This is a genomic window from Halorubellus amylolyticus, from assembly GCF_034808145.1.
Classification (GTDB): Archaea; Halobacteriota; Halobacteria; order Halobacteriales; family Natrialbaceae; genus Halorubellus.
In genome coordinates, this window is record NZ_JAXHGM010000003.1 from 114,952 (window position 1) to 492,055 (window position 377,104).

At 69.6% G+C, this 377,104-nt stretch carries 344 protein-coding genes and 4 pseudogenes (1 of these 348 cut by a window edge); 167 read left to right on the forward strand and 181 right to left on the reverse strand.

Going from position 1 to position 377,104, the window contains the following annotated elements; translation table 11 throughout:
• Positions 1-1,289: the 3' portion of a hypothetical protein gene (locus SM754_RS09410; protein ID WP_323675968.1), read on the forward strand. Its footprint begins 145 nt before the window's first position; the window shows 1,289 of its 1,434 coding nt (coding positions 146-1,434); its start codon lies off the left edge, out of view; its stop codon occupies positions 1,287-1,289.
• 114 nt (positions 1,290-1,403) lie between these two features.
• Positions 1,404-2,651: an outer membrane protein assembly factor BamB family protein gene (locus SM754_RS09415; protein ID WP_323675969.1), complete on the forward strand. Its 1,248-nt coding sequence runs from the start codon at positions 1,404-1,406 to the stop codon at positions 2,649-2,651.
• Positions 2,652-2,984: 333 nt separating this feature from the next.
• Here SM754_RS09415 and SM754_RS09420 read toward each other — a convergent pair whose 3' ends face one another.
• A complete protein-coding gene (locus SM754_RS09420) occupies positions 2,985-4,571 on the reverse strand; it encodes an MBL fold metallo-hydrolase (RefSeq protein ID WP_323675970.1) in 1,587 nt (528 codons plus the stop codon).
• Positions 4,572-4,818: 247 nt separating this feature from the next.
• Here SM754_RS09420 and SM754_RS09425 point away from each other — a divergent pair, with 247 nt between their 5' ends.
• Both SM754_RS09425 and SM754_RS09430 read left to right on the forward strand, forming a co-directional pair.
• Positions 4,819-6,639 carry a cation:proton antiporter gene (locus tag SM754_RS09425; RefSeq protein WP_323675971.1) on the forward strand — a complete coding sequence of 607 codons (1,821 nt, stop codon included), beginning with the start codon at positions 4,819-4,821 and terminating at the stop codon, positions 6,637-6,639.
• Between the two features lie 120 nt (positions 6,640-6,759).
• Positions 6,760-7,623: a universal stress protein gene (locus SM754_RS09430; RefSeq protein ID WP_323675972.1), complete on the forward strand. Its 864-nt coding sequence runs from the start codon at positions 6,760-6,762 to the stop codon at positions 7,621-7,623.
• A gap of 64 nt (positions 7,624-7,687) precedes the next feature.
• Here the strand turns inward: SM754_RS09430 and SM754_RS09435 are convergent, their stop codons facing one another.
• Positions 7,688-7,864, reverse strand: coding sequence for a DUF7501 family protein (locus tag SM754_RS09435; protein ID WP_323675973.1), 177 nt, complete (start codon positions 7,862-7,864; stop codon positions 7,688-7,690).
• Between the two features lie 250 nt (positions 7,865-8,114).
• Here SM754_RS09435 and SM754_RS09440 point away from each other — a divergent pair, with 250 nt between their 5' ends.
• Positions 8,115-9,128, forward strand: a complete 1,014-nt coding sequence (locus SM754_RS09440; protein WP_323675974.1) for a BGTF surface domain-containing protein — start codon at positions 8,115-8,117, stop codon at positions 9,126-9,128.
• A 37-nt stretch (positions 9,129-9,165) separates the two neighbouring features.
• Here SM754_RS09440 and SM754_RS09445 read toward each other — a convergent pair whose 3' ends face one another.
• On the reverse strand, positions 9,166-9,825 hold the full coding sequence (locus SM754_RS09445; protein WP_323675975.1) for a DsbA family oxidoreductase: 660 nt from the start codon (positions 9,823-9,825) through the stop codon (positions 9,166-9,168).
• Positions 9,826-10,030: 205 nt separating this feature from the next.
• On the opposite strand from SM754_RS09445, the gene SM754_RS09450 reads away from it, so the two are divergent.
• Positions 10,031-12,172 (forward strand): receiver/sensor box histidine kinase, encoded by a 2,142-nt coding sequence (locus SM754_RS09450; RefSeq protein WP_323675976.1) that lies wholly within the window; start codon positions 10,031-10,033, stop codon positions 12,170-12,172.
• Positions 12,173-12,189: 17 nt separating this feature from the next.
• Here the strand turns inward: SM754_RS09450 and SM754_RS09455 are convergent, their stop codons facing one another.
• Both SM754_RS09455 and SM754_RS09460 read right to left on the reverse strand, forming a co-directional pair.
• Entirely contained in the window at positions 12,190-12,798 is a 609-nt protein-coding gene (locus tag SM754_RS09455) for an ArsR/SmtB family transcription factor (RefSeq protein ID WP_323675977.1), read from the reverse strand.
• 46 nt (positions 12,799-12,844) lie between these two features.
• A complete protein-coding gene (locus tag SM754_RS09460) occupies positions 12,845-14,269 on the reverse strand; it encodes a S8 family serine peptidase (RefSeq protein WP_323675978.1) in 1,425 nt (474 codons plus the stop codon).
• 95 nt (positions 14,270-14,364) lie between these two features.
• Here SM754_RS09460 and SM754_RS09465 point away from each other — a divergent pair, with 95 nt between their 5' ends.
• Both SM754_RS09465 and SM754_RS09470 read left to right on the forward strand, forming a co-directional pair.
• A complete protein-coding gene (locus tag SM754_RS09465; protein ID WP_323675979.1) occupies positions 14,365-14,763 on the forward strand; it encodes a universal stress protein in 399 nt (132 codons plus the stop codon).
• 113 nt (positions 14,764-14,876) lie between these two features.
• Complete coding sequence (locus tag SM754_RS09470; protein WP_323675980.1) at positions 14,877-15,440, forward strand: hypothetical protein; 564 nt, start codon at positions 14,877-14,879, stop codon at positions 15,438-15,440.
• Between the two features lie 104 nt (positions 15,441-15,544).
• Here SM754_RS09470 and SM754_RS09475 read toward each other — a convergent pair whose 3' ends face one another.
• The 5 genes from SM754_RS09475 to SM754_RS09495 form a co-directional block, all read right to left on the reverse strand.
• Positions 15,545-16,159 carry a GNAT family N-acetyltransferase gene (locus tag SM754_RS09475; RefSeq protein ID WP_323675981.1) on the reverse strand — a complete coding sequence of 205 codons (615 nt, stop codon included), beginning with the start codon at positions 16,157-16,159 and terminating at the stop codon, positions 15,545-15,547.
• 127 nt (positions 16,160-16,286) lie between these two features.
• The gene (locus tag SM754_RS09480) at positions 16,287-16,787 is read right to left on the reverse strand and encodes a hypothetical protein (RefSeq protein ID WP_323675982.1); all 501 of its coding nucleotides are present in this window, start codon (positions 16,785-16,787) and stop codon (positions 16,287-16,289) included.
• An 83-nt stretch (positions 16,788-16,870) separates the two neighbouring features.
• Entirely contained in the window at positions 16,871-17,668 is a 798-nt protein-coding gene (locus tag SM754_RS09485) for a GNAT family N-acetyltransferase (RefSeq protein WP_323675983.1), read from the reverse strand.
• A gap of 68 nt (positions 17,669-17,736) precedes the next feature.
• A complete protein-coding gene (locus tag SM754_RS09490; protein ID WP_323675984.1) occupies positions 17,737-18,549 on the reverse strand; it encodes a molybdate ABC transporter permease subunit in 813 nt (270 codons plus the stop codon).
• Positions 18,546-19,463 (reverse strand): extracellular solute-binding protein, encoded by a 918-nt coding sequence (locus SM754_RS09495; RefSeq protein ID WP_323675985.1) that lies wholly within the window; start codon positions 19,461-19,463, stop codon positions 18,546-18,548. The genes SM754_RS09490 and SM754_RS09495 overlap by 4 nt, the downstream gene beginning before the upstream one ends.
• 51 nt (positions 19,464-19,514) lie before the next feature.
• Between SM754_RS09495 and SM754_RS09500 the strand changes: the two genes are divergently transcribed.
• Positions 19,515-20,237: a LysR family transcriptional regulator gene (locus tag SM754_RS09500; protein WP_323675986.1), complete on the forward strand. Its 723-nt coding sequence runs from the start codon at positions 19,515-19,517 to the stop codon at positions 20,235-20,237.
• A gap of 7 nt (positions 20,238-20,244) precedes the next feature.
• Here SM754_RS09500 and SM754_RS09505 read toward each other — a convergent pair whose 3' ends face one another.
• The 15 genes from SM754_RS09505 to SM754_RS09575 form a co-directional block, all read right to left on the reverse strand.
• Complete coding sequence (locus SM754_RS09505) at positions 20,245-21,657, reverse strand: hypothetical protein (RefSeq protein WP_323675987.1); 1,413 nt, start codon at positions 21,655-21,657, stop codon at positions 20,245-20,247.
• Positions 21,654-22,316, reverse strand: coding sequence for a hypothetical protein (locus tag SM754_RS09510; RefSeq protein WP_323675988.1), 663 nt, complete (start codon positions 22,314-22,316; stop codon positions 21,654-21,656). Before SM754_RS09510 ends, SM754_RS09505 begins: the two co-directional genes overlap by 4 nt.
• Before the next feature lie 153 nt (positions 22,317-22,469).
• Positions 22,470-23,159, reverse strand: coding sequence for a helix-turn-helix domain-containing protein (locus SM754_RS09515; protein ID WP_323675989.1), 690 nt, complete (start codon positions 23,157-23,159; stop codon positions 22,470-22,472).
• 91 nt (positions 23,160-23,250) lie between these two features.
• On the reverse strand, positions 23,251-24,579 hold the full coding sequence (locus SM754_RS09520) for a molybdopterin molybdotransferase MoeA (protein ID WP_323675990.1): 1,329 nt from the start codon (positions 24,577-24,579) through the stop codon (positions 23,251-23,253).
• On the reverse strand, positions 24,576-25,898 hold the full coding sequence (locus SM754_RS09525) for a P-loop NTPase (protein ID WP_323675991.1): 1,323 nt from the start codon (positions 25,896-25,898) through the stop codon (positions 24,576-24,578). Before SM754_RS09525 ends, SM754_RS09520 begins: the two co-directional genes overlap by 4 nt.
• A gap of 1 nt (position 25,899) precedes the next feature.
• Positions 25,900-26,739 (reverse strand): HEAT repeat domain-containing protein, encoded by an 840-nt coding sequence (locus SM754_RS09530; protein WP_323675992.1) that lies wholly within the window; start codon positions 26,737-26,739, stop codon positions 25,900-25,902.
• Positions 26,736-27,728, reverse strand: a complete 993-nt coding sequence (locus SM754_RS09535) for a DUF8068 family protein (RefSeq protein ID WP_323675993.1) — start codon at positions 27,726-27,728, stop codon at positions 26,736-26,738. The genes SM754_RS09530 and SM754_RS09535 overlap by 4 nt, the downstream gene beginning before the upstream one ends.
• Complete coding sequence (locus SM754_RS09540) at positions 27,725-28,450, reverse strand: molecular chaperone TorD family protein (RefSeq protein ID WP_323675994.1); 726 nt, start codon at positions 28,448-28,450, stop codon at positions 27,725-27,727. Before SM754_RS09540 ends, SM754_RS09535 begins: the two co-directional genes overlap by 4 nt.
• 2 nt (positions 28,451-28,452) lie before the next feature.
• Complete coding sequence (locus tag SM754_RS09545) at positions 28,453-29,313, reverse strand: ethylbenzene dehydrogenase-related protein (protein ID WP_323675995.1); 861 nt, start codon at positions 29,311-29,313, stop codon at positions 28,453-28,455.
• Positions 29,303-30,358 carry a nitrate reductase subunit beta gene (gene narH, locus SM754_RS09550; RefSeq protein WP_323675996.1) on the reverse strand — a complete coding sequence of 352 codons (1,056 nt, stop codon included), beginning with the start codon at positions 30,356-30,358 and terminating at the stop codon, positions 29,303-29,305. Before narH ends, SM754_RS09545 begins: the two co-directional genes overlap by 11 nt.
• Positions 30,355-33,360, reverse strand: a complete 3,006-nt coding sequence (narG, locus tag SM754_RS09555) for a nitrate reductase subunit alpha (RefSeq protein ID WP_323675997.1) — start codon at positions 33,358-33,360, stop codon at positions 30,355-30,357. Before narG ends, narH begins: the two co-directional genes overlap by 4 nt.
• A complete protein-coding gene (locus SM754_RS09560) occupies positions 33,353-33,550 on the reverse strand; it encodes a DUF8120 family protein (RefSeq protein ID WP_323675998.1) in 198 nt (65 codons plus the stop codon). Before SM754_RS09560 ends, narG begins: the two co-directional genes overlap by 8 nt.
• A complete protein-coding gene (locus SM754_RS09565; RefSeq protein WP_323675999.1) occupies positions 33,543-35,114 on the reverse strand; it encodes a cytochrome b in 1,572 nt (523 codons plus the stop codon). The genes SM754_RS09560 and SM754_RS09565 overlap by 8 nt, the downstream gene beginning before the upstream one ends.
• Before the next feature lie 3 nt (positions 35,115-35,117).
• Positions 35,118-35,807 carry a QcrA and Rieske domain-containing protein gene (locus tag SM754_RS09570; RefSeq protein WP_501993774.1) on the reverse strand — a complete coding sequence of 230 codons (690 nt, stop codon included), beginning with the start codon at positions 35,805-35,807 and terminating at the stop codon, positions 35,118-35,120.
• A gap of 155 nt (positions 35,808-35,962) precedes the next feature.
• Positions 35,963-36,574, reverse strand: coding sequence for a hypothetical protein (locus SM754_RS09575; protein WP_323676000.1), 612 nt, complete (start codon positions 36,572-36,574; stop codon positions 35,963-35,965).
• Positions 36,575-36,884: 310 nt separating this feature from the next.
• Between SM754_RS09575 and SM754_RS09580 the strand changes: the two genes are divergently transcribed.
• Positions 36,885-37,448, forward strand: coding sequence for a DUF7998 family protein (locus tag SM754_RS09580; RefSeq protein WP_323676001.1), 564 nt, complete (start codon positions 36,885-36,887; stop codon positions 37,446-37,448).
• 116 nt (positions 37,449-37,564) lie between these two features.
• Here the strand turns inward: SM754_RS09580 and SM754_RS09585 are convergent, their stop codons facing one another.
• From SM754_RS09585 to SM754_RS09600, 4 genes are all read right to left on the reverse strand, one after another.
• On the reverse strand, positions 37,565-37,870 hold the full coding sequence (locus SM754_RS09585) for a CGCGG family putative rSAM-modified RiPP protein (RefSeq protein WP_323676002.1): 306 nt from the start codon (positions 37,868-37,870) through the stop codon (positions 37,565-37,567).
• An 80-nt stretch (positions 37,871-37,950) separates the two neighbouring features.
• Positions 37,951-39,135 carry a TIGR04053 family radical SAM/SPASM domain-containing protein gene (locus SM754_RS09590; protein WP_323676003.1) on the reverse strand — a complete coding sequence of 395 codons (1,185 nt, stop codon included), beginning with the start codon at positions 39,133-39,135 and terminating at the stop codon, positions 37,951-37,953.
• Positions 39,136-39,210: 75 nt separating this feature from the next.
• A complete protein-coding gene (locus tag SM754_RS09595) occupies positions 39,211-39,879 on the reverse strand; it encodes a helix-turn-helix domain-containing protein (protein WP_323676004.1) in 669 nt (222 codons plus the stop codon).
• 85 nt (positions 39,880-39,964) lie between these two features.
• Positions 39,965-40,249 carry a DUF2249 domain-containing protein gene (locus SM754_RS09600; RefSeq protein WP_323676005.1) on the reverse strand — a complete coding sequence of 95 codons (285 nt, stop codon included), beginning with the start codon at positions 40,247-40,249 and terminating at the stop codon, positions 39,965-39,967.
• A gap of 249 nt (positions 40,250-40,498) precedes the next feature.
• Here SM754_RS09600 and SM754_RS09605 point away from each other — a divergent pair, with 249 nt between their 5' ends.
• The 10 genes from SM754_RS09605 (at position 40,499) to SM754_RS09650 (ending at position 53,007) form a co-directional block, all read left to right on the forward strand.
• Positions 40,499-40,735, forward strand: a complete 237-nt coding sequence (locus SM754_RS09605; protein WP_323676006.1) for a DUF2249 domain-containing protein — start codon at positions 40,499-40,501, stop codon at positions 40,733-40,735.
• A gap of 267 nt (positions 40,736-41,002) precedes the next feature.
• On the forward strand, positions 41,003-41,500 hold the full coding sequence (locus SM754_RS09610; protein ID WP_323676007.1) for a plastocyanin/azurin family copper-binding protein: 498 nt from the start codon (positions 41,003-41,005) through the stop codon (positions 41,498-41,500).
• Between the two features lie 12 nt (positions 41,501-41,512).
• Complete coding sequence (gene nosZ, locus SM754_RS09615; RefSeq protein WP_323676008.1) at positions 41,513-43,495, forward strand: TAT-dependent nitrous-oxide reductase; 1,983 nt, start codon at positions 41,513-41,515, stop codon at positions 43,493-43,495.
• A gap of 186 nt (positions 43,496-43,681) precedes the next feature.
• Entirely contained in the window at positions 43,682-44,440 is a 759-nt protein-coding gene (locus SM754_RS09620; protein WP_323676009.1) for a hypothetical protein, read from the forward strand.
• A 1-nt stretch (position 44,441) separates the two neighbouring features.
• The gene (gene nosD, locus SM754_RS09625) at positions 44,442-45,914 is read left to right on the forward strand and encodes a nitrous oxide reductase family maturation protein NosD (RefSeq protein ID WP_323676010.1); all 1,473 of its coding nucleotides are present in this window, start codon (positions 44,442-44,444) and stop codon (positions 45,912-45,914) included.
• Entirely contained in the window at positions 45,901-47,889 is a 1,989-nt protein-coding gene (locus tag SM754_RS09630) for an ATP-binding cassette domain-containing protein (protein ID WP_323676011.1), read from the forward strand. Before nosD ends, SM754_RS09630 begins: the two co-directional genes overlap by 14 nt.
• Before the next feature lie 114 nt (positions 47,890-48,003).
• Complete coding sequence (locus SM754_RS09635; RefSeq protein ID WP_323676012.1) at positions 48,004-48,420, forward strand: SRPBCC family protein; 417 nt, start codon at positions 48,004-48,006, stop codon at positions 48,418-48,420.
• A 99-nt stretch (positions 48,421-48,519) separates the two neighbouring features.
• On the forward strand, positions 48,520-49,869 hold the full coding sequence (locus SM754_RS09640; RefSeq protein ID WP_323676013.1) for a hypothetical protein: 1,350 nt from the start codon (positions 48,520-48,522) through the stop codon (positions 49,867-49,869).
• A gap of 115 nt (positions 49,870-49,984) precedes the next feature.
• Positions 49,985-52,615 carry an acetate--CoA ligase family protein gene (locus SM754_RS09645; protein ID WP_323676014.1) on the forward strand — a complete coding sequence of 877 codons (2,631 nt, stop codon included), beginning with the start codon at positions 49,985-49,987 and terminating at the stop codon, positions 52,613-52,615.
• 158 nt (positions 52,616-52,773) lie between these two features.
• On the forward strand, positions 52,774-53,007 hold the full coding sequence (locus SM754_RS09650; protein ID WP_323676306.1) for a DUF2249 domain-containing protein: 234 nt from the start codon (positions 52,774-52,776) through the stop codon (positions 53,005-53,007).
• Between the two features lie 111 nt (positions 53,008-53,118).
• On the opposite strand, the gene SM754_RS09655 is transcribed toward SM754_RS09650, so the two are convergent.
• Genes SM754_RS09655 through SM754_RS09685 form a run of 7 tightly spaced genes read right to left on the reverse strand, consistent with a single transcriptional unit; the run spans position 53,119 to position 62,446 of the window.
• Positions 53,119-54,585, reverse strand: coding sequence for a P-loop NTPase (locus tag SM754_RS09655; RefSeq protein WP_323676015.1), 1,467 nt, complete (start codon positions 54,583-54,585; stop codon positions 53,119-53,121).
• A gap of 2 nt (positions 54,586-54,587) precedes the next feature.
• The gene (locus SM754_RS09660; protein ID WP_501993775.1) at positions 54,588-55,313 is read right to left on the reverse strand and encodes a hypothetical protein; all 726 of its coding nucleotides are present in this window, start codon (positions 55,311-55,313) and stop codon (positions 54,588-54,590) included.
• 2 nt (positions 55,314-55,315) lie between these two features.
• Positions 55,316-56,215, reverse strand: coding sequence for a HEAT repeat domain-containing protein (locus SM754_RS09665; RefSeq protein ID WP_323676017.1), 900 nt, complete (start codon positions 56,213-56,215; stop codon positions 55,316-55,318).
• Positions 56,212-57,243, reverse strand: coding sequence for an ethylbenzene dehydrogenase-related protein (locus SM754_RS09670; RefSeq protein WP_323676018.1), 1,032 nt, complete (start codon positions 57,241-57,243; stop codon positions 56,212-56,214). Before SM754_RS09670 ends, SM754_RS09665 begins: the two co-directional genes overlap by 4 nt.
• Positions 57,240-58,082, reverse strand: coding sequence for a TorD/DmsD family molecular chaperone (locus tag SM754_RS09675; RefSeq protein ID WP_323676019.1), 843 nt, complete (start codon positions 58,080-58,082; stop codon positions 57,240-57,242). Before SM754_RS09675 ends, SM754_RS09670 begins: the two co-directional genes overlap by 4 nt.
• 10 nt (positions 58,083-58,092) lie before the next feature.
• Positions 58,093-59,274, reverse strand: a complete 1,182-nt coding sequence (locus SM754_RS09680) for a 4Fe-4S dicluster domain-containing protein (RefSeq protein WP_323676020.1) — start codon at positions 59,272-59,274, stop codon at positions 58,093-58,095.
• Between the two features lies 1 nt (position 59,275).
• Positions 59,276-62,446, reverse strand: a complete 3,171-nt coding sequence (locus tag SM754_RS09685) for a molybdopterin-containing oxidoreductase family protein (RefSeq protein ID WP_323676021.1) — start codon at positions 62,444-62,446, stop codon at positions 59,276-59,278.
• A 245-nt stretch (positions 62,447-62,691) separates the two neighbouring features.
• Between SM754_RS09685 and SM754_RS09690 the strand changes: the two genes are divergently transcribed.
• From SM754_RS09690 to moaA, 4 genes are all read left to right on the forward strand, one after another.
• Entirely contained in the window at positions 62,692-62,961 is a 270-nt protein-coding gene (locus SM754_RS09690) for a DUF2249 domain-containing protein (RefSeq protein WP_323676022.1), read from the forward strand.
• Positions 62,958-63,224 carry a hypothetical protein gene (locus SM754_RS09695; RefSeq protein WP_323676023.1) on the forward strand — a complete coding sequence of 89 codons (267 nt, stop codon included), beginning with the start codon at positions 62,958-62,960 and terminating at the stop codon, positions 63,222-63,224. The genes SM754_RS09690 and SM754_RS09695 overlap by 4 nt, the downstream gene beginning before the upstream one ends.
• Positions 63,225-63,279: 55 nt before the next feature.
• Positions 63,280-64,056, forward strand: coding sequence for a molybdenum cofactor guanylyltransferase (gene mobA, locus SM754_RS09700; RefSeq protein ID WP_323676024.1), 777 nt, complete (start codon positions 63,280-63,282; stop codon positions 64,054-64,056).
• 104 nt (positions 64,057-64,160) lie between these two features.
• Positions 64,161-65,132, forward strand: coding sequence for a GTP 3',8-cyclase MoaA (gene moaA / locus SM754_RS09705; protein WP_323676025.1), 972 nt, complete (start codon positions 64,161-64,163; stop codon positions 65,130-65,132).
• Between the two features lie 396 nt (positions 65,133-65,528).
• Here the strand turns inward: moaA and SM754_RS09710 are convergent, their stop codons facing one another.
• Positions 65,529-67,208 carry a sensor histidine kinase gene (locus SM754_RS09710; RefSeq protein ID WP_323676026.1) on the reverse strand — a complete coding sequence of 560 codons (1,680 nt, stop codon included), beginning with the start codon at positions 67,206-67,208 and terminating at the stop codon, positions 65,529-65,531.
• 142 nt (positions 67,209-67,350) lie between these two features.
• The gene (locus tag SM754_RS09715; protein WP_323676027.1) at positions 67,351-68,259 is read right to left on the reverse strand and encodes an arylamine N-acetyltransferase family protein; all 909 of its coding nucleotides are present in this window, start codon (positions 68,257-68,259) and stop codon (positions 67,351-67,353) included.
• Positions 68,260-68,397: 138 nt separating this feature from the next.
• Between SM754_RS09715 and SM754_RS09720 the strand changes: the two genes are divergently transcribed.
• Both SM754_RS09720 and SM754_RS09725 read left to right on the forward strand, forming a co-directional pair.
• Complete coding sequence (locus tag SM754_RS09720; protein ID WP_323676028.1) at positions 68,398-68,526, forward strand: hypothetical protein; 129 nt, start codon at positions 68,398-68,400, stop codon at positions 68,524-68,526.
• Between the two features lie 94 nt (positions 68,527-68,620).
• The gene (locus SM754_RS09725; protein ID WP_323676029.1) at positions 68,621-69,649 is read left to right on the forward strand and encodes a LamG-like jellyroll fold domain-containing protein; all 1,029 of its coding nucleotides are present in this window, start codon (positions 68,621-68,623) and stop codon (positions 69,647-69,649) included.
• A 132-nt stretch (positions 69,650-69,781) separates the two neighbouring features.
• On the opposite strand, the gene SM754_RS09730 is transcribed toward SM754_RS09725, so the two are convergent.
• Positions 69,782-70,618, reverse strand: coding sequence for a molybdopterin synthase (locus SM754_RS09730; RefSeq protein WP_323676030.1), 837 nt, complete (start codon positions 70,616-70,618; stop codon positions 69,782-69,784).
• Positions 70,619-70,766: 148 nt separating this feature from the next.
• Here SM754_RS09730 and SM754_RS09735 point away from each other — a divergent pair, with 148 nt between their 5' ends.
• Positions 70,767-72,146: a hemolysin family protein gene (locus SM754_RS09735; RefSeq protein ID WP_323676031.1), complete on the forward strand. Its 1,380-nt coding sequence runs from the start codon at positions 70,767-70,769 to the stop codon at positions 72,144-72,146.
• Positions 72,147-72,195: 49 nt separating this feature from the next.
• On the opposite strand, the gene SM754_RS09740 is transcribed toward SM754_RS09735, so the two are convergent.
• Both SM754_RS09740 and SM754_RS09745 read right to left on the reverse strand, forming a co-directional pair.
• Complete coding sequence (locus SM754_RS09740; RefSeq protein ID WP_323676032.1) at positions 72,196-74,091, reverse strand: molybdopterin biosynthesis protein; 1,896 nt, start codon at positions 74,089-74,091, stop codon at positions 72,196-72,198.
• Positions 74,088-74,315, reverse strand: a complete 228-nt coding sequence (locus SM754_RS09745; RefSeq protein WP_323676033.1) for a hypothetical protein — start codon at positions 74,313-74,315, stop codon at positions 74,088-74,090. Before SM754_RS09745 ends, SM754_RS09740 begins: the two co-directional genes overlap by 4 nt.
• Positions 74,316-74,525: 210 nt before the next feature.
• On the opposite strand from SM754_RS09745, the gene SM754_RS09750 reads away from it, so the two are divergent.
• A complete protein-coding gene (locus tag SM754_RS09750; protein WP_323676034.1) occupies positions 74,526-75,356 on the forward strand; it encodes a M48 family metallopeptidase in 831 nt (276 codons plus the stop codon).
• On the forward strand, positions 75,356-75,598 hold the full coding sequence (locus tag SM754_RS09755) for a hypothetical protein (protein ID WP_323676035.1): 243 nt from the start codon (positions 75,356-75,358) through the stop codon (positions 75,596-75,598). Before SM754_RS09750 ends, SM754_RS09755 begins: the two co-directional genes overlap by 1 nt.
• A 213-nt stretch (positions 75,599-75,811) precedes the next feature.
• On the opposite strand, the gene SM754_RS09760 is transcribed toward SM754_RS09755, so the two are convergent.
• Together SM754_RS09760 and SM754_RS20530 are read right to left on the reverse strand one after the other, a co-directional pair.
• Positions 75,812-76,474: a transcriptional regulator FilR1 domain-containing protein gene (locus tag SM754_RS09760; protein ID WP_323676036.1), complete on the reverse strand. Its 663-nt coding sequence runs from the start codon at positions 76,472-76,474 to the stop codon at positions 75,812-75,814.
• A 20-nt stretch (positions 76,475-76,494) separates the two neighbouring features.
• A pseudogene (locus SM754_RS20530) lies at positions 76,495-76,695 on the reverse strand (hypothetical protein); the annotation flags it as partial.
• A 186-nt stretch (positions 76,696-76,881) separates the two neighbouring features.
• Between SM754_RS20530 and SM754_RS09765 the strand changes: the two are divergent.
• Positions 76,882-77,205, forward strand: a complete 324-nt coding sequence (locus SM754_RS09765) for an antibiotic biosynthesis monooxygenase family protein (RefSeq protein WP_323676037.1) — start codon at positions 76,882-76,884, stop codon at positions 77,203-77,205.
• 23 nt (positions 77,206-77,228) lie between these two features.
• On the opposite strand, the gene SM754_RS09770 is transcribed toward SM754_RS09765, so the two are convergent.
• The gene (locus SM754_RS09770) at positions 77,229-77,642 is read right to left on the reverse strand and encodes an NUDIX domain-containing protein (RefSeq protein ID WP_323676038.1); all 414 of its coding nucleotides are present in this window, start codon (positions 77,640-77,642) and stop codon (positions 77,229-77,231) included.
• Between the two features lie 125 nt (positions 77,643-77,767).
• Between SM754_RS09770 and SM754_RS09775 the strand changes: the two genes are divergently transcribed.
• The gene (locus SM754_RS09775) at positions 77,768-78,526 is read left to right on the forward strand and encodes a hypothetical protein (RefSeq protein ID WP_323676039.1); all 759 of its coding nucleotides are present in this window, start codon (positions 77,768-77,770) and stop codon (positions 78,524-78,526) included.
• Between the two features lie 85 nt (positions 78,527-78,611).
• Here the strand turns inward: SM754_RS09775 and SM754_RS09780 are convergent, their stop codons facing one another.
• On the reverse strand, positions 78,612-79,400 hold the full coding sequence (locus SM754_RS09780; protein ID WP_323676040.1) for an alpha/beta hydrolase: 789 nt from the start codon (positions 79,398-79,400) through the stop codon (positions 78,612-78,614).
• Between SM754_RS09780 and SM754_RS09785 the strand changes: the two genes are divergently transcribed.
• From SM754_RS09785 to SM754_RS09795, 3 genes are all read left to right on the forward strand, one after another.
• Positions 79,390-79,662, forward strand: a complete 273-nt coding sequence (locus SM754_RS09785; protein WP_323676041.1) for a hypothetical protein — start codon at positions 79,390-79,392, stop codon at positions 79,660-79,662. The genes SM754_RS09780 and SM754_RS09785 overlap by 11 nt on opposite strands.
• A gap of 127 nt (positions 79,663-79,789) precedes the next feature.
• Positions 79,790-81,109, forward strand: a complete 1,320-nt coding sequence (locus SM754_RS09790) for an MFS transporter (protein WP_323676042.1) — start codon at positions 79,790-79,792, stop codon at positions 81,107-81,109.
• 299 nt (positions 81,110-81,408) lie between these two features.
• Positions 81,409-83,430 carry a coiled-coil domain-containing protein gene (locus SM754_RS09795; RefSeq protein ID WP_323676043.1) on the forward strand — a complete coding sequence of 674 codons (2,022 nt, stop codon included), beginning with the start codon at positions 81,409-81,411 and terminating at the stop codon, positions 83,428-83,430.
• A gap of 208 nt (positions 83,431-83,638) precedes the next feature.
• On the opposite strand, the gene SM754_RS09800 is transcribed toward SM754_RS09795, so the two are convergent.
• Together SM754_RS09800 and SM754_RS09805 are read right to left on the reverse strand one after the other, a co-directional pair.
• Positions 83,639-84,406, reverse strand: coding sequence for a hypothetical protein (locus SM754_RS09800; protein WP_323676044.1), 768 nt, complete (start codon positions 84,404-84,406; stop codon positions 83,639-83,641).
• Positions 84,407-84,878: 472 nt separating this feature from the next.
• Complete coding sequence (locus SM754_RS09805) at positions 84,879-87,479, reverse strand: heavy metal translocating P-type ATPase (protein WP_323676045.1); 2,601 nt, start codon at positions 87,477-87,479, stop codon at positions 84,879-84,881.
• A gap of 138 nt (positions 87,480-87,617) precedes the next feature.
• Between SM754_RS09805 and SM754_RS09810 the strand changes: the two genes are divergently transcribed.
• The 6 genes from SM754_RS09810 to SM754_RS09835 all read left to right on the forward strand — a co-directional run bounded on the left by SM754_RS09810 (position 87,618) and on the right by SM754_RS09835 (position 91,076).
• Positions 87,618-88,814 (forward strand): thiolase family protein, encoded by a 1,197-nt coding sequence (locus tag SM754_RS09810; protein ID WP_323676046.1) that lies wholly within the window; start codon positions 87,618-87,620, stop codon positions 88,812-88,814.
• A gap of 104 nt (positions 88,815-88,918) precedes the next feature.
• Complete coding sequence (locus SM754_RS09815; RefSeq protein ID WP_323676047.1) at positions 88,919-89,152, forward strand: DUF6199 family natural product biosynthesis protein; 234 nt, start codon at positions 88,919-88,921, stop codon at positions 89,150-89,152.
• Positions 89,153-89,231: 79 nt separating this feature from the next.
• Positions 89,232-89,591 carry a DUF7964 domain-containing protein gene (locus SM754_RS09820; RefSeq protein ID WP_323676048.1) on the forward strand — a complete coding sequence of 120 codons (360 nt, stop codon included), beginning with the start codon at positions 89,232-89,234 and terminating at the stop codon, positions 89,589-89,591.
• A 74-nt stretch (positions 89,592-89,665) separates the two neighbouring features.
• Positions 89,666-89,893, forward strand: coding sequence for a hypothetical protein (locus tag SM754_RS09825; RefSeq protein ID WP_323676049.1), 228 nt, complete (start codon positions 89,666-89,668; stop codon positions 89,891-89,893).
• Between the two features lie 83 nt (positions 89,894-89,976).
• Entirely contained in the window at positions 89,977-90,201 is a 225-nt protein-coding gene (locus SM754_RS09830; protein ID WP_323676050.1) for a hypothetical protein, read from the forward strand.
• A 128-nt stretch (positions 90,202-90,329) separates the two neighbouring features.
• Positions 90,330-91,076, forward strand: coding sequence for an NAD-dependent protein deacylase (locus SM754_RS09835; RefSeq protein ID WP_323676051.1), 747 nt, complete (start codon positions 90,330-90,332; stop codon positions 91,074-91,076).
• An 82-nt stretch (positions 91,077-91,158) separates the two neighbouring features.
• Here SM754_RS09835 and SM754_RS09840 read toward each other — a convergent pair whose 3' ends face one another.
• From SM754_RS09840 to SM754_RS09855, 4 genes are all read right to left on the reverse strand, one after another.
• On the reverse strand, positions 91,159-91,605 hold the full coding sequence (locus tag SM754_RS09840; RefSeq protein ID WP_323676052.1) for a universal stress protein: 447 nt from the start codon (positions 91,603-91,605) through the stop codon (positions 91,159-91,161).
• Between the two features lie 120 nt (positions 91,606-91,725).
• A complete protein-coding gene (locus SM754_RS09845; protein WP_323676053.1) occupies positions 91,726-94,518 on the reverse strand; it encodes a lamin tail domain-containing protein in 2,793 nt (930 codons plus the stop codon).
• Between the two features lie 213 nt (positions 94,519-94,731).
• Positions 94,732-95,499, reverse strand: a complete 768-nt coding sequence (locus SM754_RS09850; protein WP_323676054.1) for a rhodanese-like domain-containing protein — start codon at positions 95,497-95,499, stop codon at positions 94,732-94,734.
• A gap of 190 nt (positions 95,500-95,689) precedes the next feature.
• The gene (locus SM754_RS09855) at positions 95,690-96,916 is read right to left on the reverse strand and encodes an alpha-hydroxy-acid oxidizing protein (RefSeq protein ID WP_323676055.1); all 1,227 of its coding nucleotides are present in this window, start codon (positions 96,914-96,916) and stop codon (positions 95,690-95,692) included.
• A gap of 132 nt (positions 96,917-97,048) precedes the next feature.
• Here SM754_RS09855 and SM754_RS09860 point away from each other — a divergent pair, with 132 nt between their 5' ends.
• On the forward strand, positions 97,049-97,333 hold the full coding sequence (locus SM754_RS09860) for a hypothetical protein (protein ID WP_323676056.1): 285 nt from the start codon (positions 97,049-97,051) through the stop codon (positions 97,331-97,333).
• A 174-nt stretch (positions 97,334-97,507) separates the two neighbouring features.
• On the opposite strand, the gene SM754_RS09865 is transcribed toward SM754_RS09860, so the two are convergent.
• The 4 genes from SM754_RS09865 to SM754_RS09880 are packed head-to-tail and all read right to left on the reverse strand — an operon-like array spanning position 97,508 to position 101,672.
• On the reverse strand, positions 97,508-98,200 hold the full coding sequence (locus tag SM754_RS09865; protein WP_323676057.1) for a DUF7546 family protein: 693 nt from the start codon (positions 98,198-98,200) through the stop codon (positions 97,508-97,510).
• Entirely contained in the window at positions 98,197-100,743 is a 2,547-nt protein-coding gene (locus SM754_RS09870; RefSeq protein WP_323676058.1) for a heavy metal translocating P-type ATPase, read from the reverse strand. The genes SM754_RS09865 and SM754_RS09870 overlap by 4 nt, the downstream gene beginning before the upstream one ends.
• A complete protein-coding gene (locus tag SM754_RS09875; RefSeq protein WP_323676059.1) occupies positions 100,740-101,480 on the reverse strand; it encodes a sulfite exporter TauE/SafE family protein in 741 nt (246 codons plus the stop codon). The genes SM754_RS09870 and SM754_RS09875 overlap by 4 nt, the downstream gene beginning before the upstream one ends.
• Positions 101,481-101,486: 6 nt before the next feature.
• Positions 101,487-101,672, reverse strand: a complete 186-nt coding sequence (locus tag SM754_RS09880) for a hypothetical protein (protein WP_323676060.1) — start codon at positions 101,670-101,672, stop codon at positions 101,487-101,489.
• A 143-nt stretch (positions 101,673-101,815) separates the two neighbouring features.
• On the opposite strand from SM754_RS09880, the gene SM754_RS09885 reads away from it, so the two are divergent.
• Genes SM754_RS09885 through SM754_RS09900 form a run of 4 tightly spaced genes read left to right on the forward strand, consistent with a single transcriptional unit; the run spans position 101,816 to position 104,868 of the window.
• Complete coding sequence (locus tag SM754_RS09885; protein WP_323676061.1) at positions 101,816-101,971, forward strand: cytochrome oxidase; 156 nt, start codon at positions 101,816-101,818, stop codon at positions 101,969-101,971.
• A 7-nt stretch (positions 101,972-101,978) separates the two neighbouring features.
• On the forward strand, positions 101,979-102,581 hold the full coding sequence (locus SM754_RS09890; protein WP_323676062.1) for a cytochrome c oxidase subunit II: 603 nt from the start codon (positions 101,979-101,981) through the stop codon (positions 102,579-102,581).
• The gene (locus SM754_RS09895; protein WP_323676063.1) at positions 102,578-104,308 is read left to right on the forward strand and encodes a b(o/a)3-type cytochrome-c oxidase subunit 1; all 1,731 of its coding nucleotides are present in this window, start codon (positions 102,578-102,580) and stop codon (positions 104,306-104,308) included. The genes SM754_RS09890 and SM754_RS09895 overlap by 4 nt, the downstream gene beginning before the upstream one ends.
• Positions 104,305-104,868, forward strand: a complete 564-nt coding sequence (locus tag SM754_RS09900) for a hypothetical protein (protein ID WP_323676064.1) — start codon at positions 104,305-104,307, stop codon at positions 104,866-104,868. The genes SM754_RS09895 and SM754_RS09900 overlap by 4 nt, the downstream gene beginning before the upstream one ends.
• 51 nt (positions 104,869-104,919) lie before the next feature.
• Here the strand turns inward: SM754_RS09900 and SM754_RS09905 are convergent, their stop codons facing one another.
• Positions 104,920-105,669: an FAD-dependent oxidoreductase gene (locus SM754_RS09905; protein WP_323676065.1), complete on the reverse strand. Its 750-nt coding sequence runs from the start codon at positions 105,667-105,669 to the stop codon at positions 104,920-104,922.
• A gap of 3 nt (positions 105,670-105,672) precedes the next feature.
• Complete coding sequence (locus SM754_RS09910) at positions 105,673-106,863, reverse strand: ABC transporter substrate-binding protein (protein WP_323676066.1); 1,191 nt, start codon at positions 106,861-106,863, stop codon at positions 105,673-105,675.
• A gap of 204 nt (positions 106,864-107,067) precedes the next feature.
• On the opposite strand from SM754_RS09910, the gene SM754_RS09915 reads away from it, so the two are divergent.
• From SM754_RS09915 to SM754_RS09930, 4 genes are all read left to right on the forward strand, one after another.
• Positions 107,068-108,078 carry a BtrH N-terminal domain-containing protein gene (locus tag SM754_RS09915; protein WP_323676067.1) on the forward strand — a complete coding sequence of 337 codons (1,011 nt, stop codon included), beginning with the start codon at positions 107,068-107,070 and terminating at the stop codon, positions 108,076-108,078.
• 159 nt (positions 108,079-108,237) lie between these two features.
• Positions 108,238-108,492, forward strand: a complete 255-nt coding sequence (locus SM754_RS09920) for a hypothetical protein (RefSeq protein ID WP_323676068.1) — start codon at positions 108,238-108,240, stop codon at positions 108,490-108,492.
• Positions 108,493-108,626: 134 nt separating this feature from the next.
• The gene (locus tag SM754_RS09925; RefSeq protein ID WP_323676069.1) at positions 108,627-110,009 is read left to right on the forward strand and encodes a hypothetical protein; all 1,383 of its coding nucleotides are present in this window, start codon (positions 108,627-108,629) and stop codon (positions 110,007-110,009) included.
• A 115-nt stretch (positions 110,010-110,124) separates the two neighbouring features.
• Positions 110,125-111,948, forward strand: coding sequence for a helicase HerA domain-containing protein (locus SM754_RS09930; protein WP_323676070.1), 1,824 nt, complete (start codon positions 110,125-110,127; stop codon positions 111,946-111,948).
• Between the two features lie 36 nt (positions 111,949-111,984).
• Here SM754_RS09930 and sugE read toward each other — a convergent pair whose 3' ends face one another.
• Both sugE and SM754_RS09940 read right to left on the reverse strand, forming a co-directional pair.
• Positions 111,985-112,308, reverse strand: coding sequence for a quaternary ammonium compound efflux SMR transporter SugE (sugE, locus tag SM754_RS09935; RefSeq protein WP_323676071.1), 324 nt, complete (start codon positions 112,306-112,308; stop codon positions 111,985-111,987).
• Between the two features lie 85 nt (positions 112,309-112,393).
• Complete coding sequence (locus SM754_RS09940; RefSeq protein ID WP_323676072.1) at positions 112,394-113,356, reverse strand: lamin tail domain-containing protein; 963 nt, start codon at positions 113,354-113,356, stop codon at positions 112,394-112,396.
• Positions 113,357-113,728: 372 nt separating this feature from the next.
• Here SM754_RS09940 and SM754_RS09945 point away from each other — a divergent pair, with 372 nt between their 5' ends.
• Positions 113,729-113,893: a DUF8014 family protein gene (locus tag SM754_RS09945; protein ID WP_323676073.1), complete on the forward strand. Its 165-nt coding sequence runs from the start codon at positions 113,729-113,731 to the stop codon at positions 113,891-113,893.
• An 81-nt stretch (positions 113,894-113,974) separates the two neighbouring features.
• On the opposite strand, the gene SM754_RS09950 is transcribed toward SM754_RS09945, so the two are convergent.
• Positions 113,975-114,712, reverse strand: coding sequence for a GNAT family N-acetyltransferase (locus SM754_RS09950; protein WP_323676074.1), 738 nt, complete (start codon positions 114,710-114,712; stop codon positions 113,975-113,977).
• A 273-nt stretch (positions 114,713-114,985) separates the two neighbouring features.
• Between SM754_RS09950 and SM754_RS09955 the strand changes: the two genes are divergently transcribed.
• Positions 114,986-116,191, forward strand: coding sequence for an inorganic phosphate transporter (locus SM754_RS09955; RefSeq protein ID WP_323676075.1), 1,206 nt, complete (start codon positions 114,986-114,988; stop codon positions 116,189-116,191).
• Positions 116,192-116,200: 9 nt separating this feature from the next.
• On the opposite strand, the gene SM754_RS09960 is transcribed toward SM754_RS09955, so the two are convergent.
• Together SM754_RS09960 and SM754_RS09965 are read right to left on the reverse strand one after the other, a co-directional pair.
• Positions 116,201-116,890, reverse strand: coding sequence for a YqjF family protein (locus tag SM754_RS09960; RefSeq protein ID WP_323676076.1), 690 nt, complete (start codon positions 116,888-116,890; stop codon positions 116,201-116,203).
• Positions 116,891-116,997: 107 nt separating this feature from the next.
• On the reverse strand, positions 116,998-117,435 hold the full coding sequence (locus SM754_RS09965) for a universal stress protein (protein WP_323676077.1): 438 nt from the start codon (positions 117,433-117,435) through the stop codon (positions 116,998-117,000).
• Positions 117,436-117,567: 132 nt separating this feature from the next.
• Between SM754_RS09965 and SM754_RS09970 the strand changes: the two genes are divergently transcribed.
• Complete coding sequence (locus SM754_RS09970) at positions 117,568-118,659, forward strand: hypothetical protein (RefSeq protein ID WP_323676078.1); 1,092 nt, start codon at positions 117,568-117,570, stop codon at positions 118,657-118,659.
• A 167-nt stretch (positions 118,660-118,826) separates the two neighbouring features.
• Entirely contained in the window at positions 118,827-120,719 is a 1,893-nt protein-coding gene (locus tag SM754_RS09975; protein WP_323676079.1) for a cation:proton antiporter domain-containing protein, read from the forward strand.
• A gap of 63 nt (positions 120,720-120,782) precedes the next feature.
• Here SM754_RS09975 and SM754_RS09980 read toward each other — a convergent pair whose 3' ends face one another.
• From SM754_RS09980 to SM754_RS10005, 6 genes are all read right to left on the reverse strand, one after another.
• Entirely contained in the window at positions 120,783-121,163 is a 381-nt protein-coding gene (locus SM754_RS09980) for a DUF8055 family protein (protein WP_323676080.1), read from the reverse strand.
• Positions 121,164-121,211: 48 nt separating this feature from the next.
• Positions 121,212-122,888 (reverse strand): FAD-dependent monooxygenase, encoded by a 1,677-nt coding sequence (locus SM754_RS09985; protein WP_323676081.1) that lies wholly within the window; start codon positions 122,886-122,888, stop codon positions 121,212-121,214.
• An 18-nt stretch (positions 122,889-122,906) separates the two neighbouring features.
• Complete coding sequence (locus SM754_RS09990) at positions 122,907-124,559, reverse strand: electron transfer flavoprotein subunit alpha/FixB family protein (protein WP_323676082.1); 1,653 nt, start codon at positions 124,557-124,559, stop codon at positions 122,907-122,909.
• Between the two features lie 2 nt (positions 124,560-124,561).
• Positions 124,562-125,416: an electron transfer flavoprotein subunit beta/FixA family protein gene (locus SM754_RS09995; RefSeq protein WP_323676083.1), complete on the reverse strand. Its 855-nt coding sequence runs from the start codon at positions 125,414-125,416 to the stop codon at positions 124,562-124,564.
• 325 nt (positions 125,417-125,741) lie between these two features.
• Positions 125,742-126,071 carry a 4Fe-4S dicluster domain-containing protein gene (locus tag SM754_RS10000; RefSeq protein ID WP_166042126.1) on the reverse strand — a complete coding sequence of 110 codons (330 nt, stop codon included), beginning with the start codon at positions 126,069-126,071 and terminating at the stop codon, positions 125,742-125,744.
• A gap of 257 nt (positions 126,072-126,328) precedes the next feature.
• A complete protein-coding gene (locus tag SM754_RS10005) occupies positions 126,329-126,523 on the reverse strand; it encodes a hypothetical protein (protein ID WP_323676084.1) in 195 nt (64 codons plus the stop codon).
• A 203-nt stretch (positions 126,524-126,726) separates the two neighbouring features.
• Between SM754_RS10005 and msrA the strand changes: the two genes are divergently transcribed.
• Both msrA and SM754_RS10015 read left to right on the forward strand, forming a co-directional pair.
• Positions 126,727-127,269, forward strand: coding sequence for a peptide-methionine (S)-S-oxide reductase MsrA (gene msrA / locus SM754_RS10010; protein ID WP_323676085.1), 543 nt, complete (start codon positions 126,727-126,729; stop codon positions 127,267-127,269).
• A 214-nt stretch (positions 127,270-127,483) separates the two neighbouring features.
• Positions 127,484-128,059 carry a DoxX family protein gene (locus SM754_RS10015; protein ID WP_323676086.1) on the forward strand — a complete coding sequence of 192 codons (576 nt, stop codon included), beginning with the start codon at positions 127,484-127,486 and terminating at the stop codon, positions 128,057-128,059.
• A 272-nt stretch (positions 128,060-128,331) separates the two neighbouring features.
• Here SM754_RS10015 and SM754_RS10020 read toward each other — a convergent pair whose 3' ends face one another.
• Together SM754_RS10020 and SM754_RS10025 are read right to left on the reverse strand one after the other, a co-directional pair.
• Positions 128,332-128,613, reverse strand: a complete 282-nt coding sequence (locus SM754_RS10020) for a DUF7521 family protein (protein WP_323676087.1) — start codon at positions 128,611-128,613, stop codon at positions 128,332-128,334.
• A complete protein-coding gene (locus SM754_RS10025; RefSeq protein ID WP_323676088.1) occupies positions 128,610-128,987 on the reverse strand; it encodes a helix-turn-helix domain-containing protein in 378 nt (125 codons plus the stop codon). The genes SM754_RS10020 and SM754_RS10025 overlap by 4 nt, the downstream gene beginning before the upstream one ends.
• Before the next feature lie 235 nt (positions 128,988-129,222).
• On the opposite strand from SM754_RS10025, the gene SM754_RS10030 reads away from it, so the two are divergent.
• The 4 genes from SM754_RS10030 (at position 129,223) to SM754_RS10045 (ending at position 134,893) form a co-directional block, all read left to right on the forward strand.
• The gene (locus SM754_RS10030; protein ID WP_323676089.1) at positions 129,223-130,368 is read left to right on the forward strand and encodes a multicopper oxidase domain-containing protein; all 1,146 of its coding nucleotides are present in this window, start codon (positions 129,223-129,225) and stop codon (positions 130,366-130,368) included.
• 127 nt (positions 130,369-130,495) lie between these two features.
• Positions 130,496-131,608, forward strand: a complete 1,113-nt coding sequence (locus SM754_RS10035; RefSeq protein WP_323676090.1) for a halocyanin domain-containing protein — start codon at positions 130,496-130,498, stop codon at positions 131,606-131,608.
• Positions 131,609-132,113: 505 nt separating this feature from the next.
• The gene (locus SM754_RS10040) at positions 132,114-132,698 is read left to right on the forward strand and encodes a hypothetical protein (protein WP_323676091.1); all 585 of its coding nucleotides are present in this window, start codon (positions 132,114-132,116) and stop codon (positions 132,696-132,698) included.
• Positions 132,699-133,627: 929 nt separating this feature from the next.
• A complete protein-coding gene (locus tag SM754_RS10045) occupies positions 133,628-134,893 on the forward strand; it encodes a Cdc6/Cdc18 family protein (RefSeq protein WP_323676307.1) in 1,266 nt (421 codons plus the stop codon).
• A gap of 255 nt (positions 134,894-135,148) precedes the next feature.
• Here the strand turns inward: SM754_RS10045 and SM754_RS10050 are convergent, their stop codons facing one another.
• Entirely contained in the window at positions 135,149-136,372 is a 1,224-nt protein-coding gene (locus SM754_RS10050; RefSeq protein WP_323676308.1) for a type IV pilin N-terminal domain-containing protein, read from the reverse strand.
• A 213-nt stretch (positions 136,373-136,585) separates the two neighbouring features.
• Between SM754_RS10050 and SM754_RS10055 the strand changes: the two genes are divergently transcribed.
• The 4 genes from SM754_RS10055 (at position 136,586) to SM754_RS10070 (ending at position 138,871) form a co-directional block, all read left to right on the forward strand.
• A complete protein-coding gene (locus tag SM754_RS10055) occupies positions 136,586-136,783 on the forward strand; it encodes a hypothetical protein (RefSeq protein WP_323676092.1) in 198 nt (65 codons plus the stop codon).
• A gap of 38 nt (positions 136,784-136,821) precedes the next feature.
• The gene (locus tag SM754_RS10060; protein ID WP_323676093.1) at positions 136,822-136,989 is read left to right on the forward strand and encodes a hypothetical protein; all 168 of its coding nucleotides are present in this window, start codon (positions 136,822-136,824) and stop codon (positions 136,987-136,989) included.
• A 115-nt stretch (positions 136,990-137,104) separates the two neighbouring features.
• Complete coding sequence (gene ilvA / locus SM754_RS10065; RefSeq protein WP_323676094.1) at positions 137,105-138,337, forward strand: threonine ammonia-lyase; 1,233 nt, start codon at positions 137,105-137,107, stop codon at positions 138,335-138,337.
• A 105-nt stretch (positions 138,338-138,442) separates the two neighbouring features.
• Positions 138,443-138,871: a universal stress protein gene (locus SM754_RS10070; RefSeq protein WP_323676095.1), complete on the forward strand. Its 429-nt coding sequence runs from the start codon at positions 138,443-138,445 to the stop codon at positions 138,869-138,871.
• 121 nt (positions 138,872-138,992) lie between these two features.
• Here SM754_RS10070 and SM754_RS10075 read toward each other — a convergent pair whose 3' ends face one another.
• The 9 genes from SM754_RS10075 to SM754_RS10115 form a co-directional block, all read right to left on the reverse strand.
• Entirely contained in the window at positions 138,993-139,832 is an 840-nt protein-coding gene (locus SM754_RS10075; protein ID WP_323676096.1) for a YihY/virulence factor BrkB family protein, read from the reverse strand.
• Between the two features lie 66 nt (positions 139,833-139,898).
• Positions 139,899-140,114 carry a DUF8119 family protein gene (locus SM754_RS10080; protein WP_323676097.1) on the reverse strand — a complete coding sequence of 72 codons (216 nt, stop codon included), beginning with the start codon at positions 140,112-140,114 and terminating at the stop codon, positions 139,899-139,901.
• The gene (locus SM754_RS10085; RefSeq protein WP_323676098.1) at positions 140,111-140,590 is read right to left on the reverse strand and encodes a universal stress protein; all 480 of its coding nucleotides are present in this window, start codon (positions 140,588-140,590) and stop codon (positions 140,111-140,113) included. Before SM754_RS10085 ends, SM754_RS10080 begins: the two co-directional genes overlap by 4 nt.
• 2 nt (positions 140,591-140,592) lie before the next feature.
• Positions 140,593-142,353 (reverse strand): VC_2705 family sodium/solute symporter, encoded by a 1,761-nt coding sequence (locus SM754_RS10090; RefSeq protein WP_323676099.1) that lies wholly within the window; start codon positions 142,351-142,353, stop codon positions 140,593-140,595.
• The gene (locus SM754_RS10095; protein WP_501993776.1) at positions 142,350-142,826 is read right to left on the reverse strand and encodes a DUF4212 domain-containing protein; all 477 of its coding nucleotides are present in this window, start codon (positions 142,824-142,826) and stop codon (positions 142,350-142,352) included. The genes SM754_RS10090 and SM754_RS10095 overlap by 4 nt, the downstream gene beginning before the upstream one ends.
• Positions 142,827-143,111: 285 nt before the next feature.
• The gene (gene acs, locus SM754_RS10100; protein WP_323676100.1) at positions 143,112-145,133 is read right to left on the reverse strand and encodes an acetate--CoA ligase; all 2,022 of its coding nucleotides are present in this window, start codon (positions 145,131-145,133) and stop codon (positions 143,112-143,114) included.
• A gap of 335 nt (positions 145,134-145,468) precedes the next feature.
• Positions 145,469-147,193: a bacterio-opsin activator domain-containing protein gene (locus SM754_RS10105; protein ID WP_323676101.1), complete on the reverse strand. Its 1,725-nt coding sequence runs from the start codon at positions 147,191-147,193 to the stop codon at positions 145,469-145,471.
• Between the two features lie 254 nt (positions 147,194-147,447).
• Complete coding sequence (locus tag SM754_RS10110; protein ID WP_323676102.1) at positions 147,448-149,430, reverse strand: acetate--CoA ligase; 1,983 nt, start codon at positions 149,428-149,430, stop codon at positions 147,448-147,450.
• Between the two features lie 443 nt (positions 149,431-149,873).
• Positions 149,874-150,974: an SDR family oxidoreductase gene (locus tag SM754_RS10115; protein ID WP_323676103.1), complete on the reverse strand. Its 1,101-nt coding sequence runs from the start codon at positions 150,972-150,974 to the stop codon at positions 149,874-149,876.
• A 145-nt stretch (positions 150,975-151,119) separates the two neighbouring features.
• On the opposite strand from SM754_RS10115, the gene SM754_RS10120 reads away from it, so the two are divergent.
• From SM754_RS10120 to SM754_RS10140, 5 genes are all read left to right on the forward strand, one after another.
• Entirely contained in the window at positions 151,120-151,533 is a 414-nt protein-coding gene (locus SM754_RS10120; RefSeq protein ID WP_323676104.1) for a DUF2178 domain-containing protein, read from the forward strand.
• A 17-nt stretch (positions 151,534-151,550) separates the two neighbouring features.
• A complete protein-coding gene (locus tag SM754_RS10125) occupies positions 151,551-151,964 on the forward strand; it encodes a hypothetical protein (protein WP_323676105.1) in 414 nt (137 codons plus the stop codon).
• Complete coding sequence (locus tag SM754_RS10130) at positions 151,961-152,164, forward strand: helix-turn-helix transcriptional regulator (RefSeq protein ID WP_323676106.1); 204 nt, start codon at positions 151,961-151,963, stop codon at positions 152,162-152,164. Before SM754_RS10125 ends, SM754_RS10130 begins: the two co-directional genes overlap by 4 nt.
• 80 nt (positions 152,165-152,244) lie before the next feature.
• Positions 152,245-152,961 (forward strand): CPBP family intramembrane glutamic endopeptidase, encoded by a 717-nt coding sequence (locus SM754_RS10135; RefSeq protein ID WP_323676107.1) that lies wholly within the window; start codon positions 152,245-152,247, stop codon positions 152,959-152,961.
• Positions 152,962-153,228: 267 nt separating this feature from the next.
• On the forward strand, positions 153,229-153,663 hold the full coding sequence (locus SM754_RS10140) for a Rieske (2Fe-2S) protein (RefSeq protein WP_323676108.1): 435 nt from the start codon (positions 153,229-153,231) through the stop codon (positions 153,661-153,663).
• Positions 153,664-153,820: 157 nt separating this feature from the next.
• Here the strand turns inward: SM754_RS10140 and SM754_RS10145 are convergent, their stop codons facing one another.
• The 3 genes from SM754_RS10145 to SM754_RS10155 all read right to left on the reverse strand — a co-directional run bounded on the left by SM754_RS10145 (position 153,821) and on the right by SM754_RS10155 (position 157,407).
• Positions 153,821-156,301, reverse strand: a complete 2,481-nt coding sequence (locus tag SM754_RS10145; protein WP_323676109.1) for an AAA domain-containing protein — start codon at positions 156,299-156,301, stop codon at positions 153,821-153,823.
• Positions 156,298-156,561 (reverse strand): hypothetical protein, encoded by a 264-nt coding sequence (locus SM754_RS10150; RefSeq protein WP_323676110.1) that lies wholly within the window; start codon positions 156,559-156,561, stop codon positions 156,298-156,300. Before SM754_RS10150 ends, SM754_RS10145 begins: the two co-directional genes overlap by 4 nt.
• Positions 156,562-156,639: 78 nt before the next feature.
• The gene (locus tag SM754_RS10155) at positions 156,640-157,407 is read right to left on the reverse strand and encodes a TrmB family transcriptional regulator (protein WP_323676111.1); all 768 of its coding nucleotides are present in this window, start codon (positions 157,405-157,407) and stop codon (positions 156,640-156,642) included.
• A gap of 121 nt (positions 157,408-157,528) precedes the next feature.
• Here SM754_RS10155 and SM754_RS10160 point away from each other — a divergent pair, with 121 nt between their 5' ends.
• Complete coding sequence (locus tag SM754_RS10160; protein ID WP_323676112.1) at positions 157,529-160,147, forward strand: efflux RND transporter permease subunit; 2,619 nt, start codon at positions 157,529-157,531, stop codon at positions 160,145-160,147.
• Between the two features lie 156 nt (positions 160,148-160,303).
• Here SM754_RS10160 and SM754_RS10165 read toward each other — a convergent pair whose 3' ends face one another.
• From SM754_RS10165 to SM754_RS10175, 3 genes are all read right to left on the reverse strand, one after another.
• Entirely contained in the window at positions 160,304-160,981 is a 678-nt protein-coding gene (locus SM754_RS10165; protein WP_323676113.1) for a helix-turn-helix domain-containing protein, read from the reverse strand.
• Between the two features lie 193 nt (positions 160,982-161,174).
• The gene (locus SM754_RS10170) at positions 161,175-162,326 is read right to left on the reverse strand and encodes a pyridoxal phosphate-dependent aminotransferase (RefSeq protein WP_323676114.1); all 1,152 of its coding nucleotides are present in this window, start codon (positions 162,324-162,326) and stop codon (positions 161,175-161,177) included.
• 98 nt (positions 162,327-162,424) lie between these two features.
• Positions 162,425-162,598, reverse strand: a complete 174-nt coding sequence (locus SM754_RS10175) for a hypothetical protein (protein WP_323676115.1) — start codon at positions 162,596-162,598, stop codon at positions 162,425-162,427.
• Between the two features lie 79 nt (positions 162,599-162,677).
• Here SM754_RS10175 and SM754_RS10180 point away from each other — a divergent pair, with 79 nt between their 5' ends.
• The 4 genes from SM754_RS10180 to SM754_RS10195 all read left to right on the forward strand — a co-directional run bounded on the left by SM754_RS10180 (position 162,678) and on the right by SM754_RS10195 (position 166,806).
• Entirely contained in the window at positions 162,678-163,526 is an 849-nt protein-coding gene (locus SM754_RS10180) for an HpcH/HpaI aldolase family protein (RefSeq protein ID WP_323676116.1), read from the forward strand.
• Positions 163,527-164,639 (forward strand): MBL fold metallo-hydrolase, encoded by a 1,113-nt coding sequence (locus tag SM754_RS10185; protein WP_323676117.1) that lies wholly within the window; start codon positions 163,527-163,529, stop codon positions 164,637-164,639.
• A gap of 225 nt (positions 164,640-164,864) precedes the next feature.
• Positions 164,865-165,629: a pirin family protein gene (locus tag SM754_RS10190; RefSeq protein WP_323676118.1), complete on the forward strand. Its 765-nt coding sequence runs from the start codon at positions 164,865-164,867 to the stop codon at positions 165,627-165,629.
• A gap of 232 nt (positions 165,630-165,861) precedes the next feature.
• Positions 165,862-166,806: a YeiH family protein gene (locus tag SM754_RS10195; protein ID WP_323676119.1), complete on the forward strand. Its 945-nt coding sequence runs from the start codon at positions 165,862-165,864 to the stop codon at positions 166,804-166,806.
• 86 nt (positions 166,807-166,892) lie between these two features.
• Here the strand turns inward: SM754_RS10195 and SM754_RS10200 are convergent, their stop codons facing one another.
• Complete coding sequence (locus SM754_RS10200; RefSeq protein WP_323676120.1) at positions 166,893-167,126, reverse strand: DUF7385 family protein; 234 nt, start codon at positions 167,124-167,126, stop codon at positions 166,893-166,895.
• A gap of 49 nt (positions 167,127-167,175) precedes the next feature.
• Positions 167,176-168,201, reverse strand: a complete 1,026-nt coding sequence (locus tag SM754_RS10205; RefSeq protein WP_323676121.1) for a hypothetical protein — start codon at positions 168,199-168,201, stop codon at positions 167,176-167,178.
• Positions 168,202-168,629: 428 nt separating this feature from the next.
• Between SM754_RS10205 and hutU the strand changes: the two genes are divergently transcribed.
• Entirely contained in the window at positions 168,630-170,423 is a 1,794-nt protein-coding gene (hutU, locus tag SM754_RS10210) for a urocanate hydratase (RefSeq protein WP_323676122.1), read from the forward strand.
• Entirely contained in the window at positions 170,423-171,667 is a 1,245-nt protein-coding gene (gene hutI, locus SM754_RS10215; protein ID WP_323676123.1) for an imidazolonepropionase, read from the forward strand. Before hutU ends, hutI begins: the two co-directional genes overlap by 1 nt.
• Here hutI and SM754_RS10220 read toward each other — a convergent pair.
• Positions 171,642-172,190: a hypothetical protein gene (locus SM754_RS10220; protein ID WP_323676124.1), complete on the reverse strand. Its 549-nt coding sequence runs from the start codon at positions 172,188-172,190 to the stop codon at positions 171,642-171,644. The two genes, hutI and SM754_RS10220, sit on opposite strands and share 26 nt — an antisense overlap.
• Positions 172,191-172,372: 182 nt before the next feature.
• Between SM754_RS10220 and SM754_RS10225 the strand changes: the two genes are divergently transcribed.
• Positions 172,373-173,002 carry a DM13 domain-containing protein gene (locus tag SM754_RS10225; protein ID WP_323676125.1) on the forward strand — a complete coding sequence of 210 codons (630 nt, stop codon included), beginning with the start codon at positions 172,373-172,375 and terminating at the stop codon, positions 173,000-173,002.
• Positions 173,003-173,027: 25 nt separating this feature from the next.
• On the opposite strand, the gene SM754_RS10230 is transcribed toward SM754_RS10225, so the two are convergent.
• Positions 173,028-174,221, reverse strand: a complete 1,194-nt coding sequence (locus SM754_RS10230) for an RNA ligase (RefSeq protein ID WP_323676126.1) — start codon at positions 174,219-174,221, stop codon at positions 173,028-173,030.
• A 114-nt stretch (positions 174,222-174,335) separates the two neighbouring features.
• On the opposite strand from SM754_RS10230, the gene SM754_RS10235 reads away from it, so the two are divergent.
• The gene (locus SM754_RS10235; RefSeq protein WP_323676127.1) at positions 174,336-175,025 is read left to right on the forward strand and encodes an RNA ligase partner protein; all 690 of its coding nucleotides are present in this window, start codon (positions 174,336-174,338) and stop codon (positions 175,023-175,025) included.
• Between the two features lie 9 nt (positions 175,026-175,034).
• Here SM754_RS10235 and SM754_RS10240 read toward each other — a convergent pair whose 3' ends face one another.
• Complete coding sequence (locus SM754_RS10240; protein WP_323676128.1) at positions 175,035-175,844, reverse strand: response regulator; 810 nt, start codon at positions 175,842-175,844, stop codon at positions 175,035-175,037.
• Between the two features lie 129 nt (positions 175,845-175,973).
• On the opposite strand from SM754_RS10240, the gene SM754_RS10245 reads away from it, so the two are divergent.
• The gene (locus SM754_RS10245) at positions 175,974-176,612 is read left to right on the forward strand and encodes a metallophosphoesterase family protein (RefSeq protein WP_323676129.1); all 639 of its coding nucleotides are present in this window, start codon (positions 175,974-175,976) and stop codon (positions 176,610-176,612) included.
• Between the two features lie 76 nt (positions 176,613-176,688).
• Here the strand turns inward: SM754_RS10245 and SM754_RS10250 are convergent, their stop codons facing one another.
• The 5 genes from SM754_RS10250 to SM754_RS10270 are packed head-to-tail and all read right to left on the reverse strand — an operon-like array spanning position 176,689 to position 181,997.
• The gene (locus SM754_RS10250; protein WP_323676130.1) at positions 176,689-177,435 is read right to left on the reverse strand and encodes an ABC transporter ATP-binding protein; all 747 of its coding nucleotides are present in this window, start codon (positions 177,433-177,435) and stop codon (positions 176,689-176,691) included.
• A gap of 34 nt (positions 177,436-177,469) precedes the next feature.
• Positions 177,470-178,291, reverse strand: a complete 822-nt coding sequence (locus tag SM754_RS10255; RefSeq protein ID WP_323676131.1) for an ABC transporter ATP-binding protein — start codon at positions 178,289-178,291, stop codon at positions 177,470-177,472.
• Positions 178,284-179,762, reverse strand: a complete 1,479-nt coding sequence (locus tag SM754_RS10260) for a branched-chain amino acid ABC transporter permease (RefSeq protein WP_323676132.1) — start codon at positions 179,760-179,762, stop codon at positions 178,284-178,286. Before SM754_RS10260 ends, SM754_RS10255 begins: the two co-directional genes overlap by 8 nt.
• Positions 179,759-180,673 carry a branched-chain amino acid ABC transporter permease gene (locus SM754_RS10265; protein ID WP_323676133.1) on the reverse strand — a complete coding sequence of 305 codons (915 nt, stop codon included), beginning with the start codon at positions 180,671-180,673 and terminating at the stop codon, positions 179,759-179,761. Before SM754_RS10265 ends, SM754_RS10260 begins: the two co-directional genes overlap by 4 nt.
• A gap of 13 nt (positions 180,674-180,686) precedes the next feature.
• Positions 180,687-181,997: an ABC transporter substrate-binding protein gene (locus tag SM754_RS10270; protein ID WP_323676134.1), complete on the reverse strand. Its 1,311-nt coding sequence runs from the start codon at positions 181,995-181,997 to the stop codon at positions 180,687-180,689.
• 180 nt (positions 181,998-182,177) lie between these two features.
• On the opposite strand from SM754_RS10270, the gene SM754_RS10275 reads away from it, so the two are divergent.
• The 8 genes from SM754_RS10275 to SM754_RS10310 all read left to right on the forward strand — a co-directional run bounded on the left by SM754_RS10275 (position 182,178) and on the right by SM754_RS10310 (position 188,495).
• Positions 182,178-183,014 (forward strand): proline dehydrogenase family protein, encoded by an 837-nt coding sequence (locus tag SM754_RS10275; RefSeq protein ID WP_323676135.1) that lies wholly within the window; start codon positions 182,178-182,180, stop codon positions 183,012-183,014.
• 154 nt (positions 183,015-183,168) lie between these two features.
• Positions 183,169-183,396 carry a HalOD1 output domain-containing protein gene (locus SM754_RS10280; RefSeq protein ID WP_323676136.1) on the forward strand — a complete coding sequence of 76 codons (228 nt, stop codon included), beginning with the start codon at positions 183,169-183,171 and terminating at the stop codon, positions 183,394-183,396.
• A gap of 398 nt (positions 183,397-183,794) precedes the next feature.
• A complete protein-coding gene (locus SM754_RS10285; RefSeq protein ID WP_323676137.1) occupies positions 183,795-184,388 on the forward strand; it encodes a DUF7552 domain-containing protein in 594 nt (197 codons plus the stop codon).
• A 2-nt stretch (positions 184,389-184,390) separates the two neighbouring features.
• Positions 184,391-185,551: an FAD-dependent oxidoreductase gene (locus SM754_RS10290; protein WP_323676138.1), complete on the forward strand. Its 1,161-nt coding sequence runs from the start codon at positions 184,391-184,393 to the stop codon at positions 185,549-185,551.
• A 2-nt stretch (positions 185,552-185,553) separates the two neighbouring features.
• A complete protein-coding gene (locus SM754_RS10295) occupies positions 185,554-186,729 on the forward strand; it encodes a FecCD family ABC transporter permease (RefSeq protein ID WP_323676139.1) in 1,176 nt (391 codons plus the stop codon).
• Positions 186,729-187,700 carry an ABC transporter ATP-binding protein gene (locus SM754_RS10300; protein ID WP_323676140.1) on the forward strand — a complete coding sequence of 324 codons (972 nt, stop codon included), beginning with the start codon at positions 186,729-186,731 and terminating at the stop codon, positions 187,698-187,700. The genes SM754_RS10295 and SM754_RS10300 overlap by 1 nt, the downstream gene beginning before the upstream one ends.
• Position 187,701: 1 nt before the next feature.
• Positions 187,702-187,980, forward strand: coding sequence for a DUF7552 domain-containing protein (locus tag SM754_RS10305; protein ID WP_323676141.1), 279 nt, complete (start codon positions 187,702-187,704; stop codon positions 187,978-187,980).
• A gap of 47 nt (positions 187,981-188,027) precedes the next feature.
• Positions 188,028-188,495 (forward strand): hypothetical protein, encoded by a 468-nt coding sequence (locus SM754_RS10310; RefSeq protein ID WP_323676142.1) that lies wholly within the window; start codon positions 188,028-188,030, stop codon positions 188,493-188,495.
• A gap of 30 nt (positions 188,496-188,525) precedes the next feature.
• Here SM754_RS10310 and SM754_RS10315 read toward each other — a convergent pair whose 3' ends face one another.
• Complete coding sequence (locus tag SM754_RS10315) at positions 188,526-189,248, reverse strand: helix-turn-helix domain-containing protein (protein ID WP_323676143.1); 723 nt, start codon at positions 189,246-189,248, stop codon at positions 188,526-188,528.
• A gap of 183 nt (positions 189,249-189,431) precedes the next feature.
• Between SM754_RS10315 and SM754_RS10320 the strand changes: the two genes are divergently transcribed.
• Positions 189,432-190,388: a DMT family transporter gene (locus tag SM754_RS10320; protein WP_323676144.1), complete on the forward strand. Its 957-nt coding sequence runs from the start codon at positions 189,432-189,434 to the stop codon at positions 190,386-190,388.
• A gap of 102 nt (positions 190,389-190,490) precedes the next feature.
• Here SM754_RS10320 and SM754_RS10325 read toward each other — a convergent pair whose 3' ends face one another.
• Entirely contained in the window at positions 190,491-192,800 is a 2,310-nt protein-coding gene (locus tag SM754_RS10325) for a S9 family peptidase (RefSeq protein WP_323676145.1), read from the reverse strand.
• A 113-nt stretch (positions 192,801-192,913) separates the two neighbouring features.
• Here SM754_RS10325 and SM754_RS10330 point away from each other — a divergent pair, with 113 nt between their 5' ends.
• Positions 192,914-193,678, forward strand: coding sequence for a geranylgeranylglyceryl/heptaprenylglyceryl phosphate synthase (locus SM754_RS10330; RefSeq protein ID WP_323676146.1), 765 nt, complete (start codon positions 192,914-192,916; stop codon positions 193,676-193,678).
• Between the two features lie 52 nt (positions 193,679-193,730).
• Here SM754_RS10330 and SM754_RS10335 read toward each other — a convergent pair whose 3' ends face one another.
• From SM754_RS10335 to SM754_RS10365, 7 genes are all read right to left on the reverse strand, one after another.
• Entirely contained in the window at positions 193,731-195,260 is a 1,530-nt protein-coding gene (locus SM754_RS10335; RefSeq protein ID WP_323676147.1) for an outer membrane protein assembly factor BamB family protein, read from the reverse strand.
• Positions 195,261-195,343: 83 nt separating this feature from the next.
• The gene (locus SM754_RS10340; RefSeq protein WP_323676148.1) at positions 195,344-196,369 is read right to left on the reverse strand and encodes a Cdc6/Cdc18 family protein; all 1,026 of its coding nucleotides are present in this window, start codon (positions 196,367-196,369) and stop codon (positions 195,344-195,346) included.
• Between the two features lie 44 nt (positions 196,370-196,413).
• Entirely contained in the window at positions 196,414-197,244 is an 831-nt protein-coding gene (locus tag SM754_RS10345; RefSeq protein WP_323676149.1) for a hypothetical protein, read from the reverse strand.
• On the reverse strand, positions 197,231-197,587 hold the full coding sequence (locus tag SM754_RS10350; protein WP_323676150.1) for a hypothetical protein: 357 nt from the start codon (positions 197,585-197,587) through the stop codon (positions 197,231-197,233). Before SM754_RS10350 ends, SM754_RS10345 begins: the two co-directional genes overlap by 14 nt.
• A gap of 83 nt (positions 197,588-197,670) precedes the next feature.
• Positions 197,671-198,363 (reverse strand): hypothetical protein, encoded by a 693-nt coding sequence (locus SM754_RS10355; protein ID WP_323676151.1) that lies wholly within the window; start codon positions 198,361-198,363, stop codon positions 197,671-197,673.
• A 97-nt stretch (positions 198,364-198,460) separates the two neighbouring features.
• Positions 198,461-199,792 (reverse strand): hypothetical protein, encoded by a 1,332-nt coding sequence (locus tag SM754_RS10360; RefSeq protein WP_323676152.1) that lies wholly within the window; start codon positions 199,790-199,792, stop codon positions 198,461-198,463.
• Positions 199,789-200,373 carry a hypothetical protein gene (locus SM754_RS10365; RefSeq protein ID WP_323676153.1) on the reverse strand — a complete coding sequence of 195 codons (585 nt, stop codon included), beginning with the start codon at positions 200,371-200,373 and terminating at the stop codon, positions 199,789-199,791. The genes SM754_RS10360 and SM754_RS10365 overlap by 4 nt, the downstream gene beginning before the upstream one ends.
• A 94-nt stretch (positions 200,374-200,467) precedes the next feature.
• Here SM754_RS10365 and SM754_RS10370 point away from each other — a divergent pair, with 94 nt between their 5' ends.
• From SM754_RS10370 to thiC, 6 genes are all read left to right on the forward strand, one after another.
• Entirely contained in the window at positions 200,468-201,166 is a 699-nt protein-coding gene (locus SM754_RS10370) for an HAD family hydrolase (RefSeq protein WP_323676154.1), read from the forward strand.
• Positions 201,167-201,257: 91 nt separating this feature from the next.
• Positions 201,258-202,163, forward strand: coding sequence for an AEC family transporter (locus SM754_RS10375; RefSeq protein WP_501993777.1), 906 nt, complete (start codon positions 201,258-201,260; stop codon positions 202,161-202,163).
• 196 nt (positions 202,164-202,359) lie between these two features.
• Complete coding sequence (locus SM754_RS10380; RefSeq protein WP_323676156.1) at positions 202,360-203,427, forward strand: phytoene/squalene synthase family protein; 1,068 nt, start codon at positions 202,360-202,362, stop codon at positions 203,425-203,427.
• Positions 203,428-203,582: 155 nt separating this feature from the next.
• Entirely contained in the window at positions 203,583-204,164 is a 582-nt protein-coding gene (locus tag SM754_RS10385; RefSeq protein WP_323676157.1) for a TetR/AcrR family transcriptional regulator, read from the forward strand.
• Complete coding sequence (locus SM754_RS10390) at positions 204,161-205,630, forward strand: MATE family efflux transporter (RefSeq protein WP_323676158.1); 1,470 nt, start codon at positions 204,161-204,163, stop codon at positions 205,628-205,630. The genes SM754_RS10385 and SM754_RS10390 overlap by 4 nt, the downstream gene beginning before the upstream one ends.
• Before the next feature lie 308 nt (positions 205,631-205,938).
• Positions 205,939-207,417, forward strand: coding sequence for a phosphomethylpyrimidine synthase ThiC (gene thiC, locus SM754_RS10395; protein WP_323676159.1), 1,479 nt, complete (start codon positions 205,939-205,941; stop codon positions 207,415-207,417).
• Between the two features lie 51 nt (positions 207,418-207,468).
• Here thiC and SM754_RS10400 read toward each other — a convergent pair whose 3' ends face one another.
• From SM754_RS10400 to SM754_RS10415, 4 genes are all read right to left on the reverse strand, one after another.
• Positions 207,469-207,786 (reverse strand): DUF7521 family protein, encoded by a 318-nt coding sequence (locus SM754_RS10400; RefSeq protein WP_323676160.1) that lies wholly within the window; start codon positions 207,784-207,786, stop codon positions 207,469-207,471.
• The gene (locus SM754_RS10405) at positions 207,783-208,133 is read right to left on the reverse strand and encodes a helix-turn-helix domain-containing protein (protein WP_323676161.1); all 351 of its coding nucleotides are present in this window, start codon (positions 208,131-208,133) and stop codon (positions 207,783-207,785) included. The genes SM754_RS10400 and SM754_RS10405 overlap by 4 nt, the downstream gene beginning before the upstream one ends.
• A 113-nt stretch (positions 208,134-208,246) precedes the next feature.
• Positions 208,247-209,494, reverse strand: coding sequence for a twin-arginine translocation signal domain-containing protein (locus SM754_RS10410; protein ID WP_323676162.1), 1,248 nt, complete (start codon positions 209,492-209,494; stop codon positions 208,247-208,249).
• A gap of 75 nt (positions 209,495-209,569) precedes the next feature.
• Positions 209,570-209,701 (reverse strand): hypothetical protein, encoded by a 132-nt coding sequence (locus SM754_RS10415; protein ID WP_323676311.1) that lies wholly within the window; start codon positions 209,699-209,701, stop codon positions 209,570-209,572.
• 147 nt (positions 209,702-209,848) lie between these two features.
• On the opposite strand from SM754_RS10415, the gene SM754_RS10420 reads away from it, so the two are divergent.
• The 3 genes and pseudogenes from SM754_RS10420 (at position 209,849) to SM754_RS10430 (ending at position 213,975) form a co-directional block, all read left to right on the forward strand.
• Positions 209,849-210,790 (forward strand): hypothetical protein, encoded by a 942-nt coding sequence (locus SM754_RS10420; RefSeq protein ID WP_323676163.1) that lies wholly within the window; start codon positions 209,849-209,851, stop codon positions 210,788-210,790.
• A 294-nt stretch (positions 210,791-211,084) separates the two neighbouring features.
• A pseudogene (locus tag SM754_RS10425) lies at positions 211,085-211,369 on the forward strand (DUF8156 family protein); the annotation flags it as partial.
• Positions 211,370-211,620: 251 nt separating this feature from the next.
• Complete coding sequence (locus SM754_RS10430) at positions 211,621-213,975, forward strand: type B DNA-directed DNA polymerase (RefSeq protein WP_323676164.1); 2,355 nt, start codon at positions 211,621-211,623, stop codon at positions 213,973-213,975.
• A 355-nt stretch (positions 213,976-214,330) separates the two neighbouring features.
• Here the strand turns inward: SM754_RS10430 and SM754_RS10435 are convergent, their stop codons facing one another.
• The 6 genes from SM754_RS10435 to SM754_RS10460 all read right to left on the reverse strand — a co-directional run bounded on the left by SM754_RS10435 (position 214,331) and on the right by SM754_RS10460 (position 221,006).
• Positions 214,331-216,757 (reverse strand): PAS domain S-box protein, encoded by a 2,427-nt coding sequence (locus SM754_RS10435; RefSeq protein WP_323676165.1) that lies wholly within the window; start codon positions 216,755-216,757, stop codon positions 214,331-214,333.
• A 225-nt stretch (positions 216,758-216,982) separates the two neighbouring features.
• Positions 216,983-218,011 (reverse strand): DUF5305 family protein, encoded by a 1,029-nt coding sequence (locus tag SM754_RS10440; protein WP_323676166.1) that lies wholly within the window; start codon positions 218,009-218,011, stop codon positions 216,983-216,985.
• Complete coding sequence (locus tag SM754_RS10445; protein ID WP_323676167.1) at positions 218,008-218,493, reverse strand: hypothetical protein; 486 nt, start codon at positions 218,491-218,493, stop codon at positions 218,008-218,010. The genes SM754_RS10440 and SM754_RS10445 overlap by 4 nt, the downstream gene beginning before the upstream one ends.
• Positions 218,490-219,482, reverse strand: coding sequence for a signal peptidase I (locus SM754_RS10450; protein ID WP_323676168.1), 993 nt, complete (start codon positions 219,480-219,482; stop codon positions 218,490-218,492). The genes SM754_RS10445 and SM754_RS10450 overlap by 4 nt, the downstream gene beginning before the upstream one ends.
• 15 nt (positions 219,483-219,497) lie before the next feature.
• The gene (locus tag SM754_RS10455) at positions 219,498-220,049 is read right to left on the reverse strand and encodes a hypothetical protein (RefSeq protein WP_323676169.1); all 552 of its coding nucleotides are present in this window, start codon (positions 220,047-220,049) and stop codon (positions 219,498-219,500) included.
• Between the two features lie 345 nt (positions 220,050-220,394).
• The gene (locus SM754_RS10460) at positions 220,395-221,006 is read right to left on the reverse strand and encodes a class I SAM-dependent methyltransferase (protein ID WP_323676170.1); all 612 of its coding nucleotides are present in this window, start codon (positions 221,004-221,006) and stop codon (positions 220,395-220,397) included.
• A 112-nt stretch (positions 221,007-221,118) separates the two neighbouring features.
• Between SM754_RS10460 and SM754_RS10465 the strand changes: the two genes are divergently transcribed.
• The 5 genes from SM754_RS10465 to SM754_RS10485 all read left to right on the forward strand — a co-directional run bounded on the left by SM754_RS10465 (position 221,119) and on the right by SM754_RS10485 (position 227,230).
• The gene (locus SM754_RS10465) at positions 221,119-222,297 is read left to right on the forward strand and encodes an outer membrane protein assembly factor BamB family protein (protein WP_323676171.1); all 1,179 of its coding nucleotides are present in this window, start codon (positions 221,119-221,121) and stop codon (positions 222,295-222,297) included.
• Between the two features lie 109 nt (positions 222,298-222,406).
• Positions 222,407-223,432, forward strand: a complete 1,026-nt coding sequence (locus SM754_RS10470; protein ID WP_323676172.1) for an LLM class flavin-dependent oxidoreductase — start codon at positions 222,407-222,409, stop codon at positions 223,430-223,432.
• Between the two features lie 66 nt (positions 223,433-223,498).
• Entirely contained in the window at positions 223,499-224,770 is a 1,272-nt protein-coding gene (locus SM754_RS10475; RefSeq protein ID WP_323676173.1) for an outer membrane protein assembly factor BamB family protein, read from the forward strand.
• 319 nt (positions 224,771-225,089) lie between these two features.
• Positions 225,090-226,424, forward strand: a complete 1,335-nt coding sequence (locus SM754_RS10480; protein WP_323676174.1) for a cytochrome P450 — start codon at positions 225,090-225,092, stop codon at positions 226,422-226,424.
• 377 nt (positions 226,425-226,801) lie between these two features.
• On the forward strand, positions 226,802-227,230 hold the full coding sequence (locus SM754_RS10485; RefSeq protein WP_323676175.1) for an OsmC family protein: 429 nt from the start codon (positions 226,802-226,804) through the stop codon (positions 227,228-227,230).
• 89 nt (positions 227,231-227,319) lie between these two features.
• Here the strand turns inward: SM754_RS10485 and SM754_RS10490 are convergent, their stop codons facing one another.
• Positions 227,320-228,174, reverse strand: a complete 855-nt coding sequence (locus tag SM754_RS10490) for a universal stress protein (protein ID WP_323676176.1) — start codon at positions 228,172-228,174, stop codon at positions 227,320-227,322.
• Between the two features lie 113 nt (positions 228,175-228,287).
• On the opposite strand from SM754_RS10490, the gene SM754_RS10495 reads away from it, so the two are divergent.
• Both SM754_RS10495 and SM754_RS10500 read left to right on the forward strand, forming a co-directional pair.
• Positions 228,288-229,151: an Nmad3 family putative nucleotide modification protein gene (locus SM754_RS10495; RefSeq protein ID WP_323676177.1), complete on the forward strand. Its 864-nt coding sequence runs from the start codon at positions 228,288-228,290 to the stop codon at positions 229,149-229,151.
• A gap of 923 nt (positions 229,152-230,074) precedes the next feature.
• A complete protein-coding gene (locus SM754_RS10500) occupies positions 230,075-230,524 on the forward strand; it encodes a winged helix-turn-helix transcriptional regulator (protein ID WP_323676178.1) in 450 nt (149 codons plus the stop codon).
• Between the two features lie 11 nt (positions 230,525-230,535).
• Here SM754_RS10500 and SM754_RS10505 read toward each other — a convergent pair whose 3' ends face one another.
• The gene (locus tag SM754_RS10505) at positions 230,536-230,994 is read right to left on the reverse strand and encodes a nucleoside deaminase (RefSeq protein ID WP_323676179.1); all 459 of its coding nucleotides are present in this window, start codon (positions 230,992-230,994) and stop codon (positions 230,536-230,538) included.
• Positions 230,995-231,053: 59 nt separating this feature from the next.
• Positions 231,054-231,908, reverse strand: a complete 855-nt coding sequence (locus tag SM754_RS10510) for a hypothetical protein (RefSeq protein ID WP_323676180.1) — start codon at positions 231,906-231,908, stop codon at positions 231,054-231,056.
• 363 nt (positions 231,909-232,271) lie between these two features.
• Here SM754_RS10510 and SM754_RS10515 point away from each other — a divergent pair, with 363 nt between their 5' ends.
• Complete coding sequence (locus SM754_RS10515) at positions 232,272-234,716, forward strand: outer membrane protein assembly factor BamB family protein (protein ID WP_323676181.1); 2,445 nt, start codon at positions 232,272-232,274, stop codon at positions 234,714-234,716.
• Between the two features lie 77 nt (positions 234,717-234,793).
• Here the strand turns inward: SM754_RS10515 and SM754_RS10520 are convergent, their stop codons facing one another.
• A complete protein-coding gene (locus SM754_RS10520; protein ID WP_323676182.1) occupies positions 234,794-235,246 on the reverse strand; it encodes a universal stress protein in 453 nt (150 codons plus the stop codon).
• 216 nt (positions 235,247-235,462) lie between these two features.
• A complete protein-coding gene (locus SM754_RS10525) occupies positions 235,463-236,410 on the reverse strand; it encodes a universal stress protein (protein ID WP_323676183.1) in 948 nt (315 codons plus the stop codon).
• A 181-nt stretch (positions 236,411-236,591) separates the two neighbouring features.
• On the opposite strand from SM754_RS10525, the gene SM754_RS10530 reads away from it, so the two are divergent.
• Both SM754_RS10530 and SM754_RS10535 read left to right on the forward strand, forming a co-directional pair.
• The gene (locus SM754_RS10530) at positions 236,592-237,812 is read left to right on the forward strand and encodes a hypothetical protein (protein ID WP_323676184.1); all 1,221 of its coding nucleotides are present in this window, start codon (positions 236,592-236,594) and stop codon (positions 237,810-237,812) included.
• A 264-nt stretch (positions 237,813-238,076) separates the two neighbouring features.
• Positions 238,077-238,799: a profilin-fold protein gene (locus SM754_RS10535; RefSeq protein WP_323676185.1), complete on the forward strand. Its 723-nt coding sequence runs from the start codon at positions 238,077-238,079 to the stop codon at positions 238,797-238,799.
• Positions 238,800-238,830: 31 nt separating this feature from the next.
• On the opposite strand, the gene SM754_RS10540 is transcribed toward SM754_RS10535, so the two are convergent.
• Entirely contained in the window at positions 238,831-239,088 is a 258-nt protein-coding gene (locus SM754_RS10540; protein ID WP_323676186.1) for a DUF7861 family protein, read from the reverse strand.
• A gap of 70 nt (positions 239,089-239,158) precedes the next feature.
• Positions 239,159-240,121 carry a LipP1 family hormone-sensitive lipase gene (gene lipP1, locus SM754_RS10545; RefSeq protein WP_323676187.1) on the reverse strand — a complete coding sequence of 321 codons (963 nt, stop codon included), beginning with the start codon at positions 240,119-240,121 and terminating at the stop codon, positions 239,159-239,161.
• Between the two features lie 225 nt (positions 240,122-240,346).
• On the opposite strand from lipP1, the gene SM754_RS10550 reads away from it, so the two are divergent.
• Entirely contained in the window at positions 240,347-241,168 is an 822-nt protein-coding gene (locus SM754_RS10550; RefSeq protein WP_323676188.1) for a nucleotidyltransferase domain-containing protein, read from the forward strand.
• 70 nt (positions 241,169-241,238) lie between these two features.
• Here SM754_RS10550 and SM754_RS10555 read toward each other — a convergent pair whose 3' ends face one another.
• Positions 241,239-241,862 carry a peptide-methionine (S)-S-oxide reductase gene (locus tag SM754_RS10555; protein WP_323676189.1) on the reverse strand — a complete coding sequence of 208 codons (624 nt, stop codon included), beginning with the start codon at positions 241,860-241,862 and terminating at the stop codon, positions 241,239-241,241.
• A gap of 132 nt (positions 241,863-241,994) precedes the next feature.
• Between SM754_RS10555 and SM754_RS10560 the strand changes: the two genes are divergently transcribed.
• Together SM754_RS10560 and SM754_RS10565 are read left to right on the forward strand one after the other, a co-directional pair.
• Positions 241,995-243,488, forward strand: coding sequence for an RtcB family protein (locus tag SM754_RS10560; protein WP_323676190.1), 1,494 nt, complete (start codon positions 241,995-241,997; stop codon positions 243,486-243,488).
• A gap of 113 nt (positions 243,489-243,601) precedes the next feature.
• Positions 243,602-244,930: a M48 family metallopeptidase gene (locus SM754_RS10565; protein ID WP_323676191.1), complete on the forward strand. Its 1,329-nt coding sequence runs from the start codon at positions 243,602-243,604 to the stop codon at positions 244,928-244,930.
• A gap of 98 nt (positions 244,931-245,028) precedes the next feature.
• On the opposite strand, the gene SM754_RS10570 is transcribed toward SM754_RS10565, so the two are convergent.
• Positions 245,029-245,607 (reverse strand): hypothetical protein, encoded by a 579-nt coding sequence (locus tag SM754_RS10570; protein WP_323676192.1) that lies wholly within the window; start codon positions 245,605-245,607, stop codon positions 245,029-245,031.
• A 114-nt stretch (positions 245,608-245,721) separates the two neighbouring features.
• A complete protein-coding gene (locus tag SM754_RS10575; protein WP_323676193.1) occupies positions 245,722-246,021 on the reverse strand; it encodes a cupin domain-containing protein in 300 nt (99 codons plus the stop codon).
• Positions 246,022-246,192: 171 nt separating this feature from the next.
• Between SM754_RS10575 and SM754_RS10580 the strand changes: the two genes are divergently transcribed.
• From SM754_RS10580 to SM754_RS10595, 4 genes are all read left to right on the forward strand, one after another.
• Positions 246,193-246,516 carry an Htur_1727 family rSAM-partnered candidate RiPP gene (locus SM754_RS10580; RefSeq protein WP_323676194.1) on the forward strand — a complete coding sequence of 108 codons (324 nt, stop codon included), beginning with the start codon at positions 246,193-246,195 and terminating at the stop codon, positions 246,514-246,516.
• The gene (locus tag SM754_RS10585) at positions 246,517-247,728 is read left to right on the forward strand and encodes a TIGR04347 family pseudo-SAM/SPASM protein (protein WP_323676195.1); all 1,212 of its coding nucleotides are present in this window, start codon (positions 246,517-246,519) and stop codon (positions 247,726-247,728) included.
• 373 nt (positions 247,729-248,101) lie between these two features.
• Positions 248,102-248,794: a DUF726 domain-containing protein gene (locus SM754_RS10590; protein WP_323676196.1), complete on the forward strand. Its 693-nt coding sequence runs from the start codon at positions 248,102-248,104 to the stop codon at positions 248,792-248,794.
• 174 nt (positions 248,795-248,968) lie between these two features.
• Entirely contained in the window at positions 248,969-250,375 is a 1,407-nt protein-coding gene (locus SM754_RS10595; protein ID WP_323676197.1) for an outer membrane protein assembly factor BamB family protein, read from the forward strand.
• A gap of 78 nt (positions 250,376-250,453) precedes the next feature.
• On the opposite strand, the gene SM754_RS10600 is transcribed toward SM754_RS10595, so the two are convergent.
• Positions 250,454-251,311, reverse strand: a complete 858-nt coding sequence (locus SM754_RS10600) for an ABC transporter permease (RefSeq protein WP_323676198.1) — start codon at positions 251,309-251,311, stop codon at positions 250,454-250,456.
• Complete coding sequence (locus tag SM754_RS10605; RefSeq protein WP_323676199.1) at positions 251,308-252,303, reverse strand: ABC transporter ATP-binding protein; 996 nt, start codon at positions 252,301-252,303, stop codon at positions 251,308-251,310. The genes SM754_RS10600 and SM754_RS10605 overlap by 4 nt, the downstream gene beginning before the upstream one ends.
• Positions 252,304-252,630: 327 nt before the next feature.
• On the opposite strand from SM754_RS10605, the gene SM754_RS10610 reads away from it, so the two are divergent.
• The 6 genes from SM754_RS10610 (at position 252,631) to SM754_RS10635 (ending at position 259,008) form a co-directional block, all read left to right on the forward strand.
• Positions 252,631-253,137 (forward strand): DUF8173 domain-containing protein, encoded by a 507-nt coding sequence (locus tag SM754_RS10610; RefSeq protein ID WP_323676200.1) that lies wholly within the window; start codon positions 252,631-252,633, stop codon positions 253,135-253,137.
• Between the two features lie 131 nt (positions 253,138-253,268).
• Positions 253,269-253,448 carry a hypothetical protein gene (locus tag SM754_RS10615; protein WP_323676201.1) on the forward strand — a complete coding sequence of 60 codons (180 nt, stop codon included), beginning with the start codon at positions 253,269-253,271 and terminating at the stop codon, positions 253,446-253,448.
• Positions 253,449-253,535: 87 nt separating this feature from the next.
• Positions 253,536-255,260, forward strand: a complete 1,725-nt coding sequence (locus SM754_RS10620) for a sensor histidine kinase (RefSeq protein ID WP_323676202.1) — start codon at positions 253,536-253,538, stop codon at positions 255,258-255,260.
• 279 nt (positions 255,261-255,539) lie between these two features.
• Positions 255,540-257,696, forward strand: coding sequence for an alkaline phosphatase PhoX (locus tag SM754_RS10625; protein WP_323676309.1), 2,157 nt, complete (start codon positions 255,540-255,542; stop codon positions 257,694-257,696).
• Positions 257,697-257,735: 39 nt separating this feature from the next.
• Positions 257,736-258,254, forward strand: coding sequence for a hypothetical protein (locus SM754_RS10630; RefSeq protein WP_323676203.1), 519 nt, complete (start codon positions 257,736-257,738; stop codon positions 258,252-258,254).
• 100 nt (positions 258,255-258,354) lie between these two features.
• Complete coding sequence (locus tag SM754_RS10635; protein WP_323676204.1) at positions 258,355-259,008, forward strand: type 1 glutamine amidotransferase; 654 nt, start codon at positions 258,355-258,357, stop codon at positions 259,006-259,008.
• Positions 259,009-259,085: 77 nt separating this feature from the next.
• Here SM754_RS10635 and SM754_RS10640 read toward each other — a convergent pair whose 3' ends face one another.
• The 3 genes from SM754_RS10640 to SM754_RS10650 all read right to left on the reverse strand — a co-directional run bounded on the left by SM754_RS10640 (position 259,086) and on the right by SM754_RS10650 (position 261,803).
• Positions 259,086-260,423 carry a bifunctional metallophosphatase/5'-nucleotidase gene (locus tag SM754_RS10640; RefSeq protein WP_323676205.1) on the reverse strand — a complete coding sequence of 446 codons (1,338 nt, stop codon included), beginning with the start codon at positions 260,421-260,423 and terminating at the stop codon, positions 259,086-259,088.
• A gap of 76 nt (positions 260,424-260,499) precedes the next feature.
• Complete coding sequence (locus tag SM754_RS10645) at positions 260,500-261,309, reverse strand: MOSC domain-containing protein (protein WP_323676206.1); 810 nt, start codon at positions 261,307-261,309, stop codon at positions 260,500-260,502.
• A 98-nt stretch (positions 261,310-261,407) separates the two neighbouring features.
• Positions 261,408-261,803 carry a DUF2237 family protein gene (locus SM754_RS10650; RefSeq protein WP_323676207.1) on the reverse strand — a complete coding sequence of 132 codons (396 nt, stop codon included), beginning with the start codon at positions 261,801-261,803 and terminating at the stop codon, positions 261,408-261,410.
• 952 nt (positions 261,804-262,755) lie between these two features.
• Between SM754_RS10650 and SM754_RS10655 the strand changes: the two genes are divergently transcribed.
• Positions 262,756-263,073 (forward strand): hypothetical protein, encoded by a 318-nt coding sequence (locus SM754_RS10655; RefSeq protein WP_323676208.1) that lies wholly within the window; start codon positions 262,756-262,758, stop codon positions 263,071-263,073.
• Positions 263,074-263,151: 78 nt separating this feature from the next.
• On the opposite strand, the gene SM754_RS10660 is transcribed toward SM754_RS10655, so the two are convergent.
• The gene (locus SM754_RS10660; protein ID WP_323676209.1) at positions 263,152-263,433 is read right to left on the reverse strand and encodes a hypothetical protein; all 282 of its coding nucleotides are present in this window, start codon (positions 263,431-263,433) and stop codon (positions 263,152-263,154) included.
• 319 nt (positions 263,434-263,752) lie between these two features.
• Between SM754_RS10660 and SM754_RS10665 the strand changes: the two genes are divergently transcribed.
• The 7 genes from SM754_RS10665 (at position 263,753) to phoU (ending at position 269,458) form a co-directional block, all read left to right on the forward strand.
• Positions 263,753-264,004: an MTH865 family protein gene (locus SM754_RS10665; RefSeq protein WP_323676210.1), complete on the forward strand. Its 252-nt coding sequence runs from the start codon at positions 263,753-263,755 to the stop codon at positions 264,002-264,004.
• Positions 264,005-264,247: 243 nt separating this feature from the next.
• Positions 264,248-265,117 (forward strand): MBL fold metallo-hydrolase, encoded by an 870-nt coding sequence (locus SM754_RS10670; RefSeq protein ID WP_323676211.1) that lies wholly within the window; start codon positions 264,248-264,250, stop codon positions 265,115-265,117.
• 69 nt (positions 265,118-265,186) lie between these two features.
• The gene (locus tag SM754_RS10675) at positions 265,187-265,615 is read left to right on the forward strand and encodes a universal stress protein (RefSeq protein ID WP_323676212.1); all 429 of its coding nucleotides are present in this window, start codon (positions 265,187-265,189) and stop codon (positions 265,613-265,615) included.
• Complete coding sequence (locus SM754_RS10680) at positions 265,612-266,097, forward strand: pyridoxamine 5'-phosphate oxidase family protein (RefSeq protein WP_323676213.1); 486 nt, start codon at positions 265,612-265,614, stop codon at positions 266,095-266,097. The genes SM754_RS10675 and SM754_RS10680 overlap by 4 nt, the downstream gene beginning before the upstream one ends.
• Before the next feature lie 64 nt (positions 266,098-266,161).
• Positions 266,162-267,739 carry a succinic semialdehyde dehydrogenase gene (locus SM754_RS10685; RefSeq protein WP_323676214.1) on the forward strand — a complete coding sequence of 526 codons (1,578 nt, stop codon included), beginning with the start codon at positions 266,162-266,164 and terminating at the stop codon, positions 267,737-267,739.
• 181 nt (positions 267,740-267,920) lie between these two features.
• Positions 267,921-268,817 (forward strand): phosphate ABC transporter ATP-binding protein PstB, encoded by an 897-nt coding sequence (pstB, locus tag SM754_RS10690; protein WP_323676215.1) that lies wholly within the window; start codon positions 267,921-267,923, stop codon positions 268,815-268,817.
• Positions 268,814-269,458: a phosphate signaling complex protein PhoU gene (gene phoU / locus SM754_RS10695; RefSeq protein ID WP_323676216.1), complete on the forward strand. Its 645-nt coding sequence runs from the start codon at positions 268,814-268,816 to the stop codon at positions 269,456-269,458. The genes pstB and phoU overlap by 4 nt, the downstream gene beginning before the upstream one ends.
• A 36-nt stretch (positions 269,459-269,494) precedes the next feature.
• Here the strand turns inward: phoU and SM754_RS10700 are convergent, their stop codons facing one another.
• The 4 genes from SM754_RS10700 to SM754_RS10715 are packed head-to-tail and all read right to left on the reverse strand — an operon-like array spanning position 269,495 to position 274,483.
• Entirely contained in the window at positions 269,495-271,027 is a 1,533-nt protein-coding gene (locus SM754_RS10700) for a DUF7519 family protein (RefSeq protein WP_323676217.1), read from the reverse strand.
• A complete protein-coding gene (locus tag SM754_RS10705; protein ID WP_323676218.1) occupies positions 271,024-272,298 on the reverse strand; it encodes a DUF58 domain-containing protein in 1,275 nt (424 codons plus the stop codon). The genes SM754_RS10700 and SM754_RS10705 overlap by 4 nt, the downstream gene beginning before the upstream one ends.
• Positions 272,295-273,353 carry a DUF7269 family protein gene (locus SM754_RS10710; protein WP_323676219.1) on the reverse strand — a complete coding sequence of 353 codons (1,059 nt, stop codon included), beginning with the start codon at positions 273,351-273,353 and terminating at the stop codon, positions 272,295-272,297. Before SM754_RS10710 ends, SM754_RS10705 begins: the two co-directional genes overlap by 4 nt.
• Positions 273,350-274,483, reverse strand: coding sequence for a DUF4129 domain-containing protein (locus SM754_RS10715; RefSeq protein ID WP_323676220.1), 1,134 nt, complete (start codon positions 274,481-274,483; stop codon positions 273,350-273,352). The genes SM754_RS10710 and SM754_RS10715 overlap by 4 nt, the downstream gene beginning before the upstream one ends.
• Positions 274,484-274,613: 130 nt before the next feature.
• On the opposite strand from SM754_RS10715, the gene SM754_RS10720 reads away from it, so the two are divergent.
• Entirely contained in the window at positions 274,614-275,666 is a 1,053-nt protein-coding gene (locus tag SM754_RS10720) for a M48 family metallopeptidase (protein WP_323676221.1), read from the forward strand.
• A 146-nt stretch (positions 275,667-275,812) separates the two neighbouring features.
• Complete coding sequence (locus tag SM754_RS10725) at positions 275,813-277,618, forward strand: M61 metallopeptidase family protein (protein ID WP_323676222.1); 1,806 nt, start codon at positions 275,813-275,815, stop codon at positions 277,616-277,618.
• Positions 277,619-277,800: 182 nt separating this feature from the next.
• Here SM754_RS10725 and SM754_RS10730 read toward each other — a convergent pair whose 3' ends face one another.
• Positions 277,801-278,586, reverse strand: coding sequence for an SDR family oxidoreductase (locus SM754_RS10730; RefSeq protein ID WP_323676223.1), 786 nt, complete (start codon positions 278,584-278,586; stop codon positions 277,801-277,803).
• 109 nt (positions 278,587-278,695) lie between these two features.
• Positions 278,696-279,205 (reverse strand): hypothetical protein, encoded by a 510-nt coding sequence (locus tag SM754_RS10735; RefSeq protein WP_323676224.1) that lies wholly within the window; start codon positions 279,203-279,205, stop codon positions 278,696-278,698.
• Positions 279,206-279,664: 459 nt separating this feature from the next.
• Here SM754_RS10735 and SM754_RS10740 point away from each other — a divergent pair, with 459 nt between their 5' ends.
• Positions 279,665-280,243, forward strand: coding sequence for an NUDIX hydrolase (locus SM754_RS10740; RefSeq protein WP_323676225.1), 579 nt, complete (start codon positions 279,665-279,667; stop codon positions 280,241-280,243).
• Between the two features lie 120 nt (positions 280,244-280,363).
• Here the strand turns inward: SM754_RS10740 and SM754_RS10745 are convergent, their stop codons facing one another.
• Together SM754_RS10745 and SM754_RS10750 are read right to left on the reverse strand one after the other, a co-directional pair.
• Positions 280,364-282,622, reverse strand: coding sequence for an NERD domain-containing protein (locus SM754_RS10745; RefSeq protein ID WP_323676226.1), 2,259 nt, complete (start codon positions 282,620-282,622; stop codon positions 280,364-280,366).
• 67 nt (positions 282,623-282,689) lie between these two features.
• Positions 282,690-282,938 carry a hypothetical protein gene (locus SM754_RS10750; RefSeq protein ID WP_323676227.1) on the reverse strand — a complete coding sequence of 83 codons (249 nt, stop codon included), beginning with the start codon at positions 282,936-282,938 and terminating at the stop codon, positions 282,690-282,692.
• A 167-nt stretch (positions 282,939-283,105) separates the two neighbouring features.
• Here SM754_RS10750 and SM754_RS10755 point away from each other — a divergent pair, with 167 nt between their 5' ends.
• Entirely contained in the window at positions 283,106-284,260 is a 1,155-nt protein-coding gene (locus SM754_RS10755; RefSeq protein WP_323676228.1) for an A24 family peptidase, read from the forward strand.
• A 66-nt stretch (positions 284,261-284,326) separates the two neighbouring features.
• Complete coding sequence (locus SM754_RS10760; protein WP_323676229.1) at positions 284,327-285,031, forward strand: 5-formyltetrahydrofolate cyclo-ligase; 705 nt, start codon at positions 284,327-284,329, stop codon at positions 285,029-285,031.
• A 21-nt stretch (positions 285,032-285,052) separates the two neighbouring features.
• On the opposite strand, the gene SM754_RS10765 is transcribed toward SM754_RS10760, so the two are convergent.
• Complete coding sequence (locus tag SM754_RS10765) at positions 285,053-286,114, reverse strand: zinc-binding dehydrogenase (protein WP_323676230.1); 1,062 nt, start codon at positions 286,112-286,114, stop codon at positions 285,053-285,055.
• A gap of 143 nt (positions 286,115-286,257) precedes the next feature.
• Between SM754_RS10765 and SM754_RS10770 the strand changes: the two genes are divergently transcribed.
• The 3 genes from SM754_RS10770 to SM754_RS10780 all read left to right on the forward strand — a co-directional run bounded on the left by SM754_RS10770 (position 286,258) and on the right by SM754_RS10780 (position 288,398).
• Entirely contained in the window at positions 286,258-287,325 is a 1,068-nt protein-coding gene (locus SM754_RS10770; protein WP_323676231.1) for a DUF4352 domain-containing protein, read from the forward strand.
• A gap of 73 nt (positions 287,326-287,398) precedes the next feature.
• Positions 287,399-288,082, forward strand: a complete 684-nt coding sequence (locus SM754_RS10775) for an HAD family hydrolase (RefSeq protein ID WP_323676232.1) — start codon at positions 287,399-287,401, stop codon at positions 288,080-288,082.
• Between the two features lie 169 nt (positions 288,083-288,251).
• On the forward strand, positions 288,252-288,398 hold the full coding sequence (locus tag SM754_RS10780; protein ID WP_323676233.1) for a hypothetical protein: 147 nt from the start codon (positions 288,252-288,254) through the stop codon (positions 288,396-288,398).
• Positions 288,399-288,441: 43 nt separating this feature from the next.
• On the opposite strand, the gene hutH is transcribed toward SM754_RS10780, so the two are convergent.
• Both hutH and SM754_RS10790 read right to left on the reverse strand, forming a co-directional pair.
• The gene (hutH, locus tag SM754_RS10785; protein WP_323676234.1) at positions 288,442-290,037 is read right to left on the reverse strand and encodes a histidine ammonia-lyase; all 1,596 of its coding nucleotides are present in this window, start codon (positions 290,035-290,037) and stop codon (positions 288,442-288,444) included.
• A gap of 298 nt (positions 290,038-290,335) precedes the next feature.
• Positions 290,336-290,632 carry a DUF8152 family protein gene (locus SM754_RS10790; RefSeq protein ID WP_323676235.1) on the reverse strand — a complete coding sequence of 99 codons (297 nt, stop codon included), beginning with the start codon at positions 290,630-290,632 and terminating at the stop codon, positions 290,336-290,338.
• 145 nt (positions 290,633-290,777) lie between these two features.
• Between SM754_RS10790 and SM754_RS10795 the strand changes: the two genes are divergently transcribed.
• Together SM754_RS10795 and SM754_RS10800 are read left to right on the forward strand one after the other, a co-directional pair.
• Positions 290,778-291,206 (forward strand): hypothetical protein, encoded by a 429-nt coding sequence (locus SM754_RS10795; RefSeq protein ID WP_323676236.1) that lies wholly within the window; start codon positions 290,778-290,780, stop codon positions 291,204-291,206.
• A 99-nt stretch (positions 291,207-291,305) separates the two neighbouring features.
• Positions 291,306-292,304: an aldo/keto reductase gene (locus tag SM754_RS10800; RefSeq protein WP_323676237.1), complete on the forward strand. Its 999-nt coding sequence runs from the start codon at positions 291,306-291,308 to the stop codon at positions 292,302-292,304.
• Positions 292,305-292,317: 13 nt separating this feature from the next.
• Here the strand turns inward: SM754_RS10800 and SM754_RS10805 are convergent, their stop codons facing one another.
• The 4 genes from SM754_RS10805 to SM754_RS10820 form a co-directional block, all read right to left on the reverse strand.
• Complete coding sequence (locus SM754_RS10805; RefSeq protein WP_323676238.1) at positions 292,318-292,923, reverse strand: class I SAM-dependent methyltransferase; 606 nt, start codon at positions 292,921-292,923, stop codon at positions 292,318-292,320.
• 113 nt (positions 292,924-293,036) lie between these two features.
• On the reverse strand, positions 293,037-293,744 hold the full coding sequence (locus SM754_RS10810; protein WP_323676239.1) for an energy-coupling factor transporter transmembrane component T family protein: 708 nt from the start codon (positions 293,742-293,744) through the stop codon (positions 293,037-293,039).
• 13 nt (positions 293,745-293,757) lie between these two features.
• Entirely contained in the window at positions 293,758-294,456 is a 699-nt protein-coding gene (locus SM754_RS10815; protein WP_323676240.1) for an energy-coupling factor ABC transporter ATP-binding protein, read from the reverse strand.
• 61 nt (positions 294,457-294,517) lie between these two features.
• A complete protein-coding gene (locus tag SM754_RS10820) occupies positions 294,518-295,102 on the reverse strand; it encodes a biotin transporter BioY (protein ID WP_323676241.1) in 585 nt (194 codons plus the stop codon).
• A gap of 369 nt (positions 295,103-295,471) precedes the next feature.
• Here SM754_RS10820 and SM754_RS10825 point away from each other — a divergent pair, with 369 nt between their 5' ends.
• Positions 295,472-296,254, forward strand: a complete 783-nt coding sequence (locus SM754_RS10825) for a response regulator (protein ID WP_323676242.1) — start codon at positions 295,472-295,474, stop codon at positions 296,252-296,254.
• Positions 296,255-296,291: 37 nt separating this feature from the next.
• On the opposite strand, the gene SM754_RS10830 is transcribed toward SM754_RS10825, so the two are convergent.
• Positions 296,292-297,296, reverse strand: a complete 1,005-nt coding sequence (locus SM754_RS10830) for a ZIP family metal transporter (protein WP_323676243.1) — start codon at positions 297,294-297,296, stop codon at positions 296,292-296,294.
• Between the two features lie 178 nt (positions 297,297-297,474).
• Positions 297,475-298,230 carry a DNA-directed RNA polymerase subunit epsilon gene (locus SM754_RS10835; protein WP_323676244.1) on the reverse strand — a complete coding sequence of 252 codons (756 nt, stop codon included), beginning with the start codon at positions 298,228-298,230 and terminating at the stop codon, positions 297,475-297,477.
• 283 nt (positions 298,231-298,513) lie between these two features.
• On the opposite strand from SM754_RS10835, the gene SM754_RS10840 reads away from it, so the two are divergent.
• Complete coding sequence (locus SM754_RS10840; RefSeq protein WP_323676245.1) at positions 298,514-299,965, forward strand: MATE family efflux transporter; 1,452 nt, start codon at positions 298,514-298,516, stop codon at positions 299,963-299,965.
• Between the two features lie 5 nt (positions 299,966-299,970).
• On the opposite strand, the gene SM754_RS10845 is transcribed toward SM754_RS10840, so the two are convergent.
• Positions 299,971-300,393 (reverse strand): PaaI family thioesterase, encoded by a 423-nt coding sequence (locus SM754_RS10845; RefSeq protein WP_323676246.1) that lies wholly within the window; start codon positions 300,391-300,393, stop codon positions 299,971-299,973.
• Between the two features lie 147 nt (positions 300,394-300,540).
• Between SM754_RS10845 and SM754_RS10850 the strand changes: the two genes are divergently transcribed.
• Both SM754_RS10850 and SM754_RS10855 read left to right on the forward strand, forming a co-directional pair.
• Entirely contained in the window at positions 300,541-303,279 is a 2,739-nt protein-coding gene (locus SM754_RS10850; protein ID WP_323676247.1) for a M14 family zinc carboxypeptidase, read from the forward strand.
• Positions 303,276-304,970: a PKD domain-containing protein gene (locus tag SM754_RS10855; RefSeq protein WP_323676248.1), complete on the forward strand. Its 1,695-nt coding sequence runs from the start codon at positions 303,276-303,278 to the stop codon at positions 304,968-304,970. Before SM754_RS10850 ends, SM754_RS10855 begins: the two co-directional genes overlap by 4 nt.
• A gap of 16 nt (positions 304,971-304,986) precedes the next feature.
• Here the strand turns inward: SM754_RS10855 and hutG are convergent, their stop codons facing one another.
• Positions 304,987-305,934, reverse strand: a complete 948-nt coding sequence (gene hutG / locus SM754_RS10860; protein WP_323676249.1) for a formimidoylglutamase — start codon at positions 305,932-305,934, stop codon at positions 304,987-304,989.
• 90 nt (positions 305,935-306,024) lie between these two features.
• Positions 306,025-307,695 carry an outer membrane protein assembly factor BamB family protein gene (locus SM754_RS10865; RefSeq protein WP_323676250.1) on the reverse strand — a complete coding sequence of 557 codons (1,671 nt, stop codon included), beginning with the start codon at positions 307,693-307,695 and terminating at the stop codon, positions 306,025-306,027.
• Positions 307,696-307,889: 194 nt separating this feature from the next.
• On the opposite strand from SM754_RS10865, the gene SM754_RS10870 reads away from it, so the two are divergent.
• The 3 genes from SM754_RS10870 (at position 307,890) to SM754_RS10880 (ending at position 309,799) form a co-directional block, all read left to right on the forward strand.
• A complete protein-coding gene (locus SM754_RS10870) occupies positions 307,890-308,429 on the forward strand; it encodes a DUF6735 family protein (RefSeq protein WP_323676251.1) in 540 nt (179 codons plus the stop codon).
• Positions 308,430-308,454: 25 nt separating this feature from the next.
• On the forward strand, positions 308,455-309,192 hold the full coding sequence (gene nucS, locus SM754_RS10875; RefSeq protein ID WP_323676252.1) for an endonuclease NucS: 738 nt from the start codon (positions 308,455-308,457) through the stop codon (positions 309,190-309,192).
• Positions 309,193-309,334: 142 nt separating this feature from the next.
• On the forward strand, positions 309,335-309,799 hold the full coding sequence (locus SM754_RS10880; protein ID WP_323676253.1) for a cupin domain-containing protein: 465 nt from the start codon (positions 309,335-309,337) through the stop codon (positions 309,797-309,799).
• A 29-nt stretch (positions 309,800-309,828) separates the two neighbouring features.
• Here SM754_RS10880 and SM754_RS10885 read toward each other — a convergent pair whose 3' ends face one another.
• From SM754_RS10885 to SM754_RS10900, 4 genes are all read right to left on the reverse strand, one after another.
• The gene (locus tag SM754_RS10885; RefSeq protein ID WP_323676254.1) at positions 309,829-310,659 is read right to left on the reverse strand and encodes a TrmB family transcriptional regulator; all 831 of its coding nucleotides are present in this window, start codon (positions 310,657-310,659) and stop codon (positions 309,829-309,831) included.
• A 113-nt stretch (positions 310,660-310,772) separates the two neighbouring features.
• A complete protein-coding gene (locus SM754_RS10890; protein ID WP_323676255.1) occupies positions 310,773-311,795 on the reverse strand; it encodes a transcription initiation factor IIB in 1,023 nt (340 codons plus the stop codon).
• Between the two features lie 291 nt (positions 311,796-312,086).
• On the reverse strand, positions 312,087-314,780 hold the full coding sequence (gene mutS, locus SM754_RS10895; protein ID WP_323676256.1) for a DNA mismatch repair protein MutS: 2,694 nt from the start codon (positions 314,778-314,780) through the stop codon (positions 312,087-312,089).
• Between the two features lie 91 nt (positions 314,781-314,871).
• Positions 314,872-315,417: an SRPBCC family protein gene (locus SM754_RS10900; RefSeq protein WP_323676257.1), complete on the reverse strand. Its 546-nt coding sequence runs from the start codon at positions 315,415-315,417 to the stop codon at positions 314,872-314,874.
• A 143-nt stretch (positions 315,418-315,560) separates the two neighbouring features.
• On the opposite strand from SM754_RS10900, the gene SM754_RS10905 reads away from it, so the two are divergent.
• A complete protein-coding gene (locus tag SM754_RS10905; RefSeq protein WP_323676258.1) occupies positions 315,561-315,965 on the forward strand; it encodes a CBS domain-containing protein in 405 nt (134 codons plus the stop codon).
• A 61-nt stretch (positions 315,966-316,026) separates the two neighbouring features.
• Positions 316,027-317,568, forward strand: a complete 1,542-nt coding sequence (locus SM754_RS10910) for a hypothetical protein (RefSeq protein WP_323676259.1) — start codon at positions 316,027-316,029, stop codon at positions 317,566-317,568.
• Positions 317,569-317,823: 255 nt separating this feature from the next.
• Here the strand turns inward: SM754_RS10910 and SM754_RS10915 are convergent, their stop codons facing one another.
• The 11 genes from SM754_RS10915 to SM754_RS10965 all read right to left on the reverse strand — a co-directional run bounded on the left by SM754_RS10915 (position 317,824) and on the right by SM754_RS10965 (position 328,988).
• Complete coding sequence (locus tag SM754_RS10915) at positions 317,824-318,258, reverse strand: DUF1810 domain-containing protein (protein WP_323676260.1); 435 nt, start codon at positions 318,256-318,258, stop codon at positions 317,824-317,826.
• A 132-nt stretch (positions 318,259-318,390) separates the two neighbouring features.
• Entirely contained in the window at positions 318,391-319,176 is a 786-nt protein-coding gene (locus SM754_RS10920; RefSeq protein ID WP_323676261.1) for a TrmB family transcriptional regulator, read from the reverse strand.
• 1 nt (position 319,177) lies between these two features.
• Positions 319,178-322,198 (reverse strand): MMPL family transporter, encoded by a 3,021-nt coding sequence (locus SM754_RS10925; protein WP_323676262.1) that lies wholly within the window; start codon positions 322,196-322,198, stop codon positions 319,178-319,180.
• Between the two features lie 339 nt (positions 322,199-322,537).
• The gene (locus tag SM754_RS10930; protein WP_323676263.1) at positions 322,538-323,473 is read right to left on the reverse strand and encodes a hypothetical protein; all 936 of its coding nucleotides are present in this window, start codon (positions 323,471-323,473) and stop codon (positions 322,538-322,540) included.
• Positions 323,466-324,926 (reverse strand): MATE family efflux transporter, encoded by a 1,461-nt coding sequence (locus SM754_RS10935; RefSeq protein ID WP_323676264.1) that lies wholly within the window; start codon positions 324,924-324,926, stop codon positions 323,466-323,468. The genes SM754_RS10930 and SM754_RS10935 overlap by 8 nt, the downstream gene beginning before the upstream one ends.
• Positions 324,923-325,537 carry a TetR/AcrR family transcriptional regulator gene (locus tag SM754_RS10940; RefSeq protein WP_323676265.1) on the reverse strand — a complete coding sequence of 205 codons (615 nt, stop codon included), beginning with the start codon at positions 325,535-325,537 and terminating at the stop codon, positions 324,923-324,925. The genes SM754_RS10935 and SM754_RS10940 overlap by 4 nt, the downstream gene beginning before the upstream one ends.
• Complete coding sequence (locus SM754_RS10945) at positions 325,530-326,033, reverse strand: DUF7575 domain-containing protein (RefSeq protein ID WP_323676266.1); 504 nt, start codon at positions 326,031-326,033, stop codon at positions 325,530-325,532. The genes SM754_RS10940 and SM754_RS10945 overlap by 8 nt, the downstream gene beginning before the upstream one ends.
• 117 nt (positions 326,034-326,150) lie before the next feature.
• Complete coding sequence (locus SM754_RS10950) at positions 326,151-326,885, reverse strand: CBS domain-containing protein (RefSeq protein WP_323676267.1); 735 nt, start codon at positions 326,883-326,885, stop codon at positions 326,151-326,153.
• Positions 326,886-326,957: 72 nt separating this feature from the next.
• Positions 326,958-327,557 carry a TetR/AcrR family transcriptional regulator gene (locus SM754_RS10955; protein WP_323676268.1) on the reverse strand — a complete coding sequence of 200 codons (600 nt, stop codon included), beginning with the start codon at positions 327,555-327,557 and terminating at the stop codon, positions 326,958-326,960.
• Between the two features lie 126 nt (positions 327,558-327,683).
• Entirely contained in the window at positions 327,684-328,550 is an 867-nt protein-coding gene (gene htpX / locus SM754_RS10960) for a zinc metalloprotease HtpX (RefSeq protein WP_323676269.1), read from the reverse strand.
• A 126-nt stretch (positions 328,551-328,676) separates the two neighbouring features.
• Positions 328,677-328,988, reverse strand: a complete 312-nt coding sequence (locus SM754_RS10965; protein ID WP_323676270.1) for a HalOD1 output domain-containing protein — start codon at positions 328,986-328,988, stop codon at positions 328,677-328,679.
• A 347-nt stretch (positions 328,989-329,335) separates the two neighbouring features.
• Here SM754_RS10965 and SM754_RS10970 point away from each other — a divergent pair, with 347 nt between their 5' ends.
• Positions 329,336-330,007 (forward strand): ribonuclease HI family protein, encoded by a 672-nt coding sequence (locus tag SM754_RS10970; protein WP_323676271.1) that lies wholly within the window; start codon positions 329,336-329,338, stop codon positions 330,005-330,007.
• 33 nt (positions 330,008-330,040) lie between these two features.
• On the opposite strand, the gene SM754_RS10975 is transcribed toward SM754_RS10970, so the two are convergent.
• The 7 genes from SM754_RS10975 to SM754_RS11005 all read right to left on the reverse strand — a co-directional run bounded on the left by SM754_RS10975 (position 330,041) and on the right by SM754_RS11005 (position 337,110).
• Entirely contained in the window at positions 330,041-330,253 is a 213-nt protein-coding gene (locus SM754_RS10975) for a DUF6199 family natural product biosynthesis protein (RefSeq protein ID WP_323676272.1), read from the reverse strand.
• Between the two features lie 159 nt (positions 330,254-330,412).
• Entirely contained in the window at positions 330,413-332,002 is a 1,590-nt protein-coding gene (locus tag SM754_RS10980) for an oleate hydratase (RefSeq protein WP_323676273.1), read from the reverse strand.
• 189 nt (positions 332,003-332,191) lie between these two features.
• Positions 332,192-332,833 carry a helix-turn-helix domain-containing protein gene (locus tag SM754_RS10985; protein ID WP_323676274.1) on the reverse strand — a complete coding sequence of 214 codons (642 nt, stop codon included), beginning with the start codon at positions 332,831-332,833 and terminating at the stop codon, positions 332,192-332,194.
• Positions 332,834-332,923: 90 nt separating this feature from the next.
• On the reverse strand, positions 332,924-334,144 hold the full coding sequence (locus SM754_RS10990) for an ABC transporter substrate-binding protein (protein WP_323676275.1): 1,221 nt from the start codon (positions 334,142-334,144) through the stop codon (positions 332,924-332,926).
• A gap of 474 nt (positions 334,145-334,618) precedes the next feature.
• Positions 334,619-334,822, reverse strand: a complete 204-nt coding sequence (locus SM754_RS10995) for a hypothetical protein (RefSeq protein ID WP_323676276.1) — start codon at positions 334,820-334,822, stop codon at positions 334,619-334,621.
• Positions 334,819-336,366 (reverse strand): TrkH family potassium uptake protein, encoded by a 1,548-nt coding sequence (locus tag SM754_RS11000; RefSeq protein WP_323676277.1) that lies wholly within the window; start codon positions 336,364-336,366, stop codon positions 334,819-334,821. The genes SM754_RS10995 and SM754_RS11000 overlap by 4 nt, the downstream gene beginning before the upstream one ends.
• Before the next feature lie 57 nt (positions 336,367-336,423).
• Positions 336,424-337,110 carry a potassium channel family protein gene (locus SM754_RS11005; protein WP_323676278.1) on the reverse strand — a complete coding sequence of 229 codons (687 nt, stop codon included), beginning with the start codon at positions 337,108-337,110 and terminating at the stop codon, positions 336,424-336,426.
• A gap of 337 nt (positions 337,111-337,447) precedes the next feature.
• Here SM754_RS11005 and SM754_RS11010 point away from each other — a divergent pair, with 337 nt between their 5' ends.
• The 7 genes from SM754_RS11010 to SM754_RS11040 all read left to right on the forward strand — a co-directional run bounded on the left by SM754_RS11010 (position 337,448) and on the right by SM754_RS11040 (position 345,002).
• Entirely contained in the window at positions 337,448-338,191 is a 744-nt protein-coding gene (locus tag SM754_RS11010; protein ID WP_323676279.1) for an Lrp/AsnC family transcriptional regulator, read from the forward strand.
• 437 nt (positions 338,192-338,628) lie between these two features.
• The gene (locus SM754_RS11015) at positions 338,629-338,931 is read left to right on the forward strand and encodes a hypothetical protein (protein ID WP_323676280.1); all 303 of its coding nucleotides are present in this window, start codon (positions 338,629-338,631) and stop codon (positions 338,929-338,931) included.
• 211 nt (positions 338,932-339,142) lie between these two features.
• Complete coding sequence (locus SM754_RS11020) at positions 339,143-339,577, forward strand: high-potential iron-sulfur protein (protein WP_323676281.1); 435 nt, start codon at positions 339,143-339,145, stop codon at positions 339,575-339,577.
• Between the two features lie 311 nt (positions 339,578-339,888).
• Positions 339,889-341,088 carry a sugar phosphate nucleotidyltransferase gene (locus SM754_RS11025; RefSeq protein ID WP_323676282.1) on the forward strand — a complete coding sequence of 400 codons (1,200 nt, stop codon included), beginning with the start codon at positions 339,889-339,891 and terminating at the stop codon, positions 341,086-341,088.
• Positions 341,089-341,244: 156 nt separating this feature from the next.
• Entirely contained in the window at positions 341,245-343,665 is a 2,421-nt protein-coding gene (locus SM754_RS11030) for an AAA family ATPase (RefSeq protein WP_323676283.1), read from the forward strand.
• A 290-nt stretch (positions 343,666-343,955) separates the two neighbouring features.
• On the forward strand, positions 343,956-344,444 hold the full coding sequence (locus SM754_RS11035; protein ID WP_323676284.1) for an HTH domain-containing protein: 489 nt from the start codon (positions 343,956-343,958) through the stop codon (positions 344,442-344,444).
• A gap of 267 nt (positions 344,445-344,711) precedes the next feature.
• On the forward strand, positions 344,712-345,002 hold the full coding sequence (locus SM754_RS11040) for a HalOD1 output domain-containing protein (RefSeq protein ID WP_323676285.1): 291 nt from the start codon (positions 344,712-344,714) through the stop codon (positions 345,000-345,002).
• A 31-nt stretch (positions 345,003-345,033) separates the two neighbouring features.
• Here the strand turns inward: SM754_RS11040 and SM754_RS11045 are convergent, their stop codons facing one another.
• Positions 345,034-346,050, reverse strand: a complete 1,017-nt coding sequence (locus tag SM754_RS11045) for a DHH family phosphoesterase (RefSeq protein ID WP_323676286.1) — start codon at positions 346,048-346,050, stop codon at positions 345,034-345,036.
• 115 nt (positions 346,051-346,165) lie between these two features.
• Between SM754_RS11045 and SM754_RS11050 the strand changes: the two genes are divergently transcribed.
• From SM754_RS11050 to SM754_RS11065, 3 genes and pseudogenes are all read left to right on the forward strand, one after another.
• Positions 346,166-347,296: a site-2 protease family protein gene (locus SM754_RS11050; protein WP_323676287.1), complete on the forward strand. Its 1,131-nt coding sequence runs from the start codon at positions 346,166-346,168 to the stop codon at positions 347,294-347,296.
• A 238-nt stretch (positions 347,297-347,534) separates the two neighbouring features.
• A pseudogene (trkA, locus tag SM754_RS11060) lies at positions 347,535-348,810 on the forward strand (Trk system potassium transporter TrkA).
• 83 nt (positions 348,811-348,893) lie between these two features.
• A pseudogene (locus SM754_RS11065) lies at positions 348,894-350,463 on the forward strand (TrkH family potassium uptake protein).
• Positions 350,464-350,503: 40 nt separating this feature from the next.
• On the opposite strand, the gene SM754_RS11070 reads toward SM754_RS11065, so the two are convergent.
• A complete protein-coding gene (locus SM754_RS11070) occupies positions 350,504-351,667 on the reverse strand; it encodes an AI-2E family transporter (protein WP_323676288.1) in 1,164 nt (387 codons plus the stop codon).
• 128 nt (positions 351,668-351,795) lie between these two features.
• Here SM754_RS11070 and SM754_RS11075 point away from each other — a divergent pair, with 128 nt between their 5' ends.
• The 6 genes from SM754_RS11075 to SM754_RS11100 all read left to right on the forward strand — a co-directional run bounded on the left by SM754_RS11075 (position 351,796) and on the right by SM754_RS11100 (position 356,899).
• On the forward strand, positions 351,796-354,123 hold the full coding sequence (locus tag SM754_RS11075) for a DEAD/DEAH box helicase (RefSeq protein ID WP_323676310.1): 2,328 nt from the start codon (positions 351,796-351,798) through the stop codon (positions 354,121-354,123).
• A gap of 96 nt (positions 354,124-354,219) precedes the next feature.
• Complete coding sequence (locus SM754_RS11080; RefSeq protein ID WP_323676289.1) at positions 354,220-354,420, forward strand: hypothetical protein; 201 nt, start codon at positions 354,220-354,222, stop codon at positions 354,418-354,420.
• Between the two features lie 59 nt (positions 354,421-354,479).
• Positions 354,480-355,262, forward strand: coding sequence for a helix-turn-helix transcriptional regulator (locus SM754_RS11085; protein WP_323676290.1), 783 nt, complete (start codon positions 354,480-354,482; stop codon positions 355,260-355,262).
• Positions 355,263-355,386: 124 nt separating this feature from the next.
• A complete protein-coding gene (locus tag SM754_RS11090; RefSeq protein ID WP_323676291.1) occupies positions 355,387-355,908 on the forward strand; it encodes a hypothetical protein in 522 nt (173 codons plus the stop codon).
• Positions 355,909-356,023: 115 nt separating this feature from the next.
• Positions 356,024-356,314, forward strand: a complete 291-nt coding sequence (locus SM754_RS11095) for a DUF211 domain-containing protein (RefSeq protein WP_323676292.1) — start codon at positions 356,024-356,026, stop codon at positions 356,312-356,314.
• 6 nt (positions 356,315-356,320) lie between these two features.
• The gene (locus SM754_RS11100) at positions 356,321-356,899 is read left to right on the forward strand and encodes a VIT1/CCC1 transporter family protein (protein ID WP_323676293.1); all 579 of its coding nucleotides are present in this window, start codon (positions 356,321-356,323) and stop codon (positions 356,897-356,899) included.
• 181 nt (positions 356,900-357,080) lie between these two features.
• Here SM754_RS11100 and SM754_RS11105 read toward each other — a convergent pair whose 3' ends face one another.
• Positions 357,081-358,262 (reverse strand): tyrosine-type recombinase/integrase, encoded by a 1,182-nt coding sequence (locus tag SM754_RS11105; RefSeq protein WP_323676294.1) that lies wholly within the window; start codon positions 358,260-358,262, stop codon positions 357,081-357,083.
• Between the two features lie 194 nt (positions 358,263-358,456).
• Between SM754_RS11105 and SM754_RS11110 the strand changes: the two genes are divergently transcribed.
• The 3 genes from SM754_RS11110 (at position 358,457) to SM754_RS11120 (ending at position 360,120) form a co-directional block, all read left to right on the forward strand.
• Positions 358,457-358,693: a hypothetical protein gene (locus SM754_RS11110; protein ID WP_323676295.1), complete on the forward strand. Its 237-nt coding sequence runs from the start codon at positions 358,457-358,459 to the stop codon at positions 358,691-358,693.
• Positions 358,694-358,778: 85 nt separating this feature from the next.
• Entirely contained in the window at positions 358,779-359,789 is a 1,011-nt protein-coding gene (locus SM754_RS11115; protein WP_323676296.1) for an NADP-dependent oxidoreductase, read from the forward strand.
• 97 nt (positions 359,790-359,886) lie between these two features.
• Positions 359,887-360,120: a hypothetical protein gene (locus SM754_RS11120; protein ID WP_323676297.1), complete on the forward strand. Its 234-nt coding sequence runs from the start codon at positions 359,887-359,889 to the stop codon at positions 360,118-360,120.
• Positions 360,121-360,170: 50 nt separating this feature from the next.
• Here the strand turns inward: SM754_RS11120 and SM754_RS11125 are convergent, their stop codons facing one another.
• From SM754_RS11125 to SM754_RS11145, 5 genes are all read right to left on the reverse strand, one after another.
• Complete coding sequence (locus SM754_RS11125; RefSeq protein ID WP_323676298.1) at positions 360,171-360,512, reverse strand: glutaredoxin family protein; 342 nt, start codon at positions 360,510-360,512, stop codon at positions 360,171-360,173.
• Positions 360,513-360,760: 248 nt separating this feature from the next.
• Positions 360,761-361,006, reverse strand: a complete 246-nt coding sequence (locus SM754_RS11130) for a BolA/IbaG family iron-sulfur metabolism protein (RefSeq protein ID WP_323676299.1) — start codon at positions 361,004-361,006, stop codon at positions 360,761-360,763.
• Between the two features lie 516 nt (positions 361,007-361,522).
• Positions 361,523-363,199 (reverse strand): transposase, encoded by a 1,677-nt coding sequence (locus tag SM754_RS11135; RefSeq protein WP_323676300.1) that lies wholly within the window; start codon positions 363,197-363,199, stop codon positions 361,523-361,525.
• Between the two features lie 168 nt (positions 363,200-363,367).
• A complete protein-coding gene (locus SM754_RS11140) occupies positions 363,368-363,853 on the reverse strand; it encodes a thrombospondin type 3 repeat-containing protein (protein WP_323676301.1) in 486 nt (161 codons plus the stop codon).
• Positions 363,846-377,021, reverse strand: a complete 13,176-nt coding sequence (locus tag SM754_RS11145; RefSeq protein WP_323676302.1) for a hypothetical protein — start codon at positions 377,019-377,021, stop codon at positions 363,846-363,848. Before SM754_RS11145 ends, SM754_RS11140 begins: the two co-directional genes overlap by 8 nt.
• Positions 377,022-377,104 lie beyond the last annotated feature (83 nt).

The following is a 377,104-nucleotide window of genomic DNA, read 5'->3' on the forward strand; positions in this document are numbered from 1 at the left end:
CGACGACCGCGGTCGCGACCGTCGACACGCTGGTGCTCGGCGTGCACGCGCTCGTGTTCGCGTTCGGCCTCCAGACGGGGACGACCGCGTTCCTCGGGCGCGACGCGGCCCGGAACCTCCTCGGGGACATGACGCTCATCGTGTTCACCGCGCGCACGCTCCCGGTCTCCCAGCGTCGTTTGCTCGGCGTGTTCCTCCTGAAGGACGCGGTGTACTACTCGGGGCTGTTCATGCTCCCGATGGCGCTCTCGTTCGCGCCCGCGGTCGCGGCCGGCCAGCTCGCGGCCGGACAGCTCGCGCTCCTCTGGGGGACGGCGACGACGACGTTCCTCCTGGGGGTCGCGGTGACGTTCGCTGGCATCTCGCTCGCGACCCGCGGGGTGTCCGGGCGCGTCGTCGCGCTCGCGCTCGGCGTCGGCCTCGCCGCGGCGGTCGTCTCGGGCGTCGACCTCGTCGGGTACACGCCGTACGGTATCTACGTCGGTGCGACCGCCGTCGAGACGACGCTCGTCCTCGCCGCCATCCCGCTGTTGGCGGTGCTCGGTATCGCGGTGTACGACCCGAACTACTCGGCGCCGGCGCGGACCGCCGGGGACGCGTACGGTCGCTGGCGCGACCGGTTGCCGTTCCGCGACGACGCGGTCACCGCGAAGACGCTCATCGACGTCTCGCGGTCCTCGGGCGGCCTGTTCAAGATCGTGTTCTCGGGGAGCATCCTCCTCGCGGTCGGCGTGTTCCTCCTGGAGCTCGCGGGCGAGATCGCGTCGGTCGACCCGGCGCCGGGCGTGACGCTCGGCGCGATACTCGGGTTGTCGGCGTTCACGACGTACAACTGGCTGACGCAGTTCGACGACCTGGACGAGTACCGGCTGTACCCGCTGGACGTCGGGGACGTGCTGACGGCGAAGCGCCGGGCGTTCCTGCTCGTGAGTATTCCGACGGGCGTCGCGTTCTACGCGGTCGCGGTCGTCTGGCAGGCGCCGACGCTCGGTGACGCGCTCGCCGGGCTCGTCGTGCACGTCGGCCTCCAGGTGTACCTGTTCGGCGTCACGGTCTACCTCGCGGGGTTCTCGCCGAACGAGTTCCTGTTCGACACGGTGCTGTTCGCGGCGTTCACGCTCGCGGTCGCGGGGCCGGTCGTCCCGATCGTCGTCGCCGGGTTCGTCGTGACCGCGGGGACGCCCGCGGTCCTCGCCGGCGTCGCCGCCGGCGGTGTCGTCCTCGCGCTCGCCGGGGGCGTCCTCGTTCGGCGCGCGACGCCGAAGTGGGAGCGCGCGACGCGGACGTAGGAGCGCTTCCCCCGGTCGCGCTGTCACGTTCGAAACCACTCCAGGGCACCGCCACCGAAATCGTAGCTGTCCTACAGAAGATACTTGTCGCACTGCGCGCTCGGTTCTGTAAACATGGAGCTCTCGCGTCGTCAGCTCGTCGCTGCCGCGGGCGGGACCGCGGTCGGTGGCGTCCTCGTCGGGAACGCGCTCTGGGACGACGACCTGCCGTGCCCGGAGCCGGACGCGTACGCGTGGGACGCCGGCGACGCCGACGAACTGGACGGATTCCCCTACGACTACTGGGGGCCGCCGGTCGTCGACGACGACGCGGTGTACGTGACGAGGGGGCATGGTATCACCGCGGGCGGGTCCGGGACCGTCGCGCGCCTCGACCGCGAGACGGGCGGGGTCTCGTGGGTCGTCGACCGGGAGCCCGCGGGCGTCGGGACGCCCGCGGTCGCCGACGGCGTCGTGTACGTGCCGACCGGTCGGAACGAACTGCTCGCGCTCGCGGCGAGCGACGGCGCCGTGCGCTGGCGCGTGGACGCCGACGACCACGGCTACGAGTCCGGCGACAGCTTCGCGCTCGACGAGCCGGTGCCGACGGACGAGGGCGTCGTCGTCCAGGCGTTCGAGGGCGCGACTGCGGCGGTGTTCGACGGCGAGCACGCGGTCGCGGGCGTCGACGCCGCCGACGGGACGCTGCGGTGGACGCACTCGCTTCCGTCGCGCTGTCGCGTCGTCGGCGTCGACGACGGGGACGTCGTCGCCGCGAGCCAGGACGGGAGCGTCGGGCGGCTGAACGGGCGGACCGGCGACGTGGAGTGGCGGCTGTCCCTCGCCGGCGGCGTCACCGACGTCGCCCGGTCCGTCGAGGGCGGCGTGATGCCGGTCGTTCTCGACGGCCACGTCCTCGGCGGTCTCGACGTCGAAGCCGGCGAACTCGACTGGCGCGAGCGCGTCGCCCCCGAGCCGCGAGAGAACACGCACGGGAGCGGCCCGGACCCCGCAGAGGGCGTACAGCGCATGGCCGCCTCTGCCGACCACGCCTTCGCCGCGACGGCGTCGGGCGACGTGGTCGCCGTCGACCGCGGGTCGGGCGAGCGCCGCTGGCGGTACGACGCCGGTGCGCCGGCCGTCGCCGTGACCGCCGACGCCGGCCGCGAGGTCGTCGTCGCGCTCGACGCCCGTGGATTCGCGCACGTCCTCGCCCTCGACGACGGGGCGCGGACGGCGCGGCTCGCGACCGCGGCCGAGAACTACGGCGACACCTGCGGGCATCGGGTGCGCGAGGATCACCTGCCGCGGTGGTTCGTGACGCTCCGCGACGGGAGCGCGTACGTCGCCAGTCACGGTGTGCGGCGGTACGACCTCCCGTGACAGCTCCCGAGGTTCACGTCTCGTGTGAACCCATCGTGCCGAGCGGCTTCGTCGACCACTCCCCGAGTGGGACCGTGACGGTCGACGAGCTGTCCGCACTGCGGTCGGCGCCCGGGCGTCGCTCGCGGAGTTAACGTCGCCGCCGGCGGACGCGGGCAGGCACCCGCGACCACCGGCGAGCATGGCATCGATGGAAGTGATGGTTGCTTCGCACGCTCTCGCGTGGCGCCACCTACGCGTACGGACAGGGGTGTATTGGTGATGCGTGACGGTGCAACGTTTGCCAGACGGTGACGGCGGACCGAGGGGTCGCGCTCGCGCGCTTCGCGACGGTCAGTCGTCGTCGAGGAACACCTGGACGTCGTCCGCGTCGTCCACGTCGACGCCCTCGGGGAGGACGAGGACGGTGCGGTCGCCGAACTCCTCGACGGTGACCGGGACGCGGTCCTCGAGGACGCCGCGGGCCGCGAGCAACGACTCGATCTCCTCGAGTCGAGCGAGCACCGTCGATAGGTCCTCGGACGCGTCCGCGTCGACGCTCGCGTCACCCGTCGACGTCGACCCGAACCGCTCCGCGAGGCGCGCGACGTCGATTCCTTCGGCGTGCAAGAGCACGTCGTCGGCCGCGACCGCGGGGAGCGACGCGTCCAGGCGCTCGTCGTCCGACAGCGGCGTGCCGCCGGTCGTCTCGGTGTTCCCGTACACGTACTGCTCGGCGCGCTCGCTCACCCACGGCGGCGCCTGCCAGTCGCCGTCCGCGTACAGCGTCTGCTCGATGGCGTCCTGGTTCGCCCACACGAACGACGCGTACTTGTCCTTGTACGCGTCCAACGCCGGCCCGTTCTCGTGCGCGACCACGACGTGCAGGGGGTCGTAGCCCTCGACGACGCTGTCGACGACCTCCTCGGTCGGGTGTGCGCGCACCTCGAACGCGTCCGTCGTGCACGCCCCACCGGTCACGGGGTCCAGCGCGCCGGTCGTCACCTGGACGAGCGCGGCGTCCGCGTCCCCCTCGATGGCCCCGAAGAGCCGTTTCGCGCTCCCGTCGACCGGCGTCTCCGGGGCGGCTATCGTCACCGCGCCCGCGTCCAGCACGGCCTCCGGGTCCGCGTACTCCGCGGTCAACTCGACGGCGTCGGTGGGGAGGTCGAGCGCCGCGTACAGTTTCGCCGGCTGTCCGACGAGACGGACCGTGACGTCGAGCGAGAACCGGCCCGCGGCGGCGGCGAGCAGGCGCGCGAGGTGAACGCCCGAGAGCCCGCCGGCGGTCAGGAGCGTCCTGTCGCCGTCGAGGGCGCGACCGAGCGTCGTCTCCAGGGTCTCGTGGAGGCGGCGTTCGTAGCCCTCGGCCGTCGCGACGTTCACCACCATCGCCTCCACGTCCACGGGGAGGGAGTCCGGGAGCGCCGGATACCCCGCCGTCTGCGTCCGCGTGAAGTCGCCCGTGACGAGGAGTCGACGCGCGACGCCGTCGTCGCGGAACTCGACGACGAACCCCGCCGCACCCGGTGCGTGCCCTGCCGGCACCGGATGCACGCGGACCGCGTCGTCGCCGAGCAGCGTCCGCCACCCCGTCACGGGTTCGAGCGCGTCGAGCGCGCCGGCGACGTCGCCCGTCGCCCTGTCGTTGCGTTCGTTCTCGCTCAGCGATTCCGCCAGTACCGCCGCGGTCGGTGCCGCCGCGAGCACCGGCGCGCCGTCGACGGCGTTCTCGCCGAGGGACCGGAAGTGGTCGAGGTGCGCGTGCGTCACGAGCACGCCAGCCAGGTGTTCGTCGTCGCCCATCTGCGCCGAGACGTCCACCCCACGACCCGAGTCCACGAGCACGCACGCCGTCTGCTCGTCGAGCACCCCCTCGAACTTCAGGAGCACGGACTCGTTCCCGGTCCGATGGTTCGCACGTTGAAATCGGACCTCCATGTCCTCGACCTTGGAATGAAAGGCAATAGAGTTAACCCAAAGCGATGGTGATGCCTGGAAGACCTCCCGAGAAGCAATCACCGGTTCTACAACCGGATTGTCGAGGCCGATTCGGCCGCAGTCCCTCGACGGGTCTCGCGCGGAGGGGAACGTTTACTTCCACGCTGGCGGAGGGGGAAGGTATGACTCTCTGCTGTCGCAACTGTTGCACGCCGGTGCGAGCATCGGCCGACCCGAGGTGGGACGCGTGACCGCCGGCGCGCTCGCCGCCGCCGGCGTCGACGTCGCACTCGCGGCGTCCGCGGGCGATGGCATCGAAGCGAGCCTCATCGACCTGGTCGCGGTGTTCGTCATCGCGGGCGGCGTGGGCGTGTTCGTCTCGAAGGTCGGCCACTTCCCGTACACCATCGCGCTGCTCGTCGCGGGGTTCGCGGTGTCGGTCGCCAGTTCGGTCGCGGTCGGTCCGAACGAGATACTCGGCGAGATCGTCCTGACCCACGACGTCATCCTCCTCGTGCTCCTCCCACCGCTCCTGTTCGAGGGCGCGGCCACGACCGACGTCGAGGAGTTCGAGAGCAACCTCCCGATCATCCTCCTGCTCGCCATCGTCGGCCTCGTCGCGTCCATCGCGTTCGTCGGCGTCGCAGCCCACTGGCTGTTCACGGGACTGGGGCTCGTCTCCGGCGACGAGTTCACGCTCCTCGTCTCGCTCCTGTTCGCGACGACCGTCCTCCCCACCGACCCGGTGAGCGTGCTCGCGCTCTTCGAGGAGATCGGCGTCCCCGAACGGTTGAGCGTGCTCGTCGAGGGGGAGAGCCTCATCAACGACGGCGTCGCGGTCGTCATCTTCACGACGCTGTACGCGCTCCTCGAGAACGAGCGGAGTCTGGAGTACCTGCTGGCGCCGGAGAACTTCGGCGCGGTGCTCGTCGAGCTCGTCTACACGAGCCTCGGCGGTGCAGTCGTCGGGTTCGTCGCGGGGTACGCGGTGTACAGCGTGATGCGAGACCTCGACGAGCACATGACCGAGATCGTGCTCACGATCATCCTCGCGTACGGCTCGTTCCTGCTCGCCGAGCACTACCTCCACGTGTCCGGCGTCATCGCCACGGTGGTCGCGGGCCTCCTCATCGGGAACCGCGGTGCGGAGTACGCGATGAGCGCGCAGACGAAGCTCTCGGTGTTCAACACGTGGGAGACGGGTGCGTTCATCGTGAACACGTTCATCTTCGTCGTCATCGGCGCGAAGACGCCCGTGACGGACATCGTCGGGAACGCGGAGCTCCTGGTGCCCGCCATCGGTATCGTGCTCGTCGGACGGGCGCTTGCGGTGTATCCGCTGACGACCGCCGCGAACCGGTTCGTGCGGAACGACGTGGACCTGCGGAACCAGCACGTCCTCGTCTGGGGCGGCCTGCACGGGTCCATCCCCATCGCGCTCGTGCTCGGTGTCCAGGAGAGCGTCGTGCCCTTCGCCCCGCAGTTGCGCGTGCTCGTGTTCGGCGTCGCTGCGTTCAGCCTCATCGGGCAGGGGTTGACGATGAAGCCGCTCATCGAGCGGCTCGGTATCGTCACGACGACCGAGGAGGACGAGCTCTACCAGCTCCTCGTCGGCCGGGCGCGAGCGGTGGACGCGGCGCTGGAGGCGGCAGAGCGACTCCACGACCGGGGTCGCATCCCGGACTCCGTCTTCGAGCAGTTCCAGACGGAGTATCGGGTGGAGAAGGACGACCTGAACCGCGCCATCGGTCGGCTGCTCGCCGAGCATCCCGACATCCGCGACCGCGAACGGCTGGTCGGGGAACGCCAGGTCCTGAAGCGAGAGCAGTCGGCGCTGAAGGACGCGGAGTTGAGCGGCGTCATCTCGACGGAGATCGCCGATGCGCTCCTGGAGGAGGTGAACATCAAGCTCGATCGCGTACAGTCCGGCGAGTCGACGGTGACCCGGGACCGCGACGAGGAGGGCTACCGGGAGTTCTGGCGGGAGCGGGCGAGCGACCACGGCCTCCTCGACGCGGACCTGGACGGTGAGGACGGCGATACCGACCGGGGGACGGGAGCGGAGTGAGCCGCCGACGTCCGGTGGACCGGCTAGCAGGTCCCGAGGACTTCGCGTGACGAGCAGTCGGTCGGGTGTGGTCTCGCGGGAACCCTGATTACGGTGGCGTGCGAACGGTCGACGAGTTCGATGTTCGAGTCAATCCTCGTCGCCGTCGACGAACCCGCCGAGTCGGACGTCGTTGTCGAGCACGCGCGCGCCCTCGCCGCACGGTTCGACGCGACGCTGCACGTCCTGCACGTCGTCGACGTCCGTCGGCTGGACACCGTCCCGGAGAGCGAGCAGCGTCGCGAGGACGCTGCGGCGTACGTGCACGACGTCGCGGCGGACGTCGACGCGGCCCCCGAGGACGTCGAGGAGGTGGTGCGGACGGACGTGCCCGCGGACGCCATCGTCGGGTACGCGACGGAGGCGGCCGTCGACCTCGTCGTCGTCGGGACGCACGGTCGCACGGGACTGGAGCACGTCCGGGTCGGGAGCGTCGCGGAGGCGGTCGTTCGCGACGCGACGGTACCGGTGGTGACGGTCCCGCTCGCCGAGGACGCGCGTGTCGCGTTCCCCTACGACCGCGTGCTCGTGGCGGCGGACGGGAGTCCGGAGGCGATGGCCGCGGCGGAGCACGCGGTCGGGTTGGCGGCCGCGTGCGACGCGGCCGTCGACGTGCTCAGTGTCGTCGAGACGGCGGCGCTCGGCGCCGACGTTCGCTCCGAGATACTGGAGGCGGAGTTGCGCGAGCACGCGACCGAGGTCGTCGACGAGGTCGTCGCGCTGGCTGACGAGGCGAGCGTGGCGGCCTCGACGACGGTGACGTCGGGCGTTCCACGGGTCGCGATACGAGAGCACGTGACGGCGAACGACGTGGATCTGGTCGCGATGGGGACGCACGGCCGGAGCGGCGTCGATCGACTGCTGTTGGGGAGCGTGGCGGAACGGACGCTCCGGACGACCGACGTGCCAGTGCTGACGGTGCGTCGACCGACGGACGCCGAGTGAGAAGCGGGTCGAGGCCGATTGCGGCGGGGTGGACCGAGGACGATTGCGGCGGGCCGTCTCGGATTCAGGCGCCGCCGAAGTCGTCGGTGAGGTGGAACGTCCAAGCGTCGTGTCCGGACTTGCAGTCGGGATTCTCGGCGATGTGGTCGACGAACGCGGCGCCGGGGTCGTCGAGCGTGTCGTCGCAGAACGGGCAGTTGTACTCCGTGGTCCAGTTGGCGGTGGGGGTTCCGACGGACATACACGTTTGATGGGCCGCATCGCCCTTCAAACCCGCCTAGAAAGTAATAGGAGACCTTCCATGTCCTAATACATCACACAGGTGTCGTGGCGCGAGACGGGGCGCGCGTTCAAAGCCGGGTTTGAGGTTACGGGAGTCCTACAAGTACCGCATCCGTGGTCCCGAGTGCAATGCGAACCCTGCCCTCCAGCGCACGACCTCGTGCGCACCGGAACGGTCGTTGCAGCGGACGCGAGCGGAGGTGGTCGACGTGAGTCGACGCCCCGCTCGCGAGACAGTCGCGTTCGCGGTCGCGCTCGCCGCCATCGCCGCACTCGGCGGGGTGGCCGCGGCGAGCGTCGCCGCCGGCGCGCCAGCGAACGCGACCGTCGGCCACGACGACGCGGACGCGCCGCCGAACGCGACGGTCGACTACGACGGCGAGCGACTCGTCGTCGAACAGACCGACGACGCCGCCATCACGGGGACGACGACGCTCGAGAACGGCTCGCAGGTGACGCTGCGGATAAAGTCCGTGGACTCCCAGAACCCGTTCCTCAGGCAGGCGGTCGCGAGCGTGGACGAGAACGGCTCGTTCGAGGCCGCCGTCGACTTCGCGGAGATAGAACGCGGCACGGAGTTCGAGGTGTCGGTCCGGTACAACGGCACCGAGCTCGGGAGCGCTCCGGGCGTCGTCGGCGAGTGCGCACCGTCGTGTGGCGGCGGTGACGCCGAGTTCGACCAGAAGGTCTACACGGAGTCGGCCGGTGGCCGCGTCGAGGTGCGAGTTGGATTGACCGACCGGGAGACGGCGACGGTCGTGTTCGGGTCCGAGCCGACGAACGTCCGCATTCCGGTCACCGTCACTGACGGGAACGACGACGGAAAGGTGACGCTGGTCATCGAGACGCGCGTCGACGGGCTGAACGACCCAGGCGTGTACGCGTCCGCGGACGCGGATTCCCTGACGGTTCACCAGGACCTCGACCGCCCGCAGTCGCTCGCCCCCGGGAACTACCCGATGTCGCTGTACCTGGAAGACGGCGGTGAGCGATTCGAGGTGGACATCAGCACGGTCGTCCTACAGGAGGCGTCGGACACGCAGCCGACGACGCGCGGCGGCGACGCGGGGACGACCGCGGTCGGCACCATCTACGGGTCGGCGACGACGAGCACGCCCACCGGCGACGGTGGGGGCGTGTCGATGACGACGGTCGGCGCGCTCGCGGTCGGTGGCCTGCTCGCGATACTCGGCGTCGTCGCCCTCGTCGGTGACTTCGACTAACCGGGGGCTTCGCGGTCAGGCGAGTCTCGCGGCGCCGTCAGGCGTCGTGCGTGCCTTCGACGAGGCGTTCGACGTGCTCGGGCGGGACGGCGCCGCGTGCGGCGTAGCCGTCGTACGCGAACGTCGGGACGCCCGTGACGCCGGCCTGCTGGGCGGCGCGGAACTGCTCGTGGAGTTCGGCGCGGAGCGCGTCGTCGTCGAGCGCGGCGCGGACCTCGTCGGGGTCGACGCCGGCGTCCGCGGCGAGGTCGACGAGCACCGCTTCGTCGCCGATGTCCCGGCCGTCGTGCCAGAGCGCGTCGAGGATGGCCTCGTCGAACGCGAGCCACGTCTCGTAGTCGGCGTGGCCTTTCACGTAGTACGACGCGACCTGCGCGTCGAGCGAGTCGACGTCGGTCGCCATCTCCAGGTCCATCTCGACGTCGTACTCCTCCTGGAGCCGGCGGACGTTCTCCTTCGCTTGCTCGAAGTACTCGTCGTCCTTCCCGGTGTCGACGGAGTGGTCTATCTCGCCGTCGGGGCCGCGCTGACCGCTCCGGAGGTCGAACGGCCGCCAGTCGATCTCGAGCGGCTCGTCGCGCGTCGCCTGGTACTGGCGGAGGCTCTCCCGGCCCAGGTAGCAGAACGGGCAGACGTAGTCGGAGTACACTGTCACGACGTTCGAGGCGTCTGCCTCGTCGGCGGATTGCGCTGTCATATCCGGTCGTTCGCGCCGTGGACGGTTAACGACCGGGACGCCGGGCGACCACTACACGAACGCCACCCACGCGACCCCGTGCACGAACGCGCCCAACGCGACCCGCCGCACGACTTCGTGTCGCGCGACGCTCGATGGCTGGCCGTGGCGGGGTCGCGGGTCGACCACGGTAGTGATTTGTATGCGCGGTTCGTTGTCCGGACGAATGCAGGACGAGTTGCGCGGGACACCGCCTGTGGTGCTCGTGACGGACGCCACGTCGCCGGTGGACGCGTCGGCGTTCGACGCGGTCGGGGTCCCCGTTCGAACGGTCCGGGTGACCGACGGACGCGTCGGGTCGGTGCCGGCGGACGCCGCCGTCGTCGTGACGCCGTACGAGCTCGCGGGGACCGACGGCGTGGCGGTCGTCAGAGCGCTCGCCGACGACGTCCCGGCGGTCGTGTACGCGCGCAACGGCGACGAGCGCGTGGCGAGCGAGGCGGTTCGGGCGGGCGTCGACGACTACGTTCCGGTTCCCGGGGACGCGCCCGCGGACCGGGTTCCGGACGTGGTCCGCGACCGCGCGCTCGACGTCGCTCGCACCGACGGCGGGTCGGACGTGGACGACGCGGAGGAGGTTCCGGCGGCGTCGAACTCGGGGTCGGTCGAGGACCGGGAGCGCGCGCTCCAGCGAGCGTACGAGGTCGTCGCGGACACGGGACGGCCGTTCGACGAACGGGTCGAGGACCTCCTCGGAATCGTCCGCGAGGCGGTCGGGACGTCGTACGCGTCGCTGTCGTACGTCGACGGGAGCGACTACACGTTCGAGTACGTGGACGCGCCGGGGGAGGACGACGTCACGGCCGGGGAGACGGTGCCGCTGGAGACGACGAACTGCGAGGAGGTGGTGTCCACCACGGAGACGCTCGTCCTCGAGGACGTCGAGCGGGACGCCCCCGAGCTCGCCGACCGCGCCGGGAACGCGGAGTGGGGTGTCTCGTGTTACCTCGGCGCGCCCGTGACGGTGGACGGCGAGACGTACGGGACGTTCTGCTTCTACGACAAGGAGGCGCGTTCGGAGGCGTTCTCGCCGTGGCAGGTGACGTTCGTGGAGCTGTTCAGCGACTGGGTGAGCGGCGAGCTGGAGCGCGAGCGGTACGTCGACCGGTTGGCGGCGCTGAACGACCTGCACTCGGTCGTACGGACGTTGACGGACGCGGTGATGCATCGCTCCGACCGTCGAGAGATGGAGCGGACGGCGGTCGACCGTCTCGCCGGGACGGAGTCGTACGCGCTGGCGTGGGTGGACGCGCTCGATCCGTCGGTCGACGGGGCGCTGCGGACGGTTGCGGTCGCGGACGCGGACGTCGACGGCCCGGTCGTGCCCGAGGACGTCGGCCTGGCGTTACCGGTCGAGGACCACGGGAGCGATCTGGCGGTGGCGGCGTTCGACGGACGGGAGGTGCTGACGCGGGACGTGTCCGCTGCGGACGGTCGGCTCGGCGTGCTCGCGGACCGCGGCCTGGAGCGCTGGGCGGCGGTGCCGGTGGCGTTCGACGACGAGTTCTTCGGCGTCCTGAACGTGGCGACGTACCGACGCGAGGGGTTCGGTGGCCGGGAGCTCGCGGTGCTCGGGCAGGTCGGGGAGATACTCGGGTTGGCGATCGCGACCGTCGAGCGCGGCGCGACCGTCGAGCAGGAACGCGAGCGACTGGAGTTCGTGAACCGGTTCATCCGGCATACGCTCCTGAACAGCCTGAACGTCGTGGCGGCTCGCACCGAGATACTGGACGCGCACGTCGACGACGCCGGACGGTCGCACCTGGAGACCATCCAGGGGCGAACCGCGGACATGGTGGAGCTCATCGAGACGCTGCGGGCGCTCATGCAGGCGTTCGTCGTCGACGAGACGCGGGAGACCGAGCCCGTGGACCTGCGAGCGGTCGTCGAGGCGGAGGTCGAGGGGGCGCGGGAGGCGTTCCCGGCTGCCGAGTTCTCGCTGTCGATGCCCGACGAGCGCGTGACGGTGCTCGCGGACCGGTTGCTCGGCGAGGTGTTCGAGAACCTGCTCGCGAACGCCGTCCAGCACAACGACCGCGCGTCGCCGTCCGTGTCGGTGTCGGTGGTCGCGGAGGGGACGACGGCGACGGTTCGCGTCGGCGACGACGGCCCCGGCGTTCCCGAGGACGTGCTGCCGTCGGTGTTCGAGAAGGGCGAGCGCGGGTTCGACAGTCCCGGGACGGGCTTCGGCCTGTACCTCGTCCGCGAGATCGTGGACGCGTACGACGGGAGCGTGTCGCTGCAGAACGACGACGGGGCAACGTTCGCCGTGACGCTGCCGCGCGAACCGACCGCTGACGGGGACTGAGCGGCGTGCGGTCGCGGTCAGCGGCGAGCGACGACGACGGCGGCGACGAGGACGAGCGTGCCGAGGAAGAACGCGAGTCCGGGTTCGACGACGTCGAGGAGTAGGTTCGCGAGCGTGCCGTCGGGGGCGACGCCGTCGACGGCGCTCGCGGGTTCGGCGGCGCGACCGCCGAGGCGCGTGCCGCGGGCGAGTCGTTCGACGCCGAACTGGACGAGGAGGCTCGCGGCGGCGAGCAGGCCGACGCCGCCGAGGATGCGCGTCATGGAGCGTTCGACGGCGGGCGCGAACTCCTCGTTCCCGACGAGGACGATCGGGTCGCTCGCGGGGCCGTAGACCGCCATCTCGTTCCCCTTCTCGGAGTACAGGGTGTCGACGCTCTCGACGAGGTCGGCGTCCTCCAGTTCTGAGAGGTGGTAGTGGACGGTCTGGACGCTCTCGTCGAGGCGGTCGGCGAGCGCGCTCGCGGTCCCTGGTTCCTCGAAGAGCGCGCGGAAGACGCGACGGCGCGTGTCGGCGGCGAGTGCGTCGAGGACGACGTCGGATTCGCCGTCGACGACGTCGAGGACGAGCGGGCGCTCGTCGCTGTCGGCGACCTCCCCCTGGACGCGTTCGATGAGACTCCCCATGGCTACTCGTGCGTTCAGCCGGCGCGAAGTTAACCGTGGTCGTAGCTCAAAGCCGCGCTTGAGTGGTCCGGACGCCCGCGTAACCCAGGAGTACCAGGCCGTTGGCGAGGGTGGCGGCCGCGGCCGGTATCGGCGAGCCGTCGCTGCGGTCGCCGGCGTCGACCGCTCGCGCGGTCGTGGACTCGGGAGCGCGGGTGCCGTTCCGGGCGTCGGCGAGCGCGGCGGCGACCGCGCGTTCGGGGCGGAGGAGGCCGCCGCCGGTTCTGGCGTCGACGCCTTCGACGCCGACGTCGCGCGCGGTCGCTTCGAGGTACGAGCCGACGGCTGCGGGCGTGGCGTTCGGGCGGGCGGCGCGGACGAGCGCGGCGACGCCGCCGGCGCGGGCGGCGGCGACGGACGAGCCGCGGAAGCCGTCGTCGGCGCGCGCGGTCGCGACCACGTCGACGCCCTGGCGGCCCGCGAGCGTCGGACCGCTGGAGCTGTACGCCGCGAGCCGCCCCTGGACGGGGTTCCACGCGCCGACGGCGACGACGCCCTCCGCGGTCGCCGGGGCGACGAGACTGCCGCGGACGGTCACGTGCTGGAGCCCGTTGGTCGCGCTCGTCACGCGAACGGTCGCGCCGGTCGGACGGTCGGGACCGCGGACGACGAGGAAGTGCGTTCCGGGTTCGACGCGGACGTTCAGGCGCGCGTTCGGCTCGCTGTCGGCCTCGTAGGGCACCGAGCGCGCGACGAGGCGGGGTCCGGTCTCGGTGACGCGGTAGAGTTCGAGCGCGTACGACGCTCCGGGGCGGGCGTTCGTCCAGGAGAGCCACGCGCGGACGACGCGGTCGTCGCCGCGGAGGTAGTTCCGGACGCTGCCGTCGACGACGAGCGCGCCGTTCCGGACGCGGTCGTACGTCGCGCGGTACGTGCCGCGGGCGGTGTTCCCGGCGGCGGCGACGACGACGACGCCGCGCGCGACGGCCCGGGACGTGACGTTCTCGACGACGGAGTCGCCGGTGCCGGGTTTGCCGTGGAACGCGGCGGGGACGACCACGACGTCGACCCCCTGGCGGACCGCCCACGCCATCGCGCGCCCGTACCCGGTCTCGCCGTCGAACCCGGCGAGGTGGAGGCTCGCGTTCGGGGCGACCGCCGCGACCTGCCGCGCGGAGCGCGTGCCGTGGACGTCGCCGGCGTTCGGGCCGATGGTCGGTCCGGACCCGAACGTGCGAGCGGCGACGGCGGCGTCGGCGTACGCGTCGTCGTCGGTGTCGAACCCGGTCGGGTCGAGGACGGCGACGTCGACGCCGTCGCCGGTGACGCCGTCGGCGTGGACGGCGTCGACGTCGCCGTCGTCGGGCGGGGCTGCGGCCGGGTCGGCGGGCGCCGGGTTACCGCCGGGGACGGCGACGCCGACGAGGCTCCCGACGAGCGCGAGCACGACGACCGAGACGGCGAGGACGGTGCGTGCCGAGACGCTCGACATCGTCGCGAGGGTGGACCGCGTTCGGCATACGTCTTCGGGTCCGGCCGTCCATCCTCGGGGGAACGCATAAGCCATCGGTGCTCGAAGCGACGGGTATGTATCACGTTCTCATTCCGGTGGACCAGAGCGGGGAGCGAGCGAGAGCGCAGGCGAACGCGGTCGCGGACCTGCCGGCGGCGGACACCGAGGTATCGGCGACGGTCCTCCACATCTTCCAGGAGAACCCGGCGGGGGCGTCGGTGAATCAGGTCGAGTCGGTGCGGCGAGCGACGGACGTTCTGGACGAGGCCGGCGTCGAGTACGGGCTCGACGAGGAGTCGGGGGACCCGTCGGCGGAGATCGTCGAGCGCGCGAACGAGCTGGACGTGGACTGCATCTGCGTCGCCGGCCGGAAGCGCTCGCCGACGGGGAAGGCGCTGTTCGGGAGCGTCTCCCAGAACGTCATCCTCGATAGCGACCGCCCGGTCCTGTTCGCGCACATCGAGGACGAGTAGCGGCCTCGTGGGCGTGGCCGCCGACGGGCCGACGGGCCGACGGTCGGCGAGTCGACAGGGCTTTTGTGTTCCGCGGGAGTGTCTGTGCAAGTAACGATGATGGAGGGTCCTGCGTGAGACGGCGGACGGTCCTCTCCGCGGTCGGTGCGACGGCGGGTGCGGTCGCGACGGCGGGCTGTCTGACCGGTGGGAGCGACGACGACTCGACTGCGGCCGGCGACGACACGTCGGCGAGCGCCGCGGGGACGGCCGCTGCGACGACCGCGCTCGGAGACGACGGTGGCGAGGACGCGAACGGTGACGGAACCAAGAGCGACGCCGACGCGGGCGGGAGCGCGAACGTGGACTTCGAGGCGTCGGTGGTGCGCATCGAGAAGTGTTCGGCGACGTGCCGGACGCTCACGTACGCCCTGGAGAACCGTGGCGCGGACCCGGCGCCGGACGTCGTCGTCCGCATCCGCGTGTTCACCGGCGGGGAGAAGGTCTGGGACGAGGAGCGGTCGGTCGGCGGTATCGACGCGGGCGACGAACGCCCCGATATCAGTCGCGACATCGACGTCGGCCTCCTCGGTGGCGGGAAGATCAAGCGCAACGACGGCGAGGTCGACATCAGGCTCACGGCGCGGGCGGCGGGCGTGTCGGAGACGTTCGCGTTCGAGCGCACGCTCGACGTCTGAGCGCCCGCGGCGTCGCGGGGGGTATCATGGGCGACGTCGCGCGTGGCGTCGTAGGTGGCGTCGTGGACGACGTCGCGGGTGGCGTGCGGACGCTCGAGGGGTTCTCAGTTCGGTTCGTGGAGGTCGCGGTCGGCGGGTGGCCGCCGAACGTGGAGGACGACGGGGTGGTCGGTGTCGACCGCCATCTCGACCTCCATGGGCGTCTCGTCGGTGGGTTCGAACCCGAGCGACTCGTAGACGCCGATGGCGGTGGGGTTGTCGCGGGCGACGTCGAGCGCGACGCCGTCGCAGCCGTCGCTGGCGGCGTACGCGAGGACGTGCTTCGTGAGTTCGGTGCCGAGTCCGCGGCCGTGGTGGTCGGGGTCGACGTAGACGAGCATCTCGGGGACGTCGGCGTGAAGCGGTGCGTACGCGGCGTGACCGACGACGTCGCCGTCGAGCGTGGCGACGACGTTCCGGCCGCGGTCGGCGAGCCGGTCGAGCCACTCGCGGATGCGAGCGTCGTGGACGGGTGGGACCCCCATCGAGCGGTGTTCGGCGGGGTAGTCGCGGTACATGGCGACGACGTCGTCCATGGAGTCGTCGGTCGCGTCGGCGGCCGGCCGGACGAGGTACGGGCGGCCGTCGTCGCGGTCGCGGAATCGCGGACAGCGCGGTGGGCACGCGTCGGTACCTTCGCAGTCGCCGTGCCACCAGGCGCCGCAGGCGTTCGAGGCCATGGCTACGGAGAGCTAGCGCGTCCACGTTCCTGAAGGAGGCGTGTGATTCTCTCTCAGTGGGAACGTCGTGGGGCGCGACCCGAACACCTTCGTTCCGGCGCGCTCGGCGGTCGCGTCTCGAACCCGGTCACGCGCAGACGGCGGTCCCGTTCTGGAAGTCGCCGTCCTGCATGGCGACGGTGACGGTCTGGTCGGGTTCGCTGCACTGGGTGGTGTCGACGTGGACGACCCGCTCGCTGTCGGCGAGTTCGACGACGTAGACGACCGTCGGTTCGCGGTCGTAGCCGTCGAGTTCGACGGTCGCGTTCCCGCCGGCGGGGACGATCGCGGTCTCGTTCGCCGCGGAGGGCGTTGCGACGGTGACGTTCCGGTAGTCGTTGTCGCCGGACCAGTAGACGGCTTCGAAGGGGACCCGCTCGCGGTGGTCGTCCGTGGTCGCGTGGAACGAGAGGGCGGAGGGACGCTCGACGTCGGGGACAGCGTAGGCGGTGACGCGATACGTCCGGTTCCGGTCGTGGTTCTCGACGGTGACCGTCGGCGGCCCACCGAGTGCCGGGAGGACGAGCGAGACGGCGACGGCGGCGAGGACGAGCGCCGCGACGACGCGACGCGTGCTCGGGCGGTCCATGGACGCCGTAGCGGCAGCAGTTATAAATTTTTTCTGAAACGTCTGGTTGGCGGTGTCGTCACTGGACGCCGGGCCGGCCTCCGTCAGTCGTCGAGCCAGACCGCGAGCTGGACCTCGTCCACGAGTTCGTCTTCGATCCGGTAGTGGCCCTCGCGCGTCGACTCCGTCGTCCACCCGTTCGCTTCGAGGAACGAGACCGCGGCGTCGTTCGTCGCCGGGAGGTTCTGGTAGACCTTCTCGACGCCCGCCGAGCGCGCCCAGTCGAGGCCGCGGTCCATGAGCGTCGACCCGAGGCCGCCGCCGCGGTACGCGTCGAGGACGCCGACGGTGAGCTCCGCGGTATGGGACATGTTCGGCGCCTGCACGACCTCGACGTGCAGCCAGCCGACGGCGTCGTCGTCGACGGTCGCGACGAAGAACACGCGGTCCTCGCTCTCGTTGTGCCGGAGGAGGACCTCGTCGCGCGTGACCTCGGCGGCGAGCCGGCGCGCGACGACGTACGCCTCGTCGCTCGCGATGGTCTCGATGACGCCGAGGATGCCCGCGATGTCCTCCTGCTGGGCGGGCCGGACGGTCGCCTCGACGTCGTCGAGCTCGACGGTGGTGGCGTCGGCGTCGATGGGGAGCGCCACCCGGAGCTTCCCGTCGCGTTCCTCGAGGTGGTCGTCGCGTTCGAGGATGCTGACGTGGTGGTCGAACTCCTCGCTCGACATCGGCACCGACGGTTTGAGCTCCGCGCCGGAGCGCGCGGGCTTCGAACTGCTGTCGGGCTGCACGAGGAGTGCCTGGCGGGCGTCCTCCGGGTCGACAGCGCCGTTCCGCTCGACGTACTCGTAGATCTGGCGTCGCCGGTCGTTGTCGAACTCGTGCGTGCGGGCCATGCTCGAACCCACCGCGCCCGTCATGTTAGTTCTTGCCAGCCTACCCGGGGCGGGTGCGGCGTCGTCGGTCACCGCCAGGGATTGGCGCCGAGGAGGTGGAGGCCGACGACGACGACGAGCGAGACGGCGAGGAGGACGGCGGCGAGCGGGAGCGCGCTGTCGAGGCCGTCGCCGACGAACGCGCGCCAGATCTGGACGGGGACGGTCCGCGGGTAGTACGCGACGAGCATCGTGGCGCCGAACTCGCCCATCGACCGGGCGAACGTGAGAGTGATGCCGGCGAGGACGCCCGGCCAGGCGAGCGGGAGGACGACGCGGCGGAACGTCGCGAGTTCGCCGTGGCCGAGGGTGCGGGCGGCGTCGGCGAGCGAGGGGTCGACGCGGTCGAACGCGGCGGTGGCGGTGACGACGACGAACGGCGAGGCGACGAACGTCTGCGCGGCGACGATGCCGAGGTACGAGCGCGTGAACTCGACGCCGAACGTGGACGCGGTCGGGGCGAGGCCGTTCGGGCCGAAGACGGCGACGAGGAGGATGCCGGCGACGACGGGCGGGAGGACGAGCGGGAGGACGACGACGCCGGTGACGGCGGTGGCGAGTCGCCCGCCGGTCCGGGAGAGCCAGTACGCGAGCGGGACGCCGAACGCGGTCGCGACGGCGGTGGCGGCGGTCGCGGTGAGCAGCGAGTTCCCGACGGCGCGGAGCGTCGCCGGTTCGCTCAGTCGCGCGAGGAGCTCGCCGGGTGGCGTGGCGACGGCGAGCGCGAGCACGGGGAGCGCGTAGAGTGCGAGGAGCGCGACGCCGAGGGCGGCGGCGACGACCGGCCAGTCCACGGTGCGGCCGCGCGTCGCTCGGGCGACTGCGGGCTCGTCGGCTGTCATCGGTCGGTGAGCGCGTCGGGCGCGTCCCGCGTGAACCGCGGGAACGCGCCCGGGGTCTCGAAGCCGTGCCCTGCGAGGTAGTCGCCGCCGACGAGCGCCTCGAAGACGTCGCGGGCGGTGTCGTCGTCGGGCGACCGGAGCGTCGCGCCGTACTCGACGGCGCTCCCGCGGACGACGCCGCCGTCGGGGAGTTCGTAGGACGCGTCGGCGTACGCGTCCGCGTGCTCGGGGTCGGAGAGGTCGACGTCGACGGGGAGGTCGACGGCGTCGTAGCCGTGGTCGGTCGCCATGCTCTCGTAGACGACGGCGGCGTCTATAGCGCCGGTCTCGAACCCCGAGAGGAGCGCGGTCTCGGGGTATATCTGGTCGCGCGCGAGGACGGCGTTGGGGAGTCCGGGGCGGTCGTGGCGGGCGGCGAGCAGTTCGAGGAGGAAGACGGTGCGGTAGCCGAGCGGGTCGAGGTCGGGGTCGGTGCGGCCGAGCGCGGCGTCGCCAGCGACGACGGGGTCGTACCAGTGTCCGTCGTCGCTCGCGGCGGCCGCGGCGACGGCGCGCCCGCCGGGGGTGTCGGCGGTGGCGACGGCGAGCGCGTTCGTCGCGAACGACGCGTACCAGGGGTCGTCGAGGACCCGGTCGAAGAGCGCGACGTCGGCGAGCGCGAGGACGTCCGGGTGGCGCGTCCCGTCGGCGACGAGGCGCGCCGCGGCCGCGGACCCGCGGGCTTCGACCGCGATGGGCGCGTCCACGGCGTCGCGGAGGCCGTCGTCGAGCGCGCGCTGGAGGCTCCCGGCGGCGAGCACGCGCACCGGGTCGCTCCCGGCGCCGAAGGTGCTGCAGCCGGCGAGCGCGACGCTGGCCGCGGTCGCTGCGCTCGCGCCCGCAGCGGCGAGGAACGATCGACGTGACCGGACCATACCGAGCGTTATGTCGAAAAAGGCATAACGGTTTCGCCGCAAGCGTTCGGCATGGACGCCGGCTTCGAAGCGCACCTGCGCGTGGGGGACGTGAGCGTCGACGAACGCGACGTGGCGTTGCTGTCGGCGGTCGACCGCGAGGGGTCGCTGTCGGCGGCCGCGGACGCGCTCGGCCGGTCGTACTCGCGAGCGCACAAGCGGGTCGGGGCGCTGGAGGACAAGCTCGGCGCGCTCGTCGAGCGCGAGCGCGGCGGTGAGGGCGGTGGCGGGAGCCGACTCACCGACGACGGCCGCGCGCTCCTTGCGCGATACGCTCGCGTCCGCGCCGCGTTCGCCGACACCGCCGGGACGGACGTCGCGGTCCTCAACGGGCGCGTCCGCGACCGCGACGGCGAGATCGCGACGGTCGCGACCGACGTGGGCGAGGTCCGCGCGCTCCTGTTCGAGGCCGCCGACGACGTCCAGGTGTCGGTCCGGGCGGACGCGGTCACGCTCCACGACCCCGCCGACGTCACGCGGGCGAACGCCTCCAGCGCGCGGAATCGGTTCGCGGGAACCGTCGCGAGCGTCGACCGCCGCGAGTCCGTCGCGCTCGTCGAGATAGCAGTGCCGAGCGCGGGCAACGGCGACGACGGAGCGACGGCCGAGCGGACGCTCCCGGTGCTCGTGACGCTCGCCTCGGTGGACCGGCTCGCGCTGGAGCCGGGACGGGACGTCGTCGCGACGTTCAAGGCGACGGCGACGCGCGCGACCCCGCTCGGAGGACCGTCCTGAACTCGGACTAGTTCGCGTCGAGCGCCGCGAGCGCCGTGTCGACGGCTTCCGGAGTCGCCTCCGCGATGGCGCCGTGGACGACGTACCGCTCGCAGGAGTCGTTGACGTCGTGCGCGTGGAGTTCGCCGGAGCGTTCGGCGAGACGCTCGTCGGCGAACCGGACGACGCTGGCGGTGTACTGGAGGGCGGCGCGCGCGAGCCCCGGCGCGTCGCTCCGCCGGGGCGCGGCGGCGAGCGCCTCGTGCGTCGCCGTGTACGCCTCACGGACGGTGTCCGCGCCGGTTATCTCGTACCGTCGGCCGGACGCCACGCGGTCCCGGACGGTCCGGTACGCGCGGATCGCCGCGAGCTGTCGGACGCCGGAGAGCACTGCGGACGCCGGCCCGTACGGTGACGTCGCGGGGCCCTCGTCCGAAGCGTCGTAGTAGAGCTCGTAGAGGACGCGCTGGGTCAGTGTGTTCTCGATGTCGGCGTCGCCGACGCTGTCGGCGTCGGCTTCCCCGGGCAGGTCGTCGAGCGCCGACTGGAGGTCCTCGCGGAGGCTGTCGCGGGCGGTCTCGATGGGCGACTGCAGCGGTTCGGCGTCGTCGGGTTGGCGGTCGCGGAAGCGCGCCGCGATGGTCGTCGCGTCGGCGAGCGAGGCGGTGGCGCGCTCGACGTGTTCGGCGTACTCAGCGACGCGAAGCACGCGAACGTCCTCGTGGGAGGCGTCGTCGGACACGGACTCGGCGGCGTCGAGCAGGCGCTCGCGGCTGGCGTGCACGACGACCGCGGGCGCGCGGTCGGTCCCGACGTACGTCATCGCGTCGCGGGCGTCGGCGGCGCGCTCGGTGACGTCCGTCGCCTCGTCCTCCAACGCCGCCACGGTGTGGCCGTCCTCGATGGCGTCCCAGCCCGCGCTCGCGTACCGGGCCCGCGACCGCGCCCGGCGGAGCGACTGGAGCGTCTCGCGCGGCGTCGGCGCTCGGAGCGCGGCGTCGAGGTGGTCGCGGGCCTCGGTGACGGCGTCAGCGAGGTGCTGTCGGACGTGTCCGTTCGGGACGCGGCGTGCACCCAGCGGCGTCGGGACGTCCTCGAGCGCGTCGTTCGCCCTGGTCTGGGCGTCCCGTCGGTGCGACCGCGGGACCGGCATCGGGTACGTCGCTCCGAGCGCGACGACCGGGTCGTCGTCGACGTCCGGGAGCTCGGAGGCGTGGAACGAGACGTCCTCGGAGTCGTCGTTCGGGACCATCGAACAGCCGGCGAGCGCCGCGAGGCCGCCGGTGGCGGTCGTCGCGCCGAGCGCCGACAGGAACGCGCGACGGGACCCGCCGCGTTCGCCGTCGGGTGCGCCGGTCGACCGTCGGTCGGTGCCGGGCGTGTGGGCGACTTCGGCGGCCGGGTGCGCGTCGGCGGCGGACGAGTGCGCGTCGTCGGTCACGACGAGTTCCCCTCCGTGGCCGTCCCGGCGTCGTCGTGCCCGGGTATCTCGCTGCCCGCGACGGGTGCGTGCTCGCCGGGACAGCCGCCGGACCCGGTCCTCGACCCCATGCTGCTCACGGTCTCGTGGTCGAGCGCGTCCGGGAGCCGGAGGAACCGCGCCTCGACAACCTCCGCGTCGGCCTCGCAGGGGACGTCGTACGCGAGCCCGAGACGAGAGTACTCCAGGTCGACGTCCGTGCTCGTCCACGACGCCCCGCAGAGTTCCAGGCGATAACACGCGGGAACGGTCCGCTGGTCGACGTATACGGTCTCGGCGTCGAAGTCGGTGTCGGCGACGAACGCGCGGACGGCGTCCGCACCGTCGACGTCCGCGTATTCGAGTTCGTCCGCGCGGGACTGCGAGTCGAGAATCTGCGGACCGGGATACTTCCGGGCCTCCCGTTTGGACTGGTCGCCGCGAGGGCGCCAGACTGCAGCGAGGTCGGCGTCGGCCCGGAGGTACGCGTACGGCGGCGGGTCGTCGAGCGCGCGGGAGACGGATTCGGTCGACGATCGGGTGCTGGACCCGGACGTTCCGGTGCCGCTACAGCCCGCGAGCACGACGGACGTGGTCGCTGCGGTCGCTGCGGAGAGGAGGGCGCGTCTGGAGGGCGACATCGAATCGGGCTAGCCCCGTGCGGACGCATAAGCTTCGTGACTCGTCGCCGCGGGCCGCGTCGGCACCACGGCTGTTCGGCAGTTCGGCGGTCCGGCGGTCCGCCAGTGCGGTGTCTGCGTCCCGTTCGGCGTGAGACGGCGACGGGCCGCGCGTCAGCCGTGTTCGCGTTCGAGGACGTCGCCGAGTAGCTTGCGCTGGGCGGCCGCGAGGTGTTCCGCGAACGTCGACCCGGAGATGTCGAGCGCGTCGGCGACGTCGGTGCCGGACGCGCCGCGGGGTTCCTCGAAGTACCCGAGCTCCCAGGCCGTCTCGAGCACCTCGAGTTGGCGGGCGGTGAGCTTGTTCCGGTCGACGAGCACGGGGCGTTCGGCGTGGTCGCCGCCCGAGTGACGCATCTGTTTGACGGCGACGTCGTCGTGGTGCTCGCGGAGGGCGTCGACGACGTCGCGGACGGTGCCGGTCTCCTCGGCGTGGAAGGAGAGGTGGAGTCGGCCGTTCCGCGCGTCGACGGACGCGAGCGGGACGCCGAGTGATTCGACGGTCTCGACCGGGCAGCGCTCGCAGGCGCTGTCGTCGAACCGGTAGACGTCGCGTTGCGCGGTGCCGTACACGCGCTCGCAGCAGGGGACGTCGAGCGACGCGTCGCGGTCGTCGCCGGGACCCAGTTCGAACTCGCCGACGACGACGTCGTCGCGCCCGGGCGTCCGGGTGACGGCGCAGACGGGACGGTCCTGTGTCGCGGAGGCGGCGGCGACCGGACAGTTCCCGGGCGACCCGACGACGAGTTCCGTGCGGATACCACCGACGTGCCGGGCATCCGCGGTGGACTCGGGACTCTCCATGCGAACTCGTTCGGGTGTCGGGGACGTATACCGTCGAGTGCGTTCCCAACGCACTGTAATTCACTCGAACATGTTCGCGAGAGGCGTCTCGCTACTCCCAGTGCTCGACGGTGACGACCGCGCCGCTGTCGAGTCCCTCCACGGACTCGGGGACGACGACCCAGCCGTCCGCCTCCGTGACGCTCGAGAGGACGCCCGCCCCGCCGGTACGGAGCGGAACTGCGCAGCGAGTCAGGCTGGCGTCGTCGCCGCCGGCCGTCGCTTCGACGTCGTCGCTACCGGCCGCGTCTTCGCCCTCGTCGGTCGGTTCGAGTCGGACGCGGGCGAACGTGCGGACGCCGGCGTCGCTCGGGAGCTTGCGCGAGAGCGTCGCGGTGGTGGTCCGCGGCGGCGTCGACGGGAGCCGGGCCGCTCGTCTGACCGCCGGCTGGAGGAGCTGGACGGCGGTGACGACGCAGGAGACCGGATAGCCGGGGAGGAGGAGGACGGGCGTGTCCTCGACGACGCCGAGCCCGACCGGGTGCCCGGGTTTGATGGCGAGGCCGTGATGGTCGAGGTGCCCGCGGTCGGCGACGACGTCCGCGACGAGGTCTCGTTCGCCGACGGAGGACCCGCCGGTCGTCACCACGACGTCGGCGTCCAGGCCGCGCTCGATGGCGGCCCGGAGCGCCGAGCGGTCGTCGGTGACGACGTCGCGGCGACGCGGGACGCCGCCCCACCGGTCGACGTACCGCGAGACGGTGAGCGCGTTCGTCTCCACCACCTCGCCGGGGTCGGGGTCCGCGGGCACGAGCTCCTCGCCGGTCGGGATCACGTCGACCGTGGGTCGGTCGTACACCTCGACGGCCGCCGCGCCGACCGACCGGCAGAGCGCGAGGTCGCTCGGCGAGAGCCGGCGGCCGGCGTCGAACAGGGCGGCGTCACCGGGGACGTCCTCGCCGGCCGGTGAGACGTTCTCGCCGCGGGTCACGCTCGCGTGGACCTCGACGCGCTCGCCGCGGGTCGTGGTGTCCTCGACCATCACGACCGCGTCCGCGCCCGCCGGGAGTTCGCTCCCGGTGTGGACGGGGACCGCGGTCCGTCCGTCCACTCGCGGGGCGTCTGTCGCGGGGTCGTCGTCGCTCGCCGAATCGTCGACGCCACTCGCCGAGTCCTCGCTCGGCGCTGCGAGGTCGAAGGTCGCTGGCGAGGCCGCCGTGGCGCCGAACGTTGATTCGGCGACGACGGCGAACCCGTCCATCGCGGCGCGGTCGTAGTGCGGAACTGGACGTGCCGGCGACACCGCCGCCGCGAGCACGCGGCCGTCGGCCGCCCGGACGGGAACGGACTCGGTGCGCTCGACGGGCCGGACGCGGTCCTGGAGCGTCTCCAGGGCCGCCGCGAGGCGCGTCCGGTCCTTGAAACCGTCGCGGCCGGTCATGGCATCGTCGCCCGCGCGAACCACGTCTCCGGGTTCTGGCGCTTCACCTGGAATCCGTCGAGGGAATCCGCGTCGACGACCTCGGCGAGGAACGACCGGACCGGCGTCGGGTCGTGGTCGCTGACGAGGAAGAACTCCTCGCCCGCCTCAAGGCTCGCGACGTGCTCGCGGACCTCCCGCTTCCGGTCCTCGGGGTCGAGTCCGCGGATGTCGAGCGCGCCGTCGGGGACGTCGACGGTCCAGACCTCGTCGTAGCGCTCGTCGACGGTCGCCGCGAGCCGCGTGACGTGGTCGGGGAGCACGTCGCCGTCCGGTTCGGGCTGGCGCTGCATCTCGGGTTCGAAGGGGAGTTCCGCGAGCGTCGGCGCGTCCAGCGCCGCGACCGGGTCGTCGCCCCCGAAGAGGTCGTGGACGGTCCCGCAGTCGTCGCAGACGAACTCGCCCATGTTCGAGACGACGCCGAGCACCGGCACCTGGTTCTCCTCGAACAGGGAGAGCGCCCGCCCGGTGTCGGAGACGGCGGCGTGGAACGGCGTCGTGACGAGGACGACGCCGTCGATGGGGACGTCCTGCAGGGTCGTCAGCACGATGTCGCCGGTCCCCGGTGGGAGGTCGATGACGACCGTGTCCGGGTCGCTCCACGCGGTCTCCTCGAAGAGGTCGGAGATGGCGTCGTGCGCCATCGCACCGCGCCACGCGAGCGGCCCGCCTTCGGCGAGGAGCCCGACGCTCATCACCTCCAGGCCGTCGGTCTCGGCGGGGACCGGGTTACCGTCGTCGTCGGAGTAGACGGGACCGGAGACCGAGAGGAACTCGGGGACGTTCGGCCCGTAGAGGTCCGCGTCGAACAGTCCGACGGACTCGCCGCGGGCGGCCAGCGCGCACGCGAGCGACGTCGCGACCGTGGTCTTGCCGACGCCGCCCTTCGAGCTCGCGACCGCGATGACGCGGTCGGCGGTCTCGATGCCGGCGGCGCGGTCGTCGAGGTCCGGGCTCGGGTCGACCTGCTCGACGCGAGCCCCCTCGATGCCGTCGACGTCCGACGCGGCGCGCACCATCGCCTGCGTCACGTGCTCGGCGGCCTCGCGCGGGAACTCGCGGAGGTCCGCCTCGATGGTCACGCGACCGTCCGCGACGCGGAGGGTCTCGACGAGGCCGGCCTCGAACACGGAGGCGTCGGCGTCCGGGTCGCGGACGCGACGGAGCGCCGCCTCCACCGCGTCCGTCGTTCCACCGGCCTCGCTCTCGGCGGGTCCACGGCTGCGGTCGTCTGCGGCCCGGTCGTCGACGTCTGGGGGGTCCGATGTGTCCTGTGTCATGCTAGAGGTCCGGTCGTCTGTTCAGCGTACTCTCGCCGGGCAGGTCCGTGCTTTGGTTCTCGGTACCGCCCGTGAACTGTCTGCGGAACTTCCCGGGGTCGGCGTCGAGCGCCCGGACGGCGGTACTGCGGACGACCTGAGGTTCGGTGTCGTCGTTCGCGACGGCCTCGAGGCGCTCGGTCGCGCGTTCGTCGTCGACGCCCGCGAGCAGGTGGGTCGCCCACTCGCGCAGGCGCTCGCTGTCCGCACGCGACTGCTCGACGAGCACCGGACGGAGCGCTTCCCCCCGGAGTTTGAACAGCGAGACCATCGCGTTCCGGACGACGGCGTGATGCTCGTCGTCGAGCGCGCGCTCGATGGCGGGTTCGTGTGCGACGCGGTCGATGCGGTCGAGCGCGACGACGGCCTCGGCACGCACCCAGGGGTCGGGGTCGTCGAGCGTCGCGACGGCCGCGGCCGCGGCGCGCTCCCCGCCGAGCGCCCCGAGCGACTCGACGGTGAACTGGCGGACGTCGTCGTCGTCGTCCGCAAGTCCGAACTCGACGAGGGCGTCCACGATTCCTTCGGCGCGACGTTCCTCGCCGAGCGCGAGCGCCGCGCGACGGCGTTCGACTGCGTCGCCGTCGCGGAGGTCCGCGACCTTCGATTCGGCCGCGTCGCTCGCGACCGGTGCGACGTCCGTCGCCTGTAGCTCGCGGGGCGTCGCCTCGCCGATGGTGACGTCCCGGTCCACCTCGATGTCCTCGAGTCCCTCGGGCTCCTCGCCGAAGCCCGGGCTCTCCTCGGGGTGGACGCGCGGGTCGGTCGGGCCGTCGGTCGCCTCCTCGGGGTCGCGGGTCATGCGCCCACCTCCATGGCGGGACCGTCGTCGGCCCCAGCGAGCAGCGAGCCGAGGTCGACGGTCGCGAGCGTCGCGCCTAGCACGACCGCCATCGCCGCGGTCGGCGTCGCGGGTGCGCCCGCAGCGACGAGGACGACGGCGCCGACGGCGACCGCGAACTCGCCGCGACGGACGGCCGCTATGGCGGCCGCGACGGCACCGCCGACGGCGGCCGCGACGAGGAGGTGCGGGCCGCCGACGACGGCGAACCCGACGAGGAGCGCGCTCCCGGCGACGTAGGGAGCGCTCGCGCTCCCGGCGACGACCGCTGCGAACGCGACGCCGCCGGCCACGAGCGCGAGCGGGTCGCCGCGAACGCGCGTCGAGAGCGCGGCGAGCGCGAGGAGGTACGCGACGACGCCGAGTTCCCGGACGCCGCGCGGGGCGACGCCGACGGTGCTCGCGAGCGAGAGCGCGACCGCCGCGACGAAGCCCGCGGCGACAGCGCGCCGACGTAGCCCCCGATAGGAGTCGGGGCGACCGAGGGCGGCGGCGAGCGCGAGACCGCCGCCCGCGGTCACGGCGACCGCGGCCGGCACCCGCGCGGGCGGTGCGACGGTCGCGAGCGCGCCGAACACCGCCGCGAACAGCAGGCCGACGCGGACGACCGCACGGTCGTTCCCGAACGCGACCGCGGCGACCCCGAGCGCCACCGCGACAGCCGCCGTCACCTCCACGGCTCCGAGGACGCCCGCCGAGACCGGGAGCGGGTCGAACGGGACGTTGTGGAGGATGCGGAGCGTCGTCGCCACCGCGACCGCGAGCGCGGCGACCGCGCCGCTCGCGAGTACGCGCCGCCGAACGCGACCCGCTCCCGTCCCGTCCGTCCGCGTCGACGCGTCGTCGGACCGGCCGGCTTCTCGTTCGGACTGCACGGTCGCGTCGCCGGTTCGCGCCGCCGCATCGCCCGTGCGTCCGTCCACGTCGACGGACCGCGTCTCGGAGTTCATCCGCTCTCACCGTCCGCGTGACGGCTCCCGGCACCGACCTGGAGTCGCGCCGCGAGGTCGTCGACGTCCGCGTCCGCGAACGCGTCGAGGAAGCCCGCGAGCCGGCCGTACACGCTCGTCCCCGGTTCCTCGTCGAGCGCGTCGCCGAGCCCCGACAGCAACACGGTGAGGTGGCGGTCGTGGAAGTCCAAGCGCGCGCGTTCGACATCGTCGTCCACGGCGGCGACGACCCGACAGAGGTAGCCCGCGAACTCCAACTCCAGGCGGACGTGGTCGTGGTGGCGTCGGTCCTCCTGGTCGATCTCGAGCCCGAAGAACTCGTAGGCGCGAGCGAGGTCGAGGTTCACGTCGTTCCAGGACACCGCCGAGCGGTACGCGGACTCGTACAGCGACACCGGCGGCCCCTGGCTGTCTATCGTGCCGTCGGTCCCGTCGATCACCTCGGAGTACCCGACGACGAACAGGTCGTTGTAGCGCGCGGCGAGCGTGTCGTGGTCGTCGTCGACCGAGAGGTCCGGCGGGGCGACGTCCAGTCCCGTCCGGTCGACGAGCGCGGCGAACTCCTCGTCGAGCGACCCGTCCGCGAGCGCCGCGTACAGGTCGTCGTCCGGTTCCGCGAACGCTCTCGCAGCGAGCGCGTACACCGCGCCGCGAGCGCCCGTCTCGGTATCGACCTCGTCGACGAGCGCCTCGTCGGCGCTGGCGTCGTTACTTGTCGCCACGGTCAGTCACCTCGCGTCCGGCGGACGCCCTCCACGGTGACGAGCGTCGTGAACACGATCGCGAGCCCCGCGACCGTCCACAGTATCGCCTCGTAGGGCGGCCCGCCCGAGTCCGGGCCGAGCGCGAGGTAGTACCACTCGCTCGTCGCCTTCTGTCCGGACCGTTCCATGTTCGAACCGTTCCACACCGCGAGCGCGACGTCGACGTCCGTCTCGGTCGATATCGCCGTCGCGTTCGCGCGGTCGGTCTGGAGCGGCCGCGAGAGGACGACGGTCCAGCGACCGTCCGCGTGCGTCGCGTCCGACGCGAGTGCGGACGCCTCGAACGCCGTCGTCGACCCGGGGCCGCCGGCGAGCAGCTCCTCGGTGCTTCCGGCGGCGCTCCAGTACCAGACGTTCACCATGTTGCTCGTCGACCCCATCGCGATCGGCGGGCGCGCGCTCTCGTTCGCCGGCACCTGGAACGCGACCGCGTCACCGAACTCGCGGATGCCGGTGTCGTTCGCGTCCCTGGTGGCGTCGGCCCACGACAGGCGGACGTAGAGGCGGTCGTTCGTCCGCGCGACCTCGACGCGAGCGTCCTCGACCGTCGTGTCGTCGGCGTTCGGGACGCCGGCGCCGGCGCTACTCAGGGGCACGCCCGCCGCCGGCACCTCGTTCCACGCGTCGCCGTCCGCGGCGTCGAGGTCGCTCGCGCTGGACTGGTAGTCCACGGGAATCTCGTACGCCGGACGGGCGTCGACGAGCGGCGCCGCGAGCGCGGCGGACGCGACGAGCACGAGCGCGAGCGCGCCGGCGACCACGAGCTCCCGCGAGCGCCCGCCCCTTGCGGTCTTCGGCGAGCGGTCGCCGTCAGTCGTCATCGTCGAACACCTCGAGGCGGTACTGGTCGTCGTTGTTCACCGTCTGGAGGATCTCCATGAGTTCGGACTCCTCGCCCCGTCGGACGCGGTCGCGCTCCCGCTCGATCGTGTTCAGCGCCTGGTTGACCTTCGACCCGAACAGCTCCTGGAGGTAGTCGCGGGGGATGCGTTCCGCGTCGAGCGTCTCCCCGCTCTCGGAGGTCTGCGGTGGCGCGAACGGCGGGATGTAGTACACGTTCGGTTCGGTGCGGTACTCGGGGTGCAGGCGGACCGCGACCTCGTACTCGTTCACGAGCTTGTGGATGGGGCCGTCCTCGTCGTCGAGGAAGCCGACGTGCCGGAGCTGGGGCGGGCAGTCCTCCGCGCAGCTCGGCGGCTTCACCTCGCCGTCGGGGCCCTCGCCCTCGATGCGCGGGTAGCAGAAGATGCACTTCTCGCTGGTCTTCGTCTGCGCGTTGTAGAACACCTTCTTGTACGGACAGCCTTCGACGCAGTACCGGTAGCCGCGACAGCGGTCCTGGTCGACGAGCACGATGCCGTCCTCCTCGCGCTTGTATATCGCACTGCGCGGACACGCCTCGACGCAGCTCGGGTGCGTGCAGTGGTTGCAGATGCGCGGGAGGTAGAAGTAGTACGAGTTCGGGTACTCGCCGGCGCCCTCGTCCTCGTCCCAGTTCGGCCCCCAGTCGGCGTTGTCCATCGGTCGGAGCGGTTCGTCGCTGCCCTCGTACATGATGGACTCGTGGTTGAAGTCCCACGCCCGACCGTACTCCTCCTTCTCGGGGAGGTCGCCGGGCGTGCGCTCTTTGCCCTCGTCGTCCCAGCCCCCACCCATATCTTCCCAGTCGCGCGGGTAGCCCGAACCGGGCTTGGTCTCGACGTTGTTCCAGTACATGTACTCGCGGCCACCGGACTCAGTCCAGTTCGTCTTGCACGCGATCGTGCACGTCTGGCAGCCGATGCACTTGTTCAGGTCCATCACCATCGCGACCTGGTGGTCGACGCCCTCGGCGAGGTCGACCGTTGAATCGTCGGTCTGACTCATCGGCCGTCACCTCCGAGGAGGTCGCGCACGGAATCGAGCGGCCCGCTCCCGCTCGACTCGTCGTCGAGGACGCCGTCACCGAGCGTCGACGGGTCGCGCTCCACGACCTCCGCCGCGCTCCGCGTCGCCGACCCGCTCTCGACCTTCTCGACCTCGACGCGGACGTCGCTGTTCACGCCCGTCGGCCCCCAGTAGTTCGGGAAGAAGTGCAGGTGCTCGCCGGTGTCCTCGGGGTACTGGACGAGCTGCGTCGGCTTCATGTACATCGGGACGAGCGAGTTGAAGTTGTTCCGGTCCGGGTACTGGAAGCGCTCCCAGCTGAAGAAGTGCCGGGCCGTCCCCGGCTCGCCGCTCGGGTAGATCTTCGCCATCACCTCGACGCTGTCGAGGTCGTTGTAGACGCGAACCGTGTCGCCGTCCTCAATGCCGCGTTCCTCGGCGTCCTGCGGGTTCAGGTACACCGTCGGTTCGCCGCGCTGGAGGCGGAGCATCTTCGAGTTGTCCCGCCACGTCGAGTGGATCGACCACCGACTGTGCGGCGTGTTGTACCCGAGCGGGTAGTCCGCCTTCTCCTGGAGGACCGGCGCGTCCTTGTGCGTCGGCAGTTGCTCGTCGAGTTCGAGGAACCAGTCGTGGTCGATGTAGTACTGCTGGCGGCCCGTGAACGTCGGCCACGGGTTCTTGTCCTGCACGTAGTCCTTCCACGGCGTGTACGCCTCGCCCTCCTCGATGTCCGACGTCCAGTGGTCGCCCGCTTCCAGGAGCCGCTGGGGTTGTTCGTCGATGTCGTCGAACGTGATCTGCTCGTCGCTCCCCTCGGGGTTCGTCTCCTCGCTGTGTTCGAGGATGAACTCCGCCGCGGCCTTGTCATCCGCGAGCGTACCGTCCTCGTCGTCGAGCCAGTCGCGGACGTAGTCGTCGTGCACGGACTGCAGGTCGATCTCGCGGTCGAACTTCCGGTCGTCGACCGCGTCGACGTCGCGCTCCCGGGCGACCTCCTGTATCTTCGCGGCGAGCTCGCGGAAGATCTGCCAGTCGGTCTTGGACTCCCCGAGCGGTTCGACCGCGGGCGTGAACGGATGGACGTACGAGTGCATGTCCGTCTCCGACAGGTCGTGCTTCTCGTAGTGGCTCGCAGCCGGCAGGACGATGTCGCTGTTGAGCGCGGTGGAGTCCATCCGGAAGTTGACGTCCACGACGAGGTCGAGCTTCGGCCAGAGCTCCTCCTCGACCGCGACGTTGCCCTTCGCCTGATTGAAGTAGTTCCCGCGCCAGCAGAACAAGATCGACGGGTCGGGCCGCGACCCGTCATCGCGCTCGCTGGGGTACAGCGGCATCCAGCCCTTGTCGATGGACTCCCGGATCTTCGCGGCGGTGTCCGGGTCGGTGTTCTCCAGGATACCGGCGTGGTAGTACGTCCAGAGCGTCGTCGGGACGCCGCGGACGCTCCCGGTCGGGAACGAGAGGTTCTTCCAGCCCTTGAACGTCCAGATCTTCTCCTGGCCGACGTAGTGGTCGAGGCCGGTTCCCTGCCGGCCGAGGTTGCCCGTGAGCGTCACGAGGAGCTGGATGGCGCGGTTCCCGAGGTCGTTGTGGTACCAGTCGTTGACGCCCTTCCCGTGGATGATCTTCGCGCGGTCGACCGCGGCGAACTCGCGAGCGACCTCCTGGTGGGTCCCCTCGCCGACGCCCGTGATGTCGTTGACGGTCTCGGGGTCGTACTCGGCGAGTTCGTCGCGGAGGTTCAGCCACACCGAGCGCGTCTCGACGGCGCCGTCCGCGACGGTGTCGACGTCGCGTTCGACGGCGAGTTCGGGGTCGAAGTCGAGTTCGATGCTGACCGAGTGGTCGTGCTGGCCGTCGCGCTCGCCGAGCGACCCGGGCGCGGTTCGGAGGTTCCCCGCCGAGTCCTGCATGACGAACACCTTCTCCGGGCGGTCGGCGTCGACGTCGAGGCCGTCGACCTCGCTCGCGCGAAGGAACTTCCCGGTGTCCTCGCGGACGAGCAGCGGCATGTCGGTCTGCTCCTTGAGGTGGGCTTCGTCGTACAGGTCCTCGTCGACGATGGTGCGGGCCATCCCGAGCGCGAGCGCGGTGTCGGTGCCGGGTTCGGGCCCGATCCACTCGTCGCAGTGGATCGCGGTCTGACTGTAGTCCGTGAAGATACCGACGCGCTTCGTGCCGTCGTAGCCGGCTTCGAGGAAGTACTTCGCGTCCGGGATGCGCGTGACGTTGACGTTCGATCCCCACGCGATGATGTAGTCGGCGTTGTACCAGTCCGAACTCTCCGCGTTGTCCGTCTGGGTGCCCCACGTAATCGGTTGGCCCGGCGGCAGGTCCGAGTACCAGTCGTAGAACGAGTGACTGACGCCACCGAGGAGGTTCACGAGCCGACTCCCCGAAGCGAACGAGACGGGACTCATCGCCGGGATGGGCGTGAACCCACTGATGGCGTCGTACGCCTCGTCCTGGACGGTGTCGACGACCTCCTCGGCGATCTCGGTGAGCGCCTCGTCCCACGACACGCGCTTCCATTTCCCCTCGCCGCGTTCGCCGGTACGCCTGAGCGGGTGCGTGACGCGCTGGTCGGCGTTCACGTAATCCGAGAAGCACGCGCCCTTCTGGCAGCCGCGCGGGTTCGGGTCGGGGAGGCTCTCGTCGAACCGCGGGTAGTCCCCGGCCTGCTCCTCGCGCCACACCTGGCCGTTTCGCGTGTACACCTGCCACGAGCAGCTGCCCGTGCAGTTCACGGAGTGCGTCGACCGGGCTTTGTCGTCCCAGTCCCACTCCTCGCGGTAGAGGTCCTCCCAGTCCCGGTACGGGTACGAGCCGATGGGGTCGTCGACGACCTGGAGCCCCGTCATCTCGGCGAGGTCGTCCGCGAGGCTCAGGCCGCTCGCGCCGACCGCGGTCGCCGCGCCGACTCCCTTCAGGAAGTCGCGGCGGACCAGCCGGTTCTCGTCGCGAGTCGATGCGTCGGTTGCGTCTGTAGAGTCAGTCATCGTTTGCTATGAATACCGTCGCGAGTCCGAGTGCGACGCCGAGCGCCGCGAGCGCGATGCCGGCGAGGGTGTCCCCGCCGGCTTCGAGGCCGGCCGCGACGAGTGCGACGCCGGCTAGCTTCGTGATGCGGTCCACCCAGCGGTAGCGCCGCGGCGACAGCGCGAGCACGCCGCCACGGACGTCAGTCATCGGTCTCCTCCCCGTCGACGTCGCCGTCGACGGTCTCGGCCGCGTCCGGTTCGTCGCCCGGTGCCGATTCCGATTCGCCTTCCTGCTCGGATTCCGGCTCGACGTCCTGCGCGGGTTGCGGTCCCGGTTCGTCGCCCGGTTCGTCGTCGCCGAACCCGCCGAGGACGCCGTACGTGATTGTGCCGGCGACCGCGGGGACGAGGACGAGCGCCGCGATGAGGTACGGCTTGAGTGCGGCGGTCGACGTGTGCAGTATCTCGGCGACGATGACGTCCATCCCGGCGATGGACGCGACCATGACGAACGTCACGCCGGCGATGCCGACGGCGGTCGGGAACGGTCGCTCCAGTGGGTTCGCCGTGAAGTGCACCGGGTCCTCGCTCCGGTCGATGAACGGCCAGAGCGCGACCGCGCCGAACACGAGCCCGGGGAGCATCAGCCCGCCGACGAACTCGGAGCTGACGTGGATGCCGAGGACGTCGACGCTCATCCACGACGGGACGAGCTTCAGGAACCCGTACCCCCACATGAGGAACCAGTCGGGCATGATGAGCGACGGCGTCGACGCCGGGTCGTTCGGCCCGTACTCGGCGACGTTGTGCACGGGGAGGAAGCCGGCGAGCAGCGAGAGCGTCGCCATCGTGAGGAAGAAGACGACGGCGCTGACCGCGGCCTGGTTCGGGAACGCGGGCAGGCCGACGACGACGGTGTCGTCCTCGCGGTCGACGGCCGCGACGCCGCCGTCGGTCGCCTCCGCGTCGCCGTCTCCGGCGGGAACGGGACCGCTGTCGGCAGACGCGGTTCCGCCGTCAGCGGTTCGAACGGTCGCGTCACTCGACGGTGCGGGACCGGCGACGTCCTCGTCGCGTTCGGCCTCCGTGTGCTTCTGCCGGAGGAGGATGAACATGTGGACGCCGATGAGGCCCGCGATAGCGACCGGGATGACGAGGACGTGCAGGAAGAACAGCCGCGGAATCGTCGAACTCGTCGGGAACTGCCCGCCGAAGACGATGCTCGCGAGCGGGTCACCGAGGAGCGGGATGGACTTCGCGACGTTGTACCCGATGCCGACCGCGGTGCTCGCGAACTCGTCGTACGGCAGCGCGTACCCGGTGTACGCGGCGAACATCGAGAGTCCGGCGAGCCCGGTGCCGACGAGCCAGTTCGGCTCGCGCGGGTTCCGGTACGCGCCCGTGAAGAACACGCGGAGCATGTGCAGCGCCATCGACGCGACGAACAGGTGCGCGGCCCAGTGATGGACGCGTCGGATGAGCATCCCGAACGGCACGTCGTACGTGATGCCGAGGACGCTGCTGAACGCTGCGGGGAGTTGCTCGCCCTGGTACTGTGCGACGCTGCCCTCGTACTCGACCGCGGTCGTGCTCGGCTCGAAGAAGAACCCGAGGAAGATCCCCGAGGAGACGAGCACGAGGAAGCAGAACAGCGCGACCTCGCCGAGGAGGAACGAGTCCTCGGCGGGGAACGCCTTCCCCATGAGGTCGCTCGCGTCGTCGAGGTCGAGGCGGGAGTCCACCCAGTCGTAGGCGGCGCGGAGGCGGCCCATCGGTCACTCACCTCCCGGGCCGATTGGCCCGTCGAAGTCGCCGGTGGCGACGAGCGTCCCGTCGCCGGTCAGCGTGATCGGCAGTTGTGGGAGTCGCCGCGGCGGGGGGCCGCCGACGACGGACGCGCCCGAGGTCGGGTCGAAGCGGCCGGAGTGACACGGGCAGACGAGGACGTCGCCGTCGCGGTCCGCGACCATGCATCCCGCGTGCGTGCAGACCTTCGAGAACGCGGCGTAGCCGCCGACGGTGAACTCGCTCTTGATTTCGCCGCCGTACGCGTCCTCCTCGAACCGGACGAGGAGCGTCGGCGCGTCCTCGATACCCGGCCGCGGCTCCGGGAAGACGGTGAGCTGTTCGCCGGGCGACAGCCGTCCTTCAGAGATCGGCTGCCCGTCCGCGTCGACGAGTGCCACGCCGTCGGAGTACACGGGCCCCTTGTACTTGCGGTCGAACACCTGCGTCAACCCGGAGACGGGTGCGACGAGGCTACCGAGGGCGGTGAGGCCGCCGACGGTCGCGAGCACCTTCGCGTAGTCCCGACGCTTCAGTCGCGCCCTGGCGTCCCGCCAGAACGGCTGGTAGATGCTCGGGGAGACCGCCGGGCCGTCGCCGTGCGGACAGGCGTCGCACTCGACGTCGCCGGCGTCGACGGTATCTCCGTCGCCGTTCTGCGGATACGATCGTTCGAGCAGCGCCTCGCGGGACGGGGTCGTCGCGTCCCCGTTACCGGCAGCGATTCCGTCGGTTCCGGTTGCGTCCCCGTCACCGGTCGCAATCCCGTCGGTTCCGCTCGCGTCGCGTCCCGGTTCGTCGCTCGGTTCGTCGGACCGTCGGGGAGTGTCGTCTGTCATTCGTGGTCCCTCCGTTCCGCGACCTCGACGTGCGGCATGAACCAGGCGTAGTACGACACCGTCAGCCCGGTCAGCGACATGAACATCCCGAACGTGTAGATGCCGAAGTACTGGGTTCGCGCGAGCGTGAGGTACTCGGCGGAGAACAGCGCCGCGAACGCGATGGTGAGCGCGGTGAGTCCCCCCATCGCGACGAGTCCCTCGATGGCGTCCGTGGCGTCCTCGTAGGTGACGATCCAGCGGTCCGGCGTCCGTAGCCACGGGAACGTCCCGTCGCGTGCGGTCGCTGGTGGCGCACCACCGTCGGCGACGGTCGCGTCCGTCGGCGACCGCGTGCCGGCGTCGGGCCGGGCCGCGCGGTTCATGAAGCGGTGGAAGAACGCCAGGAGCGCGACGAGCGCGAGCAGGACCACCCACACGATGACCCCGACCTGACTCGGCGAGAGCTTGTTGGGGGTGTCGACGAACCCGTCGAGGGGGCGTATCTCGTTGACGCTCTGGTCGATGCGTATCTCTTCTGACGGCGGTTCGCCGTGGGCCGCCACGTACCACGTCGGTACGAGGACGGCGAGAACGACGAGCGCGATTACGAGTTTGCGTCGGTCCATCTCTATTTGAGTGTCATGGGGTGAATCGATGAGACCGGGCATCAACGGCGTCGAGACGGGTCGCCCACCCGCATCGGTGCGTCCGCCTGCCGTCTGGCGGCCCGGTCGCTCAATACGGTTGGTTCTCGACTATCTGTCGTTGTGGGGATACATCCTTAAAACCGGGGCTCTTTAAAAGGGGTCGGGTGTCCCGCGGGCGGCGATGTCGGCGACGGAAACCGCGACCAGCCGTCGGCGACTTCGGTACTGGCAGGGGTCAGCGAACATCTTCGGGAGAACCGCCGTGGCCGTGCGCGCCGAACGACGAGGTATGTTCGGCGGGAACGACAACGGCGACGACCGGCTCTTCGACTCGTACGACGCGTACGTCCCATCGAATCTGCCCGATATCGGGCCGGTCCTGGCGGAGCACGACGTGCTGACCGGACGCGAGCACGCCGCGTTCCATCGACTGACGCGTGCGGTGTTCGAGGAGCGGGGCGTGTACGACGTCACGTTCGGGTACAACCTCGCGCGCCTCAACCTGGACCGCCGCCACGAGGACGCGGGGTATCGGTACGCGGTCGACGCAGAGGACCCGAGCGTGCTGTGGGCGACGTTCACGCCGACGACCGAGTTCTGCCCGCAGAGCCAGGAGCTGACGGTCGGCTCGTATCGCGCCTGGAACGGGCTCGCCGACCGCCACGAGTTCGACGCGGTCCGCGTCCGCGTCGCCGGCATGCATCAGCACAGCGACGCCATCAACGAGACCCTCGGGGACCTGGCGGTCGCCGAGGAGGAGGGAAGCGAGCAGGCGGACGTGGACGCCCGGACGACGGTGAGTCGGAACGCCGGGGACGGAGAGAGCGGCGGCGGGTTCGGTGCGCCGTTCTGAGCGGTCGCGGGTCGTCGACGGCCCCTCGATCGACGGTCACTCGGCAGAGGAGAAGAGAGGAGAGGAGATGAGAGCAGCGAAGAAGAGAGGAGTCGGGTCGTGACGTTCCGGAGGCGTCAGGCGACGTGGACGCGGCTGACGTGGCCGCCGCAGCCGCATCGTTCGACGTACTCGTACGAGAACTCCTCGCCGAGTTCCTCGTCGAGCACGGGGTAGAGGTACGTCTCGGGGTGGCCGTGCGTGCCGTGCGTGACGAGGTTGACGTGGACGCCGCTGGCCGTCCGTTCGACGGCGTCGAGCGCGTGCTCGACGAGGAGTTCGCGGTCGTCCGCGTACTGGTCGCGCTCGAGGTTCGCCGACCAGGAGCCGTCGTGGAACGTGTCGGTGACCGGGTCGACGTCGTCGGTCGCTGTCTCGGACATGCTAGAGGACAGGGGACGAGCCGACGAGACACCATCGCCGAACATGTTCGCGTCGTGGCGTCGGTCGTCTCGACGCGCGATCAATCGCCGGACGTGCCCGTGCCGCCGGGGACGGTCGTGTCGCCGGACGCCCCCGTCGGTTCGGGCATCGCACCGTCCCAGTCGGCCGGGACGTACGGACAGAGCGGGTCGCTGGCGAGCGGGTCGCCCGTGGCGGCGTACGCCCGCGACCGCGACCCGCCACAGAGGCGTCGGTACTCGCAGGACCCGCACTTCCCCCGGAACCCGTCGGGGTCCCGCAGGGATTCGAACAGGTCGCTCTCGCGATAGCACTCCACGACCGAGTCGGTCCGCACGTTCCCGGCGGATTCCGGGAGGAACCCCGACGGGTAGACGTCGCCGACGTGCGAGACGAACGCGAACCCGGCTCCCGCGCGGATACCGCCGCGCCGGCCCGCCACGGACGCCGGCGGCCCACCACCGGCGTCCGACCCGTCGCCACCGTCGACGTCGCCTGCTGCCGGGTCGTCGACCGCATCTCGTCGTTGCTGGGCGACGACGCGACGGTACTGCGGGGCCTCCGTGGTCTTCACCGCGAACGACGCGTCCTCGCGGACGTCGTCGATCCAGCGCATCGTCCGCTCGGCGCGCGCCGGCGAGAGCTGGTCGAGTCGACGACCGCGCCCGATCGGCACCAGGAAGAACACCGACCACATGACGGCGTCGAGCGCCCCGACCAGCCGCCTGATCGCGGGGAGCTCGTCGACGGTCTCCGCGCAGACGGTCGTGTTGATCTGGAGGGGGACGCCCGCCGCCTCGGCGTACCGAGCGGCGCGGAGCGTCGCCTCGAAGCTCCCCGTCTCCCCCCGGAAGGCGTCGTGGCTCGCCGGCGTCGCCCCGTCGAGACTCAGCGCCATCCGCGACAGGCCGGCGTCAGCGAGCGCCCGGACGCGGTCGGCCGTGAGCGAGTCGGTTCCGCTCGGCGTGAGCGTCATCCGGAGCCCCCGCTCGGTGCCGTACGATACCAGGTGATCGAGGTCCGGTCGCGCGAGCGGGTCGCCGCCGGAGAGGACGACGAGTTGGCCGTCCCCGAACGCCGCGGCGTCGTCGAGCAACGCCTCGCCCTCGCTCGTCGAGAGCTCGTCGGGGTGCCGCGTCGGCGTCGCGTCCGCACGGCAGTGGTCGCACGCCAGCTCGCACGCCTGCGTCACCTCCCAGACGAGCACCACCGGCCGCTCCGTGGTGTCGATAGCAGTCGGTCCCATGGCAGGACGTACGCGTACCCGCCCGGTAGGGTTCGCGCCGAACGCGTTCGCCTCGGCGAGCGCGTCGACGCGCGGTCAGTTCTCGACCGGTGCGGCGGCCGGTCCGGCGGGCTGGGTGGCGTTCTCGACGAAGTGCTTGACGATGCGCTCCTCCGCGCGGTGCAGGGTCTCGCTGCACGTCGACTTCGCGATGCCGACGCTGTCGGCGAGTTCGGTGAGGGTCGTCCCGCGCGGGGTGTCGTAGTAGCCCTCGTCGACGGCCTCCTCGACGAGCGTCCACTGGCGGTCGGTCAGGGGCGACTCCGTCGCGTCGATGGACTCGTGGATCTCCTCCACCTCGAAGGGGATGCCGAGCATGTCGAGTTGTTTCACGAGCCCGGAGAGCGTCTCGCGCGTGGTCGTCAGGGCCCACGTCGCCTGGCCGTCCTGAATGTCGAACGGCATCTCCACCGGTAGGCCGCTACCGCGGGCGGCGAGCAGGAGCATCGGTCGTTCGGTGCGGAACTGCACGAGCGCCGTCCGCCCGTGGTACTCGAGCAGTTCGACCGACGCGAGCGAGTCGTGGTCGGTCATGTCCTCGACGAGGGAGAGGAGCTCGTCGGCCGTGATCTCCGCGACGCCCACCCCGGCGTCATCGTCGGTCACGGCGGCGAGGATCGTGATGGTCGCCTCGGAGTAGCGCCGGGACACTTCGCCGATCCAGGTGTCTTCGGGGACGGTGAGCGTGAGGCGTGCTTCGGGCATCTGTGGATGTTCAGAACGAGACGGCGGGTAACGTTGTCGGTTCTCCCGAACATGTTCGCGTGTGGTCCGAGGATGTCGGTTCGGGTCAGTCGGTCCGCCAGATGGCGGTCAGGACCGTCCCGTCGTCGCGTTCGACGTGCTCCCACGTGAACCCGCGTTCCTCGAGTTTCGGGAACAGGTGCTGAGGGACCCGGTCGTTGGTCTGCACGAGCACGCCGTCGTCGGGGAGGGCTCCGAGTCGTTCCAAAGTCTCCACGAGTGGTTCCGGCGGCGGGAGGTCGGCGACGTCGACGTGCTCGCGCGCCAGGGTCTCGGGGACGCCAGCGTCGGTCAACGCATCGAGCTCGCGGTGGTCGTTCGGCTCGCTCATGTTACGACGTACGGCGTCGATGGATAGAACGGATTCCCCGAACCGGTTCGGGACCGACCCCGGGGACTCGGTATCGAGACCGAAGCGGGCGGGCTCGACCGCACGCGCGGTCGAACACTCGGACCGCCGCGACCGCTACGGCCCGGTATGACGGGCGCTTCGCCCGTTCTCGGGCGCCGCAGGTAGCTGCTGGCGCTCGCGAACACCTTCGGGGAAATCGTCACCGACGCGCTCCACGTACCACCGATCATGGCATCACATCCGTCAGGGGAGTACGGCAACGTCGTCGACGCACGGGAGATAGACGGCGAACCGTTCACGCAGATCACGGCGGCACTGGACGCGCTCGACGCCGGCGAGACGATGCTGCTCGTCAACAGCTTCGAGCCGGCGCCACTCTACGGCGTCCTCTCGGATCGCGGCCTCTCGTTCGACGCGAGCCGCGTCGACGAGGACGAATGGCACGTCGAGATCACCCGCGAGTGAGTGTCGTCCGGTACCGAGGTCCCGGCCGCCGTGGTGCGGTCCCGCTGCGGTCCTGCTGCGGTCCCGGTGTGGTCCTGTCGCAGTCCCGGTGCAGTCGCGACTGGTTCGCGTGCGAGTGCAGAGTGGAGAGAGACGTCCGTCGCGGTCGACTTCGAGCCGGGGGCGTCGTGGTGCCGGAACATGTTCGCACCCGGTCTTGGGGGACAGGAACGCGCTCGACGGCTTATGTATCTCATCGGGGTACCCTGGAGTGTGGAGGAAACGAGCATGCCTGATAGTCTGAATCGACGGAACTTCGTCCGGATTGCGGCGGTGACCACCGGCGTCGGGCTGGCCGGGTGTTCGAGCGGTTCGAGTACGGAGACGGAGGGCGATGGCGGTGAGAGCACCACCTCGGGCGGCTCCGACGATGGCTCGGGCGAGGGGTGGACCCAGACGAGCACGGTCGAGATGACCTCGGAGTTGCAGTTCGCTCCGAAGCGCATCGAGGTGGAGCAGGGGACGACGGTGACCTGGGAGACGACGGGGAGCATCGGTCACACCGTCACCGCCGCCGAGGGGGAGCTCCCCGACGGCGCGGCGTACTTCGCGTCCGGTGGGTTCGATTCGGAGGACGCCGCCGTCGACGGCTACCAGAACGGCCAGGAGGGGAACGTCCCCGGTGGCGAGACCTACGAGCACACGTTCGAGACGAAAGGCGAGTACGAGTACTACTGCATCCCCCACGAGATGAACGGGATGGTCGGTTACGTGAAGGTAATCTGAGAGGCTATACTTATGACTCAAGACCTGGACGACGTCCCTGACCCGAACGAGGTCGTGAAGCGACACGAACGAGAACTCGAGAGCGTCCTGGCGGACGTCGAGGAGCCAGCAAACGACGACGACAGTCTCACGCTGGAACTCGCCGGCCTGGAGCTCGACCGACGAGACTTCATGAAGACCGGGGCTGCCGCGGGCGCGATGTCGGCGCTCGGTGGCTGCGTCGGCGGCCTGACGGACGTGGGCGGCGGCGGTGCCGGCACCGAGAACGGCGGCGGGGCGAAGACGCCAGCGCACACCGTCGCACCCGGCGAACACGACGAGTACTACGGGTTCTGGTCGGGCGGGCACTCCGGCGAGATCCGCGTCATCGGGCTCCCGTCGATGCGCGTCCTCACCCGCATCCCGGTGTTCAACACCGAGTGCGCGAAGGGATACGGGTACGACGAGAAATCGAAGGAGGTGCTCGAGGATGGCGGCGACTACACGTGGGGCGACAACCATCATCCGGCGCTCTCCGAGACCGGCGGCGACTACGACGGCGAGTACCTGTACGTCAACGACAAGGCGAACGGCCGCATCGCGCGCATCGACCTGAAGTACTTCGAGACGGACGCGATCCTCGACGTCCCGAACGTGCAGGCCGTCCACGGGTTCACGGTCCAGAGCCCGGATACCGAGTACCTGTTCGGGAACGGCGAGTTCCGGACGCCGCTCCCGAACGACGGCCGGGACCTGCGGTCGCCGGAGTCGTACGCGTCGCTGTTCTCCGCGATCGACCCGGAGACGATGACGACGGAGTTCCAGGTGCGCGTCGACGGGAACCTCGACATCATCGACTCCGACAAGGACGGCCGGTGGGCGATCGCGTCCGCGTACAACAGCGAGGAGTCGACGACGATCAGCGGGATGACCCGCGACGACCGCGACTACGTGAAGGCGTTCGACGTCCCCGCTATCGAGAAGCTCGTCGAGCAGGGGAAGTACGAGGAGAAGATAAACGGGGTTCCGATCGTCGACGGCACGAAGGGCTCGAAGCACAACTCGGGGAGCGACCCCATCGTGCGGTACATTCCGACGCCGAAGAGCCCGCACTGCGTGGAGGTCGGGCCGAACGGCGACTACGCGTTCGTCGCCGGGAAGCTGTCGCCGACGGTGACGATGCTCGACATCGACAAGCTCGGTGAGGTCGACGACCCGGCGGACGCGGTCGCCGGTCGACCGAAGGTGGGGCTCGGCCCGCTCCATACGACGTTCGACGGGAACGGGCACGCGTACACGAGCCTGTTCATCGACTCGCAGGTCGCGAAGTGGGACATCGAGAAGGCCGTCGAGGCCGACGCCGGGTCGACGGAGCCGATACTGGAGAAGCAGGACGTCCACTACAATCCCGGGCACATCCAGGCGATAGAGGCGATGACGACGGACCCGGACGGTGAGTGGCTCGTCAGCTTGAACAAGCTCTCGAAGGACCGGTTCCTGCCGGTCGGCCCGATCCATCCGGACAACGACCAGCTCATCCACATCGGGCAGGGCGAGAAGGAGATGGAGATCGTCGCCGACCATCCCGCGTACCCGGAGCCGCACGACTGCATCTTCGCGCACAAGGACAAGATCAATCCGTCGAAGACCTACGACAAGGCGGACGTCGACGCGCCGTTCGTCACGGAGTCGGACTCCGGCGTCGAGCGCACCGGCGAGGAGTCGGTGCACGTGAAGCTGTCCGCGAAGCGCTCGGAGTTCGGGATGAGCGAGTTCGCCGTCCAGGAGGGTGACGAGGTGCGGATGACGGTGACGAACGTCGAGGGCGTCGCGGACATCGTTCACGGCGTCGCCATCCCCGAGCACGACATCCAGCTGGCGGTCGCACCGCAGGACACCCGCGAGGCGACGTTCACGGTCGACGAGCCGGGCGTCTACTGGTTGTACTGCACGTACTTCTGCAGTGCACTCCACCTCGAGATGCGCTCCCGGATGATCGTCGAACCGGCCGACTGACGAACGAACCGGTCGGCCGAGCGAGTCGAGCGAGCGCGAACGCCCGGCGCCCATCGTGCCGGGGCACGCCGCCGTCGAGTCCCGTACTCCGGAGGACTCGCGGCGCGAACCACATCCGTCGATGGCGGCGCGGACTGCGGTCCGCGTCGCCGCGACCCGGCCCGAACCCACCACGAGGCACAAATCATGCGACTCCCGAGCGTAGACGAGTTCACTCAGGTTCGGCGGCTGTTCCCGGTACTGGCGGCGCTGCTGTTCGTCGGCGCGCTCGCGCTGCCGATGTGGACCATCGACGTCCACGCCGTCCAGTACCCGGACACCGTCCTGCACATACGGCTGTACGGGTATCCGCGCATCACCGGCGACTACGCCGAGATGGCGACGCTGAACCACTACATCGGGTTCTACTACCCGGACCCGGTGTTCGTCGAGCCGAACTTCGACGTGCACGAGAACGCCGTCGCGGTCCCCGAGTGGTCGCTCGGGCCGCTGGCGTTCGTCGGCTGTGCGGCGACCGGCCTGTTCGTCGCGGTGGCGCCGACGACGGCGAAGCTCCGCAAGGGCCTGTTCGCGCAGCTCGCCGGCACCGTCGCGGTGTTCGCGGGGATGATGGCGCTCATCCAGTACCGGCTCTACGAGGTCGGTCACAGCCTCGACCCGGGTGCGCCCGTGATGGGCGTCGACGGGTTCACGCCCCCGCTCTGGGGGAAGTACGAGGTCGCGAACATCACGAGCTACTCGCGGTTCGGCGCGGGCGCGTACGTCTCGATGCTCGCCGTCGTCCTGCTCGTCGTGGCGTTCCGGTATCGGCACGAGACGGCGACGCCGCGCGACCTCGTCGCCGCTCTTGGGAACCTCGAACCGGGCGCCGTCCGGAGGCGGCTGCCGGGCGTCGGCGGCGACGACGCCGGCGCGAGCGCCGACGAGCACGCGAGAGGTGATTGAGATGGCCCGCGAGCCCGCCTCCGAGTCAGAGCGGGACGTCGAGGCCATCGTCGAGCGCGGGTTCGCGGTCGTCGCGGCCCTCGCGGTCGCGGCGCTCGTCGTCGTCGGCGCGGTCGTGCCAGCGGTGACGAGCGTCGGCTCGGCGAGCGCCGCCGCGTCCGCAGACGCGGCTGCGCCAGCGGGCGGCGACGCCGGTCAGCCACCGATCTCGTACGACGCTCCCGTCGAGGACCGCGACCCGTCGTTCGACGTCCCGGAGCGCGACGGCGTCGTGCGGGTCGACGGCGACGCGTACGAGTCGCTCGCCGCGGCACTGGACGCCGCGGAGCCCGGCGCCACCCTCGTTCTGGACGGCGTGGTCGCCGGGAACGTCACCGTCGACACGCCGAACGTGACGTTGACGAGCGCGGCCGACGCCTGGGGCGTCGTCGACGGCGGCGGCGACGGGGACGCGCTCACCGTCGCCGCCGACGGCGTCACGGTCGACCGGCTGTGGGTTCGGAACTCGGGGTACAGCGCGGAGGACAACGACGCGGGCATCCTCGTCGACGGTGACGACGTCACCGTCCGCGACTCCCGGGTCACCGAGAGCACGTTCGGTGTCTGGGTCGACGGCGTCTACGACGCCGAGGTCGCGAACTCGACCATCGTCGGTCGCGAGGACGTCCCGGACCGGTCGAACCGCGGGAACGGCATCCAGCTGTGGCGTGCCGGGAACGCCTCGATACACGACAACCGCATCACGGACGCGCGCGACGGCATCTACTACTCGTGGGCGAACGACGTCGTCGCGGCGAACAACACGCTGTGGGACCTCCGCTACGGCGTCCACTACATGTACAGCGACCACAACACGCTCCGCGGGAACGCCGCGTTCGGTAACGACGTCGGGTACGCGCTCATGGTGTCGAACCACCTCACCGTCGTCGAGAACGTCGCGGTGAACAACACCGGGCGGTCCGGGCACGGGATGATGCTGAAGTCCATCGACGACTCGACGGTTTCGGGGAACCACTTCGTCGGGAACGACAGGGGCCTGTTCCTGTACAACTCGCTGCACAACGAGCTCTCCTCGAACCTCGTGCTCGCGAACGGCGTCGGCGTCCACCTGTCGGCGGGGAGCGTCGACGAGCGCGTGTCCCGGAACACGTTCGTCGACAACCGCCACTCGGTGCTGGTCGACGTCGGCGAGCAGGTGGTGTGGAACGAGTCCGCGGGGAACTACTGGGCGGACGCGACGGTCCGGGACGTGGACGACGACGGCATCAGCGAGGTCCGGCATCGAGCGTCCGGGCTCGTCGACCGGTTGCAGCGCGAGCATCCACTGATTGCGGTGTTCTCGCGGTCGCCGGCGGTCGCCGTCGTCGAGCTGGCCGAGAGCCGCGTCCCGCTCGTCGAGTCGCCGGGCGTGGTCGACCGTCGACCGCTCGCGACGCCGATACACGACTGGAGGCGATACTATGATCGAGATTGAGAACGCGACGATGACGTTCGGTGACGTGACGGCGCTCGACGGCGTCTCGATGACCGTCGACGAGGGAGCGGCGGTCGGACTGGTCGGGACGAACGGTGCGGGGAAGACGACCTTGTTCCGGCTGTTGGTCGGGCACGCGACGCCCGACGAGGGACGCGTCGAGGTCGCCGGCGAGTCGCCGACCGCTGGCCCTGCGCTCCGGGAGCGCGTCGGGTTCGTGCCGGAGGACGCCGCGTTCGACCCGCGGCTCACGGGGCGAGAGGTCCTGCGGCTGCACGCGAAGCTGCGGAGCGTCGACGCGGCGGAGCGCGACCGACGCGTCGAGCGCGTGCTCGCGACGGTCGGGCTGGCGGACGCCGCGGACCGGCGCGTGGACGGCTACTCGAACGGGATGACCCAGCGGCTCGCGGTCGGCACCGCCCTCGTTCGGCGCCCGGACGTGCTCCTGCTCGACGAGCCGACGGCGGCGCTCGACCCGCAAGGCGTCGACGCGTTCCGCGCGGTCGTCGACCGCGTGCGCGAGCGGACGAGCGTGACGCTCGTCGTCACCTCGCACGTCCTCGACGAGGTCGAGCGGCTCTCCGACCGCGTCGTCGTCCTGGACGACGGTCGCGTCCGTGCTCGCGGGAGCGTCGACGAGGTGGCCGCGGCCGGCGGCGGGGAGACGACCGTCACGCTCCGTCCGGCAGCCGTCGAGGATGATGAGACGGGAGCGCTCGACCCGGAGACGCTGGAGGACGTCGACGACGCGGTCTCGGCAGAACGTCGCGGCGGGCAGGTTGTCGCGTCCTGTCCGCCTGACCTCGCGTTCGACGTGGTCGCGGCGGCCCGGGCGACCGGCGACCTGGACGGCTTCGAGGTGGCCGAGGCCGGGCTGGCGGACGCGTTCGACGCCATCGTCGACGGGTCGAGCGAACGGGTCGCGGGGACCGACGCCGAGCCAGTGGACGATGGCGTCGGGGGCGACGAGTCCGGGAGCGACGACGCCGACGCGTCCGAGAGCGACGCGTCCGCGTCGACGGCACCCCGGGCGGACGGCGGGGTCGAGGCGGTTCCGTCGACTGGAACGCCGCGAGCGCTCGCCGAGGTCGACGAGTCCGCGTCGGCCGCCGGTGCGACGACCGCGGAGGCGAGCGAGTCCGCGGAGCGCGACGTCGAGGCGTCGCGGTCGTCGGCGAGCGTCCCGGTCGCACTGGCGTCGTTCGCGCGCCGCGAGTACCGGCTCGCGTCCCGGTCGCGCTGGCCGGTCGCGCTCGCGCTCCTGTTCGCGGCGTTCACCGTGGGCGTCGTCCAGTACGGCGCCACCGGTGCCGGGACGAGCACGGTTCCAGCGGTCGTGGCGTCGGTCGCCGCGCTCTCGACGTACGTGGTGCCGCTGGCGGCGCTCGCGTTCGGGTACGCGACGGTGGTCGGCCCGCGCGAACGCGGTGAACTCGACGTCCTGCAGGCGCTCCCGGTGCCGCGCTGGACCGTGGTCGTCGGTGCGTTCCTCGGGCGCGCCGCCGCCTTCGTCGGAGCGGTCGCGCTCGGCTACGCGTTCGGCGCGGCGGCGCTGCTCCGCGTCGGCGGGGTTCCAGCGGTCGCAGCGTTCCTGCCGACGGTCGCCGCGGCCGCTCTCGCCGGCGTCGCGTTCCTGGGAATCGCCGTGGTCGCGTCGACGGTCGCGGGCGAGAAGGCGCACGCGCTCGGTGCGGCGCTCCTCGCCTGGGCGTGGTTCGTGCTCGTGCACGACGTCGTCGCGCTCACCGCCGTCGTGACGCTGGACCTGCCCGCGAGCGCACTCGCCGCGCTCGTGCTCGCGAACCCCGCTGACCTCCTTCGCGTCCTCGGCATGGCGGGCGTCCCGAGCGCGTCCGGCGGCGCGGGCGCGCTCGCCGCGACCGACCTCTCAGTGCCCATCGTGGTCGCCGCGCTGCTGGCGTGGACGGCCATCTCCGTCGCGGCCGCCGCCGTGGTCACTGACCGGCGACACTGACCGAGGTCGCTCGCGTGGACGCCGACGGTGGCGTGAAACGCGGACTCCGGGACGGGTGCGGACCCGGACGTCTTCGCCCCAGGTTGATTAGGGGTCCGCGCCGAAGGCATCAGCATGGAAGCTATCAGTATGTCGAGGGCGTACGCGGCCGGTCCGGACGCGATCGAGGACGCGATGGCGGACCTCGAAGCGTTCATGCTGGCCGCGGGCTTCGACGCGGTCGACGTCGACGGGCGGACGATGCACATCGAGAACGGCGTGGGTATCGCGACCATCGAGTTGACGCTCGAACTCGTCGACGTGGACGAGTACGCGCTCGCCTACGAGCAGCGCGATGGCATCTTCGAGACGATGCGGACGACGTACACGGTCGCGCCGACCGACGACGGGAGCGAGGTCACCGTCCGCACGGAGTTCGCGCTCGACATCGCGCTCGCCGGGGGTCTGCTCGACGCGACCGTCATCAAACGCCAGCGGAAGCAGGAGCTGACGGCGCAGCTCGACTGGCTCGAGACCGTCGTCTCGGACTGACGCCGGAAGCTCGCGTCGACGCAGGGGCGGTCGCGACCCGAGGGCGCGGGGAACATGTTCGGAGACACGTGCACCGTCCTCGAGCGGCTAGGTGTCGGTATGGCCGCGATACCGGGTTCCATCGAGATGGACGAGCAGCCACCGATGACCGTGCCGCTCGGGCACTTCGTCGTCGGACTCGCGTTCCTGTTCGTCGGGACCCTCGTCGGTCTCGGCGCCGTCGCCGCCAGCGTTCCGGGGTTCGCGGGACTCGCACAGCTCCACCTCCTGCTCGCGGGCTGGGTCTGCGTGACCATCATGGGTGCGATGACGCAGTTCGTGCCGGTGTGGTCGGGCGTCGCCCTGCACTCCCAGCGGCTCGCGAGCGCGCAACTCGCGCTCGTCGCCGTCGGTCTCGTCGGGTTCGTCGGATGTCTGCTCGCGTCCGCGCTGTCGTGGCTGCCGGCGTTCGGCGCGCTCATGGTCGCGGGGTTCTGGACGTTCGCCTACAACGTCGGTCGGACGCTGCTGTCCGTCGACGACTGGGACGTCACCGAGCGCCACTTCGCGCTCTCGCTCTCGTTCTTCGTCGCCCTCACCACCCTTGGGTTCCTGCTCGCCGTCGACTTCACGCACCCCGTCATCGCCGACCTCTCGCTCGCGCGACCGAACGTCCGCGAGGCGCACGCGACCCTCGCCGTGTTCGGCGCCGTCCTGACGACGGTGTACGGCGCGCTCTACCAGCTCGCGACGATGTTCACGCAGACCGAGCTCCACGGCGTCGACGAGCACCTGCGCGCGGTCGAGTCGGTCGGCCATCCCCTGGGCGTGGTGTTGCTCGCGGCCGGCCGGCTGCTGGACGTCGTCCCCGTCGCGCAGGTCGGTGGCGTCCTCGTCCTCGCCGCCGCCCTCTCGGTCAGCGTCATCCTCGCGCGGAAGCTCGCCGAGATGCGCGTCGAGCGGACGCCGATGCACGTGCGGTACGCGGTCGTCGCCGTGGCGCTGGCGGCGTGGGCGCTCGTGACCGCCCCGGCGTGGGTGTCGTCGCCGACGGCGTCGACGCACCTCTTCGGGGCGAGCGGGAGCGTCCACCTCCTCGTGCTCGGGGTCATCGGGTTCGTCGTGTTCGGGACGCTCTATCACGTCGTCCCGTTCATCGTCTGGGTGCACCGGTACAGCGACCGCCTCGGCCTCGAGCCGGTCCCGATGATCGACGACCTCTACAGCGACCGGCTCGCGACCGCCGACGTCCTCCTGCTCGGCGCCGGGACTACCGGCCTCGTCCTCGCCGGGTGGTTCGACGGCCCGGGGTCCCTGACCGCGCTCAGCGGCGTTCTCCTCTGCCTCGGCATCCTCGCGTTCGCCGCGAACCTCCTGCTCGTCGTCCGCAACCACAGCCCGCAGTCGCTCCGGCGCATCCTCACCGGGTCGCTCGGACTGAATCGCGGCGACCGCTCCACTCCGGAGTGACCGCGGCGACCGCTCCATCCTGGAGCGTTCTCGCGGCGGCGTCTTCGACCCGAATGTCGCGACCGAACGTGTTCGAACGCAGTTCCATGCCGAGGGCGGGCGTAGGTCCGTTGAGATGGCGGAACAAACGGAGTGTCCGGTCTGGAGGCCGGGGTCGTGCGAGGGAACGTCGTCGTGTCCGCCGCGATGCCCGCGGTTCGTCGCGCCCGACGGGACCGCGTACGTGGTGTACCGGTTCGACGACTGTCCGGGATGGGTGACGGCGGAGCTGTCGGCCGTCACCGACCTGGAGCCGGCGGTCGCAGAGGGGCTCGTTGTCGTTCGCGGGGAGGACGTGCTCGCGTGGGCGGCCGGCGGGGAGTCGCTGGTCGACGACCCGAGCGTGCGCCTGCTGGACGAGGCGCCCGACGTCGTCGGAGTTGAGCTCGTCAGGCAGATTACGGCGGTCGGGGTCGACCGTGACGTGGACGCGGTGCGGATTCGCCTCCCGGAATCGCTCGTGGCCGTCGTGGTCGAAGAGCTGGACGCTGTCGAGCGGCACGCCGACGCCGCGAGTGCGGTGGTCGTCGACGCGACGGCCGACGCGTCGCGGCGAACGACGCGGGACCCGGCCGACCGCGCGGACCTCCGCGTGACCCGCAACCTCGACGCGCTGTTCGCGCCCGAGACGGTGGCCGTCGTCGGAGCGACGGACAGACCGGGGTCCATCGGTCGGGCGGTCGTCGAGAACCTCGTCGCGTCGTTCGACGGGACGGTCGTCCCCGTGAGCCGGTCGACGGACGGCGTCCTCGGACGCGCGGCCGTCGGCGACGTGGGCGACGCTGACGCGGACCTCGCCGTCGTCGTCCTGCCCGCGGACGCGACCGTCGACGCCGTCCGGACGGCCGGAGCGGCCGGCGTCGACGCCGTCGCGGTGCTCTCCGCGGGCTTCGCCGAATCCGGCGACGAGACCGGTTCGCGTCGCGAACGCGCGCTCCGGGACGCCGCCGAAGCGCACGGGTTCGCGCTCGTCGGCCCGAACGCGCTCGGCGTCCTGAGCACGCGTCGGTCGATGAACGCGAGCTTCGGCCCGTCCCTCCCAGACGCCGGCGGCGTCTCCATCCTGAGTCACTCCGGCGCGGTCGTGACGGCGACGCTCGACTGGGCCGCGTCGAACGACGTCGGCGTCAGGGACGTCGTCTCGCTCGGGAACGCCGCGGGCGTCGACGAGGCGGACGTCCTCCGGTACTGGGGCGCCGACGCCGGCACTGACGTCGTATTCGCGTACCTCGAGGACGTCCAGGACGGCGATCGGTTCGTGGAGGCGGCTCGCGAGGTGTCGCGGACGACGCCCGTCGTCGCGCTGAAGTCCGGTCGGTCGGACGCGGGTGCGTCGGCCGCCGCCTCGCACACGGGCGCGCTCGTCGGCGACGACGCCGGATTCGACGCCGCGTTCGACGCCACCGGCGTGATCCGAGCGTCGAGCCAGCAGGCGGCGTACGACATCGTCGCGGCGTTCGCGCGCCAGCCGCTCCCGCGCGGCGACCGCGTCGCGGTCGTGACGAACGCCGGCGGTCCAGGGGTACTCGCGACGGACGCCGTCGCGGACGCCGACCTCGAGCTCGCGTCGCTCGCCTCGGAGCCGCGGACGCGACTGACCCGGCGTCTGCCGGACGCGGCGAGCGTCGACAACCCGCTCGACGTGCTCGGCGACGCGACCGTCGACCGGTTCGTCGACGCCCTTGAGGTCGTCCTCGCGGACGACGGCGTCGACGCGGCCGTCGTCGTCTCGACGCCGCATCCGCTCGTCGACGGCGCCGACCTCGTCGCCGGCATCGGCGATGCGGGGCGCCGGTACGGGAAACCGGTCGCGGCCTGCTTCTCGGGCGGTCCGCCGACCGGGGAGACGCTGTCGGCGCTGGCGGCCGAAGGGGTCCCGAACTATCCCGACGCGGACCGGGCCGCGAACGCGCTCGCCGCGCTCGCCGAGTCCGCCGAACGGCGGCGTCGTCCGCGCCCCCGACCGGAGCCCGTTGACGCAGACCGCGGTCGCGTCGCCACGACGCTCGACGCCGCGGCGGCGGCGGACCGCGAGACGCTGGGGGTCGACGCGCTCGACGTCCTCGACGCGTACGGCGTGTCGACGCCGCCGGCAGCGTTCGCCGAGTCGCCAGCCGAGGCGGCTCGGTTCGCGACGTCGGCGGACGGCCCGTTCGCGCTGAAGGTCGCGAGCCCGGACCTCGTCCACAAGTCCGACGTCGGCGGCGTCCGCGTCGGTGTCCCCGCCGAGGACGTCGAGGCCGCCGTCGCCGACCTGACCGCGACCGTCCGCGAGCGAGCGCCGGACGCGGACGTGACCGGCGTGCTCGTCCAGGTGCTCGCGCCCGACGGCGTCGAGTGCGTCGCGGGCGTCACGCGCCACGCCCGGTTCGGACCGATGGTGACGTTCGGGCTCGGGGGCGTGCTCGTCGAGCACCTCGACGACGTCGCTCACGGGCTCGCACCGCTCTCGCACCGCGACGCTCGACGGCTCGTGGACTCGATAGACGCGGCGGCCGTCCTCGACGGCGCCCGCGGCGCGGACCCCGTCGACCGCGACGCGCTCGCGTCGGCGCTCGTCGCGCTGTCCTGGCTCGCAGTCGACCACCCCGAGCTGGCAGAACTGGAGGTGAACCCGCTCGTCGCGACCCCCGACGGGGCCGTCGCCGTCGACCTCCACGCGCAGCTTCGCGAGGACGGCGATGGTATCCCGGGACCGACGACGTGACACCCGGCAACTAGCGATATGACACCCGGCAACCGGCGTCTTGACGTCTCGAAACCGGCGGTGAGCTCCGAGACCGCGTCGGTGCCACGCCCCGAGACGGACGAGGGAAGATGTTCGCGGAAACATCCACTGGGGGCCGGTTCGAAGTGAGGGATGCGATGAACGAACAGCAACTGGACTTGCGGGAGATACCGCCACCGGAACGACATCCGAAGATCTTCGACGCGTTCGAGGACCTGGAGAGCGGCGAGTCCCTGACGCTCGTCAACGACCACGACCCGAAACCGCTCTACCACCAGATGAACGCGGAGGTGCCGTCGTTCGACGCCGACGGGTACGTCGTCGATCGCATCGGCCCGAACGAGTTCGTCGCGACCCTCCCGAAGAAGTAGGGTGGGCGTCGCGTCGGCCCTGTCATCCTGCCTCTTTCCGTTCCGAACGTCCCGCAACTGTAGGCGTCCGTCCGTCGACCGACCAGCGGGTCGAACGGCGTGGCGAGCCGTTCAGTGACTCGACGGTGCGTGCTCGCCGTGACACCCGCACGCGTCCGCGGCCGGTCGTTCGAGTCGGAGCACGAACGAGTCGGGGCCGCGGCGATCGACGTCGACGGTCGGTTCCGGGGCGTCGATGCGGTCGGCGAGCCCGCTCGCGAGCGGGTGCGGGTCGGCGTCGGTCCGGACGAAGAGCGTCTCCCGGGGGGCGAGCGCGGCGTACTCGGTTCGGACCTGGTCGCGGCTCGCCCGACCGGGGACGCCCCGGAGGTCGAGTGCGTGTTCCGGGACGTCGAACCCGTCGGCGTCGTCGAGTTCGCGAGCGACGGCGGCCCCGAGTTCGCTGAAGGCTCCGGGGACGTCACCGGCCGTCTCGCGGAGGGACGCGTCGAGCGGGAGTTCCGCGAGGACGTCCACGTCGAGCGACGTACCGCCGGGAGCGTCACCGTTGCCAGCGGCGCTATCGTCGGCAGCGGCGGCATCGTCGGCAACACCGTCGTCGAACGGCGCGTGCGCGTCACCGCAGCTCGGGCAGACGAACGACGCCATGTTGTGGACGGCGCCGAGCACGGGGACGCCCCGCTCGCGGAACAGCGTCGCGCTGCGGGCGGTGTCGTTCGTCGCGGTCCCGAACGGGGTCGTGACGAGGAGCGTCGCGTCCACGGGGACCGCCTGCAGGACGGTGAGTGGGATGTCGCCGGTCCCCGGCGGGAGGTCGAGGACGAGCGTGTCGAGGTCGCCCCAGGCGGCGTCCCCGAGGAGTTCGAGCACGGCCTCCTGGGCCATCGACCCGCGCCACGCGAGCGGTTCGTCGTTCGCGATCAGGCCGACGGAGAGCACGTCGAGTCCGGCCGCGTCGACGGGCCTGGCCTCGCCGTCCTCGGTCGCTTCGAGGACCGCGTCGACGCCGAGGAGCTGCGGGACGTTCGGGCCGTAGACGTCGGCGTCGAACAGCCCGACGCGCTCGCCGCGTTCGTCGAGCGCGCGGGCGAGCTGGGTGGCGACCGTGGTCTTCCCGACCCCGCCCTTCGCGCTCGCGACCGCCAGCACGCGGTCGACGGACGGGAGCGACACCGGATCCGGGCCGTGGCCGCCTGCCGAGGACTGCGAGTGGTGGCCGCGCGCTCCCGAGTGGTCGCCATCGCCTCCCGAACGACCGACGTCCCCTTCGGGGGGACCGCCGCGTTCGGCTGCTGTCTGGACGCGAGCCGCGGACACGCCGGGGAGTTCGAGGACGGTCGTCCGGATGGCGGCGACGAGGTCGTCGGCGGTCGCGTCGTCGAGTCCGGTGAACGACGCCGTGACCGTGACGGCGCCGTCGTCGACCGCGACGCGGTCGACGAGGCCCGAGGCAACGACGTCCGCGTCGAGGTCCGGGTCCGGGACCGCCGACAGCGCGTCCCGCACCCGCTCGGGCGCCGGCGCGTCCGGCGATGCATCGGCCGAGGAGTCGGTCGACGGCGTGGGTCGGTCCGGCATCGTCACCACGTCTCCGTGGCGTCGTGGTCGACGTCCGGGTCCGGGCCGTCCTCGGCGTCGAACAGCTGCCCGCCGTACGGGCGGAAGTCGACGTCGTGGACGTCCGAGACGGTCTCGAGCGCGCTCTCGCGACGCGCGAGCAGTTCGGTGTCGAACGCGGACGTCTGGACGGCCTGAACGAGCGCGTCGTCGTCGACGCGGCCGGCGGCGTACGCCGACGCGACCCCGTCGCGGAACTGGTCGGCGGTCCGCCGGCAACGCAACGCCTCCGCGACGTCTACGTCTTCCCCGTCGACGTCGTCGGCGGTGGCGTCGAGCGGAACGCTCTCGAGCGTCTCCGCCGCGCGTTCGTCGAACCGGGCGGCAGCGTCGAGCACCTCGACGACCTGCTCGCGGGCGCTCAGTTCGCTCCAGGCGTCGCGGACGCCCGGGTCGACGAACGCGTCGACGACGTCGTCCCAGGCCGTGTCCCGCTCGGCGTCCTCGAACGCCTCGGCCACGAACGCACCGACGTGCTCGTCGGGGATGGAGACCCCGATGGCGTCGCCGAGTTCCGTCGCGGGCGAGTCAGTATCATCCGCGTCGTCCGGACGACTGTCGGCATCCGTCCCGCCGTCGTTCGCGTCGTCCGGTCGACTGTCGGTATTCTGACTATCGGTGGGCTTCGCGTCGTCGGTCGCGTCTGCGTGCTGTGCGTCGGTCGCGGTGGTGTCGAGTTCGTATGGCATGGTCACGGTCGGTCGTCGAGGCCGCCGTCGAGGTGTTCCTCGGGGTCGAACCCGGGAGCGCCGCCGGGACGCTGCCGGCGGGTGCCGTCGGGGCCGCCGCCGAGGCCGCGCCCCTGGGGGGCGTCGGGGCCGGTTCCGGGCGCGTCGGGGTCGGGGACGTCCGCGTCGACGTCGAGGTCGTCGGGGTCGACGCCGCGGGCGTCGGCGAGCGCGCGCTCGGCGGTCCGTGCGACGTCGTCGCTCCGGTCCGGGACGCCGTGCGATTCGAGCGCCTCCTGCGCTCGCGCGGTTCCGAGTTGCCCGAGGCTCTCGGCAGCCTTCGCGCGGACGAAGGCGTTCGGTTCCCGAGCGAGGACGGCCGCGAGGATGCGTTCTGCGACGTCGACGTCGCTGACGGCGTCCGCGAGGAACTGTGCGGCGTACTCGCGGACGGGCGGATGCGGGTCGGTCTTGATGCGGTCGACGAGCGCATCCTGCTCGAGAGCCTGGCGCTTCCCGAGGGCGACGACGGCGTTCCGCCGGACCCACCCCGAGTCGTCCTCGTCGAGGACGCGCTCGAGCGGGTCGGTGTCCGCTGGCGCGATTCGGGAGTACGCGACGACGGCCTCCGATCGCACCCACTCGTGGTCGTCGGCGAGCGCGTCGCGGACGGCGTCCGGCCGCCGGTCGGCGACGCCGAGGGCTTCGACCGCGAACTGGCGGACGTCCGGGTCGTCGTCCGTGCGGACGCGCTCCGCGAGCGCCGTCGCGGTCGCGGTATCGAGCCCGCGGGCCGCGGTGCTCGCGAGCGCGAGCGCCGCGTCGCGACGCAGCGGCGCCGGCTCGTCCGTCAGTGCCTCCCGGAGCGATGCCTCGTCCTCGGCCGGTGCACGGTCGGTCGCGCTGTCGTAGGTTTCGGTCATGACTTGAGTCTGCGGTAGGCGACGAGCCAGCTGACGACGATTGCAGCGAGCAGCGGCAGCAGGTAGTCGAACAGGAAGCTGTCGAACGGTCCACCACCACCGGTCCCGGCGTCCGTCGCCGAGTTCCCGTCGCTCCCGCTACCGTCGGCGTCGCTTGCACCGCCGGGGTCCGCCTGGCCGAGAGCGCCGGAGTCCGTGTCGAGCGTCGAGAACTGGAGCGTGATCGACTTCTGACCGTTCACCTCGTCCTCGCTCCCGTTCCAGACGCCGAACGCGAGGTACACCGTCTCGTGTTCGTCGAAGGACGCGTCGTACTGGCCCGTCGTCGAGCGTTCGCGGACGAACACGACCGACCAGCCCTCGTCGGTTCGTTCGCCACGAGCCTGCACGGGCTGGGCGGACGCGTGACTGAGGGAGCCGTACCCCTTCGCGTAGTAGTTCTGTCCGTACGACGCGTACTCGGGCTTCGAGAGCGGGTTGTCCGCCGCCGACCCCGGTCGCGTCTCCGCGTCGGGATGGGGATACGCGTACATGTCGCCGGACCACTCCGCGCTCCGGTCGCCGAACTGCCAGTTCGACCGCCAGTACCAGATGTTCACCGGCTGCCCGGCCGCACCCATCGTGACCGGCGGCGACTCTCCGCCCTTCAGCATGATCGCGGCCGCGTCGCTGTAGTTCTCCGGCGACGACAGCGACGTGTCGTTCGTCGGGTCCGCCCACGTCAACCGGAACGCGACGTGAGTGTCGTTCGAGACCGCGGACACCTCGACCTCGTCCACGGACCCGCCGCCGTACGGCGGCGCCATCTGTTGCGCGGACAGGTCGGCGGTCCGCGATGGCGCGTCGGCCCACCGCTGGTCGGTGGGGTCCGTCGGCATCGCATCGACCGACGCCATGGGTTGACTCCCGCCCGTCACCGCGGCCGACAGCGCCGTCTGGCCGAGGACGAGCAGGAGCACCGTGACGAGCGAGACGAGCGATGCCCGCACCGCCGCCGACCGGTCGAGCGACGACAGCCGACCGGTCATCGGCGATCACCTCCCGAACCGCCGGCGGTCGCCGCCGCGGGCTCGGGGTGGGCGGTCGCGTCCCACTCGACGAGGGCGGCCGCGAGGCGCGCCGCGGCGGCGTACACCCGCTCGCCGTTCGAGCGCTCGGAGCCGGGGATGGCGTCGTCGACGTCGTGGGCGAGGGCGGGAACGAACCCGAGGAGGTGCTCGTCGAGCACGGTCGCCTCGGCCGCGGCGAGCGTGTCGGCAGCGTCCGCTTCGCCGCCGTCGAGTGCGACGGCTCGCTGGGCCGCCAGCACCTGCGCGAGCTCGAGGAGGGCGGCGACGTGGTCCTGTCGCTCGTCGAACTCGTCGTGGGGCTCCAGGTCGAACCGCTCCAGGAGGCCGACGATGGTCGCGACGCGACGCTGCGTCTCGTTCACGTCCCCGGTCGTCGCGTAGTGGGCCTCGTACGGCACGACCGGGTACGTGCCGTCGTCCCCGGGGAGGCCGAACAGGTGGTTGTACGCCGTCTCGACCTCGTCGTCGGTCGCCGCGTCCACGGCGGCGGAGAGGTCGCGAACGCGCTCGGGAAGCGCTCGGCCGGGCGCCTCATCGCCGCCACGACCGGCGTCGACGGCCGTGGCGAGTTCCGTCGCGGCGGTCTCGACGGCGTCCTGGACCGGGTCGGCGCGGAGGTCCGCGAGCGCGTCGTCGCCCGGGAACTCCAGGGCCGTGGCGACGTAGCCGTACAGTGCACTCCGGCGAGCGTGCACGGCCGAGTCGCCGGAATCGGTCCGCTGGCCGTCGGCGTCCGTGGTGGAGCGGTCAGGGTCCATGGTGGAGCGGTCAGGGTCTGTGGTGGGTTGGTCCTGCATCGGATTCACCTCAGGGCTGATTCGTCCACTGTTCGCCCTCGCGGACCTCCATCTCCTCCTCGAAGGGGATGTCGACGACCTTGTTCCCCTTCCGGTCCCAGCCCTTGACGCGCGTCTCCTTGACGGTGTACGTCTCGATGAGCCGGGTGGTCGCCCCGAACATCTGGAGGATGCCGAGGACGTGGTGGCTCGGGTTCCGCACGCGCTCCTGGATGATCTCGATGGATTCGCGGTACGTGCTCCCCGGCCAGTCGTTGCGTTTCTCGGTCGTGTTCGGCGTGAACATCTGCGTGAGGAAGTCCGGCGGGACGTGGTACGGCGGCATGTAGAACACCTGCGGGCGCGTCCCGAACTGCGGGTACAGCGGGAGTGCGACCTTCTCGTCGGACTGCACGAGGTAGTTGATGGGGCTGCGGCCGTCGGCCGCGGACTTCACGCCGCCGGCGTGCCCGCGGTCGGGGCCACGGTTGATGTTCCCGTGCAGGCGCGTCTTCCCGATGCAGGAGGACACGCACCGCGGGACGTTCCCCTCCTCGATGCGCGGATAGCACCCGACCGGCTTCTCCGTGATGCCCGTCTCCGGGTTGTACATCGGCTTGTGGTACGGGCACGCCTTCACGCACTTCCGGTAGCCGCGGCAGCGCTCCTGGTCGAGGAGGACGATGCCGTCCTCCTGGCGCTTGTACACCGCCTTCCGCGGGCACGCCGCGAGACACGCCGGGTTCTTGCAGTGATTGCAGAGGCGCGGGAGGTAGAACTGCCAGATGTCGTGGTACTCGCCGTTCTCCAGGTCGCTCTCGACGACCTCGCCCTCGGGGTACTCGCCGTGCACCTGGTCGTCGCCGAGCGCCGGGTACTCCCACTCCTGCTTCTCCGCGATGTACCCGTGCACCCGCTCGCCGTCGTCGGCCGCGTCGAAGACCGTCTGGTCGGCGTCGAGGTCCTCCAGGAGCTTCACGTCCCACCCCATCGGGTACCCGCCGAGCGGTTCCGTCTCGACGTTCATCCACCACATGTACTCCTCGCCGCGACCGCTCGTCCACGTGGACTTGCACGCGAACGAGCACGTGTTGCAGTTGATGCAGCGGTTCGTGTTCACGATCATCCCCCAGTGCCAGTCGCGCTCCGCCTCGCGGTGCTCGTAGGGGTAGCTGTGCTCGTGTCCGAGTTGCGGGTTGTAGGTCTGTGGCATCTCAGTCGGCACCTCCGGTTCCGTTCGGTTGCAGCGACCCGTCCACGTACGACTGGAAGCGGTCCTCCTTCCGGGCGTCGCCGGGCCACCAGTCCGCTTCGCGGTACTTCTCGATCGTCACGAGGTCGTCGCGGTTCACGCCCGTCGGCGCCCACACCGTCTCCTCGTAGCCGTGTTCGAGTTCGGCGCCGTGCCAGGCGACGTCCTCCGAGACCTCATCGGAGACGTTCGGGTCGCCGAAGACGGCCTTGTGGACGAGGTCGTCCGTCTCCTGTCCGGGGTCGAGCCAGATGTTCGTCGTCACGTTGAACCCCTTCTCGCCGTCGTCGGGGTCGTCCTCGTCGTCCGGGAAGTGCTGGGGCCACCAGCCGTGCCAGATCGTCACCTGCCCGAAGGACTTCTCACCGGCCGTCGACGGCCGCTGGCGGTCGCTCACCATCACGCGGACGACGGTGTCGCCGCGCTCGCCCGAGATGCGGATGTAGTCGCCGTTCTCGACGCCGATGGACTCGGCGTCGTCGGGGTGGATCTCCGCGAACGCCTCCCCGAGCGGCGGCGCGTCCTCCGTCTCGCCGTCGCCCTGCGGGAACGAGAAGTCGTCGACGAGACGGTCGGTTCCCTCGGGGTCGCCGGAGACGCTCCCGAAGTCCCGCGACGACCAGATGAGGTTCCAGTCCGTCATCCCCCACGACGAGTGCGTGCGGTACTTCGCGTGGGGCGTGTTGTAGTAGAACTCGTACCCGTCCTCGTAGATCGGGTTCTCCATGTCCTTCGCCTCGGACCACTTCTCGCCGCGGCCGTACGGCGTCCCCTCGACGCTCTCGATGTGGTCGAGGTCCCCTCGCCCGTGTTCGAGCAACCGGTCCTCCTCCTTGTGGAACTCCATCCGTCCGGTCTTCGTGTAGAACGGCCGGTCCTCGTGAATCTGCGAGTAGAACGGCACGCGCGGGTACGTCTTCAGTTGCAGGCGCTCCGGGCCGTCCTCGAGGTCCTCGACGTCGATGTCCTGCGTCGTCATCCCCGCGTCGAACGTCTCCTGGATGTAGTTCGTAACGTCGCCGTCGTCGTCGAGGAACTCCGCGAAGTACTCGCGGTAGGAGTCGACGGTGCGTTCCTCGGGCGGGATCTTCTCGTCGAGTTTCTCGGCGACGAGCGCGACGACCTCCCCGTCCTGCTTCGTGTCGTAGATGGGGTCCATGATGCCGTGGTCCATCTGGACGAAGGGGTTCTCCGGGCCGACCGTGATGTCGGGGTACTCGCACTCGAGCCACGACGGTGCGGGGAGGACGATGTCCGCGTGCTGCGCGGAGTACGTCATGTGCATGTCCGAGACGACGAACAGCTCGTTCGACGTCTCCGGGTGCTTGACGAAGTTGTTGACGACGTGCTCCTGGTGCTTCGTCTGGTTCAGGAGGTTGCAGTTCATCGTCCACAGCACCGTCGGCTTCGACATCGTGTACGTCTCCGCGTTCTTCGGCATCACGGGCTCGGTCGCGTCGCCCTGCGGGACGAGGTCGAGCTCGCGGTCGAAGTCCCCGCGGATGTCGTGGGGGTCGAGGGTCTCGCCGCCGAAGAACGCGAACGCGTACCCGGGGTACATGCCGTCCGCGGCGTGCCCGTCGGGATTGACGTACTCGGGGTAACCGTCCAAGAGTTCGATCTTGTACTGGCCGGAGTAGTTGTAGTAGCCCTGGCCGGCGTCGCCGATGTTCCCGAGCATCGACTGCACGAAGAAGATGGAGCGCTGGAGTTCGCTGTTCCCGTGGAACCAGTGGTTGATGCCCTCGCCCGTGAACCACTGGGCCTTCTCCGCGGCGGCGAACTCGCGAGCGGTCTTGCGGATGGCGTCCGCGGGCACGGTCGTGATGTCCGCGACCGTCTCCGGGTCGTAGTTCGCGAGCACGTTCGCCTTCTGTCGCGCGAAGTCCGTGCGGACCGTCACGTCCTCGCCGTCGACGGTCGTCACCGACGTCCCGGCGTCGAGCCGGGCGGTCGCGGGCGTCTCCGACCCGACGTCCTCCCGCGTGACCGCGTGCAGGTCGCCGTCCTCGCCGAGGACGACGAAGTCGCCCCAGTCGTCGGCCTCGTGCTGCTCGTCGACGTCCTCGGGCGGCGCCTCGTGGTCCTCGAACACCTCGTGCGCTCGCAGGTACTTCTCGTCGTCCTCGCGCACGAGCAGCGGGAGGCTCGTGAACCGCCGCATGAACTCGGCGTCGTACAGGCCCTCGTCGATGATGACGTGAGCGAACCCGAGCGGGATGGCGGGGTCGCTCCCGGGACGGATGGGGAGCCAGCGGTCGCACTTCTGTACCGTCGGCGAGTAGTCCGGGTAGATACCGACGATGTCGCCGCCGCGCTCGCGGGTCTCCTGGAACCAGTGGTTGTCCGCGAGCTTGTTGTGGATGAGGTTCTTCCCCTGGATGACGGTGTAGTCCGCCTGCCGCCACGCCGACGCGTCCGCGTCGCTCGTCTGGTAGCCCGTCGTCATGACGTGCCCCGGCGGCAGGTCGGCGTACCAGTCGTACTCCGTCCACTCGCAGCCGCCGAAGATGGACGCGAGCCGTCGCCCGGAGCCGTGACGCGTGAACAGGCCGTCGGCCTTGATCGCGTTGAAGATGTGGAACCGCTTCTCGTCGTCCAAGTCCGCCATCTTCTCCGCGATGAGGTCGATTGCCTCGTCCCAGGACACGCGCTCGAACTCGTCCTCGCCGCGCCCCGCCTGGTTCGGCTCGTCGGGACGCCAGCCCTTCCGGACGAGCGGATACTTGATCCGCGAGGGCTCGTACGTGCGCCGATGCAGCGTGAGTCCCTTCATGCACCCGCGTGGGTTCCAGTGTTGGCTGACGTCCGCGTCCTCGTACCCCGACGGGCCGACGGACGGCTCCTCGTTGTGGTACACCTGCTCGGCGCGGATCGGCACGCCGTTCTTCATGTAGAAGTTCAGCGCGCACGACTGCGTGCAGTTCGGGTGACAGACCGTCCAGTCGACGTCGTCGTAGCTGTAGATGTCGTGATACACCTGCTCCCAGTCCCGGTTCGGGTAGGACTTCAGTGGGTTATCGACTGCCGTGACCGGAGCGACGGCGTCGGTCGCCTCCCACGCCCGCGAGCCGAAGGCGGCGACCGCGCCAGCGCCGGCGGCCGTCAGGAAGTCCCGGCGCGAGAGACTCACGACGTCTCACCTCCTCGATGCCTGCGGATGCACTGTAGCCGCATGGAGGGCGCTACCCGAGACGCACCCATCAAACGCTATCGCGGTTCCTGCACGCCGAAACATTCCGCGAAGACGTTCCGGTCGACGTTGAAGAGCCCCGGAGTCGAGCGCGATCGACCGCCCGTTGGGGACTCGGAGGTGGAACGGGCGGGCGAACGTGTTCGCGACAACGCGGACGTGTCCGGCGCGGCAAGAGTCGAGTCATGGCAGAGACTCGACTCGACGTCCGCGACGTGCCACCGTCGGACCGGCATCCGAAGATACGCGACGCGTTCGCCGACCTCGACCCGGGCGAGGCGTTGACGTTGGTGAACGACCACGACCCGAAGCCGCTGTACTACGAGTTCGACGCGGAGGTACCGGCGTTCGACGCCGACGGCTACGAGATGTCCAGACGGGGTCCGAGCGAGTTCGTCGCGACGCTCCCGAAGGCGGCGGAGGACGCGACAGGTTGTGGCGAGTCAGAGGGATGACGACGGACCCGTCGTCGCGGCTCGGAGCGGCCGAGCGCATCGCGGAGTACGGCGAGCGCGTGGCTCACCGGGAGGTCGCGGAGGCGGTCGAGAGGCTCGACGACGGCGACGGGCTGTCGTCACGCGAGCGCGCGGTGCTCGCGACGATGGCGGGCCGCGTGGTCCGTGGTGCGTTGCCCGGGCCGGCCGCGGTCGCGGCGGTCGACGCGGACGACGAGACCGTGGCCGCGACCGTCGACCGCCTGTTCGACGAGGACCCGTGACCTGGCCGGGGCGGCGGCGCGGCGAACGTCTCCACGACGGCCGGGACGGACATCGATGCGATTAGGACCGACCACCTCGATGGGGTCGACGATGACAGACCCCGAGCGCTCGAGTGACCCGAAGGTCCCCTCGAAAGGGACCGGTGTCGTCCTGGCTGGCGGTCGGTCGACGCGGTTCCGGGGCGGGGACAAGGCGCTCGCGTCCATCGACGGGGACCCGATGCTCGCGCGCGTCGTCGAGGCCGTGGGAGCGGTCTCGAAGTCGGTGGTCGTGAACTGCCGTCCCGACCAGCGAGAAGCCTTCGCGGACGCACTCGACGGCGTCGACGCAGCCGTCCGGTTCGCTGTCGACGACCGCCCCGACGAGGGGCCGCTCGTCGGCCTCGACCGGGCGCTGTCCGCCGTCGACGCGACGCCCGTCTTCGTCGTCGCCTGCGACCTCCCATCCCTCGACCCCGCGCTCTTGGCGTGGTTCGTCGAGCGCCTCGGTGACGGCTCGGGCGGCGGCGCTCCCGACGCGGTGGTGCCGGTCGACGCCGAAGGCCACCCGAAGCCGACGTGTGCCGCGTACCGACGCGAACCGCTTCGGGACGCGGTCGAACGAGCACTCGCCGACGGGGAACGGAGCCTGCGAGCGGCGCTCGCGCCCCTGGACGTCGATGCGGTCCCGATAGCCGAGTTGGACGTCTCACCGCGCGCGGTGGCGGACGTCGACACCCGCGACGACCTCCGCGCGCTCGGCCAGACGACCGAGCGCGGCGACCGCTCCGACGCCGAACACGACGACCGACCCGCTACCGGGTGCGACGACCGCCCCGACGCCGACCCCTGACCGCCCAGCGAGGGCCGCGTGCACCGAACACGTTCGGGCTGGCTCCCAGGCGAACAGCACCTGACGACGGGGTTTTAGGGTCCCACGCCGTATCTCATAGATAGATGCTCGAGGACGACTTCGGACGCGAGGTGTCCGGCGTTCGCGTCTCCCTCACCGACCGGTGTAACTTCGACTGCGTCTACTGCCACAACGAGGGCCTCGGCGACACCCGCGGCCCGCAGGAACCCCAGGACGACGAGATGACCGCCGACGAGGTCGTCCGGTTCCTCGACGTCGTCGCCGAGTTCGGCGTCGAGAAGGTGAAGTTCACCGGCGGGGAGCCGATGCTCCGCGAGGACCTCGAAGCGATCGTCCGCCGGACCCCCGACGAGATGGAGGTGTCACTGACGACGAACGGCACCTTCCTTCCGGGGCGGGCCGAGGCGCTCGTCGACGCGGGCGTCGAGCGCGTGAACGTCAGCCAGGACGCCGTCGACCCCGAAGCCTTCGCGGAGATAACGCAGTCGGGCGCGTACGACGCGGTCGTCGAGGGCGTCGACGCCGCGCTCGACGCCGGGCTCGCGCCGGTGAAGCTGAACATGGTGGTGTTCGAGGAGACCGCGGGGTACGTCCCCGAGCTCGTCGACCGCGTCGCCGAGCGCGACGGCCTTCAATTGCAGCTCATCGAGTACATGCCGGAGATCGCCGGGCACCCCGAGTGGGCGATCGACATCGGGCGCGTCCACGAGTGGCTCGCCGAGCGGGCCGACCGGGTCGAGCACCGCGAGATGCACGACCGCAAGCGGTACTTCGTCGACGGTGGGATGGTCGAGATCGTCGACCCGGTCGGGAACGAGACGTTCTGCGCGAACTGTCACCGCGTCCGCGTCACGCACGACGGGAAGCTCAAGGGCTGCCTGAACCGCGGCGACGACCACCGGCCGATGGGCGAGATGACGAAGGCGGAGATCCGGGAGACGTTCGAGGAGACGGTCGCGAACCGCGTGCCGTACTACGGCGAGTACCTCGTCGAGAACGGGGACGGCGAGTGGGTCGTCAACGAGGAGTACCTGCCGGCGCCAACACAGGACTGATCGTCCGCGTCGTGCGGTTACAGCTTGACGTCACTGGGTGGGGCCTCTGCCAACTGATGGCCCGAGAGCGCGATGAGACCCGAGCCCTGCCAGTCGGAAGAAAGTACCCAGGGCCGCCAAGAACAGCGAATCCATCACGAGCTGTGAAACCATCGTGATTTGTCTGGCCCTGGTAGGCGGTAGGTGATGTATCTATCCGAACGGAAGGCTCGAACCGTCATCGGTGAATCGAAACGGGTTCATCGTGGGGTCCTCGTACGCTATCGTGCGAAGTGAGCCCGTCATCGAGAGCGGACGTCGATAGCCAGGACGTCGACGAGGACCCGCGGTCAGAGGTTCGTCCCTCGGAACCGCACCGTGCGTCGAGGACGGTCCGCCCGTCTTCGACGCCGGCGGTCAGTCGTCGTTCGGCTCCGCGGCGTCGGCCGGACGCTCCGGGTTCGCGGTCTGGAAGCGGACGTTCGAGACGACGACGCGCACGCCGTCGCGGTACTCTCCGTCGATCTCGATGTTCCAGCCCTGGACGCGGCCGAGGCTGTGGACGTTCGGGAGCGTCATCCCGGCGTCGGCCGTCGGGGCGGCGTCGCCGTAGTCGAACACGCGGTCGACGTCCTCGGGAGCGATGGGGTCGCCGTCGTCCTCGACGACGAAGCCGTCGTCCTCGACGGCGACGCGGACGTGCGTCGCGCCGTTCGCCGCCACGAACCGGTACGCGTTCTGGAAGAGCGCTTCGAGACGCGTTCCGTCCGCGACGACCTGTGCGTCCCCGTCGACGTCGACGTGGAGGTCCGGGAGGTCGGTCCGGGACAGGGCGTCGCGGGCGACCGCGGCGAGGGAGACGGGGGCGGTGTCGGCGACGGTCTGCCCGTGCTGGGCGAGCGTCGCGAGCCCGTCGACGGTGTCCGTCATGCCATCGGCGGCGCGACCGGCGGTCGCGAGCGAGTCGTTCGCGGTCGTGACGTCGCCGGCTTCGAGCGCGTCCGCGGCGTTCTGGAGGTGGCCGCGGACGACGGTGAGGTCGTTCCGGAGCTCGTGCCGGATGCCGACCGCGAAGTCCTCGAGCTGGTCGTCGTGCCGGCGAACCTCCCTGCGTTCCCGTTCGACGGTGGTGACGTCGGTGACGAGCACGAGCTGTCCGATGGTGACTCGGCCCAGTTCGAACGATTCGCGGCTGACGAGGAGATACCGCGTCTCCCCGTCGACGGTGTGCTCGTGGACGTCGTCGACGTCCTGGAGCGCGTTCGCGAGCGACGGCACGGCGTCGACCGGGGCGCCGGTCGCGTCGTCGAGCGCGGGGAACAGCGCGGCGGCTTCGGCGTTGTAGTCCCTGACCTGGTCGTCGTCGTCGAGGAAGACGACGGGTTCGTCCACCTCGTTCGTCAGCTGGACGGCGAGGAACCGGTCCTCGTAGACGTAGAGGACGCCGATGGCGAACGCGGCGACGCCGAGGGGCGCGTAGATGACGTCGACGAGCGCGGTCGTCGAGTATCCGACGAGGTCGATGCCGACGGGGACGACGGTGAGGGCGACGAGGCCGGCGAGCCCGCGCGTGTCGTAGTCCGCGCTCCCGTACAGTTCGAACAGCATGAACAGGCCGATGGCGGCGAGCGCGTACGACAGACCGGTGACGGTCCAGTGGAAGACGCCCTGCTGGAAGGCGAGGTGCGGGAACGGTTCCTGGACGAACGTCGTCTCGAAGTAGAGATGGTGGAACGGGTTCGTCACCTTCACCGCGACGACGGCGAGGTACGAGCCGACGGCGGCGCGTCGCAGCGTCGGATTCCGATGGTACGTCCGGCCGGTGTACGCGGACGCGAACGCAAGCCACCAGAAGATGGTGCCGAACCCGGCGGCGAGGCCGACGAGGTAGACGGCGACCGCGAACCGCGTTCCGGGGAGCGCGAACAGGACGGCCTGAGAGCCGGACCAGAGCGCGCTCGTTGCGAGGAGGCCGACGAGGCTGCGTCTGGTGTCGTCGTCGGTGACGCGCCGAGCTCGCGGGACGCCGAGTGCGCACCCGAGTGTCGCGAGGCCGAACGCCACCTGGTACGCGACGGCGGTCACGGCGAACTGCATTCGCGTTCGTTAGGGTCACTGTCGGTTTAGCCTTGGTGGCGGGTCCGTCACGGCAACGGCACGTCTGCGACGCCGAAGCGGTCATGCACCCCGAGCGGGTGGCGGTGACGCGGTCCGTCTCGGTAGGGTGTCGGCGACGCGGTCAGTCCCGGTGGAGGCCGAACGTCGATTCGAGCACGACGTCCCAGTCGGTCGGTGGGACCGGGCGTTCCCTGGTGCGTTTCTCGATACGCGTCCGGTCGTCGTCACCGATGGCGTCGGGCCCGAGACTGGTGCCGTCGTCGACGTCGTGGAACGTGACGAGCGTGTGCGTGTCCGCGTCGAGCGTCCGGTAGCCGTCGGGCGTGGCGATGGAGAGCGTCAGCGTCGAGGAGAACGGTGATTCGGGGGACGTCTGGAGGTGGTCGTTGGTGGCGTCGAAGTACGAGAGCGACCGGGGCGTGGTGTCGAAGACGTAGCGCGTGTGCCACTCGCGTTCGTGGGGTTCGCGGTACTGGGTCTCGTACGCGGCGTCGGGGCGGTCGCTCTCGGCGACGCGCCACGTGACGCCGGCGTCGTCGGTGACCTCGGTCCCGTCGAGGGGCGTCGGCTGGCGCATCTGCGGGGTGCCCATGCCGACGTCGACGACGAACCGGCGATGCAGGTCGACGACGTTCGCGTGGTGGTTCGCTGGCGGCCGTGCGTCGCCGTCGCGGCCGACGACGCGCGCGGCGACCCGGTCGACGTCGTACCCGAGTTCGGCGAGCAGCGCGTGGAACAGCCCGTTCAGTTCGAAGCAGTACCCGCCGCGTTCGCGCTCGACGATCTTCTCGAAGAGCACGCCGGTGTCGAGGACGACCTCGTTCCCGTCGGCCGCGTCGGCCACATCGTCGCGGTCGCGATGCGGATGGCCGACGATGGCGAGATTCTCGAACGGGACGCGGTGGACGTGCGCGTGCTGGAGGCGCGCGAGCGTCTCGTAGTCCGCGTCGGCAACGGATCCCGTCTCGACGCCGATGCGGTCGAGGTACGCGTCGACGTCGAGGACGTCCAGCGAGTCAGGCCCTGGCATTCCGTGTGGCGGTTCGGTCGCACGGTACTTGAGCGTGTGCCGCACCCGGTGCCGGGAACTCGCGGTCGACGAGACCGCTCGACGGTGACCAGGGACGCGACGGGAAGGGTCATGATTCCGACCCGAAACGTCGGGGGTATGGCCACGATCGTCGGGATGCCGCTCCCGGACCCGTACTCGAGTACCGTCGAGATGGACGAGATCACGGTGACGCGCCCGCCGGCGGACAGCGAACGCTACGAGGAATTGGCGTCCATCGAACTGTAAGTCGACGACCCGGGTCGTCGTCCTCGACAACAGCACCGGCTCCGAGGTGACGACATGGGTCGTCGTTAAGTGAACGCGAGAAGACGTTGGTCGTATGAGGGGATTCGCGGCGGGGGAGGGTGGTGCGTCGTCGGCGCTCGGGACGATACTCATGGTGGCGGTGACGATCGTCCTGGCGGTCAGCGTCGGCGTGTTCGCGCTCGACATCGGCCAGCGACAGGGCGCGCCGACCGCCGAGGCCGCGTTCGAGTACGAGCCGACGCCGGCCGGACTCTCGATGACGGCAACGCACATCGGCGAGGACGTCGCCGTGGAACTGAACGGCCAGCGCGTCGCCGGGTTCAACGCGTCTGACGCCGGGAAAACCGTCCTTCTGCCGACAGCGCCCGGTGATAGGGTGACCGTCGTCTCGCGGGAGGGCGGCCGGTCCGTGCTCGTGAACAAGCGCATCGACGACCGGTCCGAGGTTGGGGACCTCGTGGCGTACTACTCGTTCGACCAGGGGTCGACCAACACCATCGTCGACCGGTCGGGGAACGGGAACGACGGCACCGCGTACGGCAACTACTCGCGGATCGTCGACGACACCGGGAGCGCGCTCCAGTTCGACGGACAGAGCGGGACGCACGTCGACCTCGGCGACCTGACCGTGGACGGGCCGGCGAGCGTGGACGAGATCACGATCGCAATCAAGTACTCGAAGCGAGATGGGAGCGACGATATCCAGAATCTCGTCGAGCATCAGGCGGGGAACTTCGCGTGGTACCTGGAGACGGACGGGCAGCACGTCGCCCCGCACCGCATGGAGTACACCATCGGGTACTTGAACCCGCCGAGTGGGACGCTGTACGCGCCGTCGCTCGCGGAGCGGTCGACGCACGTCCTCGTCGCGACGTTCGACGGTGACGAGATGGTGCTGTACCGGAACGGGACGAGACTCGGGTCGACGCCGCTCGACCGAGACGTCGCGCTCGGCGACGTCGTCCTCGCTGCTGACTCGAACCCGAGCATGCAGAACTTCCGCGGCCGCATGTATCAGGTTCGCCTGTACTACACGGCGTTCGACGACCGCGAGGCGGCCGTACTCTCGAAGGCGATGGGGAACGAGAGTACGAGTCCCTGACCGACCGGCCACCGGGTCGCTGCGGTCGACCGAGAGCGGAATCGGACGGGAGTCGAACGCCGGCCGTGACCCGAAAGCCAGCCGTGAGCCGAACGCCGGACGAGTGCGTGACCGCCGTTCGCGGGTCGCGTGTCAGGCGTCCGGGCGGTCGTGCCGCCAGAACTCGTCGTCGACCGTGACCTCCTTCTTGAACAGCGGGACCTCGTCCTTGAGGCGGTCGATGCCGTCCTCGACGGTGCGGAACGCTTCGCGGCGGTGGCCGGCGAGCACGACGACGAACACGATGTCCTCGCCGGCTTCGACGACGCCGGTGCGGTGGTGCATGCGGACGGCGAGGACGCCGTCGCGAGCCTGGAGGTCCTCGCGGATGGCGGTCATGCGGTCCTCGGCGACGCCGTCGTACTTCTCGAACTCCAGGTGCGTCGTCTCCGGGTCGTCGGACTCGTCCCTCGCGCGGACGCGACCCGTGAACGTGGCGATAGCGCCGGCGCGGTCGGCGTGGGGCGACGACGTGACGTCGGCGACGAGCGATTCGAGCGTGTGGCGTGGTTCGAGCGCGTCGATGGCGTCGAGGACGGCGTCGTAGTCGAGCGCGCTCGGCGTCGGCGCACGAGCGAGCACCGGCGCTGCGACGTCGCGGTCGCCGACGGCGACCTTCGGGAGCGCGCTGTCGCTGAACCCCTCGACGACCGCGTAGTCGTGCCGTGACGCCAGCCGGTCGAGCGCGTCGTCGAGCGTCAGGTCGACGCCGGTCCCGAACCAGTCGCCGCCGTCGACGACGCCGTACGTCTCCCGTGCACCGGCCGCGCGATGCCGAGCGGTATCCTTACCGTCGGTGTCGACGTCCGGGTCGTGCGTCAGATGCTTGATCGTCCCGACCGACCCGCGGTCGTCGAGTCGGTCGGCGAGCGCTTCGACGACGGTCGTCTTCCCCGCGTCCGAGTTCCCGACGACACTCACCACGTGCATACGGACGCGTTCGACGCCCCCAGTTGTAAGTGCCACTCTCCACGGACCCTCTGCCGATTCGTCAAATCGGAAAGACATTTCAGGGGCGGGACGGAGGTAGGGACATGACTTCGTCACGTCGAACGCGGGGCTCGCGGGTGAGCGAGCGATGGTAGACGTCGCGTTCGCGCTCGGTCGACTCCTCCTGGCACTGTTCCTCGTCGTCCTGAACGGGTTCTTCGTCGCGGCCGAGTTCGCGTTCGTTCGAATCCGCGCGACGTCCGTCGAACAGCTCGCCGAGGACGGGCGAGCGGGTGCAGAGACCCTCCAGGACGTGATGGCGAACCTCGACGACTATCTCGCGGTGACCCAGCTCGGGATCACGATCGCGTCCCTCGGCCTCGGGTGGGTAGGCGAGCCCGCGGTGGCGTCGCTCATCGAGCCCGTGCTGGAGCCGTTCCTGCCGAGCGACGTCATCCACCTCGTCGCGTTCGCGCTCGGGTTCGGCGTCATCACGTTCCTGCACGTGGTGTTCGGCGAGCTCGCACCGAAGACGCTCGCCATCGCGGAAGCCCAGCGGCTGTCGCTGTTCGTCGCCGCGCCGATGAAGCTCTTCTACTACGTGTTCTACCCGGGGCTCGTCGTGTTCAACGGGACGGCGAACGCGTTCACGCGACTGCTCGGGGTGCCGCCGGCGTCGGAGACCGAGGAGACGCTCGAGGAACGCGAGATCCGTCGGGTGCTCGCGCGGTCGGGCGAGGAGGGCCACGTGGATACGACGGAGGTGGAGATGATCGAGCGCGTGTTCGACCTCGACGACACGGTCGTCCGCGAGGTGATGGTGCCGCGGCCGGACGTGGTGAGCGTGTCCGCTGACGCGTCGCTCGCGGCGCTCCGCGAGGTCGTCTTCGACACGGGTCACACGCGGTATCCGGTGGTCGCTGCCGACGACGCCGACCAGGTGGTCGGGTTCGTGGACGTGAAGGACGTCCTGCGTGGGACTGCGAGCGACGACGCGGACGCGACGACCGCCGGCGACATCGCGCACGACGTCATCGTGGTCCCGGAGTCGACGGCGGTGAACGACCTCCTCCTGCAGTTCCGCGAGGAGGAACAGCAGCTCGCCGCCGTCATCGACGAGTGGGGCGTCTTCGAGGGGTTGGCGACGGTCGAGGACGTCGTCGAGGCGATCGTTGGCGACCTCCGCGACGAGTTCGACGCGGACGAGGACGAGCCCGCCATCCGACAGGTCGGTCGAGACGAGTACGACGTGGACGCCGGCGTGGCGTTGTCGACGGTGAACGAGGTGCTGTCGGCTGACTTCGAGAGCGACGAGTTCGAGACCATCGGCGGCCTGGTGTTGGACCGGCTCTCGCGCGGTGCGGAGCGCGGCGACGCGGTCGAGGCCGCCGGGCATCGTATCGAGGTGACGGCCGTCGACGGGACGCGAATCTCGACGCTGCACGTGGAACGGCTCGACGACGAGCAGGGCGACGCGGGCGACGGCGAGTCGTCGGACGACAGCGAGTCCGCAGGCGACGACGAGTAGCCGGCCGGCGGCGGGTGGCCGACACCGACGACGCGGACGTGTTCTTCTGTCAGTCGGTTCCGTCGAGTGCGGTCTGGAGGTCGGTGACGCCCGGCTTGGAGCGGCGGTCCGCGGCGGCGATAACGGCGACGCGGTCGGTCCCGAGTTCGACGAAGTCGAGGTCGAGCGCGTCGGCGGTTTCGCGGAGGCCGAGTCCGACGTCGACGACGTCGTCGGCGACGCGCCGCGCGGGGCTCTCGTGGCCGCGGGTCGCGAGTTCGTAGCCCGCGATGGCGTCGACGAGCGCGGCCCTGGACGCGTCGCGGTCGGTGGCGAGCGCGTCGAGCGCGTCGTCGAGTCGGTCGCGGAGCCCGGATTCGGTGTCGCGGTTCGCGAACGACACGTCGTCGTCGACGAGCGCGGCGAGCCCGTCGACGCCGGCGGGGTTCCCGGCGGGGACGACGAGCCCCCAGTCGCGCTCCCAGGACGCCAGGACGACCCGGTCGTCGCCGGTCTCGGGTTCGGCGAGCGCGTCCGCGGCGTCCGACCCGGCGACGGCGGCGGCGTCAGCGACGCCGTCGCGGAGCGAGCGACGACCGCTGGCGCTCCCGGCGGCGAGGTAGCGCGGTGCGGCGACGTCGTCGAGCGCACGCGAGAGCGTCGGGTCGTCCTCGCCGACGACGAGCACGCGCGGTGGGCGCACCGACGGCGAGAACAGATCGACCGTGACGGGGTCACCGGCGTCGACGTAGTTCGTGTCCGGGTCGACGGGGACGACGCCGTCCGCCGCGGTGAGCGTCGTCGTCGCGCCGCTCCCCTTGTCGACGGGGTACGCGAGCGTCGCCCCGTCGCCGTCCTCGACGAGCCCGACCGGAATCAGTCGCAGGCGGCCCTCCTCGCTGCGTTCGCGGGTCGCCATCGTCGCGGCGACGGTCGCCGTCCGCGTCGGCGGGCGCGCCGCGGCGTCGCGTATCCGTGGCGCGACGAACGTCCGGAATATCGAGAGCGCGCTCACGGGATACCCGGGGAGGCCGACGTACGCGGTGCCGTCGATGGTACCGACGAGCGTCGGCTTCCCGGGTTTCACGGCGACGCCGTGCAGGAGTCGTTCGCCGCGTTCCTCAACGACGCGGTAGACGACGTCCATCGCGCTCGCGGACGTCGACCCGGACGTGAGGACGAGGTCGCACTCGCTCGCGGCGGCCTCGACGGTCGTCGCCATCTCGGCTTCGTCGTCGCCGACGTGCTCGTAGACGACGGGAGCGCCGCCGGCTTCGCGGACGCCGGCGGCGATGGCGTGCGTGTTCACGTCGTGTATCTCGCCGGCGCCGTGGTCGACGTCGTCGCCGGGCGGCACGAGCTCGTCGCCCGTGGAGACGACCGCGACCCTCGGTCGGGCGCGGACCCGGACCTCGTCCACGCCGAGCGCGGACAGCAACCCGATCTCGCGGGGCGTGACGAGCGTTCCCGGCCCGAGTGCGCGCTGCCCGGCGGCGATGTCCGCGCCCGCGGCCATGACGTGCTCGCCGGGTGCGACCGCGGTCCGGACCTCGACGATCCGATCGTCGGCTTCGTCGTCGGCGTCTCGCTCCGTCGTGTCCTCGACCATCACCACCGCGTCCGCGGTACTGGGGACGACCGCGCCGGTCGATATCTCGGCGCAGTCGCCGGGTTCGAGAGTGACGTCCGGGCGGTCTCCGGCGTGGACCGCGCCGACCACCTGGAGAGTCATCGGGTCGGTCTCGGTCGCGTCGAACGTGTCCCGGGCGCGGACCGCGTAGCCGTCCATCGCGGCGCGGTCGAACCCCGGGACGTCGATGCCGGCGTCGACGCGTTCGGCGAGCACGCGGTCGCGAGCGTCGTCGAGCGCCACCGACTCCGCGTCGGGCGCGATGTCGAGCCCGGCGAGCGTCTCCCGGAGCACGTCGGGCGTGACGAGGTCCCGGAACTCCCTGTGGTCGGTCATCGCGGGCCCTCCCAGCCTTCGTCCGTGACGGTCGCATCACCGGTTGCGGCCGGAACGACGGTCAAGCCACCCGTTGCGGCCGGAGCGGCGGTCGATTCGTCGACGGCGTGCGTATCGGCTTCGGCGCCCGTCAGCGAGCGCGCCGCTGTCGTCGTCGAGGTCGGGACTGTCGGCCGGTTCCCGGGGCGAGCGAGCGCTGCCCGGGGGATGGAGACGGTGGTCACGTTACACGAGACGGGGGCGGCGGAGCGTATCAGGATTGGGGTGTCGTACAGGCGGCCGCCGTCCGGATGACCGGGCCGGCCGGGGGAAGATGGTCGCCAGGGAGACGGTGGTCGACGGGAGAACGTGGGTGACGGTCGGTTCGGAGACCCGTCTCGTGGGGCGGTCCGACCACGGAGTTGATAAGCGACGACGGGCTATGCGTTCGACACATGCGACATACAGGCCTGAAGATACGGATGGCGGTCGTCGGAACGATCCTGTTCGCGTTCTACGCCGCCGCGGGCGCGGTCGTCTACGCGATGTTCGGACAGGGCGCGATACCGCTCGTTCTGGTGGGGTCGGTCCTCCTCATCGGGTTCCAGTACAAGGTCGGGAAGTGGGCCGCGCTCCGGAGCGTCGGCGCGGAGGACATGCCCGAGAGCGGAGAGTACGCCCGCATCCACCAGCAGGTCGAGTCGCTGAGTCGCGACATGGGCATCGACAAGCCGCGGCTGATGGTCGCGGACATGGGCGTCCCGAACGCGTTCGCGGTCGGCCGCAAGGGCGCCGGGACCGTCGTCGTCTCCCGCGAACTCCTCTCCCTCCTCGAGAACGACGAGGTCGAGGGCGTGCTCGCGCACGAGCTCGCGCACATCGCGAACCGCGACGTCGTCATGATGGTGCTCGGACAGGGTATCGCGAGCATCGTCGGACTCGTCGCGCAGTTCGTCGTGCTCCTCGCGGGCGACAACGACCTCGCGGACTTCTTCCTCGCGATCATCGTCGGGAACCTCGTGCAGTTCCTCGTGATGCTGTTCGTGCTCGCCATCTCCCGGTACCGGGAGTACGTCGCCGACGCGGACGCCCGCAAGCACATCGGGAGCGGGGACCCGTTGGCGCGAGCGCTCTCGAAGATCAGTCGCGGCGCCGAAGGCCGCGAGTCGAAGATCGACGAGGACGTGTCCGCGCTCTGTATCTTCGGTACCGGCGGCGGCGTACTCACGAAGCTCGTGTCGACGCACCCGCCGATGGAGAAGCGCATCGAGCGTCTCCGTAACTGATGGTCGAACCGGGTCTCACGGAGGCGCTGTCGGCCGTCCTCGGCGTCGCGTTCGGCGCGCTGATGGTGGCGTACCCCGGAGTGGTGCTCGCGGTGCAGACCGCGGGGACGCGCCCGGACCGACAGCCGGGACCGACCGGTGACGCCCCCACGGGGAGCAGCGTCTGGGAGACGCTGATCCGCGTCGCCGGCGTCGGGTTCGTGCTCGCCGGGCTCTACTTCGCGTCGCTGTTCATCGTCTGACGTGTCTCGTGTGTTCGAATGGTCGTCGCCTGTTCAGGGTGTGCACGTCGTGCACGGGGTGCACTGAAATGGGTAGAGTGATATCTATCTGACACGGTTCCGTCGCCACTGGGGGGAGCGACGGAACCGGTTCGTGCACGTGCCTGCCTCGGAAGGGAGGCCGTCTGTGGCGTGGTCGAACGGGCGTCCTCGTCGGGGGAGGAGGACGCTTCCTCACCGCTCGCTCGACGATTCAGTGGCCGTCGATACTGCGTCCGACGAGACGTCGTCCGCAGTGACTGTTTCTGCCGTGCGTTTGAACGCCGCGAGCGTCTCGCGGGCCCATTCGCGAACGACGTCGTTCTCCGTCTCGAGCAGTGCGCGTGGTTCGCCGCCTTCGTCCACGCCGACCTGGACGACGTCGTCGAGAACGCCGACGAAGAACGGGATCTCCGTCGACGTCCGACGCATCTCGAACCCGTCGGCCGCCAGCAGGTCCGCGGTGAAGGGCGCGTACTCGGGGTCGGTCGTCATCGCCTCCGCGACGCCGTCAGTGACGACGGAGTCGACCGTCGCCTCGCCGGCCAGTACCCTCTCGTGGAGCACCTCGTACCCGTGGAGTCCGGCCACCGGGAGTGCGAGCCGCAAGTCTTCAGCCTCGCGGAGCTGGGAGACGTGCGCGTTCACCATCGCCCACGGGTTCTCCGATTCGGCGACCGTAATCTCCGCGTCCCGGAGCTGCTCGAGGTCGACGTCGAACGCGTCCGGCGTGGTCCACTGCAGGAACGCCTGGAGGTGGTCGACGGTCGCGACGGTCTCCTCGAGGTCGAGGAACTTGTCGACGATCGCGTCGACGCCCGGGCGAGCGCGTATGCACCGTCCTCGACGCGCACCCATCCGCGTTCCTCGAGCGCGTCCAGGTTCCGGGTGACGGTCGTCCGAGACGCCGAGAGTGATGCCCGCAGGTCCGCGCGCGTCGCCCGTTCGAGCTCGCGGAGCGTCTCGAGTAACTGGACTCTGTTCGTCGACCGCGCGATGAACTCGACGTCCTCGACGACGTCGCTCCGGTTCGACATGTGTATCGTTCGTCTGCATCCAACGAGGGCAGGGTTTTTCATTCGACCGGCCGCGTGACACGGGTCGAACCTCGGTCGCGGCCGTGGTTCGTGGTGGGGAGTTCGCAATCATCGGGAGGAAGCGGGATGGGTTCGTGGGCACGCTCGTGGAGCGGTTCCGGTCGTCGTCGCCCGATACCGTTCTCGTTCGACGACAGCGTTATGCCGACTGTCCCGGAAGCGGTTCGCATGCTAGTCGTCTCGAATCGGTTCCACGTCGCGGACGAGCACGTCGACGAGTTCGAGGAGCGCTTCCGGAATCGGATGGGCGAGGTCGAGTCGATGGACGGGTTCGTGCGGTTCGAGTTCCATCGCCCGGTCGACCACGGGCACATCGACACGGCGACGCACGCGGCGGTGACGTACTGGGAGTCGATGGACGCGTTCGAGGCGTGGACGGAGAGCGAGGCGTTCCGCGAAGCCCACCGGAACCCCGCGCCCGACGAGTGGTTCGAGCGCGAGGGGACCGTCGAGATACACGAGGTCGGGTTCGACGCCGGACGCGATCGCTGACCGCCCGCCGTCAGGAGCGGTAGCTATTGCGCGTCGAATTCGGCGTCGAGCGCGGCGTCGAGAACGTCGGCGTGGTCGAACCCGAGTTCGGGCGGGTCGCGGGGGTCGAAGGTGTCGACGCGGGTCGCCTCCTCGCGTGCCTCGGGCGTCGCCGTCGCGTCGACGGGCTCGCAGACGTAGGCTGCGGTCGCGGTGTGCCGGGGGTCGCGGTCGGGCGCGTCGAAGAGCCCGACGAACCCGACGGTGTCGACGGCCATCCCGATCTCCTCCTCGACCTCGCGGGCAGCGGCCGTCGCCGCGGTCTCGTCGGGTTCGACGAACCCACCGGGGAGTACCCACGACCCCTCGTCCGGCGAGTGGTTGCGTTCGAGGAGGACGACCTCGTCGTCGACGAGGACGACGCCGTCGGCGGTGAGTGCGCGCACGTCGTGACTCATGACCGGCGCTTCGCTTCGAGCCCCCAAGAAGCCCGCGCGTTCACCGCGTTCGTCTCGAACCGGGATTTTCCACAGTGTTCGTATCAGTCAAAAACGATTTGGACCGGGGGCGACTACGCCCGGCCATGACCGGGATGGGCCCGCTCGAAATAGCGTTCATCGTCGTCTTCTTCGCGGTGTTCCTCTCCATCTGGACGTACGTCTGGGGGCGGTTGGTGGCGGTGCGGAGCGCGCGGCTGTTCCTGACCGCCGTGGCGCTCCGGGTCACGGCGACGGACGCCGCGTCGGTCCAGCCGGGTCGCGTGACGGTCAGCGGGACCGCCCGCGAGGACGTCGAGACGGTCCGAACGCCGGTGTCGAGGACCGAGTGCCTCGCGTACGAGGTGCACGTGATGCGGAGCGACTCGGACGGCGATCACCTCGCGGTCGAGACCGTCGAGGACGGCGCGCCGTTCGACGTTCACGACGACCTCGCGAGTGTCAGCGTCGACCCCGCCGAGGCCGCCCTGAACCTCCCCGAGGAGGACGCCGTCACCGGCGACCCGAACGCCGAGCACCCCGAACGCGTCCGGGACCTGCTCGACTCGGCGAGTCCGTGCTTCGGGTCCGAGCACTCGGGCGAGTTCAAGATACGCGAGGACCGCCTGCACGACGGCGACGACGTCCTCGTCCACGGTATCGCGAGCGACGACGCCCGCGTCACCATCGCCGACGCACCCGAAGCGTCCGGGGTCGTCGACCGCGTGCTCCCGGACTCGTTCTTCGTCGCCACGAGCGACGAGGCCCCGACGTCGCTCGCCGCACCGCTCCTCGGCATCGCCATCGGCACCGCGCTCACCGCACTCCCGCTCGTCGCCACCTACAACGAGTTCCTGGCCGGATAGCGGGGACCCGTCGAGAGTGACCGGGACCCCCGGTCGGGTGGACCGTCAGCGTGGACGGTTCCGCGCGACGGTGCCCGTCATCACTCTACGAGACGCGGTCGGCGAACGCGATCGTCTGCTCGACCGTGCGGTCGAACCACGGGGGTTCGGTGAAGAAGAAGTGGTCGCCCGGTGGCGTTCGGAGTTCGACGTCGACGCCGTGGCAGGCGAGCGTGTCGCGGTACGCTCGGGTCTCGCGCCTGGTGAGCCACTCGTCGTCGTCGGCGTGGTACAGGAGCGTCGGCGGATGGTCCGCGGTGGCCCGTTCGCGCGGCGATGCCTCACGGTACCGCTCGGGGTCGTCGGTCGGGTCGCATCCGATGAAGTCCGCGGTCTCCCCGCCAGGTTCGGCGCCGAGGAGGTCGTAGGGGCCATCGAAGCAGACGACGCCGTCGACCGCGGTCGACGCGTCACCGTACCCGTCGTCGGGTGCGAGGCCGGCCGCTTCGTCCCCCGTGCTTGCGGCGAGCGCGGCGAGGTGCGCACCCGCGGAGTGCCCGACGAGCATCACTCGCTCGGGGGCGACGCCGAACGCCTCGCCAGAGCGCACCCATCGGATGGCCGTCTCGACGTCGTGGAGCGCTGCGGGGTACGTCGCGTCGCCCGACAGTCGGTAGTCGACCGTGAGCGTCGGGAACCCGCGCTCGGCAACGGCTCGGCACCGGTCGTCGAAGAACCCGCGCTCCCCGCGGTTCCAGACGCCCCCGTGGACGTGAAGGAACGCGACGTCGCGCCAGCCAGCGAGGTCGCCGGCGGGCGCGAACAGGTTCGCGTGGAGGTCGCACTCGGGTCGTCGCTCGAACCGGACGTCTCGTTCCACGGCGATGGGAGACACGTACGGCCGCGTCGACCACGGCGAGCAAAAAGCCACGTCATCCGGCACGACGGCGGTCCTCGAGACCGGAGACTCACACAGTCAGACAGAAACCACCAGCAACCGCGCTACTCCCGCAATATCACCGTATCTCCTCGCGTACGCCGTCGTCGCTCTCGCGGGTATCTACGGCATCTACTTCGCCACCCGCGTCTCGGGCGTCCGCATCGACGGCGTCGAGGAGTTCACCGACGAGACGACCGAGCGCACGACCCCAAAGTGACCCGTTTTCGTGATTCGGTCGGTGTCTGAGACTCTGTCGTCCGATCGTCTGGTCGACGGCAACCGGTTGGCCGTCGGGATTGCGGCGGAGTGCAGCTTTTTGAGTGCCCCGCGAGTTGTCGGGCGTAATGACAGACGGCGCCGGCGAGCCCGATCGGTCTCGACGCGTGGACGTCCTCGACCCGTTCCGGCAGTTCCTGTCGCTCCGTCGGGACGTGCTCGTGCTGTCGGTGGCGATGCTCGCGTTCAGTCTCGCGTTCCAGATGACGAGTCGGTACGTCCCGGAGTACATGCGCGTCCTCGGTATCAGTCCGGTCCTCATCGGCGTGTATCTGAGCGTCGGGAACCTCGTGAGCGCGGTGTACCCGTACCCCGGTGGGTGGGTGAGCGACCGCGTCGGGTCGCGGACGGCGCTGACGGCGTTCGGCGTGCTGTCGACGCTCGGGTTCCTCGTGTGGTACGCCGTCGAGACGGTGTCGACGTGGACGCCGTTCGGGCTCGCGCTGCCGGCGTTCGCGCTGATGACGGTCGGGCTGCTGTTCACGCAGGCCTGGAAGTCGTTCGGGCTCGGGGCGACGTTCGCGGTCGTCAAGCAGGCGACCGAGCCCGAGCACCTCGCGGCCGGGTTCGCGAGCACGGAGACGTTCCGGCGGGTCGGATTCCTCGTCGGGCCGCTGCTCGCGACCGCGCTGCTGGCGGCGACGACGGGGTTCGTCGAGGGGTTCCAGCGCATCCTCCTCGTCGCGGTCGCGTTCGGCGCGGTCGCGACCGTCGCCCAGCACTACCTCTACGACGCGAGCGAGGACACCGTCGGCGACTCGTTCGCGGGCGTCTCGCAGGTCATCGCGGACCTCCGCGGACTCCCGCCGCTCTTGCGGCCCTTGCTCGTCGGCGACACGTTCGTCCGGTTCGCGAACGGGATGGTGTACGGGTTCTTCGTGCTGTTCGTCACGGACGAACTCGGCGTCGGATTCCGAGCGTTCGGGTTCGACCTGCGGCCGGACGCGTTCTTCGGCGTGCTGCTCGCGGTCGAGATGGTGGTCGCGCTCGCGTCGATGATACCGGTCGCGAAGCTCGCGGAGCGCGTCGGACTGAAGCCCGTGGTCGGTATCGGGTTCGTCGTGTACGCGGCGTTCCCGACGATGCTCGCGTTCTCGCCGGCGAACCAGTGGGCGCTCGTGGCGCTGTTCGCGTTCTCCGGCCTGCGGTTCGCTGGGCTGCCCGCACACAAGGCGCTCATCGTCGGGCCGGCGGCAGACGACGCCGGCGGTCGCGTCACGGGGACGTACTATCTCGTGCGGAACGTCGTCGTCGTACCGAGCGCGGCGCTCGGTGGCGTCCTCTACGACCTCTCGCCCGCGTTGGCGTTCCAGGTGGCGTCGGTCGTCGGCATCGTCGGGACCGGGTACTTCCTGCTGCGCGGCGACGAGTTCGAACCGTACGCCTGACCCGCTCGCATCGGGACGATGTACGAGAGTTGGCGCCGTCGCGCGACGACGCGGTCGCGGTGACGATGGACGACGTCGTTCCGGAACGTCTGGGCCCGGTCGACGTCGGGTTACGGAACCGTCGGGGACCGTGGTCGCCGAGTTCCGTGCTCGCTGGGGGGCGAGCGGTTCGTGAATCTCTCGGTGCCCCTCACAATCGTCGTCTGTTTCGAAGGTTCTCGAGAGTTATAATTTCGTATCTGAACCTATCGTTCAGCTAATCGGCAAGATGATAACAGTGCGTTCGGTAATCACCGTAGATGAGTGGGTCAGAGCACGCGTCCGTCGACGCGGACGACGACAGGGTCGCGGTCACCGCAGGTGGCGTTCACGTCTCCAAGTGGCTGACGGAGACCGGGTCCGCCGTCCCGATAGTGAAGTACGAGATCCGGTCGGTGCGCGAGGACGACGCCCGCGTCGCCCTCACGGACCGCGTCCCGGACGGACTCGACCTCGACGACGTCGGGTTCCACGACGAGTACCGCGGCGAGGACTGGCAGCACGCCGGCGCGCACGCCATCCGGTTCGAGGCGGAGCTGCCGGCGGGCGAGACCGTGACGACCGTCTACGGCGTCCGCCAGGAGGCCATCGAGGACCCGTCGACGTTCCTCGCTCGCCCCGAGCTCGCCATCTCCGCGGCCACCGATGCGAGCGACGCCCCCGAGGGAACCGTTGCCGGTAGTGAGGGCGCGTTCGACGTCGCCGACGACGGCCTGCGGTCGACGCTCTCGCTCGCCGACCCCTCCGAAGACGGGAGCGAGGGCGACGCAGCGGATGGCCTCGACAGTGCCGGCATCGGCGAGGATGAAACCGACAGTGCCGCCACCATCGAGGATGAAACCGACAGTGCCGCCACCATCGAGGATGAAACCGACAGTGCCGCCGGCGCCGGGGGAGTCGACGACGATGCGATGGATGGGGTCGCGGCACCGTCTATCCTGGAGACCGCAGCGAACGACGGTGAGGACGAGAGCGGGGAAACTCGGGACGCCGACGCGGCCGTCGTGGAGCGGTTCGTGGCGGCGCTCCAGTCCGACGCGGTCGACGCGGAGACGCGGGCGGCGCTCGGGCAGGCGCTGAACGTGCAGTTGTCCGCGTCGACGTCGCAGTTCGTCGAGCACCTCCAGTCTCGCGCGAAGGCCAAGCGCGGCCAGCTCGAAGCGGACCTGGAGTCCCTCGAGGACTCGGTCGCGGAACTGTACGGGACGAAGGCGGACGCGTCGACGCTGGCGTCTGTGGACGCACGGACGGCGGACGCGGAGACCGTGCGTGCGCTCGCGAGCGACGTGACCGAGCTGGCGGACGCGAAGGCGGACGCCGACGCCCTGAAGCGCGTCAGGGATGCGCTCGAGACGCTCGACGATGCCGCGGCGATGGAGAGCGACCTGGAAGCTGCCGAGGGTGCGTTCGAGGACGAGGTGGCGGCGCTCCGAGCGGACCTGGAGGCACTGGAGGCGTCGGCGGCGACCGCGGACGCACTGGAGGACGTCGTCGACGACGTCGAATCGCTCGACCGGCGGACGCCGGCGCTCGACGCGTTCCAGTCGCTGCGTGCGGACCACGACGACCTCGAATCGACGGTCGGCGACGTCGACGCCGCGCTGGAGGCGGAGACGGACGCGCTCGCGGCGGACCTCGAGGCCGAGTCCGCGTCGCTCGCCGACGACATCGACGCGGAAGCCGAGGCGCTCCGGTCGGAGGTCGACGACCTCGAGACGCAGCTGTCGGAGCGCCTGGAGCGCGAGCGCACCGAGGTGGACGACGAGCTGGCGGCACTCAGGGACTCGAAGGCGGACGCCGCGGCGCTGTCGGACGCGTCGGCGCGGGTCGACGAGCTCGCGGCGTCGAAGGCCGACGCGGACCGCGTCGCCGCGGTCGAGTCGACGCTGGAGGCGGAGTACGTGACCGAGGACGACATCACGGACGCGGTGGAGGCGCGGCTGCGGCGGTCGTTGCTGTCGCGCACGCTCCTGGTCGCGGGTGGGGCGGCCGCTGGCGGTGGGACGGCACTGGTCGCGTCGGGCGTCACGGCAGGTGGCGCCCTCGTCGTCGCCGCGCTCGCCGCGTTCGCGTACTGGTACTGGCTGCAGCGCCACGAGCTCGCTCCGAAGCCGTCTGCGAGCGAGCGCGCGGGCGAGGACCGCGACGACGAGACGGCGCCGCCGGAGCTCGCCGCGGCCGAGCACGTCGCCGTCGAGGACGACGAAACCGGGACCGAAGCCGTCGATGCCGAAGACGGCAGCGCGGAGGCCGAAGCCGTCGGCGTCGAAGACGACGACTGACCCCCCGGCGTCCGCGACGCCATCCCGAGCCCGCATCGTGAGCGAACACCGCGCGCCGGGAAGCGGCATCGCAGCGACGACAGCGAGAGCGAAGGGTGGAGAGCCGCGCGTCAGCGGAACCGTGGAGGACCGCACGTCAGCGGAACCGTGGAGGACCGCACGTCAGTGGAACCGTGGAGGGGGTCGCTACCGCCCGGGCTATGGGGCGTCAGACCGGGTGGCGTTCGAGTGCCGGTTCGAACCCGCCGGTGACGAGCGAGGTGTCGGGGTCGACCGCGCGGGACTCCCAGGCGTCGCGCTCGTGGGCGGCGAGCGTCCCCCAGCGCTCGCGGAGCCGACGGTTCGACGTCGAGAGCGCGCCGCGTTCGTCGCGGACGAGCGCCTTCCCGAGCGCGACCGCCTCCGCGGCGGGCGTGGAGCGCGCCAGGCACGCGCGGCGGACGACCGTGCGGTTCGCCCGGCACGACGGCGTGTCGTCGATCCGGTCGGCGAGCACGTGCCGCATCCAGGCCTCGCGGCCCGTGAGCGGCAGTCGTTCGACGGCGACGCGCGGGTCACAGGTCCACGTCGGGAACTGTGGCGCATCCCGGTAGCCGTCGCCGAACGTGCCGAGGTCCTCGCAGCAGTGCGCGGACAGCACGTCGTAGCACGGCTCGCAGACCGCGACGAGGTTCGAGAGCGCCCACTCGGGCTCGTCGTCGCTCGCGACCGAGTGGACGTATCCGAGCGACGTCTCCTCGCTGGACTGGCGCGCGATCTGGGTCCCGCAGCGGCCGCACCGGCGGCCGTAGAACGCCAGGATGGCCTTCCGGCGCGCGGGATAGTCGACGGGAGCGTCGCGGTCCGAATCGACTGCTCCGTCGTCGCGGTCCCGGTCGACGTCGTACTCGTGGTAGAGGTGCGAGCGGTCGTCGACGAGGTACGCGACGTTGTACGGCGCGAGGCTCGGGTCTGCGATGAACGCTGGCTCTGACATTGGATTGATGACTGGGTGGTGTGGCGGTCGTCGGTCGCGATTCCCCTCGTGCATCCACCAGCGGGCGCTGGGGCCGGGGCTGGTGGATACAGGGTTCGCGGGTCGACGCTTGCGGGCGTCGACGGTCAGAGCTCGATAAGAGTGCGAGACGTGACCGCCGGCTCGTCGCCGTGTGCGGCGTACTGGTGGTCGCCACCAGTGCGGGCCTCACCGTGGACGGAAGCGCGGCGGGTCATGTGTATTCTCACATTGTGGGAACAAGTACTTAATTTTTATCCTTCCGACGTGGCTTCGGAAGCATACGGGCGTCGATTGGTCTCACTCTCCGGGAAATGTCAGATTCCGAGAGTGAGAACTGGAGGTCCCGGTAGCGGGTCGCTACGGGCGGTAGCGGCCGAGAGCGACCAGGCCGGGGGAGCGATTACGGGCATCTGGGCCGCCCATCGACGCTGCCCATCGCCGAGCGTCGCCGTCAGGCGTCGGGCCGGATGCGACCGAGGCGGAGTGCGTTCCCCGTGACGCCGAGGGTCATGCCGGCGTCGCCGACGAGGACGGCGAGCGCGAGACTCACGTTCACGTACGGGACGGCGACGCCGACGGCGAGTGCGGCCTTCACGCCGAGGCTCGCGTAGATGTTCTGCCGGATGACGCCGTTCGCGCGATGCGAGAGGTCGTAGAGGTACGGGAGCTTCGCGACGTCGTCGCTCATCAGTGCGACGTCGGCGGTCTCGATGGCGGTGTCGGTGCCGGCGGCGCCCATGGCGACGCCGACGGTGGCGGTCGCGAGCGCGGGTGCGTCGTTCACGCCGTCGCCGACCATCGCCACGCCGCCGTCGTACCGCGCGTCGAGTTCGCGGACGGCGTCGACCTTGTCCTCGGGGAGGAGGCCTGCGCGGTACTCGTCGACGCCCACCTGCTCGGCGACCGCGGCGGCGGTGCCTTCGTTGTCGCCGGTGAGCATCACGACCTCCAGACCGAACGCCTGGAGTGCGGCGACCGCGTCCCTCGCGCCCGGTCGAACTTCGTCGGCGACTGCGACGATGCCTTCGAGTTCGTCCTCGGTGCCGACGAGGACGACGGTCTTGCCCTCGCGCTGGAGTCGCGGGATGGTGTCTTCGGCGAGGTTCAGGCACCCCTGGCGGTCGCAGAGGTCACGGACGTCGGCGGGGACACCACCGGAGCCGTCCTCGCTGGGACGCTCCGCGTGCTCCGAGGCGGCGGCGTCGACGACGTGCGCGTGCCCGAGGTCGAACCCGAGGTCGTCGAACCACGCGGGTTTCCCGGCGTAGTGCGCGGTCCCGTGGAGGTCGCCCGTCACGCCCTTGCCCGTGATGGATTCGAAGTCGTCGGCCCCTTGACTCCCCGGGTCCGCGCCGACGGTGCCGTCGGCGGCGGCGACGATGGCGTCCGCGATGGGGTGCTCGCTCTTCGCTTCGAGTCCGCGCGCGCACCGGAGGACGTCCGCTTCGCTGCGGTCGCCGAGCGGGACGACGTCCGTGACGGTGAGTTCGCCCTTCGTGAGCGTCCCGGTCTTGTCGACGGCGATCGCGTCGACCTCGCCCATCGCCTCCAGGTGGTTCCCGCCCTTGACGAGGACGCCGTTCCGGGCGGCGGCGGTGACGCCCGAGACGACGCTGACTGGCGTGGAGATGACGAACGCGCACGGGCAGGCGAGGACGAGCATCGTGATGCCGTTCACGAACCACTCGGTCCACGGCGCGCCGAACGCGACCGGTGGGACGGCGGCGACGCCGAGGGCGAGCGCGACCATGACGGGCGTGTAGTAGTTCGCGAACCGCTCGACGAACTGTTCGCGCTCGGTCTGGTTCGCCTCGGCGTCCTCGACGAGCGAGACGATGCGCGAGAGCGTGCTGTCGCTCGCTTCGGCGCGGACCTCGACCTCGACGTACCCGGCTTCGTTGATGGTGCCGGCGTACACGTCTTCGCCGACGGTCTTGTCGACGGGCACACTCTCGCCGGTGACGGGCGCCTGATTGATGGCGGTGTCGCCGTCGACGACGACGCCGTCCGCCGGGACCTTCTCGCCGGGTTTCACGACGACGACGTCGCCGACGGCGAGGGCGTCGACCGGGACGGTCTCGGTCTCGCCGTCGGCGCGCTTGCGGGTGGCGTCGTCGGGAGAGAGTTCGACGAGCTCCTGGAGGCTGTTCCGCGTGCGGTCCATCGCGTACCCTTCGAGGAGTTCGCTGACGCTGAAGAGGACGGCGAGCGTCGCGGCTTCGAAGTAGAGGTGTTCGCCGAACCCGACGCTCGCGGTGACGGCGGCGACGATGGCGGCGCTCATCAGGAAGTCGATGTCGAGCTGGGCGTTCTTCGCGGAGTAGTAGCCGCCGCGGAGGATGGCCTGCCCGGCGGTCGCGGCGGCGGCGAGGAACGCGACGTCGGCGACGGTGAACGTCGCGCCGAGGACGGTGGCGAGGGTTCCGAGGCCGTCGAACCCGAACTGTGCGACGAGTCCGATGGCGAGGAACGCGGCGCCGGCGTACGTCTTCTTCGCGCGAGCGCCCCGCCAGACGCTCCGGTCCTCGCTGCCGTGGTCGTGGTCGCCGGCGTCGGTGGCGTCGTTCCCGGTGACGTCGTACCCGGCGGATTCGATGGCGTCGCGGAGCGCGTCGACGTCGGTGTCGGCGTCGTACTCGATGCGGACGGTCCCCGAGGTCGGGCGCGTGTCGGTGTCGACGATACCGGGGTTGCCGTCGAGTGCGGCTTGGACCTTGCTCGCGCACGACGAGCAGTCCATGTCGGGGACGTCGAACGTGACCGTCGAGACGCTCGTCCCGGCGACGTCGTAGCCCGCGGACTCGATGCCGCTCGCGACGTCGTCCGCGGTCGCGCGCGACGCGTCGTAGGTCACCGCGACCCGCCCCTGCGTGGGGCTGGTCTCGACGCCTTCGACGCCTTCGACGCCGTCGACCCCGGCTTCGACCTTGCTCGCGCACGACGAGCAGTCCATGTCCGGGACGTCGAGGTCGACGGTTCGCCGACTCGAAGGGCTCTCCTCGCGCTCGTCGGGTGGGTCGTCCGGTGGTTCCGAGGCGTCCGCACGTGTCATGTGCGGCGGTAGACGTCGACCGCATATTAATCCCGCTGCTACCGAACGCCCCTGTATGGCCAGATATTAACAACTCGATTGCTCCGAGTTAGTAACACCGGGCGCAAGCGACAAGTGAACGCGTTGCTAGTTTCGGGTATGGGAGATGCCGTCATCGTCGACGCCGTGCGGACGCCCTTCGGGGACCGCGACGGCGCGTTCCGAGACACGCACCCGCAGGACCTCGCCGCCGCACCGCTGCGCGCGCTCGAATCCCGCGTCGGGTTCGACCCGACGGTCGTCGAGGACGTCGTGTACGGTTGTGTGACCCCGAAGGGCGACCAGGGCAGTAACATCGCTCGCATCGCACCGCTCGTCGCCGGCTGGGGGGAGGACCTCGGCGACGACCCCCAGGCCGGGGACTCCTACACGGGCCGACACGGGCCGCCTGGCGTCCAGCTGAACCGGATGTGCGGGAGCGGCCAGCAGGCGGTGAACTTCGCCGCCGGCCAGGTCGGCGCCGGGTTCCAGGACGTCGTCGTCGCGGGCGGCGTCGAGCACATGACGCGCGAGCCGATGGGGAGCGACGGCGGGTCGATGAGCGACACGTACTTCGAGTACTTCGAGGAACTGATCCCGCAGGGCGAGTCCGCGGAACGCATCGCGGAGCGCTGGGGGTTCTCGCGCACCGACCTCGACGAGCTCGCCGCCGAGTCCCAGTCGCGCTGGCAGGCGGCGTGGGACGCCGGCCGCTACGACGACCAGGTCGTGCCCGTCGACACCGAGCTCGACGGGGAGGACGCGACGGTCGAGGTCGACGGGCATCCGCGGCCGGAGTCGACCGTCGAGAGCCTCTCGGGCGTCCCGCTCGCGTTCCGCGAGGAGGGCGAGGGCGTCGTGCACGCGGGGAACTCGTCGGGTATCGTCGACGGCGCGAGCGCGCTCCTCGTGACGAGCGAGGAGACTGCGGCGGCCAACGGCTGGGACCCGATGGCGCGGATCGTGGACACCCAGGTCGTCGGCGTCGACCCGACGACGATGCTCACCGGCCCCATCCCCGCGACCGAGGAGCTCCTCGACGCGAACGACCTCGGCGTGGACGACGTGGACCGCTACGAGGTGAACGAGGCGTTCGCGAGCGTGCTCGCGGCGTGGCTCGAGGAGACGGGCGCGGACTGGGGGCGCGTGAACGTCGACGGTGGCGCCATCGCGCACGGCCACCCGCTCGGCGCGACCGGCGCGGCGCTGATGACGAAGCTCGCGCACATGGTCGCGCGTGGCGACGCCGACACCGCGGTGTCGACGATGTGCATCGGGTTCGGGCAGGGCGTCGCGACGCTGCTTGAGGCGCCGTAGGCGCGAGTCGAGGGCGCCGGTTCTCGGTCGGTCGCCCCACAGTGGCGTCCGCGGTTGCCGTCGACGACGGAAGATATTCATAGCCGGAGCGACGTGTCACTCGTATGGTAGCACCCATGGGTGTCGCGGCCGGACTGGTCGTCGCGCTCGCGGGCGCCGTGCTGGCACGGTACGCCCGAGCCGTCTCGAACATCCAGGAGCGCCTGGACGCCATCGGGAGCAACCGCCGCGTCGAGGCGGTCGAGGCGGCGGACTGGAAGGTGCTCCTGAACCGCGTCATCGGCGGCTGCCTGCTCGCCGTCGGGCTCCTGGTTGCGCTGTTCGCGCTCGGCGCCTGACGCGGTTCGACTGTCGAACCGGCGCGATGGCGCTGGTCGGAACGCGGGTCTTTTGTCCGCCTCGGTCGTCGTCTGTGGCATGACGCTGTCGTCGCTCCCCGACCGCCCGATGACGGGCGGCGAGGTCCAGTCGCTGAACGAGCAGGACAACGAGCTGTCGGTCGCGCCGGCGAACTACGTGCCCGAGCAGGACCGCGTGTTCGCGGTGTACTTCATCCGGAGCTCTCGCGGGCACGCGGCGGTGTTCGACGAGGACGCCGACGGCTGGCGGGTGCTGCAGGCGGTGGACGACGACGTCGAGAACGCGTTCGCGGTCCTCCAGGACGCGGTGCGGGCGTGGGCCGAGACGGTCGAGTTCGACGAGGAGTACGTGGAGGGCGAGACCACCGTCGACTTCGAGGACCCGGACGCCGTCGTCGAGGACCTCGACGAGCGGTAGCGGCCGGCGGGTCGGTCGAACGCTGTCCTCGGAGATACCGAAGAAGTTTCACTCGGACTGAACGATAGCGAGGTATGGTGTCACCGGACGGCGTCGGGTACGGATTGGCAGTGATGGTCGCCGGCGCCGGAGTCGTACGGTTCGCGCACCTCATCTCGGTGCTCACTGGCGTCCTCCCGTTCGTGCAGGCCGAAGGGGATGCCAGGACCGCCACGGGGATGCGAACGCTCCTGTTGAAGGGCACTGGCGTGTTCCTGGCCGGCGTCGGCGTGGTCGTCACGCTGCTGTCGCTGGCGAACTGACCGCACCGGTCCGCGCGGAGAGACCGCCCGACTGCGTCCGGGTGGATGCGAACGTTCAAACCCGGGTACACCCTAGCCCGGGCATGAACTCGCTGCAGGGCGTCGTCCTCGGTGTCGGGATGGTCGTCGGCGGCGTGCTCGTGTACCGGTACGCCGAAGGCCTCGCCGGCGTCCGGACGCGAAACGCCCCGGCGGGCGTCCCGGGCGCACCCGACGACGGACCCGTGATGAAGGTGGCGTTGAACCGAGCGTTCGCACTCGGCACGGTCCTCCTCGGGCTCGCGACCGTCCTGTACTCGCTGGTCTAGACCGACCGGGTCCGCGAACTCGCCGGCCGCTGTTCGTCCCCGGTCGTTGTTCGTTCCCAGTCCCTGTTCGTCCCCGGTCGCTGTAGGTCGCCGACGGCTTCTTGCGGGTTCGCGTTCGACGCGTGAGCATGGACGATAGCGACGTGACGGCGCTCGCGGACGCCCTCCGCGACGCCGAGTCGACGGTGGCGTTGACGGGCGCTGGCTTGTCGCGGGCGTCGGGCGTGCCGACGTTCCGCGGCGACGACGGGCTCTACGAGACGTTCGACGAGTCCGCGTTCGCGCTCCGGCGGTTCCGCGCGGACCCGGACGGGTTCTGGCGGGACTGGCTCGCGCTCCACGAGCACTTCTTCGACGAGGCGGTCGCGCCGAACGCGGCGCACGACGCGCTCGCGACGCTGGAACGCGAGGGCGTCCTCGACGCGGTCCTGACGCAGAACGTCGACGGCCTGCACGCCGCCGCGGGCACCGAGTCGGTCGTCCACCTCCACGGGACGGGGTCGACGGCGACCTGCGAGGCCTGCGGCGACGAGGTCGGGGTCGAGGCGGCGAACGCGGTCGTCGAGGAGACCGACGCCGCGCCCGAGTGCGACTGCGGGAGCGTGTACAAACCGGACACCGTCCTGTTCGGCGAACGCCTCCCGGAGGACGCGCTCGCGGCGGCCCGACGGCGTGCGGCTCGCGCGGACGTGCTCGTCGCTGCCGGGTCGTCGCTCACGGTCGACCCCGCCGCGAGCCTGCCGGCGGTGACCCGGCGAGAGGGCGGCACGGTCGCGGTCGTGAACCTGGAGGCGACCCGGTACGCAGACCGCGCGGACCTCGTCTTCCGGGAGCGCGTCGAGGACGTCCTCCCCGCCGTCGTCGACGCGCTCTGAGTCGCCGTCCCCGGCATCGACCGCACGTACACCACCGCGTCCGCAGTAATCGGTGGGTTCGGCGCCGGGAACCGAGTGTCAGTCAGTCGATGACCGGCTCCGTCCGGCGCACGAGCACGACGTCGTACGCGTCGTCGCTCGCGACGTGCGTCCCGACGCTCTGGAGGCTGGAGACGATACCGCCGGCGTCCGTGCTCCCGACGAACACCATCGTCGCGTCGACGTCCCGAGCGAACGCGCGGATCTCGTGACTGATCTTCCCGGTGGGCGCGTACCGGTCGACCGTGGTATGCTGGAACGACACCGCGTCGCTGACGTCGTGCGCGCGCTCCTGGAGTCGAGAGATGACGAGTTCGTTCCCCCAGGATTCGCCGGCGTCGAGGAGGCCGCGCTCGCGCGCCCAGTCGGCGTTCTTCCGCGGGACGACGCTGAACGCGACGACGCGGACCGATGGCGGCGCCAGCTCGACCGCGCGCTCGACGCCGATCCTGGACTGGCCCGTCCCGTCGAACGGAACGACGAAGGTCATGCTTGCACGTTCGGCGCCGACAAGTAACAACCACTCGGCCGTTCTCGATAAGTACGAACGATGATGCGGGCCCCCGACGTACCGCGACGCCTGGTCGACGAACGGCGCCGGCGCCGCGGGTCAGTACGAGTACGTGTCGACGGTGTTCCCGGCGTCGTCGGTCAGGGTGGCGGTGTCGCCCGAGTTGTTCCAGACCGGGGAGGAGTACCCCCAGTAGAGGTCCGTGCTCGTGTCGGTTCCCTTCCCGGTGTGGACCTTGACCTGTGCGCCGGCGTCGAGCGTAAACCCGCTCGGGAACTGGTAGGTGTAGCCGGCCGCGTCCGAGAGCGTCCAGCCGCTCGCGTCGACTGCGCTGTCGCGGCCGTTCTCGACGACGACGTACTCGTCGTTCAGCGTCGCACCGTCCTCGCTGACGTTCGCGATGGTCATCCCGCTCGGGGACGTCCCGCCGTCGTCGCTCCCGGTGTCGTCGAACCCGTCGCCGTCGTACGTCACCGAGAGGACGGTCGACCCGGCGTCGTCGACGAGCGTCACCGTGTCGCCGGTGTTGTTCCAGACGCCGCCGCTCTCGCCCCAGTAGAGGTCCGTGCTCGTGTCGGTGCCGCTCCCCGTGTGGAGCGTGACCCGCGCACCGGCGTCGAGCGAGAACTCAGTGAAGGTGTACGCGTTCCCGGCGGCGTCGCTCACCTCGTAGTTCGTCAGGTCGACCGCGGCGTCACCGACGTTCTCGAACACGACGTACTCGTCGTTGAGGTTCTCGCTCTCCGTGCCCGCGGCGTCGGCGTGCACTTGCACGAGGTCGACGTCGCCCGTGCCAGTGCTCCCGCCGCTCGTCTCCAGCGCGGAGAACAGCGGGAACGAGGTGTCGAACCGCGTCGTCGTCGGGATGGTCGCGTCCGCGTTGACGTTGTTCGTCCCGTCCTCGACCCGGTCGTCGCTCAGCCGGAGGTCGCTGCCGAGCGCGCTCGCGACGTCGTGGAGGTTCGAGCGCGCGGTCGCGGTCGCCTCGCTCCCGCCGAGGAGGACGACGGCACCACCGTCGGCCGCGAACGACGAGAGCGCGTCCAGCTCGCTCGACGTGAACGACTGCGGCGGCGCGCTCACGACGACCGCCTTCGCGTCCGCGAGGTTCGCGCTCGTGACGTCGTTGACCTGGTCGTAGTCCGTGTCGACGCCCTCGAGGAACCGCTGGAAGTACGCGGTCTCCTCCGCGCCGAGCGCGTAGCTCGCGGAGAACTGACCGTGCCCGCCGTCGACGAGGACCTTCCCCGACGCGGACCCGAGGTAGTTCGCGAGGTTCGCGGTGAACACGAAGTTCTCGTACGTGCTCGTGTCGACCGCGAAGTCCTCCGCCTGCTCGTAGGACTCGTCGATCAGCGGCGCGCCGACGAGCGCGACGTTGTTCGGCTCGTCGAGGCCCGCGAGCGGGACGTCGCCGTAGGAGACCGACGGACTCCCGGTCTGGGTCGCGTCGCTCTCCGCGAGCACGGGGACGCGACTCGCGTCGATGGCGCCGCTGGTCGTGCGGACGCTCGCCGCCGTCGGGAAGAACAGGTCGTCGGCGTCCCGGTTCCGGATGGGCGCGGAGGCGTTCGGATCGCTCGCCCCCCAGACGTTCACGCCGTCGGCCCGGGCCTGCGATTCGGCGCTCAGGAACGTGTCGTGCTTGCTGAACGACGACGAGTACACGCGAGCGTACCCGTTCTGGACCGTCCGGAGGTTGTAGAACTCGCTCCGGGTACCGTCACCCGTGCCGTCGTAGTAGATGTACGCGAGCAACCGGTCGAACTGGTCGAAGATGCCGGGTTCGGCGTCGTCGAACGCTATCTCGACGGTCTCCCCGGAGAGTTCGCCCGTCGCCCAGTCCGTCGCGTTCTGCCCCCAGTCCGCGAGGTACGTGAGCGACTCCAGTCCCTCCCACTCCTGGGTGCGCTCGTACTGCTGGTACTGCTCCTTCTCGGGCGTGTCCATCCCGAGGATGCGGATGTTCTCGCGGCGCCCGCTGTCGAACTCGACGTCGACCGTGTCGCCGTCCGTGACGTCCTTCACGTCGACGACGTGGTTCGCGTTCGGGTCGATCTCCATCCCGGTGCGGTCCGCGAAGAAGTCGAACGTCGCGTCGAACCGCGTCGTCCGCACGCGGTAGGACGTCCCGTTCGTGTTCGACTCGGTGTCGAGCACCTGGTCGTCGTTGAACCGGAACGCGAGGTCGAGGCCGTTCGCGAGGTCGTTCAGGTTCGCCGTCTCGTCGTAGTTCGAGTAGTCCGCGACGTCGTGGACGAAGACGACACCGCCGTTGTCCACGAAGTCCTTGAGCGCGGCCTGCTCGCTCGCGGTGAACGCCGCGGCCGGACTCGTGAGCCAGACCGCGTCCGCGGTCGAGAGGTCCGAGGAGAGCGTGGCGGTGGCCGAGACCGCGTAGCTCTCCTGGGTCTCGGCGTAGCTCGCCATGTTCGAGAAGTCCGTGAGCGTGCTGAACTGGTCGTGGCCCTCGTCGTAGAGGACGGTTCCGGTCCCGCCGAGGTACGCGTCCCAGACGTTCAGGAGGAACTCCTCGTTCCCGCTCTCGAAGTTCGCGTCGTCGGCGACGAGTTCCGCGCCGAAGCCGACGACGGCGCCGCCGCCGGAGCGTTCGTCGACGGCGACGAGCGGGATGTCGGCCGACCCGTAGTCGACAGCGTCGCCGTTGGAGTCGTCGTCGACGTTGAACGCCGACGTCTCCGCTTTCACGGCGATACGTGAGTCGTCCGTGAGGCGGCCGCGGTTCGCGTCGAGGAGGCTCGCCGAGGAGTCGAACTCCAGGAAGTCGACGGTGCCCGACGCGGCGCGTGCCCGCTGCCCGCCGAGTGCCCCTGTCAGCCCGAGTGTGGTTGCAGTGCCCGATAGCGACGCCAGGAAGGTACGTCGTCGCATACCATCACGCCAGACGTCACGGGTTAAAATCTTTGGTAATTACCTCTGGTAGTGCTATGTAGTCAGGGTTCGGTTCCCGACAGAATCGGGAAAAACAAACTCGGGGTGCCGCGGTGTCTTGCGGGATTCGCTGGCGAGGAGCGGGGAGCGAGGTACGAGAGGCAGGGAGGAGGTACGAGGTACGAGTGGCGGGGAGCGAGTGGCGAGGGACGCTCAGTCGCCGCGGACGACGCCCGACGTCAGCTCGCGGACCGACCCCGTGGTCGACCACGCGGGCGTGTCGACGCGGAGTCGCGTGTCCGGCGTGACGTCGACGAACTTGCAGTGGAGCGCGAACGACCCGTCGTCGGCGACGTTCGTCGATTCGAGCTGGTCGGACTCGACGGGCGACACCCACGCGTTCCCGCCGGCGTGCTTCGCGTGGACCGCGCCACGGACGACGAACTCGCTGATGCCACCGCCCTGTCCGGTGACGGGGTACCCGCGGTCGGTCCACTCGAAGAACCCCTCGTCGATGACGTAGACGTTCTCGAACCCGGCGTTGATGAGCTGGCTCGCACGGACCGAGGAGAGGTGATGCGGGCACCCGCAGTAACAGACGATGCGGTCCCCCTTCCCCCACTGCTTCGTCGGGTCGTCGCCGTCCCGGAAGCGCTCGGCGGCGGAGCTGAACACCGCGCCCTCGATGTGACTGTTCTCGTACTGGTCGGGGCCGCGCGCGTCGGCGAACCGAGCGCGCTTGTACGCCCACCACACGTGCGCGTCGTCCACGGGGAGGAGCGGGACGTCGACGCCACCTTCGGTGACGGTCGCGAGGTCGCTGGTGTCTACCTCGCGGTCCTCGGGTTTGGACTCGACCTCGTCGGGGTAGCCGTCGGTCTCCGCCGTCAGCGCGTCGTCTCCACCCGTCAGCGAGCCGAGGCAGCCGGCGAGGCCGGCGAGCGACCCTGCCGCCGCCGTTGCGAACGTCCGTCGCTTCATAACTTCGCCTAGGCACTGCCGTGAAAAGAGGGTTCTGGTCCGAGGACCGAACGGTTCGAGCGACGGTCCGCCGCGAACGCCCTCGTCCGACGCCGGGCGCCGACGTCGTCCCAGCTCCGGGAACCACGACGACCCACCCCACCGCGTCCGGAGTTCTCGCGCCCCGTTGCTGGCGGGCCGATGCTCGGATTCAGTCGGTGGGAGCGAGCGCGGCGTCGTCGACGTCCCGGACCGCGTCGTAGCCGGTGAGCGCGAGCGAGAGGTCGAGGTCCGCGCGGACGTTCGAGACGACGGCGCGGACGCCGTCTTCGCCGTCGAGCGCGAGGCCGTAGCAGTACGGTCGGCCGAGGAGGACGGCGTCGGCGCCGAGCGCGAGCGCGACGAGGACGTCCGCCCCGCGGCGGACGCCGGAGTCGAACAGCACCGCCGCGTCCGCGTCCTCGTCGCGGACGGCGTCCGCGACCGCGGGCAGTCGGTCGAGCGCTGCGACCGCGCGGTCGACCTGCCGGCCGCCGTGGTTCGAGACGACGACGCCGGCGGCGCCCGCGGCGACGCATCGCCTGGCGTCCCCGGGGTGGAGGACGCCCTTGCAGACGACCGGGAGGTCGGTGCGGTCGAACAGCCAGTCGAGGTCGGCGAACGAGAGCGTCGGGTCGGCGAAGACGTCGACGAACTCGCGGGCGGCCTCGCGCACGTTCTCCTCGGGGGGCGCGTCGAGCCGGTCGCGGAACGCCGGGTCGCTCGTGTAGTTCGCGATACCCTTCCCGTCGAGGAACGGGAGGTAGCCGCCCTGGAGGTCGCGTTCGCGCCAGCCGAGGTGCGGCGTGTCGAGCGTCAGGCAGATGGCGTCGTAGCCGGCGTCCTCGGCGCGGTCGACGAGCGACGCCGTGACGTCGCGGTCCGTCGACCAGTAGAGCTGGAACCAGTTCGGCGCGCCGTCGTCGTCCGCCGCGTCGAGTTCGGCCGCGACGTCCTCCAGCGGGTAGCTCGACTGCGTCGAGGTGACGTAGGGGACGTCCTCGGCGGCGGCGGCGCGAGCGCTCGCGAGGTCGCCGTCGTCGCACATTACGCCCTGGACCCCGATTGGTGCGAGCGCGAACGGCACCGGCCACGTGTCGTCGAGGACGTCCACGCGGAGGTCGCGCTCGCTCGTGTCCCGGAGGACGCGCGGGACGAGCCGGTGGTCGTCGAACGCGTCGCGGTTCACGCGTTTCGTCGACTCGCCGCCCGCACCGCCCGCGACGTACGCGTACGCCTCCTCGCTCATCGCGTCCATCGCCTCGGCCTTCAGGTCCTCGTACGCGACCGGGACCGACGGCGTCTCGCCGGTCAGCATCCCGGTCGTGAACACCTCCGTCTGCCGGTGGCGACCGTACGGCGTGGACGCCCGGAAGTCGTCGCTCTCGTCGTCGCTCATGCCTCGCCACTCGACCCCGAGCGTGTTGGGTGTTGGCATGCCGGCAGCGCGCCAGCTGTCGTTTTCATCGCGTAGGAATGACCGCCCGGTCGTTTATATACCGACGGCGTAGGTGGGAGTAGGTGAAACAGGATGTACCAGGACTCTGCCTCCGGAACTCGGACGCCCCAGACCCAGCAGTCGCAGTCGACCGAACGCGAAGAGAGCCCGCTCCCTGACGTGCCCTTCATGGGGATCGCCGCGTTCCTCGGGTTCCTGGTGCTCGTCCTCATTGCCGCAGCCGCGTACAGCCTCTCGTCGACCCTCGACGGGTTCGCGGTCGACCCGCAGCTCTGGGCGCCCGCTGTCTTCATGCTCCTGGTCGCCGGGCTGTTCTGGGCGATCGACCGCTTCCAGCCCCGCTCGCACACCCGCTGACGGTCCCACACCGAACGTCGCGGAACGAACCGACATCCTCCAGCAACTTTCTACCCGACCGAGCGCCGGCAGTCCCGCTCGCGCCGAGTTCTCACGCGATGGCGACTGGCGAGAGCGCGACGCCGAACGCGGTGACGAAGCAGTTCCGTCAGTCGACGATGGCGAATGCCGCGGTCAGTCGATGGTGGCGAGTGCGGTGACTGCGACGAGGTAGACGGCGGTGGCGGCGTCGTAGGCGACGGTCGCGAGGCCGCCCGCGCCGCCGCTCGCGCCGGCGACGGCGACGGTCGCGCCGGTCCCGCCGGCGAGCGCGAGGAGGCCGGATACCCCTGCCGCGACGCAGCCGACGCACGTGACGGGGCCGAGGACGGCGGCGGCGAGGCCGCGGGTCGCACGCGTCAGCGAGACGTAGGTGAGGTACGCGAGGACGACGTATCCGACGAGGACGAACGGGACGACGCTCCCGCCGACCGGCCCGACCATGAACGTCACGATGGGCGCCCAGCCGGGGAGCCCGTCGGTGAAGACGGACAGCGAGTACATCCACTCGGGCATCACGTAGACGCTCCCGGTGAACCAGAGGAGGACGCCGAGGTACGCGGTCGCCACGGTGCCTGCGAGGGCGCGGCGGCGCGCGCTTCCGACCGCTCGCGGGGCACGGGAGACGGCGGCGGCGCCGACGACGACCCAGACGACGGGGTAGAACGCGTACCGTGGTCTCGTGAGGCTGACGTCCGCGAGGACGGCGTACGCCGTGACGCCGAGGAGGAGGACGACGGCGAGCGCGAGCCACGGCGTGGACGCGGCGAGCGCGTCCGCGCCGCGGTCGATAGCCCGGTCGATGCGGTCCGCGGACTCCTCGGTCATGCCGCGCCCACCTCCGCAGGGTCGGCCGTCGCCGCGTCCGAATCGGGCGCGTCCGCAGGGGCGTCGGCGGCGTCGTCGAGCCCCCAGTCGCGGCGCGTGTTCGCGACGACGAGGAGGCTGCTCGCGGTCATCGCGACCGCGGCGATCAGTGGGTTCAGGAGCCCGGCGATGGCGACGGGGATGGCGACCGCGTTGTACCCGAACGCCCACGCGAGGTTCCCGCGGACGCGGCCGTGAGCGGTCGTGGCGAGGTCGAACACGGTCCCGACCGAGTCCAGGTCGTCGTCGACGACCACGGCGTCCGCGGCGTCGGCCGCGAGCGCGGTCCCGGACCCCATCGCGACCCCGACGTCGGCGGTGGCGAGCGCGCCCGCGTCGTTCGACCCGTCGCCGACCATCGCCACCGCGGCGTCGGTCGCGAGCGTCCGGACGATCTCGGTCTTCGACTCGGGGCGGACGTCCGCGTACACCTCGCTGACGGCGTCGTGGCGCTCGAACCGGGAGGCCGCGGCGCGGTCGTCGCCGGTGAGGACGACGACGTCGCGGCCGTCCGCGGAGAGCCGCTCGCAGGCGCGCTCCCAGCCGGGACGCGGGTCGTCGTGGACGACGACGACGCCGCGGACCGCCTCGTCGCGAGCGACGAACACGGGGAGGGCGCCGTCGTCGCGGGCGGTCGCGGCCGCGTCACGCAGCGCGGACGGGACGGCGACGTCGTGCTCGGCGAGCAGTTCGCGGTTTCCGACGAGCACGCGCTCCCCGTCGACGCGACCGGTCACGCCACGGCCCGGACGGCGGTCGATGCCGGACGCCGAGGGGACTGCCCCCACCTCGCTGGTGCTCCCCGCCCGGTCGACGATAGCTTCGGCTACGGGGTGGTCGGCGTACGTCTCCAGCGCCGCGGCCGACGCGAGCACGCCCGCGTCGGTCGCGTCCTCGCCCGCGACGACGCGGTCGACGGTCATCTCGCCGGTCGTGAGCGTCCCGGTCTTGTCGAAGACGACGGTATCGACCTCGGGTGCGCGCTCGAAGACGCTCGCGTCCCGGACGACGACGCCGCGGTCGAGGCCGCGCGAGACCGCGCTCGCGACCGCGAGCGGCGTCGCGAGCCCGAGCGCGCACGGACACGAGACGACGAGGACCGCCAGCCCCGTGAGGAGCGCGTTCGCGACGTCGCCGGTGGCGACGAGCCAGTACGCGGTCGCGAGCACGGCGGCGGTGACGACCAGCGGCACGAACACCGCCGCGAGCTTGTCAGCGAGCCGCTGCGCGCCGGAGCGCGACGCGGCGAGGTTCCACGTCGTCTCGACGAGCCGGTCGAGCGTGCTCGCGGTGTCCGGGTCCGGTTCGACGACGACGCCGCCGTCGACGACCGTCGACCCGCCGACGACGCGGTCGCCCGGCGACTTCGCGACCGGGTTGGACTCGCCCGTGAGCAGGGACTCGTCGACCGCCGCCTCGCCCTCGACGACCGTGCCGTCCAGGGGAACGCGGTCGCTCTGGCCGACGACGACCGCGTCCTCGCCCGTCACGGCGTCCACGGGCACCGTCTCGGTCGACCCGTCGTCGGCGCGGACGGTCGCCTCGGTGACGCGTTCCTCGGCGAGTTCGCCGACGCGGTCGGCGGCCCGGTCCGTCGCCCGACGTTCGAGGTACGTCCCGATGGAGACGACGAGCACGATGGCGACCGTGACGTCGAAGTACACCTCGGTGCGGCCGACGAGGAGCGCCGCCGTCGAGTACACGTACGCGTTCACGGCGGCGAGACTCACGAGGAGGTCCATGTTCGGTTTCCCCGCGGCGAGACTGACGTACGCACCGCGGAGGATGGGGTAGCCGGTGTACGCGAGGACGATGGTCGCCATCACCCAGACGTTCGCGAGCAGGTACGCGCCCGCGGACCCGGAGACGTCGAGGAAGGAGACGTCCCACCCGAGGTAGTCGGGGTAGAGGAAGAGCACGTACCAGAGCATCGTCATCATCCCGAAGAACCCGCCGACGATGAGGCGGCCGCTCGAGCGCTCGCCGTCCTCGGCGTCGTCCATCGACCGGGCGCGATACCCGTACCCGGTGAGGCGGTCGGGGAGCGCGTCCGCCGCGAGCGCGCCGGAGTCGTACGCGACGCGGACGAGCCGCGACCCGTAGGACGCGTCGGCCGCGGCGACCCCGGGTTCGCGCTCGGCGACGCCCTCGACGAACGTCTCGCACGTCGTGCAGTGCATGCCGTCGACGCGCAGGTACGCCTCCGCGTCCGCATCACCCTCCTCCACCGCGTCCGCCGTTCCGGTCGCGTCGCCGTCGGCACTCCCGGGCGGTCCGAGCGCGCTCGCGACGTCCCCGGAGTCGACGGGACCGTCGACGTCCACGTCACCGACCGTCTCGTGCACCTGCTTGCAGCCCGCACAGCAGTACGTCCCGTCCGAGCCGGAGACCGGCGGGTCGGGAACGTCGAGCCCGCAGAGCGTGCACGCGTTCGCGTCCGCCGCCCCACGACCAGCCGCGGCGTCCTCGACAGCGTCGCGTCCGCTCGGCGTCGTCTCGCTCACGGCATCACCCACGGATGCAGCGGATGCATCGGGACGTCCACCCCGAGCGCCGCCAGCCCGGAGAGCAGCGGCATCGCCCCGAGCGCGACCATGAGGACGCCCAGGACCCGATGCAGGCGCTGACGACGGGTCGCACCGATGGAGCCGAGCGCCGCTCCGTACGCGAACACGAGCGGGAACGTCCCGAGGCCGAGCGCGGCGAGCGCCAGCCCCCCGCGCGTCGGCGACCCCGTCGCGAACGCGTACGCGAACGCCGGATACAATATCGGGCACGGGAGCGCGGCGTGAGCCGCCCCCAAGACCGCTACCTTCGGCCCCCGCACCCACTCGTCGAGACGCTCCGCGCTCGCACCGACGATCCGCTGGAAGATGCCCGTGGACGGCACGTGCCCGCGGACCTGCCGGCCGAGCACGTACCACGCGCCGACGCCGACGACGGCGACGCCCGCGAGCACACCGACGACGCCCCGAGCCGCCTCCCCGACGACCGCGACGCCACCCGCGACCACGAACCCACCGAGGAGTCCGAGAGCCGCGCCGACGACGGCGTACGCCACCGTCCGCCCCGCGTTGAACAGGAACTGCTGGCGGACCGCGAACCACGACACGTCCTCGCTGTCGCCGACGCGGTCAGCGTACAGCGTCACGACCGGCCCGCACATCCCGAGGCAGTGCACGCTCCCCAGGACGCCGAACGCGAAGAACCCGACGAGCTCCAGCGACGGCAACGACGCCATCACCGCTCAGTGATTCGCCGCGCGCGAATCCGGTTCACCGCCGTCGAAGAGGTACCAGAAGAACACGCCGATGACGGCCACGCACGCGAACGTTCCGAGAGCGAGCCACTCCCCGGTGATGAGGTAGGCCGCCGCCGGAACCGCGGCCACCAGCGCGATCAGCGTCGCCATGTACCCAGGCCGAATGTCCATACGGAACCTACCTATCGGAAGTACCAAAAACCCAACCCGGTTCCCAGAGCGTGAGAACCCAGGAATAACGTTATATTGTACGGGTCAAACAATCGTCTCGTAATGGCGCATGCGCATCTGATTTACGCGGAGGTGGGAGATAGATGAGTGCGGAGACAGCCGGCGAGGACGACGCCGAGCACTTCGATCCCGTCGGGACCGTGACCCTCATCGCGATCTACATGACCATCGTCGTCCTGATGTGGATCTTCACGTACTTCATCGAGTTCCTCGGTCGCGGACTGACGATCGTGGGGTGACAGAGACGTGCACATTCACCGCTTCGAGAAGGTCTGGCTCGCGCTCGCGCTCGTGTTCATCCTCGGGCTCATCTCCAGTATCGTGTACGGGGCCGTCGGCCCGGGCATCGAGATGATCGACGCGGAAGGCGGGACGGTCGACCCGCAGAACCTCGACGACACGGCGTTCGCCGACCCCGGCGTGGAGAAGGTCGGCGAGGACGAGTACGAGGTGCACGTCGTCGCCAAGCAGTTCTCGTTCGACCCGGGGTCGCCAGCGAACGGCGTCATCCGCGTTCCAGCGAACTCGAACGTGACGTTCTACGTGACGAGTAAGGACGTCGTCCACGGGTTCGAGGTCGTCGGCACGAACCTGAACACGATGGCGATACCCGGTCAGGTGAGCAAGATGACGGTCCAGTTCGGCGACGCGTCGACGTACGGCATCGTCTGCAACGAGTACTGTGGTGCCGCGCACCACGCGATGGAGGGCCGCATCGTCGTCGTCCCCGAATCCGAGTACGGGGGTCCCGGTGAGACGAACGCGAGCAGCGGGAACCAGACCACGACGAACGCGTCCGCGCTCGCAGCCCCGAGTCCCTCGAACGCGCTCGTGGAGGTGGCGGCATGAGTACCGAACGGATCGAAGGGGAACTCGGCGCGTTCCGCGACGAGTACCCCGACGCCGCGAACGTCGTCCGGAAGCTGTTCGCGGTGTCGTTCGCCGCCCTCGGCGTCGGCGGCCTGTTCGGCCTCATCCAGGCGCTCCACCGGACCGGCGTATTCCGGTTCATCCGCTCGCAGGACTACTACACGGTCCTGACCGGGCACGGCGTCCTGCTCGCGCTCGTGTTCACCATATTCTTCCTCTGCGGTATCTTCACGTGGTCCATCGTCGACAGCCTCGAACGGCCACTGGAGAGCGTGACGTTCACGAAGACGTGGGTCGCTATCATGAGCATCGGATCGACGATGGCTGGCGTCGCCATCCTCGCCGGGTTCGTCGGCGAGATCCCGTTCCAGGCCGACGTCCTGTTCACGTTCTACCCGCCGCTCGAAGCGCACCCGATATTCTACATCGGGCTGGCCCTGTTCATCATCGGAACGTGGATGGCGGGCATCGACTGGTTCCGGACGTACTGGAACTGGCGGAGCGAGAACCCCGGCGAGTCGCCGCCACTCCGGACGTTCATGGTCCTCATGACGATGCTGATGTGGTACCTGTCGACGCTCGGCGTCGCCGTCGAGGTCGTCTTCTTCCTCATCCCGTGGAGCCTCGGTCTCATCCAGACCGTCGACCCGCTCCTGATGCGGACGCTGTTCTGGTACTTCGGACACCCGGTGGTGTACTTCTGGCTGATGCCGGCGTACCTCATCTGGTACACCATCCTCCCGAAGCTCGCGGGCGGCCGGCTGTTCAGTGACCCGCTCGCACGCATCGTGTTCGTGCTCTTCCTCGTGCTCTCGACGCCCGTCGGGTTCCACCACCAGTATATGGACCCCGGAATCCCGGAGGGATTCAAGTTCCTCGCGATGTCGAACACGATGTTCCTGCTGCTGCCGAGTCTGCTGACCGCGTTCACGGTCGTCGCGAGCGTCGAGTACGGCGCGCGGAAGAACGGCGGCAAGGGCTACCTGTCGTGGCTCCGTGACCTCCCGTGGGGCGAGCCCGCGTTCGCCGCGTGCATGCTCGCCGGCCTGATGTTCGCCGCCGGCGGGTTCAGCGGGATGGTGAACGCCGGCATGAACGTGAACTACCTCATCCACAACACGCTCTGGGTGCCGGGGCACTTCCACCTGACCGTCGGCACCGCGGTCGCGCTCACGTTCATGGGCGTCACGTACTGGCTGTGGCCCCAGCTCACGGGGAAGCGCCTCCAGCATCGGACGCTCGCGACCATCCAACCGTACCTGTGGTTCGTCGGGATGACGCTCATGTCGAACGCGATGCACCGCGGCGGCCTCGCGGGCATCCCGCGTCGCACCGCGGAACCGCAGTACCAGAACTTCGAGTTCGAGGCGCTGTTCGGGACCATCGGCGAGATCCGCTGGCAGATCGCGCTCGGCGGCGTCCTGCTGACGACGTCGCTCGCGATGTTCCTGATAGTCGTCGTCGGCACGTGGCTCGTCGACCGGAGCCCGATCGCGGTCGACGGCGACCTCCCGCCCGCGCTCTCCGGGCCTGACGAGGCGCCGCGTGCCATCAACAACCTCCGGATGTGGCTCGTCATCGCGGTCGTCCTCGTCGCGCTCGCGTACGGGCCGCCGCTGTACACGATGATACAGGACGGCCTGTTCTATCCGGGACAGCCGCCGCAGCCGACCGCGCTCGAACCGCTCTGGGAGGTGCTGCCGTGAGCGAGGACGCGCCCGAGCGGTCGACCGACGACACCGGCTCCGAGTCACGAGACCCCTGGACCGACGGCGGGCAGCCCGTCCAGGCGGGGCAGATGACGGGGAGTCGCCGGAAGTACCTGAAGTACCTGATAGCGCTCGCGGTCGGGATACCGGTCGCGCTCGAAGCCGGGACGTTCCTCGGGCTGCTGCAGGGGCAGGTCGGTGAGGAGCGAGGGCTCTCGGTCGGCGATGACCTGCTCGCGGAGACGAGTCGGCCGGAGACCGTGAACGCGCTCGCGGTCACGGGCGGGACGTTCGAGCTGTCGGTGAGCGTCGAGAACACCGGTGACGTGCCGTACGGCGTCTCAATCTCCGAGGTCAAGCTCTCGGACGGCGAGACGCTCGCCGGTGACGCGTCCGTCGGCCCCATCGCAGCGGGCGAATCGGCGACGCTCGCCGGCGAGTGGGCGCTCCCCTCGGGCGTCAGTCCGACCGCGCTCGTCGTCACCGCCCGCGAGTACGGCGGCGAGACCTCCGAGGTCGTCGCGGCGAGCACCGTCTCCCTCGCGCTCGAGGGCTGACGGACCGCCCGCGTTCGGTTCCGCTGAAGGCGAAGCGTCGGGCTCCCGTCGCTACTCCTCCAGGCTCGGGTGCGTGACCTGGTCGTCAGGGTGCGGTCCCGAGAAGCGTTCGCGCATCACGTCGAGCGACCGCTCCTCGCGGTCCGCGCGTTCGCGCTCGCCGATCTCCTCGCAGCCCGGCGGGAGGTCGCGACCGCGGCCGGTGAAGTACCCCTCTGGCGCGACCCAGTCGTGGTAGAACGGACGGTCGTCGTCCTCGAGTATCGTCACGCCGACCTCGGCGCCGTGGCCGGCACAGACGACGGCCTGGTGTGGTTTCTCCGCGAGACGCCCGGCGGCGTAGAGTCCGTCGACGCCCGTGCGACCGCGTTCGTCGACGTCGACGAACGCCTTCCCGCGGTCGATGATACCGACGCCGTCGACGCCGTCGAGGTACCCGATCTCGTTCTTCGTCGCCGCGACCACGTACGCGGACCGATAGCGCTCGTCCTCGCCGGGCTCGCCGCCGTCGGTCTCGACCGCGAACCCGTCCTCGGTCGCCTCGACGCGCTCGACCCTCGCAGTCACCCGCTCGGCGCCAGCCTCGTCCGCCTGCTCGGCGAACAGGTCGAGCAACTGGCGGGCGTTCACGCCCGCCGGGAACCCGGGGAAGTTCTCCAGGTGCGCGTTCCGCCGGAGGATGGACTCGCCCGCGTCCACGACGAGCGTGTCCAGCCCGTGTCGCGCGGTGAACGTCGCCGCCGAGAGCCCGGCGACGCCACCGCCGACGACGACCACGTCCTTCGAGACGGTGGTCGCCATGACTCAGTTCGCCCCCGTGACGATGTCGGCGACGCGCTCGCGGTCGAACAGCTCGCCCGAGTAGACGTCGGGGAAGTACAGCTTCGCGTACCGCTCGGTCAGGAAGAGGTGGTGGAGGGGGCCGGAGTAGATGGGGCCGCCGCGGAACACCGTCTCGTTCTGGACCGCCGTCAGCGCCGAGGCCGTCTCGTGGTCCTGCATGAACGAGAGCACGGTGTCGACGAACTCCTCGCGGCTCTTGCCCTCGTGACCGCGGACGAGGATGGAGTCGGGGTCGACCTCGAGCATCGTCTCGTAGTCGATCTGACCGCGGTCGGTCGTGGACAGTCCCTCGATGCCGGAGCCGGCGAGCGCGTCCGTGAGCCCGAGGTCGTGGAAGTGCTTCTTGTTCGTCCCCTGGTCGCTGACGCGGTAGGGATAGAACGCCTCCGGCTCGTCGCTCCCTGCGAACGTCAGCAGGGCGTTCGGTCGGTCGTCCGCGCCGGGGAGCTTCGCCTGGAGGTCCGCGACGAACTCGTCGTGGAGCGACTTGAGCTGCCGGAACTTCTCCTCCTCCTGATGGACCTGCGCGACCTTCTCGAACGCGCCGTAGAGGTCGTAGTACCGGTAGTCGTGCCAGCCGTCGGTCCGCCGGAAGACCGTGTTCCCGACGAACGGCGCGACCTCGTCGGTGAGTTCCTCGACGTCGCCTTCCCCCAGGCCGAAGAAGCTGTTGTTGACGAGCCACTGCGGGTCGATGAGGTGGACGTCGGCGTCGAGCTCGTAGAATATCTCCTTGTCGATGCCGCTGTCGCCGTTGAGCTTCGTGATCGAGTCCATGTCGACGCCGACGCCGTCGAGTTCCTCGTAGTGGCTCGTGTGGAAGCGCGACGGGAGCCCCATCGAGAGGATGGAGTCGGACTTCCCGAGCGCGACGGCCATGTCGCCGTAGTCCGGGAAGTAGTGCGTGACGCGCTCGGGCGGCCGGTCGAACTCGACGGCGCCCGCGGGCGCCATCTCGACCGTGTACGACTCGGTGGCAGTCGTCGTCGATCCGTCGCCGGCGGCGGTCGTCTCGGTGGGTGCGGTCCCGGTCGTGTCAGTGTCGGACTGGGTCGTGCACCCGGCGAGCAGTCCACCGAGCGTGGCGATGCTGCCGTACTTCACGATGTCTCTGCGTGTCGGCGTCGTCGTTCCGTCGCCGTCTGCGACCATATTTTTAGGCTGGCCTAACAATTGATAGGGCTTTCGAACCGTATCGACGGCCGCCCAGCCGCCGGCGGCGTCGCATCGGCACCGACGAGCCCCTGCCCGCCGAGCCGGCCATCGACGAATCCGCTGCACGCCGAGCCGACCATCGGCGGTCGGCACCGGTGTCGAACCGCTAGCGTGATGACCCCGGCGTGAGTGAGATTCGGTATGCTCGATGCGTTCTCGCACGCGAAGGGCGCGCACTGCGGGTCGACGTCGCTCCACGACGTCGCAACGTACGGCGCGTGGGACCTCCCGGAGCCCGTGTGCTTCGGTATCGGTGGCGGGCTGGGGTTCAGTTACTACGAGCGCGACCGGTCCCCGAGCCGGGAGTTCGTCGGTCGGACGCCGTGGCTCGAGTCCGCGTTCTTCGACCACCTCGGCGTGGACGTGGACGAGGGGCGGGGCGACGACGCCGAGACCGCGTTCGCGGACCTCAGAGCGTACGTCGACGGTGGGCGTCCCGTCGTCGCGTTCGTCGACATCTTCTATCTGCCGTACTTCGACTCGGACGTCCACTTCAGTCCGCACGTCGTCGTCGTCGTGGACGCGGACGAGGACGGGGTCGCCATCGCGGACAGCGAGTTCGCCGACCTCCAGCGCGTCTCGCGCGAGGACTTCGACGCGGCGTGGAGCAGCGACGTCGGGTTCTTCGGGCCGCTCGACCGACGGCGGATGGTCGCGCGCGGCGACCCGGATGCGACGAAGGCGGCGGCGACCCGCGCCGGCATCCGCGCGACCGCCGAGGGCCTGCTATCGCCGGGCGAGGCGTACGACGGCATCGCGGACGCGGGCGACGGCACGAACGGGCTCGACGGGATGCGCGCGATGGCGCGGGAACTCCCGGAATGGCCGGCGCTCGAGGACGCGTCGTGGTGTACGCGGTTCGCGTACCAGAACGTCGAGAAACGCGGGACGGGTGGGGCGGCGTTCCGCGGGCTGTTCCGGCCGTTCCTCGAGACCGCGAACGACGTCGTCGACGGCGTCGCGGACGCGGACGTCGAAGCGATACGCGGCATCGAGGACCGCTGGCACGCGTTCGGCGACGCCCTGAAACGCGCCGGGCTCGCGGACGACCCCGACGACACCCGGGCCGCGTACGAGGACGCGAGCGACGAGTTGCTCGCGGTCGCCGACGACGAGGAGGCGCTGTTCTCGGGATTGCTGGAGCGCGTGTAGGCCTCGACCGGGAGCGCCTCGATGTAACAGTAGAGCCAGCACGTGACTGCACAGCGCGACCGAACCCCGCCGAGAGGAGTTAATTTTATCTACACACATTACTGAATAGTGAGTTGTTATGTGTGTGATGCAGCAATCCCAGGCCGTCGGTGAGCGACCATGAAGTCGACGACCGTCACGGTCGAGAAGATGGACCTGCTCTTCCTCAAGTGGAACTCCCACATCAACGCGTCCGGGCTCTACCGCGAAGCGGTCCGCGACGTCATGGAGGAACACGACGTCACACCCCACGAACTCCGCGAGCTGGTCGAACGTGCCGAGGACGCCGGCTTGGACCTCGACGACATCGTCGAGGAGACCGACCGGTTCGACGACCTCGAACGTCTCGTCGAGCAATCCCAAGAGATAGCCTGATAAGTATCGGGGCGACCGCGGTCCGCGAGTTCCGCGCGTTCCGGAGTAAGCGCCGTCTACCGCTCGTTCGAGGCGTGGTGTGCGAACGGATAACAGCACCATTTATATACGTCGCGGAACTATCGGAGTTCAACATGAGGCGACGGCGTCTTCTGGGGGCGCTCTCCGCGAGCGTGGCCGCGACGAGCGGGTGCCTCAGCACCGTCGAGACGCCGTCGTTCCGGGGCGAGAACACCAGGCCGCCGCTCGCTCGCGAGGACTTCGTCACAGACGACGAGAACGCCCAACGCGATGCGGTCGTCCCGAACGTCTCGCTCCTCCCGGTTTCGACGGCCGCCGGCGGCCCGGACGACGAGGGCGCACGGGTCGCACCGACACCGGGAACCGAGTCGACCGAGCGAGCACCAGCGGCGACCACGACCGGGAGCGAGTCGACGGCGTCGACGACGACGGCCGAGGCGACCGTGACCGGTCCCGACCGCGACTTCGGGAAACAGGGCCTGTACGTGACCGACGACTTCTGGCGGCATCGGACGCACGTCCACCGGTACGCGCTCGAGGAGGTGACGACGACGGTGTTCCCCACGGAACCGTCGACGGACACGCCCGTGAAGGTCGTCGCCGCCGCCTCTGTGTACCCACGCGGTGGATTGGTGGACACTGCCGCGAGCGAATCGTTCCGCCCGGAGTCCTCGGCGCAGCAGGTGACGGTCCCGATGGATCTGTCGGCGGCGCCGGAGGGCGTCACCTTGCAGTACACCGTCGCGGTCGTCCCGGAGAGGGTGAATCCGACGGACATCGGTCGGGACGACCTGTTCGCGTTCATGGAGACGGACCCGTTCGTGGTGACCGACGGGCACGTCGAGCGGACGGAGCGTCACGAGCCGCTCGGAGCCGCTTCGGGAAGCGCGTTCGAGCGCGAACCGGTGGAGGGCGGCTACGTGCAGACGCTGCGTGGACGGACGAACGGTCGGTCGTGGGCGGTGAGTTACCTGGCGTTCGACAGCGCGTTCGCGGCGGCGTCACTCCGCTCTCGCGGGCGGGCTCGGGCGGAGTACGTCTCGTTCGAACTCCTCGAAGGCGCGGCGAACGAGATCGCGGCGTTCCTCTACGAGGCCGCGGAGAACAACGGCTTCACGAGGGAGTACGAGCGCATCCAGTTCGCGTTGAGTTTCGTGCAGCGGCTTCCGTACGTCGACGATTCGGTGTCGACGGGATACGACGACTACACGAAGTTCATCATGGAGACCCTGACGTCGCTCAAGGGCGACTGCGAGGACACGAGCATCCTCTTCGCGTCGATCATCGAGTCCGAGCCGTTCAACTACGACGCGGTCCTCCTGGAGCCGCCGGGCCACATGGCGGTCGGGCTGCTCATGCGGAAGGACTTCGACGGGTTCGCGTACATCTACGACGAGCGCAAGTACTACTACGCGGAGACGACGACGGAGGGCTGGGGTATCGGGCAGATCCCGGACCAGTACCGCGAGTCGAAGGCGAGCGTCTACGACGTCTGACGCGGTGGCGGCGCTCGACCGGACGGCATCCCCGGCGGGTTTCGTGTAGGGAAAGATACAACCTGTGGGGGTGTCTGTCTGCGGACGATGGAACCGGGTGCACGGGTGATGGTCGATGAGTGAGACGCGGACGATCCGAGTGGGTGAGACGGTCGACGGCGACGCCGTCGAACTACCGGTCGTGGAACTGTTGACCGGGCGCGGGTTCGTCACCGGGAAGTCCGGGAGCGGGAAGTCGAACACGGCGAGCGTCGTCTGCGAGGAACTCCTGGACGCAGGGTTCCCGATGCTCATCATCGACTGCGAGGGCGAGTACTACGGGCTGAAGGAGGAGTACGAGCTCCTGCACGTCGGCGCGGACGAGGAGTGCGACATCCAGGTGGCACCCGAGCACGCGGAGAAGGTCGCGGACATGGCGCTCAACGAGAACATCCCGGTCATCCTCGACGTCTCCGGGTACCTCGACGAGGACGTCTCGAACGAACTCATCCTGCAGACCGCGCGGCACCTGTTCGCGAAGGAGAAGAAGCTGAAGAAGCCGTTCCTGCTCGTCTGCGAGGAGGTCCACGAGTACATCCCGGAGGGCGGCGGGATGGACGAGACGGGGAAGATGCTCATCAAGATCGGGAAACGCGGCCGCAAGCACGGCCTGGGCATCGTCGGCATCAGTCAGCGGCCCGCGGACGTCAAGAAGGACTTCATCACGCAAGCGAACTGGCTCGTCTGGCATCGGCTCACGTGGGAGAACGACACGAACGTCGTCGGGCGCATCATCGGGTCGGAGTACGCCGACCGCGTGACGGACCTCGACGACGGGCAAGCGTTCATGCAGACCGATTGGGCGGAGGCGGACCTGCGGACGGTGCAGTTCCGCCGGAAGCGGACGTTCGACGCGGGCGCGACCCCCGGCCTGGACGACTTCGAGCGCCCGGAGCTGAAGTCGGTGAGCGACAACCTCGTCGGGGACCTCCAGTCGATCACGGAGGACAAGGAGGAGCACGAGAACCGCGTCGCGGAGCTGGAGGCGGAGATCGAGAAGAAGGAGAAACGCATCGAGACCCTGGAGGACGAACTGGCGGACGCGCGGGACGTCTCGCAGGCGGCGACCAAGATGGCGGACGCCATCGCGGGGAACACGGGCATCACGGCGCCGAGCGACGACGACCAGCAGACCCTTGACGAGCTCGAGGGCGAGAAGGCGGATCGCGAGAAGTCGAACGCGGAGATCGAGCACGAGCGCAACGAGTTCCGGAAGCGAGCGCGCGAGCTCGAGGAGCGCCTGGACGACCTGGCGACGGCGAAGGCGGACCTGGAGGACCGCGTGGAGGCCCTCGCCGCGGAGAAGCAACAGGTCGCGACGGAGCGCGACGAACTACGGGAGGAGCGCGACGAGCTGGCGACTCGCGTCGACGAACTGGAGGCGGAGGTCGAGTCGATGCGCGCGGAGCTCGGCGACGAGCGGCAGAAGACCGAGCAACTGGAGTCGGAGACGGACGAGGGCGAGGTCATCTCCGACCAGGCGGACCGCATCGCGTTCCTCGAGATGGCGTTGGAGCAACTGCAGCGCCGGCTGAGCGAGGACGACGGCGCCGGCGGCGACCTGGCGTCGGTGTCGACGATCGACCTCCTGCACGAGGCCCCCATCGAGGAGAAGGTCGAGGCCGCCATCCGCGAGTCGAACTGTCGTCGCGAGCACGCGTGGGACGTGCTCGCGGTGCTCGCGGACCGCGGCCCGATCCGGACGCGGGACGTCGAGCCGCTCGTGGAGGCGAGCGGTCATCGCATCTCCAGTGCCATCATCGAACTCCGGAAGATGAACGTCCTCGAACGCGACGAACAGGGCCGCCACGAAATCAACCGCCAGTACGTCGAGGGCATCCTGGAGACGAAGGCCGAACGCGAGGGGCTCGCGGCACTCAAGAACCGGTCGCGGCAGTAAGGGCAAAGGGCCCGTTCGCCGGGGGTGCTACGTGGTTCAGGCGCCGCCGCTGACGGTGTGGAGGCCGACGATGCCGCAGACGATGAGTGCGATGAAGCCGACGCGCGCGAGGGATGCGGGTTCGTCGAAGAGGACGACGCCGAGCGTGGCGGTGCCGACGGCGCCGATGCCGGTCCAGACGGCGTACGCGGTCCCGATTGGGAGGTCCTGTACTGCGCGAGCGAGGAGGACCATGCTCGCGAGGAGCGCGACCGCGGTCGCGAGCGTCGGCACGGGCTTCGTGAGGCCGTCGGAGTACTGGAGACCGATGGCCCATGCGATCTCGAACAGGCCGGCGACGACGAGGAGCGTCCAGGACACGGTCGTACGTTCGCGACCGCGGGCTTCAGTCCTGCGACGTCGCTGCGGCCGGGACTCGGCGCGGCGTCGCCCGTCGCGGTTCGAGTCAGTACTCGTACTCGACGGCGGTGGTCCCGTTCGTGGTCTCGACGTAGACGGCGTCGCCGTCGTTGTTCCATATCGGGCTGCTCGCGCCCCAGTACAGCGATCCCCCGGACGCGCTCCCGCTCCCGGTGAACAGCGTCAGTTGCTCGCCGGGACGGAGCGTGACGTCGGCCGGAATCGTGTACGCGTGGTTGGCGTCGTCGCGAATCGTGTACCCGGAGAGGTCGATGGTGTCGTCGCCGCGGTTCTCGAGGACGACGTACTCGTCGTTCAGGTTGTCGCCGTCGGGGCCGTCGGCGTCGGCGTGCACGGTCGCGACCGCGAGGCCGCTGTCGCCGACGGCACCGCCGTTGTCGCCACTGACTGCTCCCTCACCACCCGCGCCGTCGGTGTACGCCCAGAGGCCGGCGTCCTGTGACTGGGCGGTCGCCTCGAGGCTCGCGAATCGGTCGCGTTCCGCGAACTCGCTGTCGTACATGCGAGCGTACCCTTGCGTGAGGAGTTCGGCGTTGACATTCTCGCCGTCGACGTGGACGTACACGAGGAGGCGGCCGTACGAGCCCCTGCGGTCGGCTTCCGGGTCGGTCGCGATGCGGACCTCGGCGTCGGCGACGCGCTGACGCATCCACTCGCTGGCCTTGTGCCCCCAGTCCGTGAGCCACGCTTCGCCGTCGTCGGTCGAGGGGACGCCTTCGAACTCGTCGGGTGTCACTCCCGTGTGGACTTCGGGGGTGTCGACGCCGAGCAGGCGGACGTTCTCGACGCGTCCGTCCGGGAACTCGACCTTGAGGGTGTCGCCGTCCACGACCGCGACGACCTCGACCGTCCAGTCGGTGGCCGTCCCGACCCGGTCGCCGTTGCCGTCGTTCGCGCCCGGACCGCTCGCGTCGATGCCAGCGGAGAGACACCCACTGAGGGCGACGACGAGGACGAGGGCGATGACGGTGACGGACCGCTCTGTCATGCTCGTATCGTGGTCCCGTCGCGGGATGAGTGTACCGACGCGACCGTGCTGCGTCGAGTACGGCGGACGCGGTGGTGTGAGTGCGACGAGGTCGTCGGTCGACCCCGCGCTTTCGGTGGGTTTTCTGCGGACGTGACGGGGTGGTGGGGCGAGTGCTGGCACCGCCTCCTCCGTCTCTTTTCGTGCTCGTGGCGCCGTCGAACCGCGGACCGGTCGGTGTGGGTCGAGTGCGGGCGTGGAACGACGGACTCGGTGAGGGTCGAAACCGCACGGGCGTGCCCGTCGAGGGCGCGTGGTCTCGCGTGGAACTCCGGACAGGATGGGGTCGGTCGCGGGGAAGGTTCCTTGTCACTGCACGTCCTCGGTACGCCCGTGCCAACGTGTACCGAATCGGGCTGCGAGCGTGGTGCGGCGTTCGAACTCCACGTCCCGTGGGCCGAGAACCGCGTCGTCTGCGCCCCGCACGCTCGCGTCCTCGCCCGACGAGACGGCGTCGTCGCGGACGCCCTCCCCGACGCGAGCGACGAACTCCCCTGAGGCCGTCGTCGCGTCGACGAGGCAGTCGCTCGCCCGTTCGAAAGATTCGAGAGGTCGTGTGTCGCCGGCGCGTCGATGCCGTCAGACGAGGTACTTCGCCATCATGACCTCGTCCACGTACCTGTCCTCGATTTTGTAGTGGTCGTCGCGCACGGCTTCCGTCTCCCACCCCTGGCCTTCCAGGAACGTGATTGCGCCCTCGTTGGTCGCCGGAACGGAGTTGTAGAGGCGCTCGTAGCCCTCGCTGGCCGCCCACTCGACGCCGCGCTCCAGGAGGTGCGACCCGATGCCGTGCTCGCGGTACTCCTCGAGGACGCCGACGGTGAGCTCGGCGGTGTGACTGAGTTTCTCGACCTCGGGATGGTCGACGTGTACCCACCCGACGACCTCGCCGTCGACGCACGCGACGAAGAACAGGCGCGTCTCGAGTTCGTTGTGCCGGAGGAGTACGCCCTCTTCCTCGAGAATCTGTGCGACGGACTCCGCCTCCACGTAATCACCGCCCTCGACGGTCTGGCGCATCGCGCCGACGAGCCCCGTGAGGTCCTCCTCGCGCGCCTGCCGGATGGTGAACGCCACCTCGCCGCTCTCGTACTCCTCCTCGGCGCCGGATTCGAACGCGATGCGGAGGTGATCGCGGTCGGCCTCCTCGAGGACGCCGTTCCGCTTCAGGATGGCGACGTGGTGCCCGAACGCTCGTTCGTCCAGCCCGACCGACTTCCGGAGTTTCTCGTACCTGACGGTCCCGTGCGATTCGACGTAGTCGTAGATCGCTTCCCGGTCCGCGTGATCGAACTCGAGCTTGCCAGTCAGTTCCATGACCAGTGTTACCACGGGGCGTTACTTGACTGTTATCCCGTTCGCCGGACCGCGGGAATCGCCATCGAACCCAACCACGACGAGTACCGCTGGACCAACGCGCTCCGACCGACGCCCGGGACGGTCTGACAATCGGATCGGTCGCGGACCTCCAGCGGGAGTCCGGCAGCGGCTCGCGTCCGCCGAACGCACCTGCGGTAACTACTTGCCGGAGGCGGGCGAGGCGAAGACAATGCCCGTGGTTCCGCCGCGAACCGGCCTCCGGTGGTTCCGATGGTAGACGCCGTCTTCTGGGCGCTCGTCGCGCTCGCGACGGTCACGAGCCTCGTCACCGCGTGGGCGCTCGGCGCGAACTCGAACTCGCCACCGTTCGCGCCAGCGATTGGCGCTAACGCCATCTCCACGATGCGAGCGGCGTTCCTCATCGGCATCCTCGCCGCTCTCGGCGCGCTCACGCAGGGCGGCAGTATCTCCGAGACCGTCGGCGCCGGCCTCATAGACGGCGTCGCCATCACGAGCCTCGGCGCCACAGCCGGTCTCCTCACCGCGACCGGCTTCATGGCGTTCGGCATCTACACCGGCTATCCCGTCCCCGCGGCGTTCGCCACGACGGGCGCGATGGTTGGCGTCGGCCTCGGACTCGGCGGTGACCCCGCCATCTCGACGTACCAGCGTATCGCGACGTTCTGGGTGCTCGTGCCACCCGTCTCCGGCGGGCTCGCGTACCTCACCGCGACGCTCCTTCGACGCGACGACGTCCCCGACACCGTCGGCATCCCGGTCCTCGCCGCTCTCGTCGGCGGTATCGTCGCGAACGTCCGCCTGAGCGTCATCCCCGCACCCGGGGACGCGACCCAGGGGAGTCTCGCGGCGTACGGCGCGAGCTTCGTCGACAGTCCGACCATCGAAGGCGTCGACGTCCTCGTCGTCGTCCTCACGGTCGCGTTCGCCGCGGCGAGCTTCCAGTTCATCCGCCGACGCACGCAGGCGTCGGTCGACAAGGGCGTGAAGACGTTCCTCCTCGTGCTCGGGAGCATCGTCGCGTTCTCCAGCGGCGGCAGCCAGGTCGGGCTCGCGACCGGGCCGCTCGAGAACCTCTACAGCGCGGAGCTGGGGCTCCCCGGTATCGTCCTGCTCGCCATCGGCTCCGCGGGTATCCTCGGCGGCGCGTGGATGGGCGCCCCGCGGCTCCTCCAGGCCACGAGCCGCGAGTACGCCCAGCTCGGCATCCGGCGGTCCATCGCCGCGCTCGTCCCGGGATTCGTCATCGCGCAGGCGGCTATCGTCCTCGGTATCCCAATCTCGTTCAACAACATCATCATCAGCGGCGTCATCGGCGGCGGTCTCGCCGGCGGGACCGCCGGCGTCTCGCGCCGGAAGCTCCTCACGACCGTCGCGTTCTGGCTGCTCACGCTGTTCTCGTCGGTCGCGGTCGGCTTCGGCGTCTACACCGCGTTCGCCGCCGTCCTCGGCGGCTGATGACGTCCCTCAGCGGGGGACGAGCGCGCCGACCGTCATGTCGAGGCCGGGGCTGTGGTGGACGAGCGACGGGTCGGCGGTCGCGTCGACGCCAACGGGCGCGAGCAGCGAGCGCTCGGTCACGGTCGCGTCCGCGGACCGGACGCGCCACGGCGAGTGGCCGACGCTCCCGACGAGTTGCGTCCCGAGCGGTCCGGTCGCGACGTAGCGACTCCGGTCGACGAGGAACGACGAGAGCGTGTCCGGCGCCGTCCGGCCCGGGTCGCCGACCGGCTCGAACGTCACGGTCAGTCGTCCGCGCTCGCCGCCCCGTCGCCGAGCGACGACCTCCGTGCGGTCGCCGTCGCGCCGCCGGCGGACCGTCGCGCGACTGGCCGGCAGGCGGAACACGCGCCGTACCGCGTCCGCCGCGAGTCCGTCGGTCACGTCAAGCGAGAGGAAGCACACCGCTCGGTCGCCGCCGGGGGTATCCACGTACGTCCGGACGCTCACCGCCTCCAGTCCCTCCCGCACGGGGAGTTCGAACGCGTCGAGGCGGTCGATGGAGAGCGCGACCGCGGACACCCACGCCGTCCCGTCGAACGTGTCCGGGTCCGTCCACTCCGGGATCAGCGGTCGGACGGCGTCGGCCGGCACCGGCCAGTGCAGGAAGCACGCGTCGGAGAGCGACAGCGACAGCGGTCGTATCGCGTCAGTCATACTCACACGTGCGTCCTCGAACGGCTTGAGAACCCCGCCGGCGAACGCGGCCGGACGCCACGAGCATCCCTCGCTCGCGGACGACGGTTCCGCTTATCATCACTCCCTCACTCGCGGACGACGGTGACGGTCGTCGGTGCCTCGGCGACGACGGTCGTCGCGACGGTGCCGAGCAATCGGCTCGCGAGCCCGGAGTTCCCGCCGTGGCCGCCCATGACGACGTGGTCGACCCCGTTGTCCTCGGCGTATTCGACGATGGTCTCGGCGGGGTCGCCGGATTCGACGGCGGTGTCGACGTCTCGCCCCGCCTCGGCGGCGCGGTCCCGGGCGCGGTCGACGAGGCGTTCGGCGCGCTCGCGGGCCTCGTCCTCGCGGCCGCTATCGGTGACGTCGTCGAGGATACCGCCCTCGCTCATCGGCGCGTCGAGCGGGACGACGACGTTCAGGACGGTGACGTCGCAGTCGAACGTCTCCAGCGCGTGGTCGAGCGCCGCGTCCGACAGCGGCGACCCGTCCAGCGGGACGAGTACGTGCGAAGGCGCCATTCGTTCCACCTCGGCGCGGACGGCACAAGTAACCTGCCCTCCACCGACCGCCCCTCGGAAGAGCATGCCTCGACCAAAATCGTCCTTTCACCGTCCCGAAGGCACTTATCAGCGGCCAGACGAGTGTGCGGTATGCGACGCCGTGCCCTCCTCGCCGCTCTCGGGTCGAGCGCGGCCACGAGCGCGCTCGCCGGATGTCTCGACCCGGCCGGGAGCGGACCGACGACGAACGGAACAGACGCACGCGACGACCCGACCGAATCGGGGACGCGGACGGACGTGGCGACGAGCGACGGTTCGGTCTCGACGTGCGAGCCGTCGACGCCGACGTTCGACGTCGCGGACGTCGGCACGGACGGCGACCACGACGAGGCACCCGAGGACGCGGAGTTCGTCGTCCGCGACGTGGTGACGTCGACGAGCTACGACCGCCCCGAGACGCGGTTCGTCCTCGAACCGGACGCGTTCTACTCCGAGGCCGCCGTCGAGCGCGAACGAGAGAACGGCGACGACGAGATCGTCGTGGAGGACATCTCCGAGATAGACGACGCGACGGTCCGCGAGGCGATCCGGACCGCGGTCGAGACCGGTGCGTGGCGCGCGGACGAACTGCCGAACGATCTCCGCGAGACCGTCGAGCGCGTCGACTTCGTCACGGGCGTCTCCGAGGGCGACACGTACACGCACGTCGGCGTCGCTCTCCACGAGTTCCCCGTGGACGACCCGCCGGCTATCGAGTTCGGCGCTGGCGTCGCGAACCGCTACGTGACGCCGAACTCGCCGGGGACGGTCGCGCTCTGGCTCGCGAACGCCCGCGAGGAGGAACTCGCGGTGACGTCCGGAGCGGTGCCGCCGTTCAGTATGCTTCGCCCGGTACTCGCGGACGGGGACGGTGGCACTGGCGACGGCAACAGTGGCGGCGGTAGCGACGAACGGTTCATCCTCTGGCGGGACTACGTCGAGGAGTCGGACGGGTGCTTCGGACGCCGGGACGGGGACTGGATCCGCTGTGACATCGGCGTCCAGACAGGCATCCAGGCCTGTGATTCGGTCGTCCGCGAGTACGAAATCCTCCCGAGTACGACCGGAACGTACCCCGACGAGACCGTCCCGCCGGGCCCGGGGAGGTACGAGGTCTCGGGGAGCGTCGGGTACTCGCACGCCCCGCATGGGCCGAGCGTCGAGCTCGAGTACGTCGTCGCGTTCACGCTCGAACGCGTCTGACCCCGAGAGACTCCAACACTCGAACGACAGGCCTTCCGCGGATTCCGCAGCGCGACAGGTCGCTGAGAGGCAAAGAGGGATATAGCTGGCGTCCACTCTTCGTAACCGAGTCAGAGGGACACGATGACAGCCGCGACTGAGTCCGTTCCGTCCGTCGAGTATCGACGATGAGTGCTTCCATCGAGATCGTCGCGGTCGTCGTCACGATACTGGGTATCGGAGTGGCGGCGCAGGTCGTCGCGGACCGACTCAAGGTCCCGAGCGTCCTCTTCCTCATCATCGCGGGGGTCGTCGTCGGTCCCGAAGGCGTCGGCCTCGTCGACCCGGCCATCTTCGGCGATGCGCTCTCCGCGATCGTCGGTCTGAGCGTCGCAATCATCGTCTTCGAGGGCGCCTTCCACCTGCACCTCGACCGACTGCGGGAGGCACCGCGGGAGACCCTGCGACTCGTCACCGTCGGGGCGTTCGTCTCGCTGGTCGGCACCGCCGTCGTCGTCCGGTACGCACTGGGGGCGTCGTGGGACGTGTCGTTCCTCGTCGGCTCCCTGCTCGTCGCGACCGGGCCGACGGTCATCACGCCCATCATGGACATCGTTCCCGTCAGGGACCGGGTCGCGTCGACGCTCGAGACGGAAGGCGTGGTGAACGACGTGACGGCAGCGATCCTCGCGCTCGTGATGTTCGAGTACGTCCTCCTGGGTTCGAGCGGTCTGCCGACGTTGGTCGAGAAGTTCTCGGTGCGACTGGGGCTCGGCGTGCTCGTTGGGTGCGTCGTCGCCGGCGTCGTCTGGTACCTCCTCAATCACGTCCACCTCTCCGTCGAGAACGCGCCGCAGAACGCTCGCCTCATCGTCCTCATCGCGGCGCTGGGAGCGTACGGGCTCGCGGAAATCCTGGCCGCGGAGACGGGTAACGCGGGCGAGCTCGGGTCGGAGTCAGGTATCGCCGCCGTGGCCGCGGCCGGGTTCGTCCTCGGGAACGTCTCGCTGCCGTACCGCGAGCAGATCGAGCAGTTCAAAGGCGACGTCACGCTCGTCGTCCTGACGTTCGTGTTCATCACGCTCGCGTCGCTCCTCACGCTCAGCGACCTGACCGGGCTTGGCCTGGGCGGGGTCGTGGCGGTCGTCGCGATCGCCGCGGTCGTTCGCCCCGCGCTCGTGTTGCTGTGCACGGCCGGAGACCGGTTCGTGTTCGCCGAACGGCTCTACATCGCCGCCATCGGTCCTCGTGGCATCATCCCGGCGAGCGTTGCGACGCTGTTCGCACTCGAACTCGGGCCGGAGAACCCCGCGGCGAAGACGCTCGTCGGCGCGGTGTTCCTCGTGATCCTCGCGACCGTGGTGATTGAAGGTGGGCTGGCGCGTCACATCGCGCAAGGGTTGAACGTGATTCCGATGCGAGCGATAATCGTCGGGGGCGGACGCGTCGGTCGGGCGCTCGGAGAGCGACTCGAGGACCGCGGCGAAGAGGTGCTGATCGTCGAATCCGACGACGCGGTCGTCGAAGACCTCCGGAGAGATGGGTTCTCGGTCCACAAGGGCGACGGCTCGCGGAAGGACGTGCTCGAACGCGCGGGCGCCGACAACGCGAAGGTGATCGCGGCGTCGACGGCCGACGACGACGTGAACCTGTTGATCGGGCAGCTCGCGAGGAACACCTTCGACGTCGAGACCGTCGTCGCCAGGGTCAACGACCCCGACAACGTCGACGCGTTCGAGGACCTCGACGTCGAAGCGATCTCCAGCGGGATGTCCATCGCGTGGTCGATGGACAACGTCATCGAGCGACCGAGCATCGCGCGCTGGATGACGGAACTGGACGGCGAGGGGGACGTCCAGGAGGTCGAGGTGACGAGCGACCGAGTGGTCGGGACGTCGGTCGCGGACCTCCAGTCCGAGCTCCCGGCGGACTGTCATCTGGCGCTGATCGCGCGAGCGAGCGAGAACCGGCTGCCGCGCCCCGAGGAGACCATCGAGCGAGGCGACCACCTGACGTTCATCGGGCGCAAGGCGGCCGTCCGCGAGGCGCGCGACCACTGCGACGGCTCCGGCGTACTCTGACGTGGACGCCGTCGAGACGTGGACGCCGTCGGGGCGCGAACGCAGGTAGCCCGCGGGGAGTGGTCAGTCGTCGGGCGGTTCCGTATCCACGCCGGTGAGGACGGCGGCGGTGTCGACGGCGTCGTGCGTATCCAGTAAGGTCTCGGCGGCGGTGCGGACGGTGACGCCTGGATTGCAGTCGACGCCGTGGCACGCCGCGAACAGTTCCAGGTACGCGTTCAGGCCGGTTTCGAGGGCGTCGAACGCGTCCCCGTCGAAGTACACCCACGAGTCCTCGGTGCGCGCCTCGATGTACACTGCCGCGGCTTCGCCGACGCCGTCGCGCGCGAACGCGGTCGCTCGGTCGCGATCGGGCGGGTCCGCGGGCTCGTTGAACCCTTCGCGAGCGCTCGCGGCGCGCTCACGGAGTGCGAACGCGCGGGCTTCGTAATCGTCTCGCTCCATCGGAGGGCCGTCCGACGACCCGTCGCCTGCGGCGTCGGCCACCCGCGGTCACCCCTGCTTGTACTCGACGCCCTTGTTCCCCGCGGGGTGGTTCCAGTCGGTGTCCGCGACGACCGCGCACGTCCCGCACTCGACGCACGGCTGGGTGTCGAGCGAGACGACCTCCTCCTCGCTGCCGTTCGTCTTCACGGTCTCCGAGCGGTAACAGCCGCCGCCGAAGTCCTGCGCGCTCACCGGACACGCCGACACCGCCGCGCCGCTCGCGGCGTAGGACTCGTCCAGTAGCTCGATGTGCGGGTCGCCGACGTCGTACGTCAGGTCGCCGATGCGGTCGTCGAGCGCCGGCGGCTCGACCGTGTTCTCGGCGGTGACGCGGTCGCCGAGCGCATCCCCGAGAACCGTCGGGAGCGTCACGTACGGCGTCTTCGTGTCCGGCATCAGCATCGACAGGAACGGCGACGAGTACGCGCGCTCGATCACGCCGAGGCTGTCAGCGACCTTCAACCCGAACCGTCCGACGGGCGACTGGAGGAGCGAGTCCGTGAGGTCCGTGACCGCGTCCCGTTCCCCGAGCGCCGCCGCGACCTCGTAGCGCTTCGGGCGGAGCTTCCCCATCACGCCCTCGTCGTGGAGCTTCCGCTCGTAGAGCTCGCCCGCGGTCGGCTCCGTCTTCCGGCTCTTCCGGGCGCGCGATTCCACGAACGCCTCGGCTGCGAGCGCGCCGGCCGTCACCGCGTGATTCATCCCCTTGATGATGGGACCCTGGGCCTGCATCTGGCCGGCCGCGTCGCCGACGAGCAGGAGTCGACCGCGATGCGGGCTCGTGTGCGCGACCTTCTTCGAGTCCGGCACGAGCTTCGCCGAGTACTCGAGCTCGTCGTACTCGCCGTCGAAGTACTCCGCGAGCATCGGGTGCGTCAGGAGCGCGTCCAACAGCTCGTGAGGTTCCGCCTCCTCAGCGACGAGACTGTCCAGGTGGAAGACCGTCCCGACCGAGAGCGTGCTCTCGTTCGTGTACACGAACCCGCCGCCGCGGACGCCCTCGAACAGGTCGCCCGAGAACAGGTGGGCCGCACCTTCGCCCTCGCCGATACCGAACCGCTCCTCGACCGCACCGTCGGGGAGGTCGACGACCGCCTTCACGCCCTGGAACCACTCCTCGGGCTCTTCCCAGTCCATGAGGTTCGCCTCGCGCGCCAGCTCGCTGTTCACGCCGTCGGCCGCGACCACGAGGTCCGCCTCGATGGGGTCGAGCTCCTCGCACGTGACGCCCTTCACCTCGCCGTCCTCCTGGATGAGGCCGTCGACGTGCACGCCCGTGACCACGCCGCCGCCGGTCTCGCGAGTTCGCTCGTGCACGCGCTGCTCTAGCCACGAGTCCATCTTCCGGCGCAGGACCGCGTCCGACCACTCCGTGTCGTGGTCGTGGAGACCGGTGATGTCGTAGGACTTCACCTTGCTGCCAGCGACGTTGTGGATATGGTACTCCGTGATCGGGCGCTCGCTCGCGTACTCGCGGAAGCCCGGGTAGAGGTCGTCGATCGTGTACGGCGCCGACTCCTCCGCGTAGATGAGGCCGCCCGAGACGTTCTTCGACCCGGCCTCGACCCCGCGTTCCAGGACGAGCGTCTCGACGTCGTTGTCCGCCAGTACCGCCGCCGCTGCGGCGCCGCCGGGACCGCACCCGACGACGACCGCCTCGTAGTGTTCTCTGTCGTCAGTCATGATGGAGTTCTTGGATCGTCAGTCGTCGCTCGCCGCTATCTCGTCGAGCCGTAGCTCGCCCGATTCGACCGCCTCGGTCAGTCGCGGCAGGACCTCGAAGAGGTCGCCGTGCACGTAGTAGTCCGAGAAGTCCCGGATGTCCGCGTCCGGTTCGGTGTTGATCGCGATGATGGTGTCGGACTCGTCCATCCCGACCTTGTGCTGGATGGCGCCGCTGATGCCCGCAGCGACGTAGATGTCGGGTTCCACCACCTGTCCGCTCTCACCAATCTGTCTGTCCTCGCCGATGTACTGTTCGACGTGGCCGTCGAAGCTGTACGAGGACGTGATGACGCCCCGGGAGAGTCCGAGTTCGGCGTCCTCGAACGCGTCGCGGAGTTCGAGCCCGAGCTCGATGCCCTTCGTCGGGTCGTCGCCGATGCCGCGACCGAGCGCGATGACGACGTCGTAGCCGGTCAGGTCGATGCCTTCCTCGAGCGTGTCGAAGTCCTGAACGTCGGCGCGGAACCACTCGTCGGGCGCGTCGAGGTCGCTGTGCACGACCTCGCCCTCCCGCTCCGCGTCGGCTTCGGGAATCTCGAAGCTCCCGGGGATGACGCTCCCGCCCTGCGGATGGAAGTCCCGATGCGGTTTGTCCAGACAGAGGATGGTCGAGTACTCGAATCCGGAGAAGTCCGGGCGCTTCATGTGCAGGACGCGCTCGAACTCGCGCTTGCCCTGTCCGCCGGTCTTCGCCGGGTTCGAGATGACGGTGTCCTCGATGTACAGCCCCGAGCAGTCCGACGCCAGCCCGGAGTCGAGCTCCGCCTGCACCTGCGCGGACAGGTCGCGGCCGTTGTTCGTCGCCGGGAACAGCACGTACCGCGGCTCGTCGTAGTCGTGCCAGTCGCGCTCGGGCCGGTCCTCGCGGCCGTACTCGTGGCCGTCGCCGCGCACGATGTCACAGAACACCTCCGCGTACGCCTTGTGCTGGAAGCGAGCCATCCGCTCGTCCTCGTGGACGACGACGAGGTCCGCGCCACACGCGATGCAGTCGTCGACGTGCCCCTCGACGTCGTCACCCATGAGGACCGCGACGACGCGCTCGTCGGCGTCGTACTGGTCGTTGTAGTCGTCCATCAGCTGGCGGGCCTTCCCGAGCATCTCCAGGCTCACGTCGACGAGTTCGCCCTGCTGGGTCTCGCAGTACACCCACATGTCGCGGTAGTCGCCGTCGTCGATACCGTGGACGTACTGCTTGTCCTCGGTCGGATGGTCGAGGTCGGGATACTTCTCCTCGGGCGGGACGTACTCCGCCTCCTCGCCGTCCTCGCTCGACTCAAGCTGGTCGAGCCGGGACTGGATGCGGTCCTTCGCGGTCGACCGGTCGTCGCCCGCCTCCTCGCGCTCCAGCATCCCGCGGAGCGCGTCCGCGTCGTCGACGTCCCGGACGAGGTTCGCCATCTCCGCGACGGTGTACTCGCCGGGGTCCAGTTCCGTGTAGTCGATCGCGTCCTCGTCCTCGTCATGGAGCTTGTCGATACGGCTCTGGACGAGGGTCTTCACCGCGTCCCGGTTCTTCCCCTCCTTCTCGCGTTCGAGGACCTCCTCCAGGTCGCCGGCGTCCTCGACGTCCTTCACCTTCGGGCCGAGTTCGCTGATTTCGAAGTCGTTCGGGTCGAACACGGCCATCGTCAGTCACCTCCCGCGTACGGCGCCAGTTCGTCCACGACCTGCTGCATTCCCTGGGAGTCAGTAGGGTCGACGTCGGTCGCCTCCCGCTCGCTGGGCGCCTTCGGGATGGGGTCGACGCCGCCGACGATCGTCGGCGACCCGTCCAGCCCGATGAAGTCCGGGTCGAGGTTCAACTCCTCGTGGTCCCACACCGTCATCACGGACTCGTGGTCCTCGGCGCGCTCCTGGGTCTCCTCGCGGAGGTCCTTGTGCAGCAGGCGGTGTTCTGCGCGCCGGTACGTCGCCTCGAACTCGGGGTCCGTGACGACGAACGCCGGCAGTTCCGCCTCGACGGTCTCGATCTCCTCGACGTCGCCCTGGACGAGTCGTTTCGCGCGAACGACGCCCTCGTCCTCGTCGACGTCCAGCGAGATGACGTGCGTGAGAACCGGCCAGTCCATGCACCACGCCGCCTGCGGGCCGGTGTGGCCGGTCTCCCCGTCAGCGGTCTTGAACCCCGCGAACACGAGGTCCGGTCGTTCGTCGAGCTTCTGGATGCCGGTCGCGACCGTAATCGCGGTCGCCCACGTGTCCGCCGCCGCCATCTCGCGGTCCGAGAGCAGGACGCAGTCGTCGCCGTACACGTCCTCCATGCCCTCGCGGAGCACGTCGCCGTACCCCGGTGGTCCCATACTCATCAGTGTGACGTCACCGCCGTGCCGGACCTTCGTCTGGAGCGCCGCTCGTGCGGCGTGCTTGTCGTTCGGATTCATCACCGTGGGGGTCTCTCCGCGTTCGAGGTGGCCGTCCTCGTCGAACGACACCACCCCCTCGCGGAAGTCCGGGACCCCTTTCGTCAGTACGACGGAATACATGCTAAATCTCACCTGGAGTGTGTTCGACTAGCATGGCGGACGGAGGGATTATCACTGTGTCGGTGGGTATCATATATCGAGGACGGAACCGAGTTCCTTCACCTCGCGGTACGCGACACCCCACGCCACGCACCCACGTCGACGCGCTACGAGATGGTCTCAACGCGTCGCCACGACATACGACCGGCAGTCGCACTACTACCGGACGAGCACCGATTGCTCCACTATCGAATCAGAATCCGCCGCTTCACTGCTGTCCGGGCCAAAAGTCGTCGCCGGACCAGAGGGTACGGAGTCGTCGCGAACGACCGCAGGAGAGCGGGCGTCAGCTCCGACCCGCGCGGCCGGGGTCGACGTCGATGGCGTCGACGGGACAGACGTCGACGCAGAGCATGCAGTCGATACACTGGCTCTCGTTCGCCGGGTCGGCCTTGATCTCGCTCTCGGGATGGTCGGGCGTGTCCACCCACTCGAAGACGTCCACCGGACAGTCCTCGACGCACGCACCGTCGGCGATACAGATGTCGAAGTCCACCGCCACGTGCGTGCCGTGGATACCGAGTTCCTCCGGTTCGTCAACCGGTCCCCATACGTCGTGGCCGTCGTGCTGCTCGACGACGTCGCGGTTCTGCTCGAAGTTCGGGTCTATGGCCATTGGTACCTAACTACACTCGGGCTTACTACTTAAAACTTCGACAACGGAACACCGGTATCCGCAAGCAAGCGCCACGGCCGAACGCGTTCGACAACCCCCGGTTCGTATCCGACGATTCGCGGCGACGACCCTGAACTTCACGGTTCGGTTCCGGTGTCGAGCGAACTGGCACCGTCGAGACAGCCAGTCCACGACCGAACTCTCGTCCACCGTCTCGGTCGTCGTTCGACAGCGAGAGACCATCCCGGTCTTCACCGTTACTCGTCGCTGGCGGGCCGTTCGTCGACATCATCCGACGACGTCGCAGCTTCCAGGCTTCCCAAGAACCCGAGCGCAGCGAGGAGAATTCCTGCAATCGGGAGGAGAGATGCATCGATCCCGTACTTCAGTAGCCAATCGCCGAACACGACGAGCGCAATCCCGAAGAGGATGGCATCTCTTGACAGAGACATAAGTTTTCAGTCCCGGAGCTGTAATATATTTCTTCTTCACTGTCGAAGGAGCTGGACCGAAGGGTCCGTGCCCTGATTCAGCCGCTTCCGGTCGGATACTGGGCACAGACCGAACTGGTTCGTCGCCCCCAGCACGAGACTGTGAATCCGGAACGGCCCGCCGGCGAGACAAGCCTTTACGCCGCGCAGCCCTACGTCGACGTATGAGCGATACCGAGATAGCGACGTTCGGCGGCGGCTGCTTCTGGTGCGTCGAAGCCGCGATGAAGGAACTCGAAGGCGTCCACGGGGTCACGTCCGGGTACGCGGGCGGGCACGTGGAGAACCCGAGTTACCGCGCCGTCTGCTCCGGCGATACCGGCCACGCCGAGGTCGTGCGGGTCGAGTTCGACCCGGAGACCATCGCGTACGAGGACCTCCTGCGGGTGTTCTTCACCATCCACGACCCCACGCAGCTCAACAAGCAGGGCCCCGACGTCGGCACGCAGTACCGCTCCATCGTCCTCTACGAGACCGACGACCAACGCGACCTGACCGAGGCGTTCATCGCGGGGCTCGCGGACGAGGACGTGTACGACGACGACATCGTCACCGAGGTCGAGCCGCTGGAGACGTTCTACGAAGCCGAACCCAAACACCAGGACTACTACGAGAAGAACCCGAACGACCGCTACTGCACGTTCCACGCCGACCCGAAGATCAAGAAGGTCCGCGAACAGTTCCGCGACCAGGTCAACGCAGACTGACATCGCCGCGCCTCCGGAAGCCTCCATCCCCCTCCGCGTCCGGACAATGCTTCGTCGTCCGGACGACCCTTCCTCTCCCGAGTACTCCCTTTTCGTTCGAGTCGCGGTTCACGTCTGCGGCGAGGCGGTCGCGGCGCGTCTCGGTTCTCTCATCCCGAGAACCACGTTCTCTTTATAAGGGGTCGGGTATCGTCTCTCTACTCGGAGAACCACTATGTCATCCATTCAATCCAGCAAGCAGTCCGCGAACAGGTTCGAGAGCACGCTCGGCGGCATCACCGTCAACGGCCAGGCACACTCACTGAGCGCGTGGTTCGTCCTCGCACTCCGTCTCGTGTTCGGGTACGCGTTCCTCTCGTCGGGGCTCGACAAGGTCCTCGCGTCCGGCTGGACCGCGCAGGGCTACCTCGCCGGCGTCGCCGCCACGAACGGCAACCCCCTCGAGGGGATGTTCGCGTGGATGGCTGACACCAGCTGGTTCGTCTCGTTCGTCGACGTCGCCGTGCCCTTCGGGGAACTCCTCATCGGCCTCGGACTCATCGTCGGCCTCCTCGTCCGCCTCGCGGCGTTCTGGGGCGCGTTCATCATGACGATGTTCTACTTCGGGAACTGGAGCATCGAACACGGCATCGTCAACAGCGACTTCGCGTACGTCATCGTGTTCCTCGCCATCGCCGCGTTCGGCGCCGGCCGCATCATCGGCCTCGACCGCTACGTCGAGACCTACGAGTTCGCGGACGGCCAGACGCTCCTCGAGAAGTACCCGCGCCTCGACTACATCCTCGGCTGAACGGGCGCTCGAACGACCAGCGGCCCTGGCACCGGCCGTATCCGAACGACCATCGATTCGACCCGACTTCCGCTTCCGACGCCCCTACTATTCGAGACGACGTCCCGCCTTGAGAACGCGACTCGTACGCGAAGGCGGACCGCAGCAACCCGTCAGCGACGAGAACGCACCGGTCGAAGGCGGACCGCAGCAACCCGTCAGCGACGAGCACGCACCGGTCGAAGGCGACCACAGCAACCGGCCGGCGTCGAGCACGCACCGGTCGACCGTCGTCACTCGGAGTACAGCGAGTACGTGATGATGGCGAACCCGATAGCCGTCAACGCGGACTCGATGACGAGCGCAGTGTTACGCTCGAACCCGGTCGGGAACTGGTCGAACACGCCCGCGAGCAGCGACCCGAGCGTGATGACGCCGAACCCGACCGCGAGATACCCGAGCGATTGCGCGCTCGTCCGCCGGTACGCGCGATAGGAGAGATACGAGATGAGCCCTCCGAGAGCCAGCGTGATTGCTTTCAGTGCAACGACCAGGGCCGGTGTGTGACTGCTCATGTTTCCTTACGTACCTCGTTCCAGAGTTGTGCGAGTTGCTCGTCCGCCGACTGTGCGGGCCGCGAGATACTCACGTCGAACTCGCGGTCGTCGGTCAACCCGATCTCGACCGAGTCGAACGCGAGCACGTACTTCGTCGTATGGTGCCCGTCGGACCGGATCTCGGTTCGCTCGTCGAGTATCGACGCTTCCGTCAAGAGGTCGAGTTTCCGGTAGGTCGTCGACAGCGGGATGTCGGTCTCGTCCGACACCTCGTTCGCCGTCATCGCCCCAGACATCGCTTGCACGATCTTCCGACAGTTCGGATCGTCGAGCGCGTCGAGGACCGCCTGCAGGTCCGGTTCGGCGTCGTCAACGAACGGGTCCCGCACCATCTGTATCGCTCTGCTCGGGGCGCCCTGAAAAACCTGCCGACGTGCCGTCCCTCGCACGTCCATCGAATCGAGGACCGCGAGGACCGCAACGGTACCGGACCGACGACATTCCCAGGGGTCGAACCGAACCCGTTCGGGTCAGCCCGGTCGTATTCCAGCATGCTGAGAACGGTTTTTCGCCGACGAGAATGAGCGATGCCGGGTTCAAGTAGGGGTCGTAAGGTGGAGGTGTACAATGACGGATCGTTTCGGCGCTCCCGGCACTGGCGTATCGCGGCGCGAATTCGTAGCGGCGACGGGTGGTATGGGTGCGATGGCACTCGCAGGTTGCACGACCGCATTCGAGACGGATCAGACGACGACCACGACGAACGACGTCGGCTCGACCACCGCGGACCTCCCGGAGACCAGTCCGCCCGAGGTCGTGAACGTCGACGAACAGGGCGGTTCGGTGACGGTGAAGTCCCAGCCCGCTGTCCACAAGCCTCATCCCGGCGACGCCATGGGTGGTCCCGTGGAACTCCCACGGGTTTGGGCGTTCTCCGCGGACGACGGCGACCCGAGCGTCCCCGGCCCCATCATCCGGACGACCGAGGGCGAGGACATGGAGGTCACGCTCGACAACACCGATGGGAAGCGCCCGCACACCATCCACTTCCACGGCGTCACCAAGCAGTGGAAGGACGACGGCGTCCCGACGTCCACGGGCATCCGGGTCGACCCGGGCGAGAAGCACACGTACGACATCCCCGCGAACGTCCCCGGCACGCACATCTATCACTGCCACTACCAGACTCAACGTCACATCGAGATGGGGATGTGGGGTATCTTCCGCGTCGACCCGAAGGGGTACGAGCCCGCTGACAAGGAGTACTTCCTCGGGTTCCGCGAGACCGACTCCAGCCTCTCCCGGCAGATGGCCGGCGAGGACGCGTCCTACGACCCGCGTAACCGGAACCCGGACACGTTCATGGTGAACGGGAAGTGCGCGCCGCGCACGCTCCATCCCGAAGACGGCAGCCCGGTGATCGTCGAGCAGGGTGACACCGTCCGCCTCCACATGGCCAACGGCGGCTACATGAGTCACCCGATGCACATCCACAACCATCGCTTCAAGCGCATCGAGAAGGACGGCGGGAAGATACCGGAAGCCGCCCAGCACGAGATGGACGTCACGAACATGGCGCCCGCCGAACGCCACACCATCGAGTTCGAGGCCGACGCCGACCCCGGCATCTACCTGATGCACTGTCACAAGGTCAACCACGTGATGAACGGGAGCTTCTATCCCGGCGGGATGCTCGGCGGCGTCGTCTACAAGGACGCGATGGACACGGACATCTTCAAGCAGCTCATGGAGTACGCGGGCTACGAGGGCTGAAACGCTAGCTAAGACCGGTGAAACACCCGGTTCCGACTGTCGACACTACCCACCGAACTCGGCGACGAACGCGGGACACAGAACCTGGCGGCGAACGCGATTCACAGAACCAGACGACACCAGACCGATGACCGACGATTACACTCCGATGACCGACGACTCCACCGGCCGCGACGCGCGGTACGACAGACGCACCGTGATGAAAGCAGGGCTCGCAGCGGCCTCGACAGCTGCGATTGGGACCGCACCGGCGGCCGCGAGCAGCGGATCGGCTGGTCAGCAGGCGGACGCCTCCCTCGAGGACTGGCTGAGTAACGTCGGGAACTTCGACGGGATCGTCGACGAACGCGGCGCCTCGGAGGTGACCGTCGAGGTCGGCGCGAAGGGGAACAACGGCTCGTACGCGTTCGGCCCGGCCGTCGTTCGCGTCGACCCCGGGACGACCGTCGTCTTCGAATGGACCGGGAAGGGCGGGTCGCACAACGTCGTCGCGGACGACGGCAGCTACGAGTCGAAGATGCAGGGAGACGAAGGGGCGACGTTCGAGCAGTCGTTCGACGACACGGGCGTCAGTCGGTACTACTGTGGCCCGCACGAGCCGATGGGCATGAAGGGCGCCGTCGTCGTCGGCGACGGCGAGGTGGCCGTTCCGTCCACGGGCGGCGCTGCGGACGACGCCGCGGACGGGTCCGGCGCGAGCGGTGAGCGCATCGACTACGACGGGTGGTTCGAGAACGTCGGGAACTTCGACGGAACTGTCGACCGTACGGGCGAGAGCGAGGTCACGGTAACGGTCGGTGCCGAAGGGAACGACGGCGCGTACGCCTTCGGTCCGGCAGCAGTCCGCGTCGACCCCGGAACGACGGTGACCTGGGAGTGGACGGGCGCCGGCGGGTCCCATAACGTTGTCGCGGACGACGGCGGCTACGAGTCGAAGATGCAGGGAGACGAAGGGGCGACGTTCGAACGAACGTTCGAATCCGAGGGCGTCTCGAAGTACTACTGTGGCCCGCACGAGCCGATGGGCATGAAGGGCGCCGTCGTCGTCGGCTCACCGAACGCCGCGGCAGGCCAGGAGAGCGCCGGCGAATCAGATTCCGGTGAGGACCTCTGGCTGTACGGACTCGTCGCGGGGCTGGTGGGAGCGCTCTTCTCACCCCTCCTCTTCGGCGCGTTCCTCCACACGAAAGACGACGTCACGCCCGATTCGGAACCCGAACACGGACACAGGTCGCACTGATCCGGATCGGTGGGTCACGCGCGTCCACCAGTTCCTGTCACGCGTGAATCGGTGGCTCCTGTCACGCGTGAATCGGTGGCGCTGTACTCGGTCGTGACGCATCACGACTCTCTTTCGCACCCGGAACTCTTTCACCCGAGCCTCTCTTATCCCGGCCTCTTGCCTTCGATTTCTCGTGACTTGTGGTACCAGGTCATGCGAATCGTCGGAACGCGTCGAAGTAGTCGCAGATTACCGCGATATGTCGGTCGTCGTGCGTTGACTGAAGGGTGAGGGCACCGAGCCCGATCGTCGATTCCGTCCCCCTCGGCCTGTCGTCTCTACACTCGGTCTGCGCTCGGTGCGCGAACCTGACAGGACCAAGCTCGTTCGCGGCGGAAGTCGGAAGTGCGAAATGAAAGATAGGCGAGAGTTCCGGCCCGTCGGCCGCGTATTCGTCCACAGAGACCGGTATCAAACCGGTATGAGGTACTTACTGACGTAGGTAGAGGAACAAGCGAGGAACATGGTCGACCAATCGTTCGCAAAGCAATGGGAGCCGCTCTCCCGTCCAGCCGCGCCGTTCGTCGTCGTGTTCGTCGTCGTAGCGCTTCGCCTGCTCGCCGGGTCACTCACCGGGAGGCCCGTTCACGGCATCACTCTCGTCGGAATCGCTGCCGGGACCGTGGGCGTAGTCATCGGAATGACCTACTTCAAGCACCAGTACCCAGACGGAGTGACGCCCACCGAACGGTTGGTCGCTCGCTACGTCGGCAGTGTCTCGACCGACGCTCGTGGAAGCGCCAGCTACTGGGTCACGATCGCCGCGGGTGCGGTCGCCGGTGGCAGCTTCCCGACCGTCTTCCACGGTCTCCTCGGACTCGAGAGTCAGTACATCTCGCATCTGTACTACGCGCACCTGACCGCTGTCCTCTGGGGGATGGCGCTCTTCTTCGTCTCGTACGAGGTCTACGAGGCGATGGGGCTCTTCCCGAGAGAGGACGCAGCGTCTATCGGGGTCTTCGCGAAGCGAGTTGCGGTCTTCACTGTCACGTTCGCGGTCGTCATCGGCTTCTCGCGGTTGCTCTGGCTCCCGTTGCTGGGGTACTGAACCGCTGCCTGGTGGGTATCGTTCCTTCGACTGTCGGAGTTACCTTCGAACCGAGACGGAAGTCATCCGGTGATTCGTCGAGTGTCGTTCTGCTTCGGTTCGGATGAAGGTGTGAAACGTTCGAACGCGATTGCTTCCGTCCGCCCCCTCCACCACGTCCGCTGTTCCGCATCTCGTTGTCGGTGCGAGAACTGCGGACGTGGTGGGGGGTTGTCCAAGGGTCAGTGACTGGAACAGCGGACATGGTGGTGTTGTCCGCGGTGGGCCACGTCGACCACGGTGGACGAGCGAGACTTCGACGGAATGCTTGGGCGTCGACGATGACAAGGACGGTCCACGCGATCGACGTGAAGACACGGAGCTGTATCCCAGACGGGGCGAAGAGCTTCTCATGTAGGGACTTCGACCGTCTCTTGTCGAGACCCGCCCACGCGTGCCGGTGTCTGTTCACGCTTGAGATCGACCGGTCGATACGGGCTGTCGAGGTGGAACGTCCTGCTCGTCAGAGCGGAAGGTCGACGAACGACGCCAGACACACCCACCCCACCTTGTCCGCAGTTCTCGGTGAGAGGGCAGGGGTGGGGTGCTGCGTCGATCTACAGCAGCTTGTCCGGAGCAGAGAAAATGACGAGGAAGTAATGAATAACGTCTATGATTGCTAGACTCCTCTAGCTAATATTATTATTCATATCTATCATAACCTTGGATTTGGAGAGGCTACGGACCAATAGAACGACATGGGGTATAAACTTTCCCGTTATTTAGAGTTCCCGTCTCCGTCCCCCCTCCCCACCCTCTTCGCCGATAACCGCGGACACGGTGGGGGGAGTGTGTCGCTTCACTTGACTTAAAGAAACGAGAACAGCGGAAACCGCGGACGCTCCGGACGCGGTGGTTTTATGGTATCCCCTCGCATCCGTCTCGATACGATGGCGCTGTTCGAGCGAGACACGAACATCTACACCGACCGGGACGCACTTCGGGAGGACTACCAACCCGAGGAACTCGTCGGCCGAAGCGATGAGCTCGACACGTACCAGGCGGCCCTCCAACCCGTCATAAACGGCGAGCAACCCGACAACATCTTCCTCTACGGGAAGACCGGTGTCGGGAAGACCGCAGCGTCCCGATACCTCCTCGCGCATCTTCGAGAGGACGCCGCGCAGTTCGACGACATCGACCTCACCGTCGCGATGCTCAACTGCGACGGCCTCACCTCGTCGTACCAGGTCGCGACCCGGCTCGTCAACGAGTTCCGCGACGAGACGAACCAGATATCGACGACCGGCTATCCGCGAGCGTCGGTCTACGAGATGCTCTGGAGCGAGTTCGAGGAGGCCGCCGGAACCATCCTCGTCGTCCTGGACGAGGTCGACCACCTCGAGGACGACTCCATCCTCTATCAACTCCCGAGAGCGAGAGCGAACGGGAACCTGGAGACCGCGAAGATCGGCATCATCGGTATCTCGAACGACTTCTCGTTCCGCGACGACCTGTCGCCGAAGGTCAGGTCGTCGCTCTGCGAGCAGGAGATCCACTTCCCGGCGTACGACGCGAACGACCTCCGACAGATCCTCTCGCAGCGCGCGGACGTCGCGTTCCACGACGGCGTGCTCGCCGACGAGGTCATCCCGCTCTGTGCGGCGTACGGAGCGAAGGACGCTGGTGACGCTCGACAGAGCCTCGACCTCCTGATGAGTGCCGGCGACATGGCGCGGGAGGCGGGAACGGAGACGGTCACCGCGGACCACGTGGAGGCTGGACGGGACGAACTGGAGCGCGGCCGCATCCAGGAGGGCATCGGTGGGCTCACCGAGCACGGACACCTCGTCCTGTACGCGCTCGTCACGCTCGACCTCGAAGGGGAGACGCCGGTGCGGTCCCGTGACGTCAGGCCACGGTACACGCGGTTCGCGGAGCTCGCGAACCGCGATCCGCTCGTTCCGCGACGGATGCGCGACCACCTGAGCGAACTCGCGATGCTCGGCATCATCAGCGTCACGGAGCGCAACGAGGGCCGTCGGGGCGGGACGTACCGCGAGTACGCGCTCGACCTCGATCCCGCGCTCGTGCTCTCGGCGCTCGAGGAGACCGTCGAATCGGTGGGAATCCACGACTCCGTCATGGATTTCGTCGACATCGACCCCCACGAGGTCGTGAACGACGGCGAGAACGCGACGCTCACCGAGTACTGAACGAGGTCATCGAACTGATGACCTGAACGCCTTCGTCGAACCGTTACCTGAACGATTCCGTCGAACGAATGCATTCACCGACCGGGGTCTCGCCGTCTCGTCCGTCGGGAGGGCTTCGCTCTACACGTCCTCGGAACACCACCGCGTCCGGAGTTCCGCCACTCCCTTGTCACCTCGACGGTCAGGTGAAGGTCTCGACGGTCTGGTGAAGGTGATGTCGGACGAGATGGGTGATGGCTCGGCCGAACGATTCGCTCAGACGACGCCGGTCGAGTTGTCCGCGCCGAACCTGTCGCCATCGCCGTCCTTGATGAACGAGATGGTCGGAGAACCGTAGACGTCGTCGACGTACTTGAGGTGCCCGCTCGTGAAGACGTAGACGGCCTCGCTGTCGCCGTCGCCGTCGACGTCGGCGACCGTGACGGGCGCTTGCGCCGCGTCGACGCTCGATATGGTCGTCTTCCCCTCCCCGCTGGGTTCCCCGACTATCTTGAGGTCGTTGCTGCCGTCGACGGTGACGACGACGTCGACGCCGTCGTCGTCGAAGTCGGCGATGGACCCCGAACCGATGCCCTGGCTCGACACCGTCCCGCCGTTCTCGACCTTCTCGATGGAGCCATCCGGTTCGACGTATCGGACATGCTGGCTGCCGTCCGAGAACAGGAGCTCGCGGTCGCCGTCGCCGTCGACGTCGCCGGGCCCGAGCACCGCCTGGGCGCTGTCTCCGGGTGTGGCGACGACGGTCGGGCTCTCGCCTGGAGCGACCCGGTAGATGGCGTCGTGGCTCTCGTTCACGAAGTAGACGCTCGGGTCGTTCCCGTTCCACGCGGCGGCGGTGATGCGGGTCTTCGCGCCTTCGACGGTCCCGGTGATGTCGCTGCTGGTCGCGAGCGTCGTCGAGTCGTTCGTCCCGTTCGTGATGGCGATGACGTCTCCGCTGGTGACGTACGGGACGTCCGACCGACCGTCGCCGGTGACGTCGACGTCGGCGGACCCGAGAGCGTCGAGGCTGGAGGTGGCGCTCAGTTCGATCGGGTCCTCGCCGGGTCGGAGGACGGTGATGTGGTCGCTCGCGTCGCTCGTCAGGACGCTTCCGCTCGTGCACGCCCAGCCGCTGGTCGTACTCGGGTCGACGTCGAACGTCTGGAGGACGTGATTCGCGTTCGCGTCCGGGGCGTTCCAGACGACGCGGACGGTCGACTCGTCGGGCGTGACGGGGACGGCGTCCTCGGCCGTCAGTCGTCGTCCGGCGAGCGCGTCCGGGTCGGTCAACCCCTGGACGGTGATGCGGTCGCCGTCGAGGCTGTCACCGCCGCGGTGCGTGAGCTCGAACTGGCACGAGCCGCCGGGTTCGAGCTGGAGGCGTGCCGCGGGCGCCGGCGGTTCGTCGTCGGCGATACCGAAGATGATCGCGCCGGTGATGGTCGCGAGGATGACGACGATGGCGATGAGCAACGCGCCGCCGACGACGGGAGAGATGGCACGCTCGCGGAGAGAGAGAGACGAAGCCGACGCGACATACCAGGCATCAGCGTCCTCGTCCTGGTATGTCTTACGGGCGCGAGAGGTTCAGCGGCCCGTTGGAATCCTCTCGAAGACTACCATGGGTCGCTGGCTGTCGCCGTGGCCCGGCCCACACCAGCGTGTCCGGAGAAGCATACTGTTATACTCGGTGCGGGAACAGTAGCCGACATGGTGCACTGTCCGGAGTGCGACACGACGCTCGAGTCGATGGACGACGTCGAGTTCGATGACACGGAGTCACGCATCGGTATCGTTCGCGCGTCGAAGCGGTTCTACGTCGTCGAGTGCGCGCACTGCGGGTACTCGCTCGGAAGCGGTGTCGCGGGTGCGGGCGGCGGTGGCGGCGGTGCCGCGGGCGCGCAGTGACGACAAAGCATTTGTATCACCTGCTGGAACGGTCGGGTATGGTTCACTGTCCGGAGTGCGACGCGACGCTCGAACGGCAGGAGGACGTCGAGTTCGCGGACATGGGCGCCGAGACCGGCTTCTTCAAGGCCTCGAAGCGGTTCTATCTCGTCGCGTGCGGCGACTGCGGCGCGGCCATCGGCAGCGGGGTCGCGGGCGCCCGCTGACCGCGGCCGCGGTCGCGGCGTCCACCGGTTACCGGTCGCTTGCGGGGTGTCGACGCAGATGGTACTCGATTCTGAATTGCGTACGTTCAAGGCGAGGGCGCGTGGACGCTTGGATATGACTCGCGTCTCACTCCCGGATATCGAGGCGGCACGCGACCGCGTCCGGGACACGCACATCGTGGAGAAGACGCCTATCGAGCACTCGCGGAGCCTCTCTGAGCGCGCGAACGCGGACGTCCACCTGAAGATGGAGCACTTCCAGCGGACGGGGTCGTTCAAGACGCGTGGGGCGCACAACAAGATCAGTCTGCTCGCGGCGGACGACTCGTTCTCGGGTCGCGTGGTCGCGGCGAGTGCGGGGAATCACGCGCAGGGCGTGGCGCTGGCGGCGACGACGAACGACATCGAGTCGACGATCGTGATGCCGGAGACGGCGCCGCAAGCGAAGGTGGACGCGACGCGGAGCTACGGCGCGGACGTGGAACTCGTCGGACAGCAGTTCCAGGAGGCCGTCTCGCACGCGCGAGAGCTCGAAGCCGAGCACGGCTGGGAGTTCGTGCACGCGTACGACGACCCCGCTATCGTCGCGGGGCAGGGGACGCTCGGGCTCGAACTGTACGAGCAGTTCCCGGACGTGGACACGGTCGTCGCTCCGATCGGCGGCGGTGGTCTCATCTCCGGTGTCGCGACCGCGATCAAGGAGCGCGACCCGAGCGTCCGCATCGTGGGCGTGCAGGCCGACCAGGCGGCGACGGTCCCGGACAGCCTGCAGAAGGGCGAGCCGGTGGGGAACCCGGACCCGCAGACGATCGCGGACGGCATCGCGACCGGCGGTATCTGCGAGCTGACGTACGAGCACATCGACGCGTACGTCGACGAGGTGGTGACGGTGAGCGACGACCGTATCGCGCAGGCCATCCTCCTCCTGTTGGAGCGCGCGAAGCAACTCGTCGAGGGGGCGGGTGCGGTGAGTACGGCCGCGTTGCTCTCGGAGGACCTGGACGTCGCGGGTGAGACGGTGGTCCCGCTGCTGTGTGGCGGGAACATCGACGTGTCCGCGCTCCAGGAGGTCCTCACGCACGCGCAAGCGGCGCGCCACCAGCTCCTGCATCTCCGCGTCCGCATCCAGGACCGTCCGGGGAAGATGGCGGAGGTGTCGCGGGTGCTCGCGGACAGGGGCGCGAACATCCGGTCGGTCCGCCACGAGCGCGCGGTCGACGACCTCGGCGTCAGCGACGCGTACCTGATGTTCCGCGTCGAAGCGGCCGGACGCGAGCACGCCGACCAGCTGCTCGCGGGTATCCGCGACGCCGGGTACGACGTCGAACGGCTCGCGCACCCGGAGTGACGGCGTCGGCGGGCGTGGTTTCCCTCCTGCCGGGGGCGCGTACGCGTTCGCCGGACGTCGAAACTGGCACGCAGTTATAAGACGGCGGCGAGTGAAGGCGTCGATATGCATCGTGTACTCCTTCCGGTCCATCTGAACGTCGACCGAGCGCTCAGCCAGGCTGACTTCGTCGCGTCCCTCGCCGAGGACGGCGCGGACGTCGAAGCGTACGTCCTCTTCGTGTTCACCGGCCGGGAGCGCTCGCCGGATACGCCCGAGGAGATGAAGCGGTTCGATTCGCCGACCCGCGTGGACGCGGTCCGCCGGGTGATGGAGATCCTCGACGAGGCGGGCGTGGACTATCACATCCAGGAGGACAGCGGCGAGGTGGCGCAGGACATCATCGACGTCGGCGAGCAGGTCGACGCGGACCAGATCGTCCTCGGCGGTCGGAAGCGTTCGCCCGCCGGCAAGATCCTGTTCGGGAGCGTCACGCAGGAGGTCCTCCTGAACACCGACCGGCCGGTGACCGTCACGACCGCCGGGAGCGAGTGAGTCGTCACGGAATCGAGCCCGCTGGTCGCCGAAGCGTCGCTCAGAACTCGTTCAGCGTGCGGTCCGCGTAAGTGCGGGTGGGCTGGCTGATTCTGATGGTCGGTTCCTTCGCTCGCCGTCCCTACGCGTTCTCGGTCCTGTCGATCGCCTCGCCCCCAGCGGCGGCGGTCGCGTCCGATTGGGCGAGGAGGACCGCGTTGTAGGTCGCACCGAACAGGAGGACGACGCCGGTGAAGTACAGCCACGTGACGAACAGGAGGATGCTCGCGATGAGGTTGCTCTCCTCGCCGCCGAGGGAGGCGTACACCTGGAACAGCACCTGGAGCACCGTCCAGCCCACGGCCGCGATGATCGCTCCTGGGAGGACGTCGCGCGGTTCGTGGTCGACGTCCGGGAAGAGGTAGTACATCGGGAGGAACGCGACGACGAGCGCGCCGACGAGCACGAGCGGGACGAGGACGCCGAGCAGCGGGACCGTCGAGACGAAGGCGACGATGCTGGTCGCGCCGACCATCGCGACGATACCGGCGGTCAGCGTCGCGAGAACCAGCAGGATCTTCTCGAGCTGTCCGACGAACGACCCGGCCGCGGTCGTCCCGTATATCGTGGAGAACGCGGTGTCGAGCCCCCGGAACACCTTGATGGCGCCCCAGGCGAGCGTGAGCGCGCCGATGACGGACGCACCGACGGTCGAACCGGTGCTCGCGTCGGCCTGCGACGCGATCATCACCTCGATGACGCCGCCGACGGCCGGCGACACGCTCTCGGTCGTCACGTCGACGATGCGTCCCTGGAGTTCGGGTGCGCCGAGCACGGACACGACGAGGAAGAAGAACAGCAGTAGCGGGACCAGCGACACGAACGCACTGTACGCGATGCTCCCGGCGAGGAACGTGACGTTCCGCTCGCCGAAGACGGTCCACGTCGACTTCGCCCGGGAGACCACCAGCTCGAGGTCCATGGCGGTACTACGACGCCGACCGTCGTAATGCCACGCTCCGAGAAACGGGGATGTGGTCGTGGCCGGTCAGTCGTCTACGGCGGCGTCGAGCGACGAGAAGAACCCGTAGTGGGCGACCACGCCGCCGGCGAGCGTCAGGTGGTAGACCCACTGCGGTCCCTGCAGGACGTCGAACAGGAGCGTGACGGCGGCGACCCAGACGACCGCGAACGCGAGGTCGGCGAGCACGGTCTCGCGGTTCTCGACGAGGTGCTCGCGGACGCGAGCGGTGCGGGAGGTCATCCGTCGTCGACCTCCGCGTCGTCGTGGCCGGTGTCGACGACGAGCACTGACCTGTGGGTCTCCCTGAGGACGTGCTCGGTGACGCTCCCGAGGACGACCCGCGACAGGCCGCTGCGGCCGTGACTCCCCATCACGATGAGGTCGACGTTCTCGTCGTCGGCGAAGTCGGCGATGACCGACGCGGGCCGACCGGCGCGTGCGTGCTCCTCGACGTCGAGGCCGCGTTCGCGAGCGCGCTCCGCGACGAACCGCGTCGCGTCGCTCGCGCGACTCTCGAGGTCGTCCATCTCGCCGAAGCGACCCTGGCGGATGCGGTCGACCTGCTCCGTGCCGAGACTGATACCGACCGAGTCCGTGTCGACGACGTACAGCGCGGAGACCGTCGCGTCGAACCGCGACGCCACCTCGAGCGCTTCGTCGACCGCGTGCTCTGCCGTCTCGCTACCGTCGGTCGGGACGAGTACGTGCTCGTACATGGTCACATCTCCTCCGTCTCCGCGCCGCCGTCGGTTCTTCCGTCGCTCTCACCGTCGGCGGCAGCGTCGCGTCCACCGTCGGTCGCCACACCACCGTTTCCGCTGTTCCCGACGACGTCCTCGGCGGACTGCTGTTGGCCCATCGGCTCGGGGCTGTGGCACTGCCGGACGATGCGCTTTATCTCCTCGCTCGGTTCATCGGTCACGTACGACACCGCGATGGTGACCGCGAACACGACGGGCGTTCCGGCGAGTGCGGCGCCGATGGCGGGGAACACGTCCGCGTACAGCGGGACGATGGCGCCCGCGTCCCCGGCGGCGTCACCGAGGAACCCGACGTACGCGGGCAGCACCTCGTTGATGATCGCCGTGAACCAGATGAGCAGGCCGGTCGTCATCCCGGCGAGCGCGCCCTGGCGGTTCGTGTTTTCCCACCAGAGCCCGAGGAAGAACATCGGGAACAGGACGAGCCCGGCGAGACTGAACGCGTACGAGACGAGTTCGCCGACGAGCGCGGGCGGGTCGAGCGCGAACACCGTGACGAGTGCGCCGAGGCCGACGATGGTCGCGCGACCGACGAGGAGCTGCTGGCGCTGGGTCGCGTCCGGGTTGACGATGTTCGTGTAGATGTCGTGCGCCGCCGCGGAGGAGGCGGCGATGAACAGTCCGGCGGTCGTCGCGATGGCGGCGGCGATGCCGCCGGCGGCGACGAGGCCGACGAACCACGTCGGGAGGTTCGCGAGCTGGCTCGCGATGACGACGATGACGTCGCCCTCGGCGCCGCTCATGCCGCTCGCGCCGTACACCGCGCCGACGTTCTCCGCGTAGAGGTCCGTGCCGAACGCGGCGAACGCGGGCGCGGAGAGGTACAGCAGGCAGATGAAGAACAGGCCCCAGACGGTCGACCAGCGCGCGGTCCGTTCGGATTCGACGGTGTAGAACCGAACGAGGACGTGCGGGAGCCCGCACGTGCCGACGATGAGGCTGAACGCGGTCGCGATCCAGAGGTAGTAGCTACCGCTCGTGAACGGTTCGGTGAACTCGCGGCCGAGCTGGTCGAAGAGCATCCCGTACTCTATCTGGGGGAGCACGGTGGAGTAGCCCTGCGTGAACCCGACGGCGTAGAGGCCGGCGAGGAACGCGACGATGAGGATGACGTACTGGACGGCCATGTTCTTCGTCGCGCCGAGCATCCCGGAGAGCGCGAGGTACCCGACGGTGATGGCCATGAGGAGGACGACCATCGTCGCGTAATCGCCGCCGAAGACGTAGATGCCGACGAGCCCCATGCCGCGTGCTTGCCCGACGGCGTACACGAACCCGATGAGGATGGTGGTGAGGGCGGCGATGGCGCGCGCGGTGTCGGAGTCGAACCGGTCGCCGACGAAGTCGGGCGCGGTGTACTTCCCGAACCGCCGCATCTGCGCGGCGAGGAAGATGAGGAGGATGAAGTACCCCGCGGACCAGCCGACGACGAACGCGAGCCCGTAGTACCCGCTGAGCGCGATGAGTGCCGCCATCCCGAGGTAGGACGCCGCGCTCATCCAGTTCGCGCCGATGGCCATGCCGTTCTCGACGTTCCCGATGGAGCGCCCGGCGACCCAGAGGTCGTCGGTGTCGGCGACGCGGAACGCGTACCCGATGCCGAGGAACAGGAGGAGCATCCCCGTGACCATGATCGCGGGCACGAGCTTGAACGAGCCGTTCAGGGCGTCCGGGAGGAGCTGTAACGGCAGCTCGGTCGCCGCGGTGGCGAGCGTCATTGCTCCACCCCGCCGTCGGCCGCGGTCGGTTCCGCGGGCGCGTCGTCGTCGCTCTCACCGGCGGCGCCGGTGCCGTGGTCGATACCGTACTTCTCGTCGAGCTGGTCGCGCTTGCGGGCGTACACGAACGAGAGCACGAGCGCACCGGTGGGTGCGCCGATGGCGGTGGTGAGGTAGTGCAGCGGGAACCCGATGATCGTGATGCTCGTCATCACGTCGGGTGCGAGCGCGGTCGCGGTCACGGGCCCGAAGACGACGACCGTCCACGCGGCGAACATCGCCCAGACGACGCGGAGGTGGTCGCGCATGAACGGCGTCGACGGCGTGAAGATGTTCACCTCGCGTTCGAGGTAGTCGACCTCGGCGTGGTCTGTCGCGGGGGCGTCGGTCGCCGCGACGGTCCCGCCGTCGGTCCGCGGATGCGGCGCCGCCGGGTCGTTGGGATGTTCGGTCGGGGTCGTCGTTCCTTCGATGGTGGTCGATTCGGCCGGGACGGCGGTTCCTTCGCTGTCGGTCGACTCGGTCGAGGCCGGGATTCCTTCGCTGTCGGTCGACTCGGTCGATGCGTCGGTCGGTTCGCGGGTCGTGGTCGACTCGCGTTGTGAGTCAGTGTCTCTCATGCTGTGTGCGTTGGTCGGTCGCTGGTCGAGGTCTGCTGTCGGCGCCGGAAACGTCGCGGGTCGTCGGTCGGTTCTTGTCGGTCGATTCTTCGTCCCAGAGGAACCTGGGGAGGCGTCGGCGAGTGCGTGGCCGCCCGGTCAGTCACCTCCCGCGTCGACGGCGGCCTGGATGTCCTCGACGATGTCGGGGTTGCGGAGCGTCGAGGTGTTCCCGAGGTCGTCGCCGTTCGCGATGTCCTCGAGGAGGCGGCGCATGATCTTCCCGGAGCGCGTCTTCGGGAGTTCGGGCGTGAAGACGACGGCTTCGGGGCGGGCGATGGGCCCGATGGCGTCCTCGACGCCAGCGACGATGCGCTCGCGGAGGTCCTCGCCGCCCTCGGCGTCGTCCTCCGTGATGACGTACGCGTGCACGGCCTCGCCCTTCACCGGGTGGTTCCCGCCGACGACGGCGGCTTCGGCGACGCCGTCGACGCCGACGATGGCGCTCTCGATCTCCATGGTGCCGAGGCGATGGCCGGAGACGTTGATGACGTCGTCGACGCGGCCGAGGACGGTGATGTAGCCGTCGTCGTCGATCTTGGCGCCGTCCTCGGGGAAGTAGGTCCAGTCGTCGGGGTCGTCGCTGTCGGTGTCGGAGTACTCCGCCCAGTACTCCTGGACGTAGCGGTCGTCGTTCTGGTAGAGCGTGCGGAGCATCCCCGGCCAGGGCTTGTCGACGGTTAGGTATCCGGCTTCGCCGGCGTCGACCGGGTCGCCGACGGCGTCGACGACGTTCACGTCCATCCCCGGCAGCGGCGGGCCCGCGGCGCCCGGTTTCATGTCCTTCACGCCGGGGAGCGTGGTGATCATCATGCCGCCGGTCTCGGTCTGCCACCACGTGTCCACGACCGGGCACTCCTCGTTCCCGACGTGCTCGTAGTACCACTTCCACGCGCGGGGGTTGATGGGTTCGCCGACGGTCCCCAGCAGCCGGAGGCTGGAGAGGTCGTGCTCGGCGGGATAGCGCTCACCCCACTTCATGAACGCGCGGATCGCGGTCGGCGCGGTGTACAGCTGGGTGGTCTCGTACTCGTCGACGATCTCCCACATCCGGTCCTTCTCGGGGTAGTCCGGCGTCCCCTCGTACATCACGGTCGTCGTCCCCAGACTCAGCGGCCCGTAGACGATGTAGGAGTGCCCCGTGATCCACCCGATGTCGGCGGAACACCAGTACGTGTCCTCGGGCTTGACGTCGAGCACCGCCTGACTCGTCCACGTGACCCACGACAGGTACCCGCCCGTCGTGTGCTTCACGCCCTTCGGCTCGCCCGTGGTGCCCGACGTGTACATGAGGAACAGCATGTCCTCGGCGTCCCGGCTCACGGGTTCGACGTCGGCGCCCGCGTGCTCGGCGACGAGGTCGTCGTAGTCGTGGTCGCCACCGGCCGCGTCAGCGTCCCCGCCGCCGTCGCGCATCGAGTGGTCGTAGGTGTCGCCGAGCCGGTCGACGACGACGCTCGTCACGTCGTGGTCGACGCCGGCGACGCCCTCGTCGGCCTTCGCCTTGTGCTCCAGAGCGTCGCCGCGGCGGTAGTAGCCGTCGCACGTGACGAGGTACTCGCTGTCGGCGCTGTTCATCCGGGTCGCGAGCGCGTCCGCGGAGAAACCAGCGAACACGACGCTGTGGGGGGCGCCGATGCGAGCGCATGCGAGCATCGCGACCGGGAGCTCGGGGACCATCGGCATGTACATCGTGACGACGTCGCCCTCGCCGACGCCGAGGTCGCGGAGCGCGGCCGCGAACTCGTTGACCTCGCGGTGGAGTTCGCTGTACGTGTACGTCCGGTTCGCCTCGTCGGTGGGCTCGCCGACCCACTCGATCGCGGCTTCGTCGCCGCGGTCGTCGAGGTGGCGGTCGAGGGCGTTGTAGCTCGCGTTCAACTCGCCGCCGGTGAACCACTCGAAGAACGGCGGGTTGGAGTCGTCCAGGACGGTGTCGTACTCGGTGTCCCAGTCGAGGAGTGCGGCGGCCTGCTCCCAGCACTCGGGCCACTCCTCGGCGAAGTCGTCGTATATCTCCGGGTCGGTGACGTTCGCCCCCTCGACGAACGACACCGGCGGTTCGAACTCGTCGGCGTCCGCGGTGCGTGCCTCGATGCTATGTTCGGTCTCGCCCGACATACCTCGCACCGCGACACCCGACGTAAAAAGAACGGTAACTAATCCGGGGAACGACCGTGATGGACTCCCGGAACCCGCGAGAAACGCGACGAAACGGGCTCGACGTTGGCGAACGGGGTGTCCTCGGTAGCGACCGGTCCCGCCATCACGGTCGACGCGACGCGACCCTCGCGCCTAAACAGATAGTCACCGTCTCACAGGGCCGCTCGCCGCTAGGTGACACTCGATACTCGGAACCTGAACGCGCTCGCTACCCGGCGTCGGCCGGCCGTGGTCGTCGCTGGCCGTGGTCGTCGCCGGCCGTGGTCGTCGCCGGCCCGCGGCCAGCCGAGCCGTCAGGACTCGAAGAAGGCGTCGAGGAGCTTGCGCTGCGCGACCCGCAGGTGGTTGTGGAGGGTCGGTGCGGCGACGTCGAGCGAGTCGGCGAGCTCCTCGCCCGTGGACTCGCGGGGCCACTGGAAGTACCCGCCGTGGTACGCGGACTGGAGGACTGCGAGCTGGCGGTCGGTGAGGTCGTCGCGCAGTCGGTCCGCGAACCCGCGGGCGTGCTCGATGGTCCGCTCGACGGTCTCCTGGCCGACGAGTGCGGAGTCCGGCCACGCGTCACGAAGCGCGTCCCGCACCGCTCTGACGTCGGCGTCCGCGGGGACGACCGCGGTCAGTCGACCACCGTCCGCGTCGACGCGGTACGACCGGACGCGTGCGTCGAGGTCGACGAGCGTGCGCGCCGGCGAGTCACGGACCACGAACTCGAAGACCGGGCCGTCGTCGCCGTCGTCGACGTACCGGACGCGCACCACGCGGTCCGCGTCGTCGGCGTCGACCGCGTCGACGACGTCGGTCGGTGCGACGTCGGCGACCGCCGCGTACAGGACGAGTCCGGGGCCGCCGGGGACGACGCCGGTGACCTCGACGGTCGTGTCGAGCGAGTCGGCGAGCGCGACGAGGACCGCGTCCCGGTCGTGGACGTCGAACCGGAGCTCGGTGACGACGTCCGCGACGAGCCGCCGCCGTCGACGGGTCGCCTCGAACGCGCGAGCGACGAGCGCGCCGAGCGCGTCGTGGAGCGCCTCCACCGTCCCGTCCGGCTCGGGGACGCGCTCGACGCCGAGCCCGAGCGCGTACGCGACCCCCTCGAACTCGCCGACGGGGAGCGTGACGACGCCGCCGCGGTCGCGATCGAACCTGCGGACGCGACCGCGCTCGCCTTCGCCTTCGCCTTCGCTCTCCCCCTCGGTCGCTTCGGCGCGCTGGGTCGTGTCGTCCGCGCCACCCTCTCCCCGGTCGTTTCGAAGTTCGGCTGCCGCGACGGCGGGGTCGACGCCGGCGTTCGCGACGACGTCCGCGGTCGCGTCGTCGTCGGTCCGACGACCGACCCACGCGTACCGGTAGCCGTCCGTGCTCGCGATTCGGTCGACGACCGTCTCGAACAGTGCCGCAGGGGATTCCTGGTCGCCGAGCGCGTCGCCGACGGCTGCGAGGACCGCGGCCGCGCGCCGCACCGGCTCCGGCGTCTCGTCGTCGTCGACGGCGAGCGCGGCGGCGTCGTCGAGCGCGGCGGCGATCTCCGCGGGACCCGGGTCGTCGAGGTACGGAACGAGCCCGGCGACGCTCTCGAACCCCGCGACGGCGGCGACGACGCGCACGTCCACGCCCTGGCGGAGCAGGGAGACGACGAAGTGCTCGCGGAGCGACCGCGAGTCGACCTCGCGGAACCGGTCGTCGCCGGTCTCGGACGCGGCGCGGTCGGCGACCTCGCGGACGAGCATCTGGACGCGTCGCGCGGAGACGTCGACGAGTCGGTCGTCGTCGCCGACGTCGTTCGACGCGGCGTACTTCTCGACGTCGTGCGCGACCCCCGCCGGGAGCACCGTCGCGTGGTCGTCGACCGACGCCACCGTCGTCCCGTCGACCGCGCCCACGTCGCTCGGTTCGAGCGACGCTACCTCGGCCGGGCGAAGGCCTGCCTCCCCGCAGAGCCGGACCACGAGGTCCTCGCGGTGCGTGCGGGCGTGCCGGCGGAGCCGCGCGTAGTCGGCGTCCGAGAGCGGGTCGACCACGTTTCGCGATAGCTGATGAAGCGCAATAATTCTAGGGGCTGAAACGCCAGAGAAACGGCGCTGATTGCGCTGACCGGAACATCTTCTCCAAGTCTCATTTCGCTTCTCTACTGAACACGAAGAATCGTCGCCCGTCGGGCCGAGGTGGCCCGCGGGGAGGTGGAGACGACGCTGTCAGACTCGCTCGTGAAATGGTCGACCCGCACGCGGGTACGGGTCGAGACCACAGTCGAACCGCCGCCTCGACCGCTCCGTCAGTCCTCGTGGCGGGCTTCCAGTTCCCCGACGACCTCGGGGTTGCGGAGCGCGCTCGTGTCGCCGTAGGACTCGCCGTTCGCGATGTCCTCGAGGAGCCGGCGCATGATCTTCCCGGAGCGCGTCTTCGGGAGGTCCGGCGTGAACACGACCTGGTCGAGGCGCGCGCCCGCGCCGATGGCGGCCGCGACCGCCTCGTCGAGCGCCCCCCGGAGCGTCGACACGTCCGTCCGGTCGTCGTCGGTCGTGACGTACGCGACGAGCGCGTTCCCCGACTCCGGGTCGTCGCGCGCGATGACCGCCGCCTCCGCGACCCCGTCGACCTCGACGAGCGCGTGCTCGATCTCGCCGGTACTGAACCGCCTGCCGTCGACGTTCACCACGTCGTCCGCGCGCCCCAGCACCGTCACGTACCCGGCGTCGTCGACGGTCGCCTCGTCGCCGACGCGATACCACCATCCGGCGCTCGCACCGGCAGCACCCTCGGGGTCGTCGAGCGCCGTCGACTCCGCAGCGACGCGTTCGCCCCACTCCGTCCCGGTCGCGAGCTCGCGCGCCATCGCCGGCCACGGTCGGTCGACGGTCAACCACCCGCGAACGCCCGAGTCGACCGGGTCGCCGGCGCCGTCGCGGACGGACACCGACACGCCCGCGAGCGGCCGCCCGACCGACCCCGGCTTCGCGTCGTCCACGGCCGGGAGCGTCGACAGGAGGACGGCCCCGGTCTCGGTCTGCCACCACGTGTCCACGACCGGGCACTCCTCGCCGCCGACGTGCTCGAAGTACCACTGCCACGTCTCCGCGTCGAACGGCTCGCCGACGCTCCCCAGCACGCGCAGCGACGACAGGTCGTGGCGCGCCGGGTGCTCCGCGCCCCACTTCGCGAACGACCGAACGACCGTCGGTGCCGTGTAGAACACCTCCACGTCGAGGGCCTCGACGAGCGCCCACGGGCGGTCGCGGTCGACCGCGTCCGGACTCCACTCCGTCAGGACCGTCGTCGCGCCGAGCGCGAGCGGCCCGTAGACGCCGTAGGAGTGCCCCGTGATCCAGCCCGGGTCCGCCGTACTCCACACCGTCGTGTCCGCAGTAACGTCGAGGACGCGCTCGGTCGACCACGCGACCTGCGCGAGGTACCCGCCGGTCGTGTGCGTCACGCTCTTCGGTTCGCCCGTCGTCCCGGACGTGTAGATGCGGAACAGGGGGTCGGTCGCCGCACGCGACACCGGCGTCACGGTCGCGTCGGCGTTCGCCGCCACGAGGTCGTCGTACGCGTACCGGCCCTCGCGGTCGACGTCCGGGTCGGTGCCGAGCCGGTCGACGACGACCGTCGCGTCCAGGTCGTACGACAGCGACATCGTCGCGTTGTCCGCGCGCCGCCGCTGGTCGACCGCCTCCCCGCGGCGATAGTAGCCGTCGCTCGTCACGAGATACCGGGAGTCCGCGCGCTCCATGCGGGTCGCCAGCGCGTCCGCGGAGAACCCCGCGAACACGACGTTATGGACCGCGCCGAGGCGAGCGCACGCGAGCATCGTCACGACGACCGCCGGCACCGCGGGGAGGTACGTCGTCACGACGTCGTCAGCCTCGACGCCGAGGTCCCGGAGGCCGGCGGCGACCGCGTTCACCTCCGCGTGCAGCTCGCGGTACGTGTACGTCCGCGATTCGCCGAGGTGGCCGTTCCACTCGAGTGCGACCGCGTCACCGCGCTCGGGCACGTGTCGGTCGACGCAGTTCGCGCACGCGTTCAACTCGCCACCCCGGAACCACTCGAAGGGCGGTCCTCCGGCCGCGCCGGTCGCCAGCACGTCGTCGTAGGTCGCGTCCCAGTCGAGCAGGCCGGCGGCGGCCGTCCACGCGTCCGGCCAGTCCGCGTCGAACGACGCCCTGTCGTCGACGGACGGCGTCGTCCGCCCCTCGAACGCCGCCGGCGGGGGGACCAGCGTCCGGTCGTCTGACGGGGACCAGTCGGGTACCGTCATCACTCGCCATTTCTCGCTCGGTCGCATAAGGATTGGCCTCCCTGCTGGCGATACGTCGCGCTCGTCGGCGAGGACGGCGCCGCGAGGTGGGGAAACTGCGGTCGCGTCGACGCGGCGGGCAGGGCGAGCGCGACGCGTCGACGCGGTGTGTCAGACAGGCTGGTGCTCCGACCGGCCGGGGCGTCCTGGCAGGCGCCCCGACCGCTTCCCCCGTGGTCGATGGGCAGTCGACTCGGGCGTGGGGCCGGCGACGACGGGCGATCGCGCCGGCGGTTCGGTCAGGCGGACCGAAGCACCACGCGATTGTACCGTGTCTCGATACTTCAAAGAAGCGTTCGCTCAAACGGTCGTTTGAGTGCGCTCCACCGACGCGATGCCCGGACGCGGTCCGCGAGCACCATCCCGCCTCGCGTCGCGGTCACGTCATCGCGTCGGGGTCGCGGTCACGTCATCGCGTCGCTGCCGACGTGGGGATGCCGGCGGACGTAGTCGACGAGCCGCGGCGCGTACTCGCGGAAGTCCGGGCACTCCACGCCGGCGTCAGCGAGGACGGCGGTCGCGTTCGCGGTGTCGTACCGCGTCGGGTGCGTGAAGTAGTCGACGATGGCGGGGTCGATACCGGTCCAGTCGCGGACGGAGTCGACCTCTCGGAGCAGCCACTGGAACGCGGTCTTCGAGAACGGGACGTCGACCGTCCACGTGTTCGTCGCCGCGGCGAAGGCCGCCTGCATCTCCGCGACGGACGGCGGGTCGGGGTCCGCGAGCTGGTACACCTCGCCGACGGTATCGGCGCGGGCGCTGATGGCGTCGATGGCGTCGACGACGAAGTCCCGCGGCACGACGTTCACCTCGACCGCGCCGGGGTCGCCGAACTCGGGGACGACCGCGATACCGGGCTGGTCGAGGAAGTACCGGACGAGATGGTATGGGCCGTCGTACTTCTGGGTCTCGCCGGTCTCGCTGTCGCCGACCGCGATGCTCGGCCGGTAGAGGGTCGCGGGGAGCCCGTCGTCCATCGCGTCCTGTACGCGGACCTCCGCCAGGAACTTCGTCGACTCGTAGTGGTTGTTGAACGACTGGCCTTCGACGAGCATGTCCTCGGTGAACTCGCCGGGATACCGGCCGCTCACGTAGCACGTGGAGACGTAGTGCAGGCGGTCGAGGTCGTCGCACGCATCGCAGAAGTCGAGGACGTGCTCGGTGCCGTCGACGTTCACGGCCATCGCGAGGTCGCGGTCGACGCCGAGGTCGTAGACGGCCGCGAGGTGATAGACCTCGCTCGTCCGGTCCGCGAGCGCGTCGACGGCGAACTCGCCGTCGTCGGGGAGTCCGAGGTCCGGGTCGGTGATGTCGCCCTCGACGAGCGCGATACGGCCCTCCGCGTCGTGCTCGGCTTCGAGGTCGTCGCGTCGGTCCGCGGCGAGGTCGCGGTACTTCGACTGGATTAGGCAGGTGACGTGCTCGCCGCGGTTGAGGAGGCGGTCGACGAGCGCGCTCCCGAGGAACCCGGGGAAGCCAGTGAGGAGGATGGTGTCGTCCGGCATGCGCGTTGCGTCGCGGGCCCGTGGTAAGGGTCTGTCGCCGGTGGGCTGGATTGGCTGCGCGTACTTTCCCGTCAGAATTAAGTAGGAGTGTAAAGCACGCTTTACTGTAAAGCGAGCTTTACGACAAACGAGCTTTACACAATCCATGTTCGAACGCGAAACCGACCACGACCCGCTCGCCGCCAGACGCCACAGTCGCCGCGTCATCTGGGGCCTCGTCGCCCTCGGGTGCGTCGCATACGTCGCTGGCCTCGCGCTCGACCGACCGCTCGTCGGCGTCGGGATCTACTGGCTGTGCGGCCTCGGATTCATGGCGTATGGGTCCCTGACTGACACGGAACCGTACGACGAACGCGACCGCGAGATCATGGCGAACGCCGCCGGAACGACCCTTACCGTCGCCGCGTTCGCCCTCATCGCTGGTGCGCCGGGGATGGCGGCACTCCAGGCGGCCGGCGTCGCGACCGCTCCCGCGGCTTTCTGGGGGGCGATGTTCGCGCTCGCCGGAGTCTTCGGCGTGTACGCGGTCGCCACGCAGTACCACGAACGACAGACATGACGGACTCATTCACAGCCATGCTCGGACGAGCCGACGACGACGTCGAACCGCTCGCCAAACGACGCCGCGACAGACGCCTGTTCGGCGGGCTCATCGCCGCAGCGATGCTCTCGTTCCTCACGCTCGACCTCGTCGGGCAGCCGATCGTCGCCGTCGCGGCCTACTGGACGTTCATCGCCGGCGCGATCGTCGTCCTCTATCGCAGCGACTACATCGTGGACGAACGCGACCTGGAACTGGAACGCATCACGAGTCACCGCACGGTATACGTCATCGGCGGCGGTCTCCTCGTCCTCAGTCCGAGCATCGACGCGCTCGGCGAAGCGAACGTCTACGACGCCCCACCCATCGTGGACGGCGTCATCTTCGGCTGGGGCGCGGTGTTCGTCGTCTGGGGGCTCGTCTACGGGGTGACGCGCCTGCGACGATGAAGAACCACGTCCGCGAGCACCGGACCGACGCCGAGATGAGCCAGGCGGACCTGGCGGCGGCGGTCGACGTCAGCCGCCAGACCATCAACAGCATCGAGCGCGACCGCTACGACCCGTCGCTCGAACTGGCGCTGAAGCTCGCCGACCACTTCGACTGTCTCGTCGAGGACCTCTTCGCGCTCGAAGCCGACGGGAACTGAACCCGCAGGAGCCCACCCCCGCTCGACGCTCCGCGCCCGACAGCCACGCCCACCACGACACGACACGGATACGCCCACCAATGACAGACGCACACACCACCACGTCCGGAGTTGCATCGCCCGCCAATTCACCCGTCGCCGTCGCCGCGCTCGGGAGCCTCCTCTGGGTGGTCGGCGAGTTCGCAATCCGTCGCGGACTCACCCCACCACTCGCGGACGTCACCGGCATCCCCGGGGTCGGCTTCGGCGCGACGATCGCCCTCACCGGCCTCCTCCTCGCCCCGGTCGTCGCGTACGCCGGGACGCAGGCGGGGATCTCGCCGCGCGACTGGGAGCTCTCGCCGTCGCTCCGGAGCGTCAGCTGGGGCGTCGCCGCCTTCGTCGCGTGCCAGGCGTTCCTCATGATCGCCGCCGTCGTCTACACGCAGCTCGTCGGCACCCCGAACGACATGGGCGTCGGCGCTGCCTTCGCGGAGCTTTCGACGCTCGGGGCCGCTACCGTCCTGGTCGCGAACGGCATCGTCGCGCCCATCGCGGAGGAGATCGCGTGGCGTGGTGTCGTCCAGACCGCGCTCGTCGACGCCTACGGCGCCACCGTCGGCCTCGCCGTCACCGCCGCGGTATTCGTCGCCAAGCACCTCGTCGTCGACCTCGGAGCGACGCCGCTTCGATTCCTCACCCTCGTCGTCCTCGCCGTCGCGTGGGGCGTCCTTCGACACCGCTACGGGACCTCGAGCAGTATCGTCGCGCACGTCCTCGCGAACACCTCCGCGACCGCACTCGCCATCCTCGCATAGCGCCACGACCCACACTCACCCACCCCTGACCCCTCTTTCTCCCCTGGCCCCTCTTTCTCCCCTGACCCCTCTTTCTCCCCTGGCCCCTCTTTCTCCCCTGACCCCTCTTTCTCGCCGCCCCGCCCGACCGCAGGCGCCGCGACGGCCGACCGCGAGCGGCGCTCCGGTCGTCGCGTTCGCGAAGCTGGGTTCGCGGGTGCGGTGCGGTGGGCGGCTAGCCCCGGGGGGTGCCAAAACGATTTGTGCGATGGGTCGCTGGTGAGTGGTATGAGTGCGCGGACGCGGGTGACGAGCGTGGAATCGGTGCACGAGGACGGGTCGTATCTGTTTGCGGTTCGGGATTCGTACGGCGATGATGGCGAGGTGGTGGTGGTGGTGCCGTGCGAGGACGGGGTTGCCGCGTTCCGGAACTACTGCGTGCACGAGAGCGACCAGCGGCTCGCTCGGGAGGGTGTCGGGGCGGTGGTTCGAGATGGGGGGATGATCTGTCCGCGGCACGGGTCGACGTTCGATACGTGCTCGGGGGATTGCGACAACGGGAAGGCCGAGGGGATGACGCTCGCGGACGTGGACGTCGTGGTCGAGGACGGGCAGGTGTACCTCGTGGACGATTCGCTGACGTACCTCTACGAGGGGCCGGTGCAGGGGGGTGACGACGATGGCGACGAGATGCCGTCGTCGACGTCGCACATCAACCTGTAGCGAGCGGATTCTGGTGGTGTCGCCGTCGCTGCATCTGGGTTTCCGTTCAGTGTTACTGGTCAGTGTAATCGAGTTGTTCGCGCTGGTGGCTGTTCGACGTTCGCGATACGACGTGGCAGCGGCGGGGGGCGCGATGCTGGCCGGAGTGTGGTCGTGGTCAGCGACGGGTCTCCATGCGGCCGTGCTCGCGGACGGCCGCGGCGAGGTCGCGGTACAGGTCGGCGCAGGAGTCGTCGGGGTCGCGGTGTGGTGCGACCGTGCCGAGGGTGTCGAAGTCGCCGACGAGGACGAGGCGTCGGCGGGCGCGCGTGAGGGCGACGTTGAGGCGGCGGGGGCCGACGGTCGGCGTCTCGAGGAACCCGCTGGCGCCGGTGTCGTTGCTGCGGACGAGGGAGACGACGATGGCTTCGCGCTCCCCGCCCTGGAAGGAGTCGACGGTGTCGACGGTGACGCGTTGCCCGCCGGGGACGTCGCCGTCCGCGAGTCGGGAGCGGATGCGGTCGGCTTGGGCGGCGTACGTCGAGATGACGCCGACGTCCGCCGGGTCGAGTGCGCCGTCGAGGAGGGCGGTGACCTCGTCGGCGACGACGTCGACCTCGGTCGGGTTGTGGTAGGAGTCGCCGCCGTGTTCCTGGCGTTCGGGACCGTGGACGTCGACGGCGACGAGCGGGTCGCGGTCGCGGACGCGCCAGTCGGCGTTCCGCGCGGCGGTCTCGAGTCGGCCGTCGTAGAACGCGTCGTTCGGGAACGCGGCGATGGCGTCGTGCATCCGGTACTGGCGGCGGAGGAGCACGGAGACGTCGTCGCCGTAGGCGTCCAGGAGGTCCTCGAACAGCGACGGGCGGGTCGCGTCGCCCGCGGCGTGCTGGCCGTGGTGGGGGTTCGTTGCGTTGTGGGCGTTCGCTGCGCGGTCGGTGGCGGTGTCCGTGGCGGCGTACGGCGGGAGCTGTTTGTGGTCGCCGGCGAGGACGAGCGTCTCGCTGGCGGCGAGGACGATGGCGGTCGCGGCTCGGCTCGCCTGCGTGGCCTCGTCGACGACGCCGACGTCGAACGCGTTCGCGTCGAAGCGCGCGGCGCCGTTCGTGGTGGTGGCGACGACGTCGGCGTTCGCGACGGCGGCGTTCGCGTAGTGGTCGCGGACGACGGGGTTCGTGGTCCCGCGGCCGACGCGGGCGACGTCGAGGTCGAGTGCGTGGTCGCGTTCGCGGTCGGTCTGGCTGGCGCCGGCGGCGAACGCGTGGAGGCTCCCGGGGTCGGGCGCTCCGCGCGTGCTGTCGCCGACGAGGAGGTTGTCGACCGCCTGGTTCGAGTGCGCGGTGACGAGGACGGATTCGCCGCGGGCGGCGGCGTGACAGACGTACGCGGTGAGCGTCCGCGTCTTCCCGGTCCCGGGCGGGCCGTGGATGCAGAGGACGTCCTCGGCGTCGTCCGCCCACTTCAGGGCGCGGCGCTGGTACGCGTCGAGGTCGAGCGGGACGCTTGGCGTGGTGCGTTCGTCGGCGGTGAACGTGACGGGGCGGGTGCCGGCGAACAGCGCGCGTTTCTGGTCGTCGGCCGCGAGCGCGTCGAGCGCGTCGGTGCGTCGTTCGAACGGCACCGGGTTCAGGAGCGGTGTCAGGTGGAAGTCCCGGTCGCGGTCGGTGAGGAGTGTCTCGAACCGTTCGAGGGGGACGTCGCCGGCGCGAGCGGGCTTGACGCGGACGGTTGGGTCGTCGACGCGCGTCGTCCGGACGGCGAGCGGGAACTCGGGAGCGTCGTCGCGTGCGTCGACGAGGAGGACGCTATCGCGATGGAGGGTCGTCTCGTCGCGGTACTCGTCGCCGTCACCGGGTGCGCCGGTGGCGCGCTGGAGCGTGAACTCGCCGATGTGGGACTCGTGGTTCGCTCGCCCGAGGGAGACGAACGGGCCGACGGCGATGCCGTCGTCGACGAGCGCGTCGAGCGTCGCGTTCCGGTGGCGAGCGCGGTTCGCTCGGCGCGCGGCGTCGCGCTCGGCGGCGACCGTCTCGCGCACTGCGTCGATGCGCCCCTCGACGGACGTGACGTTCGACGACTCGTTCGGTTCGACGACCGCCGGCGGGACGTCGACGTCGTCCGACGAATCGTCGGCCGCGTCCGTCGCAGCGTGGTCGTTCCCGCTCGGCCCATCGGCGCTTGCGCCGTCGCTGGTCGGTCCATCGCCGTTCGCATCGTCGGTGGTCGGGCCGTCGGCGTCCTCGGTTCGGTCGTCGTCGGGGGTCTCGTCGGGGTGCCAGCGACGGAGGCGGTCCCCGATGGTCGTCCGCGCGGCGTCGCCGACGTCCACGAACCGGACGGTGCCGTCGATGCCGAACGCGGTGTCGTACCACCCGAACTGTTCGGTGTCGGGGCGCCAGAGCACGTACTCGTCGGTGACGGCGGCGGAGTCGGCTTCGTGGAGCGGGACCGCGTACCCGTCGGCGTCCGGCGGGGACTCGCGGACGGTCTCGGTCGCGCGGTCGAGTGCCGCGGCGAGCGCGCTCGCCCCCATCGTCCCGCCGAAGCGCTCGGGGTCGGCGGGGTCGTCGGCGGCGCGGTACAGCGTCGCTCCGGCGACGCTCCAGGACTCGTCGAGGTCGAGGACACGCTCGTCGGTCGACTCGTGGTCCCCTCGCGTCATGCGTGACTTCCTCTCGTCATGCGTGGCCTCCTGCAATCATGGCGGACCGTGTCGTCGATGCAGAGTCGACCCGGCGGTTTAGGCGCTCCGTTCGCCGTCGACGTCGCTCTCGCCGACAGTGACGGTCCACCGCGTTCTCTGGCGACGTCTCGAACGATGGCGAGGCCGAACTCGGTCCCGCGCTCGGCGGTCGCGTGCCCGATGTCGAGCATCGGCTCGTCCGCTGCTGGCACGAGCAGCACGCGGACTGGTCCTGACATACGAGACGTACGGCGGCGGGCGAGAGAAACTGCGGGCCGGTGTTCTCACGCCGCACTCAAGCGGCGGTGTTCGGGTGGTTAGCCGCCGTCGTCGGTGCGTTCGGTCCCGGATTCCATCCCGGACTGCATGAACTGTGCGAGAATCCCGCCGATGCGGGAGTTGGCGGTCCACAACGCCTCCTCGCCGAGCGGGTCGTCGTCCGTCTCGACGGCGAGCAGGATGGTGCTCTCGTCGACCATGAGCGCTCGCCCGGCGAAGTCGGCGGGGTTGTCCTCGGACATGACGACGACCCGGACGGGGTCGTCGGCGAACCGGTCGCGGACGGAGCGGTCGGCGGTGAGAACGGTGACGCGTCGGTCGCGGTCGGCGGCGTCGCGGAGTGCGGCGGCGACCTGCTCGCTCAGCGCGTCGCCCTCGGGGGCGACGTGGACGACGACCGCGTCGGCGTCCTGGACGAGGGAGACGACGCGGTCGTCTATCGGGCGGCGACCGCGGAGCGTGGAGACGTCCTGGCGCTTCCCGTGATCGCTGCCGGTCGCCTGGATCGATTCGAGGTTCTCGAACGCGCGCGTCCGCTCCCGGTCGAGCCGCTCGGTGAGGAGGTCGCGTGCGGTCGCCAGGTCGACGGGCCGGTACTCCTTCGGGCTCGACTCGACGACCTCGACGAGGCCGCGTTCGGCGAGCTCGTCCGCGGCGCCGTACACCTGCGAGCGCGGCACCTCCGAGCGGTCGCTGACGGCCTGTGCGGTCCCGGACCCGAGCTCCTGGAGCGCGACGAACACGCGCGCCTCGTAGTTCGGGAGTCCGAGTCGTTTCAGTGCGGCGACGGCGTCCTGTGCGCTCATGGTGTGTCGGCGTGCTGTCGGGCCTTGGGCGAGGGGTCGTATCAGTCCCCCGGTCCCGATTCCAGCGTTTGTTGTAGGATTCTACAATACTTATTTGCGATGGCGTCGTACGGGTTGACGGATGACACTCCCGGCACGCTACGCGGCGCTCGTCACCACCTACAGCAAGACGGTGGTCGCGCTCATGCTCGTCGCGACGCTCGTCGTCGGCGCCGGCGCGGCGAACGTCGACGGCGGCCTCTCCATCACGAGCTTCGAGAGCGACTCGACGGCCGCACAGAAACTCGACTACGCCCAGGCGAACTTCACGACCGACGGCGAGAACAGCACCGTCGTCCAGGTCGTCGTCCGCGGCGACGACGTCCTCACGAGGGAGTCGCTGCTGTCGACGCTCCGGTTCCAGCGGACGCTCCGCGAGGACCCCGACGTGAACGCGACGCTCCGCACCGACCAGCCCGTCGTCGGACTGTCGAACGTCGTGGCGACCGCCGCGATACGCGCCGAGCAGGCACGTGGAGGCGAGGGCGACGGGCAGACCGGCGGCGACGGGGGCGGTCCGCCCGCGGGTGCGGGCGGCGCCGGCCCGCCGAGTCGGCCGACGCTCGACGAGCAGATCGCGCAACTCGAGTCGATGTCGCCGGCCGAGGTCGAGGCCGTCGTCGCGGACGTCCTCGACCCCGAGCGCGACGACCGCGGCCCCGTCGACCCGTACACGCTCCTCGCGACCGACTACGAGGCGGGGTCGACGGCCGCGTCCGGCCGCATCATGTTCGTCTTTCAGGACACGCGCGACGGGACGACCGACGACCTGCCCGCGGCCGTGACCGACGCCCAACTCGCCATCCAGACGTACGCCGAGGAGGACATCGTGCCGGCGGGCGCGTTCGCGTTCGGCGTCGGTATCGTCGACGAGGAGGCCGGGACCGCGACCGGTGAGAGCTTCGCCTTCATCTCGCCCGTCGCACTCCTCCTCATCGTCGCCCTCCTCGGCGCCGCGTACCGGGACGTCCTCGACGTCGCACTCGGCCTCCTCGGCGTCGTGCTCGTCCTCGTCTGGATGGGTGGCGCGATGGGCTGGCTCGGCATCGGCGTCACCCAGCTCATCATCGCCGTCCCGTTCCTCCTCATCGGGCTGAGTATCGACTACGCGCTCCACGTCGTCATGCGCTACCGGGAGGCGCAACTCGACGACCCCGACCACGACGTCCGGCAGGCGATGACGCGCGGCCTCACCGGCGTCGTCGTCGCGATCGGCGCGGCGACGTTCTCGACCGCGGTCGGGTTCGGGTCGAACCTCGTCAGTCCCATCGTCTCCATCCAGCAGTTCGGGACCGTCGCCGCGGTCGGTATCGTCTCCGCGTTCCTCGTGTTCGGCGTGCTCCTCCCGCCGCTGAAGGTCGAACTCGAGGAGCTCGCGCAGCGCGTCGGGCTCTCGCGCGAGAAGCGCCCGTTCGGCCGTGGCGGCGTCGCCGGCCGGGTACTCGCCTCCGGTGCGACGGTCGCCCGGAAGGCGCCCGTGGTCGTCGTCGCGGTCGCGCTCGTCCTGAGCGCCGCCGGCGGCGTCGCCGCGACCGACATCGACACCAGCATCGACCAGGTGGACTTCCTCCCGCGGGACACCCCCGAGTGGATGGAGTCGCTCCCCGGGCCGTTCGCGCCGAGCGACTACACCCTCCGGTCGAACGCGGTCTACATCAACGAGCAGTTCGTGCAGTCGCGCGACCAATCCAGGGCGATATTCCTCGTCGAGGGCGACGTCACCGCGCCCGACACGCTCGAACGGCTCGCCGCCGCCGAGGACGACCTCGCGGAGACGGAGACGGCCGTGACGCTCGCCGACGGGAGCCTCCGCGTGGACGGCCCGCTGGAGGTCGTGCGGCGGACCGCCGCGGCGAACGAGACGGTCGCGGCCGTCGTCGCGCGGAACGACGCGGACGGCGACGGCGTCCCCGACGGGAACCTGACCGCGGTGTACGACGCGGTCTACCGCGCGAACCCCGACGGCGCGAAGGCGGCGTTCTACCGCGACGACGGGGAGTACCGCGCGCTCCGCGCGAGCGTCGCGCTCGTCGGCGGCGCCGACACCGGCACCGTCACCGCGGAGATGCGCGACGTCGCCGCCGCGATGGAGTCCGGGAGCGACCTCGTCGTCACCGCGACCGGGTCACCCATCGTCCAGGAACTCGTCCAGCGCGGGCTCTTGGAGACCCTCGTCACCGGGTTCGCTATCACGTTCGGCGTCATCGTCGCCTTCCTCACGGTGGTCTTCTGGCGGCGGTACGACACCCTCACGCTCGGCGCGGTCGTGATGACGCCCGTCGTGTTCGCGCTCGCGTGGCTGTTCGGGACGATGTACGTCGCGGGCGTCTCGTTCAACACGGAGACCGCCATCATCGCGAGCATCGCCATCGGCGTCGGCGTCGACTACGCCATCCACATCGGCGAGCGCTTCGTCGAGGAGCTCGGCGAACGGGGCGACGCCGTCCCGGCACTCGAACGCACCCTCCAGGGCACGGGTGGCGCGCTCCTCGCGAGCGCCGTCTCCACCGCCGGTGGATTCGGCGTTCTCATGCTCGCGCTCGTCCCGAGCCTCCAGCGGTTCGGGTTCGTCACCGCGACCGCCATCGTGTACGCGTTCCTCGCGAGCGTGCTCGTCCTCCCGAGCCTCCTCGTCCTCTGGACGCGCTACGTCGACCTCGACCTCGAACCCGCCGCCAGCGCCACGCCAGGAGACGACTGACCGGCGCGCTCGCGACGTTCGCGGCGGTCGTCGCACGCGCACCGCGAATCAGGAGAGCGTGCACGACGCGGTCAGTCACTGCGGCCCGGTCGGTTCGCGCGCTGCAGCCCGTGCAGCGTGCTTCGCGACGTCGGCGCACTGCAATCGGGCGTCGGCTCAGACATGCTCGACGAGCGCGCCGACGACCTTCTCCTCGGCGAGCCGGAGGTGCTCCTCGAACGTCCGCCGGTCGACGCCCATCGCGGCCGCGAGCTCGGTCGTCGTCGTCTCGCGCGGAACGGCGTAGTAGCCGTCCGCCCACGCGTCGCGGATCGCTTCGCGCTGGCGCGCCGAGAGCGACGGCACCGCCGGCGCCCCCATCGCCCGGTCGTGCGCGACCGCGTCCACCTCGCGCTTCGAGCGCACGGTGACCTCGAAGGACTCGCGGACGTCCTCGTAGAACGCCGCGAGGTTCGCGGCGTCGAGCGTGAGCACGCGCACGAGCTTCCCGCCGTCCTCGTACCGGAGCGGCGGCAGGAGCAGGCAGTCGTGGCGTTCGAGGTACCGTTCGACGTTCCCCTCGGTGTGCGGCCGCAGGCACTCGTCGGTGACGACGACGGCCTCGGTCCCGCGTTCGAGGACGTCGGCGACGCCGACGGCGTCCGCGACCGCTCCGACGACCGCCTCGGTCGTGCCCCCGCGAACGTGCAGGAGGTCGCAGTGGTCGTTGCACCAGAGCTCGACGCGCACGCCGCCGTCAGCGGTCGCGTCCGCGTACGGCACGCCCCCGCGGATGTGGAACGTCGCCTCGTACATCTCGTCCGCGACGACGCCCCACGGGTACTTGAACCCCACTCCACGTGCAGGGTTGAGGGCCCCGTCTCGCCGTCGGAACCGGTGCGTCCTCGTCCGTGACGTCGCCCGCTGTTACGGTTCGCACTCCGCGACCGGGACCGTCGACGGTTCGACCTGCCGGAAGGGGGGAGGACGGCCACCGTGCGTCGAGAGGGCGCGAGCGGTCGATAGTCTCCGCTGCGGGACGGAGAGGTCAGTACGTGCGGAGACCGGCTTCGAGCCGGTCGAGTCCCTCGCGGAGTCGTGCCTTCGAGTTCGCGAACGAGAGCCGGAGGTGGCCGTCGCCCGCGTTCCCGAACCCGCTCCCCGGGGCGAGGACGACGCCGTGTTCGCGCAGGAGGTGCTTGGCGAGCGCGAGCGAGTCGTCGACGCCGGGGTCGAGGAACGCGTAGAACGCACCCTCGGGTCGTGGCGCGGTCACGCCCGGCATCGCCCGAAGGCGGTCGTGGACGAGGTCCCGGCGCTCCTCGAACGCCGCGTACATCTCCTCGAAGGGCGCCTGGGGGCCGGTCAGAGCGGATTCGGCGGCGGCCTGCGCGATGCTCGACGGGCACGCGGTCGTCGACTCGCGGACCGTCACGATCCGTTCGAGGACGTCGGCGTCGCCGGCGAGCCAGCCGAGGCGCCATCCCGTCATCGCGTACGCCTTCGAGCACGACCCGACCGTGAGGACGTGCGACGGCTGGTCCGCGTACTCGGCGATGGCGCGAGCGTCCCGGTCGTAGCACAGCGAGAGGTACACCTCGTCCGCGATGACGAACGCGTCGTGGTCGGCGGCGGCGTCGACGACGCGCTGGCAGTCCGCGGGGTCGTAGACGCGCCCGGTCGGGTTGTTCGGCGTCGTCAGGACGACCGCGGCGGTGTCGTCGCTCATCGCGTCGACGACCAGGTCCGGGTCGAGGTCGTACCCGGTCGCCGCGGGGAGGGAGACCTCGGTGAACGTGCCGTCGGCGAGCGCGGCCTGCGTCTCGTAGTTCGGCCACGCCGGCCCCGGCGCGAGGAGCTCCTCGCCGGGGCCGACGGTCGCGAGGGTCGCGAGCAGGAGCGCCTCCATCCCGCCGACGGTGACGCAGAGATCCTCGACGCCGTAGTCGAGGTCGTATCGGTCGGCGAGGACGTTCGAGATGGCCTCGCGGCACGCGACCGTCCCGGCGTTGGGCGTGTAGTGCGTGTCGCCGTCGCGCGCGGCGCTCATCGCGGCGTCGACGACGTGCTCGGGCGTATCGAAGTCGGGTTCGCCGACCTCGAGACGGACGAGGTCGCCGTCGTGCGCCTCGGCGAGGTCGTACATGACGCGTATCGAGGAGCGCTCCGGCGCGCGAACGCGAGCCGTGAGTGATGACATACCCGCAGCGTCGACCCGTCTCGTGAAAGCCGTTGGCATGACTCACGGCGCTCGCCGGTTTCCGTCCACGCCGTCCACGCACCGCCCGGCGCGGCCACTCAGCGGGTCGCGTCCCCGGCGAAGTACGCGGCGGTCGCGTCGTCGAGCGACGGCGTGACGTCGTCGAACGCGCCCGCACCGCGACGCCCGCAGCGACCGCACGCATCCGGCGGCTCGACGTCCGCGTGAACGGCGTCACAGCGCTCGCAGACGTAGTATCGCAGACCCAGCACGACCGACAGAACGCACCGGAGGGGGAAGACGGCACCGGCGACGCGGTCACTTTTGACGCTGCGCGTCCTCGCCACCGGTATGCAACCCGACTTCGCCCACCGGCTCCGCGACCGCGACGCGCTCGTCGGCGCGTGGTGCACCGTCGGCCATCCGGTCGTCGCCGAGGTGCTCGCCGCCGAACCCGTCGACTTCGTCGTGCTCGACGGCGAGCACTCCGAGAACACCATCGGCGACCTCGCCGACTGCGTTCGCGCCGTCGACGCCGCGAACCACCGCGTCAGCCGGCGGGACGCCGCGGCCGACGCCGACGCGGACGCGACCGGCACCGCGACCGTCGTCCGCGCGAGCGGCCCGGACCGCGCCGAGATCAAGCGGCTCCTCGACCTCGGCCCCGACGGCATTCTCGTCCCTCAAATCGAGGACGTCTCGGACGCTCGCGAGGCCGTTCGCGCGAGCCAGTACCCGCCCGAGGGCGTCCGCGGCGTCGCCGGCGGACGCGCCGCCGACTACGGGCGGACGCTCGACGACACGGTCGCGTCCGCGAACGACGACGTCGCGACCATCCTCCAGATGGAGACGACGGGCGCCATCGCGGACGCGGACGCAATCGCCGCACTCGACGGTCTCGACGCGCTCTTCGTCGGGCCCGCGGACCTCTCCGCGCGCCTCGGCGAGTTCGGCGCGTTCGACACCGAGGCGTTCCGCGCCGGCATCGACACCGTCGCCGACGCCGCCGCCACCGCCCCGGGGTCGGTCGCCGTCGGCACGCTCGCGACGAGTCACGAGAACGCCCCGGAGCGCCGCGACGACTGGGAGATGGACTTCGTCGTCGCCGGCGTCGACGTCGCGTACCTCCGCGACGGCCTCGACGGGTACCTCGACGCGCTCACCGGTGCGGACGGTTCGACGGACGGGGGTGAGACCTGAGTGTCCGACGACCCCGCGACCCACGAGGCGCGCGACCACGACGACCGCGCCCGCGACGACCGATTGACCGTCGAGCGCGTGCAGGTGTCGACCGCGTACGGTTCGGGGCCGGAGGGCGGGAACAGCGCGTGGGTCCTCCCCGACTCGGGCATCGTCGTCGACCCGGGGCCGCCGGGCGACACCGCGTTCGAGCACCTCCGCGAGGGACTCGCGGACGTCGGTCTCGCGGTCGCGGACGTCGCGGACGTGCTCGTGACGCACTGGCACGTCGACCACGCGGGGCTGGCGCCGCGGCTCGCGGACGCGGCGGACGCGACCCTCCACCTGCACGAGCGCGACGCGCCGCTCGTCGCGGACTACGCCGCGGCGCGAGCGCGACGCGTGGACCGGGACGCGGCGGCGCTCTCGCGCTGGGGCGTGCCCGACGAGCACGTCGCTTCGCTCCGCGACGCGGACTCGCCGTCGCCGATGCCGGACGAGACGGCGGTCGACGCGCTCGCGGCGAGCGACGTCGTGGGGCCGCTCTCCGTCGTCGAGACGCCCGGGCACACCGCCGGACACGTCGCGTTCGCGCTCCGCGACACCGCCGGGGGCGGGGAGCGCACCGCCGACGCGCGCGTGCTCGTCGGCGACGCCGTCCTCCGGACGGTGACACCGAACGTCGGGGGCGGCGACACCCGCCAGTCCGACCCGCTCGCGGACTACCGGCGCGCGCTCGACGAGCTCGCGGGAGCGGGGTGGCGTGCACTCCCCGGGCACGGGACCGCGTTCGACCTCGCGCCGCGGCTCGCGGAACTCCGCGAGCACCACCGCGAGCGCGCCGGCCTCGTCCTCGACTCGCTCGCCGACCTCGCCGACACCGAGGGAGGAGACCGCGGGGTCACGCCGTGGGCGGTCGCGCGCGACCGCTTCGGCGACATGACGGGCTATCACGTGAAGTTCGGCGCGGGGGAGGCGTTCGCGCACCTCCAGGACCTGGTCGCGCTCGACGTCGTCGAGCGCGTCGACGACGACCCGCTGCGATATCGTCCCGTCGACGCCTTCGACGCCGTCCCCTGCGAGCGCGTCCTCGACGACGCCTGGCGCGCCGGACACCGGCGCCGGAACGTCTGAGGCCCTCTCGACGCGAACGCTCCCGTCGCCGCGGTGGCTCGGTCACCGCTGAGCGACGACGAGCAGCCGCTCGGCGTCCCGGTCGTACGCGTCGCCGTCGAGCGTGCCGTAGGCGTCCACCTCGCTGAGCGTCTGGGACAGGAACTGACCGCGTCGCGTCTCGACCGCCCCCTTCGATGGCCGTCGCGCAAACCCCTAAACGCGCCGAGCGGCTAGCGGGCCCCAATGGACGATTCGCAGTCTACGCGCGGTCGCTCGCACGTTCACACGGCAGAGCGAACCGACGTCTCGCGGAACCAGGGCGCGTTCCGAACGCACTTCAACTTCCCCGGCCGCGCCGTCCCCGACCACGACGACCACGGGTACGGGCCGCTCGCGACCGTCGTGGAGTCCTTCATGGACCCCGGGACGCGCATCCGGATGCACCAGCATCGCAACGAGGAGATCGTCTCGTGGGTGCCCGAGGGCGTGATGCGTCACGACGACCGGCAGGGCAACGACCTCGACACGGACTCCGAGCACCTGCTGGCGATGAACGCCGGGAGCGGGTTCTGGCACGCCGAGGAGACGCTCGCCGACGACCCGCCGCTGCGGATGCTCCAGATATTCGTCCGCCCCCGAGCGCTCGACCTCGACCCCGGCATCCAGCACGAACCCCTCCCAGCGCCCGCCGCGAACGACTGGCGGCACGTGTTCGGGCCGACCGGGACCGACGCCCCCGCGTCCGTCCGGAACGACGTCGACTGCTACGACTGCAGGCTCGACGCCGGCGCCACGACGACGCTCCCCGCCCGCGACGGGTGGCACACGTACCTGTACGCGTTCGAGGGCGCCGTCGACGTCGACGGTGCGTCGGTCGGGTACACCGAGAGCGCGCTCGTGACCGACCCCGACGGCGTCACCGTCACCGCGAGCGAGGACGCGACGCTCGTCGCGTTCGCCATCGACCCCGACGCGCCGGTCACGCGCCGCGGCACCATCGGCCGCTGACTCCCGCGAGCCGACCGACGTCGTCCGCGCGCGACCGCGGTGGACCGTCACGCATTTCGCTCGGGCGAGCGTCCGCGGAGACATCTCCAGTTCGAGCAGCGACTCCGAGCGACCGTCGGCCGGCCGCGAGCGGCCGCGTCGCGAGCGCGCTCGCTCCCGCGGTCGAGAGCTAGCTCCCGGCCTCGGGTTCCTCGTCGCGCTCGCCGCGCTCGCCCGCCTGACCGCGTCGGCCGTGCCGGTCGCGAGCGAGCTCGTGGTCGCGGTCGCGCTCGGACTCCTCGTCACGAACACCGTCGGCGTCCCCGACCCGCTCGCACCCGGGGTCAGGACGCACACGCGCTGGCTGGAGGCCGGCATCGTCCTCATGGGCGCCAGGGTGTCGCTCTCGACGCTGCTCTCGACCGGACCGACGCTCGCGGCGCTCGTCGTCGGCGTCGTCGTCCTCACGCTCGTCCTCGTCGAGTGCCTCGCGAACGCCGTCTTCGGCGTCCGCGGGAAACTCGGGTCGTTGCTCGCCGCGGGCGCGAGCGTCTGCGGCGTCTCCGCCGCCGTCGGCGTCGCCGGGAGCATCGACGCGAACGAGGACGACCTCGCGTACGCCGCCGGCACCATCCTCCTGTTCGACGTCGCTATGCTCTTCGCGTACCCCGTCGTCGGGAGCGCGCTCGGGCTCACCGAGCGGACGTTCGGCGTCTGGGCTGGCCTCACGATGTTCTCCACCGGCCCCGTCACCGCCGCCGGGTTCGCGTTCGGCGACGTCGCCGGTCGATGGGCGACCGTTACGAAGCTCACGCGGAACCTCCTCCTCGGCGTCCTCGTCGTCGCGTACTCGCTCCGGTACGCGAACGCCGACACCGAGAGGGACGGCGACCGCGTGGAGACGACGGGTATCGCGGGCTCGGTCCGCGCGATCTGGGCGTCGTTCCCGACGTTCGTCCTCGGGTTCTTCGCGGTCGTCGTCCTCACGTCCACCGGGCTCGTCCCCGACGCCGCCACTGCGACCATGGAACGCGCCTACAAGGCACTGTTCCTCGTCGCGTTCGCGGGACTCGGCCTCAGCGTGGACGTCGACGACCTCCGGAGTACCGGCGGCACACCCATCGCGCTCGTCCTCACCGCGCTCCTCGCGACGAGCGGACTCGCGCTGCTCGCGGTGCAGGCGCTCCTCAGCCCCTGACGAACCCGTCGTCCACTGGAGTCTCCTGACCGGATTGAGCTCCTCGAACCCGCCTTCGAGCGGAACGCACTCGCCAGCGTCGCGACTCAGCGCTTGTGCGTGAAGATAACCGCGTTGTCGTCGACGCTCCCGACGCAGAGGTCGAGCTGCCGGGAGAGGTTGAGGCTCGTCGGGTTCTCCTTGCAGACGACGAGGTCGTCGAACGGGTCGTCGCACGCCGGACAGGCGACCGCGACGGTGTTCTGGTAGCTCTTCAACGCGGCGTTCTCCTCGCGGAGCGTCAGCGAGGCGACGAGTTCGTCGAAGTCCACGTCTTCCATACCGGCCCTTCCCGACGCGTCGACATAAATCCGGGCGACGGCCCCGGTCTCACCTCGGTCTTCCCCGCCCCCGTTCGAGCGTGGCGGGGAACTCGTAGGTCGTCCCGGCGAGCGTGAGGTCTCGATAGTACGAATCGAGCGTGGACGGACCGTAGTACGGGTCGCCGCGACTGATGCCGACGCCGACGACGAGCGCGTCCTCGTAGATTGTCACGCCGTCCTCCTCGTCGATGCGGTCGAACCGTCGCTCTTCGAGGTTCAGCTTCTTCCAGTCAGACGACTCGAACTCGGCGGTCACGTCGCGCGTGTTCCACTGCCCGACATCCCAGTTTTCGGCGAACCCGCCCGTGGCATCGTTTCGATCCGCGTACATGGTCCTGAACACCGCCTGCGAATCCCTGAACTGCGGCCACGGGCCGTTCGAGCTCGAACGCTCGTTCTCCGGATCCGTGTCGAGGAACATCCAGACGTCGTCGGGCGACCCGACTCCCTCGTGGTCGGTATCGACGCCGACGACGTCGGACTCGGTCGCCCCCCAGTCGTACGCGAACCCGGGACCATCGCCGCCGTATCCCGCGATGTCGCCGACCGTGAGCTCTCGGTCGCTGACGTCGAGGAGCGACAACCCGATATCGAACGTCTTCATCGGCTCGGACGTTCCCCGACGCAGCGCCGACGTCACGTGCAGCACGTCGTTCCCCGGCGGACCCTGGTTCCCGTCGCCGTTGCCGTTCCCGCCACCGTTCCCGTTGCCGTTCCCGCCACCGTTGCCGTTCCCGCTACCGTTCCCGCCACCGTTGCCGTCGCCGTTACCGTTTCCGTTACCATTGCCACCGCCGTTCCCGTTGCCTTGGTCTCCATCGCTGTTCCCGGGCTGCCAGGGGTCGCGGACGCGTTCGAGGGTGACGGTTCCACTGAGCCCGCGGAACTCCTGCGCGTCGTTGACTCCGATGGCAACGCCGACGCTGTTGCGTGTCTGTTCGTCGGTGTGATCCGGACCGAGCGTCCAGAGGCTGTCGCCCAGTGCTGCCAGCGCGGTTGTCCCGACCAGGACCGACCTTCGCGTGAATGGCATGGCCTCTCGTTCACCGGCCAACCTGATTGTTATAAACTTGATAGATGTGTGGCGTTCTCAGTAACCTACACTTCATGTTCGTCAACGGAGCGCTACACTCCCGCTCGGCGAGCGACGTTGAAACGGGTGAGAAACGGCGACAGGGGTGCTCGGAACGAGCTGGTGGTCGAACCGGTACGAGAGGATTATGACGCACGTGGTCGCGAATGACTCGCTCGGTGAACGGTCCGGAAATACGGTCTTACCGGCGTACCGTCGAGAGGAGGCTACTCGACGCTCGCGAACCTTCGGCCTTCGAACGTCCATGCCTCGTCGACGGCGACCTTGGGCAGGTGGCCGGCATCACGAACCGAAACCCACTACTGTATTTAAACCCCTCTCCTCATGGTGGGTGAATGTCCAACGTGCTCCCCGTCGAAGTCACTTGTATGGCTGATAACGCAGGCGGCGGGAACCTGGACGTCGGCGACGTGAGCGACCAGTACCGCGAGTACGAAGGCGCACCGACCGGCACCGACATCGAGTGCGAGGGCTGGCGGCAGGAGGCCGCGCTCCGCATGCTGAACAACAACCTCGACCCCGAGGTCGCCGAGGCCCCCGAGGACCTCGTCGTGTACGGCGGCACCGGCCGTGCGGCCCGGAGCTGGGACGCGTACGACGCCATCATGGCGGAACTTCGCGACCTCGACGACGAGGAGACGCTGCTCGTGCAGTCCGGGAAGCCGGTCGGTCGGTTCGAGACCCACGAGCGCGCACCGCGCGTCCTCATCGCGAACTCGAACCTCGTCGGCGCGTGGGACGACTGGGAGCACTTCCACGAACTCGAGGCCGAGGGGAAGATCATGTACGGGCAGATGACCGCGGGGTCGTGGGCGTACATCGGCACGCAAGGCATCATCCAGGGGACGTTCGAGACGCTCGCCGAGGCCGCCCGCCAGCACTTCCCCGAGAGCGAGGGGCTGCGTGGCACCGTCACCGTCACCGCCGGCCTCGGTGGGATGGGTGGCGCGCAACCGCTCGCGGTCACGATGAACCACGGCGTCTGTATCGCCGCCGAGGTCGACGAAGACCGCATCGACCGCCGCATCGAGACCGACTACTGCATGGAGAAGACCGACGACCTCGACGAGGCCATCGCGATGGCCGAGGACGCGGCCGCGAACGACGAACCCCTCAGTATCGGCCTGCACATGAACGCCGCGGACATGTTCGAGGGGATGCTCGAACGCGACTTCGTCCCGGACGTCGTCACGGACCAGACGAGCGCGCACGACGAACTCGAGGGCTACTATCCGAGCGGCTCCACCGTCGACGAGGCGGACGAACTCCGTCGCGAGGACCCCGACGCGTACGTCGAAGCCAGTCTCGACACGATGGAGCGCCACGTTCAGGGCATCCTCGACATGCAGGACCGCGGCGCGGTCGCGTTCGAGTACGGGAACAACATTCGCGGGCAGGTCAAGGAACACCGCGGGTTCGAGACCGCGTTCGACTTCCCCGGGTTCGTGCCCGCGTACATCCGGCCGTTGTTCTGTCGCGGCAAGGGACCGTTCCGCTGGGCGGCGCTCTCCGGGAACGAGGACGACATCGCGCGGACCGACGAGGCCGTGCTCGAACTGTTCCCGGAGAAGGACGACCTCGCGCGATGGATCGACCTCGCTCGCGACCAGGTGTCGTTCCAGGGGCTCCCGAGTCGGGTGTGCTGGCTCGGGTACGAGACGACGCCCGTGAGCGAGACGCCGCTCGACGCGACGCACGTCGACGAGGACGCCGAGCTGACCGAGCGTGCGCTGTTCGCGCTCCGCATCAACGAACTCGTCGCGAGCGGCGAGATCGACGCGCCGGTCGTGGTGACGCGCGACCACCTCGACGCGGGCTCCGTCGCCTCACCCAATCGCGAGACGGAAGCGATGCAGGACGGGACGGACGCGGTCGCCGACTGGCCGATACTGAACGCGCTCCTGAACACCGCATCGGGGGCGGACATCGTCAGCGTCCACGACGGCGGCGGCGTCGGCATCGGGAACTCGCTGCACACGAACAATCACGTCGTCCTCGACGGCACCGAACTCGCCGCGGAGAAGGCCCGGCGCGTGTTCACGACCGACCCGGGGATGGGCGTCATCCGGCACGCTGACGCCGGGTACGAGGAGGCGATCGACGAGGCGGAGCGGAGCGGGGTCGCGGTCCCGATGCGGGACAGGGCCGGAGGCGAGGACTGATGGCTCGCGCCGAGACCGTCGTCCACGACGCCGCGGAGGTCGTCGTCGGGAAACGCGAGGGCGCGTGGCCGGGCGGCGACGCCGGCGACGACCTCCTCGCGGTCCACGAGAACGCGGGCGTCGCCGTGGTCGACGGCGAGGTGGCGATGGTCGGCCCGAGCGACGACGTGTGCCGCGAGTATCCGCCCGAGAACGCCGAGACGGCGTACGAAGCGACCGGCCAGTCGGTCGTCCCGGGGTTCGTGGACCCGCACACGCACGCGGTGTTCGCTGGCGACCGGAGCGACGAGTTCGAGGCGAAGCTCCGCGGCAAGCAGTACCAGGAGATTCTCGAGGAGGGTGGCGGCATCCTCCGCACGGTCCGCGCGGTCCGCGAGGCGACCGAGGACGAACTCGTCGCGAACCTCCGCGAGCACCTGGACGCGATGCTCGCGTACGGGTCCACCACGGTCGAGGTGAAGTCCGGGTACGGGCTCGACACCGAGACCGAACTGAAGCTCCTGTCGGCGATCGAGACGGCCGCCGAGACGCACGCGGTGGACGTCGTCCCGACGTTCATGGGCGCGCACGCCGTCCCGGAGGGGATGGACACCGACGCGTACGTCGACGCGGTCGTCGACGAGCAGCTCCCGGCCGTCGCCGACCAGGGCGTCGCGGAGTTCTGCGACGTCTTCTGCGAGGAGGGCGTCTTCGGCGTCGAGCAGTCCCGGCGCGTGCTCGAAGCCAGCGTTGACGCCGGCTTGACGCCGAAGGTGCACGCGGAGGAGCTCGCGCACATCGGCGGGACGGAACTCGCCGCCGAGGTCGGCGCGACGAGCGCGGACCACCTCCTGCACTCCACGCGAGCCGACGTCGACGGGCTCGTCGAGAACGACGTCGTCCCGGTCGTCCTCCCCGGGACCGCGTTCGGGCTCGGCGCGGAGTACGCGGACGCTCAAGAGATGCTGGACGCCGGCGCGCCGGTCGCGGTCGCGACTGACTTCAATCCGAACTGTCACAGTCGCTCCATGGGGTTCGCGCAGTCGCTGTGCTGCGTCGAGATGGGGATGACGCCCGCGCAATCGCTCGTCGCCGCGACCGAGCACGCCGCGCTCGCGCTCGACCGCCCCGCCAGGGGCCGACTCGACGTGGGCGCACCCGCGGACATGGCGATCGTCGACGCTCCCAGTCACGTCCACGTCCCCTACCAGTTCGGCGAGAACACCGTCGACGCCGTGTTCAAGGACGGGACGCGGGTCGCCTGAGTCCGACGCTCGTCGACGATTCCTCGGTGGGTGTTCCCCCGGTCGTCGGTTTCGTCGCGTGGATCGTCGCGACGTCGCGAACGCGCGACCCGGAGTCGAACGACGCCGTCACCTGGATCGCGTACTCGCCCGCGGTGTCGACGTGGATCTTCACGTAGTCGTCGTAGTCGAGGATACCGACGGTAGAGCCGTCGGGTTGCTCGATCGGTTCCCAGCTCGCGTCCGCGAGCGTTCCACCATCGACGGTCACGTCCAGACGAACCGTGGCCTCGTAGCTCTCGATTACGGCGGTCGTCTCCCGCGGTTCGATGGCCACGTCTGGCGACGACGTCGTTCCCGCGGACGTGGACTCGTCGGTCGTCGCTTCGGCGCTCCCGTTCGAACCGGTCGCCGTCACGTCCGTCGTTTTGACGACCGTCGTACGGGCGGCGTCATCGTCGGTGGCCGGAGAACCGGTGATACAGCCCGCGGCAAGGCCGGAGAGCCCCGCGGAGAGCCCACACAGGACGTCGCGTCGGTTCATCCGCATCCTCTCGTCGTACCGAGGCGTTCCGGGTAACTTCTTCGCCGCCGCGAGGCGGGACGAGGAGACAAGCGACGAAGAGGGGTTCAGTGCATCCTTGCGACGGATTCCAGCCGGATGGGGGACGAACTCTAGACGGAGTTTGAAGAATCGCTTTCACGTCCGGTGGCGTCTGGTCGTGTATGCAGCGACGCACGCTCCTCGGCGTTCTCGGCGGTGCGACGGTACTGGGCGGTGGTGGCTACCTCGGGTGGGAGCTGTTCGCGCCGGAGCGCGCGACGGCCGAGAACGAGGACCGCGTCGGCGGCGCCGGGGAGTCGACGAGCGCCGACGCCGGTGGTGATGGCAGCGGGAGCGACGGCGGTGGCAGCGGGAGCGACGGCGGTGGCAGCGGGAGCGACGGCGGCATGGACGACGGAACGGGAACCGACGGCGACGCCGGCAGCGGCGGTGCGACGGTGCTGAAGCGCGGGTCGTTCCGGGGGAAGGCGAACCACGAGTGTCGCGGGACGGTCGAGCTCGCACGCGACGACGCCGGGTACTTCCTCCAGTTCCGCGAGTACGAGCAGACGCAGGGCCCCGACGTCTACTGCTACCTGACGCCCGACCCGGACCCGGACACGAGGGCCGATATCGACGCTGGCGAGCGCATCCCGATCGACGGCGGCGCTGACGGCGGTGAGATGACCAAGACGGGCACGTTCGCGCAGACTCTCCCCGCTGGTGTCGACGTCGACGGTGCGATGGGCGTCGGCGTCTGGTGCGACGACTTCTCGACGCCGTTCGGGGCCGCGACCCTCGAAGACGTCTGAGCCGACTGCGGCGCTTGCGGCCGGGTCACTCGTCGACGGTGCCGCCGTCGAGGTAGTACGCGATCCGGTCGGTGGATGCCTCGGCGCGTTTCCGGAACTCGACGACGCGCTCGGCGCCGTGGCGGTCGTCGCGCGTCACGTCGACCGCGAGCCCCTGGTCGCGGAGGTGCGCGAGCGTCGCCTCGACGACGTCGGGCTCGCCGCGGACGGTGTGGTGGTCGCCGAGCGTCCCGCCGTCGGCGACCGACTCTATCGCGTCGATCATCGGGAGGAGGATGGACTCGCCGAGACCGCGAGCGCGCTCGCGGCGTCGGTCGTCGGTCGCGTCGAACTCGTGCGCTTGGAACGCCTCGCGGACGATCCGCGAGAACACGAAGTCGCGGCCGTAGTCGAACGGCAGCGAGAAGGCGTACGCGAGCGCGCCGTGATGCATCGCTTCCGTGGTGTACTTCACCGCCCTGCGGGCGTCGGGGGTCTTCATCACGACGCCTTCGCGGCCCGCGGCGTCGAGCGCCTCGGTCGCGTCGGCGACCGCGGTCGCGGCGTCCCGCTCGTCATCTGCTCCCCGTCCGGTGTCGTCGCCGGTGCTGGTCGCGACCGGGAACTCGCCGAACGAGCGCGGCTGCTCGAACCCGAAGCGCTCGCAGATCGCGCGGCGCTCCGCGACCGACAGCGGCGCGCCCGTCTCGCGGTCGCGGACGCCGAACACGCGGAGCGTGCTCGACGCGACGTCGCCGTAGTCGTGCGTCGTGTACGGCGTCTCCGGACCGAGGAGCTCAGCACAGAGCACGCGCTCTGGGTGCGCGTCGAAGAACGCGTCGACGTCCAGGCACTCGCGAGCGCGAGCGGTCGAGAACGGGCACGCGAAGCCGCTGCGCGTGAACGCGAGCACGTCGCCGTCGACGCGCGCGACGCGGACGTTGAATCCGTCGAGCTTCTCCTCGACGACGACCGACTCGACCGTCCCGTCGTCCTCGGCGTCCGCGAAGAACGACTCGATGCCCGCGTCGAGGTGAAGGACCCGCGGGATGCTCGGGTACCCGCGGACGAGGACGTCGGCGTCGGGGAACGCGACCGTGCCGCGCTCCACGCCGTGCCGCGTATCCGTGAGGACGAGCGCGTCCCGGCCCGCGACCGTCCGCGACCGGAAGTGCTCGAGGAGCTCGTCGGGACGGTCCGCGTTCGAGTCCAGTCGCTCGAACACCGCCTGCTCGTCCATACCGTACCGACGATGGCCTGGACGAAAAAGGTCGGGCCGCCCCAGGCTCCTGGCGCGGGCGTGCACGCCGAAATCGCCACGAACCATTTACTCTCCGACCACCTACGTCCACGTATGTCCGGAGAATTGCCGCGCCAGCAGTTCGTCCTCGACACCTCGCTGTTCATCACGGAAGCGATTCGGCGCGAGGACGAGTCGATGGAGGACGCCATCCTCCGCCTCCTCGACCTGGTGGCGACGGCGCGCCTCGAACTCAACATCTCGTGTCACATGCCGCCGTCGATCCACGACGAGCTCGCGGCGATGCTCCGCGACCGCGACGTGAGCGACGAGGTGTTCGAGCGACTCGACACGTGGGTCGTGCGGAAGTCCCCCGACCGCTACGGGGTGACGATTCCAGCGAACATCGTGTACGACTTCATCGACGAGATGAGCGACCGCGTCGACCGCGGACTCCGCGTGAGCGAGGAGGCGCTCCGCGAGGTCGAGCAGCTCGACCCGGAGGCGATAACGGCGAACCGGACCGGCGAGGACGGCGACTACATGACGGAGGTCGACCACATCCTCTCGTCGATGCGGGACAAGTACCGGCGAGCGCTCCGGAAGGGCGTCCTGGATTCCCGCGAGGACTTCGACCTCCTCGTGCTCGCTCGCGAACTGAACGCGGGCGTCGTCACGGAGGACCGCGGCATCATCTCGTGGGCGGACGAGTTCGGGCTCCGGTACGTCCGCGGCGGCCAGTTCCCCGTCCTCCTCGAGGAGTACCTCCGCGCGACCGGCGCCGACGGCTACGACGACGCCTGACGCGAGCTGTCAGCTCGCGGGATACGTCCCGTTCCGGTACTCCGCGACGACCTGTCGGATGCGGTCCGCGAGCAGGTCGAACTGCGCTGCGCCACCGCGCTTCTGGAGGTACGCGGTCACGCCGTGGTCCTCCGCCTCGATACGCGTCTTCTCGGTTCCCTTCCCGGTGTAGATGACGAACGGCACGGTCTCGTCGACGCGACGGATCGCCTTCAGGAAGTCGAGCCCGCTCGACCCCGGCATGTCGTAGTCGCTGACGATGCAATCGAACACGGTGGATTCGAGCGCATCGAGCGCACTCTCGGGGTTCGACGCGGTCGTCACCGAGATGTCGTCGTGCTCGGCCGCGAACTGGTCGACGATGACCTCGAGGAGCGGTGCGTAGTCGTCGACGAACAGCACCTCGATTCCGTCGGTATCGCCGAGCACCGCGACGTCGTTCGTTCCGGTCGCGCCGTGGACTGACTCCGCGAAGGACAGTTCGAGCCATTCCGCGAGCCGGTCGGGGTCCGCACGCAGCACCACGTCGTTCCTGTCGCCGTTCCAGTCGACGACGCCGAGGAGTTCGAGCTTCGGGAGGTGGAGGTGAAAGAGCGCGCTCGCGACGGCGGCCCGTCCCTCGTCGGCGTCCGCGGCGGTTCGCGACGGGACCGTCGCGACGACCACGTCGACGAGGTCGTCGAACGAGGCTGTTCGATGGCGTTTGAGGTGGAAGAGGACGTTTCGACGACTCGGGTCACCGAGGGCGGCGCCGAAGTTCTCGGCGGAGACCGGCTCCCATCGTCCGGTCCCGTGGTCTTCGGGCTGTTCGGGTGGCATAACTGCGATAGGTACGGTTCGCGGCCGCTTAGCTATACCGTTGCGGGCACTGACGGTCGAGCCACCGGTCGTGGAGCGCTTCCCGCGACATATCAACGCTAAAGGGGACCGAACGGTGTTCTCTACCAGATGCTCGTCCTCGGCGACGCACACGCGGTGGAACCGGACCGGCGACGAGCGCTCCGCTCCGCGTACGATGCTTCGGACGCGACGACGGCGCTCCAGCTCGGCGACCTCATGCACTACGACCTCCCCGTGCCGACGTGGTTCATCGCGGGGAACAACGAGGACCTGGACGTCATCGAGGCGCTCCGCGCGGGCGACCGACCACCGGCGGTCGAGAACGCGAACCTCCTCCATAGCACGACCGTCGACCTCGAAGGCGTCCGGTTCGCGGGGGTCTCCGGGAACTTCGCGCCGACGCAGTACGACAAACCGCGAGCGCACCTCCACGGCGACCGCCGCCGGCACTTCGTCCACGAGGACGTCGAGGCGGCGAAACGCCTCGAGGACGTCGACGTCCTCCTCTCGCACGAGGCGCCGAACGGCCTCCTCCAGTACGAGCACTACGACCCCGGCTGCGATCAGGTGGACGATATCCTCGACGCGCTCGACCCCGACCTCTGTCTCGTCGGACACCACCACGAGCACCTGGAGATGACGTACCGCGACACGCGCGTCGTCGGCCTCGACGCCGCCTGGCGCAGCTACTACGAGCTCGACACGACGGACCTGACGCTCGAACGGTTCGAGACGCCAGAGGCCTGATCCCAGGCGCTTCGAGACGCCCGAGGACTCGACCGGTTCGAGGAAAGAAGACCCAAAACGAGCGCGTGTGAGCGACTCAGCCGCCGAGGTAGAGCCGCGACACCTCGGGGTTGTCGAGCAGACCGTCGGCGTCGTCGGCGTACGCGACGGTACCCTGGTCGAGCACGAAGCCCTTGTCGCTGATGGCGAGGCCCTTCCGGGCGTTCTGCTCGACCATCAGGATGGCGGTGCCGAGCTCGTTCACGGCCTGGACGTCCGCGAACACCTCGTCCGCGGTGTTCGGCGCCAGTCCCGCCGACGGCTCGTCGATGAGGAGCACGTCCGGCTCCATCACGAGCGCTCGCGCGAACGCGAGCACCTGCCGCTGCCCGCCCGAGAGCGTCCGCGCCTTCGCGGACTGCTTCTCGGTGAGCAGCGGGAACCGGTCGTAGAGCTCGTCGATGACGGGGTCGAGGTCGTCGCTCCGCGCGACACCGCCCATGCGGAGGTTCTCCTCGATGGTGAGGTTCCCGAACACGTTCTCGGTCTGCGGGACGTACCCGATGCCGGTGCGGACGATGTCCTCGGGCGCCATCCCGCCGATGTCGTCACCGTGGTACCGCACGTGGCCTTCCCACGGCGTCAACATCCCGAAGACGGTCTTCAGGACCGTCGACTTCCCGGCGCCGTTCGGCCCGACGAGGCACGCGATCTCGTCCTGTGCGAGCGTCATCGACAGGTCGTCGAGCACCTGGACGTCGCCGTACCCCGAGTCGACGTTCTCGACCGAGAGGACGACGTCCTCGTCGGCGTCGCGCTCGATGACGCCAGTGCTCGCGCTCATTCGCCCGGCCCTCCGCAACGCAACGCTGCGACAGTCATTGGTCGGCCCCTCCGAGGTACGCGTCGATGACGCGGTCGTCGTTCCGGACGGCGTCGGGCGTCCCCTCGACGAGGACGCTCCCCTGGTCGAGGACGATGATGGGGTCTGCGAGGTTCATGATGAAGTCCATGTCGTGTTCGATGATGCAGAACGTCACGCCCTCCTCGTTCAGGCGCGCGATCTGCTCGCGGAGCTTGTTCGCGAGCGTCGGGTTGACGCCCGCGACCGGTTCGTCGAGCAGGAGCACCTCGGGTTCGGCGAGCATCGCGCGAGCGAGCTCGACGAGCTTCATCTGGCCGCCGGAGAGGTCGGTCGCGGCCTGCGTCGCCAGATGCCCGATCTCGAACTCCTCGAGGATGCGCTGGGCGTCCTCGAGGTTCTGTTTCTCCTGCTCGTGGACGCCGCGGGGGTTCGTGAACAGCGAGATGAACGACTCGCCGTCCTGCGCTTGCGGGCCGACAAGCATCGCCTCCCGGACGGTCATCCCTTCGAGCTTCCGCGGGGTCTGGAACGTCCGGATGAGGCCGTGGTCGGCGACCTCGTGCGGTTCGGCGTTCGTGACGTCCGCGCCGTTGACGCGGACGTTCCCGGAGTCCTGCTCGTAGAACCCCGTGATGAGGTTGAACAGCGTCGACTTCCCGGCGCCGTTCGGCCCGATGAGGCCCGTGATGGTCCCGCGTTCCACCTGGAAGGACGCGTTGTCGGTCGCGACGAGGCCGCCGAACGTCTTCCGGAGGGTGTCGACCTCGAGGACGACGTCCTCCTTCTCCATGTTCGGGCCGTCGCGGAGTCGTTCCGCCGTCTGTCCTTCACTCATCGCGACCACCTCCGTTCGACGCGGTGTCGTCCGCTGGACCGTCGGCGGCATCGCCGGCCGTCGCGTCCCGGTCGGGCGACCCGCCGTTCGCCTGCACGTCGTCGCCGGACGGTGGCGCGTCCCCGCCTGCCTCGTCGGTCGCGTCCTCGGTCGCGTCGTCGAGCGAATCGGGGTCGTGAACCGACCCGGTCTCGTTGTTGTTGTCCGTGACCTTCGCCTGGCGAGCGGCCTTGCGACCCGGGACGTCCGCGTCGGCGAGCGCGCTCGGCCAGATGAGTTCGCGCTGGGGCGGCAGGACGCCCTCCGGCCGCCAGCGCATCACGAGGATGATGATGACGCCGACCGCGAGCAGTCGCGTGCTCGCGAAGTTCCCGACGATGGTCGCGTACGTGGACTCGACGACGCTCAAGAGCGATGGCAAGTCCACCGGGAACGTGTCGGGGAGTGCTCCACCGAGGAAGCGCGTCCCCTCCTGGATGGCGATGATGACGAACCCGCCGAACATCGCACCGCGGTTCGACCCGCTCCCGCCGAGGATGACCGCGATCCAGACGTAGAACGTGTTGATGGGTTGGAGGTCGCCGGGACTCACGAACAGGTTCAGGTGCGCGTAGAACACGCCGGCGAGCGCCATGATGACGCTCCCGAGCACGAACGACTGCATCTTGAACGCGTACGTGTCCTTCCCGAGCGCCTCCGCGAGGTCGTCGTCGCTCCGGATGGTCCGGAGGACGCGCCCCCACGGGCTCTGGTGGACGTGCCGCAGGAGCAGGTAGACGACGCCGACGAACACCGCGACGACGACGACGTTCAGGAGCGCCTGCCAGAACGACTGCCCGAGCGTGAATCCGAGGACATTCGTCGTCCAGATACCGGGGACGCCGACTTGGAACTCCTGGAAGCGGAGCCCCGGCATCGTCTCCGGGAACGTCGCGAGGACCGGCCAGCCCTCGAAGAACCCGGGGATGCCGCGGAGTCCGGCGCTCCCGTTCGTCAACCAGCGTTCGTTCAGCATGAGGAGGCGGACGACCTCCGCCAGGCCGAGGCTCGCGATCGCGAGGTAGTCCGTGCGCAGCCGTAGCGTCGGAATCCCGATGATGACCGCGAGGACTGCCGCGAGCACGAGGCCGAGCACGAGCCCGATCAGCGGGTTGAACCCGCCGGCGATCGGCGAGGAGTCCGCGGTCAGGAGCGCGGTCCCGTACGCGCCGAGACCGAAGAACGCCGCGACGGAGAAGTTGATGAGGCCCGTGTACCCCCACTGGACGTTCAGCCCGAAGCTCAGGAGGATGTACATCCCGACGAGCCCGAGCAGGTACATGAAGTACGCGGGGCCGAGCCCGCCGGTGACGAGCCCGTAGAACAGCAGCGCCATGAGGACGAGCACGAAGCCGGCGACGCCCTTCTCGGCGGCCGTCATCTCCCCGACGTACCCGCGTGGGTCGCCGAGGAAGGTCGCGCGTTCGGTCATGACGCGGCCTCCCCCACGATGCCCGTGGGACGTGCGAGGAGCACGACGACCATGATGACGAACGCGACGGCGTTCGCGTACTCGATACCGATGGGGATGCCGACGTCAGAGAGCAGCGGCGTCATCTGGTTGATCATCCCGATGAGGAACCCGCCGAGCATCGCGCCGTAGACGGAGCCGATGCCGCCGAGGATGACCGCGGCGAACACGACGAGCAGGATGTCGAACCCCATCCGGGGCGACAGCTGGTTGAACAACCCGAGGAAGCCGCCGCCGGCGCCGGCGAGCCCGGCGCCGATGATCCAGGTCCAGATCTCGATGCGGTTCGTGCGGATACCGGAGACGCGCGCCAGGTCCGGGTTGTCGGCGGTCGCGCGCATCTTCCGGCCGAGGTCGGTGTACTGCAGGAGCGTGTGCAGGCCGGCGACGAGCACGACCGCGGACCCGACGATGGCGACGTCGTGCAGCGTCACGCGGACGCCGTACGGGATGAGCCACTCGATGGGGCGCAGGACCTGGATGCCGAACTCGGTGAAGTCCGCGCCGAACCCGAGCCGTATCGTCGCCCGGTAGACGAACGCCACCCCGATGCTCGTGATGAGGAGTCCGATGGAGTCCAGGTCTATCGGCTCGTAGATCACCTTGTGCGTGACGACCGCGACGAGCGCCGCGACGACGACCCCGACGAGTAACGCGACAAAGAACCCGTAGGGGATGCCGAGGACGACGCCGCCGAGCGTGCCGACGGCGCCGAACGTGACGAGGGTCGCGTACGCGCCGACGGTCATCGTGTCGCCGTGCGCGAAGTTCGCGAAGTTCGCGATGCTGTACACGAGCGAGAGCCCGATGCTCGCGAGGACGATGATGCTACTGAACACCAACCCGTTCGCAGCGTATTCGAGAACGGACATTGTCGGAGGGGTGTTACTCCGAGGAGATGGTGCCCGTCGTGACGTACTCGTGGTCCTCGACGGTGAATATCTGGAGGAACCCGGCGGGGTCCCCGTTCTCGTCGAAGTCGATGGGGCCGGACACGCCCTGGTAGTCGATGTCGGACGCGGAGCCGTCCTCGCCGAGGACCTCCACCGCTTCCGCGTACGTCGAGACCTGTTCGCCTTCTGGGCGCGTCACGTCGCGAACGGTGTCCTGGAGTGCGCTCGGCGAGAAGTCGCTCGCGGTGTGGATGGCGAGCGCTGCCGTGATGATGCAGTCGTACGCGTACGCGGACCACGCCGTCGGCGCGCTCCCGTGTTCGTCCTCGAACCGCGAGGCGAACTGCTGGTAGTTGTCCTGGTCGATGGCGGCGCTCGGCGCGACGACCTTCATGCCGCTGAGGCTGCCTTCGGGCGTGTTGTTCAGGACTTCGGGGCCTTTCACGGAGTCGGCGCCGTAGAACTGCGCCTCGTACCCGCTCGAGTACGCTTCCTGCGCCATCGTCGTGAACTCCGGCTGGTACGTGATGAACAGCCAGGCGTCCGCGCCGGAGTTCGCCATCCCGGAGACGACGCTGGAGTACGACGACTGTCCCTGGTCGTGGCTCTGGTTGTACGCGACGTCGCCGTCCCACGCCTCGGTGAACGCGTCCGTGATGCCCTGGCCGTAGTCGTTGTTGATCCACGTGATCGCGACCGAGTCGTGGCCGTCGTCGGCCATGATGTCCGCGAGCGCGCCGGACTGCACGCGACCGGTCGGACTCATCCGGAGGAGGCCCGAGAAGTCGCTGAGTGCGGGACTCGTGGAGTTCTGACTGAGCTGGACGACGTCCGTGTTCTGGATGACGGACTGGTAGATCGCCAGCGAGACGCCGGAGCCGACGGCGCCGACGACGAACGGGACCTCGTCCTGGTTCACGAGCTTCTGTGCGGCGGAGACGCCCGCCTGACTCTGGGACTGGGAGTCCTCGACGATTATCTCGAGGTCGCGGCCGCCGATACCTTCGGCGTTGACGTCGGCGAGCGCGAGGTCCTTCCCGCGCTGGTTGCGCTGCCCGAACGCGGACAGCGACCCGGTGACGGAGTCGACCATCCCGATCTGGTACGGGCCCATGCTCCCGCCGTCGCCACCGTCGCCACCGTCGTCGCCGTCGCCGCCATCGCCGCCGCCGTCTCCCCCGTCGCCTTCGGTCTCGGTCTCTTCTGTCGAGGTGACACAGCCGGCGAGCAGTCCGATACTGCCGACGCCCACGCCCTTCAGTACGTCTCTGCGAACCTTTCCGCGCTTGTCATCAGGTGCCATAGCGGTATGCAGATTCAATTATGAACTATAGGCCTATAGTACCGCCCGACCATGGTCGGAATCTCGCGAAAATCGCCGGAGGACGGCGGTAAACGCCCGTGAACGTTATTTACTGAAGCCTCCGGCTTGAAACGGCTGGTCGGGTACCCCTATACCTCGACACGGCCATCGTGTTCGTGCATGATCCCGCCGATTGCGAGTAACTTCGTCGCGGGGAAGACGCCCGCGACCGCACTCGACCACGCGGCCGAGACGAACCGTGACGACGTCTCCGTCATCCTGAACCTCCTCGGCGAGCACTATCACGACCGCGAGCCCGCCGACGCGGACGCTGACGCCTACATCTCGCTCGCGAAGGACCTCGCAGCGAGCGACGTCGACGGTTGCGTCTCGGTGAAACCCAGTCAGATCGGGTTGGGTATCCGCGACGAGGTGTTCGAGGAGAACCTCGCGCGGATCGTCGAGGCCGCCACCGAACGCGGCGTCTTCGTCTGGATCGACATGGAGGACCACGAGACGACGGACGTCACGCTCGACGCGTTCGAACGGCACGCGCTCGAAACTGACGGGAACGTCGGCGTCTGCATCCAGGCGAACCTCAAGCGCACGAGCGACGACCTGGAACGGCTCGCGGGGCTCCCGGGGAAGGTCCGGCTCGTGAAGGGCGCGTACGACGAGCCGAAGTCGGTCGCGTACACGGACAAGGCTCGCGTCGACGAGTCCTACCGGGAGCTCATCGCGTACGCGTTCGAGCACTTCGAGGACGGCGTCGCTGTCGGGAGTCACGACCCGGCGATGATAGAGCACGCTCGCGACCTCCACGAGGAGCACGGGACGCCGTACGAGATCCAGATGCTGATGGGCGTGCGGGAGGACGCACAGCGCGACCTCGCTGCAGAGGGCGTCGACGTCTACCAGTACGTGCCGTACGGGAGCAAGTGGATGCAGTACTTCTACCGGCGGGTGCGCGAGCGCAAGGAGAACCTCCTGTTCGCGGCACGTGCCGTGCTGACGTGACGTGTGGGTAATGCCAGCGGATAGCTGTTGAGGGATTCGACCGGAGGGGAACTGCCACCCGGTGGTACCGCCGTCTCCGAATTCTCACTCTGTGAAAACCGGTTAACAGTTCAAAGTTGCAGTCTCTAAGTAGCCCGGAATCTTGCTGTTGGGTATGAACCCGATTCACGACATCGTCACGGCGGTCGCGGACGCGACAGGTCAGTCGCACACGGAACTCCCCCCGCTCCTCGACACGATCGACCCGGACGCTGTCGTCGCGTTCGTCGACTCGGCGGCGGACGACGCCACCCTCGCGTTCGAGTACTGCGACCATCGCGTCACGGTCGGCGGGAACGGCGCCGTCGAGACGAAGGCGGTCAGCGAACCGGTACTGGACTGACGGAGACGCCCCGGACCGCGTCCCACGTCTCTCTGCTCCACGCTCGACGCACTCCGGGACTCCGTCGGACGCAGTGCCGCTACGGGACTGACTCGGGTTTCCCCAGCGACCGACCGCTGAACGACGGCTTCGGACGTCACTCCCCGGCGTGTTCTCGCCGCCCCTCGCGTCGAACCACGATACTGGTTGTCGACGGCGTTCGGTGTGCTTGCGGTCGACGGCGTTCGGTGCTACCGGCGCTTGGGCGGCCGACCGATTGTCGAACCGACGCCGGTCGCATCGTCGCACCGTGGTCGCCGCTGCCGATTCGACGTTCTGCCCGTGCGTCGAGCGCTCCGAAGGTTTAGGCCGGTCTAAAAATCGAAAGCCATTTATTTGTTTAGGTTGGCCTAAATCGTATGAGCGACGGAGACAACTCTTCGACCGCGACCGCGTCACCGACATCGTCGCGGAGGACGTCCGAGATGGCCGCGACCGACGACACCGACGACGCCGACGGCGGTGACGCGACCGATGGCGCCGGCGGCGGAACGGCCACCGTCGACGCGGGCGCGACGGTCCGGATGGCTCGCGAGACGATCGCCGACCTCGCGACCGACGGCGGCACGTTCGCCGTCGCCGGGAAGGAGACGGGCGTCAGCCCCGACCCGGTGTCGTCGGTCGCGTTCGAGACGTACGAGGCCGCGGAGCGCGCGGCCGACGCGGCGGCGCGGTATCGTGCAGCGATGCGGGACGTCGACCCGGACCTCCCCGCGTACGACCTCGTCGTCTGCGAGCGCCGGACGGACGCGGTGGAGCTCGCGACCGTTCGCGAGTCCACGGACGAGCGGCGCGGGAACGGCGTCCCGCGCGCTCGTCAGACCGTCACCGTGACCGGCGACCGACGAGACGAGTGGCTGCGCGTCGAGAACGCCCCGCTCGTCCATCTCTCCGGGCCCGAGTCGCTCCTCGACGACGAGCTCGTCACCAGACAACTGCAGTCCAAGCTCTGACCATGACGGACTCGACCCCCGGCGCGGCTTCGGACGCCACCGGAACGACGGGCGATGGGACGGACGCTGCGGACGTGGTCGTCGTCGGCGGCGGTCCAGCCGGGTCGGCCGCGGCGGTGTTCGCGGCACGGTACGGGCTGGAGACGGTCGTCTTCGACCGCGGGAGCTCGGCGCTCCGGCGGTGCGCGTACCTCGAGAACTACCTCGGGTTCCCCGGCGGCGTCGACGTCGACGTCTTCCACGACCTCATGCACGCGCACGTCGCCGAGATGGGCGCGCGCCGCGTCGAGGAGCTCGTCGACGCGGTCGAGCCACTCCCCGAAGACGACGCTGAGCGCGGCGCCGGTGACGATGCGGACGGCGACGCGGACGACGGTGCGGGCGATGTGGATGGCGGACGCGTTGAGGGCTGTGACGACGCTCGCTTCCGCGTTCGAACGCAGGAGGGAACGACCGTCCTGGCGACCGACGTCGTCGCGGCCGCGTGGTACGACGGCTCGTACCTGCGGCCGCTCTCGGCGGACGCCGACGGCGAGCTGTTCGTCGAGCACGAGCACCACGGCGAGGCCGAGGAGCGTTTCGACCCGGCGTACGCGGACGACGACGGCCGGACGCCCATCGACGGGCTGTACGTCGCGTCGCCGTCGGCGGCACGGAGCGCGCAGGCCATCGTCGCGGCGGGGAACGGCGCGTACGTCGCACGAGCGCTCATCGAGGACCGGCGTCGCGACCGCGGCCTCACCGGCGGCGTCGCGCCCGAGTACGACTGGCTCCGGCGGGCGAGCGAGTTCACCGGCGAGTGGGCCGAGCGCGACCGGTGGCGGGAGTGGTTCGAGAACGAGCTCGCGGACGACCACGACCTCGACGACGACGACGCCGTCGCCGACCTCCGCGACGGCTACGTCGAGGAGGCGTTCGAGACCTGCGTCGACGAATCCGAGGCGACCGAGCGCGCGGCCGACGGGCTCGCGACGTTCGTCGACGTGGTCGGCGTGGACCGAGTCGTCGAAGCGATCGACGTCGACCGGCTCGTCGAGGCCGCGGGTACCGATGCGGTTCTCGACGCGGTGGACGACGAGACGATCCGGCGGCGAGCGAGCGTGGACGACCCCGGGAGCGAGCCGGTCACGGACGGGACCGCGTTCACGGAGGGTGGTGAGTAGTCGTGGCGAGCGAGACGCGGACCAGTGGCGAGCGAACGGGAGACGGGACGGGTTACCTCTCGTGGCTCGACGGCTCGCTCCTGTCGCTGTGCGCCGCGAGCACCGCCGTCGTCGTCCTCGGTGGGCTCCTGCAGGTGAGTTTCGGAGCGTTCTCGATGACGCTCGTGGAGGCGTGGAAGGCCGTGTTCGACCCGGGCGTGCTGTTCGACCTGCGTGCGTGGGAGGTGTTCCTGCTCGGTGGGAGCCTCGACACGTCGGCGCTCCTGAACCCGCTCGCGTGGGACTCGCTCGTCGTGCCGGCGGACCTCCCGGAGATGAGCAAGCAGAGCCTCATCGTCTGGAACATCCGGATGCCGCGCGTGCTCGTCGCGGTCGTCGTCGGCGCGAACCTCGCGGTCTCGGGCGCGATCTTCCAGGCGGTCACGCGCAACGAGCTCGCGAGCCCGTTCATCCTCGGCGTCTCCTCGGGTGCCGGACTCGCCATCCTCCTCACGCTCGTCGTGTTCTCCGGGCTGTCGACCGTCCTCCCGCTGATCGCGGCCGCCGGCGGTGCGCTGGCGTTCCTCGTCGTGTACGCGATCGCGTGGAAGAACGGCACGAGTCCCGTGCGGCTCGTGCTCGCCGGCGTCATCGTCGGCACCATCTTCCAGTCGTTCCAGACGGCGTTGTTCTTCTTCGCTGACGACATCGGCGTCGTCCAGTCCGCGATCGCGTGGACGACGGGGTCGCTCACGGGCACGGACTGGGAGCAGGTGCGGATGGCGCTCCCGTGGACGATCGTCGCGCTCGGCGGGGCATTCGTCGGCGCGCGCCAGCTGAACGTCCTCCTGCTCGGCGAGCGCACCGCGAACTCCCTCGGGATGAACGTGGAGAAGGTCCGGTTCGCGCTCTCCGGCGTCGCGGTGCTCGCGGCGGCGGCGAGCATCGCGGTCGCGGGCATCGTCGGGTTCGTCGGACTCATCGTCCCGCACGCGGTCCGGAACGTCGTCGGAAGCGAGTACAAGCGACTCGTCATCGGGTGCGCGTTCGCCGGGCCGGCGCTCATGGTCGCGGCGGACGTCGGCGCGCGACTCGCGCTCAGCCCGGTGCAGATACCGGTAGGTATCGTCACCGGCCTCGTCGGGGGGCCGTACTTCCTCTACCTGATGCGGAAACAGGAACGGCTGGGTGAGGTCTGATGTCGGGACATCGAACGACGCCCGAGGGCAGCGAGGACGCAGCGACCCGCGACGGAGCCGAGGACGCGACCGACGGGGCGTCTGGCGGCGCCGACGGTGCGGCCGAGGCGGCGTCGAGCGACGCCACGGACGAGGTGCCGGCGGGCATCGACCTCGTCGGCGAGGACCTCGCCATCGGCTATCCGACGACCGACGAGCCGGTCGTCGAGGCCGAGCACGTGCTCCTGCCGGCGGGCGAGGTGACGGCGCTCGTCGGCCCGAACGGGAGCGGGAAGTCGACGCTCCTGAAGGCGATGGCGGACCAGCTGGCGCCCGAGAGCGGCCGGGTGCTCGTCGACGGCGAGGCGGTCGCGACGATGGACTCGAAGGCGCTCGCCCGCCGACTCGGGTTGCTCTCCCAGGAGAACGAGTCACCGGAGGGGCTGTCGGTCGAGGAGCTCGTGCTGCACGGCCGGTATCCGCATCGCGGGTTCTTCGAGTCCGTCACGGACGAGGATTACGCGGCCGTGGACCGCGCGATCGACCTCGCTGGCGTCTCGCATCTCCGGGACGCGGCGCTCCGGAACCTCAGCGGCGGCCAGAAGCAACTCGCGTGGATCGCGATGGTGCTCGCACAGGAGACGGACGTGCTCCTGCTCGACGAGCCGACGAACCACCTCGACCTCCATCACCAGCTGCGCGTGATGGACGTCGTGCAGACGCTGAACCGCGAGGAGGGAGTCACGGTTGGCGTCATCCTGCACGACGTCGGGCAGGCGGCGCGGTTCGCCGACAACCTCGTCGCGATGCACGACGGCGAGCTCTACGACTGGGGGCCGCCGGACGACGTCGTCACCGAGGAACTTCTCGCGGACGTCTTCCACGTCGACGCGACCGTCGACCACGGGAGTCCGACGGGCCCGCACATCTCGCCGCACGCCGCGCTCGACGTCGACGAGCCCGACGACGCCGTCGACGGCGTGGGGGAGTGAGATGGCTGCGACCGCCAACTCGTCGCCGGGCTCGCCGTCGCTGTGCTCGCTGCGTCGCCGCGTGGAAGCGCTCGCCGCTCCCGATGGCGCGTTCGTCGTCGCTACCGTGGACACCGGTATCCGACCCGTTCCCGCCGCTGGCCTGCGGTTCGACTCGCCCGGTGCCGCTCGCGAGGCCGCAGCGCTCACCGAAGCCTACCGGCGCGCGCTCCGACGCTACGACTCGCGGCTCCCGCGGTACGACGTCGTCGCGCGACGCGATTCCTGCAGTCGCCGCTGACCGACGGACCCGAACGAACTTCATCGTGGCCTGATAGGCAAGGAGTGATGGTCGCGCTCGTCTCGCCGCTCGCCGTCGCCGTGCTCGCGGATTTGGCGCTCCTGCTGTGCTGGACGGCCGGCCTGTTCTGGCGGTACGGTCGCGGCGTCGACTGGTCGTTCCTGCGCTCGCCGTTCGACTCGCGGTACGGCGCCGTCGCTGCCGTCTTCGGACTCTACCTCCTCCTCGCACTCCTCACGCACGCGGCGTTCTGGCTCACGCCGGTGTCGAGCGAGTTCGCGCCTAGCGACGTCCTCATGGCGACCGCGTCCCTTGGCATCGGCCTGTTCTTCCTGGTCGGCTACGGCGGGATGTATCCGGACGTCGACGAGCTAGCGGCTGCGGGGGACGCGACCACGAGCGTGGCGGCGGAGCGGTTCTTCCAGGTCTGGATTCGCGGCATCGGATGGACCTTCCTGACGGTGGCGTCGACGAGCGTCCTCGTGCCCCGGGCGTTCGGGCCGGTCGTCTGGTGAGAATGGAACGACTGCAGCGAGGACCCCGACTCAGAGGTCCTGGGGGTCGAGCAGCTTCGATTCGGCCTTCCGGAGGTGTTCGAGGAGCGTCGTCTTCGAGACGTCGAGGTCGTCGGCGAGGTCGCGCGTCGAGCAGCCCCGCGGCCACTGGTAGTAGCCGGCCTCGCGAGCGTGCTCGAACACCTTGCGCTGCGTGGGCGTGAGCGAGTCCAGGCGGCGTTCGCGCTCGCTGCGCGGACTCCCGCTGTCCGGGCCGGTGATGGCGGCGACGCTGACCTCCGCGCCGGCGTCCTCGCGGACGCCGTCGAGTGCCTCCTCGATGTCCTCGCGTTCGCCGGTGAAGCACACCTGCCACTCCTCGCCACCGTCCTCGATGCGGACGGGGGCGCTGTGGACGAACCCGTGTTCGAGGAGCGTCGGACACACCATGTCCGCGGGGTCGTACTCGAGGAAGAACTCGCGGACGACGTTCCCCGGGGCGTCCCGGGCGCGACCGAAGCGCTCCTGGAGTTCGAGCAGTTCTCCCGAGTGCTCGGACTCCCGAATCGTCTCGAGGAGCGTGTCGACCTCCTCCTGGGTGTCGCCGAAGGCGGTGAACAGCCCGTTCACCGATTCTGGCGCCGTCATCGGCGTGTTGTAGATAGCGTGCGCGAGGACGCCACCGTCTACCTGTTCGGTGGCCTCGATGGCCCAACAGTTCGGATGCCAGAGCGAGAGCGTGAGCCGCGTCCCGGCGTTCGCCGCTTGACTCATCCTCGTATCGTACATGCTCAGTGGATAAGTCTGTGACGGCGTGACAACCCGGGCGACCATGGTCGGACTCTGGCAAGTATTGGCAGCATGAATATACACTTTCGACCCTCCCGTTCCCTCGAACGCGACCGTCGACCCCTCGCGGTCTCCCGTATCTTCAAGCACGCGGCCGTTCCAGAATACGTGACCGTGCCCTCCACGCTCCGCGACTCGACGCGTTCGTCGCCGTTCGCGCTCCTGCCGCTGGCGGCGAGCGCGCTCTGGGGCGGCATGTACGTCGTCTCGAAGTGGGGGTTCGACGCGATTCCACCGGTGACGCTCGCCGCACTCCGCGTCGCCGTGGGCACCGCGACGCTCCTCGCCGCGGTCGCGCTCGCCTATCCGGCCCGCGAGTTCTCGCGGCGAGACTGGCGCGGGTTCGCGGTGCTCGCGGTCTGGGTGTCCGTGACGCTCGTCACGCAGTTCGTCGGCACGGACCTGACGACGGCGAGCGAAGGGTCGCTCGTCACCGTCCTCACGCCGGTCGCGACGCTCGCGCTCGGCGTGCTCGTCCTCGACGAACGCCTGACGCGTCGGAAGACGGGCGGCATGGGCCTCGCGCTCGCCGGCACGGGGCTCGTCCTCGCAAGCAGGTACGAACTCGACGCCGTCGGCGCCGGAGCGGCGTCCGGAATCGCGCTCCTCGTCCTGGCGAGCGTCGGCTGGGCCGCCTACACCGTCTGGGGGAAGCGACTCGTCCGCGAGTACTCCGCGCTCGAGACCGCGACGTACTCGTCGCTCCTCGCGACGCCACTGCTCGCGACCGCCGCCGCCGTCGAACTCGCGGTCACCGACACCGCCCTCGCGAGCATCCCGGTCACCGCGGGCACCGTCGGCGCGGTCCTCTACCTCGGGGTCGCCGCGACCGCCGTCGCCTGGTACGCGTGGTACAAGGGCGTCGAGTACGTCGACACCGGCACCGTCGCCGTCTACTTCTTCGCCCAACCCGTCGTCGGCGCCGCCCTCGGCGCGCTCTTCCTCCAGGAGACCCTCGGCCTCGGGTTCGCCGTCGGCGGCGTCGTCATGGCCGCCGGCATCTACGCGGTCACGACCGCGAACGACACCGGAACGTCCGGAGACGCGGGACGGACGCCCGACTGAGTATCTCCGGTGACAGCCAGTAGCGTCCGATGGTCGTCGACGCCCCGGTGCCGTGTGACCCGAGAAGCCCGACGACGACGGCGTCATGGGCTGGAGTCTCGGTCAGCCGTCGCCGCCTTCGGTGTTCCCGCCGTCCGTCGCGTCCGAAGCGTCGTCGTCGGTCGCGTCGATGGCGGGGTCGTGCTCGCGGAACCACTCGGTCACGGTATCGAGGCGGTGGGTCGCGGTCTCCGGCGGTCCGTACGCGTGGGGGAGTTCGGGGTAGACGACGAGCTTCGCGTCCACGCCCTGCTTCTTCACGCCGAGGTACATCTGTTCGGCTTGCGTCGGCGGGCACCGCCAGTCGTTCTCGCCCGCGGTCAACAGCAGCGGGTCCTCGATGCGGTCGACCTTCGTGACGCTCGAGATGTCGTAGTAGCTCTCGGGGTCCGCCCAGGGTTCGCCGAACTCCTCGTCCCACCAGACGTGGCAGTCGTCGGTCCCGTAGCTCGAGTAGAAGTCGTAGATGCCGTGTTCGGCGGCGCCGGCGGTCGCGACGTCGGTGTACGCGAGCACGAACGCCGTGTTGATACCGCCCTGACTGAACCCGGTGACGAACACGCGCTCGGGGTCGGCCCACCCGCGGTCGACGAGGTGCTCGACGCCCGCCTGGACGTCGCGGGCCTCGCGCGGCCCCCAGTCGCCGCTGATGGCCTCCGCGAACTCGTGCCCGAAGCTCGTGGACCCGCGGTAGTTCACGGTGAGGACGACGTAGCCCTGCGACACCCAGTACGCGTAGTTGAACCGGAACCACGGCTGGTCGTACACCGTCGGGCCGCCGTGGATGTCGACGATGACCGGGTACTCCTCCTCGTCGAGGGCGGCGTCGGCGGCGTGGTACGCGAGCCCGTCGACGTCGACGCCCGCGTCGCTCTCGAACGCGAGGCGCTCGCACTCGACGTCGACGCGGTCGCGGAACGCCTCGGTCGCGGCCGTGAGTCGCGTCAGCGCGCCCTCGGCGTCGGGCGCTGCGGCGTCGCGGTCGCTCGCGACGGGCGCGGCGTCAGCGGCGGCGTCGAGGTCGAGCGCGTGCACGTTCCGCTCGTCGGCGCGGGTCAGGACGAACGCGGCCGTGGAGTCGTCCGCGGCGACGTCGACGCCCATGAACAACGCGCTCGTCATGTCGTCGTCGGCGGCCGGGAACAGCCGCGTGCGTTCGCCGGTGGTCGCGTCGACGCGATGCAGGACGGTCTGTCCGCCGTCGCCGGTCGGCACGAGCAGCGCGTCCTCGCCCACCCAGTGCGCGCCCCACTCGGGGAGCTCCAGGTCGCCCGAGAGGACGTTCGGGTCCGCGTTCGGGGCGTCCGCGCCGACGACGAGGTCCGCGGTCGTGTAGTTGTTCCTCGGGTCGCCGACCGCGTACGCGAGGTGCTCGCCGTCGGGATGCCAGCCGGCGACGCTCGCCTGAGCGGTGCCGTCGGTGAGCGTGCGGTGGTCGCTCCCGTCGGGTGCGATGGTGTGGACGTCCATCGCCCACGTCTCGTCGGCGCCCTCGCGCTGGTAGCTCGCGAACGCGATGCGGTCACCGCTTCCCCATCGGGGCATCATCGCGTCGCCCGAAAGCGCGCTTTGGGCCCCGCTCGCGTACGCGTCGTCCAACCGCTCTGCCTCCCGGGAGTCGACGTCGACGACGAACAGGTACGTCCGCGCCTCGTCCGTCCACCCGTGGCCGTTCGCCTTGTGCTGGGTCCGCTCGATCTCGATGGGGCCGCCGTCCTCGCGTTCCTCCAAGTACTCGGCCTGCTCGTCCGTCGGGTCGAGCGCGGCGACGACGACGCGCTCGCCCGCGGGCCCCCAGTCGAACGCGGACACGCCATGCTCTCGTGTCGTCACCTGCCGCGCGTCCCCACCGAGCGCGAGGTCGAACACGAACACCTGCGCTTGCTCCTCGCCCAGCGACAGCTCCTCGTCCTCGTCGTCCTCGTCGTCGCTCGACCCCTCGTCGTCGTCAGCGTCGGCATCGGCGTTCTCGTCGTCGTCGGCGTCAGCCTCCTCGTCGTCGTCGTCGGCGTCAGCCTCCTCGTCGTCGGCTTCGGCGTCGGCATCCTCGTCTTCGTCGTCCTTCTCGCGGGCGGCGCGGAGCTCCGGGTCGGGGTCGCGCGCCGCGAGGAACGCGAGCCTGTCGCCGTCGGGGCCCCACGTCGGCGAGCTCGCGTCGCTCGCTCGCGACAGCCGATGCGGGTCCCGGCTGCCGTCCGCGGGTGCGACGAACAGCGACGTCACCGACTCCTCCTCGGCGCCGTCGAACTCGGTCGCCGTGAACGCCACGCGGTCACCGCCGGGGGACACCGCGACGTCACCCACCTGCTGCTGGTCGTAGTAGTCCGCGAGCGAGAGCCCCTGATCCGCGTCGCCGCCTGCTGGTTCCGTCATGCACCAGACACTGCAGGCAGTTGGCAAGAAACTTCGGACGGACGCACCCGACTTCGCCGGGATGCACGTCGAGTCGAAGGACTGATATCGCGCTCGACGAGAACTCCTCGGGTATGTCCGTCGACTTGGACGCCGTCTCGCACGTGACGAAGGTCGACCCCGCCGAACCGCTCCCCGAGGACCTCTCCATCCTCGAACGCACGGACCTCGTCATCGTCGGTGGGTCGGACGGCGTCACCGAGTCGAACTCGCTCGACGCCATCGAGCGCGTCCGCGACGAGGTCGCCGGCGTCCCGGTCTTCCAGGAGCCGTACAGTTCGAGTCACGTGTCGCGCGATACCGTCACGGCCGCGGACCGCCTCTCCGTCCCGGCGGTGTTCAACGGCGACCGCGAGAACTTCGTCGCGAAGCACGTCGAGTTCTTCGCGGAGGCCGCGGCCAAGCCAGCCGAGGCGATGGCGTCGAAGGTCCCGATGCTCGGGAGCGTCGTCGAGTCGAAGGGCCGCGAGGCCGTCGCGGAGATGGCCGCTGACGTCATCGGCGAGGGATACGTCGTCCAGAACCTCGACTCGAAGGCCGCCGGCGAGTCCGGCGTCGCCCGCACGTACAGCACCGACGAGGTCGCGGGCGCGGCGCTCGCCACCGAGTCGTTCTACGGGTTCCCCATCTTCTACGTCGAGTACTCCGGCACGTACGGCGGCACCGAGGACGTCGAAGCGGCCGCGAGATACCTCGACGACACGGCGCTGTTCTACGGCGGCGGCATCACGTCCGCCGAGCAGACAGCGGAGATCCTCGACGCGGGCGCCGACGCGGTCGTCGTCGGCGACTGCTTCCACGACGACCCCGAGGCGTTCCGCGAGACGATCCCCGAGTGACCGGCGCCGCGTCGAGTGGCGTCGTCGCCCTCAGTCGGTGAATCCGGCGCCCTCAGCGGTCGAACGCGGCGAGGTGGCCGCCGTCGGTGACGACGTAGCCGCGGGCGCCGCGAGCGACCGCGGCGAGCACGCCCTCGGTGGCGTCGTGCGCGAATCGCTCCTCGCCGTCGTGGCCGTAGCCGCGGACGCGGTACGCGTCGCCGTCGGGTGCGCCGTCGCTCGCGGCGACGGCCACCACGCCGTCCGTTCCCGCGTCCAGCGTCCGACTCGGGAGTCCGAGGTCGACGTCCCACGCTCGCTCGCCGGTGGACGCGTCGACGGCGTAGAGGACGCCTCGGGTGTCGGTCGCGTACACGGTTCCCGCCGCGACGACGGGGCCGTCGACGACGCGACCCGGGAGCCGCGTCCGCCAGCGCTGGCGACCACCTGCGATGGCCCGGAGGCCGCCGTTCGTCCCCGCCGCGTACACCACCGCGTCCGCAGTTCCAGCGGTCGAACCGGGCGCTCGAACCGCGGCTCTCGGCGTGAACGCCGCGTCACCGCGGCCCGCGAACGTCCAGCGCTCCCGCCCCGTCGCGGCGTCGACCGCGACCAGCGGGTGTCCGCCCGACCCCGTCCGTCTGTTCCGCGCGACGAACACCACGTCCCCCTGGACGCGCGGCGTCCACGTCGGCGCAGTCCCGCGGTACGACCACGCAGTCTCGCCGGTTCGCGCGTCCAGACAGACGGTCCGCCGCGTCCCCACCGTCAGGTACACGCGGTCGCCGCTCCCGGTCCCGGCGAGGACGTCGCCGCTCTCGACCCGCCACCGGTAGCCGCCACCCGGCGACCGCGCCGTCAACCGCTCGCCGGTCAACGCCACGCGCTCGTCCCGCGTCCCCGTCACCACCGCGTCCGCGGTACTCGCCGCGACGAACCGGTTCGCGTCCGCCGTCGCGTCCGCCCACCGCGGGACGCCACGGGTCACCCGCGTCAACCGATGGCCGACGCCACCGGGGCCGCCGTACCAGCCGAGGACCGCGTACGCACCCAGTCCCGACGCCCGCCCGGCGGACGCGGCCCACGAGGCGTCGCCGTCTTCGCTCCCCGTGGCAACGTCGCGCGCCCGCCGAGCGGCGTCGTCGCCTGCGACCGGCGCGACGTCCAGCACCGGCGCCGGTGCCGCGTACTCGAACCGTCGCTCGCCGTCCAGGCCCACGGCGTGCACGTACCCGGGGAACCGTGGCCGCAACTCGGCGTCCACGCCGGGTCGCTCGCCGCCGTCGTGCTCGCCCGCCCCGAGGAACAACGCGTCACCCGCCACCACCGGCCGTGCCGTCACGGGCGCACCGACGGGTACCGACCACGCGACGGCATCGCCGGTCGGCGGGTCGCCCGGCGGCGCCGCGTTCGGCTCCGTCCGCGTCGTCTCCACGGCACCGTACCCGGGATTCGGCCCGATCTGGTCGTCCCCCGTCGTCGTCCTCCCAGACCCACCGTCCTCGCCCGCGCCGTCGCTATCGGGAAGCGCGCCACAGCCAGCCAGTCCGACCGCTCCGAGCGTCGCACCGGCGACCGCGAGGAACCGACGTCTCGACCGCAACACCGACGCTAGCGACTCACCGAGCGAAAACCTTCCGGCGACCCCTCCGCAACCGGCGCGTCCGACGGTCCATCACGCGTTCCTCACGCGCCCGGCGAGGGCAGGTCGTCGTCGACGACCTCGTACACGCGACTCCGGCTGGAGCCGCTCGCGACGAGCAGGTCGTACTGCTGCATCTTCGAGAGGTACGACCGAACGGAGCGCTCGGTCTTCGGGTCGTCGACTCGCTCGCAGTACGCGTCGTAGATGTCGCCGGGACTCATCGGGCCGTGCTCGCGGACGACCTCGAACACCGCGACCTGGTCTGGCGTGAGGTTCGCGACGTCAGCCTGCCGCATCTCCGTCTCGGCGGCCGGCACCGCCTCCGCGACGACGTCGTCAGTTATCTCGTCGGCGTCCCGGCGTTCCGCGGCGCGCGCGGCGCTCCGCAGGATACCGATGGCGAGCCTCGCGTCGCCCGCGGCGGCGTCCGCGATGTGCTCCAGTTGTCCGGTCGAAACGACGTCGCGCTCCAGGCCGTTGTCGACTCGCGACTGGAGGATGGACACGAGCTGTGCCGCGCCGTACGTGTCCATGCGGACGTGCTCGCTCGCCTGCAGACGCGACCGCAGCCGGTTCCCGTCGGGCGCGTACAGGTCCTGCTCGCGGTTCGCGACCACGACCACCGCGTACTGGTCGAGCCCGTGGAGGTCGTAGACGATACCCGGGTCCTCGAGCTGGTCGGCCTCGTCGAGGACCACGACCGCGCGCTGGTCGGCGTGCTCGACGCGATCCACGAGGACGTCCGTCGGCGTCGACTGCCGATGCACGTCCACCGTCCGGCCGACGTGCTCGAGGACGCTGTAGAGCGCGCGATACCGCGTGTAGTTCCGCCAGCAGTTCACGTACACCGTCTCGACGTCGAGCGTCGCCTCCCGGAGCTTGCCGGCGACGAACCGCGTCAGGCACGTCTTCCCCGCGCCCGACGGGCCGGTGACGACCGCGGTGTCCGCGGACTCGCCCCTCGTGAGCGGTTCGAGCACCGACGACAGGTGGTCGACCTCGCCGTCGCGATGCACGACCTCGCTCGGCACGAAGTCCGTCCGCAGCACGCGCGCGTCCCGGATCACGCTCCGAGCTTCGAATGGGGTCGACGTAACGTCTTCGACCGCGTTCAGTGCTCTCGGTCGCGGAGTGCGTCCGTCGCGACATCGTGCAGTCGTCCCTCGTCGTCGAGCGCGACGAGTCGGCGGAGCGCGTCCGCGTGCCCGTCGAGTCGTCCGGGTTCGTGTTCGGCGAGCGCGTCGAGGACGTCGACCAGCGCGTACCGCGCGTCGACGTCGTCCGGGATGCTGGCGTCCGCGTCCGCCGTCGCGAGCCCGTCGAGCATCGAGCGAACGGCTTCGTCGGGGTGCGGGTGCCACACCGTGACGGACGCGGCGTGCTGGAGCGCGTCGGCGTCGTCCGGCTTCGAGTACCCCAGCGCGTGCGAGGCAGCGAGTGCGCTCGCGGCTCGGGCAGCCACGAGCGCGACGGGGTCGTCGAGCCGGTCGACCAGCGCGGTCGCGTACCGCTCGCGGACCGCCCGCCAGCGCTCACCGCCCGCCGCCATCGTCCACACCGGCTCTTTCAGGAACGTCGACTGGAGGACCGTCTGACGCACTCGCCAGTCCGGGTCGTCGAGGAAGGAGAGCACGCCGAGCACCTGCCCGGGTTCGACCGTCGGCGCGTCGTCGTAGAACGCCTGCATCGCGAGTGACTGCCGGGCGACCGCCACCAGGTGGCTCCGCGCCCGGTCGTCCGCCTCGCCGGCGACGTCGAGCAGGGCCGCGAACGCCTCCGGGTCGAGAGCCCCGGCCTCCCCGTACGCCTCCACGGTCGTCGCGTACAGTCGGTCGAACTCGGCCGCCGCCTCCGCGAGCTCGTCCTCGCCCAAGTCGTCCAGGACGCGGTCGACGAGCGCTCGCAGGCGCTCCACCGGCGCCTCGTCCTCAGACCGGGACATGCATCTCGTACCTCCGGGCCAGGAACCCGAACAGCTCGCTCGCCATCTGGCTCTGCATGGTCACCGCGTCCCGCTGCACGAGCCCGTTCCCGTCGTGCTCGTAGTAGCTCGCACGGCACGCTCCCGCGCTGTCGTTGTTCGCGCCGGCGACGACGCGGTCGACGTGCGCGGCGAGGTCGCCGGTGAAGAATCGCCCCGGGTTCACCTGTCCCGATATCGAGTGGAACACGAGCAGTCCGTCGTACGCCGACTCCAGCGCGACGTCCTCGGCGGCGAGAGCGTCGACGAGCAGGTCGCGGTCCCCATCTGGCGCGGGCTCGACGCCCATGAAGAACCTGATCACGGCCCCATCCTCGGCTCCGCCAGTCTAAGCCTTTGCCGTGCCAGCGTCGTCGTGGCCTCGGCAGCGTCGTGTGAGACCGCGCCTCAAAGCATATGGGAGATCGGGCTCTCCATGCCGAGGTGCTCATTACGCTCGCTCATCGAAGAATCCAACTGATGCAGGATGTCCACGTGACTGACGAGCAGCACACTGCCGTCGTCTAGCGCTTTCGTTTTCCACACGGGCGTCTCCAGTAGTCGTTCACGTCCATACGTCGTGACTATCTCTGGTGGCAGGATGACGAGCCAGGGGAGATGGGCGAGCTCGGCCGCGGCCAAACTGTCCTCGGTTACTGGGAGACCATAGCCCTCCATTTCGTGGATACATTTCTGTTCGGCGTCTGTGAGCCCGTAGGTTACGGCTGGCTTGGGTGCCAGCTCGTTGTAGACCCGTTCGATGAGCTCGACCACGTCCGAGATTCTGTCAACGTACTCTCCTTCGATATTATCGATGTCGCTGTCTGATACCCTCGACTTGATGCAGTCGTACTCTTTGATCCGTTGCTTGAGGTGAGGGATGTCGATTACAGCGTCTCGTAAGGTATCCGTGGTACCATCTTTCGGATAGATGCTAGCTTTGAGGTTCCCCCATCCCTCAAACCCGAAATTGAGGCCCTCATCAAGGTCCTCAATCTCGAGGTGGGATGCTTGATTGGCCTCTAACGACGTCTGAAGATTCGATGCGATCTCAGACAGCTCCGTTTCTGTCGTCTCCGGGTACAAGTAGTAGATGTACATGTGTGGTGGTTCCTATGGCGCTACTGTCGACGTTGTATTAGTACTTCTTCCAGATTACGCGAGTGTTAACTTAGGAACGAGGCGTTCGGTTTCTAGGTCACCGCCCGGCCGAGCGCAGGAGTCCGACGAGCTCGTCGCTCGCTCGCCGTGCCGCGTCGGCGTAGTCGGCGACGTACCGGTAGCTTGCGAACGCGCGCTTCGGGTCGCCGTTCCGGCCGTTCTCCAGTTCGTCGTCGCCGTTCCGGAGCGCGTTGTAGGCCGGTTCCAGCAACCGCCGCTGGAGGCCGGTCGGGCCGGCGTCGAGCGTCGTCTCGACGGCGTCGACCGCGCGCGCTCGCTCGTCGGCGACCGTGCTCGCGGTGACGTCGACTGACTCCCTGCCCGATTCGGCGTCGTCGACGGCGGTCGCGAACGCGTCCACGGCGGCGCGGCGCGTCGCCGCGAACAGCGCCGTGGTCGCGTACCGCTGGGTGCCCTGGGCCTCGTTGAACGCGCGCTTCGAGTACTCCAGCAATCGGTCGCGCGCCACGTCGAACCGGCGGCCGGCGACAGAGTCACCGGGGTCGCTCGACAGGCCATCACGCCCGTCGTCGAGCGGGCCGTCGTCGCGGTACTCGACGCGGTTCGCGCGCCGCGACAGCCACATCGCGGCCGCGTGCAGCGCCGCCCGGTATCGCCCGGCGTCCGCGGTCGCGACCTGCTCGCGATACGATTCGAGGTCGTCGAGGAGCGCGCTCGCCGTCGCGATCTTCCCGCGAAGGTGCCCGACCTCGCGCCAGCCCGCCGCGGAGTCGTCGGGGAACCGCGGCCACGGCTCGAGTTCGAACCCGACGCGCTCGACCGTCCCCTCGAAGGACGCGTGCACGAGGAGCGCTCGCGTCGGCGACGACGCGCGGTACGCCCACGCCCGCCGGAAGCCGGCGAGCCGGTCTCGGGCGTCGTCCCGGAGTCGCTCCATCTCGCGCTCGGTGACGTCGTTCGTCGCCGCGCGGTACTGGAAGTGGCAGTCGGCGGCCGCGACGCGGACGTCACGGGCGTCGTGGAGTCGGTACTCCATGCGCTCGTCGTCCGACCCTGCCTCGTGGAGCTGCTCCGCGACCCGCTCTCGCGTGCCGGCGAGTTCGTCGCCGACCGCGCCGTTCGGGAGGTCGAGTGCCTCGGGAACCGCCGCCAGGTGCTCGCGAGCGTGCTCGCGGTGGGTCGACAGCATCGGCTCGCGGACGTCGACCGGGTGGGTCGCGGGACGCGGCGGCTGCGGGCCGTCCGCGACGTCGGCAAGCGCCTCGCGGTCGTACCCGCCGCTGCCCAGCGAGAACGAGCACCCGGCGAGCGCGGCGGCGACGCCCGCGCTCGCCGCACCCGAGAGGACGTCCCGCCGCGAACTGTCGCCCGCTCGCACGCCGTCTCCCTCCCGCGTGCCGTCGCTCATTCCCCCTCACCTCCTGCGGAGCGCGGGCCGAACCGGTCGGAGCAATCAGAGGATTCCGTGACGGAGAGATGGTTGCGGTCGCGGGCGTCGACCGGGAGGCGCAGCGCGAGCAGCGTCGTCCGGTCGGCGTCGGCGCTACAGGGTTCGTCGGCGGGCCGCGTCTCAGTGCAGAGATGCGCGCTTATCTCGTCGGGTTTCGCGGCCGGTCGGTACGCGTCGAGCCGGTAGCACGCGCCGTGCTGGCGCTGGAAGAGGAGGACCGCGCTCGCGTCGAACGCGGTGGCGTCGAGGAACGACTCGACGGGGGTCGTCGCGTCGGTCGGGAACGCGAGCCCCTCGCGGTCTTCGGCGGTCGCCAGGAGCGATTGGCCGCGGACGTCCCGGTCCTCGTCGGGCCAGTCGACCAGACGCTGCTCGTCCTCGACGACGACGCGCTCGGTGTTGTAGTCCGTGATTGGCGTTCCGAGGCGCTCGCCGCGGCGCTCGCGTTCGTCGTCGCCCGACAGTGCGCTGCAGCCCGCGAGGCCCGCGGCGACCGCGCCAGCGGTCGCTCGGAGCGCTCGACGTCGCGTGGAGGGCATCGACCGGGACGCACCGACGCGCGCGGCAAGTGTCTTGTCATCGCTCCCGGGTCGGACCCGAGGATGCAAGGCTCCGTGCCGCGTTCTCCCGGCCATGAGCGAGTCAGAAGCCGACCCCGCGGACCGACGCATCGACGCCGTGATATTCGACATGGACGGCGTGCTCGTCGAGTCCGAGTCGTACTGGAGCGAGGAGATGCACGACATCATCGACGCCGCGTACCCAGAGGAGGCGGACGTGACGCCCGCCGACCTCACCGGCGTGAGCATCTACGACCAGTACGACCGGTTCGGCGCGGACCACGACATGAACGTGAGCCGCGAGGCGTACTTCGACCTCTACGACGACGTCGCCGAATCCATCTACCTGGAGCGGGCGGACGTCACCGAGGGCGCGGCCGACCTCGTCCGCGACCTGCAGGATGCGGGCCTCCCGGTCGGCCTCGCGACGTCGTCGTTCCCGCAGTGGGTGGCGTGGACCCTGGAGCGCCTCGGCCTCGAAGATGCGTTCGACGCCGAGGTGCTCGCGCCGGAGCTCGACGAACCCGGGAAGCCCGAGCCGTTCGTCTACGAGGCGGCCGCGCGACGACTCGGCGTCGCCCCCGAGCACTGTCTCGTCGTCGAGGACTCGGCGAGCGGCATCGAGGCCGCGAAGCGCGCCGGCGCCGTCGTCCTCGCCTATCGCTCGCCGGACTCCGACGGCGAACAGGACGTCTCGCGCGCCGACGCGGTCGCCGACGGGCCCGCGGAACTGCGCGAGCGCGTCCGGTCGCTGGCGCTCGACGAACCCTGAGGGCCGGACGCTCGACGCCGACGACGTCGTGACCGACGGCGACGCGTGCCCGAACCCGAAGGGTGAAGCCCGCGAGCCGACTGGCTCCGGTGTGACGCTGGCCGAGCGGTTCGCGTTCATGTTCGCGCTCGTCGTGCTCGGGCTGCTCGCACGACGGGGCGGCGCCCTCACCGGGCCGCGCAACGAGCGTCTGGGACAGCTCGCGTTCTACGTGCTCCTGCCGGCGCTCGTGTTCTCGTCGACGCACGACCGCGACCTCGAAGCGCTGCTCTCGGTCGAGCTCGTGGTCGGACTCGTCGCCGTCATCGCGTCGCTGCTCGCGCTCGCGTGGGTCGCGAACCGCCACGGCGCGGACGACCGGCGGAGCGTCGCGCTCGTCCAGTCCTATCACGGGAACCTCGGGTACTTCGGCGTCCCCGTCGTCGCCGCGACGCTGGGGGCGAGTGCCGCCGCGACCGCGAGCGTCGTCCTCGGCGTCGCCGCACTCGTCCAGATTCCGATTACGATCCTCGTGCTCGTGACGATCAACGACGCCGACGCCGCGGTCGCCGGGGAACTCCGGAGCGTCGCGACGAACCCGATACTCCTGACGCTCGCCGCGAGCCTCGCCGTCGCGTCCCTCGACGTCACCGTCCCCACCACGGTCGACGCCGGTCTCGCGTCGCTGTCCGCGCTCGCGCTCCCCGTCGCGCTCGTCGCCGTCGGCGGGTCCCTGCGCGCCACCGGGTACGGCGGTTCCGTCGGTCGAACCGGTCGCGTCGTCGCGCTCAAGGTCCTCGTGATGCCAGTCCTCGCGTGGCTCGTCTTCACGACGCTCGCCGTCGACCCGGTCGTCCGCGATACCGTGGTCGTGATGTTCGGCGCACCGACCGCGGTCTCGACGTACGTGTACGCCACCGAACTCGGCGGTGACGCGACGTTCGCGTCACTGAACGTCTTCGCGACCACGCTCGCCGCGCTCGGCACGCTCTTCGTCTTCCTCCGGTTCCTCGCCTGAGCGGCCGCCGCTCCTCGACAGCGGGCGACCTCTCGGGCGTGCTCCGCCTCGGCCGCGCTCCCCCCCCCCTCGAACGCCGGGACTCTGACCGCTCGAACCCGACGAAATCCCCGGTATGGTGGGAGTCTTGCCGCGTTCGGGTCGTGGTTACCCCGGAGGCTTTTTGCCGCGCGGCCCTTTTGTTCGGGTATATCTGATGAGCGGGCGTGAGTGTCATCGTGGTGATGTCGACGAGGCGTGGTGTCACGAGGCTGTACAGGGCGTGTCGCGGACGTTCGCCCTGACAGTCGACGTACTGGAGGAACCGATGTCGACCCACATCTGTCTGGGTTACCTCCTCTGTCGGGTCGCTGACACGGTCGAGGACGCGGGCCATCTACCGCCCGACGAGCAGGCCGCACTCCTCCGGACGTACCGGGACGCGGTCGACCCGACCGCCGAGGCGACCATCGAGGAGTTCCGCGCGGACATCGACGCGTACGTGCCCGCGGAGGACGAGCGCAACGACGACTGGGAGGTCGTCGCGCGAGCACCGACCGTGCTCGCGACGTTCGCGTCGCTCCCCGAGGACGTCCAGTCGGCGGTCGTCGGCCCCGTCGTCGAGATGGTCGACGGGATGGCGGCGTTCGTCGAACGGTACAGCGACAAGGGTGGACTCCGCATCGGGGACCCCGCGGAACTCGAGGAGTACTGTCACTACGCCGCGGGAACGGTCGGTGAACTCGTCACGAACCTCCTGACGCGCACGGACGTCGACCAGACGCAAGCGCGCCGCATGCAGGGGACCGCGGAGGAGTTCGGGCAACTCCTCCAGCTGACGAACGTCTCGAAGGACGTGTACGACGACTACGTCGACGAGAACAACGTCTACCTCCCCAACGAGTGGCTGGAGGCCGAGGGCGTCCCCCAGGACGAGGTCGTCGAACCCGAGCATCGCGGCGCCGCGGCGCGAGTCGTCCAGCGGACCGCCGACCACGCTCGCGGGTTCCTCGACGACGCGCAGACGTACCTGGAGTCGATGCCGCTCGTGCACGGGAACACGCTCGAAGCGTGGAGCGTCCCGTTCCTGCTCGCGGTCGGCACCCTCCGCGAGCTCGGTGCGCGACCCGAGGACGCGCTCACGGAACGCGGCGTGAAGATCTCGCGCGAGGAGGTGTTCGCGGTCACGCACGCCGCCTCCACGACGGGCCGGGAGGCGCTCGCCGACCTCCGGCAGTCCATCGCTCGCGAACCCTACGAGGGCGTCGAGCAGCACGCGGACTGACGGCTCGACGGTCCGACCACCCCCGCTTCTCGACGCGCGTCGTCGCTCGACTGTAGCCCGTTCCCTCGACTGCAGCCCGTCCCTTCGGCCTCCACGACGGTGCGTTTCCGAAACCCGGCCACTTTTGACTAACTAGTTAGTAAGTCTGGTATCGAATGGATTCCGACACGACCGACGAGATAATGACGGCGACCGGGCGCGCTCTCTACGAGCACGGGTACGCGAACCTGACGATACAGCGCATCGCCGAGGAGTCCTCGCTCTCGACGGCCGCGATCCACTACCACTTCGACACCAAGGAAGCACTGCTGAACGCGTACCTCGACCACCTGGTCGGGGCGTTCCGAGCGCGCATCGACGTCGATACGGACGACCCCCGCGACCGGCTGTCGGCGTTCCTCGACGCCGTGTTCGACCCGGCTGGCGACGACGTCGGGTTCGCGGTCGCGCTCATGAACCTGAAGGCGCAAGCGCCGTTCAGCGACGCGTACCACGAGCGGTTCGTCGAACTGGACGACGCCATCCGGACCGAGGTCACCGAGGTGGTCCGCGACGGCGTCGAAAGCGGGTGCTTCGACGACGCCGACCCCGGCCGCGTCGCTCGTCACGTGGTCACCGTCCTGAACGGCGCGCACGTCCGCGAGCTCGCACTCGGCGAATCGCCCGCCGAGTCCCGCGCTCCCCTCGAAGCGTACCTCGACGGCGAACTCGACTGGCGACCGGAGGCCCCCGCATGAGCCTGTTCAAAGGCCAGGGCGACCTCGACCTCACGGAGGGCGGTATCGTCAAGCCGCTGCTGTACCTGTCGCTCCCGATCGTCGTCACGAACCTCATGCAGACGGCGTACAACCTCGCGGACACGTTCTGGCTCGGTCAGTACTCCACGGAGGCGCTGGCAGCCATCTCGTTCGCGTTCCCGATGGTGTTCCTCCTCATCTCGCTCGGGATGGGGCTCTCGGTCGCCGGGAGCGTCCTCGTCGCCCAACACACCGGCGCCGACGAACCGAAGCAAGCGGAGTACGCGGCGTCCCAGACCGTCTCGTGGGCGGTCCTCGCGTCGATGCTCCTCGGCGCGCTCGGCTACCCGTTCGTCCGGCCGTTCATGGACCTCCTCGGCGCGAGCCCGGACGTCCTCCCCGGCGCGACCGCGTACATGCAGGTGGTCGCGCTCGGCCTGCCGTTCATGTTCGGGTTCTTCGTGTTCATCTCGCTGATGCGGGGCGCCGGCGACACCATCACGCCGATGCTCGTCATGTTCGGCACCGTCGTCATCAACGTCATCCTCGACCCGTTCCTCATCAACGGCTGGACGCTGCTCGCCGACGCCCCGCTCGTCGGGACGGTCGCGTTCCCCGAACTCGGCATCGAGGGGGCGGCGTACGCGACCGTGTTCTCCCGGAGTCTCGCGATGCTCGTCGGCGTCGCCATCATGCTCTCCGGGTCCCGCGGCATCCAGATCCACCTCGCGGACCTCCGACCGGACGTCTCGTACCTGAAGAAGATGCTCGCCATCGGCGTCCCGGCGAGCATCGAGGGCACGGGGCGTGCGCTCTCCGTGAACCTGCTCCTCGTCGTCGTCGGTGCGTTCTCCACGCCCGTCGTCGCCGCGTTCGGCATCGGGACGCGCGTGTTCTCCGTCATCTTCCTCCCCGCCATCGCGGTGGCGCGCGGCGTGGAGACGATGACGGGCCAGAACGTCGGTGCGGGGAAGCCCGACCGCGCCCAGCAGGCGAACTACGTCGCCGCGAAGGGCCTGTTCGTGGTCCTGTTCTCCGTGGGCGTGCTCATCTACCTGTTCCCGGAACCCATCGTCGCCGCGTTCACGAACGACGCCGCGGTCGTCGACGAGGGGACGACGTTCCTGCGGTACGTCGCGCTCTCGTTCGGCTTCATCGGAATCATGCGCGCGTTCTCCGGCGGCTTCCGCGGTGCGGGGAAGACGATGATCGCGGCCGCCATCTCCATCGCGACGCTCGGCGGCATCCGACTTCCCATCGCGGTCGTGCTCGCCGAGACGGCGCTCGAACAGAACGGCATCTGGATCGCGTTCGCGGTCTCGAACGTCGCCGGCGCCGTCATCGCGTGGCTGTGGTTCCGTCGCGGGACGTGGCGGGACGGCGGCGTGCGCGGGGCTTCCGGACAGGAGGCGGACGACCACGAGACCCCGCCCGCTAGCGACGGGAGCGCCGCTGGCAGCGACTGACTGCTGGAACGAAGAACCCACTTCCCGGTCGCTGATACGTCCCCGTCTTCTCTCGTCATCGCGCCGTCCGGGTCGCCGGCTCGCTCGTCGGCCTCTGGCTGTGGTTCGAACCCGTCGTCAGGGACGCTGGCGCGATACTGACGTGCTTCACTTTCGGCGACGGCGCCGTCGGCGCGTTCTCTGCGAAACTCGCCGTCCGCGTACGCCGTCGGCGTCGCGTTCGCCTGTCCGGCGAGGCCGTCCCCGCCTGCTTCCTGTGTGCGGTTCACACGACACGTTTATCACTTGGTGGTATCACTAGGTGGTTGATGGCTCGTACGCAACTCCAACGTGCCCGAGACGGCGAGATAACCGACGCGATGGAACGCGTCGCCGAGCGAGAGCAGGTCGACCCGCGGTTCGTCCGCGAGCAGGTCGCCGACGGGCAGGCAGTCATTCCGGACAACCACCATCACGACTCCCTCGACCCGATGATAATCGGCCGGGAGTTCGCGACGAAGGTGAACGCGAACATCGGGAACTCCGAGACGACGAGCGACCGCGCGGGCGAACTCGAGAAGCTCCACGCCGCCGTCCACTACGGCGCCGACACCGTCATGGACCTCTCCACCGGTGACAACCTCGACGGGATACGCGAGGCGAACGTCGCGCACTCGCCGGTCCCCGTCGGCACCGTCCCCATCTACGGGGCGCTCACGCGCGTCGACGAGGTCGCCGACCTCACGCACGAACTCCTCCTGGACGTCGTCGAGAAGCAAGCGAAGCAGGGCGTCGACTACATGACCCTGCACGCCGGCGTCCGCATGGAGCACCTCCCGCTCACCGACGACCGCACCACCGGCATCGTCTCCCGCGGTGGGTCCATCCTCGCGCAGTGGATGGAGGAGAACGCGATGGAGAACCCGCTGTACGCGAACTTCGACGCGTACTGCGACGTGCTCCTCGAGCACGACGTCACCGTCAGCCTCGGCGACGGCCTCCGCCCCGGCAGCCTCGCGGACGCGAGCGACGCCGCCCAGTTCGCGGAACTGGAGACGCTCGGCGAGCTCACCGCGCACGCCCAGGACCGCGGCGTACAGGTGATGGTCGAGGGCCCCGGGCACGTCCCGATGGACGAGATCGCCGAGAACGTCGACCGCCAGCAGGAGGTCTGCGACGGCGCGCCGTTCTACGTCCTCGGGCCGCTCGTCACCGACGTCGCGCCCGGCTACGACCACATCACGAGCGCCATCGGCGCGACCGAGGCCGCCCGGCACGGCGCCGCGATGCTTTGCTACGTCACGCCCAAGGAGCACCTCGGGTTGCCCGAGGCCGAGGACGTCCGCGACGGCCTCGCCGCGTACCGGATCGCCGCACACGCCGCCGACGTCGCGAACGACCGCCCCGGCGCGCGCGACTGGGACGACGCGCTCTCGGAGGCGCGATACGACTTCGACTGGCGCCGCCAGTTCGACCTCGCGCTCGACACCGAGCGCGCCCGCGACTACCACGACCAGACCCTCCCCGGTGACAACTACAAGGACGCCAGGTTCTGCTCGATGTGCGGCGTCGAGTTCTGCTCGATGCGCATCGACCAGGACGCCCGCGACGTCGCGGACGGCCAGATGAGCGACGAGCGCGAGCACACCGACCTCGCCGCGAGCGACGCCGCCGCCGTCAACCGACCGCCCGTCGGCGCGCACGACACCAGTCGCGTCCCCGACCTCCCCGACGAGGTCGACGCCCACGCGGTCGTCGGCGAGGACGCGGACGGGAACGCGGACGCTGGCGTCGAGAGCGACGACTGAGGACGCCGCACGTGACCGCTGGGGCGGGCTCGACCGCCGGAACGCCCCGGCTCAGCGTCGGCGCGACAGCGAGTACGCGATGCAGAGGAGTCCGGCGAGCTGACAGAGCCGCACCACGAGCCGGAACGCGTCCTGCGCGGGGAGTGCGAGCAACTCCAGTCGGAAGGCGAGCGTCCCCGCGAACGCCGTCGAGTACGTCACGGCCGTCAGGAGGATGAGGCCGACCGCGAGGTAGAACATCGACCGGTCGTCGTACAGTTCGAGCGCTCGATACGCCTGATACCCGATGTAGAGGCCGACGAGCGTCGACGCGCCCGCGGCCGCTATCACGGCGAGCTCCACGAGACTGAATCCGTACACGTACGTCATCGTTTCAGGTCCTCCCAGCGGCGCGCGAGCCGTCCCGCGGCGTCCTCGCGTCGCCGCCGTAGCTCGCAGTCCAGTTCCCCGTCCGCGAGCGAGACCGTGAACTCGTCGAGGTCCGCGCTGTACACGGTGTCGTGGTGGCCGTCGGCGCGCGGTCGCGTCCCTTCGACGACGAGTCCGGCGTCGTCCAGTCGTTCCAGTCGCCGGTACACCGTCGAGAGCGAGGCGTCGAGTCGTTCGCCGAGCTCCGTCGCCGACAGCGACGCGGTGCTCGTCGCCAGCAGGATGGCACGCGCGTACTCGTCGTCCAGCAGCGAGACGACGGTCGGCAGGTCCACGTCCTCACTCACGGTTTCTTGCTGATACGTCGATTGTTGTAAACTGTCCGGAACCACCCGAAACCATCCCTCGGTCGCTGCACAGACGGCGCTCGCGGTCCCGTGCAGCGCGGTGCTCGTCGCGCTCACGCATCCTCTCGGTCGAGTCGCACCGACAGCAACATGCTCGTCGAGTCGTCCTCCGGCGGTGACGCCTTGACGTACAACCGCCGGGTATCCGCCGGCACGTCGTCGCGGTCGAGCGTCGCCACGTCGCCGGCCCCGACCGTCCCCGACTCGAACAGCGTCGGCGGCGACTCCACCTCGGGGAAGAACCCGACGTCGAGCCACTCGGCGTCCACGGGGTCGCCCGCCGCGTGCCGCACGCTCACCGACCGCTCGTCCCGCGTCACGCCCCACGTTATCTGCGGCCAGTCGTCGAGCGCGACGGGGATCTCTCGACGGTACTCCGTCCACGAATGCTGTATCTCCACCTCGACGAGCGCGTCCTCGACCGACACCTCCGTCGCCTCCGACGCCAGCGCTCGGTCGCGCTTCTCGACCTCGTCTCGCGCCGCCCCGATCGACGGCGTCCCACCGTCGCCGAAGTGATAGGTCAGCACGAAGTACACGCCGTCGTCGTCGGCGGTCGTTCCCATCCCGACGTGCGTCGCCTTCGGGAACGTCCGCTCGATGTTGTTCGACGACTGCTCGAACAGCCACGTCGAGGGGTAGCCGCCGGTCGCGTCGACCGCGTTCGCGAAGTCCTCGTCGCGCTCGTACCGGTTCGGGACCCGACCGTCGCGCGCGTCCAGCACCGCCCGGACGTCCGTCCGCGAGGTCGACCCCTGCGCCCACGCGACGACGTCGTCGCCGACGAACGTCGTCCGCGCCGGGTCGTCGCGCTCGAACACGTCGTAGGACTCGTAGCCGTCGGCCGCCGTGTACCCGCTGTCGGTCGCGGTGCGCGCGGCCAGTTCGCGGTCGACGTCGCCGACGAGCGCGACGACGGGCCCGTAACTGAACGCCTCGCGGTAGCGCTCGAACCCGTGCCCGAAGTAGTCGACGCGACTCTTCAGGAACGTCGCCGGGAACGACGCCTGCCGTCCGAGCTCGGACTCGTGGAGCGCCGACGGCGCGACGTACATGACGTCGTGCGTCTCCTCGAACGCCGTCTCGGCGTCGATACCGCTCGCGTCAGGCACCCACGTCGCGTACGTCGCCTCGTCGGCCGCCGGCGCGTCGACGCGACCGAACTGCACGCGTTCACCGAGCGGCGGAAGCGTCGCCAGACACCCCGCGCTCGCACCGAGTCCACTCGCTGCGACGGTCGCCGCGGCCGTCCGGAGGACGTCCCGCCGCGACCGCGTCCCGTCGTCGTGCCCACCAGCCATGCGTGTCCTTCCATCGGGTCCCCGACAGTTAATAACGCGGTCGCGTTCGTCACCGCCGACAAGCCGCCGGAAGATTCAAATACGGAACTCGAAGCGGGCGCCGCCGGACTCGCTCTCCGTCACCGCGACCGTCCAGCCGTGTGCGTCCGCGACGCCAGCGACGATGCGGAGCCCGAACCCCGAACGCTCTCCGCCAGCATCGAGCACTCGCCGTCGGTCGCGACCGCTTTCCGGAACCGCCGATTCGTCCGCACTGTGGTCGCTAGCCGCCGACGGGACCGCCGCTGGTGCTTTCCGGAAGTTTCCGGAAACGACACGCCTCGCGTTAACACCGTCGCGGTCGTCGCCTCGCGCATGCAGGACTCGACCCAGGGAGACGCGCCGACGCGCCCCGAGCGCGGCGCCGACCGGAACGAGCGCGCACTGGCGACCGACGACCACCTCGACCCCGTGCTCCCGTCGCTCGACGACGGCGTCACGCTCCTCGACGTCGCCGGCCGCGGCGTTCCCGTCGTCCAGTCGCTCGCGCTCGACCACCTCCTCACGCACGACGGCCCCGCGCTCTGGGTGGACACCGCCGGCTGCGCACGCACCACCACGCTCGCTCGCGTCGCGCCGACGTGGCGGCTCCTCGAACGCGTCCACGTCGCCCGTGGGTTCACGCCCTACCAGCATCACGCCGCCGTCGCCGACGTCCCCGACGCCGTCGAGCGGGCCGCTGCCGACACCGCCGCGGACGCGCCAGCGCTCCTCGTCGCGCCCGTCGTCGACGGCCGCTACCGCGACGCCGACGACCTCCCCCGCGAGCATGCCCGCCAGCTGCTCGCGCGAACGCTCGCCCGCCTCCGCCGGTACGCCGACGCGTACGACGCCCCCGTCCTCCTCACGCGGGCTGGCGGGGGGAACGCTACCGACTCCACCGCTACCGCCGACGCTACTACCGGCGCGTTCGCCGAGATAGTCGACCGCGCCGCCGACCACCGGCTGCGCTGCGAGCGAACCTCACAGGGGCCGCGGTTCGTCGGCGACGACACCGAGACGCTCGTCTACCCGCAGGCCGACGGCACGCTCCAGACGACGCTCTCGTACTGGCGGACCGTCCTCGACCAGCGCGCGACCGCCGCCGGCGTCCAGTCGGCGGGTGCGGCGCCGACCGCGGACGCCGCCGCCAGCCCGCCCGCGGCGAGCGAGGACGGGAACCGGTTCGGCGACGCCGACGGCGCCCTCGCCGCCAGCCCCCGCGGCCACCGCGCCGCACACGAACACCTCCTCTCGCCGTGGCAGCACGGCCGCTGAACGCGCCACGCCGACGCGCCCGTCGACGACGAGTCGGCGACCGACGGGTGACCTCGGCGTTCGTTCCTCGTAGTACCGTTCCCGGAAAACCCCGGAATCGACCGTAGAGCACGTAGCGACCGCGTTGTCGCCGGAAGCCCGCTTTCCGGAAGTTTCCGGAAACGACACGCCGTCGGTTACGTGCGTGGTGGGCGTCGGCTCGCGTATGCAGCACTTCCGCATCGACGACCGTCTCGGCTTCGCGTCTCGCATCGCTCGTACAACCGTCCGCGGCGCTCGCGGGGGTGGTGCGTGATGGGTCGCACGAACCCGACGTACCGCGACGCGCTCGCGGCCATCGAGGAGCGCTGGTCGCCGTACCGGCGTGCGCTCCGCCGTCGGGACCGCGAGCGCTTCGACCGCCTGTTCGGGTACGCTCGCGAGCACGCCGACGCGGCCGGCGCGCGCAACCACCGGAACCCGCTCGTCGCAGCGCTGCTCGGCATCGCGCTCGAACAGGAACGCCGGCACGACGAGGCCGCGAGCGAGCGCGAGGGGTTGGCGGACGAACTCGCGGCGGTCGCCGACCGCCTGGACCGCATCGACGGCCGACTCGAGCGTCTCGAGGACCGGTTCGACGACGTCGAGGGGGCGGTGGACGCGGCGGCGCTCGACCACCAGCTCGACGCCGCCGACTATCCGCCGGCGGTGAACGCGCTCGCGAACCGCCTCGGTGACGCCGAACTCCCGGACGCGCCGACCGACGAATTCGCCGGGTCGGACGACGTCAACGGAGTGGACGACGCCGACGGCGCGGGCGACGCGACCGACGCCGACGGAGGTGCGTAGGCGTGGCGTTCGTCACGGACTTCCGCGACGACGGCCGGGTTCGAGCGTGGACGCTCGACGCCGACGGGGGCGCGTCGGCGGTGACGCGACCGTACGCGCCGCGGTTCTACGTGGGCGCTCGCGGCCGTCGCGATGGCCAGGGGCGGCTCCGCGACGGCGCGGACGACCGCGGGCGGTTCGTGGACCTGCGCGCGCACTACGAGGCGCACCCGGACGTCCTCGGGACGTCGTTCGTCCACAAGCGCACGTCCTTCGGGCGACCGCCGGAGCGCCTGCTGGCGGTGGACGCGACGCACGTCGACCGCGTGCGCTCGCTCGCGCGGCAAGCCCACGAGGTCGAGCCGACCGGAGACTTCGCGTGCTACGACGTCGACCTCTCTCCCGGGTTCCGGTATCATCTGGACGCGCTCGGCGAGGGCGGCGGGCGCGTCGCCGGCGGTGCTGGCTCCAGCCGTCGCGTCCGCAACGACGACGGCGAGTTCGCGACGTCGCCGACGGCCCCGACGCCCGCTCGCGACCCCGAGACGTTCACCGTCGCGGTCCCCGAGGGCGAGCGCGGGAACGACGCGTACGAGGCGCTCGTCGTCGACAGCGTCGCGTCGTCGACGCGACGAGCGGACGGAACCACGAGCGGCGGTTCCGCCGACGGCGACCGCGTCTCCGGCGACCCTCCCGCGGTCGCGGCCGCGGTCGACTCCCGCGTCGCGGCCGCGGACCCGGACGTGCTCGTGCTCGACACCGCGAAACTCGTTCCGCGGCTCGCGGCCGCGAGCGAGAAGCCGGCGAGCGAGTACGCGCTCGGCCGGGAGCCGGGGTATCGCGAACTGGCGGGCGAGTCGACGTACACGAGCTACGGCGCGGTCGGGCACTCGCCGGCGCGGTACGCGGTCCCGGGGCGCGCCATCGTCGACCTGTCGAACACGTTCTTCGTGAACGAGACGAGCGTCGCGGGCGTCCTCGACCTCGTCGCGCGCTCGCACAAACCCCTCCAGGAGGCGGCGTGGGCGAGCATCGGGAACGTCCTCACCGCCATCCAGATACGCGAGGCCCGCGAGCGCGGCGTCGTCGTCCCGTGGCACGCGTGGCGCCACGAGGCGTTCGCGTCCCTGCGGTCGCTCCACGACGCCGACCGCGGCGGCCTCACGCTCTCGCCCGCCGTCGGCCGCCACCGCGACGTCCACGAGCTCGACTTCTCGAGCCTCTACCCGAACGTCATCTGCACGCGGAACGTCAGCCCGGACACCGTCCGCTGTGCGTGTCACCGCCACCGCGAGGACGTCCCCGGGCTCGGGTACGCGGTCTGCGACGCGGACGGCTACCTCCCGGACGTCCTCCGACCCATCGTCGACGACCGCGACGACTACAAGGCCGCCATCGCCGCCGAACGCGCGAGCGACGACCCCGACCCGGAACGCATCCGCGAACTCGAGGGACGGTCGTCGGCGCTGAAGTGGATCCTCGTCTCCTGCTTCGGCTACCAGGGGTTCTCGAACGCGAAGTTCGGGCGCATCGAGTGCCACGAGGCCATCAACGCGTACGCCAGAGAGATACTGCTCTCCGCGAAGGAACGCCTCGAAGCGGGCGGCTGGCGCGTTCTCCACGGCATCGTCGACTCCATCTGGGTGACGCCCGCGCCCGACGTCGACGACGCCGCCCGCGAACCGCTCGACGCGCTCGCGAGCGAGATAACCGACGACGTCGGCATCCGCCTCGAACACGAGGCGCGCTACGACTGGGTGGCGTTCTGTCCGCTCGCCGAGAAGGAGGGCGGTGCGCTCACGAAGTACGTCGCGAAGCGCGCGGACGCCCCCGACGAGGTGCTAGCGGGCGATACGGGCGCCTTCGGTGATTCGTTCAAACTCCGCGGCGTCGCGGCGCGCCGCCGGAACACCCCCGAGTTCGTCGCCGACGTCCAGCGCGAGTGCCTGCGCGTCCTCGACGCGACCGACGACCCCCGGGCGGTCGCCGAGCGCGCACGCGAAGCGGTCGACCGCCTCCGCCGCGGCGACGTCGACCCGGACCGGCTCGTCGCGCGCCGCCGCACCGGCAAGCCCGCGGACGCCTACCAGCGGTACACGGACGCGACCGCCGCGCTCGACCGCGCCCGCGACCGGGGCGTCCCCGCCGGCCCCGGCCGCGACGTCGCGTACGTCGTCGTCGACGCCGACAAGACGACCAGAGCGCGCGTCCGACTCGCGAGCGAGCCCGTCGACCGGTACGACGCCGACCACTACGCCACCCGGATAGTGCGCGCCGTCGCGGACGTCCTCGGGCCGCTCGACTGGAGCAGGGGGGACGTCCGCGACGCCATCCGCGGGCACCGCGACGCGAGCGTCCAGGGATTTAGCGAGGACTGACGCGATGCGTGTCTCGAGAGCCTGAGGCCACCGTACGCGCGGCGACTCCACGGCGACGGGGTTCGACTGTCCGGTGAGAGACGTAGGCGACGGGAATCGAAGCGCGGCGTGACGTCGCTCCGTCCTCGCCGCTCGTGTCTCGGTGGCGAACGACCAGGGGGGTCGCTCGCGAGCCTCGGTGTGGGCTAGGGGGGTTCCGAGGGAAGGTAGGGAGTGGGTCCCGGCAACTTCCAGCGGAAGCAGAACCGTGCTACCCGGATGGACGAAGCGACGAACGAGCCGAAACGTGACCGGCAATGCGTTTCGGGCGAGCTACTCTCGGCGCCTTCGATATTAGGTCGGTGACGTCGACGCCTCAGTTCTCCGACCGTCGGTTGGCCGTGGTGGCGTCGAGCGCGAGTTCGAAGATGCGATCGGTCGCCTTCCGAATGTGCTGGTGGAAGGTCGGCGCGGATATGTCGAGCGACCGCGCCACCTCCTTCCCGGTGCTTCCGCGGGGCCAGGCGAAGAACCCGCGGTTGTACGCGACCTTGAGGACTTCGAGCTGGCGGTCCGTGAGCTCGCGCTCCAGGTCGAGTGCCTCGAACGCGCGGTCACCGTCGGTCACGGCCTCCTTGCGTGTCAGTTCGGCGCTGTCGGCGATGGCGGCCAGGTCGTCGACGAACGACCGAAGGTCGACGCGAGCGGGGAACTGCGCGACGAGGGCGTCGCCGTCCGCGGCGAGTTCGAACTGCCGGAACTCGCCGGCGTGCTCGGCGAGCGGGTCCATGAGCGGGAACTCGGAGACCGCGACCTCGAGTCGGTCGTCGGCGAGCTCGCTGACGCGGTCGACGGCCCGCTCGTCGACGAGTCGGTCGGCGAGCGCGTCGACCGCCGTGGCCTCGATGTAGACGAGGTACTGGTCGGTCTTCGAGACGACGTCGGTGACGACGACCGACGGATTGACGCACGACGCGGCGCGGTACAGCGGGTCGTCGACGCCCCCGACCGACACCTCGACCTCGACGAGGGCGTCCGTGACGTGGGCTTCGCGCTGGTCGATGGCGCTACAGGCGTACCCGGTGGTGTCCCCGAGTTCGTCGAACATGGCGACGTCGTCCTCGCTGAACGACCGTTTCGCGTACAGTTCGAGGACGCCGTGAACCATGCCGCGATGCACGATGGGGACGCTGAGGAGGCTGCGACAGCCGCGGTTGAGTGCGGCGCGCTTGACGCCCTTGCAGCGCTCGTCGTCGAGGATGCTCGCGACGTGTACGGACTCCTGGGTGTCGAGCGCGAGTCGGGATGGCGCGCGGTCGTCGTCGGCGGCGTGCGCGAGCACGCGGTGCAGGAACTCCCCGTCGCCGCCCGCCCAGTCGAGCGCGTCGACGCCGCCGTCGGTCTCGACACCGAACCACGCCATCTCGACGAAGTCGGTGTCCGCGAGCTCGCGACAGACCGACCGCGCGACCTCGCGTTTGTCCGTCGACCGCACCACGACCTGGTCGATGCTGCGGACGACGTCGTTGATCCGCATCGCCCGCTCGAGCCGTTCCTCTTTCTCCGATAACTCGGACTCCTTGCGTTCGAGGGCGGCCACGTACTCGGTGCGTTCGAGTGCCGCCCGACAGCCGGCGACGAGCATCTCCGTGATGTGGACGTCGTCGCGGTCGAACGCCTCCGCGCTCGCGCACAGGAGCACGCCGTCGCGGTCGACGGGAACGACGAGGGCGTTACCGGCGTCGACGGGGAGTGCGGTCGCGTGCTCGGGGTCGTTCGAGACGCGTTCGGTCGCGCCGTCAACGAACCCGTCGCAGACGGCGGAGTCGCCGGTGATCCGGTCCGGGAGCGCGTTCGACTCCCACGTATGCTGGCGGAGCTGGAGCGCGCCGACGTCCTCACACCACGCGTAGTACGCGGCGTTCGTCGCCGCCGAGACGCGAGCGGGAGTCTCGACGAGGGTCTCGGCGATGTCGCGGTTCGTGTCGGCGGTGATGAGGTCGCGCATCGCGTCGTTGAGCGCTTCGAGCGCGTTCTCGCGGCGCTTGCGCTCGGTGATATCGCGGGTGTTGATAACGTAGCCGCCGACCGCGGAGCGTTCGAGGGTCTCGCCGGTGGACTCGAACCACCGGTACTCGCCGTCGCCGGTCATGAGTCGGTACTCGAGCGACTCGACGGTGTCGGCCTCGGCGTCGACGAGTTCGTTGAACCGATTGAAGAGCCACTCGCGGTCGTCGGGATGGGCGTGACCGAACGCGTTCTCGCCGAGGAGTTCGTCGGGCTCGTACCCGAACACTTGCTCGGCGGCGGGACTGACGTACTGGTACTGCCCGTTCTCGTCGAGTATCGTGATGAGGTCCGTGGACGCTTCGATGAGCGTCTGGAACCGTTCGCGTTCCCGTTCGAGCGCTCGCTGCGCGTCGCGTTGCTCGACGAGGTTCTCGACGCGCCGGACGAGCACGCGGTAGTTCGACGCGCCGGCTTCCTTCCGGAAGTAGTCGTCCGCGCCGGCGTCGAACGCGGCGTCGACGACGTCGTCGTTCCCCTTCCCGGTCAGGAGGACGAACGGGAGGTCGTCGCTGGTGATGGAGCGCGCGAACTCGACGCCGGACTCGTCGGGGAGGACGTAGTCGCTGACGACGCACTTGACGTCGTCGTCCTCGTCGAGAATCGCTCGCGCTGCTGCGACGTCCGGGGCGGTGTAGACGGAGAGCGCGGAGAACTCCGTGAAGAGTCGCTCGCAGAGGGTTCGGATGCTCTCGTCGTCGTCGACGACGAGGACGGCCGCGTCGCGGTCAGTCATGGTGTACAGCGTTCGTGCCGGTCGGTCATGACGAACACGGTTCGAGCCGATTCGAAGCGTCCATCTGCGATTGAGTGTAGTCGTGGCCGTGGCGGCCTAAGCCCGGCGCCTCGATACTGAGGCGTGGGGTGCGCGTTCGCGTCGAGGACGCATCGGGGCTGGACGGTGCTGTCGTGGACGTGGAAGCGGAAACGCGCGTGAGCGAGTGATGCATGCTCCGTGAGGTCAGTCTATGGCGTCTTTGGGGTCGTGTTCGGTCCAGAACTCCTCGTAGTAGTAGACGACGTCAGCGTCGAAGACGACGTACGCCTGCCGGGAGTCGTCGAAGACGACGCGTCGCTGTCGGTCGATCGCGAGCTCGGCGAGGTCGGCGAGCGACGCCATCGTGACGACGCGCCGGTCGAACGACGCGGGGACGTGCCCCGCGGAGATCCAGTCGTCGTACCGGCGTTCGTGGACGCGATGGCGGAGCGCGTCCTCGTCGCCGGGGTCGAAGCGGCGTTTCGCGACGCCGCCGAGGACGCCGACGGCGAGGAGGGCGCCACCCGCGATGGCGAGCGCCCAGGCGTCGGTGCTCGCGTCGTCGACGGGCACGCGCCGCTTCTCGGTCGTGCTGTGCTGTCGGTCGGCGTCGACGGACTCGACGCTGTACCATCGGTCGCCGAGCCCGAGGGCGGTCGTGCGCGTGAGCCTGCCGCGGTAGCGGTCGGTCTCGTACGCGGTCCGCACGACGAGCGTCACGGAGACGCGGGCGCGACTGCCGGCTTCGGTCCGGAGCTCCGCGAGCCGGTCGCGGACGTCCCGGACGGAGACCGTGGCGGTCGTGCGGGCGCGGTCGTCGACGGACCCGTTCTCGGCCGCGACGACCCGCGTCTCGGACCAGACGCGTTCCTCGCCTCGGGTTATCTCGTAGCGGAGTGCGAGGCTGTGATTGTAGTAGAGGCGTGTGGCGGCGCTCGTCTCGGTGACGACGACGACGGCGGCGTTCGGCGCGCTGTCGATGGGATAGGGACGGTCGACGAGTTCGGTGCCTCGCGCGAAGAGCGTGCTGTTCCCGGTGACGGTCGCCGAACTCGACGCGTTCAGCGACACCGTCTGGAGGTTCTCGTGGTCGGTAACGGTCGTTCGCTCGGTGTGCGCGAGGTCGCTCGCGCCGAGACCCACGCCGGCGACGCCGAGGACGACGACGACGGCGACGACTTTCCACCCGTGCGTCTCGAACGCGAGCGCCAGCCGCGGCGGAAGTCGGGTCACGACGACGTCACCGGCACGGACCGATTCGATGCGTTCACCCAGAGGCCGACGTCGTCGGCAGTCACGTCGAAGACGACGTCCCGGCCGTCGAGGGACCCGTCGTCGGGGACGTCGATCGATACCTGCTCGGAAGCGCCCGCGGCGAGGGCGAACGTCGCCGTGTCGCCCGCGCTGGCGCCGTCGCGGACGAGTTCGCCGACGTCCCGAGAGTCGGGGTCGAGTGCGACGGTGACCGTGACCTCCCGACCGAGACGGTTCGTGACCGTGACGAGCCTGTCGCTCGCGTTGACGCTGACGGAGTCGTTCACCGCGAGACCATGCGCTGCGCCGTCGTCCGCCGTGACGGCCGCATCGGAGTGCCTGGCTGCGTCGCCGGACGTGTATCCGCTCGCGACGACGCCCTGCCAGCCCGCGAGCGCGACGACGAGCCAGCAGGCGACGACGAACACGCCCTCGCTCGACTGGAGGCGCGGCGCTCTCATCGTCGCCTCGCGAGCCAGTCGGGCGCACGGAGCGGTCGTCGGAGGTCGGCGAGCGCGCCCGCGAGCACGAAGGGAATCGAGAGCGCGACGCTCACGCTCACGGCCACCGCGGCGAGCGGGTGAACGGCGCGGAGCGCGTCGAGGACCGCTCGCGGGAGCACCGCCGGATACCGGTACGTGGTCGCGGCGACGGACCGGACGCCCGTGCTCGACCGCGCAGGGACCGTCCCCGTGACTTCGAACGCCGTCGGCGTCGACGCGACGCTCGCCGACGCGAGCCCCCGGACGTGCACGAACGAGTCGACGAACGCGTTCCCGGGCCTGGCGACGGACTCCTGGAACGCGAGCGATTCGCCGACCGCCTGGCCGCTCGTGGACCCGCTCGCGGTGACGACGAACTCCCAGCGATGAATCATCGAGGTCGTGACGAACAACGCGGTGACGACGCCGCAGGCGAGAACGAACGCGCCGACGTACGCGTGGCCGACGCGGAGTCGTCGACCGCGCTCGTCCCGACCGGTGTCGCGTCCTCGGAGCACGGACAGCGCGCTCGCGACGACGGCCGCACCGACCGCGTACTCGCGGTTGGACCGGAGTGCTTCGACGCCCAGACCGAATCCGGGGAGCGCGAGCACCGAACCGCCGACCGTGACTGCCTCCCCGACGACCGCGTCGCGGTCGACTGGCGGATGCCCCGCCGCCTGGTCGGTCGCGTCGTTCGCGTCACCTTTCGTCACGAGCCCTCGCTCGGTGACTGCGACGACGCGATGCGTGACGAACTCGTCCTTCGAACCGGACCAGAACGTCACGACGTCGCCGGCGGCCACGTCGTCGGTCGCACGCAGCACGTACCCGTCTCCCGGCGACAGCGTCGGCTCCATGCTGTCGGAGTAGACGTACGACACGCTCACCGGCGCGTGCGCCGGGAGCAACAGGAGCACGCCGACGCCGACCATGCTAGCCAGGACGACCGAGCGAAGGACGTTCATCGAGGGAACGCGGGCTTAGACGGAGACGTTCAGCGTCCCGGAGAGGTCCGCGTTCGTGTCCAGTCCGTACGTGTCGACGACGACGACGACGTGGTACGTCGACCCGGCCGCGGCGTTCGTGATCGTCGCCGAGGTCGACTCCTCGCTGAGGGTGCCGACGCTCGAGCCGCTGCTGTCGTATATCTGGAACTGGATGTTCGCGTCGGTGTCGCTGGACTCGGTGACGCCCGTGTACTCGACGGTGATGTCGTGTTCGGAAGCGTCGTTGTTCGTGATGTTGAACGCGGACTGGTTGGTCGCGTCCGTCGGGTTCCCGAGCTCGAAGTGCGCCGCGGTGTTCACGCCGGACCCGCCGCCCTGCGAGAAGTCGATTTCGAGCGCGTTGGTGCTGTTCGTGTACACGAGGTCGCCGGACGTGCCGTCCTCTAGCCCGATGAGACCGGAGTTGTCAGCGACCACGTCCACCGAACTGGAACGTTCGACGGACCCGGTCGTGAACGCACTTGCACCGACTATCAGGCTCGCCACGACGACGAGCACGGTCAGCAACTGTATTTCGCGGTTCATCTACACCGCTTCTCGGGGCCGTGTCGGTCTGAGGCTGACCGCTATCAAGATAGGTTCCGCGACGACACTAACCTAATGCGTTAGGTAAGCAGGCGTCGTCAAGCGACGGCAGGTGTCTGCACCCGGATGCGTTCTGGCGCGATCGATTCGACGATGGTCGCTCTATACCGAGTGGTAGCGCACGGAAATGCGGGTGTGACACGGTAGGCGCGCGGTTAGAGTGGGGACGTGGCAGCGGCCGGACCGAGCGCAGTGTGGGACGGTCGTTGCGGTGGTCGGGCACGTCGGGCACGGACCGGAGAGGCGACGAACGAGAAGCCGGCAGTTCGGGACGTCCGGTGCTTGTCAGTCCTCCCGTCGGGCGACGACGGCGTAGAACGGGTCGGTTTGGGGGCGTTCGCGGACGACGTCCGCGACGGCGAGGTCGGCGGCGGCGCAGTACGTTTCGACGAGGTCGGCGCGCTCGTCCATGCTCGCGTGGCGCCACGCGCGGACGGCCTTCGTCGGGAACATCCGGTTCGTGAAGCTGACGACGAGGACGCCGTCGGGCGCGAGGACGCGCTCGAACTCGCGGAAGACCGCGCCGGGGTACTGGAGGTACTGCACGGAGAGCGCGCAGGCGACGACGTCGAACCCGCCGTCGTCGAGCGGGAGCGTCTGGTCGTCGTTGAGGTCCTGGACGAACCACTCGTCGAGCGCGTCGTTCGCGTCGAGCTCCGCCGCGTTGAGGCCGTGCCCGACGACGCGCTCGTACTCGCGCGCCGGCAGGTGGGATACCCAGCTGCTCATCGCGTCGAAGACGCGGTCGCCGTCCGCGGTCAGCGACGCGTACAGCGCTGTGAGGCGGTCGAGGAAGCCGTCGTCGGCGTGCGTGACGAACTGCGGCTGGCCGTAGAACGCGCCGTCGTCGCCCGCGTCGACCTTCGCGCGCTCCACGTCGGAGAGGACGTCGTTCACGGCGACTGCTACGGCCGGATTCGGCAAAGCGGTTGCGCCGGCGTCGGTGCGGAGATGGCGGCCGTCGCGAAGGGACAAGACACTTTGCGCGGATGCGCGCAGGTCTGGGACGATGCCCTCCAGACGCGACCTCCTCGCGACGAGCGGTGCGGTTCTCGCGGCGACGACCGCGGGCTGCCTCGGCGACGTCGACGGCGGTTCGACCCAGGACCCAGGGACCGACGACGACACGGACTGGCCGATGCCCGACCACGACGCGAGGGGCTCCAGCTACGCGGAGAACGCCGTCGCGCCGCGGTCGAGTCCGAGCGAGCGGTTCGCGGTCGAGACGTCCTGGCCGATCGACCGGCCGGTGGTCGCCGACGGCACCGTCTACCTCCCGACGATGCCGGGACTCATGGCGTTCGACGCGAGCGACGGGACCGAGCGCTGGCGGTTCTCGACGGACGGGGACGGCGGCGAGCGGTTCCGGTCGCCCGCGGTCCACGGCGGCACGGTCTACGTCACGGCCGAACCGGGGCTGCTGGCGCTCGACGCGAGCGACGGGACCGAGCGCTGGCGCGTGGAGACGCCCGGCCGCGTGCAGGCGGCGGTCGCGGTGTCCCGTGACTGGAAGACGCTGTACGTCGGCGACGACACCGGCGCCGTCTACCGGGTCGCGCTCGACGGCACGGTCGAGTGGCGGACAGAGGTGTTCGGACCGGTGACGCGAATCGTCGTCGACGTCATCGGGGGCGCGTACGTCGGCACGGGTGGCGGCGAGGTGTACCGGGTGTACGACGGAGACGGATTGTGGCGCAAGCGCGTCCCGGGGAAGGTCACGGCGCTCGCGCTCGACGACGGCGGTGGGCCGTACGTCAGTACGTTCGGCGGTGGCGTCCTCCGACTGCAGGACGGGGCGCACGCGGGCCGGCCGCGCTGGCACGCCGAGGACGGCCCGGTCGCCCATCGGTCGTTCGCACTCGCCGGGGACGGCGTGTTCGGCTCGGACATGGCCGGTATCACGCGACTGGACCGGCGGACGGGCGAGCGCGACTGGCGGCTCGACGGCGACCACGGTGCGGGGCCCGCCGCTGCCGGGGACACGGTGTACGTCGGCGGCGATGGGGCGGTCACGGCGTACAAACTCGGTGGCGGCGTCGGCCAGGGCGGGAGCCGTATCGACCCCCGTCGGTGGACGTACGACCTCGGCGAGCGCGGGGCCAGGTCGGTCGCGGTGGCCGACGGCGCGCTGTTCGTTCCCGTCCTGGGTGGCGAGGAGGGGCCGACCGAACTCGTCGCGCTGGAATGACCGCGCTGGAGTGAGCGCCACGGAGCGAGCGCGCTGGCGGTCGACGGAAGCGATGCGGGCGCGTTCGCGGTGCCGAATCGTTATCCGGTCGCGTCGCCGAGTCCCCAGTATGGAGCTGTCTTTCGTGGATCTGTCGCCGGTGCCCGAGGGTGGGACGGCGACGGACGCCTTCGCGAACACGGTCGACGTTGCACAGCAGGCGGAGCGACTGGGGTTCGAGCGCTTCTGGGTGGCCGAACACCACAGTCGGGAGTCGCTCGCGGGCACGACCCCGGAGGTACTGCTCGGGCATCTCGCGGCGGAGACGGAGTCGATACGGCTCGGGTCGGGCGCGGTGCTCCTGAACCACTACAGTCCGTTCAAGGTCGCGGAGTCGTTCGCGGCGCTCGACGCGCTCGCGCCGGGTCGCGTCGACCTGGGGCTCGGTCGGGCGAACGAGTCGCCGGCGGTCGACCGGGCGCTCGGGACGGAACGCCACGTGAAGGACCCCGACGGCGACCACCGGGCGCGCGTCGAGGCGGTCGCGAACCACCTCGCGGACGCGTACCCCGACGACCACGAGTACGCCGACGTCTCGATACCGCGCTCCGGCGAGGGACCGCCGGCGCCGTGGCTGCTCGGCTCCAGTCCGTCGAGCGCGCAGCTCGCGGGCGAACTCGGCCTGCCGTACTGCTTCGCGGCGTTCATCCGGCCGACCTTCGCCGAGCACGCGTTCGACGCGTACCGCGAGCACTTCCGGCCGTCGGCGTACCCGATGGGGGTCGACGAACCCACGGGGGCGGTGGCGGTGAACGCGGTGTGCGCGCCGACGGACGAGGACGCCGCTCGATTGCGCGCCGTCGCGGAGGCGACCTACCGGCGCCTGAAGCAGGGCCGTGCGACCGGGCGGCCGAGCGTCGATGAGGCGGTCGCGGAACTCGGTGGCGTCCCCGAGCCGACGCCGGCGACGCTCGACGACGACGAGTGGCCGCGCTCGCTGTCGGGAAGCCCGGAGACGCTCGCGGGCCTGCTGGAGCAACTCGCCGACCGCGTCGGCGTGGACGAGGTGATGATCCAGCACTCGGTCCCCGACCACGACGACGCGCTGCGCTCGCATCGCCTGCTCGCGGAGGGCGTCGGCCTGGACGGCCGCTGACCGACGGGCCGCTCCGGCGGACGTCCCTGCAGAAGACACTTCACGCGCCCGTCCGCAGCGGCGACCATGCTCTCCAGACGCGACGTGCTGCGAGCGACGGCGAGCGCCGGTAGCGCCGGTATCGTCGGCGGCCTCGCGGGCTGTCTCGGCTTCGGCGACGGCGGCCCCGAGGCGGCGGTGTGGCGTGCGTCGACGACCGCGGGCGTCGGTCGCGCGTCGCCGGTGGTCGCCTCGGACGTCGTCGCGACGCTCGGCCACCGCGAGGACGGGGACGGCGGTCGCGTCGAGGCGTTCGACGCGGAGGACGGCGAACGGCGGTGGACCGCCGACGTCGGGCGACCGACCGGGCTCGCCGCCGACGGCGCTCGCGTCTACGTCGGTTCGAAATCCGACGGCGGCGTCGGTCGAGTCACCGCGTTCGGCGTCGCGGACGGCGAGCGCGCGTGGACCGCACCCGTCGAGAATCTCGCGTCCGCGCTGACGGCGACCGGCGACACCGTGTACGCGGCCAACGGAACGCTCGCGGCCATCGACGCCAGCGACGGCGCGGTGCGCTGGGAGGTCGAGGAGCGGGCGGGGGTCGAGTTTGCCGTGCTCGCCGCGCCGGACGACCAGCTCGCTGCGACCGACGACGCGGCCGTGTTCGCGGGCGTCGACCGCGCGATGGCGCTGTCGTCGAGCGACGGAACGACCGCGTGGGACCACGCCCTCGAGGACTGGGAGTCCTCGACCGTGGGACCGTACGTGGACGACGACCGCGTCTACGTCGGGAGCAGCGAGGCCCAGCGGGTCGTGGCGCTCGACCGCGACCGCGGCGCGCCGGTCTGGCGTCGGGAGTACGCGAGCGCCGGGGCCGTCGTCGGGTTCCACGCCCAGAATCGGTCGGTCGTCGTCGCGGCGCGGACGCGCCCGAGCGCGGACGACGGCACCGGGACGGTCCGCGTCGTCGACCCGGACGACGGCACGGTGAATCGCACGGTCGCGCTCGACGCGCCACCCGAGCGGACGGCGAGCGCGCACGACCGGTTCGTCGTCGCGACCGGCGACGGCACCGTCCGCGGCTACGACGTCGGGTGGGAGGACCCCGAACTGTGGCGCGCGTCGCCGTCCGGCGACGACGTCCGCGTCGTCGACCGACGGCCGGACCGGGTACGCGCACGCCGACGACGGCACCCTCTGGGCGCTCGAACGACCCTGAGACCGGTCCGCTGGACGTCGTGGAACGTGTCGGCGTCCGAGTCCCTCTCCTGCTCGCCAGAGGCGCCGATGGGTGGTGCCCGCCGACGGACGATAGAGACATTCGGAAACTGGCGTATACGGCGGGTAGGACCGATGTAATCCCCGGATGTGGACGTTCCAGCTAGCACCTATCAGTGCTAGGGTAACCCCGACGAGTCGTCTATCGTAGTGCTACGTCCTCTCACATCCGAACTGACGTTCACGGCACCGACGGCGAGCGTGGTCCGGACCGGCGCCCTCGCCGGGTACCTCGGCGACCTCGTCCTCGCCGGTCGTACCACCGCCTGAGCCCCTCCTTCTCGGTTCGACGCGGCCGTCGACCGACCGGTCCGCCGCGCGTCGCCACCCGATCGCTCGGTGGGTCCTCTCGGGCCTCGGGGGCGAGCGGTACTTGTCCGTCGAGTCCTGACCGACGCGTATGGCTAGCACACCGCCCGGGCCGCGGGGCGAACCGCTGTTCGGGGACGCGCGCCGGTACGCGGACGACCCGTTCGCGTTCGTGACCGCACTGGAGGAGAGCTATCGCGGGATCGCCGCGTTCGACATGGGCCCGATGGAGACGTACGTCGTCACGGACCCGACGGCCATCGAGCGCGTGCTCGTCTCCGACGCCGACCGGTTCGAGAAGCCGGACTTCCAGGACGACGCGCTCGGCGACCTCCTCGGCGACGGCCTGCTGCTGAGCGAGGGCGAGACGTGGCGCGAGCAGCGCCGCCTCGCGAGCCCGGCGTTCGCGATGGACCGCCTCTCCGGGATGGCGGGCCGCATCACCGAGCACGCCGACGACATGGTCGCGGACTGGGCGGACGGCGAGCGCGTGGACGTGGAGGCGGAGATGACGCGCGTGACGCTCGACGTCATCCTCGACCTCATGATGGGCGTCCGCGTGGACGACGCGACCGTCGAGACGGTGCGCGAGCAGATGGTGCCGCTCGGCCGGCGGTTCGAACCGGACCCGCTCCGGTTCGCGATGCCGGAGTGGGTGCCGGCCCCGGACGACGCCGAGTACGAGCGCGCGGTCGCGACGCTCGACGGCGTCCTCGACGACGTGCTGGCAGCCAGGAAGGGCACGGAGGGGACCGACGAGGACGGGCCGATGGACTTCCTGTCCGTGCTCCGTCGAGCGCAGGACCGCGGCGAGCAGTCGAGCGAGCAGCTGCGCGACGAGCTGATGACGATGCTGCTCGCGGGCCACGACACGACCGCGCTGACGCTCACGTACACGCTGTACCTCCTCTCGGAGCATCCGGAGGCGGCCGAGCGCGTTCGCGCGGAGGTCGACGACGTCGTCGGCGGCGACGACCCGGGCATGGAACACGTCCGCGAGCTCGAGTTCGTCGAGTGGACGGTCCAGGAGGCGATGCGGCTGTATCCGCCGGTGTTCACGATGTTCCGTGCGCCGACCGAATCCGTGGAGCTGTGCGGGTACGAGGTCCCGGAGGACGTCGCGGTCATGCTCCCGCAGTACGCGGTGCATCGGTCGGGGCGGTACTGGGACGCCCCCGAGTCGTTCGACCCGGAGCGGTTCTCGGCGGCGCGGAGCGAGGACCGACCGCGGTTCGCGTACTTCCCCTTCGGTGGCGGCCCGCGGCACTGCATCGGCAAGCACCTCGCGATGCTGGAGGCGCAGCTCATCTTGGCGCGCGTCGTCCAGGAGTACGAACTCGCGTACGAGGGCGACGGACTGGAACTCCTGCCGTCGCTGACCGCGCATCCGAAGGACGGCATGCCGATGCGCGTCGTCGAGCGCTGACGCTCGACCCGGCGGACGTTCCAGAACTCGCCTATCCCCCTCAAATGCCATTACTGGCCGGTAGAACGCGCTGATACTGGCGCTTGAGCCGTGGCGTATTTATACTTCTAACTCTCAGTTATCGATGGCGCCAGGGCGAGACCGTCTGGGTGGGCGGTCGCTGTGCCGACGGCAGCTCCCCCCGAGGTGGCGGTCGAGGCAACGTTCCCCCATTCCTTTCCGTTCGTTCCATTCCTTCGCCGACGAGCTAACGAGAGCCATCCGCTGATAGGTTGCGGTGCGTCGTTCGACCGGCACGGGTCGGGTCGAGGCAGGTCCGTTCTCGAACTTCGAGACCGGGCACCAACGCTGAAGCCGTCCCTCCGCCGACGTCCAGTATGGCAGATACTTCCGACGCGGACCTGACCGAGTACGAACTGACCGCGACCCGAATGAGTCCGAAGCGAACGCGCGTGGACACCGGCGACGCCGAGTTCGTCGTCGGCCGGGACGTCAATCCCGTCGAGTACTTCCTCGGGGCCGTGGTCGCGTGCCTGAACTCCACGGGGACGATGGTCGCGCGAGACATGGACGTCGACATCGAGTCGCTGGACGCGACCATCCGCGGGGGCGTCGACTACTCGCGGTACATGGGGAAGCCGTCGGAGAACCGTCCCGGACTGCAGGACGTCACGGTCGAGATCGACGTCGAGTCCGACGCGGACCCGGAGACGCTGGCCGCGTGGCTCGACGCCGTGAAGGACCGCTGTCCCGTGACGGACAACGTCGAGAACGAATCCTCGCTGTCCGTCGTGTTCGGCGACTGACCCGACCCGGACCGGAGCCCGCAGTCACTCGCCAACGTCCGCGGTAAGCTACTAGCGTCCGCGAGCGAGTCCTCGTGCGCCCGGCTCGGTCAGCCCTGGCGGGTCGGTGGCACGAGCAGGACGTTGCTGTCGCTGCGAGCGGCGACCGACTCGGACGTGCTGCCGACGAGGAGGCGACGGATGCGACCGCGGCCGCGAGCGCCCATGAGGACCGTCGTCGGCTTCACTTCTGCTTCCGCGGCGAGGATCTCCTCCGTCGACTCGCCGGTGCGGACCATCGTCCGCACGTCGTCGATGCCCTTCCCTTCGAGTTCGTCCGCCAGTTCCTCGAGACGCCCGCTGGCGTCGTCGACCGCCTCCGGGTCAGCGCGACGGTCCGGCGGTGCGACGTGCAGGAGCGTCGCTTCCCGCGCCGCATGCTTCAGGTGCCGGAACTGGTCGAACGCGCGTTCGGCGTTCTCCGAGAAGTCGGTGGCGTACAGGACCCGCCGGAACAGGTGCTCGTAGGCGACCTCGTAGTCGTCCTCGGACTCGCGGCGGATGCGTTCGAGCAGGAGCGGGCGGGTCGCGGTTCGGATCATGTCCCTGGTGGTCCCGCCGATGAACCGTTCTTCGAGCGGGCTCTTCCCGCGGGAGCCGACGACGACGAGGTCGGCGTGCACGCGGTCGGCGAGTCCGTTGACGCGTCGGTGCGGGGTGCCGCGGACGACGTGGACGGCCACGTCGAACCCTTCGGCTTCGAGGGCTGCCTGGTGGCGTTCCAGCACGCGCTTGGTGCGCGAACCGACGTCGCTCCCGGGCATCCCCGTGGTGACGTTCGGGCTGGTGACGGTGACGAGGTCGACGCCGTCGATCCCGTACCGTGCGAGACATTCGAGGCACACGCGCGACTCGATGGCGGTGTCCATGGCGTCGGAGAGGTCGGTGGCGATGACGGCGCGCATACGTCGTCTCGGTGCGCCAGCGCTATAGTATCGTCTCTGATTCCCAATACTCTCTCCTGCTCTACTCTACGCTACTCCGGGGGCTCCTCTCGCCGTCCGAACCCGTCGCGACGGTGCGTCGGCGCGACGACGTCCGCGCCGATAAGTACACCGAGGGCGTCGGTGGTCGCATGACGGTGGTCCTCTGTGGCGTCGGTGCCGACACCGGGAACGTCCGACCCGTCCCGCGCGTCGACGAGACCGGCCGGTTCGAGTACGTCCCCATCCCCGAGAAGGGCGAGACGACCGAGACGGCGACGTACGGCTCGCTCCGGCGTCGCCACGCCGACGAGTCGCTCGCGTCGCTCCTCGACGCCGTCCGTCCGGGGAGCGACGGCGACTGGGTGACCGACCCGGACGCCATCGCGAACCACGCGGTCCATCGCGACCCGAACCTCGACGCGCTCACGTACGGCGAGCATCGACCGCCGTACGTCGCCGCGCTCGCCGACCTCGACCCCGGCGACGTCGTCGGATTCTACGCGGGCTTCCGCGGCCCCGAGAACGACCTGAAGCACCGGTACCTCTTCGGGTACCTCACGGTCGCGGAGCCGCCGACCGTCCTCGACCCCGCGATGGACGACGACGCCGTCGCGAACGCGCTCGAAGCGCACCCGGCGAACGCGCACGCCAGACGCCACGCGGCCCACGGCAGCCTCTACTACCACGACCCGGCGTTCACGGACCACACGGAGTCGGTCGTCGTCGTCCCCGGCCGCGAACCCGGCGGTCGCCTCGACCGCGCCATCCGACTGAGCGACCATCGCGTCGGCCCGAACTACTACATGGCGGACGACGTCGCTCGCGTCCTCCAACCCGCCCGTGGCGGCGCGCACGGCACGCACCTCGGCGGATTCAAGCCAGCGGTCGAGTGCGACGTCGACCCCGCTCGGTTCGAGACGTTCGTCGCGGACCGCGTCGCCGACGCGGCCGACTGACGACGCACTCGACGTGCGAACGCGGCGACTGCGCCGCGGAACGACGGGGAGAAAGCGGGGTCTGGCGGGAAGCGTGACTGCACGGGAAGAGCGACGGCACGGATAACGTGACTAGAGCGGACGGAACAAAGTGCGGCGCCCGGCGAGGGCGCCGATGTGGCACGGAGTCGCTCGTTCGACGATACCCGTCGACGCTTCGCTGTCGCCCCGGTCCCCCACCACGGGTCCGGGAACGAACGGTCGGTGTCTCCGGCGTCGGTACCGTCGTCGAGATGGGGTGGAGCGGACGAAGGGTCGTCCGAACGTTCCGTCCCGATGACCGGCGGCGCTCCCGACACGACCGGCGACGGGGTTCGCTGACCAGGCGATGGAACGTCGTCCGCCTCCCCACGTGTGAGTCGGCGTGGGAGGAACGTAGGTATCCGGGGTCGTTCCAGCGCCGTGGGAACGGCCACCGACACGTTCGGGTTCCCGAGCGCCCGAGCCGTTGACCGTCACCGGTCGCGGACGCGAGTGGCGGCGGCAGCACGTGAACGCGGGCGTCGAGAAGGTGACCCTTCTCGGGGTGTCGTGAACGACGAAACGAAAGTGGGGTGGGGTGTGCCGCGTCGGCGAGACGCCGGCGCGGCCGTAGATGGCGTCCGACCGATGGACGCCGGGGGTGGATGGGGTGGGGTGAGGCACCGACGGGGTGGGGTCGATGCCTCGGCAGGCTTGGCACTCCGACCGGCTGCGCGACGAGAGTGGGGTGCCCGTCGCGCGAACACGGGCGACTCGGAGTACCGTCTACGAGTAGCGGGCGGAGGGGCAAAAGTCAATCGCTTGTTCTGACCTCTCGAAGTCGTCGGAAGGTGGGCGCGTCACGGCGATTCGCGGTGAATGGGATGTCAAATGTTAACATGGCTGCGTCCGTACCGGCGCGCATGAGTGGGGAAGGGAGCAGCCGGGACGGCGGCGGCGAGGGTGAGGTCGTCAGCGGCGGGAACGGCGAGGGTGGCGATGAGAGCGTGGATGAGCGGCTGCCGGTCGGATGCGCCGGCGAGGAGTGGTGTCCGGTGACGACGACGGCGACGCTCATCGGGAGGAAGTGGCATCCGGTCATCCTCCATCGCCTCGTGGAGGACGGACCGGCGGGGTTCAACGAGCTCGAGGGCCGCGTCGACGGTATCTCCAGCAAGGTGCTCTCGGAGAGCCTCGACGACCTGGAGGAGAACGGGCTCGTGGACCGCGAGAGGGTCAGCGAGAAGCCGGTTCGCGTCCGGTACTCGCTGACGGACGCCGGGGCGTCGCTGGACGAGGTCGTGTACGCGATGCGCGACTGGGGGACCGAGCATCTCGTCGACCCCGCGGACGCCGACGTGGACGGGACGTAGCAGACGGCAGGCTACCAGTCGAAGTCCGCGTGTATCGCGCGCCCGTCGGCGTTCAGCACCGGGCCCTCGACGGGCGTACGGTCGCCGAGGACGGCCGCGGCTCGGACGGGCGAGTCCGCACCCGTGAACTCGGAGAGCTCGTCGCCGGCGACGCTGTAGACGACGCGAGCGAACCCGGCCGAGCGCAGGCCGCCGGCGCACATCGGGCACGGTTCCGTGCTCGTGTACAGCACCGTCGCCGCGCGCTCGCTGGCGTCCAGCTCGCGGCACGCCCGGTACGCGAGGTGGAGTTCGGGGTGGCGACGCACGTCGTCGGCGGTATGGATGCGGTTCGATCCGCGCATCACGACCGCGTCGTCGCGAACGAGGACGCTCCCGAACGGCTCGTCGCCGCGCTCGGCGGCCTCGCGCGCCAGGTCGAACGCCTCGCGCATGTGTCGCTCGTGGTCGAAGTCGTCGATGGCCGTCATGACCGTGGTTAGGGCGCGAACCCCGAAAACGGTTCTCGAACGTCGACGCGGCGTGACGCCTACAGCCCGAGGAGGCCACCGAGGACGAGGTAGCCGCCGCCGACGACCGCGAGGGCGCCGACGAGCGACCAGACCACGGTGCCGAGCGCCTGCCGGAGCCAGCTCCGGGTGCCGGTCGCGTCGGAGACGACGAAGTCGACCGTGTCGGCGGTCCGGGTCACAACGAGCTCGTCCCGAGCGACGGCGTCCGCGGTCTGACTCACACCGCCCTTGAGGAACTCGACGACGCTCCGGACCGGGCCGCTCGGCGCGGTCGCGCGCTCGTCGTACTCGCTCGCCGGAACCGCCTCGCCGAGCACGTACACGCCGTCGCCGGGTTCGAGCCACGCCTCGACGCGCCGAGAGTCGCTCAGCTCGTCGTGGCGAGCGTAGTCCGATTCGAGACGCACGTCGGCGTACGCGGGGTCGACGAGGATGCGGCCGGTGTCGTCCGCGACGTAGAACGGCACCGACCCCGTCTTGCTCAGGACGTCCGGGACGAGTTGCTGCGGGAGCGGCACGAAGAACCCGCCGTCGTCGTCGTTCCCGTGGTCGCCGTCGTGCTGTCGGGACTGCGAGACGACCGCTTCGGCCTTCTTCGCGCCCGCCGAGACGTCGAGGGTCTCCGCCGCTGGTTCGACGGTCCCCTCGACCTCGACGCGCCCCGGCGTCGCCTCGGCTACCGGGACGGTCTCCGTCTCGAACATCGCCCGCAACCGTCGTGCGCTCGGTGCCGCGAACAGCACGAGGACGGCGACCCCGGCGCCGACGAGCGCGAGCCCAACGAGCGGGCTCGCGGCCCCGCCGCCACCCGACTGGAGGGGCTGTTTCGGGAGCTGAACTGTGCTCGCGACCGCTCGCCAAGGGGGAATCACGAGTGCACCTCCGCGCCACCAGCACGGGTGCGGGGCGGATCGACTCTTGCAGGGGCGCGGGGCGGGCCGACTCTCGGAAGGACGTGGGACCGACCGACCCGTCGCGTCGGGTGCGCCGGCGTGCGTGCTGGCGAGTGCCCCCGGCGAGTCGTTCGCACCATTCGTGCGCCGCGACGTGCTCGCACCATACCGTTCGAGCGGAGTCAGCGCTCGTAGTTATAAGGCGACTAGCGCGTCGGTCGACGCCGACCGAGTGCGACCGCGACCGCTCGGATGGCCGCGAGAGCCTGGACGGACGCGAGCGCTCGCGACGACCCGGTCCGCACAGAAGACTTATCCGGAACTCGTCACGAGTTGGCGTGAATGCCCTCCTCACACGACGACGCGGCGACGAGCGACGACGACGGCTCGTCGCCGAACGACCCAGCGGCGGCGCCCGCCGAGGCCGGTTCGGCCGCGTCTCGACGCGGCCTCCTCCGGACCGGTGGTGCGCTCGCGCTCGCGGCGCTCGCGGGCTGTAGCACGACGCGCTCGCCGACCGGTTCGACGGCTTCCGGGACGGACCCGGTGGTCGAGACGGAGACGAGCCCGACGACGGACGACCCGGGCGCTGGTCCGTCAGCGCCCGCGCTCCGCGGTCCCTGGCCGACCGCTCACGCGGACGCCCGGAACACGGGCGCGGTCGACGCCCCCGGACCACAGGGACCGCCGGCGCTCCAGTGGCAGGGTGGCGTTCGGCTCGGCACCGAGCTCTCGGCCGAGAGCGGCCCGGACGGTCCGGTCGTCACCCAACGAAACGGGACCGTCGTGGCGTACGACCACGACGGCGCGGTCCGCTGGCGGGACCGCCACGACGACGACTTCGTCGCTGCGCCCGTCGTCGCCGCGGACGGGACGGTCGTCGTCGGAACGCGCGACGGACGGGTGACGGCGTACGACGCCGACGGCGACCGACGCTGGGAGCGCTCGACGCCGGACGGGCTCTACGCGCCACACGCCAACGACGCGACGCCGTTCTCGGTCGACGGCGACGTCGTCCTCCTCGCCCACCCCAGGGGGAGCGCGTACGCGTTCTCGCTCGCTGACGGCACCGAGCGATGGCGGACGAGCGTCCCGCGGCGCTGCCATCGGCCCGCGGTCGCCGACGGCACGGTCGTCCTGACGTCTCGCGGCCGCAGATCGGGGGGCGACGACGAGAGCCCGCTGCTCGCGCTCGACGCGACCGACGGGAGCGAGGTGTGGCGGACGACCGTTCCCGGAACGGTGTCCATCGGTGCGGGCGTCGACGGCGACGCGGCGTACGTCGGCACGATCGGCGGCCGGGTCTCGGCGCACGCCGTCGGGGACGGCGGAGAGCGCTGGGTCGTCCACCTCGACCGGGAGGAGCGCCCGTGGATCAGCTCGATACCGACCGCCTTCGCCGACCAGGTGTGGGTCGGGACGCTCGGTGATGGCCTGTACGCGGTCGACGCGGACGGCGTCCGCGCGCACGTCGACGTCGACGCGGGTACCACGCCGGCGGTCGGCGATGGCCGGCTCTACGTCGGGAGCGCCGACCGCGACTCCGGGGACGCGGCCGCGAACGGCTCGGTCGTCGCCGTCGAGCAGGACGGGAGCGTCGCGTGGCGAACCGACATCCGCGGGCAACCCGACGGCCAGGTCCGGTACCGCGACGGCCGGGTCGTCGTCGGGACGCACAGCGGCGTGGTCGCGACGCTCGACGCGACCGGCACCGAGCGCTGGCGGGCGTTCGAACGGCCCGCGTCGCTCCCGTCACCGGTCGTCGGCGACGGCGCGCTCTACTGCGGGAACCTCCACGACGCCGTCAGCGGCTACGACGTCCGGAAGGGCCGGAGTCACCTCTGGCACGTCGATCTCGACGGGCCGACGCCGGGCGCGCCGGTCTCGGCCGGCGGGACCATCCTCGCCGGTAGCTGGAGCGGCGAGGTCGCTGGGACGCCGCCGCACGAGCACGCCGACCCGCCGATGGGGCCGATGACGAAGCCCGAGCGGACGACGACGGCCGTGCACGTGGACGCGCCGAGCCCGGAGCCGCGCTGGACCGTCGACCTGGACGGCCCCGTCGGCGACTTCGGGTACGGAACGCCCGGCGACTCGGAGACGGCGGCCGGGACGACCGTCGGAGGTGCGTTCGTCGGCGCGGGCTCGCGCGTCGTCGCGCTCACCGCGTCCGGCGACGTCCGCTGGGAGACCGACGTCGGCGCCCGGGTCGCCACCAGCCCGGCGGTGTTCGCCGGCGCCGTGTTCGCGACGACGACGGCCGGCGACCTCCTCTCGCTCGGCGACAGCGACGGCGACGTCGGCTGGCAGGCGACCGTCGGCGACGCGGCGACCGCACCGGTCGTCGTCACGGAGACTGCCCCGAAACTCGTCGTCGTCGGGACCGACGATGGCGTCGTCGCCCGGCACGCCGCGGACGGCCACGACGCCTGGAACGCCCCCGGTCCCGGCCGCGTGCGAGGTGCGCCCGCACTCGCCGCCGACGGCACGCTGGTCGTGGCCGACGACGCGGGCGTCGTCCGAGGCCTGACGGTCGCGTCCGGCGAGGAACGGTGGCGGGTCGAGGCCGACGGCGCCGTCCACGGCGCACCCGCCATCGCCGACGGCGTCGCGTACGTCGGCACCCGCGGCAGCCGACTGCTCGCCATCGACGTCGAGCGCGGCACCCTCGACTGGTCGTACGACGCGGCCGACTGGGTCGACGGCTCGCCGGTCGTCGCGTACGGCGCCGTCTTCGCGCCGACGCAGGCCGGCACCATCGACGCCGTCGTCGCCGACCCCGAGTGACGCGACGCCGGCCGCGCGGTCAGCTCTCGGCGGGTCGCGAGTGCGCGGTCAGTTCTCTGCGAGTCGCGGGGTCGCGGTCAGTTCTCGTCGACGTCGGTCTTGACGATGGTGACCGGGCGGTCGCTCATCCGCGCGACGCGCTCCGCGACGCTCCCGAGGAGCCGCCGGTACTCGCCGGACCGCTGCTTCGTCCCGAGCACCGTCACGTCGACGTCCACGTCGTCGGCGTACGCGAGTATCTCCTCGTGCGGGACGCCGTGGTGGACGACCGTCTCGACGTCGACGCCCGCCGCTCGCGCGCGCTCGGCGATGGCGTCGACCGCGTCGCCGCCGGCCTCCTCGAGCGCGTGCTCGAGCCCCTCGTCCTCGTGGACGTACTCGTCGCCAGGATACGAACTGACCGTGTCCGCGTCGACGACGTAGAGCACGTGCAGGGTCGCGTCGTACTGGCTCGCGAGGTCGATGGCGTGCTCGATGGCGTCGTCGACGCCGGCGCTGCTGTCGGTCGGCAGGAGTACGTTCTCGTACATACTCGGACAGACGCTCGGACGAATCGTATACCTTGCTCTCGATTCCACGCCAGTGAGAACGGGCAAAAGCCATCCACGTCGACACGACGGGGCGCGATGCGGTACCGGCTCGACGCGCCACCGACCGAACGGTGAATCGCGGCCGTGCGGACCGCCCAAGCCCCCGCAGCCCTCGTCGCAGCCGTCGCAGCCGTCGTTGCCGCCGCAACTGCTGCGTCAGTCGTCGCCGTTGCGCGTGTTCACCGCGAGGACGGGCGCGTCGGCGTGCCGGACGACGCGCTCCGTCGTGCTCCCGAGGAGATAGCGGTCCAGGCCCGTCCGGCCCGTCGTCCCCATCGTGACGAGGTCGACGTCCTCGTCCTCGACGTACTCCAGGAGCGCGTGCCCCGGCGAGCCCTTCAGGACCGCGGTCTCGGCGGCGAGCCCCGCCTCGCGAGCGCGCCTGGCGACCTCCGTCGTCGCGTCCTCGCCCGCGGCCTCGAACTGCTCTAAGAGCTCCGTCGCGGGCGCCTCGCCCGCCGACGCGGCGAGCGAGGAGACGTCGACGACGTTCACCGCGTGCACCGTCGCACCACCGACGGCGGCGAGCGCGAGCGCGTGCTCGACGGCGACGTTCGCGTCCTCGCTCCCGTCCGTCGGCACCAGGACGTGCTCGTACTCCTCGAGCGTGCGCGCCGCTTCGAGGTCTCGAACCGTCAGTACCGGGACGTGCGTCCGCCGAAGCACGCGCTCGGTGACGCTCCCGGCGACGTACCGGTCCACGCCCGTCCGCCCGTGGGTCCCCATCACGAGGAGGTCCGCGTTCACCTCGTCGGCGTACCCGACGATGGACTCCGTCGCGTGCCCCTCCACGAGCGCCGTCTCCACGCGCTCGACGTCGTCGAGCGCCGACTCCGTCGTCCGGAGGGCTTGCTCGCCCTCCTCGCGGAGACGCTCGCGGGTCTCGTCGTCCACGCCACCGCGCTCGAAGACGCTCGACGCCGCGTCCTCGTCGACGACCGACACGACGTGTACCGTCGCGTCGAACGCCGCCGCGACCGCGGCCGCGTGACCCGCCGCTCGCTTCGCGTACTCGCTCCCGTCCGTCGGCACAACGATGGTCTCGTACATGTTCGTGTCTAGGGGTTCGACGACCAGGGAAATAACCCGGTCGTCCGTCCCCATCGACTGAGAACGTTCCCCGGGTCGGGCCCACGGACGCGAGTGCCCGACGACGACTCCCTCCGCGACGACAACCCTCCCCGGGGAGTGACTCCCTCGGCGACGACGACCCCCCAGCGGGTCTCGACCGCGAGCGCGGACCGACGACGCCTTGGGGGCGCGAGTCCGAGTGCGGGTACGACCGATGGCCGACTCCCCCTCGCCACCGCCGGCAGACTCGACGCCCGAGCCGACCGCGCGACAGGAACGCGTGTTCGACCGTATCTGGACGCAGCTCCCCGAGCAACAGAACCCGACGTCGTCCTCGTGGTGGTTCTTCATCCTCTTCCCCGAGGGCGACACCGGGTACGGCCCCCGCCAGCTCATGTTCTCCATCGCGGCGCGCGTCGGCGACCGCATCCGCGTGAACGACGTCACGCTCCCCGGGATGGACCTCGACCGCGAGATCGAGAGCGGCGTCGACGAGTTCGACGTCATCTCCGTCGGGTGGGACGGCGACGACGAACGCATCGACGAACGCATCGTGAACCAGCCGGCGCGAGCGACGCTCTCCGCCGACGGCAGCATCGAAGCGTGGACCGAGACCGACGACGGCGAACGCCGCGGGAGCGCCGTCCGCGCCTCGACGGACCGCCCCCTCGGCATCGAAGCTGAGTTCGCCGGCGAGAAGGGCAGCGTCTCGTTCGAGGCGTGGGGCGACCTGGACTCGCCGACGACCGCGCCCGTCCAGTCGATGGACATGGACACCCCCCTGGGTGGCGTGGACGTCGTCGCGTTCCGCCAGATGAACTTCGAGGGCGAATTCGACCTGCCGGCGGGCACCGAGACGCTCGAAGGTTCGTGTTACTTCCAGCGCGTCTGCTTCAACGTCCCCCTGTACCCCTGGAAGTGGGTGTGGGCGGTGTTCCCGAACGGGGCGGCGTTCTCCGCGATAATCCCGTTCGTCGGCCCGCACGTCCTCCGCGAGGGCTACGACTTCTACGAGTCCGACGCGCTCGAACGCGCCACCCTTCCCTTCCGGACCTCGGGCTTCTTCAGTCCCGCCGATGGGGGCGACATCGTCCGGTTCGACGACATCTCGATCGAACCCGTCCTCGAGGACGACACCGCCACGGTCGCGCCCGACGCCGACCACGCCGACGGCGACGCCCACCCCGATTTCGTCGTCGAGGTCTCGACCGACGACGGCGACTTCGTCGAGTTCACCGCGTCGACGTACGGGCACGCCCGGAACCACATCGACCGCCCCGTCCTCGGCGGCCGGCTCGAATCGCACTGGAGCTACAACGAGTTCCTCTTCGAGATGACGGACCTCGACGGCCGCGTCGGCGACCAGCACCTCTCCGCGGACACGATGGGTGACGCGTACGGCACCCTCGAGTACAGCACCGGGCTCGGACTGTAGGCGGTCAACGCACAGCAGCCGATGGCTACGTGGCGGTCGCGGGGACGCCCCGCGAGACGACGCCCTTAAACCACCGCGCGTCGAACGGATGAACGGAGCCGTCGGGGTGGAGACGTAGGATACCTTGACCCCGACTGCTCCACTTTCAACACCCGCGAGCCACAGCGCCGCCACCGCTTCTGCCTGTGCCTGTAGTGCACGACGTCGTCGAGCCCTGCGGCCGCGACCGGTCGTCTTATCCCGCTCGCGCGCCCCGTCCCGCACGTGACATCGTGGCCGCCAGCGGACCCCGAGGACGCGTCGACGATAGCCGAGCACCGCGACGAGGTCGTCGCCGCGGTCCGCGACCACGCCGGACGGCTCGCGTACCAGCTCGCGCGCCTCGAAGGCGGCGACTACGGCGACTGGTCGACCGACGGCGAGCACGGCGAGTGGACGGTGAAGTACGAGGGCGGGGACCTCGACTACCTCAAGTACGCGCCCGACGGCGGGAGCGACGTCTACGTCGTCTCCACGAAACGCGACCCCGAGCCGGAGGCGCTCGCGACCGCGCTCCGGGATTACGACGCGCTCGTCGAGGGCTTCGCGGCGTACGTCGACTCGGTGTCGGGCGTCCTCGACGACGTCTCCACGGACTTCCCCGCGGTCGCGTCCACGGACGGCGTCGTCGCGGAACGCGACCGCGTCCTCGACCGCGTCCGCGAGGTCTGCGACCGCATCGCCGCGGAACTCCGCCGCTACGAGGGCGGCGACTACGGGACGTTCACCGCGCGCGTCGACGGCACGCGCTGGGAGCTCAAGTGGGACGAGGACGGCGCGTCGTACCTCCGCGTGAACGGCTCGAACGGCGTCTACGTGCTCTCGCAGTACTCCCCGCCGTCGGCCGAGGACGTCCGCGAGTACGCCCCGGGATTCCGCGGGTTCGTCAGGGCGTACAACGAGGAGGTCGAGGCGCTCGAATCCGACCTCGCGACCGTCGAACTGTAGCGCGCCCGCTACCGACGGCGGTCGGGCGCCATCAGCGGCGGCCGTGTTCGCGGTACCAGACGGTCTCGCCGACCGGTGACTCGCCGTCGCCGACGTCGAGTCGGCCGACGAAGAGGTCGCGGACCGCGAACGTGACGACGAGCTCGACCTCGCTCACGTCACCGCCCTCTGCGGGTTCGACGGTGACGACGCAGTGCCCGTCGCGCTCCTCGGTACGGCGGACGACGCCCCGCGTCCACCGGTCGACGTGATGCGTCGGTTCGCGAGCGTGGATGCGGTCGTGCGTCACGACCGGCGCCCTCGCGTCGCGCTCTGGCCGCTTCTCTCGTAGCGACCGCGCGTCACCTGGCGGTCTCGGCTCACGCGTCTCCCTCGTGGAGCGCGCCCCGGAGGTCCGCGGCGGCGTCCGCGAGCACGCGATGCGCGCCCTCGACGTCCATCGGGTCCTGAACCATGTTCACGACGCCGTGGATGAGGTCGTCGTACTCGCGGTGCGTGACGGGCGTGCCGGCGGCGTCGAGCGCGTCGGCGTACGCGCGGCCCTCGTCCCGGAGCGGGTCGAACCCGCACGTGACGACGGTCGCGGGCGGGAGGTCGGCGTGACTCGCCGCCTCGACGGGCGCGAGGTAGGGGTTCGCGGCGTGCACCCACGACGGCGCGTAGTGGTCGCTGAAGTACGTCATGTCCGCCGCTTCGAGGAAGTACCCCTCGGCGTTCTCGCGACGCGACGGGTAGTCGGCGTCCGCACGGAAGTCGACCGCCGGATAGAACAGCGTCTGGTGCGCGATCTCCGGGCCGTCCCGGTCGCGAGCGGCGAGCGAGACGACCGCGGCGAGGTTCCCGCCCGCCGAGTCGCCGGCCACCGCGAGCCGGTCCGCGTCCCCGTCCACCTCCTCGGCGTTCGCCGCGACCCACTCGGTCGCCGCGTACGCGTCATCGACCGCGGCGGGGAACGGGTGCTCGGGCGCGAGCCGGTACTCGACGGAGACGACGGCGACGTCGGCGGCGTTCGCGAGGATGCGACACGGCGCGTCGTGCCCGTCCAGGTCCCCGAACACGAACCCGCCACCGTGGAAGAACACGACCACGGGATGCGGGCCGTCGCCGTCCGGGACGTACGTCCGGACGGGAATCGGGCCGGCGGGCCCGGGTATCTCGCGGTCGGCGACGCGACCGACCGGCTCGACCGGTGGGGCGTCCGCGAACGCGCCGTGCATGACCTCGCGGACCATCTCCGGCGACATCTCGCGGACCGCCGGGACGTCCATCGCCGCTATCGCGTCGAGAACCGCCTGTACGTCCTCGCTGGGTGAGTCCGTCATACCGGTAGCCTGGGCGGCCGACGGCAAAAGCAGGTGCCCTGACGACCGACGCCTCGCGCGGACGCGACGCCACCGACGGCTGCGACGCGGTCGCCGCGGTCGTCTCTCCGAGTGCCAACTACGTGCAGAAATACCATACCGCCCAGGGATTCATACGGTCTCGCCCGGTACCCGAACTGGACGACCGCCGCCGCCAGCCGTCGCGGTCGCAACGAGGTGGACGACATGCACGTCGACGAACTCGAACTACCGTACGACGAGGAAGCGATACGGGACTACGTCACGGACGCCGTCGCCGCGACTGGCACCCGCCGACAGCCGCGGTTCTACGCGGTCGCCGGCAGTCACCTGTTCGGGTTCGCGGACGCGGACAGCGACGTCGACGTCCGCGGCGTGCACGTCGTCCCCGCGGCGGAGTACGCGTACCTCCGCGAGCCCGACCCGGACGTCACGGTGAACATGCACGGGACGACCGAGGGGTTCGAGGCGTACGCCGACTGCGACCTCCGGAGCAACGAGCTCAAGCACTTCGGATCGCTGCTCGTGGACGCGAACTTCAACGTCGTCGAGCTCGTCCTCGCGGCGCCCGCCGTGATGAACGGGATGCCGCTGGAGATGGACGCACTCCGCGCGCTCGTCCGCGAGCACCTCCCGATGAACGTCCCGCACTCGTACCTCGGGATGGCGAAGTCGAACTACTACAAGTACCTCGACCCGGACAAGAGCGACGGGTACGACCCGAGCGCGAAGCGGTTCCTCCACGTCTACCGCGGGCTGCTCGGCGCGCAGTACGTCCTCGAGCGGGAGGCCGTGGAGCCGAACGTGCGCGCGCTCGCCGACGCCGTCGACGCCGCCGACTCCGGGCTCGTCGACGAACTCGTCGCGCACAAGCGCGACCCCGACGTGGAGCACGTCCCGGACGCCCTCGCGGAGCGCGCTCGCGACGCCATCCTCGCGCAGTTCAACGCGCTCGACCCGCTCCCGTCGGTCGACAAGCACGGGTACCGGGACGCGATCGACGACTGGATGCGGAAGGTCCGCGGCTGACCGCCACAGCGCCCGCGGTCGCCGACCGGAGCACGCGGTCGGCGGCTACGGTGAGACTCGCTGTCGTCGACTACGGCGCGGGTTCGTGGTCCCGGCCTTCCAGGGCGCCGAGTTCGGGGACGTCCCGGCCGGCGAGTTCCGCGTTCAGCTTCGCCGCTGCCGGCGATTCGCGGACGTCGGCGCGGTCGTACCCGGCGTCGTCGAACGCGTCGGTCGCCCAGCGCTTCCCGCGGAGGTTGAACTTCTGATGATAGGGTTCCGCGAGCGTGAACGACGCGAGCGGTTCGACCCGCGTCTCGACCGACGGGACCGCGAGCGCGTCGAGTGCAGCCTCGATGGTCTCGCGCTCCCCGTCGGTCTCGTGGAACAGCACGTGGTGGTACTGGCGCTTCGCGGGCTGGCGCGTCGGGTCGTGCATCCCGACCGCGTCGTCGACGAGCGCCGGGAACGTCGTCTCCTCGGGGTCGTAGTCCACCTGGACGACCTCGCTGTGGTCGCCGATGCGCTCGTAGGTCGGTTCAGACTCGGTTCCGCCGGCGTACCCGACGCGCGTCCGGACCACGCCCGGGAGCGCGCCGAACGTCGCGTCGGGACCCCAGAAGCACCCGAGTGCTGCGGTGAACGTCCGCGTCTCCTCGGACGCGGGTGCTCGCTCGTCGTACGCCGTCACGTCCGCCGCAGTCCATCTGCTCACGTCGTCCGGTAGGACCCGCGGACGCTTGAGGACTCGGTCCGGCGAGGAACAGGCGGGACGCCAGCCGTGCGAACGCGTCGCACTCTCACGATACCCTCTTGTGGCCGACGGCGAAAGGACGGGGCGAGAAGGATGCCCATCGAGATAGCCGGCGAGCACACCACCGCTCGCGTGATGGTCGACGACGAGTCGCTGCTCGAGGCGAACTGCCGCGAGCAGATACAGGAACTCGTGGACCACCCCGCGTTCACCGAGCCCGTTCGCGTCATGCCGGACACGCACTGGGGCGCGGGTGCGCCAGTCGGGTTCACGATGCCGCTCGGCGAACGCATCGTCCCGAACGTCGTCGGCGTCGACGTCGGCTGCGGGATGGCCGCCGCGAACCTCGGCGACGACCTCCCGCTCTCGGGCGAGGAGCGCGAGCGCCGCGTCCGCGACGCCGTCCCGATGGGGCGCGACGTCCACGACTACGACGACTCGGTGCACCTCGTCGACGAGTTCCCGTTCGACCGCGCGAACCGCGTCTTCGAGTCGTTCGACGACGCGTACGCCGACCGGTTCGGCGAGCGCGTCGACCCGCTGGAGTTCGAGTTCGACGGCTACGACGGCGACTACTTCGAGGGGCTCTGCCAGCGCGTGCTCTCCCGGAAACGACAGGGCATGGGGTACGTCATCCGTGGCGTCGGGACGCTCGGCGGCGGGAACCACTTCGTCGAGTTCGCTCGCGGTCGCGACTCCGGCGACAACTGGGTCATCGTTCACTCCGGGTCGCGGTACCTCGGGCTCGCCGTCGCGGAGTACTGGCAGGCGAGAGCGACCGAGCGTCGCGACCACGCCGGCCTCCGCGCCGGTATCGACGACGACCTCGTCCCGTACCTGAAGTTCGACCCCGACGAGGTCTCGGACACCGACCTCTACGAGTGGCTGACCGGCGGGAAGGGCGAGTCCGCTATCCGGAAGGCGAAGGTCCGCGAGGACTTCGACGGGAAGGCCATCGAGGAGACGTTCGACCGGCTCGCGGCGCTCCGCCCGGGCGAGACGGCGCCCGACGCGGACGCGGAAGCGGACGGCGACGAGCGCGCTGCCGACCGGAACGAGGACCTCGACTACCTCGAAGGCCGGGAGGCCCACGGCTACTTCGTGGACATGCTGTTCGCCCAGCAGTACGCCCGCTGGAACCGCGAGGTGATGGTCGACCGGATCTGCGACGCGCTCGACGTCGACCCCGTGGAGCGCTTCCAGTCCATCCACAACTACGTCGACTTCCGGGACCTCACCGTCCGGAAGGGTGCGACGCCCGCTCGCGACGACCAGCGCCTCGTCGTCCCGTTCAACATGGCCGACGGGTCGGTCATCGCCCGCGGGAAGGGCAACGATGAGTACCACCAGACGGCGCCCCACGGCGCGGGCCGCGTGATGGGTCGTGGCGACGCCTTCGACCGCCTGTCGATGGACGAGTTCGAGGCGGCCATGGACGGCATCTACTCCGAGAGCGTCGTCGAGGACGTCAAGGACGAAGCGCCGATGGCGTACAAGGAAGCGACCCGCATCAAGGACGCGCTCGAACCGACCGCCGAGGTCGAGGAGCACCTCGACGTCGTGCACAACCTCAAGGCGACGGACTGACGGTCACTCCGCGACCCCGAGTCGACGGACTGGCCGACTCCGCTGCGGTAGCTGTCGAGAGTGCCGCTGGCGAAGCGCATCCTTAACACTCGTCGACGACCAACGGGCGACGTATGCTAGCGCAGCACGTCGCGTTCCTCCTGCTGGTGGTCGGCACCGACGTCTTCTTCGGGTGGCTCTCGGCCGTCAACGTCCGTCACGGTGCGACCGCGGTCCGCGAGCGCCGGGAGTGGGTCGACGAGCGACTCGCCGTGGACGACGTCGACGAGCTCCTCGAGTACCAGCGCGCGAAGACCGGGTTCTCGCTCCTCCGGAGCGCGGTGGGGCTCGTCGTCCTCCTGGGCGTCCTCTACTCGGGGCTGTTCGCGGACGCCGTCGCCGCCGTCGACGCGCTCGACCCGAGCGTCCCCGCCCTCGACGCGACGCTCGTCGAGGGCGTGGTGCTCGTCGCGGGCGGCGCACTCGCCATGCAGGCATACAGTGCGCCGTTCGACGCGTTCGACACGTTCGTCCTCGAGGACCTGTTCGGGTTCAACAACCAGACGCCACGCCTGTGGGTGCGCGACAAGCTCGTCGGCGCCGCCATCACCGTCGTCCTCGTCACCGCCATCGCACTCCCCGTCCTCTGGGCCATCGAGGCGTTCCCGACGTACTGGTGGGCCGTCGGCGTCGCGCTCTACCTCGCGTTCGCCGTCGTCATGCAGGTGCTGCTCCCGCGCGTCCTGATGCCGCTGTTCTACGAGTTCGACCCCGTCGAGTCCGGCGAACTCCGCGACGCTATCGACGACGTCTTCGACCGCGCGGGCTTCGAGTGCGAGCAGATCTACGAGATGGACGCGAGCCGCCGGTCGAGCCACTCGAACGCCTTCTTCTCCGGGTTCGGACGGACGAAACGCGTCGTACTGTTCGACACGCTCGTCGACCAGATGTCGATCCCGGAGATCCAGAGCGTGCTCGCGCACGAACTCGCGCACTGGAAGCGCTCGCACATCTGGAAGCAACTCCTCGCCAGCACCGTCCCGGTCGCGCTCACGCTCGCCGCGCTCTGGTGGTTCGCGACGCAGCCGTGGCTCTACGCGATGTTCGGCGTCGCGGGGAGCGTCCAGACCACGCCCGCCGCCGGCCTCCTCCTCGGCGTCCTCTGGGTCGGCCCCCTCAACCAGTTCCTCTCGCCGCTCTCGAACCGACTCTCGCTCGCCCACGAGCGCGAAGCCGACACGTTCGCCGTCGACGTCATGGGGGACGGCCAACCGATGGTGAACGCGCTCGGCGCGCTCGCCAGCGAGAACCTCTCGAACCCGTTCCCGCACCCGCTCTACGAGACGTTCCACTACGACCACCCGCCGATTCCCGAACGCATGCAGTACATCGAGACGTACGCCGCCGAACGCGCGACCGGCGAGGAGCCGACAGACACGGACCGCACCGCGGCCTCGGACTGAGGACGGACCGATTCGGACCGCACCGCGGCCTCGGACTGAGGACGGACCGATTCGGACCGCACCGCGGCCTCGGACTGACCGGACGCCCAACTTCTCGTCTACTGGACCAGTCCGAGCGACACGTCCGCCTCGACGGTCACGTCGCGGTCGTCGGGCTGGGCGAACCCGGCCGTCGTGTTGTCGAACACGAGCCAGTACTCGGTGTTCTCCTCCAACTGGACGGTGACCGCGTCGCTCCCCGCTCGATACACCTCCCAGACGTCCGGACTGCCGAACTCCCCGTCCCGCTCGTACTGCTCGAAGCCCGCCGCGTCGAAGATGCACGCGTCTATCGGGGTTCCGAACCGCGTCTCGAAGCGAACCTCCAGGTCGGTGTAGACGCCCGTCTCGATTCTGTAGCCACCGTACCAGCCCGGCGACAGAGAGAAGCTGTCCGTCCGTTCCTCGTCACTCAGCATCGACTCGAGGCGTTCCCGCCGATAGTATCGTTTCCCGGCACTCACCAACTCGTCGGCCTTCGAGGCAGCGGACCCGCCCTCGTCGGCGGACCGCCCCCCGCTTGCGAGCAACTCGTCGGCGCCTCGGGCGAGCAACCGCGCCGCTTCGTCGCTCCCCCTCAGCACCACCACGAGAGCGCCGGCGAAGAGCGTCAGAATCCCCCGTCGTTTCGACCCCATACGTCCACGACTTGCACTATCAGTATAATAGGTGCGTTACTCGTCGCCGTCGACGAGACGCGGTCCGCGACACCCGGTCGCCCTGCTATCGCGGCGGTGGGCCCCGCCCCACGTTCATCCGTCGCCGCGCGGCGCGAGCACGACGAGCGCGCTGGCGTCCGTGACGGCGGTCGGGGCGACCTCGCGTTCGCCGTCGAACCGCAAGACGTCGCCCGCGGAGACCGCGGTCGGGTCGCCGTCGAGCGCGACCTCCATCTCGCCGTCGAGGACGAAGAAGAGCACGTCCTTGCCGGGGTGGGTGTGGGTGGCGACGCCGTCGCCGGCGTCGAGCGCGAGGCGGACGGTCTTCGGGCCGGATTCGAACACGGCGGCGTGCGGTCGCGCGTCGAGTTCGTCGAGTGTGACCTGCTCCATGGTCGACGGGACGCGACCAGCGGCCGTGGGCGTTCTCGCGAACATGTTCGTCGAACGCCGCCGTTCGCGAGCCGGTTCGGTCGCGTGACCGGTCCTGCTCGCGTTCGGGTGCGTTCCAGCGTCGTGGGAACGACCGAGAGGCAAGTGTGGGTGGCGTTCCGAGCCACCGGTATGGAATCGCCAGCCGAGCGCGTGACCGTCGCGAAGCGGCCGCGCGCCGACGACGGGACCGCATTCGAGGTGTTCGTGCGCGACGACGCCGACGGACCGCTCCGGCACGTCGGGAGCGTCACCGCCGACGACGCAGAGACCGCCTACGAGCGCGCCACGCGGCTGTTCGCGTGGTACGCGGACGACGTCTGGGTGTGTCCCGCCGGCGAGTTCACGCGGTTCTCGACGCACGACCTCGACGCGGACGCCGAGGACGCGCCGTCGGACGTCTCCGGGTTCGACGGCGGCGAGGACTACGAGGAACCGCGGCAGCGGGAGCTATAGATGATCTCGGTGAGCAAGCTCCTCTGCGGGCTCGACGCCGAAGGGGACGGCCTCCGGTACGACGCCGCCGACGAGGCGGACAAACCACAGATATCCGAGGAGAAACAGCGGCGGCCGGTCGTGGTGTGGAACACGACGAAGCAGTGCAACCTGTACTGCGAGCACTGTTACGCGGGCGCCGACGACGGCTGCGCGCCCGCGGAGCTCTCGACGGAAGAAGGTGAACGGCTCCTGGAGGACCTCGCCGACTTCGGCGTCCCCGTCGTCCTCTTCTCGGGTGGCGAACCGCTCGCGCGACCGGACCTCGAACACCTGGTCGCGTACGCCGACGACCTCGGCATCAGACCAGTCCTCTCGACGAACGGCACGCTCGTCACCGAGGACCGCGCCGAGGCGCTCCGCGACGCCGGCCTCAAGTACGCCGGCGTGAGCGTCGACGGGACCCGCGAGGTGAACGACGCCTTCCGCGGCCAGGAGGGCGCGTTCGACGCCGCCATCCGCGGCATCCACTGCTTCAAGGACGCCGGCGTGAAGACCGGCCTCCGGTACACCATCACCGAACGCACCGCGCCCGTCCTCGAGGACGTCGTCGACCTGCTCTACGACCAGGGCGTCGACCGCTTCTGCTTCTACCACCTCGACTACGGCGGCCGCGGGGTCCCCGACGCGGACCTCGACCCGGTCGACAAACGCGAGGCCGTCCGTCGCGTCTGCGATATGACCCGCGAGTACCACGCCGACGGCGAGGACATCGAGACGCTCCTCGTCGGGAACTACGCCGACGCCGGCTTCCTCGTCGAGTACGCGCGCGAGGAACTCGGCGCGGCGCACGCGAGCGCGGTCCGCGAGTACCTCCGGCGGAACGGCGGCGACCCCGCTGGCGACCGCGTCGCTGACGTGGACTACCAGGGGAACGTCCACCTCACGCAGTTCTGGCAGGACTACAGCGCCGGGAACGTCCGCGACCGCGCGTTCGGCGACATCTGGACGGACGAGACCAACCCCCTGCTGGGCGCGCTCCGCGACCGCGAACGCCACCTCCCCGACCGCTGCCGGTCCTGCGACTACGTCGACGTCTGCCGGGGCGGCTCCCGGCTGCGCGCACTCGCCGACACCGGCGACCTCTGGGGCGAGGACCCCCAGTGCTACCTCACCGACGAAGAGATTGGCGTGGACACCTCCGGACCGGCGGCACCGGTGGACGCAGACTGAACAGCGCCGGCAGCGCACGCTCGACAGCGGACGGACGCGAACCTGACCGACCCCGGTCGTCTCCTCCCGAACCGTGCGGCGGGCATCACGGGACCGAACACGCGGTCTCTCGACGCGCTCGCCCACGACGTGACCGGCTTCGAGGGTATCTTGTAGCCCGCGCCACTACGAATCCAATATCTCCGAGAACGACGACGACCGACGGCTGCTGACGCGTCGACGACTCCTCGTCGGCGCCGGCGGCACGGTCGGACTGGTCGGCGGTGGCGCATGGTACGTCCAGCGGTCGCTCCGGGGCGACGACGGCGACTACGCCGCGCCCGACGACTATCCAATCCTCTCGACGCGCGGCGCGTTCGACGAGGACGGCACCGTGCGCGCGGACGTCGAGGACGGCACGCCGAGGCGAGCGGGCGACTGGTCGGTCGTGGACGAGACCGCGGACGCGCTCGTCGTGTACGTCCACGGACTGGGCGCACCGGAAGTCGAGGCACTGAACCAGGCGTACACGACGCGCACGGCGTTGCGGAACGACGACGTGCGTCATCCCGTGGTCGGGTACTCGTGGGACTCCGACCGCGACTGGGGGCCCGCGAAACGGACCGCGGACGCGAACGGGCCGGCGCTCGCGAACTGGCTCGCCCGGTGGGCGGCCGAGGACGGCCGCCCCGTGCACGTCGTCGCGCACTCCCTGGGTGCGCGCGTCGTCTGCGAGTGCCTGCGAGCGCTCGCCGCGGACGGCGAGACCGACGCGCTCGCCACCGTGTCCCTCCTCGGCGGCGCCATCCCGCGCGGGAGCGTCGAGACCGGCGCCCGGTACGGGGACGCGATCGAGGCGGCCGCGCCGCAGTTCACGAACTTCTACAGCCGCAAGGACAACGTCCTCGGGTGGATCTACCGGGCGTCCGACGGCACGAACGCGGTCGGCCACGGCGGCATCGCCGACCCGGACCACGCACCCGACTCGTACGAGGACGTGGACGTCAGCGACCGCGTGAACGACCACTACTCGTACTACGAACCCGATGAGGGCTGTACGGCCGCCGTCGCGTCGAGACTCTCCTGACGCGAACGACCGGTGCCGCGTCGCCAGGAGAGCGAACCGGGCGGTTTGCCGGCCGACAACCGACCGACTTCGGAAGAGGCCCGCGGAGCCGTTCGAGACTGCCGCGAGGGACGCGACGTCGCGTCGGAAGCGGTACTTACATCTAACTGACTCGTGGACGGTGAGAGGACAAGCATGGCGGACGATTCCAGCAGACGACGGTTACTCGGGATGGGGGGACTCGCCGCGCTCGCGGGACTCGGTGGCTGCCTTCGGCTTACGGATAGCGAGACGACGACCGACTCCACCGCGACGACCGCGAGCGACGCGACGACCGCCCAGACGGCCACCGACCGCCCGACGGACGACGACGGCGAGCCCGACGAGACGGAGACGGCGTCCGATCCGTCGACGCGGGACATCAGTGGGCCCGGCGCCGTCGACAACGCGTTCGTCGACGCCCGGAACGGGATGGCGCAACCGGACGCGAGTGCGCCAGCGACCGCGCCGGTCGTCGACTGGGAGCACGCGATTGACAGTGGACTGAACACGCGGATATTCAGCGGGCCGATCGTCGCGGCCGACGCGATCGTCGTCTCGACGTACCGGGACGTCGTCGCGTACGACCGCGAGGGCGGCGGCGTGCGATGGCGGCTCTCCGAGTCCGCAATCGACGACTATCGGACCGTGACGCGGCCGAACCACCGCGACGACGCCGTCGTTCTCGCGGGATCGAACGACCGCACCGGCGACTGGGAACTCGTCGCGTTCGAGGCCGAGGACGGGACGAAACGATGGTCGATGACGCTCCCGATCGCGTCGGCGGAACAGCCGCGAACGAGCCTGGTCGATGGAAGTCGAGCGATCGTCGTGACCGGCTCGATGCACGACGCGACGACCCAGTACGCCGACCTCCTCGTCGTCGATCTCGACTCGCAGACGGTGACCGTCGAGACCAGGCTGGCGGCCGGCCAGCTCAACCCGGAGGACCTGGCGGTCGACGGCGACACGCTCCTGGTCACGACGGACGAAGCCGAGTCCGGCGTGGAGAACGTCGTCGCGTTCGACCTCGACGAACGCGAGCGACGGTGGGCGAAGCGCCTCCCCATCGGCGAGAGCATACCGGTGCTCGGCGACGACAGCGTCTACCTCGCCACGGAGTCCGGCACGAGAACCGCCGCGATTCGCGCGCTCTCGCTCACGGACGGATCCGAGCGCTGGCAGTTCGAACTCCGCGACGCCCCTCGGACCGGCGTCACCCTCGCGCACGGCCGCGTCTACGCCGTCAGCAATAGCACGCTGTACGCGCTCGACGAGAACGACGGCACGCCGAAGTGGTCGTACTCGCCTTCGGAGGACCCCAAGATCCGCGGTAGCTCGAGCGAGCTCCCCGTCGCGACGAGCGAACACCTCCTCCTCGGAAGTAACTTCGGCGACGGCGGCGGCGCCGTCCGCGCGGTAACTGCTGCGGACGGTGAACTCGCGTGGAGCGTCGACCTCCCGCACCAGGAGGTCTACAGCCCGTTCGTCGTCGACGAGCACCTCTACGCATTGGGTCGCGACCGCGACGACGGGGCCGGCGGGATCTACGCCCTCCACTGACGTCGAACGAAGCTCGTGGTGGTCGACTCGAGGCGGACGTCGTGATCTGGGAACACCGGATTCGGGGCGGCCGTCGAGTCAGCCGAGTTCAGCGACGCGGAACTTCGCGTAACTCACCCCGAGCGCGAGGACGCCCCACGCTCCCATCGTCGCGTAGTTGAACCAGTTCTCCTGGTAGAGCGCTCTGCTGCCTTCGACCGCGTAGTTCCGCGTGACGCGCGGGTACTCGCCGCTCCCGACGACGCCGTCGTACACGGGTTCGAGGCCGGAGAGGTACGCGGTCGTCGGCGAGGCGAGCGAGATGTACCCGCGCGTGGTGTCGGAGAGCGTCGTCCCGAAGAGGTCCGCGATGGTGGTGACGATTGTCTGGAGGCTGACGACGGGGAGGAACCCGAGCCAGAACGGCCCGAGGAGGAAGTACAGGCCGATGACGCCGAACATCGCGCGGGAGCGACGGCTCGTAAGCGTCGAGCACGCGACGAAGATCGCGGTTATGGACGCGACGAACAGCCCGGTGATGGCGGCGAACGTCGCGAACCGCGCCACGTCGACGCCCCCGTCGTACATCCCGAGGCCGATGCAGAGCGCCGCGACGACGGACGCGAGCACCGCAACGAGCGCGACCGCCGTCCGGGAGACGTACTTCCCGAGGACGTACTCGGCGCGCGTGTTCGGCAACCCGAGCGTGTGCTTTATCGACCCGCGCTCCCGGTCGCCGGCGACCGAGAGGTACGTCAGCGGGACGAGGATGAGCGGGAACACGAGGAAGAAGAAGAACGACACGTCGAACAGCGCGCGGAACGCGTCGTCGTGGAACTCGGCGACCGAGTACGTGATGAGCGAGACGAACCCGGTGAGGGTCGCGATGACGCCGAGGACGACGTAGGACCGACGCGTGTTCTTGAAGTCGTCGCGGAAGACGGTCGCGAAGCTCACGCGGACTCACCTCCCTCGGTCGCCGCCGGCTGCTCGACGGCCGCGCCTCCCGAGGACCCGTCGTCGGCGGCGTCCGATGCGGCCGCTTCGCGAGTCCCGGTGTACTCGTCGAAGAGCGCTTCGAGGGAGGCGTCGTCGATGCGGACGTCCTCGACGGTCGCGCGGTCGTCGAGGTACCGGAGCGCGGCCATCTTCGCGCCCGGCGACGTCACCTCGACGTCGACGGTCCGGTCGTTCACGGCCGCCGTCCGGACGCCGTCGACGCTCGCGACGTCGAGCGCGTCGGGGACGGCGTCGAGCTCCGCGGAGACGGTCGCCCCGGTCTGTAACTCGTCGCGGAGGTTGTCGATGGTGTCGAGTGCGACGAGCTCGCCCTGGTTGAGGATGCCGACGCGGTCGCAGACCTTCTCGACCTCCTCGAGGATGTGACTGCAGAAGAAGATGGCCGCGCCGCGCTCGGTCTCCTCTTGGATGATGCGACGGAGGAGACTGACGCCGTCGGGGTCCAGGCCCGTGGACGGCTCGTCGAGGATGATGAGCTCGGGGTCGTCGACGAGTGCGACCGCGAGGCTCATCCGCTTCGCCATCCCGGTCGAGTACTCGCTCGCGGGCCGTCGGGCGTCGTCGGGGTCGAGGCCGACGCGTTCGAGGAGCTCGTCCGGGTCGTCGTCCGCGTCCTTCGCGTGGATGGCGGATTCGACGTGCTCGCGGCCGGTCAGGTTCTCGTACGGCTCGTATCCCTCTGGGAGGAGGCCGATGCGCTGGCGGATGGCGAGGGACTCGCGGGTCACGTCCATCCCGAGGACGGAGACGGACCCGGCGGTCGGGCGGAGGAACCCGAGTATCATGTTGATGGTCGTGGACTTCCCGGCGCCGTTCGGGCCGAGGAACCCGAACACCTCGCCCTCGGCGACTTCGAGGTCGAGGCCGTCGACGGCGAGGACGTCCTCGCCGAAGCGCTTGGTCAGGGCGTCTGTTTGGATAGCTGTCATCAACGGAGTCGTCACCTGCGGGGCGTATTAAATCAAGGGGACAGTTGCTGGCGTGGCAACTGCGGCGAACTCTCCCGCGGAGTCGTTACGCATGGCGATTTCCGAACGCGCCGGGGGCATCGAATCCGCAGGGGAACCGAGTTCGCTCCGGAGCGCAACCTCCCTCTGTCGGTGGACTCCTCGGGTCGTGGGACGTGCCGGCGCGCCGAAGTCGTGGAACGGGCCGTCGCGCCGATCGCCATCGCTCCGGCGTCGACTCCGGAGCGGGCTCCGACGGCGAGGACGGCCACGCATAGCCTTTTCTCCGGTCCGACCGTGAGAGTGGGCATGGAACTCGCAGCGGCGATCACCGCGACGGTCCTCCAGATGGGTCCGCCGTTCGACCCGGTCGGCGTGGACCCAGCTGTCGGTCTCGGCGGCGGTGCGTTCGGGACGTTCGTCTCGACGCTCGTCGTCGGCGCGATATTGCTCGTGCTCGCTCCGAGGTGGACGCGAACGCGGATTCGTCGCGTGACACGGTCACCGGTCGGGAACTTCGCGTACGGCTTCGCCGTCCTCCTGCTCGCGATATTCGTCATCGTCCTGCTCGCCATCACGCTCGTCGGGCTGTTCGTCGCGATTCCGCTTGCGTTCCTCCTGTACCTCGCGTGGACCGTCGGCGCGGTCATCGCGTACCTCGCCATCGCCGACCGCTTCGTCGACGTCGACGACGACTGGGTGGTCGCGCTCGTCGCCGCCGCCGCCCTCAACGGCGTCCTGACGCTCACGGGCATCGGTGCGCTCCTCTCGTTCTGTATCGGCGCCGCCGGCTTCGGAACGCTCCTGCGGGGCTGACGGGCTCTCCCGACGCAAATCTGACGACGACCACGACGTCACCTCCGGTCGCCGGCGCGTCGGCCGGGGGGCGGGCGTCCCACGCACTCACCACCGGTAGCACTAACATGCCGACTGGCGAATGATATCACATGGCACACGTCCCCGAGTCGGTCGAGCTGTTCGTCTGCGAGAGCTGTCAGGTGACCCACGCCGGCACCCCGATCCACGTCGAGGCCGGCCAGCACACGTTCGAAGCCCCAGACGCCTGCGGTTCGTGCGGCGAGGCCGACTTCGTCGAACTCAGCGACTGGGTCCACTACCACGACTGACGCGGCCGGCCGCCGACCGGCGTCCCGACGACCGGACCGCGACGCCACAACCTGTTTAACCCGCGGCAGCCCTACCTATCGACCAACGTGGAAATCGGGCTCGTCGTCGCGTGGACGTCCGTCGTCGTCGGCGCCGCGAACCTCGGCCTGCTCGCGTACCTCCGCCGGCTCCCCGACCGACCGGGACTGACGTGGTTCCAGGGCGTCATCGCCGCCCAGACCGTCTTCTGCACGGCGTACGGCGTCGGGCTCCTCAGCGGCGACAACCCGCTCCGAGAGCCACTGCTCGTCGCCTACTGGACGGCCGCCATCTGGATCGGCGTCGCCTACCTCGGGTTCGCGCTCGTCTACACGGGTCGCGCGAGGTACGTCCGCTCCCGCGCCTTCCGGGGCGTCGTCGCCCTCCAGTCCCTCGGCACGCTCGTCGTCCTCACCTACCCGTTCCACGAGTACGGCCCCACGAACATCGAACCCGTCGAGTACGGCGGCGTGCTCGTCCTCGAGTACACGCACTCCGCGTTCGTCGTCTTCGAGTTCCTCGCCGTCGTCTCGCTCGCCACGCTCGGCGTCGTCCTCCTCATCGACACCGTCGTCAGCTACGGGCCGCTCTACCGGAAGCACGCGCTCGCCATCGCCATCACGCCACTCCCGCCGACGGCCGCGTTCCTCGCGTGGCTCCTCGAAATCGGCCCGCTCTACCCGCTGAACCTCACCGCGATCGCGTTCTTCCCGCACCTCGCCCTCGACCTGTACGCGCTGTTCGGCGAGGACATGTTCGAGTTCCCGCCCGCGACCCGACGGCGCGCGGAACGCGCCGCCGTCGAGGACCTCGGGAACCCCGTCGTCGTCGTCGACCCGGACGACCGCATCGTCCGCCTGAACGCCGCGGCCGCGGACGCACTCGGCGTCGACGACACCGACGCGCTCGCGACCGACCTCGCGAGGTACCTCGAACCGGTCGAGGACGGGTTCGACGGCGACCACGTCCGCGTCGCCGGCGACACGCTGGCGCGGACGTACGCTCGCACCCGGAACCCGCTCGACGACGGCGCCGGCGGCGTCGTCGGGCACACGGTCGTCCTCCAGGACGTCACCGCCGAACGCCGCCGCGAGCAACGCGTCGGCGTCCTCAACCGCGTCCTCCGGCACAACCTCCGGAACGACCTCACGGTCGTCCTCGGGAACGTCACCGCGGCCGCCGAGGCGACCGACGACCCGGCCGTCGGCGACCTCCTGGAGACCGCCGCCGACCAGACCCGCGAGCTGTCCGCGCTCGGCGAACGCGCTCGCGACGTCGAAGCCACGATGTCCACGTCGGTCGTCGCCGACCGGACCGTCGACGTCCGCGCCGTCCTCGAAGCCGTCCGCGACGACGTCACCGGCCGTCACCCCACCGCGACCGTCGACGTCGACGTCCCACGGGACTGTCGGGTGACCGCGGACGCGGACGTCCTCCGCGTCGTCTTCGAGAACCTCGTCGAGAACGGCGTCGTGCACGACGCCGGCGACGACCCGCGCGTATCGGTCGACGTCGTCGACCGGCGCGACGCCGTCGCCGACGGTATCGAGCGGGACGGCACCGTTCCGTCCACGACCGACGGCGGCACGGTCACGTTCGCGATCACGGACACCGGCCCGGGGGTCCCCGACCACGAACTCGACGTGCTGGACGCGCGCGAATCGTCCCTCGAACACGGCAGCGGCCTGGGTCTCTTCGTCGTCAACTGGGGCGTCACCAGCCTCGGCGGCGACGTCGCGTTCGACACGGACGGCGACGGAACGCGCGTCCTCGTCACGCTCCCCAGCGCTTGACTGACTTGCGCTCCACATCCCCGCCGCTCGATCGATTCGCGCTCGAGCGGTCGGCCCGAACGCCACGCTCCGGTCCTGCCCTGGCCCCGGTCGTCTCTCGCCACCGACGTCTCCGGCGCACTATATATCGCCGTTACCGACAATAGCGAACGGTAGACTACCGCACGACTGCGTCCGGTTACGGACCGATATCGACACGTCAGGGTAGGTATTACAAAACGACTTTGACCGACGGTCCTCGGGTCCAGTCGAACCATGGAGTTCACACGACGACGATTGATGGAGACGTCGGTCGCAGCGACACTGGGGGCGAGCGTGACCGCGGGGACCGCTGCAGCGGAGGACGACGACACCGACGGCGCGCCGAGCGTCGACGGCGACCTCCGACGCTTCGCGTCCACCGCACTCGGCGCCGAGGTGACCGGACCGTGCGTGCTCGACGACGGCACGCTGCTGATGAGCCTCCAGCATCCGAGCCGCGACAACGCACACCTGTACGACCGCGCCGGCGTGGGCTACTTCCGCGGGTTCCGGTTCGACCTGGACGGCGACGGCGACGACTTCGACGAACTGTCCGCACCGACGACCGAAGCGCACCGACGCACCGTCCGCGGGAGCGAAGGCGTCTTCGTGCCGCTCGTCGAGGAAGCCGACCCGATTCGCGGCGGCGAGGAACGCCTCGGCGTCGTCCAGACGCCGGACGGCGTCGACGTCACGACCGACGCATTCGTCGGCACGCAGTACGGGAACGCCGCGTACAACCCCGACTGCAACCAGTTCGTTCCGACGCCCGACGGCGAGTACGCCGGCTACCTCTTCACGAACTGGGAGAACAGTCCCGGGAACGTCTCGCGGGTCCCGATCGAGCGAACCGGCGACGGCCGCCTCGACGCCGTCCTCGAGGACGCCCTGAACCTCGCGAACACCGACGCGCTCCGCGACCTCGGCGGGACCCGCATCAACTGCTACGGCGACCTGTCGCCGTGGGGGACGATGGTGTCCAGCGAGGAGAACTACGCCCACCCGCGCGTCAGCCTGACCGCGACCGTCGGCGACATCGACGACGCCGGCACCGGCGAGGGCCGCGTCGGCGCCTGCCAGTTCTGGAACCGCCCGAACCCCGTCGGCATCCAGGACGCCGTCGACGAGTACTACGGCGACGACTCGTGGTCCGTCCAGGGCTACTGGGCGCTCACCGGCGTCGAGTTCCTCGCGTACTACCTCGGCGCCGACCCCGTCGAACGCGAGGGCGAGGACGACGCGAACCCGACCACTCCCATCGACGACGTCTACCCGAACCCGTACCGGTACGGGTACCACGTCGACGTCCGCGAACCGACCGCCGACGAACCGCAGCCGGTGAAGTACTACGTGATGGGTCGCGCCGCCTGGGAGGCTCCGGACTTCCAGCAGGATCGGAAGACGGTCTACGGCTGCTCGGACGGCGACAGCAAGGGCATCTACAAGTTCGTCGCCGACCGCCCGATCCCGAGCTACGACGACCCGATGGACCTCGCCGGGACGCTGTACGCTCCGACGGTCACGCCCCGGAACGACGACCAGGGCGCCTCACCGGCGACCACCGCGCTCGACGTGGAGTGGATGGAACTCGGGCACGCGTCGAACCGCGAGGTCGAATCGTGGATCGCGGCGTACGACGACGTCACCCAGGTCGACTACCTGGAGACCCACGCCGACACCGACTGGGAGGACGATCTCGAGACCGCGCTCCGGGAGGCCGACGAGACCGTCGTCGAGGCCGGGAACCGGAACTACGTCACGAACGCGGAGATACTCGAGTGGGCGTCGCAGTACGAGGCCGACGGGCCGGACGGCGTCGACGAGGACCTCCGGAAGGTCCCGTTCCTGGAGACGCGCGCCGCCGCGAAGGAGGTCGGCGCGTCCATCGAGTTCAACAAGGCCGAGGGCGTCGACAGCGTCGACGGGGCGACGCCCGGCGACCCCATCTACTTCGGCGTCTCCGAGTTCAACGATGCGCTCGCGGACGACGAGGGCGACCTCCGACTGAGTCGCGTCGACGGCGGCGTCGTCTACCGCGGCACGCTCGAATCCGACTACGACGTCTCGACGCTCGAACCCGTCATCACCGGTCCCGACGCGTCGGACCCCGCGAGCGTCGCCGACGACGCGCTCGTGAACGTCGACAACGTGTACGTCATGGACGACGGCCGCGTCCTCTGTTGCGAGGACGCCGACCAGTTCGGCCGCAGCTACAAGAACGACTGTCTCTACGTCTACGACCCCGCCGCGGACGCTCCAGGGTCCCGCCCGGACGTGCTCGGCAACGGCGGGAACGCGCACGGAGACACCGACGGCTCGCGAGCGGAGCCCGAGTCCGCGCCGTCGCCGAGATACGCGAGTCGGTCGACCGACGACCGCCCGCACCTCGACGAGAACCCGAGCCACGAGCCTTGACGAGCGCGTAACCGCACCCGAACCTACCACGTGAACTCCATGGGACGACACTCACCACGCACGCGACACGCACCGAGCGACGACCCGAGCGAGACCGCGGACGGACGCGAGGAACCGACGCCAGAACCGGGAGTCCACCGCGACTACGTCCTCGACGTCCGCATCGTCGAGACCGACCCGGCGGAGGCCACCGTCGGAGGTGACGCGACGGACCGGGGTCGCTACCGGTTCGAGGCCCCCAACCACGACGGCCGCACCTTCGACGACCCCGAGACGGCGGAGGTCTACGCGGCCGTCTACTTCGACGCGAACGGGTTCGTCGAGGCGGGCACCGGCGACCGCGGCGTTCCCCCGGAGGTCGTCCAGGCCGGCCGGGACACGCTCGCTGCGTACCTCCTCACCCAACCGTACGCCGACCGCCACTGGGTCGCGTCGTTCTACGGGAAGGCGCCGGAGTACGTCGAGCGGTACGTCGAGAGCGTCCGACATCGCGCCCGCGAGGTCCGACGCGGCGTCCGGGAACGCGACGACGAGGCCATCCGGGACGCAGAGCCCTGACCACGCGAACTGCCATCGTCGCCGGCATCGACCACGCGACCTGCCCATCGTTGCCGGTCGCGCCGGTATCCCTTTCGTCGCGCGCTCCATAGGGACGGCAATGTCATCGCCGCGCGTCGTCGTCTGTCGGAACGAGGTCGATCCAGCGCACGCGTATCACTGCGACGCGCTGGCAGCGTCCATCCCGGAGGCGGTCGAACTCGACTACGCTGCCGGTGAACGCCCGGACCTCGCGGAGCTCGACGCGGTCGTCCTCACCGGGAGCACCGCCGGCGTCTACGAGGCCGACGCGCACCCGTGGATGCACTCGCAGATGGCGCTCGTCGAGACGCTCGTCGAACACGAGATCCCGACGCTCGCCGTCTGCTTCGGGCACCAGCTCGTGAACGCCGCGCTCGGCGGGCGCGTCGAGGCGGACGAGACGACCGCACGCCTCGTCGACGTCGAGTTCGCGGCCGACCCGCTCTTCGAGGGCGTCACGCCCGTCGTCCCCGCGGTCCACGGCGACGCGGTCGTCGAGCCCGCACCCGCGATGGACGTCGTCGCCTCGACCGACTACTACGACGCGTTCGCGACCAGGCATCGGTCGGCGCCGCTGTGGACCACGCAGTTCCACCCCGAGTTCACCGCCGCGCACCGCGACCGCCTCGCCGCGGACTACGGGTGGACGGACGGCGAGCACTCGTTCGCGGACGTGAACGCCGGCCGCGTGTACGCGAACTTCACGCGCATCGTCGCCGACGGCGACCACTGAACGGACTCGACAGAGACGACCACTGAGCTGACTCGACACCCCCCAGAGGGGACTGACCGGCTGGTGTTACCGACGAGTTACACCGGCTCGACGAAGCCCTCCGGGACGTCCGCGACGCGCCCGGCCTCGAACAGCGCCACGACCGCCTCGTACTGGTCGGCGCCCTGCGCGAGCAGATGCCGGCGGTCGACCGCCGGGAACTCGTCACCCTCGAGGACGTACGTGTTCGTCCCGACGACGTAGTCCCGACTCCCGTCGACGGGGTCGCCGTCCACGCGCACCGAATCGACGGTGCCGTCGTCGGCGACCCGGAGCGACGCGCCGGCGACCTGCAGCCAGCACGCGTACGCGCCCGGGCCGCGGGTCGCGCGGTCGTCGGTCACCACGCTCTCGCGGAGCAGGCGTTCGAGCGTCCGCCCGGACACCTCCAGGCGACACAGCGGCGCCGCGAACGGCACGAGTCCGACGACGTCGCCGCGCGACACCATCCCCGACAGCCGCGGCCCCTCGCGGATCGCGAGCGAGTCGACGACGCCGACGTCCGCGCTCGCGCCCTCCCGGTACGCGGTCGCCACCACCGACCCGGCGCGCTCACGGCCGAGCAACCGCCGGTCCGCGTCGCGGACCAACGGCGCCTCCAGGTAGCCGACCGTGTCCTCCAAGCCGACGCGGTACCGTTCGGCCTGCAGTATCTCCGCGACCGACTCGTCCACCGCGGCGCGCTCGACGTCGTGGTCGTCGGTCGTCACGCGCTCCCCGTCGAAGTCCAGCTCCCAGACGACCTCGCCGTTCACGCCCGGACGCACGATGGGCGTCCCGGAGATGCGCTCCCGGCCGACGCGATGCACGTGCCCGGCGGCGATGGCGTCCACGCCCTGCTGGCGTGCGACCGTGCGAACGACGTCGTCGCCCGCGTGCGCGAGCACGAGCACCGCGCGGACGCCGTGGTCGCGCAGGTCGGAGACCGCGGACCGCACCGCCCGCACCGGGTCCTCGACCGCGAGCGCGTCCGGGAGCGACGACTCCGGGTCCGTGATACCCACCACGCCCAGTGCGCCGTCCGCTCGGTCGACGATCGTCCACGGCGCCGCGTCCCCGAACGGTTGCCCGCCCTCCATGACGTTCCCCGTGACGTACCGCGCCGGCGACTCCCACGTCACCTCGCGCGCCGCCGTCCGCCCGTGGTCGAAGTCGTGGTTCCCGAACGTGGCGACGTCCGGCGACACCGCGTCCTGGAACGCGAGCGCGTGCTTCCCGTTCGTCGACAACGCGAGCACGCCCGGCGCGAGCGTATCGCCGCCGTCGGTGACGACCGGGTCGTCGCCGCCCTCCCGACGCAGGACGGTCGCGAGCCGGCCCGCGCGCTCCGGGCGGTCGAGTCCAGCCTCCACGTCAGCGTAATGCAGTACCCGCACGTGTTCGTCTCACAGACCCGTACCCGGCGGGGGGCCGTAAGCCGTGCGGTCGCGCAGCCCCGCCGGCGTCGGGGCGTCAGGCCTCGGCGGCGTCCTCGCGCGGCCGCGTCCCGACGACCTCGAGGTCATCGCCGACGGCGAGTTCCCCGCCGTCCTCGGTGGCGTGGACGCGACTGAGCGCCATCACCTGGTAGTAGTGGTCGAGGGCGTCGGCGTCGGCCCAGTCGGGCATCGTCGCCTCGCGGCGCGCGACGAACCGCTCCCGGAAGTCCTCGAGCGCGTCGCCGGTGTCGGGGTCGCGGCTCGGGACGACGCAGCGCGCACAGCACCCGACACCCTCGAACTCGACGCCGCCGACCTCGAAGGCGACGACCTCGTCCCCGCCCGTCCAGAGGCGGTCCTCCCAGAACGGCTCGGCGTCGACGACGACGTTCGCGCGGAACCGCCGGCGGACGTTCTCCGGTGCGAGGTCGAACCAGTCGCCGATGGCCTCAAGCGTGCCCGTGGAGATGACCGCGGGGCCCTTCGCGTAGTCGCGGTCGACGAACCCGCTCCCGGCGTCGCGGACGAGCGCGACCGGGTACCCGAGGACGTCGCTGAACCACGCGTTCGCGTCGCCGCGCTCGCTGTCGAGCGCGAACGACACCGCCGCGTCCGCGGGGTCGCCCTGCTCCCTGACGGTGAGCGTGCGGGTCTCGGAGTCGAAGGAACTGCGGACGCGGTGGAGGGCGGGTTCGCCCGTCGCGTTCACGAGATCGCGGTCGTCGTCGAACAGCGCGTACTCGCGGTCGTACCGCAGGCGACCACCGACGAGGTCGGTGCTCTCGACGGTCATCGGGTCCAGGGACTTCACGGGATAGGTTACGAGCGCGTCGACGGTCGGCATACGAGTAGCCGCGGGCGCCGGCGGCGTGAACGCTTCGGTCGCCGACGTCGCCCAGCGGGATTCGCCTTCGGTCGCCGACGCCGTGCAGCGGGATTCCTTCAGTTGCCGCCGTCGTACGCGTTTGCTTCGAGCGTCTCCAGGCTCACCTCGTCCAGCACGGACTCGTTCGTCGCCTTGAGCACGACCGGTGGTGCCGCGCGGGCGTCCAGCGCCTCCAGCCAGCGCGGCAGACACACGCACCACCTGTCGCCCGTCTCCAGCCCCGGGAACGACAGCTCGGGCCGTGGCGTCCGCAGGTCGTTCCCCATCACGTCCGTGAACTCCAGGAACCGTTCGGTCATCACCGCGCACACCTCGTGGCGGCCCGGGTCCCGTGCCGGGAGCGCGTGACAGACGCCGTCTCGCTGCACGCCCGTCTCCGGGTCCGTCCCGCACGACGCGAGCGGCTCGCCGTGCACGTTCGACTCCGTGGTCGTCTCGTCCGGCGCGTTCATACCAGCTGGTTACGACCGCGCACGGAAAACGCCCGGCGGTCCGGCGTCGCTCCGCCAGCGAACCACCGCGCGCTCCAGTCATCGCGCCGGCACCGTCAGTCACCCCGTCTCGTCGCGGCATTCGCTCGAAGGAACGCCGCACTTCGCGCTAGACCTCCGTCTCTGGTCAGCGCTCGAAACGAACCCCGAGCCCAATCCATGCTGCACGGTACCACGCATCCCATAGTTTTTTGTCATTCCCGGATTTTGTTATCGGTACCCTGTGACGCCGACCCCTCAGTCGGCGTCCAGAGCGACACCAGCCATGTACATCGACCACATGAAGTCGGCGTCCACTCGCGGTGCGAGTGGCAACGCCGTCGCCGGGGAAGGTGACGACACCTACCCGGTCGACGGCGCCGACGAACAGTGGTCCGATGTGCGGGCGAACCAACGGGGTCGCTCTCTCGCTCGGTCCGCTCTCGTCGGCGCCACGTGACGACGTTCGTGACGTGAGCCCGGCTCGACGCTGATACCGTCGAGGCGACGCCACGTCCGTCGCCGACCCCGGACCGAGACTCGTTTCTCGTCCCTCAGTCGCCGACGGGCAGACTCCGCCGCGCACGTCCTCACGCTCCGACGCACCACCGAGCCAGGGGTCCGCCCTCGGCCGGGTCGACCGCTCGCCTCGTCCGTTCGAGCACGGCGGTGCTCGCTGCGGTCGCTTCCACCCGGCTCGACCGGGGTCGAAGAGTCGCATCGCTCGCCATCGACCAGCCACGGCATCGTCCACCCGCGCGGTTCGCTCACGCGAATCCGTGGACGGACCACCCTAGCACCGCGGGGAACCGGCGGCCTGGTGGCCGCCGGACGCCCCCAACGACCGGAAAGCCCCAACACGCCGCGCCCGTGGATGATTCGGCATCCCGCGACCCCAGTCGGGTCGTGCGCGTTCGACTCGCGACGGGCGCCTATGGTAGCTCAAACCATCCAGCGTCGGTTCGAGACGACAGCTCACCTCGCCGTCCGCGTCCCCCACGGCGCCGACGGCGACATGACCACCGGTGCGCGGACGGTCCTCCGACGCCTCGACGCGCTCGACGGCGTCGAGATCGACCGCGTCACCGGTATCAAGCCCGGGCTGAACGCGCTCGAGGTCGACGTCGAGGTCACCGCGACGCTCGTCGTCACCGAAGCCGTCGACGACGACACCGCCCGTGCGACGCTCGAGGACGGAACCGGTATCGAGGCCGTCCACGACGTCGCCGTCGAACCGACCGCAAGCGCGTGAACGACTCGTGACTGATCGCCCGCCGCCGGGACCGTCCCGGTCTCTTTGACCGTCCGTGGTAGCGGATTCGACCGCGGTTCAGCGTGACGTGACCGGGAGCGCCGCGCGGGACCCTGCGTCGTACGTGAGCGCCTCCTGCTGGGTCGTTCCGGGCGGCGTGAGGCCTACGTCGGGACGCCCGTGGAGACGCCGACGGTGGCGTCGACGCGCCCGTCGGGGGGAGGTGACCGTCTGGACGCTGCCGTCTTGGTCGTCGGTGACCTGCGCGGTCGCCTCCGCTGGAACCGTCGCGTTGTACGCCGACGCGGCCAGAAGTCCGGAGAGCCCGCCGAGGACGGTATGACGAATGTGTGAGTTCATACTCGCACGAGAGTCTCCTCTCTCAAGCTATCAGCCGCGATGCCCGTGTTCGTGATGAATTCTCGTCCAGCCGTGGCGAAGGCCCCGTCGGAGCGGTCGGTTCGCCGAGCGGCCGCCCGGTCGGCGCGGCTGACCCGTCACAGTTATCGAGTCGTCGGCGCGACCGATTCGGGGGAGCGACAGCCCGCGCGAACGCCAGCGGCTTGCCGGTGGGCCCACGTCGTGGAGACGACCCGGGTCGGTCGCGGTGTAACTCCCGCCATCGGACCAACCAACTACCCAAAGATTTACTATTTATCCCCGTGAAGGTGGAGTCGTTATGGCAGACGAGCAAGACCTTCGCGAACAGATGGAAGATGCATTCGGCGGCGCCGACTACCCGATCTCGAGCCCGATGGACCTCGTCCCGGCGCTCCCCAACGGCCCGGGCACCCGCTTCGAGTCCGGCGACTTCTCCATGACGGCCATGGAGCTCCAGACGAAGCTCCCCGGCGGAGACTTCCCGTACGACGACGCCGAGTCCTTCGTCGACGACGTCATCGAGAACCTCAAGGACGAAGGCCACATCTGAACGGCCACCGACGCTGACGCATCAGGCGTGCCACTCGAACCAACTTTCTCCCGACCCACCGCCACAGCGACCGCTTCCTGCGGTCCAGCGCACCCGACCCGACACGACCCTTCCAGCGTGCCGCACCCAATCGCCAGAGCTGGCGGTTCCAGACTCACATAGCCAGCTGTCCCGGACGAACATGGCCAGCGGTCTTGGACCCGAGCGTTCAAGCACGCGACGGGCCAACGACCGGTCGTCATCGTGGATTCCGACACGCTCCCCGACGTCACGGTCGTCGACACCGAACTGTTCGGTGCGCCGGGACTGCACGCGGCGTACCTCGTCGAGTCCCCGGAACCGGTGCTCGTCGACGCTGGCGCGGCGCCGGCGGCCGACGTCGTCGAGCGCGCACTCGCCGACCGCGGCGTGGGCGCGCACGACCTCGCCGCCATCGTCCCGACGCACGTGCACCTCGACCACGCGGGCGCGGTCGGCGCTCTCGCCGACCGGTTCCCGGACGCGACCGTGTACGTCCACGAACGCGGCCGCCCCTACCTCACCGACGCGGACCGACTGTCGCGACTCGTCGAGAGCGCGCGCCGCGCGGTCGGTGACGCGGTCGCCGACCAGTACGGCACGCCGACGGTCGTCCCCGAGGCCCGCACCGAAGCGCTCGGCGACGGCGACGCGGTACCCTGTGGCGACCGCGCGCTCGACGTCGTGCACGCGCCCGGGCACGCTCCCCACCAGATAGCGCTCCACGACCGGGCGTCCGGTGCGCTGTTCGCCGGGGACGCCGCCGGGATGTCCCTCGGCGGCGACCTCCTGCCGACGACGCCAGCGCCCGACTTCGACCTCGACGCCTCGCTCGACACCGTCGCCCGCCTCCGCGACCGCGACCTGACCGCGCTCTGCTACGGGCACTTCGGCGTCCGCGAGGACGCCGCCGACGCCCTCGACGCGTACGCCGAACTCCTCCCCGAGTGGGTCGACGCCGTCGAACGCGAACTCGCCGACCCCGGCGTCGAGACCAGAAGCGACCTCGTCGCGGCCCTCCGCGACGACTGGGCCAGTCCGACGCTCGAACGCGACGTCCAGGGCGTCGTCCACGCGCTCGACGCGGACGGCTGAACGCCCGTCGACCCCACGTCCCGACAACCGCCACGCACCTTTATCGGGGCGACGAGCGCACGTTCACGCATGCACGTCCTCGTCCCCTACGACGACTCCGAAGGCTCCGACCACGCGCTCGAACACGCGCTCGACCAGCACCCCGACGCCACCATCACGCTCCTGCACGTCATCGACCTCGTCGACGCCGGCTACTCCAGTCCCGTCGACGGCACCCTCCCGGGGTTCTGGGAGGATTGGTTCGAGAACGAGCAGGACGCGTCCGAACGGCTGTTCGAGAACGCTCGCGAGAACGTCGGTGACGTCGCCGCCGACCTCCGGACCGAGACCGTCGTCGGCCGGCCGACGCGAGCGATAAACGACTACGCCGAGGAGAACGACGTCGACCACATCGTCATGGGGAGTCACGGCCGCTCGGGCGTGACGCGCGTCCTCCTCGGGAGCGTCGCCGAAGGCGTCGTCCGACGCGCACCCGTTCCGGTCACCATCGTCCGATGACGGTCCGACTCAGCGGCGACCCCGACCGCGACTGGATGGACGCGTTCCTCGACGACAACCCCATCCCGGTCCGCGTCGCCACCCGCACCCCCGGCGGCGGCCTCTGGATGCTCTCGCTGTGGTACGGCTACGACGCCGCCGACGCCACCCTCCACCTCGCGACGTCGGCCGACGCGCGCGTCGTCGAGTACCTCGGCGCCGACCCCGAGGTCGCCTTCGAGGTGTCGACGAACCACCCGCCGTACCGCGGCGTCCGCGGCCAGGGGGCCGCGACGCTCGAACCGGACGAGGACAAGGCGCTCCTGCGGACGCTCGTCGACGACTACCTCGGCGACCGCGACACCGACCTCGCCAGGTGGCTGCTGCGCGACGACCGCGAGGAGGTGCACGTCACCGTCGACGTCGAACGCGCCTACGCCTGGGACTACGGCGACCGGATGCGCGACGTCGACCCGGACGACGCCGGCGAGCGCGGCGACTGACGGAGCGCACCGACGGAGTGCGCCGACCGGTGCCGTTAGGACGGTTCGGTCCGCACGTGGACGCATGCCCGAGTTGCCGGACGCCAGTTCGCTGCCCGCGCGATTGACGCCGCGGGACTTCGACCGCTGGAACGACCTCGCCACCGCGAGCGACGACGGCGACGACCGGGAGGTCGTCGCCCCGTTCACCGGCGACGTCGTCTGCACTGCACCCGAGTCGACGCCCGACGACGTCGACCGCGCCGTCGCCGACGCGACCAGCGCGCAGGAGCGGTGGGCCGACCGCGGGTTCGACGCCCGCACCGACGTCCTCGAACGCTTCCACGACCTCGTGCTCGACCGCCGCGAGGAACTGCTCGACCTCATGCAACTCGAGACCGGGAAGGCACGCGGCGACGCCTACGAGGAGGTCATGGACGTCGCGATGACCGCCCGATACTACGCCACGCGCGTCGCCGACCAACTCGCCAGCGAACGCCGCCGCGGCGCCCTCCCCCTCCTCTCCACGGCGCGCGTCCACCACGACCCCGTCGGCGTCGTCGGCATCATCTCCCCCTGGAACTACCCCCTCACGCTCGCCGTCGGCGACGCCATCCCCGCGCTGCTCGCCGGGAACAGCGTCGTCCTCAAGCCCGCCGAGGAGACGCCGTACACGGCGCTCGCGACCGTCTCTCTCCTCCGCGAAGCTGGCCTGCCCCACGACGCATTCCAGGTCGTCACGGGCGACGGCGAGGCGCTCGGCGACCCGCTCATCGAGCGCGTCGACTACGTCGCGTTCACCGGGAGCACCGCCGTCGGCCGGAAGATAGCCGCGAAGGCCGGCGAGGAACTCGTCGACTGCTCGCTCGAACTCGGCGGGAAGAACCCCGTGTACGTCCGGCCGGACGTCGACGTCGACACCGCGGTCGACCGCGCCATCGGCGCGTGCTACACGAACGCCGGCCAGCTCTGCATCAGCGCGGAACGCCTCTACGTCCACGAGGACGTCTACGACGAGTTCTCCACGCGGTTCGTCGACGCCGTCGCGGACCTCGAACCCGGCGCCGAGTACGCGTACGGCGTCTCCGTCGGCTCGCTCATCTCCGACTCCCAACTGGAGCGCGTTCAGTCCCACGTCGCGGACGCCCGCGACCGCGGCGCCACCGTCGAGACCGGCGGTCGAGTCCGCGACGACGTCGGCCCGTACTTCTACGCGCCCACCGTCCTCACGGACCTCCCCGCGGACGCGACCGCGGCGTGCGAGGAGACGTTCGGTCCCGTCGTCGGCATGGAACCGGTCGCGAGCGACGCGGAGGCCGTCCGGAAGGCCAACGACACCGACTACGGCCTGCACGCGTGCGTCCTCTCCGGCGACGTCGACGTCGCCCGCGCCATCGCTCGCGACATCGACGCCGGCACCGTCTCCATCAACGACGGATACATCACCTCGTGGGCCGCCCACGACGCCCCGATGGGCGGCACGAAGGACTCCGGGCTCGGCCGCCGTCACGGACCCGACGGCGTCGTCCGGTTCACCGAGAAGAAAGCCATCTCGACGTCCAGAGGACTTCCGTTCGACCCCGTCACCGGCCCGAGCGACCTCGAAGCGAAGGTCCTTGCCGCCGGCCTCAAACTCTGGCGGCACGTCCCGTTCCTGCGCTGACGGGTCGCTTCCGCCGACACCGCGTCCTCCGTCGCGACCCAACCGCCCGGGCCGACGCTCCGCCGCCGCGAGCGCAGCGGTCGCGTCCACCGCTAGTCATGAGTTCTATATGCCGTCGCTACGTGGCTCCGACAAGTCGCGGCGCGGTCGCGACCCTCTGACGCGGACACTCACCGTAGCCATGACAGAGAGCACCTACGACGCCGACGCGGAGGAGTCGACGACCGTCTCGGGGGAGACAGCCGAACGCACGCGCGAGGAGTGGACGTCCTTCGAGTTCGAGGGGGAGGCGAAGCTCTCGGTGGAGGACCTGAACGTGTGGTACGGCGACGATCACGCGCTGAAGGACGTGTCGATGGACATCCCCGAGAACTCCGTCACCGCGCTCATCGGCCCCTCGGGATGTGGGAAATCCACCTATCTGCGGTGTCTGAACCGGATGAACGACCGCATCAAGGCCGCCCGCATCGAGGGCAGCGTCGAGCTCGGCGGCACCGAGATCTACGACGCGAACGCGAACCTCGTCGAGTTACGCAAGCGCATCGGGATGGTGTTCCAGGCCCCCAACCCCTTCCCGAAGAGCATCAGGGAGAACATCTCCTACGGCCCGCGCAAGCACGGCGACCTGGACACCGGGCTGCTCGCGCGGCTGTTCGGGCGCGACGACACCGACGAGGAGCTCGAGCTCGTCGAGCGCGCGCTCAGGCAGGCCGCCCTCTGGGACGAGGTCTCGGACCGCCTCGACGACAACGCCCTCGGGCTGTCGGGCGGCCAACAGCAGCGGCTGTGCATCGCGCGAGCGCTGGCGGTCGACCCCGAGGTCATCCTCATGGACGAACCGGCGTCGGCGCTGGACCCCATCGCCACGAGCAAGATCGAGGACCTCGTGGACGAGCTCAGCGAGGAGTACACCGTCGTCATCGTCACGCACAACATGCAGCAGGCCGCCCGCATCAGCGACCAGACCGCCGTCTTCCTCACCGGCGGCGAACTCGTCGAGTACGACGACACCGACAAGATCTTCGAGAACCCCGAGAGCCAGCGCGTCGAGGACTACATCACCGGCAAGTTCGGATGACGTCGGTCGACGACCGCGTCCACGACCTCCACGCGAGCGTCCGAACGATGAGCGAGGTCGCACGCGAACAACTCGACCTCGCGCTCGCCGCGTACCGGAGCGCCGACGCCGGCCTCGCGCGGACGGTCGTCGACGGCGACGCAGTCCTCGACAGCCTCCATCGCGAGGTCGAACGGGACTGCATCAACCTCATCGCGCGCCATCACCCGGTCGCGACCGACCTCCGGTTCGTCGTCGCGACGTTCAAGGTCGCGACGGACCTGGAGCGCGTCGGCGACCTCGCCGTGAAGATAGCCAGGCGCGCGACCGCCGAGGACTGGGCGCCGACGCTCGGCGACGACCTCCAGGACGTCGCCGACCTCGCGGCCGACATCGTCGAGGACGCCGTGCACGCGTACCTCGACCGGGACGCCGACACGGCTCGCGCCGTCGCCGCGCGCGACGACGACCTCGACGCCGCGTGCGAGGCGCGAACCGAAGCGCTGTTCCGGGAACTCGTCGGCTCTGGCGGCCCGTCGATGACCGACGTCACCTCGTACCTCCTGACGGTCCGAGACTTGGAGCGCGTCGGCGACCACGGCGAGAACGTCGCCGCGCGAACCGTGTACGCGGTCGAGAACGACCCCGCACTCCTCTACTAGACGCAATCGGTGGCGTCCGCAGCGCTCGCAGCCGCCTCAGTCGGTGAGGTCCGCACCGCTCTCAGACCCCTCCTCAGTGGCGTCCTCGCTCCCGGTGTCGGCGAGATACGCGAACGCGACGAGCGCCACCGCGAGGAGCGCGAGCGCCGTCATCGCACGGTCCTGGGGGACGGCCGTCATGAGGGGGACGAAGAAGTGCGTCGCGAGCGACGCGAGGAGGACCGCGCCGAGACCGACGCCGACGGTCGCGATGACGTGCACGGCCTCCACCGAGCGCGTCGACGCGGCCTGCCCGACCTCCTCGCCGAACTCGACGGCGTACTCGCCGACGTCCCAGACCGCGATAGCCGCCGCCATCGCGACGAACACCGCCGGTGCGGGTGCGCCGGCGAACGCGCCGGCGACCGCGGCGACGAACAGCGTCGCCGCGCCGAACACGAACCCGCTCGCGTGCTCCGGGACGAACGGCAGTCCGAACGCCGCAATGTAGAAGAACAACCCGATACCCATCACGACGAGGACGCCCGAGACGCCACCGAGGACGCCCGGCCCGAACCCGTAGAGATCGACGGCGGCGGTCACCGCGCTCTCGCTGCCGGCCAGCCACTTCACGAACCCGTCGAATCCGGGGATGCTCGACACGAGGATGACGATGACCGAGAGTGCGACGCCACCGGTCGCGAACGCGAGCGTCTTCGGCGCACGATTCCCGAAGACCGCCACCGCGGACCGCCGGACCGCTGCGACGACCGGGAGCACCACGAGCACCGCGAGGACGACGAGGATAGCGCCGTGCAGGTACACGCTCGAGAGCAGTGCTCCGGCGATGGTGCCGGCGGGACCGGCGACCGCGAGCAGGTACTCGAACGGCCCGGCCCCACCGGGGAACGTGAGCAGGACGACCTCGACGCCGAGCAGGACCCAGAGCGCCCTCGGGACGTCACGGACGTCGACGACGTCGACGTCCTCGGGGTTCCCGGACGGTTCGAGCGTCGCCGCCGCCCGGCCGGCGCGCCCCGCGAACAGGCCGAGCAGGACGAACTCGAACTGGAGGGCGACGAACCCCGCCATCGGCGTGGTCGCGAGCATCACGGTGAACAGCGTCCACGACCCGAACACGACCGTCGAGAAGACGTTCGCGTACAGCGCAGCGGCGAGTATCGTCCCGGCGATGGTCGCGACGAACGACCGGGCGAGCGCCGCGAACACCGGCTTCACCGCCTCGTCGGGGTCCATGAGTGCGGCGAGGGTCGTCACGCCCATCGTCGCCGTGATCGCGCCGACGAGGACGGCGTCGACCGCGTTCGCCTTCTCGAGCGCGAGCGCCGCGACGACGAACACCGACGCGACCATGAGCAGCGAACTTCCACGGATGCGAGCGCGGAGCTCCTCCTGCGAGACGTCGCGGGCGGCGTACCCGAACGCGATACCGCCGACGACACCGAGGAGCGTCTGGAGCGCGTACCCCGCGCTCACGCCGAGGACCGTCGCCGCGACCGTCGCGACGACGACCGCCGCCGTCGACCCGAACGCGGTCCGCGAACCGTCGAAGGTGTACGCGTCGGTCACTTCGACCACCTCCGGCGCGCCCGATCGAACGCCGACCGTAACGGCTCGTCGGGCGACCACGCGACGACCTTCACGCCGGCTTCGCGGACCGTCCCGATGCGGTCGAGCCACTGGATGCGGTCGACTGTCGACCCCGGCGTCTCCGTGCTCGTCACGTCGGGCGCGAGCATCCGGACCTGATGCCCGGACGCCTGCAGGCGACGCGCGGTCTCCGCGGGCTCGTCGTCGGGGACCGCGGACACGAACATGACCTGCGCACCGTCCGGGAGCCGTCGCCGCAGCCAGTCGACGCGCCGGTCGTCGTTGTACGTCCGGAACCCGCCGTCAGTCACCACCGGGAACGACGATTCGGTGCTCGTGTCGAGGGCGTTCCGGATGCGGATGGCGTGCCCGTCGCCGACGCCCGGCGGGACGTACTCGCCGTCGTGCCCGTAGAACGCCAGCCCGACCTGGTTCCCCTCGTCGAGGAGGTACGACACGAGGCGTGCGGCCGCGAACTTCGACAGCGTCACCGCGTCCGGTTCGTCCTCGCGTCGAGCCACCCGGCATTCGTTCCGGACGTCCACGAGCACGACGACGTTCGCGGCGCGTTCCTCGCGGAACTCGACGGTCGTCAGCTCCCGCGTCCGTGCGTACCGCTTCCAGTCGACGCGGTTCATCGGGTCGCTGTGATGGTAGTCCCTGGACTGATAGAACTCCACGCCCTCGCCGCCGACGTCCGTCGGCACCATCCCCGTCTGGGATATCGTCTGCTGGGCGAGCGGGACGTCACCGACGTCGGCGCTCACCGAGAGCGTCGTCTCGGTGCTCGCCGTCGACCGCGCTTCGACGTCCCCGCTGACGTTCCGCGCGACGAGCGTCGTGTCGCCGAACTCGTGGCGGCCGCGACGCGCCCGGACGACGTACGAGAACGTCGTCGACTCGCCCGCCTGGAGCGTCGCCGAATGCCGCGGCGACCCGTCGACGACACCGATCCGGTCCGGGACGCCGTCGACGACGCGCACGTCCGGGACCAGCGAATCGCTCGCGTTCCGCACCGTCACCGTCACCTCGACGTCCTGTCCCGCGGTCGGCGTGTCGTCCGAGAGCGCGCGCTCGACCGCGAACGACGGTTCCACGGGCGACGTCGCGAACCCGTACGCGGCGTACGCGAGTCCGACGGTCGCCGCCATGAACAGCACGGTGTTGTTCCCGACGATGCCGAGCGCACCCGCGACGAGCGCGACGAGCAACCCAACCTGCCAGCGGTCGTTCCGTATCACGTCGTTCATGTGGTCTCACCTCCGCCCTCCGCGGCGAGCTCGACGCTCGCGTCCGCATCCTCGCCGTCAGTTGACGAGCCGCCCGCGTCTTCGCCGCCGGCCGACGAGCCGTCCGCGTCCGCGTCGTCGGTCGACGCGCCGTCGAGAGTCTCGTCGTCGGCCGCGACCCCGTGGTCGGCCGCGTCCGATGCGTTCGCGGTCGACGCGGTCGATGTCCCCGCGTCGGCCGCCGCTCCGGGAGGGCCGTCGAGGCGCACGTCAGCCATCGACGAGGGCCCGCCGTCGCTGGTCGACGGCTCGTCCGGTGCGAGCTCCGCGGCGGCCGCTCTGATGCGCTCGGTCTCCGTCGCGGTATGGACGGGGAGCGCCGACCCGGTCGCCGTCCGGCCGTCGCCCGCCTCGGCGTCGCCGCCAGTGGCGACGCCCGCGTGCCGAGCGATCGCTTCGACGGTCGCCTCGACGCGACGCTGGTACGCCTCGCCGCTCAACCAATCGAAGAACTGGAGCTTCAGCGGGAGGTCCGGCGTGTCCGTCCCGAGGAACGCGCTCGCTCGCGGGTCGTCCGTCCACTCGCCGGTCTCCAGGAGTCGCGTCGCCGCCTCCCGACCGACGTCGTGTTCGTTCGCGAGGACGCGTCCCGCGACCGCCTCGAGCGACGACCGGACGTCGTTCTTCTCGCGGTACGTCCACCAGTCCTTCGCGTCGGACTCCGGGAGCTCCCCGCCGACCGCCTCGACGGACTTGTCGATGTCGTCCCCGGTTATCGCGTTCTCGTCGTAGTGCGCTCGCTCGGGGGCCAGTCCCACGAGCGGGTTCGGCTCGGACTCGTCGGCGCCGGTCCGGTAGAGCTGGAGGAGGCCGTACGCGCCGCCGCCCATGGCGATGAGGACGACGAGCACGGGACTGCCGACGAAGACGCCGACGGTGTTCGCGACGACGTCCCCGACCCCGGGGACCAACGCCGCGACCAGTCCCAGGACGAGTGCGACCGCCGCGACGGCGGCGACGAGCGGTCGGAGCACGCCCTCGTTCCCCTCCTGCCGGAGGAACGACGGTCGGTTCACGACGACTCACCCTCCAGCGCACGCCGGACGCGTTCGTATGCGTCTCGGGCGACGGTCACGCGCTCGCCGTCGTCGGGACGCCCGCCGTAGCGGACGTCGCGGAACGCGGTCGTCAGCGACCGGATGGCGTCCGTGGGGAGCCCTCGGTCGATGGCGCGGCGAGCGATCTCGCCGGGCGTCTCCCCGTCGTCGCCGGAGACGCCGAGGTCCTCTTGGAGTCGTTCGAACGCTTCGCGCACCGACGCCGGCGGTTCCGGCGGTTCCGGGTCGGGGTTCGCGTCGGGCGTGGCGCTCGCGCCGCTGCGTGGGTCGTCGTCCGGTCGGTCGTCGCTCCGGCCGAGGAAGCTCCCGGAGCCGATGGACGAGAGCGCGCCGAACCCGAGCGTGATAGAGCCGAGGCCGCGGCCGAGGCTCCCGATGCCTCTCAGGACGCCACCGGGGACGGTCGCGAGTCCGCGACCGAGACTGGCGGCGAGCGTCCCGATGCCGGCCGTCATCGCGCCGAGACCGGACGTCGCGCTGCCGATGCCGTCCGCGAGTCCGTCGAGGATGCCGGGTGCGTTCGCGCCGGCGAACATCACGAACGACAGCGACGTCTGCGGGATGCGTCGGAGGTACTCGACGACGCGGAGATGCGGGGCCGATGGGAGGTCCCACTCGTCGGGATGGCGGCGTCGATGGTGACGACCCAGGCCGACGCTGGCCAGGACGACCGTCGCGCCGGCACCGAAGACGATGGTGGCGAGCGCGAGCAGGCTCCCCTGGAGGCCGCCGTCGGCGGCGGCGCCGCTCGCGGGAGTCGCGGTCGTAGTGGTCGTCGTGGTGTCGGTCGATGCGTCGGACCCGTCCGAGCCGTCGGTGGCGGTGGTCGTCGTCGATCCGTCCGCGGACGTGGTGTCGTCGGGCGTCGACGACGTGGTCGCCGACTCGCCGCTGGTGGTCTCCGCGACGGTCGCGGTCCCGGCGTCACCGGGGCCGCCACCGCCGGAGCCCGGGCCGCTCCCGTTGGCGATGCCGCCGGCCGGCACGGGGTTCGTGCCGAAGCCGCTGGCGGGGAACAGGCTGGCTCCGAGGACGACCGCGAACACGCACGCGATGGCGAGCGCCGCTCGGTACAGGTCGTGGTCCACATCTTGGCCTACACACGAACGGTTAAATATATTACCTTTGATACGTGCAAGGAGGGAACGAAATCACCGCGGCGCGCGTGTCAGGACGGAAACCCTTTTGGTGCCTACCTTCATTTCCACGACGTACGGCATGGAACGCGACAGGAAACTCATGCGGGACATCCTCCTCACGCTCGCCCTGATACTCGCCATCGACGGCGTCGTCGTCGGCGTGTTCGCACTCATCGCGTACCCCTGGCTGACGTTCCTCCACGACCCCATCGCCGCCGTGGTCGGCGCGACCGCAGCGCCGGTCGCTCGATGGCTCGTCGTCTTCCTCCCCGTCCTCGCGCTGTTCGTGTGGGCGCAACTCCGGTTCACTCGCCAGGAACTCCTCGCGGACGTCCCCTCGGACGACGACACCCGCGACACCCACCCCGACCTCCACGCGCGGTTCGCTCGACTCTGTAAGCAAGCGGACATGCGACCCCCGGACCTCGCGGTCGTCGACAGCGACGTCCCGAACAGCTTCGCCGTCGGCGGCGTCACGAACGCCACCGTCGTCGTCTCCGAAGGCCTCCTGGATGCGCTCTCCGACGACGAACTCGACGCCGTCCTCGCCCACGAGATCGCGCACGTCAAGAACCGCGACGCGACCGTGATGACGCTCGCGAGCTTCCTCCCCGCGCTCGTCAGCGACGACCGCGAGGTCCTGAACGTCGACGGCGGCGCGAACCTCCTCGTCTGGTTCGCCATCACGTTCGTCCTCTACCTCCTCGCCTCCGCCCCGCTCCCCGGAGCGCTCTTCTCCATGTCGTCGGTCCTCGGCTTCGTCGCGCTCGTCGCCATCAGCGTCCTCGGCGGCGGCATCCTCCTCGGCGTCCTCACCGCTCCGGTCGTGGTGCTCTCCCGTCGCCTCTCCGAGAGCCGCGAGTTCGTCGCCGACCGCGCCGGCGCGGTCCTCGTCGGCGACCCGAGCGCGCTCGTCACCGCGCTCGAGAAGCTCAGCGACCGCGGCCTCGAACTCCCCGAGACCGACGCGAGAGGACACTACAACGGCGTCGACGGCCTCTGCTTCCTCCCTTACGGGCTCGACGACGCGGACGACGGGACGGACGACGACACGTTCACCGTCGAGACGCGCTCGCATCCGCCGACGCACGAACGCGTCGCGAACCTCCGCGCGCTCGTCGACGAACTCTGACTCCCGATCATCGCACTCACCACCCCAGCCGGCATCTATCCCAGTCAGCATCCACCTCGGCCAGCGTCCACCTCAGTCAGCGTCCAGCCCAGCCAGCGTCCAGCCCAGCCAGCATCGTTAACTCGACCGCGGCGGTACTCGTTTCCGTGCGAAGCTCTCTCGTCCTCCTGGTCGCACTTCTGGTCGCACTCCCGGCCGTGGGGGTCTCTGGAGGGGCGACGGCGACGCCGGCGTCCGGTGCCCCGACCACGGTCGACGTCGAGTCCGACGCTCACGGCGACCGCGACGTCGGGCCCAGCGGTCACGACGGCGGGGTCGACCCTGCAGGGAGCGAAAGCGCTGAATCGAGCATCGTCGAACGCATCTCGCTCGACCGGACGCCCGACAGAGCCGGGTCCGTCCGCGTGAACGTCACGTACGACCTGCCGGACGACGTCGTGTCCCTGACCGCGGAGTCGCGGTACATCCGCTACGACGCGGTGACCCTCGCCGGCACGGAGGGCTTCGAACGGCAGTCCGACGGGTCGTTCGCGTGGGACGAGCGAACGACGGCGCCGACGCTCTCGTTCGCGTTCGAGGTCCCGGACACGCTCGAATCCGGCTCGCTCGGCGTCGAACGCGAGGACTACGCGTTCGTCTCGCTCCCGAACCCGTCCGTCTCCTGGCGGTACCGCGGGACGCCGCCCGCGTTCGAGAGCGAACGTCGAACCGCCGGTCCGGGCTACGCGACCGACGCGTACGCGCTCGACGGCGCCACGTCCATCACCTCGCGGTCGGTCCGTGACGTCGACCTCACCGTCGTGGTCCCGCCGACCGCACGCCCCGAGGCGACCGCGGACGCGTACGCGTCGCTGTACCGCTTCGGCCTCCGCGAGCTCGACGTCGGGTACGACTACGCGTCGAGCGGACTGTACGTGCTCCCCGACCAGCACGTCGACGACGACCTGGCGCTCGGGACGTCCACGCAGTACAGCTTCTGGGTGCAGGACGCGTACTCGGGGCTCGACGGCGTCCAGAGCACGTCGGCTCACGAGTTCGTGCACACGCGACTCGGGTCGTTCGACGACGGGTCGTCGCGCTGGCTGACGGAGGCGAGCGCGGAGTACTACGGGCACGTGCTCTCGATGAACGCCGGGTACGGGTCCTGGAGCGAGTTCCGGGCGGCGGTCGCCGTGGAGCGCGACGCGTTCAGGGATGCGACGCTCGCGGAGTCGTCGACGTGGCGGGACGAACTCGTCCCCTACGAGAAGGGCGCGCTCGTCCTCGCGGCGCTCGACGCCGAGATAATCGAACGAACGGGCGGCGTACGTTCGCTCCAGGACGTGCTCGCCTACCGGTTCACGGAGGGCGACCCGTACGGCGACCTGGAGACCTACGAGAACCTCTCGGCGGCGGTGGTCGCGACGACGGGCGACGAGTCGATGCGGGAGTGGCTCGACCGGTACGTCGCGGGTGGTGAGACGCCACCGGTCCCGTCGGACCCGGACGCGTTCGTGCTGAACGACTCGATGGATTCGGACGACGACGGCGTCCCGAACGGCGAGGAGGTACGGACGAACCCGTTCGACGCGGACACCGACGGTGACGGGGTCGACGACGCGGCGGACCCGTCCCCGACCGACGACTCCCGGCCGGAGGACGCGGGAACGACGACCACGGCCACCACTGCCACCACGACGACCACGGACACCACTGCCACCACGACGACCACGGACACCACTGCCACCACGACGACCACGGACACCACTGCCACCACGACCACCGTTCCGTCACTCACTGGCTCGGGGACGACGACCGCGTCCGAGACGCGGTCGCCAGTCACGTCGTCGAGGGCGCCGACCGACGGCGCGTCCGCCGGTGGGTCGGGGGGCGACGTGGACTCGATACCCGGGTTCGGGCCGGCGCTCGCCGCGCTCGCGATGCTGGTGGTCGTCGTCGCGATGCGAGACTGACCGCGACCAGCTCACCGTCCCCCGTCCGCGGGTTCTGAACACCACCTCGTCCGCTGTAATCTTGCTCGACGACCGGCCACGAGCCCGTCCCGTCCGGTCCCACGACGACCACCGACCCCACCGTGTCCGCAGTAACCGGCATCGCCTGCCGGCGAGGCCACGACGGGTGGCCTGCGCCGAGTTCAGTACGAGAAGAGGTCCGCGCCACCGGTCACGCCGATGACCTGCCCGGTCACGTACCGCGCCTGCTCGCTCGAGAGGTAACAGACGAGCGGGGCGACGTCGTCCTCGCGACCGAGCTCCTGCATCGGCGTCGCCTGTCGGATGCGCTCGAACTGCGGGTCGAACGCCTCCAGCTGCTCGGGCTCCATCTCCGCGAGGTCCTCGACGACGATGTTCGGCGTCAGCACGTTCGACGTCACGCCGTACTTTGCCCCTTCGAGCGCGAGGGTCTTCCCGAACCCGATGAGGCCCGCCTTCGTCGTCGAGTACGAGATCTGCGCGAAGCTCCCGCGCCACCCCGCGATGCTCGCCATCGTCACGATGCGCCCCCACCCGCGTTCTTTCATCCCCGGATAGACCGCCTTCGTCACGTTGTACGCGCCGGTGAGGTTCAGTTCGACGTCGCGGTCCCAGAGGCCGTCGTCGAAGTCCTCGAGCTTCGCGACCGCGTCCACGAACCCGGCGTTGTTCACGAGCACGTCGATGCCGCCGGTCTCCTCCTCGACCGCTTCGATGGTCGCGGCGACGTCCTCGCGGTCCGTGAGGTCGCACTCGACCGCCATCCCCGACCCCGACGCCTCGGGGTCGTCGGCTATCTCCTCGACGACGCGTTCCGCGCCGTCGCGGTCGACGTCAAGGACGACGACGTCCGCGCCCTCCCGGGCGAGGTGCTTGCAGTCTTCGCTCCCGAGCCGACCAGCCCCGCCCGTCACGAGGGCGGTCCGGCCGTCCAGTCCGAAGTCCATGTTACCAGGCCACGGACCCGGCGTTCATAGTTGTTGGCGTCGCGGCACCACGTCACGTTACGGACATCGGCGAACGATTAGACGATACACACGACGGCGATAGGTCGGGTCAGTCGTCGGTTTCGTCTCCCGTAAGGAACGCGTGACCGACAGTGTAGACGCACGTCACGAGCATGGAGAGCCAAAGTAAGATCCCTTCGAACCCGGAGAGCATCACGAGGACGAACCCCACCGCGAACCCGACGGACCCACCGACGGTCGACAATAGGAGTATCCGCCCGCTTATGTTCGGGCGCCACTCTCGGACGGTCTCCGGAGCCCAGGCGTTCACCGCCACAGTCGCTGCGAGATAGCACGGCACCAGACCGATGGCGTGATTCACGAAGAGGGCCTGGAACTGGAACCTGGCACCTGGTCCAAGGTCCCCGATGCTGTAGGACGCCCGGTACGTCGGCCAGAGGAACACGTCGATGCGACCGCCCTGGCCGGACTGGACGACCGTCTCGCGCAGTAGGACGAGGACGATCAGGTACAGCACAGCGTTCGCCAGCGGGAACGCGACGTATCTCGGCGTTAGGAGTCGGCGCACAGTCCCCGACGACGGGTCGTCGACCGGCATCTACCCCACACCTTTCGGAGCACGACAGTCAGCCTTCCGGCGTCCCGCCGCGGACCGAGCCACCGCGGACTGCGTGCGTTCGGACGGGTCGTGCGTCCGCGGACCGACGCCACCTCCCCCTGGTCGCCGGATGCGACCGCATCGGGATTAGTTCCGCTCGGCACCAAACGAGCGTTTTTTAGTACTCGCAAAGCGTGGCAGTTCGTCCAGTCTATGCGCTCTTTACTCGACGCCGTATGGAAGGAATACTAGGTGTGCGGGGGGATATGGTCATCAATACTAAGTAAGAGTCCGTGCTTGCCAGTGACATACCTCGGTGCGTTCACCGCCGTCGCCGCCCGTGCCGCGAGGATCGAATCGCACGCCTCGGCCCGTCCCACGACGACTGGTCGTGGTTCAGCGGACGCGGCGCGGACCGAACCCTGCCGTACCCGTCGACGACACCAGAACCGACCCATCATGTCACAGCGCAACCGTCCCGTTCCGTCCACCGACGCCGTCTCGCTAGATGACTCGACTCCAGAGCCGTCCGCGGCGACGCCGCGGCCGACGGTTCCGGAGAGCACAGCGACCGGTCATCCCGCCGCCACGACGTCCTCGCGGAAGGTCTGCGCGTACGTCACGCGGAACGACGAGGAACTCCTCGTCTTCGAGGGGCCCGGTCACGAGGGACTCCAGGTACCGAAGGGGACCGTCGAAGGGACCGAACCACTGCGGCGTGCGCTCTCGCGGGAGGTCCACGAGGAGAGTGGCCTTCGCCCCTGCGGGACGCCAACGCCGCTCGCGAGCGACGTCTGGATGCGCCGTAACCACCCGCCGCGCTACTACGTCCGGCACTTCTTCCACGTCACCGTCGACGATCCCCGCGACGCGTGGACGCACACCGTCACCGGCACCGGCGAGGAGGTTGGCACCGAGTTCGCGTACTCGTGGATCGACCTCGACGACCCGACGGAGCTCGCGGCCGATTTCGACGCTCCGACCGAGTTCGCGCTCGACCTCGACGACTACGTCCCGCTCCTCCAGGAGCGACTCTGAGGCACGTTCGATCACGGCCAGTCTCACGTCGGCGCCGCCCCGAACGCGTCCGCCGGCGGTACCCCCGACCCGTCACCACTCTCCGTCATAGCACGCGGTTCGCGCCCGGCCGCAAAGTGCCTACTGCCCCACCCACTCGAACTCGTCGAGCGTCGCGTTCCCCCCGGCGTCGTCGGCCTCGACGTCACTCGGGTCCTCGTCGCCGAGTCGTCTGTCGAGCGCGTCCGGCGTCGGTGCGGGGAACGAGAGCGCCGGGAACGGGCCCGTCGCCTGCTCGCGAACGCGCTCGACCTCGTCGAAGACCGCGTCGTCGACGCCGGAGAGCGACGCCCACGCCTGCGTTCGCGTGAGCGCGACGAACAGCTCGTTCCGGCGCGTGACGAGGTCTACCCGTCGGTCGTCGTCCGCGACGCGGTCGACCCCCGCGACGTGCACCGACGCGGCCTCGTTCCCCTTCGCCCGATTGATCCGGGAGACCGTCACCGCGCCGTCCTCGCGGAACGTGTCCACGTCGCCGTTCCAGACGAGGTTCGCGTCGATGCCGCGGTCCGCGAGCGCATCCCGAACCCGCTCGCCGAACCGACGGGACTCCCCGACCCCGCCGAGCGGGACGACCAGCACCTCCTCCGCGGGCAGGCCCTCGACGTCGACGTCCCGCTCGACCGCGTCGGCGACGTGCTGGACCTCGCCGGCGCGACTGTGCGCTCGCGAGACCGACAGGAACGGCCGCGCCGCTTCGCGGTCCCGGAGCGGGTGCGGCGAGTGCTCGTCGGGCCGCACGACCTCCACGGGCTCGCCGTGCCGCCGGAAGTCGCCGCGTTCGACCTCGTACCCGAGGGACTCCCAGCCGCGCTGCGTCGTCAACGCCTGCACCGCGCCGGCCTCGCGCAGGAGCCCCATCCCGAGCGCGTGCGCCGTCAACAGCACCGGCCGCGGCGTCCGGTACGCCCTCCGCATCACGACGGACTTCCGGACGCCGCCCTCGTACTGGCCGCGCAGGTTCACGACCGGCTCGCCGGCGTCGTCAGTCCCGAACACCGCCGTCGGACTGGGCGCCGAGAGCGTCTGGAGCGACTGCGCCTCGTCGTACGCCCACACCAGTCGCTTCGGCGGCTTCAGGGCCGCGTGACACAACCGCAGGAACCCCGGGTCGAAGTCCTGTGCCTCGTCGACGAGCACCGCGTCGTAGCGCTCCTGGGGTCGCCCGTCCGCCAGCACCTCCTCGCAGCAGTTCGCGAGCAGTCCACCCTCCGCGTCCGCGAACGCCGCCTTCGCGTCCGAGAACGTCCGCGGCTCCACGCCCGCGGCCTGCGCCACGTCGTAGTAGAGGCCGCGACTGGTCTTCCCACCCCACGCGTGCATCACCTGGAGGCGCGACCAGTCGACACCGTCGTCGGCGAAGTACGCGTAGTACCGCTCGACCGCCTCGCGCGCCGCGTCGTACAGCGCCCGCGTCTGGAACGTCAACACGATCCGCCACTCCGGATGCCGGGCGTGCATCTGCGCGGCCTTCTGGGCGAGCACGATGGACTTCCCGGACCCCGCGATACCCCGGACCTGCTGGGGGCCGTCCGGCACCTGGAGCGCGAACCGCTCCTGGGCCTCGTCCAACCGCTTCAGTCCCGATTCGACCTCCGCGAACAGGTCCGCGCGCGTCGCCCCCGGCGCCACGCCCTCGCGCTCGCCGCCACCGCCGTCGCCGCCGTCGTCGTCGGACGCGACCCCGGTCGTGCCGTCGTCGTCGTCCGCGTTCGCTCCCGGGAACCGCTCGCCGCTGATGGGTTGTCCGCCAGAGAGCACGGCCCTGGCGTCCGCGTACTCGCTCGCCGAGAGCCGCCGAGTGTCCGGGAGCGCGTCGAAGCGCTCGCGGAGCGTCGCCGGCGTCAACTCGTCGCCCGTGATGACGCGCGGCGCCGCCGGCAGGTCGTCGAACCCGCGGTCCACCCACTCCGACCGCGTCACGTTCGGGAGGACGACCACGGGATGCATCGCGACCACGCAGTTCGCGCGCCGGTCCATCAACGACGGCTCCTTCGTGAAGTGCGAGAGCAACCGGAACCCCTGCTCGCGGACCTGCGTGTACGGCGCCGCCGCGTCCTGGCGCGTCCCCGACAGCACCCAGCGTTCGCCCTCGATGCGACCGATCTGCTCGCTCGTGAACCCCTTCACCTCCAGGACGACGAGTCCGTGGTCGCGCGACAACACCAGGACGTCGAGCTCGCGGTCGAACCGGCCGTCCGCCTCGTCGACGACGGGATACCGGCGGAACGCGACGCCATCCGTCTCGGTCCCGAACGCGTCCTTCAGCGACCCCCATACCTCGTCCTCCGCGTCGACGCCCGCGTGCGCCGCCGCCACCCCGGACGCGACGAAATCCATACGAGAACCGAATCGCTTACGCGCGGATAAACCCACCGCCTGCGTGGGCTTCGGGAGCGAACGAGCGCTACTCCGCACCGAAGAGTCTGGCGAGCACGACGTCGCCGAGGAGGACGAACGCCATCCAGCACACAGCGAACGCGAGCAGTCCGACCATGAACGTGTTCCCGACGACGCCGCGATAGTAGGCGGCGACGGACGCGAACGACCCGACGACGAGGAGGACGGCGGCGCTCGTACTGACGAGGACGGCGATGGCGGTCGCTCGCTCCCGCGGACTCCCCGACCGGACGAGGTCCAGCAACTGACCGAGCACGACTTCGTCTCGCCGTACACTCCCGCCCCCGTCGACTTAAACCGCCGGGTCGGCTCGACGCTCGAAACCCCTTCGGGCCGCTCCGGAACTCCCGTCCCGACCGCGGACTCGTCGCCCGATTCGATGCGGAGGTTTTTATCCTTGCTCGCGGTACGACCGGCAGACACGTGACCGCCGAGAACGCGAACTCGCTCCTGGACCTGGCACGACTCCTCGTCGTCCCCTTCTTCGCGTGGGCCGCCTACACCGACGTTCGGACGCGACGCATCCCGAACCGCGTCTGGCCGCCGCTTTTCGTCGGCGGCGTCGTCCTCTTCGCGCTCACCGTCCAGCGCGCGCTCGCTGCCGGCTATCCGTACGCGTCGAACGCCCTGCCCGCGGCCGTCGTGAGCCTCGGCGTCGTCGCACCCGTCGCGTACCTCTTCTGGCTGTTCGGCGGCTTCGGCGGCGCGGACGCGAAGGCGCTGCTCGTCCTCTCGCTGCTGTTCCCCATCTACCCGTTCTACGAGGTGGCTGGCGTCGTGCTGCCGCTCCCGGGGAACGAGAACCCGCTCGGGAGCTTCGCGTTCACCATCCTGACGAACACGGTCCTCGCGGGCATCCTCTACCCGCTCGGGCTGTTCGCGCGGAACGCGCTGAACGGCGAGTTCGCGCTCCCGATGTTCCTCGGGACGCGCGTGGACGTCGACAGCGTCGACGACCGATACGGAACGCTCATGAACCGCAACGACGGCATGCAGGGCGGCAGCCTCGACCTGGACGCGCTCCGGATGTACCTCCGCTGGCGCGGCGAATCGCTCTCGTCGGTCCGGGAGCGCGCCGACGCGCTCCGCGACCCGGCGTCGCTCCCCGACGACCCGAACGACCCCGGAGACGGGAACCTCGACGCGCACGCGCCGGTGGACGAGGCCACCGTGGAGGGGTCGAACCCCGATACTGCGTCCAGTGACGACGCTACCGAGGTCGGCGACGCCGCCCACGATGGTAGCGACGGCGAGACGGAGAGGGGTGACGTCACCGACAGCGACGTCAGCGACGGCGACGCCAGCGGCGACGAGAACGGGAGCGGCGACGCCAGCGACGACGCACCGGAAGCCGACGGGCTCGAGGACGCCTGGGGCGCGGAGGCGTTCCTCGACGACATCGACGGGGACGCCTACGGGACGTCGCCGGAGTCGCTCCGCGCGGGACTGGACGTGCTCGCGAGGTCCGGGCAGGTGTGGGTGTCGCCGGGCATCCCGTTCATCGTCCCGATGTTCGTCGGACTGGTGCTCGCACTCACCGTCGGCGACCTCGTCACGGCGGCTATCTCGCTGCTGTGAGCCGCCGACTCGCGGCCGGCGAGCGCGAGCGGCAAGCGTTTTGCCGGGCACGTCCCGCGTAGACGCATGGACAAGGACGACCTCCGCCAGACGGTGTGGGACGAACTCGACGCGTCGGGCGAGGCCAGGTTCCCGTTCCCGCCCCACGGCCGCATCCCGAACTTCGCCGGCGCCGAGACCGCCGGCGACCGGCTCGCGGAGACGGACGCGTGGCGGACCGCCGACGTCGTGAAGGCGAACCCTGACGCCCCACAGTTGTCCGTCCGACGGCGAGCGCTCCACGCGGGGAAGACGGTCTACATGGCGGTGCCGCGGCTCGCGAGCGAGGAGCCGTTCTACGAGCTCGACCCCGACCGGCTCGGCGTCGACGAGTACGACGCCGCGGCGACGGTGTCGAAGGTCGAACGGTACGCGGACACCGTCGGCGTGGACGCACTCGGGCACGTCGACCTCGTGCTCTCGGGGAGCGTCGCGGTCTCCGAGGCCGGGGCGCGCGTCGGGAAGGGCGAGGGGTACAGTGACCTCGAGTGGGCGGTGCTCTCGACGGCCGGTCTCGTCGACGACGCGACGACGGTCGCGACGACCGTCCACGAACGACAGGTCCGGGAGACGCCAGCGCCGGCCGCGCACGACGTCCCGATGGACCTCGTCTGCACGCCGGACCGCGTCGTCCGCACCGAGACCCCCTACGACCGGCCGTCGGGCGTCGACGCCTCGCTCCTCGACGACGAACGCATCGAGGAGATTCCCGTGCTCCGCGACCACACGTGACGGCCAGTGCACTCCGGGCCCCTAGAACTCGGTGACGACCTCGATACCGCTCGTGTCGTAGGTCGTCATCGCGGCGAGGCGGTCGGAGACGTCCGCGAGCGCGACGCGGTTCGACACGAGCGCGCCGGGGTCCAGTCGTCCGGCGTCGAGCATCCGGATGAGCTCGTCGTAGCGCGTCGGCGGCATCCCGCGGGACCCGTGGAACGTGACGTCCCAGCGCGTCATCGCGTCGACGGGCAGCGCCACCTCGCCGCGCTCCGCGTCGGTCGTGAGCCCGAGCTGGACGTGCTCGCCGCGCGACCGCAGGCAGTCGACGCTGTTCCGGCACGTCTCGGCGCGCCCGAGCGCGTCGACGGAGACGTGCGCGCCACCGCCGGTCAGCGACTCGATGGCTCCGGGGACGTCCTCGGTGTCGCTCGCGTCCACCGTCTCCGTCGCGCCGACGTCCGACGCGTACGCGAGCGGGGCCTCGCGGACGTCCACGGCGACGACGCCCGCGCCGAGCGCCGACGCGACCTGGACCGCCGCGAGCCCGAGGCCACCGCAGCCGTGGACGGCGACCCAGTCGCCGGCGTCCACGTCGACGCGGTGCGCGAGCGCGTGGAACGCCGTGACGTACCGGCAGCCGAGCGCCGCCATCTCCTCGAACTCGACGTCCGCGGGGAGCGTTATCGCGTTGTAGTCCGCGTAGGGAACGTGCACGGCCTCGGCGAACGCGCCGGGTGCCGCGGCTTCGAACCCGAGCGCGTACCCGTCCTCGCAGACGTTCCCGTGTCCGTTCACGCACTGCGGGCACGACCCGTCGCCGAGGTTGAACGGGACGGCGACGCGATCACCCGGCGAGTGCGTGTCCACGCGCTCGCCGACGGACGCGACGACGCCCGCGGGTTCGTGCCCGAGAACCTGCCCGATGGGGACCTGGTCGTCCGCCCACTCGCCGTGCCCCTGCCAGGAGTGCCAGTCGCTCCGACAGACCCCGCACGCCTCGACGTCGACCACGACGCCGTGCGGGTCGGCCTCGGGTCGCGGGATCGAGTCGATACGCAGCGGTTCGCCGTACGCCTCGAGGACTGCGGCGCGCATACGCCAGTAGACCACCGAGAGGCACAAAGTCGTGTGGTCCCCGGCACGCTCGGGCCTCGAATCTCCCGGCACCCGCACCTACACGGATCGACCCGCCACCGTCGGCCGAATCGACTTTACGCTCGACGGGTGCGTGTGCGGACGTGACGGAGAACTCGACGCGACGACGGCTCCTGACCGTGTTGGCGGCGGCGACGAGTGCGGTCGCGGGCTGCAGTTCCGGCCCGACCCCGACCGCGTCTCGTGCGCCGACGGACGGGACGACGACCACGGCGGCGACGACCGAGTCGACCACCGCCACCGAGACGCGCACGGACGCGGAGACCGAGACGGAGACAGAGAGGCAGACGGAGACGGACGCTGGGGAGTCGGTCGACCTGGAGGGGGTTCCGGTCGGCGAGGTCGTGCGCGGCGACGCGATCGCCGCCAGCGTGCGCGCCGTCGAGCGCCGGGACGAGTACGCGCTCTACACCGCCCAGGACGGGACGACGTTCCTCGTCGTGGACGTGACGGTGAAGAACGAGAGCGACGAGTTCGTGGAGTTCAGCGCCATCAGGCGCGTGCAGGTGACCGACGGGGTGGACGAGTTCTCGCCCGGCACGGCGACCCCGCGCGGACCGCGGCTCGGCGGGTTGCTCGCGCCCGGGGGCGTCCTCCGAGGGGACGTCGTCGTACAGGTACCGGTCGACCGCGAACCGCTCTTCCTCCAGTACGACCTCGGTGCGTTCGACGGGTTCTACGACGACCCACCGACCGTCGACCTCGGGGCACGCGCCGACACCGTCACCGACCTCGAACCCGAACTCGAGGGACCCACGCACGACCCCGGCGCGACCGTCTCTCACGCGGGCACGGCCGTCACGGTTCACGGCGCACGGCGTCCGGGGAGCTACGCGGGCTCCGAGGCCGAGGACGGCCGGACGTTCGTCGTCGTCGACGTCGAGATCGCCAACGCCGCAGACGCGGAACTCACGGCGCTCGTCGACGATGCGGTCCGCGTCGAGCGGTCGGACGGCGCCGCCTACGACCACGACGCGGTCGTCGGGACCGTCGACTTCGAGGACGTCGACTTCCTGCTCTCGCTCGACCCCGGCGAGCGCGTCCGCGGCGAGTTCGCCTTCCAGGTTCCCGCCGACGTCGACGCCCTCTCGTTCTCGTACTCGTTCACGCGAACGGACTCACCGAGCAAAGCGTTCTGGACGCTGAACTGAGGCGGCCGGCGCTCCGGACACCGGTTCGGTCGACGACGGAACGACTTTCAGGCGACTAGTCGAACGCGACGCCATGGACGCCTGTTTCTTCGACGTGGACGGCGTCGTCGTGGACTCCGAGCGGCACTGGGTCCCGCTCGAGAACGACCGCATTCTCCCGTCGGTCGTCGACGCACCGGCGGGCGAGGGGCCGACGGCGAGCGAGATAACCGGGATGAACGTCCGCGACGCCTACGCGTACCTCGACCGCGAGTACGGCACGACCGTCGACCTCGACGGCTACCTCGACGTGTACGACGACGCGGCGGCGGCGCTGTACGACGACCGGGTCGCGCTCATGCCGGGGTTCGAGTCGCTCGTCGACGACCTCCGGCGCGACGGGGTCGCGGTCGCGCTCGTCTCCTCGTCCCCGCACCGGTGGCTCGACCGCGTCCTCGACCGGTTCGAACTCCGGGGCACGCTCGACGCCGTCGTCAGCGCCGAGGACGTCGACGGTCCCGGCAAGCCCGCGCCCGGCGTCTACGAGGCGGCCGCGTCGCTCGTCGACGCCGACCTGCCCAGGAGCGTCGCCGTGGAGGACTCGACGCACGGCCTCGCCGCCGCGCGGGCCGCCGGCGCGACCGCGATAGCGTACCGGGCGAACGCGAACGCCGACGAGTCGTTCCCCGACGCGGACGCCGTCGTCGACGGCCCCGACGCGCTCCGGGACTCGCTCGACGCACGCCGGAAATCGCTCGACCCCCACCGCGACGCGTGACCGGGCGGTCGCGACCCGTCCAGGCCCCACCTCGGGCGGCCGCCTCTGCGTCGCCCTGCTCCTGAAAGCCCCGATGCGCGTAATCACTGCCATCGGCGCTGCTGCAGTTGGTTTCCACTTTCACTGTACGTGGTCACTACTTATCACCATGCCGCGAGAGCGATGGGGTATGTTCGACCGACTCCGCCGAGCGTTCACAGGGACCGCACCCGAGTCCTCGTTCGTCGAGTGTCGTCGCTGCGGGACGCGCCTCCGCGACGACACCGGGACCTGCGGCTGTTGCGGGTCGACGGACGTCGCGCACTACGACCTCTGACGCGGCGACGCCGCCGGCTCAGAGTCGAGCCTGCGTCGAGACGTCAGGCGAGGTCCTCGTCGACGGCGTCCCGAACGGCCGTCGCGAGGAGCCCGGAGCGCACGAGCGTGCCGGCGTCGTCCATCTCGGGGGAGAGCTGTCGGTCCTCGTCCAACGCGGGCGCGACCTCGCGGACGGCGTCCACGGCCGCGCCGGTCCCGACGCCGGGCGACAGGTCGTCGTCGACGTACTCGAGCGCTTGCGCGCCACAGAGCAGCTCCACGCCGACGACGGTCGCCGCGTTCCCGACCGCGGTCTGGGCGTGCATCGCCGCGCCGGCGCTCATCGACACGTGATCCTCCTGGCCGCCGGAGACGGGCGTGTTGTCGGTCGCCGCACGGCCGAGGCTCCGGCATTCGTTGACGAGCGCCGCGCTCGTGTACTGCGCGATCATGTACCCCGATTCCAGGCCGGGCTCGGCGGCGAGGTACGCCGGCAGGTGGTCCTCCTGGAGCTTCGGGTTCAGGAGGCGGTCGGTGCGGCGTTCGCTGATGGCCGCGAGGTCGGTCATCGCGGCGGTCAGGTAGTCCAGGCGGTGCGCGAGCGGCGCGCCGTGGAAGTTCCCGCCGGAGAGGACGGCGGCGTGCTCGGTCCCGCTCGCCCGCGGGTCGGTCGCGTCGGCGGCGAACACGAGCGGGTTGTCGGTCGCGCTGTTCAGTTCGGTCTCCACGCCGTCGCGGACGTGCGCGACCGCGTCCCTGACGGCACCGTGGACCTGCGGGAGGCAGCGGATGGCGTACGCGTCCTGGACGCGGTCGCAGTTCCGGTGGGATTCGACGATCTCGCTTCCCGCGGTCGCGGCGCGGACGTTCTCCGCGCTCGCCGCCTGACCGTCGTGCGGTCGAACCGATTGGAGCGCGGCGTCGCAGGACGCCGTCGTCCCCATCGTCACCTCGGTCGTCAACCCGCCGGCGACGTCCGCGGCGGTCAGGATGCGCTCGGCGTCGACCACGGCCATCGCGGCGATACCGACCGTCAGCTGCGTGCCGTTGATGAGCGCGAGGCCCTCCTTCGGCGCGAGCGAGATCGAGTCGACGCCGGCCGCGTCGAGTGCGCCCGCGCCGTCGACGCGCTCGCGTTCGCCCGCCGCGCCGCCTTCGGGTGGTTCGACGTGCGCCTCGCCCTCGCCGAGGAGGACGAGCGCGAGGTGTGCGAGCGGCGCGAGGTCGCCGCTCGCGCCGAGACTGCCGCGCGAGCGCACGACCGGGTGGACGCCCTCGTTGAGGAACGCGACGAGGTCGTCGACGACGCGTTCGCGGATGCCGGAGTGCCCCTTCGCGAGCGCGTTCACTCGCGTGACGAGCATCGCGCGGACCTCCTCGCGAGTGCACTCCCGACCGGCGCCCGCGGCGTGACTCCGCAGGAGGTTCGTCTGCAGCGTCTCGACGTCCTCGCGCGGGATGCGTTCGGTGACGAGGTCACCGAACCCCGTGTTGAGACCGTAGACCGCTTCGCCGGAGTCGACGACGTCCTCGACGCGCTCCCGGGACTCGCGGATGCGGTCGCGTGCGTCGTCCGGTATCGTGACGCGCTCGCCGTCGCGGGCGACGGCGACGACGTCCTCGGGGGTCAGCGTCTCTCCGTCGAGTGCGACGGTCACGGCCGGCACCTCGCGTCGGCGGCGACGTGCGTCACCGCGGTGTGATGGGTCGGCATGGTCTGGAGTTCGAACGCCGGACGTCTTCGGCCTTTCGTCACCGGCGACCAAACGAACGCACGGACTCGTACAGTGGTGAACTGTTCCGTGCGTCGTCCGACCGGACGCACCAGACTTCCTCCCTGTCAACGGCACTCACTCACTCACTCACCAAGCGCGGTCGCTCGCCAGCCGTGGTCCCTGACGTCGTCGCGGCCGCCGTCGCCGTCGCCGTCGACGATACCGCGGCCAGTAGGGCGCCTCAGGCGGCCTCCTCGAGCGCGCCGTCGAGGCGGTCGAGACAGCGACGCGCGGCGGCGACGTGCTCGTCCGCGTCCGGACTCCCCGTGTCCTCGACCTCGGCGAGGAGGCGCTCGACCTTCGACGCGCGTTCGCGGACCGTCGACGGCGACAGGTCGTCGGCGTACCGGAGGTCCGCCGCGATGGCCTCGGCTTCGCCGAGCCACCGGCTCTCCTTCGGGGCGACCGGCTGTTCGCCGGTCGCTTCGAGGTGCGAGTGCAGCGTCGCGACGAGGTCGGTCACGTCGTCGGTGGGCATACCGGATACACGCACCATCGAACGTTAACAGTTGTCCTGGTTCGCTCCCCGGACTGCGGACCGGAGGCATGGGCGCGACCCGATCGAGCTCGGAGGACTCAGGCACGGTTTTCAAGGCCGGTCGCTGCGTACTATCGACGCACGAATGACCCGACGTAGCCCTCCCCTCAGCGTCTCCCGTCGGTGCGTGCTCGCGACCGCGGTCGGCGGCGCCACGGCGCTCGCCGGATGTAACGCACCGTTCGATACGGGGAACGACGGCGTTCGCGTCGACGCCCTGGCGGTCGAGAACCAGGACGACACCGCCCACGAGGTCTCGCTCCGGATCACGCGCGCGGACGGCTCGGACGCGTTCGAAGCGACCACATCCGTCGACGGCGGCCACGAAACAGTCTACCACGAGCCGGTCGAGGGCGTCGCCGCGTATACCGTCCACGGCGTCCTCCGTCAGAACCGCATCGACGAGGCTCTCGGGACCTACGCGACCGACGAGATGCGCTGCATCCGCCCCGTCTTCCGCATCACCACCGATGGCGAACTCAAACTGACCGCGAGGAAGTACGACGTCTGCTGACGGTCGACTCAGTCATCCGGTGTCCGGGAGGCGGCGTGAAGCCGGAAACCTCCACGGGCATCGAACGCCTTTATCAGTGACCGTGGCGTCGCTTCGACCATGGACGTGACAATCGACGACGTCTCCCTCGGTTCGACGGGACTGACGGTCAGCGAACTCCCCTTCGGCACGTGGCGGTTCGGTCGCGAGGCCGCCGACGGCTCTGTCGAGATCGACCGCGGTGCCGCGCTCGACCTCCTCGACGCGTACGACGACGCCGGCGGGTACTTCATCGACACCGCCGACGTCTACGGCGGCGGCGACAGCGAGGAGTGGATCGGCGACTGGCTCGCCGACCGCGACCGCGCCGACTACGTCATCGCCTCGAAGATCTACTGGCCGACCCGAGAGGGCCCGAACGGCCGCGGCCTCAGCCGCAAGCACATCCGGCAGAGCATCGACGAGATGCTCGACCGACTCGGCGTCGACGGCATCGACCTCCTCTACGTGCACCGCGTCGACGACGACACGCCCGTCCGCGAGTTCATGCGGACGCTCAACGGCCTCGTCGAGGACGGCAAGGTCCATTACCTCGGCGCGAGCTCGTTCGAACCCGACGCCTGGAAGATCGCGAAGGCGAACGAGATAGCAGAGCGCGAGGGCTGGGAGCCGTTCTCGGTGACGCAACCGCGGTACAACCTCGTCGACCGCGAGATCGAGGCCGGGTACAGGGAGATGTGCGAGGCGTACGGGATGGGTATCGTCCCGTGGAGCCCGCTCGGGCAGGGGTTCCTCACGGGCAAGTACGAACGCGACGACCGGACTCCCGACGACACGAAGGCGGGGCTGGGCGAGCGGTTCCAGGAGAACTACCTCACCGACGAGAACTTCGCGGTGCTCGACGAGCTCCGCGCGGTCGCGGACGAGGTCGACGCGACGATGGCGCAGACCGCGCTCGCGTGGCTCCTGCATCGCGACGGCGTCACGGCACCGATCGTCGGTGCGCGGACCGTCGAACAGCTCGAGGAGAACCTCCGCGCTGCGGAGGTCGAACTCACGGACGAGCACGTCGAGCGGCTCGCTGACGCGAAGGGCGACCCGTTCTCGCACCTGCGGTAGGGACGAGGACCACCTAGCTGGGCGACTCCTTCTGGAAGCGGACGCCGTAGTGGTACGGCGGCAGGTCGACCGTCTCTATCGGGCGGAAGGCGGCCGCGTCGGTGACGATCCGTTCGGTCGCGGCCGGCGAGAGCCGGAGGTCGGTCGGTGGGCCGCGGGCGGCGCCGTGGACGCGGGTGTCCTCGCGGGCGGCGTCGTGCCAGTTCACGACGACGAACTCGCCGTCGGGCGCGAGGACGTCGTGCGCGCTCGCGGCGAACGCGCCCGGGTCGTCGATGCCGTGGAACGTGTTCGCGTTCAGGACGACGTCGACGGGTTTCAGGAGCGCGCTGGCCATGTCGCGCGCGTCGGCGTGGGCCGTCTCCAGGTTCTCGATGCGATGCAGGGCGGCGAGTTCGTCGAGCTCGTCGAGGAGCGTGCGGTCGAGGTCGACGGCGAAGACGGTCGCGGGGTCGACGACGCGCGCCGCGGGGAGCGCGAAGTACCCGTTCCCGCAACCGACCTCCGCGAGGGCGTCGCCGCTATCGATTCCGAGGGAACGGAGCGTCGCGCCGGGCGCGGGCCAGAGCCGCGACCACCAGTCCCAGTCCGGCTGACTCGTGTTCTGGAATGGTTCCATGTGAGGCCGATAACCGACGAGCACAGAAATGTGTTTTCCACACAAGACTGACTCCCGGTGGGTTCCGGGCCTCGACCGGGGTCTCCGTCGGCGTCGAACCCAGACCGGCGGCTTCAGACGGCCAGCGCTCCGACCGCGAGCCCGAGCGCGCCGGCCGTCGCCGCGTAGTCGCGCCACCCGTACGAGAGCGGTGGGAGCGTCGGGTTGAACGCGAAACAGCGCGCCTGGAGGGCGACGGCGAGCGCGTCGGCACGCTCGAACGCGCGGTTCAGCCCGCTCGTCGCGACGATACGCATGCGGTCGCGGAGCGGGCGCTCCGACCCCAGCCGCGCTCGCATCGCGTCGCGCGACCGCTGGACGTCGTCGAGGAGCACGGGAACGAACCGGAAGACGAGCGCGACACCCACCCCGAGGAGCTGTCCGACGCGCCCGGGGACGAGCCACTGGACGGCAGCGCGCGAGTCCCGCGTCGGCGTGGTTTGCACGTACGCGGCACTGACGAAGAGCACGAGGAGGACGCGGTAGGCGGCGAGCGCCGGGAACCGCGCGTCCGCGAGCACGAACCAGGGGGCGCCGAGTCGCGCGCCCTCGACGACCGGGGCGAGCACGAGCAACGGGAGGACGACCCAGACGTCGCGGACGACCTCGACCGGCGACAGGCGAGCGCTCGCGAGGACGCCAGCGGCGACCGCGGACAGGACGGCGAGTCCCCGCGGCGTCGTGTGCGCGAACGCCGCGACGGCGAACGCGACCTGGACCGCGAGCTTCGACCGCGGGTCCAGCGCGTGCGCCAGCGTGTCACCGGGCTCGTATCGCCCCATCAGTCGACGCCCCTCACCATCCCCTGACCTCGACGTCGTCGAGCGCTCGACGAACCGCGTCCGGGGAGTCGTCGGCGACGACGCCGCCGTCGGCGAGGACGACGACGCGGTCGGCGAGCGCCGCGACCTCGGCGACGTCGTGGGTGACGACGACGACGCTCGTTCCCGCCGCGTGTCGGTCGGCGAGCCGGTCGCGGACGGCGTCGCGCGAGGGGGCGTCGAGGCTCGCGAACGGTTCGTCGAGCACGAGGTGGTCCGGGTCCATCGCGAGCGCGCCGGCGATGGCGGCCCGGGACTGCTCGCCGCCCGAGAGCTCGTCCAGTCGCTCCTCGCCGCGCCCGTCCAGGCCGACGGCAGCGAGCGCGCGCTCGACGCGCGACCGGATCTCCTCGTGGGAGAGCCCGAGGTTCTCCGGGCCGAACGCGACGTCCGCCGCGACGGTCGCCGCGACGAACTGGTCCCGCGGGTCCTGGAACACCATCCCGACCGCCGTTCTCGCGGCGACCAGGTCCTCGTCGACGGGACGACCGTTCACCGAGACCGACCCGCTATCGGGTTCGAGGAGGCCGTTGAACAGGCGGACGAGCGTCGTCTTTCCGGCGCCGTTCGCGCCCGCGAGCACGACGAACTCGCCGTCGTCGATGGCGACCGAGACCTCGTCGAGGACGAGCGCGTCCCCGCGGCGAACGGTGGCGTCGGTGACGCTCAGCATCCGACGAGGAACGCGTCGGTACGGGACGCGCTGGGACGGAACGCGCCGGTACGGGACGCGGTCATTCGACGGCGAGTGCGTCGCTGCGGACGATGCCGACCGCGGCGGCGAGCTTCACGAGCTCCGCCGGGATGAACGCGGCCGCACCGACGGCGAACGCCTTGGACAGCGAGTAACCGGCGACGACCATCAGGCCGCCCATGCCCAGCGCGTAGATGACGACGGTCCCGGCGACCATCCCGGCGACCAGGCGCCACACGGGAATCTCCGTGCGCGCCATCGGGGCGAGGCCACCGTGGGCGACGGCGCCGACGAGCGCCGCGGCGACGGGGTACGAGAGCAGGTACCCGCCGGTCGCGCCCACCAGGTGCCCGAAGCCGGCCGCGCCGCCGCTGAAGATGGGCGCGCCGAGCGCGCCGGCGACGAGGTAGAGGAGGAGCGACGCACCACCCCATAGCGGGCCGAGGAGCGCCCCCGCGAGGAACACGCCGAGGACTTGGAGGGTCACGTTCGCCGCCGGACTCACCGGGTTCGGGAAGCTCACGTACGCGAACGCGCCGACGAGCGCGGCCAGCATCGCCGCTCGCGCCACGTTCACCGCGACCTCTCCCGGGACGAGGTCGACGTTCTCCGTCTGCGTGCTCATCGAACCCACCTGCGGTTGACCGGAACCTGGAACATGCACCGACGTCTGTCGTCAACCACGTTCAAGACTTCGGTATACGGGGCGTCGTGGGGGCTCGGTTCCACGACCGTTCGAGTCACTCCGCGTTCGACTGGACTCTGTCGTCACCGACGGGCGCGGTCTCGTACACCCGCGAGTACGTCGACCGAACGCGAGCGCGGCGAGCATCGCGACGAACGCGAACGGAACCGCCTCCCAGAACCGGATGCGGTAACCGGCGGCGGGCGGGCCGAGCGCGACACCGAACCCGGTCGGCGACCCGCGGACGGACACCGCTCCCCCGGCCGCAGAGGCGTAATCACCTTGCTTGTGGAGCGCTAGAGGGAACCCATGACACCGTCTCGGGTGGTGTGCGTCGACGACGAACCGGCGTTCGCCGAACTGACGGCGACGCAACTGGAACGTCACGGTGACGTCACCGCCACCGGGTTCACCGACCCGGACGACGCACTGCCCGCTCTCGACGACGCCGACTGCGTCGTCAGCGACTACGACATGCCCGGGATGACCGGGCTCGCGTTCCTAGAAGCGGTCCGAGACGCGCACCCCGACCTCCCGTTCGTGCTCTTCACCGGGAAGGGGAGCGAGGCCGTCGCGAGCGAGGCTATCTCGAAGGGCGTCACGGAGTACCTCCAGAAGTCGACGGACGCCAGCCAGTACGAGGTGCTCGCGAACCGCGTGCTGAACGCCATCGACCGGTATCACGCCGAACGGCAACTGGACCGCGAGCGGACGCTCGTCGACCGGATCGTCGAGATGACGCCCGTCGCAATCGTCGTTCACGACCAGGACGGCGACGTGGAGGTCGCGAACCGGCGCGCGCGCGACCTCCTCCGGATGCCGACCGAGTCGCTGCACGTCAGGACGTACGGTTCGAGCGACTGGACGCTCCACTCCGAGGCCGGGGACAGCCTGGGTGCCGACGAGTTGCCGGTGGCGCGCGTCATCGCGTCCGGCGAGGAGGTGCGCGCGGAACGGTACGTCATCGAGGTGGCGGACGAACGACAGGAGATCGTCCTGAACGCGGAACCGCTCGTCGGAGCCGACGGCACGGTCGAGCGCGTCGTGGTGGTGTTCGCGACGGGCGAGGAGATCGACACGTACGCCGACTGACGTTCGACCCGGAGGTCGTCGACGCGGACTTCTCGGTTCAGGCGACGTACAGGAGGGGGACCATCACCACGAAGCCGCCGACGAGCCCGGCGGTCAGCTCCCGGTAGCCCTTGCCTTCGAGCGACGCGCCGGCTTCGAGCGCCTCGGGGACGAACTCGGTGAGGACGAGGTACACCATCGCGCCGGCGGCGAACCCGAACCCGAACGGGAGGAACTCCTCGGCGACGCGGACGAACAGGAACGCGATGACGGCGCCGATGGGCTGGGGGAGACTGGAGAAGACCGCGGCGCCGACCATCCGCCACTCGCTGACGTCCATCGAGCGCAACGGGATGGAGATCGCGAGTCCCTCGGGGATGTTGTGGATGCTTATCGCGATCGTCATGAAGATGGCGAGCACGGGGATGGCGAGGCCGAACATCGTCACGCCGCCATCGAGTCCGAGTTCCGCGAAGGACACGCCGATGGCGACGCCTTCGGGGAACGAGTGCACGGTGAGCACGCCGAGGATGAGCACGAGCTTCTTCAGGTCCGCCTCGGCGAACGCGGCCGGGTCGAACCCGTGGTCGTGACCGTGGTCGTCGTGTCCGTGGTCCTCGCTCGCGCCGTGACCGTGATCGTCGCCCTCGCCGTGTCCGTGGTCGTCCGCCGTGTCGTGTCCGTGTTCGTCGCCGTCCGCCGTGTCGTGTTCGACGACCGGTTCGCCGCCGTCCGTGGTCGCGTCGCTACCGCCGACGTCGACGCCTTCGAGCACGCGGTTCGCGACGACGACGAGGACGACGCCGGCGAGCAGCCCGAGGATGAGCAGCCACGGGACCTCCACGTTCGGGCCTTGCATGACTCCCTCTTGTTGGAGGCCTTCGCGGACGAGCCCGAAGAGCGAGGCGGAGAGCATGATACCCGAGGCGATGCCCCAGAGTGCGACGTTCCAGCGGTCGCTGACGTCGTCGACGAGGAAGAACGGTATCGCGCCCAGTCCGGTGGCTATCGCCGTGACGAGGCCGGCGAAGAACACGAACGTGACCGCGGCGAGGTCCACCATATCGGAACTCGGTCCGGCACGACGATAAAAACTTTCATATCGCTGGTAGGTTTTGGTCGGCCTAGGTGCTAGGCGCACCGAAGACTCGCGACCGGACGCGCCGCTCGCGCACGAGCATCACCCTCCACGGACCGACGACACGGTCGAAGAACGACACACCGCCCATCGCCGACGCCACTCACGCCGAGTCGGCGGCTCCCTCGGGCACGTCGGACGCCGCGTCGTCGTCGTCGCGGACGTCCGGCATCGCAGGGTCCCGGTACGGGGACCGACCGAGAACGGCCCCTTCGAGGTCCTGCTCCACGACCTGCTCGCGGAGCGTGCGCTCCAACCGATTGACGTTCGTGACCGTCAGGTCCTGCGCGTCCATGAGCTCCTGGAACCGCTCCTCGTCGGACAGCGACTCGTAGCGATCGTACAGCGACGACATCTCGTCGGGATTCAGGCCCGCCACGAACGCCTGGTCCTGCAAGCCGAGACGGCGCTCGCGCTCGTCGTCGACGACATACTTCAGGACGACCAGCGACACCTTCTCGATGGCGCGCTGCTGGCCGAACACCGTCAGGTCCAGGTCCACCATGATTCCCATCGCGCGATCGCGCTCCCACGGCGTCACGTCGAGCGTCGACGCGTACGCGTGCGTGATGCGAGCCTTCTCCAGTCGATGCATGCGAGCGCTGTGGCCAGCCATCGCGGGATGCTGCTCGTCGTGCAACCGCCGCAGGTTCTCGCCGACGTCCCCGTCCGCGGACTCCGCGCGACCGATGATGGTCGCCGCGGGCGTGGCCACGTCCCACCGCCGGAAGCGCTCGTCCTTCACGGCGTCCACGCGCGACAGCGACCCGTCTCCCGGTCCCGCACTCACGTCCCGGCGCTCGAACCCGTCGTCCACGTCCCTCGGGTCGTCGACGGACGTGGCTGACCGCTCGGTCATACGACGACGATACGGCCCCGCCGGTACTTAAACCGTGGGACCACAGACGGCAGAACGAACAATCTTCGACGCCGACCATCGGCGCCAACCTCCTCACTATGACCCATTGCGACCAGAATGACTTAAACGAATGCCGGGAGTGTGGTCTCCTCCTCGCAGTCGCCCTCGCCGTCCAGCGCACCGTCTGTGACCGCTACCCGTGCAAAGGGGTCCCGAACGAATGCGTCACGAGGCGTTCCGCGAAGGAAACCCCTATGTTTTCGAATCGAAATACGTACTGGTAGTGGTCCGGTACCAGAATCCCGTCCGCCTCCTGCTGCTCGGCGTCGGCATCCTCCTCGCCCGCTTGGGGTTGGTGCGTCGCGAGCACGTGGTGCGGACGACGGACCTCTCCTGGCCGCGCATCGTCACCGGCCTGGCGCGGATGAGCAAGAACGCCGTCGACGTCGCGATGGTCGGCATCGCGGTCGGCGAGGTCGCCATCGCGGGCGTCGGGTTCGCCGGCCCGTTCTGGGGGATCGCGTTCTCGCTCGGCGGCGGGTTCGCCGCGGGCACCATCGCGCTCGTCTCGCAGGGCTTCGGCGCGAACGCGCACGACGAGATCGGGCAAGCGATCCGGTCGAGCGCCGTCATCGTCCTCGCGCTCACCCTCCCCGTCGCCGCGCTGTTCGCGGCCGTCCCGGGGGAACTCGTCGCGCTCATCGCGAACGACGCCGCCACCACGCGCGCCGGCGCGGACTACCTCCGCGTCGTCGCGTTCGGCGTGCCGTTCGCCGGCCTGAACCTCGTCGGGAGCCGCATCTTCATCGGCGCGGACGACGCCTGGACGCCGATGCTCGTCCGTGGCGGCGGCGCCATCGTCAACATCGTCGCGAACGCGGTGTTCATCTTCGCGCTCGACATGGGCGTCACGGGTGCCGCACTCGGGACGGTCCTCGCGAACGTCCTCGTCACGATAACGTTCGTGCTCGCGCTCCTCGCCGGCCGCATCCCCGGCGTCGGCGACCTCCCCGTGACGGTCGACCCGTTCGGGACGTACCTCGACCGGGATACCATCAGGGACGTCTTCGAGATCGGGCTGCCCGTCGTCGGTCGGAACTCGGTGTGGACGATCGCGAAGTTCCCGATGCTCGCCATCGTCGCCCTGTTCGGGCCGAGCGTCGTCGCGGCGTACGTCATCGTCCGCCGCATCCTCGGCCTGATGAACACGCCCGGCTGGGGGTTCGCGCTCGCCGCGTCCAGCCTCGTCGGCCAGGAGCTCGGCGAGGGCGACGAGGCGGACGCGGAGGCGTACGCGAACGACATCCTCGTGTTCTCGCTCGCGACGTACGCCGTGTTCGCGGTCGTCGTCGCCGCGTTCGCCCAACCCATCGTCGAACTGTTCGTCGGCCCCGACGCGGACCCGAACACCGTCCCGACCGCCGTCGGACTCACGTACGCCGCGTGCGTCGCCGTGCTCGCCCAGAGCGTGAAGGGCACCGCCGCGGGCCCCCTCGACGCGTCCGGGGACACGAACATCACGTTCTACAGTCAGGTCGTCGGCATGGTCGGGTTCGCCATCCCGCTCGCGTACGTCGGTGCGGTCGTCCCCGCGGTCGGTATCGCCGGGCTCTACCTGTCGTTCCTCGGTGAGGCGCTCGTGCCCGCCATCATCAACTTCTGGCGGTACCGCTCGGGCAAGTGGAAGGCGATCAGTCAAGAGTACCGGCCCGACTCGCCCGTCGCCGACGACTGACCGGGTCAGTCCGAGTCCACGAACGGGTTCTTCCCCTCGACCAGGTTCGTCTTGTAGACGCCGCGGGTCTTCGCCACCGTGTTGCCGTCGTCGTCGTGGAGTTCCGCCTCGACGACGCCCGTGTCGTCGCCGTACCGGTCGACGACGGCCTCGCCGTGGATGTCGCCGGTCGCCGGGCGCACGTAGTCGATGCGGACGTCGAGCGTCGGCCCGGGGTTCCCTTCGACGGACGCGAGTGCGGCAGCGGACAGCGAGTCCGCGAGCGCGAACGGGACGGCGCCGTGCGCGAGTTGCGTCGACTCGGAGAGCGAGTGGTGGTCCGCGAGCTCGATGGTGCCCTTCGCGCGGCCGTCGCCGACCTCGGTGACCTCGAGTCCGACGTGCTCGCCGAAGGGATACCGTTCGTTGAACCGCTCGGATACGTCCATGCTGCCGTCATCGAAGCCCGTGGACAAGAAGGTTGGTAGCGCCCCTCGTCCGGTACGGTCCCGTTCCAGTCGTGTCGCTGCCACGTCATCTATTCCGGTTCCTCTTTACAAGATTTTAAACGCGTATTCGCGGAAGTAACTTGTGGCATGGCAGGAGACGACCCACGACACGACGATTCGACACCCCCGAAGACCGCGGTGAGCAGACGCCGGTTCCTCGCTGGCGTCGGCGCCACCGTCGCCGCCGCGGGCGGGGCCACGCGCGGGACCTCGCTCGCCGAGGCAGCCGAATCGCCGTCCTCGACGACCGTCGGAACCGACTTCGAGTACCTCTACCGGACCGTCCCACTCGGCGAGCGCATCCCCACGAGCGTCCAGGTGGCCGACGCCGCGACGCTGGACCAGATTGCCGACGAAGGCACCGGCTTCCGGTCCGTCACGGACCCCGTACCGGGAGCGTACGTCGAACTGACGCGGTCTGAGGCCGTGCGCGTGTACCAGACCGCCGGCGTCGAGGCGATGCGGTTCGCGCCCGGCGCGAACCCGTTCTGGCAGCTCGACGCGTACCCCGAACGCGTGTTCCCCGATTCGACGGACGCGATGGACTACATCGCGTACGACGAGGCGCTCGCGGGCATCGACGCGCTCGCCGCGGACAACCCGAACAGGGTGAACGTCCGAACCGTCGGGCAGAGCCCCGGTCACACGGACGTCGTCACCGACAGCCCGGAGCGGTACGACGTGACGCTCGTCGAACTGACTAACGACGTCGACGACGACGCGGCGATGGCGGCGAAGACGAAGGTCCTGTGCTCGCTCGGCATCCACGGCGACGAACGGTCCGGCGTCGAAGCCGGCCTGCGATTCCTCGAGGACGTCCTCGACGGGAACGAACCCGACGTCGAGAGCCGACTGGACGACGTCGCGGTGCTGTTCGTCCTCCCGAACCCCGACGGCTGGGCGTCGCGGAGTCGACTCACCGACGTCGACGGCGCGTCGTCGACGTTCAAGCGCGTGAACGCGAGCGGCGTCGACCCGAACCGCCAGTACCCGACCGTCGGGTACGTCGACCCCGACCACAACCCCGCGGACCCGAACGGGTCGAACCTCGTCGACGACGACCCCGGCATCGACGGCGACGTCGACGCGCGGTACACCGACGCCGTCCCGGACGCGCTCGGCGTCGTCGAGGCGCTGCGCGAGTACGAGAACTACTCGTTCGCCGCGGACTTCCACGGGATGTTCGGCTCCGAGAACATGGTCGAGGGACTGCTGATGAACGACAGCTATCAGCCGGTCGAGCACGCGAAGCTCGACGCGCTGAACGACGCGCTCGACGACGCGCTCGCGGCGTCGGTGGGGCCGTTGCTGTCGGAGAACGAGGCCGCGCTCGGTGAGGGCGCCGACGCGCGCGCCCCCCGAACGCGAGGGATTCCCGAGACCAGCTACGCGTACGGCACCATCCTCGACACCATCGGGTACACGACGACCGGGGGCTTCGGGTCGTGGTTCTCGGACGCTATCGAGTCCGGTGGCGTCGACGCGATGGGTATCTCCTTCGAGATGGCGCTCGACAACCGCAACGGCGGCGAGATGGCGTTCATCCCGGGACTGAACGAGGTGCACGTGGTCGCGTACCGGACGTGCATGCGAGAACTGGTCCGGAACGCGGGCGCGACCACGGACGGCACAATCGACTCCAAGGGGCGGTCGACCGCGTACGTCGACTCGGACGCCCTCACGCGGACCTCCGCGGACCTGCGCGTCGACCGCTCGACGCGCGTCGAACGCGACGCGTTCACCGTGCAGGTCCCCGAGGACGGGACGACGGTGGCGCTCGACGGCGCAGCCGCCAATCCCGAGCGTGCGGGGTCGGGTGGTCGACTGCACGTCGGCGTGACGCCCGCGCACGGTCGCGAGGTCCGCGCTCGCCTCCGGGACCCGACGGGCAGCGACCGGGCGACGCTCGCCGCGACGGGCGGCGGCCTCCAGCACGGCGCGCGCGTCGGCGTCGACGACGCACCGGCGGGCAACTGGTCGCTCGACCTCGACGCGGACGCGGCGACGACGGTCGCGGTCCGGACGACGCGAGTCGTCGCCGACGGCGCACCGGCACCGATGGCCGTCCTCGGGTACGAGCAGCGGCCCTACGAGGTGACGCCACTGTCGTACCTGGACGCGTACGGCGACGCGCTCGCGGCCGACGGCGTCGCCGCGGAGTCCGTGGACGCGGTCGCGAACGGCGCGCTCGTCGACGGCGGGACGCCCGCGGTCGACAACCTCGTCGTCTCGCACGACGACGGCGCGGACGACGCCGCGTACGTGGCCGCCGTCGAGGCGTTCGTGAACGCCGGCGGTCGGCTCGTCGTCACCGACACCGGCACGCGACTGCTCGGCGCACTCGACGCCGGCGGCGCCAGCGCCATCGCGGACGCTGACGTCCGGCGCGTCACCCGGAACGCCGCGACGCTCGACCGCAAGCAAGGCGGTCGCCTCCTCGACGGCGTGCGCGACATCGAGACGGAGGTCTGGAAGGCGACACCGCTCGGCTACCGGACGCGGAACGAGGCCGAGCTGTCGCTCGTCGACGAGTCCGCGTTCCGGTCGGCGGGCGGCGATATCGCCGCGACGACCGACGGCGACGTCGTCCTCGGCGAACTCGACGGGGTCGTCGTCGTCGGGAGCCTCCTGCCCGCTCCCGGGCAGGAGAACCTGCATCCGTTCGGCCTGTACGGGTCGGCGCTGTCCTCGATGGGCCACCGACTGCTGGTGAACGCGCTCGGCCACGACCAGCCCGCGGCCAGCGGGGAACGGCCCGCGGGCGACGGGGGCCAGCTCGCGGCCAGCGGGGACCGGCCCGCGGCCAACGGAGGTGGGTCGCGATGAGCGACGACGAACCGACGCGTCGCTCCATTCTGCGGTCGACCGCGGTCGGCGCGAGCGGGCTCGCGGTCGGGACTCTCGCGTCCACCGCGACCGCCAGTGCCGCGGCGTGCGACGGGGCGACGGAGACGACGACGCGCACCGGCTCGCTCTCCGGCGCGGACGACGCCGACACCCTGACCTACGACGCGGCGACGAGCGACCCCTGCGAGGTCGCGTTCGACCTCGCCAGCGAGGACGCCACAGACTTCGACCTCTACGTCACGTACGACGGGCGAACGCCGACGACGTCGGACTTCGACGCGCGCTCGAAGACGTCGCTCACCTCGGGCGAGCGCGTGACCGTCGACGCCGAGAACGCGGACGCGAACGCGACCTTCGGCGTGCTCGTTGACTCGTACACGAACGGCGGGTCGTGGACGCTCGACGTCACGGAGACCACGGCGGACGACGGCGGTGGCGGCGGGAACGAGCGCCCGACGGCGTCGTTCACCGCGAGCGCGACGACGGTGACCGTCGGCGACGCCGTGGACGTGGACGCGAGCGACTCCACGGACCCCGACGGCTCGGTCGCGAGCTACGCCTGGACGTTCGGTGACGGCGCCGGCGCCGACGGCCAGACCGCGTCGCACGCCTACGACACCGCCGGCGAGTACGAGGTCACACTCACCGTCACGGACGACGACGGTGCGACCGACACCGCGACGAAGCCCGTGACCGTCGAATCCGGTGGCGGCGACTGCAACGTCACGCGGACCCGGACCGAGGAAGGCACTCTGGACGGTACCGGGGCCGGCTCCACGTACCAGTACGCCGCGCGGACCGCCGACCCCTGCGAGGTGACGCTGTCGCTGTCCGCGGACGCCGGCACCGACTTCGACCTCTACGTCACGTACGACGGGCGGACGCCGACGACCGCGGACTACGACGACCGGTCGTACAATTACGGGAGCGACGAGGAGATCGTCGTCGAGGGGAGCGCGTTCGGCGCCAAGGACGTCCTCGGCGTGCTCGTGGACGCCTACGACGGCAGCGGCTCGTTCGCGCTCGACATCGAGGAGGTCGGGACCGGCGACGGCGACGGTCCGGCCCCGAACGACCCGCCGACCGCGACGTTCACCGTGGACGCGGCGACCGTCAGCGTGGACGACCCCGTGACCGTGGACGCGAGCGACTCCACGGACGCGGACGGCTCGATCGCGAGCTACGACTGGACGTTCGGCGACGACGCCACCGCGAGCGGCGAGAGCGCGACCCACGCGTACGCCGCCGTCGGCGAGTACGCGGTGACGCTCACCGTCACGGACGACGACGGCGCGACCGACACCGCCACGCGGACCGTCACCGTCGAATCCGGCGACGACTGCGGCTCGACCCGCGAGACCGCCGGCACCGAAGGGCGCTTCTGGTGGAGCGGCGGCAGCGAGGACTACACGTACGAGACGCAGACGAGCGACCCCTGCGAGGTCACCGTGACCGTCGACGGCCCGAGCGCCGCTGACTTCGACCTCTACGTCACCCTCGACGGGCGGACGCCGACGACGTCGGACTACGACGTCCGGTCCGCGAGCGCGGACGCGCAGGAGGCGGTCACGACGGACTCGGTCGACGCGACCACGTCGATGGGTCTCCTCGTCGTCGCCGCGGACGGCTCGGGCACCTACCGGCTCGACGTCGACGAGCTCGGGCGCTGAGCGCTCGAACGGCTCCTCACCCGCCTGGTCGGGCCTGCAGTCCCGCGAGGAAGTGCGCGACCGTTCTGGCGGCCGCGTCGACCGTCCGGTCGTTCTCGTCGAGGGGCGGAGCGGTCTCGACGACCTCGAACCCGGCGATACGGTCGTCGCTCGCGGCGACCCTGACCATCCGGAACAGCTCGCGCGTCGTGATACCGCCCGGCGTCGGCGCGCTCGACCCGGGGTAGGCGGCGTCGAGGACGTCGATGTCGACGCTCACGTACACCTGGTCGACGTCGCCGAGCGCGTCGAGTGCACGGTCGACAGCGTCGACGTCGTCGTCACCGACCTCCTCGGCGGTCACGAGCTCGTAGTCGTTGTCGCGGACGAAGTCGTGGTACCCCGTGGAGGTCTCGAAGTGTCGCGCCCCGACCACGCTCAGCGCGTCCAGCCCGTCGTCGTGGAGCTGTCGATACGGTGACCCGCTCGTCGGGTCCCCGCGGACCTGTCGACAGTCGAGGTGCGCGTCGAAGGAGACGACGCCCAGGGATTCCGTCGCCGCACCGACCGTCTCGTCGAGCAACGGGCTGGCGTTCGCGTACGTCGTCGAGTTGTCGCCACCGAGGAACACCGGCGTCGCCCCGACGTCGTGGACGTCGCGCGTCGTGTCAGCGACCGCCCCCTGGACGACAGCGGTCGACTCCGTCGCGGGGAGCGCGACGTTCCCGAGGTCACCGAGCGAGTCGACGGGACCGGCGTCGAAGTGATGCGTCTTCGTCGACGCGAGCGCCCCGCGAATCGCGGCCGGTCCCTCGCTCGCCCCCTGCCGCGAGATGACGGCGCCGTCGTAGGGGACGCCCACGAGCACCGCGTCGTACGCGTCCGCGTCGTCGAGCGTCGTCCCCTCGACGAGGTGCCCGAACTGGTCGTCGACCGGGTCCTCGCTCGTCGGTCGCCACGCCGGCGGGTCCGTGAACACAGCCATGGCACCCGGTTCGCTCGCAGCGTCCTTCAAGGGCCGGCTTTCGGTCGACGACCGGTCACCATCGCGCCGCCGTCGTCGACGCCGTCGCCGTCACTCCGCGTCGTCGTCGCGACGCGCACGCCGCAGTGCGACGCCAGCGGCCGCCGCGAGCGCGCTCGCCGCAGCCCCGACCCCGAACCCCGGCGATTCACCAGCCCCGCCGGTCGTCGTCGCGGCCGCATCGTCCATCGCCTCGGTACGCGTCGTCTCGACCGTCGTCGTCGGCGGTTCCGTCGGTTCGGCGGTCTCCGTGGTCGTCGGCGTCGCCGTCGTCGTCGGCTCCGGCTCGCACGCCGTCCCGACGGAGAACGACTCGGTGTCGCCCGTCAACCGCTGCACGTCGTCGCTCGACGCCACGAACAGGTCGCCGTCGACGGCTCGCGGCGTCGTCGTCGCCAGGTCACCGATGCGGTACTCGAACCGCTTCTCGCCGCCCTTGGCCGCGAACCCGTACAGCCAGCCGCGGCGGTCGACCGCGTACACCGTCCCGTTCGCTACGACCACCGGCATCTCGACCGGAGCGCGCGTATCCGACCGCCACGCCCACTCGCCCGTCTCCACGTCCATCGCCGTCACGTGCCCGCCGTAGGAACCGACGAACACACGGCAGTCGGCGACCGCCGGACCGTTCCAGGGCGCGAACTGGAAGTCCTGCTTCTGCCAAGCGAGCTCCCGACCGCTCCCTAGGTCGTACGCCTCCATCCGCCCACGGCCGCCGTTGGGCACGAATACGTACCCCTCGCCGACCGCCGGCGGTGCCGCCCCACCGGTCCCGAAGCCGAGCGTCTGCTTCCACACCTCGTCGCCGTCGTCCGCCTCCAGCCCGTACATGTACGACGGCTCCCCCTCCGGTCCCCACGTGCTCACGTACACCACGCCGTCGTGTATCGCCGGACTCCCGTACATCCGGAGGCCGTTAGCGTCGTCGCTGGTGTCGTGCTCCCACTGACTGAACCCCTCCTCGGGGTCGAGCGCGTAGAACGTATCGTCGTCACAGCCGACGTACACGCTCCCGTCGTGGTACTTCGGCGACGACCGAACGATGTCGGCGGTCCCCCACTTCCACTGCTCCTTGCCCGTCTCGAGGTCGATGCCGACAACGAAGGACGCGTTACCTGCGGCGAAGACGCGACCTTCACCGACGGCGGGTGCGGTGTTCATCTCCGGCATCGGCTTCCGCCAGACGTGCTCGCCGGTGTCCTTGTCGATGGCGTGCAGGAAGTTCCGGTTCGACCGTAGCGACCCGTCGCCGACGAGGACCTTCCCGTCGGCGACCGTCGGCGGTGCGTACTCGACGCGACCGTTCTTGTATGTCCCACCGTCGACGTGGTCGACGCTCACGTCGAACGACCACGACTCCTCGATGCCGCCCGTGGGAGCGTTCGCGTCCCGCGGGAACCGCGAGTTCCGGAGGTCGAACCCGTTCATCAGCCATTCCGTCGGCGTGGCGGTCCCGCCGACGTCGTCGTCCGCCGACGACCCCCGTCCACTCGTCGCTCCCGCCCGCGCAGCCGCTGTCGCACTGCCGAGCCCGAGCGCGCCGACGGCTCCGGACGTCGCAGCGAGCACGGCGCGTCGCGTCGCCCCCGACCGTCCGACGCCCGCCTCGCGACCGCCTGCTGCTGCCCCATCAGTCGTTTTGTCCGTCGATTCCTCGGCGTCGGTCCCCTGCGCGAATCCCCACGACGCCACCCTGTCGTCAACGTTCGTCTCGCCAGACATGCCCGTTCGGTGCCACTCAGGTGGTGGACCTACAAATATGTTACAGCATATCGTCGACTGAATGATGTGAACCGGGCGCCAGGGAGACCGGCGTCGACGGAACCACGAGGACCGGCAGCGCTCGACCGACCGGACCGCCAGTTCAAGTACGAGGCCGCGGCCACAGTCGCCATGCAGTCTCGGAGGGACCGATAGTGGGGCATCGAGCGCTCGTCGCGTACGAACGACCGGCCGGTGGGTTCACCGTCCGGTACTCGCAGTGGGGTGCGTACGGCTACCGGTTGCTCGAAGCGATAACCGAGTCGACGCCGCTGGGCGGCAGTCGCGGCGACGACGGGCCGTCGCGGGTCAGACCGGGACCGGTCGGTGTCGCGGACGACCTCGCCGCGGTCGCCGCCGACTACGTCGACCCGATCGCGCACGAGGCGGCGTTCGTCGTCAGCGACGCGTACTGCGTTCGCGCGTTCGAACCGCTCGCGTTCTGGGGCGACGCGCCGACGTCCGCGTACGGCGGGGCGCTGGTGTCGCTCAGACGCGAACGCGACCCGACCGTCGACGCGCGAGAGCTGCGAGCGTGGCGTCGGGGCGCGACCGCGTCCGGACTCCCGACCGACGACGCTGCGGTCGACGCCGCCGAGCGCGAGCGCACGCACCGTCGGCTCTACGACGCGCTCGAAGCGGACGTCGACGGCCGTCGCCTCGAACCGATACCGCCGCGGACGCGAGAGGCTTAACCATCGGCCGCGACAACGGGCGGTCGTGCCAGACGAGGCCGTCGAGACGCTCCGGACGCCGACGCCGACGAGAGCGCGCGCGTTCCTCGCGGACGCGCTCCGCGGAGGTGCGTACGTGACGCTCGTCGGCGCGTGCACCGTCGAGTCCAGGACGCGGACGTCCCGCGAGCATCCGCGAGCGCGACGGCACGCCACGTGCAAGCCGGACGGGACCGTCCTCGTCCACGGCCCGAGCGGCCATCGCCCACTCCACCCGCAACCCGACGGCGACCGCGTCGACGTCCGCGTCGACGACGACACCGGCGAACTGGTCGTCGCCGCCGGCCCGCCTTCGGGGGCCGACCAGCTCGTCGCGCGGTTCGACACCGTCGAACTCGCAACCGCCTTCGACGTCGACGACCACGAGACGGACGCGCCGAGCGGGACCGAGGCCGACCTGAAGGAACGCGTCCTCGAACGACCGGCCCTGGTCGAACCCGGGCTCCGGCCGCTCGCCACGGAACGGGACACGCCGGCCGGCCCCGTGGACGTGTACGCCGAGGCCGCGGACGGCCAGCCGGTCGTCGTCGAACTCAAGCGCGACCGCGCCGGCCCGGACGCGGTCTCGCAACTCGCCCGGTACGTCGACGCGCTCGCGGCGGACCTCCACGGCGACGCCAGCCCGAGAGGCGTCCTCGTCGCGCCCGGGGTGACGCCGCGTGCCAGACGACTGCTCGGCGACCACGGCCTGGACTTCGCCGCCGTCGACCCACCCCGCGACTGACGGGACCCGGAAGCCGATGCGGTGGGCCGGAACCGGAAGCCGATGCGGTGGGCCGGAACCGAAAGTCGATGCGGTGGGCCAGAACCGGAAGCCGATGCGGTGGACCGGAAACGATTCACGGGAGACGCCAGTAGCCCGCCACATGGAGCACGTCGACATCGACGACGTCGAACCGCGGTTCTTCGCCGGCGAGGACGTCGACCGGCGCGGTCTCACCGACGCACTGAACGCCACCGACCTCGCAATCAACTACTACCGGCTCGAACCCGAGCAGTCGCTCTCGGGCGGGATGCACGCGCACATGGACCAGGAGGAGGTGTTCTACGTGGTCGACGGGACGGTGACGTTCCGGACGCCCGACGGCGAGCACGCGGTCGGGCCGCACGAGGCCGTCCGGTTCGCGCCCGGCGAGTACCAGACGAGCGAGAACGAGACCGACGAGGACGCGGTCGTCCTCGCGCTCGGCGCCCCGCAGGGGAGCACGGACGTCCGCGTCCCCATGGAGTGCCGCGAGTGCGGGGACGCCGACTCGCTACAGTTCGTGATGACGGAGGACGGCCAGCACCTCGAATGCCCGGAGTGCGGGACCGTCGTCGAGATGGACTGACCCCGCGACCGACCCCCGGCCGACTCGTTCTACACCGGCGACGGCTCGCCCGTCGTCTGCGCCTCCCCGCGAACCGCTCGTTCGAGGAGCGGACGGAGGAGCCCGACCAGTGGCGTGTTCGCGCCGTCCGTCCACACCGCCCGATGTCCCTCGCGCCCGGGGAGCGAACTCGGGTCGTCGCTACTGACGAGGAGCGCCCGCCCGTCCACGAGCAGGACGCTCGACACCGCGCCCGGACGGATCGGGAACGACTTCCACCACGTCCACGTCTCCTGCACGCTCGCATCCGGGAGCGAGTCCACGACCCGGTCGCGTATCGGTTCGCCCGGCGATCCGACCGTCACGGACACCCCACGCTCGTTCGCCGCGACGAGCGACGCGAGCAACTCCGCAGAGAGCAGTCCCTCCGCGCCGATAGCGACGACGACGGACTCGTCGGCGTCCTCGATCAACGCCACCATCCGCTCGGCGACGTCCGCACCGCCCTCGATGACCCAGACGTCGTCGCCGTCCTCGGACTCGCGCGCCGTCGCGTGCAACTCCGGTAACAGCTCGTTCAACCGGTCGAACCGGTCCTCGAACGCGCGCTGGAGCGTCGCCACCGCGGTCTCCGGGCGGACCGCTCGGTACTTCTTCGGGTTCGCCTCCTGCACGTCGACGAGCCCGCGCTCGGCGAGGGACTCCATACAGTCGTAGACGCGAGCCCGCGGGACGTCGGCGACCTCGCTCACCTCCTTCGCTGTGCCGGTCCCGACGCGCGTCGCCGCCACGAAGCACTTCGCCTCGTACTCCGTGAACCCGAGCGCCTCCAGGAGCGACTCGGTCTCGGGGACGGCGTCGACGGTACCGTACTCTGTCATGTTCGGCCTCTCGTTCGGTCCATTGCTTTCTCGGTGGTTACAATCGCGTACTGAAAGTCGTTACTCGACGCTCGCCCGCGTCAGCGTCCATCCACGGGGGTTCGCCGGCTCGGTCAGTCGGCGGTCGCGTACTTCTGGTCGTCCGCTGCACGCAGCAGCTCGCGGTAGCGACTCCGGATGGTGACGGCGCTGACGTCCGCGACCTCAGCGACCTCCTCCTGCGTGAACTCCTGGTCGAGGAGCCGGCTCGCCGCGTAGATCGCGGCCGCTGCGAGTCCCGAGGGACTCTTGCCGCTGTGGACGTGCGCGCGCTTCCCCGCGGACAGGAGGTCCGTGGCGCGTCGCTTCAGTTCCTCGCTCGCGTCGAGCTGCGAGCAGAACCGCGGGAGGAAGTCGTCGGGGTTCGTCGGCTCCATCGCGAGTTCGAGCTCGCGGGCGACGTACCGGTACGCGCGAGCGAACTCGCGGCGGTCGACGCGACTCACGGGCTCGAACTCGTCGAGACTCCGCGGGACGTCGGACTGGCGGGCGGCCGCGTACACGGACGCCGTCGCGACCGCCTCGATGCTCCGACCGGGCAGGAGGTCCTCTTCGAGCGCGCGCCGGTAGATGACGCCCGCGGTCTCCGCGACGGTGTCCGGGAGGTCGAGCGCGCTCGACATGCGCTCTATCTCGCCGAGTGCCTGCTTGAGGTTCCGGTCCTTCGCGCTCTGCGCGCGGAACCGCTCGTCCCACGTGCGGAGGCGCTGCATCTGCTGGCGCTTGCGCGCCGACAGCTGGCCGCCGTAGGCGTCCTTGTTCTGCCAGTCGATGACGGACGACAGCCCCTTGTCGTGCATGAGGTTCGTCGTCGGTGCGCCGACGCGGGACTTCTCGTTCTTCTCGCTGGCGTCGAACGCGCGCCACTCGGGGCCGCGGTCGACCTCGTCCTCCTCGACGACGAGCCCGCAGTCGCGGCACGCCGTGTCGCCGTGGGTCTGGTCGGCTTGGAGCTCGCCGCCGCACTCCGGGCACGTCTCCTCGTCGACGGCCTCGTCGGTGGTCTCGCGGTGGGCCTCCTCCTCGCGTCGCCGGGTGGCACCCTCGCGCTCGGTACGACCCCGCTCGGTCAGCGTCGTGAACGTCGTTTCTGTCATCGGTATAGGTCCGGGCGGTCGGGCCCGTTCTGTACCACCACGTAGAATCTCTACTACTATAATAGTACCGACTGTAGACTACGGAGATAGTAACAGACTCTGCTGGTTGAGGAAGGTCCTCACGTCGGTCGTTCTCGGACGGGGTGGGCGTTCGGGACGCCAGCGAATCACCGCCGGTTCGCAGCCCGTCCGTTCGGCCGAGGCGTGCGTCGATGCCCCGGTGAGTGATTCAACTACCCGTACGACGCCATCGGAAAAGTCGCCTATACCCAACCAGTTCGGTAACGGCCGTCAGTCGTCGAGTTCGCGCTTGAGCTCGTCGAGCAACGCGAGCGCCTCCATGGGCGTCGTGTCCGCGACGTTCACGTCCCGGAGCCGGCGTGCAACCGAGTCCGAAGCACCCGACCCCTCGACGAACTCGTCGAGCGTCGCGTCCGCACGCTCGTCGACCGATCGATTCCTTCCCGTACTCTCACCGAACGACCGATCCCCGTCCGCGACGCCAGCAGGCAACTCGGTCTCGTCGACCGACTCGCGCGCCGCGAGCAGCTCGCGCGAACGGTCCAGCACCGGTTCCGGGACGCCAGCCGCCTGCGCCACCTCGACGCCGTACGACGCCGTCGCCGCCCCGCGCGCAACCGAATGGTCGAACCGGACCTCGTCGCTCGTCTCCGTCGCCGCGAAGTGCAGGTTGAACGCCCCCGGGAGGTCCTCGGCCACCGCCGTCAGCTCGTGATGATGCGTCGCGAACAACGTCACCGCCCCCACCTCGTCGTGCACGTACTCCGTCGCCGCCCGCGCGATGGCGAGCCCGTCCGTCGTACTCGTCCCCCGACCAACCTCGTCGAGGAGCACGAGCGAATCCCGGGTCGCCTCCGAGAGGATGTCGGCGAGCTCCGTCATCTCCACCATGAACGTCGACTGCCCGCCCGCGATGTCGTCGCTCGCCCCCACGCGCGTGAACACGCGGTCGACCACGCGGAGGTCCGCCGACGCCGCCGGCACGAAACTCCCCGCCTGCGCCATGATACAGATGCACGCCACCTGCCGCATGTACGTCGACTTCCCGCTCATGTTCGGGCCCGTGACGACCGCGAGGAACTCCTCGCGGTCGAAGTGCGCGTCGTTCGGCACGAACGACTCCTGCGTGCGCTCCACGACCGGATGCCGCCCCGCCTCGACGTCGAACCCCGACTCCGAGAACGCCGGTCGACAGTAATCGTATCGCGCCGCGACGTCCGCGAACGACACCAGGACGTCCAGGCGCGCGACGCGGTCCGCGACCCCCTGCACGCGCTCGGTCTCCTCGCCGACCGACGCCCGAACCTCGCGGAAGAGCTCGTACTCCAGCGCGTCGGCGCGCTCAGCCGCGGAGATGATCTCGTCCTCGCGCTCCTTCAACGCCGGCGTGTAGAAGCGCTCGGAGTTCTTCAGCGTCTGTCGACGCTGGTAGTCCTCGGGGACGGCGTCGAGGTTCGGGTTCGTCACCTCGATGTAGTACCCGTGGACCTGATTCCGCCCGACCTTCAGCGAGTCGATACCGGTCCGCTCGCGCTCGCGCGCCTCCAGGTCGTCGATCCACTGCTTCCCGTCGCGCTCGGTCGACCGCAACGCGTCGAGCTCGTCGTCGTACCCCTCGCGGATCACGCCGCCCTCCGTCACCTCGATCGGCGGTTCCTCGCGGATCGCGCTCCCGACGAGGTCGCGGACCTCGCCGAGCTCGTCTAGGCTCTCACGGACGTCCACGAGGAGGTCGCTCTCCGCGCCCGAAAGCGTCGACTTCAGTTCGGGGACGACGTCGAGCGTCTCCTTCAACGACCGGAGGTCCCTCGCGTTCGCTCGCCCCCGGGAGACCCGCGAGATGAGGCGTTCCAGGTCGTAGACGTCCCGGAGCGCGTCGTGGAGTGCCTCGCGCGTGACGACGTCGTGCTTGAGTTCCGCGACGGCGTCGTGCCGGCGCTCGATGCGCTCGGGGTCCAGTAGCGGGCGGCGAAGCCACTCCGTGAGCCGGCGTCGACCGAGCGCGTTCGCAGTCTCGTCGAGCACGCCCGCGAGCGTCGCCCCCTCGACGCCGCGAACGCTCCGGCGCTCGAACAGCTCGAGTGATTCGAGCGCGGTGGGGTCGAGCACCACGTACTCGCGCGGGTCGTAGCGCGTCAGGTGATTCAGGTACCCGAGACGCTCGCGCTCGTCCGCGTCCTCAGGGTCCTCGGGTATCTCGCCGGTCGCCGCGCCGCCGCCGCCGCGCGTGTACTCCGCGTACGACAGCAGCGCGCCACAGGCCCGTATCTCCGCGTCCGACAGCCCGTACGCGTCCGGGTCCCCGAAGTACTCGGCGACGCGCTCGGCCGCGGCGTCGCGCTCGAACGCCGCCTCGTCGTACGGCGACACCATGCAGTCCGCGTCGAACGCGTCCGCCGAGACGTCCGGGCCGACGATGGCCTCCGCGGGCCCGAACCGCCCGATCTCGTCGGCGACCGCGGCGGGCGACGTCGGGTTCGTCGCGTAGAAGTCACCCGTGGAGACGTCGAGGACCGCGAGCCCGTACCCGCTCGCGAGCGCGGCGACGAAGTTGTTGTCCGCGCCACCGAGGAGTTCGTCCTCCGTGAGCGTCCCCGGCGTCACCACGCGCGTCACCGCACGGTCGACGACCCCCGTCGTCTCCTCGGGGTCCTGCACCTGGTCCGCGACGGCGACGCGATAGCCCGCGTCGAGCAGCCGCTCGATGTAGCTCTCGGCGCTGTCTATCGGGACCCCAGCCATCGCGTACCGGCCCGTGTTGTCCTCGCGCTTCGTCAACGTCACCTCGCACGTCCGCGAGACCGCGCGCGCCGCGTCGCAGAACGCCTCGTAGAAGTCCCCGACCTGGAAGAGCACGAGCGCGTCGTCGTACCGGTCGGTCAGCTCGAAGTACTGGCTCATCATCGGCGTCAACTCGTCGGCTATCTCCGCCATCTCCGGCGGCGGCCCCAGCGCCGATTCCATGCCCGCGACTCCGGTACCGGACGGGAAGAACCTCACGGAACCCCGTCGCCCCAACGCGTCCCGTCCTCCCGTGAGGCGGTCGCCAGCGCGGTCAGTACACGTCGACGTCGAGCGTGACCCGCCGTCGCTCGCCTTCGAGGTCCGCGACGGCGTGCTCGAAGACCTTTCGTGCCTCCCGTCGGACGACGGGTTTCAGGCGCGAGAGGACGTCGTCGACCGACACCAGCGGCGGGAGGCGCGGGAGCCGCGACCGCGACCGGTCGTACTCGGCGCGCAGCGTCACGCGCGTCGACGGGCCCGTTCCGCCGGCGTCCTCTCCGTTCCCGGACTCGTCGCCGCCGTCGGTCCCGGACTCCACGGAGTCGAACTGCCACGCGCCGCGGGCGTGCAACCCGTTCGGCGTCCGCCACCCGATGCGAGACGGCGCGTCGAGGCCGGTCACCTGCGTCGGGAACGTGTACGAGAGCTTCCACCACGACAGCTCGATGTCGAAGCGCGTGCCGACGCTCCCGTCGCCCCGACGCGCGACGTCCCTGACGAACTCGCTGTAGTCGGCGTGTCCCTCGAAGTCCAGCACGAACGCGTACGCCTCTCTCGGGGGCACGTCGACCGTCGTGGACACCTCGATGACCGTCACGTCCGCAGGCAAGGACGGCGCCGACATGAACCTTGCCTGCAACCAGAACGGGTGCGTTCCTCTCGCGCCACTCGCCTCGTCGCCGTACGACGAGACGGGACGGTTCCGCACGGTTTTTCAGCGGGTACCGAGTAACCCCGCGTATGGACGACGTTTTCGTCGCGCAGTTGATGACGTCAGACCCGAAGACCGTCTCGCCGGACACGCTCGTCGAGGACGCCGCGAACACGATGCTCGATGAGGGCATCGGGAGCGTGCTCGTCGTCGACGACGACGGCGCCCTCCAGGGCATCCTGACGACGACGGACTTCGTACAGATCGTCGCCGAACGCAAACCGAAGGACCAGACGCCCGTTTCGGAGTACATGAGCACGGACGTCCTGACGACGGACGCGCAGGAACCCATCGAGCAGGTCGCGGACCGCCTCATCGAGGCCGGCATCCACCACCTGCCGGTGGTCGACGACGACGGCGTCCCGATGGGTATCATCACGACCACGGACCTGGCCGCGTACGTCTCCTCGGTCCGGAACCCGAGCCCGGCCTGAGACGCGAACCGGGTCCCGACTTCCCCCAAGGCCCTTGTCGGCGCCCGTCGACGCGTCGCGTATGCGCCGCCGAGCCCTCCTCGTCACCCTCGCCAGCGGCGTGCTCGCGGGGTGCGCCGGAACGAACGACCGAACGGTCACGACCGACGCCACGACACCCGGCGTCCCCGACGACGACGGCGCCGTCACGACGACGGACCCGGCACCGAGCACCACCGAGACCGCGTCCACGCCGACGCCACCGGAGCCGGACGCACGCTCGCAGTTCCTCGAACTCGACGTCGCCCCGGTGACGTGGTGCCTCTCCACGACGTCCGAGCACCCCTCGGGCAGTGGAACGTTCGTCGCGTCGTTCGCGAGCACCGCGACCGCCGACTCGCCAGCGGCCGTCCGCGTCTGGGTGACCAACGACACCGAGTACGAGCGTCCGGTCGACCTGTCGCGGTTCCCGGCGTTCGGCCGGCAGCGGAGCCGGGCCCCGCACGAACTCGGTCGCCCACGCGAACGCCTCGAGGCCGACGGGGCGAGACGCCGGTACCTCGTCCCGACCGAGAACCATCCGTCGGTCGCGGACCCGCCCGGTGTGGAACGCGGCGACGACGGCCGCTGGAACGCGACGCGACTCGACCACTGGGAGCCTGGCGTCCGCCGGCTCGCGCCCGGCGAGTCCGCGTTCGGCGAGTACCACGTCGTCGGCTCGCCCGACCGGACGACGTCGTTCCCGCGACGCGGCGTGTACCGGTTCCGGGGCCGCGAGACGGTGCTCCGACTCGTCGCGTGGGAGACCGGGCGCCCCGGCCGCGTCCGGTCCTCGCGGTTCGAGGGTCGGTCGGTGCCGCCGATGCCCGACGACGCGACCCCGGTCTGGTACCACGAGGCGGACGCGACGACGCCGGTCCTCGTCGTCCCGGACGTCGAACGCGGCCGCCTCCCGGTACAGGTGCGGTTCGTCGCCGCGAACCGGTCGCGTGAGCGCGCACAGTGCGGGCACTGGAACCTCTTCAAACTCGTCGACGGCGACTGGTTCCACGTCGCGCCGCTCTACCACACCGCGGATTGCCGAGCGATCGGTCCAGGGAGCGCGAAGCGGTACGTGCTGAACGCGTACCACGGAGAGGCGCTCCCGGACCCCGAGTACGCGGGACCTGGCAGGAGCGTCGGCTGGCTCGGCGCCGGGACGTACGCGGTCGTCGCGGGCTACGGGCCCGACGGCGGCGACGGCGCCGCGCTCGTCGAACTCGACGGCGCGCGCCGGACGGTCGTCCCGACCGACGACGCGACCGCGACGGTCGACGGCGACGTCGTCCGCGTGCGGACCGAACCGCCGGACGCCGACTTCGAACGGACGCGTCGCGTCACCGCCGTCCTCGAACGCGTCGACGCCGCGCCGGACGGGACTCGATACCTCCCCGAGCAGGTGATGCGTCGATACTACCGCGCCCTCCGGAACACGCTCGCGTTCGCCGACGACGCCTCCCGGGTCGTCCTCGAGACCACGGACCGCTGGCCCGAACGCGTCACCGGATTCGACGCGACCGCCGCGAGGTTCCGGTTCGAAGGCGACGCGTACGAGTTCACGCGACGGGACGGCGAGACCGGATAGATCCGCACCGTCGATGCACCATTCATTGCCGCGACGATAGCCCGCGCCAACCGCCCGCGCGTCGCAGACGGCCACGACCGTCCTCGGGGCCCTCTCTCTGGTCGCACGGGCGAGCGACGCGACAGCAACACGTCACGTCTGCTCGCGTGGCGGCGTCGACGCGTGGCCCGCGTCGGCGTCGGGCGGCCGCCGCGCGAGTTCCGCATGCGGGATGGTCGTCTCGTCCTGCATAGCTCGTAGCTCGTCTCGAGGACTTCAGTTCCCGCCCAGTCGGTTGAGCGTCTCGAGGTCGCGGTCGCCGTCGTAGTACGCCGCCAGCGCGTCCGCGAAGAGACCGCCGTCGTCCGCGGCGGCCTCGAACAGCGTCATCGAGGACCGGAACTTCCTGTCGTCGGGCGACCCGAAGATCTCGTTCGCCGTCCGGCCGTCTATCGACAGGACGAGCTCCGTGCACTCCCGGAGCCGCGGGCCCAGCGCCGGATGCGCGAGATACGCACGCGCCTCCTCGATGGACTCGATGGCGTACCGCCGGGACCGCTCGCTCGACCCCAACCCGGCGATCTGCGGGAACACGAACCACATCCAGTGCGAGCGCTTCCGGCCCGCCCGTAGCTCCCGCTTCACGTCGTCGATGACCGGGTCCTGTGCGTCGACGAACCGCTCAAGGTCGTGTGGGTCGGACCGTGTCATGATCGTCCGTCAGACCGATGTTCAGCACGCTCGCTCATAAGGCTTCGAGGGTGGTGACCGCGCTCACCGACGTCGAAAAAAGAGTCGAATCTCAGCCGACCGACAGTTGGACGCCCAGAGCGATGGCCGCCGTCACTCCGTGACGCGTCCCGCGGCCTCCACGTCGAGGTGCGTCGTGAACCAGCTCTGGAGGAGTTCGGAGAGCACCGCGGCGAACGCCGTCTCGTCACTCCAGATCGCGGTCTCCGCGGAAGCCCCGGGGACGCGCTCGCTCCCGAGGACGCTCAAGAGGAGACCGTGACTGTCGACGGTGAGCGCCCGCCCGGACTGCTCGCGCGGCGGCTGGAGCCGGTCGGGGAACCGGACGGTCCGAACCCCGGCGTCGAACGCGTCGAGGTCCGCGTCGGCGCTGACGTACGTCACGTCGACCCCGGCCCTCGCGCGGTCGTTCAACATCTCGCGAAACTCGCACGTCAGCTCTTCGGCGCTACAGGCGTAGAGCAGCGTCGCTTCGGCGTTCGACGCGAGGTCGCGGACCCGGGACTCGATCTGTCCGGACCCCTGCACGGTCCAGATGTCCTCTTGCTGGTCGCCAGCGCTCGCGCGGTCGCGCTCGACGCGCTCGAGGTACCGGAACGCGTCCGACTGGTGCGCCTCGAACCGCGACCGCAGATGCGTCTTCGCCACGTCGAGGTCGACGGGCCGATACCGTATCGGACTCGACTGCTGGACCTCGACGAGTCCGTGGTCTTCGAGCCCCTCCGCGGCGCCGTACACCTGCGAGCGCGGGACGTCCGCGATGCGGCTGATGTCCCTCGCAGTGCCGGTCTCCAGCTTCTGGAGCGCGATGAACACCCGGGCCTCGTAGGACGTGAGCCCGAGGTGTTCGAGCGCCGCGACCGCATCGCGTTCGTCCACGTCAGTCCTCCGCGGGCACCTCGCCCGCACTCGGGGTTGCTTCCACCGCCGTCGCATCGTCCGGACCGACGTACCGCGTCCAGACGACGAGGAGGCTCGGCAGCACCAGCACGCTCGCGAGGAACGCGTAGATGATGGTGATGCCCGTGATGATCCCGAACTGCTGGAGCGGCGGGAGGATGGCGAACGCGAGCACACCGAACCCGCCGACGGTCGTCGCCGCACTGCCGAGCAGCGCCCCACCGGTGCCGGTCACGGCGGTCTGCATCGCTTCCCACATCGAGTCGGCGCGTTCGAGCTCCTGGTTGTAGCGCTCGCTGAGGTGGATGCTGTACGCGACGCCGAGCCCGACCGTCAGGCTCGTGATCATCCCCGTCAAGATGTTGAACGGGATGTCCAGCAGGAACATCGTTCCCAGGATCCAGCTGACGCTGAGGATCACCGGGAGGATGGTGACGAACCCGAGGGTCGCGCTCCCTTCGGCGATCCGGTAGGTGATCATGAGGAACGCGACGACGGCGACGAGCGTGATCAGGAGGCTCTCGATGACCGTCTGCAGCAGATTGTCCTGCACGATCTTGAACAGGATGGTCTGCCCGGTGGCGGTCGCCTCCAGGCCACTGCCGCTGACCGTGTCCGCGATCGCGCGCATCTGCTCGGTGACGTCGGTGCTGGACGCGCCGCCGTTCACGGAGATGACGAGGCGCGCAGCGGCGTAGTCGCCGTCATCCGTCTGGTGGATGACGCCGGCAGCCTGGTCGGGCGCGACCTCGTAGAGCTGCCCGTACACCTGGCCGACGTTCCGGTCGGGGACGCCGTCACCGTCGGTGTCGGCGTCCGCGAACGTGGCGTTGAACGTCTCGTTCTCCGCGGCGACGGTCTCCATGACCGAGAGCGGGCCCTGGATGTTCGGTTCGCCGTTCGAGAGCACCTGCACCGAGTCCTTGTCCGCTGCCGCGTCCCGAGCGGCGTCGAGTCTGTCCAACGCGTCGGGTGTCGCGACGTCGCCCTGGACGAGGAGCTGCGCCTGCGAGTCCTCCCGGAGGAAGTTCTTGTTGACGTACTCCAGGTTGTCCTTGGCGGTGTAGTCGCTCGGCGCGAACGGCTCGGGGAGGTCCTTCGTGAACTCCGGCGGGTCCTGAGCGAGGAAGTCCTCCTGGTTGAAGCTGGTGTCGACCTGCGTGGCGCCGTACGCACCGCCGGCACTCACGAGGAGCGCGACGACGATGACGGCGTACGGCGCTTTGCGCGCGGCGGTCGACCCGACGGCGAGCACGCTACTGAACCGCCCGCCGCCGGTACCGAACGCGGTCTTCTTGCGGTCCCGGTCGAGGCGGTCTTCGAGGAACTCGTCGATCTCGACCTTCAGCGCCGGGATGAGGCCACCGAAGACGAGCATCGCCGCGGAGATCCCGACGGCGCTCACGACCCCGAAGTCCTTGATCGGCGGGATGGGGCTGGTGAGGTTCGCGAGGAACCCGATGACGGTCGTCGCGGTGACGAACAGGAGCGCGACGCCGACGCCGACGAGGCCGACGCGCATCGCGCCGCGGACGTCGCTCGCGGTGTGGCGGTTGTTCCGCTCCTCGCGGTGCCGCATGAAGATGTGTATCGCGTAGTCGATAGACAGCCCGATCAGGAGGACCGGGACCGCGATCATCATCTGGTTGAACGCGATGTCCGCCCACCCCATGAAGCCGAACGTCCAGACGAGGACGACGCCGATGCCGAACACGCCGAGGACGATGTCGATGAGGTCGCGGTACGCGATGGCGAGCGCGACGACGACGAACAGGAGCGCGAGCGGGCCGACGATGGCGAGACTGTCGGCCATCGACCGGTTGATCTCGTCGGAGATGATGCCCGCGCCGAACACGAGCACGTCGGAGACCTCGCCGGCGTCGTTCGTGACGGTCTGCATCGCGAGCTGCGCGTCGGTTATCGATTCGGGGGCGGTGCCGGTCGCGGCACCGCCGCCGGAGGCGTGCGTGACGATGAGCATCGTCGCGTTCGTGCTCGTGCTACCCGGTTCGTAGCTGGTCGGCATGAACGCGAACGCGCCGCCGCCGCTGCTGTCGGCGCCGAGGACGAGCGAGAGTGTGTCGTCGATCTCGCTCTGGTTCATCGACCGCAGCTGCTCGAGTTGCGCGTCGAGGCTCGGGTTCGAGTTCGCCTCCAGTTCGGCCTGAAGGTCCGCGAGCTCCTGGCCGAGTTCCTTGAGCTCGCTCGCCTTGGTCTCGAGTTCCTGGCCGCGGTCCTCGAGTTCGGCACCGCGTTGCTGGAGTGCGGCGAACTCTTCTGCGAGGACGCCCTGCGTGCCTTGCCGGTACGCGGCCTCAGCTTCGTCGCGCGAGGTGGCGTTCCGGAGCTGCTTGGCCGCGGTCTCGAACGTGGCGTAGTCGTCGGCGATCTCGACGCTACTGTTCGCCTGGACCCGTTCGAACTGCGTCCGGATGTCGGCGTTCGGGTTCGCGCGAACCGCGTCGAGCGCGTTCCGGAGGAGACCGACGGTCTCGTTCAGGTCGGTGCTCCGCTCTTGGAGTGCGGCCTGTTCGCGCTTGAGCGCGGCCGATTCCTCGGCGACGGTCGCGTTCAGGCGTTCGAACTTGGCGGCCTTCCCCTGGAGCTCGCCGCCGATTTCGCGCTGGATGGCGGCCGTCGCGACGACGTTCGAGATGCCGACGACGCTGTTGTTCTCGGCGAGCGTGCTCCCGATTGTCTCGTTGGCCTGCAGTCGTTGTTCCAGTTCGATCATGTCGACGAGCGTCGCCTTGTCGAGGACGTTGTCGTCCCTGACGATGAGTTGCGTGCTCGTCGTGTTGTCGGAGCCGGTGGAGAAGTTCGATTCGATGTAGGAGAGCTTCTTGGACTCCTCCGAGTCGCTCTGGAACTGGTCGAGCGAGCTGGACTGGGAGATGCCGCCGGCGCCGGCGCCGACGGCGACGGTGAGGACCAGCATCAGAGCGATGATGATGCGTGAGTGGTCGGTAACCGTCTCGAAGAGGCCGTCAAGCCGTCCCATGTCGATTCCTCCGTGTGGACAGTGGTGGTGTCAGTGTGATACTCACAGTTCGTCGGTGCTGACTAAACGTTCAGTCTACAAAAGGGTGGCGTTCCTCCTCATCGGGGACGTCGGTCGACTCGCGAGAAAGACACCGGACAGGGAATTCGGTGTCTTGGTGTCTCTGGGCCGTTTTTTCGTCCGGTACATCGTCACGAACGGCGACTGGGATTCGACAGTAGCCGGGGCACCGTCCGTCCGGCTACCTCAACATACCGCTGAACGCACAGTCAGTAACCGTGCGTTCTGGCTCGTCCGCTCGACTCTGCCATCCGCTGGACACCCGTCTCACACACTCACCTACACGTCTGCTGAGTCGCCGTCCACCGCCAGCAGCAACCACCACAGCGCCGACCAGGGAACCGACTCCGACGACGAGTTCGACACCGCCGGACCGAACCCCTCCAGGTCACTCCCCACGACGCCCGCCGCACCACTCGAGACGCCAGCAGCAGGTCCGTCCTCCCTTTCGGACGCACCCGCCTCGTCCGACCGGCGCGACGTCGATTGCCCGTACTCTCGAACCGCGTCGTCGACCAGCCCGCCATACGTCACCGCCCGCTCCAGGGTACCCGAGTCTGCATCACCAATCAGGCCCCCGATGCGCGCCGTCGCCGCACACGAACACCCACCACCGCGGACGACCACCGACACCTCGTCATCGTCGACCGCGCCCGACGGCGTCCCGACCACCGACACCTCGCCGTCGTCGACCGCGCCCGACGGCGTCGCGACCACCGGCCCCGCGTCACCGTCGACGTGCTCCCGACGCTCGTTCCGCGACGCGACCTCCCGGCCCATCGTCCGCATCGCGGACAGCGACCGCTCCGCACCGTCCGACGCCTCGAGGAGCAACTGGCGCGCGCGAGCGTGCAACCAGTCGCTCCACAACATCAGGTCCGTCACGTCATCACCACCAGCACCGCTAGCCTCCACGCCGCCCAGGACGGTGGCGAGCGCCTGTCCGTGTCGGTCCAGCGCCTCGACGGCGACCCCTGTGCGGACCGCCGCCGACGGCGCCTCGCTCGCTGTCTGCCGACTCGGTCCGTCGCTCGCCGCCTCGACGACCAGCGCCGCGACCAGCGACGGCACCCCGACGTCGCTCGCGCCGAACCCCCGCCCGAGCGCACGCGGACGTTCGATTTTCCCCGCTCGGTCCAGCCGGGAACGCGTCTCCCGAGCGAGCGCCGTCGCACGCGCCGACACCAGCGCCGCCGGCGACTCGAACTCAGTCATCGCCCACCGCCCGCTTCGGTGACTCCGAAGCGACCACGTTGCTCGTCCAGGTCCCGCGAGCGAACCACGCGACCGCGGCGACCATCGACAGGACGTTCGAGAGCGCGATCGCCACCCACACGCCACCGGCACCCATCCCCAGTACCTCCTGGAAGGCGTACGCCGGCGGCAGCCGGAACACCCACAGCGAGAGGATGGCGAACGTCATCGCGAGCCGCGTGCTCCCACTCCCCCGGAACGCTCCCTGCACGACCTGAAACACGCCGATGAACAGGAACGTCGGCCCGATGATGCGGAGATAGTCAGCCCCCAGGGCGACGACGTCCGGCGCGTCCGCGATGAACACGCTCGTGATGGGGCCCGCGAACGCGTACGCCACCACGCCGAGGACCGCCAGCACGCCCGCGACGATGACCGAACTGTACAGCACGGCCCGCCTGGCGCGGCCAGCCTGCTGCGTGCCGAGGTTCTGGCCGACCACCGTCTCCGTCCCGCGCGCCAACCCGAGCGCCGGGAGGAACACGAGCGAGTTGATGCGGTTCCCGATACCGAGCGCGGCGACCGCGTCGTCGCCCGCGAACGCGACCAGCGCCGTCAGCACCGTGATGCCGAGCGCTCGCGTGGACTGCTCGACGCTCGCCGGTGCGCCCAGCGAGACGATGCGCTTGACCATCGACCACTCGAGGACGACGTCCGACACCGAGAGATGGATGCCGACCTTCCCGGAGAACAGCCAGACGAACCCGAGAACCGCGCCGAGCCCCCGGGAGACGACCGTCGCGATGGCGGCACCCTGAACGCCGAACCCGTCGAAGCCGGTGAGGGCGTACAGCGACGACTGGAGCCCGTCGAGTCCGAGCCACGAGAGCAGGACGTTCTCCTGGAACCCGAGGATGAGGAACGGGTCGAGGAGGACGTTCAGGGCGACGCCCAGGGCCATCAGGTACAGCGGCGTGCGCGTGTCGCCCCACCCCTGGAGGAGCGCCTGGAAGATGAAGAACCCGAACATGAAGAGCACGCCGATGAATATCGTGCGGGTGTACTCGACGGAGAGCTGGTACTCGACGCTCCCCGGAGTCGCGCCGACGAGGTCGACGAGCCACGGCGAGAGGACGTACCCGAGGACGGAGAACGCGAGTGCGACGACCGTGACGAACGCGATGGTCTGGCCGGCGACGTAGTTCACCTGGTCGTCGTTGCCCGCGCCCTTGTTCTGAGCGACGAGGACCGTGCCGGCGACCGTGAAGCCGCCCGCGATGGATATCATGAGGAAGACCAGCGGCCACGAGTACGACAGCGCCGAGACCGCCTCCTGGCCGAGGCGCCCGACCCAGAAGGTGTCCGCGAGGTTGTACCCGACCTGAAGGAGTTGACTCAGGACGATGGGGAGTGACAGGACCAGGAGTGGTTTCAGGAGGTCGCCGTCGGTGAGGTTGACGTCCCGCGTGCTCATGCCTCGGCCTCGTCGGCCGCGAGATCGTCGAGAGTCGCGTGTATCATCGTGCGCACCGGGTCGACGACGTCGTGGTCGGCGGTGTAGCGTTCGAGCATCGCGCCGTTGAGCGACGACAGCAGCCAGGTCGCGGCGCGGTCCGGGTCGACGTCCTCGTGGATGCGGCCGGTGGCGACGCCGTCGACGATGGCGGCCGCGATGCGGTCCCGGAGGGCCGCGTCGATGCGCGTGAACTCCGCGCGATACTCCGGGCTACCGATGGCTTGCGCGCGGAGCTGGATGATGATGTGTTGGGCGTCGCGCATGTCGTCGTCGACGTCGACGGCGAGGTACACGTCGACGATTCGACGGACGGTATCGAGCGGGTCGGCCTCGTCGACGTCGTCGAGGGAGGTGAGGAAGCGGTCGCCGGCGAACTCGAGGAAGGCGGCGACGAGCTCGTCCTTCGAGCTGTAGTGGTAGTAGAGCAGGGACTTGCTCTTGTCGAACGTCTCGGCGATGTGCGCGATGGTGAGGTCGGTGTAGCCGTGTTCTCGGAGGGCGCGGTAGGTGGCCTCCATGATCTGGGTCTGGGTGTCGGTCGCTTCCGCATCGGCGGCGTCCTCAGCCATCGTCCTGTCTCCGTTCGGGTCGGTGAGCGTCGAAGTCGCCGAGGTCGGTCGTGCACCAGTGGCAGAACTCGAGCTCGGGGTCGAGGGGCTTCCCGCAGTGCGGGCACTCGACGGCCTCGTCGTCGTCGACCGAAGGGGTGGGCTGTGCGTCGGCGGTGGTCGCGCTGCCCTGCGATGCCGCGTTCACGCGTCCGGACTCGCTGGCCCCCGGCGAGGACTGCTGCCGGTTGTCGAGCCTGGCGAGGAGGTAGGCGTCGGCGACGCTCAGCGCGATGACGGTGAGCGTGGGAAGGAACTGTTCGAGCGGGACGGTGTCGCCACCGGCGGTGGCCATGAGCGCCGATTCGGGCACGTAGACGGTCGTGACGACGGTGGCGAGGGCGAGCCAGCCGACGGCACGGAGCCAGCGACGGAGGTAGAGGTGGCCGGCGCCGGTGGCGATGACGCCGAGGACCGCGGCGAGCCAGGGGCGTCTGGTGGATGAACGTTCGACCATGCTGCTGAATAAACGTTCAGTCAGTATAAGTCCTGTGACCTGTGCGCCGCGAACGTTCCGAACACAACAGCGGTCGACGAACCTTCGTCACGAACCCACCCGTCCGCGAGCGCCGTCTCAAACCGACGTGAAGAACGAATGCGCGAACCGAAGCAGGTCCTGATCGAACTCCTCAGGGTCCTCGATGCGGAAGTGGAACAACCGATTGCGGAGGTCACCGACCGCCTGCACCAGCTCCCGGACGACGTCCTGGCGCTCCCCGAACACCGGCTCGAAGGCATCCCAATGCATCGAGACGAACTGCGCGTAGTGACCGAAACTACAGTGCTGGACCGACGCCGGCGCCGGCAACGGATGCGACTCACCGAACGTCGACGCCAGTTCCTCCTCCAGCTCGTCCCCGAACACCCGCTCGAACGTTCCACGGATCGCCATCTCGATGGCCTCGATCAGCAGGAACGGCTCGATGGCATCCTCCAAGCGCACCAGCAGGTCGTGATCCGTGAGGATGTGCCACTCGCCGTCCCGTTCCGTCAGCGCGTACGTGTCGTCCGCAAGCACCTCGAACAACGAAAGCACGGGGTCCCCTTCAGAGACCGTCCGAACGTCCTCGACCGCTGCTGAGACCGACACCCGGTCGAGCCGCTGGGTCTCCACGTCCAACTGATGTAACGCCAGCAGCGACCGTACGACCGACCGATACGTGATCACGCCCACGAGCTCGCCGTCCCGCGTCACCCCCATCTGCGTGTAGTCCTCCTCGAACATCCGCCGTAGCGCACGCTCGAGCGTCAACTCGTCCTCGATAGTCTCCAACGGATTCTCGACGGACAGGTCGGCGACAGTGTACATACGACCAACAGTACCGTCGACGAGCATCAATCTTCCCGCACACGTCACGGGAATCCTCACGACGGGGCGTCGTCACCGGTACTTGAACAACGTCGTCTCCAGATGGGACTCGACGTACGCGCGATTCTCGTGTAGGATCGACGGGTCGTCGACCGTCACCCCACGCTCTATCGCACCGTACGCGACCGAATACACGAACTCCGCCACCTCGCGCGAGTTCACCGCCCGGAACACGTCCTCCTCGATACCCCACTCGATTGCCTCGACGAGCAACGAGACGACCAGTTCGTCCGACCGCTCGAACTGCTCGCGGTACGACTCGTGGTACGGCGCCTGCGCTCGCAACTCCAGGAGCGCGCGGAGGAACGTGAACCGCTCGTCTTCGAGTTCACTCGGTAACAGCAGGTCGACGATCTCGAGCAGGTGCGACTTCGGGTCCTCCCCGTCGGACGCCGCCAGGTCCGACTCCAGCTCGTCCAGGAGGTACTCGAGGAAGTCCCCGAGCAACTCCTCCTTGTCCTCGTAGTGATAGTAGATGAGTGACTTGCTCTTGTCGAACTCGTCGGCGATGTTCGCGATCGTCGTCGCGGAGTATCCGTGCTGGAACAGCGCGCGATACGTCGCCAGCATGATCTCGTCGGTCGTCTCCGCTTCGTCGCTCGACTCGCTCATGACTCGACCGTAGACGGACGCCCCAGTAAACCGTTGTCACTCGTCGCGCGGCCATCCGCCCCCGCATCGACCTGTTCGAGAAGGGTCCATACGCTGGCGGTACGGGCCTCGACTAAAACGCGGCCCTCAGAGCGAGCGTTCGAGGTCCTGCAGGCGCTCGACGCGCGATTCGGTGCTCGGGTGCGTGCTGAACAGGCGGCCGATGGTGCCTCCCTTGAGTGGCTGGATGAAGAACGCGTTCATCTCGGCGTTCTCGCGGGCGTCCCGCGTCGGCACGGCGTCCATGCGGTTGTCGATGCGTTGGAGTGCGCTCGCGAGCGCACTCGGACGGCCGGTGATGGCGACCGCGCCGCGGTCGGCCGCGAACTCGCGGTACCGGGAGAGCGCACGCATCAGGAGGAACGAGAGGATCCAGACGACGAACGACGCGACCATCGCGACGAGCACCGAGGGGTTCTCGTCGTCGCCGCCGCCGAACAGCCAGCCCCAGCGGAGGACGAACATCGCGATCGCGGAGAAGAACGACGCGACGGTCATTATCATGACGTCCCGGTTCTTGACGTGCGCGAGCTCGTGGGCGACGACGGCCTCCAGTTCGTCGTCGTCGAGCGTCTCCAGGAGCCCGGTGGTGACGCAGACGGTCGCGGCGGACTGGGACCGTCCGGCCGCGAACGCGTTCGGGGTCTTCGTCTGCGCGACGGCGACCGCCGGTTTCGGAAGGTCGGCCTGCTGGCTGAGTCTGGAGACGACGGCGTGGAGGTGCGGGTACTCGTCGGTGTCGACGGTGCGAGCACCCATCGCGCGGAGCGCGAGGCGGTCGCTGAGCAGGAACTGGCCGCCGAGGAGGGCGCCCATGACGACGATACTGACGAGGATGCCGGCGTCGACCAGGACGAGGACGCCGACGAAGCCGGCGTAGAGCGCGGCGAGCAGGACGACGGTGAGCGCCATCCGCGCCTGGAGTCCGCGGTCGGTCGGGAGTGTGTTGGCCATGTGGAGCGTGTGAGTGGGTTGTGTGAGGATGCAGTCGAGTGTGTTGACGTGCGGTTGGGGTCGCGAGCGTTCAGTGGGGTTCGCGAGCGTGCGGTCGGGCGTGAGTGCGTGGTGGTCGAACGTCGCTCAGGTGGTGGTGTCGTGGTGGGGGCCGTCCGGCGGGTCGACGACGAGGCGGCCGTCGCTGTGGACGGAGACGGTGCAGGCCGCGACGACGAACTTGACGACGCCGGTGGAGGGGACCGCGGTGGTCTCCGCGTCGAAGAGGTCGCGGATCGAGCGTGCGTGGGCGCGGTCGTACTCGTCCTCGACGACGCTCCGGGCGCTGTCCGTTGCGGTGGCGACGGTCTCGGCGACGGAGTCGTGGAGCGACGTGGTGTCGTCCCAGGTGGTGTGGTAGCGCTCGGTCGCGGTGGTGGGTTGGGTGGTGTGTGACATTGGTCGACGTGGGCGGACGCCCACAACACTGAATGAACGTTCAGTCAGTATAAGTCTTTTCGTCCACACCAACCCCCGGCACCAACGCCAGTATGACATTCGAGCCGACCGGAGCCCGCCGCGCCCGCAGTGGACCGACCCGTATCGGTCGACGAACTCCGAACGCGTCCTCCAGCGGCACGTTCTCGCCAGACCGAGAGGGTTCGCGAAGCGACGTGGCCGGAACCGGCCCCCTCGGGCCGACCGTCGAGTGACCGACGCCGACACGTTAAGACGGTGTGGGTCCGAGACGACGGCATGGCGAGGAACGAACGGGTCCCGATGCCGGCCCGACGCGACCGGAGCGCATGCACGACGAGGCGGTCGCCGTGAGCGACCGGCTTCCGTCCGAACACCTGCCGCCGCTCCCGCGCCAGGTCGACGCCGTCCTCGCGGCCGTCGGCTACGAGATACCGGTGGCCATCGACGCCATCGACGACGCCGTCCCGGGGTACGGCGGCCTCTTCGAGCCGACGACGTCCCACGGCGAACTCCGCGACGCACTCGAACGCCTGCGGGAGTCGACCCTCACCCGCCCGGACGCCCCCGAACCGGCCGGTGAGGCGTTCGTCCTCTACGTGGACGGAAGCTCGCGAGGGAACCCGGGACCCGCTGGCGCAGGCGCCGTCATCATGGACGCCGAGGGGAACCAGCTCGCGCGACTCGGGCGCCCCGTCGGGTCCCGAGCGGGGAACAACACCGCCGAGTACGTCGCGCTCCACCTCGGCCTCACCGAACTCACCGCCCGCTACGACCCACGGAGCCTGGAGGTCCGCATCGACTCGATGACCGTCATCCGCGACGTCTGGGGCGGCGACGAACCCACCGAACCCGGCGTCGACGAGTACAGCGACGCCGTCACCGACCTGCTCGCAGCGGTCCCCGACCACGGGTACACGCACCTGGCAGACAGCGACCCGAACCCCGCCGACGCACTCGCGACCGTCGGCGCCGACATCGCAGCCCTCGGCCCAGGCTGACGGTCGAGTGACAGACGAGGTCGAGGTGGACCGCTAGCCGGCGAACAGGCCGCCGACGCCGACGAGCGCCATCAGGACGCCGACGACCCGCGTGAGGATGACCTTCCAATCGGCTGTCTCGACCTCGGACCAGGAGCGTTTGCTTCCGATGGAGTCGAACCGTTCCTCGAGGCGCGCCATCTTGTACGGCCAGACCGCACCCGGCAGTCCGAACACGAGGAGGACGATGGCCAGTCCAAGTTCCATACCCCAAACCATCAGCAGACTGGTAAATACCTTCTGGACTCCGACACACATCCCACCGGGAGCGATACTGCCGCGGCGACTCGCTTTGACCCACGCTCCAGACGCAACCAGATAGGTGTCTCCGCCTGGCGCAGGTCGGCCGCCGCTGCCGTCGCAGGCTCACCGATAGGCGGCTTCGATAGCCTCCGCCAGGACCTTCGGTCTCCGGTAGTGTTTGCTCACGGGCGGAACCTCCTCGTCGAGATCCAGCAGATCGTAGACCGCAACCATCGCCGACCGGACCGAGTACTCGACGGTGAACACCACGTCTCTGTCGACCTCGGCGTACTGACCGAGGAACGCGAGGTTGTTCGAACCGTCGGGGACGACCGCCGGGCGGTCCCCGGGTTCACGAGGCTGGAAGTGCGCCGTGATGAACGGCATCATCGCGGGAATGCAGTTCACGTCCTCCAGCAGCTCCGGCAGTCGGTCCTCACAGTCTAGGTGGTAACACAGCTCCTGGAGGATCTCCCGGCCGGTACACTCGGACATCGGCTTCTCGACGTAGTTCCCTTCACGGTCGGGGAACAGCCCGTAGCCCCAGAAGACCTTCACGTCGTCCGGCTGGTTCGCGAAGTGGGGCTGCGCGGCGACCACGGTCGACAGCAGCCAGTTCGACCCGAGGTAGGTAACGAGCCCGTTGCCGGGGGCTTCGTCCGTGAACTCGACGATGCGGTCGAACAGGTCGGTGTTGCGAAGCGTGACGGTGAACGACTCCCACTTCGTCTCCGTGACGTTGTCCGCGAACGCCGACGGGTTCCCGAACTGCGGGTTCCCATCCGCGATGGACTTCCAGAGCTCCCAGGACGCACCGGTCTCGTTCAGGTCCGGCGCCTCGTCCATCGCTCCGAGCGAAGTCCCGTCGGTCATCGAGCCGTTGGTCACGAACACCAGGTCGGTCGGCTCGACCGGAATCGTCTCCGTCCCGCTGTCGGTCTCGCAGTGAATCTGCGTGACCGTCCGGCCAGCCCGGGAGGTCACGATGTCCATGTCGGTCACCTCGTGCCCGTACTCGAAGGAGACACCGCGGTCCTCGAGCCACCGTCGCAGCGGGAGGATCATCGAGTCGTACTGGTTGTACCTGGTCCGGTCGACCCCCTCCATCGTATGGAGCCGGGGGAACTCGTGGAGGAACCGGTACATGTAGCGACGGACCTCCGCGACGCTGTGCCAGGGCTGGAACGCGAAGATAGTCGCCCAGACGTACCAGAAGTTCGTCTCGAAGAAGTCGTCGGCGAACCACTCTTCGATCCGAGTGTCGCCGAGTCGCTCCTCTGGCGTCACCAACAGCTCGACCATCGAGCGCCGGTGGCCGCCGGTGAGTCCGTAGTTCGAGGCGTCGACCCGCGTCGCACCGTCCATCAGCCGCGTCTCGGCGTACGACTGGTGCGTCTCGTTGAACTCGTTCATCTCCGCCTTGACCGACCGCGAGGGGTCTTCGAGCGACGGGATCGTCCGGAACAGATCCCACGTACACTCGTAGGCGGGGAAGTTGAACATCCGGCCGCCACGGATGACGTATCCCTCCTCGGGGTCGCCTGCGCCGTCCATCGCTCCGCCGACGACGTCCAGCTTCTCGTAGACGTGGATGTTCTCGCCGGGCATATTCCCGTCTCTGACGAGGAAGGCTGCGCCGGCCAGTGACGCGATACCACCGCCGGTGAAGTGCGCTTCGCGATCGGTGACGTGGGGTCGTTGGTGAATGGTCATTGTGGGTCTCTCCGTTCGAGTCGGTCACGGCGTGGGTCGTCGTCCCGTTACGTGTAGGAGTACGCTGGTTTCGGCGGTAACGCTTTGCAGGATAATCCCGGTCATTTATACGTAGAAGGGCGGCAACACGCGGCTGCGGCTTCGACGAACAGTCACACCGTCGTCCGTCGACACTCCTCGTATCAGGCGCTATTGCGGGCTCGCAACCGTCTCTGCGACGAGTTGCTCGTGGCCGCGTCGAAGGCGTTCGGAGAGCGCGGACGTGGTCGTATCGAGTTCCTCCGCGAGTGCGGCAAGGTCCGTCTTCCGCGGCACTTCGAAGTAGCCCGTGCGATAGGCGACACGCAATGCCTCCCGCTGTGGTTCGGTCAGGCCGTAGCTCTCGGGACCGCCCTCGGCTTCGATGAGCCGACGCGGCTGGAAGTCGATGCCGCTGTCACGACAGGTGTCGCTGAACGCTTCGAGCGCGCTTCGATCCGCGAACTGGGCGCTGACCTGCCATCCGTGTTCGGTCACGAGCGCACCGCTCGGATACGTCTGACGGTCGACGAGCTCGCCGTAGGTTCCGACGTACGCCGTATCCAGGACGACCCGATACCGCGATTCGACGAGCGCCGACTCGATGGCGACGAAGTCGACGACCGAGTCCGCTTCACGCAATGCCGCCTCGACGTCGTCCGGGTCGACACCGGTCGTCGAGAAGACCAACGCCGGCTCCCCATCGGTACCCAGTACGGTGTTGTCGACCGTCAGTATCGTATCGACCGTCGCCGCAACGCTACAGAGCGGAAGCGCCGCCGAATGCAGCTCGAACTCACAGATGACGCCCATACTGTGGCGTCCGAACAGCGCACTGTAATACTGTGGGTCTGCTGTCACTGGGGTACCCGACTGGCTCAGACGACGAAGTGCCGTACGTCCTCAAACGTCCCCGTCGATGACCGCTGCGACCCGCTCGTGGTCGAACAGTTGTTCCTCTCCGGAGAGCTCCGGGTACGGGCCTCGCTCGTAGGTCGGCCACTCGCCGAAGACGTCGGGGTACAGCTGCTTGGCGGTCATCTCCAACTGGAAGAGGTTGAGGATCGGCCCCTGGTACCTGGCGCCCTGTGCGTAGACGCGGTCGTTCTTCACGGCGGAGAGCTTCGATGCGACAGCGTCCTCCTCGAAGGCGGTCCGACGTTCGGCCATATCCGTCCCCGGCTCCATCCCGCCGAGGTGCAAGATCACGTCGGGATCCGCATCCAGCAGCTTCTCGAAGTCGATGACGGAGTTGCTCTCGACGCTGCCCTCGAACGCGTCACGAGGCCCGAGCGGCCGGGTGTGTGCCGTCAGGAACCCCGGTGTGTTCATCGTGTACGTGTAGATTTCGTCGACGTCGGCGGCGGCGATCATGACGGCAGTCGGTCGTTCGGACCGCGCCGGCAGGTCCGCCTCGATGGTCGCCAGCAGGTCGTCGCGGACGGCGGCGAGTGCCTCGTACCGCTCCCGCTCGCGGAACGCCTCGGCGACGACCTCGAACTGCTCCCAGAGTCCGTAGTACTCGTAGCCCTCGGCGTAGTCGCCGGTCGGTTCCCGATGGATGTCGCTGAGGGAGTTCCCGAGCCACGGGGAGACGTTCTCGGCGATCTCGTCGATGTCGGCCGCGTCCCAGTTCTCCTGTTGGGTGATCCACGCGGGGTCGGCGAGGTGGACGTCGCTTTCGAGCGCGTAGAGTTCCTCCTTGTCGGGTTTCCAGGAGGAGTAGAGGCCGGTCCAGTCGAGCGAGACGCCGGGGAGGCGCTCGACGTACTGGTTCCACAGGCCGTCGTAGTAGTCCGGGGCGTGCATCGCGGTGACGTCGTCGCCGTGCCCGAGCGCGAACGCCATGCCGGCGTGGTGAGTGAGCCGCGTGAACACCGTCTCGGGTGGTTCGTCGAAGGTGACCTCGCCCATCGGGGACATCCGCACGGCGTACGAACCCCGTTCGGTCGTGGTGGCCGACGTCTCGCCCGTGGCCGTGTCCGACGATTCGGCGGTCGTCGTCGATTCGGAACCGGACTGGCTCGCGCATCCGGTGAGGAGCCCGCCGCCGATGACTGCGCTCCCGTACTTCATGTAGTCCCGTCGCGTCGGTGTCTGGCGTTCGCTGGAATCGTCTCCCATAGGATTTAGGCCTGCCTAAAAGTTGAAAAGCGTTCCGAACTTTAGGCCAGCCAAAACTAGGTGAAGCCCACCGCAGCGCGGACACATCGGCGACCTCCTCTCGAACGCCTGCAGCGTCCGCTTGCGAGTCCCGGTCTCCACCGACCTGCCGGTTGAGCGCGTCACTCTCCCCTCGGTCGCGCCTGACACGCGACAACGGGGACGGGAGGGTCGTGCACTCGTCGTTCGCACCACTACGACAGGACGGTTCGGAAACGGACGAACGGGCGAACCGCCTCTCGACGGTCGTTCCGTGCGCGTCAGTGGACGAAGTGGGTTACCATCGCGTTCGTCAGCGAACGGTGGCGGTTCGACCAGCGTCCCGTCCGAACCTGGACACACGCGCGGCCTCCCCGTCGATTCCGACGGGCTTCTCGGGGGGCGCTGGTCTCGTGGCACCGCCATCGTGCATCTCTCCGAGGACGCCGGCGGCGGTCACTCCTGAAGCCCTCGATACAGGGCATACGTGACGAACACGGCGATATACCCGAGCGCGAGGACTTCGGTGACGACCGACCTGCCGAGAACGACGACCAACACGATCACGAGCGGCCCGAGCAGCAGCAGCGAGTCGAACACGCGGTCGTCCGCGCCGGCCTCGAACACCGACTCGATGACCGGCAGCTTGCTCGGTCTCACGTGTATAGCCCTCCACGCTTGAGCGCGGTTCGAAGCAGCACGAGCACCGGGATGATCTCGAGGCGCCCGATCCACATGTTGAACAGGAACGTGAGCTTCCCGATCGTGGGCAGCGACTCCGCCCCCGTGATGCCCGACGAGAGGCCGACGTTCCCCTGTGCACTGGCGACCTCGAACAGGACGTTCGTGAGCGAGTACTCTCCGGACGGAAGCGCGAGCAGCAAGACGAACGTGCTGAGCACGAGGAAGGTGATCCAGAGAACGACGATGATGGCCGCCTCCATGAACTCGCGACTGGCCTCCTCCTCGTTCAGGCGACGTCCATTGATCTCCAGTCGCCGGACCGCACTGTCCGGATAGAAGACGTCCGCGACGTGATACCGGATGCCCTTCACGAGCGTCAGTCCGCGGATGAGCTTGATACCGCCCGCGGTGGAACCCGCTGCACCCCCGACGAACATCCCGAACGTCACCGTGAGTTGGGCGTACGACGGCCACCGCCCGAGTGCGACGTTCGTCGCATCGACGGCGGTCTGGAACCCCGTACAGGTAGCCGCCGAGACGAACTGGAAGAGCCCGTAGCGCACGGCAGCAAACGGCGTCTCGTAGGGCCCCCCGTAGTAGAGGAACCCCCATAGCAACGCCGACCCGATACCCATGTACCCGAACACCCATCGCGTCTGGAGGTCCGAGTAGAAGTTCCGGATGTCCCCTTGCAGGATGAGGTAGTGAACGGGGAACGCGATGCTCCCGAGCACCATCACGGGAACCAGCACGAAGTCTATCGCGGCGCTATCGTAGGTCGCGATCGAGTTGTCGGTGATCGAGAAGCCACCGGTCGCGAGCCCGGTCATCCCGTGATTGATTGCCCCCCAGATTGGCATGCCAGCCAGCCACAGCGCGAGGATGCCGATGAAGGTGAACAGGATGAATATCCACCAGATGGTGCGGACCGTCGAGACGATGCTCGGGTGGATCTTCTCCGAGCGTGCCTCGCTCTCGTAGAGCGTCAGCGACCCGCTGCCGGGACGCGACAGGATCGCCGTCGTCAAGACGATGACGCCGACGCCACCGATCCACTCGGTGAACGTCCGCCACCACTGGAGCGTCCGTGGAAGCACCTCCTCGTTGTCGGTCATCGTGAGCCCGGTGCCAGTGAACCCGCTCATGCTCTCGAAGACGGCGTTCACTGGGTCGGTGAACGCGGCTAACGTCGACGTCTGTGCAGCGGCGAATCCGGGGAGGTCGAGCTGGGCGCCCCACGCGATGGCGAGGAACGGGAGCGACCCGAAGAGACCGACTGCGGCCCATCCCGAGGCCGCGACGACCATCCCGTGGAGTCGCCCCGGAGCTTTGGCGTCCTGGAACCGGTGATGGAGTATCCAGCCGATTCCCACCGGGACGACTGCGGACACGAAGAGCGCTGGGAGCGCATAGTACTCTCCCCAGAGGAGGGGGACGACGAGCGAGACGAGCATCAGGCCGCCGAGCGCCTCCAGGATGCGGCCGAGGTCCCGGCCGACAGTCGCAACCGACCCGTTCATGCGTCCCTCGTCCGTACGACCGGCGTTCCTGCGGTCGTCCACGAGCACATCGTCTGCTTACTGCGGGTCGTCTTCATAGTGGCCAAAGATGTCCGTGATCTCCGGGTCGGCGCCGATACCAGAGTACACCGTCAGCAGGTCACCACCCTCGATCATCGTATCCCCGCGAGGGGTGATCGGATGGTCGTTCGACTCTCGTTCGATCGCGACGACCAGCATCTCTTCGGTGATGAGCCCTGCCTCCGTTGCTTCCTGAAGCGTCTTCCCCGCGACAGGCGCTCTGTCGGTGACCGTGATCTCGAAGACCTCCGCGTCGTCGCCGACCCGCATGTAATCGACGATCGCGGGCCGTGCGACGGCTCGATAGAGGTACTCGGCGATGAGCTGTTGCGGGTTCTGTATCGTGTTCACCCCTATCTGCTCGAACAGCCCCATGTGCTCCGGGTTATGAACGACCGAGAGGATCGCGGGTATCTCGAACTCCTGGGCGAGCAGACAGGTCATCACGTTCGTCGCGTCCTGGTCCGTCGTCGAGATGAGCGCATCGGCCTCCTTCGCACCGGCGTCGGCCAACGTGTCCTTGGTCGTGGCGTCGGCGTTCAGGACCAGGCAGTCGAACCGGTCGGCCGCTCGATTCGCGCGTTTCTCGTCCAGCTCGATGACGACCACCTCGTTACCGGACTTCGTCGCAATGTCGATCAGTGGTGTGCCGATATCGCCAGCGCCGATGATGATGATGTACATAGTTTTCAGACCTCAAGTCTCCGCATGATCGTTTCGCGAACCGACATCGGGGACTCTTCCTCTCCGCGTGCCATCACGAGTGCGGACACGTAACCCTGGGGTCATACACGAAGGCATATCTCGCAACGATAAATATCCACCGTCATCCCAAACGATTGCGTAGGAATAAACGAAATTCGTTTCCTATCGTTCCTCTGCGTCGCTGGGCCGTCTACTGCCCATCTACGAGAGATAGAGCCAACGTGTCGCTATCGATTTCCGGACAGCCTTCCGAGAATCGAACGGACACCCCATAGTAACTTAAAAGCAGCTGTGTCACCAATCCTGCCGTATAAATATGGCCCTTCAAATCGATACGATAGACGAACAGATACTCTACTATCTGTCGCAAGAAGCCCGGCACACGTCCGCACCCGATATCGCAGCGGAGGTCGACGTCTCGGCGCCAACCGTCCGGAACCGTATCCGTCGACTCGAAGAGGCGGGCGTGATACGAGGATACCACGCGGACGTCGACTACCAGAAGGTGGGCGGGCGACTCACGAACCACTACGTCTGCAGTACCGGCTCTCGCGATCGGGAGGAGATGGCCCAGCGCGTCCTCGACGTGCCCGGCGTGATAAACGTCCGGGAGATCATGTCCGGCAAAGGCGATCTCCGGATCACGGTCGTCGGGACGGATACGGATAACCTCACGCGGGTCGCACAGGGGATCACGTCACTCGGCATCGAGATCGACGACGAGGACCTGATTCACCGGGAGTACTTCCGGCCCTACGCTCCATTCGGCCCCCGGGACGAGGCGTCGGCATCAGCAGTCACTGGCGTTGCGGGACTTGCCGGCGACGCGGACGTCATCGAAGTGCTCGTCAGAGACGCAGCGCCAATCGCCGGGAAGACGCTCCAGGAGGCGAACGAGGACGGACTCATCCCCTCCGACGTACTGGTCGTCCGGATCAACCGCGACGAGGGAAGTATCACGCCGACGGGGGAGACGACCATCAAAGAGCGCGACTTCGTGACGATCCACTCACGGTCCGGTGTGACCGAAGAGACCCTCGAAGTCTTCACTGGAAACTGACGACGCGAACACGTCCGTCTCACCGTCACCCGCGTTCGCGGTTCGGAGATCGACTGACTGGCCGAGCGGCCATCCCCGGACGGACCTTCCAACGCACCCGTGATGGACTCTTGCTGCTAGGCTCGCTCGTTCAGAACTCCCAGCGCGGACGCTGGAGGTACCAGCACCGCCACGTCAGTCTGGCCGAGACAGCGACGGTCTCCTCGTACGCGTCGTCATGGCGCAGTACGTGCGTTCACGGAGCCGTTCGAGTATCACGAAGCTGATGACGCGGTCGTCAGCAACGGCTCCCCACAGGGCACCTCCGGTCCGCACGTGGTCGCGACGAGTCCTTGGGTAACTGGCAGCTGGCAAGCCTTCTGCAACTTGGCGTAACAGGCTGTAACGTTTTGTTACAAATCGTTACGATTATGTGGGTGGCCGAGACACCGACACGTATGTCCGAACCGGTTCGCATCCGCGACGACGACCACGAAGCCATCACCGCGGCCCAAGACGTCCTCGGTCTCCCGTACCCGGAGGTCGTTCACCTCGCACTCACCACGGACATCCTCAGCGGTAGTCCCGCACAGAACGCACGCCGCGCCATCCAGTACTACCACACGTACGTCCTCGAACAGTACGACGCCATCCAGGACGTCCCCGTCGAGGACATCACCCTCGACAGCGCCGACCAGGCAAAGGCCGGGCTGACCATCGGTGCGCAGAAACACGAACAGCGGCTCGCGAAGCAGCGCTAGATGGATCGACTCCCTTCACCGGTTGCGGGGTTCCGTTACCAAACCAGCATCACCCGTTTCCTTCGGTCGAACCATCGAGACGCGGGTCCCGCTCGCGCTCGACGCTCGTGGTCCCAGCGGTCTGCAGGTGGTCAGTATGCCGTTGCAATCGTCTGCATGGTGGAACGATTCCGCCAGTGCGGGTATCCCTGTCACCGTCGAACCGGCACATATGACATTTCGGAACTCGAGTGCGCTCGACAGACGCACCGTGCTCGCCCTGGTCGGGAGCGGTTCCGCCGCCGTGGCGGGCTGTCTCGGCGGCGATGACGGAACCGAGACGCTGCCCGCCACCGAGGCGTCGACCGACCAGGTCCCCGACGCGTACCGCACCGCGACCAGCCTGAACGGCAACCAGCGCGACCCCGACTCCCTCGCAGCCAAGAGCGACCTGAGCTATCAGCCCGAACCCAAGGACGGGCAGCAATGTTCGGGGTGCGCCTACTACGTCCCCGACAAGAACGGCGACGGCGTCGGCGCCTGCACCATCGTCGAAGGGATGATCGAACCCACCGGGTACTGCACGAGCTACGTCGCCCACGAGGGGTCGACCACCGGCACCGACGGCAACGCACTCGCACCGGTCGACGCCCCCGGAGGCAGATAGTGTCAGTCAGGTGTCCTCTCTGATACGTATCTCGTGACGGCGACCGGCAACGGTGACCCACTCCGGTGTTCGGGGCAGGTGCTCAACTACGCACGAGCCGTCAGGGACGAACGGGCGGACCGACGCTAGCTATCGGCACACGAATTATGGATGGCCACCACCGAACGCGCCGAATGGCTTCCGGTCGGGTGACCGCGTAGCCCAGAGCCGCGACGGTCCCCGGTCGACCAGCTCGGCAGCGCCTCGAAGGGAACTGGTTCGTATGGGTAGTCGACGCATAGCAAAGCGTTCGTAGTCGAAAGGTGACGGTCATGCAGACCGTATTGCTCGCCGCAGGCGACGGGGAACGCCTCGAACCACTCTCCGCGAGCGTCCCGAAGCCCCTCCTCCCCGTGGGCGGCGACCCCCTCCTCGTCCGCGTCGCGCGCCGCGCGGTCGCCGCGGGCGCGACGGACCTCGTCGTCGTCGTCCCCCCGTACTACCAGCCGTTCGCGCGAGCGCTCGGCGAGACGGTCGAGGGCGTCCCGGTGACCTACGCCGTCCAGCCGCGACCGATGGGGACCGCGAACGCGCTCGTCGTCACCCGCACCCACCTGGACAGCGACTTCGTGGTGCTGCCCGGCGACACAATCTACGACGACGCGGCGCTCCGGTCGCTGTACGCGAACGTCCCGACGGTCGGCGTTCGAGCGCGCGACGAACCCGCGACCGACCCCGTCGTCGTCGGCGACGGCGGCCCGCTGGACGTCGGTTCGCTCGCCGACGAGGGAACCGGCGCGTACGTCGACGCCGGCGCGTGCTCGCTCCCCGCCGAAGCCAAGCACTGGACGCGACCGCCGACGAACGACGCCGGGGAACGCGACCTCGCCGCCGTCGTCGAACGGACGGCGAACGGACACGACCTCCGCCCGGTCGTCGTCGACGACCACGTCGACGTGGACGCGCCCGGTGACCTGCTCGCCGCGAACCGGCGGGCGTTCGACGAGTGGGCCGACCGGTCGCCCGGACAGGTCGCGGACGGTTCCGTCCACGAGATGGCGCGACTCCACGGCCCGGTCCACGTCGAACCGGGCGCGTCCGTGGCGTGCGGCGCCGTTGTCGAAGGGCCAGCGATCGTCGCCGCAGGGGCACGGGTCGAAGCCGACGCGTACGTGCGGCCGTACTCGTACGTCGGCCCGAAGGTCGTGGTCGGGCACGGGAGCGAGGTGTCGGCGTGCATCCTGCTCTCGGACGCGACCGTCGGTTCGCAGTCGACGCTCGCCGACAGCGTCGTCGGCCCGGACGCGGACGTCGGTGCGCGAACGAACGCCCTCGGCCCGACGTGCGTGCCCGACGCGCTGGACGCCGACGCTCGAACCGGTTCGCAGTCGACGCCAACCCCCGAGTTCGGCGTCGTCGTCGGCGAGAGCGCGACCGTCGGTGACGACGTCCACGTCGACCCCGGTGTCGTCGTCCCCCGATACGCGACCGTCGACGCGGGAACCCGGCTCACCGACGGCGACGGACGCTGACGTACAGGCCGCATACGGTCCCGGGGCTCGACGCCTACCGTCGAGACAGCCCCACGCTACTCTCACCGGGCGCGTGCTAGGCGGAGTGTAACTAACGGACGAACGAGTGACCGTTACTAGCGTCGAGCCGGTCTCGAACCGGCCAACACATCCACCATGGAACTTACCGTACATCCGCTCCGCGAGGAGAACGTCGGAAACGGCCTCGTGGCGGTCGACATCGCCGCGATGTCTCACCTGGACCTCTTGAGCGGTGAGTTCGTCGAACTCGCGAACGGCGACTCGACGATCCTCCGACGCGTCTGGCCGGGGTACCCGGAGGACGAGGGCGCGGGCATCGTCCGCATCGACGCGGTCCTCCGCGAAGCGCTCGACGTCGAGACCGGTGACGTCGTCGACGTCGCAGCGACCACGCCCGTCGAGGCCGACGCGCTGCTCGTCGGCGTCGAGGAGCCATTCGCCAGCCTCACGTCGTTCAAGCACTCGCTGCTCGAGGACCTCGAAGGGTGCGTGCTCGCCCCCGGATGCACGGTCGCGACGACCTTCGATGGCGCACCGGACCGCGCTTCGATACCCGTCGCCATCGCCGCCGCCCGCCCCGACGGCGTCGTGCGCGTCACCCCCGGGACCGACCTGGAGGTACGAGCGTACGCGCACGCCGGCGAAGCGGAGCATCCGGACGCGACGACGGACGCGACGGACGCGACGGACGACGGCGAGGACGCCGACCGCGAGCCCGTCGACCCCGACAGCACGGATGGTCAGGTGGACGCGGACGGGAACAGTACAGACGGGCAGGTGGACGCGAACGGCGACAGCACCCGTGAGGCCCGTAGCGACGGCGGGGAGGCGCAGGTCCGCTCGCCCCAGGACGCGAGCACCGTCACCGCCTGCCGGCCCGAGACGACGTACGCGGACGTCGGCGGGCTCGACGACGCGCTCGCTCGCGTCCGCGAACTCGTCGAACTCCCGTTTCAACGACCGGACCTCTTCGAGGAGCTCGGCGTCGCCCCGCCCGCCGGCGTCCTCCTCCGCGGACCGCCCGGGACCGGGAAGACGCTGCTCGCGCGAGCGGTCGCGAACGAGGTCGACGCGACGTTCGTCTCGCTGCCCGCGGCCGAGGTGATGTCGCGGTACTACGGCGAGAGCGAGGAGTACCTCCGCGACGTGTTCGAGGAAGCCCAGGAGAACGCGCCCGCGATCGTGTTCATCGACGAGGTGGACGCCATCACGCCGGAGCGGTCCGACGCCGCGGGCGACGTCGAACGTCGCGTCGTCGCCCAGCTCCTGACGCTCATGGACGGCCTCGACCAGACCGACCGCGTCGTCGTCATCGCGGCGACGAACCGCGCCGACGCCATCGACCCGGCGCTCCGGCGCGGCGGGCGCTTCGACCGCGAGGTCGAGGTCGGCGTCCCGGACCGCGACGGCCGCGCCGAGATCCTCGACGTGCACACGCGCGACGTCCCGCTCGCGGACGACGTCGACGTCGACGCCGTCGCCGATCGCACGCACGGGTTCGTCGGCGCGGACCTCGCGAGCGTCGTCCAGGAGGGCGCGATGCGTGCCCTCCAGCGCGCACACGGCGATAGCGCGAGCGCGTCGATCCGCGAGGCACCGGTCGTCACCAACGCGGACTTCGAAGCGGCGCTCGAGGACGCCGACCCGTCCGCACTCCGGGACATGCACGTGGAGATTCCGGCTGTCTCGTGGGAGGACGTCGGCGGGCTCGCGTCGGCGAAACGCACGCTCCGCGAAGCCGTCGAATGGCCGCTGAAGTACCCGAACGTCCTCGAGAAAGCCGGGCTGGACACCGGGAGCGGCGTGCTCCTGTACGGCCCACCGGGGACCGGGAAGACGATGCTCGCGAAGGCGGTCGCGACCGAGTCCGAGTGCAACCTGCTCTCCATCCAGGGCCCGGAGCTCCTCTCGAAGTGGGTCGGCGAGTCCGAGTCCAGGCTCCGCGAGGTCTTCCAGCGCGCTCGCGAGAACGCGCCCGCGGTCGTCCTCTTCGACGAGATCGACGCCATCGCGGGTGAACGCGGCGGCGCGAACGGGTCCGGCGTCGGCGAGCGCGTGGTCGGCCAGCTCCTCACCGAACTCGACGGTATCGGGAGCCTGGAGGACGTCCTCGTCGTCGCGACCACGAACCGCCCGGAGCTCATCGACGGCGCGCTGCTGCGACCCGGGCGGCTCGAACGCCAGGTGCACGTGCCGGTCCCGGACGCGGACGCTCGACGCGAGATCTTCGAGGTGCAGACCGCGGACGCGCCGCTCGCACCGGACGTCGATCTGGACGCGTTCGTCGTCCGCACGGAGGGGTACGTCGGCGCGGACATCGAAGCGATCTGCCGGGAGGCGGCGACGCGAGCGACGCGCGCGCACCTCGAGGACGTCGCGGACGGCGTCGACCCCTCGAACGTCCCCGGCCCCATCGTCTCGCACGCGGACTTCGAGGCGGCGTTCGCGGACGTGGATCCGAGCGTGCCGGCGGACGTCCGCGAACGCTACGAGCGCTACGAGGAACCCAGCGAGCGGCAGTCCGTCGACGCCGGTTCGCCCGCGGGGTTCCAGTGACGGAGCCACGTCGTCACGCTGGACCGACGGAACCACCACTGGTCGACCTTGGAGTCGATTCCCGACGGATGCACGTCGCGAAGGCCTCGAACGACTGCGAGTAGGGGCCGTTTCCGGTCGATAACCGACGCCTACCGCGGACCGCGAAACCTCTTGAAAGGTTACTGACTGATACCGCGCGTATAACCTTGCCGCTCGCTCACCAGCCCTTCGACGACGGCGCACGCGGTGCCGCGACGACGCGGAGTTCCCGGTGGGAGTCGCGGCCCGCGGCGGGCGCTGCACGAACCATGGAAACAGAGCACATAGACCTTTCAGACGCAGACGACGTTCACGTCGACGTCTATCATTGCGCGTCGATGCACGGGACGCACGAGCAGCAACGACACGTCATCGGTCGCCTCGAATCGCTCGTCGAGACCGGCGACGTCGACCGCGTCCAACGTCAGGCGTGGGCGCACGAGCTCATGCCGGAGGCGGACGACGACTGGTGCGAGGACGCGCGAGCGACGTACTCGCGGTTCTGGACGTGGGCCCGCGAGCACGACCGCACGCTCGAACCCGCGTTCGGGACGCGAACCGTCTCCTCGATGATCTCCGACGACAGCTACGAGGTCATCATGTTCCCCGTCCTCTGCGTCGCCGTGTACGCCGACGGCGTCCTCGTCGACGTGGCGCCCTCGACCGACCCCGAGGCCGACGTCACGTACACCGTCACGGACTGCCTCGACGACCTGGAACGCACCGTCAGCGCGCATCGAGCACGTGCGAGGACCTGACGGCGCGGTCCCCGTGACGACCACCCTGCCGACGGGGCTGTCGCGACGACCGGCCGCGCGCCGACACGTCGAGTTCTCGAACTGCGCGCACCCGTCGACAGCGCTCGGCGACGTTCACAGCCCCCGTCACGAGGTGAAACCGATCGGTCGCCCGTCCTCCCGCATCGAACGCCGCGACCTGACCGGCCACGCCAGTACCGCCCCTGACACGGACATAGATATATCCTCGCGGAGCGTACTCACGGGTAGCTCCTTCTGGAACCCCTCATGACGAACTTCGACGTGGACCCGACGTTCGACCCCGAGGACGGCCAGTATCATCTGAAGTGCGACTGGCGAACGGTCCCCGGGGCGGGTATCGTCCTCGTGGAAGCCGTCGCCCACGTCATGTGCTGTGACCCCCTCGACCTCGAGCCGTTACAGAACGCCGTCGACGTCGACGGTATCGAGTCCATCCTCACCGGTCGACACGTCGCCCCGGTCACCATCGAGTTCGAGTACGCGAACGCACGCATCCGCGTCGGTCGGGACGGTCACGTCGTCATCGACCCGAAGTAGCGCAGTCGGATTCCCGGTTCGCGGCCGGTGTCTAGCGGTCGTCGTCCTCCTCGACGTTCAACGCCGCGTACAACCGAGCGGTGACGACGCGCTCCACGATGTCGACGAGCGGCGGACCGTCGTCGCCGTAGTCAGCGAAGATACCGAGCGGAATCTCGCCGCCGGCCATCTCGCTGTGGCCGCCTGCACTCCCGACGTCCTCGAACGCGGACGCGAGCACCTCGCCGACGTTCACGCGAACGTCCGTCGTGCGCGCACTCAGGTGGATGTCCGCGTCGACGATCCCGAACACGATGGCGGTGTCGACGCCTTCGAGCGTCACGAGGTAGTCCGCGGCCTGCGGGAGCGCGTCGCGTTCGCTCGTCCGACCGACGTGCGAGACGAGCAGCGACCCGCGGACGCTCCGGTTCTCGATGGCGTCCGCGATGGCGTCGACGGTCGCCCCACTGATCGACGGCGCCGAGAGTCGATGCAGGAGGTCCTCGTCGATGCGGTCGTGGAGGTACCCCGCGGCGTCGTACTCCGCGACGGTGACGCCACGGAGGAACCCGAGGGTCTCCCGGCGGATGGCGAACAGGAGCGCGGTCGCGAGCGTCTCCTCCACCTCGACGTCGAGCTCTCGGACGTACCCGGTGAGGATGGTCGCGGTCGCGCCGACGTCCTCGCGGTGGTCGACGAACCGCGCCTGGACGTCCTCCGCCGGGTGATGGTCGAGGACGATGTCGACCGGGACGTCCTCGGGTACCTCGTTGTTCGCGCCGGGCCTGGAGTGATCGACGAACGCGAGCAGGTCACCGGGGTCGCGGTCGCGGACCGCCGCCTCGTCGAACCGCGACAGGTCGATGTCGAGCAGGTTCACGAACGCGCGGTTCTGCTGGTGACTGATCTCGCCGCTGTAGTAGATGTCGTACTCGTCGATGCCGGCCGCGGCGGCGATACGGCCGAGTGCGAGCGCGCTCGCCAGGCAGTCCGGGTCCGGGTTGTTGTGGCAGACGACGGTGAGCGTGTCGCCGTCGGCGAGCAGGTCGAACAGGGCACTCGCGTCCATACCGGACCGACGACGGGATGACACAAGGACCTTCGGGCGAGCCGACCGCTCGAAGACGGGAGCCGACGGCCGTGTGGGGCAGTCACTTATCCGCGTGGCGGTCATCCGGACAGCTATGTACAACTATCGGGTCGCCACCGTCTGGGGAATTCCCATCAAGGTGAACATCTCGCTCGTGGTGTTCCTCCCCGTCCTCGCGTGGATCATCGGCGGGACGACACAGATCGAACTGTACGCGGGGCTGGTCGAGGCGCTGTCCGGCGTGGCGTTGGACCACGAGGCGCTCCAGGCGAGCAACGGGTTGGTTCTCGGTGGGGTAGCGGCCGTCGGCCTGTTCGCGAGCGTGACGCTGCACGAACTCGGGCACGCGGCGGCCGCTCGACGGTACGGCATCGAGACGAGTGCGATCACGCTCTGGATTCTCGGCGGACTCGCGAGCCTGGACCGCCTCCCGAAGGAACCGGGGCGCGAACTCGTCATCGCGCTCGCCGGCCCTGCCGCGAGCGTCCTCACGGGGATCGCGTGCTACGCTGCGTTGTTCGCGGTGCCGGCGAGCGCGCCGAGCGTCGTGTTCGTCCTCGGGTTCCTCGCGGTGACGAACCTCACGCTCACCGTGTTCAACCTCCTGCCGGCGTTCCCGATGGACGGCGGCCGCGTCCTCCGCGCGTTCCTCGCTCGCTCTCGGCCGTACGTCGACGCGACGCGGCTCGCGGCACGCGTCGGCGTCGTATTCGCCATCCTGTTCGCGCTCGTCGGCCTCCTCGGTGGCGCCCCGATGCTCCTCCTGCTCGCGCTGTTCGTGTACAGCGCCGCGAACGGCGAGAGCCGCGTCGTCGCGCTGGAAGGGATGCTCGAAGGGTTCCTCGTCAAGGACGTCTACGACGTGGACCGCCCGAGCGTCGACGCCGACGTCACGCTCGACGCGTTCGCACAGCGCGTGCTCGACGACCGCGTCGACCAGCACGTCGTCCGCGACCGCAGCGGTCGCGTCGTCGGCCTCGTCGGCCTCGACGCCCTCCGCGAACACGGCCGCGACACCGGCACGCTCGTCGGCGACGTCGCCACCACCGACCTCCCGACCGTCGACCTGACGACGGGGGCGTTCGACGCCCTCCGCGAGATGGACAAGACCGAGTACGCGTTCGTCACCGACGGCGACGAGGTCGTCGGCATCGTCGACCGCGGCGACTTCGCCTCCCTCCTCGAACTCACCGGCCTCAGCCAGCGCGACCGGTTCGCCCAGTGAACCCGGCTCCCAGACTGCCCTTGCTCGATTCGAATCGAGCCGTCGACTCGACACTGTCGAACGTGACTTGACTGGGAAGTGGTCCCACACACTCGAGATGCGTGTCGACCGCTTCCATAATCCGTGGGTGGACAGCCGGCGAGTGCTCACCTGAACAGGACGTGGCTTACGCCGTACGACTGTGAATCAAACCAAAGGATAGTAATCACAGCACCCAGAAAGAGCAGTTACTTACTGAATGCGTATACTAATCGCCGGTGCTGGTCAGGTCGGGACCAGGGTCGCAGCGGAACTCGACGCTACCCACGACATCGTGATGGTCGACGTGGACACCGACCGGATCGACAGGCTCAGCTACGACCTCGACGTACTCGCGGTACCGGGCGACAGTTCAGCCATCGAGACCCTCCGAGAGGCCGGCATCGAAGACACCGATATCCTGATCGCGTGCACTGATAGCGACGAGATCAACATCCTCACCTGTGCGACGGCGAAGTCACTCGCTGACGTCACCACGGTCGCCCGCGTCAAGGACGTGAAGTACATCGACACCTGGGACCAGGCCGAGAACGTCTTCGGCGTCGACTTCATGGTCGGAACTAACCTGCTGACCGTCGCCGCCACCGCCGGTGGAACCGGTCTCTCGGCCGCGCAGAACTTCGACGTGTTCGCGGGTGGCCGGGTCCAGATGGCCGAGTTCGAGATCGGCCCCGACAGTACGATCGCCGGCCAGACGATCAGGGAAGCCGACCGGGGAGACACGTATCCACCCCGGCGACAGTGTGGTCGTCGTGGGCGCCCCCGAATCGGTTCACACGGTCGGCACCGAGGTGGCTCCCCGCGAGCGGCGCCCCGAGAACATCTTGCTCATCGGCGGGAGCGATATCGGGTACCAGACGGCCCGACTGCTCGAAGACCGCGGTCTCCGACCGCACCTCATCGAGGCCGACGCCGACCGCGCCAGAGAACTGTCCGAACGGCTCTCCGCCACCACGGTCAGAAACACGGACCCGAGGGACCGAGACTTCCTCGAGAACGAACGGATGACCGACGTCGACGTCGTGGTGGCAGCACTGGAGCACGACAGCGAGGAGAACCTGTTGGCCGCCCTGCGAGCCAAGCGCAAAGGGGCCGACCGCGCGGTCGCCGTCGTCGACAACGGTGAGTACGTCGAGCTGTTCGAAGAGGCGGGCGTCGACGTCGCGGTGAACCCCCGCCGAGCGACGGCCGCGGAGATAATCGACTTCGCGCGCGACCAGGACACCCTGAACGTCGCGCTGCTGGAAGACAACCAGGCCGAGGTCATCGAGATCCAGATCGATACGAACAGCGTTCTCGCAGACCGCCCGATACGTGAAGCGATCCAGGACCTTCCGGAGGGAGTCGTCGTCGGAGCAGTCACGCGGAATGGGAGCCTCCTCGCACCTCGTGGCGATACCGTCATCGCCCCCGGCGATCACGCAGTGATACTCGTGGACAGCGACGTCGTCGAAGAGACGATTGCACGCCTATGAACGCGTACAGACACCGATATCACGCTCTCCGAGTCAGTGGCAGACCTGGGTACCATCTCGAATCCAGCGGGTGGAATCGTTGAATGCGGGTAAGCGTGAACTGGCGACAGAGTGTCGCGCTCGTCGGCACGGTCCTGAAGTACCTCGCCGCGGCGATGGCGCTCCCGCTGATCGTCGCGGTCATCTACGGGGACGACGTGGTGGTGTTTGCGGTCTCGATCGTCGCGACCGCCGCCATCGGACTCGCGCTCGAACGACTCGAAGACGACTCCGACCTGCGGCTCGAGGAGGCGTTCCTGTTCGTCACGCTCGCCTGGGTCGGGGTCTCTGTCGGTGGGACGATTCCCTACCTGCTCGCCGGCTACGGCACGCCGTCGACGGTGGGGCTCTCGCTCGGCTCGCCGGGCGCCCTCGTCGTCTCGTTCGTCAACGCGCTCTTCGAGTCGACGTCGGGGTTCACCACGACGGGGTCGACCCTCCTCGCGGAGATCTCGTTCGAGCGACACTCTCACGCGTTACTGATGTACCGACAGCTGACCCAGTGGCTCGGTGGGATGGGGATCATCGTCCTCATGGTCGCGATCCTGTCTGAATTCGCGGTCAGCGGCGCCGAGTTGATCGACGCGGAGGCGCCCGGGCCGGAACTCAACAAGCTGACGCCGAAGATAGCCGAGACGGCGCGTATCCTGTGGTCGATCTACGCCGGCATCACGCTGTTGTTCATCGGGCTGTTGTAGCGCGCTGCATCTCGTCGGACTCGCTCCCAACATGAACCTGTACAGCGCGATCGCGCACGGGTTCACGACGCTCCCGACCGGCGGGTTCTCGCCACAGGCTGCGAGTATCGCGGCGTTCTCGCCGGCGGTCCAGTGGCTCGTGATCCCGTTCATCGTCGTCGCCGGAACGAACTTCGCGCTGTTCTATTTCCTGCTTCAGGGCAAGTACATCGAGGTGTTCCGGAATCGCGAGTTCCAGGCCTACGTCGGTGCGATATTTGGTATCGCCGTTCTGCTCTGGGGGTTGTTGTTCAGCGGGACGGCGCCGGCGCTAGAGTTCGGCGGTGTCACGGAGGGCGTCGTGGAGAACTCGCTCCGGCAGGCGCTGTTCCAGACGGTGACGATACTCAACTCGACCGGCTACGCGACGAGTGACTTCGCACAGTGGCAGTCGTGGGGACAGCTGCTCTTGTTGGCCGTCGCGTTCATCGGCGGGTCGGCGGGGTCGACCGGCGGCGGAATCAAGATCATCCGGTGGCTCGTCGTGTTCAAGGCTGCCCGGCGGCAGCTCACCGCGACGGTCTATCCGGACGCCGTCGAACCCGTCCGTATCGGCGGCACCGTCGTCGACGAGGACGTGGTTCGAGCGGTGTTCTCGTTCGTCTTCCTCTATCTGACCATCTTCGCGGTCTCTGCAGTCCTTATCCAACTCGACGCACACCGGATCGGGCTCGAGCTGTCGACCATCGAGGCACTGAGCTCGAGCATCGCGACTCTCGGCAACCTCGGTCCGGGGTTCGGCCGGCTCGGTCCGTTCGGGAACTACCTCTTCTTCCCCGCGACCTCGAAGCTCCTCATGGTCGTGCTGATGTGGCTCGGCCGCCTCGAAGTGATTCCCGTCCTGGTGATCTTCACCCGGTCGTTCTGGGAGTGGTAGCACCGACACACGGGACCGATTCCGATTCGTGTTCGCGGCGTCAGTGCTCGGCGTCCGTCTCGTCGGTGGTGGCTTCGTCGCTGGTGCCGCCGTCGCTGACGGGGTCGACGTCGTCGCCGGGCTGTGGCTCGACGTCGCTGGTGTCGGGTTCGTCGGTGGTGTCTGGGTCGGTCCCCTCGCCTGCCGAGTCGTCGGCTTCGAGCGGGAGCGCTTCGCGTTCCTCGACGCCGTCGGCGACGAGTTCGAACGTCTCGAGGAGGAGGCTGAGTGCGAGCGGGCCGGCGATGATACCGATGGGGCCGACGGTGAACACGCCGCCGACGAACCCGACGAAGTAGAGGCTCGCGGGCATCCCGGCGCTGTACTTCGCGAGGCGCGGCCGGAGGACGGCGTCGGGGAGGAACGCGACGAGACTCAGGCCGAGGACGAGGACGAGGACGGCCTGCGGGATGTCCCCACCAGCAGCTTCGACGCCCGCGAGCGCGACGACGACGACGGACGGGCCGAGGACGGGGACGAACTGGAGGATGCCGGCGACGACCGCGAACGAGAAGAACGCGCCGTACCCGAGGATGGCGAACACGGGGAGCGCGATGAGGAACGTCAGGACGCCCGTCGCCGCCTGCACGAAGTACAGGCCGTACAGGGTCTCGCGGACGCGGACGTGGTACGCCATGAGCTCCTCCTGGACGTCGCCGCCGACGGTCCGGAAGACGAGCGACTGCACTCCACCCGGTTTGTAGAGGAGCGCGTACACGAGGAACACGAACAGGAACACCTTCATCGCGAGGACGGGGGCGGCGCTGGCGACGTTCACCGCGATCGAGGACAGTGCATCGCGGACGACGGGGACGAACGACTGGAGTTCGAGCGTGTACGTGAACCCGCCGAACGCGAGCTCCATGACCTCCGGCGCGTTCCGGAAGAAGTCCAGGATGGGTTTCCGTCGCTGGTAGATGACGAGGAGGACGGGGACGAACAGCCCGAGGACGCCGAAGAACGCGACGACGGTGAGTGCGGCGGCCGCGAGGCGAGGGCGGACGCCGTGGTCGACGAACTGGGCCCGCCACGGCTGGAGGACGTAGACGAACGTCAGCGCGAAGAACACCGTCCAGACGATCTGCCAGAGGACGTACAGCGAGACGATGGAGACGACGAGCAGCATCAGACCCAGACGATGTCGTCTGTCATCGAACCAAGACATGCCCGCTCCTACCACGGCAGGCATCTTAGAACGAGGGGGTCGCGTGCGTCGGCGAGACGCGAACGCGGTCGCCGTCACCGAGTGGTTTTCACCTACGGACGTCGAACGGCCGCGTAGTGACAGCGCCGATGGACTCGGTCGTGGAGTGGCTCCGCGGGCGACCGTACTACGACGGGCAGGTGGTCTACGAGCGGACGACGCCGGAGCGGGGCGCGTCGTTCGCGGACGTCGACGTCGACTCGCGCGTCGCCAGCGCGCTCCTCGGTGCCGGCATCGAGGACGTCTACGGCCACCAGGCGCGCGCCGTCGAGGCGGTCCGGGGCGGCGAGGACGTCGTGCTGGCGACGCCGACGGCGAGCGGAAAGAGCCTCGCGTACACCATCCCCGCGTTCGAGCGAGCGCTCGACGACCGCGCGACGACGCTGTACGTCGCGCCACAGGTCGCGCTCATCAACGACCAGACGGAGACGCTGCGCGAGCTCGCCGGCGGCCTGCCGTTCGGGAGCGGCGTGAGCGTCGCGCAGTACACGGGCCAGCTCTCGCAGACGGAGAAGCGCGACGTCCGCGAGCGCCAGCCGACCGTGCTCGCGACGACGCCGGACATGCTCCACTACGGGATTCTCCCGCACGCGCACCGGCTCTGGGAGTGGTTCTTCGACCGCCTGGAGACCGTCGTGATCGACGAGGTGCACGCGTACCGCGGGGTGTTCGGGAGTCACGTCGCGCTCGTGCTCCGTCGCCTCCAGCGGCTCTGCGAGCGGTTCGACGCCGACCCGGAGTTCGTGTGCTGTTCCGCGACCATCGGGAACCCGGTCGAGCACGCCGCGACCGTCGTCGGCCGCGACGAGTCCGGGTTCGCGCTCGTCGACGACGACGAGAGCGCGACGGGGCCGCGCCGCTGGCTGCTCTGGAACCCGCCGGAGTACGACGCCGACGACGGCTGGGGCGAGGACGGCGGCCGCCGTCGGTCGCCCCACGTCGAGGCCAAGAACTTGTTCTGCGACCTCGTCCAGCGGGACCTCCAGACGGTCGTGTTCACGGGGTCGCGCCAGATCGCCGAGCGGTACGCGCAGGAGTGCGCGACAGAGCTCCGGAAGCGCGGGGAGACCGACAGGGGAGAGCGGGTCGCGGCGTACCAGGCCGCGCTCCGCGACGGGAGGCGCGAGGACATCGAGACCAGGTTGCACGACGGCGACCTCGCGGGCGTCTGGTCGACGAGCGCGCTCGAACTCGGCGTGGACGTCGGCGGCCTCGACGCCGTGATACTCGACGGGTACCCCGGAACCAGGATGAGTACGTTCCAGCGCGCGGGGCGCGCGGGCCGCGGCGAGGACCCGGCGCTCGTCTGTCTCGTCGCCGGCGAGGACCAGCTCGACCAGTACGTGATGGGCGACCCCGCGAGCCTGTTCGACGCGCCGCCCGAGCGCGCGGTGTCGAACCCCGAGAACGACCAGTTGCTGCCCGCGCACGTCGCGAGCGCCGCCCAGGAGAACTGGCTCTCCGAGGCCGACCGCGCGTACTTCGGCGACGCGCTCGACGACGTCGTCGGCGACCTCGTGCGCGGCGGGACGCTCGAACGCCGCGACACCGACCGCGGGACCCGGTGGACGTACGCGGGCGGCGGGAGCCCGCAGCACGAGACGAGTCTCCGGACGGTCGACGACCGCGAGGTCGACCTCGTCGACGAACGAAGCGACGACGCGTTCGCGACGCTGTCGTTCGCGGACGCGCTGCGGGACGCGCACGAGGGCGCGGTCTACTACCATCAGGGCGAGAAGTACGAGGTCCGCGAGCTCGACCTGGACCGCGACGTCGCGGTCTGTAGTCCGACGTGGGCGGACTACTACACGCGGACGCTCCACGAGAAGACCATCGAGGTCCACGCCGACCTGGACGAGAGCGCGCCGTTCGCGCGCGAAGACGTCCCGTGTCGATTCGCCGAGGTCCGGATGCGCAAGCGGATCACTGGCTTCGAACGCAGGGACGCGCAGTCCGGCGAGACGCTCGGCGAGGTCCCCTTGGACCTCCCGGAGACGACCCTGGAGACGCGCGCGCTCTACTACACCGTCCCGGGGGACGTCCAGACCGCCATCACGGCGGAGTACGACTTCCCGGGTGCCATCCACGCCGCCGAGCACGCGCAGATAGCGATGTTCCCGACGACAGTGCTCTGCGACCGCCGGGACATCGGCGGGCTGTCGACGCCCCTGCATCCTCACACGGGCGAACCGACGGTGTTCGTCTACGACGGCCACCCCGGCGGCGTCGGCCTGGCGCGGACCGCCTACGAGGACGTGCACGCGCTCTCCGCCCGAACAGTCGAAATGCTCGACGCGTGCGCGTGCGAGGACGGCTGTCCGGCGTGCGTCCAGAGCCCGCACTGCGGGAACGCGAACGACCCACTGGACAAGGCCGGGGCCACGCACCTGCTCGACGCGCTCACCGACCGGGAGTGAGAGCCTCGCGGTGGTCGCCGACCGCGAGCTGGCGGGTCACTCGTCGCGTGTCTGGAAACGAACAGATTGATGTTCCGCGTGAACCATCCGGGAGACATGAGCAATCCCCTTGAGAATCCGATGCTTCGACACGGAATCGGTATCGGTGGTGCGGTCGTGCTCGTGGTCGTCGGCACGCTCTTCCTCGACCCGCCGGTCCGGTACCTCGTGTACGCGATGGCGGTGCTCGACGCCGTCGTCACCCCGAAGGTACTCGAGATGGCGGCCGAACAGGACCGCGAGGAGTCGACCGCCTGACGACGAGCCCCGGGTCGTGGAGGAAGGTCCATGAGGCTGGGCGTGGAACCGTCGGACCCGTGACCGCCCACGACGACGCGGCGTTCCTCGCCGGTGCGCCCGAGCGCTGGCGCGTGCTCGCGACGCTCCGGGACGCCCCCGCCACGCCCGCCGCCCTCGCCGACGCCGTCGACGCCTCCCGTCGAACCGTCCAACGCCACCTCGCCGCGTTCGCTGACCGCGACTGGGTCGAGAAGCGCGACGGCGCGTACAACCTCACGACCACCGGCGCCCTCGTCGCCCGAACCCACGCCGAGTACCTCGACGACCTCGACGGCATCGACCGACTCGAAGCCGTCTACGCGGCGCTCCCAGCGGACGCAGCGGACCTCGACCCCGAGCGGTTCGCCGACGCGACCGTCCGGACCGCCACGCGCGAGGACCCGCAGGCCCCCGTCGGGTTCTACGTCGACCGCGTCCGGGCGCTCGACACCGACCGCGTACGGATGCTCTCCCCCGTCCTCAGTCGCCTCTACCACGACGCTCACGCTCACCTCGCCAGGGACGGTACCCACACCGAACTCGTCCTGCCGACGCCGACCGTCGAACGCGCGCGCTCGGAGAACCCGCTGGAGTTCCGCGCCGTGCTCGGCCTCGGCGTCCTCGACCTCTACCGGACGCCCGCCGACGTCGACCTGGGCGTGACCCTCGCCGACGACCGCGTGCTCCTGTGCGCGTACGCCGACGACGGACAGCTCGCCGCGTGCGTCGACTCGACGGACGACCGCGTGCGCGCCTGGGCGACCGAACGGTACGAACGCCACCGCGACCGCGGCGAGCGCGTTCCCCCGTCTCGCCGGTGACCACGAACGACCTCCGTTCCCGGCAGCCACCTCCGCGGTCAGGTCCGCGGGGTGGGACCGACGACAGCCGCTGTCGCGCCCGACGGACGGTATCGTAAACCCCCACGCGCTCGTCCGTCCACGTATGACGACCTCCTCCGACCCGAACGCGCGACCCGGGCGCTCGACACCCGGAACCGACGACGCGGACCCCGACGCCCGGGGCGGTTCGCTCGGTCGACTGGCGAGGGCGAGCGCGGGCGTCGCGACCGTCGCGGGCGTCGGCGGCGCGCTCTACATGCTCGGCGCGTTCGGCCCCGTCACGTGCGCGACGAGCACCAGCTCGACCGGCGAGGGAACGACGACGACCACGCACGCCTGCACCGCCGGCATCGACTACGTGTTCGGCGCCGGGGGGAACGCGCCCGTCCTGTTCTTCTGGTCGGTCGCGCTCCTCGCCCTCGTCGGAATCGGCGCAGCGAGCGCGTGGACCAACCGGATTGCGGTGACGTGGACGACCGCCGTCCTCTGCGGCGTCGTGACCGTCATTGGCGTGTTCAGCATCGGCTGGTTCTTCCTGGTGCCGACGGTCGCGCTCCTCACCGCCGCCGTCGCCCGCACCGTCGCCGCACGCCGCCGACCCGCGGAACGCACCACCGACGCGTGACGGTCGCACGGTACGCACCACCGACGCGTGACGAACACGCGGACGCGTACCCGTCGCGCCAGCCGGAAACCGAGTCATGCCATAAGTTGAAACGCACCGTGGCCGTACCGCCGGCATGGTCGAACTGAGACGCCTCGTTCTCGACGTCCTCAAGCCCCACGACCCGGACATCCGCGAGTTCGCCGCCGCGGCCGCGCGCTGCGACGGCGTCACTGGCGTCAACGCCGTCCTCGTCGAGACCGACCGCGAGGTCCAGAACGTCAAACTCACCGTCGAAGGCCAGGCGATAGCGGACGACGCGGTCGAGGCCGCCATCGACGACCTCGGCGGGACCGTCCACTCCATCGACGAGGTGGTGACCGGCGACGTCCTCGTCGAACAGAGCGTGACGCCGCAGGACCCATAGCGACGGATGTCACGCAGAGCGCGCCTGCGGGCGGTGCTCGCGGACGAAGACGTCCGCGCGCTCTCCCGCCGGTACTTCGTCTCGAACGGGTTCGACGGGACGCTGACGAGCGTCGGCGTCGTCGTCGGCGCGTACCTCTCCGGGATCACCGACGGTGCGACCGTGTTCGCGATCGGTGCCGGCGGCGCGGTCGGTCTCGGGACCTCGGGCGTGTGGAGCGTCTGGGAGATAGAGCGCGCGGAGACCAGAGCCGACCGGTTGCGCGTCGAAGCGGCGATGCTCCGGGAGCTCGACGACACCGTCATCGCGCGCCGCAACCGGACGGCGCGAGCGGTGAGCGCGACGATGAGCGGAATCGGGCCGATCGTCGGCGTCCTCGTTCCGCTCCTCCCGTTCCTCGCCCCGGACGACCTCCTCGACCCACTCGCCGCGACCGCGCTCGCGGTCGCACTCGGCGTCGCGCTCCTGTTCACGTTCGGCGCGTACCTCGGGGCGCTATCCGAGCAATCCTGGGTCGTCGCCGGCGCCCGCATGGGGCTCGCGGGCATCGTCGTCGCCGCACTCAACATCCTCCTCGGAGGGTGACCGACCGCGCGCTCCGAACGATACCCCCACACCGTCTGGCGAGGGGACGACCGGACACCGTCCTCCGCTGCATCCGGGTCGTCGGTACCCTAGTCGTCGGTATCCGAGTTCGCACGCGACCGCGAGTGCGGCGAAGACGAGCGGTCGGACAACCGACGCTGACGGCAGGCGACGCGGTCGGTCAGTCCTCGGGTCCGCGAGACGCGTCGTTCGTCCCGTCGTCGTCCTCACCGTACAGGACGGCTTCGGCGTCCTCGCGCAACTGCTCGGCCTGTACCTCCCGGTAGCTCTGGTGCGTCGTCGTCACGCTCTCGTGCCGGAGGACCTCCTGCGCGAGTTCGGCCTTCTCCGAGTACAGTTCGTGCCCGAGTCCGCGGCGTCCGCCGTGGGGTTTGAGGTACTCGCCGTCGACGTCGACGTCGGCCGCCTCGCAGCGACGCTGCATCATCGAGCGCGCGCCCTGGAGCGAGATCGCTCGCGGTGTCACGTCCGTGTCGCGAGCGAGCGCGAGCGGGCCGTCGGCGTCGAGCCGCTTCTCGATGCGGTCCTCGTCCCACCCGCGCTCGCCGAGCGTCTCGCGGATGGTCGCGTACAGCGACGGTCGATGCAGGGACACGAACACCGGCCAGTCCGCGCTCGGCGGGGCGAGCAATCGCCGGAACCGCTCCAGTCGCTCGAGCGCCGGCGTCATCACCTGCATCGTCTGGTGCTCGCGGGTCTTCCCGAACACGCGGACGACGCCGGCGTCGAAGTCGACGTCGCCCCACTTGATGCCGTTCCGGCGGTCGTCGTCGGGGTCGCGGAGCACCTCCGCGCCGCGCGCGCCGGAGAGCCCGAGCGTGAAGAACAGTGCCCGGTCGCGGTGAGCCTTCAACTGGTCCCACGTCGCGCGCCGCGCGCCGTCGGTCCCCGTCGCGTCTCCCGCGGTGTCGTTCGCGTCGTCGACGGCCGCGTCGAGCGCGGCGAACATCGCCTCCCGCTCCTCCGGCCACCAGTACTGGCGGTCCACGTCCCCGGAGTCCGTCGGGAGGTCCTCGGTCGCACGCAGCGTGTCCGCGGGGTTCTCCGGGATGCGGCCGTCCCGAACGCACCAGCCGAGGAACGCACGCACGACGTCGTAGTACGTGTTCGCGCTGCTGGCCGCGAGCTCGTCCGCTCGAACGCGGTCGGCGAGATGCTGCGCGTAGCGACGACAGTCCGTCGCGGAGACCGCTTCGAGGGTCTCCACGCCGCGCGCTCGCTGGAACCCGACGAACGCGTCGAGCACGAGCTCGTTGTTCCGCCGGTAGTTCCCGGCCTCCAGTCGGCGAACGCGCGCCTCCGCGGCCGCATCGAGCGGCGTTCCCGTCCGGTCGTCGCTCATCGGTACGCGGACCGTCGCTTCCCTCCCCCAAGAAACCACCTCTCAGTCCGGCAGTTCGAGGGCGACACGCCCGCACGTTGGGGGCCCGATTCCGCGACCGCCACCTCCACCCGACCTCGACCCTGCCCCGACCCTACCCGCGGACCACAAGAGTGACAATAGTTATCACCACGCAGCCCGTTCGAGATACTGTAATGGCAGATACCAAACGAGGCCGCGAGAAGAAGGGCCTGCGGGACGCGCGCAAAGCGGAACTCCGCGTGCTGAAGGCGGACGTCGACGCGCTCCGCGACGACGAGACCGTCGAGTTCTACGACGAAGCCGACGTCGACGAGGAGGACGTCCTGCCCTACATCATCGACGACGCGCGCGACGCGACCACGGTTGCCACGGACAGTACCGGCACGTTCGACCTGCCCAGAGACGACTGAGACGTCCCCACTGACCGGTTGCGCCTTCTCCCGACGACCTTCCGCGACCCCAATCGCATTACGACACGAGCACTGACCGGCATCCGTGACGGACACAAACCGCCAGTACGTCCTCGCGAAGCGACCGACCGGCGTCCCGGATCGAGACACCTTCGAACTCGTCGAGACCGACGTCCCCGACCCCGCCCCCGGCGAGGTCGTCGTCGAGACACGCTACCTCTCCGTCGACCCCTACATGCGCGACCGCATGAACGCCGGCGACTCCTACGCCGAGGCGTGGGACGTCGGCGACCCCCTCCAGGGCGCCGTCGTCGGCGACGTCGCCGCCGAGAACGGGACCGGCTACGACGAGGGCGACGTCGTCGTCGGGAACCTCGAATGGGCCGACTACACCGTCGCGAACGCCGCCGCCCTGACACAGGTCAACCCGGACCTCGGGCCGGTCTCGACCGCGCTCGGCGTCCTCGGGATGCCCGGCCGCACCGCGTACTTCGGGACGCGAGAGGTCGCGAACGTCAAACCCGGCGACACGTTCGTCGTCACGGGCGCCGCCGGCGCCGTCGGAAGTGTCGCCGGACAGATCGCCAAGGCAGCCGGTGCGCGCGTCGTCGGGTTCGCCGGGAGCGACGAGAAGGTCGCGTTCCTCGAGGACGAACTCGGGTTCGACGCCGGCATCAACTACAAGACCACCGACGACTATCGCGCCGCACTTGACGACGCCGCGCCAGGGGGCGTGGACGCGTACTTCGACAACGTCGGCGGCCCGATCACGGACGCCGTCTTCCAGCGACTGAACGTCGACGCACGCGTCGCCGTCTGCGGTCAGATATCGCTCTACAACGCCACCGAGATCCCGACCGGTCCGCGGAAGCTCCCCGCACTCATCGAGTCCCGTGGCACCGTCGAAGGGTTCCTCGTGAACGACTTCCAGACGCGCTTCGAGGACGCGACCCGCCAGCTCGCCGAATGGGTCGGCGACGGCACCATCCAGTACCGGGAGACCGTCACCGGCGGCCTCGAGAACGCACCCGACGCCTTCCTCGGCCTCTTCGAGGGCGACAACATCGGGAAACAGCTCGTCGCCGTCGACGAGTAACGGTCACGAGACCGGAGCGCTCCGAGCGTCGCAGACGCCTCACACTCCGATGAGCGTCCGAGTAGCGGTTCTGCGCGAGCACGCGGCAGCATCTGGCATGCTCGTCCCGACGCTCGCGTATCAAGCCACGCTCTCGGCGCGTACCGTCGACGACGCCTTCGACGAACAGCCGCCGCTCCATGACCGCTACGAGCGCGCTTCCAAGGCCACAGAAGCCTTCAGCCTCGACGATTCACTCACCGAAACGGACTACGTCGTGCACGTCGAGCGCGTCGACGCGCCCGGGGCTGCCCACGGCAGCATCTTGTTCGTACTCGGCCCACAGGACTGACGACGCGGTCGCTGTACGGTGGTCGTCGGCGAGACAGAGCGGAGCAGGCGTTACGCGGAGAGCGTCGCCGCGAGATCGTCGTCGTCCTCGAGTTGCTCCAGAACGTCGCTCCCGCCGACGAACTCCCCGTCGACGAACGTCTGGGGGATGGTCTCCCAGCCACTGTGGGATTCGAGCGCGGTACGGAACTCGTCGAGCGCCGGAAGGACGTCGACGGTCTCGTACTCGTCGCGATGCCGCTGTATCAGCGCGAGCGCCTTCTTCGAGTACCCGCACTGGGGCATCAGCTCGTTACCCTTCATGAACAACACCACGTCGTTCTCGGCGATGGCGTCGTCGACGGTCGCTTCCACGTCCTCGGGCGCCATGTCCGTCTCGGGGTCGAATGGCATACCTGACCGTGGGAGTGCCGGACGCATATGGCTTGCGTCGCTGGAATCGACTCCCGGTAGCAGGCGAGCGTCTGCGTCGCTGGAATCGGCTCCCGGTAGCAGGCGAGCGTCTGCGTCGCTGGAATCGACTCTCCGTGGATGGCCGGGTTTGCGTCGCTAGAAAGGTCGGGGGTTCCTGGGGGGACAGTTCTCTCGGTTGGTCGATGGCTGTGGTCGCGACGAGGCGCCGGTCCGTCGCGTTGTGGCGGTCAGTCTTCGACCTGGTCGGGCGTGCGCGTGGTCAGTTCGATGGCGTGAATGTCCGTCGTCATGTGCTCGCCGAGCGCGTCGTAGACCCTCTCGTGTTGTGCGACGACGGTCTCGCCGTCGAACGCGGGAGAGACGACGGTGGCGGCGAAGTGGTCGTCGTCGTCCGGGCCGCGTGGTCGCGTCACGGTCGCCTTCGCGTCGGGAATCCCTGCCTCGATGAGGTCCGCAATCTCGTGTTCGTCCATGCCAGTGGCGTGGGACGGCGCTCGCATAGACCTTTCCGAACGAGCCGACCGGGACCGGTGCTCCGAACGGTGGTCGAACGCCCGGTGACGTCGACGTCCCGTAAGCGAGACGGAACCGTCGCCAGAACCCCGATTCCGGGATTCCTCGGTCGGTCGCGGTGCCAGCAGGTACCCTCCCCAGGTAAATCACTTGTTCTTTCTACACAAAGCGAAAGTGGTTCTGTTTCGGTCCGATTCTTCCTTCAGTGGCAGTTACGAGGCTCTTACGCATCGAAACGGCACCTTATAAATCACATATCGCTATAGCAAATGCGTTTCGGTATTAGAAGTTGAGACTACAGCGGGTTTAGCGGGGTCAGCATGCGTGGTTTCGGACGAATTGCAGATGACGATCGACCTCGGACACTGCGCCAACCGTTGATTCTCCTCAGAAATCCAACCGATGCTGCTCTTGAGCACGGGACTGCGCAGCGCTGCCGCTATTGAGTAAGGCGACCGACCGCGTTGGAGGGGAGTCTATCCGATTCCCGTCTGTTTCTTCAACAGCGTGAGCGTGTTGTCGGCGGTCACCATCGGCGCATGTTCGTATTCACCGGTCAACTCGATCTGTACGAGTAGGTCCACCGCTCGCCAAATTGAGTACAGGAGACACGCGAACGCGAAGTAGAAGAACCGAAGCCCGAAATGCTTCGACGTCGTCGCGGCCATGAACCGCTTGATTGACCTGTACCCGCTCTCGATTTCCCACCTGTAGCCGTACTCTGTAAGGTGCCCGCTCCCCCGATTCGACATGAACACCGAATACTGTCGATGGTCATCATGCTCTGCGTCCTCTTTCCGTCGATAGATCAACGTCGTCTCGTGCCACTCGTTCTTTCCGAGGTGGAGCTTCCGGTCGGTCTCGTACCGATTTTGGTCGCGCTGGATTAACCGCTTCGCTTGGGCTTTCTCGCTGGTCTGCATCCGCTTTGGGACGACGTACGAGAGTCCACGCTGGCTGAGCATCTCCAAAACGTGCTGGCTATCGAACTCCCGGTCCATCAGCACATTATCGACGTGGACGAGGTTCTCAGCTGAATCCAGCAAGTCCTCGACGATTGCTTTGCGTGATTCGCCTTTCCGTACCGGACGAGCATCGAGCACGAGTGGCACCGCATTGCCGACCAACTGGACTGTCGCCCATTGGTAGGCGTACTCGTCAGTGTTCTCTTTCGTCCCGATGATCTCGTCCTCGAGGCCGGTCCGATCGCCTGTGAACGGGTCCGCTTCTGTGATATCAATAGCGACGATTCCGGCCCGGAAGAACTGCTCTGTCTCCGCTACCTCGTTCAAGAGCCTGTCGACGGCCTGTCGGTACATCTCGCGAATCTTCTCGATGGAGAGCTTACGGATGTGGTCGCGATGGGCGTGGCCCAACGGTGTCCGATCTCGGTTTGATTCGTAGACGAAGCTGCGAGCACCCTCGTTGGCAGCCAGATTCTCGCGAAGCCCCAGATACGTCTGTAATCCCCAGTAGGCGTTCTCGTGAATCTCACAGCCCTCACCTCGGGCCAGCGAGAATGCCGGGAAGACAACGCGGCTAACGTGGTCTGTAATCCTCGCCGCCTGTTCCAGAATACTTTGCTCGTCCGGTCTCGGATCTACCTCGTCGCTATCGCGGTACCGGAGCTTCCGCTGAGGATCGCGTGGAACCGAAACACCCGCATTTTGGGCTTTAATGAGAATTGTCCGACCGGCTGTCTCGACGGTTTCGCGAAGATCTGCAGTGAACCGATTGTTCCAACTCCGCCACAACGTCGACTGACCCGGGACCGTCTCTAACCCTAACTGATCGCAGAGCAAAGGATGGCGGTTGAGGTACTCGACGAGCGCGGTTTCGTGGTCCCATCCGTAGTATTCTTTTAGCACGAACAGCCGAAAGAGGGTATCCATCCCGTAGCTGGTCGACCCTGCATAGTGATCGTGTGTGCTGAATTTGAAATACGCCAGCGGGAGTGAACAGACGAACTGCTCAATGGAGGTATGGTCGTCGTGTCTGAACCACGTTTGTGCGACGATCCGAATGTCCGATTCCAGTGCGGGGAGCGATGCCCGATCGTACAACGGCGTCGATTCGTATACTGGCCAATCAGTGTATGATTGGCTGGCGATCTGTCGAAAGACAGTCCGGCAAGAATTGAGAGTCGGTGCCACCACGAGACGCTAAGTACGACTCGATCAAGAACACCGTCCTCTCGAGAGGGACCTGCTCATCAGTTGACTCCTCGATGGTTACCCCGATTATATCTTTACTACTCAAGAACTGCTTCTGCGGCGGCTTCTGTTTCAATCCAACAGCATTCCGCATACTGAACGGCCAGTTCACTCTGTTCGCTGAGTGTCGAAAATCACCCCGAGTACACCGACGATGAGTATAACGACACCGGCCAGTATGATCAAGAGATTCCCGTTCTCGACGCCGAATCCGATAACGAATACACCGACCATCGCCGAGATCACCCCCCCAGCGTGGCGGACAACCGAGTACTCCTCTTCTGAGTCAGGGGTACCATCGCCGTCAGTATCGGTCGTCCCTTCTTCAGAGTCGGGGACGCCGTCACCGTCAGTGTCAGTGTCTTTGTGGTCGGAGGTGCCGTCACCATCAGTGTCGGTCGTGCGCGCTCCACGAATTGCGGCCCCGGTAACTGCGATGATCGAAAGGAATACCCCAGCCCAGTACAGCGGATTAGCCGAACCGATACCGACGGCAGAGATTGCCAGGGACAGCGCTGCGATCAAAATACCCACTACAGCGAGCCGACTTCCCCATCGGAGGCCATCGGTAAGGGTGTCGGAGCGCTCACTCATCTGTCTCACCTCCGATGTCGTCGTTTTTTATCCCGAGGAGTTGTCTCAACATACCTCGGTGCCAGGTCTGATACACGACGAGCGACAGGCCCACGATCGGTATGAGGAGCCACCAGTACCAACAGATGATGAAGGAGCCATAACTGATTCCGAACAGTTCACACTCCTCTCGATCGTCGTTCTCACCGGGATCCGTCGTCCCCGCCTCGCTCCCGTCACTCTCATCATCACCAGCGCCGGCATCGCCTTCGTCGGGGTCAAGATAGTTGGGTGTGCCGTCACCGTCGACATCACCGGTACCTTCCTCGGCGTCGGGGATGCCGTCGCCGTCCGAGTCGGAGTCCTTGTAGTTGGGCGTGCCGTCACCGTCGGTGTCGGTCGTGCCTTCTTCGGCGTCGGGGATGCCGTCGCCGTCTGTGTCGGTGTCCTCGTCGTTGGGCGTGCCGTCGCCGTCGAAGTCACCGTCACCTTCCTCTGAGTCGGGGACGCCATCGCCGTCGGCGTCACCGTCACTGCCATCGTCCCCATCATCACCGTCACTGACATCGTCTGCCGGATTGACCGTGATATTCACCGTCGCCGTGGCGCTGTCGCCGTCATCATCGGTCACCGTGTAGGTGAAGCTGTCACTGCCGTTGTAGCCGGCGTTCGGCGTGTAGTCGAAGGTGCCGTCGCCACTCATGTTCACGGTGCCGTGGACCGGCTCGTCACCGGCCGCGACGCTGTAGGTCACCGGCGCGTCACCCAGGCCGGGGTCGTTGCCGGACACGTCGTCACTGAGCGTGGCGTCCTCGTCAATCGTGAAGCTGTCGTCGGCGGGCGCCGGCGAGTCGTCCGCCGTGACAATGCCGTTGACGGTGCCGCCGTTGCCGTCGGAGACGACGTAGTCGAAGCTGACCGGCCCGTTGTAATCGGCATCCGGGGTGAAGGTCACCTCGCCGGTGTCCGAGACGTTCACCGTGCCGTTGGGCACGGCGATGGTCTGGGCGATACCCGGGGTCAGCGGGGTGCCGGCGATCGACTCGACCGAGAGCGTGTCGCCGTCGGGATCGATGTCGTTATCCAGGAGATCGATCGGCCCAGAGGTGCTGTCCTCGGCGGTGGTGAAGCTGTCGTCATTGGCCACCGGCGGGTCGTTCCCATCGTCACCGTCACTGCTGTCTTCGCTGTCGTTGCTGTCATCTCCGCCGTCACCGCCGTCGTCTCCGCTATCGCTGTCATCTCCGTCTCCACTGTCGTTTCCGCTATCATCTCCGTCGTCGCTGTCCGTATCGGGGTCGAGATAGTTCGGGATGCCGTCACCGTCGGCGTCATCAGTCCCCTCGTCCGCATCAGCGATGCCGTCGCCGTCTGAATCCGTATCCAAGTAGTTCGGCGTCCCATCACCGTCCACGTCGTCGGCCCCCTCCGTGGCGTCGGGGATGCCGTCACCGTCGCTATCTCTGTCGAACGCGTTCGACGTGCTGTCGTCGTCAGCATCATCGGTACCCTCCGCCCTGTCTGGAATCCCGTCGCCGTCTGAATCAGTATCCCGGTAGTTCGACACCTCGTCGCCGTCCGTGTCCGTCGTTCCCTCCGTGCTGTCGGGAATCCCGTCCCCGTCGGCATCGGTGTCGCGGTAGTTCGGCGTCCCGTCGCTGTCTGTGTCCGCCGTCCCCTCGGTGCTGTCGGGAATTCCGTCGTCGTCGCTGTCAGTGTCGAGGGCGTCGACGGTTCCGTCGCCGTCGGTATCGACCGTATCACCGCCGTCGGTCTCGATACGATCGTCGATACCGTCACCGTCCGAATCGGCGCTGTTCGGGTCGGTACCCAGAGCCCGTTCCTCGTCGTTGTCCAGGCCGTCGTCGTCGCTATCGCCGTCCGGGCCGTCCTCGTCGTCAGGGTCGAGATAGTTGGGCGTCCCGTCGCCGTCGGCGTCACCGGTCCCCTCCTCTCTGTCTGGCGTCCCGTCGCCGTCGGCGTCCGTATCCAGATAGTTCGACGTGCTATCTCCGTCGATATCGGCAGTGCCTTCGGTGCCATCGGGGATGCCGTCGCCGTCGGAATCGTCGTCCAGATAGTTCGCCGTCCCGTCGCTGTCGGCGTCGTCGGTCCCTTCCGTGCTGTCGGGGATGCCGTCGCCGTCGGCGTCAGTGTCGCGGTAGTTCGGCGTGCCATCTCCGTCGGCGTCACTGGTTCCCTCGGTGCTGTCGGGGATGCCGTCACTATCGCTATCGCTGTCCAGCGCGTCGATGGTTCCATCCCCGTCGGTATCGACCGAGTCGCCGCCGTCGGTCTCGATGAAGTCGTTGATTCCATCGCTGTCAGAGTCGGCACTGGTCGGGTCCGTGCCGAGTGAGTCCTCCTGACTGTCCGGCACCCCGTCGTCGTCGCTATCAGTATCGAGATAGTTCGGCGTCCCGTCGCCGTCGGCGTCGCCGGTTCCCTCGGTACTGTCGGGGATGCTGTCACCGTCCGCGTCAGTGTCGCGGTAGTTCGGCGTCCTGTCGCTGTCGGCGTCGTCGGTTCCCTCGGTACTGTCGGGGATGCCGTCGCCATCACTGTCTGAATCGAGGTAGTTCGGCGTCCCGTCGCTGTCAGCGTCTCCGACACCCTCTGTACTGTCGGGGATGCTGTCACCATCGCTATCGGTATCCAGGTAGTCGGCGACACCGTCGCCGTCGGAGTCGGTCGCTCCTTCGGTAGTATCGGTGATTCCGTCGGCGTCGCTGTCGGTGTCCCGGTAGTTTGGCGTGCCGTCGCCGTCTCTGTCTTCTGTGCCTTCCGTGCCATCATCGATGCCATCATCATCGGCGTCGGTGTCGAGCGCGTCGATGGTGCCGTCGCCGTCAGTGTCGACAGGGCTCCCCTCGTCGGTCTCGATGAAGTCGTTGATTCCGTCTCCGTCCGAGTCAGCACTGTCGGGATCGGTTCCCAGTGCTGCTTCTTCGGTATTGCTCAGCCCATCGTCGTCGCTGTCACCGTCCGGACCATCGTCGTCGTCGGGGTCAAGATAGTTCGGGGTACCATCGCCGTCGTCATCTTCAGTTCCCTCCTCGGAGTCGGAGATCCCGTCACCATCGCTGTCTGTATCGAGGTAGTTCGACGTGCTGTCGCCATCGACATCTCCAGTGCCCTCTGTACTGTCTGGAATCCCGTCTCCGTCGCTGTCCGTGTCCAGGTAGTTCGGTGTTCCGTCACCATCGGCATCTGTGGCTCCTTCAGTCCCGTCTAGGATTCCGTCGTCGTCGCTGTCGGTATCCAGATAGTTCGGCGTGCCGTCACCGTCGACATCATCGGTCCCCTCGGTGCTGTCGGGGATGCCGTCGCCATCACTGTCTGAATCGAGATAGTCTGGGACACCGTCACCGTCAGAGTCAGTCGTACCCTCGGTACTGTCGGGGATACCATCACTGTCCGAATCGGTGTCACGGTAGTTCGGTGTCCCGTCGCCATCAGTGTCGGTCGTTCCTTCAGCACTGTCTGAGATGCCGTCGTCGTCAGAGTCCGTATCGAGGGCGTCGATGTCGCCGTCTTCGTCGGTGTCCACGGCAGTTCCTCCATCAGTCTCGACGGAGTCATCGATTCCGTCGTCATCGGAGTCGCTATCGGTGGGATCTGTTCCGAGCGTCTCTTCTTCGTTATTCGTCAGACCGTCACCGTCTGTGTCACCCGTTGGACCGTCCTCATCGTTCGCGTCGAGATAGTTCGGGGTACCATCGCCGTCGTCATCTTCAGTTCCCTCCTCGGAGTCGGAGATCCCGTCACCATCGCTGTCTGTATCGAGGTAGTTCGGCGTCCCGTCACCGTCGACATCGCCGGCCCCTTCCGTAGAATCGAGGATACCGTCTCCGTCTGAGTCGTCGTCGCGATAGTTCGCCGTCCCATCGCCGTCCTCGTCTCCGGTTCCTTCCGTGCTGTCGGAAATCCCGTCGTCGTCGGAATCCGTGTCGCGGGCGTCGATCTGCCCGTCACCGTCAGTGTCGGTGTTGCTGGCAGCGCCTTCCGTATCGTCGTCGATACCGTCGCCGTCCGTGTCGACATCGTTCGGGTCCGTCTCATCACTATCGAGCGCGCCGTCGCCGTTCTCGTCCTCGTTGCTGTCGGTGATCCCGTCACCGTCATTGTCGTCATCGAGATAGTTCGGCGTCCCGTCACCGTCAGTGTCTGTCGTTCCCTCTGTGGACGAGCCATCGTCCAACTGGCCGTCACCGGCCTGGTCGGTCGGGTCGTCACTGTCGATGTCACGGTAGTTCGCGGTCCCGTTGCCGTCGGCATCGCCAGTGCCCTCTGTCGAGTCATCGATGCCGTCGCCATCGGAGTCGTCGTCCTGTGCGTCGATTGTGCCGTCGCCGTCCGTATCGACTGCTTCGCCGGGGCCAGTCCCGTCGACGCGAGTCGTCTCGATATCGTCGTCGATGCCGTCGCCGTCCGTGTCGACGGCGTAGGGGTCGGTCTCACCGGCGTCGACGGATCCGTTCCCGTTGCTGTCCTCCTCACCGTCTGGGATGCCGTCCCCATCTGAATCGGTATCTCGATAGTTCGGGACGCCGTCGCCGTCGGTATCGGTCGTCCCTTCGATGCTGTCGGGGATGCCGTCGTTATCGGAGTCAGTATCCCGCGCGTCGATGGTGCCGTCACCGTCGGTGTCAGTCTCGCTGTCGGCGCCCTCAGTGCTGTCCGAGAGCCCGTCGCCATCGGTATCGGCGAGATTCGGATCGCTCTCGCCGGTATCGAGACTGCCGTCGCCGTTCTCATCCTCCTCGGTGTCGAGAATGCCGTCACCGTCGTTGTCGTCGTCGAGATAGTTCGGCGTCCCGTCACCGTCAGTGTCTGTCGTTCCCTCTGTGGACGAGCCGTCGTCGAGCGAACCGTCGCCGACCTGGTCGGTCGGGTCGTCGCTGTCGCCGTCGCGGTAGTTCGCAGTTCCATCACCGTCGGCATCGCCAGCACCCTCCGTACTGTCGGGGATGTCGTCGTCGTCGGAGTCAGTATCCCGCGCGTCGATGGTGCCGTCACTGTCGGTGTCAGTTTCGCTGTCGGCTCCCTCGACGCTGTCCGAGAGTCCGTCGCCGTCGGTGTCGGGGTCGTTCGGGTCTGTCTCACCGGTGTCGAGTGAGCCGTCGCCGTTCTCGTCTTCCTCACCGTCTAAGATACCGTCACCGTCGTTGTCGTCGTCGAGGTAGTTCGGCGTCCCGTCGCCGTCGGCGTCGCCGGTTCCCTCGGTCGCTGAGCTGTCGTCCAGCTGGCCGTCACCGTCGTAAGTGCTGTCACTGGCATCGTCGCTGTCACCATCACGGTAGTTCGGGACGCCGTCGCCGTCGGAGTCCGTCGCCTGGCCGTCGCCGGCAGTTAGATCCTCGGTACTGTCGTCGATACCGTCGTCGTCGGAGTCGGTATCGAGGTAATCGGGGGTACTGTCGCCGTCGGTGTCGGTCGGGGAATCGCCGATCGCTCCGGTGTCGTCCTCGACATCGTCCTCGATTCCGTCCCCGTCACTGTCCATATCCTGGAAGTCTGGTGTACCGTCGTTGTCAGTGTCAGTGGCGTCACCGTCGTTTGCGGTCTGGTCCTCGATGCTGTCGGCGATACCGTCGCCGTCCGAATCGGCATCGCGGTAGTCCGGCGTGCCGTCGTCATCCGTGTCAGTCGCGCTACCGTCGTCGGCGGTCAGGTCTTCAGTACTGTCCTCGACACCGTCATCGTCGGAGTCGGTGTCTCGGGCGTCGATGGTGCCGTCGCCGTCCGTGTCGGTTTCGCTGTCGGCTCCTTCCGTGCTGTCGGAGAGCCCGTCGCCGTCGGTGTCTGGATCGTTCGGGTCTGTTTCACCGACGTCGAGCGTGCCGTCGCCGTTCTCGTCTTCATCGGTGTCCAGAATACCGTCACCATCATTGTCGCCGTCGAGATAGTTCGCGGTGCCATCGCCGTCCGTGTCGGTGGTTCCCTCGGTGGCCGACCCGTCGTCCAGCTGGCCGTCACCGGCTTGGTCGGTCGGATCGTCGCTATCCCGGTCCCGGTAGTTGGCGGTTCCGTCACCGTCGGCATCGCCAGCGCCCTCCGTGCTGTCGTCGATGCCGTCGTTATCAGAGTCAGTGTCCCGGGCGTCGATTGTGTCGTCGCCGTCCGTATCGACCGGTTCGCCGGGACCAGTCCCGTCGACCCGCGTCGTCTCGATGTTGTCGTCGATACCGTCACTGTCTGTGTCGGCGAGGGTCGGGTCAGTCTCTCCCGGGTCGAGCACACCGTTGGCGTTCGTGTCCTCGTCGGCGTCCGGAATGCCATCGCCGTCTGAATCCGTGCTCTGGAAGTCGGGCCTCCCGTCACCGTCACTGTCCGTGGCCTGACCGTTGCCCACCGTGTTGTCGTCGTCCTCAGCATCGTCCGGGATACCATCGCCGTCCGAGTCGCCGTCGCGGTAGTCGGGTGTCCCGTCGCCGTCGGTGTCCGTCGCCGGACCATCGTCGTCGGTCAGGTCCTCCGTATCGTCGCCGATACGATCGTTGTCGGAGTCGGTGTCAAGATAGTCCGGTGTGTTGTCGCCGTCGGTGTCTGTCGGGGAATCGCCGATAGCCGCCGTGTCGTCCTCGATGTCGTCCGTGATGCCGTCGTTGTCGCTGTCGGTATCCTGGAAGTCGGGTGTACCGTCGTTGTCAGTGTCGGTCGCGTCGTTGTCGTTGGCAGTCTGGTCCTCGATGCTGTCGGCGATGCCGTCGCCGTCCGAATCGGCATCGCGGTAGTCCGGCGTGCCGTCGTCGTCGGTATCAGTCGCCTCGCCGTCGTCGGCGGTCAGGTCCTCGACGCTGTCTTCGACACCGTCGTCGTCGGAGTCGGTGTCCCGCGCATCGATATCTCCGGTGCCGTCGGTGTTGGTCTCGCTGTCGGCACCCTCGACGCTGTCCGAGAGCCCGTCCCCGTCGGTATCGGGGTCGTTCGGGTCCGTTTCGCCGGTATCGAGGCTGCCGTCCCCATTCTCGTCCTCGTCACCGTCCAGGATACCATCCCCATCGTTGTCAGAATCGATGAAGTTCGGTGTCCCGTCGCTGTCAGTATCGGTCGTCCCTTCAGTCGCTGAACCGTCGTCGAGCGAGCCGTCACCGTCGAACGTACTGTCACTGGCATCGTCGCTGTCGCCGTCGCGGTAGTTCGGGACGCCGTCGCCGTCGGAATCCGTCGCCTCTCCATCGTCGGCGGTCAGGTCTTCAGTACTGTCGTCGATGCCGTCGTCGTCGGAGTCGGTGTCTTGGGCGTCGATGGTGCCGTCGCCGTCCGTGTCGGTTTCGCTGTCGGCTCCTTCGGTGCTGTCGGTGAGCCCGTCGCCGTCGGTGTCGGCGTCGTTCGGATCGGTCTCGCCAGCGTCGAGTGACCCATTGCCGTTCTCGTCTTCATCGGTGTCCAGAATGCCGTCACCATCATTGTCGTCGTCGAGATAGTTCGCGGTGTCATCGCCGTCCGTGTCAGTCGTCCCTTCGGTCGCCGAGCCGTCGTCGAGCTCGCCATCACCGTCGAAAGTACTGTCACTGGCATCGTCGCTGTCACCGTCACGGTAGTTCGGGACGCCGTCCCCGTCCGGGTCACCGTCTCCCTCGATGCTGTCGTCGATGCCGTCGTCGTCGGAGTCGCCATCTTGTGCGTCGATGGTGCCGTCACCGTCGGTGTCCGTATCGCTGGTAGCACCCTCGGTGCTGTCGGAGAGGCCGTCCCCATCTGTGTCGGGGTTGTACGGATCGGTCTCGCCGGCATCGAGCACGCCGTCGCCGTTCTCGTCCTCGTCGGTGTCCGGGATACCGTCGTTGTCGCTGTCCTCATCCAGGTAGTCCGGCGTGCCGTCGCCATCGGTGTCGTCGGACCCTTCGATACTGTCGGGGATGCCGTCATTATCCGAATCGTCATCGCGGTAGTCTGGAGTGTTGTCGCCGTCGGTGTCGGTTGCCTGCCCATCGTCGGCGGTCTGGTCTTCGGTGTCGTCGGGGATGCCGTCGTCGTCGGAGTCGGTGTCCCGCGCGTCGATGGTGCCGTCACCGTCGGTGTCGGTCTCGCTGTCGGCTCCTTCCGTGCTGTCCGAGAGTCCGTCGCCGTCGGTGTCTGGGTCGTACGGATCCGTCTCGCCGGCGTCCAGCACACCGTCTCCATCCTCGTCCTCGTTGGTGTCGAGGATGCCGTCGTCGTCCGAGTCAGTATCCCGGTAGTTCGGGATACCATCACTGTCTGGATCGTTTGTTCCCTCGATGCTGTCGTCAATGCCATCGTCGTCGGAGTCGGTGTCCCGAGCGTCTATGGTATCGTCGCCGTCGGTGTCGGTCTCGCTGTCGGCTCCTTCCGTGCTGTCCGAGAGCCCGTCGTCGTCCGTGTCGGCGTCGTTCGGATCGGTCTCGCCAGCGTCGAGTGACCCATTGCCGTTCTCGTCCTCGTCGCCGTCGGGGATGCCGTCGCCATCGTTGTCGTCGTCGAGGTAGTTCGGCGTCCCATCGCCGTCCGTGTCGGTCGTCCCCTCCGTCGCTGACCCGTCGTCCAGTTGGCCGTCACCGCTCTGGTCGTCTGCGTCGTCGCTGTCGCCGTCACGGTAGTTCGCAGTCCCGTCACCGTCCGCGTCGCCCGCTCCTTCGGTGCTGTCTGAGATGCCGTCGCCGTCCGAATCAGCATCGAGCGCGTCGATGGTGCTGTCCCCGTCAGTGTTGACGGCCTCACCGGGCCCCGTGCCACTGACAGTCGTTGTCTCGATTCCGTCGTCGATACCGTCGCCGTCGGTGTCGGCATCGTTCACACCGGTTCCAAGCGATAATTCATTGCCGTCGGTGACGCCGTCGCCGTCGTTGTCCGAATCGAGGTAGTTGGCCGTCCCGTCGCCGTCGGTATCGGTCGTCCCCTCCTCGGCAGAGCCGTCATCGAGAGAGCCATCACCAGCTTGGTCGTTCGGGTCGTCGCTGTCCCGATCCCGGTAGTTCGCGGTGCCGTCACCGTCCGCATCGCCCGCGCCCTCTGTCGAGTCATCGATGCCGTCGCCATCTGAGTCCGAGTCAAGGGCGTCTATAGTCCCGTCACCGTCCGTGTCGACAGATTCGCCGGGACCGGTTCCGTCGACGCGAGTCGTCTCGGTCCCGTCGTCGATACCGTCTCCGTCCGTGTCGCTGTCCGTTCGGTCGGTCGCAGACGATGCCTCGGTGCTATCACTCACACCGTCGCCGTCGGAGTCGGTATCGAGGAAGTCGGCGGTCCCGTCGCCGTCCGTGTCGACCGTCCCCTCGGTGCTGTCCGGGACGCCGTCTCCGTCTGCATCGTCGTCCCTGAAATTCAGTGTGCCGTCCCCGTCCTTGTCGCCACCTCCCTCGTCGGCGTCGGGGACACCATCGTCGTCAGAATCGTCGTCCAGCGCGTCTATGGTGCCGTCGCCGTCGGTGTCGGTCTCGCTGCCGGCACCTTCGGCCCCGTCGTCGATGCCGTCACCGTCAGAGTCCTCGTCGAACGGGTCGGTCCCGATGGTGTCCTCGTCAGCGTCAGTGATCCCATCGCCGTCGGAATCAGTGTCGAGGTAGTTCGGTGTCCCGTCGTTGTCAAGGTCATCGTCCCCCTCGACGTCGTCGTCGAAGCCGTCGCCGTCAGAGTCCGTGTCCCGGTAGTTCGGGATACCGTCGCCGTCCTCGTCACCGTCGGTCTCCTCGCTGTCCGGACTCACCTCGGGCAGGCCGGGGGAGTCACTGTCCGTGTCGAGGGCGTCGATGGTCCCGTCGCCGTCGGTGTCGATGGCCTGACCGGGATTCGTCCCGTCGTTGTCCGACGTCTCGGTCCCGTCGTCGATACCGTCGCCGTCCGAGTCGCTGTTCAGGAAGTCGGTGCCGAGCGTCTGTTCGGTCGCGTCGTCAACACCGTCGCCGTCGGCATCGATGTCGAGGAAATTCGGATTCCCATCCCCGTCTGTATCGGCGTCCGTCTCCTCGCGGTCGCTGATCCCGTCACCGTCCGAGTCCCGGTCCAGGTAGTTCACCAACTCGTCCGTGTCGGCGTCATCATCGGTCTCGGTGCTGTCAGGGATGCTGTCGCCATCAGCGTCCGTGTCGCGGTAGTTCGGAACTCCGTCGTTGTCGGCGTCCTTGTCGAGGTATCCCGGTGGGTTCGAGACGGCCAGGTTCGTTTCGCTTTCGGCCCTATCGGAGATCCCGTCGCCGTCGCTGTCAGTGTCCAGATAGTCGTCCGTCCCGTCACTGTCCGTGTCGACCGACCGTCCACCGTCGGACTCGGCTAGGTCGGCGATGCCATCACCGTCGGCGTCCTCGTCACGGTAGTTCGCCGTTCCATCGCCGTCGGGGTCTCCAGTCCCTTCCGTGCTGTCCGAGATTCGGTCGTCGTCGCTGTCGGTATCGAGCGCGTCGATGGTCCCGTCGCCATCGGTGTCGACTGCTTCACCGGGTCCTGTGCCGTCTGGGCGCGTCGTTTCGACGTCGTCGGTGATACCGTCGCCATCCGAGTCCTCGTCGTACGGGTCGGTTCCGAGAGCTGATTCGGTGCTATCCAGAATCCCGTCGCCGTCCGAGTCGTCATCCCGGTAGTTCGGCGTCCCGTCGCTGTCGAGATCGTTCGATCCTTCGGTCCCGTCTCCAATGCCGTCACCGTCCGTATCGCTGTCGAGGTAATCGGGCCTGCCGTCTCCATCCTGGTCGCCGGTTCCCTCCGTGCTGTCGGGAATCCCACCACCGTCGGCGTCGGTGTCGAGGAAGTTCGGCGTGCCGTCGCCATCGGCATCGCTCGCAGTTTCGGCACTGTCGTCGATGCCGTCACCGTCCGAATCGAGGTCGAGGAAGTTCGGTGTGCTGTCGCCGTCTCTGTCGGACTCGCCTTCGACCTCGTCGTCAATGCCGTCACCGTCCGAATCGGGGTCAAAGTAATTTGGCGTCCCGTCGTTGTCTTCGTCGTCCGTTCCCTCGACGTCGTCGTCGATCCTGTCGCCGTCGTTATCGATATCGGCGTTGTTCCCGGTTCCGTCGCCGTCGGCGTCGTCGCTGCCCTCCGTGCTGTCGGGAATACCGTTGCCGTCGGCGTCGGTATCGAGGTAGTTCGGATCCCCGTTGCCGTCGGCGTCACCGAATCCATCGACGAGGTTCGGGATGCCATCGTTGTCGTCGTCGCCGTTGGGATCAAACCCACCCCCAACCTGGCTGTCGGGGTCGAGGTAGTTCGGCGTCCCGTCGCCGTCGTCGTCACCGGTCCCTTCGTTGAGATCGTACGCGCCGTCGTCGTCGCTGTCGGCATCAAGGTAGTTCGGGATGCCGTCCCCATCAGAGTCGCTTTGCCCCTCAGTCGTGTCCGGGATGCCGTCTGCGTCGCTGTCCGTGTCGAGGAAGTTCGGAACCCCGTCGTCGTCGGTGTCCTTGTCGCTGTTACCGGCACCTGGGTCGTTGGTGTACTCGTCAACATCGTCGATACCGTCGCCGTCGCTGTCGGTATCGAGGAAGTTCGCATCCCCATCACCGTCGGCGTCTGCTGCTCCTTCAATACGGTCCGGGATGTTGTCACCGTCGGCGTCCTCGTCACGGTAGTTCTCCGTTCCGTCCCCGTCGGCATCGCCGCTTCCCTCCGTGCTGTCAGCGATCCCGTCGCCATCGCTGTCGGTGTCGCGCGCGTCGATAGTCCCGTCACCGTCCGTGTCGACACTGTTTCCGTCGTTCGTCTCGACAGCGTCCGAAATCCCGTCGCCATCGGAGTCGCTATCCGTTCGATCCGTGCCTAGATTCGACTCCACATTATCGGACAGTCCGTCACCGTCACTGTCGGTGTCCAGCGCGTCGATGGTCCCGTCACCGTCCGTGTCGACGGCCGTTCCGTCGGGTGCCTCCGTCCCGTCACTGACGCCGTCTCCGTCAGTGTCGCTATCCTGGGTATCGGTTCCAAGTGAATCCTCTTCGCTGTTCGTCAGTCCGTCACCGTCGGGGTCGCCGTCCGGCCCGTCTTGGTCGTCGGTGTCGAGGTAGTCCGGAACCCCGTCGCCGTCGTTGTCCCCGTCGCTATCCCTGCTGTCCGGGACACCGTTTCCGTCGCTGTCGGTGTCGAGGTAATTCGGCGTCCCATCGCCGTCGGCGTCACCAGTCCCCTCGTCGCCGTCGTTCCGGAAGTCGCCATCGCTGTCGAGGTCCGCGTAGTTCGGCGTGCCGTCGCCGTCAGGATCGCCAGTTCCCTCCACCAAGTCGTCGATGCCATCGCCGTCCGCGTCGGTGCTCAGGTAGTTCGGCGTGCCGTCACCGTCCGTGTCGCCGGTCCCCTCCGTACTGTCCAAGATCCCGTCACCGTCGGCATCCTCGTCCCTGAAGTTCGGCGTGTCGTCACCATCCGGGTCCCCCGTTCCCTCTTCACTATCGGGAATACCATCTCCGTCGCTGTCGGTATCTTTCGCGTCAATCGAGCCGTCGCCATCCGTATCGACGCTGTTCCCGCCGTTTGTCTCGACAAAGTCGTCGATCCCGTCACCGTCGGTGTCGGACTTCTCAGGAGACGTGCCAAGCGTTCGCTCCTGGCTGTTCGTAACCCCGTCACCGTCGATGTCTCCGTCCGGGCCGTCTTCGTCTTTCGAGTCCCGGTAGTTCGGTGTCCCGTCGCCGTCGTTATCGGCGGTTCCCTCGGTCACGTCGTCCGTGCCATCGCCATCGCTGTCGGCATCGAGCGCGTCGATGGTCCCGTCACCGTCGGTGTCAACCGCCTCTCCCGGTCCAGCGCCGTCCGCACGTGTCGTTTCGGCGGTGTCAGTGATACCGTCGCCGTCGGAGTCTGCATCACGTGGGTCCGTCCCGAGAGAGACTTCATCAGTGTCACTGATTTCGTCACCGTCGGAATCGTCATCGCGGTAGTTCGCCGTTCCGTCACCATCGGCATCTGCCGCCCCCTCTGTACTGTCGGTGATTCCGTCCCCGTCGCTGTCAGTGTCAAGCGCATCGATAGTCCCATCGCCGTCGGTATCGACTGCTTCACCTTGTCCAGTCCCGTCCGTCCGTGTTGTCTCTATGTCGTCGGTGAGGCCGTCACCGTCGGTATCGGAATCGTTCGGATCAGTGCCGAGGGTGTTCTCTGTCGCGTCAGTCAGTCCGTCGCCGTCACTGTCAGTAGCTGCGACGGAAGTCTCAACTGCCGCACCCGAGAGGGCCGCAAAAGAGAAAAGGAATATTAGAATAGTTATAGATATATATTGACCGTCCAGCGAGATATTCATTCTCAGGGCACTGTCTAGTTTAGCACCTCTTCGGCTGGCGTGCGTCCATCGAGCGCCTGGTGCGGCCGCTGATGGTTGTAGTA

What these genes read in the sequence shown, in the direction of transcription:
- SM754_RS11070 (WP_323676288.1), bottom strand. Translation starts at nt 351,667, where the DNA reads ATGTCTTGGTTCGATGACAGACGACATCGTCTGGGTCTGATGCTGCTC.
- SM754_RS10795 (WP_323676236.1), top strand. Translation starts at nt 290,778, where the DNA reads ATGACCCGACGTAGCCCTCCCCTCAGCGTCTCCCGTCGGTGCGTGCTC.
- SM754_RS09760 (WP_323676036.1), bottom strand. Translation starts at nt 76,474, where the DNA reads ATGGGTGCGCGTCGAGGACGGTGCATACGCGCTCGCCCGGGCGTCGAC.
- SM754_RS09950 (WP_323676074.1), bottom strand. Translation starts at nt 114,712, where the DNA reads ATGGAACTGACTGGCAAGCTCGAGTTCGATCACGCGGACCGGGAAGCG.
- SM754_RS10060 (WP_323676093.1), top strand. Translation starts at nt 136,822, where the DNA reads ATGGTTCACTGTCCGGAGTGCGACGCGACGCTCGAACGGCAGGAGGAC.
- SM754_RS09545 (WP_323675995.1), bottom strand. Translation starts at nt 29,313, where the DNA reads ATGACGACTGACGGCGACCGCTCGCCGAAGACCGCAAGGGGCGGGCGC.
- SM754_RS10980 (WP_323676273.1), bottom strand. Translation starts at nt 332,002, where the DNA reads ATGACCATTCACCAACGACCCCACGTCACCGATCGCGAAGCGCACTTC.
- SM754_RS09530 (WP_323675992.1), bottom strand. Translation starts at nt 26,739, where the DNA reads ATGACCCGCGACCCCGAGGAGGCGACCGACGGCCCGACCGACCCGCGC.
- SM754_RS10845 (WP_323676246.1), bottom strand. Translation starts at nt 300,393, where the DNA reads ATGGACGTATCCGAGCGGTTCAACGAACGGTATCCCTTCGGCGAGCAC.
- SM754_RS10110 (WP_323676102.1), bottom strand. Translation starts at nt 149,430, where the DNA reads ATGACGGTACCCGACTGGTCCCCGTCAGACGACCGGACGCTGGTCCCC.
- SM754_RS09620 (WP_323676009.1), top strand. Translation starts at nt 43,682, where the DNA reads ATGCGACTCCCGAGCGTAGACGAGTTCACTCAGGTTCGGCGGCTGTTC.
- SM754_RS10360 (WP_323676152.1), bottom strand. Translation starts at nt 199,792, where the DNA reads ATGAGCGACGGCACGCGGGAGGGAGACGGCGTGCGAGCGGGCGACAGT.
- SM754_RS10090 (WP_323676099.1), bottom strand. Translation starts at nt 142,353, where the DNA reads ATGACGCTCGCCACCGCGGCGACCGAGCTGCCGTTACAGCTCCTCCCG.
- SM754_RS09590 (WP_323676003.1), bottom strand. Translation starts at nt 39,135, where the DNA reads ATGGGACCGACTGCTATCGACACCACGGAGCGGCCGGTGGTGCTCGTC.
- SM754_RS09895 (WP_323676063.1), top strand. Translation starts at nt 102,578, where the DNA reads ATGAGTACCGAACGGATCGAAGGGGAACTCGGCGCGTTCCGCGACGAG.
- SM754_RS09450 (WP_323675976.1), top strand. Translation starts at nt 10,031, where the DNA reads ATGCAGGACGAGTTGCGCGGGACACCGCCTGTGGTGCTCGTGACGGAC.
- SM754_RS10570 (WP_323676192.1), bottom strand. Translation starts at nt 245,607, where the DNA reads ATGGGGTCGAAACGACGGGGGATTCTGACGCTCTTCGCCGGCGCTCTC.
- SM754_RS10205 (WP_323676121.1), bottom strand. Translation starts at nt 168,201, where the DNA reads ATGCCATTCACGCGAAGGTCGGTCCTGGTCGGGACAACCGCGCTGGCA.
- SM754_RS10435 (WP_323676165.1), bottom strand. Translation starts at nt 216,757, where the DNA reads ATGACTGACCGCGACGCGGCCGTCCTCGTCGTCGACGACGACGAGAGC.
- ilvA (WP_323676094.1), top strand. Translation starts at nt 137,105, where the DNA reads ATGACTCGCGTCTCACTCCCGGATATCGAGGCGGCACGCGACCGCGTC.
- SM754_RS10115 (WP_323676103.1), bottom strand. Translation starts at nt 150,974, where the DNA reads ATGCCGGACGACACCATCCTCCTCACTGGCTTCCCCGGGTTCCTCGGG.
- SM754_RS09730 (WP_323676030.1), bottom strand. Translation starts at nt 70,618, where the DNA reads ATGCACGTGGTGAGTGTCGTCGGGAACTCGGACGCGGGGAAGACGACC.
- SM754_RS09665 (WP_323676017.1), bottom strand. Translation starts at nt 56,215, where the DNA reads ATGACCGAAACCTACGACAGCGCGACCGACCGTGCACCGGCCGAGGAC.
- SM754_RS09845 (WP_323676053.1), bottom strand. Translation starts at nt 94,518, where the DNA reads ATGCGACGACGTACCTTCCTGGCGTCGCTATCGGGCACTGCAACCACA.
- SM754_RS10160 (WP_323676112.1), top strand. Translation starts at nt 157,529, where the DNA reads ATGACACTCCCGGCACGCTACGCGGCGCTCGTCACCACCTACAGCAAG.
- SM754_RS10300 (WP_323676140.1), top strand. Translation starts at nt 186,729, where the DNA reads ATGTCGGGACATCGAACGACGCCCGAGGGCAGCGAGGACGCAGCGACC.
- SM754_RS09750 (WP_323676034.1), top strand. Translation starts at nt 74,526, where the DNA reads ATGCGACATACAGGCCTGAAGATACGGATGGCGGTCGTCGGAACGATC.
- SM754_RS10190 (WP_323676118.1), top strand. Translation starts at nt 164,865, where the DNA reads ATGGACGATTCGCAGTCTACGCGCGGTCGCTCGCACGTTCACACGGCA.
- SM754_RS10480 (WP_323676174.1), top strand. Translation starts at nt 225,090, where the DNA reads ATGGCTAGCACACCGCCCGGGCCGCGGGGCGAACCGCTGTTCGGGGAC.
- SM754_RS11045 (WP_323676286.1), bottom strand. Translation starts at nt 346,050, where the DNA reads ATGGACGCGAGTGCCCTGTTCGACCTGCTCGCCGACGGCGACACGCTC.
- SM754_RS10015 (WP_323676086.1), top strand. Translation starts at nt 127,484, where the DNA reads ATGTCATCCATTCAATCCAGCAAGCAGTCCGCGAACAGGTTCGAGAGC.
- SM754_RS10260 (WP_323676132.1), bottom strand. Translation starts at nt 179,762, where the DNA reads ATGACCGAACGCGCGACCTTCCTCGGCGACCCACGCGGGTACGTCGGG.
- SM754_RS10380 (WP_323676156.1), top strand. Translation starts at nt 202,360, where the DNA reads ATGAGCGGGCGTGAGTGTCATCGTGGTGATGTCGACGAGGCGTGGTGT.
- SM754_RS09680 (WP_323676020.1), bottom strand. Translation starts at nt 59,274, where the DNA reads ATGCCACAGACCTACAACCCGCAACTCGGACACGAGCACAGCTACCCC.
- SM754_RS09980 (WP_323676080.1), bottom strand. Translation starts at nt 121,163, where the DNA reads ATGGAGCGAGACGATTACGAAGCCCGCGCGTTCGCACTCCGTGAGCGC.
- SM754_RS09905 (WP_323676065.1), bottom strand. Translation starts at nt 105,669, where the DNA reads ATGGCGACCACCGTCTCGAAGGACGTGGTCGTCGTCGGCGGTGGCGTC.
- SM754_RS09500 (WP_323675986.1), top strand. Translation starts at nt 19,515, where the DNA reads ATGGACGCCGGCTTCGAAGCGCACCTGCGCGTGGGGGACGTGAGCGTC.
- SM754_RS09820 (WP_323676048.1), top strand. Translation starts at nt 89,232, where the DNA reads ATGACGCTGTCGTCGCTCCCCGACCGCCCGATGACGGGCGGCGAGGTC.
- SM754_RS11005 (WP_323676278.1), bottom strand. Translation starts at nt 337,110, where the DNA reads ATGTACATCATCATCATCGGCGCTGGCGATATCGGCACACCACTGATC.
- SM754_RS09985 (WP_323676081.1), bottom strand. Translation starts at nt 122,888, where the DNA reads ATGACTGACGACAGAGAACACTACGAGGCGGTCGTCGTCGGGTGCGGT.
- SM754_RS09595 (WP_323676004.1), bottom strand. Translation starts at nt 39,879, where the DNA reads ATGCCCGAAGCACGCCTCACGCTCACCGTCCCCGAAGACACCTGGATC.
- SM754_RS10315 (WP_323676143.1), bottom strand. Translation starts at nt 189,248, where the DNA reads ATGAGTCAAGCGGCGAACGCCGGGACGCGGCTCACGCTCTCGCTCTGG.
- SM754_RS11125 (WP_323676298.1), bottom strand. Translation starts at nt 360,512, where the DNA reads ATGCCATTCGACCCCGAGACGGACATGGCGCCCGAGGACGTGGAAGCG.
- SM754_RS09630 (WP_323676011.1), top strand. Translation starts at nt 45,901, where the DNA reads ATGATCGAGATTGAGAACGCGACGATGACGTTCGGTGACGTGACGGCG.
- narG (WP_323675997.1), bottom strand. Translation starts at nt 33,360, where the DNA reads ATGACTGACTCTACAGACGCAACCGACGCATCGACTCGCGACGAGAAC.
- SM754_RS09840 (WP_323676052.1), bottom strand. Translation starts at nt 91,605, where the DNA reads ATGACCTTCGTCGTTCCGTTCGACGGGACGGGCCAGTCCAGGATCGGC.
- SM754_RS09825 (WP_323676049.1), top strand. Translation starts at nt 89,666, where the DNA reads ATGGTGTCACCGGACGGCGTCGGGTACGGATTGGCAGTGATGGTCGCC.
- SM754_RS11035 (WP_323676284.1), top strand. Translation starts at nt 343,956, where the DNA reads ATGGAAACAGAGCACATAGACCTTTCAGACGCAGACGACGTTCACGTC.
- SM754_RS09420 (WP_323675970.1), bottom strand. Translation starts at nt 4,571, where the DNA reads ATGGAGGTCCGATTTCAACGTGCGAACCATCGGACCGGGAACGAGTCC.
- SM754_RS10155 (WP_323676111.1), bottom strand. Translation starts at nt 157,407, where the DNA reads ATGAGCGCACAGGACGCCGTCGCCGCACTGAAACGACTCGGACTCCCG.
- SM754_RS10465 (WP_323676171.1), top strand. Translation starts at nt 221,119, where the DNA reads ATGCCCTCCAGACGCGACCTCCTCGCGACGAGCGGTGCGGTTCTCGCG.
- SM754_RS10030 (WP_323676089.1), top strand. Translation starts at nt 129,223, where the DNA reads ATGACGGATCGTTTCGGCGCTCCCGGCACTGGCGTATCGCGGCGCGAA.
- lipP1 (WP_323676187.1), bottom strand. Translation starts at nt 240,121, where the DNA reads ATGACGGACTCACCCAGCGAGGACGTACAGGCGGTTCTCGACGCGATA.
- SM754_RS10580 (WP_323676194.1), top strand. Translation starts at nt 246,193, where the DNA reads ATGGAATCGCCAGCCGAGCGCGTGACCGTCGCGAAGCGGCCGCGCGCC.
- SM754_RS10255 (WP_323676131.1), bottom strand. Translation starts at nt 178,291, where the DNA reads ATGAGTGAAGGACAGACGGCGGAACGACTCCGCGACGGCCCGAACATG.
- SM754_RS10140 (WP_323676108.1), top strand. Translation starts at nt 153,229, where the DNA reads ATGAGTGCGCGGACGCGGGTGACGAGCGTGGAATCGGTGCACGAGGAC.
- SM754_RS09865 (WP_323676057.1), bottom strand. Translation starts at nt 98,200, where the DNA reads ATGACCGAGGAGTCCGCGGACCGCATCGACCGGGCTATCGACCGCGGC.
- SM754_RS10365 (WP_323676153.1), bottom strand. Translation starts at nt 200,373, where the DNA reads ATGCCCTCCACGCGACGTCGAGCGCTCCGAGCGACCGCTGGCGCGGTC.
- SM754_RS10305 (WP_323676141.1), top strand. Translation starts at nt 187,702, where the DNA reads ATGGCTGCGACCGCCAACTCGTCGCCGGGCTCGCCGTCGCTGTGCTCG.
- SM754_RS10240 (WP_323676128.1), bottom strand. Translation starts at nt 175,844, where the DNA reads ATGCCACCCGAACAGCCCGAAGACCACGGGACCGGACGATGGGAGCCG.
- SM754_RS09800 (WP_323676044.1), bottom strand. Translation starts at nt 84,406, where the DNA reads ATGTCAGAGCCAGCGTTCATCGCAGACCCGAGCCTCGCGCCGTACAAC.
- SM754_RS09600 (WP_323676005.1), bottom strand. Translation starts at nt 40,249, where the DNA reads ATGAGCGAGCCGAACGACCACCGCGAGCTCGATGCGTTGACCGACGCT.
- SM754_RS09805 (WP_323676045.1), bottom strand. Translation starts at nt 87,479, where the DNA reads ATGACACGTGCGGACGCCTCGGAACCACCGGACGACCCACCCGACGAG.
- SM754_RS10815 (WP_323676240.1), bottom strand. Translation starts at nt 294,456, where the DNA reads ATGCTGAGCGTCACCGACGCCACCGTTCGCCGCGGGGACGCGCTCGTC.
- phoU (WP_323676216.1), top strand. Translation starts at nt 268,814, where the DNA reads ATGACGTCGGTCGACGACCGCGTCCACGACCTCCACGCGAGCGTCCGA.
- SM754_RS10500 (WP_323676178.1), top strand. Translation starts at nt 230,075, where the DNA reads ATGAGTGGGGAAGGGAGCAGCCGGGACGGCGGCGGCGAGGGTGAGGTC.
- SM754_RS10025 (WP_323676088.1), bottom strand. Translation starts at nt 128,987, where the DNA reads ATGGTGCGGGACCCGTTCGTTGACGACGCCGAACCGGACCTGCAGGCG.
- SM754_RS10985 (WP_323676274.1), bottom strand. Translation starts at nt 332,833, where the DNA reads ATGGGCGTCATCTGTGAGTTCGAGCTGCATTCGGCGGCGCTTCCGCTC.
- SM754_RS10325 (WP_323676145.1), bottom strand. Translation starts at nt 192,800, where the DNA reads ATGACGGAACCAGCAGGCGGCGACGCGGATCAGGGGCTCTCGCTCGCG.
- SM754_RS09430 (WP_323675972.1), top strand. Translation starts at nt 6,760, where the DNA reads ATGTTCGAGTCAATCCTCGTCGCCGTCGACGAACCCGCCGAGTCGGAC.
- SM754_RS10385 (WP_323676157.1), top strand. Translation starts at nt 203,583, where the DNA reads ATGGATTCCGACACGACCGACGAGATAATGACGGCGACCGGGCGCGCT.
- SM754_RS09785 (WP_323676041.1), top strand. Translation starts at nt 79,390, where the DNA reads ATGGGAGACACGTACGGCCGCGTCGACCACGGCGAGCAAAAAGCCACG.
- SM754_RS10170 (WP_323676114.1), bottom strand. Translation starts at nt 162,326, where the DNA reads ATGTCATCACTCACGGCTCGCGTTCGCGCGCCGGAGCGCTCCTCGATA.
- SM754_RS09655 (WP_323676015.1), bottom strand. Translation starts at nt 54,585, where the DNA reads ATGCCGGACCGACCCACGCCGTCGACCGACTCCTCGGCCGATGCATCG.
- SM754_RS10865 (WP_323676250.1), bottom strand. Translation starts at nt 307,695, where the DNA reads ATGTCTGGCGAGACGAACGTTGACGACAGGGTGGCGTCGTGGGGATTC.
- SM754_RS11025 (WP_323676282.1), top strand. Translation starts at nt 339,889, where the DNA reads ATGCAGACCGTATTGCTCGCCGCAGGCGACGGGGAACGCCTCGAACCA.
- SM754_RS11000 (WP_323676277.1), bottom strand. Translation starts at nt 336,366, where the DNA reads ATGAACGGGTCGGTTGCGACTGTCGGCCGGGACCTCGGCCGCATCCTG.
- SM754_RS09970 (WP_323676078.1), top strand. Translation starts at nt 117,568, where the DNA reads ATGCGACGCCGTGCCCTCCTCGCCGCTCTCGGGTCGAGCGCGGCCACG.
- SM754_RS10470 (WP_323676172.1), top strand. Translation starts at nt 222,407, where the DNA reads ATGGAGCTGTCTTTCGTGGATCTGTCGCCGGTGCCCGAGGGTGGGACG.
- SM754_RS09515 (WP_323675989.1), bottom strand. Translation starts at nt 23,159, where the DNA reads ATGGAGAGTCCCGAGTCCACCGCGGATGCCCGGCACGTCGGTGGTATC.
- SM754_RS10020 (WP_323676087.1), bottom strand. Translation starts at nt 128,613, where the DNA reads ATGAGCAGTCACACACCGGCCCTGGTCGTTGCACTGAAAGCAATCACG.
- SM754_RS10285 (WP_323676137.1), top strand. Translation starts at nt 183,795, where the DNA reads ATGAGCGACGGAGACAACTCTTCGACCGCGACCGCGTCACCGACATCG.
- htpX (WP_323676269.1), bottom strand. Translation starts at nt 328,550, where the DNA reads ATGGCCAACACACTCCCGACCGACCGCGGACTCCAGGCGCGGATGGCG.
- moaA (WP_323676025.1), top strand. Translation starts at nt 64,161, where the DNA reads ATGCTCGAGGACGACTTCGGACGCGAGGTGTCCGGCGTTCGCGTCTCC.
- SM754_RS09660 (WP_501993775.1), bottom strand. Translation starts at nt 55,313, where the DNA reads ATGCCATACGAACTCGACACCACCGCGACCGACGCACAGCACGCAGAC.
- SM754_RS09975 (WP_323676079.1), top strand. Translation starts at nt 118,827, where the DNA reads ATGAGTGCTTCCATCGAGATCGTCGCGGTCGTCGTCACGATACTGGGT.
- SM754_RS09920 (WP_323676068.1), top strand. Translation starts at nt 108,238, where the DNA reads ATGAAGTCGACGACCGTCACGGTCGAGAAGATGGACCTGCTCTTCCTC.
- SM754_RS10990 (WP_323676275.1), bottom strand. Translation starts at nt 334,144, where the DNA reads ATGGGAGACGATTCCAGCGAACGCCAGACACCGACGCGACGGGACTAC.
- SM754_RS10760 (WP_323676229.1), top strand. Translation starts at nt 284,327, where the DNA reads ATGGACAAGGACGACCTCCGCCAGACGGTGTGGGACGAACTCGACGCG.
- SM754_RS10525 (WP_323676183.1), bottom strand. Translation starts at nt 236,410, where the DNA reads ATGGGGACGGACGACCGGGTTATTTCCCTGGTCGTCGAACCCCTAGAC.
- SM754_RS10660 (WP_323676209.1), bottom strand. Translation starts at nt 263,433, where the DNA reads ATGAACTCACACATTCGTCATACCGTCCTCGGCGGGCTCTCCGGACTT.
- SM754_RS10515 (WP_323676181.1), top strand. Translation starts at nt 232,272, where the DNA reads ATGCCCTCCTCACACGACGACGCGGCGACGAGCGACGACGACGGCTCG.
- SM754_RS10520 (WP_323676182.1), bottom strand. Translation starts at nt 235,246, where the DNA reads ATGTACGAGAACGTACTCCTGCCGACCGACAGCAGCGCCGGCGTCGAC.
- SM754_RS10220 (WP_323676124.1), bottom strand. Translation starts at nt 172,190, where the DNA reads ATGAACCGACGCGACGTCCTGTGTGGGCTCTCCGCGGGGCTCTCCGGC.
- SM754_RS11090 (WP_323676291.1), top strand. Translation starts at nt 355,387, where the DNA reads ATGACGACCTCCTCCGACCCGAACGCGCGACCCGGGCGCTCGACACCC.
- SM754_RS11110 (WP_323676295.1), top strand. Translation starts at nt 358,457, where the DNA reads ATGGCAGATACCAAACGAGGCCGCGAGAAGAAGGGCCTGCGGGACGCG.
- SM754_RS10850 (WP_323676247.1), top strand. Translation starts at nt 300,541, where the DNA reads ATGGCAGGAGACGACCCACGACACGACGATTCGACACCCCCGAAGACC.
- SM754_RS11105 (WP_323676294.1), bottom strand. Translation starts at nt 358,262, where the DNA reads ATGAGCGACGACCGGACGGGAACGCCGCTCGATGCGGCCGCGGAGGCG.
- SM754_RS09490 (WP_323675984.1), bottom strand. Translation starts at nt 18,549, where the DNA reads ATGACAGCCGACGAGCCCGCAGTCGCCCGAGCGACGCGCGGCCGCACC.
- SM754_RS10970 (WP_323676271.1), top strand. Translation starts at nt 329,336, where the DNA reads ATGCACGACGAGGCGGTCGCCGTGAGCGACCGGCTTCCGTCCGAACAC.
- pstB (WP_323676215.1), top strand. Translation starts at nt 267,921, where the DNA reads ATGACAGAGAGCACCTACGACGCCGACGCGGAGGAGTCGACGACCGTC.
- SM754_RS11075 (WP_323676310.1), top strand. Translation starts at nt 351,796, where the DNA reads ATGGACTCGGTCGTGGAGTGGCTCCGCGGGCGACCGTACTACGACGGG.
- SM754_RS10915 (WP_323676260.1), bottom strand. Translation starts at nt 318,258, where the DNA reads ATGACACGGTCCGACCCACACGACCTTGAGCGGTTCGTCGACGCACAG.
- SM754_RS10275 (WP_323676135.1), top strand. Translation starts at nt 182,178, where the DNA reads ATGATCCCGCCGATTGCGAGTAACTTCGTCGCGGGGAAGACGCCCGCG.
- SM754_RS09690 (WP_323676022.1), top strand. Translation starts at nt 62,692, where the DNA reads ATGGCAGAGACTCGACTCGACGTCCGCGACGTGCCACCGTCGGACCGG.
- SM754_RS10250 (WP_323676130.1), bottom strand. Translation starts at nt 177,435, where the DNA reads ATGAGCGCGAGCACTGGCGTCATCGAGCGCGACGCCGACGAGGACGTC.
- SM754_RS10310 (WP_323676142.1), top strand. Translation starts at nt 188,028, where the DNA reads ATGGTCGCGCTCGTCTCGCCGCTCGCCGTCGCCGTGCTCGCGGATTTG.
- SM754_RS09525 (WP_323675991.1), bottom strand. Translation starts at nt 25,898, where the DNA reads ATGACACAGGACACATCGGACCCCCCAGACGTCGACGACCGGGCCGCA.
- SM754_RS10955 (WP_323676268.1), bottom strand. Translation starts at nt 327,557, where the DNA reads ATGAGCGAGTCGAGCGACGAAGCGGAGACGACCGACGAGATCATGCTG.
- SM754_RS10585 (WP_323676195.1), top strand. Translation starts at nt 246,517, where the DNA reads ATGATCTCGGTGAGCAAGCTCCTCTGCGGGCTCGACGCCGAAGGGGAC.
- SM754_RS09415 (WP_323675969.1), top strand. Translation starts at nt 1,404, where the DNA reads ATGGAGCTCTCGCGTCGTCAGCTCGTCGCTGCCGCGGGCGGGACCGCG.
- SM754_RS10820 (WP_323676241.1), bottom strand. Translation starts at nt 295,102, where the DNA reads ATGAGCACGCAGACGGAGAACGTCGACCTCGTCCCGGGAGAGGTCGCG.
- SM754_RS11145 (WP_323676302.1), bottom strand. Translation starts at nt 377,021, where the DNA reads ATGAATATCTCGCTGGACGGTCAATATATATCTATAACTATTCTAATA.
- SM754_RS10280 (WP_323676136.1), top strand. Translation starts at nt 183,169, where the DNA reads ATGAACCCGATTCACGACATCGTCACGGCGGTCGCGGACGCGACAGGT.
- SM754_RS10080 (WP_323676097.1), bottom strand. Translation starts at nt 140,114, where the DNA reads ATGACCTCCCGCACCGCTCGCGTCCGCGAGCACCTCGTCGAGAACCGC.
- SM754_RS10635 (WP_323676204.1), top strand. Translation starts at nt 258,355, where the DNA reads ATGTCATCGCCGCGCGTCGTCGTCTGTCGGAACGAGGTCGATCCAGCG.
- SM754_RS09995 (WP_323676083.1), bottom strand. Translation starts at nt 125,416, where the DNA reads ATGTATTCCGTCGTACTGACGAAAGGGGTCCCGGACTTCCGCGAGGGG.
- SM754_RS09790 (WP_323676042.1), top strand. Translation starts at nt 79,790, where the DNA reads ATGACAGACGGCGCCGGCGAGCCCGATCGGTCTCGACGCGTGGACGTC.
- SM754_RS10605 (WP_323676199.1), bottom strand. Translation starts at nt 252,303, where the DNA reads ATGACAGCTATCCAAACAGACGCCCTGACCAAGCGCTTCGGCGAGGAC.
- SM754_RS09960 (WP_323676076.1), bottom strand. Translation starts at nt 116,890, where the DNA reads ATGACTGACGCGATACGACCGCTGTCGCTGTCGCTCTCCGACGCGTGC.
- hutU (WP_323676122.1), top strand. Translation starts at nt 168,630, where the DNA reads ATGGCTGATAACGCAGGCGGCGGGAACCTGGACGTCGGCGACGTGAGC.
- SM754_RS11130 (WP_323676299.1), bottom strand. Translation starts at nt 361,006, where the DNA reads ATGGACGAACACGAGATTGCGGACCTCATCGAGGCAGGGATTCCCGAC.
- SM754_RS10775 (WP_323676232.1), top strand. Translation starts at nt 287,399, where the DNA reads ATGGACGCCTGTTTCTTCGACGTGGACGGCGTCGTCGTGGACTCCGAG.
- SM754_RS09670 (WP_323676018.1), bottom strand. Translation starts at nt 57,243, where the DNA reads ATGACCGGTCGGCTGTCGTCGCTCGACCGGTCGGCGGCGGTGCGGGCA.
- SM754_RS10530 (WP_323676184.1), top strand. Translation starts at nt 236,592, where the DNA reads ATGGCCGACTCCCCCTCGCCACCGCCGGCAGACTCGACGCCCGAGCCG.
- SM754_RS09455 (WP_323675977.1), bottom strand. Translation starts at nt 12,798, where the DNA reads ATGGGGAGTCTCATCGAACGCGTCCAGGGGGAGGTCGCCGACAGCGAC.
- SM754_RS09715 (WP_323676027.1), bottom strand. Translation starts at nt 68,259, where the DNA reads ATGCCAGGGCCTGACTCGCTGGACGTCCTCGACGTCGACGCGTACCTC.
- SM754_RS10400 (WP_323676160.1), bottom strand. Translation starts at nt 207,786, where the DNA reads ATGACGTACGTGTACGGATTCAGTCTCGTGGAGCTCGCCGTGATAGCG.
- SM754_RS09460 (WP_323675978.1), bottom strand. Translation starts at nt 14,269, where the DNA reads ATGTCGAGCGTCTCGGCACGCACCGTCCTCGCCGTCTCGGTCGTCGTG.
- SM754_RS10055 (WP_323676092.1), top strand. Translation starts at nt 136,586, where the DNA reads ATGGTGCACTGTCCGGAGTGCGACACGACGCTCGAGTCGATGGACGAC.
- SM754_RS10225 (WP_323676125.1), top strand. Translation starts at nt 172,373, where the DNA reads ATGCAGCGACGCACGCTCCTCGGCGTTCTCGGCGGTGCGACGGTACTG.
- SM754_RS10885 (WP_323676254.1), bottom strand. Translation starts at nt 310,659, where the DNA reads ATGACAGAGTACGGTACCGTCGACGCCGTCCCCGAGACCGAGTCGCTC.
- SM754_RS10355 (WP_323676151.1), bottom strand. Translation starts at nt 198,363, where the DNA reads ATGTACATCTACTACTTGTACCCGGAGACGACAGAAACGGAGCTGTCT.
- SM754_RS09910 (WP_323676066.1), bottom strand. Translation starts at nt 106,863, where the DNA reads ATGGTCGCAGACGGCGACGGAACGACGACGCCGACACGCAGAGACATC.
- SM754_RS11095 (WP_323676292.1), top strand. Translation starts at nt 356,024, where the DNA reads ATGGTCGAACTGAGACGCCTCGTTCTCGACGTCCTCAAGCCCCACGAC.
- SM754_RS09835 (WP_323676051.1), top strand. Translation starts at nt 90,330, where the DNA reads ATGGACGATAGCGACGTGACGGCGCTCGCGGACGCCCTCCGCGACGCC.
- SM754_RS09930 (WP_323676070.1), top strand. Translation starts at nt 110,125, where the DNA reads ATGAGTGAGACGCGGACGATCCGAGTGGGTGAGACGGTCGACGGCGAC.
- SM754_RS11030 (WP_323676283.1), top strand. Translation starts at nt 341,245, where the DNA reads ATGGAACTTACCGTACATCCGCTCCGCGAGGAGAACGTCGGAAACGGC.
- SM754_RS09585 (WP_323676002.1), bottom strand. Translation starts at nt 37,870, where the DNA reads ATGTCCGAGACAGCGACCGACGACGTCGACCCGGTCACCGACACGTTC.
- SM754_RS10445 (WP_323676167.1), bottom strand. Translation starts at nt 218,493, where the DNA reads ATGAGAGCGCCGCGCCTCCAGTCGAGCGAGGGCGTGTTCGTCGTCGCC.
- SM754_RS10345 (WP_323676149.1), bottom strand. Translation starts at nt 197,244, where the DNA reads ATGTCCCGGTCTGAGGACGAGGCGCCGGTGGAGCGCCTGCGAGCGCTC.
- SM754_RS10740 (WP_323676225.1), top strand. Translation starts at nt 279,665, where the DNA reads ATGTCACAGCGCAACCGTCCCGTTCCGTCCACCGACGCCGTCTCGCTA.
- SM754_RS11050 (WP_323676287.1), top strand. Translation starts at nt 346,166, where the DNA reads ATGTACAACTATCGGGTCGCCACCGTCTGGGGAATTCCCATCAAGGTG.
- SM754_RS09635 (WP_323676012.1), top strand. Translation starts at nt 48,004, where the DNA reads ATGGAAGCTATCAGTATGTCGAGGGCGTACGCGGCCGGTCCGGACGCG.
- SM754_RS10145 (WP_323676109.1), bottom strand. Translation starts at nt 156,301, where the DNA reads ATGACGCGAGGGGACCACGAGTCGACCGACGAGCGTGTCCTCGACCTC.
- hutG (WP_323676249.1), bottom strand. Translation starts at nt 305,934, where the DNA reads ATGGCTGTGTTCACGGACCCGCCGGCGTGGCGACCGACGAGCGAGGAC.
- SM754_RS09475 (WP_323675981.1), bottom strand. Translation starts at nt 16,159, where the DNA reads ATGGCCTCGAACGCCTGCGGCGCCTGGTGGCACGGCGACTGCGAAGGT.
- SM754_RS10645 (WP_323676206.1), bottom strand. Translation starts at nt 261,309, where the DNA reads ATGCCGACCGTCGACGCGCTCGTAACCTATCCCGTGAAGTCCCTGGAC.
- SM754_RS09885 (WP_323676061.1), top strand. Translation starts at nt 101,816, where the DNA reads ATGAGTGCGGAGACAGCCGGCGAGGACGACGCCGAGCACTTCGATCCC.
- SM754_RS10200 (WP_323676120.1), bottom strand. Translation starts at nt 167,126, where the DNA reads ATGGAAGACGTGGACTTCGACGAACTCGTCGCCTCGCTGACGCTCCGC.
- SM754_RS09675 (WP_323676019.1), bottom strand. Translation starts at nt 58,082, where the DNA reads ATGCAGGACCAACCCACCACAGACCCTGACCGCTCCACCATGGACCCT.
- SM754_RS10560 (WP_323676190.1), top strand. Translation starts at nt 241,995, where the DNA reads ATGCCCATCGAGATAGCCGGCGAGCACACCACCGCTCGCGTGATGGTC.
- SM754_RS10000 (WP_166042126.1), bottom strand. Translation starts at nt 126,071, where the DNA reads ATGGCCATAGACCCGAACTTCGAGCAGAACCGCGACGTCGTCGAGCAG.
- SM754_RS09495 (WP_323675985.1), bottom strand. Translation starts at nt 19,463, where the DNA reads ATGGTCCGGTCACGTCGATCGTTCCTCGCCGCTGCGGGCGCGAGCGCA.
- SM754_RS09650 (WP_323676306.1), top strand. Translation starts at nt 52,774, where the DNA reads ATGAACGAACAGCAACTGGACTTGCGGGAGATACCGCCACCGGAACGA.
- SM754_RS09965 (WP_323676077.1), bottom strand. Translation starts at nt 117,435, where the DNA reads ATGGCGCCTTCGCACGTACTCGTCCCGCTGGACGGGTCGCCGCTGTCG.
- SM754_RS10035 (WP_323676090.1), top strand. Translation starts at nt 130,496, where the DNA reads ATGACCGACGATTACACTCCGATGACCGACGACTCCACCGGCCGCGAC.
- SM754_RS10705 (WP_323676218.1), bottom strand. Translation starts at nt 272,298, where the DNA reads ATGAACGACGTGATACGGAACGACCGCTGGCAGGTTGGGTTGCTCGTC.
- SM754_RS09560 (WP_323675998.1), bottom strand. Translation starts at nt 33,550, where the DNA reads ATGACTGACGTCCGTGGCGGCGTGCTCGCGCTGTCGCCGCGGCGCTAC.
- SM754_RS09775 (WP_323676039.1), top strand. Translation starts at nt 77,768, where the DNA reads ATGACCGGGATGGGCCCGCTCGAAATAGCGTTCATCGTCGTCTTCTTC.
- SM754_RS09485 (WP_323675983.1), bottom strand. Translation starts at nt 17,668, where the DNA reads ATGGCCCGCACGCACGAGTTCGACAACGACCGGCGACGCCAGATCTAC.
- SM754_RS10045 (WP_323676307.1), top strand. Translation starts at nt 133,628, where the DNA reads ATGGCGCTGTTCGAGCGAGACACGAACATCTACACCGACCGGGACGCA.
- SM754_RS10940 (WP_323676265.1), bottom strand. Translation starts at nt 325,537, where the DNA reads ATGGCTGAGGACGCCGCCGATGCGGAAGCGACCGACACCCAGACCCAG.
- SM754_RS10975 (WP_323676272.1), bottom strand. Translation starts at nt 330,253, where the DNA reads ATGGAACTTGGACTGGCCATCGTCCTCCTCGTGTTCGGACTGCCGGGT.
- SM754_RS09575 (WP_323676000.1), bottom strand. Translation starts at nt 36,574, where the DNA reads ATGGACCGACGCAAACTCGTAATCGCGCTCGTCGTTCTCGCCGTCCTC.
- hutI (WP_323676123.1), top strand. Translation starts at nt 170,423, where the DNA reads ATGGCTCGCGCCGAGACCGTCGTCCACGACGCCGCGGAGGTCGTCGTC.
- nosZ (WP_323676008.1), top strand. Translation starts at nt 41,513, where the DNA reads ATGACTCAAGACCTGGACGACGTCCCTGACCCGAACGAGGTCGTGAAG.
- thiC (WP_323676159.1), top strand. Translation starts at nt 205,939, where the DNA reads ATGGCTCGTACGCAACTCCAACGTGCCCGAGACGGCGAGATAACCGAC.
- SM754_RS10910 (WP_323676259.1), top strand. Translation starts at nt 316,027, where the DNA reads ATGCGCCGCCGAGCCCTCCTCGTCACCCTCGCCAGCGGCGTGCTCGCG.
- SM754_RS10130 (WP_323676106.1), top strand. Translation starts at nt 151,961, where the DNA reads ATGAAGAACCACGTCCGCGAGCACCGGACCGACGCCGAGATGAGCCAG.
- SM754_RS09465 (WP_323675979.1), top strand. Translation starts at nt 14,365, where the DNA reads ATGTATCACGTTCTCATTCCGGTGGACCAGAGCGGGGAGCGAGCGAGA.
- SM754_RS10805 (WP_323676238.1), bottom strand. Translation starts at nt 292,923, where the DNA reads ATGGAACCATTCCAGAACACGAGTCAGCCGGACTGGGACTGGTGGTCG.
- SM754_RS09640 (WP_323676013.1), top strand. Translation starts at nt 48,520, where the DNA reads ATGGCCGCGATACCGGGTTCCATCGAGATGGACGAGCAGCCACCGATG.
- SM754_RS10575 (WP_323676193.1), bottom strand. Translation starts at nt 246,021, where the DNA reads ATGGAGCAGGTCACACTCGACGAACTCGACGCGCGACCGCACGCCGCC.
- mutS (WP_323676256.1), bottom strand. Translation starts at nt 314,780, where the DNA reads ATGGAATCGGCGCTGGGGCCGCCGCCGGAGATGGCGGAGATAGCCGAC.
- SM754_RS10950 (WP_323676267.1), bottom strand. Translation starts at nt 326,885, where the DNA reads ATGTACACTGTCGCCGACCTGTCCGTCGAGAATCCGTTGGAGACTATC.
- SM754_RS09880 (WP_323676060.1), bottom strand. Translation starts at nt 101,672, where the DNA reads ATGGACATTCGGCCTGGGTACATGGCGACGCTGATCGCGCTGGTGGCC.
- SM754_RS10925 (WP_323676262.1), bottom strand. Translation starts at nt 322,198, where the DNA reads ATGGGACGGCTTGACGGCCTCTTCGAGACGGTTACCGACCACTCACGC.
- SM754_RS10595 (WP_323676197.1), top strand. Translation starts at nt 248,969, where the DNA reads ATGGCGGACGATTCCAGCAGACGACGGTTACTCGGGATGGGGGGACTC.
- mobA (WP_323676024.1), top strand. Translation starts at nt 63,280, where the DNA reads ATGCGATTAGGACCGACCACCTCGATGGGGTCGACGATGACAGACCCC.
- SM754_RS10550 (WP_323676188.1), top strand. Translation starts at nt 240,347, where the DNA reads ATGCACGTCGACGAACTCGAACTACCGTACGACGAGGAAGCGATACGG.
- SM754_RS09860 (WP_323676056.1), top strand. Translation starts at nt 97,049, where the DNA reads ATGTACCAGGACTCTGCCTCCGGAACTCGGACGCCCCAGACCCAGCAG.
- SM754_RS10630 (WP_323676203.1), top strand. Translation starts at nt 257,736, where the DNA reads ATGGGACGACACTCACCACGCACGCGACACGCACCGAGCGACGACCCG.
- SM754_RS09645 (WP_323676014.1), top strand. Translation starts at nt 49,985, where the DNA reads ATGGCGGAACAAACGGAGTGTCCGGTCTGGAGGCCGGGGTCGTGCGAG.
- SM754_RS10505 (WP_323676179.1), bottom strand. Translation starts at nt 230,994, where the DNA reads ATGACGGCCATCGACGACTTCGACCACGAGCGACACATGCGCGAGGCG.
- SM754_RS10650 (WP_323676207.1), bottom strand. Translation starts at nt 261,803, where the DNA reads ATGAACGCGCCGGACGAGACGACCACGGAGTCGAACGTGCACGGCGAG.
- SM754_RS10245 (WP_323676129.1), top strand. Translation starts at nt 175,974, where the DNA reads ATGCTCGTCCTCGGCGACGCACACGCGGTGGAACCGGACCGGCGACGA.
- SM754_RS10290 (WP_323676138.1), top strand. Translation starts at nt 184,391, where the DNA reads ATGACGGACTCGACCCCCGGCGCGGCTTCGGACGCCACCGGAACGACG.
- SM754_RS10880 (WP_323676253.1), top strand. Translation starts at nt 309,335, where the DNA reads ATGGAGCACGTCGACATCGACGACGTCGAACCGCGGTTCTTCGCCGGC.
- SM754_RS10615 (WP_323676201.1), top strand. Translation starts at nt 253,269, where the DNA reads ATGGCACACGTCCCCGAGTCGGTCGAGCTGTTCGTCTGCGAGAGCTGT.
- SM754_RS09755 (WP_323676035.1), top strand. Translation starts at nt 75,356, where the DNA reads ATGGTCGAACCGGGTCTCACGGAGGCGCTGTCGGCCGTCCTCGGCGTC.
- SM754_RS10390 (WP_323676158.1), top strand. Translation starts at nt 204,161, where the DNA reads ATGAGCCTGTTCAAAGGCCAGGGCGACCTCGACCTCACGGAGGGCGGT.
- SM754_RS10485 (WP_323676175.1), top strand. Translation starts at nt 226,802, where the DNA reads ATGGCAGATACTTCCGACGCGGACCTGACCGAGTACGAACTGACCGCG.
- SM754_RS10450 (WP_323676168.1), bottom strand. Translation starts at nt 219,482, where the DNA reads ATGAACGTCCTTCGCTCGGTCGTCCTGGCTAGCATGGTCGGCGTCGGC.
- SM754_RS09830 (WP_323676050.1), top strand. Translation starts at nt 89,977, where the DNA reads ATGAACTCGCTGCAGGGCGTCGTCCTCGGTGTCGGGATGGTCGTCGGC.
- SM754_RS10125 (WP_323676105.1), top strand. Translation starts at nt 151,551, where the DNA reads ATGCTCGGACGAGCCGACGACGACGTCGAACCGCTCGCCAAACGACGC.
- SM754_RS10490 (WP_323676176.1), bottom strand. Translation starts at nt 228,174, where the DNA reads ATGCGCGCCGTCATCGCCACCGACCTCTCCGACGCCATGGACACCGCC.
- SM754_RS10005 (WP_323676084.1), bottom strand. Translation starts at nt 126,523, where the DNA reads ATGTCTCTGTCAAGAGATGCCATCCTCTTCGGGATTGCGCTCGTCGTG.
- SM754_RS09855 (WP_323676055.1), bottom strand. Translation starts at nt 96,916, where the DNA reads ATGAGCGACGACGAGAGCGACGACTTCCGGGCGTCCACGCCGTACGGT.
- SM754_RS10790 (WP_323676235.1), bottom strand. Translation starts at nt 290,632, where the DNA reads ATGCCCACCGACGACGTGACCGACCTCGTCGCGACGCTGCACTCGCAC.
- SM754_RS11120 (WP_323676297.1), top strand. Translation starts at nt 359,887, where the DNA reads ATGCTCGTCCCGACGCTCGCGTATCAAGCCACGCTCTCGGCGCGTACC.
- SM754_RS10935 (WP_323676264.1), bottom strand. Translation starts at nt 324,926, where the DNA reads ATGAGCACGCGGGACGTCAACCTCACCGACGGCGACCTCCTGAAACCA.
- SM754_RS09770 (WP_323676038.1), bottom strand. Translation starts at nt 77,642, where the DNA reads ATGAGTCACGACGTGCGCGCACTCACCGCCGACGGCGTCGTCCTCGTC.
- SM754_RS10810 (WP_323676239.1), bottom strand. Translation starts at nt 293,744, where the DNA reads ATGGGGCGATACGAGCCCGGTGACACGCTGGCGCACGCGCTGGACCCG.
- SM754_RS09850 (WP_323676054.1), bottom strand. Translation starts at nt 95,499, where the DNA reads ATGAAGCGACGGACGTTCGCAACGGCGGCGGCAGGGTCGCTCGCCGGC.
- SM754_RS10780 (WP_323676233.1), top strand. Translation starts at nt 288,252, where the DNA reads ATGTTCGACCGACTCCGCCGAGCGTTCACAGGGACCGCACCCGAGTCC.
- SM754_RS09565 (WP_323675999.1), bottom strand. Translation starts at nt 35,114, where the DNA reads ATGGGCCGCCTCCGCGCCGCCTACGACTGGGTGGACTCCCGCCTCGAC.
- SM754_RS10610 (WP_323676200.1), top strand. Translation starts at nt 252,631, where the DNA reads ATGGAACTCGCAGCGGCGATCACCGCGACGGTCCTCCAGATGGGTCCG.
- SM754_RS09480 (WP_323675982.1), bottom strand. Translation starts at nt 16,787, where the DNA reads ATGGACCGCCCGAGCACGCGTCGCGTCGTCGCGGCGCTCGTCCTCGCC.
- SM754_RS10265 (WP_323676133.1), bottom strand. Translation starts at nt 180,673, where the DNA reads ATGTCCGTTCTCGAATACGCTGCGAACGGGTTGGTGTTCAGTAGCATC.
- SM754_RS09990 (WP_323676082.1), bottom strand. Translation starts at nt 124,559, where the DNA reads ATGGCCGTGTTCGACCCGAACGACTTCGAAATCAGCGAACTCGGCCCG.
- SM754_RS09740 (WP_323676032.1), bottom strand. Translation starts at nt 74,091, where the DNA reads ATGACCGACCACAGGGAGTTCCGGGACCTCGTCACGCCCGACGTGCTC.
- SM754_RS09510 (WP_323675988.1), bottom strand. Translation starts at nt 22,316, where the DNA reads ATGTCGCCCTCCAGACGCGCCCTCCTCTCCGCAGCGACCGCAGCGACC.
- SM754_RS10830 (WP_323676243.1), bottom strand. Translation starts at nt 297,296, where the DNA reads ATGGTGGACCTCGCCGCGGTCACGTTCGTGTTCTTCGCCGGCCTCGTC.
- SM754_RS10565 (WP_323676191.1), top strand. Translation starts at nt 243,602, where the DNA reads ATGCTAGCGCAGCACGTCGCGTTCCTCCTGCTGGTGGTCGGCACCGAC.
- SM754_RS09875 (WP_323676059.1), bottom strand. Translation starts at nt 101,480, where the DNA reads ATGGCGTCGTTGCCGTCGCTGGAGCTCGTCGGGTTCTTCGCGTTCGGC.
- SM754_RS10685 (WP_323676214.1), top strand. Translation starts at nt 266,162, where the DNA reads ATGCCCGAGTTGCCGGACGCCAGTTCGCTGCCCGCGCGATTGACGCCG.
- SM754_RS09915 (WP_323676067.1), top strand. Translation starts at nt 107,068, where the DNA reads ATGCTCGATGCGTTCTCGCACGCGAAGGGCGCGCACTGCGGGTCGACG.
- SM754_RS10800 (WP_323676237.1), top strand. Translation starts at nt 291,306, where the DNA reads ATGGACGTGACAATCGACGACGTCTCCCTCGGTTCGACGGGACTGACG.
- SM754_RS09765 (WP_323676037.1), top strand. Translation starts at nt 76,882, where the DNA reads ATGCTAGTCGTCTCGAATCGGTTCCACGTCGCGGACGAGCACGTCGAC.
- SM754_RS09940 (WP_323676072.1), bottom strand. Translation starts at nt 113,356, where the DNA reads ATGACAGAGCGGTCCGTCACCGTCATCGCCCTCGTCCTCGTCGTCGCC.
- SM754_RS10625 (WP_323676309.1), top strand. Translation starts at nt 255,540, where the DNA reads ATGGAGACGTCGGTCGCAGCGACACTGGGGGCGAGCGTGACCGCGGGG.
- SM754_RS10655 (WP_323676208.1), top strand. Translation starts at nt 262,756, where the DNA reads ATGGTAGCTCAAACCATCCAGCGTCGGTTCGAGACGACAGCTCACCTC.
- SM754_RS10070 (WP_323676095.1), top strand. Translation starts at nt 138,443, where the DNA reads ATGCATCGTGTACTCCTTCCGGTCCATCTGAACGTCGACCGAGCGCTC.
- SM754_RS09605 (WP_323676006.1), top strand. Translation starts at nt 40,499, where the DNA reads ATGGCATCACATCCGTCAGGGGAGTACGGCAACGTCGTCGACGCACGG.
- SM754_RS10455 (WP_323676169.1), bottom strand. Translation starts at nt 220,049, where the DNA reads ATGAACCGCGAAATACAGTTGCTGACCGTGCTCGTCGTCGTGGCGAGC.
- SM754_RS09580 (WP_323676001.1), top strand. Translation starts at nt 36,885, where the DNA reads ATGTTCGGCGGGAACGACAACGGCGACGACCGGCTCTTCGACTCGTAC.
- SM754_RS09815 (WP_323676047.1), top strand. Translation starts at nt 88,919, where the DNA reads ATGGTAGCACCCATGGGTGTCGCGGCCGGACTGGTCGTCGCGCTCGCG.
- SM754_RS09710 (WP_323676026.1), bottom strand. Translation starts at nt 67,208, where the DNA reads ATGCAGTTCGCCGTGACCGCCGTCGCGTACCAGGTGGCGTTCGGCCTC.
- nosD (WP_323676010.1), top strand. Translation starts at nt 44,442, where the DNA reads ATGGCCCGCGAGCCCGCCTCCGAGTCAGAGCGGGACGTCGAGGCCATC.
- SM754_RS10330 (WP_323676146.1), top strand. Translation starts at nt 192,914, where the DNA reads ATGTCCGTCGACTTGGACGCCGTCTCGCACGTGACGAAGGTCGACCCC.
- SM754_RS10120 (WP_323676104.1), top strand. Translation starts at nt 151,120, where the DNA reads ATGTTCGAACGCGAAACCGACCACGACCCGCTCGCCGCCAGACGCCAC.
- SM754_RS10735 (WP_323676224.1), bottom strand. Translation starts at nt 279,205, where the DNA reads ATGCCGGTCGACGACCCGTCGTCGGGGACTGTGCGCCGACTCCTAACG.
- SM754_RS10730 (WP_323676223.1), bottom strand. Translation starts at nt 278,586, where the DNA reads ATGGACTTCGGACTGGACGGCCGGACCGCCCTCGTGACGGGCGGGGCT.
- acs (WP_323676100.1), bottom strand. Translation starts at nt 145,133, where the DNA reads ATGTCGGGCGAGACCGAACATAGCATCGAGGCACGCACCGCGGACGCC.
- SM754_RS09445 (WP_323675975.1), bottom strand. Translation starts at nt 9,825, where the DNA reads ATGACAGCGCAATCCGCCGACGAGGCAGACGCCTCGAACGTCGTGACA.
- SM754_RS10150 (WP_323676110.1), bottom strand. Translation starts at nt 156,561, where the DNA reads ATGTCAGGACCAGTCCGCGTGCTGCTCGTGCCAGCAGCGGACGAGCCG.
- SM754_RS09610 (WP_323676007.1), top strand. Translation starts at nt 41,003, where the DNA reads ATGCCTGATAGTCTGAATCGACGGAACTTCGTCCGGATTGCGGCGGTG.
- SM754_RS10040 (WP_323676091.1), top strand. Translation starts at nt 132,114, where the DNA reads ATGGTCGACCAATCGTTCGCAAAGCAATGGGAGCCGCTCTCCCGTCCA.
- SM754_RS10675 (WP_323676212.1), top strand. Translation starts at nt 265,187, where the DNA reads ATGCACGTCCTCGTCCCCTACGACGACTCCGAAGGCTCCGACCACGCG.
- SM754_RS10745 (WP_323676226.1), bottom strand. Translation starts at nt 282,622, where the DNA reads ATGGATTTCGTCGCGTCCGGGGTGGCGGCGGCGCACGCGGGCGTCGAC.
- SM754_RS10420 (WP_323676163.1), top strand. Translation starts at nt 209,849, where the DNA reads ATGCAGGACTCGACCCAGGGAGACGCGCCGACGCGCCCCGAGCGCGGC.
- SM754_RS11040 (WP_323676285.1), top strand. Translation starts at nt 344,712, where the DNA reads ATGACGAACTTCGACGTGGACCCGACGTTCGACCCCGAGGACGGCCAG.
- SM754_RS10270 (WP_323676134.1), bottom strand. Translation starts at nt 181,997, where the DNA reads ATGGCACCTGATGACAAGCGCGGAAAGGTTCGCAGAGACGTACTGAAG.
- SM754_RS10720 (WP_323676221.1), top strand. Translation starts at nt 274,614, where the DNA reads ATGGAACGCGACAGGAAACTCATGCGGGACATCCTCCTCACGCTCGCC.
- SM754_RS10965 (WP_323676270.1), bottom strand. Translation starts at nt 328,988, where the DNA reads ATGTCACACACCACCCAACCCACCACCGCGACCGAGCGCTACCACACC.
- SM754_RS10945 (WP_323676266.1), bottom strand. Translation starts at nt 326,033, where the DNA reads ATGGTCGAACGTTCATCCACCAGACGCCCCTGGCTCGCCGCGGTCCTC.
- SM754_RS09535 (WP_323675993.1), bottom strand. Translation starts at nt 27,728, where the DNA reads ATGAACTCCGAGACGCGGTCCGTCGACGTGGACGGACGCACGGGCGAT.
- SM754_RS10680 (WP_323676213.1), top strand. Translation starts at nt 265,612, where the DNA reads ATGACGGTCCGACTCAGCGGCGACCCCGACCGCGACTGGATGGACGCG.
- SM754_RS09795 (WP_323676043.1), top strand. Translation starts at nt 81,409, where the DNA reads ATGAGTGGGTCAGAGCACGCGTCCGTCGACGCGGACGACGACAGGGTC.
- SM754_RS10475 (WP_323676173.1), top strand. Translation starts at nt 223,499, where the DNA reads ATGCTCTCCAGACGCGACGTGCTGCGAGCGACGGCGAGCGCCGGTAGC.
- SM754_RS10410 (WP_323676162.1), bottom strand. Translation starts at nt 209,494, where the DNA reads ATGGCTGGTGGGCACGACGACGGGACGCGGTCGCGGCGGGACGTCCTC.
- SM754_RS11020 (WP_323676281.1), top strand. Translation starts at nt 339,143, where the DNA reads ATGACATTTCGGAACTCGAGTGCGCTCGACAGACGCACCGTGCTCGCC.
- SM754_RS11010 (WP_323676279.1), top strand. Translation starts at nt 337,448, where the DNA reads ATGGCCCTTCAAATCGATACGATAGACGAACAGATACTCTACTATCTG.
- SM754_RS09810 (WP_323676046.1), top strand. Translation starts at nt 87,618, where the DNA reads ATGGGAGATGCCGTCATCGTCGACGCCGTGCGGACGCCCTTCGGGGAC.
- SM754_RS09695 (WP_323676023.1), top strand. Translation starts at nt 62,958, where the DNA reads ATGACGACGGACCCGTCGTCGCGGCTCGGAGCGGCCGAGCGCATCGCG.
- SM754_RS09725 (WP_323676029.1), top strand. Translation starts at nt 68,621, where the DNA reads ATGAGGGGATTCGCGGCGGGGGAGGGTGGTGCGTCGTCGGCGCTCGGG.
- SM754_RS10835 (WP_323676244.1), bottom strand. Translation starts at nt 298,230, where the DNA reads ATGACCGAGCGGTCAGCCACGTCCGTCGACGACCCGAGGGACGTGGAC.
- SM754_RS10235 (WP_323676127.1), top strand. Translation starts at nt 174,336, where the DNA reads ATGTCCGGAGAATTGCCGCGCCAGCAGTTCGTCCTCGACACCTCGCTG.
- SM754_RS10370 (WP_323676154.1), top strand. Translation starts at nt 200,468, where the DNA reads ATGAGCGAGTCAGAAGCCGACCCCGCGGACCGACGCATCGACGCCGTG.
- SM754_RS10855 (WP_323676248.1), top strand. Translation starts at nt 303,276, where the DNA reads ATGAGCGACGACGAACCGACGCGTCGCTCCATTCTGCGGTCGACCGCG.
- SM754_RS11140 (WP_323676301.1), bottom strand. Translation starts at nt 363,853, where the DNA reads ATGAGTGAGCGCTCCGACACCCTTACCGATGGCCTCCGATGGGGAAGT.
- SM754_RS09735 (WP_323676031.1), top strand. Translation starts at nt 70,767, where the DNA reads ATGGTAGACGTCGCGTTCGCGCTCGGTCGACTCCTCCTGGCACTGTTC.
- SM754_RS10905 (WP_323676258.1), top strand. Translation starts at nt 315,561, where the DNA reads ATGGACGACGTTTTCGTCGCGCAGTTGATGACGTCAGACCCGAAGACC.
- SM754_RS11015 (WP_323676280.1), top strand. Translation starts at nt 338,629, where the DNA reads ATGTCCGAACCGGTTCGCATCCGCGACGACGACCACGAAGCCATCACC.
- SM754_RS10825 (WP_323676242.1), top strand. Translation starts at nt 295,472, where the DNA reads ATGACACCGTCTCGGGTGGTGTGCGTCGACGACGAACCGGCGTTCGCC.
- SM754_RS09925 (WP_323676069.1), top strand. Translation starts at nt 108,627, where the DNA reads ATGAGGCGACGGCGTCTTCTGGGGGCGCTCTCCGCGAGCGTGGCCGCG.
- SM754_RS10665 (WP_323676210.1), top strand. Translation starts at nt 263,753, where the DNA reads ATGGCAGACGAGCAAGACCTTCGCGAACAGATGGAAGATGCATTCGGC.
- SM754_RS11080 (WP_323676289.1), top strand. Translation starts at nt 354,220, where the DNA reads ATGAGCAATCCCCTTGAGAATCCGATGCTTCGACACGGAATCGGTATC.
- SM754_RS10085 (WP_323676098.1), bottom strand. Translation starts at nt 140,590, where the DNA reads ATGTACGAGCACGTACTCGTCCCGACCGACGGTAGCGAGACGGCAGAG.
- SM754_RS10890 (WP_323676255.1), bottom strand. Translation starts at nt 311,795, where the DNA reads ATGACAGAAACGACGTTCACGACGCTGACCGAGCGGGGTCGTACCGAG.
- narH (WP_323675996.1), bottom strand. Translation starts at nt 30,358, where the DNA reads ATGAGTCAGACCGACGATTCAACGGTCGACCTCGCCGAGGGCGTCGAC.
- SM754_RS10230 (WP_323676126.1), bottom strand. Translation starts at nt 174,221, where the DNA reads ATGGACGAGCAGGCGGTGTTCGAGCGACTGGACTCGAACGCGGACCGT.
- SM754_RS10765 (WP_323676230.1), bottom strand. Translation starts at nt 286,114, where the DNA reads ATGCGCGCCGCAGTCCTCGAGGCGTACGGCGAACCGCTGCGTATCGAC.
- SM754_RS10930 (WP_323676263.1), bottom strand. Translation starts at nt 323,473, where the DNA reads ATGACTGAGTTCGAGTCGCCGGCGGCGCTGGTGTCGGCGCGTGCGACG.
- SM754_RS11100 (WP_323676293.1), top strand. Translation starts at nt 356,321, where the DNA reads ATGTCACGCAGAGCGCGCCTGCGGGCGGTGCTCGCGGACGAAGACGTC.
- SM754_RS09720 (WP_323676028.1), top strand. Translation starts at nt 68,398, where the DNA reads ATGGCCACGATCGTCGGGATGCCGCTCCCGGACCCGTACTCGAGTACC.
- msrA (WP_323676085.1), top strand. Translation starts at nt 126,727, where the DNA reads ATGAGCGATACCGAGATAGCGACGTTCGGCGGCGGCTGCTTCTGGTGC.
- SM754_RS09955 (WP_323676075.1), top strand. Translation starts at nt 114,986, where the DNA reads ATGGTAGACGCCGTCTTCTGGGCGCTCGTCGCGCTCGCGACGGTCACG.
- SM754_RS09435 (WP_323675973.1), bottom strand. Translation starts at nt 7,864, where the DNA reads ATGTCCGTCGGAACCCCCACCGCCAACTGGACCACGGAGTACAACTGC.
- SM754_RS10180 (WP_323676116.1), top strand. Translation starts at nt 162,678, where the DNA reads ATGCAACCCGACTTCGCCCACCGGCTCCGCGACCGCGACGCGCTCGTC.
- SM754_RS09520 (WP_323675990.1), bottom strand. Translation starts at nt 24,579, where the DNA reads ATGACCGGCCGCGACGGTTTCAAGGACCGGACGCGCCTCGCGGCGGCC.
- SM754_RS10075 (WP_323676096.1), bottom strand. Translation starts at nt 139,832, where the DNA reads ATGGACCTCGAGCTGGTGGTCTCCCGGGCGAAGTCGACGTGGACCGTC.
- SM754_RS10135 (WP_323676107.1), top strand. Translation starts at nt 152,245, where the DNA reads ATGACAGACGCACACACCACCACGTCCGGAGTTGCATCGCCCGCCAAT.